The sequence below is a fragment of the Tardiphaga sp. 841_E9_N1_2 genome (genome assembly GCF_051811065.1).
Classification (GTDB): Bacteria; Pseudomonadota; Alphaproteobacteria; order Rhizobiales; family Xanthobacteraceae; genus Tardiphaga; species Tardiphaga robiniae.
Genome location: NZ_JBPWQC010000001.1, coordinates 1,135,894 through 1,590,922, shown reverse-complemented (window position 1 = coordinate 1,590,922; position 455,029 = coordinate 1,135,894). Strand labels below are relative to the sequence as shown.

General features: G+C 61.4%; 429 protein-coding genes, 7 tRNA genes, 1 other RNA gene and 1 pseudogene (2 of these 438 running past the window's edge). 229 read left to right on the top strand and 209 right to left on the bottom strand.

Annotated elements, in window-relative coordinates; genetic code table 11:
• The 4 genes in view from AB8A50_RS07530 to AB8A50_RS07515 are tightly spaced (at most 59 nt apart) and all read right to left on the bottom strand, a layout consistent with a single transcriptional unit that may run on beyond the window.
• Positions 1-1,104, bottom strand: partial view of a hypothetical protein gene (locus tag AB8A50_RS07530; RefSeq protein WP_439077291.1) — the 5' portion only. 819 nt of this gene lie to the left of the window's left edge; the window shows 1,104 of its 1,923 coding nt (coding positions 1-1,104); it begins with the start codon at positions 1,102-1,104; its stop codon lies beyond the left edge, outside the window.
• A complete protein-coding gene (locus tag AB8A50_RS07525; RefSeq protein ID WP_439077290.1) occupies positions 1,091-1,216 on the bottom strand; it encodes a hypothetical protein in 126 nt (41 codons plus the stop codon). The genes AB8A50_RS07530 and AB8A50_RS07525 overlap by 14 nt, the downstream gene beginning before the upstream one ends.
• Positions 1,217-1,242: 26 nt before the next feature.
• Positions 1,243-2,337 carry a site-specific integrase gene (locus tag AB8A50_RS07520; RefSeq protein ID WP_439077289.1) on the bottom strand — a complete coding sequence of 365 codons (1,095 nt, stop codon included), beginning with the start codon at positions 2,335-2,337 and terminating at the stop codon, positions 1,243-1,245.
• A gap of 59 nt (positions 2,338-2,396) precedes the next feature.
• Positions 2,397-3,062 carry a hypothetical protein gene (locus AB8A50_RS07515; protein ID WP_439077288.1) on the bottom strand — a complete coding sequence of 222 codons (666 nt, stop codon included), beginning with the start codon at positions 3,060-3,062 and terminating at the stop codon, positions 2,397-2,399.
• A 1,007-nt stretch (positions 3,063-4,069) separates the two neighbouring features.
• Between AB8A50_RS07515 and AB8A50_RS07510 the strand changes: the two genes are divergently transcribed.
• On the top strand, positions 4,070-4,225 hold the full coding sequence (locus AB8A50_RS07510; RefSeq protein ID WP_439077287.1) for a hypothetical protein: 156 nt from the start codon (positions 4,070-4,072) through the stop codon (positions 4,223-4,225).
• 578 nt (positions 4,226-4,803) lie between these two features.
• On the opposite strand, the gene AB8A50_RS07505 is transcribed toward AB8A50_RS07510, so the two are convergent.
• Together AB8A50_RS07505 and AB8A50_RS07500 are read right to left on the bottom strand one after the other, a co-directional pair.
• Positions 4,804-5,247 carry a DUF3551 domain-containing protein gene (locus tag AB8A50_RS07505; protein WP_439077286.1) on the bottom strand — a complete coding sequence of 148 codons (444 nt, stop codon included), beginning with the start codon at positions 5,245-5,247 and terminating at the stop codon, positions 4,804-4,806.
• A gap of 133 nt (positions 5,248-5,380) precedes the next feature.
• Complete coding sequence (locus tag AB8A50_RS07500; RefSeq protein WP_439077285.1) at positions 5,381-6,385, bottom strand: SphA family protein; 1,005 nt, start codon at positions 6,383-6,385, stop codon at positions 5,381-5,383.
• A 407-nt stretch (positions 6,386-6,792) separates the two neighbouring features.
• Between AB8A50_RS07500 and AB8A50_RS07495 the strand changes: the two genes are divergently transcribed.
• The 9 genes from AB8A50_RS07495 (at position 6,793) to AB8A50_RS07455 (ending at position 19,407) form a co-directional block, all read left to right on the top strand.
• Positions 6,793-8,640 carry an arylsulfatase gene (locus AB8A50_RS07495; protein WP_439077284.1) on the top strand — a complete coding sequence of 616 codons (1,848 nt, stop codon included), beginning with the start codon at positions 6,793-6,795 and terminating at the stop codon, positions 8,638-8,640.
• Positions 8,641-8,768: 128 nt separating this feature from the next.
• Complete coding sequence (locus tag AB8A50_RS07490) at positions 8,769-9,740, top strand: HAD family hydrolase (RefSeq protein WP_439079932.1); 972 nt, start codon at positions 8,769-8,771, stop codon at positions 9,738-9,740.
• Between the two features lie 40 nt (positions 9,741-9,780).
• Positions 9,781-11,169: a DUF1254 domain-containing protein gene (locus AB8A50_RS07485; RefSeq protein ID WP_439077283.1), complete on the top strand. Its 1,389-nt coding sequence runs from the start codon at positions 9,781-9,783 to the stop codon at positions 11,167-11,169.
• 31 nt (positions 11,170-11,200) lie between these two features.
• Entirely contained in the window at positions 11,201-12,562 is a 1,362-nt protein-coding gene (locus tag AB8A50_RS07480) for a DUF1254 domain-containing protein (RefSeq protein WP_439077282.1), read from the top strand.
• A gap of 172 nt (positions 12,563-12,734) precedes the next feature.
• Positions 12,735-12,986, top strand: a complete 252-nt coding sequence (locus tag AB8A50_RS07475) for a DUF3302 domain-containing protein (protein ID WP_439077281.1) — start codon at positions 12,735-12,737, stop codon at positions 12,984-12,986.
• On the top strand, positions 12,986-13,927 hold the full coding sequence (locus tag AB8A50_RS07470; protein ID WP_439077280.1) for an HlyD family secretion protein: 942 nt from the start codon (positions 12,986-12,988) through the stop codon (positions 13,925-13,927). Before AB8A50_RS07475 ends, AB8A50_RS07470 begins: the two co-directional genes overlap by 1 nt.
• Before the next feature lie 827 nt (positions 13,928-14,754).
• Entirely contained in the window at positions 14,755-16,875 is a 2,121-nt protein-coding gene (locus AB8A50_RS07465; RefSeq protein ID WP_439077279.1) for an adenylate/guanylate cyclase domain-containing protein, read from the top strand.
• Between the two features lie 249 nt (positions 16,876-17,124).
• Positions 17,125-18,702, top strand: a complete 1,578-nt coding sequence (locus AB8A50_RS07460) for an ATP-binding protein (RefSeq protein ID WP_439077278.1) — start codon at positions 17,125-17,127, stop codon at positions 18,700-18,702.
• A gap of 54 nt (positions 18,703-18,756) precedes the next feature.
• The gene (locus tag AB8A50_RS07455) at positions 18,757-19,407 is read left to right on the top strand and encodes a response regulator (RefSeq protein ID WP_439077277.1); all 651 of its coding nucleotides are present in this window, start codon (positions 18,757-18,759) and stop codon (positions 19,405-19,407) included.
• A gap of 316 nt (positions 19,408-19,723) precedes the next feature.
• On the opposite strand, the gene AB8A50_RS07450 is transcribed toward AB8A50_RS07455, so the two are convergent.
• On the bottom strand, positions 19,724-20,002 hold the full coding sequence (locus AB8A50_RS07450) for a hypothetical protein (RefSeq protein WP_439077276.1): 279 nt from the start codon (positions 20,000-20,002) through the stop codon (positions 19,724-19,726).
• Between the two features lie 331 nt (positions 20,003-20,333).
• Between AB8A50_RS07450 and AB8A50_RS07445 the strand changes: the two genes are divergently transcribed.
• The 3 genes from AB8A50_RS07445 to AB8A50_RS07435 all read left to right on the top strand — a co-directional run bounded on the left by AB8A50_RS07445 (position 20,334) and on the right by AB8A50_RS07435 (position 22,640).
• Complete coding sequence (locus tag AB8A50_RS07445) at positions 20,334-21,299, top strand: formylglycine-generating enzyme family protein (protein ID WP_439077275.1); 966 nt, start codon at positions 20,334-20,336, stop codon at positions 21,297-21,299.
• Positions 21,300-21,413: 114 nt separating this feature from the next.
• The gene (locus AB8A50_RS07440) at positions 21,414-21,554 is read left to right on the top strand and encodes a helix-turn-helix domain-containing protein (protein ID WP_439079931.1); all 141 of its coding nucleotides are present in this window, start codon (positions 21,414-21,416) and stop codon (positions 21,552-21,554) included.
• A gap of 255 nt (positions 21,555-21,809) precedes the next feature.
• Positions 21,810-22,640, top strand: coding sequence for an alpha/beta fold hydrolase (locus AB8A50_RS07435; protein WP_093758371.1), 831 nt, complete (start codon positions 21,810-21,812; stop codon positions 22,638-22,640).
• Positions 22,641-22,983: 343 nt separating this feature from the next.
• Here AB8A50_RS07435 and AB8A50_RS07430 read toward each other — a convergent pair whose 3' ends face one another.
• Both AB8A50_RS07430 and AB8A50_RS07425 read right to left on the bottom strand, forming a co-directional pair.
• A complete protein-coding gene (locus AB8A50_RS07430) occupies positions 22,984-23,553 on the bottom strand; it encodes a Crp/Fnr family transcriptional regulator (protein ID WP_439079930.1) in 570 nt (189 codons plus the stop codon).
• Positions 23,554-23,750: 197 nt separating this feature from the next.
• The gene (locus AB8A50_RS07425) at positions 23,751-27,494 is read right to left on the bottom strand and encodes a vitamin B12-dependent ribonucleotide reductase (protein WP_439077274.1); all 3,744 of its coding nucleotides are present in this window, start codon (positions 27,492-27,494) and stop codon (positions 23,751-23,753) included.
• Between the two features lie 753 nt (positions 27,495-28,247).
• On the opposite strand from AB8A50_RS07425, the gene AB8A50_RS07420 reads away from it, so the two are divergent.
• Positions 28,248-29,147, top strand: coding sequence for a DMT family transporter (locus AB8A50_RS07420; RefSeq protein WP_231080543.1), 900 nt, complete (start codon positions 28,248-28,250; stop codon positions 29,145-29,147).
• Here AB8A50_RS07420 and AB8A50_RS07415 read toward each other — a convergent pair.
• A complete protein-coding gene (locus tag AB8A50_RS07415; RefSeq protein ID WP_439077273.1) occupies positions 29,110-29,721 on the bottom strand; it encodes a cytochrome b in 612 nt (203 codons plus the stop codon). The genes AB8A50_RS07420 and AB8A50_RS07415 overlap by 38 nt on opposite strands.
• 177 nt (positions 29,722-29,898) lie before the next feature.
• Here AB8A50_RS07415 and AB8A50_RS07410 point away from each other — a divergent pair, with 177 nt between their 5' ends.
• Complete coding sequence (locus AB8A50_RS07410; protein WP_439077272.1) at positions 29,899-31,359, top strand: glycosyltransferase family 2 protein; 1,461 nt, start codon at positions 29,899-29,901, stop codon at positions 31,357-31,359.
• Positions 31,360-31,362: 3 nt separating this feature from the next.
• On the opposite strand, the gene AB8A50_RS07405 is transcribed toward AB8A50_RS07410, so the two are convergent.
• Both AB8A50_RS07405 and AB8A50_RS07400 read right to left on the bottom strand, forming a co-directional pair.
• Complete coding sequence (locus AB8A50_RS07405) at positions 31,363-32,559, bottom strand: GAF domain-containing sensor histidine kinase (RefSeq protein WP_439077271.1); 1,197 nt, start codon at positions 32,557-32,559, stop codon at positions 31,363-31,365.
• A 200-nt stretch (positions 32,560-32,759) separates the two neighbouring features.
• A complete protein-coding gene (locus tag AB8A50_RS07400; protein WP_093758378.1) occupies positions 32,760-33,275 on the bottom strand; it encodes a BA14K family protein in 516 nt (171 codons plus the stop codon).
• Positions 33,276-33,562: 287 nt separating this feature from the next.
• Between AB8A50_RS07400 and AB8A50_RS07395 the strand changes: the two genes are divergently transcribed.
• Together AB8A50_RS07395 and aspA are read left to right on the top strand one after the other, a co-directional pair.
• Positions 33,563-33,973, top strand: coding sequence for an NADH:ubiquinone oxidoreductase subunit NDUFA12 (locus AB8A50_RS07395; protein ID WP_089264087.1), 411 nt, complete (start codon positions 33,563-33,565; stop codon positions 33,971-33,973).
• A gap of 306 nt (positions 33,974-34,279) precedes the next feature.
• Entirely contained in the window at positions 34,280-35,695 is a 1,416-nt protein-coding gene (gene aspA / locus AB8A50_RS07390) for an aspartate ammonia-lyase (protein WP_439077270.1), read from the top strand.
• A 22-nt stretch (positions 35,696-35,717) separates the two neighbouring features.
• On the opposite strand, the gene aroQ (AB8A50_RS07385) is transcribed toward aspA, so the two are convergent.
• From aroQ (AB8A50_RS07385) to AB8A50_RS07370, 4 genes are read right to left on the bottom strand one after another with little or no spacing between them, the layout of a single operon-like run.
• Complete coding sequence (gene aroQ / locus AB8A50_RS07385; protein ID WP_439077269.1) at positions 35,718-36,155, bottom strand: type II 3-dehydroquinate dehydratase; 438 nt, start codon at positions 36,153-36,155, stop codon at positions 35,718-35,720.
• Positions 36,156-36,169: 14 nt separating this feature from the next.
• Entirely contained in the window at positions 36,170-37,450 is a 1,281-nt protein-coding gene (locus tag AB8A50_RS07380; protein ID WP_068736733.1) for a TRAP transporter large permease subunit, read from the bottom strand.
• The gene (locus AB8A50_RS07375) at positions 37,447-38,022 is read right to left on the bottom strand and encodes a TRAP transporter small permease (protein WP_439077268.1); all 576 of its coding nucleotides are present in this window, start codon (positions 38,020-38,022) and stop codon (positions 37,447-37,449) included. The genes AB8A50_RS07380 and AB8A50_RS07375 overlap by 4 nt, the downstream gene beginning before the upstream one ends.
• A 57-nt stretch (positions 38,023-38,079) precedes the next feature.
• Entirely contained in the window at positions 38,080-39,099 is a 1,020-nt protein-coding gene (locus tag AB8A50_RS07370; protein ID WP_120289336.1) for a TRAP transporter substrate-binding protein, read from the bottom strand.
• A 163-nt stretch (positions 39,100-39,262) separates the two neighbouring features.
• Here AB8A50_RS07370 and AB8A50_RS07365 point away from each other — a divergent pair, with 163 nt between their 5' ends.
• Complete coding sequence (locus tag AB8A50_RS07365) at positions 39,263-40,003, top strand: GntR family transcriptional regulator (protein WP_439077267.1); 741 nt, start codon at positions 39,263-39,265, stop codon at positions 40,001-40,003.
• On the opposite strand, the gene AB8A50_RS07360 is transcribed toward AB8A50_RS07365, so the two are convergent.
• The 3 genes from AB8A50_RS07360 to AB8A50_RS07350 are packed head-to-tail and all read right to left on the bottom strand — an operon-like array spanning position 40,000 to position 42,274.
• Positions 40,000-40,491 carry a GFA family protein gene (locus AB8A50_RS07360; RefSeq protein ID WP_439077266.1) on the bottom strand — a complete coding sequence of 164 codons (492 nt, stop codon included), beginning with the start codon at positions 40,489-40,491 and terminating at the stop codon, positions 40,000-40,002. The two genes, AB8A50_RS07365 and AB8A50_RS07360, sit on opposite strands and share 4 nt — an antisense overlap.
• A 28-nt stretch (positions 40,492-40,519) precedes the next feature.
• Positions 40,520-41,467, bottom strand: a complete 948-nt coding sequence (locus AB8A50_RS07355) for an alpha/beta hydrolase (protein WP_439077265.1) — start codon at positions 41,465-41,467, stop codon at positions 40,520-40,522.
• Positions 41,468-41,494: 27 nt separating this feature from the next.
• Positions 41,495-42,274: an SDR family NAD(P)-dependent oxidoreductase gene (locus AB8A50_RS07350; protein WP_093759076.1), complete on the bottom strand. Its 780-nt coding sequence runs from the start codon at positions 42,272-42,274 to the stop codon at positions 41,495-41,497.
• A gap of 225 nt (positions 42,275-42,499) precedes the next feature.
• Here AB8A50_RS07350 and AB8A50_RS07345 point away from each other — a divergent pair, with 225 nt between their 5' ends.
• Positions 42,500-43,420 (top strand): DUF2155 domain-containing protein, encoded by a 921-nt coding sequence (locus tag AB8A50_RS07345; RefSeq protein WP_439077264.1) that lies wholly within the window; start codon positions 42,500-42,502, stop codon positions 43,418-43,420.
• A 15-nt stretch (positions 43,421-43,435) separates the two neighbouring features.
• Here the strand turns inward: AB8A50_RS07345 and aat are convergent, their stop codons facing one another.
• Positions 43,436-44,122: a leucyl/phenylalanyl-tRNA--protein transferase gene (aat, locus tag AB8A50_RS07340; RefSeq protein ID WP_439079929.1), complete on the bottom strand. Its 687-nt coding sequence runs from the start codon at positions 44,120-44,122 to the stop codon at positions 43,436-43,438.
• 287 nt (positions 44,123-44,409) lie between these two features.
• Here aat and AB8A50_RS07335 point away from each other — a divergent pair, with 287 nt between their 5' ends.
• The gene (locus tag AB8A50_RS07335; RefSeq protein ID WP_439077263.1) at positions 44,410-45,765 is read left to right on the top strand and encodes an NAD(P)/FAD-dependent oxidoreductase; all 1,356 of its coding nucleotides are present in this window, start codon (positions 44,410-44,412) and stop codon (positions 45,763-45,765) included.
• Here AB8A50_RS07335 and AB8A50_RS07330 read toward each other — a convergent pair.
• Positions 45,749-46,003 carry a hypothetical protein gene (locus AB8A50_RS07330; RefSeq protein WP_439077262.1) on the bottom strand — a complete coding sequence of 85 codons (255 nt, stop codon included), beginning with the start codon at positions 46,001-46,003 and terminating at the stop codon, positions 45,749-45,751. The two genes, AB8A50_RS07335 and AB8A50_RS07330, sit on opposite strands and share 17 nt — an antisense overlap.
• 215 nt (positions 46,004-46,218) lie before the next feature.
• On the opposite strand from AB8A50_RS07330, the gene AB8A50_RS07325 reads away from it, so the two are divergent.
• On the top strand, positions 46,219-47,664 hold the full coding sequence (locus AB8A50_RS07325) for a DASS family sodium-coupled anion symporter (protein WP_439077261.1): 1,446 nt from the start codon (positions 46,219-46,221) through the stop codon (positions 47,662-47,664).
• Positions 47,665-47,721: 57 nt separating this feature from the next.
• On the opposite strand, the gene upp is transcribed toward AB8A50_RS07325, so the two are convergent.
• Genes upp through AB8A50_RS07310 form a run of 3 tightly spaced genes read right to left on the bottom strand, consistent with a single transcriptional unit; the run spans position 47,722 to position 50,903 of the window.
• Positions 47,722-48,351 (bottom strand): uracil phosphoribosyltransferase, encoded by a 630-nt coding sequence (upp, locus tag AB8A50_RS07320; RefSeq protein WP_068736713.1) that lies wholly within the window; start codon positions 48,349-48,351, stop codon positions 47,722-47,724.
• A 40-nt stretch (positions 48,352-48,391) separates the two neighbouring features.
• The gene (locus AB8A50_RS07315; RefSeq protein WP_439077260.1) at positions 48,392-49,636 is read right to left on the bottom strand and encodes a URC4/urg3 family protein; all 1,245 of its coding nucleotides are present in this window, start codon (positions 49,634-49,636) and stop codon (positions 48,392-48,394) included.
• 10 nt (positions 49,637-49,646) lie between these two features.
• The gene (locus AB8A50_RS07310; RefSeq protein WP_439077259.1) at positions 49,647-50,903 is read right to left on the bottom strand and encodes a GTP cyclohydrolase II; all 1,257 of its coding nucleotides are present in this window, start codon (positions 50,901-50,903) and stop codon (positions 49,647-49,649) included.
• Between the two features lie 251 nt (positions 50,904-51,154).
• On the opposite strand from AB8A50_RS07310, the gene AB8A50_RS07305 reads away from it, so the two are divergent.
• A complete protein-coding gene (locus AB8A50_RS07305) occupies positions 51,155-51,652 on the top strand; it encodes a Crp/Fnr family transcriptional regulator (RefSeq protein ID WP_439077258.1) in 498 nt (165 codons plus the stop codon).
• Here the strand turns inward: AB8A50_RS07305 and AB8A50_RS07300 are convergent.
• The 9 genes from AB8A50_RS07300 to AB8A50_RS07260 form a co-directional block, all read right to left on the bottom strand.
• Positions 51,579-52,418, bottom strand: coding sequence for a metallophosphoesterase family protein (locus tag AB8A50_RS07300; protein WP_439077257.1), 840 nt, complete (start codon positions 52,416-52,418; stop codon positions 51,579-51,581). The genes AB8A50_RS07305 and AB8A50_RS07300 overlap by 74 nt on opposite strands.
• A gap of 134 nt (positions 52,419-52,552) precedes the next feature.
• Positions 52,553-53,647 carry a response regulator gene (locus tag AB8A50_RS07295; RefSeq protein WP_439077256.1) on the bottom strand — a complete coding sequence of 365 codons (1,095 nt, stop codon included), beginning with the start codon at positions 53,645-53,647 and terminating at the stop codon, positions 52,553-52,555.
• Positions 53,644-54,084, bottom strand: a complete 441-nt coding sequence (locus AB8A50_RS07290; RefSeq protein ID WP_089264105.1) for a response regulator — start codon at positions 54,082-54,084, stop codon at positions 53,644-53,646. The genes AB8A50_RS07295 and AB8A50_RS07290 overlap by 4 nt, the downstream gene beginning before the upstream one ends.
• Positions 54,081-55,604: a sensor histidine kinase gene (locus AB8A50_RS07285; protein WP_439077255.1), complete on the bottom strand. Its 1,524-nt coding sequence runs from the start codon at positions 55,602-55,604 to the stop codon at positions 54,081-54,083. The genes AB8A50_RS07290 and AB8A50_RS07285 overlap by 4 nt, the downstream gene beginning before the upstream one ends.
• A 116-nt stretch (positions 55,605-55,720) precedes the next feature.
• Positions 55,721-57,073 carry an acetyl-CoA carboxylase biotin carboxylase subunit gene (accC, locus tag AB8A50_RS07280; RefSeq protein ID WP_175368881.1) on the bottom strand — a complete coding sequence of 451 codons (1,353 nt, stop codon included), beginning with the start codon at positions 57,071-57,073 and terminating at the stop codon, positions 55,721-55,723.
• A gap of 30 nt (positions 57,074-57,103) precedes the next feature.
• Positions 57,104-57,598 (bottom strand): acetyl-CoA carboxylase biotin carboxyl carrier protein, encoded by a 495-nt coding sequence (gene accB, locus AB8A50_RS07275; protein WP_089264108.1) that lies wholly within the window; start codon positions 57,596-57,598, stop codon positions 57,104-57,106.
• Positions 57,599-57,649: 51 nt separating this feature from the next.
• Entirely contained in the window at positions 57,650-58,117 is a 468-nt protein-coding gene (gene aroQ, locus AB8A50_RS07270; protein WP_093758393.1) for a type II 3-dehydroquinate dehydratase, read from the bottom strand.
• A gap of 289 nt (positions 58,118-58,406) precedes the next feature.
• A complete protein-coding gene (locus tag AB8A50_RS07265) occupies positions 58,407-59,144 on the bottom strand; it encodes a DUF1236 domain-containing protein (RefSeq protein ID WP_439077254.1) in 738 nt (245 codons plus the stop codon).
• Between the two features lie 113 nt (positions 59,145-59,257).
• Complete coding sequence (locus AB8A50_RS07260) at positions 59,258-59,464, bottom strand: DUF6894 family protein (protein WP_089264111.1); 207 nt, start codon at positions 59,462-59,464, stop codon at positions 59,258-59,260.
• 134 nt (positions 59,465-59,598) lie between these two features.
• On the opposite strand from AB8A50_RS07260, the gene AB8A50_RS07255 reads away from it, so the two are divergent.
• Together AB8A50_RS07255 and AB8A50_RS07250 are read left to right on the top strand one after the other, a co-directional pair.
• Positions 59,599-59,766 (top strand): hypothetical protein, encoded by a 168-nt coding sequence (locus AB8A50_RS07255; RefSeq protein WP_439077253.1) that lies wholly within the window; start codon positions 59,599-59,601, stop codon positions 59,764-59,766.
• Positions 59,767-59,907: 141 nt separating this feature from the next.
• Positions 59,908-61,932: a pyrroloquinoline quinone-dependent dehydrogenase gene (locus AB8A50_RS07250; protein WP_439077252.1), complete on the top strand. Its 2,025-nt coding sequence runs from the start codon at positions 59,908-59,910 to the stop codon at positions 61,930-61,932.
• A gap of 1 nt (position 61,933) precedes the next feature.
• Here AB8A50_RS07250 and AB8A50_RS07245 read toward each other — a convergent pair whose 3' ends face one another.
• The 3 genes from AB8A50_RS07245 to AB8A50_RS07235 all read right to left on the bottom strand — a co-directional run bounded on the left by AB8A50_RS07245 (position 61,934) and on the right by AB8A50_RS07235 (position 65,197).
• Positions 61,934-62,842 carry a cation diffusion facilitator family transporter gene (locus AB8A50_RS07245; RefSeq protein ID WP_089264113.1) on the bottom strand — a complete coding sequence of 303 codons (909 nt, stop codon included), beginning with the start codon at positions 62,840-62,842 and terminating at the stop codon, positions 61,934-61,936.
• A 197-nt stretch (positions 62,843-63,039) separates the two neighbouring features.
• Positions 63,040-63,804: a DsbA family protein gene (locus AB8A50_RS07240; RefSeq protein ID WP_439077251.1), complete on the bottom strand. Its 765-nt coding sequence runs from the start codon at positions 63,802-63,804 to the stop codon at positions 63,040-63,042.
• A 133-nt stretch (positions 63,805-63,937) separates the two neighbouring features.
• On the bottom strand, positions 63,938-65,197 hold the full coding sequence (locus AB8A50_RS07235) for a GGDEF domain-containing protein (protein WP_439077250.1): 1,260 nt from the start codon (positions 65,195-65,197) through the stop codon (positions 63,938-63,940).
• A 306-nt stretch (positions 65,198-65,503) separates the two neighbouring features.
• On the opposite strand from AB8A50_RS07235, the gene AB8A50_RS07230 reads away from it, so the two are divergent.
• Positions 65,504-66,517: an adenylate/guanylate cyclase domain-containing protein gene (locus tag AB8A50_RS07230; protein WP_439077249.1), complete on the top strand. Its 1,014-nt coding sequence runs from the start codon at positions 65,504-65,506 to the stop codon at positions 66,515-66,517.
• A gap of 111 nt (positions 66,518-66,628) precedes the next feature.
• Positions 66,629-67,756 (top strand): patatin-like phospholipase family protein, encoded by a 1,128-nt coding sequence (locus AB8A50_RS07225; protein ID WP_439077248.1) that lies wholly within the window; start codon positions 66,629-66,631, stop codon positions 67,754-67,756.
• 240 nt (positions 67,757-67,996) lie between these two features.
• Here the strand turns inward: AB8A50_RS07225 and AB8A50_RS07220 are convergent, their stop codons facing one another.
• The 4 genes from AB8A50_RS07220 to AB8A50_RS07205 all read right to left on the bottom strand — a co-directional run bounded on the left by AB8A50_RS07220 (position 67,997) and on the right by AB8A50_RS07205 (position 72,462).
• Complete coding sequence (locus AB8A50_RS07220; RefSeq protein ID WP_439077247.1) at positions 67,997-69,256, bottom strand: ATP-binding protein; 1,260 nt, start codon at positions 69,254-69,256, stop codon at positions 67,997-67,999.
• Positions 69,253-69,978, bottom strand: coding sequence for a response regulator (locus AB8A50_RS07215; RefSeq protein WP_175369127.1), 726 nt, complete (start codon positions 69,976-69,978; stop codon positions 69,253-69,255). The genes AB8A50_RS07220 and AB8A50_RS07215 overlap by 4 nt, the downstream gene beginning before the upstream one ends.
• A 105-nt stretch (positions 69,979-70,083) precedes the next feature.
• Positions 70,084-70,932, bottom strand: a complete 849-nt coding sequence (locus AB8A50_RS07210) for a DUF3313 domain-containing protein (RefSeq protein ID WP_439077246.1) — start codon at positions 70,930-70,932, stop codon at positions 70,084-70,086.
• Between the two features lie 114 nt (positions 70,933-71,046).
• Positions 71,047-72,462: a M48 family metalloprotease gene (locus AB8A50_RS07205; protein ID WP_439077245.1), complete on the bottom strand. Its 1,416-nt coding sequence runs from the start codon at positions 72,460-72,462 to the stop codon at positions 71,047-71,049.
• 111 nt (positions 72,463-72,573) lie between these two features.
• On the opposite strand from AB8A50_RS07205, the gene AB8A50_RS07200 reads away from it, so the two are divergent.
• The 3 genes from AB8A50_RS07200 to AB8A50_RS07190 all read left to right on the top strand — a co-directional run bounded on the left by AB8A50_RS07200 (position 72,574) and on the right by AB8A50_RS07190 (position 75,861).
• Positions 72,574-73,776, top strand: coding sequence for a pyridoxal phosphate-dependent aminotransferase (locus tag AB8A50_RS07200; protein ID WP_439077244.1), 1,203 nt, complete (start codon positions 72,574-72,576; stop codon positions 73,774-73,776).
• A 17-nt stretch (positions 73,777-73,793) separates the two neighbouring features.
• Positions 73,794-74,402, top strand: coding sequence for a biotin transporter BioY (locus tag AB8A50_RS07195; RefSeq protein WP_439077243.1), 609 nt, complete (start codon positions 73,794-73,796; stop codon positions 74,400-74,402).
• Positions 74,403-74,520: 118 nt separating this feature from the next.
• Positions 74,521-75,861, top strand: coding sequence for a dicarboxylate/amino acid:cation symporter (locus AB8A50_RS07190; protein ID WP_089264122.1), 1,341 nt, complete (start codon positions 74,521-74,523; stop codon positions 75,859-75,861).
• Between the two features lie 75 nt (positions 75,862-75,936).
• Here the strand turns inward: AB8A50_RS07190 and AB8A50_RS07185 are convergent, their stop codons facing one another.
• A complete protein-coding gene (locus AB8A50_RS07185; RefSeq protein ID WP_439077242.1) occupies positions 75,937-79,107 on the bottom strand; it encodes an Rne/Rng family ribonuclease in 3,171 nt (1,056 codons plus the stop codon).
• A gap of 699 nt (positions 79,108-79,806) precedes the next feature.
• On the opposite strand from AB8A50_RS07185, the gene AB8A50_RS07180 reads away from it, so the two are divergent.
• The 5 genes from AB8A50_RS07180 to AB8A50_RS07160 all read left to right on the top strand — a co-directional run bounded on the left by AB8A50_RS07180 (position 79,807) and on the right by AB8A50_RS07160 (position 86,523).
• Positions 79,807-81,105 (top strand): N-acetylmuramoyl-L-alanine amidase, encoded by a 1,299-nt coding sequence (locus tag AB8A50_RS07180; protein ID WP_439077241.1) that lies wholly within the window; start codon positions 79,807-79,809, stop codon positions 81,103-81,105.
• 246 nt (positions 81,106-81,351) lie between these two features.
• Positions 81,352-83,844 (top strand): penicillin-binding protein 1A, encoded by a 2,493-nt coding sequence (locus AB8A50_RS07175; RefSeq protein WP_439077240.1) that lies wholly within the window; start codon positions 81,352-81,354, stop codon positions 83,842-83,844.
• A gap of 108 nt (positions 83,845-83,952) precedes the next feature.
• A protein-coding gene (gene prfB / locus AB8A50_RS07170) for a peptide chain release factor 2 (RefSeq protein ID WP_139285829.1) occupies positions 83,953-85,084 on the top strand; the annotation gives its coding sequence in 2 pieces (ribosomal slippage) (positions 83,953-84,021 and positions 84,023-85,084; 1,131 coding nt in all).
• Between the two features lie 3 nt (positions 85,085-85,087).
• Positions 85,088-85,966: an NAD(P)-dependent oxidoreductase gene (locus AB8A50_RS07165; RefSeq protein ID WP_439077239.1), complete on the top strand. Its 879-nt coding sequence runs from the start codon at positions 85,088-85,090 to the stop codon at positions 85,964-85,966.
• 173 nt (positions 85,967-86,139) lie between these two features.
• Complete coding sequence (locus AB8A50_RS07160; RefSeq protein WP_439077238.1) at positions 86,140-86,523, top strand: hypothetical protein; 384 nt, start codon at positions 86,140-86,142, stop codon at positions 86,521-86,523.
• 84 nt (positions 86,524-86,607) lie between these two features.
• Here AB8A50_RS07160 and AB8A50_RS07155 read toward each other — a convergent pair whose 3' ends face one another.
• Complete coding sequence (locus tag AB8A50_RS07155) at positions 86,608-87,237, bottom strand: helix-turn-helix domain-containing protein (protein WP_089264128.1); 630 nt, start codon at positions 87,235-87,237, stop codon at positions 86,608-86,610.
• Between the two features lie 227 nt (positions 87,238-87,464).
• Here AB8A50_RS07155 and AB8A50_RS07150 point away from each other — a divergent pair, with 227 nt between their 5' ends.
• On the top strand, positions 87,465-88,334 hold the full coding sequence (locus AB8A50_RS07150) for a fumarylacetoacetate hydrolase family protein (protein WP_439077237.1): 870 nt from the start codon (positions 87,465-87,467) through the stop codon (positions 88,332-88,334).
• 196 nt (positions 88,335-88,530) lie between these two features.
• The gene (locus AB8A50_RS07145; protein WP_439077236.1) at positions 88,531-89,511 is read left to right on the top strand and encodes a tripartite tricarboxylate transporter substrate binding protein; all 981 of its coding nucleotides are present in this window, start codon (positions 88,531-88,533) and stop codon (positions 89,509-89,511) included.
• Here the strand turns inward: AB8A50_RS07145 and AB8A50_RS07140 are convergent.
• The 5 genes from AB8A50_RS07140 to AB8A50_RS07120 all read right to left on the bottom strand — a co-directional run bounded on the left by AB8A50_RS07140 (position 89,508) and on the right by AB8A50_RS07120 (position 94,895).
• Positions 89,508-91,571: a carbamoyltransferase C-terminal domain-containing protein gene (locus tag AB8A50_RS07140; protein ID WP_439077235.1), complete on the bottom strand. Its 2,064-nt coding sequence runs from the start codon at positions 91,569-91,571 to the stop codon at positions 89,508-89,510. The two genes, AB8A50_RS07145 and AB8A50_RS07140, sit on opposite strands and share 4 nt — an antisense overlap.
• 162 nt (positions 91,572-91,733) lie before the next feature.
• Positions 91,734-93,092, bottom strand: coding sequence for a M23 family metallopeptidase (locus AB8A50_RS07135; RefSeq protein ID WP_439077234.1), 1,359 nt, complete (start codon positions 93,090-93,092; stop codon positions 91,734-91,736).
• 91 nt (positions 93,093-93,183) lie between these two features.
• Positions 93,184-93,978: a peroxiredoxin gene (locus AB8A50_RS07130; protein WP_439077233.1), complete on the bottom strand. Its 795-nt coding sequence runs from the start codon at positions 93,976-93,978 to the stop codon at positions 93,184-93,186.
• 20 nt (positions 93,979-93,998) lie between these two features.
• Positions 93,999-94,139 carry a hypothetical protein gene (locus AB8A50_RS07125; RefSeq protein WP_439077232.1) on the bottom strand — a complete coding sequence of 47 codons (141 nt, stop codon included), beginning with the start codon at positions 94,137-94,139 and terminating at the stop codon, positions 93,999-94,001.
• A gap of 195 nt (positions 94,140-94,334) precedes the next feature.
• Positions 94,335-94,895: a hypothetical protein gene (locus AB8A50_RS07120; protein ID WP_320444259.1), complete on the bottom strand. Its 561-nt coding sequence runs from the start codon at positions 94,893-94,895 to the stop codon at positions 94,335-94,337.
• Here AB8A50_RS07120 and AB8A50_RS07115 point away from each other — a divergent pair.
• Positions 94,851-98,084, top strand: coding sequence for a YhdP family protein (locus AB8A50_RS07115; protein ID WP_439077231.1), 3,234 nt, complete (start codon positions 94,851-94,853; stop codon positions 98,082-98,084). The two genes, AB8A50_RS07120 and AB8A50_RS07115, sit on opposite strands and share 45 nt — an antisense overlap.
• A 45-nt stretch (positions 98,085-98,129) precedes the next feature.
• Here the strand turns inward: AB8A50_RS07115 and AB8A50_RS07110 are convergent, their stop codons facing one another.
• Positions 98,130-98,873, bottom strand: a complete 744-nt coding sequence (locus AB8A50_RS07110) for an IclR family transcriptional regulator (protein WP_175368901.1) — start codon at positions 98,871-98,873, stop codon at positions 98,130-98,132.
• Between the two features lie 237 nt (positions 98,874-99,110).
• Between AB8A50_RS07110 and AB8A50_RS07105 the strand changes: the two genes are divergently transcribed.
• Both AB8A50_RS07105 and AB8A50_RS07100 read left to right on the top strand, forming a co-directional pair.
• Positions 99,111-100,334 carry an ABC transporter substrate-binding protein gene (locus AB8A50_RS07105; RefSeq protein ID WP_439077230.1) on the top strand — a complete coding sequence of 408 codons (1,224 nt, stop codon included), beginning with the start codon at positions 99,111-99,113 and terminating at the stop codon, positions 100,332-100,334.
• Between the two features lie 105 nt (positions 100,335-100,439).
• Positions 100,440-101,210, top strand: a complete 771-nt coding sequence (locus AB8A50_RS07100; protein WP_231080589.1) for an SDR family NAD(P)-dependent oxidoreductase — start codon at positions 100,440-100,442, stop codon at positions 101,208-101,210.
• Positions 101,211-101,285: 75 nt separating this feature from the next.
• Here AB8A50_RS07100 and AB8A50_RS07095 read toward each other — a convergent pair whose 3' ends face one another.
• The 4 genes from AB8A50_RS07095 to tyrS form a co-directional block, all read right to left on the bottom strand.
• Positions 101,286-102,980, bottom strand: a complete 1,695-nt coding sequence (locus AB8A50_RS07095; RefSeq protein ID WP_231080590.1) for a methyl-accepting chemotaxis protein — start codon at positions 102,978-102,980, stop codon at positions 101,286-101,288.
• A gap of 176 nt (positions 102,981-103,156) precedes the next feature.
• Positions 103,157-104,851 carry a methyl-accepting chemotaxis protein gene (locus AB8A50_RS07090; RefSeq protein ID WP_309946071.1) on the bottom strand — a complete coding sequence of 565 codons (1,695 nt, stop codon included), beginning with the start codon at positions 104,849-104,851 and terminating at the stop codon, positions 103,157-103,159.
• Between the two features lie 110 nt (positions 104,852-104,961).
• Entirely contained in the window at positions 104,962-106,179 is a 1,218-nt protein-coding gene (locus AB8A50_RS07085; protein WP_439063963.1) for an MFS transporter, read from the bottom strand.
• A gap of 84 nt (positions 106,180-106,263) precedes the next feature.
• A complete protein-coding gene (gene tyrS / locus AB8A50_RS07080; protein ID WP_439077229.1) occupies positions 106,264-107,514 on the bottom strand; it encodes a tyrosine--tRNA ligase in 1,251 nt (416 codons plus the stop codon).
• A 155-nt stretch (positions 107,515-107,669) separates the two neighbouring features.
• Here tyrS and AB8A50_RS07075 point away from each other — a divergent pair, with 155 nt between their 5' ends.
• Together AB8A50_RS07075 and AB8A50_RS07070 are read left to right on the top strand one after the other, a co-directional pair.
• The gene (locus AB8A50_RS07075) at positions 107,670-108,779 is read left to right on the top strand and encodes an anhydro-N-acetylmuramic acid kinase (RefSeq protein WP_439079928.1); all 1,110 of its coding nucleotides are present in this window, start codon (positions 107,670-107,672) and stop codon (positions 108,777-108,779) included.
• A 317-nt stretch (positions 108,780-109,096) separates the two neighbouring features.
• The gene (locus AB8A50_RS07070) at positions 109,097-110,620 is read left to right on the top strand and encodes a porin (protein WP_120289412.1); all 1,524 of its coding nucleotides are present in this window, start codon (positions 109,097-109,099) and stop codon (positions 110,618-110,620) included.
• Between the two features lie 105 nt (positions 110,621-110,725).
• On the opposite strand, the gene AB8A50_RS07065 is transcribed toward AB8A50_RS07070, so the two are convergent.
• Positions 110,726-111,373 carry an alpha/beta hydrolase gene (locus AB8A50_RS07065; protein WP_068736626.1) on the bottom strand — a complete coding sequence of 216 codons (648 nt, stop codon included), beginning with the start codon at positions 111,371-111,373 and terminating at the stop codon, positions 110,726-110,728.
• A gap of 318 nt (positions 111,374-111,691) precedes the next feature.
• Between AB8A50_RS07065 and AB8A50_RS07060 the strand changes: the two genes are divergently transcribed.
• The 8 genes from AB8A50_RS07060 (at position 111,692) to AB8A50_RS07025 (ending at position 119,494) form a co-directional block, all read left to right on the top strand.
• Complete coding sequence (locus tag AB8A50_RS07060; protein WP_439077228.1) at positions 111,692-112,858, top strand: cysteine desulfurase family protein; 1,167 nt, start codon at positions 111,692-111,694, stop codon at positions 112,856-112,858.
• Between the two features lie 108 nt (positions 112,859-112,966).
• A complete protein-coding gene (sufB, locus tag AB8A50_RS07055; RefSeq protein ID WP_439063959.1) occupies positions 112,967-114,448 on the top strand; it encodes a Fe-S cluster assembly protein SufB in 1,482 nt (493 codons plus the stop codon).
• A 155-nt stretch (positions 114,449-114,603) separates the two neighbouring features.
• Positions 114,604-115,362, top strand: a complete 759-nt coding sequence (gene sufC / locus AB8A50_RS07050) for a Fe-S cluster assembly ATPase SufC (protein WP_439077227.1) — start codon at positions 114,604-114,606, stop codon at positions 115,360-115,362.
• Positions 115,363-115,373: 11 nt separating this feature from the next.
• The gene (gene sufD, locus AB8A50_RS07045) at positions 115,374-116,693 is read left to right on the top strand and encodes a Fe-S cluster assembly protein SufD (RefSeq protein ID WP_439077226.1); all 1,320 of its coding nucleotides are present in this window, start codon (positions 115,374-115,376) and stop codon (positions 116,691-116,693) included.
• The gene (locus AB8A50_RS07040) at positions 116,690-117,937 is read left to right on the top strand and encodes a cysteine desulfurase (RefSeq protein WP_093758422.1); all 1,248 of its coding nucleotides are present in this window, start codon (positions 116,690-116,692) and stop codon (positions 117,935-117,937) included. The genes sufD and AB8A50_RS07040 overlap by 4 nt, the downstream gene beginning before the upstream one ends.
• Positions 117,934-118,335, top strand: coding sequence for an SUF system Fe-S cluster assembly protein (locus AB8A50_RS07035; RefSeq protein WP_170849663.1), 402 nt, complete (start codon positions 117,934-117,936; stop codon positions 118,333-118,335). Before AB8A50_RS07040 ends, AB8A50_RS07035 begins: the two co-directional genes overlap by 4 nt.
• A 78-nt stretch (positions 118,336-118,413) precedes the next feature.
• On the top strand, positions 118,414-118,824 hold the full coding sequence (locus tag AB8A50_RS07030) for a HesB/IscA family protein (protein WP_175368910.1): 411 nt from the start codon (positions 118,414-118,416) through the stop codon (positions 118,822-118,824).
• Between the two features lie 202 nt (positions 118,825-119,026).
• Positions 119,027-119,494 (top strand): TfoX/Sxy family protein, encoded by a 468-nt coding sequence (locus AB8A50_RS07025; protein ID WP_175368911.1) that lies wholly within the window; start codon positions 119,027-119,029, stop codon positions 119,492-119,494.
• Positions 119,495-119,550: 56 nt separating this feature from the next.
• Here AB8A50_RS07025 and AB8A50_RS07020 read toward each other — a convergent pair whose 3' ends face one another.
• The 5 genes from AB8A50_RS07020 to AB8A50_RS07000 form a co-directional block, all read right to left on the bottom strand.
• A complete protein-coding gene (locus tag AB8A50_RS07020) occupies positions 119,551-120,618 on the bottom strand; it encodes a diguanylate cyclase (RefSeq protein ID WP_120289426.1) in 1,068 nt (355 codons plus the stop codon).
• Between the two features lie 123 nt (positions 120,619-120,741).
• Entirely contained in the window at positions 120,742-122,253 is a 1,512-nt protein-coding gene (locus AB8A50_RS07015; protein ID WP_175368912.1) for a DEAD/DEAH box helicase, read from the bottom strand.
• Between the two features lie 376 nt (positions 122,254-122,629).
• The gene (locus AB8A50_RS07010; protein ID WP_439063957.1) at positions 122,630-124,006 is read right to left on the bottom strand and encodes an MFS transporter; all 1,377 of its coding nucleotides are present in this window, start codon (positions 124,004-124,006) and stop codon (positions 122,630-122,632) included.
• Between the two features lie 119 nt (positions 124,007-124,125).
• Positions 124,126-124,740 carry a TetR/AcrR family transcriptional regulator gene (locus AB8A50_RS07005; protein WP_089264150.1) on the bottom strand — a complete coding sequence of 205 codons (615 nt, stop codon included), beginning with the start codon at positions 124,738-124,740 and terminating at the stop codon, positions 124,126-124,128.
• Between the two features lie 369 nt (positions 124,741-125,109).
• Entirely contained in the window at positions 125,110-125,418 is a 309-nt protein-coding gene (locus AB8A50_RS07000; RefSeq protein ID WP_093758428.1) for a hypothetical protein, read from the bottom strand.
• A 231-nt stretch (positions 125,419-125,649) separates the two neighbouring features.
• Here AB8A50_RS07000 and AB8A50_RS06995 point away from each other — a divergent pair, with 231 nt between their 5' ends.
• Complete coding sequence (locus tag AB8A50_RS06995; RefSeq protein WP_439077225.1) at positions 125,650-127,149, top strand: caspase family protein; 1,500 nt, start codon at positions 125,650-125,652, stop codon at positions 127,147-127,149.
• A 94-nt stretch (positions 127,150-127,243) separates the two neighbouring features.
• On the top strand, positions 127,244-128,476 hold the full coding sequence (locus tag AB8A50_RS06990; RefSeq protein ID WP_089264153.1) for an FAD-dependent oxidoreductase: 1,233 nt from the start codon (positions 127,244-127,246) through the stop codon (positions 128,474-128,476).
• Between the two features lie 6 nt (positions 128,477-128,482).
• On the opposite strand, the gene AB8A50_RS06985 is transcribed toward AB8A50_RS06990, so the two are convergent.
• From AB8A50_RS06985 to AB8A50_RS06970, 4 genes are all read right to left on the bottom strand, one after another.
• Positions 128,483-129,253, bottom strand: a complete 771-nt coding sequence (locus AB8A50_RS06985; protein WP_439077224.1) for an SDR family NAD(P)-dependent oxidoreductase — start codon at positions 129,251-129,253, stop codon at positions 128,483-128,485.
• An 18-nt stretch (positions 129,254-129,271) separates the two neighbouring features.
• Positions 129,272-130,042 carry an SDR family NAD(P)-dependent oxidoreductase gene (locus AB8A50_RS06980; protein WP_439077223.1) on the bottom strand — a complete coding sequence of 257 codons (771 nt, stop codon included), beginning with the start codon at positions 130,040-130,042 and terminating at the stop codon, positions 129,272-129,274.
• Between the two features lie 95 nt (positions 130,043-130,137).
• On the bottom strand, positions 130,138-130,404 hold the full coding sequence (locus tag AB8A50_RS06975) for a hypothetical protein (protein ID WP_439077222.1): 267 nt from the start codon (positions 130,402-130,404) through the stop codon (positions 130,138-130,140).
• Between the two features lie 26 nt (positions 130,405-130,430).
• Positions 130,431-131,399 (bottom strand): SDR family NAD(P)-dependent oxidoreductase, encoded by a 969-nt coding sequence (locus AB8A50_RS06970; RefSeq protein WP_439077221.1) that lies wholly within the window; start codon positions 131,397-131,399, stop codon positions 130,431-130,433.
• Positions 131,400-131,535: 136 nt separating this feature from the next.
• Here AB8A50_RS06970 and AB8A50_RS06965 point away from each other — a divergent pair, with 136 nt between their 5' ends.
• Entirely contained in the window at positions 131,536-132,132 is a 597-nt protein-coding gene (locus tag AB8A50_RS06965; RefSeq protein ID WP_089264157.1) for a TetR/AcrR family transcriptional regulator, read from the top strand.
• Positions 132,133-132,210: 78 nt separating this feature from the next.
• On the opposite strand, the gene parE is transcribed toward AB8A50_RS06965, so the two are convergent.
• Together parE and AB8A50_RS06955 are read right to left on the bottom strand one after the other, a co-directional pair.
• Positions 132,211-134,259: a DNA topoisomerase IV subunit B gene (parE, locus tag AB8A50_RS06960; RefSeq protein WP_309946110.1), complete on the bottom strand. Its 2,049-nt coding sequence runs from the start codon at positions 134,257-134,259 to the stop codon at positions 132,211-132,213.
• Between the two features lie 102 nt (positions 134,260-134,361).
• Positions 134,362-134,742, bottom strand: a complete 381-nt coding sequence (locus AB8A50_RS06955) for a hypothetical protein (protein ID WP_093758435.1) — start codon at positions 134,740-134,742, stop codon at positions 134,362-134,364.
• 280 nt (positions 134,743-135,022) lie between these two features.
• On the opposite strand from AB8A50_RS06955, the gene AB8A50_RS06950 reads away from it, so the two are divergent.
• The 5 genes from AB8A50_RS06950 to argC all read left to right on the top strand — a co-directional run bounded on the left by AB8A50_RS06950 (position 135,023) and on the right by argC (position 139,799).
• On the top strand, positions 135,023-135,553 hold the full coding sequence (locus tag AB8A50_RS06950) for a DedA family protein (protein WP_120289448.1): 531 nt from the start codon (positions 135,023-135,025) through the stop codon (positions 135,551-135,553).
• Between the two features lie 148 nt (positions 135,554-135,701).
• A complete protein-coding gene (locus AB8A50_RS06945; RefSeq protein ID WP_439077220.1) occupies positions 135,702-136,691 on the top strand; it encodes an MBL fold metallo-hydrolase in 990 nt (329 codons plus the stop codon).
• Positions 136,692-136,835: 144 nt separating this feature from the next.
• A complete protein-coding gene (locus AB8A50_RS06940; protein ID WP_439077219.1) occupies positions 136,836-137,825 on the top strand; it encodes an MBL fold metallo-hydrolase in 990 nt (329 codons plus the stop codon).
• A gap of 232 nt (positions 137,826-138,057) precedes the next feature.
• Positions 138,058-138,744 carry an FMN-binding negative transcriptional regulator gene (locus AB8A50_RS06935; protein ID WP_439077218.1) on the top strand — a complete coding sequence of 229 codons (687 nt, stop codon included), beginning with the start codon at positions 138,058-138,060 and terminating at the stop codon, positions 138,742-138,744.
• Entirely contained in the window at positions 138,741-139,799 is a 1,059-nt protein-coding gene (argC, locus tag AB8A50_RS06930; RefSeq protein ID WP_089264164.1) for an N-acetyl-gamma-glutamyl-phosphate reductase, read from the top strand. Before AB8A50_RS06935 ends, argC begins: the two co-directional genes overlap by 4 nt.
• Positions 139,800-139,902: 103 nt before the next feature.
• Here the strand turns inward: argC and AB8A50_RS06925 are convergent, their stop codons facing one another.
• Positions 139,903-140,367 carry a carboxymuconolactone decarboxylase family protein gene (locus AB8A50_RS06925; RefSeq protein WP_439077217.1) on the bottom strand — a complete coding sequence of 155 codons (465 nt, stop codon included), beginning with the start codon at positions 140,365-140,367 and terminating at the stop codon, positions 139,903-139,905.
• 197 nt (positions 140,368-140,564) lie between these two features.
• Complete coding sequence (locus AB8A50_RS06920; RefSeq protein ID WP_089264165.1) at positions 140,565-141,599, bottom strand: glutamine synthetase beta-grasp domain-containing protein; 1,035 nt, start codon at positions 141,597-141,599, stop codon at positions 140,565-140,567.
• A gap of 501 nt (positions 141,600-142,100) precedes the next feature.
• Between AB8A50_RS06920 and AB8A50_RS06915 the strand changes: the two genes are divergently transcribed.
• On the top strand, positions 142,101-142,301 hold the full coding sequence (locus AB8A50_RS06915; RefSeq protein ID WP_093758441.1) for a DUF2735 domain-containing protein: 201 nt from the start codon (positions 142,101-142,103) through the stop codon (positions 142,299-142,301).
• A 113-nt stretch (positions 142,302-142,414) separates the two neighbouring features.
• Here AB8A50_RS06915 and AB8A50_RS06910 read toward each other — a convergent pair whose 3' ends face one another.
• The 3 genes from AB8A50_RS06910 to AB8A50_RS06900 all read right to left on the bottom strand — a co-directional run bounded on the left by AB8A50_RS06910 (position 142,415) and on the right by AB8A50_RS06900 (position 145,672).
• The gene (locus AB8A50_RS06910) at positions 142,415-143,356 is read right to left on the bottom strand and encodes a glutaminase (RefSeq protein WP_089264167.1); all 942 of its coding nucleotides are present in this window, start codon (positions 143,354-143,356) and stop codon (positions 142,415-142,417) included.
• 27 nt (positions 143,357-143,383) lie between these two features.
• Positions 143,384-143,785, bottom strand: a complete 402-nt coding sequence (locus AB8A50_RS06905) for an MAPEG family protein (RefSeq protein WP_089264168.1) — start codon at positions 143,783-143,785, stop codon at positions 143,384-143,386.
• 147 nt (positions 143,786-143,932) lie between these two features.
• Entirely contained in the window at positions 143,933-145,672 is a 1,740-nt protein-coding gene (locus AB8A50_RS06900) for a PHA/PHB synthase family protein (RefSeq protein WP_439079927.1), read from the bottom strand.
• Positions 145,673-146,024: 352 nt separating this feature from the next.
• Here AB8A50_RS06900 and AB8A50_RS06895 point away from each other — a divergent pair, with 352 nt between their 5' ends.
• The 7 genes from AB8A50_RS06895 (at position 146,025) to recJ (ending at position 153,264) form a co-directional block, all read left to right on the top strand.
• Positions 146,025-146,345: a hypothetical protein gene (locus tag AB8A50_RS06895; protein WP_439077216.1), complete on the top strand. Its 321-nt coding sequence runs from the start codon at positions 146,025-146,027 to the stop codon at positions 146,343-146,345.
• Between the two features lie 93 nt (positions 146,346-146,438).
• Positions 146,439-147,659 (top strand): LL-diaminopimelate aminotransferase, encoded by a 1,221-nt coding sequence (locus tag AB8A50_RS06890; RefSeq protein ID WP_089264170.1) that lies wholly within the window; start codon positions 146,439-146,441, stop codon positions 147,657-147,659.
• 77 nt (positions 147,660-147,736) lie between these two features.
• A complete protein-coding gene (locus AB8A50_RS06885) occupies positions 147,737-149,059 on the top strand; it encodes a homoserine dehydrogenase (protein WP_309946126.1) in 1,323 nt (440 codons plus the stop codon).
• A gap of 57 nt (positions 149,060-149,116) precedes the next feature.
• Complete coding sequence (gene glpX, locus AB8A50_RS06880) at positions 149,117-150,115, top strand: class II fructose-bisphosphatase (RefSeq protein ID WP_068736567.1); 999 nt, start codon at positions 149,117-149,119, stop codon at positions 150,113-150,115.
• Between the two features lie 10 nt (positions 150,116-150,125).
• Positions 150,126-150,578, top strand: a complete 453-nt coding sequence (locus AB8A50_RS06875; RefSeq protein WP_120289464.1) for a GNAT family N-acetyltransferase — start codon at positions 150,126-150,128, stop codon at positions 150,576-150,578.
• A 79-nt stretch (positions 150,579-150,657) separates the two neighbouring features.
• On the top strand, positions 150,658-151,377 hold the full coding sequence (locus AB8A50_RS06870; RefSeq protein WP_439077215.1) for a haloacid dehalogenase type II: 720 nt from the start codon (positions 150,658-150,660) through the stop codon (positions 151,375-151,377).
• Between the two features lie 48 nt (positions 151,378-151,425).
• Positions 151,426-153,264: a single-stranded-DNA-specific exonuclease RecJ gene (gene recJ / locus AB8A50_RS06865; protein WP_439077214.1), complete on the top strand. Its 1,839-nt coding sequence runs from the start codon at positions 151,426-151,428 to the stop codon at positions 153,262-153,264.
• A gap of 43 nt (positions 153,265-153,307) precedes the next feature.
• Here recJ and AB8A50_RS06860 read toward each other — a convergent pair whose 3' ends face one another.
• Positions 153,308-154,057 carry a GntR family transcriptional regulator gene (locus tag AB8A50_RS06860; protein WP_439077213.1) on the bottom strand — a complete coding sequence of 250 codons (750 nt, stop codon included), beginning with the start codon at positions 154,055-154,057 and terminating at the stop codon, positions 153,308-153,310.
• Positions 154,058-154,192: 135 nt separating this feature from the next.
• Here AB8A50_RS06860 and AB8A50_RS06855 point away from each other — a divergent pair, with 135 nt between their 5' ends.
• The 3 genes from AB8A50_RS06855 to AB8A50_RS06845 are packed head-to-tail and all read left to right on the top strand — an operon-like array spanning position 154,193 to position 157,951.
• A complete protein-coding gene (locus AB8A50_RS06855) occupies positions 154,193-155,542 on the top strand; it encodes a class-II fumarase/aspartase family protein (RefSeq protein ID WP_439077212.1) in 1,350 nt (449 codons plus the stop codon).
• Between the two features lie 30 nt (positions 155,543-155,572).
• Positions 155,573-156,553 (top strand): tripartite tricarboxylate transporter substrate-binding protein, encoded by a 981-nt coding sequence (locus AB8A50_RS06850; protein ID WP_439077211.1) that lies wholly within the window; start codon positions 155,573-155,575, stop codon positions 156,551-156,553.
• A gap of 9 nt (positions 156,554-156,562) precedes the next feature.
• Positions 156,563-157,951, top strand: coding sequence for a class II fumarate hydratase (locus AB8A50_RS06845; RefSeq protein ID WP_439077210.1), 1,389 nt, complete (start codon positions 156,563-156,565; stop codon positions 157,949-157,951).
• A gap of 9 nt (positions 157,952-157,960) precedes the next feature.
• Here AB8A50_RS06845 and AB8A50_RS06840 read toward each other — a convergent pair whose 3' ends face one another.
• Complete coding sequence (locus AB8A50_RS06840; protein ID WP_439077209.1) at positions 157,961-159,190, bottom strand: lytic murein transglycosylase; 1,230 nt, start codon at positions 159,188-159,190, stop codon at positions 157,961-157,963.
• Positions 159,191-159,368: 178 nt separating this feature from the next.
• A complete protein-coding gene (gene efp, locus AB8A50_RS06835; RefSeq protein WP_068736546.1) occupies positions 159,369-159,935 on the bottom strand; it encodes an elongation factor P in 567 nt (188 codons plus the stop codon).
• 138 nt (positions 159,936-160,073) lie between these two features.
• Between efp and epmA the strand changes: the two genes are divergently transcribed.
• The 3 genes from epmA to AB8A50_RS06820 are packed head-to-tail and all read left to right on the top strand — an operon-like array spanning position 160,074 to position 162,542.
• The gene (gene epmA / locus AB8A50_RS06830) at positions 160,074-161,126 is read left to right on the top strand and encodes an EF-P lysine aminoacylase EpmA (RefSeq protein WP_439077208.1); all 1,053 of its coding nucleotides are present in this window, start codon (positions 160,074-160,076) and stop codon (positions 161,124-161,126) included.
• On the top strand, positions 161,123-162,223 hold the full coding sequence (locus tag AB8A50_RS06825; protein WP_439077207.1) for a lysine-2,3-aminomutase-like protein: 1,101 nt from the start codon (positions 161,123-161,125) through the stop codon (positions 162,221-162,223). Before epmA ends, AB8A50_RS06825 begins: the two co-directional genes overlap by 4 nt.
• A gap of 40 nt (positions 162,224-162,263) precedes the next feature.
• Entirely contained in the window at positions 162,264-162,542 is a 279-nt protein-coding gene (locus AB8A50_RS06820; protein WP_081422013.1) for a hypothetical protein, read from the top strand.
• Positions 162,543-162,565: 23 nt separating this feature from the next.
• On the opposite strand, the pseudogene AB8A50_RS06815 reads toward AB8A50_RS06820, so the two are convergent.
• Positions 162,566-163,141: pseudogene (locus AB8A50_RS06815) on the bottom strand (HdeD family acid-resistance protein).
• A gap of 123 nt (positions 163,142-163,264) precedes the next feature.
• Positions 163,265-164,290, bottom strand: a complete 1,026-nt coding sequence (locus tag AB8A50_RS06810) for a PrsW family glutamic-type intramembrane protease (protein ID WP_439077206.1) — start codon at positions 164,288-164,290, stop codon at positions 163,265-163,267.
• A 156-nt stretch (positions 164,291-164,446) separates the two neighbouring features.
• Here AB8A50_RS06810 and AB8A50_RS06805 point away from each other — a divergent pair, with 156 nt between their 5' ends.
• Positions 164,447-164,707: a hypothetical protein gene (locus AB8A50_RS06805; RefSeq protein ID WP_068736902.1), complete on the top strand. Its 261-nt coding sequence runs from the start codon at positions 164,447-164,449 to the stop codon at positions 164,705-164,707.
• A gap of 3 nt (positions 164,708-164,710) precedes the next feature.
• Here AB8A50_RS06805 and AB8A50_RS06800 read toward each other — a convergent pair whose 3' ends face one another.
• The gene (locus AB8A50_RS06800; RefSeq protein WP_199712062.1) at positions 164,711-165,001 is read right to left on the bottom strand and encodes a hypothetical protein; all 291 of its coding nucleotides are present in this window, start codon (positions 164,999-165,001) and stop codon (positions 164,711-164,713) included.
• Between the two features lie 182 nt (positions 165,002-165,183).
• On the opposite strand from AB8A50_RS06800, the gene AB8A50_RS06795 reads away from it, so the two are divergent.
• On the top strand, positions 165,184-165,777 hold the full coding sequence (locus tag AB8A50_RS06795) for a DedA family protein (RefSeq protein ID WP_439077205.1): 594 nt from the start codon (positions 165,184-165,186) through the stop codon (positions 165,775-165,777).
• A 7-nt stretch (positions 165,778-165,784) separates the two neighbouring features.
• Here the strand turns inward: AB8A50_RS06795 and AB8A50_RS06790 are convergent, their stop codons facing one another.
• The 3 genes from AB8A50_RS06790 to AB8A50_RS06780 all read right to left on the bottom strand — a co-directional run bounded on the left by AB8A50_RS06790 (position 165,785) and on the right by AB8A50_RS06780 (position 167,543).
• Positions 165,785-166,525: a hypothetical protein gene (locus AB8A50_RS06790; protein ID WP_439077204.1), complete on the bottom strand. Its 741-nt coding sequence runs from the start codon at positions 166,523-166,525 to the stop codon at positions 165,785-165,787.
• A gap of 94 nt (positions 166,526-166,619) precedes the next feature.
• Positions 166,620-166,856: a hypothetical protein gene (locus AB8A50_RS06785; RefSeq protein ID WP_068736536.1), complete on the bottom strand. Its 237-nt coding sequence runs from the start codon at positions 166,854-166,856 to the stop codon at positions 166,620-166,622.
• A 135-nt stretch (positions 166,857-166,991) separates the two neighbouring features.
• Entirely contained in the window at positions 166,992-167,543 is a 552-nt protein-coding gene (locus tag AB8A50_RS06780) for a hypothetical protein (protein ID WP_309946149.1), read from the bottom strand.
• A 212-nt stretch (positions 167,544-167,755) separates the two neighbouring features.
• Between AB8A50_RS06780 and AB8A50_RS06775 the strand changes: the two genes are divergently transcribed.
• Positions 167,756-169,153 (top strand): molecular chaperone, encoded by a 1,398-nt coding sequence (locus AB8A50_RS06775; RefSeq protein ID WP_439077203.1) that lies wholly within the window; start codon positions 167,756-167,758, stop codon positions 169,151-169,153.
• Between the two features lie 135 nt (positions 169,154-169,288).
• Here AB8A50_RS06775 and AB8A50_RS06770 read toward each other — a convergent pair whose 3' ends face one another.
• The 3 genes from AB8A50_RS06770 to AB8A50_RS06760 form a co-directional block, all read right to left on the bottom strand.
• On the bottom strand, positions 169,289-170,143 hold the full coding sequence (locus tag AB8A50_RS06770; protein ID WP_439077202.1) for a metal-dependent phosphohydrolase: 855 nt from the start codon (positions 170,141-170,143) through the stop codon (positions 169,289-169,291).
• Positions 170,144-170,376: 233 nt separating this feature from the next.
• Complete coding sequence (cax, locus tag AB8A50_RS06765; RefSeq protein ID WP_120289492.1) at positions 170,377-171,477, bottom strand: calcium/proton exchanger; 1,101 nt, start codon at positions 171,475-171,477, stop codon at positions 170,377-170,379.
• Positions 171,478-171,727: 250 nt separating this feature from the next.
• Positions 171,728-172,249, bottom strand: a complete 522-nt coding sequence (locus AB8A50_RS06760; RefSeq protein ID WP_439071793.1) for a GNAT family N-acetyltransferase — start codon at positions 172,247-172,249, stop codon at positions 171,728-171,730.
• A gap of 145 nt (positions 172,250-172,394) precedes the next feature.
• On the opposite strand from AB8A50_RS06760, the gene AB8A50_RS06755 reads away from it, so the two are divergent.
• The 5 genes from AB8A50_RS06755 (at position 172,395) to fabI (ending at position 178,769) form a co-directional block, all read left to right on the top strand.
• Positions 172,395-173,471 (top strand): AI-2E family transporter, encoded by a 1,077-nt coding sequence (locus AB8A50_RS06755; RefSeq protein ID WP_120290302.1) that lies wholly within the window; start codon positions 172,395-172,397, stop codon positions 173,469-173,471.
• A gap of 77 nt (positions 173,472-173,548) precedes the next feature.
• The gene (locus AB8A50_RS06750) at positions 173,549-175,771 is read left to right on the top strand and encodes a DUF3141 domain-containing protein (RefSeq protein WP_120289496.1); all 2,223 of its coding nucleotides are present in this window, start codon (positions 173,549-173,551) and stop codon (positions 175,769-175,771) included.
• A 27-nt stretch (positions 175,772-175,798) separates the two neighbouring features.
• On the top strand, positions 175,799-176,761 hold the full coding sequence (locus tag AB8A50_RS06745) for a phosphate acetyltransferase (protein WP_120289498.1): 963 nt from the start codon (positions 175,799-175,801) through the stop codon (positions 176,759-176,761).
• Between the two features lie 5 nt (positions 176,762-176,766).
• The gene (locus tag AB8A50_RS06740; RefSeq protein WP_120289500.1) at positions 176,767-177,981 is read left to right on the top strand and encodes an acetate kinase; all 1,215 of its coding nucleotides are present in this window, start codon (positions 176,767-176,769) and stop codon (positions 177,979-177,981) included.
• Positions 177,978-178,769 carry an enoyl-ACP reductase FabI gene (gene fabI / locus AB8A50_RS06735; RefSeq protein WP_120289502.1) on the top strand — a complete coding sequence of 264 codons (792 nt, stop codon included), beginning with the start codon at positions 177,978-177,980 and terminating at the stop codon, positions 178,767-178,769. The genes AB8A50_RS06740 and fabI overlap by 4 nt, the downstream gene beginning before the upstream one ends.
• A gap of 17 nt (positions 178,770-178,786) precedes the next feature.
• On the opposite strand, the gene AB8A50_RS06730 is transcribed toward fabI, so the two are convergent.
• The 5 genes from AB8A50_RS06730 to AB8A50_RS06710 all read right to left on the bottom strand — a co-directional run bounded on the left by AB8A50_RS06730 (position 178,787) and on the right by AB8A50_RS06710 (position 182,191).
• A complete protein-coding gene (locus AB8A50_RS06730) occupies positions 178,787-179,245 on the bottom strand; it encodes a MaoC family dehydratase (protein WP_120289504.1) in 459 nt (152 codons plus the stop codon).
• Positions 179,246-179,267: 22 nt separating this feature from the next.
• A complete protein-coding gene (locus AB8A50_RS06725) occupies positions 179,268-179,918 on the bottom strand; it encodes a 3-oxoacid CoA-transferase subunit B (protein WP_120289506.1) in 651 nt (216 codons plus the stop codon).
• Positions 179,919-179,921: 3 nt separating this feature from the next.
• Positions 179,922-180,569, bottom strand: coding sequence for a 3-oxoacid CoA-transferase subunit A (locus AB8A50_RS06720; RefSeq protein WP_120289508.1), 648 nt, complete (start codon positions 180,567-180,569; stop codon positions 179,922-179,924).
• Positions 180,570-180,653: 84 nt separating this feature from the next.
• Entirely contained in the window at positions 180,654-181,268 is a 615-nt protein-coding gene (locus tag AB8A50_RS06715) for a hypothetical protein (RefSeq protein ID WP_120289510.1), read from the bottom strand.
• A complete protein-coding gene (locus tag AB8A50_RS06710; RefSeq protein WP_439061637.1) occupies positions 181,265-182,191 on the bottom strand; it encodes an alpha/beta fold hydrolase in 927 nt (308 codons plus the stop codon). The genes AB8A50_RS06715 and AB8A50_RS06710 overlap by 4 nt, the downstream gene beginning before the upstream one ends.
• Before the next feature lie 131 nt (positions 182,192-182,322).
• On the opposite strand from AB8A50_RS06710, the gene AB8A50_RS06705 reads away from it, so the two are divergent.
• Genes AB8A50_RS06705 through AB8A50_RS06695 form a run of 3 tightly spaced genes read left to right on the top strand, consistent with a single transcriptional unit; the run spans position 182,323 to position 186,179 of the window.
• On the top strand, positions 182,323-184,830 hold the full coding sequence (locus AB8A50_RS06705) for an alpha/beta hydrolase (protein ID WP_120289514.1): 2,508 nt from the start codon (positions 182,323-182,325) through the stop codon (positions 184,828-184,830).
• An 8-nt stretch (positions 184,831-184,838) separates the two neighbouring features.
• Positions 184,839-185,702 carry an alpha/beta fold hydrolase gene (locus AB8A50_RS06700; protein WP_120289516.1) on the top strand — a complete coding sequence of 288 codons (864 nt, stop codon included), beginning with the start codon at positions 184,839-184,841 and terminating at the stop codon, positions 185,700-185,702.
• An 18-nt stretch (positions 185,703-185,720) separates the two neighbouring features.
• Positions 185,721-186,179 carry a potassium channel family protein gene (locus AB8A50_RS06695; protein WP_089264203.1) on the top strand — a complete coding sequence of 153 codons (459 nt, stop codon included), beginning with the start codon at positions 185,721-185,723 and terminating at the stop codon, positions 186,177-186,179.
• On the opposite strand, the gene AB8A50_RS06690 is transcribed toward AB8A50_RS06695, so the two are convergent.
• A complete protein-coding gene (locus AB8A50_RS06690; RefSeq protein ID WP_120289518.1) occupies positions 186,157-186,840 on the bottom strand; it encodes a helix-turn-helix domain-containing protein in 684 nt (227 codons plus the stop codon). The genes AB8A50_RS06695 and AB8A50_RS06690 overlap by 23 nt on opposite strands.
• A gap of 306 nt (positions 186,841-187,146) precedes the next feature.
• Between AB8A50_RS06690 and AB8A50_RS06685 the strand changes: the two genes are divergently transcribed.
• Complete coding sequence (locus AB8A50_RS06685; protein ID WP_120289520.1) at positions 187,147-187,764, top strand: response regulator; 618 nt, start codon at positions 187,147-187,149, stop codon at positions 187,762-187,764.
• 22 nt (positions 187,765-187,786) lie between these two features.
• On the opposite strand, the gene AB8A50_RS06680 is transcribed toward AB8A50_RS06685, so the two are convergent.
• Positions 187,787-188,404, bottom strand: a complete 618-nt coding sequence (locus tag AB8A50_RS06680; protein ID WP_439071789.1) for an invasion associated locus B family protein — start codon at positions 188,402-188,404, stop codon at positions 187,787-187,789.
• Positions 188,405-188,425: 21 nt separating this feature from the next.
• A complete protein-coding gene (locus AB8A50_RS06675) occupies positions 188,426-189,265 on the bottom strand; it encodes an alpha/beta hydrolase family protein (protein WP_439060489.1) in 840 nt (279 codons plus the stop codon).
• 152 nt (positions 189,266-189,417) lie between these two features.
• Between AB8A50_RS06675 and AB8A50_RS06670 the strand changes: the two genes are divergently transcribed.
• From AB8A50_RS06670 to AB8A50_RS06655, 4 genes are all read left to right on the top strand, one after another.
• Positions 189,418-190,134 (top strand): YoaK family protein, encoded by a 717-nt coding sequence (locus tag AB8A50_RS06670; RefSeq protein WP_120289526.1) that lies wholly within the window; start codon positions 189,418-189,420, stop codon positions 190,132-190,134.
• A gap of 68 nt (positions 190,135-190,202) precedes the next feature.
• Positions 190,203-191,795 (top strand): SulP family inorganic anion transporter, encoded by a 1,593-nt coding sequence (locus AB8A50_RS06665; protein WP_439071788.1) that lies wholly within the window; start codon positions 190,203-190,205, stop codon positions 191,793-191,795.
• A gap of 123 nt (positions 191,796-191,918) precedes the next feature.
• Entirely contained in the window at positions 191,919-192,074 is a 156-nt protein-coding gene (locus AB8A50_RS06660; protein ID WP_158596792.1) for a hypothetical protein, read from the top strand.
• Between the two features lie 54 nt (positions 192,075-192,128).
• Entirely contained in the window at positions 192,129-192,563 is a 435-nt protein-coding gene (locus tag AB8A50_RS06655; RefSeq protein WP_120289530.1) for a hypothetical protein, read from the top strand.
• A gap of 43 nt (positions 192,564-192,606) precedes the next feature.
• Here the strand turns inward: AB8A50_RS06655 and ppk2 are convergent, their stop codons facing one another.
• On the bottom strand, positions 192,607-193,407 hold the full coding sequence (ppk2, locus tag AB8A50_RS06650; protein ID WP_120289532.1) for a polyphosphate kinase 2: 801 nt from the start codon (positions 193,405-193,407) through the stop codon (positions 192,607-192,609).
• Positions 193,408-193,443: 36 nt separating this feature from the next.
• Positions 193,444-193,899, bottom strand: coding sequence for a hypothetical protein (locus tag AB8A50_RS06645; protein WP_089264212.1), 456 nt, complete (start codon positions 193,897-193,899; stop codon positions 193,444-193,446).
• A gap of 158 nt (positions 193,900-194,057) precedes the next feature.
• On the opposite strand from AB8A50_RS06645, the gene AB8A50_RS06640 reads away from it, so the two are divergent.
• The 9 genes from AB8A50_RS06640 (at position 194,058) to AB8A50_RS06600 (ending at position 202,441) form a co-directional block, all read left to right on the top strand.
• A complete protein-coding gene (locus AB8A50_RS06640; protein ID WP_120289534.1) occupies positions 194,058-194,501 on the top strand; it encodes a hypothetical protein in 444 nt (147 codons plus the stop codon).
• Positions 194,494-195,726 carry a biotin/lipoyl-binding protein gene (locus AB8A50_RS06635; RefSeq protein WP_120290304.1) on the top strand — a complete coding sequence of 411 codons (1,233 nt, stop codon included), beginning with the start codon at positions 194,494-194,496 and terminating at the stop codon, positions 195,724-195,726. The genes AB8A50_RS06640 and AB8A50_RS06635 overlap by 8 nt, the downstream gene beginning before the upstream one ends.
• A gap of 11 nt (positions 195,727-195,737) precedes the next feature.
• A complete protein-coding gene (locus AB8A50_RS06630; protein WP_439071787.1) occupies positions 195,738-196,163 on the top strand; it encodes a hypothetical protein in 426 nt (141 codons plus the stop codon).
• Positions 196,164-196,242: 79 nt separating this feature from the next.
• The gene (locus tag AB8A50_RS06625) at positions 196,243-197,046 is read left to right on the top strand and encodes a DUF2092 domain-containing protein (protein ID WP_120289536.1); all 804 of its coding nucleotides are present in this window, start codon (positions 196,243-196,245) and stop codon (positions 197,044-197,046) included.
• A gap of 38 nt (positions 197,047-197,084) precedes the next feature.
• Entirely contained in the window at positions 197,085-197,324 is a 240-nt protein-coding gene (locus AB8A50_RS06620; protein WP_439073021.1) for a hypothetical protein, read from the top strand.
• Between the two features lie 96 nt (positions 197,325-197,420).
• The gene (locus tag AB8A50_RS06615; RefSeq protein WP_120289540.1) at positions 197,421-199,322 is read left to right on the top strand and encodes a sensor histidine kinase; all 1,902 of its coding nucleotides are present in this window, start codon (positions 197,421-197,423) and stop codon (positions 199,320-199,322) included.
• Between the two features lie 116 nt (positions 199,323-199,438).
• On the top strand, positions 199,439-201,067 hold the full coding sequence (locus AB8A50_RS06610) for a DUF3300 domain-containing protein (protein WP_120289542.1): 1,629 nt from the start codon (positions 199,439-199,441) through the stop codon (positions 201,065-201,067).
• Positions 201,064-201,987: a DUF2950 domain-containing protein gene (locus AB8A50_RS06605; protein WP_120289544.1), complete on the top strand. Its 924-nt coding sequence runs from the start codon at positions 201,064-201,066 to the stop codon at positions 201,985-201,987. Before AB8A50_RS06610 ends, AB8A50_RS06605 begins: the two co-directional genes overlap by 4 nt.
• Positions 201,971-202,441 (top strand): hypothetical protein, encoded by a 471-nt coding sequence (locus tag AB8A50_RS06600; RefSeq protein ID WP_120289546.1) that lies wholly within the window; start codon positions 201,971-201,973, stop codon positions 202,439-202,441. Before AB8A50_RS06605 ends, AB8A50_RS06600 begins: the two co-directional genes overlap by 17 nt.
• Positions 202,442-202,926: 485 nt before the next feature.
• Here AB8A50_RS06600 and AB8A50_RS06595 read toward each other — a convergent pair whose 3' ends face one another.
• From AB8A50_RS06595 to AB8A50_RS06585, 3 genes are all read right to left on the bottom strand, one after another.
• Entirely contained in the window at positions 202,927-203,856 is a 930-nt protein-coding gene (locus AB8A50_RS06595) for a DUF4344 domain-containing metallopeptidase (protein ID WP_439061623.1), read from the bottom strand.
• Between the two features lie 349 nt (positions 203,857-204,205).
• On the bottom strand, positions 204,206-204,469 hold the full coding sequence (locus AB8A50_RS06590; RefSeq protein ID WP_120289550.1) for a hypothetical protein: 264 nt from the start codon (positions 204,467-204,469) through the stop codon (positions 204,206-204,208).
• 374 nt (positions 204,470-204,843) lie between these two features.
• Complete coding sequence (locus AB8A50_RS06585; RefSeq protein ID WP_147421633.1) at positions 204,844-205,044, bottom strand: hypothetical protein; 201 nt, start codon at positions 205,042-205,044, stop codon at positions 204,844-204,846.
• On the opposite strand from AB8A50_RS06585, the gene AB8A50_RS06580 reads away from it, so the two are divergent.
• Positions 205,022-205,429: a hypothetical protein gene (locus tag AB8A50_RS06580; RefSeq protein WP_120289552.1), complete on the top strand. Its 408-nt coding sequence runs from the start codon at positions 205,022-205,024 to the stop codon at positions 205,427-205,429. The genes AB8A50_RS06585 and AB8A50_RS06580 overlap by 23 nt on opposite strands.
• A gap of 514 nt (positions 205,430-205,943) precedes the next feature.
• Here AB8A50_RS06580 and AB8A50_RS06575 read toward each other — a convergent pair.
• The 4 genes from AB8A50_RS06575 to pflB are packed head-to-tail and all read right to left on the bottom strand — an operon-like array spanning position 205,944 to position 211,596.
• Positions 205,944-206,813, bottom strand: coding sequence for a formate/nitrite transporter family protein (locus AB8A50_RS06575; protein ID WP_120289556.1), 870 nt, complete (start codon positions 206,811-206,813; stop codon positions 205,944-205,946).
• Positions 206,814-206,844: 31 nt separating this feature from the next.
• On the bottom strand, positions 206,845-208,449 hold the full coding sequence (locus AB8A50_RS06570) for an aspartate:alanine exchanger family transporter (RefSeq protein WP_439077201.1): 1,605 nt from the start codon (positions 208,447-208,449) through the stop codon (positions 206,845-206,847).
• 36 nt (positions 208,450-208,485) lie between these two features.
• Positions 208,486-209,313 (bottom strand): pyruvate formate-lyase-activating protein, encoded by an 828-nt coding sequence (pflA, locus tag AB8A50_RS06565; RefSeq protein ID WP_093758490.1) that lies wholly within the window; start codon positions 209,311-209,313, stop codon positions 208,486-208,488.
• A gap of 12 nt (positions 209,314-209,325) precedes the next feature.
• Positions 209,326-211,596: a formate C-acetyltransferase gene (pflB, locus tag AB8A50_RS06560; protein ID WP_439077200.1), complete on the bottom strand. Its 2,271-nt coding sequence runs from the start codon at positions 211,594-211,596 to the stop codon at positions 209,326-209,328.
• A gap of 294 nt (positions 211,597-211,890) precedes the next feature.
• On the opposite strand from pflB, the gene AB8A50_RS06555 reads away from it, so the two are divergent.
• The 3 genes from AB8A50_RS06555 to AB8A50_RS06545 all read left to right on the top strand — a co-directional run bounded on the left by AB8A50_RS06555 (position 211,891) and on the right by AB8A50_RS06545 (position 213,135).
• A complete protein-coding gene (locus AB8A50_RS06555) occupies positions 211,891-212,064 on the top strand; it encodes a hypothetical protein (protein WP_170849664.1) in 174 nt (57 codons plus the stop codon).
• Between the two features lie 49 nt (positions 212,065-212,113).
• On the top strand, positions 212,114-212,797 hold the full coding sequence (locus tag AB8A50_RS06550) for a hypothetical protein (protein ID WP_120289560.1): 684 nt from the start codon (positions 212,114-212,116) through the stop codon (positions 212,795-212,797).
• Between the two features lie 74 nt (positions 212,798-212,871).
• Positions 212,872-213,135 (top strand): hypothetical protein, encoded by a 264-nt coding sequence (locus tag AB8A50_RS06545; protein ID WP_120290313.1) that lies wholly within the window; start codon positions 212,872-212,874, stop codon positions 213,133-213,135.
• Between the two features lie 147 nt (positions 213,136-213,282).
• Here the strand turns inward: AB8A50_RS06545 and AB8A50_RS06540 are convergent, their stop codons facing one another.
• Positions 213,283-213,597, bottom strand: coding sequence for an HdeA/HdeB family chaperone (locus AB8A50_RS06540; protein ID WP_120289562.1), 315 nt, complete (start codon positions 213,595-213,597; stop codon positions 213,283-213,285).
• 214 nt (positions 213,598-213,811) lie between these two features.
• Between AB8A50_RS06540 and AB8A50_RS06535 the strand changes: the two genes are divergently transcribed.
• A complete protein-coding gene (locus AB8A50_RS06535; protein ID WP_120289564.1) occupies positions 213,812-215,143 on the top strand; it encodes a TAXI family TRAP transporter solute-binding subunit in 1,332 nt (443 codons plus the stop codon).
• Between the two features lie 376 nt (positions 215,144-215,519).
• A complete protein-coding gene (locus AB8A50_RS06530; protein ID WP_120289566.1) occupies positions 215,520-217,442 on the top strand; it encodes an HWE histidine kinase domain-containing protein in 1,923 nt (640 codons plus the stop codon).
• 9 nt (positions 217,443-217,451) lie between these two features.
• On the opposite strand, the gene AB8A50_RS06525 is transcribed toward AB8A50_RS06530, so the two are convergent.
• The 5 genes from AB8A50_RS06525 to AB8A50_RS06505 all read right to left on the bottom strand — a co-directional run bounded on the left by AB8A50_RS06525 (position 217,452) and on the right by AB8A50_RS06505 (position 221,119).
• Positions 217,452-217,862 carry a response regulator gene (locus AB8A50_RS06525; RefSeq protein WP_120289568.1) on the bottom strand — a complete coding sequence of 137 codons (411 nt, stop codon included), beginning with the start codon at positions 217,860-217,862 and terminating at the stop codon, positions 217,452-217,454.
• A gap of 211 nt (positions 217,863-218,073) precedes the next feature.
• Positions 218,074-218,436 (bottom strand): hypothetical protein, encoded by a 363-nt coding sequence (locus AB8A50_RS06520; RefSeq protein ID WP_120289571.1) that lies wholly within the window; start codon positions 218,434-218,436, stop codon positions 218,074-218,076.
• 711 nt (positions 218,437-219,147) lie between these two features.
• On the bottom strand, positions 219,148-219,564 hold the full coding sequence (locus AB8A50_RS06515; RefSeq protein WP_158596793.1) for a DnaA N-terminal domain-containing protein: 417 nt from the start codon (positions 219,562-219,564) through the stop codon (positions 219,148-219,150).
• A gap of 32 nt (positions 219,565-219,596) precedes the next feature.
• Positions 219,597-220,298 (bottom strand): hypothetical protein, encoded by a 702-nt coding sequence (locus AB8A50_RS06510; protein WP_439077199.1) that lies wholly within the window; start codon positions 220,296-220,298, stop codon positions 219,597-219,599.
• Positions 220,299-221,044: 746 nt separating this feature from the next.
• Positions 221,045-221,119: transfer RNA gene (locus AB8A50_RS06505), tRNA-Glu, on the bottom strand.
• A 329-nt stretch (positions 221,120-221,448) separates the two neighbouring features.
• Here AB8A50_RS06505 and AB8A50_RS06500 point away from each other — a divergent pair.
• Positions 221,449-221,703, top strand: a complete 255-nt coding sequence (locus tag AB8A50_RS06500) for a PilZ domain-containing protein (protein ID WP_175368958.1) — start codon at positions 221,449-221,451, stop codon at positions 221,701-221,703.
• A gap of 12 nt (positions 221,704-221,715) precedes the next feature.
• Positions 221,716-221,868, top strand: a complete 153-nt coding sequence (locus tag AB8A50_RS06495; protein WP_089264231.1) for a hypothetical protein — start codon at positions 221,716-221,718, stop codon at positions 221,866-221,868.
• 21 nt (positions 221,869-221,889) lie between these two features.
• Here AB8A50_RS06495 and AB8A50_RS06490 read toward each other — a convergent pair whose 3' ends face one another.
• The 4 genes from AB8A50_RS06490 to AB8A50_RS06475 form a co-directional block, all read right to left on the bottom strand.
• On the bottom strand, positions 221,890-222,537 hold the full coding sequence (locus AB8A50_RS06490) for a glutathione S-transferase family protein (protein ID WP_320444220.1): 648 nt from the start codon (positions 222,535-222,537) through the stop codon (positions 221,890-221,892).
• A gap of 330 nt (positions 222,538-222,867) precedes the next feature.
• Positions 222,868-223,317: a VOC family protein gene (locus AB8A50_RS06485; RefSeq protein ID WP_439077198.1), complete on the bottom strand. Its 450-nt coding sequence runs from the start codon at positions 223,315-223,317 to the stop codon at positions 222,868-222,870.
• A 138-nt stretch (positions 223,318-223,455) separates the two neighbouring features.
• On the bottom strand, positions 223,456-223,623 hold the full coding sequence (locus AB8A50_RS06480; RefSeq protein ID WP_439077197.1) for a hypothetical protein: 168 nt from the start codon (positions 223,621-223,623) through the stop codon (positions 223,456-223,458).
• Positions 223,624-223,786: 163 nt separating this feature from the next.
• Positions 223,787-224,311 (bottom strand): PAS domain-containing protein, encoded by a 525-nt coding sequence (locus AB8A50_RS06475; RefSeq protein WP_439071778.1) that lies wholly within the window; start codon positions 224,309-224,311, stop codon positions 223,787-223,789.
• A gap of 161 nt (positions 224,312-224,472) precedes the next feature.
• Between AB8A50_RS06475 and AB8A50_RS06470 the strand changes: the two genes are divergently transcribed.
• The 3 genes from AB8A50_RS06470 (at position 224,473) to AB8A50_RS06460 (ending at position 225,508) form a co-directional block, all read left to right on the top strand.
• Complete coding sequence (locus AB8A50_RS06470; protein ID WP_283805494.1) at positions 224,473-224,598, top strand: hypothetical protein; 126 nt, start codon at positions 224,473-224,475, stop codon at positions 224,596-224,598.
• Between the two features lie 208 nt (positions 224,599-224,806).
• Complete coding sequence (locus AB8A50_RS06465) at positions 224,807-224,992, top strand: hypothetical protein (RefSeq protein WP_231080628.1); 186 nt, start codon at positions 224,807-224,809, stop codon at positions 224,990-224,992.
• Between the two features lie 297 nt (positions 224,993-225,289).
• On the top strand, positions 225,290-225,508 hold the full coding sequence (locus AB8A50_RS06460) for a hypothetical protein (RefSeq protein ID WP_439077196.1): 219 nt from the start codon (positions 225,290-225,292) through the stop codon (positions 225,506-225,508).
• Positions 225,509-225,538: 30 nt separating this feature from the next.
• Here the strand turns inward: AB8A50_RS06460 and AB8A50_RS06455 are convergent, their stop codons facing one another.
• Positions 225,539-225,706, bottom strand: coding sequence for a hypothetical protein (locus tag AB8A50_RS06455; RefSeq protein WP_439077195.1), 168 nt, complete (start codon positions 225,704-225,706; stop codon positions 225,539-225,541).
• Positions 225,707-225,961: 255 nt separating this feature from the next.
• Here AB8A50_RS06455 and AB8A50_RS06450 point away from each other — a divergent pair, with 255 nt between their 5' ends.
• Positions 225,962-226,135, top strand: coding sequence for a DUF3606 domain-containing protein (locus AB8A50_RS06450; protein ID WP_081422012.1), 174 nt, complete (start codon positions 225,962-225,964; stop codon positions 226,133-226,135).
• A gap of 79 nt (positions 226,136-226,214) precedes the next feature.
• On the opposite strand, the gene AB8A50_RS06445 is transcribed toward AB8A50_RS06450, so the two are convergent.
• From AB8A50_RS06445 to AB8A50_RS06435, 3 genes are all read right to left on the bottom strand, one after another.
• Complete coding sequence (locus tag AB8A50_RS06445) at positions 226,215-226,580, bottom strand: PRC-barrel domain-containing protein (RefSeq protein WP_089264240.1); 366 nt, start codon at positions 226,578-226,580, stop codon at positions 226,215-226,217.
• Positions 226,581-226,676: 96 nt separating this feature from the next.
• Entirely contained in the window at positions 226,677-226,922 is a 246-nt protein-coding gene (locus tag AB8A50_RS06440) for a hypothetical protein (protein WP_092143281.1), read from the bottom strand.
• Between the two features lie 144 nt (positions 226,923-227,066).
• Positions 227,067-227,285 (bottom strand): hypothetical protein, encoded by a 219-nt coding sequence (locus AB8A50_RS06435; protein ID WP_115028836.1) that lies wholly within the window; start codon positions 227,283-227,285, stop codon positions 227,067-227,069.
• Positions 227,286-227,389: 104 nt separating this feature from the next.
• Between AB8A50_RS06435 and AB8A50_RS06430 the strand changes: the two genes are divergently transcribed.
• The gene (locus AB8A50_RS06430) at positions 227,390-227,716 is read left to right on the top strand and encodes a hypothetical protein (protein ID WP_089264243.1); all 327 of its coding nucleotides are present in this window, start codon (positions 227,390-227,392) and stop codon (positions 227,714-227,716) included.
• Positions 227,717-227,845: 129 nt separating this feature from the next.
• Here the strand turns inward: AB8A50_RS06430 and AB8A50_RS06425 are convergent, their stop codons facing one another.
• Both AB8A50_RS06425 and AB8A50_RS06420 read right to left on the bottom strand, forming a co-directional pair.
• Positions 227,846-228,142, bottom strand: coding sequence for a hypothetical protein (locus tag AB8A50_RS06425; RefSeq protein WP_439077194.1), 297 nt, complete (start codon positions 228,140-228,142; stop codon positions 227,846-227,848).
• Positions 228,143-228,253: 111 nt separating this feature from the next.
• Positions 228,254-228,421 (bottom strand): hypothetical protein, encoded by a 168-nt coding sequence (locus AB8A50_RS06420; protein ID WP_158550333.1) that lies wholly within the window; start codon positions 228,419-228,421, stop codon positions 228,254-228,256.
• A 282-nt stretch (positions 228,422-228,703) separates the two neighbouring features.
• On the opposite strand from AB8A50_RS06420, the gene AB8A50_RS06415 reads away from it, so the two are divergent.
• The 3 genes from AB8A50_RS06415 (at position 228,704) to AB8A50_RS06405 (ending at position 229,634) form a co-directional block, all read left to right on the top strand.
• The gene (locus tag AB8A50_RS06415; protein ID WP_089264246.1) at positions 228,704-228,910 is read left to right on the top strand and encodes a hypothetical protein; all 207 of its coding nucleotides are present in this window, start codon (positions 228,704-228,706) and stop codon (positions 228,908-228,910) included.
• Between the two features lie 161 nt (positions 228,911-229,071).
• Positions 229,072-229,320 carry a DUF6719 family protein gene (locus AB8A50_RS06410; protein WP_139212548.1) on the top strand — a complete coding sequence of 83 codons (249 nt, stop codon included), beginning with the start codon at positions 229,072-229,074 and terminating at the stop codon, positions 229,318-229,320.
• A 116-nt stretch (positions 229,321-229,436) separates the two neighbouring features.
• Positions 229,437-229,634 carry a DUF3606 domain-containing protein gene (locus tag AB8A50_RS06405; protein ID WP_068736505.1) on the top strand — a complete coding sequence of 66 codons (198 nt, stop codon included), beginning with the start codon at positions 229,437-229,439 and terminating at the stop codon, positions 229,632-229,634.
• A 107-nt stretch (positions 229,635-229,741) separates the two neighbouring features.
• Here AB8A50_RS06405 and AB8A50_RS06400 read toward each other — a convergent pair whose 3' ends face one another.
• Positions 229,742-230,230, bottom strand: coding sequence for a hypothetical protein (locus AB8A50_RS06400; protein ID WP_439077193.1), 489 nt, complete (start codon positions 230,228-230,230; stop codon positions 229,742-229,744).
• Between the two features lie 138 nt (positions 230,231-230,368).
• On the opposite strand from AB8A50_RS06400, the gene AB8A50_RS06395 reads away from it, so the two are divergent.
• From AB8A50_RS06395 to AB8A50_RS06375, 5 genes are all read left to right on the top strand, one after another.
• Positions 230,369-230,608: a hypothetical protein gene (locus AB8A50_RS06395; protein WP_439077192.1), complete on the top strand. Its 240-nt coding sequence runs from the start codon at positions 230,369-230,371 to the stop codon at positions 230,606-230,608.
• 177 nt (positions 230,609-230,785) lie between these two features.
• Entirely contained in the window at positions 230,786-231,100 is a 315-nt protein-coding gene (locus AB8A50_RS06390) for an H-NS histone family protein (protein ID WP_068736501.1), read from the top strand.
• A gap of 104 nt (positions 231,101-231,204) precedes the next feature.
• Positions 231,205-231,966 (top strand): SIR2 family NAD-dependent protein deacylase, encoded by a 762-nt coding sequence (locus tag AB8A50_RS06385; protein ID WP_439077191.1) that lies wholly within the window; start codon positions 231,205-231,207, stop codon positions 231,964-231,966.
• 192 nt (positions 231,967-232,158) lie between these two features.
• Complete coding sequence (locus tag AB8A50_RS06380) at positions 232,159-232,818, top strand: cold-shock protein (RefSeq protein WP_170849667.1); 660 nt, start codon at positions 232,159-232,161, stop codon at positions 232,816-232,818.
• 202 nt (positions 232,819-233,020) lie between these two features.
• Positions 233,021-233,461: a DUF192 domain-containing protein gene (locus AB8A50_RS06375; protein WP_439079926.1), complete on the top strand. Its 441-nt coding sequence runs from the start codon at positions 233,021-233,023 to the stop codon at positions 233,459-233,461.
• Positions 233,462-233,483: 22 nt separating this feature from the next.
• Here AB8A50_RS06375 and AB8A50_RS06370 read toward each other — a convergent pair.
• Both AB8A50_RS06370 and AB8A50_RS06365 read right to left on the bottom strand, forming a co-directional pair.
• Positions 233,484-233,560: transfer RNA gene (locus AB8A50_RS06370), tRNA-Pro, on the bottom strand.
• Between the two features lie 91 nt (positions 233,561-233,651).
• Positions 233,652-234,836 (bottom strand): OpgC domain-containing protein, encoded by a 1,185-nt coding sequence (locus AB8A50_RS06365; protein WP_439077190.1) that lies wholly within the window; start codon positions 234,834-234,836, stop codon positions 233,652-233,654.
• A gap of 263 nt (positions 234,837-235,099) precedes the next feature.
• Between AB8A50_RS06365 and AB8A50_RS06360 the strand changes: the two genes are divergently transcribed.
• The 4 genes from AB8A50_RS06360 to AB8A50_RS06345 all read left to right on the top strand — a co-directional run bounded on the left by AB8A50_RS06360 (position 235,100) and on the right by AB8A50_RS06345 (position 240,120).
• On the top strand, positions 235,100-235,405 hold the full coding sequence (locus AB8A50_RS06360) for an ETC complex I subunit (protein ID WP_089264254.1): 306 nt from the start codon (positions 235,100-235,102) through the stop codon (positions 235,403-235,405).
• Between the two features lie 166 nt (positions 235,406-235,571).
• Positions 235,572-237,176: a carboxyl transferase domain-containing protein gene (locus AB8A50_RS06355; protein ID WP_439077189.1), complete on the top strand. Its 1,605-nt coding sequence runs from the start codon at positions 235,572-235,574 to the stop codon at positions 237,174-237,176.
• Between the two features lie 2 nt (positions 237,177-237,178).
• Positions 237,179-239,191 (top strand): acetyl/propionyl/methylcrotonyl-CoA carboxylase subunit alpha, encoded by a 2,013-nt coding sequence (locus tag AB8A50_RS06350; protein WP_439077188.1) that lies wholly within the window; start codon positions 237,179-237,181, stop codon positions 239,189-239,191.
• Between the two features lie 32 nt (positions 239,192-239,223).
• Positions 239,224-240,120, top strand: a complete 897-nt coding sequence (locus AB8A50_RS06345; protein ID WP_439077187.1) for a hydroxymethylglutaryl-CoA lyase — start codon at positions 239,224-239,226, stop codon at positions 240,118-240,120.
• 27 nt (positions 240,121-240,147) lie between these two features.
• Here AB8A50_RS06345 and dctP read toward each other — a convergent pair whose 3' ends face one another.
• Entirely contained in the window at positions 240,148-241,170 is a 1,023-nt protein-coding gene (gene dctP / locus AB8A50_RS06340; RefSeq protein ID WP_439077186.1) for a TRAP transporter substrate-binding protein DctP, read from the bottom strand.
• A gap of 250 nt (positions 241,171-241,420) precedes the next feature.
• Between dctP and AB8A50_RS06335 the strand changes: the two genes are divergently transcribed.
• Positions 241,421-241,663, top strand: coding sequence for a pentapeptide MXKDX repeat protein (locus AB8A50_RS06335; protein WP_309946173.1), 243 nt, complete (start codon positions 241,421-241,423; stop codon positions 241,661-241,663).
• 125 nt (positions 241,664-241,788) lie between these two features.
• Positions 241,789-242,277 carry a cupin domain-containing protein gene (locus AB8A50_RS06330; protein ID WP_175368972.1) on the top strand — a complete coding sequence of 163 codons (489 nt, stop codon included), beginning with the start codon at positions 241,789-241,791 and terminating at the stop codon, positions 242,275-242,277.
• Between the two features lie 57 nt (positions 242,278-242,334).
• Here AB8A50_RS06330 and AB8A50_RS06325 read toward each other — a convergent pair whose 3' ends face one another.
• The gene (locus tag AB8A50_RS06325; RefSeq protein WP_093758522.1) at positions 242,335-242,676 is read right to left on the bottom strand and encodes a DUF6481 family protein; all 342 of its coding nucleotides are present in this window, start codon (positions 242,674-242,676) and stop codon (positions 242,335-242,337) included.
• A gap of 244 nt (positions 242,677-242,920) precedes the next feature.
• Here AB8A50_RS06325 and AB8A50_RS06320 point away from each other — a divergent pair, with 244 nt between their 5' ends.
• The 3 genes from AB8A50_RS06320 (at position 242,921) to AB8A50_RS06310 (ending at position 244,102) form a co-directional block, all read left to right on the top strand.
• Positions 242,921-243,148 carry a hypothetical protein gene (locus tag AB8A50_RS06320; protein ID WP_439080062.1) on the top strand — a complete coding sequence of 76 codons (228 nt, stop codon included), beginning with the start codon at positions 242,921-242,923 and terminating at the stop codon, positions 243,146-243,148.
• A 137-nt stretch (positions 243,149-243,285) separates the two neighbouring features.
• Positions 243,286-243,465 carry a hypothetical protein gene (locus AB8A50_RS06315; protein WP_439077185.1) on the top strand — a complete coding sequence of 60 codons (180 nt, stop codon included), beginning with the start codon at positions 243,286-243,288 and terminating at the stop codon, positions 243,463-243,465.
• 136 nt (positions 243,466-243,601) lie between these two features.
• Positions 243,602-244,102, top strand: a complete 501-nt coding sequence (locus AB8A50_RS06310) for an FKBP-type peptidyl-prolyl cis-trans isomerase (protein WP_244558298.1) — start codon at positions 243,602-243,604, stop codon at positions 244,100-244,102.
• Positions 244,103-244,117: 15 nt separating this feature from the next.
• Here AB8A50_RS06310 and AB8A50_RS06305 read toward each other — a convergent pair whose 3' ends face one another.
• Together AB8A50_RS06305 and AB8A50_RS06300 are read right to left on the bottom strand one after the other, a co-directional pair.
• Positions 244,118-245,053: a TRAP transporter substrate-binding protein gene (locus AB8A50_RS06305; RefSeq protein WP_439077184.1), complete on the bottom strand. Its 936-nt coding sequence runs from the start codon at positions 245,051-245,053 to the stop codon at positions 244,118-244,120.
• Positions 245,054-245,177: 124 nt separating this feature from the next.
• Positions 245,178-246,008 carry an FkbM family methyltransferase gene (locus AB8A50_RS06300; RefSeq protein ID WP_439077183.1) on the bottom strand — a complete coding sequence of 277 codons (831 nt, stop codon included), beginning with the start codon at positions 246,006-246,008 and terminating at the stop codon, positions 245,178-245,180.
• Here AB8A50_RS06300 and AB8A50_RS06295 point away from each other — a divergent pair.
• Positions 245,989-246,330 (top strand): hypothetical protein, encoded by a 342-nt coding sequence (locus AB8A50_RS06295; RefSeq protein WP_439077182.1) that lies wholly within the window; start codon positions 245,989-245,991, stop codon positions 246,328-246,330. The two genes, AB8A50_RS06300 and AB8A50_RS06295, sit on opposite strands and share 20 nt — an antisense overlap.
• Positions 246,331-246,336: 6 nt before the next feature.
• Here the strand turns inward: AB8A50_RS06295 and AB8A50_RS06290 are convergent, their stop codons facing one another.
• A complete protein-coding gene (locus tag AB8A50_RS06290) occupies positions 246,337-246,765 on the bottom strand; it encodes a DUF1801 domain-containing protein (protein WP_309946188.1) in 429 nt (142 codons plus the stop codon).
• A gap of 384 nt (positions 246,766-247,149) precedes the next feature.
• On the opposite strand from AB8A50_RS06290, the gene AB8A50_RS06285 reads away from it, so the two are divergent.
• The 10 genes from AB8A50_RS06285 (at position 247,150) to AB8A50_RS06240 (ending at position 259,070) form a co-directional block, all read left to right on the top strand.
• The gene (locus AB8A50_RS06285) at positions 247,150-248,238 is read left to right on the top strand and encodes a hypothetical protein (protein ID WP_439077181.1); all 1,089 of its coding nucleotides are present in this window, start codon (positions 247,150-247,152) and stop codon (positions 248,236-248,238) included.
• Between the two features lie 40 nt (positions 248,239-248,278).
• The gene (locus tag AB8A50_RS06280; RefSeq protein WP_439077180.1) at positions 248,279-251,053 is read left to right on the top strand and encodes a xanthine dehydrogenase family protein molybdopterin-binding subunit; all 2,775 of its coding nucleotides are present in this window, start codon (positions 248,279-248,281) and stop codon (positions 251,051-251,053) included.
• A complete protein-coding gene (locus AB8A50_RS06275) occupies positions 251,050-251,580 on the top strand; it encodes a (2Fe-2S)-binding protein (protein WP_439077179.1) in 531 nt (176 codons plus the stop codon). The genes AB8A50_RS06280 and AB8A50_RS06275 overlap by 4 nt, the downstream gene beginning before the upstream one ends.
• On the top strand, positions 251,577-252,191 hold the full coding sequence (locus AB8A50_RS06270) for an Isoquinoline 1-oxidoreductase subunit (RefSeq protein ID WP_439077178.1): 615 nt from the start codon (positions 251,577-251,579) through the stop codon (positions 252,189-252,191). Before AB8A50_RS06275 ends, AB8A50_RS06270 begins: the two co-directional genes overlap by 4 nt.
• 223 nt (positions 252,192-252,414) lie before the next feature.
• Positions 252,415-253,143, top strand: coding sequence for a hypothetical protein (locus AB8A50_RS06265; RefSeq protein WP_439077177.1), 729 nt, complete (start codon positions 252,415-252,417; stop codon positions 253,141-253,143).
• Positions 253,143-254,051 (top strand): ChaN family lipoprotein, encoded by a 909-nt coding sequence (locus AB8A50_RS06260; protein ID WP_439077176.1) that lies wholly within the window; start codon positions 253,143-253,145, stop codon positions 254,049-254,051. The genes AB8A50_RS06265 and AB8A50_RS06260 overlap by 1 nt, the downstream gene beginning before the upstream one ends.
• A 189-nt stretch (positions 254,052-254,240) precedes the next feature.
• On the top strand, positions 254,241-256,514 hold the full coding sequence (locus AB8A50_RS06255) for a TonB-dependent hemoglobin/transferrin/lactoferrin family receptor (protein WP_439077175.1): 2,274 nt from the start codon (positions 254,241-254,243) through the stop codon (positions 256,512-256,514).
• Positions 256,515-256,603: 89 nt separating this feature from the next.
• Positions 256,604-258,352 carry an ABC transporter ATP-binding protein/permease gene (locus AB8A50_RS06250; protein WP_439077174.1) on the top strand — a complete coding sequence of 583 codons (1,749 nt, stop codon included), beginning with the start codon at positions 256,604-256,606 and terminating at the stop codon, positions 258,350-258,352.
• A 121-nt stretch (positions 258,353-258,473) separates the two neighbouring features.
• Positions 258,474-258,650, top strand: a complete 177-nt coding sequence (locus AB8A50_RS06245) for a hypothetical protein (RefSeq protein WP_170849671.1) — start codon at positions 258,474-258,476, stop codon at positions 258,648-258,650.
• A 66-nt stretch (positions 258,651-258,716) separates the two neighbouring features.
• Positions 258,717-259,070 carry a response regulator gene (locus AB8A50_RS06240; protein ID WP_439077173.1) on the top strand — a complete coding sequence of 118 codons (354 nt, stop codon included), beginning with the start codon at positions 258,717-258,719 and terminating at the stop codon, positions 259,068-259,070.
• 65 nt (positions 259,071-259,135) lie between these two features.
• On the opposite strand, the gene AB8A50_RS06235 is transcribed toward AB8A50_RS06240, so the two are convergent.
• The 4 genes from AB8A50_RS06235 to AB8A50_RS06220 form a co-directional block, all read right to left on the bottom strand.
• Entirely contained in the window at positions 259,136-259,330 is a 195-nt protein-coding gene (locus tag AB8A50_RS06235) for a hypothetical protein (RefSeq protein WP_089264272.1), read from the bottom strand.
• 1,802 nt (positions 259,331-261,132) lie between these two features.
• Positions 261,133-263,040 (bottom strand): PAS domain S-box protein, encoded by a 1,908-nt coding sequence (locus AB8A50_RS06230; protein ID WP_439077172.1) that lies wholly within the window; start codon positions 263,038-263,040, stop codon positions 261,133-261,135.
• A gap of 404 nt (positions 263,041-263,444) precedes the next feature.
• Positions 263,445-263,521 (bottom strand) — tRNA-Arg (locus AB8A50_RS06225).
• Positions 263,522-263,791: 270 nt separating this feature from the next.
• Positions 263,792-264,145, bottom strand: coding sequence for a hypothetical protein (locus AB8A50_RS06220; protein WP_439077171.1), 354 nt, complete (start codon positions 264,143-264,145; stop codon positions 263,792-263,794).
• Positions 264,146-264,654: 509 nt separating this feature from the next.
• On the opposite strand from AB8A50_RS06220, the gene AB8A50_RS06215 reads away from it, so the two are divergent.
• Genes AB8A50_RS06215 through AB8A50_RS06190 form a run of 6 tightly spaced genes read left to right on the top strand, consistent with a single transcriptional unit; the run spans position 264,655 to position 275,864 of the window.
• A complete protein-coding gene (locus AB8A50_RS06215; protein WP_439077170.1) occupies positions 264,655-269,874 on the top strand; it encodes an alpha-2-macroglobulin family protein in 5,220 nt (1,739 codons plus the stop codon).
• Positions 269,871-272,078: a penicillin-binding protein 1C gene (gene pbpC / locus AB8A50_RS06210; protein ID WP_439077169.1), complete on the top strand. Its 2,208-nt coding sequence runs from the start codon at positions 269,871-269,873 to the stop codon at positions 272,076-272,078. Before AB8A50_RS06215 ends, pbpC begins: the two co-directional genes overlap by 4 nt.
• A 50-nt stretch (positions 272,079-272,128) precedes the next feature.
• Positions 272,129-273,871, top strand: coding sequence for an ArnT family glycosyltransferase (locus tag AB8A50_RS06205; RefSeq protein WP_120289647.1), 1,743 nt, complete (start codon positions 272,129-272,131; stop codon positions 273,869-273,871).
• Entirely contained in the window at positions 273,871-274,713 is an 843-nt protein-coding gene (locus tag AB8A50_RS06200; RefSeq protein ID WP_175368988.1) for a phosphatase PAP2 family protein, read from the top strand. Before AB8A50_RS06205 ends, AB8A50_RS06200 begins: the two co-directional genes overlap by 1 nt.
• A 56-nt stretch (positions 274,714-274,769) precedes the next feature.
• Complete coding sequence (locus AB8A50_RS06195) at positions 274,770-275,525, top strand: glycosyltransferase family 2 protein (protein WP_439077168.1); 756 nt, start codon at positions 274,770-274,772, stop codon at positions 275,523-275,525.
• Entirely contained in the window at positions 275,526-275,864 is a 339-nt protein-coding gene (locus tag AB8A50_RS06190) for a lipid-A-disaccharide synthase N-terminal domain-containing protein (RefSeq protein ID WP_089264280.1), read from the top strand.
• 26 nt (positions 275,865-275,890) lie between these two features.
• On the opposite strand, the gene metC is transcribed toward AB8A50_RS06190, so the two are convergent.
• Positions 275,891-277,087, bottom strand: a complete 1,197-nt coding sequence (gene metC, locus AB8A50_RS06185; RefSeq protein WP_439077167.1) for a cystathionine beta-lyase — start codon at positions 277,085-277,087, stop codon at positions 275,891-275,893.
• Positions 277,088-277,421: 334 nt separating this feature from the next.
• Between metC and AB8A50_RS06180 the strand changes: the two genes are divergently transcribed.
• The 4 genes from AB8A50_RS06180 to AB8A50_RS06165 are packed head-to-tail and all read left to right on the top strand — an operon-like array spanning position 277,422 to position 281,934.
• A complete protein-coding gene (locus AB8A50_RS06180) occupies positions 277,422-278,438 on the top strand; it encodes an amino acid ABC transporter substrate-binding protein (protein ID WP_439077166.1) in 1,017 nt (338 codons plus the stop codon).
• Between the two features lie 14 nt (positions 278,439-278,452).
• Complete coding sequence (locus AB8A50_RS06175; RefSeq protein WP_439077165.1) at positions 278,453-279,664, top strand: amino acid ABC transporter permease; 1,212 nt, start codon at positions 278,453-278,455, stop codon at positions 279,662-279,664.
• Positions 279,661-281,181 (top strand): amino acid ABC transporter permease, encoded by a 1,521-nt coding sequence (locus tag AB8A50_RS06170; protein WP_439077164.1) that lies wholly within the window; start codon positions 279,661-279,663, stop codon positions 281,179-281,181. Before AB8A50_RS06175 ends, AB8A50_RS06170 begins: the two co-directional genes overlap by 4 nt.
• 6 nt (positions 281,182-281,187) lie before the next feature.
• Positions 281,188-281,934 carry an amino acid ABC transporter ATP-binding protein gene (locus AB8A50_RS06165; protein WP_439077163.1) on the top strand — a complete coding sequence of 249 codons (747 nt, stop codon included), beginning with the start codon at positions 281,188-281,190 and terminating at the stop codon, positions 281,932-281,934.
• Positions 281,935-281,945: 11 nt separating this feature from the next.
• Here AB8A50_RS06165 and AB8A50_RS06160 read toward each other — a convergent pair whose 3' ends face one another.
• The 3 genes from AB8A50_RS06160 to AB8A50_RS06150 all read right to left on the bottom strand — a co-directional run bounded on the left by AB8A50_RS06160 (position 281,946) and on the right by AB8A50_RS06150 (position 284,691).
• Positions 281,946-282,986, bottom strand: a complete 1,041-nt coding sequence (locus AB8A50_RS06160) for a cysteine synthase A (protein ID WP_439077162.1) — start codon at positions 282,984-282,986, stop codon at positions 281,946-281,948.
• A 125-nt stretch (positions 282,987-283,111) separates the two neighbouring features.
• The gene (locus AB8A50_RS06155) at positions 283,112-284,341 is read right to left on the bottom strand and encodes a class I SAM-dependent methyltransferase (RefSeq protein WP_439077161.1); all 1,230 of its coding nucleotides are present in this window, start codon (positions 284,339-284,341) and stop codon (positions 283,112-283,114) included.
• A 200-nt stretch (positions 284,342-284,541) separates the two neighbouring features.
• Entirely contained in the window at positions 284,542-284,691 is a 150-nt protein-coding gene (locus AB8A50_RS06150; RefSeq protein WP_439077160.1) for a hypothetical protein, read from the bottom strand.
• Positions 284,692-285,068: 377 nt separating this feature from the next.
• Between AB8A50_RS06150 and AB8A50_RS06145 the strand changes: the two genes are divergently transcribed.
• The 5 genes from AB8A50_RS06145 to AB8A50_RS06125 all read left to right on the top strand — a co-directional run bounded on the left by AB8A50_RS06145 (position 285,069) and on the right by AB8A50_RS06125 (position 294,970).
• Entirely contained in the window at positions 285,069-286,505 is a 1,437-nt protein-coding gene (locus AB8A50_RS06145) for an efflux transporter outer membrane subunit (protein WP_439079925.1), read from the top strand.
• On the top strand, positions 286,495-287,883 hold the full coding sequence (locus tag AB8A50_RS06140; RefSeq protein ID WP_439077159.1) for an efflux RND transporter periplasmic adaptor subunit: 1,389 nt from the start codon (positions 286,495-286,497) through the stop codon (positions 287,881-287,883). The genes AB8A50_RS06145 and AB8A50_RS06140 overlap by 11 nt, the downstream gene beginning before the upstream one ends.
• Positions 287,884-287,945: 62 nt before the next feature.
• Positions 287,946-291,068, top strand: a complete 3,123-nt coding sequence (locus AB8A50_RS06135; RefSeq protein ID WP_439077158.1) for an efflux RND transporter permease subunit — start codon at positions 287,946-287,948, stop codon at positions 291,066-291,068.
• Between the two features lie 32 nt (positions 291,069-291,100).
• A complete protein-coding gene (locus tag AB8A50_RS06130) occupies positions 291,101-294,178 on the top strand; it encodes an efflux RND transporter permease subunit (protein ID WP_305801706.1) in 3,078 nt (1,025 codons plus the stop codon).
• 57 nt (positions 294,179-294,235) lie between these two features.
• A complete protein-coding gene (locus AB8A50_RS06125; RefSeq protein WP_175368996.1) occupies positions 294,236-294,970 on the top strand; it encodes a tRNA-uridine aminocarboxypropyltransferase in 735 nt (244 codons plus the stop codon).
• 29 nt (positions 294,971-294,999) lie between these two features.
• Here AB8A50_RS06125 and AB8A50_RS06120 read toward each other — a convergent pair whose 3' ends face one another.
• The 4 genes from AB8A50_RS06120 to AB8A50_RS06105 all read right to left on the bottom strand — a co-directional run bounded on the left by AB8A50_RS06120 (position 295,000) and on the right by AB8A50_RS06105 (position 296,938).
• Positions 295,000-295,323 (bottom strand): hypothetical protein, encoded by a 324-nt coding sequence (locus AB8A50_RS06120; RefSeq protein WP_439077157.1) that lies wholly within the window; start codon positions 295,321-295,323, stop codon positions 295,000-295,002.
• Positions 295,324-295,455: 132 nt separating this feature from the next.
• A tRNA-Cys gene (locus tag AB8A50_RS06115) sits at positions 295,456-295,529 on the bottom strand.
• A gap of 85 nt (positions 295,530-295,614) precedes the next feature.
• The gene (locus AB8A50_RS06110; RefSeq protein ID WP_068736432.1) at positions 295,615-295,794 is read right to left on the bottom strand and encodes a hypothetical protein; all 180 of its coding nucleotides are present in this window, start codon (positions 295,792-295,794) and stop codon (positions 295,615-295,617) included.
• Between the two features lie 172 nt (positions 295,795-295,966).
• Complete coding sequence (locus AB8A50_RS06105) at positions 295,967-296,938, bottom strand: LysR family transcriptional regulator (RefSeq protein WP_439071747.1); 972 nt, start codon at positions 296,936-296,938, stop codon at positions 295,967-295,969.
• Positions 296,939-297,284: 346 nt separating this feature from the next.
• Here AB8A50_RS06105 and AB8A50_RS06100 point away from each other — a divergent pair, with 346 nt between their 5' ends.
• From AB8A50_RS06100 to AB8A50_RS06085, 4 genes are read left to right on the top strand one after another with little or no spacing between them, the layout of a single operon-like run.
• A complete protein-coding gene (locus AB8A50_RS06100) occupies positions 297,285-298,601 on the top strand; it encodes an ABC transporter substrate-binding protein (protein ID WP_309949040.1) in 1,317 nt (438 codons plus the stop codon).
• Positions 298,602-298,609: 8 nt separating this feature from the next.
• Positions 298,610-299,485: a branched-chain amino acid ABC transporter permease gene (locus AB8A50_RS06095; protein ID WP_439071746.1), complete on the top strand. Its 876-nt coding sequence runs from the start codon at positions 298,610-298,612 to the stop codon at positions 299,483-299,485.
• Entirely contained in the window at positions 299,482-301,362 is a 1,881-nt protein-coding gene (locus AB8A50_RS06090) for a branched-chain amino acid ABC transporter ATP-binding protein/permease (RefSeq protein ID WP_439071745.1), read from the top strand. Before AB8A50_RS06095 ends, AB8A50_RS06090 begins: the two co-directional genes overlap by 4 nt.
• Complete coding sequence (locus AB8A50_RS06085; protein ID WP_093758551.1) at positions 301,349-302,053, top strand: ABC transporter ATP-binding protein; 705 nt, start codon at positions 301,349-301,351, stop codon at positions 302,051-302,053. Before AB8A50_RS06090 ends, AB8A50_RS06085 begins: the two co-directional genes overlap by 14 nt.
• 48 nt (positions 302,054-302,101) lie before the next feature.
• On the opposite strand, the gene AB8A50_RS06080 is transcribed toward AB8A50_RS06085, so the two are convergent.
• Complete coding sequence (locus AB8A50_RS06080; RefSeq protein WP_170849674.1) at positions 302,102-302,275, bottom strand: hypothetical protein; 174 nt, start codon at positions 302,273-302,275, stop codon at positions 302,102-302,104.
• A 276-nt stretch (positions 302,276-302,551) separates the two neighbouring features.
• On the opposite strand from AB8A50_RS06080, the gene AB8A50_RS06075 reads away from it, so the two are divergent.
• The 5 genes from AB8A50_RS06075 to AB8A50_RS06055 all read left to right on the top strand — a co-directional run bounded on the left by AB8A50_RS06075 (position 302,552) and on the right by AB8A50_RS06055 (position 309,065).
• Positions 302,552-302,626: transfer RNA gene (locus AB8A50_RS06075), tRNA-Asn, on the top strand.
• A gap of 151 nt (positions 302,627-302,777) precedes the next feature.
• A complete protein-coding gene (locus tag AB8A50_RS06070; protein WP_439071744.1) occupies positions 302,778-303,356 on the top strand; it encodes a protein-L-isoaspartate O-methyltransferase family protein in 579 nt (192 codons plus the stop codon).
• A gap of 232 nt (positions 303,357-303,588) precedes the next feature.
• Positions 303,589-304,980 (top strand): TolC family outer membrane protein, encoded by a 1,392-nt coding sequence (locus AB8A50_RS06065; protein WP_093758553.1) that lies wholly within the window; start codon positions 303,589-303,591, stop codon positions 304,978-304,980.
• 291 nt (positions 304,981-305,271) lie between these two features.
• Positions 305,272-306,015 carry a PopZ family protein gene (locus tag AB8A50_RS06060; RefSeq protein WP_089264298.1) on the top strand — a complete coding sequence of 248 codons (744 nt, stop codon included), beginning with the start codon at positions 305,272-305,274 and terminating at the stop codon, positions 306,013-306,015.
• Between the two features lie 176 nt (positions 306,016-306,191).
• Positions 306,192-309,065, top strand: a complete 2,874-nt coding sequence (locus AB8A50_RS06055) for a valine--tRNA ligase (RefSeq protein WP_439077156.1) — start codon at positions 306,192-306,194, stop codon at positions 309,063-309,065.
• A gap of 30 nt (positions 309,066-309,095) precedes the next feature.
• On the opposite strand, the gene AB8A50_RS06050 is transcribed toward AB8A50_RS06055, so the two are convergent.
• Positions 309,096-309,698, bottom strand: coding sequence for a DNA-3-methyladenine glycosylase (locus tag AB8A50_RS06050; protein ID WP_439077155.1), 603 nt, complete (start codon positions 309,696-309,698; stop codon positions 309,096-309,098).
• Positions 309,699-309,798: 100 nt separating this feature from the next.
• Between AB8A50_RS06050 and lipA the strand changes: the two genes are divergently transcribed.
• Positions 309,799-310,758 carry a lipoyl synthase gene (gene lipA / locus AB8A50_RS06045; RefSeq protein ID WP_093758556.1) on the top strand — a complete coding sequence of 320 codons (960 nt, stop codon included), beginning with the start codon at positions 309,799-309,801 and terminating at the stop codon, positions 310,756-310,758.
• Between the two features lie 10 nt (positions 310,759-310,768).
• The gene (locus AB8A50_RS06040) at positions 310,769-311,254 is read left to right on the top strand and encodes a type II toxin-antitoxin system RatA family toxin (protein WP_439077154.1); all 486 of its coding nucleotides are present in this window, start codon (positions 310,769-310,771) and stop codon (positions 311,252-311,254) included.
• Here AB8A50_RS06040 and AB8A50_RS06035 read toward each other — a convergent pair.
• Both AB8A50_RS06035 and AB8A50_RS06030 read right to left on the bottom strand, forming a co-directional pair.
• Entirely contained in the window at positions 311,244-311,867 is a 624-nt protein-coding gene (locus AB8A50_RS06035) for a CinA family protein (protein WP_439077153.1), read from the bottom strand. The two genes, AB8A50_RS06040 and AB8A50_RS06035, sit on opposite strands and share 11 nt — an antisense overlap.
• Before the next feature lies 1 nt (position 311,868).
• The gene (locus AB8A50_RS06030; protein ID WP_439077152.1) at positions 311,869-313,065 is read right to left on the bottom strand and encodes a bifunctional 2-C-methyl-D-erythritol 4-phosphate cytidylyltransferase/2-C-methyl-D-erythritol 2,4-cyclodiphosphate synthase; all 1,197 of its coding nucleotides are present in this window, start codon (positions 313,063-313,065) and stop codon (positions 311,869-311,871) included.
• A 232-nt stretch (positions 313,066-313,297) separates the two neighbouring features.
• On the opposite strand from AB8A50_RS06030, the gene dusB reads away from it, so the two are divergent.
• The 8 genes from dusB (at position 313,298) to hflX (ending at position 323,596) form a co-directional block, all read left to right on the top strand.
• Positions 313,298-314,332 (top strand): tRNA dihydrouridine synthase DusB, encoded by a 1,035-nt coding sequence (gene dusB, locus AB8A50_RS06025; RefSeq protein ID WP_439077151.1) that lies wholly within the window; start codon positions 313,298-313,300, stop codon positions 314,330-314,332.
• Entirely contained in the window at positions 314,329-315,507 is a 1,179-nt protein-coding gene (locus AB8A50_RS06020; RefSeq protein ID WP_231080673.1) for a two-component system sensor histidine kinase NtrB, read from the top strand. Before dusB ends, AB8A50_RS06020 begins: the two co-directional genes overlap by 4 nt.
• 14 nt (positions 315,508-315,521) lie before the next feature.
• Positions 315,522-316,964, top strand: a complete 1,443-nt coding sequence (ntrC, locus tag AB8A50_RS06015; protein ID WP_068731842.1) for a nitrogen regulation protein NR(I) — start codon at positions 315,522-315,524, stop codon at positions 316,962-316,964.
• Between the two features lie 192 nt (positions 316,965-317,156).
• Positions 317,157-319,442 (top strand): ATP-binding protein, encoded by a 2,286-nt coding sequence (locus AB8A50_RS06010; protein ID WP_439077150.1) that lies wholly within the window; start codon positions 317,157-317,159, stop codon positions 319,440-319,442.
• 32 nt (positions 319,443-319,474) lie between these two features.
• Positions 319,475-320,845 (top strand): nitrogen assimilation response regulator NtrX, encoded by a 1,371-nt coding sequence (gene ntrX / locus AB8A50_RS06005; RefSeq protein WP_089264305.1) that lies wholly within the window; start codon positions 319,475-319,477, stop codon positions 320,843-320,845.
• Positions 320,846-320,890: 45 nt separating this feature from the next.
• Positions 320,891-321,748: a D-amino-acid transaminase gene (locus AB8A50_RS06000; RefSeq protein ID WP_089264306.1), complete on the top strand. Its 858-nt coding sequence runs from the start codon at positions 320,891-320,893 to the stop codon at positions 321,746-321,748.
• Between the two features lie 187 nt (positions 321,749-321,935).
• Entirely contained in the window at positions 321,936-322,181 is a 246-nt protein-coding gene (hfq, locus tag AB8A50_RS05995) for an RNA chaperone Hfq (protein WP_068731834.1), read from the top strand.
• 23 nt (positions 322,182-322,204) lie between these two features.
• A complete protein-coding gene (gene hflX, locus AB8A50_RS05990) occupies positions 322,205-323,596 on the top strand; it encodes a GTPase HflX (protein ID WP_439077149.1) in 1,392 nt (463 codons plus the stop codon).
• Positions 323,597-323,613: 17 nt separating this feature from the next.
• On the opposite strand, the gene AB8A50_RS05985 is transcribed toward hflX, so the two are convergent.
• Both AB8A50_RS05985 and mazG read right to left on the bottom strand, forming a co-directional pair.
• Entirely contained in the window at positions 323,614-324,399 is a 786-nt protein-coding gene (locus tag AB8A50_RS05985; protein ID WP_439077148.1) for a sulfite exporter TauE/SafE family protein, read from the bottom strand.
• A gap of 31 nt (positions 324,400-324,430) precedes the next feature.
• Positions 324,431-325,255 carry a nucleoside triphosphate pyrophosphohydrolase gene (mazG, locus tag AB8A50_RS05980; protein ID WP_439077147.1) on the bottom strand — a complete coding sequence of 275 codons (825 nt, stop codon included), beginning with the start codon at positions 325,253-325,255 and terminating at the stop codon, positions 324,431-324,433.
• 119 nt (positions 325,256-325,374) lie between these two features.
• Here mazG and queC point away from each other — a divergent pair, with 119 nt between their 5' ends.
• Complete coding sequence (gene queC, locus AB8A50_RS05975; RefSeq protein ID WP_439077146.1) at positions 325,375-326,091, top strand: 7-cyano-7-deazaguanine synthase QueC; 717 nt, start codon at positions 325,375-325,377, stop codon at positions 326,089-326,091.
• On the opposite strand, the gene AB8A50_RS05970 is transcribed toward queC, so the two are convergent.
• Positions 326,088-326,987 carry a dihydrodipicolinate synthase family protein gene (locus AB8A50_RS05970; protein ID WP_093758564.1) on the bottom strand — a complete coding sequence of 300 codons (900 nt, stop codon included), beginning with the start codon at positions 326,985-326,987 and terminating at the stop codon, positions 326,088-326,090. The two genes, queC and AB8A50_RS05970, sit on opposite strands and share 4 nt — an antisense overlap.
• An 86-nt stretch (positions 326,988-327,073) precedes the next feature.
• A complete protein-coding gene (locus AB8A50_RS05965) occupies positions 327,074-327,838 on the bottom strand; it encodes an SDR family NAD(P)-dependent oxidoreductase (protein WP_093759102.1) in 765 nt (254 codons plus the stop codon).
• A gap of 304 nt (positions 327,839-328,142) precedes the next feature.
• Here AB8A50_RS05965 and AB8A50_RS05960 point away from each other — a divergent pair, with 304 nt between their 5' ends.
• From AB8A50_RS05960 to AB8A50_RS05945, 4 genes are all read left to right on the top strand, one after another.
• Complete coding sequence (locus AB8A50_RS05960; RefSeq protein ID WP_439077145.1) at positions 328,143-328,886, top strand: FadR/GntR family transcriptional regulator; 744 nt, start codon at positions 328,143-328,145, stop codon at positions 328,884-328,886.
• A gap of 13 nt (positions 328,887-328,899) precedes the next feature.
• Complete coding sequence (locus tag AB8A50_RS05955) at positions 328,900-330,333, top strand: FAD-binding oxidoreductase (protein WP_439077144.1); 1,434 nt, start codon at positions 328,900-328,902, stop codon at positions 330,331-330,333.
• A gap of 53 nt (positions 330,334-330,386) precedes the next feature.
• Positions 330,387-331,364 (top strand): Bug family tripartite tricarboxylate transporter substrate binding protein, encoded by a 978-nt coding sequence (locus AB8A50_RS05950; RefSeq protein WP_439077143.1) that lies wholly within the window; start codon positions 330,387-330,389, stop codon positions 331,362-331,364.
• Between the two features lie 108 nt (positions 331,365-331,472).
• The gene (locus AB8A50_RS05945) at positions 331,473-332,450 is read left to right on the top strand and encodes a Bug family tripartite tricarboxylate transporter substrate binding protein (RefSeq protein WP_439077142.1); all 978 of its coding nucleotides are present in this window, start codon (positions 331,473-331,475) and stop codon (positions 332,448-332,450) included.
• A 37-nt stretch (positions 332,451-332,487) separates the two neighbouring features.
• Here the strand turns inward: AB8A50_RS05945 and AB8A50_RS05940 are convergent, their stop codons facing one another.
• From AB8A50_RS05940 to AB8A50_RS05920, 5 genes are read right to left on the bottom strand one after another with little or no spacing between them, the layout of a single operon-like run.
• Complete coding sequence (locus tag AB8A50_RS05940; RefSeq protein WP_089264317.1) at positions 332,488-333,183, bottom strand: NapC/NirT family cytochrome c; 696 nt, start codon at positions 333,181-333,183, stop codon at positions 332,488-332,490.
• 5 nt (positions 333,184-333,188) lie between these two features.
• Positions 333,189-333,683 (bottom strand): nitrate reductase cytochrome c-type subunit, encoded by a 495-nt coding sequence (locus tag AB8A50_RS05935; protein WP_439077141.1) that lies wholly within the window; start codon positions 333,681-333,683, stop codon positions 333,189-333,191.
• On the bottom strand, positions 333,656-336,151 hold the full coding sequence (napA, locus tag AB8A50_RS05930) for a periplasmic nitrate reductase subunit alpha (RefSeq protein WP_439077140.1): 2,496 nt from the start codon (positions 336,149-336,151) through the stop codon (positions 333,656-333,658). The genes AB8A50_RS05935 and napA overlap by 28 nt, the downstream gene beginning before the upstream one ends.
• A 12-nt stretch (positions 336,152-336,163) precedes the next feature.
• Positions 336,164-336,460, bottom strand: coding sequence for a chaperone NapD (locus tag AB8A50_RS05925; RefSeq protein ID WP_184516572.1), 297 nt, complete (start codon positions 336,458-336,460; stop codon positions 336,164-336,166).
• A gap of 9 nt (positions 336,461-336,469) precedes the next feature.
• The gene (locus AB8A50_RS05920; protein WP_184516569.1) at positions 336,470-336,667 is read right to left on the bottom strand and encodes a nitrate reductase; all 198 of its coding nucleotides are present in this window, start codon (positions 336,665-336,667) and stop codon (positions 336,470-336,472) included.
• A gap of 254 nt (positions 336,668-336,921) precedes the next feature.
• Here AB8A50_RS05920 and AB8A50_RS05915 point away from each other — a divergent pair, with 254 nt between their 5' ends.
• Positions 336,922-337,620 carry a Crp/Fnr family transcriptional regulator gene (locus tag AB8A50_RS05915; protein ID WP_089264322.1) on the top strand — a complete coding sequence of 233 codons (699 nt, stop codon included), beginning with the start codon at positions 336,922-336,924 and terminating at the stop codon, positions 337,618-337,620.
• Between the two features lie 5 nt (positions 337,621-337,625).
• On the opposite strand, the gene nthB is transcribed toward AB8A50_RS05915, so the two are convergent.
• The gene (nthB, locus tag AB8A50_RS05910) at positions 337,626-338,285 is read right to left on the bottom strand and encodes a nitrile hydratase subunit beta (protein WP_089264323.1); all 660 of its coding nucleotides are present in this window, start codon (positions 338,283-338,285) and stop codon (positions 337,626-337,628) included.
• A complete protein-coding gene (gene nthA / locus AB8A50_RS05905; RefSeq protein ID WP_439077139.1) occupies positions 338,282-338,908 on the bottom strand; it encodes a nitrile hydratase subunit alpha in 627 nt (208 codons plus the stop codon). Before nthA ends, nthB begins: the two co-directional genes overlap by 4 nt.
• A gap of 66 nt (positions 338,909-338,974) precedes the next feature.
• On the opposite strand from nthA, the gene AB8A50_RS05900 reads away from it, so the two are divergent.
• Positions 338,975-339,733 carry a hypothetical protein gene (locus tag AB8A50_RS05900; protein ID WP_439071728.1) on the top strand — a complete coding sequence of 253 codons (759 nt, stop codon included), beginning with the start codon at positions 338,975-338,977 and terminating at the stop codon, positions 339,731-339,733.
• A gap of 124 nt (positions 339,734-339,857) precedes the next feature.
• Entirely contained in the window at positions 339,858-341,144 is a 1,287-nt protein-coding gene (locus AB8A50_RS05895; RefSeq protein WP_439077138.1) for a serine hydrolase domain-containing protein, read from the top strand.
• Between the two features lie 192 nt (positions 341,145-341,336).
• On the opposite strand, the gene AB8A50_RS05890 is transcribed toward AB8A50_RS05895, so the two are convergent.
• Entirely contained in the window at positions 341,337-342,227 is an 891-nt protein-coding gene (locus AB8A50_RS05890; protein ID WP_439077137.1) for an SDR family oxidoreductase, read from the bottom strand.
• Between the two features lie 96 nt (positions 342,228-342,323).
• Here AB8A50_RS05890 and AB8A50_RS05885 point away from each other — a divergent pair, with 96 nt between their 5' ends.
• Positions 342,324-343,169, top strand: coding sequence for a helix-turn-helix transcriptional regulator (locus AB8A50_RS05885; RefSeq protein ID WP_439077136.1), 846 nt, complete (start codon positions 342,324-342,326; stop codon positions 343,167-343,169).
• A gap of 153 nt (positions 343,170-343,322) precedes the next feature.
• Here the strand turns inward: AB8A50_RS05885 and AB8A50_RS05880 are convergent, their stop codons facing one another.
• Positions 343,323-344,096: an SDR family NAD(P)-dependent oxidoreductase gene (locus AB8A50_RS05880; protein WP_439077135.1), complete on the bottom strand. Its 774-nt coding sequence runs from the start codon at positions 344,094-344,096 to the stop codon at positions 343,323-343,325.
• 230 nt (positions 344,097-344,326) lie between these two features.
• Here AB8A50_RS05880 and AB8A50_RS05875 point away from each other — a divergent pair, with 230 nt between their 5' ends.
• The 4 genes from AB8A50_RS05875 (at position 344,327) to AB8A50_RS05860 (ending at position 349,895) form a co-directional block, all read left to right on the top strand.
• Positions 344,327-345,346 (top strand): TRAP transporter substrate-binding protein, encoded by a 1,020-nt coding sequence (locus tag AB8A50_RS05875; RefSeq protein ID WP_175369049.1) that lies wholly within the window; start codon positions 344,327-344,329, stop codon positions 345,344-345,346.
• Positions 345,347-345,357: 11 nt separating this feature from the next.
• Positions 345,358-347,253, top strand: coding sequence for a TRAP transporter large permease (locus AB8A50_RS05870; RefSeq protein ID WP_439077134.1), 1,896 nt, complete (start codon positions 345,358-345,360; stop codon positions 347,251-347,253).
• A gap of 121 nt (positions 347,254-347,374) precedes the next feature.
• The gene (locus tag AB8A50_RS05865) at positions 347,375-349,024 is read left to right on the top strand and encodes an acyl-CoA synthetase (protein ID WP_439077133.1); all 1,650 of its coding nucleotides are present in this window, start codon (positions 347,375-347,377) and stop codon (positions 349,022-349,024) included.
• Positions 349,025-349,208: 184 nt separating this feature from the next.
• A complete protein-coding gene (locus AB8A50_RS05860) occupies positions 349,209-349,895 on the top strand; it encodes a hypothetical protein (RefSeq protein ID WP_439077132.1) in 687 nt (228 codons plus the stop codon).
• On the opposite strand, the gene AB8A50_RS05855 is transcribed toward AB8A50_RS05860, so the two are convergent.
• The 8 genes from AB8A50_RS05855 to AB8A50_RS05820 form a co-directional block, all read right to left on the bottom strand.
• Positions 349,876-350,673: an MBL fold metallo-hydrolase gene (locus AB8A50_RS05855; protein WP_439077131.1), complete on the bottom strand. Its 798-nt coding sequence runs from the start codon at positions 350,671-350,673 to the stop codon at positions 349,876-349,878. The genes AB8A50_RS05860 and AB8A50_RS05855 overlap by 20 nt on opposite strands.
• A complete protein-coding gene (locus AB8A50_RS05850; RefSeq protein WP_439077130.1) occupies positions 350,670-351,476 on the bottom strand; it encodes a TatD family hydrolase in 807 nt (268 codons plus the stop codon). Before AB8A50_RS05850 ends, AB8A50_RS05855 begins: the two co-directional genes overlap by 4 nt.
• 9 nt (positions 351,477-351,485) lie before the next feature.
• The gene (gene metG / locus AB8A50_RS05845; RefSeq protein WP_439077129.1) at positions 351,486-353,051 is read right to left on the bottom strand and encodes a methionine--tRNA ligase; all 1,566 of its coding nucleotides are present in this window, start codon (positions 353,049-353,051) and stop codon (positions 351,486-351,488) included.
• A gap of 72 nt (positions 353,052-353,123) precedes the next feature.
• Positions 353,124-354,170 (bottom strand): DNA polymerase III subunit delta', encoded by a 1,047-nt coding sequence (locus AB8A50_RS05840; protein ID WP_439077128.1) that lies wholly within the window; start codon positions 354,168-354,170, stop codon positions 353,124-353,126.
• Positions 354,167-354,853, bottom strand: coding sequence for a dTMP kinase (tmk, locus tag AB8A50_RS05835; RefSeq protein WP_092143015.1), 687 nt, complete (start codon positions 354,851-354,853; stop codon positions 354,167-354,169). Before tmk ends, AB8A50_RS05840 begins: the two co-directional genes overlap by 4 nt.
• A gap of 1 nt (position 354,854) precedes the next feature.
• Complete coding sequence (locus AB8A50_RS05830) at positions 354,855-356,114, bottom strand: D-alanyl-D-alanine carboxypeptidase family protein (protein ID WP_439077127.1); 1,260 nt, start codon at positions 356,112-356,114, stop codon at positions 354,855-354,857.
• Positions 356,115-356,236: 122 nt separating this feature from the next.
• Positions 356,237-357,172: a septal ring lytic transglycosylase RlpA family protein gene (locus AB8A50_RS05825; protein WP_439079924.1), complete on the bottom strand. Its 936-nt coding sequence runs from the start codon at positions 357,170-357,172 to the stop codon at positions 356,237-356,239.
• Between the two features lie 244 nt (positions 357,173-357,416).
• Complete coding sequence (locus tag AB8A50_RS05820) at positions 357,417-357,539, bottom strand: hypothetical protein (protein ID WP_276509758.1); 123 nt, start codon at positions 357,537-357,539, stop codon at positions 357,417-357,419.
• A gap of 236 nt (positions 357,540-357,775) precedes the next feature.
• Between AB8A50_RS05820 and AB8A50_RS05815 the strand changes: the two genes are divergently transcribed.
• Positions 357,776-358,033 (top strand): hypothetical protein, encoded by a 258-nt coding sequence (locus tag AB8A50_RS05815; RefSeq protein ID WP_139285837.1) that lies wholly within the window; start codon positions 357,776-357,778, stop codon positions 358,031-358,033.
• A gap of 381 nt (positions 358,034-358,414) precedes the next feature.
• Positions 358,415-358,654: a hypothetical protein gene (locus AB8A50_RS05810; RefSeq protein ID WP_439077126.1), complete on the top strand. Its 240-nt coding sequence runs from the start codon at positions 358,415-358,417 to the stop codon at positions 358,652-358,654.
• Between the two features lie 81 nt (positions 358,655-358,735).
• Here the strand turns inward: AB8A50_RS05810 and ssrA are convergent.
• Positions 358,736-359,088: a transfer-messenger RNA gene (ssrA, locus tag AB8A50_RS05805) on the bottom strand.
• A gap of 38 nt (positions 359,089-359,126) precedes the next feature.
• Positions 359,127-359,489 carry a hypothetical protein gene (locus tag AB8A50_RS05800; protein WP_439077125.1) on the bottom strand — a complete coding sequence of 121 codons (363 nt, stop codon included), beginning with the start codon at positions 359,487-359,489 and terminating at the stop codon, positions 359,127-359,129.
• A 167-nt stretch (positions 359,490-359,656) separates the two neighbouring features.
• On the opposite strand from AB8A50_RS05800, the gene AB8A50_RS05795 reads away from it, so the two are divergent.
• Positions 359,657-359,746: transfer RNA gene (locus tag AB8A50_RS05795), tRNA-Ser, on the top strand.
• Between the two features lie 284 nt (positions 359,747-360,030).
• Here the strand turns inward: AB8A50_RS05795 and AB8A50_RS05790 are convergent.
• Complete coding sequence (locus AB8A50_RS05790; RefSeq protein WP_439077124.1) at positions 360,031-360,621, bottom strand: hypothetical protein; 591 nt, start codon at positions 360,619-360,621, stop codon at positions 360,031-360,033.
• A gap of 691 nt (positions 360,622-361,312) precedes the next feature.
• On the opposite strand from AB8A50_RS05790, the gene AB8A50_RS05785 reads away from it, so the two are divergent.
• Together AB8A50_RS05785 and AB8A50_RS05780 are read left to right on the top strand one after the other, a co-directional pair.
• Positions 361,313-361,567, top strand: coding sequence for a hypothetical protein (locus AB8A50_RS05785; protein WP_068731748.1), 255 nt, complete (start codon positions 361,313-361,315; stop codon positions 361,565-361,567).
• A 167-nt stretch (positions 361,568-361,734) separates the two neighbouring features.
• Positions 361,735-362,538, top strand: a complete 804-nt coding sequence (locus AB8A50_RS05780) for an outer membrane protein (protein ID WP_439077123.1) — start codon at positions 361,735-361,737, stop codon at positions 362,536-362,538.
• A gap of 70 nt (positions 362,539-362,608) precedes the next feature.
• Here AB8A50_RS05780 and AB8A50_RS05775 read toward each other — a convergent pair whose 3' ends face one another.
• Positions 362,609-362,833: a hypothetical protein gene (locus AB8A50_RS05775; protein WP_068731744.1), complete on the bottom strand. Its 225-nt coding sequence runs from the start codon at positions 362,831-362,833 to the stop codon at positions 362,609-362,611.
• Between the two features lie 201 nt (positions 362,834-363,034).
• Between AB8A50_RS05775 and AB8A50_RS05770 the strand changes: the two genes are divergently transcribed.
• On the top strand, positions 363,035-363,223 hold the full coding sequence (locus tag AB8A50_RS05770) for a hypothetical protein (protein ID WP_089264349.1): 189 nt from the start codon (positions 363,035-363,037) through the stop codon (positions 363,221-363,223).
• Positions 363,224-363,231: 8 nt separating this feature from the next.
• Here the strand turns inward: AB8A50_RS05770 and AB8A50_RS05765 are convergent, their stop codons facing one another.
• Complete coding sequence (locus AB8A50_RS05765; protein ID WP_120289761.1) at positions 363,232-363,462, bottom strand: hypothetical protein; 231 nt, start codon at positions 363,460-363,462, stop codon at positions 363,232-363,234.
• 287 nt (positions 363,463-363,749) lie between these two features.
• Between AB8A50_RS05765 and AB8A50_RS05760 the strand changes: the two genes are divergently transcribed.
• Positions 363,750-364,625: a LysR family transcriptional regulator gene (locus AB8A50_RS05760; protein ID WP_439077122.1), complete on the top strand. Its 876-nt coding sequence runs from the start codon at positions 363,750-363,752 to the stop codon at positions 364,623-364,625.
• Positions 364,626-364,667: 42 nt separating this feature from the next.
• Here AB8A50_RS05760 and AB8A50_RS05755 read toward each other — a convergent pair whose 3' ends face one another.
• From AB8A50_RS05755 to AB8A50_RS05740, 4 genes are all read right to left on the bottom strand, one after another.
• A complete protein-coding gene (locus tag AB8A50_RS05755; RefSeq protein WP_093759105.1) occupies positions 364,668-364,976 on the bottom strand; it encodes a DUF930 domain-containing protein in 309 nt (102 codons plus the stop codon).
• 203 nt (positions 364,977-365,179) lie between these two features.
• The gene (locus AB8A50_RS05750) at positions 365,180-365,437 is read right to left on the bottom strand and encodes a hypothetical protein (protein WP_439077121.1); all 258 of its coding nucleotides are present in this window, start codon (positions 365,435-365,437) and stop codon (positions 365,180-365,182) included.
• Positions 365,438-365,520: 83 nt separating this feature from the next.
• Positions 365,521-365,742 carry a hypothetical protein gene (locus AB8A50_RS05745; protein WP_089264703.1) on the bottom strand — a complete coding sequence of 74 codons (222 nt, stop codon included), beginning with the start codon at positions 365,740-365,742 and terminating at the stop codon, positions 365,521-365,523.
• A gap of 65 nt (positions 365,743-365,807) precedes the next feature.
• Positions 365,808-366,488, bottom strand: a complete 681-nt coding sequence (locus AB8A50_RS05740; RefSeq protein ID WP_439079923.1) for a Spy/CpxP family protein refolding chaperone — start codon at positions 366,486-366,488, stop codon at positions 365,808-365,810.
• Between the two features lie 203 nt (positions 366,489-366,691).
• On the opposite strand from AB8A50_RS05740, the gene AB8A50_RS05735 reads away from it, so the two are divergent.
• From AB8A50_RS05735 to AB8A50_RS05715, 5 genes are all read left to right on the top strand, one after another.
• Positions 366,692-367,681 carry a hydroxyacid dehydrogenase gene (locus tag AB8A50_RS05735; RefSeq protein ID WP_089264355.1) on the top strand — a complete coding sequence of 330 codons (990 nt, stop codon included), beginning with the start codon at positions 366,692-366,694 and terminating at the stop codon, positions 367,679-367,681.
• Positions 367,682-367,751: 70 nt separating this feature from the next.
• Positions 367,752-369,176, top strand: a complete 1,425-nt coding sequence (locus AB8A50_RS05730) for an amidase (protein WP_439077120.1) — start codon at positions 367,752-367,754, stop codon at positions 369,174-369,176.
• A 92-nt stretch (positions 369,177-369,268) separates the two neighbouring features.
• Entirely contained in the window at positions 369,269-369,754 is a 486-nt protein-coding gene (locus AB8A50_RS05725; RefSeq protein ID WP_089264357.1) for a hypothetical protein, read from the top strand.
• A 219-nt stretch (positions 369,755-369,973) separates the two neighbouring features.
• Positions 369,974-370,732, top strand: a complete 759-nt coding sequence (locus AB8A50_RS05720) for a DUF2147 domain-containing protein (RefSeq protein ID WP_439077119.1) — start codon at positions 369,974-369,976, stop codon at positions 370,730-370,732.
• A 109-nt stretch (positions 370,733-370,841) separates the two neighbouring features.
• Positions 370,842-371,636, top strand: coding sequence for a transporter substrate-binding domain-containing protein (locus tag AB8A50_RS05715; RefSeq protein ID WP_439077118.1), 795 nt, complete (start codon positions 370,842-370,844; stop codon positions 371,634-371,636).
• A gap of 53 nt (positions 371,637-371,689) precedes the next feature.
• Here the strand turns inward: AB8A50_RS05715 and AB8A50_RS05710 are convergent, their stop codons facing one another.
• Positions 371,690-372,703 carry a 1-aminocyclopropane-1-carboxylate deaminase gene (locus tag AB8A50_RS05710; RefSeq protein ID WP_439071704.1) on the bottom strand — a complete coding sequence of 338 codons (1,014 nt, stop codon included), beginning with the start codon at positions 372,701-372,703 and terminating at the stop codon, positions 371,690-371,692.
• Between the two features lie 156 nt (positions 372,704-372,859).
• Between AB8A50_RS05710 and AB8A50_RS05705 the strand changes: the two genes are divergently transcribed.
• On the top strand, positions 372,860-373,324 hold the full coding sequence (locus AB8A50_RS05705; RefSeq protein ID WP_439071703.1) for an Lrp/AsnC family transcriptional regulator: 465 nt from the start codon (positions 372,860-372,862) through the stop codon (positions 373,322-373,324).
• Between the two features lie 39 nt (positions 373,325-373,363).
• On the opposite strand, the gene AB8A50_RS05700 is transcribed toward AB8A50_RS05705, so the two are convergent.
• Entirely contained in the window at positions 373,364-373,768 is a 405-nt protein-coding gene (locus AB8A50_RS05700) for a (R)-mandelonitrile lyase (RefSeq protein ID WP_439071702.1), read from the bottom strand.
• Between the two features lie 138 nt (positions 373,769-373,906).
• Positions 373,907-374,605, bottom strand: coding sequence for a ribonuclease activity regulator RraA (locus tag AB8A50_RS05695; protein ID WP_089264363.1), 699 nt, complete (start codon positions 374,603-374,605; stop codon positions 373,907-373,909).
• A gap of 252 nt (positions 374,606-374,857) precedes the next feature.
• On the opposite strand from AB8A50_RS05695, the gene pxpB reads away from it, so the two are divergent.
• The 3 genes from pxpB to AB8A50_RS05680 are packed head-to-tail and all read left to right on the top strand — an operon-like array spanning position 374,858 to position 377,434.
• Complete coding sequence (gene pxpB, locus AB8A50_RS05690) at positions 374,858-375,589, top strand: 5-oxoprolinase subunit PxpB (protein ID WP_068731715.1); 732 nt, start codon at positions 374,858-374,860, stop codon at positions 375,587-375,589.
• Positions 375,586-376,632: a biotin-dependent carboxyltransferase family protein gene (locus AB8A50_RS05685; protein WP_439071701.1), complete on the top strand. Its 1,047-nt coding sequence runs from the start codon at positions 375,586-375,588 to the stop codon at positions 376,630-376,632. The genes pxpB and AB8A50_RS05685 overlap by 4 nt, the downstream gene beginning before the upstream one ends.
• Positions 376,633-376,663: 31 nt before the next feature.
• The gene (locus AB8A50_RS05680) at positions 376,664-377,434 is read left to right on the top strand and encodes a LamB/YcsF family protein (protein ID WP_439077117.1); all 771 of its coding nucleotides are present in this window, start codon (positions 376,664-376,666) and stop codon (positions 377,432-377,434) included.
• A gap of 163 nt (positions 377,435-377,597) precedes the next feature.
• Here the strand turns inward: AB8A50_RS05680 and AB8A50_RS05675 are convergent, their stop codons facing one another.
• From AB8A50_RS05675 to cysD, 14 genes are all read right to left on the bottom strand, one after another.
• Complete coding sequence (locus tag AB8A50_RS05675) at positions 377,598-378,638, bottom strand: aliphatic amidase (protein ID WP_439071700.1); 1,041 nt, start codon at positions 378,636-378,638, stop codon at positions 377,598-377,600.
• Between the two features lie 238 nt (positions 378,639-378,876).
• A complete protein-coding gene (locus tag AB8A50_RS05670; protein WP_439071699.1) occupies positions 378,877-379,821 on the bottom strand; it encodes an ABC transporter substrate-binding protein in 945 nt (314 codons plus the stop codon).
• Complete coding sequence (locus tag AB8A50_RS05665; RefSeq protein WP_439071698.1) at positions 379,818-380,912, bottom strand: LLM class flavin-dependent oxidoreductase; 1,095 nt, start codon at positions 380,910-380,912, stop codon at positions 379,818-379,820. Before AB8A50_RS05665 ends, AB8A50_RS05670 begins: the two co-directional genes overlap by 4 nt.
• A gap of 25 nt (positions 380,913-380,937) precedes the next feature.
• Positions 380,938-382,080, bottom strand: coding sequence for an acyl-CoA dehydrogenase family protein (locus AB8A50_RS05660; RefSeq protein WP_439077116.1), 1,143 nt, complete (start codon positions 382,078-382,080; stop codon positions 380,938-380,940).
• Between the two features lie 168 nt (positions 382,081-382,248).
• A complete protein-coding gene (locus AB8A50_RS05655; protein WP_439077115.1) occupies positions 382,249-383,055 on the bottom strand; it encodes an ABC transporter ATP-binding protein in 807 nt (268 codons plus the stop codon).
• Positions 383,048-383,917, bottom strand: a complete 870-nt coding sequence (locus AB8A50_RS05650; RefSeq protein ID WP_439077114.1) for an ABC transporter permease — start codon at positions 383,915-383,917, stop codon at positions 383,048-383,050. Before AB8A50_RS05650 ends, AB8A50_RS05655 begins: the two co-directional genes overlap by 8 nt.
• Before the next feature lie 22 nt (positions 383,918-383,939).
• Positions 383,940-384,896, bottom strand: a complete 957-nt coding sequence (locus tag AB8A50_RS05645; RefSeq protein WP_439077113.1) for an ABC transporter substrate-binding protein — start codon at positions 384,894-384,896, stop codon at positions 383,940-383,942.
• A gap of 116 nt (positions 384,897-385,012) precedes the next feature.
• Positions 385,013-385,804, bottom strand: a complete 792-nt coding sequence (locus tag AB8A50_RS05640) for an ABC transporter ATP-binding protein (protein ID WP_439077112.1) — start codon at positions 385,802-385,804, stop codon at positions 385,013-385,015.
• Positions 385,798-386,838: an ABC transporter permease gene (locus AB8A50_RS05635; protein WP_439077111.1), complete on the bottom strand. Its 1,041-nt coding sequence runs from the start codon at positions 386,836-386,838 to the stop codon at positions 385,798-385,800. The genes AB8A50_RS05640 and AB8A50_RS05635 overlap by 7 nt, the downstream gene beginning before the upstream one ends.
• A complete protein-coding gene (locus AB8A50_RS05630; protein WP_439077110.1) occupies positions 386,816-387,913 on the bottom strand; it encodes an ABC transporter substrate-binding protein in 1,098 nt (365 codons plus the stop codon). The genes AB8A50_RS05635 and AB8A50_RS05630 overlap by 23 nt, the downstream gene beginning before the upstream one ends.
• Positions 387,914-388,351: 438 nt before the next feature.
• Positions 388,352-389,956 carry a sulfite reductase subunit alpha gene (locus AB8A50_RS05625; protein WP_439077109.1) on the bottom strand — a complete coding sequence of 535 codons (1,605 nt, stop codon included), beginning with the start codon at positions 389,954-389,956 and terminating at the stop codon, positions 388,352-388,354.
• Positions 389,953-391,740 carry a NirA family protein gene (locus AB8A50_RS05620; protein WP_439077108.1) on the bottom strand — a complete coding sequence of 596 codons (1,788 nt, stop codon included), beginning with the start codon at positions 391,738-391,740 and terminating at the stop codon, positions 389,953-389,955. The genes AB8A50_RS05625 and AB8A50_RS05620 overlap by 4 nt, the downstream gene beginning before the upstream one ends.
• Positions 391,741-392,215: 475 nt before the next feature.
• Positions 392,216-394,138 (bottom strand): adenylyl-sulfate kinase, encoded by a 1,923-nt coding sequence (gene cysC, locus AB8A50_RS05615; RefSeq protein ID WP_439077107.1) that lies wholly within the window; start codon positions 394,136-394,138, stop codon positions 392,216-392,218.
• A 10-nt stretch (positions 394,139-394,148) separates the two neighbouring features.
• On the bottom strand, positions 394,149-394,988 hold the full coding sequence (gene cysD / locus AB8A50_RS05610) for a sulfate adenylyltransferase subunit CysD (protein ID WP_068731681.1): 840 nt from the start codon (positions 394,986-394,988) through the stop codon (positions 394,149-394,151).
• A 216-nt stretch (positions 394,989-395,204) separates the two neighbouring features.
• Between cysD and AB8A50_RS05605 the strand changes: the two genes are divergently transcribed.
• On the top strand, positions 395,205-395,906 hold the full coding sequence (locus AB8A50_RS05605) for a phosphoadenylyl-sulfate reductase (protein WP_439077106.1): 702 nt from the start codon (positions 395,205-395,207) through the stop codon (positions 395,904-395,906).
• 8 nt (positions 395,907-395,914) lie between these two features.
• Here the strand turns inward: AB8A50_RS05605 and AB8A50_RS05600 are convergent, their stop codons facing one another.
• Together AB8A50_RS05600 and AB8A50_RS05595 are read right to left on the bottom strand one after the other, a co-directional pair.
• Positions 395,915-397,084 (bottom strand): CmpA/NrtA family ABC transporter substrate-binding protein, encoded by a 1,170-nt coding sequence (locus tag AB8A50_RS05600; protein WP_439073019.1) that lies wholly within the window; start codon positions 397,082-397,084, stop codon positions 395,915-395,917.
• On the bottom strand, positions 397,084-397,674 hold the full coding sequence (locus AB8A50_RS05595) for an ANTAR domain-containing response regulator (protein ID WP_089264382.1): 591 nt from the start codon (positions 397,672-397,674) through the stop codon (positions 397,084-397,086). The genes AB8A50_RS05600 and AB8A50_RS05595 overlap by 1 nt, the downstream gene beginning before the upstream one ends.
• A gap of 111 nt (positions 397,675-397,785) precedes the next feature.
• Here AB8A50_RS05595 and rimO point away from each other — a divergent pair, with 111 nt between their 5' ends.
• The gene (gene rimO, locus AB8A50_RS05590) at positions 397,786-399,117 is read left to right on the top strand and encodes a 30S ribosomal protein S12 methylthiotransferase RimO (protein ID WP_439077105.1); all 1,332 of its coding nucleotides are present in this window, start codon (positions 397,786-397,788) and stop codon (positions 399,115-399,117) included.
• A gap of 214 nt (positions 399,118-399,331) precedes the next feature.
• Here the strand turns inward: rimO and AB8A50_RS05585 are convergent, their stop codons facing one another.
• Genes AB8A50_RS05585 through pcsA form a run of 3 tightly spaced genes read right to left on the bottom strand, consistent with a single transcriptional unit; the run spans position 399,332 to position 401,831 of the window.
• Positions 399,332-400,306: a quinone oxidoreductase family protein gene (locus AB8A50_RS05585; RefSeq protein WP_068731670.1), complete on the bottom strand. Its 975-nt coding sequence runs from the start codon at positions 400,304-400,306 to the stop codon at positions 399,332-399,334.
• A 56-nt stretch (positions 400,307-400,362) separates the two neighbouring features.
• Positions 400,363-401,100 (bottom strand): TerC family protein, encoded by a 738-nt coding sequence (locus AB8A50_RS05580; RefSeq protein WP_089264384.1) that lies wholly within the window; start codon positions 401,098-401,100, stop codon positions 400,363-400,365.
• Positions 401,097-401,831 carry a phosphatidylcholine synthase gene (pcsA, locus tag AB8A50_RS05575; protein ID WP_439077104.1) on the bottom strand — a complete coding sequence of 245 codons (735 nt, stop codon included), beginning with the start codon at positions 401,829-401,831 and terminating at the stop codon, positions 401,097-401,099. Before pcsA ends, AB8A50_RS05580 begins: the two co-directional genes overlap by 4 nt.
• Before the next feature lie 136 nt (positions 401,832-401,967).
• Between pcsA and AB8A50_RS05570 the strand changes: the two genes are divergently transcribed.
• Positions 401,968-403,170, top strand: a complete 1,203-nt coding sequence (locus AB8A50_RS05570; protein ID WP_439077103.1) for a UbiH/UbiF family hydroxylase — start codon at positions 401,968-401,970, stop codon at positions 403,168-403,170.
• A 14-nt stretch (positions 403,171-403,184) separates the two neighbouring features.
• On the opposite strand, the gene AB8A50_RS05565 is transcribed toward AB8A50_RS05570, so the two are convergent.
• Positions 403,185-404,138 (bottom strand): AEC family transporter, encoded by a 954-nt coding sequence (locus AB8A50_RS05565; RefSeq protein WP_439077102.1) that lies wholly within the window; start codon positions 404,136-404,138, stop codon positions 403,185-403,187.
• Between the two features lie 121 nt (positions 404,139-404,259).
• On the opposite strand from AB8A50_RS05565, the gene hspQ reads away from it, so the two are divergent.
• Positions 404,260-404,592, top strand: a complete 333-nt coding sequence (gene hspQ / locus AB8A50_RS05560; RefSeq protein WP_092142755.1) for a heat shock protein HspQ — start codon at positions 404,260-404,262, stop codon at positions 404,590-404,592.
• A 185-nt stretch (positions 404,593-404,777) separates the two neighbouring features.
• Here hspQ and AB8A50_RS05555 read toward each other — a convergent pair whose 3' ends face one another.
• The gene (locus AB8A50_RS05555; protein ID WP_068731658.1) at positions 404,778-405,596 is read right to left on the bottom strand and encodes an invasion associated locus B family protein; all 819 of its coding nucleotides are present in this window, start codon (positions 405,594-405,596) and stop codon (positions 404,778-404,780) included.
• Positions 405,597-405,890: 294 nt separating this feature from the next.
• Here AB8A50_RS05555 and AB8A50_RS05550 point away from each other — a divergent pair, with 294 nt between their 5' ends.
• From AB8A50_RS05550 to AB8A50_RS05535, 4 genes are all read left to right on the top strand, one after another.
• A complete protein-coding gene (locus AB8A50_RS05550; protein ID WP_439079922.1) occupies positions 405,891-407,690 on the top strand; it encodes an extracellular solute-binding protein in 1,800 nt (599 codons plus the stop codon).
• 4 nt (positions 407,691-407,694) lie between these two features.
• Positions 407,695-409,203 carry an AMP-binding protein gene (locus AB8A50_RS05545; RefSeq protein ID WP_439077101.1) on the top strand — a complete coding sequence of 503 codons (1,509 nt, stop codon included), beginning with the start codon at positions 407,695-407,697 and terminating at the stop codon, positions 409,201-409,203.
• Positions 409,204-409,308: 105 nt separating this feature from the next.
• Positions 409,309-410,544 (top strand): GGDEF domain-containing protein, encoded by a 1,236-nt coding sequence (locus tag AB8A50_RS05540; RefSeq protein ID WP_439071684.1) that lies wholly within the window; start codon positions 409,309-409,311, stop codon positions 410,542-410,544.
• A gap of 72 nt (positions 410,545-410,616) precedes the next feature.
• Complete coding sequence (locus AB8A50_RS05535; RefSeq protein WP_093758623.1) at positions 410,617-411,009, top strand: PRC-barrel domain-containing protein; 393 nt, start codon at positions 410,617-410,619, stop codon at positions 411,007-411,009.
• 199 nt (positions 411,010-411,208) lie between these two features.
• Here AB8A50_RS05535 and mfd read toward each other — a convergent pair whose 3' ends face one another.
• Together mfd and AB8A50_RS05525 are read right to left on the bottom strand one after the other, a co-directional pair.
• Positions 411,209-414,727: a transcription-repair coupling factor gene (gene mfd, locus AB8A50_RS05530; protein WP_439077100.1), complete on the bottom strand. Its 3,519-nt coding sequence runs from the start codon at positions 414,725-414,727 to the stop codon at positions 411,209-411,211.
• Entirely contained in the window at positions 414,724-415,014 is a 291-nt protein-coding gene (locus tag AB8A50_RS05525) for a succinate dehydrogenase assembly factor 2 (protein WP_089264393.1), read from the bottom strand. The genes mfd and AB8A50_RS05525 overlap by 4 nt, the downstream gene beginning before the upstream one ends.
• A gap of 178 nt (positions 415,015-415,192) precedes the next feature.
• On the opposite strand from AB8A50_RS05525, the gene recG reads away from it, so the two are divergent.
• A complete protein-coding gene (gene recG, locus AB8A50_RS05520) occupies positions 415,193-417,298 on the top strand; it encodes an ATP-dependent DNA helicase RecG (protein WP_439071682.1) in 2,106 nt (701 codons plus the stop codon).
• Positions 417,299-418,277: 979 nt separating this feature from the next.
• On the opposite strand, the gene AB8A50_RS05515 is transcribed toward recG, so the two are convergent.
• A complete protein-coding gene (locus AB8A50_RS05515; protein ID WP_374725664.1) occupies positions 418,278-419,051 on the bottom strand; it encodes a DUF502 domain-containing protein in 774 nt (257 codons plus the stop codon).
• Positions 419,052-419,199: 148 nt separating this feature from the next.
• The gene (gene glmS, locus AB8A50_RS05510; protein ID WP_439058330.1) at positions 419,200-421,026 is read right to left on the bottom strand and encodes a glutamine--fructose-6-phosphate transaminase (isomerizing); all 1,827 of its coding nucleotides are present in this window, start codon (positions 421,024-421,026) and stop codon (positions 419,200-419,202) included.
• A 266-nt stretch (positions 421,027-421,292) separates the two neighbouring features.
• On the opposite strand from glmS, the gene AB8A50_RS05505 reads away from it, so the two are divergent.
• Entirely contained in the window at positions 421,293-421,442 is a 150-nt protein-coding gene (locus AB8A50_RS05505) for a hypothetical protein (protein WP_158550328.1), read from the top strand.
• A gap of 22 nt (positions 421,443-421,464) precedes the next feature.
• Here the strand turns inward: AB8A50_RS05505 and glmU are convergent, their stop codons facing one another.
• Positions 421,465-422,817 (bottom strand): bifunctional UDP-N-acetylglucosamine diphosphorylase/glucosamine-1-phosphate N-acetyltransferase GlmU, encoded by a 1,353-nt coding sequence (glmU, locus tag AB8A50_RS05500; RefSeq protein WP_439077099.1) that lies wholly within the window; start codon positions 422,815-422,817, stop codon positions 421,465-421,467.
• A 171-nt stretch (positions 422,818-422,988) separates the two neighbouring features.
• Here glmU and AB8A50_RS05495 point away from each other — a divergent pair, with 171 nt between their 5' ends.
• Both AB8A50_RS05495 and AB8A50_RS05490 read left to right on the top strand, forming a co-directional pair.
• Positions 422,989-424,230 carry a hypothetical protein gene (locus AB8A50_RS05495; RefSeq protein WP_439077098.1) on the top strand — a complete coding sequence of 414 codons (1,242 nt, stop codon included), beginning with the start codon at positions 422,989-422,991 and terminating at the stop codon, positions 424,228-424,230.
• A gap of 122 nt (positions 424,231-424,352) precedes the next feature.
• A complete protein-coding gene (locus AB8A50_RS05490) occupies positions 424,353-424,733 on the top strand; it encodes a hypothetical protein (protein WP_120289840.1) in 381 nt (126 codons plus the stop codon).
• Here AB8A50_RS05490 and AB8A50_RS05485 read toward each other — a convergent pair.
• Positions 424,693-426,360, bottom strand: coding sequence for a beta-(1-6) glucans synthase (locus tag AB8A50_RS05485; RefSeq protein ID WP_439079921.1), 1,668 nt, complete (start codon positions 426,358-426,360; stop codon positions 424,693-424,695). The genes AB8A50_RS05490 and AB8A50_RS05485 overlap by 41 nt on opposite strands.
• 202 nt (positions 426,361-426,562) lie before the next feature.
• Here AB8A50_RS05485 and AB8A50_RS05480 point away from each other — a divergent pair, with 202 nt between their 5' ends.
• From AB8A50_RS05480 to AB8A50_RS05445, 8 genes are all read left to right on the top strand, one after another.
• Entirely contained in the window at positions 426,563-427,141 is a 579-nt protein-coding gene (locus AB8A50_RS05480) for a beta-1-3, beta-1-6-glucan biosynthesis protein (protein ID WP_184516392.1), read from the top strand.
• Between the two features lie 200 nt (positions 427,142-427,341).
• The gene (locus AB8A50_RS05475; RefSeq protein ID WP_439077097.1) at positions 427,342-430,011 is read left to right on the top strand and encodes a glycosyltransferase; all 2,670 of its coding nucleotides are present in this window, start codon (positions 427,342-427,344) and stop codon (positions 430,009-430,011) included.
• Between the two features lie 191 nt (positions 430,012-430,202).
• A tRNA-Lys gene (locus AB8A50_RS05470) sits at positions 430,203-430,277 on the top strand.
• 73 nt (positions 430,278-430,350) lie between these two features.
• Positions 430,351-430,938, top strand: a complete 588-nt coding sequence (locus AB8A50_RS05465; protein WP_439071676.1) for a formyltransferase family protein — start codon at positions 430,351-430,353, stop codon at positions 430,936-430,938.
• 190 nt (positions 430,939-431,128) lie between these two features.
• Complete coding sequence (locus AB8A50_RS05460) at positions 431,129-431,488, top strand: hypothetical protein (protein ID WP_068730757.1); 360 nt, start codon at positions 431,129-431,131, stop codon at positions 431,486-431,488.
• Positions 431,489-431,510: 22 nt separating this feature from the next.
• Positions 431,511-432,008 (top strand): hypothetical protein, encoded by a 498-nt coding sequence (locus AB8A50_RS05455; protein WP_089264707.1) that lies wholly within the window; start codon positions 431,511-431,513, stop codon positions 432,006-432,008.
• A 222-nt stretch (positions 432,009-432,230) separates the two neighbouring features.
• Entirely contained in the window at positions 432,231-433,109 is an 879-nt protein-coding gene (locus AB8A50_RS05450; RefSeq protein ID WP_175367010.1) for a DMT family transporter, read from the top strand.
• Between the two features lie 166 nt (positions 433,110-433,275).
• Positions 433,276-434,676 (top strand): caspase family protein, encoded by a 1,401-nt coding sequence (locus tag AB8A50_RS05445; protein WP_439073016.1) that lies wholly within the window; start codon positions 433,276-433,278, stop codon positions 434,674-434,676.
• Positions 434,677-434,698: 22 nt separating this feature from the next.
• Here AB8A50_RS05445 and AB8A50_RS05440 read toward each other — a convergent pair whose 3' ends face one another.
• A complete protein-coding gene (locus AB8A50_RS05440) occupies positions 434,699-434,938 on the bottom strand; it encodes a BrnA antitoxin family protein (protein ID WP_068730761.1) in 240 nt (79 codons plus the stop codon).
• Between the two features lie 344 nt (positions 434,939-435,282).
• Here AB8A50_RS05440 and AB8A50_RS05435 point away from each other — a divergent pair, with 344 nt between their 5' ends.
• Entirely contained in the window at positions 435,283-435,498 is a 216-nt protein-coding gene (locus AB8A50_RS05435) for a hypothetical protein (protein WP_068730943.1), read from the top strand.
• 443 nt (positions 435,499-435,941) lie between these two features.
• Complete coding sequence (gene lpxD, locus AB8A50_RS05430; RefSeq protein WP_439071591.1) at positions 435,942-436,985, top strand: UDP-3-O-(3-hydroxymyristoyl)glucosamine N-acyltransferase; 1,044 nt, start codon at positions 435,942-435,944, stop codon at positions 436,983-436,985.
• A gap of 96 nt (positions 436,986-437,081) precedes the next feature.
• Here lpxD and tgt read toward each other — a convergent pair whose 3' ends face one another.
• The 6 genes from tgt to coaD form a co-directional block, all read right to left on the bottom strand.
• Positions 437,082-438,215 (bottom strand): tRNA guanosine(34) transglycosylase Tgt, encoded by a 1,134-nt coding sequence (gene tgt / locus AB8A50_RS05425; protein WP_120289859.1) that lies wholly within the window; start codon positions 438,213-438,215, stop codon positions 437,082-437,084.
• The gene (gene queA / locus AB8A50_RS05420) at positions 438,212-439,294 is read right to left on the bottom strand and encodes a tRNA preQ1(34) S-adenosylmethionine ribosyltransferase-isomerase QueA (protein WP_439077096.1); all 1,083 of its coding nucleotides are present in this window, start codon (positions 439,292-439,294) and stop codon (positions 438,212-438,214) included. Before queA ends, tgt begins: the two co-directional genes overlap by 4 nt.
• A 152-nt stretch (positions 439,295-439,446) precedes the next feature.
• On the bottom strand, positions 439,447-439,914 hold the full coding sequence (locus AB8A50_RS05415; RefSeq protein WP_116663619.1) for a peptidylprolyl isomerase: 468 nt from the start codon (positions 439,912-439,914) through the stop codon (positions 439,447-439,449).
• The gene (locus AB8A50_RS05410; protein WP_439079920.1) at positions 439,890-440,333 is read right to left on the bottom strand and encodes a hypothetical protein; all 444 of its coding nucleotides are present in this window, start codon (positions 440,331-440,333) and stop codon (positions 439,890-439,892) included. The genes AB8A50_RS05415 and AB8A50_RS05410 overlap by 25 nt, the downstream gene beginning before the upstream one ends.
• Before the next feature lie 5 nt (positions 440,334-440,338).
• On the bottom strand, positions 440,339-440,908 hold the full coding sequence (locus AB8A50_RS05405) for a peptidylprolyl isomerase (RefSeq protein WP_315841955.1): 570 nt from the start codon (positions 440,906-440,908) through the stop codon (positions 440,339-440,341).
• Positions 440,909-440,960: 52 nt separating this feature from the next.
• Complete coding sequence (coaD, locus tag AB8A50_RS05400; RefSeq protein ID WP_089264449.1) at positions 440,961-441,458, bottom strand: pantetheine-phosphate adenylyltransferase; 498 nt, start codon at positions 441,456-441,458, stop codon at positions 440,961-440,963.
• Between the two features lie 70 nt (positions 441,459-441,528).
• On the opposite strand from coaD, the gene AB8A50_RS05395 reads away from it, so the two are divergent.
• The 3 genes from AB8A50_RS05395 to AB8A50_RS05385 all read left to right on the top strand — a co-directional run bounded on the left by AB8A50_RS05395 (position 441,529) and on the right by AB8A50_RS05385 (position 444,159).
• Positions 441,529-441,771, top strand: coding sequence for a hypothetical protein (locus AB8A50_RS05395; protein ID WP_439077095.1), 243 nt, complete (start codon positions 441,529-441,531; stop codon positions 441,769-441,771).
• 12 nt (positions 441,772-441,783) lie between these two features.
• Complete coding sequence (locus AB8A50_RS05390; protein ID WP_089264450.1) at positions 441,784-442,041, top strand: hypothetical protein; 258 nt, start codon at positions 441,784-441,786, stop codon at positions 442,039-442,041.
• A gap of 210 nt (positions 442,042-442,251) precedes the next feature.
• On the top strand, positions 442,252-444,159 hold the full coding sequence (locus tag AB8A50_RS05385) for a potassium transporter Kup (RefSeq protein WP_439077094.1): 1,908 nt from the start codon (positions 442,252-442,254) through the stop codon (positions 444,157-444,159).
• Positions 444,160-444,216: 57 nt separating this feature from the next.
• On the opposite strand, the gene AB8A50_RS05380 is transcribed toward AB8A50_RS05385, so the two are convergent.
• A complete protein-coding gene (locus tag AB8A50_RS05380; RefSeq protein WP_439077093.1) occupies positions 444,217-445,110 on the bottom strand; it encodes a LysR family transcriptional regulator in 894 nt (297 codons plus the stop codon).
• Positions 445,111-445,259: 149 nt separating this feature from the next.
• On the opposite strand from AB8A50_RS05380, the gene AB8A50_RS05375 reads away from it, so the two are divergent.
• From AB8A50_RS05375 to AB8A50_RS05360, 4 genes are all read left to right on the top strand, one after another.
• Positions 445,260-445,907, top strand: a complete 648-nt coding sequence (locus AB8A50_RS05375) for a hydrolase (RefSeq protein ID WP_439071588.1) — start codon at positions 445,260-445,262, stop codon at positions 445,905-445,907.
• A 146-nt stretch (positions 445,908-446,053) separates the two neighbouring features.
• Positions 446,054-447,454 (top strand): alginate export family protein, encoded by a 1,401-nt coding sequence (locus tag AB8A50_RS05370; RefSeq protein ID WP_439077092.1) that lies wholly within the window; start codon positions 446,054-446,056, stop codon positions 447,452-447,454.
• Positions 447,455-447,495: 41 nt separating this feature from the next.
• On the top strand, positions 447,496-448,536 hold the full coding sequence (locus AB8A50_RS05365; RefSeq protein ID WP_439077091.1) for an LLM class flavin-dependent oxidoreductase: 1,041 nt from the start codon (positions 447,496-447,498) through the stop codon (positions 448,534-448,536).
• A gap of 191 nt (positions 448,537-448,727) precedes the next feature.
• Positions 448,728-450,518 carry a monovalent cation:proton antiporter-2 (CPA2) family protein gene (locus AB8A50_RS05360; protein WP_439077090.1) on the top strand — a complete coding sequence of 597 codons (1,791 nt, stop codon included), beginning with the start codon at positions 448,728-448,730 and terminating at the stop codon, positions 450,516-450,518.
• Between the two features lie 142 nt (positions 450,519-450,660).
• Here the strand turns inward: AB8A50_RS05360 and gyrA are convergent, their stop codons facing one another.
• From gyrA to AB8A50_RS05345, 3 genes are all read right to left on the bottom strand, one after another.
• Positions 450,661-453,432, bottom strand: coding sequence for a DNA gyrase subunit A (gyrA, locus tag AB8A50_RS05355; RefSeq protein WP_439071584.1), 2,772 nt, complete (start codon positions 453,430-453,432; stop codon positions 450,661-450,663).
• A gap of 205 nt (positions 453,433-453,637) precedes the next feature.
• Positions 453,638-454,042, bottom strand: coding sequence for a DUF2306 domain-containing protein (locus tag AB8A50_RS05350; RefSeq protein ID WP_439077089.1), 405 nt, complete (start codon positions 454,040-454,042; stop codon positions 453,638-453,640).
• Between the two features lie 459 nt (positions 454,043-454,501).
• On the bottom strand, positions 454,502-455,029 hold the 3' portion of the coding sequence (locus tag AB8A50_RS05345) for an AAA family ATPase (RefSeq protein WP_439077088.1). The gene runs 297 nt beyond the window's last position; 528 of the gene's 825 nt are visible here — the last part of the coding sequence; the start codon falls outside the window, past its right edge; its stop codon occupies positions 454,502-454,504.

The window sequence follows — 455,029 nt, the reverse complement described above, 5'->3', positions numbered from 1 at the left end:
GCCTGCGAGGGCGATGCTCGGCGTCGCAGCATGCGCCTTGCGCATCGCCGCGAGCTCGCGCAGCACCTGCCGCCTCAACGGGGCAGTCGTCTCGATCATGAATTCGATCAGGCGATATGGATGCCATTCCGGCCGGGTCATCGAGATCGCGAACTGATGGCGCTCAGCCCGATTCTTATAGGCATGGATCACCGCGAAACGATCGACCTGCGGATGCGGCTGGAACCACTCTTCGCGAGACGACACGTCGACCGCGGTCGCCGTCGCTAAATTCCAGCCGGTCGAGAGCAGAAAAAGCGCCAAGAAGATGGCCGTGTCCGAACGGGCTGGGACGAACCATCGCAACGCGCCGGTGAGACCCCGCGAGCTCCTGTCCGACATCGTCGGTGCGATGTAGGACGGCCCTGCGCCGACCAGCAGATCGCGGGCTCCGGCGGCAATCGCAGAGGCACGGTCCGGCAATCCGTCCCGCATCAGTTCACGCGCGAGCCATGCCCGGTTCTCGATGACAGAAAACGGATCCGGCCTTTCCGAGCGACGAGGATCGCAGCCCGCGTCGGCCAGTTTCTTCCCGTCGAAAAGCATGCGCTTGACGTCGCGCGCCTCATGACGAAGGGCATGGAAGAGCGCGCGCAATGCGCGATCGTCAAGGGGGTCATTCCGCACAGATATGTCCGGGCGACGAGACGGCCAGAACAACTGCTTGCCGCCAGACAGTGCCCGCATCCCGTTCACGGCCATGCGGGCCTTCTTGTAAGCGTCATAGTTGGAACCTATCGAAACCAGCCAGTTCAGGAAGGCCGGGCCCATCGCATCCGTGACGTCACCCGACCGGGAGACGTCCGGTGCTTGGAGGTCGAGGAAACGATAGAATTGGCGCATCGAAGAGCGGATCGAGTCGCATGTTGTGCGGATCGGAGCCAACGTGTCGAAGAAATCGGCAAGCTCCAGCGCCATGTCCGGACGACCGGAATAGTCGCCTCCCCAGGTGGTGACCTTCCTCACCGTGCTTTCGTTGCCGCCCAGCGCGAATTCGCTGAGATCGAGGTCGTAGGGGCCGCCGCGGCCCGGCTCGATCTCAAGATGGTAATCAGATGTCCGCATCGGAATGCTCCCTGTTGCCCTCGAGAAACAGGTGCCAGCCCGAAGCTAGTTCGGCCAGCTTGCAGGAGCTTACCAACCAGCGGAGATACATCTCCGTCGTCGATTTGCTCATGTGACCGAACTGATCCCTCAGGATCATCAGCCAGAACTGACCGCGGGATTCGATCCAGCCGGTCTGCATCGCATCGAGCCCGCCGTGGGGACGTGCCTCCAATTCCAGCGCGTTGAGGACGAAGAAGCAGGCGAACACGTGACGCCCCTTGTGAGGAGACCAGAGCTTCGGCCTCGGTACGACCTGCTTCTGTAGATCGTTGTCACGCTGATAGGCCTGCCGTGAGCGTGCGGATGGTCGCTCAGGAACAGGCGCCGCGTGCGCTTCTTCCTGCCGCTATCGACAAAATTTCGATATTCGTAAGTGCCCCGTTTGGCGTCGATCCATTCGCGGACCTGCGCAGCGAAACGCACTGGCACATCGACCGTCCGCGGGCGGCCTCCCTTGGTGACGAAAAGATCCATCGGGACTGTGGCGCGAGAATGCATCTCGGATTCACGGATCGCTTCCAGCGACGGCCACTGCTCGACCTCAAGAGCCTCGACCTCCATGCGCCGCGGTCCAACCTCAAGGATGAACCTGGCGGCTAGATACTTGGCGTAGCCCTTCTGCAGACGGACCCGCGCAAGCCAATCACGAACCTCCGCCGGGGTCGGCAGCACGAACCGCTTCGCCGCAGACGACGTCCCGCTCTCCTTGGCACGACCCGCTCGCACCATCTTCGTTTCGCCTCCAGGGCTCCTCGCGAAGAAGCGCTTGACGTCGAACGCCGCACGGAGCCCTCTAAGAGCCGCCCAGGCGAGAAACAGCGTGACGTCGTCCGCACGTTGATTGGCGGTCGACGGCTGCAGACCCGCTCCGGTCAGGGACCAACGCCCGGCCATCTGGTCGCGCTGATACTGTAGGACCTGGTCGTAGGTCGCTCTCTCGAAGGAAATTCCGCGCTTTTCGCCCCATTCGAGAAAATTCTTCAAATCCTCCGCGATCTTCAGCAGCGTCGACGGACTCGGGAAGGGACGGCCGCCTTCGGGAAACCAGTCACCCGTAGCGCGTTCGCGTAGATATCGGTTGAGCGCCCGGCAATAACATCCGAGCGAGTCGAAGATGACCGGGACGTGAGCAACCGAAGGAAAACCGAGCATAGAGATAGCTCCGCCATCCGGAATAACGATCTTAGCCATGCAAAGAGTCCCGACCTCGGCGTCACACGAGACGCCTTGCGGAATAAGTTGAGGGGGCGTTACTTTCGATAACTGCCTCTCGGCCCTCGGCGCTGTGTCCCCATCTTCTGTCTAATGTGTAGTGGAACGGCGGCATCGACATCGGCCGCACGGACAATGGCTCCGCCGAACTTGGGGAGCTCCCGTAGTTTCGCGACTACGGGGACACGACGATCTCGAATTGCTCCAACCAAGTCATAGATCGGGATGCGCTTGCGATTGGGTGCGTCCGCGAGCAATAGGCAGTCTTCAGGGATTTCGGTATGTAGAGGTACATCACCGATCAGCTCATTGACCCATGCTTCGATGTCGCGTCGCCTGAACAGATACCTATGCTTCGGTCCGTTTTTTCCGCCAGGGATCCAGACAGGCAATAGCGCGGCGTCGCGCAGCTTCATCGCTATCTTACGGCCAACGCCTAGTATCGGCGCGATGTCAGCGAATGAAACAGAATCCGCGTAGTCCTCCGTAAGTCGGGTGATATCTTGGCGTTGCACCCTGATTGGACTGCCCTTCCGCCTTTGTTCAGGTATCTTACCGTCCGCTTCGAGCAAGGTTCGCAATGTTCCAGAGCGCACCCCAATCTGTGATGCAGCTTCCGACAATGTCGACATCGGACGTTGCCTTTGGCTTTCCGTGAGCGAGGGGAAAATCTCGGATTGCCATTTCCAATTGTCAGTTGGCAAGAAACGCTCCTCTTAGGACATTCCGTTGGAAATCGAGCTCGGCCTTCGCTTCCGTGGACTACGGTCTGAGTAGGAAAGGGCCTCACTCCATTGTTCGGGCGGCGGTGCCTGCTCGGCGTGATTCATAGTTCGTCGGACCTGGATCCAACGTGAGCTTGATGCAATAGGGACCATGCCTTCGAGCTAGAGAAGATACGTTCTCAGATGATCGTGCTGGTTAGCTGTCGGGCGACGGGGGGCTCCTTCGTGTGTCGGATCAGTCACCATCCAGTAAGCCATAGGGAGCACGATGTCGAGATTTTTAATCCTTTAAGTAATTGAAAAGGCGGAAGGATTCGTTTTTTTGTCCGATGAATTGAACCAGCGGATACGTGCTTCGCTTCGTCTTCGAAAGGATCGGAATCTTGAAGAGGCGTGGCGAAGGCGATGTAGCCGCTCCGATCCCAAGGATTCGATCTGGCCAATGTGTCAAACGACCAGCCGATCGGCCGAGAGCGGGTTTATCGCCGATACGGAAATGAAGAACCGCGGATCTCGATGGTGTCGCCGTCGATCACCGAGGCTTGGCCGACGATGGGCTACTGCGCGGCGACTGCGACGGGATACGTGGCAAGCAGCAAGAGAAGGATGGCTGAAGTCTTCACGTGTCCCCGTTGCCCAGATTTCGGGTCTTCGGCGCAAGCTGTAGCAGCGTCGCCGGTGGTCGCTTACGCCCGCCAGTCTTGACGAGCATCAGCCGCAGCGGCTTCTGACACTTTGGGCAAGCCGACGCCGATTGGGTTCCGGGCATATCAGCACACGCGCGGACAGGCGGGAGCGTTACCGAACTCAGTCACCGGTCGAAGCCATTACTCGGCGATGATGACTCACTATGCGCTTCGCCGCCAATTGCGAAGCAAATTTGTGCAGAGCAAAGGGCAGTGGCGAAGTTGGCCTCACTCTTAATTTGGAGGTGTTCTAAAGAACCAATTTCTCGTTCCCGCGTAGCGATATGAGCGGAGGACGAGATGCATACAAGGCGCACAGTCAGGGAGCTTCGTGACAAGGTCGAGAAGTATCGGGCCATGGCGCGTATGACCACTGATCCTGAAACGGCCAGACGTATTCTCGAACTTACTGACGAACTGGAACAGCAGGCTCGCGATATCGAGCGCGGAAAGTAAAGTGCCTCAGTGGGCGGCCTGTTTTTGGCACAAAGTGCACAGGACTTTCCCGGACAGGATTATAGAGCATTCCCTCATCTGACGGGGCTGGCCACTACAGGGATTGCCATCGAGCTGAACGTGATACCGCGTTTAAGCGTCCCAACGACACTGGGAATTTGACGTGAGACTATCAAGCACGCTGCCGGAAGGCTCTTGAGCTACATCGATCGGGGGTTCTTTCGTCCCTGATCGCAGAACGGCTTGGGGTAGCCCTGCCGTAAACCGAATGATTTGAGACGCCATAGCCATGAGAATGAAACGCCTCCCGAGGCTCAGGGTTAAAAGGAGGGGATCGCTGATACGCTACTGAATGAGACGGTGACGTTCTTGATGGCTCACCGTCCCGCTGATTGATGTCCCCATATTTCTGAAAGCTCCGTCAGACCGGCGGGCGCGGGTGGGCTTCGTCGCTGACAGACCTATCAAAGAAACCAGATCGGGCCAGTGACTTTGGCTCGAAGCACCGGCCCGATCTTCACGGAGGACGCGAGGTCAGGGGAGGTTCCAACCACGCCTTCTGCAGCCTCCATGGTCTGTCAGGGGTTGATACCATTGCTGCGGGCGCAATCCGCGTACACTTCAGTTCGCTGCGTCAGCACCGTGACAGTGCCCAATCCGCTATCTGGATATCGTGCTTGAGCTTGAGCGATGCAGTTCTGCCGGATGGCGTCGGACCCCGCAGAAGCTTGGCTGTTGCGAGCAGCGCCACTGAACTGACCGCCTGCCGCGGAAGCATAGGTTACCACGCCTGGATTGCCGATGCAGCTCTGACCGGTGTTCTGCGCAGTGGCCTGACACTGGCGAAATGTCAGGAAATCACATTCGACATCGTTATCGCCGGACACGCAAACGGGAAGATTGGCGCCAGCGAAAATAGGTGAGGATGCGAGACCAAAACCGGCGAAGACAGCGATTGCCACCAAGGCGATCGCTGATACGCTACTGCATGAGACGGTGACGTACTTGATGGCTCTACGCATGACATTCTCCTTATCCGTTCGGGACAAGAACAATGTCTCGGAGCAGAGCGCAGGCCAATCAGGTCATATTCTGATTTCGCCAGATAGCATCCCCGAAATGCACAGCGCAATTCCCTGAGAGAGCGGCTGGGCTCTACTTCCGCACTCGAGGCGGAGGAGAGCTTTGGGGTGGCTCCGCCGCAGGCGAGAGAGCGAAAGTTAGCCAGACATTCCAGCCCTGCGGACGGTTCTGATGCTCGAATTCATAATAGCTCTTAAGGTTGATGTAGCCTTGAGTCTCTCCCATCGGAATAATGTAACCAATTTGCGGACCGACGCCCGCGATGCGGGATTTGAAGGCTCCGAGCACCGCGCCTGAGCCAGTATCTGCCGTAATTTGCTGGTAGTAGTATCCAACGGCGCCGACCAGAAGTTGCTTGGTGAGAAACTTCGAGGCACCCCAGTCGACGTGCCAGTTGACGCCGTTTTGATAGTCACTATCGGTATTTCGGAAGTTGTAGGTGAAGCCGGTGGCCACTGAGAACTCGTAGCCTGATTTAGGATCGAAGTAAGTGTAACCGCCGCCAGCGTCGATTGCTCCGTGGCCGATGCCAATATTGGCGATACTGTTGACGTCGTAGGTCCCCACGGGAATGTCGCCGGTCACGTAGGTCATGAAGTTGTTCACCCCCTGATTCCACTTGATCTGGAACATGGGGTACAGATCGGCCACGCCGAATACCGATTCGTTACGGCTGCCAGTCACCGTGTTGCCAAGGGGGCCGGTCACGGTCCCGCTGATTGATGCCCCCATATTTCCGAAAGCTCCGGTCAGACCGATCGATGCCTGGCCGCCGAGCAGTGGTGTCGCGAAGACATAGGTCGAGTTGAGGAACAGAAGATCTGGTTTGGCATTCAAGCCCGCCTCGATGCGACCGCCCCTTGGGAAAACGGCTCCGCGCCCAGCCGATACGGAGGAATGGTAGTAGATCGCGGCGGCTTGCCACCCCGGCGTGGACGGCGTCGCAACAAGGCTGCCGAACTGGCCACTGAGCCAGAAGGGGACGCCACCTTCGTCGGCGAAGGTCGCTGCTGGAGCAAAGAATGCGAAGGCTGCTACCGTCGCGGCGATGGTTGACCTCCAGACATCCCTCGTCATTGCTACGCGCCCTCCAGCTCCCGCCGACGACGAGAGAATCGCCGCCGCATGCGTATTTCATCGGAAGCATCGGGTTTTCGACGCCCTTGGCTATAAGGGAAAACCCTGAAATTGGCTGTCTCGCTATACTTCACTCGCAGGTGTTGCTTTCGTGTGACGTCTGGCCCGAGCTCTTGCGCGCGCCTGCACGCGCAAGACCGACTAGTCAGTCCGTCCGTCCTTGAATTCGGGTTATGCGCATCCTCCTTTCAGGTGTTTGACCGATACCTTCGCCGCTCGGCGCCGCTCAGAGTGAGACGAACCGCGGGTTGCTCCATTGAGATACTGAGGCCCTTCGGGAGTGTCGTGTCACAGCCCTAAATGCCCGGTCGATTGTCCGGCGCTGTCGCGTAGAGATGGAGAGTAGGATGCAGATTTCCCACCGCACCGATGCGAGTGCAGATGGTTCGAAAGCCGCGGAAGCTCAGGTCCCGAACCGCCGCAACATTCTGCTGGGAACGTCCGCGCTGATCGCGGCGGCGACGCTCACTTCCGCTGCGCTTGCGCAATCTCAGAAGGCTGGGCCTGTAACTCCTGCACCGGTCGGGCCGGGCCCGGCGGCGGCCCCATCCGGACGGAAGCCGAATATCCTCGTCATCTGGGGGGACGATATCGGCATCGCCAACATCAGTGCCTATTCGAACGGGCTGATGGGCTACGAGACCCCAAACATCGATCGCATCGGCCGCGAAGGAATCAAGTTTCAACACTACTACGGCGAACAATCCTGCACCGCCGGTCGGGCGGCATTTCTGACCGGGCAGCACGGTATCCGCACCGGCCTCACGAAGGTCGGCTTTCCCGGCGCCCCCATGGGAATGAGCCAACTCGATCCCTCCGTTGGCGGTCTCCTGAAGAATCTCGGCTATGCCACTGGCCAGTTTGGCAAGAACCATGTCGGCGACCGTAACGAGTCGCTGCCGACCGTAAATGGTTTCGACGAATTCTTCGGCAACCTGTACCACCTGAATGCCGAAGAAGAGCCGGAGCTGCCCGATTATCCTAAAGAACCAGCTTATCTCGCTAAATTCGGTCCGCGCGGGGTTCTGAAGTGCAAAGCCACCGATCGCGACGACCCAACTATTGACCCGCGCTTCGGCAAGGTGGGCAAGCAGACGATAGAGGATACGGGGGCGCTCACCAAAAAGCGCATGGAGACGGTGGACGACGAAACGTCGGCGGCTGCAATCGATTTCATGAAGAGACAACAGAGCGCCAACAAGCCGTTCTTCGTCTGGTTCAATGCGACACGCATGCACCTGCGCACGCATGTGCGCACCGGCCATCGTGGTCGCTACACCCATGGCGACAGCGAATATATCGACGGCATGCTGGAGCATGACGATATCGTCGGAAACCTGCTCAAGGCCCTCGACGACATGGGCGTCACCAACGACACCATCGTCGTTTATTCAAGCGACAACGGACCCCACATGAACTCGTGGCCCGATGGCGCCATGACCTGGTTCCGCAGCGAGAAGAACACGAACTGGGAAGGTGCTTTTCGCGTGCCTTGCTTGGTGCGCTGGCCCGGAGTCATCAAGCCCGGCACGGTGACCAATGAGATCATGAGTCACAATGACTGGATACCGACACTGTGTGCTGCGGCCGGAGAGCCGGATATCGTCAACAAGCTGAAGGCCGGCTATACGGCCAACGGCGTGAACTATAAGGTTCACCTGGATGGCTTTGATCAGACATCGTTCCTGCGCAATGTGAGCGGCACCGCCGGAAACAACAACGGGACCAAGAGCGCTCGAGACAAGTTCTTCTACTCCGACGACGATGGCCTGTTGGTTTCGCTGCGAAAGGGCGACTACAAGTACGTGTATGCCGAGCAGCGGCTACCCGGAACATTGGGCGTATGGGCCGAGCCGTTCACAAAGCTGCGCCTGCAGAAGATCTTTAATCTGCTCCAAGATCCTTTTGAGCGTGCGGACATCACGTCCAATACGTTTTGGGATTGGCAGCTTAATCACGTCGGGCAGGTCTACGGTGCCATGGACGATGTCGGCGCGTTTGTCATGACGTTCAGGGATTTTCCGCCACGCTCGTTCCCGCCGAGCTTCGTGCCGGCAACCATCCTGGAGGAACAGCTTGATGACATCAAGGACGCCAGATCGAAGGCCGGTGAGCGGGCCAAGAGTATCGATAAAATTCGCTCCGGCGTGAATCAAATGATCGATCAGCAACTCCAGCAGCGTGGCGTGAGATAGCAAGATAGCTTGCACGCCGGTTTGTCCCGAAACCGGCATGCCGCTACTTGAGCGTCCGGACTAACTGACGGGGGGCCACCTTGCGCACGCTAGTTGAATCTCTCCGCCGCTGCCTCGCCGTTACTGCAGTGCTCGTCTCTAACATTTTCCTCTGTCAGCTTTCAGAGGCATTCGCTCAATCTGATCCACTGCCATCTTGGAACGAGAGTCCCACAAAGAAATCGATCATCGACTTCGTTACTCGCGTGACGACGGAAGGGTCTCCGGATGTTGTGCCAGTGCCCGAGCGCATTGCGGCGTTCGACAATGACGGCACCTTGTGGTGCGAAAAGCCGGTCTATTTCCAAGTGGCGTTTGCGTTCGACCGCATCAAGGCGATGGCGCCGCAGCATCCTGAATGGAAGACTACCCAGCCTTTCAAGGCCATCTTGCACAAAGACATGCAGGCGTTAGCAGCATCTGGCGAGAACGGCCTGCTGCAGATCATGGCAGTCACGCACGCTGGCATGACGACCGACGAATTCAGCGATGCCGTCCGCGACTGGATCGCAAACGCCCGCCATCCGCGCTTCAACCGGCCCTATACCGATCTGATCTATAAGCCGATGCTGGAGCTGCTGACCTATCTGCGCGCCAATGGCTTCAAGACCTTCGTCGTGTCCGGCGGTGGCGTCGAATTCATGCGGCCGTGGATGGAGCGAGTCTATGGCATCCCCCCCGAGCAGGTGGTCGGCTCGTCCGGCGTCGTGAAGTTCAACGCTGGCTTAAATGGCAAGCCAAAACTGGTCAAGCAGCCCAAGATCGAATTCGTTGACGACGGCCCCGGTAAGCCGGTGGGCATCAACCGCTTCATCGGCCGTCGCCCCATCTTCGCGTTCGGCAATTCCGATGGCGATCTCCAGATGCTGCAATGGACCGCGGGAGGCACCGGCGCGCGCTTCATGGGCATCGTCCACCACACCGACGCCGAGCGGGAATACGAGTACGACCGGCTATCGAAAATAGGAAAACTGGACAAGGCCCTCGACGCGGCTGCCGCCGCCGGATGGACGGTCGTCGATATGAAGACGGACTGGAAGACGGTGTTTTCCAGCCCATAGACGCTGAGACTTGAATTGGCGGGCAATACGGGAGCGCTCGATGAAACGTTATCTCACAATCCTATCCTTCTCTCTCGGGCTGTGCATGGTCGCGGCGCGGGCCGCACAACCCGTCTCGGACGTCGATGCGAAGCAGATTGCGAAAGAGGCCTACATCTTCGGCTTGCCAATGGTCACTGTGTATTCGACGCTTTACGAATTCTCGATCGACAACGGCAATCCACAATACAAGGGGCCGTTCAACTCAATACTGAACGTCAGTCGGGTCTTCACACCGGATGACACCGCGTTCGTTACGCCGAATTCTGACACTCCCTACACATTCATCGGACCGGATCTTCGCGCCGAACCGATGGTCCTGACGGTCCCGCCGATGGAGAAGGATCGTTATTTCGTATTCCAGATGATGGATCTCTACACCTTCAACTTCGATTACGTCGGATCGCGGACGACGGGCAACGGAGGCGGAGACTTCCTGATTGCGGGACCCGACTGGAACGGACCGGTTCCAAGCGGCATCACGAAGGTCATCCGCTCCGAAACACAGCTTGTGAACGTGGTCGGGCGGACGCAGCTCTTCAATCCCGGTGATCTCGAAAACCTGAGGAAGATCCAGTCCGGATACCAGCTTCGTCCTCTATCGCGGTATCTCGGCACAACTGCGCCCGCAGCGGTAGCTGACATCAAGTGGATCAGGCCGGTGAAGCCTGCAGAGCAGAGCAAGTCGCTTGAGTTCTTCAATCAGCTTGCGTTCCTGCTGCAACTGACATCGGTGAACCCCGCCGAGGCCGCCCTTCGCAACCGATTTGAGAGCATCGGCATTGTTTCCGGAGCGGCGTTCGATACGGCATCCATCTCGGACACGAGGAGGGCGGCCTTGTTGGCAGGGATGGCGGAAGGCCAAGCGGAAATCGATGCCTATCGCGCCACCTTGGGTGGGAAAAGCGCCGATCTGTTCGGAAGCCGAGAGTTCTTGAAAAATGACTATCTCAAACGTGCAACCGGCACCCAGGTGGGAATCGGCGCCAATTCGAAAGACGAGGCTCTTTATCCGATCTATGAAAAGGACGGCGAGGGCAGGCCGCTCGACGGGAGCAGCGGTCGATACATCCTGCGCTACGCCGCTGGAGAGTTTCCGCCCGTGAACGCGTTCTGGTCGCTGACTATGTATGCCTTTCCGAGCCAGTTGCTGGTGAAGAATCCGATCGATCGCTATCTCATCAACTCGCCGATGCTTCCGGATTTGAAACGGGACCCGGATGGCGGATTGACGATCTATATCCAGAATGAATCGCCGGGGTCTGGCAAGGAATCGAATTGGCTTCCGGCCCCGAGGGGTCCGTTCATGATGGCCGCTCGCTATTATTGGCCCAAGCCCGAGTTGCTGGATGACAAATGGAAGTCGCCCGCGGTCCAGCCGTCGAAATAAACGTGTGACGTTCCCTCTGAAAGGATATCGAATGTTCGGTCGAGCTTGGAAAAGTCTCGCAGTCGTCCTGATCATCGTCGCTGCGTCCGCAGGATCGTCAGCGCAAACGAGCGGCCCCGCCGAAACGCGTGGCATTGCGAAGGACGCCTACATCTACTCCTACGCCATGATGGAGAGCTACCAGACCTGGCGCACTCAGGCAGTGGACAAGGCCGCCAACGGCTATGTCGGTGGGTTCAACGTGTTTCGGCACTATGCGGAGCCGTTCACGCCTGACAACAGAGACATTGTCACCCCGAACAACGACACCCCGTACTCGTGGGCGTGGCTCGATCTCCGCGCCGAGCCAATGGTCGTAAGCGTACCAGCAGTCCCTAAGGACCGCTACTACGTCATGCAGTGGATCGACCTATTCACTCAAAACTTCGCCTATATTGGCGTGCGGTCGACGGGATTTGGCGCAGGCAGCTATCTGATCGCCGGGCCGAAATGGCAAGGCAAAAAACCTGCCGGGATCAAGGAGGTGTTCAGGGCCGAGACCGAGATCGTCGGGACATTGACGCGGACGGCGCTGCAGGGCCCCGAAGACGTTCCGAACGTGAAGGCGATCCAGGCACAATACAAGCTGCAGCCGCTGAGCGCCTTCCTGAAACGACCAGCTCCAGAGCCAGCAAAGGCAATCGAGTTCCCGCCCTACGACAAAGCAAAGGCGCGAACCCATGACTTCATCGGCTATTTAAATTTCCTGTTGCAATTTGCCGAGCCGCCTGTAGCCACGGAAGCCGCCATTCGGAAGCGCTTCGAAAAGATCGGCGTTGGACCCGGCACACCCTGGGATGCGTCGAAAATAGATCCTGCGATGCTCGCGGCGATTGACGAGGGTGTAAAGGAGGGGCAGGCCGAGATTGATGCTCTGGCGTCTAAGACATTCAGCACCAATGGACTATTCGGTTCCCGCGCGCAGTTGAAGACTAACTATCTGCAGCGCGATGTCGGCGCAATGAAAGGGCTCTACGGCAACTCGATAGAGGAGGCCTGGTACGGCGGCTACGTTTGCGATGGCAGCAAGCCATCGATGGTTCATTTTACCAAGGCGAACCTGCCGCCCGCGAAGTTCTTCTGGTCGATGTCCATGTACACAATTCCCGACCGCTTTCTCTATGCCAACCCAATCAATCGCTATTCGATCGGAGACCGCACCAAGGGTCTCCAATATGGCAAGGATGGTTCGCTTACGATCTACGTGAGCAACAGTTCACCGGGGAAAGACAAGGAAAGCAATTGGCTTCCCGCGCCCGCAGGGACATGCAGCCTGGTCGCTCGCGTCTATGGTCCAAGCCAAGCAGCCATGAACGGGACGTGGAAGCTGCCTCCCCTCGAGAGTTCACGATGATCGTGACGAAGAAGCTAATCGCCGCTCGCGTCTGCGTGATGACCGCAGATATTCTTACTGGCTGCTCCGCAGGATGGGGGCGCTCACGGACTACGCGCGTGACGCCAAAGGCCGTTCTTAGTTAGCCAGCTATAGGTCCCGACATCGATGGTTAAATGAAAGGTCGCGTGGCATGGGTGGTTACGACATTTTCGCCTGGGTCGTCCTCGTTATTCTGATTGCCAGCGCGGTCGGCGTCTTCTGCATTGCGGGCTGGCTACCCGGCCACATCGCCAAGACCCGTGGCCACCCCTGGCCGCAGGCTGTCACGGTCGCCGGGTGGGTGACGCTGCTCTGCGGCTTTGCGCTGTGGCCGGTCGCTCTCATCTGGGCATACGTGGACGTACCTCATCGTCAGGTGCGTGAGAGGGAGGATGTCGTCTGATGGGTGCCGCAATTTTCAATACCTATCTGGTGCTGCTGTTCCTACTGGTTCACTTCAAGATCGTTCGCTTCAACCTGTTCTGGAAGACATCGCCGTTCATTGTCATCGTGATAATCATGTTCGGTCTCCTCATCCCGATGAACTGGGGCGCACCGCAGGGGGCCGCCGTCGTCGTACGCAATTCGGTCGCGATCGTGCCGAGCGTCGCCGGAGAAGTGACAGAAGTACCCGTGATGGCCAATGCCGTGCTGAAGACCGGTGATGTGTTGTTCCGGATCGATCCGACGCCCTTTGAGGCTCAGGTCAAGGGAATCGAGGCGCAACTGAAGCTTTCGGATATGCGCCTGTCGCAGATGACACAACTATTCGAACGTGACGCGGGTCGCGGCTTCGACGTTCAACAGAGACAATCCGAAGTCGACCAGTTGAAGGCGCAACTCGAAGGCGCCCAATGGAATCTCGACAAGACTACCGTTCGCGCTCCGGCCAACGGTTATGTGACCAACGTCGCGTTGCGCAAGGGCGCGAGAGTGGCCAACCTGCCGCTGGCACCGGTGATGGCCTTCATCGACACGTCGGACACCCTGATCGGTGTCGAGATCAACCAAATCGATGCGCGCTACGTTGCGCCCGGCCAGGAGGTCGAGGTCACCTTCAAGTTCGCGCCTGGACGGGTCTTCGGTGGCAAGGTCGAGAGTGTGCTGCAAGCGGTGGCGACGGGCCAGACCCAAACATCCGGAACGGCAGTTCTGCCGAAATCGATAGAGGCGGTCCCTTTCGTCGTGCGTGTCAGGCTCGACGACGAGCAATTCGTTCGTAGCCTACCCGCAGGCAGCGTCGGCACCGCCGCCATCTACACGGAGCACCTGAAAGCAACGCACATGGTCCGCCGCGTGTTGCTGCGCCAGATCGCGATTACAAACTACATAAACCCCTATTGAAAGCCGGTCCGCTCAGACCGTAGCGGAGCATTCAGGGTTTCCTCCCCGCCGAATCCGGGCCGACCCCGATGGAAGCGGCACGCCTGATGGCTGAGATTTCATCTCGCTGGAGGGCTGTCACGGGCAAGACCTGCCGCCGGAGAGACCTGGAGATGACGATGAAACTCCGAATCCTGATCTGCGCGTTTCTCTTCATTCCGTTCGCTGTTGCGCCGTCCGCCCCCACGGCTGCGTCGATTGCGAACCCGGCTGCGCGCCATCTCGAAACGCACGGCACCGGCGGCATCGCCGAGGTCGCGGTGCGCAGGGGAGGGGCCGCATTCCACCGAGGCGGTGCCGTGGTCGGTCCACGTGGCGGGGTAGCCGTCCGACGCAGCGGCGAGGTCGTGCGGCCGGGCTGGCATGGTGGTGGTGTTCGTAAACCCCCCGTTGCCCGCCCGGGGTGGCACGGCGGCGGTGTGCGGTGGGCCCGTCCATCTGGCTATTGGTGGCGCCCGGGCACGGCTGTCGCGGCGGGAGCGGCGATCGGCTTCGTGAGTGCTGCCACCGCCGTGGCGTGGGCGGGCGCTGCGCCTGCGCCGAACATGTGCTGGTACTACACGGACCCCTCCAGGACGCAGGGCTTTTGGGACGCTTGTCCCTGATGCTGCAAGCCTATCGACCATGTCGCCAGATTAAATGCATCGAGGAAAGGCAATCAAATGATCGCGAATCCAACCAGAAAACGGGCGATCCGACGGTTCTCGACGGTCGCTCTGGCCTTGCTCGCTCGGCGCTGCCCCTGAGTAGATAGCGGCGGCATCGCCGCAGATTGGAACGGTTGCGCCGTGAACGAGGACATCGCGGAGGCCGGACGTCTAGCGGGGCCATCCATCACGATCGGCTTCCGGACGTCCATCACAACGCTGTTCGTCGCCATTTTGCTCTTGGTCGGTCTGACGCTCGTGTATCTGTCCTTCCTGCGGGTGACCTCAATCACGCAGGCCGCCGCCACTAGGTTCCTGGAAAGGGTGGCTGAGCACACCGCTGATCGGATCGATGCACAGTTCAAGGACGTGCGCGACGGCCTGGACGTTCTGAAGCAGATTCCGCCGATTGAGGTCGCGGCGATCGCAGACAATCCGGGCCTGTATGCCACGATGGCCGCCGTGCTCCGCAACAACGAGCACCTCTACAATTGCTACGCCGGGTACGACGACGGCACCTTCGTCGAACTGGACATGATCGACCGCGCTGGTCCCTCATACCGGCAGAAGCTTGCCGCGCCGGAGCATGCGAAATTTCGCTTGGTTGTGATCAGGCGTCCGGATCGCACGTCTGCAAACAGATCGGCCACGGTCACCATTTTGACCGACGACATGGCGACGATTTCGCAGTCCACCTCTGACGCCGACTACGATCCGCGAGAGCGGCCCTGGTACAGGGGAGCGTTCGAAGGCCGGGCTGGTGTCTTGACCGACCCGTATGTGTTTCACGCCACCGGGCAGCCCGGTTACACGCTGCGATCCGCCATTCCTGCGGGACGTCGCGGAGTGGTGGCCGGTGACATCATGCTCGGGGAAGCGGAGGCGTTACTCCGACGCCAGCAACCCAGCCCATCCGGAACCGTCTTCCTCTTTGACGACGACGGACGGGTCGTGGCTCATCCCTCCATGTCGGAGGTGACGGCGCGCTCCGGATCTGAGGATCGCGTGGACCTCCCCACTTTGGCGGATGTGGACAAGGTCGGCGTCGCTGGCGCGATCAAGGCATGGCGCCGCGGCGGCGGGGACGGACAGATCTTCCGCGCTTTCGACGGCAGGACCTATGCGGCGGCATTCCGCACCATCGCGACCGCAGGATCGGCCAACCTCCGCTTGGTTGTGATGGCGCCTTTGGATGAATTCTTCTCGGAGATCGAGCGGGAACGCCGAACGCTTTTCCTCGCGACGTTGGGATTTGTCGCCGCCATGGTCCCGCTAGTGCTCTGCATAGGATCGCTGATGTCGCGGCGGTTGCGCGCACTCGCAGAAGAGACGGACCGAATCCAACGATTTTTGCCGAAGGCCGGACCTCCCATTCGATCCGTGATCAGAGAAATCGACGGGCTTGGTCGATCTGTGCAGACGCTTCGGTCGGTCGTCCAGACGTTCTCCAGATTTGTACCGAAACGACTGGTGCAGCAGCTTGTGGAGTCGGGAAGTGATCTCGCCCTCGGCGGAGCCCGCCGTGAGATCACGGTGATGTTCACCGATGTCGTCGACTTCACTGCGATTACGGAGCGTGCGGAGCCGGAGCAAGTGATGTCATTCACGTCACGCTATTTCGCCGCGCTTTCCGGAGCGGTCATGGATTCGGGCGGGATGGTAGACAAGTTCATCGGCGACTCCGTCATGGCTATCTGGAATGCTCCAGCCGACGATCCCAACCACGTCGTCAACGCATGTTCGGCGGCTCTTGATTGCCTCGATGCCAACCTTGCACTGAATCGCCGCTTCGAGACGGAGGGATGGCCTGCTTACCGAACCCGGATCGGTCTGCACACCGGAGCAGCTTTGGTAGGAAATGTAGGCTCCGAGGACCGGATGAATTTCACGGCATTGGGCGCGAACGTGAATCTCGCCTCGCGCCTGGAGGGGCTGAACAAGATATACGGGACTGCCATACTCGTCAGCGAAGCCGTGAAGGAAGCCGCAGGAGACGGTTTCCTGTTTCGCTGCGTCGATAGCATACGTCCGAAGGGGTTCGACCAGACGTTCGAGATATTCGAGCTCTGCTGCCGGCGCCATGGATCGACCGAGACGGAAGCATTCTTCTGCCGTAGTTGGAACTCAATCTATGCGCGAATCATGACCGCGCCCGCCGCGGAAGCACTGTGCAGCCTGCGAGGATTCGCCGATTGCTATCCGGAAGACCAGATCGCGCGCCTTCAACTACAAAAGCTGCTTCGACAGTGCGCGCAAAAATAAATCGAGCGCGATACTCGGCCATTAGCTGCGCACTTACACGATACATCAGATAACTTTAGATAAGTTTTAGATTTTGACACGGGAAGGAGCGCTCATCAAAAACATTGAAGTTTACTTCGCGCGAACAAAAGATACTCTGCAATCGTGAGGTGCGCTATTCGAAGTGCGATATGCCTTCGCTGCAATCGATTCCATGAAACCATGATGATCACGGCCTGACGAACAAGAAAAATCCGATAAGAGGGCTTGATGAGCGAGGCTATTCAGCAGCAGTTTTTGTCTAGCAGCCTGCCGCCCGCCGAAAATGCGCCGCCCGAAACCAGACTGCGATTGATCCTTGACGCCGTAGAGGATTGCTACCTCGAGATTGATCACAGTTTCCGGATCTCCGATGCGAACTCGACAGCGGCAAGATGGATCGGGTCATCAATAGGCGATCTGCTTGGGCAGCATTTCTTCGATGTTTTCAACAAAAACGCGGACGATCGCGCCGTGATATTGGCGATCATCGCGAGCCAACGGATGCACAGGGTAGAAATGGCCAGCACCATTCATCCGGAGCGGTGGGTGGAGGCCGATTTCCATCCATCCTCTACGAAAACCATGATCCTGTTTCGCGATATCAGCGATCGCAAGGCGGCCATGGCAGCCGCGGCAGTCAGCGAGAAAGCAAAGAACCTCATGCTTTCCGCACTCGACGCCACTTCGAACGAGATTGCGATTCTTGACCAGGCGGGGCGCGTCCTCGTCGGGAACGAGGCTTGGCGCCGGTTCATGTGCGACGTCGGCGGCTATTATCCTGATGATGGCATCGGGGAGGAATACCTCGAACTCAGGTGGCTGCATCCCGTAAAATCCCAATTGCTCGGCTACCGCGCAGGCATCAAGGCGATCCTCACGGGTGAACTCCGCGAATTCAAGATGAGCTTCCGGACGAAAGTCCGGAGGGATTACCGAAATTACCGCCTCAGGGTCTCGCGCATGGTGTCCGATGGCTGGCAGAGAATTGTGGTTGCGCGAGAGGACGTGACGGAGCTTGAGACTGCCCTTCATGACGTCGACAATATGGCCGTCCGGATGGTCAATCTGCAGGAAAGCGAGCGGCAGAGGTATGCAGCCGAGCTCCACGATTCGACCGTTCAACATCTCACGGCGGCAAGCCTCAATCTAATGGTCTTGCGAGGCCGATCCGATTCAAGCGACGAGGATGGCCTTTTGGGGACGATCGAGAATTCGGTAGCCGAGGCGCAGCGCGAGATCCGGTCGGTGAGTTACCTCCTATATCCACGCGCTTTGGATGAAGACGGTTTGACATCCACGCTTTCACGCTTCTCGTCGGGCTTTGCCTCTAGAACGAAAATCGCCTCATTCGTTCGCACTTTCGGCCCATTGGACAGCTTGCCGCTCCCACTGCAACGTGCGGCTCTGCGAATTGTCCAGGAGGCGATGGCGAACGTCCACCGACATGCCGGCGCGATGGCGGTGCGCATTCGTGTCGCCGTCGGGGAAGGAAGGCTTTCGATAAGTGTCGCTGATAATGGGAAAGGCATGTCGGTGGATGCGGAAGGCAACGTGCTGCACCCAGGGATCGGTATCGCGGGAATGAAAGCTCGGGCTCATCACTTCGGAGGATCCCTCAGAATAAGGTCGTCGATCGGACGGGGCACAATCATTTTGCTCCGCATTCCCGTGCAGATCCGCCCCTCTGTCATTTCCGACAAGCAGCAAAGCCGCGACGTCAGGCGCCATCGGAGACCTAGTGTAGCAGGCTTGGCAAATCTAGGGGTGTTTCCCATCATTCTCAGGGTTTTTGCGAATTTAGCATGACGCAAAAGCTCTGATAACATCCATGTTGCAGCCGCGGCCGGGGAGATTGATTTGATGACCGGGACGCCAGCGATCCGGATTTTGATTGCCGACGATCACGACGTAGTTCGTTCAGGATTGCGCGCGGTTGTAGAAAGTCATGCTGGATGGGAAGTCGTCGGGGAAGCTGAGGACGGCAAGATAGCGATCACCAAGGCTTTGGTGACAAAGCCAGACATACTGATCACCGATTACTCGCTCCCGGTAATGAACGGAGTCGAAGTTACCAGACAGGTGCGTACCAGGCTTCCGAGGACTGAAGTACTGATGTTTACGATGCACGATACCGACGAAATAATTGCTCAAGCGCTCGCGGCCGGTGCGCGCGCGTTCCTGCTGAAAAGTGATGCGAAACAATTTCTGATCTCCGCGATCGAGGCACTTGCGAGCCACAAGCCCTTCTTTACCGGCCGACTTTCCGAAAGAATGTTGGATTCCTACCTTTCCAAGGCAGGCGACAAGGCCATCCCTCTGCTCACGCCCCGTGAGCGGATAGTCGTTCAGTTGATCGCAGAGGGAAACAGCAACCGCGACATCAGTTCTGTTCTCAATGTCAGCGTCAAAACTGTGGAGTCGCAGCGCTCAGCGGCCATGAGGAAGGTCGATGTGACTTCTACGGCCGGTCTGGTGAGATACGCGATTCGTAACAGGCTTATCGAACCTTGACGCGATTTCGAATAACTCCGCGAACGCGAGCAACGGCTAGTTCTGAATAATCAGAAATTTTATCCAGCTTTTCATCCGCTTCAAAAACCTTCGAACGAGGGCGTGGTGCGTCCAGTGTAGATCGCCAGCGTCTTAACTGGACCGTCAATGGCGAAGCATCCATGGCTGACGAGCCTATCGTAGGCCTGATACCGGCGGCTCACGGCGCGATAGACGGACGGACCGCGTCGGCTGCATTGTAGCAGCCGACGCTTTGAGGAATGGCGGCTCTGTAGAGAGCGACCCCCGCCGAGAACTCGACGAAGACAGTGAAGCCTCAAGGCCGGATGCCGTTGCTGCGGGCACAATCGGCATAGATGCCCGTTCTTTGGGTCATAACCGTCGCAGTCCCGAGACCATTATCCGGATAGGCGGCTTGGGCCTTGGCGATGCACTTCTCCCTGATGCTGTACGTGCTGTCGGCGCTGGCCGCTTTGGTTTTTTTAGCCTGAGCGTGGCTGGGAGCGACCGAAAGCCCGGCGATCGCAAATGCAAGCGCGAAGGTGCATGCTGCGCGAAGAGCGTGGCAGGATTGCCGTGGGGTGGCGGTTCGCATGATGGTCCTCCTGTTGAATGCTGTCCGTTCCGGACCCTAGGATCGTGTCTGCAACGCTCCAAATCAGTCCATCAGGGAAACCCCTAAATTCGAACGCGCGCTCCACTGAAACCGCGGTTCTCCGTCCCGCATTCAAGCGCTTCCGACTTGTCGGAGGGGAGGGATCTAGAGGCCCATCGTGTTCAGGTCGGGGGGCCACCTCGCTCAAATGGGGTTTCCCCTGATGGACCGAAGTTCAACGTCAATGCAGTGTCTGGCATCCGCTCGGCGCTATCCAGAAGATCTGGTGAATGGACACCGCAGAGAAGCGAGCGGCATCGGGTGGCTATACATGACGATGGCTGATACGAGCGACATCCTCCGGGATTCTTCCGAACGAGAAGGCATGGTCCGGATTGCGGGCGGCGTCTATCGCATGGGCTCGGACAGTCACTATCTGGAAGAAGCGCCGTCTCATCGCGTGAGCGTGGATGACTTCTGGATTGACCGTGTGCCGGTGACCAACGCGCAATTCCGCCGCTTCGTCGACGCTACCGGGCACGTCACCGTTGCTGAAATCGTACCGGAGCCACGTGACTATCCGGGAGCGTTACCGGAAATGCTTTACGCAGGCTCGCTCGTATTTCATCGACCGCCTTCGACGTTCGACATCCGGGATTGGAGCGCGTGGTGGAGCTTCCTCAAGGGAGCGGATTGGAAACATCCCTACGGGCCCTCGACCGACATAGAAGAACTTGACGATCATCCAGTGGTGCACGTCGCATTCGCGGACGCTCAGGCTTACGCTGAGTGGAGCGGCAAGGCTCTACCGACTGAAGCCGAATGGGAATTCGCCGCACGCGGCGGCCTTGCGGAAGCCGAGTTCGCTTGGGGAGACGAGTTCACTCCCGGGGGCGCCCACATGGCGAATACCTGGCAGGGCGAATTTCCGAAAACAAATCTGGCGACTGACGGATATGAGAGGACATCGCCGGTGACAGCATTTCCGCCGAACGGATACGGACTGCACGACATGATCGGCAATGTCTGGGAATGGACGTCCGACTGGTACGCACCGCGGCATCCCGCGGACGCGACGAAATCCTGCTGCATTCCTCAGAACCCTCGCGGAGCGCAGCAGATGGACAGCTTCGACCCGCGCCATCCACAGATAAGAATCCCTCGCAAAGTGCTGAAGGGAGGATCGCATCTCTGCGCTCCGAACTACTGCCGTCGGTACCGTCCCGCGGCGCGCCACGCAGAACCGATCGACACGTCCACGAACCACGTCGGCTTCCGGTGCGTCGCGAGGTCTTGAGCGAAGCACCAGACGGCATTGTAGCTGTAGATCGTTGGATGTCCGCATCTGTCGCCCACGGGGTGGATTGCGGCTTTCTGAACCGGAGGTCGGCAGTTCGATCTCTCCGGCACCATCCGACCAATTACTTCGTCCTCGCGGTCTCCGGGCGCCATCGCTGCAGCGCTGGGCTATTCGTTCCAAACCGCGTTCGCCCCGGCGTTCCGGAAGCTGACGGGCGAAACTCCGACCGATTGGCGCCGACGCGTTGTCTGACGGCAATCGCTCTGCAGGTCGAGCAATCGCTCTGGCGCAGAAGGACGCCTGCTTCACTAGAAATCATCGTGCCACGTCAACGACAGGAGACGAACGATGAACTCGAAACGCGTCGTCAGTGGGCTTGCGAATGCTTCCCGACGGAGGGTGCTTGCGACCACGCTTACGTATGCGATTTCGCTAGTCGTCAACTTCACGTCGGCCGCCGGCATCCAAACAATACCCCCCATATATCCAACGCAGAGGAACGATCCCATGACCTCCATCACCACCAAGGACGGCGTACAGATTTTCTACAAGGACTGGGGCACGAAATCGGCCCAACCGATTGTCTTCCATCATGGTTGGCCGTTGAGCTCAGATGACTGGGATAACCAGATGCTGCACTTCGTCGGCAAAGGCTTCCGCGTCATCGCCCATGATCGACGCGGTCACGGTCGATCGAGCCAGGTAAGCGACGGCCACGATATGGATCACTACGCGGCCGATGTCGCTGCGTTGGTCGAACATCTCGATCTGCGCAATGCGATTCACATCGGACATTCAACCGGCGGCGGCGAAGCGACACGGTACGTCGCTCGTCACGGTAAGGGCCGCGTAGCCAAGCTCGTGATCATCGGCGCAGTGCCGCCGTTGATGCTGAAAACCGCTGCCAATCCCGGAGGTTTGCCCATCGAGGCGTTCGATAACCTGCGCAGCCAGCTTGCAGCCAACAGGTCGCAGTTCTACCTCGATTTCTCGGGCGGTCCGTTCTACGGATACAATCGTCCTGGAGCAGAACCGTCGCAGGCGATCATTCAAAACTGGTGGCGCCAAGGCATGATGGGCAGCGCAAAAGCGCACCACGACGGCATCAAGGCCTTCTCGGAGACTGATTTCAGCGAGGACCTGAAGAGCATCGCTGTGCCAACGCTCGTCCTGCACGGCGACGATGATCAGATCGTCCCTATCGCGGATTCCGCTCTTCTGTCCGCGAAACTTCTGAAAAACAGCACACTCAAAATCTACGAGAAGCTACCTCACGGCATGTGCACGACCCACGCCGACATCATCAATGCCGAGATTTTGTCCTTCATAAAGGCGTAGATTTTTCGCTTCACGCGACCGCGTCACCGAAAGCCAAGCTCAGTCGCTCTCAAAGTGCGGCAACGGTGACGCGCGTCTGTTCCACCAAACGTTTCATTAAATGGGCCTGTTTGTCTGATACGGTACTGGGCAAATGGAGGAGCTTGACGATGAACAACGAGGACCGGGAAATGAAAGGCTCCGATCTGCTGGTGGCGGCTCTCGAAAACGAGGGCGTCTCGCCACCCTAACCCGTAGCCGCCTGCGAGGCGCTCCTGCCCAGTCACCAGATCGTTGATCGAGGATGTAGATCAGACGCTCCATCGCCGCTGCTGGATCGCGCGGCCACGGCTCAATGCTAACTTCAGAACGGCTCGCGTCGCAGATGCAAGTAGCGAGGATTGAACTCGCCGCAGTCCGCCAGATTCGCCCAATTTTTGATTGTGAGAGATCCGCTCTTGAAGTCAGCAAGGCCGCTGTCTCGAAGGTTCGCCAATGCGCGGTTCACCGTAGCTAGTGATAGCCCAAGCGCCTCTCCAAGTTGATTGAGACCTACCGGCAGAACACAGGTATCCCCGCGAGCCAGGCCGGAAGCCCGCGATCGGTAGAAAAGCTCGCAGAAGAGATGAGCCATGCGGGCAGGGGCGGATCGCGCGCTATTGTTCGTGATCGCCTCACGGAAGATGGCGGCGTCGATCAAGGTTTCACGCCAGATTGCAGCGCCAACCTTTGGTCTACTATCGAATAACTTCATCAAGTCCCGATGCGGGACCGAGGCGACGACGGCCTTGCCGATCGCGCAGACGGCATGATCCATCGCCTCGATGAAAAGACACTGTGAATCTGGCATGTCGCCAGCGAGATGAAAGGACAAATACTGGCGCGCGCCATTCGGCAGGAGATGATAGCGAGCCAGCATTCCTTCGACGACGATGGCGGATAACGTTGGACTTCTTCGGCAGGGATGGGATGCGTATGGGAGCAGTCGTCGTTGGACAGGCGGTCGGTTTCTTGTTCCGGCATGGGGTGCTTCCGAATTTCGCGTTGGGCTGGTTCGTCAGTTCCACCGGTACGAATAGAGAAAAGGGCCGCTCTAATAGAGCAGCCCTTTGAATGTTCTCTCTTAGAGTATCACGAACACCCCGTCGTGCTGCCGCACGTATCGCACTTCATACAAGTGCCATTCCGCACCAGCGTGAAGTTCGAACACTCTCCGCACATGTCGCCCTCATAGCCCTTGGCTTTGGCTTCGGCGCGGCGTTCGGCCTTGCTGGGCGCGGCGGCTGCCGCGGTGCCGGCTTTGCTCCAGGCTTGCGCCTCGAGCTTTTCGGTCGGCGAGAGCGCGTGCTCCGGCTCGGCGGTCTTGAGGGCCACCGCGGCATCTCCGCTGCCGTGACGGGCGGTCGCGCCCGACGCGTTCAGCGAGGTGACGTTGCCCGAAGCGCGGGCGTCGGTGTTCTCAGCCGGGGCCGGCGCGCGCATGACGACGAGGTTGTCGGTGCGCGAGCGGGTCAGGCCCTTGGAGACATACTTGTTCTGGTCGGCCGGCGCTTTGCCTTCATCCTCGCCCTTGCCGAGCGCATCGAAGCCCGACTCGGAGACGTCGACATGGCCGAGATCGAAGCGCGACATGTAGGAGACCGCGAGTTCGCGGAACACATAGTCGAGGATCGAGGTCGCGAACTTGATGCTGTCGTTGCCCTGCACCGGGCCCGCGGGTTCGAAGCGGGTGAAGGTGAAGGCGTCGACATATTCTTCCAGCGGCACGCCATACTGGAGACCCAGCGAGACGGCGATGGCGAAGTTGTTGATGAAGGAGCGCAGCGCCGCGCCTTCCTTGTGCATGTCGATGAAGATCTCGCCGAGGCGGCCGTCATCATATTCGCCGGTGCGCAAGTACACTTTGTGACCGCCGACGACGGCCTTCTGGGTGTAGCCCTTGCGGCGATCCGGCATCTTCTCGCGGTCGCGCATCACCACGATGCGCTCGACCAGACGCTCGACCACCTTCTCGGAGATCGCGGCGGTGCGGGCCGCCATCGGCTTCTCCATCAGGTTCTCCAGCGCATCCTCGTCCTCGTCATCATCGCTGATGAGCTGCGAGTTGAGCGGCTGCGAGAGCTTGGAGCCGTCGCGATACAGCGCGTTGGCCTTCAGCGCGAGCTTCCACGACAAGAGGTAAGCGGACTTGCAGTCCTCCACCGTGGCGTCGTTCGGCATGTTGATGGTCTTGGAGATCGCACCCGAGATGAAGGGCTGCGACGCGGCCATCATGCGGATGTGGCTTTCCACCGAGAGATAACGCTTGCCGATCTTGCCGCAGGGATTGGCGCAATCGAACACGCTGTAGTGCTCGGCCTTCAGATGCGGAGCACCTTCCACCGTCATCGCGCCGCAGATGTGCACGTTGGCGGCTTCGATCTCGCGCTTGGTGAAGCCGAGCGCGGCGAGCAGGTCAAAACCGGGGGCCGCAATGGCCTCGGCTTCGATCTTCAGGGTGTCGCGCAGGAAGTCCTCGCCAAAAGTCCACTTGTTGAAGGCGAACTTGATGTCGAAGGCGGTCGGCAGGGCAGCCTCGACCTTCTTCAGCGCTTCATCGGTGAAGCCCTTGGCCTTCAGGGTCGAGGCATTGATGCCCGGCGCGTTGGACAGCGAGCCGTGACCGACGGCATAGGCCTCGATCTCGGCGATCTCGCTTTCGCGATAGCCGAGCACGCGGAGCGCTGCGGGGACGGCGCGGTTGATGATCTTCCAGTAGCCGCCACCGGCGAGCTTCTTGAATTTCACCAGCGCGAAGTCAGGCTCGATGCCGGTGGTGTCGCAATCCATGACCAGGCCGATGGTGCCGGTCGGCGCCACGACGGTGGTCTGGGCGTTGCGATAGCCATGGAGTTCGCCGAGTTCGAGGGCGAGATCCCAGGCGATCTTGGCGCGGGTGACGATGTCGGCCTGCGGGCAGGAGGCATGGTCCAGCGCCACGGGGGCGACGGCGAGGCCTTCATAGCCGCGGGTTTCGCCATGGGCTGCACGGCGATGGTTGCGGATGACACGCAGCATATGGGCTGCGTTCTTCTTGTAGCCGGGGAACGGGCCGAGCTCCTTGGCCATCTCGGCCGAGGTCGCGTAGCTGACGCCGGTCATCACAGCGGTGAGGGCGCCGCACAGCGCGCGGCCTTCCTTGCTGTCATAGGACAGACCCATGGTCATCAGCAGGCCGCCGATGTTGGCATAGCCGAGGCCGAGGGTGCGGAACTCGTAGGAGAGTTCAGCGATCGGCTTCGACGGGAACTGCGCCATCATGACAGAGATTTCGAGCACCATGGTCCACAGATGGCAGAGATGCTCGTAAGCGTGGATGTCGAAGGTGGCCGAGGCGGTGTCGTAGAAGGTCAGCAGGTTGGCGGAGGCGAGGTTGCACGCCGTGTCGTCCAGGAACATGTATTCCGAGCACGGATTGGACGCGCGGATATCGCCCGACGACTTGCAGGTGTGCCAGTCGTTCATGGTGGTGTTGAAGTGCAGGCCGGGGTCGGCCGACGCCCAGGCGGCGTAACCAATTTTCTCCCAGAGATCGCGGGCCTTGATGGTCTTCATGACCTTGCCGTCCTTGCGGGCGATCAGGTCCCAGGTGCCATCGGTCTCGACGGCGCGCAGGAAATCGTCCTTCAGCGAGACGGAGTTGTTGGAGTTCTGGCCGGCAACGGTGAGGTAGGCTTCGCTATCCCAGTCGGTGTCGTAGATCGGGAAGTCGATGTCCTTGTAGCCCTGCTTGGCATACTGGATGACGCGCTTGATGACGTTGTCATTGACCAGCGAACGGCGCGCGAGCTTGATCTCGCGGCGCAGCGCCGGGTTCTTCTCGGGATCGAAGCAGTCGTCGCCCGAACCTTCGCAATTCACGCAGGCCTTCAGGATGGCCTTGAGGTGCTTCTGGTTCATCTTCGACCCAGTGACGAGGGCCGCGACTTTCTGCTCTTCCTTCACCTTCCAGTCGATATAGGTCTCGATATCCGGATGGTCGGCATCGACCACGACCATCTTGGCCGCGCGGCGCGTGGTGCCGCCCGACTTGATGGCGCCCGCTGCACGATCGCCTATCTTCAGGAACGACATCAGGCCCGACGAGCGACCGCCGCCCGACAGCTTCTCGCCTTCGCCGCGCAGCTTCGAGAAATTGGAGCCAGTGCCCGAGCCGTATTTGAACAGACGGGCTTCACGCACCCACAGGTCCATGATGCCGCCTTCATTGACCAGATCGTCCTCGACGCCCTGGATGAAGCAGGCATGCGGCTGCGGATGTTCGTAAGCCGACTTCGACTTGGTCAGCTTGCCGGTCTTCCAGTCGACGTAATAGTGGCCCTGGCCGGGACCGTCGACGCCGTAGGCCCAGTGCAGGCCGGTGTTGAACCACTGCGGCGAATTCGGCGCGACCATCTGCTTGGCGAGCATGAAGCGCAGCTCGTCATGGAAGGCGTGGGCGTCGGCTTCACTGGTGAAGTAGCCGCCCTTCCAGCCCCAATAGGTCCAGCAGCCGGCGAGGCGATCGAATACCTGCTTGGACGAGAGTTCGCTGACGAAGCGCTCTTTCTCGGGCAGCGCGGCGAGGGCCTCGGTGTCCGGCACCGAGCGCCACAGCCACGACGGCACGGTCTCTTCCTCGACCTTCTTCAATTTCGCGGCGACGCCCGCTTTACGGAAATACTTCTGGGCCAGCACGTCGGAGGCGACCTGCGACCACGAGTCGGGCACTTCAACGCCTTCAAGCTTGAACACCACGGAGCCATCCGGATTGCGGATCTCGGACGTGGTGTGGCGGAAGTCGATCCCGGCATAGGGCGACTGTCCTTCGGTGGTGTAGCGGCGTTGAATCTGCATCGTGGTCGTGCCCCGTCTTAAGCCCGACACCCCATCTGGCGGCATCGGCGATTTCTGTTAGCGACGTCCGGGTTGCCCCAAATTCGCCGCAGCTTGGCCGGGTGAACCGGTCCTGTTTTCTCTGTGGAGCATGTGCTGGCCGTCATCTCGGCCACCCGGGACTGCCGGGGTCATGCTTCCTTGGATCGGGCTTCCTCGCTGTTGCGGGTCGACCTGATCCTAACGCCTCACCACGCTGTTTGAGCCGGTTTCCGGCCCGTTTTTAGTGCTCCAAACGCCGACTTTCCGGCCCGGATTCCAGGACGCAAATCCCCGATCCCGTAGCCTCGACTGGAGGACGGAGCGGTCAATCTGGAACCCGTTTGGGAGCGTCCGACGGGACAAAAAACGACCCGCGCCGAACAGTTCGAAAACTAGGCCAAACCGATCTCACCCGTCAAGGAGTAGTCGGGGTTCCTGAATCAAATACTAAATATGGTGGAAAGGGTGGATAACCAAGGGGGCAGAGCGCGCCTCGATTGAGGTCAAGTATCAGTGAGTCCTCATGGATTCGGAAGTCAAAAATATTTCTAAAACTGTCCGGAATCCGAGCTGCGCCCACTGTTCACAGCCCAACTTTATTTTGTCATCCAGGGATTGCGTTTGGTGGACTCAGGCCGAGCAGATGATCGCCGGGCAGGTTCCCTCCACCGGCAGTGGTCAGACCCTTCAACTGCGCGCATGGTCCCGCCGATTCCTCAGCCGGTTCCCTCCATGACAATGCCCAGTCCCCCCGTTTCGCGCGCGCGAATCGCTCCCTTCGGTCTCGTGTTGCTCGCCATCGCGTCGATCGCCTGGGGTCTGAACTGGCCGGTGTCGAAAGCGCTGTTGTCGGAATGGCCACCGCTGTCGGCGCGCGGCAGCACCGGCATCGTCGGGGCATTGCTGCTGGCCGGGATCGCCGTCTGGCGCGGCGAGAGTCTCCGCGTACCGCATCATCAATGGTTGCATCTGGTCGTGCTAGCGGGCCTGAACGTGTTCGGCTGGATGGCTTTCGTCGGCTTGTCGCTACTGTGGCTGCCGGCCGGCGAGGCCGCGGTGATTGCGTTCACCATGCCGGTCTGGGCTGCCGGACTGGCCTGGCTGATCCTCGGCGAGCGCCTGTCGATGCAGCGGATCGTGGCCATGCTGATGGCCTTTGCCGGCATCGCCGCGTTGATGGGGGGCGGTGGTCTGGCCGCGAGCGCGGAGAAGCTCCCGGGAATCGCCCTGGCGCTGCTGGGCGGGTTCGGCTTTGCGCTCGGCACGGTGCTGGCCAAGAAGTTCGGGCTCACGCTGCCACTGGTGACGTCATCCGCCTGGCAGATCGGGATCGGTTGTGTGCCGGTGCTGTTGCTGGGTCTGATCTTCGAAAGCCCGCATTTTGCAGCACTGACGCCGCTGGGCTGGGGGCTACTCGCCTATGTCGTGCTGGTGGGGTTCTGCATCGCTTACGTCTGCTGGTTCGCGGCGCTCAAGCAGTTGCCGGCCTCGGTGGCCGCAATCGGGACCATGGCGGTGCCCGTGATCGGCGTGGTCAGCTCGGCCATCGCCCTGCAGGAACCGCTCGGCGCCATGCAGATCGCGGCCCTGGTATTTACGCTGGCGGGCGTTGCGCTGGCGACAAGGGGCTAGGCGCGGGCGCGTCGCCGCCGGGCCACATCCGCTGCAGTTCGGGATGGCCGTCCCAGAACTGATGCTTCAGCGCGGCGGCGATGTGCAGGCCGACCAGCGCATAGAGCGCATAGGACAGCCACACGTGAATGCCGCCGAAGATGTCGTGCAGGCGTTCCTTGAAGGCCGGCTCGATCGACATGATCCAGCCAATGCGTGGCCACTGGAACAGGCCGAACAGGTACATTGGAATCTCGCTGGCCGCCTTCCAAGCGGAATCGTGCATCCAGCCGGACAGCGGCAATCCGATCATCAGCACATAGAGCGCGAGATGCGCACCATGTGCGGCGGCCTTCTCGGCGGGCGGATAGGTCTCGGGCAGATCAGGCGGCTTGTTGGCCGCGCGCCACAACAGGCGCATCAGCACGAGGCCGAGCACGGTGATGCCGAATGACTTGTGCGCATCGATGACGAAGCGGATGTTGTCCTCGGGAATGAGGTTCACGCTCCAGATCAGCGCGACATTGAGTGCAATCAGAACGGCAATCAGCCAATGCAGGATCATGGCGATGCGGCTGTAACGTTGAATCGGCATTTTCTGTGCGTGCATGGAATAAGTTTAAACAGGATTTGTCTTTTGAGGCATGACGACTTTGTGTGTTCGTCGTGACCGCAATCACGCGCTATTTGATCGCGGCTCCGCAACTCGATCACGATTCACGCGTAGCTCTCGCAGGATCGGTTTGCTCGAACGCGCGATTGAATTGACGGCATGACAATACCCCTTCAGGCGGCCTTCGCCGCCGCATCGCCGCGTATTACACCGCGCCGGATGCCGTTCATCAGCCTGATGATCTATCTCGCCGTGCTAGCGCTCTGGGCGCTGCTGTTCGGCCGCGCGTTCTTTTTGAACAGCATCTGGGCGTGGTCAGCGGGCATGGTCTATATCGCCTATGACACGGTGCTGATGCTTTATGTGGTGTGGCAGACGCTGCCGCTGGCAGTGTCCGCGCGCGGTCCATCTGCGGCGGTCGCCGGGCAATCGCGTCCATCGGTGGGGATCCTGATAGCCGCGCATAACGAGGCGCTGAATCTGCCGGAGGCACTGGCGGCCATCGCGCGGCAATCCGATGCGCCGGATCTGATCCTGATCGCGGATGACGGCTCGCGCGATGCAACCGACACGCTCCTCCGTGACCGCTACGGTCTCGCCATTCCGGCCGTCGGCCAGAGCAGCATCGGCCAGTTTGGCAGATCGAGACTGCAATGGCTGCGCCTGCCGCATCAGGGCAAGGCGCGGGCGCTGAACACGGCGATCCTCAAGGCCGATACCGACATCGTCATCACGCTGGATGCCGATACGTTTCTGGCTGATGATGCCATCGCTGAAATGCGCGCGGCCTTTGCTGCAGATCCCGCGCTGGTCGCGGCCGGCGGCATTCTCGTGCCGGTCTGCGACGACAGCGCCAGCGGCCGCGTGATGCAGTGGTTCCAGACCTACGAATATATCCGCAACATCATCTCGCGCTTCGCCTGGATGCGCGGCAACAGCCTGCTGCTGATCTCCGGCGCCTTTGCTGGCTTCCGCAGGGAGGCGCTGGTGGCCGTCGGTGGCTTCGATGCGGAGTGTCTTGTCGAGGACTATGAGCTGACCCACCGCATGCATCGCTATGCCGTCGATCACGGCCTCGACTGGCAGCTTCGCATGATCGGCACGTCGCTGGCGCGCACGGAAGCGCCGTCTCACGTCATGACGTTCCTACGGCAGCGCCGGCGCTGGTTCGCGGGCTTCCTGCAGACGCAGTACTGGAATCGCGACATGACCGGCAATGCGCGTTACGGCCGGCTCGGCCTGCGCATGTTGCCGATCAAGGCGCTGGACACGCTGCAGCCGATCTACGGCCTCACGGCCTTCGCATTGCTGCTGGCTTTGCTCGTCACCGGCAAGACCGCCATCGCCGTGCCAGTGTTCGGTCTGATCACCGCGAAGATCGTCGCGGATTTCCTGGTCTATCTCTGGACCGTGCATCTTTATCAACGCCTGACAAGCGGCCGCACGCGGACGAGTTTCGCCGCAGCGGTGTTCGCGGCGATCCTCGAACCGTTCAGTTTTCAGTTGCTGCGTCACGCCGGCGCGGCCTGGGGCTGGATCGCGTTCCTGCGCGGAAATAACGAATGGGGCTTTGCGCCCGTTACATTGCCGCCGCGTCAGGCGCCCAACGCGGGCGCGTAGTCGCTAGGCCGGGTTCGCCGCCAACGGCACTTTCACGGTGAAATGCGAACCGTGGGTGAGGTCAGACTTTACCTCGATCACATGGCCGAGCGCTTCGGCCGTACGCCGAACGATCGACAGGCCGAGGCCAAGGCCCTCGCTGGCCGGATTGATCTGGTGGAAGGCATCGAAGATCGCGGTGAGCTGTTCGGCGGGAATGCCGGTGCCGGAGTCCAGCACCTCGATGGTCACCGCGTTGGCGTGCTTGCGACAGCCGACCAGCACGCGACCGCGTTCGGTGTATTTGATGGCATTGCCGACGAGATTGCCAAGGATCGCGCGCAGCATGCCGGGATCGCTGACAACCTGCGCCTTGCTCGGCACAATGACGAGGTCGAGGCCTTTGGCTTCGGCATGCAGGCGCCAGTTGGCGCTGATCGACTCGAACACGTCAGAGATCGGGAACGATCGCAGGTTCGGAATCCCAAAGCCGGCATCCAGCACAGATGTCTCGGCGAGACGGTCGAGCTCTTCCGCCATCCGCATGCCGGCATCGATGGCATAGCCGAGCCGCTCACGATCCTTCTCGTCGGTCAGCTTGTTGCGGATGCGGTCGATCGCCATGATCATGACCTGCAATGGCTGCTTCAGGTCGTGGCCTGCCACCGCCATTAGCCGACTGATATTGCGCTGAAGCCGATCCGACAGATGCAGCGCCCGGCGGAATTCCATCTGCGCCATGACCTGGCGGGCGAGGGCGGCCAGCACCTCGCGCTGTTCGACCGACAGCACGCGCGGCTTGTCATCGAGCACGCAGACGGTGCCGAGCGGCAGGCCGTCCGGTGTGCGCAGCAGTGCGCCGGCATAGAAGCGCAAATGGGGCTCGCCGGTCACCAGCGGATTGCAGTCGAATCTTGGATCCTTGGTGACGTCCTCGACTTCGAGAAAACTGTGTTCGAGGATCGCGTGCGCGCAAATCGATTGATCCATCGGCGTCTGCCGCACGCCAAGACCGATCTCCGACTTGAACCACTGCCGGCCGTCATCGACGAGGCTAATGATCGAGATCGGCGTCTGGCAGACATAGCTGGCGATCTTGGTGATGTCGTCGAAGGATGGCTCAATGGCGGTGTCGAGAATGCCGTAGGAGCGCAGCGCCTTGAGGCGTTCGGCTTCATTGGGATGGAGCCTGGCGATCTTCGGCTTGTCTGACGCGTCCACTGAACCTGCTCACACCCGACGTCGACCCATCGAACCGGTAGATAGGTCCACATGTCTACCAACACTACGCGCGAGTTCCCTGAATGTCCCCCGTACGCTGCACCCACGTTCTTAGACCTTGAGACAGCAGGCGCAAACCAGAAACGACAAAAGACGATGCCGCGAGGCACCGTCTTTTGCGTAACGCTTAGATCGTCGTGTTACGGGCAGGCGTGGCGCAGGCCGTCATAACCGAGATAGGTGCCCGTGCGGACATTGTACGACTTGTAGGTGCGGATGCAGTAGTCAACGTCGCCGCCGCCGGTGTCAGGAGCGACTTCGACCACATCCGGCGCGTCGTCATAATAGCTGCTGCCGTAATACGGGCTGCCGCCGTAATAGCCGTAGGAATTCCCGTAATAGCTGCTGGCGGCCAGTCCGCTGCCGATAATGGCGCCGGCTGCGAAGCCCGGGCCGTAACCGCCGCCACGCCAGCCACCACCGCGCCAGCCGCCGCCGTGATTCCAGCCACCCCCGCCGGGGCGCTGGCCGCCATGCCAGCCGCCACCTCCGCCACCAAAGCGCTGACCGCCGCCAGAGAACGTGCCGATCGTGCGCGCACCGCCGGGGCCGACGCCCACGACCTTGGTGTTCTGTGCGTAGCTGGGGGTCACCGCGAAGGCGGGGATGGCCACAGCGACGGCTGCTGCGACACTCAAGATTTTCAAATTCGTCATCGTTTGCTCCTGTCTGGGATGCATCTTCAACCCCCTGAAGGGACTGCCGTTCCCTGCCGCCATGCGGTTATTGCGCAACGACAGAATGATCGTCCGGAACTGTATGCGGCATGAATGGATTGCGCCGTTTCTGCGACCGTCGGTACTTTGGAGGTAGGGTTCGGGGGAGGCCGATACGAGGCATGTCACAATCAGTTGCAGGCGGCGATCGGTCGCGGCGGTAACTGGACATTTGGCGGCCCGGATGGCATCAACAGCCGGACGAAAACCTTCGAACGGTTCAAAATATGAAACAGTTTCTGCTGAAATTCTTCACGTGGTGGAGCGGGACGACCTTCGGGACGAACCTGTGGACGTCGCGATTCGGCGAACTGGTCGGCACCGACGAGCAGGGCAACACATATTACCGCACCAAGGGCGGCAAGATCGACCCGACGCTGGGCTTCGAGCGCCGCTGGGTGATTTATAACGGCTATGCCGAAGCCACCAAGATCCCGCCGGACTGGCATGGCTGGATCCACCACACGGTGGACGTGCCGCCGACCGAAGAGAATTATACGCCGCGCGAATGGCAGAAGCCGCATCAGCCGAACCTGACCGGCACGCCCGCAGCCTATCGTCCGTCTGGTTCGACTCTGGCCAGCGGCCGGCGTCCCAAGGCGACCGGCGACTACCAGGCCTGGACGCCGGGCTCGTAACAACTCACCCGTTCTGGACGACCGGTTGCGCGGGCCGCTCTGCGGCGCGCGCGGCCTCGCATTGTTTCCAGCCGCCAGCTCTTGCAGCGAGACCGGCAAGCACGTCCGGCGTGCCGCCCCGGATGAGCCCGCCTCGTAGGGCGGCGCCGGATTGTACTCGATCGACTGGGCTGGGGCGGATACGATATAGCCGTAACATGTGAGTTCGAGATGTTGGGTTTCGAAAGCTCACTGGGCATGATCGGGGACGGGGACAACTGACGAGATCAATCGTCTGCTCACAGCGACAACTCAGGAAGATCCGACATGACCAACGACACGCGCAGTGAGCACGACCTGTTGGGCAACCGCGATGTTCCGGCCGACGCCTATTACGGCGTTCATACGCTGAGGGCCGTTGAAAATTTTCCGATCACCGGGATTCCGATTTCCATCTATCCCGAACTCATCAGCGCGCTCGCCGCGATCAAGCAGGCGGCGGCACTGTCGAATATGGAGCTGGGGCTGCTCGACAAGTTACGCGGCGATGCGATCATCGCTGCCTGCGAGGACATTCGCGCCGGTCGCCTGCATGACCAGTTCGTGGTGGACGTCATCCAGGGCGGCGCCGGGACCTCCACCAACATGAACGCGAACGAGGTGATCGCCAATCGTGCGCTGGAAATTCTCGGTCACGGCAAGGGCGACTACGGGTACCTGCACCCGAACGAACAGGTCAATATGAGCCAGAGCACCAACGACGTGTATCCCACGGCGTTGAAGATCGCGACCTATCACGGCGTGTTTCACCTGATCGATGCGATGGCCGTGTTGCGCCAGGGTTTCGAACGCAAGGCCGAAGAGTTCAAGGATGTCCTGAAAATGGGCCGCACCCAGTTGCAGGATGCGGTGCCCATGACGCTCGGTCAGGAGTTCAGCACTTACGGCGTCATGATCGGCGAAGACGAGGACCGGTTGCGCGAGGCAGCACTGCTGATTTGCGAGATCAACATGGGTGCGACAGCCATCGGCACCGGGATCACGTCCCATCCGGACTACGCGCGTCTGGTCTGCCATCATCTCGTCGCCATCACGGGCATGCCGCTGGTCACCGCTGTAAACCTGATCGAAGCCACGCAGGATTGCGGTGCGTTCGTGCAGTTGTCCGGCGTGCTCAAGCGTGTGGCCGTCAAGATTTCCAAGATCTGCAATGACCTCCGGCTGCTGTCGAGCGGCCCGCGCGCCGGTTTCAACGAGATCAATCTGCCGGCGGTACAGGCGGGTTCCTCGATCATGCCGGGCAAGGTGAACCCCGTTATTCCCGAGGTCGTGAACCAGGTCGCCTTTGAAGTCATCGGTAACGATCTCACGGTGACCTTCGCGGCCGAGGCTGGCCAGCTTCAGCTCAACGCGTTCGAGCCGATCATCGCGCACAGCCTGTTCAAGAGCGTCAGCCATATGCGCGAGGCTTGCCTGACGCTCGAGAAGCGTTGTGTCGCGGGTATCACCGCGAACCGCGAACGTCTCCGTGCCTATGTCGAGAATTCGATCGGCCTCGTCACTGCGCTCAATCCCTATATCGGCTACGCCAATGCCACCGCCGTCGCGGTCGAGGCCCATGCGACCGGCCGCAGCGTCTACGATCTGGTGCTGGAAAAAGGTCTGCTACCTGCAGCGACCCTTGCCGCCATTCTCCACCCCGACGTACTCACCAAGCCCCAGAGCATGTTGATCCGCGAATGAAGGCCGCATCGGCCCGGCGCGATCAACGCATCGGCATCTGCGCGACCGCCAGCATCGCTGCGACATAGCCGTACGGTCCGAGACCGCAGATCACAGCGGTGGCGGCCTGCGAGAGCACCGAATGGCGATGATACTTGTCGCGCGCGTGGATGTTCGAAATGTGCAGCTCCACGATCGGTCCCTCGAACGCTTTCATGGCGTCGAGCATGGCGATCGATGTGAACGAATAGCCCGCGGGATTGATGATGATGGCGTCGGCATCCTGACGGGCCGACTGGATGAGGTCGACCAGAATGCCCTCGTGGTTCGACTGGTGGAACGCCAGCGTCAATTTGAGTTTGACCGCCTGTTCCTCGCAGCTGGCCTTGATCTGGTCGAGCGTGGTGGTTCCGTAGATATGCGGCTCCCGCACGCCGAGCAGGTTGAGGTTGGGACCGTTGAGGATCATCACGCGTTTCATTATCGAATTTCCTTCTAGCCGCCGAGCCACTTCGCCGGCACCATCACGAGCGACGGAAACAGCGTCAGCAGCGCCAGCACCACCAATTGTGCGATCATGAACGGCCAGACGCCGCGCATGATCTCGTCCATGCTCACCTTCGCCACGCCGCACACCACATTGAGCACCACGCCGACGGGTGGCGTGATCAGTCCGATCGCGTTGTTGATGATGAACAGCACGCCAAAATAGACCGGGTCGATGCCGGCCTCGCGGACGATGGGCATCAATACGGGCGTCAGGATCAGGATGGTCGGGGTCATGTCGAGTGCGGTACCGACGATGACGACGATGATCATCAACACAATCATGAGCAGTGTCTGGTTGCCCATGAAGGGCCGGGCCAGTTCGACGATCTGGCCGGAAATTTCGGCCACCGTGATCAGCCACGATGACACGAGCGCTGCCGCAACTAGGAACATCACCACGGCGGTGATCTGGGCTGAACTGATCAGGATGTTCATCAGCTGCGCCAGCGTCAGCTCGCGATAGACGAACGTTGCCACGATGAAGGAGTAGACCGCAACAACGACGGCAGCTTCGGTGGGTGTGAAGATGCCGAAGCGGAGGCCGACGATGATGATCATCGGCAGCATCAAGGCCCAGAAGCCGTCGATCAGCGCGCGAAAGATCTGCGCCAGGCTCTGGCGCGGCGGACTCACCGAGTTCTCGTTGCGTGCAACCCACCACCAGGCAAAGCACAGGCTGCCGCCGAGCATCAGGCCCGGCACCACGCCGGCGAGAAACAGTTTTGAGATGGAAACGCCGGCGGCAACGCCGAAGATCACGAATCCGATCGAAGGCGGGATCACCGGCGCGATGATTCCGCCGGCGGCAACGAGGCCGGCCGCGGAGGCGCGGTTATGCCCGGCCGCAACCATCATCGGGACCAGCAATGCGCCGAGTGCGGCGGCGTCGGCAACGGCAGACCCGGACAGCGATGCCAGGATGCAGGAGGTCAGGATCGCGACATAGCCGAGCCCGCCGCGCAGATGGCCGACAAGGGCGATGGCGAAGTTCAGGATGCGGCGGGCGAGGCCACCGGTGTTCATGATCTCGCCTGCCAGGATGAAAAACGGCACCGCCATCAGCGGGAAGGAATCGACGCCATTGATGACGTTCTGCGCGATGATCTGGGAGTCGAAGATATCCAGATAGGTCATCAGCGCGACGCCGCAGATGATCAGGGCGAATGCGATCGGCATGCCGATGGCCATCGCGCCGAGCAGCGAGAAGGTGAAGATGCTGATGGTCATCGGCGTTCGTTCCCGTTGGCGGGGGCGGGCGCCGCAGGGACATGCTCCTCGGATTCACTGATGGCGATCAGCTCCGACGTGGCGAGTTGGCCGGTGAGCAGGCGATAGAGGTCATGCAGCAGGATCGGGATCGAGGCGACGCCGAAGACGAGACCTGCGGCGTAGAACAGGCCGACGGAGAGACCGGAGGCGGGCGCCGTCGTGTCCCAGTTCAGCACCGTCTGTTTCCACGAGCCTTCGGTGAGCAATACAGAGGCGTAGAGCATCAGCACGTGACTGAGCGCGTAGCAGATCTTGCGGCCCATCGGCGACAGCAGCTTCACGAAACTGTCGACGCCGAGATGGGCATGTTCGCGGAGGCCGACGATGGCGCCGAGAAACACCATCCAGACGAACAGCCAGCGCGAGAGCTCCTCGGAAATGGCGATGCCCGAGTTGAAGACGTAACGTAGAACCACATTGCCGAATACCAGGACGACCATGGCGGCGAGCAACACCGCCATGACGATCTTGATCGACCGGTAATAGGCTTCGACGATCCTGCTTGTCGCAGTAGTTGATGAAGCGGGCATGGATGCTTTCGCAGTGAGCGTGGGATCGTCGCGTAGTGACGGTGGGTGATGCGCGGCTCAGTCCTTGTGAACGCGCTCAAGTTCGCTGTTGAACAGCTTGACGATCTCCTGATCGTAGTCGGCGGAGAATTTTGCCGCGATCGGCTTGGTCTTGTCGCGCATCTTCGCAAGCTCGGCCGGAGCGATCTCGTTGACCTCCATGCCCTTGGCCTTCAGCTCGCCGATGGAAGCCGCTGCGGCATCGCGGCTGACCTTGCGCTGATAGTCGCGCGCCTCGTTGGCGGCATCCTGCAGGATCTTCTGCTCGTCCTTGGAGAGCTTGTCCCAGAACACCTTGCTGACCAGGATGATGTTGGTGGAGTAGGTGTGGTTGGTGACGCTGAGATATTTCTGCACCTCATAGAACTTGTTCGACAGGATCACCGAGAACGGATTTTCCTGGCCGTCCACCGTGCGTGTTTCCAGCGCGGTGTAGAGCTCGGAGAAGCTCATCGGCACCGGATTGGCGTTGAACGCCTTGAAGGTCTCAAGATAGACCGGGTTCGGGATCACGCGGATCTTGATGCCGTCGAGGTCTTCGCCCTTGGTGATCGGGCGGCGGCTGTTGGTGACGTTCCGGAAGCCGAGATCCCAATAGCCCAGACCGATCAGACCCTTCTCCGGCAGCTTGGCGAGCAGGGCCGAGCCGAGCGGGCCGTCCAGCAGCGCGTCGGCCTGCTTCGGCGTCGAGACGATGAACGGGAAATCGATCAGCCCGTAATCCTTGACGATGCCGACCAGCGACGTCGTGGCGGGCGACTGCATCTCCTGCGTGCCGGCGCGCAGTGCGGATTGCTGCTGCATCTCCGAGCCAAGCTGGTTGGCGGGATATTCGCGCACCTTCATCTTGCCACCGCTCTTGGCCGCGACGAGTTCGGTGAACTTCTGCACGCCCTTGCTGACGGGATGATCGGTGTTGTTGAGGTGACCCCAGCGGATGGTGCGCTCCTGCACCTGGGCCGAGGCCGGGCCACCGGCGATGGCGAGGGTGGCGGCGATGGCGGCAAGCCAGACGGCGGACTTCGGGTGTACGGACATGTGGAAGCTCCCTTGGATGGTATTTTTACTTCTTGGCGCCACCGTCATCTACGATAAAACAAAAATCAACCGATATTTTACATTATCTATGATGATTTGTGTATGAGGCGCGGGGTGATGTATGGTGGCGCAGCGCGACCATTCCTCGTCACCAGGACCTTTCATGCTGGATACCCCCATTGCGGACCGCGCCGGAGAGACCGTCGGCGACAGCGCCTATCGGCGTATCCGCAACGACGTGATTTTCGGCACGCTTGAGCCCGGCCAGAAGCTGAAGCTGGAGAAGATGAGCGTCGCCTATGGCACCAGCGTCTCGACGCTGCGCGAGACACTGAACCGATTGTGCTCGGAAGGCTTCGTCGTCGCCGAAGGCCAGCGCGGCTTCGAGGTTACGTCGATCTCGGCCACCGAATTCCAGCAGATCGCCGAATTGCGCGAACTGCTCGAGGGCCATGCCATCGAGCAGTCTTTCAAATCAGGCGATCTCGATTGGGAAGCGCTGGTGGTCTCGGCTCATCACAAGCTGTCCGCCATGGAAAAGGCCATGCTGGCCGGCGACAAGTCGAAGACCGAGGCCTGGAAGCAGTGCGACTGGCAATTTCACCGCGCGCTGATCGCGGCCTGCGGCTCGCAGGTACTGCTCGATGCGTTGTCCGCGGCCTACGACAAGTATCTGCGCTACCAGATGCTGGCAGTGGTGTTTCGCGGCGAGGTGGCCGCGGTCGAGCATCGCGAGCTGATGAACGCCGCGTTGGCACGGGATTCCGCGAAGGCGCGAAAACTGCTGCACACCCACATCCATGACTGCGTGAAGCATGCGCTCGGCAATTCGGACTGGTTGAGACCGGCTCATGCTCCGTCGCGGCAGCAAGCCGTCCAGCAGCGCAGGAAACTGAAAACCTAGAACGGTTCGTCGTTTGGAGTCGGTTTCTTCTTTCTTCCCGGACGCTCCCAGACGACGCCCGGAAAGCCCTTGAGCGGAACCAGCGGCTCGCCGGTGTAGGTCCACTCCTGCAACTCCTCGATGCCGATATGATAAAGCGGCCGCCGGCCGGTGCGGCTTTCGAACAATGCGCGGGAAATGTTGACCATATGCGGCGAGCGGGCGCGCTCGTAAAATAGTGGCGTGCCGCATTGTGTGCAGAAGCTTCGCGCGCTGCCTGATGCAGTGTCTTCGAAGCGCGTAATCCCGGTCGCTCCCTTCGTGATATGAAAACGTTTGCGCCAGCTTCCGACATAGGTCGCGTAGGCCGCGCCATGGGCGCGTCGCGTTGCGCGCGAATGATCGTGCCAGGCCCAGCGCGCCGGAAAATCGATTTCGAACTGAACCGTGCCGCACAGGCAACGGCCCCTGACCGGACCGCCGGGTGCGATCTTCTCCGGTTTCTTCATCGCGATTGCTCCTCGGGCGCCGCGAGCGCTAGTCCAACCCTTTCAACCATTCGCCCATCTCATGCAGCGCCGTATTCGCCTTGGGCAGGATCTTGCCCATGGTGATGAAGCCGTGAAACTGGCCGGGATAGGTCTTGTATTCCACGGCGACGCCGGCGTCGGACAGGCGTCTGGCATATTCGTCGCCTTCGTCACGCAGCGGATCGGCGCCGGCGGTCAGCACATAGGCCGGCGGGAGGTCCTTCAGGTTCTCCACGCGGGCAGGTGACGCCCGCCAGTTGTCCACGTCGGCCTTGCTGGTGAGATAGTGATCGGCGAACCAGCGGATGACGTTGTGGGTCAGCAGGCAACTCGTCTCCGGTTCGCTGTGAGAGGGATGGCTCATGCGGAAGTCGGTGGCGGGATAGATCAGCAACTGGCCGGCGAGCTTTGGCCCACCATTGTCCCGCGCATCGATGGCCACGATGGCCGCGAGATTGCCGCCAGCGCTGTCGCCGCCGACGCTGATCTGCTTCGCATCCACATTGAGTTGCACGGCATTGTCGGAAATCCAGCGCGTCGCGGCGATGGCGTCGTCGATGGCTGCCGGAAACTTGTTCTCCGGCGCGAGGCGATAGTCGACCGAGATGACGATCATCTCGCCTTCATGGGCGAGGATGCGGCAGACCACGTCGTGGGAGTCGAGATCTCCGATCACCCAGCCGCCGCCATGGAAGAACACCAGGCAGGGCGACATGCCGTCCTTTTTGCGCAGGGTCTTCGGTGTGTAGAGGCGCACTGGAATGGCACCGGTCGGGCCGGGCACCATCATGGATGTCACCGACGCCAATTCGGGTGGTTCGGGATTGGCGACCGGGCGCGCTTTCAAATACCACTCGCGCGCTTCCTGGGGCGAGATCGTCTCATAGGGCGGACGGCCGGCATCGCGAAAGACGTTGAGAACGGCAGCGGCATCGGGATCGAGAACAACAGGCATGTGATCTGCTCTTGGTTTTCTTGATGTTTAAGCGGAGGTCCGGCCGCCATCGACCGTGTAAGCGGAGCCGGTGACGTAGCTCGCATCATCGGAGGCGAGGAAGGCGACGATCGGGGCGACTTCCCGGGCAAGACCGAGCCGGCGTTGCGGCACGCGATCGACGACCTTGTCCACAGGGGCGGGCGCGCCGCGGCCGACGCGTGCGTCCACGATGGCTGACAGCATGCGGCTGTCGATCAGGCCGGGACAGACGCAGTTCACGCGTACATTGGTGCCGGTGCATTCCTGCGCCGCGCTCTTGGTGAGGCCGATCACTGCGTGTTTGCTGGCGCTGTAGACGGCGACTTCGGCCGAGCCGATCACGCCGGCGATGGACGCGGTGTTGATGATCGAGCCCTTGTTGGCCTTCAGCATCACTGGCAGCACGTGCTTCATGCCGAGAAAGACGCCGACTACATTGACGTCGAGCACCCGCCGGAAGTCGGTGAGCGACATCTTCACGATGGGCGTGATCGTGCCTTCGATCCCGGCATTGTTGTAGAAAATGTCGATGGTGCCGAAGCGCTTCACCGTGGCGGCGACATAGCCGATGACGTCGTCCTCGCTGGTGACGTCGGCGGTGAGCGCCAATGCTTCGGCGGAAGCGGGGAGTTGTTCGACCGCGCGCTGCAATGCGCCGGCATCGCGATCCACCGCGACGATTTTGGCGCCGCGCGCCGCCAGCAGCTTGATGGTCTCGGTGCCGATCACCCCGGCCGCGCCGGTAACGACCGCGATTCTGCCGTCCAGACGGATTCCGTCAGTCATCTTCAGCGTTCTCCCCATGCTCCGGTTTGTTCCGGATTGATGGCCGGTCGCGCATCGCGCGCCTGCCTGATGTGGACTATTTCACGGGGAGAATGACCTGACCAGCCGGGCGGTATGGGGAGCAGGGTGCCCTTTCGCCGCCGCATTCGGCGTGTTAACCGGAGGCGATTACGCGGCCATTCTCCTACAATGTCGCGAGCCTGATTCTCGATTGAGCCGCGCCGCATGTTGCGAACCCTGACCATTGCCGGATTTGCGGCCCTTCTGGCCGCCACCTCACTGTCGCCTGCACCTGTGCAAGCGCAGTTTGGTCCGCTGTTCGGCGACACGCCGCCACGGCCGCCGGGGGCCGTGCCGCGTGGCCAGCAACCCCCGCCGCCCATGGACGACGAGGAAGAGGTGCCGGAACTGCCGCAGGGCCGTCTGTTGCCGACCCGTCCGGGCATGGGCGCACCGCCGCCCGGCGCCGTGCAGTCGCAGCCGCTGGCGCCGCCGCCCGGCAGCAACACCACTATCGTTCCGCAGAACCCGCCGGGGCAGGGACAGGCCCAGCAGCCGGCTGCGCCAGGGCAGCAACAGCCCGGCGTCGCCAACGCGCCGCCTGCCGCCACTCCCGGTGGCCGTCAGCCGCCGAAGGTGGCGCCGCCGGCGCCAGCCACGCTGCAACCCGGCGATGAGGTCGTTACCGAGCCGCCGGCGCAGAAGATCGTCAACAAGAAGGCGAGCTTCTCGGGCCTCGACAAGATCACCGGCCGCATCATCAATTTCGACGCTGACATTGGCGAGACTGTGCAGTTCGGCGCGCTCCGCGTGAAGACCGATGCCTGCTACACGCGTCCGGCGACCGAGGCGGCGAATACCGACGCTTTCGTCGAGGTCGACGAAATCACGCTGCAGGGCGAGGTGAAGCGGATCTTCTCCGGCTGGATGTTTGCGGCCAGTCCGGGCCTGCACGGCGTCGAACATCCGATCTACGATATCTGGCTGACCGATTGTAAGCAGCCGGAAGCGACGGTTGCGACGACACAGCCCGACGCCCCGCGTGCGCCGCCGCCGGCCCAGAAGCGTGCGCCGCCGAAGCAGCAGCCGCGCGCCCAGCAGCAGCCCCTACAGCCGCCACCGGGCTTCCCGGCGTTCCGGCAGTAAGCGTTACGGCGCGTCTTAAGAGGCGCTATTCCGTCCCGCGATGATGTCCAGCACCGTCGCGCCCTTGAGCGGGAAATCCATCGGCAGTCTGTCGAATTCCGCAATGCCGTCGAGCGACGCGTCGAGCAGCTTGCGATAGCGGGCCCGCGGCACTTCCTGTGCGCCGAAGCTCAGCAGGTGATCGGTGACATATTGGGTGTCGAGCAGCTTGAAATCGCCGGCGATCAGCCGGGCGACCAGATGCACCAGTGCCACCTTCGAGGCGTCGCGCGCATGATGAAACATGCTCTCGCCGAAGAACGCGCGGCCGAGCGAGACGCCATAGAGCCCGCCGGCCAGTGTGTCGTCCTGCCAGACTTCGACGCTGTGCGCGTGGCCCATCTCGTGGAGCTCGCCATAGAGATCGCGGATACGCGTGTTGATCCAGGTGTCCTCGCGGCCCGGCTTTGGCGCGGCACATTCGGCCATCACGCGCTTGAAGGCGGTGTTGACGGTCACTGTGAAAACGTCGGAGCGCACGGTGCGAGCGAGGCGCGAGCTGATGCGAAAACCATCCAGCGGAATGACGCCGCGCATCTCGGGCTCGACCCAGAACAGGCCGGGATCGTCGGCGCTTTCCGACATCGGGAAGATGCCGCAGGCATAGGCGCGCAACAGCAGTTCGGGCGTGACCTCGGAAGAGGCGGAGTCGCGTGAGCTCATGCGGCCAGCATAGCAGGCCGAGGCGGCGCGGGCGACGGTCTCGGTGCTCAACAGGCGCTGAGCGGATTGAAGGTGCCTCGGAGGATCGGAATCACGAACCAAGCAATGCTTATGCCCGGCATTTGGCTTACTTATTGGATCGGTGCTGGTCGCGCAGGACACACTGACGCCAACGCGGGCTGATCAATCTGGAACCGCTCAACAACCGGCCTGCCGCGCCCGATTGTTGCTTGATTGTTCGGACGACGGGCATAGCTATCTGGATGCAGGCAGGGAGCCTGTTCACCATGACGAATATCGTGACAATCGACGGCAAGGCATCGATCAAATCGACAACGCCTCATCGGGTGGTCGTTGTCGGCGCCGGCTTCGGCGGGCTGGAGACCGTATATCGGCTGACCGGTGCCGATATCAGCATCACCATTGTCGATCGCCGCAATCATCATCTGTTTCAGCCGCTGCTGTATCAGGTCGCGACCGCATCGCTGGCGACATCGGAGATCGCCTGGCCGATCCGCTATCTGCTGCGTGGACGCAAGGATGTCACGACACTGCTCGGCACCGTGACCGGCGTGGATGCGGCGGCGCGCCGGGTGCTGCTCGATGACGGGCAGACGCTGCCCTATGACACACTGGTGCTCGCCACGGGTGCCGGCCACGCCTATTTCGGCCATGATGAATGGGAGCCGTTCGCGCCGGGCCTCAAGACGCTGGAAGATGCGACCACGCTGCGCCGCTGTATTCTCACGGCCTTCGAGCGTGCCGAACGCGAGAGCGATCCCGTCAAGCGCGCGGCATTGCTGACCTTCGTGATCATCGGCGCCGGACCGACGGGTGTCGAACTCGCCGGCACCATCGCGGAGCTCGCGCGGGTGACGCTGCCGGAAGATTTTCGCAATATCGATACGCGCGAGACGCGCGTGGTGCTGATCGAGGCGGGGACACGCGTGCTCGCTGGATTTCCGGAGGACCTGTCGGCCTATGCGCAACGCTCGTTAGAGAAGCTCGGCGTTGAAGTCGCGCTCGGACATGCCGTGTCCGATTGCAACATCGATGGCGTTGTCTATGGCGACAAGGCACTCGGCGCCAGGACGATCATCTGGGCGGCAGGCGTGCGCGCGTCGCCGGCTGCCGAATGGTTGGGCGTTGCCGCTGATCGCGCCGGACGTCTGCAGGTCAACCCGGATCTTACAGTGCCGGGTCATCCCGAGATATTCGCTGTCGGTGATACCGTGACCATTGCCGCCCCTGACGGCAAGCCGGTGCCCGGCATCGCGCCGGCCGCAAAGCAGGAAGGGCGCTACGTCGCGTCAGCAATCAAGCAGCGTCTGCGCGGTGAGGCGCCCGTGCCGTTTCGCTATTCGCACGATGGCAGTCTCGCACAGATCGGCAAGAAGCTCGCCGTGATCGACTTCGGCCGCGTCAGGCTGCGCGGCGCGCTAGCGTGGTGGATCTGGGGCATCGCCCATATCTATTTTCTGATCGGGCTACGCAATCGTCTTGCCGTTGCGATCAACTGGCTCTGGATCCACACACTGGATCAGCGCGGCGCGCGGCTGATCACGCAGGGGCGTGCCGTCGTCGACGTCAAATCCGTGCCGTCGCATAGCGGCGAGGAAAAGCGCGTCAGTTCGGCGCGCTGAAATCTTGGGGCGGTTGCCAGGGCGGTTTGGCAAAAATAGACGCCATGGATGCCGCCAAGCGTGGGCGGCGGCTGATCCAGCCTGAGAGCGTTGCCTGACTGTGCGCCCACAGGCCGAGGTACGCGCACGCAATGTGCTGGTGATCGGCAGTGGCAGCTTCACTCATAATCAGTCGTCGGCTTGCTCCCCATGCGGTGAAGAAAACGATCCGATAGACGAGCATTTCCTGCCGCTCCATGTCGGGTTCGGGGCTGCCAGCGCAACGCCGCGCGTAACCGGCTGCATGACAGCGCGACCTTTGCTGCGGATGCGAAAGGAAAGAGAGGCGCGCTCTAAGATGGTGATACATGCGGCGCAGATCGCGTTGGCGGTTGCTCGCCGGGCAACAACTGGTGTTACGTTGCCGGACGTATTGTCGCAGGTACGGCGGCTCGGTTCGCCGGGGGAGAAGCTGTGTCGCTGAGCTGGAAGAAGATTGCACCTCTCGCTGTCTGGCTGGTGCTGTACGTCATCCCGATTCCGGCAGGGCTTGTCGCCAATCAGTGGCATTATTTTGCCGTTTTCGCTGCGGTGATTACCGGCCTGATCCTGGAATCCATGCCCGTAGGCGCGGTCGGTCTGATCGGTCTGACCTTTGCGGGCGTGATGGGATATGTCGAACACGATCCCAACAAGTCGCTGCGCTGGATGCTGAGCGGATTCTCCGAAAGCACGGTGTGGCTGATTGTCGGCGCCTTCGTATTCTCGATCGGCTATCGCAAGAGCGGTCTTGGCAGGCGTCTGGCCTTGCTGCTGGTTCGCAGCCTCGGGCGCAACACGGTGGGACTGGGTTACGCCGTTGCGCTGTCCGATCTCGTTCTCGCGCCAGCGACGCCATCGAACACCGCGCGCAGTGGCGGCACGGTCTATCCGATTGTCAGCAACATCCCGAAGATCTACGGATCGGAGCCGGGTCCGACAGCCGGCAGGATCGGAACCTATGTGATGTGGACCGCCTTCGCGGCGACCGCTGTAACGAGCTCGATGTTCCTCACCGCGCTTGCGCCCAATGCGGCTGCTCTGAGCATCGCCAAGAAGATCGTGAGCGTGGACGTCGGCTGGTCACAGTGGTTCATCGGCTTCGCGCCGCTCGGCGTCCCGCTGATTTTGCTTCTGCCACTGCTGAGCTACGCAATTTGCCGACCGGAGGTGAAAGAAAGCCCGGAGATCGTGGCGTGGAGCGCGAGCGAACTCGCGTCGATGGGGGCGTTGTCGCGCAGTGAATGGATCATGGCCGGACTGGTCGTGCTTGCGATGTTCCTGTGGATCACCGGATCCAATCCTGACATCTCGCTGCCGGGCGTCGGTTCGAACTTCATCAATGCGACCATGGTGGTGTTCGTTGTGATCTCGCTGATGCTCGTCACCGGCGTCATCACGTTTTCCGACATCATCGCCGAGAAAGCGGCGTGGGAGGTGTTTTTCTACTTCACATCGCTGCTGACGTTGTCATCCGGCCTCAACGACATCGGCTTCATCAAATGGGCTGCCGCCGGCCTGGCGGCTCCACTCGCCACATTCAGCCCGACCATCGCGATGATCCTGCTGGTCTCGATCTTCTTCTGGATTCACTATTTTTTCTCGAGCATCACGGCGCACGCGGCGGCGATGCTGCCTGTCGTGCTGGCGGTGGGGTCGAGCATTCCCGGAATCCCGATGTCGACTCTGACACTGCTCTGTATCTATTCGCTTGGCCTGATGGGCGTGATCTCGCCCTATGCCACCGGACCGGCGCCGATGTATTTTGGCAGCGGTTATATCGGCAAGGCCGACTTCTGGAAGTTCGGCCTGATCTTCGGGTTGATCTATTTCGCCGGCTTGCTGCTGGTCGTAATGCCCTGGCTGCTGATGATCAACTGAGCCACAGTCCAAGGAAGTGTCGCGTGGTCGGAGGCGCCCGCGTGTCGGTGCATCTCGCTACCTGGTGCCGTAAGCACGGTCACCAGCGTCACCGAGACCCGGCTCGATATAGGCGTGATCGTTCAGCCGGTCGTCGATCGCGGCTGTCCAGATCGGCACATCGGGGTGATAACCACGCAGGCGCTCAATACCTTCCGGCGCTGCCAGCAAGCAGACGAAGCGGATATCCTTGGCGCCGCGTTCCTTGATGCGATCGATGGCGGCGACGGCCGTGTTCGCCGTGGCCAGCATCGGATCGATCACGATCACCAGACGCTCGTCGAGATTGGTCGGCGCCTTGAAGAAGTATTCCACGGCCACAAAAGTTTCGGGGTCGCGGTACAGGCCGATATGCGCGATACGCGCTGACGGGACGAGGCCGATCATGCCTTCGACGAAGGAGAGGCCGGCGCGGAGGATGGGCGCAAATACCAGTTTCTTGCCGGCGATTTCCTTGCCGGTCATCTTCATGATCGGCGTTTCGATCTCGACATCGGTGAGCGGCAGGTCGCGCGTCACCTCGTAGCATAGCAGCATGCCGATTTCGTTGAGCAGTTCGCGAAAGCCCTTGGTGGAGCGGTTCTTGTCGCGGATCAGCGTCAGCTTGTGCTGCACCAGCGGGTGATTAACGATCGTGACGCCGTCCATGAACCTCATCCGTTGCGAGAGTGTAAAAATCGTCTTTGAGCTAGAACACCGTGCCGTCGCTGATGACCTTCACCGGCGGCGAATGATCCTCACGGCGCTCGCGCGCCAGGATGCGACCGGCGGCCCATGTGCCTCCTTCGAGCACCTTGGCCAGCGGCAGCGATGTCGCGTCGAGCTTCAGTCTTTGTCGCAGGCCGCCGGCGACACGGTCAAGTAGCGCCACGGTCAGCGCCCGCCATTCCACCACCAGGGGCGAGGATACGTCGTGCTCACGCGCGGCGTCAGCAGGATCGCGAAATTTCAGGACACCACCATCGACAAAAAGACCACCATTGCGATATTCGGCCAGTCCGGTGAGGCCGTCGATATCGGTCACATCGATGCCTGCGGTCTGCAGCGGTTCGATCAGCGAATAAGCCAGCCATTGCGACAGCTTGTGCAGGGGCACAAGGCCGCTCGTCGCATCCGAGGTCGTCATCGCCGGATGCTTCCAGCAATCACCGAGCGCGATGCCATCCAGCGTCAGCCGCGACGGCCAGATCGGGCCAAGTTGCAGCAGCAGTTCCGAGAGGATGGTGGGAGCGGGCAGGCGGCCATTGTCAGCCAGCGACGCCAGACGGTCGAACAATCCGCCGGGCCGCGGCCTATCCCTGGTGCCGAACACATCGGGCTTCGACGCCACGTGTTCGCCAAGCCGGCGCAGCAGATCGGCGCGGCCGTCGATGCCGACCATTGGATTGGTGTCGGAGACCTGCATGCCGCGCTTGAGATCGCTGACGTCGAGCTCTGCGAGCTTGCTGGCATCAGCGCGCAGCGGCTGCGCGGGATCGGCAGAGAACGTGCCGCCGGCAAACATCGCAAGGCTCGCGAGACCGAGACCTTCGGAGCGGCCGATGGCCGCGCCGGTTTGGGGATCGGTATAGCGCCAGGTTGGACCGGCCCCGGCATCGAGGAACACGCTGGTGATGGCGAGATCGAATTCCGCGCGTCCGCGTGCCGCGCGATCAGGCCATGAAATGCCATCCGCGACATCGGCCCAGCGATTGTCGCCGGCATTGACGAAGTGACGCCAGCGCGAATGGAACGGGACATCGAGCGACGGATAGGAGGCGCGCGTCGTGTCCAGCACCAGGTTGATCACGTCGTCCATGCGCGTGAGATCGATACGGAAGTTCGGCAGTTTGTCGTCGAGGCCGAGGGTCAGCATGCGTTGCGAACGGGTGCGCACGGCGTGAGCTGACAGCAACGAGAGGGCGGCAGAGGCTTCCGGGGTCTGGGGATTCACTGCTGATATCTCAATACTTCTCAAGCCCGCGACCGACGGAGTCGATCAGATCCTGCGGTGTCACCGGGTCCGGCGTGAAGTAGCCGGCCGCCTTCTTGGCGGCGATCTCCACATGCGCGTCGGCCGGGATCATGTCGTCGGGGATCGGCACGCGCTCGACGATCTCGACGCCCTGACTGGTCAACGCATCATGCTTCATGTCGCTCATGGAAATGAAGTGATCGATGCGCTTGAGGCCGAGCCAGTGCACGACATCCGGCATCAACTGCTGGAAGCGCGCATCCTGCACGCCGGCAACGCATTCGGTGCGTTCGAAATACTGCGCAGCGGCGTCGCCGCCCTCCTGGCGCTTACGCGCATTGTAGACCAAAAACTTGGTGACCTCGCCGAGCGCACGGCCTTCCTTGCGGTTGTAGATGATGATGCCGAGACCGCCGGACTGACCGGCGCGCGCGCATTCCTCGATACCGTGAATCAGATAGGGGCGGCAGGTGCAGATATCGGAGCCGAACACGTCGGAGCCGTTGCACTCGTCGTGAACGCGGCAGGTGATCTTGGTCGTGTGATCCGGTAGCTTGCTGACGTCGCCGAACAGATAGGCGGTAGTCCCGCCGATGGGCGGCAGGAACACCTGCAGGTCAGGCCGCGTCACGAGTTCGGGAAACATGCCCGCGGTCTGTTCGAACAGCTGGCGGCGCAGATTGTTCTCGCTGGTATCAAAGCGTTTGGCGAGACCGGGCAGATACCACACGGGATCGATGGCAATCTTAACGACGGAGACGCTGCCATTGGCATGCACGACGTCGCCGTCGTGTTTGAGGCGACCGCCAGCGATCGCGGCCTGCAGCTCGGGCAGATCGAGCCGCGCCTTGGTGATCGCAATGCTCGGGCGGATATCGATGCCTTCGGCGATCTCGGGCGCAAAGTTTTCGGCAACGAGATGACCCCAGGGATCGAGCGATACGATCTTCTCGGGATCGGTCCATTGTCCGAAAGGCCCGACGACAGCAGCGGGATGGGTGTTTGTGAGATCGGGACGCTTCAGCGGATCAAGCGCGCCCGATGAAACCGCGAGAGCGCGATAGACTGAATAGGAGCCGCCATGGGTGCCGATGACGTTGCGGTCCTGCGGGCGGGAGACGGTGCCGATGACCGGCCCGCGTTCGCGTGCGGAGGCTGCGCCCCACTGGATCGGGAAGTGATGCTTGGCGCCCGGCGCAGGATGCGACGTCAGGCGAATATGATCGATCCGGTTGGAACGGCTCATCGCAAAGGCCCCCTAAAATGGCAACGGCCCGTCTGGAAGGACGGGCCTTATTGCTAAGGAAGCAACTAACTATAACTATCTCCCGAACAAATGCAACAGGGCGAAAGACGCGGTAGCCGGCACGGGATGTCCCACAAGCTCCGCCGCACCCCATATGCGCCGGTTGCCGACAATTTCAGCGTGTTCGGGCCTTGTGTCACGCGATCGTCACGGCGAGCATACGCTTTATCAACCATGTTGGAGTGCCTGATATGCGCGCCGTTCTGGATCATTGTAGCGATGGCGTGAAGCACCGCGTTGCAGCGGGCGATACGATCATCCGGGAAGGACAGACCAGCGGGCATTTGTTCGTGCTGATCGAAGGGCAGCTCGATGTCGTCAAGGGCGACACGGTGGTTGCGAGTTTGACCGAACCCGGTGCTGTGGTCGGTGAAATGTCGGTGCTCCTCGAACAGCCGCATACCGCGACCGTGCGTGCCGCGATGGAGACGCAAGTCTATGAATTCGAGAATGCGACGGATTTCTTGCGGGATCACCCGACCGTCGCGCTGATGATCGCGCGGCTGCTGGCGCAGCGGCTCAATGTGGCGACGAGCTATCTTGCCGATATCAAGCAGCAATATGCCGGCCATGGTACGCATCTGTCGATGGTCGGCGAGCTCCTGGACAACATGGTCAACCTGTCGCCGACGAAGGTGTCACCAGGTCCGGATCGGGGCTCGGATCGACAAAACGATCCACGGATGTGAGCCATGCGGGCGCGACCTTGATCGGTAACGCCGGACGCTGCAGCGGAGCGTTCAGATCGATATGGTCAGCGCCTTCCGCCGATAGCCAGAATGCTGTGCCGTCATCGAGGTCGAGCACGATGTAAGTTGGCGGCCGTCCGAACTGTCGGCCTGCATTGAACACCCAGGTCTCACCAATCCGGTCGTACCATGAGCCGTCTTTGACAAATGGAGACTCATGCACGTGGCCGGAGATCACCATCGCGGGCCGATGCGCCTCGATCCATTGCACCAGTTCGACATCGCCGAAGTAACGCTTGCCGCCCCAGCTCGTCGGCGAGTTGGTCGGCGGTGCGTGATGGACCCAGATCCAGCGTTTTGCGCTCTGTGCGGATGCTTCGCTGAGTTGTTGCACGATACGCTGCTGCACCAGCGGACCGTCCCACCATGGGCAAACCGTGAAGAGCGTATCACCGATGGTGAGACTGTCACCGTCACAAGCAATGCCGAGTTGTCTGACATCGCCAACCCATCGCGCGATCTTCTCGCCTTCATCGTTGCGTTCGTCGAGATCGTGATTGCCAGAGCACAGGATCACCTTGGTGCGTTGGGCAAGCAGGCCGAGATACTTTTTCACCACCAGGATTTGAGCGCGGAAGTCGACGACCGAGGCGATATCAAGAGCGTCGCCAGCAAAGATCACGAGGTCGAATTGCGGCGCGACGCTCAGCAACCAGTCGAACTGGGGCAGAGAATAATGCAGGTCGGCCACGACAAGGCAGCGCATATGAAATCCGAGGTCTGGAAAATGGAGGAAATATCAGCAGACTGAAAGGCGCAGTCTAGGCACGCGGGAACACCGCGCAAGGCAGCGAGGCGCGGCATATTTGTGCAGTCGAGGTGATCGTTGTGCAGGCAGGCCTAGCCCGCAGCGCTCACGGATGGTTTTGCCGCGGGCTTGGTGACGGCGCAGAACCGCAGCACGATACGGGTGCCGGTATGGTCGGGATCGCGTTCGACGGACGCTTCGAGCTTGCTGGCCATGGCATTGACGATGCGCTGGCCCATGCCGGTGGAGCGCGGGTCGACTTTCACGTTGAGGCCGACGCCATCGTCAGTGATCGACAGTTCGAGCTGGTCGCCCTGCGCGGTGAGCACGACATGGATCGGGCCGGCGCCGTCGGGATAGGCGTATTTGACGGCGTTCATCACCAGTTCGTTGACGATGATGCCGATCGCCACGGCGCGATCCGGATCGATCTCGACAGATTCGGCCTTCAGCGTCAGGCGCGACATCCGGTTGCCTTCGGCCGAGCGGCGGAGATCTTCCAGCAGGGCTTCCAGATACTGATTGAGCAGCACGCTGTTGAGGTCGTGCGAGGTGTACAGCCGGCGATGGACCTGCGCCACGGCAGCGACACGGCCCATGGCATTGGTCAGCGCCACCTTGACGTGATCTTCGCTGGTTGAATTGGCCTGCAGATGGAGCAGCGAAGCGATGATCTGCAATGAGTTGCCAACGCGGTGATTGACCTCGCGCAGCAATACCTCGCGCTCGGCCGCGAGGGCAGCGTAACGATCACGCGATGCATGAACTTCCGCTTCGGCGTCGTCGCGGGCCTTTGATATCAGGGCCTGTTTGATGGCGGTCGTGCAGGCGACATGCAGCAGCGGCAGGAAGTCGCCCTGGGTGTCCTTCACCAGATAGTCGGCGGCACCCGCCTTAAGGGCGGTCACGGCAATCTTGCTGTCCTGCGACGCCGTGACGAACACCACCGGAGGAGGCGAGGGCAGTTTCTGGATTTGCTCAAGCGTTTCCAGCCCGTCGAGGCCCGGCATGTACTGATCGAGCGCGATGACGTCGATGCCACCCTGCTTGATCCGTTCGATCCCGGCTTCGCCATTGTCGCAATGCTCAACGCCAAAGCCCTGCCGCGTCAGGCCGCGCGACACCAGCCGCGCAAGACCTGCGTCGTCATCGATATACAGCAGCGTAGGCGTCGTGGCAGATGTCATGTGGACGCTTGTGGAACCTGAATGACGGAGAAAAACAGACCGAGTTGGCGGATCGCGTTGGCGAAGCTCTCGTAGTTCACGGGCTTGGTGATGTAGACGTTACAGCCCAATTCGTAGCAGCGTTTGATTTCCTGCGCGTCGTCGGTAGTGGTGAGGACCACGACGGGCGCGCATTTGAGAAATTCGTTCTCTTTGACACGCTTCAGGATATCGATCCCGGTCATGTCGGGCAGGTTGAGGTCGAGCAGAATCAGCAGGGCTTCGCCCTTGTGATCGAGGCCAGTGCTATCTTTGCCGAACAGATAGTTGACGGCGTCTGTACCGTTGGTGAACGGGATGATCTCATTATTGACACCCGAGCGCCTGATATTGCGTTCGATCAGACGGGCGTGACCCTCGTCGTCTTCGATCATAATGATGGTAACTGGCTTACTCATGTTTGTTTATCCCGGTTATGCCCCGTCCATCTGGCCGGCAGCGTGACGGTGAAGTTGCTGCCGTTGCCGAGTTCCGATGACACCGACATGGTGCCGCCCATTCGTCGCACCAAAGCGCGCACATGGGCCAATCCGATGCCCTGGCCGGGCTTGTCCTGTGTACCCGCACGGCGGAAAAGATCAAAGATGCGCTGATGATCCCGGGGATCGATGCCGCGGCCGTTGTCGATGATCTCGAAGATCGCAAAGCCCATCTTGGTGCGGCCCTTGACGAGAATGTCGCCAGGGACGCCGGGCTTCAGATATTTCAACGCATTGTCGATCAGGTTGCCGAAGATCTGTTCCATTGCGAGACGATCGCTCTCGATGTCAGGCAACGGCTCGATGCGGATCTGGGTTTCGGTCTCGGCTGCCTGATGCGCCACCGTGGAAGCAATGCCTTCGATGAGTTCGCGGGTGTCGATCTTCACCGGCTTGAACTCCCGCCGGCCCTCGCGGGTCAGATTGAGAATAGCGCTGATCAAGCGGTCCATCTTCCCGATCGACGATTTGATGAAGCCGAGCGCCTCGGTGAAATCGGCGGAGAGTTGCTTGTCCTGTTCGGGCAGCGCTGGCTCCGGCAATTCGCCGTTCACATCGGGCACGACGGGGTCTGCATTGGCGAGCGTTGCGATGCGCCTGAAGATATCGCCGCGCAGCTCCTCGAGCTCGCTGGTGAAGCCCATGATGTTGACCAGCGGCGAGCGCAGGTCGTGGCTGACGATATAGGAGAAGCGCTGCAGCTCGTCGTTGGCCTCGCGCAAGTCGGCGGTGCGCTCCTCAACGGCGGCTTCGAGGTCGACGTTGCTGTCGCGCAACCTGGCCTCCGCCTCATCGCGGGCGTTTGACGAGCGGCGCACGAGGAAGATCGACAGCGCCGCCAAGAGCACCACCAGGCCGGAGCCGGCCACGGTGACCCACGAGGCCCATTGCTGGCTCTGGTCGGCCGTCCGGGTGCGTTCGACGAACAGGCGGCCTTCTTCGGCGCGCATCGCGCGGGTGATATCGGCGATGTCTTGAACGGCCTGATTGGCACCGCCGCGACGAAGGATGTCGATGCTCGACTGGATGTCGTTGTTCTTGATGCGGTCGATCCCCCTGGCGAATTCCGCCAGTCGCTGCTCGACGGCTGCACGCAGTTTGACCGTGTTGGCGACCTGGGCCGGATTGTCGTTGGCGAGGGCCACCAGTCTGTCGACGGCCGGCAGGATCGCGGCCGCCGAGGTTTCGTATTCGGAAAGGAATTGTGGACCGCTGGACAGCAGATAGGCGCGGGTCGCGCTTTCGGTCCGGCGGATTTCCAGCAGCAGGTTCGATATCTGGTTCTGGACTTCGACGGTGTGGACCACCCACCTGGAATCGTCACGTGCCTGATTCACCAGGATAACGGAGGCCGCGCTGATGGCGGCAAGCACCAGCAATCCCGCCAAGAGCACCAGGATTTGCCATAGCGCTCGCCTGCGGGCGGCGTCAGCGGTCACGTAGTACTCGCTTGGATTGCAGAATGGACTTCAATATGGCCCCCGCCGCCGGACGTCTCCCGGCAGCACAAAAAACGCGGATCGAGGCGATTGGTTCCAGACTGATCCCAAATGTTTCAGGTCTTGGGAGCCTTGCCGGCCAGATACTGTTCCAGCCAGTGGATGTGGTAGTCGCCCTCGATAATGTCGCTTTCCCGGGCCAGGGCCCGGAACAGCGGCAGGGTCGTCTCGACGCCGTCCACGACGATCTCGTCCAAGGCCCGGCGCAGCCGCATCAGGCATTCCGGCCGGTTCTTGCCGTGGACGATCAGCTTGCCCACCAGCGAGTCGTAATAAGGCGGGATCTTGTAACCCTGATAGACTGCGGAATCGATGCGGACGCCGAGGCCGCCGGGGGCGTGGTACTGGGTGATCGTGCCGGGCGAGGGCCGGAAGGTTTCCGGGTTCTCGGCATTGATGCGGCACTCAATGGAATGGCCGATGATGTTGACCTCTTCCTGAGTGCAGGGCAGGTCGCCGCCGGCGGCGATGCGGATCTGCTCCAGCACAAGATCGATGTCGGTAATCATCTCGGTGACGGGATGCTCGACCTGGATGCGGGTGTTCATTTCAATGAAATAGAACTCGCCGTCCTCGTAGAGGAACTCGATGGTGCCGACACCGAGATACTGCATGTCCTGCATCGCCTTGGCGCAGATGCCGCCGATCCTGGCGCGCGCTTCCGGTGACAGGATCGGCGAAGGACCTTCTTCCCAGACTTTCTGGTGACGGCGCTGCAGCGAGCAATCGCGCTCGCCGAGATGCAGCGCGCCGCCGCGGCCATCGCCCAGCACCTGGATTTCGATGTGGCGCGGCTTGGTCAGATACTTTTCGAGATAGACCGACGCGTCGCCGAACGCAGCCTTGGCCTCGTTCGAGGCAGTGGACAGCGCCATCAGCAGATCGGCTTCGGTCTGCGCGACCTTCATGCCCCGGCCGCCGCCGCCGGCGGCTGCCTTGACGAGGACCGGGAAGCCGATCTCGCGGGCGATGGCTATGGCATCGTCTTCGGGGCCGACGCCGCCGTCGGAGCCGGGCACCACGGGAATGCCAAGCCGCTTGGCGGTCTTCTTGGCTTCGATCTTGTCGCCCATCAGGCGGATGTGTTCGGCCTTGGGGCCAATGAACTTCAGATTATGGTCGGCGAGGATCTCGGCGAAGCGCGCATTCTCGGACAGGAAGCCGTAACCGGGATGCACCGCATCTGCGCCGGTGATTTCACAGGCGGCGAGCAGCGACGGGATGTTGAGGTAGCTGTCTTTCGACGCCGGCGGGCCGATGCACACGCTCTCGTCGGCGAGGCGCACATGCATGGCGTCGGCGTCCGCTGTTGAATGCACGGCCACGGTCGCGATGCCGAGCTCCTTGCAGGCCCGCAGGATGCGCAATGCGATCTCGCCGCGGTTGGCGATCAGGATTTTCTCGAACATGGCGTTCCGAAGTCAGAGGACGTTGTGGTGTTACTCGATGATGACCAGTGCTTCGCCGTATTCGACCGGCGAGCCGTCTTCGATCAGGATCTGCGTCACGGTACCGGCCCGCGGTGCCGGGATCTGGTTCATGGTCTTCATCGCCTCGATGATGACCAGCGTCTGTCCGGCAGCAACCTTGGCGCCGACTTCGATGAAGGCCGGCTTGCCGGGCTCCGGGGCACGGTAGACGGTGCCGACCATCGGCGAGGGCACGGCGCCAGGATGCTTGGTCATGTCGGCGGCGGCCGGTGCGGCAGCAGCTGCGGCGACAGGCGCGGGTGCAGCAGCCGGTGCGGGCGCATAAGCCGGCACAGCGGCAGCAACGCTGATGTTACGCGCGACGCGCACGCGCAGACCGGCGCGCTCGACCTCGATCTCGGTGAGGTTGGTTTCATCCAGCAGCAGCGCCAGTTCGCGGATCATGCCGCTATCGTTGCTGGCTTTCGGCGTTGCGGTCTGTGTGTCGTCAGGCTTGCGGGCCATGGGCAATCCAATGTCTGAAGTGAAAGACGAATAATGAGCGGAGCGGGCGCGTCACGCGATGGCGTTGGCACCGATTTTTGCGGCGAGGCCGCTGATGGCAAGGCGATAGCCCTCGATGCCGAAGCCGCAGAGGCTGGCAAAGGCTGCCTTGGCGATGAAGGAATGGTGGCGGAAGCTTTCGCGGGTGTAGACGTTGCTGACATGCACTTCCACGGTGGGAATGCGCACACCGACAATGGCGTCGTGCAGGGCGATCGATGTGTGCGAGTAAGCGCCACCATTGATCACGATGCCGGCCACGTGTTTCTCGCGGGCCTGATGGATATAGCCGATGAGCTCGCTCTCGCTATTGGACTGCCGGCAATCTGCGGTCAGGCCATATTGCGCGGCCGTGGTCACGCACAACTTCTCAACATCGGCCAGAGTTGCATGCCCATAGGTGTCCGGCTCGCGGATTCCCAGCAGGTTGAGGTTGGGGCCGTTGAGCACGTAGATGGTGTTGGTCGTGGTATTGGCCATCGGACATCCCGGGCAATAGCAATGGGCGCGGGTGGGCGCCGTTCTGCCCGGGGTTATAGGTAACCAAACCGCAGAGGGGAAGCCTTTAGACCCCCGGTTCCCCCAGCCAAATATCTCACCCAATTCATAAAAAGCCCGATGGAACCTGCGGAAAATGCTTATTAACCAAGGTTAAAGCCACTGGCGCCATTCCGGCAATCTGCCGGCTTACGACAGGGGCGGAGCGTCCCGGATAGCAAACGGGCGGACCCTTTCGAGCCCGCCCGGGTGTCACATCAGATGCGCCGCCTTAGGCGTCGATGACTGCGACGATCTCGAGTGTTCGCGGGTTCACGACGATGATCTCGTTGCGCACCAGGAAGAACTCATAGCCGCGCCAGTCCGGATAGACGGTGATGATCTCAGCCGGAAGCGGGTGGAAGCGGACCTCGCGCGGCACACGGGTGCCGACCGAGATCGAGAAGTTCACATTGGTCACCGGCTGGATATTTTGCTGCTTGATGACCGTGGTGACCTTGGTGCGCTGCTCGGTGGTCAGCTTGGCGCCCGCGCCGGCCTGACCGGTGGTCGTGGTCGACTTGGTCTCCGTCGATGTCGACTTGGTGTCGGTACCTGACTTGGAGTCGGTCGACTTGGAATCGGCCTTCATGTCCTTGCCGGCTTTTCCGCTGTCACGGGTCGAGTCGGTCGTACGCTTGTCGTCACGCTGCATCTTGTCGTCGGACTGCGTCGACTTGACCGCCGGCTTCTGCTCGGACTTGTTGGTGGTGTCGGTCGCTTCGTCCTTGTTGACTGGTGCGTTGCGTTCGGCCGGCGCAGCACGATCAGTAGCGGCGCCGCCTGCGGGCGCGCTCGTTGCGCCGCTACGTGCAGCACCGCCCGCCGGCGCCTCACGGGTCATTCCGGCACCTCCGGCGCCACCACCCGACGTTGCAGCTCCTGCGCCGCCGGGATTTTGCGCGCTAGCCAAACCCGAACCTGCAATCAGTGCAGCGGCGGCGACGCTCATCAATAAACGGTTGTTCATCTTGGTTCTCCTCGCGATGCATTGCCCGCCGTACAACGGCATTGGCGGAGGGATGTTCCTGAGAAAGTGTAGTTCCATTTCTTTTGTTATGCTTGAGTATACGTCACGCCGCGTCAGGGCTTGATTTTCGTCTTGTAGACTTCATCGCCGTTGTCATCGATGACGACGACCTTCCGGTCACAGTCGCCTGCGATATCAACTGCGATTTGATGAGCAATATTCTTGGCGACATCCCTGGCTTGCGTGTCGTCGCTACAATCCAGACCTACGGGGTCCTCAAGCCGGAAACCATCGACAATCTCGAAATGATATTTTGGCATTGCTCTTTCTCCTCCTCCGTAAAGGGCAATCCACCACCGTTGGGGATGTTCCTACGTCGGAAATGGAATGAAGACGGTCTCAGCCGGAACCAAATGGCAGCACGTGCATTGCACCATCGAATAAGGAAAATGCGATGCCAGCCTTTGTGGAGATGATCGTTCAGAAGATTGTGGAAGCGGCGCCGATCGAGAATTCGGTGTCTGATTTTGTCGCCGGCGTCCTGGAAAATACGGCAAACAAGCTATCGCGCTTTGAGCAGCGCCCGGATGACGGCGAGACGACAATCGAGGACATCGCGTAACTATCGCTGTAATATTGATCGAGTTTCAAAGAGGCCGGCTGTTACGCAGCCGGCCTCTTTACTATGCGTTCGACATGGACAGGGCGGCCTCAACGACTAACATCAGGTCATGTCAGTCGGGATCTGCGGAGCTGTGCTTCGATGAGGAATTGGATTGGAGGAATCCTGGCGCTCGTAGTCCTGTCGGTAGCACCTGCTCTTGGATGGGAGCATTGGGGTAGCGACCGTGGTGGCTCTCGCTTTGCGCCGCTTGACCAGATCACCTCCGACAATGTCGGCCGCCTGATCGAGGCTTGGCGCTTCCAGACTGGAGATCTCCTGCGTCGCACACCTGCGCAGATGGCGCGCACCAAGTTCGAAGCGACGCCGCTCCTGGTTGAAGACAGCCTAGTCTTCTGTACGCCATTCAACGAGGTGATTGCACTCGATCCTGCCAGCGGTCGGCAGAAGTGGCGTTTTGATGCGCGGGTCGCAGCGGATGTGCGTCCGGCCAATCGATGGGTGTGCCGCGGCGTCGCCTATTGGCGTGACGATCGCGCAGCATCTGGCGCGACCTGTCGCAGCCGCATCTTCATGGGTACCAACGATGCCCGTGTCATTGCGCTGGATGCCGCGACCGGACTGCCATGTGCCGACTTCGGCGCGCAGGGTGAGGTCAAGCTCGACCCGGGAATGCCGCTTGATGGCCCCGGTGAATTTCAGATCACATCGCCGCCGGTGGTGGGGCGCGACGTCGTCGTGGTCGGTTCTGCACTCGCCGACAATCGGCGTGTGAGCGCGCCCAAGGGGACCGTCCGCGCGTTCGATGTGCGAAGCGGTGCGCCGCGATGGTCGTGGGATCCGCTAGTCCATGACGGTATCGAAGCCGGCCACGCCAATGTCTGGGCGCCGATGTCGGAGGATGACGAACGCGGATTGCTGTTCCTGCCGACGTCGTCACCCAGTCCGGATTTCTGGGGCGGCAAGCGGCCCGGCAACAATGCCCATGCCAATTCGGTGGTCGCGCTGAAGATCGATACCGGTGAGCTGGTCTGGTCGTTCCAGATCGTGCATCACGATGTATGGGATTACGATGTGCCGGCGCAGCCGACGCTGGCCCGCATCGATCTGGTAAGCGGTCCGCGCGACGTCGTGATCCAGGCGACCAAGCAGGGCCTTCTGTTTGTGCTGGATCGCACCAGCGGCGCGCCGATCTGGCCGGTGGAGGAGGGGGCCGTTCCGCAAGGCGGCGTCGAGGGCGAAGCGCTGTCGCCGACGCAGCCGTTTCCGACGCATCTTCCGACACTGGTGCCGCAGCGGGTAACGCCGGATGAGGCGTTCGGTGTGACATTCTGGGATCGCGGCAAGTGCCGGGATGAACTGGCCAGTGGACGCAACGAGGGCCTCTATACGCCACCTTCGACGGGGGCCGGCACCTTGCTGTTTCCGATGACCGGCGGCGGCGTCAACTGGGGCGGCGTTGCCTTCGATCCTGTCAGGCAGGTGCTCTATGCCAATACGAGCCGCGCCGTACACCGGGTCACCCTGATCCCGCGCGCCGAGGCGCAGAACTACAAGCCGCCGGCAGGTACGGATTTTGGCGCGCAGCGCGGTGCGCCCTTTGCCATGACGCGGGCGCTTGTAACGTCGCCGCTCGGCATGCCCTGCAACAAGCCGCCATGGGGCGCGATGGTTGCGGTGGACCTCAAGGCGGGCAAGTTGCTGTGGGAGTCGAAGGTCGGCACCAGCGAGGACACCGCGCCATTGGGGCTCGCATTGGCCACCGGCATGCCGCTGGTCAATGGTCTGCTGCCGACGCGCGGCGGCGTGATCTTCACCGGCGCGATGGATGCCTACCTGCGTGCGTATGATGCGAAGACCGGCGCCGAACTCTGGCAGGGGCGACTGCCAGTGCCGGGCGTCGCCAATCCGATGACTTACGCCGCGAATGGAGAACAGTATGTGGTCATCGCCGCCGGCGGTCATTCGGAAGTCGGCACTTCGATCGGCGACAGCGTCGTGGCGTTTCGTCTTGCGCACGACGGAGAGGCGCCATCGATGCGCTCGCTTTATATCGATCGTCCCGGCGGCCGGCTTCGCGCCGGCGCGATCGTGCTGGGCGTGGTGCTCGTGCTGTCTCTTGCCTTTGTTCTAGCCTGGCGTGTTCGGCACAAAGCGCGGGCGTGACTTAAACCCAGCGCTTGTCGGCGGTGAAATCCACCGTCAGCCAATAACCCGGGCTGAGGCCGCCCATGGCCAAAGCGATCTCGGCGCGGATGGCGTCGAGTTCGGCGAAGGTCTTGCTGATCTCGCCGGACGGTGCCACCAGCCCGATCTCGATGAATTGCTGGCGGCCGGAGCGCATCACATGCGAGCTGCAGTCGCTGAAGCCATGCTTGTGCGCGATCGATTGCGCGAGCTCGCGAACCTCCTCGTCGAGATCGCTCGGTGCGACCTGCAGGATGTCACGCCCGGCATTCCAGATCGTCGAGAGCGGAAACGGCAGCAGGCAGATCGCAACCACCAGCAGGATCAGCGGATCGACCAGCGGCGCATAGGCCGCTGCAGGAGTCTTTGCCATCACCGCTCCGAGCAGGAAGCTGATGCAGACCGCCAGACTGAGTACACCGCCCATAAGCCAGGCACGGGCATCGATGTCGAGCAGTTGTGAGCCGTGTTCGCCGGCCGAGCGGCGGATATAGATGCTCATGCCGAAGCTGATGGCACCCGCCACCGCGGCGAAGATAGCGCCGGGGCCGAATTCGATGGCGCGACCGCCGGTGATCAGTCCGTTGAGACCGTCGATGAAGGCATAGGCGCAGGCGAAGCTGAGCACCGTGCCGTTGATCAGCGCGAGGATCGGTTCAAGGTGCCAGTAGCCATACTGGAAGCGGTCGTCTTCGCCTCTGCTGATTAGTCTTGCGGTCAGCAATGCAACGCCGGTCATGGCTGCGTCGATTAACGTGTAAAAACCGTCGAAGGCGATGGCGCGCGAACTGATGGCGAGCCCGAAAGCGATGCTGGCAAATGAAATGAGAAGCGTGACGTAAATCGAAATCTTCAGGAGCCGCTGCTCCTGTTTGGTATCGGTCAACATTGGGAACTTAGGCGGGGTGCCCGCTGCATCCTTTTACCGTTGGGGATAGGTTACCCTATCACAGATGGCGTTCAGCCGCTTTGACCGCTACCGCAAGATAAATAAAAAACCGGCTGCGATGCAGCCGGTTTGTCATATTTCCGAGATGTTCGTGTCGGTGCAGGCGACGGTATGAATCACCCTGCCGGTGTCTGGGTTTACGAACAGAGCGCCTTGCCACAGCGGGCCTGATTGATCTTCTCCTTCAGCGCGTCTGCGCCGACGGCACCGATGATCACCTGCTTGCCGATGACGTAGCTCGGCGTGCCGTTCATGCCCATGGATTCCGCAAGCTTGAAGTTCTCTTCGATGGTCGCGCGCACTTCCGGGCTGGCCATGTCCTTTTCCAGTCTGGCGACGTCGAGACCTGCTTCCTTGGCCGCTGCCAAGGCGCGGGCCTTGTCGGCCTGGCCGCGGCCGCTCAACAGCTTCTGGTGGAAGTCGAGATACCTCTTGCCGGTCGGGTCCTGCATGCGCACGGCAACAGCAACCTGGGCGGCTTCAACCGAGCCGGGCCCGAGCACCGGGAATTCCTTCAGCACGACCTTGAGCTTCGGATCGTTCTTCATGATGCCGACCATGTCGTCCATGGCGCGCTTGCAGTAGCCGCAATTGTAATCGAAGAACTCGACGAAGGTGACGTCGCCATCCTTATTGCCGACCACGACGCCGCGCGGCGAGTTGAAGATGGTGTTTGCGTTCGCGGCGATCGCAGCCTGGTGCTTCTCGGCTTCAGCCTGCGCCTGACGCTTGGTCAGCTCGGCCGAGACCTCTTCGAGGATTTCCGGATGGGTGATCAGGTAGTCCTTGATGATCTTCTGGATCTCGCCGCGCTGGGCGTCATTGAACGTCTGCGCCGATGCAGGCGCGCCGCACAGGGCGAGGGCCACAGCGGCAGAGGCGAGAAGGCGGAACGAAGGCATGGGCAAATTATCCTTTGGAAAAGGCCGAGTCAGAAAGCCACGTGTCATTCGGGAAGCTGCTTAGCATTTTGAGGGCGAAATACGCGTTATTTGTGAAGGCGGTCACGCGCAATTCATCGTGGTGCCGCAGGTCTCAGAAGCCGGAATGGTGGTGATCCGGCCCGGTCATTGCAGTGAGGGCATGCGGTGCCGGCAAGGGAGCGCTTCCGATCTCGTCATCGAAGATCGGTGCCAGCGGTGGTGCGGGCTCATAGAGCACGACCCGGTTCTTGCCGCTGTGTTTGGCCTGATACAGGGCGTGATCGGCAGCCGCCATCAATCGCTCTGGGGAGGCGATGAGGTCGGGGGACCACTGCGCGACGCCGATGGAGGCGGATAGAGTCCTCACTGTGTGTCCGGCATTGCCAAATTGTCGCGGGCAGGCCGCCAGCACGCGCCGCGCGATCTCGCCTGCCTGCTGCAGGTCGGTGTCGGGCAGCACGATGCAGAACTCGTCGCCGCCGCATCGGGCCAGCGTATCGCCGGGGCGCAATTGATCTTGCGCTGCTTGGGCGAATTGCCTCAGGCAGTCGTCGCCGGCGCTGTGACCGAAGCCATCATTGACCGCCTTGAAGCCGTCGAGGTCGATCGCCAGCAGTGCGTATGGGCGTGCGGTCCGCCGCGCCATCGCACATTCCTCGTCCATCCGCTGCAACAGGCGGCGGCGATTGCCGGCGCCGGTCAGATCGTCGATCAGCGCCAGTTCGGCTGCGTCGCCGCGCAGGCGGTCGATCGCCATCATCAGCAGTCCGTAATTCCACGTCATGGCGAGGAATGCCGCCACCAGCATGAAGCCGGCCTGTACCGCATCGACCGTCACCATGGTCGTCTCGCTGCCGCCCAGATGAAGCAGCGCGGAAATCGCGCGGCAGGCAAAAGCAACAAGCAAGAGAATCGAGAGGTAGCCGGCCATCCGTGCGCCGTGATTGCTGCGCCGATGATCACGCGACAGTAGCAGCGGTAGCGTCAGCGCCACGGGAACGCCCTGGCTCAGCGAGTAGACGACAACGCGCATCGCATATTCGTCGAGGACCAGTCTGAAGAACAGGAATCCGGCCAGGCTCGCGGAAATTACCAGGGCGGTGGCGATCCAGGATGTAGGCCTGTCGTAAAAGCGACGGATACCGACCTCTGACAGACAGTAAGCGAGAACTGTCATCTGCGCGGCGAACAGCAGGCCGACGGGATTGGGAAACAGCAAGCCGAGAGCAGGGCCGGCCGACGCGCTCAGTGAAGCGGCGCTCCAGTAGCGGGCCGGGACGAAGTTCGGATAGCAGCGTGCGACATAGGCCCAGACGAGACCTGACGACAGGAAGTTGGCGAGCGTGAACCAGAAGATGGTCGTCGTGCTCATTGCCGCCGGTCCCACGTGCGTGTGACGCCGCTGTGTGCGGTTTCGTGATCCGATGGCTGCATTGGTCTCCCCGCCGGACGCGATGAGCGCATCCATTTTCACTAAATGCAGCGAGTTCCGTTAACGGAACCTGACCGCTGCCGGCGAGAAGCTTGGGGTGGTTGTAAAAGGATGAAGATCATATCGGCGTGGATGGCAGGGTTCGGTGAGGCGCCGCAGGCGGGCAACCTTTGCCATCGGCCCGTGTCAGCCCTCCCTTGGACGATTTGATATACCCTCCCGTCGGCTGTGCCGGTGGGAGGGACCATGAACGCCAGGCTTGAACGGAAACTAAGGGTCCTCACGACGATTATGGCCGCTGGCGCCGCCGCCGGCGTGGCGTTCAGTGCCACCCACGATCTGCCCATTCTGCCCGGGCTCGTGATCGGATTGGTGATCAGCACGGTTCTGGGCGGCTTCGAAATCATGGTGGCCGATGGTCCGATCCGGATCTGGCTGAGCGGTCGCTCGTTCACCGCCAACCTCCTGATCAAGAGCGCGTTCTACGCCGTCGTGATTTTGGCCGTGCAATGGTTTCGGCTTGCGGATGTGCTGATCGGGCGGACGGTCGAGATCGCGGAGGATACGTTCTGGTCGAGCCTGGTCTATTCGGTCGTCGTCTCCATCGTCGTCAATCTGGCTTTGGCAATCACCAATCTCGTCGGCGGACGCGCTTTGTTGAACTTCTTCACCGGGCGCTATCACACGCCGGTCGAGGAAGAGCGTTTCGTCTTGTTCGTGGATATTGCGGGCTCGACCAGCCTGGCCGAGCAACTTGGTGGCGTCGGTATCCACCGTTTCCTCGATCGGACCTTTCGCCTGCTATCGCTCCCGGTCGTCGATTATCGTGGCGAGGTGCTCGCCTATGTCGGCGACGAGATGATCGTGACCTGGACGAAGCGGGACGGTGCGGTCGATTGCCGTCCGTTGCGCTGCTTCATCGCCATGCGCGACGAATTGGCACGCAAAGCGGGGCAGTTTGAACGTGAGTTTGGCGCAGCGCCCCGCATTCGCGGTAGCCTGCATTTCGGGCCGGTGATCATCGGCGAAATCGGCGACGTCAAACGTGCGATTGTCTTCAATGGCGACGTCATGAACACCGCCTCGCGGCTGGAAGAGCTCAGTCGTGATGTAGAGGGCGGTTTTGTCGCATCGAAGGCGGCGATGGATTGTTTTGCCTCGGCACCGCCATTCACGGTCAGTGCACTCGGTCATCTTCCCATTCGTGGACGTGTGGATGGAATTGTCGCATTCGGATTGCAGCCGCCGCGCGACACATAATGAAATAAACGCGCAAACAAATGGCAAATCAACCGTGCAAGAGTTTCCGGACATGGAAACCCGCATGGCCCAGTATTCAAGATTCACTTTGATCGTTGCAGAGCTCGCGTGATGCCTCGCGCGACGCTTACCATTATTTGCACGGCGCTGCTGCTGTCGGCCTGTGCGTCGCTGCCGCGCGCGCCGCTGATCGCAAGCGCGCGCGCGACGATCCCGCAGATTCCGTTGGCCAGGATATCGCCCGACGAAGGCTATCGCATCTTCGCGGGATCGCGGCGCGGTGCCGCACCGCTCACCATCCTTGCCTTGTCCGGCGGCGGCGCTGACGGCTCCTATGGCGCAGGATTCCTGAAAGGCTGGTCCGACTCCGGGCTGCGCCCCGAGTTCGATATCGTCACCGGCTCCAGCGTCGGCGCCCTGATTGCGCCATTCGCGTTTCTCGGCCCGGGCTATGACGGCCGTCTCGAAGCGATCTTCACCAGCGGCGCGACTGAAAATCTGATGCGTATCGCGGGGATCAACGCCGTTGTTGGATCGGGCGTCTTCAAGGCGGGACCGATGAAAGACCTCATCTCAAAATATGCCGATGATCGGATCATCGATGCGGTCGGCGCACGGTATCGCAAGGGCAAGATGCTCATCGTGGCCACCACGAACCTCGACACCCAAGGGACGACGCTCTGGAATATGGGGGAGATCGCAAGCAGCGATAGTCCTGGCCGCTATGAGTTGTTCCGGAATGTTCTCGCTGCGTCGGCCGCTATTCCCGGGATTTTCCCGCCGGCCTTGATCGCCGTCGAGTCCGGCGGAAACATGTATTCCGAGATGCATGTCGATGGCGGCGTGACATCGAATATTCTGGCTGTGCCGGAAAGCGTGTTGACGGCCCATGCGGGATCGCTGGCTACGAAGTCTCGGGTCTTCGTGATCGTTAACGGCAAGCTGTCGCCCGACGCCTCCTATACGTCGGATCTGACGCTTCCGATCGTGGCGCGCTCGTTTCAGACCTCAGTGAAGGCCAATACGCGCAATGCGATGATCGCGACATACGATTTCTGCAAACGCAACAACTGGGATTTCAAAGCAACGGCCATCGACGCGGGCAAGCTCACCACGAGCGATCCAACCAATTTCGATACTGATTATATGAAAGAGCTCTACGCCTACGGTCGTGCCAGGGGCGGTTCGGCCAGTGGATTTCAATCGAACCTGGAAGGGTTGAGGGGGCAGGGTAGCTAGATGTGTCGCATCGCTCCAACAGCGTCCCTGGAACGCTCCCGAATACGGATATCCGTTCGGCGCCTCTGGTCTCGTACAAACGACATCGCGTTCTTGAGCGTGGAGGTTGCGTATTATCCGTTGCTCGTCTTCGGGATCGCGATGATCCTGTGGTCCGGCTGAACAGGTGTTGCTTACGAAGGATCATTCTTCAGTGATGGTCTGCAGCGGCACCATGTGGTCGCATGGCGAGCGCGTCGTTCAGGCTGCGACCGACGATACGTTCGCGATATCGATCTCAATGGAAAGCGTCTGCCTTAACCCGTGAGGTTGCCGGTTCTCGATCTCGAGCGTGCCTCCCTGTCGTTCGACAATTTCCTTGGCGATGGCCAGGCCGAGCCCGGCGCCGGGGATTGACTGGCGGCGGGCCGGATCGGCGCGAAAGAACGGTTCGAAGGCACTTGCCAGGAATTGTTCGGGAATGCCGGGACCGTTGTCATCGATCAGGACGACAGCGCGGCGATCGTGAACGCGCAGGCTTACGATGGCGCCGCCGCCATGGGTCGCAGCATTGATGATGAGATTGCGTAGGGCGCGCTTGAGTGCGAGCGGTGAGATCTTGACGCTGCTGTGATCGAGTCCGGCAATTGTCACCCGCATCTTGATCAGGGTGAGTTCGGCGCAAACGTCCCCGACGAGTTCGTCTAGTCTGACGTGCTCGGTGCCTTTTCCGACGGTCTCTTCCCGAACGAGCTGGATGGCGCTGTCGGCAATGTGATCCATTTCATCGAGGTCATGCAGCCACTCCTCACGCTCTCGTTCGTTGAGAAATTCGGCGCGCAGACGCATGCGTGTCATGGGTGTCCGCAAATCGTGCCCTGCGGCAGCCACAAGTCTGATCTTGCTGTCCATCGCTTTTTTCAGACTTGCGCCCATCATGTTCAGTGCCTGAGCGGTTGCCTTGATTTCGATAGACCCTTCTTCTTTGAGCACGGGCAGCACGCCGTTCTTGCCAACGGACATCGCCATGCTCTGCAGCAATTTAAGCTGGTTCGTCGTCTGATGGGCGACCGTAAGAGCAACCCCGATGACGCCAACCGTGATCAGTACCATCCAGCCGGCGAGGCCCCACCACACTTCAGGAGGCGGCGCGTGCTCGCGTATGGGCCAGCTCAGCCAGCCGGGGCCCATCTTGATGGACGCCCATCGTTGGCCATCCGGCGTTTGCTTGACGAAAATGTCGAAATTGGCTTGCGATTTTTGAAATGCTTCCTGCAGAAGCTTGGTCGGCGCTTCCAGAAGCTTTCCCTCGATGGGCGCCGGCTGAAGATGAAAGACTGCATCGTTTCCGCGAAAGGTGATGCTGTTGGAAAATGCAGCAACGCGAGACGTCAATCCGTCACGAAAATCCTTTTCGACCAGCCCGAGTATCATTTGCGACATCACGGCGCTGGCCAGGATCACCACACAAAGGACCGAGCCCACCAGCATCAAGGAAAATCGAATGCGTATGGAGTTCATGTGTCTGCACCGATCGTTTCAACGCGTGCCGAGAAAATGTAACCGCCGTTGCGCACGGTTTTGATCAACTGGAAATCATCATTGTCGCCAAGCTTCTTGCGCAACCGGCTCATCAACACGTCGATCGAGCGATCGAACACGTCGTCGGTGCTGCGGTTCGTCAGTTCGATCAACTGATCACGCGAGAGCAGGCGACCCGGCCGTCTGACGAGCACGAGCAACAGTTCGAATTCAGCTGTCGTGAGATCGAACGGCTGCCCGTTTTCGTCCAGCAACTGCCGCGCGCCGGGATGGAGTTTAAATCTGCCGAAGTGATGCTCGAGTACCTGGGAGAGCTGGATATCCTGCGTTACCTTGCGGCGGAGAACCGCGCGGATGCGGGCGAGCAACTCGCGCGGATTGAACGGCTTGCCGAGATAGTCGTCCGCGCCGATTTCGAGGCCGATGATCCGGTCGACATCCTCCTTCAGCGCCGTCAACAGGATGACGGGTATCTCGGAGCCCTCCCGCCGAAGATCGCGGCAGATATCGAGCCCGGACCCATCGGGGAGCAGGACATCGAGAACGATCAGGCTGACCTCGTTGGTCTGCAGCGCTTCCTTCATCGTTCGCTGGTCGGAGGCGATGGATACGCGGTAGCCTTGTTCGGTCAGATAGCGTCCCAGTAGTTTTCGTATTGCAAGATCGTCATCGACGATGAGGATGTGAGACATGGTCTGCATTGGGCGGCATCCGGCTCCAGGCGGTTGTTCGTTCAACGTGACTGCTAATGTCGTAGCATAGCTGTCTTGGGCGGAGGGACGGTAATCACTGTCATGCATGTCCGGTCATTCCGCCACCGGCATCGCGTCGTCATTCCACTCGGGAGGTGCTCCCATTTTCCCGCCGATGAAGGCGGAAACGCCGGTGCGCCCGAAAGCATCACAGGCGGCGTATTTGGGCTTCCCCCCAAAGGCCGAATTCACGCGCTGCATACTGGGCGTGGACAGCTTCTTGTCGAATGGATTTTCACCGGTAATGAGGAGCTTGCTGAAATCTGCGCCGAACTCGCCCGCCAGGTCGTAGGCATCGCCGGATGCCGCAACGCGCGGCGTGCTCGTCAACATGTCGGCATCGCGGGCCCAGACGAATGCCGCTTTCTGCTGGCCTTGTACGTCGCGGGCTTCCGCTTCGACCGACAGGCCGCCCATGCCGTATGGGATCCGGGGTACGACGATAGGAAAGCCTGCACTGATGAACATCGGTGCGGCAGAGGCAACCTTGGCGGCTCCGGCGACATTCGGATCGGTGACGGTCACACGCGTCACGGTGATATGCACCGTCAGGTCGGCGGGTTGCCCGGATGGGACCACGTTGAAGCGGTCGCTCAGTCCGATACAGAGGGAACGGTCGACAGCATTCGCGATGACGCGACGTTGCTTGTCGGTGAGGGCGGCTCGAGATGCGGCATGAGAGAATGACGTGGGTATGATGCTGACACTCCTGGCCGCCAGGACACCGGCCTTGTCGACGCGCATCTTGGACTTGGTAGTGATGCCGTCGGCCGGCGCGAGGTCGTTATACGAGGCGAGAGACCCTGATGTCTCCAGCTGCGCCGTGGCGCATCCAGCGACAGATGCTGTCAGAGCGTGCAGGCATATCAATTTCAACACGTGGTTGATGGCGTTCGCGCGCATCGAGATGTCCCCCAATAGTCAGGGACACTGCGTACGGAGACAAATTGTCAGCCACATTGCGAAAGATTACGGATCAGCCGCCATTTGTTTCAGAACATTGCAGAGGGAGGCGCGCTAGTTCTTGCCCGGCATTTTCGCGGCGATGATGTCATCGGCCTTCACCCAGCCGGGCGTGCCCACGGCAAACCGCGCCTTGGCGCGCGAGGCAAGGTCGCGGGCGGTCTTGTTGTCGCCGCGAAGGAAGGCGGCCTGGGCAGAGGCCAAGTCGGCCTCTGCGAGTTCGCCCTTGCGGCCATAGGCCATGGCGAGCTGCATGTAGCCGACGGGCGCTTCACTCTCGCGCGCCACCGCAGTGCGCAGGATGCGGATCGCCTCGTCGGTATAGGTCTTGTTGTCGGAGGCGACGAGCGCCTGGCCGAGCATCATCTCGATCAGTGGCGCGTTGTTGGAGAGCTGCACCGCACGGCGCAGCGGCGCAATCGCCTCGTTGGGCTTGCCGCCTTCGAGCAGCGCCTGGCCGCGTAACTCGTAGAAATATGGATTGTTAGGCTGCGCCTTGATCAGCGCATCGATCTGCTCGACGGCCACGCGCAGATCGCCATGGCGATAGGTGGCGATGGCACGGGCATACTGCGCGGGCAGGCTGGTGTCGGATGGCGGATAGCGCCGCAGCACCGTGTCACGCTGCTCCATGAAGCCGGCGGTCTTGGCGCGCATCAACTCGTGGCGCAGCATCAGCGCCGGATCGTCCTTCTTGTCCCAATAGGGACTCGACTTCGCAAGCTCCTCGAGGGCGGCAACGCGCTCTCGGGGCATCGGATGCGACATCATATACGGGTCGCTTCCGCGTGCTGCGAACAGGCTGTCGGTGCCGAAGCGCTGGAACGTCTCGTACATGCCCTTGGACGACTGGCCGGTCTGGTTCAGGAATTTGACGCCGGCGCGATCGGCGTTTTCTTCCTGCTGCCGCTGATAGGACAGCATCGTATTCATCATCATCGCTTGCGGCGCGGCGACCGCTGCGGCGCCGATATTGCCGGCAGCACCATTGGAGTTGCCGCCGCGCGCTCCCGCCGCCATTGCGCCGACGCCGAGCAGCATCGCCACGATCATCTGGGTCTGCGCCTGTGCCATACGCTCGCGCAGCTTCGACAGATGGCCGCCGGCGAGATGGCCGGTCTCGTGGGCGAGCACGCCGATCAGCTGGTTCGGCGTCTGTGACTGCATCAGCGCTCCGTGATTGACGAAGATGCGGCGACCGTCAGCGACAAAGGCATTGAAGCTGGCGTTGTTAATGATGACGACCTGGATGTTTTGCTTTTCGAGGCCTGCGGCGCGCAGGATCGGGCGCGTATAGTCACGCAGCAGCTGTTCGATCTCGGCGTCGCGCAGCAGGCGCGGGGCATCGCCTTGCTGCGCATGGGCGGCCATTGGCGTCAGCGTCAGCGCCGCCGCGGTCAGCAGCGTGGTCAGCTTCGAGAACAATCGAGATGCAGCCCTTTTAGGCTGCAGCTGCAGGTCTTTCATCATTGGCCGAGGTTCGGATTCGATATAAGCCCTAACAAGTCAAATATTGCGGCGGGAGCGCGGCGTTGCTCCCATGCCGTAACGTGCATAACGCCGCGCAGATAGCAGATTTCCATGCCAGATACGATCCTCAAAACCCGGGCACACAGCCTTCTTGCGGCGTCCGGACGCAGCGATGTTCCCCCGTTCATGGTGATGGATGTGATGGCCGCCGCGGCGCGGATCGAGGCCGCTGGCGGGCACGTGATTCACATGGAAGTCGGGCAACCGGCAGCGCCCGCGCCCAAGGTGGCCATCGAGGCTGCGCAGGCTGCACTGGCGCACGGGCGGATCGAATATACCGCTGCGCTCGGCACGCCATCGCTGCGTGCGCGGATCTCCAGGCATTATCGCGACGTCTATGGCTGCACGGTCGATCCGGAGCAGATCGTGGTGACCACCGGCTCTTCCGGCGCGTTCATCCTGTCGTTTCTGGCCCTGTTCGAGCCCGGCGACCGCGTCGCCGTCACCGTGCCCGGCTATCCGCCGTATCGGCATATTCTGACTGCGCTCGGCTGCGAGCCGGTACTGATCGAGACCCATGCCGACAAACGGCACGCTCTGACTGCCGAGGATTTGCTCGCCGCGCATCGCGAGAAGCCGCTGAAGGGCGTGCTGGTCGCTAGTCCGGCCAATCCCACGGGCACCATGATGTCGCGCGAAGCACTGACCAGCCTGATCCACGCGGCCGATGACGCCGGCATCCGCTTCATCTCGGATGAGATCTATCATGGGCTCGATTATGCATTTCCGGCCGTGACCGCGGCCGAGCTGTCGCCGAACGCGCTGGTGATCAATTCCTTCTCGAAGTACTTTTGCATGACTGGCTGGCGCGTCGGCTGGATGGTTGTGCCCAAGCCGCTGGTGCGGTCCATGGAACGGCTGCAGCAGAACCTGTCGATCTCGGTGCCGACGCTGTCGCAGATAGCAGCGGAAGCTGCGTTCGACGGCCATGCGCAGATGGAAGACATCAAGCATGGCTATCAGGAGAACCGCCGCGTCCTGACCGCAGGATTGCCGCAAGCCGGCCTCACGGACTTCCTGCCGGCCGATGGCGCCTTCTATCTCTATGCAGACGTGTCGAAATTCACCACTGACAGCTTCGATTTCGCCAAGCAGATGCTGGAACAGGCACATGTCGCCGCAACGCCCGGCAGCGACTTCGATCCGATCCATGGCAAGTCCTATATTCGCTTCTCCTATGCGAGCTCCACCGAGGACATGCACGAGGCTGTCGCGCGGATCAGCAAATGGCTCGGGCAGGGCGGCCCGAAGTGAGGGAGCCTGTCTTGTCGATGGATTCATCCGTCTCGAATTTGCCCCACGTCTCGATCGCCAGTGTGTGGTGGCCGGCTCGCCGCAAAGGCTTCGCCGTCGTACGGCGCGCCATAGTGCTGGCGGCGTTCGGAGTCGCGTTGTTGGCGGTTTCGGCGAAGATCAATCTGCCACTGCCATATGTGCCGATGACCCTGCAGACGCTGGTCGTTTTGATGATCGGCGCCGTCTATGGCTGGCGCCTCGGCACGTTGACGATCATCGCCTATCTCGCCGTCGGTGCATTGGGATTGCCGGTGTTCGCCGGGCCCGTTGGCGGTCTCAAACCGCTCACAGGGGCGACGGCCGGCTTCCTGTCCGGCTTCGTCGTTGCTGCATTCGTCACGGGCTGGTTCAGCGAACGCGGATGGGATCGCTCGATGGTCCGCCTGTTCGTTGTCATGGCCATCGGCCACATCGTGATCATGGCCATGGGCTTTGCCTGGCTGGCTTACGGTATGAAGCTCGGCGCCGAGAAAGCCTGGTTGGTCGGCGTGATGCCGTTCCTGGCGGGGGCATTAGTGAAGAACACATTGGGCGCGATCCTAGTGCCCGTCCTGCGCGGAATGGTTGATCGCCGGTATCGCTGAACGCTCGGCGCGATATTTGTTCATTAATCGCCCAAGTAATTCCGCGTGGCGGCTTGCAAGAGGCCGCCCATGTGACTAATGACCGCGGCAGTAAAAATGCTCAGGGAGTTGAAGCGGAATGTCTGCGGTAACGGCAACGGCGGGTCCGGGAGTGGCCGCTCCGGTCAAAAAGCCCTGGTACAAGGTTCTCTATATTCAGGTGCTGATCGCCATCGTGATCGGTGTGCTGGTCGGGTGGCTGGAGCCTCAGTTCGCCACCAATGAATGGATCAAGGCGCTCGGCGACGGCTTCATCAAGCTGATCAAGATGGTGATCGCGCCGATCATCTTCTGTACCGTGGTGTCTGGCATTGCCCATATCCAGGACGCCAAGAAGGTCGGCCGCGTCGGCATCAAGGCGCTGGTCTATTTCGAGATTGTCTCGACCTTCGCGCTGATCCTCGGCCTTGTGATGGGCAACCTGTTCCAGGTCGGCCATGGTCTGGTGACCAAGACCGAAGGTAGCGCAGGCGCAGTCGCCAATTACGTCAAGCAGGCTGAAGCAACGAAGTCGGTCGATTTCGTGCTCAACATCATTCCCGACAGTGTCGTTGGCGCCTTCGCCAAGGGCGACATCCTGCAGGTGCTGTTGTTCGCGATCCTGTTCGGTTTTGCGCTGATGGCGCTGGGCGAGCGTGGTCACAGGCTACGCGACATGATTGATGAGACGTCGCATGCCGTGTTCGGCGTGATCGCCATCGTCATGAAGGCCGCCCCCCTCGGCGCATTCGGCGCGATGGCCTACACCATTGGCAAGTTCGGCCCGGCGGCGCTCACCAACCTGTTGAGCCTGATCGTGCTGTTCTACGCGACTGCAGCACTGTTCGTGGTGGTCGTGCTCGGCATCATTGCCCGCATCGTCGGCTTCAACATCTTCAAGTTCATCGTCTACATCAAGGATGAGCTTTTGATCGTGCTCGGCACTTCTTCGTCGGAAAGCGCGTTGCCGCAGCTGATGGAGAAGCTGCAGCGTCTGGGCTGTTCGAAGTCGGTCGTCGGCCTCGTGGTGCCGACCGGCTATTCGTTCAACCTCGACGGCACCAACATCTACATGACCCTGGCGACGCTGTTCATCGCCCAGGCGCTCGGGGTGGATCTGTCGTTCGGCCAGCAGGTGACTATCCTGATCGTGGCGATGCTGACCTCCAAGGGTGCTTCGGGCGTCACCGGCGCCGGCTTCATCACGCTGGCAGCCACGCTGTCGGTGGTTGATCCGCGTCTGGTGCCCGGCATGGCGATCGTGTTCTCGATCGACAAATTCATGAGCGAGGTGCGCGCGCTTACCAACATCACGGGCAACGGCATTGCTACGGTGTTCGTGTCGTGGTGGGAAGGCGAGCTTGATCACGACACGATGCACGCCAATCTCAACAAGACCATCGATCCATCGGATGTCGAAACGGCAATCACCACGGACTGATCCGCAGTAGATCGCAGCACTAAAAAAGCCGCCCGGTTTTGCCGGGCGGCTTTTCGTTGTTGCGTTGGAAGGCGCTTAGTCGCTGCCGAGGACGCGTGACCACCAGCCGGCTTTGCGCGGCTGGGCTTCGACCGCAGGGGCCGGTGCAGCGGCTGGAGCAGGTGCCGGCTCCGGGGCTGTAGCGACAGGCGCTGCCGCGGGCTGTGGCTCCGGAGACGTCGAACCGAAGTTGACCTTCTCGCGCACCGTCGAGCGACGACGTGCTGCAGCCTTGTCATCTTCCTGCGGTGCCGCGGCTTCCTGCACGGGGGGAGGTGCTGCGACAGGAGCAGGGGCAGCCGGCGCCGGCTCAGGCGCTGCCGGAGCGAACATCGGCACGGCGTTGTGACGGCTCTGTTCGGCCTCTGGCTGTGGTGCGGCATAGGACGTCACGGTGTCCGAAGCTGCGTACTGGTGCGGCTGTGCGTCGTGGCGCGTGTCCTGACCTTCGAGATCGGCCACGGCATCGCTGGCTTCCGAGGTCTGCGTCGGTCCGAGTTCATCGGAGATCGATCCGGCGAGACCTTCGTCGTTACCGCCACGCCGGCGGCGTCCGCCGCGACGGCCACGGCGACGCGGGCGACGCTCGCCATCGGCCGGCTGATCGGCGCGGGCTTCACGGGGCTGATCGTCGGCCTCGTCGTCTTCACCTTCGCTGTCGTCGCCAACGGTTTCGACGTTACCTTCGACCGTGCCTTCAGCGGCGTTCTGGAGATCGCCGCCCTCGCGACCGGGAGCGCCGCCTTCGCGGGTTTCACCGGAGCGACCGCGACGGCGCCGACGGCGCTTGCGCTTGCGGCCATCGCCGTCTGCATCGCCGGTGGCGCTTTCACCCGAGGTCTCGTCGTCGGTGAGACCTTCGGTCTCCTCGGTTTCGATTTCGGCTTCCGTCTCGAACAGGTCTTCGTCGTCGAAGGGTTCTTCTTCCAGCGGCGGCGGGAAGGCTGCAACCTGAGCCGCGAGAAGCGCCTTGGCGGCTTCCAGCGTATGGACCTGTTCGCCGCGGTCGATCACGAAGGACTGCTGACCGCTGACATTCGGATCGGCGATGACGGCGAGCGTCACCTTGAAGCTATTTTCGAGATCGCGCAGATGGCCACGTTTGTGGTTCAGCACATAGAGCGCGACATCGGTGCGGGTGCGCACGATCAGGTTGTGCGTGGCGCCCTTCATCAGGGTCTCTTCGAGGCCGCGCAGCAACTGCAGGGCCACCGACGACACCGAACGAACGTGACCGCTGCCGCCGCAATGCGGGCAGATATCCGTGGAGCTTTCCAGCACGCTGGCGCGGATGCGCTGGCGCGACATTTCGAGCAGGCCGAAATGCGAGATGCGGCCGACCTGGATGCGCGCGCGATCCTGCCGCAGGCAGTCGCTCATCTTGCGTTCGACAGCGCGGTTATTGCGCTTCTCGTCCATGTCGATGAAGTCGATCACGATCAGACCGGCGAGATCGCGCAGGCGCAGCTGACGCGCGACTTCCTCGGCGGCTTCGAGATTGGTCTTCAGCGCGGTGTCTTCGATGTGGTGTTCGCGGGTCGAACGGCCCGAGTTCACGTCGATCGAGACCAGAGCTTCGGTCTGGTTGATGACGATGTAGCCACCGGAGCGCAGTTGCACGGTCGGCGAGAACATTGCGTCCAACTGGCTCTCGACGCCCATGCGCGAGAATAGCGGCTGGCCGTCGCGATACTGTTTCACCGCGCGCACATTGCTCGGCATCAGCATGTGCATGAAATCGCGCGCTTCCTGGTAGCCGGCTTCGCCCGCAACCTGGATTTCGTCGATTTCCTTGTTGTAGAGGTCGCGCAGCGAACGCTTGATCAGCGAGCCTTCCTCATAGACGAGGGTCGGGGCCTGCGACTTTAGCGTCATGTCGCGGACGGTTTCCCACATCCGGATCAGGTATTCGAAATCGCGCTTGATTTCCGGCTTGGTGCGCGAGGCACCGGCGGTGCGCAGGATGATCCCCATGCCTTCCGGCACGTCGAGGTCCGACACCACTTCCTTGAGACGCGAACGATCCTGTGCCGAAGTGATCTTGCGCGAGATGCCGCCGCCACGGGCAGTGTTCGGCATCAGCACGGCGTAACGGCCGGCAAGCGACAGGTAGGTGGTCAGTGCAGCGCCCTTGTTGCCGCGCTCTTCCTTGACGACCTGCACCAGCATGACCTGGCGGCGCTTGATGACTTCCTGGATCTTGTACTGGCGACGCGGACGGAAGGCGCGCTCCGGGACTTCCTCGAGAACGTCGTCACCGCCGACGGATTCGACCTGATCCTCTTCGGCTTCTTCCTCGCCGTCGTCTTCGTCTTCCTCGTCGCTGTCAGCGGCAGCGGTGTGCTCGCCCTCGGCACGCTCTTCGTGGTGAACGTCCTCGGCATGCGCCGCGTTCTCTTCGGCGTGAGCGGCCTGAATCTGTTCGTCATGCGCGTGATCATCATGCGCCTCGGCGGCGACTGGCGCCGGCGTCTCCGCAACGGCTTCGACCGGAGCAGGCGAGAAGCCTGCCGAAACAGGCTGTTCGGTCACAGGCTCGGATGCAACGACCTCTGACACGAGGACCTCGGGAGCCACAGCTTCGGCAGCGACGCTCTCGGACGCGACCGGTGCGGCGGCATGATCGTGATGATCATGGTCGTGCGCATGATCGCCTTCGGCGTGCTCATGCGCGTGGGTGTGCTCGTGACCGTCATGGTCATGATGGTCGTGATCGGCAGCGTGGTGCCCGTCATCATGGGTATGGCTGTGGACCTCGAAGGCCGGATCGCGCGGCTGTTCGGCCTGCGACGGATCGATCGCCGTCGTATCGACGACATCGCTCTGCACCCGCTCGCCACGGTCGCGGCGACGGGAGTTGCGATGACGCGAGCGCTTACGGTTGGAGCGGTTTTCGGTCTCTTCCTCAGCTTCGCGATGGGCCCGTTCATCCGCCTCGATCAGCGCCTGACGGTCGGCGACCGGGATCTGATAGTAGTCCGGATGGATTTCGCTGAAAGCGAGAAAGCCGTGGCGGTTGCCACCGTATTCGATGAAGGCGGCCTGCAGCGATGGTTCGACGCGCGTGACCTTGGCGAGGTAGATATTGCCGCGGAGCTGCTTGCGCTGCGCAGTCTCGAAATCAAACTCTTCGACGCGATTGCCGCGAACCACGACGACCCGGGTCTCTTCCGGGTGAGTCGCATCGATCAACATTTTGTTTGGCATTTGGAAGCTCATGGAGGCGGACGGCGTGCGTGGCGGCAAGCGCGTATCGCGCAGCCGGGTGACGCAACGGTCCACCTGATTCGGGGGTGAGGGGAAGGCCGAAACACAGCCCTGAACGCCGTGCCGATCGCGAGGTCAGTGCGGGGCGACGCGCGAGGCTTGGGCCTCGCATCGGCATAGTTCCCACCTGGGTCTCGGTCGGCATCACAGTCTGGCGCATCAAGCGTCGGCCCGTCTGAACATCTTGGCGGCAAAGGCGCCGCCTTTTGCTGACGTCCGGCGCGCCGCAGAACGCGGTCACCGGCTGTCGCATACTCCGCCCGTAAGGCCGGAATAATCGGTCATGAAGTGTCTAAAGCCGCCCCGGGAGCGAGAAAGGACCTGGGACCGGACACCGCCTGGGCTAAGACCGCCTCTCTGGGCAACCGCGCGCTGCGCTGGTTGTAGAGAGGAGGCCGGAAAACGCTGGATCCACCGATAGATGGTCGGGGGAGCGAGCGTTGCACCGGGAGGCTGAACGCGACACAACCGGGAGTTAAACCGTCAGCTCTTCGTACATACGAGGAATGGGGGTCGCATGCAAGGGAAGCGTCACAAGGCTGCAACACTCAGGCTTATTCGATATGGCCGACTTAAGCTCCGGTTAACCCTGCAATCCTATTGGGTTAATGAGGGGCTGCTTCGGAGGCAGTGGATTCGTTGACGAGCCGCGCAAACCACATCGTCAGGCTGGCCACGGTGCTCTTCAGTGCCGGTTTCGGGCTGTTTTGGTGTCCGAACTCCGCCCAGGCCGCCGGCGAGACGCCACGCGCGGAAGTCGAGGGCGTTTTCCCGATCGCCTCCGACGTGCGGATCGCCGGTGACGAGAAACAGACCCGTTTCATTCTCGATCTCGACCGGAAGATCCCGCTGCGTGCCTTTGCGCTGGCTGACCCATATCGGGTGGTCATCGATCTTCCCCAGGTCAATTTCCATCTCGACCCCGGCGCCGGGACGGTCTCCCGCGGCCTGATCAAGGCGTTCCGCTACGGTCTGGTGATGCCTGGCGGGTCGCGCATGGTGTTTGACCTGACCGGACCGGCCAAGATCAAGAATTCCTACGCGCTCGATCCCGCCAACGGGCAGCCGGCGCGGATGGTGATCGAACTCGAATCGGTCGATCGCACTACATTCGTACAGGCGCTGGCAGTTGAGAATCGCCCGGATCTGCGACCGGCCGTCGGAACGACTGCTGCGGCGTCTCCGGTTGCCACCAAGGTGGTCGCCAGCGCCGTGCCCGATGCCGCGCCGGACGCCCGTCCAGTCATCGTGATCGATCCCGGTCATGGCGGCATCGATAACGGCACCCAGGCCGGCGGCGAGAGCGAGAAGGGGATCGTGCTGGGTTTCGGTCTGGCCCTGCGTGATCGTCTGGAGAAGCTCGGCAAATACCGGATCGTGATGACCCGCGCCGACGATACGTTCATCCCCCTGGATGAACGGGTGAAGGTGGCGCGCAACCAGTCGGCTGCTTTGTTTGTCTCCATCCATGCCGATGCATTGCCGCGAGGCGAGGGGGATGCGCAGGGCGCCACTGTTTACACGCTGTCCGATAAGGCCTCCGATGCGGAGGCGGAGCGGCTGGCAGACTCGGAAAACAAGGCGGACGCCATCGCCGGCGTCAATCTGACGGAAGAACCAACTGACGTTGCCGACATCCTGATCGACTTGGCGCAGCGCGAAACCCGGACCTTCTCGAACCGCTTTGCCCGGCTGGTGGTGGGCGAGATGAAGACCACGGCGCGGATGCACAAGCATCCCCTGAAATCGGCAGGTTTCCGCGTGCTCAAGGCCCCGGATGTCCCCTCAGTGCTGATCGAACTGGGTTACGTGTCCAACAAGGACGATCTCCAGCAGCTGATGTCCGAGAACTGGCGCTCCAAGACTGTCGGGGCGGTCGCCAAGGCGATCGACGGGTTCTTCTCCAAGCGGATGGTCTCTGCCGGCCCGGGAAACTGACGACCGGAACTGAAAATGACAAATCTTTCAGTACGAAAGCCCTGGCCTTCAGTATGAAAGCCCTAGTTTGGCCACAGCCGGAGCTCTATAAAAATTTCCGTGTGGCTGTCAGAATCGGTCAAGACTGACGGCCATTTCGGGTTGTCTCCTTGCTGATTTTTGCCGCGGGACTTGTTGCTGACTTCGAGCCCATGGGGGCCGCCGTATGCTATATTGCGGCACAGCGATTGAAACGGATCGTCGATAATGCGTCTGCTGGTGCGGTTTCTGGGTTTCTTGTTCGCTGCAGGAACCGTGGTGTTCCTGGTGGGCGTCGCCGCCGCAGCCGGGCTGATCTGGCATTATTCCAAGGACTTACCGGACTATTCGCAGCTTCAGGATTATGAGCCGCCGGTCATGACGCGCGTCCATGCGGCGGACGGTGCACTGCTTGGCGAATACTCCAAGGAGCGCCGGCTCTATCTGCCGATTCAGGCCGTGCCGAAGCTGGTGATCAACGCGTTCCTCGCGGCCGAAGACAAGAATTTCTACGAGCATGGTGGCCTCGATTATTCGGGCATGGCGCGCGCGATGGTGCTTTACGCGCAGAACCTTGGCTCCAACCGCCGGCCGCAGGGCGCGTCGACGATCACGCAGCAGGTTGCGAAGAACTTCCTTCTGACCAACGAGGTCTCCTTCACCCGCAAGATCAAGGAAGCCTTGCTGGCGATGCGCATCGAGCGCACCTATTCGAAGGACAAGATTCTCGAATTGTATCTCAATGAAATCTATCTCGGCCTCGGTGCCTATGGCATCGCCGCCGCCTCGTTGGTCTATTTCGACAAGTCGGTGAACGAACTGACCGTGTCGGAAGCGGCGTATCTCGCAGCTTTGCCGAAGGCGCCGTCGTCGCTGCATCCGATCAAGAACCGCGACCGTGCCACCGAGCGCCGCAACTATGTGGTTGATCGTCTGCTGGAGAACGGCTGGATCAAGCAGGCTGATGCCGACAAGGCGCGCAAGGAGACGCTGAGCGTCACCGGCCGCAACAGTTCTGGTCACATCTTTGCCGGCGAGTATTTTGCGGAGGAAGTGCGCCGCGACATCCTGGAACGCTACGGCGAAAAGAAGCTCTATGAAGGCGGTCTCTCGGTCCGCACCACACTCGATCCCAAGCTGCAGGTAATGGCGCGCAAGACCATGACCAACGGCCTGATCAATTTCGACGAGGTGCGTGGCTGGCGCGGAGCGACCAACAAGATCGATATTTCCGGTGACTGGGGCGTGAAGCTCGCCGAGGTCAAAGCGCTGTCCGACATCGCGCCGTGGAAGCTCGCGGTCGTGCTGGATGTCAGCGATCAGTCGGCGCGGATCGGCTTTCAGCCGGGCCGTGAACTCGGCGGTGCTGTGCTCAAGGATCGCCAGACCGGCATCCTCACGCTGGACGGCGTGCGCTGGGCCAAACCCGCCGCCGGCCCGACAAAGGGCAAAACACCGACGGCCGTGTCGCAGGTTTTGGCCGCGGGCGACGTGATCTATGTCGATCCGCTCACAAACAAGGACGGTTCCGTCGTCGAAGGCCAGTTCCGGCTGCGGCAGTATCCGGAAGTGTCCGGTGCCATGGTTGCGATGGATCCTTTGACCGGACGTGTGCTCGCCATGGTCGGCGGCTTCTCGTTCGACCAGAGCCAGTTCAACCGCGCCACGCAGGCCTATCGTCAGCCCGGCTCATCCTTCAAGCCGCTGGTCTATTCGGCAGCGATGGACAACGGCTACACGCCGTCCACCGTCGTGGTCGACGCGCCGATCGAGATCGATCAGGGGCAGGGCGCCGGGGTGTGGCGTCCGGAGAACTATTCGACCGGTAAGTATTACGGCCCGGTGACGCTGCGCAACGCGCTCATGCGCTCGCTGAACACGGTTACGGTGCGTCTGGCGCAGGACGTCGGCATGCCGCTGATCGGCGAATATGCCAAGCGGTTCGGCGTCTATGATGAATTGCCGAATTATCTGTCCTACGCGCTCGGCGCCGGTGAAACGACCGTCATGCGGATGGTGACGGCCTATTCGATGTTCGCCAATGGCGGCCGCCGCGTGAAGTCGACGCTGATCGACCGTATTCAGGACCGCTACGGGCATACGATTTTCAAGCACGACCAGCGCGAATGCCGCGGCTGCGACGCGCCGGAGGGGTGGAAGAACCAAGCTGAGCCGCAGCTCGTCGACCGCCGCGAGCAGGTGCTCGACGCCATGACCGCCTACCAGATCACCTCGATGATGGAAGGCGTCGTGCAGGGCGGCACCGCGACCGTGCTCCGCGAAGTCGGCAAGCCAATCGCCGGCAAGACCGGCACGACCAATGACGAGAAGGATGCCTGGTTCATCGGTTTCTCGCCTGACGTCGTCGTCGGTATCTATGTCGGTTACGACAAGCCCCGGAACCTCGGCAACAAGGCCACCGGCGGTGCGCTGGCTGCGCCGATCGCGAAGGACTTCATGAAGCTTGCGCTCGCCGACAAGCCGGCCGTGCCGTTCCGCGTGCCTGCCGGCATCAAGCTGATCCGCGTCGACGCCAAGTCGGGCATGCGCGCCGGACCGGGCGATGGCGGCCGCACCATCCTCGAGGCCTTCAAGCCGGGCACCGCGCCGCCGGACAACTACTCTGTGATCGGTGTCGCCGATGCGGACGGTCGTTCGCTCTCGGTGTCGCCGGAAACCGACCGCAGTTTCATGCGACCGGGAACGGGCGGGCTGTATTGAGGCTCATCTGACCCACAGCAGATCCTTGCGGATTGCGCTTTGCCGCGCACGCCGCTACATCCCGATCACCATTCGTATTGCGGCTGATGCCGCCAGATCAGAGTTTCCATGCGCGCTGAAATCGAACGCCTCGTAGAAGAGATCAAGCAGTCAGTCGGGCTGCTGAGGAGGCATCTTTGACGTCGATGCATCCACGGCACGACTTGCAGAGCTGAACGCTCTCGCCGAAGATCCCAATCTCTGGAACGACCCGCAAAAGGCCCAACGGCTGATGCAGGAGCGCACCTCGCTAGAGGATTCGCTTCAGGGCATCGGCAAGGTCATGCGCGAACTCGACGATAATATCGAAATGATCGAGCTCGGCGAGGCCGAGGGCGATCAGGGCGTGGTGACCGAAGCCGAGAATGCGCTCAAGGCGCTGAAGAAAGAGGTCGCGCGCCGCGAGCTGGAAGCGCTGCTCTCTGGCGAGGCCGATCGCTTCGACACCTATCTCGAAGTCCATGCCGGCGCTGGCGGCACCGAGAGCCAGGACTGGGCCTCGATGCTGCTGCGCATGTATACGCGCTGGGCTGAAAAGCACGGTTTCAAGATCGAGTATCTCGAAGAGACGCAGGGTGAAGAAGCCGGCATCAAATCGGCGACCATCCAGATCTCCGGCCACAATGCCTATGGCTGGCTGAAGACCGAGGGCGGCGTGCATCGTCTAGTGCGTATCTCGCCTTACGACTCAAACGCCCGTCGTCACACCTCGTTCTCGAGTGTCGCGATCTTCCCGGTCGTGGACGACAGCATCAAGATCGACATCAACGAGTCCGATGTGCGCGTCGATACGATGCGTTCAGGCGGCGCCGGCGGTCAGCACGTCAACAAGACGGAATCCGCCGTACGTCTGACGCATATTCCGAGTGGCGTGGCCGTGGTCTGTCAGGCCGGTCGTTCGCAGCACAAGAACAAGGCCCAGGCCTGGGACATGCTGCGCGCGCGACTCTACGAAATCGAGTTGAAGAAGCGCGAAGAGAAGGCCGCTGCCGATCAGGCTGCCAAGACCGATATCGGCTGGGGGCACCAGATCCGTTCTTATGTGCTGCAGCCCTATCAGATGGTGAAGGACCTGCGCACCGGCGTGCAGACGTCGGACACCTCAGGCGTGCTCGACGGCGATCTTGATGAGTTCATGGCGGCGACGCTGGCGCAGCGCGCCTTCGGCACGTCGCCAGGTGCCATCGACGACGTGGACTGAGCCATGCCCCATGTTGCGTTCATCGGTTTGGGACGCATGGGGCACGGCATGGCCGGCTGCTATCTCGAAGCCGGCTTCAGCGTTGCCGTCTGGAATCGCAGCAGGGCGAAAGCAGAAGATCTGATCGCACGTGGTGCACGCTGGGCAGCTTCACCGGCGGATGCAGCCGAAGGCGCCGATGCCATCGTCACGATGGTCGCCGATGACGAGGCTTCACAGACTGTGTGGCTCGGCATTGATGGTGCCGGGCGAACCGCGAAGGCGGGCGCGCTGGCGATCGAATGTTCGACGGTGTCGCACCAGCACGCGCTCGATCTTGCCAGGGCGCTGCAGGATCGCGGCCTGATCTATATCGATAGTCCGGTCACCGGTCTGCCGGATGCGGCTGCGAGCGGCAAGCTCACGCTGCTGGTCGGCGCGGATACTGCGGACCTCGACAAGGCCCGGCCGTTCCTGGCGCCGATCGGATCGACGATCCGGCATTTCGGCCCCGTCGGATCGGGTACGGTTTACAAGCTGATCAACAACCTGATGGGCGCAATCCATATCGCTGGGCTCGCCGAAGGTCTGGCCATTGCAGAACATGCCGGGCTGGACATGAAGCTGGTGCTGGAGTCCATCGCGAGCGGCGTTGCGGCAAGCCCACAGGTGCTGCGACATGCGCCGCGAATGGTGGCGCGCGATTATTCAGGCGCATCCTTCACCGCTGCACTGCGCCATAAGGATGCGGCCTATGCGGTGAGATTGGCGGAGCAGCTTTTGCAGGCGAGGCCCCTGGTCGGCGCAGCGGCTGTTGAAGCCTATGAAAAGGCGAAGGCTTTCGCGCCAGACGATGACGAAGCCAAAATGATCGAGCTCATCTCGCAACCGAGAGACGGCTGAGCAAGCTAACCGCCCGCCAAAGTCTGCGGCGTCTTGAAACAGTCGCGTCGCTGCGCGGCCGCTTCCGTTCTTCTTGTCACCCGATATCATCCGCATGCCGGAACTCAACATCCGGCGCTGGCTTATCCTGACGCCGCATGTCGCGGTATCACGAATTCAACGGGGTGTGGGGCATGAACAAGATCATTCCAATTCTTGCTGTTGGCGTTGCATTGATGCTGGGCGGCTGCGGCCGCGATCCCGGACCAGCAGGTCCGAAGGGCGAAACCGGCGCGCAGGGGCCGGCCGGTCCGCAGGGGGCGCAAGGCGTTCAGGGCATTCCCGGCGCGCAGGGACAGGCGGGTGCACAGGGACCTCAAGGTCCGCAGGGCACGCCCGGCGCCAAGGGTGACAAGGGCGATGCGGCATCAGTGAGCTTCCGCGCGGTGCAGGCAGATGGCGCGATCAGCTGCGAGGCGACGGAGACGCTGGTGTCCGTTGTCTGCCCGAGTGGCGGCGCACCGGATGGCACCAAGTGCACCACGACGCCAACCGTTGGTCTCTGCCTGAAGAAGTAATTGTGTGGCAGATTCAAATCGGCTGCTAGCCAACAGGTCCCTCGCTCGCAGGTGAGCGAGGGCCTTCAAACTTGCGGACGCGTGCTAGGCCTTGCCGTCGCTGCGTCGTCCGTAACTCGGAGGCACCGAAATCACGAGGTAGTATTCACACCGGCGCGCAGTCTTGTTCTCGAACCAGTGCTCGACGTCGACTTCGAAATACAGCGAGTCACCCTCATCCAGAACCGTCTCGGTATCCTTGGTTCTCACGGTGACGCGTCCGTGGGTGGCAAGGACGTGTTTGGATGTGCCCTGCGGGTAGGCGGGCAATTTGCCGGTCGAGGTTTTCGGGGGCAGGTGATGCAGGACGACTTCCACTGCCATGCCGGCCATGACGGGCGACAGCAGGAAGCGCTCGAAGCCCGTCTTTGAATCGCGAAAGATCTGGCGTTGATCCTTGCGCACCACAGCGAAGGCGCGTCGTGGCGCGTCGTCGTCGCCCATCAGCGTCGAGAACGATGTTTCCAGAGCCAGCGCGATACGTCGCGCGACCCCGATCGTCGGGCTCTTCTCGCCGCGCTCGACTTTCGACAGCATCGCCCGACTGACACCGGACTGCTTGGAGAACTGCTCCAGGGTCAGGTTGGCCTGTTCACGCAATATGCGAACCCGATCGCCGAATGCGCGACTGACGGGGTCTTCACGAACGACCTTCCGCGTCGCCGGTTTCGCCATATCGGGTGCTGCTCCAATGTCATTCGCGGATGTAATCCGCCGGTGATTCCATCTTAGGCGCCGTTGCCCGCCATGTCACATCCTGCTGCGGCAGATGACCGCGTGCGTCTTCTAAAGAATAAATAGCCGGGATGATCAGCTTGCCAAAATCTTCTATCGAAGATAGGTGTATCTTTAGAAGATGCCGGCGATCCGTTCGCCGACAAGCAGACATATCAGGAGGAAGAATGCACCTTGTTACTTTCCTGCACGAGGGCCGGGCCACGGTCGGCATTGCAGATCAGGCGCTCACTCAGGTCTCGCCGCTGCCGCGCGACGTTGCCCCCGATATGATTGCGCTAATTGCCAATTTCGATAGCCTGAAGGGTACGCTTACCGCTTCAGCGGGCGCGCCCCTTCCTGTCGCCAGCGTTGAGCTTCTTGCGCCAATCCCGCGCCCGGCACGCAACGTGTTTTGCGTTGGCAAGAACTATCATGAGCACGCGAAGGAATTCGCGGGTAGTGGTTTCGACTCCTCGGCAAAGGAAGTCGTGCCGGAAGCGCCAGTCATCTTCACGAAGCCGTCGAGCACGGTGATCGGTTCCGGCAAGTCGATTCCGAATTATCTCGATCCGACCGACAGTACCGACTACGAAGGCGAGCTGACGGTCGTCATCGGGCGTGGCGGCCGCGGCATCAAGAAGCAGGACGCGCTGGCGCATGTGTTCGGTTACACGATCATCAATGACGTCACGGCACGCACGCTGCAGCACAAGCATCGTCAGTGGTTCATCGGCAAGGGCATCGACGGTTTCTGCCCGATGGGTCCGGCGATCCTGACCGCTGACGAGATGCCCGACCCGACGAAAATGCGACTGACGACATCCGTCAATGGCGAAAAGCGCCAGGATGCGTCGGTGACCGATCTCATCTTCGACATTCCGACGCTGATCGAGACGCTCTCGGCAGGGATCACGCTGGAGCCGGGCGATCTGATCGCGACCGGAACGCCGGCTGGCGTCGGCCTCGGCTTCACGCCGCCGCGCTTCCTGAAGAAGGGCGACGTGGTTACGATCGAGGTCAGCGGCATCGGCAAACTCGAAAACCCGGTCGGCTGATTAAGCTTACATCGGTTGCGGTTTTGATGAAGAGGCGCGGGGCATCATCTGCCCCACGCTCAATTCTGCGAACTTCAACAACTTAGAGCTTTGAGAGCGCTCCAAGGCGCGCAGGCGCTGTCTCCCGAGATGGTGCGTCGTCCCCTGGATGCGACTGAAACCAATGCGTTGCTTAAAAACAAAACGGGAGACAAGTATGAAACGTCGTGACTTCATTGCAGGCCTCGGGGGCCTGTCGACGCTCGCTTTGACCGGTCAGGGCGTACGCGCGCAGGAAGCCTGGCCAAGCCGCAACATCACCATGGTCGTGCCATTTCCGGCCGGCGGGCAGGCCGACATCGCCGCGCGTCCGGTCGCGAGCTATATGCAGAAGGTCCTCGGCAAGCCGGTCATCATCGACAACCGCAGCGGCGCCGGCGGCTCGCTCGGCAACGCGACCGTTGCCCGCGCGCAGCCTGACGGGCATACGCTGCTGATGACGCTGTCGTCGCTCGCGGTGCTGCCTGAGTCGGATCGCATCTACGATCGGCCGGTCGCCTATGAAGTCGATCAACTGCAGCCTGTTGCGCGCGTGCTCGCAGATCCGACCCTGTTCGCCGTGCCGGCTAGTGCGCCCTGGAAAACGATTCAGGAATTCGTCGCCGACGCCAAGGCGCGTCCCGGAGCGATATCGTACGGATCGTCGGGTCCGTTCGGTACGCTGCACGTTTCGATGGAGATGTTTGCGATCGCCGCCGGCATCAAGCTGCTCCACGTCCCTTATCGCGGCGCAACGCCTGCGATCAGCGATCTCCTGGGTGGCCAAATCCAGGCGCTGGCCTCGGCGCCGGGCACGCTCAAGCAACATGTGGATGCCGGGACATTGCGTGTTCTCGCAAACTTCGGCGGCGAACGCCTCGCTGCCTTCCCGAGTCTGCCGACGTTCAAGGAACTGGGCTATCCCGATGTCGAATTCTACATCTGGGCCGGCCTGTTTGCGCCGAAGGGAATGCCCGCACCGGTCGTGACCAAGTTGCGCGAGACCATGAAGCAGGCGATGAGCGATCCGGAAGTCACGAAGACGTTCGAGGCTGCCGGCAATATGCCCGCCTATCAGGACTCGGAAGAGTTCGCGGCGTTCGTGGCCAAGGACAGCGCGCGTCTGGTTGCCGTCGCAAGGAAGATCGGCAAGGTCTAACTGCGGCTGCGTGTCCACTCCGACAGCCAAGCCGTGAAGCGGCCGCTGTCGCGGGTGCCGCCATGCCAGGCGGCAGTCACCTGACCGTCGCTCGCAACCATCAGCACCACGTCGAGACCCGCCGAACGGCGCAGGGTCTCGACGGCCTGCTGCGGCGTCTGTGCAATCGGGCCGGCGACGTTGAATGAGGTATTCACCGACAGCTCGACGCCGATATGGCGACCGAGCGCCTTGAGATAGGCATGAGTGAGCGGATCATCCTCGGCGCGGACGATCTGGATACGTCCGGTGCCATCGGCATGGATAACGGCCGGAATTCTCTCCCGTGCATGAGGCTTCGATTGCGCCGTCAGCACCATGTAATTGTAGGCGTTGTAGTTCGCGTCAGACGCGCCCTCCAGCAAATCGAAATACTCGTGCGCCGCGTCAAGCGTCGCCATCGGCGCCAAGGGGCGGATCGCCTCGCGATATTTCACGCGTTCATTGAGCCGTTCGCGCGTACCGGCGTCGCAGGGATTGGCGAGGATCGAGCGATGGCCGAGCGCACGTGGGCCGGTCTCCGCCGCGCCCTGATAGAGCGCGATGATGCCGCTCTGAGCGACCATGAAGGCCATCAGGTCGGCAATTGTATCGCAGCCCTCAGGCGTTGAGATATTGCCGATTGTCTGTGTCTTGATGTCGTCAGCCTGCAGTGCCGCGGTGATGTCGCTCTGTGTCGGCGCATCGCCGCAATAGAACGCGTGCGTCATCGCGGCGCCGCGTGGCGCGCCGATGAGATGCGCGAACATCCAGGCGGCGCCGATGGTCACGCCAGGGTCGCCGGGCGTCGGCGGGATCCAGAGATGCAGCCGTTTTGCACGCCCCTGAGCCTGAGTGAACCACGCCTCGTCGAAATGCTGCAGCAGCCGCATATTGCCGAGTGCGTTCAGCGCCACGCCACCGGTGAGCACCAGCCGATGCGCGCCGGTGGTGCGCAGCAGATGATCGACGACGTGCTTCATCGCGTCCTCGAACACAAGCTGCGTCGCTGCCGCTTTATCGAGACGGTCCTGCGTATCCGGCCGGTGCTGGATATCTTCGACGCGCAGCACGGCGTCCGGATTCCAGAGCTGATCTGGTTTGAGCGGCTCGCCGAGAATCTTGATCAATGCGGACTTGTAAGGCGCCTCGAACGGGTCGCAGTACCAGTTGCCCATGGCGCGGTTGAGCTGGATCTCACCATTTGCACCGAAATGCAGCACCTCGCGCAAGCGTGCGTAATACGGATTGCTGGCGCGATCCATGTCGCCCCAGGCGGCCGCGCCCATATAGCGGCCCTCGCTGGAGAGCCAAGTCCAGCCGCCCTGTGTCGACGAGATGACGCTGTAGAACGCACCGAGGGAGTCGAACACGCTGTTATTGCAATATAGCCGCTTCATCTCGCCGTTCTCGGCCGCATAGAGCGAGATCGAGCCCTGATCACCGGTTCCGTCGAGGACGGCGATAGCGACCGGCTCAGTGCTGTCATCGAATGGCGACGCTGCAAATGAGAACCAGGCATGGTTATCGTGGTGCGGCATCATCACTAGTGGGACGCGCGCGGGCAGGCCGAATTGCTTGCGGAGCAGCTTCGGGGTCCGCGTCATCTGCTCGAGGCGTCTTGCGTCGAAGCTGACGGAGTTCTTGGTGCGCAGCAGCTTCAATCCGTCGGGCAGTTCTTCGACGATGCTTCGCACCAGGGTGCCGAGCAGATCGGGATAGTCCCAGGTCGTCAGCCATGCATCGATATCGGCGACGTCACGGCCCATCGCTTGCAGCGTGACGCGCATCGCATCGAGTGCTGCGCGCGGATATTGCGTGGTGTGCTTGTCGCCCGAGAAGCGCTCTTCTTCGTTGTTGATGATGAGGCGCGGACCGTGAGCCTGCGTGACTTCGACCAGCGCCACGCCCGAATTGTGCGTGCCGGGCAGTCCGAGGCCGGCGAGTAGAACCGTCTCACCGCGCGCAAGCTTGGCGCGGATCTCTACGATGCGACGGACCGTGAAATGGGAGTCGTTGGCGTGAAAACCTGCCAGCGTCATCGCCCAAGTCGCGACCCGTCGTGTGGCGCGGAAATAGAACCGGCCGAGACGGGGGAAACGGGGACCGATGCGTCGGGGGGATTTCAACGGGCTGCCTCGGATTTGACGGAGACCCGCTTCAATCACATCAGGGGCAGGGCAACAATGCCCCGCATGCTGCAATTAGCCTGCGTTGAGGCGCACGCCGGCACGGAGAAATTTCTGCGGGTCGACGGCCTCGCCGTCAATCCGGGTTTCATAGTGCAGATGCGGACCGGTGGAGCGGCCGGTCGAGCCCACTTGGCCGATCACCTGGCCGATCTTGATGATATCGCCGACCTTGACGTTGATCACGGACATATGGCCGTAGCGGGTCGACAATCCGTTGCCATGGTCGATCTCGACCATGCGGCCGTAACCGCCGGCATAGGCCGCGGAAACGACGCGGCCGTTGGCCGTGGCGCGGATCGGGTCGCCCGTGGCGCCGCGGAAATCGAGGCCCGTATGCATTGCGGGGCGGCCGAGGAACGGATCGCTACGGACGCCGAAGCCTGAGGTGAATTCGACCTCGCCGACGACCGGCTTGCGATAGGGCACCAGCGCCATCGTCCGGTTGAGCTTGTCCATCTGCGCGCGGGTCACGTGGATACGGTAGAGCTGGCGTTCGAACGGATCCGCGCTTGAAGATAGCTTGACCGGCACAAACGGGCCGCCCATGGGCGCGCGCGGTGTGGCGGATTCGAGTTTCGCCATATTGAGCCCGAGGTCCGAAATCGCGCCACGCATGCGGCGAACCTTGGAGTCCATGGATTCTTCAGCCGCGGCGAGTGTCGCAATCTGGCGGCTCTCGACCTGATCGAGCGAGGCCTGCAGGCGACCAATCACATTGTCGACGCCGCCGAGTTTGGCGAACTGGTTGGGTTGCTGGGCGGTGAGCGCAGGCGTGCGGGACTCAAGCCGCGCTTCGCGATCCGGCGGCGCCACGAAGGTCACCGTGTCGCTGATCGGCGACGGCTTGGGGATCGATGTCGTAGGCTCGATCGCGGCGCCACGGGCCGGCGGCTTGCCGATCGAGCCTGTAACAGACAGATCGGGCATGGTGCCGAGCGCCGTGGCGCGCGATTCCAGCGTGGTCTGCCGGCGCATGACCTGATCGAGCTTCTGGTCGAACTGCTCCTGGTCCAGCATCTGGCGGCTGGTGGTACGGTCGATCTTGGCGCGGAGTTCGGCGATGCGATCTTCGTAGGCATATTGCATGTCCGCCTGGCGCGCGATGAGCTTGGTCAGCACGTCGTCGCGAAAGGCAAAGTAAGTGGCTGTGGCCGCAGACCATGCTCCCAGCACGGTCACCGTGCCGACGACGATCCAGAACACCACAGGCCCGATGCGGACCTGCTTGCCGCCATGAGCAATCGTATAGTCGCTTTGATTGGCTTTCGGGGGCGGCGCCTTGACCGGCCCGACGCGGCGCGCCTGTGGCCGTCCATGGTCATGTGCGTGGTGCTGAGGGTACTCGGCATATTGGGTAGGGCGGTTCGACATCAGCACTCCTGATGCCAGCCGGAGACTCGTCGGCTGGCTCAACGGAGGCGATTTGAGCCCTTCATGGTTAATTTTGAGCAAATGACATTGATCAAATCCGACGTGCCTCTTCGAGCACCGCGTCTGCGTGTCCGTCCACTTTGACGCTGTGCCAGATCTTCGCAACGTTGCCTTTTGCATCGATCAAAACCGTGGTGCGAAGAACGCCTTCGAAGGTCTTGCCGTACATGGATTTCTCGCCCCAGGCGCCATAGGCTTTCAGCATCGATTGTGTCGCATCCGACAGCAGCGGAACTCCCAGCGCGAACTTGTCGCGGAACGACTCCTGAGCCTTTAGCGGGTCGGCCGAGACGCCAAGCACGGCGGCGTTGGCTGCCTGAAAGTCGGCGGACAGGCGGGTGAAGTCGATGGCTTCCTTGGTGCAGCCCGGAGTGCTGGCGCGGGGGTAGAAGAAGATCACCAGCTTCTGGCCAGCATAGTCCGACAGCGAGACCGTGGCGCCGCCGTCACGGGGCAACTGGAAGGCCGGAGCCTTGGCCCCCTCGGCTGCGATACTAGGCGCCGGTGCGATTTTCTCGCGAGTTGCTTTCGGTGCCGCCACGGAGGGCGGCGCAGGCTTCGCAACTGCTTTGGGCGACGCCTTCGCGGCGATCGTCTTAGTCGCTGGAGCCTTTTTGGCGACAGGAGCCTTCGCGACTTTGGCGGCTGGCTTGGCTAGCGCCTTGGACACGGCTTTCGCCACAGGCTTGGCTTGCTTGGCGGCAGCCTTTTTGGCTGGGGACTTTGTCGCAGCCTTGGCAGGCTTCTTCGCCTTCGAGGGAGAAGCAGTCTTGGCCGTTTTCTTGGCGGCGGCCTTGGCGGGTTTCTTGCTGGCTTTCTTGGCCATGGATGTTCCTTTCTTCGCGTTCAGCGGTTCAATTGCGCGGCGCGCCGGACGAGGCGCTTGGCCGCAGTTTCCAGCGTCAATTCGGCTTTCGCGCCCGATGCGTTTTCTGCCACTGTACAGATGGCTCGTTTCGAGGGATTCTTGCGCGATTTCTTGGACATACGCCTTCCTTTCGTCGCTTTCAGCGGCTCAGTGTGATGACATTGCAAAGCACCGGCGATCGGGTGGCGGCACGTTGCGGTGCAAATGCGCTGGCCCAAATATGCTGGTCTCGGAGTATGGTTACAAAGGATTCGACGCAACACACGTTCCGTGCGCCATAGGGGCGCCGCAACGACCGCACGACGAGTTATAATTCAAACCGAGGATTGGCAGCGATGCCGGCAGAAAAGCGCTCGTCGGTTGTCGATGCGCGAAGGGCCGGTGACGATCATTCTCATAGTCAGCGCCAGCACCGAGAGGCAATGGCCAGAAATAAGCCGCCACAAGCGTATCGATCGCGCGCCGATGACGAGTCCTTGCAATGGGATGATGCCGATTGGGATCATCAGCATGACGAGGCCGGGCATCACCGTGCACGCCGCTTGCTGTCCAAGAAAGATAGTGGCTGGCACCGTTTCGGCGATCGACTCGTTGCGGTTCGCGATTGGCTGTTCGGCGGTCGATGGGTCAAGCGGATCGCGGCTGTTCTCGGCATCCTTCTGATTATTTTTGGTGTTTGCTTTGGCGCCTTGTGGGTCCGGCTGGGCGCAGGCCCGATCAATTTCGACATGGCCACACCGTGGCTGGTCGAGGCGATCCAGGACAATATCGGGCAGGGTAATACGGTCGAAGTTGGCGGCACGCAGATCGAACGCGCCGGGCGGGTCCGGATGGCTGTGCGTATCCGCGACATCGTCGTCCGCGATCGTGATCACGCCGTCGTGGCCAGTGCTCCGAAGGCCGAAGTCCGTCTCTCTGCTGCTGCCATGATGATGGGCCGCTTGCGCGCCGAAAGCCTCAACCTGGTCGATGTCGTGCTGGCTGTGCGCATTACGCCGGATGGGCAGGTGACGGTGTCGACCGGCGAGAATGCTCGCCCGATTGCGACGGGTGTCGCATCGCCGCGTACACCAGGGTCGTGGCTCGGTCCGGGCCGACAATCGGAACTCACTTTCCCGCGGCAGCCGCAGCCGCCGGTGGTCCAGATTCCGCAGCCCCCTGCTGACAAGCGCGAGGCATCCACCGGCTTGCTTGCGGGTCTCGATTGGCTCGATAGCCTGACCCTGTCGGGCCTCGACGGACAGAACCTCAACGAGATCGGTCTGAAGAACGGCAAGCTGGTGGTTGATGACCAGCAGCGCGGCAATACGTGGGACTTCAACAATATCAGCCTGACCCTGCGCCGACCGAGCGGCGGCGGCGTCATGATGACAGTGGGCGAAGGCGGCAAGGCCCCATGGACACTCGGCGTCACGGTCGGCGCGCCAGCCAATGGCGTGCGTGCGGTCAGTCTGCGGGCCGACAAGGTCTCGACCCGGAATATCCTGCTCGCGCTGCGCATGAAGGATCTGACTTACAGCGCCGATCTGCCGCTGACCGGTGAGTTGAGGGGCGAAATCGGGCGCGACGGCCTCCCGACCTATTTCCGCGGCAAGCTCACAGCAGGCGCCGGCAACATCGTCGATAACGACACGCCGGATTATCCGATGCCGATCGATCAGGCGGAGCTGAGCGTCGAGTGGGATGCCGGCCGCCGTGTGCTGCTGGCGCCGTTCAAGTTCGTGTCCGGTGAGAACCGCGTCACTTCGCTTGCCCATGTCGAGCCCCCCAATGGCGCGACCGACTCGTGGCAGGCAGGGATCAGCGGCGGAACCATCGTATTGGGCGGAGGTCCGGGTGAAGCGCCGCTGATCTTCAACAGCATCGACATTGGCTTACGTTTCGATTCCGACAACCGCCGGGTTTTGCTGACGCGGGCGAATATCAGCAACGGCGAGATCGGCGTCGCCGGCACAGGCAGCATTGACTACGCGGGCGAGCCGCGCATGACCCTCGGCTTTGCGGGAACGCCGATGTCGGCCTCGGCGCTCAAGCGCATGTGGCCGATCCTGATCGTGCCTGAAGTACGCGAATGGGTTACCGAACGCATCGAGGGCGGGCAGCTTCAGAGCATCGAGATCGGGGTCAATTCGCCAACCAAGAACCTTACACGGCGCGGGCCGCCAATCCCCGATGAGGGGCTGTCGGTGAAAATCCTCGCCAATGGCGTGGCGCTGCATCCGGTAGATGGCATGCCGGTGATCCGCGACGGCGATTTGCGCGCGCGCGTCACGGGACGGACCGCGACCGTGACAATCGGTCAGGCAAACTCCGAGACCGCGGGCGGACGCAAGCTCAATCTCAGCGATATCGTGTTCGAAGTTCCGGATATGGCGCCGAAGCCATCGCCAGCTCGCGTGCGTTTCAAACTGGAGGGACCGGTGGCGGCGGTGGCCGATGTCCTCAACTCCAACCGTCTGAGCGAAGTCACCGGCAACATGCTCGACCCGGCGACCACCAAGGGCAATGTGACCGCTCAGGTCGCCATGGGCATGCCTATCCAGCACGAACTGACCAAGGCCGATACGACCTACAACATCACCGCGGATCTGACGGCATTTTCCGCCGACAAGCTGGTGATGAACCAGAAGCTCGAAGCCAATTCGCTGAAGGTCACAGCGAACAATCAGGGCTATCAGGTCAAGGGTGACGTCAAGATCAACGGGCAGGCGGCATCGCTCGACTATCGCAAGCCGACCGATGGCGATGCCGATGTGCGTCTCAACGCGACGCTCGACGATGCAAGCCGCGCGCGGCTCGGTGTGGACCTCGGACCGGCGGTGGTCGGCAATCTCCCGATCAAGGTTGTCGGCAAGATTGGCTCCGGGGACCGTGACAGCAAGCTCGGGGTCGACGCCGATCTGACGCCGTTGAAGCTCGACAATATCCTGCCGGGCTGGATGAAGCTGCCCGGCAAGAGCGCTCGCGCTGTCTTCAACGTCGTGAAGAAGGGCGACACAACCCGTCTGGAAGATATCGTCGTCGATGGCGGTGGGGCTTCGATCAAGGGCTCCGTCGAAGTCGATCAGAACGGTGACCTCGTCGGTGTGAACTTCCCAACCTATTCGCCGTCTGAGGGCGACAAGACGTCGTTGAAGGCAGACCGTGGTCCGGATGGCGTATTGAAAGTCACGATGCGTGGCGACGTGTTCGACGGCCGCGGCTTCCTGAAATCGGCGATTTCAGGCAAGGATGGGGATCCCAAGAGCAAAACCAAATCGGTCGACTTCGATATTGACGTGAAGCTCGGCGCTGTTGCTGGTTACTACGGCGAGGCGGTTCGTAGCGTCGATGCCAAGATTTCGCGGCGCAACGGCACGATCCAGAAATTCTCCCTGAGCGGAAAGCTCGGACGCGACACACCGCTGACGGGCGACATGCGCGGGCGCTCCCAGGGGGCCGGCCGTGACGTCATCTATATCGAGACCAACGATGCCGGCGCCTTCCTGCGCGCGACCGACACCTATTCCAAGATGTCGGGAGGCCAGCTCGCACTGGCAATGGATCCGCCGTCGTCGGATACCCGCGCCAAGGAAGGGCTGATCAATATCCGCGACTTCAACGTCAAGGGTGAGGCGCAACTGGCCAGTGTTGCCGGAGGCGGGCAGAACGCGGCGCAGAGCAGCGTCGCGTTCTCGCGGTTGCGTGCCGAGTTCACGCGGCAAAACGGCCAGCTCACCATTCGGGACGGCGTTGTCAAAGGCCCGACCGTCGGTGCGACCATCGAGGGCAGCATCGATTACCCGCTCAACCAGGTTCGGATGAGCGGCACCTTTGTGCCGATGTATGGGCTGAACAACATGTTCGGCCAGATTCCGATTGTCGGACTGTTTCTCGGCGGCGGCAGTAATGAAGGCCTGATCGGCGTCACTTACGAAGTCGTCGGTACGCCCGGTGCGCCGGTGCTGCGCGTCAATCCGATCTCGGCCATGGCACCGGGCGTGTTCCGCAAGATCTTCGAATTCGGCACCGGCAAGCAGAACAATTCGGTCGAATTCCCGAACCAGAACAACAACAGCAACTAACGACGTCTGTGGCTCAAGCGCAGCGCTCGCCGCATTGTGCGGGGCTTAACTTGACGCGAGTTCGGATGCGAATCTCTGTATCAGCTTCTGAATGATGGCTGCCGTTTCGGGACGCCGTGTCAGGCAGCGCGACGTCGGACCGGCAACCACGAGCGACAACCGGCGATGTTGCACCGGCAAGGGCACGGCGACGCCCGCGAGGTCGGCGATATATTCCGATGAACTTTGCTGATAGCCGCGCTCGGCCGCCTCTCTGAGTTCGTCCTCGATCGCCTCTGCCGTTGTCGGTGTCGTGTGGGAGAAGGCTTCGAACTTGATCTTGCGATAGATCGCCTTGCGTTCCTCGGGCGAATGCTGCTCGAGAATGGCGCGGCCCACCGAACTCGCATGGACCGGAACGCGGTCGCCTATCTGCGCGAAGTAGCGCACCGAATGCGTGGACTCGACGACATCCAGGAAGATTGCTGACGTGCCGGCGAGGGCGGCGACGCCGGTCGTTTCGCCGGTCTGGTCGGCGATTTCGGTCACCAGCGCATGGGCCGCGTCCGGGAGCGGCTCGGCATCTGCGACAGCGCGGGCAAGCATTAGCCAGCGGGGGCTGGGATAGTAGCCGTTGCGCGCACGGGGCTCATAGAGCCAGCCCTTGTCGGCGATGGTGCCGACGAGATTGAACGTGCTGGAGCGCGGCCAGCCGAGGTCGTCCGAAATTTCGGCGAGCGTTGCGGGGCGTTTGCGCCGGGCGAAATACTCCATCAATTCAAGGACGTTGGCAGCTTGTCTGACCAGCATTGGAAATCTCATTCTTCCTTGTTGGCACGTCACGCGTCGCGACACGCTTGCGATTCTGCGCGTTCTGGTTGGCCCCTGTATCGCTGAAACGTCCTTGAAGCGATCCAGATCGGCGGCGGTGGTCTTGACTTACAATTCACGTATAGGTCTTATAAATTCATAAACAAGAATTATTCACGTGATTGCCGGGCTGGCGCCTTGCCAGGGGGATCACGGAATTTGTCAGGGGAGGAATAGATGACCATTCGCAATACTGTTGCCGTGTCAGCCGTGGCGCTGTCGCTCGGATTGCTGTCCGCGCCGATGGCGTCGGCACAGACGCCGGTGAAGCTTGGCGTTCTCGCCGATATGTCCGGCATCTTCTCGGATATCGGCGGCATGGGCTCGTTCGATGCCACCAAGATGGCTGTCGAGGACTTCAACAAGCTCCCGGGCGCGGACAAGTTCAAAGTCGAAGTGATCCAGGGCGATCCGCAGAACAAGCCGGACATCGCGCGTAACATTGCTCGCAAGTGGTACGAGACCGAAGGGGTCGATGTTCTCGTGGACATTCCGACCAGCGCTACGTCGCTGGCCGTCGCGCCGCTGACGGCCGAGCTCAACAAGGTCGCACTGTTCACGGCGTCGGGTACCTCGGACCTGACCGGCAAGGCTTGCACCCCGAACTCGGTGCATTGGACCTATGACACCTGGGCACTGGCGCACGGCACGGCCGACGCCATGACCAAGGCCGGCGGCAAAAGCTGGTTCTTCCTCACCGTCGACTTCGCACTCGGCGCGTCGCTGGAGCGCGATGCCACCGCGGTGATCAATGCCAATGGCGGCAAGGTGCTCGGCAGCATCAAGCATCCGACAGACTCGAACGATTTCGCGTCCTATCTGCTGCAGGCGCAGGCATCGAAGGCCGACATCATCGCGCTCGCAAATGCCGGCGGCGACACCATCAAGGCGATCAAGCAGGCGTCTGAATTCGGCATCGTGCAGGGCGGCCAGAAGCTTGCCGGCATGCTGATGTTCATTTCGGATATCCACTCTCTCGGTCTCAACACGGCGCAGGGCCTGCAGCTCACTGAGGGTTTCTACTGGGATCTGAACGAGCAGACCCGCACCTTTGGCGAGCGGTTCGCCAAGCGCAACAACGGCCGTTATCCCAGTATGAACCAGGCCGGCGCTTATTCGGCGTCGCTCACCTATCTGAAGGCGGTCGCCAAGGTTGGCTCGCCGAAGGATGGCGCGGCGGTCGTGAAGGCGATCCGCGAGATGGGTACGTTCGACGATCCGTTGTTCGGCAAGACCACGCTGCGTGAAGACGGCCGCGTGCTGCACGACATGTATCTGCTCCAGGTCAAGAAGCCCGCTGAGTCGAAGAAGCCGTACGATTATTACAATGTTTTGGCGACGATCCCGGCCGACACGGCCTTCCGTCCGATCAAGGACGGCGGTTGCCCGCTGATCAAGTAACGGCTGCAGCAACGAACGATGAGAACGCGCAGATGTCGGTGACCCCGCGCTGCGCGTTTTTCTTTTTCTGAACCGCGATATCAAAACCATCACAAGGACAACAGAATGCGTCTCGCCAACAAACTCGCCGCCGTCACCGCTGCTGCATCGGGCATGGGACGCGCCGGCGTCGAACTGTTCCTCAAGGAAGGCGCCAAGGTCGCCGCCATTGACGTCAATGCGGACGCGCTCGCGCAGCTCAAATCCGACATGAAGAAGCTGGGTTATGAGCTCACCACCATCCAGGCCGATCTGTCGAAAACCGAACAGATGAAGAGTTCAATCAACGAGGCGGCTGCCGCACTTGGCGGTATCGATATCCTCTGGGCTCATGCCGGCACGCCGGGTCCGGCCGGCGTCGAGAATCTCGACCTCACGGCCTATGAATTTGCGATGGCGCTCAACGTCACCTCGGCGACGCTGGCGGCCGGCGAAGTGATCAAGCACATGCGCAAGCGCGGCGGCGGCTCGGTGATCTTCACCTCGTCGGTGTCGGGCATTGTCGGCTCCATGATGAGCCCGATCTATTCGGCTGCTAAGTTCGCTGTGGTCGGCCTCACCAAGTCGCTGGCACAGGCATTCGCTCCCGATCAGGTCCGCGTCAACGTGATCTGCCCGGGTCTTGCGGATACGCCGATGAAGCTCGGTTTCACCGGCCGCTCGGGCGTCGCAGCGGAAGCTGCGGCCAACGAGGCCAAGCTTTTGGCGGCGGTGCCCATGGGCCGTCTCTGCAAGGCCGAGGATGTAGCGCATGCCGCGCTGTGGCTCGGTTCGGACGATGCCTCCTTTATCACGGGCGTTGCGCTGCCGGTGGACGGCGGCTTCACCGCGCGTTGATCGGCAGTTACTCCTAAAATAGCGAAGGGCGCAGTCATTGCTGACCGCGCCCTTCGTGCTTGAGGGATATCTGCGTCAGGCGGCGCGAACGCCGGCGAGGAAGGTTTTGACTTCGCCGGACAGTTGCTCGGCCTGTTTCGACAGGCCGGTTGCCGCACTCAGCACCATGCCCGCAGCGTTGCCGGTCTCGTGCGCTGCCGAGCTGACACCGCCGATATTGGTGGTGACGTTCTGGGTCGCCTGCGCTGTCTGCGTCACGTTGCGAGCAATTTCGGCAGTCGCCGCGCCTTGCTCCTCAATGGCCGAGCCGATCGTCGTGGCGATGGCGCTGACTTCCTCGATGGTGGCCGTGATGCCCTGGATGGCATCGACGGCTTCCTTGGTCGCGCTCTGGATTTGCGCGATGCGCGTGCTGATCTCCTTGGTGGCATCGGCGGTCTGCCCGGCGAGGCTCTTCACTTCGGTGGCGACCACCGCGAAGCCGCGGCCGGCATCGCCAGCGCGCGCAGCTTCGATGGTGGCGTTCAGAGCGAGGAGGTTGGTCTGGGCAGCGATGGTTTGGATCAGCTCGACGACATGTTCGATCTGCTGTGCGCCATCCGCCAGCGCCCGCACGATGGTATCGGTGCGGCGTGCACTATCCACCGCGTGCGACGTGATCTTGGCGGACTGGGCCATCTGACGTGCGATCTCGGTGATCGACGAGGATAGCTCCTCGGCGGCAGATGCGACCGTCTGCACGCGCGTGCTGGCTTCGGTCGCAGCCGAGCTGACCATCGTGGCCTGCTGGTTGGTCCGATCGGCCGTGCCCGTCATGGATTGCGCGGTGGCTTCGAGCTCGGTCGAACCCGACGCCATCAGTCCGACCAGCTGGCCGACGGATGCGTCGAAGCGATTGGCGAGAGCGATGAGCGCATCGCGCTTTTCGGCTTCGCTGAGGCTTTTCATTTTTGTCTGCTCGGCCTCGAGGGAGCGCGCCGTCAGCGATGTCTGGCGCAGCATCTCCAGCGTTTCCGCCATGCGGCCGATTTCGTCGCCGCGATCAGTCTCCTCAACCTTGGCGTCGAGCGCGCCATTGGCGATGTCATGCATGCGTGACTGCAACCGGCGCAGTGCGCCCAGAATGTCGCTGGAAATCAGCCAGGACAGCAGCGCCATAAGTGCGAGCACGCCGGCACCAATAGAGCCGAGCCGCATCAGCAGGGCGTTCATGTCGGCATCGAGGTCGTCCACATAGACGCCAATGCTGATGACGACGTTCCACGGCGCGAATTTACGGGCGAACACGACTTTCGGTCGGGGCTCATCCTGTCCAGGACGTGGATACAGATAGGTCGCGGTCGCACCTTCAGGCTTGCTGTTGGCGGCGGCGATGACGGCGGAGGCGATCAGGACGCCATTGGAATCCTTGCCGTTGGTGATGGTGCCTTCGAGCTTCGGCAGCGTGCCGTGGACCATCACGGTGGAGTCGGCGCGATAGGCGAGCACGTAGCCCTGTCCCTTGTCGAACAACATGCGCCGGCTGCGCAGGCGAAGCTGATCTTCGGCTTCGGGCAACTTCATCTTGCCTGCTTCAACTTCGTCCTGGAGCGATTGCGCGAGGCCAGTGACAAGATCGACGGCGGTGCGGAGCTGCAAAATCCGATCCTCCATCATCCGCTTCTGACTAAGCGAAGCGGCGACCGCGATGACGGCGCAGACCGCAATGGCAGAGACCGCGACCATGCTGACGAGCTTGGTGCGGATCGTGAAGTTACTGAGCAGACTCATCTGGACCTCGGCGTGAGAGTGGCCAGACAATGATACCGTCAATCTGCTTACCAATGGTAAATCACGGGTTGCAATGCATCCCTTTCAGCATGTGCCGCTTCGTCAGGTCCTGAAATGAAAAAGGCGCAGTCATTGCTGACTGCGCCTTTCATTCAATGGGGTTTAGTTCGTCATGCTTAGGCAGCCCGCACGCCGGCGAGGAACGTCGTGACTTCGCCGGACAATTGCTCGGCTTGTTTCGATAGGCCGGAAGCGGCGTTGAGCACCATGCCTGCAGCGTCGCCGGTCTCATGCGCGGCAGCGCTGACGCCGCCAATATTGGTAGTGACGTCCTGCGTCGCCTGCGCGGTCTGGGTGACATTGCGGGCGATCTCCGCGGTCGCTGCACCTTGTTCCTCAATGGCCGAGCCGATCGTGGTGGCGATGGCGCTGACCTCTTCGATCGTCGCAGTGATGCCCTGGATCGCGTCGACCGCTTCCTTGGTCGCACTCTGAATCTGCGCGATGCGGGTGCTGATCTCCTTGGTGGCGTCGGCGGTTTGGCCGGCAAGGCTCTTTACTTCGGTCGCGACGACGGCGAAGCCGCGGCCTGCATCGCCTGCACGGGCTGCTTCGATCGTTGCGTTCAGCGCCAGCAGGTTGGTCTGGCCGGCGATGGTGGAGATCAGTTCGACGACATGCTCGATCTGCTGCGCACCGTCGGCGAGGGCACGCACGATGGTGTCGGTGCGGCGGGCGCTGTCGACGGCGTGGGTGGTGATCTTGGCCGACTGCGCCATCTGACGCGCGATCTCGGCGATTGACGATGACAGTTCCTCGGCGGCGGCGGCGACCGTCTGCACGCGGGTGCTAGCTTGCAAGGCGGCAGTGTTGACGATGCCGGCCTGGTCATTGGTGCGGGCGGCGGTGCCGCTCATCGACTGCGCGGTGGCTTCGAGTTCGGTGGAACCGGACGCCATGAGGCCGACCAACTGACCGACGGAGGAGTCGAAACGATCGGCGAGGGCAATCAGCGCGTCGCGCTTCTCGGCTTCACTCATCTGTTTCAACTTGGCCTGCTCGGCTTCGAGGGAGCGGGCGGTCAGCGAGGTCTGGCGCAGCATTTCCAGCGTTTCGGCCATGCGGCCGATTTCGTCGCCGCGATCGGTTTCGCCGACATTCTCATCGAGTGCGCCATTGGCAATGGCATGCATACGTGCCTGCAGCCGGCGGAGTGCGCTCAAGATGTCGCTGGCCATCAGAAAGGACAGCAGTGCCATTACAGCGAGGACGCCGGCGCCGAGCGAGCCGAGGCGGACGAGGAGAGCATTCACGTCGGCGTCGAGGTCATCGATATAGAGGCCGGTGCTGAAGGTGATATCCCATGGGGCATAGTAACGAGCAAAGACCATTTTGGCGGTCGGCTCGGTCTGGCCGGGACGCGGATAGAGATAGTAAGTGCTGCCGCCATTGGCGGTCTGGCGTGCGGCGTCGATGATTGCTCTGGAAATCAGGATGCCATTGGAATCCTTGGCGCCCGTGTTCTTGTCTTCCAGCTTCGGGTTGCCGGCATTCACCAGGAGAACGCCATCAGGTTTGTAGGCGACGAGATAGCCTTGCTTGTTGCCGAAGGTCATGTTGCGAGCCAGTTGGCGATAGCGCATCTGGGCGTCAGCCAAGATGATCTTTCCGGCCGCAATTTCTTCCTGCATGCTGTCGGCCATGCCGACCATCAGGTCGACCGCGGTATGGAGCTGTTCCATCCGATCCTGCTGCATGCGCTTCTGGCTGAGCGAAGCGGCCACCGCGATGATGGCGCAAATAGACGCAGCAGAAACCAGCACCATGCTGGTGAGCTTGGTGCGAATGGTGAAACGGCTAAGCAAACTCATGTCGACCTCTGATCGGAGCACTACTGGCAAAGAGATACCAGCGAGTCGCTTACCAATCGTGAAGGCTGACAAACTCAATGAGTTCGCTGTGCGAACGCATGTGTAGCGATTTAGCGGCGCAAGGCAGGGACGACGAGAAACGGGATCATGCCGATCACGACGCTGATCAAGGCAAAGGCGAGCAGCGCGTTATAGCTCTGGGTCCAGTCATGCAGCAGGCCGCCGGTCCATGAGCCAAGTGCCGCTCCGAGCCCGCTGCCGAAGGTGATCGTCCCATAAATGGTGCCCATCCGTTTGCCGCGAAAGATCTTCATGGCGGTCGCTGACAGCAGCGGGCCGCGCGATCCGATCATGCTGCCGAAGCAGACGACGAAGCCGGTGAGCAGCGCGTAGTTCGGATACCATTGCAGCAGCCACAGCATCACGATGCCGAGGATCGACATTGAATAACTGAACAGGATCGACGGCCGTCGACCGATCACGCCGTCGAGCCAGCTGACGCCGATCATGCCGAACAGCAGCGCTATGCCGCTGAAACCCCAAGCCGTCGCTGCTTGCAGAGGCGGGAAGCCGACATCGACGAGATAGGCGACCACTTGCGGCGTGATTGCAAACATGCCGATGGCAGTGAAGAAGAATGTGCCGAATAGCGCCCAGAATGCGTGATGGCGCATGGCGCCGACCAGTGTCCATCCTTCGTCGATGATGTCGTCGTGCTTCTCCGATTTATCGAGATGCGGCGACCCCGCGCTGATCTTACGCCAAGGTAGCAATATGGTGGGTACCAGCAGGGCCAGCGCGATCATGCCGAAGGTGCGGTAGGCGCCACGCCACTCGATGTGATCGATCAGAAGCTGGGCAAGCGGCAGCATCACCAGGACGCCTGCGCCGGTGGCGGAATAGAAAACCGACATTGCCAGCGGCAGTCGCTTGCCGAACCAGCGTCCCAGCAGCAGCGCATTCGGGACGTTGCCGATGCAGGCGACGGCAAAGCCGAAACAGGCACCGAGGGCGAGCTGAAACTGCCACAGGTGCTGGGCATAGGCGGCGGCCAGCAACGAAAGTCCAAGGACCGAAAGGCCGACGACGAATACCGTGCGCGGCCCCGAGCGATCGAACAGCCGGCCGATCAATGGAGATGACAGGCCGACGCACAGCGCCGTCAACGAATAGATCGAAACGACTTCGCTACGGTCCCAGCCGAATGATTGTGAAATAGGCAGCAGGAAGACCGAGAAACTCTCCTGCAGTCCCCGGCCGAACAGCGCAAAGGTGAAGCTGAGGCCGAGGACCGATAGTCCGATGCGTTGCGACGACTTCAAATCCATCTGGCTCTTCTTCACGGCGTTTGCGACAGCTGCGCCATGGAGCGCGTTTCGCAGTGCATGAACAAGTGCGCTGGATGAATGCGGCTATGCAGGCTTGAGCAGAATGTGGCGCTTCTTGCCCATCGAAAGTTTGATGACACCTTCGGTCAGCAATACCGGGGTCAGCATCATCCTCTCGTCGGTCACCGCGACATCGTTGACGCGCAGTCCGCCGCCCTTGATCTGGCGGCGCGCTTCGCCATTCGATGCGACGAAACCGGCATTGACGAAGGCCGCGAGGACACCGACGCCGGCTTCAAGTTCAGCTTGCGGAATATTGACGGTCGGCAAGCTGTCGGCGAGCGCGCCTTCCTCGAAGGTCTTGCGTGCCGTCTCCGCAGCGGCATTTGCTGCATCGCGACCGTGCACCACGGCCGTCGCTTCGGTGGCGAGAATCTTCTTCGCCTCGTTGATCTCCGAACCGCCCAAGGCCGCGAGCCTAGCGATCTCGTCGAGAGGCAGACGCGTGAAGACCTTGAGGAAACGACCGACATCAGCGTCTTCGGTGTTGCGGAAGTACTGCCAGAAATCATAGGGGCTGAAGAGATCGCCATTGAGCCAGACGGCGCCGGAGGCCGACTTGCCCATCTTCTCGCCAGACGACTTCGTCAGCAGCGGCGTGGTCAGTGCGTAGAGCTGCGGGCCGCCCATGCGGTGGCTGAGATCGACGCCGTTGATGATGTTGCCCCACTGATCGGAGCCACCCATCTGCAGCAGCGTGCCGTAGCGGCGATTGAGCTCGACGAAGTCGTAGCCCTGCATGATCATGTAGTTGAATTCAAGGAAGGACAGCGACTGGTCGCGATCAAGGCGCAGCTTCACGCTGTCGAAGGACAACATACGATTGACCGAGAAGTGGCGGCCGACGTCGCGCAGGAATTCGACATAGTTCAGCTTCAGCAGCCAGTCCGCATTGTTGACCATCAGTGCGTCGGTCGGGCCGTCGCCATAGGTCAGCATCTTGCCGAAGATCTTCTTGATGCCTTCGATGTTCTCCGCGATCTTTTCGACCGTCAGCAATTGTCGCTGGTCGTCCCGGAACGACGGGTCGCCGACCATGGAGGTGCCGCCACCCATCAGCGTGATCGGGCGATGGCCGGTCTGCTGAAACCAGTACAACATGGTCACCGAGATCAGATTGCCGATATGCAGACTGGTCGCCGTGGCGTCATAACCCACATAAGCCGTGACCGGTCCCTTGCAGCAGGCGGCGTCCAGCGCCTCGGCATCCGAGACCTGATGGATCAGGCCGCGGCTCTGCAGGACGTTGAGAAAATCGGACTTGTAGGTGGTCATCGGTTTACGGCTCGGTTGGATAATTTTACGCTGTCTCAATGGATTGGCGGCAAGGTGGGGGCGTGCTGGCTGCCCCAAAGTGCCTGTGGCATTATAAGATTGGACGCTTCGACACAAGTTTTGACCGGAAATGAGGGCTTTGCCGTGTGCCTGATATGCTGACCGCGATCGGATTAATGAGCGGAACCTCGCTGGACGGGGTCGATGTCGCCCTGATCGAGACTGATGGCGAACGGGTCGGGTCGTTTGGCCCGTCGGGGTATCGGCCATATAGCGAGGCTGAGCGTGCCGTGTTGCGCCAGGCGCTGGCTGAGGCCGTGCAACTGAGCCGACGCGATATCAGACCGGGCAGTCTGGCCGAGGCGGAGCGGGTGGTTACATCGGTCCACGCTGAGGCGATCGAGGCGTTTCTGACTGATCATGGCATCGCACGAGGCAGCATCGACATCATCGGCTTTCACGGCCAGACCGTGCTGCATCGTCCCGCCGATCGACTCACCGTGCAGATTGGCGATGGGGCGAGTCTTGCCGGGATGGTCGGCCTGCCGGTGATCCACGACCTGCGGGCGGCTGATGTGGCTGCGGGCGGGCAGGGAGCGCCGCTGGTGCCGGTCTATCACCGTGCGTTGGCGCAGGGACTGCATCGTGACGGGCCCATTGCCGTGGTCAATATCGGCGGCGTGTCCAATGTGACTTACATTGACGGCGACATCGCGTTGATTGCCTGCGACACCGGTCCGGGCAATGCGCTGCTCGATGATTTCGTGTTGCGTGCAACGGGGCAGCCGTTCGATGCGGATGGCGCACTGGCGGCGCAGGGCCGTGTCGATGATGCGTGGGTCGCAAAGGGGTTGCAGAATTCGTTCTTTGCGGCAGCGCCGCCGAAGTCGCTTGATCGCAATCACTTCGCTGCATTGCAATTGAGCGATACGACTCCGGCTGATGGTGCAGCGACGCTGACGGCGTTCACCGCTGCGACCATCGCCAGCATTGCGCCGCTGTTACCGAAGCCGCCGCGCAGCTGGATCATCACCGGCGGCGGCGCGCGCAATCCGACGATGCTGCGCATGCTGCGGGAGCGATTGCCGGCCGCTAGCGTCGAGAGTGCGAATGACCTGGGCTGGTCGGCCGATGCGATGGAAGCGCAGGCCTTCGCGTTCCTGGCGGCGCGCTCGCTTGCGGGCTTGCCGTTGAGCTATCCGGCAACGACTGGTGTGCCGGAGCCGATGACGGGCGGTGTGAGAGCGGACTACCTCGCGAGCTAGTGCGAAGTTCGCCGTGGTGAGGGCGATTCGACTCACTCAACGAATCAGGTTGATCGCGAATAACGGCGTCTATGCCTGTGGTAGTCGGCAAGCTGCCGCGGACACGAATGCGTGAGGGCATAACCAAATCTCGTGATGAATTTGGTACGGAAATGCCGCGGTTTGCCTAATATGTTGCCGAAAGCACACAGCCGGAAAATGATGCTGCGACAATCGACCGCGCGCATTGTTTCGCAACATGATCTTCCACAACTCTGCCTCATGAATGGCACGCCCGGGGCAATCGCGCGTGCCGATACGATCGGTCTGGAGGCAACATGACCACGATGAAGCAAATGATACTTGGTTCCGCTGCAGCGTTGCTGGCAGCGAGCACTGCTCAGGCGGCGGACCTTCCGGTGAAGGCCAAGGCTGTCGAATATGTGAAGATCTGCTCGATCTACGGTGCCGGCTTCTACTACATCCCGGGCACAGACACCTGCATCAAGATCGGCGGCGCGATCCGCCTCGATACGACTTTTAACGGTGGCCCGTACGACGCGCCGTTCTGGCAGGGCGGCGCCGGCGGCAACAATCTCTGGACCAAGGATAACTTCCTCACACGCGAACGTATCAACATCACGACCGATACGCGCACGGCCTCCGAATACGGCGTGGTGCGTACCTATGCGAACATGCAGCTCGACTTCACGCAGAACCGCGACAGCATCGCCGGCGGCTTCACGGAAGTGGATTTCGCATTCATCCAGTTCGCCGGATTCACCTTCGGTAAGGCTGTCTCGAACTTCGATCCGCAATGGGCGCTGACCAAGCCCTGGATCTCATCGGGCTTCCTTGCGGGTTCGAGCAATACGACCGGCATTCCCCAAATCGCTTACACCGCTGAATTCGGCAACGGCTTCTCGGGCACCATCGCGCTCGAGAATGCGTCGCCCTATCGCAATGCCGGCCTCTACAACACCGCGACCTTCATCGTCGCGCCGGGCGCGGGGTCGTTCACCGGTGCCTTCTACGGCACCAATTCGAACACGTTCTTCGGCAACGCCACGGGCGGCAACCATATTCCTGATGTCGTCGGCAACCTTCGGCTCGATCAGAAGTGGGGCTCGCTGCATTTCGCTGCGGCCATGCACACGTCGACGGCCGGCTTCTACGGGGCAAATGAATCCTTCGGGCATCCTGACGATGTCTACGGCTTTGCCGTCAGCGGCGCGGTGGAATTCAAGGTCCTGCCAACCGGTGCAAACGACAGCCTGAAGATCGAAGCGTCTTATGCCAAGGGCGCCGCGCGTTATGCCTTCACCGGCGGCTCGCTCGAAACGTCCGGCGGCGGTCGTTTTGCCAAATTCGATGGCAACACGGTTGGCTTCGGCTACGTGCTCGACGGTGTGTATTCGCCGGGAAGCTCGATCCAGCAGAGCGATGCCTGGGAAGTCAGTGCCTTCTATGAGCACTACTGGAACACGGCATGGCGCACCTCGGTGTTCGGCAACTACAGCCATATCTCCTATGGCGATGCCGGCAACGCGATGCTCGCCGCGGCATTCAGCCCGGCCGGTGGTCGCCTGGGAACGAGCAGTTCGTCCAACCCGGGCTCTACGGCTGGCAGCATTACTGGCACGACCAATAATTTTGATTTCGGAATTGCCCAGGTCGGTACACGTACTGCATGGACCCCCGTCAAGAACCTGACCCTGTCGGCTGAATTCACCTATAGCCGCCTCGATCAGAATCTCGACGGCACCTATACCGGCACGGCAACTGGCAAGCCCAATCAGGCCTACCAGATCAAGGATCAGAATCTTTACAACGGCTCGGTCCAGATCCTGCGCTCGTTCTGATCCCGATCAGGACCTAAAACTGAAACTGAAAAGCCCTCGGCCGATCCGGCCGAGGGCTTTTTGTTAGGTTGACATGAAGCGGCCGGCGTGAGGCCGATCGACGCCTCAGCGCACGTTGGCGAGGCGCATGTCGAGATAGCCGGTGACCGATTCCATCAGCGGCTCGAGCTTGTTATCGAAGAAGTGGTTGGCACCCGGAATGATGTGCTGATCGATCACGATGCCCTTTTGGGTCTTCAGCTTCTCGACCAGCGTGTTGACGTCCTTCGGCGGCACGACCGCGTCCTTCTCGCCGTGCACGATCAGACCCGAGGACGGGCAGGGTGCGAGGAACGAGAAATCATAGAGATTGGCCGGCGGTGCGATCGAGATGAAGCCTTCGACTTCGGGGCGACGCATCAGGAGTTGCATGCCGATCCAGGCGCCAAAAGAGAAGCCGGCGACCCAGCAGGCGCGTGCTTCGGGATTGATGGTCTGCGCCCAGTCGAGCGCTGCCGCTGCATCCGACAACTCGCCGGTGCCGTGGTCGAACGAGCCCTGGCTGCGGCCGACGCCGCGGAAGTTGAAGCGCAGCACCGAGAAGCCGCGATGCACGAAGGCGTAATAGCACTGGTAGACGATCTGGTGGTTCATCGTGCCCGCGAATTGCGGATGCGGATGCAGCACCATGGCGATCGGCGCGTTCTTCTGCTTGGCCGGATGATAGCGGCCTTCAATACGGCCTGCGGGACCGGTAAAAATAACTTCGGGCATAGTGATCCTTAGGTCCCGTTCTTGGCGTGATCAGCCGGTTTCGCGCAGGGCTCGGCGAGAATGGCTCGGAGGGGACCCTGCGAGGAAAGGGCGATCGGGCACCGTCAGGTTGATGGCGGGCGGCACCGGGTGAAGTTGAGGCCGCGTTCTACCATGAGCGCAGGGGCGAAAAGCAAGCATATTGAACGTGTCCGCGGCCGTGACATGCGTTGCCGCGGGCGCATTTGGTGAGCAATTGGGCTAAGAGAGACGGCGCGCGGCACCGGACGACGTCCGATGCCGCCAGCAAGGCTCCAAGTCCTTCAAGGTAAACCAGAATTGGCCAAAGACCGGGTCTATCTCGACTGGAATGCGACGACACCGCTACGCCCTGAGGCGCGGGCGGCGATGGTGGCCGCGTGGGATTTGGCTGGTAACCCGTCATCGGTTCATACCGAGGGCCGTCAGGCCCGCCGGATCGTTGAGGACGCCCGTGCGGCGGTCGCAGGTGCCTTGGGCGCAGATTCGCGAAACGTCATATTCACCTCAGGCGGAACCGAAGCCAATGTGCTGGCGCTGACGCCCGGGCTGGTGCGCAATCCAGGCGTGCCCGTGCGGCGGCTGATCGTCTCCGCGGTAGAGCACGCCTCGGTGCTGGCGGGAGGCCGCTTCGCCGCGGGAGACCTCCAGGTGCTGGGCGTGGACCGCGATGGCGTCGTGAAACCGGATGAGTTGAGGGCGCTCCTGGCGGGTGGGGAGCCGGCGCTGGTTTCCGTGATGTTGGCCAATAATGAAACCGGCGCCCTTCAACCGATTCCTGAGCTTGCAGCCATCGTGCATGACGCCGGCGGCTTGCTGCATGTCGACGCTGTGCAAGCGTTTGGAAAGATACCGATAGATATCAAATTATTGCAGGCTGACCTTCTATCAATTTCTGCGCATAAGATCGGTGGCCCAAAGGGCGTTGGCGCGCTGGTCATGGCCAATAGCGTCGCCGGGCTCAATGCGCTGCTCAGCGGCGGCGGGCAGGAACTGGGGCGTCGGGCGGGAACCGAGAATGTGCCGGGAATCGCCGGCTTCGGCGCCGCCGTGACGGCCGCCATGGCGTCGCTGGATGATATGAAGCGGGTTGACGAGCTGCGTCAGCGGCTTGAGGCGGGCTTGCGGCAATCCAGCAATGGACTTGTGTTCGCCCAAGATGTGCCGCGTCTGCCCAATACGATCCTGTTCGGCGCCCCCGGATTGCGCGCCGAGACCGCCGTAATTGGATTTGATCTCGAAGGTATCGCGGTATCGTCGGGATCGGCCTGTTCTTCTGGTAAGGTACAGCCGTCTCACGTGCTCGAAGCCATGGGTTTCGGGCCGGAGCTGACCCGGGGTGCTGTGCGTCTCAGTCTGGGCTGGTCGACCACCGAAGCGGACGTCGATCGGTGCCTGGAGGCTTGGCGAAAGCTCTCGGGTACACTACTTAAACATAGCGACGAAACACAGCTTGAACGGTTCTAAGAGGGGTGATTTCCCCGCGGGAACATCGTAAAGAACCCCGACAAGCTTTGAGTTTCACGTTTCTGGATTGATCCACCGCGGTCCTTGAAACCGCGAGCGGAGGATAAAATGGCTGCCGTACAAGAGACCGTCGATCGGGTTCGCCAGATCGACGTCGATCAATATCGTTATGGATTCGAGACCATCATCGAATCCGAGAAGGCCCCGAAGGGCCTTTCCGAAGACACCGTTCGTTACATCTCCGCCAAGAAGAACGAGCCGGCATGGATGCTGGAATGGCGTCTTGAGGCGTATCGCCGCTGGCTGACCATGGAAGAGCCGAAGTGGGCGCGGGTCGAGTATCCGAAGATCGACTTCCAGGATCTCTATTACTATTCAGCGCCGAAGCCGAAGAAGACCATTGGCTCGATCGACGAGATCGATCCTGAAATTCTCGAAACCTACAAGAAGCTCGGCATTCCCCTCCGCGAGATCGAGGCGCTGGAAGGCGTCGTGCGTCCGGAAGGTGAGCGCAGGATCGCCGTCGACGCCGTGTTCGATTCGGTGTCGGTCGCGACCACGTTCCAGAAGGAACTGAAGCAGGCCGGCGTGATCTTCATGCCGATCTCGGAAGCCATCCGCGAGCATCCCGATCTGGTGAAGCAGTATCTCGGCACGGTCGTGCCGACCTCGGATAACTTCTATGCCACGCTGAACTCCGCGGTGTTTTCCGACGGCTCGTTCGTCTATGTGCCGCCGGGTGTGCGTTGCCCGATGGAGCTGTCGACCTATTTCCGCATCAATGAGCGCAACACCGGCCAGTTCGAACGAACGCTGATCATTGCCGACAAGGGCGCCTATGTCAGCTATCTCGAAGGCTGCACGGCGCCGCAGCGCGACGAGAACCAGCTCCATGCGGCTGTCGTCGAGCTCGTCACCCATGACGATGCCGAGATCAAGTATTCGACGGTCCAGAACTGGTACCCCGGCAATTCCGAAGGCAAGGGCGGCATCTATAATTTCGTCACCAAGCGTGGTGACTGCCGCGGGGACCGCTCGAAGATTTCCTGGACCCAGGTCGAGACCGGCTCTGCCATCACCTGGAAATATCCGAGCTGCATCCTGCGCGGCGACAATTCGCGCGGCGAGTTCTATTCGATCGCGATTTCGAACGGCTATCAGCAGGTCGATAGCGGCACCAAGATGATCCATCTCGGAAAGAACACCACGAGCCGGATCATCTCGAAGGGTATCGCTGCCGGCAAGTCGCAGAACACCTATCGCGGCCTCGTCACCGCGCATCGCAAGGCGACGAATGCCCGTAACTTCACGGCCTGTGACTCGCTCCTGATCGGCGACCAGTGCGGTGCACATACCGTGCCGTATATCGAGGCGAAGAATTCCTCGACGCTGTTCGAGCACGAGGCGACCACCTCGAAGATCTCCGAAGACGTGCTGTTCTATTGCGTCCAGCGGGGCCTGTCGCAGGAAGAAGCCGTCGGCCTCGTGGTCAACGGTTTCGTGAAGGACGTGTTGCAGCAGCTGCCGATGGAATTCGCGGTGGAAGCGCAGAAGCTGATTTCGATCTCGCTTGAGGGATCGGTGGGCTAAGTCCCGCCATCGCGGATGCCCGCACAGCGGCGCTTCCAGGATGTCGGCAAGATTGAAAACCATCCTTAGAGGCTCGCCGCGAATGGCGAGCACTCCAGGCTGAACCCAAGTGCGTTCAGGCGAGGATGACGATGATGATCAAAGGATAGAGACTGATGACCCCATTGCTTGAAGTGAAGGACCTGCAGGTTCGTGTCGAGGATCGCGAGATTCTCCATGGGCTGACGATGACCGTGAATGGCGGTGAAGTGCATGCCATCATGGGACCGAACGGTTCGGGTAAATCGACGCTCAGCCACGTCATCGCCGGCAAACCCGGTTATGAGGTGACCGGCGGCGAGATCCTGTTCAAGGGCGAAGACCTGCTGGAGATGGAGCCCGACGAGCGTGCCGCCAAGGGCGTGTTCCTGGCGTTCCAGTATCCCGTGGAAATTCCCGGCGTGACGACGATGAACTTCCTGCGCACCGCGGTGAACGCGCAGCGCAAGGCGCGCGGCGAATCCGAATATCTGGTGCCGGACTTTCTCAGGAAGGTCCGCGAAGTCGCTGCTTCGCTGAACATCCCGATGGATATGCTGAAGCGCGGCGTCAATGTCGGCTTCTCCGGTGGTGAGAAGAAGCGCAACGAAGTGCTGCAGATGGCGCTGTTCCAGCCGAGCCTGTGCATCCTTGACGAAATGGACTCCGGTCTCGACATCGATGCGTTGCGCGTGGCTGCCGACGGCGTCAATGCACTGCGCAGCCCGGGTCGCGCCATGGTCGTCATCACGCATTATCAGCGCCTGCTGAACTACATCGTGCCGGATCATGTGCATGTGATGTCGAAGGGCCGCGTCGTGAAGAGCGGCGGCAAGGAACTGGCGCTGGAACTCGAAGAGTCCGGTTATGCGCAGTATGAAGACGCGGCGGCCTGAGTGAGACAATCATGAATGTAGCTCTCGCAAAGACAACAACGGGCGCGGTGCTGGACGGCACATTCGCCGCCGCGCGCGGTCGGTTGCCGGGCGTCGGCACGGTGGCGGAAACGCGCCAGCAGGCGTTCGATGATTTCGCGCGTACCGGTCTGCCGACCCGGCGCATCGAAGAATGGAAATATACCGACCTGCGCAACCTGTTGCGTGACGTGGCGCCGCTGGCGCCTGCGCCGGATCAGGCCGCGCTGGCCCAGGCCGCGAAGCTCGTCGAAACGCTCGGTACGGGTGATACGCAGAAGCTGGTCATCATCGATGGCGTCTTCGCGGCAGGTCTCTCCGATCTGACGTCGGGCGGCGGCGTGACCGTGCATGCGCTCAGCGCCATGCTCGATGACGCGACCAGTGCGACGCGCGCCGACCTGCTGCGCTCGCGTATTGTCGATCCGATGATCGCATTGAATGCCGCGTTTGCGACCGATGGCATGCTGATCGATATCGCCGACGATGCCGCTCCGGCTAGGCCGCTGCACATCGTCCATGTGGCGACGCGCCCGAGCGTGGCCGCATTCACGCGGTCGCTGGTTCGCATCGGTAATCGCGCGCGTGTGACGCTGGTGGAGAGCTTCGTGGCAACAGAGGCCGCGAAGGCGTATCAGGCCCATGATGCCGTGGTGATCTGGATCGGCGACGATTCCGATCTGCAACATGTGCGCGTGATGGAAGATGCCGGCGATGCAGCGAATATCGCAACGGCCATTGTTACGGTCGGCGCGCGGACCAAGTTCAACACGTTCAGTCTCACCACCGGCGGTGGCGTCAGCCGCTATCAGAGCTTCATCACGCTGGCTGGCGTGGATTCGGAGCTGTCGACCAACAGCGTTCATCTGCTGCGCGACAAGCAGCATGGCGACTGTACCTTCGTGATCGAGCATGCGGCGCCGAATTGCCTCAGCCGAGAGCTGTTCCGCGCCGTGCTCGACGATCGCGCGCATTCGGTGTTCCAGGGTCGCATCAACGTCCATCAGATCGCGCAGAAGACCGATGGCAAGATGATGTCGCGGGCGCTGCTGCTGTCCGACGAGGCCGAAATCGACAACAAGCCCGAGCTCGAGATCTTCGCTGACGACGTACAGTGCGGCCACGGCGCGACCATTGGCGCGCTGGATGACAGCTTGCTGTTCTATCTGCGGGCTCGCGGCCTGCCGGAGAAGGCGGCGCAGGCGCTGCTGATCCAGGCATTCGTGGGTGAAGCGCTGGAGTCGATCGTGAATGACGATCTGCGCGACGTCGCGATATCGGCCGCAGAGCGTTGGCTGGAGTCGCGCGCATGACATTGCATCCCGCGGTCTCGAACGGGTCATATGACGTCGCTCGCGTCCGCGAGGATTTTCCTGCGCTCGAGATGAAGGTCTATGGCAAGCCGCTGGTCTATCTCGACAACGCGGCATCGGCGCAGAAGCCCTATGCTGTGCTCGACCGCATGACCGAGGCCTACAAGTCCGAATATGCCAATGTGCATCGCGGACTGCATTACCTCGCTAATGCCGCGACCGAGGCCTATGAGGGCGCGCGCATCAAGGTGCAGCACTTCCTCAATGCCAAGCGCCCCGAGGAAATCATCTTCACCCGCAATGCCACCGATGCGCTCAATGCCGTCGCGGCATCGTGGGGCGGCGAGAACATCAAGCCGGGCGATGAGATCGTGCTCTCGATCATGGAGCACCATTCCAACATCGTACCGTGGCACTTCCTGCGGGAACGTCAGGGCGCCGTCATCAAATGGGCGCCGGTCGATGACGAAGGCAACTTCCTGATCGACGAGTTCGAGAAGCTGCTGACCGATCGTACCAAGATCGTCGCTATCACCCAGATGTCCAATGCGCTGGGCACGCTGGTTCCGGTCAAGGACGTGGTGAAGCTCGCGCATGCGCGCGGCATTCCCGTCGTGGTGGATGGCAGCCAGGCTGCCGTGCACATGCCGATCGATGTGCAGGACATCGACGCCGACTTTTATATCTTCACCGGCCACAAGCTGTACGGACCGACCGGCATCGGCGTGCTGTATGGCAAATATGACCGCCTGGTCGCGATGCGGCCCTATGCCGGCGGCGGCGAGATGATCCGCGAAGTGGCGAAGGAGTGGGTCACCTATGGTGATCCGCCGCACAAGTTTGAGGCTGGTACGCCCGCCATCGTCGAAGCCATCGGCCTCGGCGCTGCCATCGATTACGTCAATTCGATCGGCAAGGAGCGGATTGCCGCCCATGAGCACGACCTCCTGGCCTATGCACAGGACCGGCTGCGCGAGATCAATTCGCTGCGTATTATCGGAACTGCCAAGAACAAGGGCCCGGTGATTTCGTTCGAACTGAAGGGCGCTCACGCTCATGACGTGGCGACCGTGATCGACCGGCAGGGCGTCGCGGTCCGCGCGGGAACCCACTGCGTGATGCCGCTTCTGGAGCGATTCAATGTGACGGCCACGTGCCGTGCATCATTCGGAATGTATAATACCCGCGAGGAGGTAGACCACCTCGCACAGGCGCTGATCAAGGCACGGGAGTTGTTTGCATGAGTGACATTGCAGAAGCCAAGACGCCGGACGCCACCCCCGAGGCTGAGAAGCCCGCTCACATGCAGACCACCTCGGCGCTCGATCCCGCCGAAACCGAACGCCTGGGCACCGAGATCGTCGCTGCACTGAAGACTGTGTTCGACCCGGAAATCCCCGCGGATATCTACGAACTCGGCCTGATCTACAAGGTCGACATCAAGGACGATCGCTCTGTCCAGGTGGAGATGACGCTGACGACGCCGAATTGTCCGGCGGCCGAAGAGCTTCCGACCATGGTGGAGAACGCCGTGGCCAGCGTGCCCGGAGTCGGTCTGGTCAAGGTCGAGATCGTCTGGGAGCCGACCTGGACGCCGGACCGGATGACCGACGAGGCCCGTCTCGTTCTGAATATGTGGTGAGTTGCGTCCGGTTTGCTGAATACGCCCAAGTCGCTTGAATTCCTATGGCGGCCTTGAACCGCCGAAGGGACTGAACACATGACTGAGATGACACCGAACCCAACCATACCGGCTGCCAAGCCGAAGCCGCGACCCCGTCCGCAGGTGATGCGCCTGACGGATGCTGCCGCAACGCGGATCCGGGAGCTGACGGAGCGTGCGGATTCCGAGATCATCGGCCTGCGCGTCGGCATCAAGAACGGTGGCTGCGCCGGCCAGTCCTACACCGTCGAATATGCCCACGACATCAAGCCGACCGACGAAATCGTCGAGGACAAGGGCGTCAAGATCCTGGTCGATCCTAAGGCCGTGTTGTTCCTGCTCGGCACCGAGATGGACTACAAGACTGACCGCATGCAGGCCCAGTTTGTGTTCAACAACCCGAACCAGATCTCGGCCTGTGGCTGCGGCGAGTCCGTGCAACTGACGCCGGCGAAGATCGACGGCTGAGACTGTCATTTCATAAGTAGAACGCTGTCATGCCCGGGCAAAGCGCGAAGCGCGGCTTCGCTAGATGTCCCGGGCATCCATTTTTCTGGGCTTCGGTGAAAGCGAAGGAGGCTGGATGGCCGGGTCAAGCCCGGCCATGACGTAGGGAGACGACGCGGACGGACCGCTTCCGCAATCGCGCGTCGCATCCTACACTTCCCCAATGGACCGCGATTTCCTCAGTGAACTTTTCGCCGGCTTTGGCCCGGTAACGATCCGCCGGATGTTTTCCGGCTTTGGCATTTCCGCCGATGGCATCAACTTCGCGCTGGTGCTGCGCGGCGCGGTCTATCTGCGTGCCGATGAAATCTCGATCCCGCGTTTCGAGAGTGAGGGCTCGCAGTGTTTTCAGTATGAGATGCGCGGCAAGCTGCGGATGATCGGATCCTATTGGCAGCTGCCGGAACGGCTCTATGACGATCCCGATGAAGTCACCGAATGGGCGAGGGTCGCGCATGCCGCAGCGATCCGTGCATCGCTGGCAAAAGCAAGCAAGAAGCGGGCAACGAAGAAAGCGAAGGTCGTGAAGAAGACCGCGGCGAAAAAGAAGGCCACCAAGAAGGCTGCAGTTAAGACGGTCGCCAGCAAGAAAGCCAGTAAAGCCGCAAAGAAGCGTAAATCCTCATCCTGAGGAGCCGTGCGCTTGCGCGGCGTCTCCTTGCGAATGGTGAAGCCAAGTGTGGGGCGTCATGCCACCTGAAACTGCAGCTCCGCAGAATATTCCGGATCGACTTCGCAGATCACGCGGTTGCGGCCGCTGCGCTTCGCGGCATAGAGACAGGCGTCGGCACGGCCGATGATCGATTCCATATCGTCGCCGATCTGCAGCATCGAGACGCCGACGGAAATCGTGACGCGTCCCAGGATCTCGCCAGTCGATTTTTTCTTCAGCTCCTTTGACATCACGGCGCGGCGGATGTGATCGGCAACGGTGAGCGCCTGACGCAACGGCGTGTTCGGTAGCACCACGGCGAATTCCTCGCCGCCATAGCGCGCGGTGATATCCTGGCCCTTGATGGTCTGCTTTAATGACTGGCCGACAAGACGCAGCACCTGGTCGCCGGTGAGATGGCCATAATTGTCGTTGAAGGACTTAAAGTGATCGATGTCGAGCATCAGGAGCGACAACGGTTCGCCGCGCTTCACCGCGGTATCGATTGCCGCCATCAGCGCACGGTCGAAATATTTGCGGTTACCGAGTGCGGTGAGGGGATCGGTCAGGCTCTCGGCGCGGATCGCCTCGAGGCTCTGTTGCAGCGTGTAGACCTCGCTCTTCGAGGACAGTAGCCGCTCTTCCAGCGCCTTGTTCGTGTCGTGCACTTCACGGGTAGATTTGACGAGACTCTCGATCACGGCTTTCACCGCAGCAGAATCGTGCGCCCGCGACAAATCCTTGCTGGCACCATCCAGACTGGCATTGAAGTTCGTCGTCATGCCCAGAGCGTCGGTGATGAGCGCCATCACGTCGTCGATCTCGCCGATAACGCGGGCGCCGACCTGATCGATGCGATCGGTGGTGCGAATTTGTGAGAGATAAGTGTCGTGGATCAGGTCGAGATCGGCTTCGGTCAGCCGGCCATTGCGTGCCAGCGTCTCATTGATGACTTTGTTGAGCGCCGAATTGTAGCCAGTCGCGTAGACGTACCAGATCTCATAATTGCGCGGAATCGCCGTCTGGCGGAGCGAGCGAATTTGGCCCAGCGCGACTTCGGCAAAGGCCAAAGTCCGCTCTTGTTCGTCCAGGATGCCGGTCACGTTCTGTGCCCTCGTGGACAGCGTGTATACGCGGTCCTCTGAAATGCAAATTCGTTAAAAATATCGCATTCAGATTAGGGGACGAGAGTGAACGGCAAGTAAACGTTCCTGGCGCGATACTACCTATGCGCGTGCCCGGATCGGACGCAACAGAAAGGCCGGCAGGTGCGAATGATCCGCCGGTTCGTTGTCTTCGCGGCGCGAACGTGGCGCTTCGGCGCGGCCGATGGAGGGGGGACGCTGCGCCTGCGGGGCTGCCGCTGCCACGACCGGTGCTGCCAAAGCGGCTTCCGCGGGTTGCGCCTGCGGGCTGCGCTCGCCGCCTTCCGAACGACCACCTTCACGGCGCGGGCCACGCTCACGGCGCGGTTTGCGATCCCGTCCGCCTTCGCGGGGCTGATCGTTGCGGCCGCCGCGCGGCTGTTCGGCATTGGCTTCGCGATTGCCGGTGCGGTTGCGCGACTGGCGCGACGCCTCAGCGGTTTCGCCTTCGACAGGCTCGGAGATCGCTATGGAGGTTTCGACCTTGGGGATCGACTGGCCGATCAGTTTTTCGATCGCCAGCATGGACTTCTGGTCGGATGGGCACACCAGCGAGATCGCGGAGCCGGTGCGGCCGGCGCGGCCGGTACGGCCGATGCGGTGCACGTAGTCGTCGGAATGATGCGGGACGTCGAAATTATAGACATGGCTGACGGCGGGAATATCGAGGCCACGGGCGGCGACGTCGGAAGCCACCAGGATCGGCAGCTCGCCCTTGCGGAACTGGTCCAGCGCGGCCGTGCGGGCCGACTGCTCCATGTCGCCATGCAGGGCGCCGACACTGAAGCCGTGCTTCTGAAGCGACTTGGCGAGCAACGCGACTTCACGCTTGCGGTTGCAGAAGATGATCGCGTTCTTGAGGTCGGTGGCTTCGCGGAGAAGGGCCCGGAGCACTTCGCGCTTCTCGTGAGGCTCGCGACCGACGGCCACTTGCGACTGGGTCACGGTGACGGCGGTGGAGGCGGGCTTGGAGACTTCGATCTTCACCGGATTATGCAGGAAGGTCTCGGTGACGCGGCGGATTTCGGCGGGCATGGTCGCCGTAAAAAAGAGAGTCTGACGGGTGAACGGCACCAGCTTGCAGATGCGTTCGATGTCGGGGATGAAGCCCATGTCCAGCATGCGGTCGGCTTCGTCGATGACCAGCAATTCGACGCCGGTGAGAAGCAGTCCGCCGCGCTCGGTATGGTCGAGCAGGCGCCCCGGCGTGGCGATCAAGACGTCAACGCCGCGGGTGAGTTTGCTGTCCTGATCACCGAACGAGACTCCGCCGATCAGCAGCGCCACGTTGAGCTTCTGGCCGACGCCGTATTTGTCGAACTGCTCTTTGACCTGTGCGGCGAGTTCGCGGGTCGGTTCGAGAATGAGCGTGCGGGGCATGCGGGCGCGGGCTCGGCCCTTTTCCAGCATGGTCATCATCGGGAGAACGAAGGCAGCGGTCTTGCCGGTGCCGGTCTGGGCGATGCCGAGCACGTCTTTGCGCGCCAGCACATGAGGAATCGCTTGTTCCTGAATGGGGGTTGGGGTGGTGTAACCGGTAGCCGCAACGGCGGCGAGAACCTTGTCGGACAAGCCGAGATTGGAGAAGGACATTGAGCCTCTGTATGGGGGCATGATCTGATCCGGTATCCGGATGATCACCGTTCGGAATCACGCCTCAGGTCGAAACCGCCGCTTGGATTCTCGGGAAATACTGCAGCGCTTATCCCCGGAGCGGCACGCAAACATGCACGGAGACGCTGGGCGCTGACAGGCGGCTTACTCAAGATATCGCGTTTCGATACCGGGCCGCGTCGAGCCGGAACATAGGCTGGAATCGGCCAAAGTCAATCCGCCACACCCTGGAACATCCCAAAAAGCTTAATGTTTTAGCGGAAAAGGGCCAAAACCGGGATATTGGCGGGGGCTTGGGGCCCCGCCGGACGGCCGCTACGCGACGTCGCGTGTGACGTCGATGCAGCGCTGACCGTTAGTCGACCGGCCTGCGTTCGCGGCCGGGTGGACCGGCAATGGCGATGAGCGCGCCGCTCAGTAACAGCGCGGTCGAGATCACCATGAACATCGCGATCGGACCGTGGCTGCCGAGCAGCGGCAGCAGCGCGATCGGTACCAGCGCCGATACGACGCGGCCGAGGCCCCATGCGCCAGCGGTGGCCGAGGCGCGCAGATGCGTCGGCAGCAGCTCGACAGCGTAGAGGCTAAGCACGGCGCTGTAGACGGCACTGGCGAGGTTGAACACGATGCCGGTGACGATGAGCGGCGTTAGCACCGTGCTGACAGCGAAAGTCAGCCCAGTTGCGATCATCGCCACGGCACAGGCGACCAGAGCGAGGCGCCGCGGGATACGATCGACGAAGGCCGATGCCGCCGCGATGCCGATCGATGGACCGAACATCGTAAGTCCCGCGAACAGCAGGGACTCGCTGACATGAAATCCCTTCTGCACCATCACCGCGGCGCTGAGCAGCGGGAAGCCAATGGTGGCCCAGGGTCCGAGTACATAGAGCGCGGCAAGGAGCGCTGTGCGCCGCAGGCTGATCCGATCGCGGGCGAGCGCTCGGAAGCCGCTGGATCTGGTCGCAATAGTTTCGGGAGCGGAGATCGCCGGCGGTGATGGCTGACGCGCGGATGCCTCGAAGCGGCGGCAGGCGGCATCAGCCTCGGCGTCGCGTCCGACCGATGCGAGCCAGCGCGGCGATTCCGGCACCAGGAAGAACAGCAGGGCTGCCAGGGTCGAGCACGCGCTGCCGAAGATCAAGGCCCAGCGCCAGCCCTCGATGCCCCATGGCGCGATGGGCGTCAGCCAGCGGATCATCAGGATGATTGCCGGTGCGCCGAGAAAGGCGAGCGCGCCGCACAGCATCATCAAAAGGCCGCGGCGCCGGGGCGGCAGCAGGTCTGACAGATAGGCCGATGTCAAAGGCGGATAGCCGCCGATGGCGAGGCCGGAGATGAAGCGGAAGGCCGTCATGGTTGCCACATCGCGACTGGCGGCGACGGCGAGCGAGCTCAGCGCCAGGACGGCAAGCGCGCTCTGCAGCGCGATCTGGCGGCCATAGCGATCCGCAATCCAGCCGAACACAGGTGCACCAACGGCGCCGCCGGCAAAGACCGATGCCAACAACAGCGAGAGCTCGCCGCGCGAGATGCTGTAGGGCGGCGCGAGGAAGATGCCGGAAAAGGCATTGCTGAGCGCCACTTCGGCGATGTCTGCGAACAGGCCGAAGGCACAGAGCGCGAAGATGCCGAGGTGAAGCGGCGTGACTGGCAGCCCGTCCAGGCGTGCCGCAATAGTTGGCACGGCTGCGCCCGCTAGCGCCCCGTGCGTCCGCACCTGGTCGTTCATCTGACGCCCCGCATCTCATAGCGGCAACGCAATGCGCGTCCTCCGCTGCCCGCGCGGACCATATGTCGATGGAGCTGGATGAGTCGAGAGGAGGGTATGTGGCGGCGAACCGCAGCGTCTCAAATCTGCGTCGGCGTTGCCGCGCAGCCATACAGGATCATCTCGCAGGTCTGGCGATAGCGCGCCGAGAAGTCATTCGCTGCGATCGGAGGGAGTGCCTGATTGACAGCCCGTCCGCCGTCGGCCAGCGCCTGTGCGATCTGCGCGGCCGTAAAACGGCCGGTCAGGATCAGCAGCTTGCTGTAGTGGAAATCGATAATCAGCTTTTCCAGCTCGGCCTGGAAGGCGATTGCGGACTCGATCATGAGATCGCGGCAGCGCCGAAAGGCTTCCGCATTGAGCTCGACGGTATGCGGTGAGAACGTCAGCATCCGACGGGTTTCGCCGTATCTCAGGTCGATGATCGTCGCAAAGATGTCGAGTGCGCTGCCGCCACTTTCCCGGATCTTCTGGCCGGCCTCGAGTGCCTGCGCTATCGCGACTTCATTGCGATGGCCGATCGAGGCACGAAATGCCTCTTCCTTGTTGCTGAAATAGTAATAGAGCGCGCGCTGCGTGAAGCCGCACTCTCTCGCGAGACCGACCATCGACAGGCCGGCATAGCCGTGGTCGAGAAATGCCTTGTTGACCCGAAGCAGCAACTCGTGCCCGGGCGTAATCATCTTCTTTGCCATTGGTCGTCAGGTATCCAGTCGTAGCGGGCTTCGGGCGGGTGATTAAAACTGCCTGAAATCTTACAGTCTAAAAAATCCCATCCCCAGATCGCCAGCTACGGAGGAACGCAAAGTTCCTGAGGCGCGTTTCCTGACATTGGTTGCCTGTAGCAGGAGCCGGTTTTAGCAATTGCTCCCCGGATTGGCTCCGGACCTGATGAATTGTCACATAGCACATGTCGGGGCAATCATGTCGATGATTGGCCGCGTACCCCTTATCCACAGGACTTCGCGACCTGTGGTACCTCATCACCCCTGATCGAGAGCGCACGCCGAGCCGTCCGGAAGTCTACTTATTCCGGCGCGCGCGAGAGGGATACCGCAGGCTGACTATTTGCCGTAAGTGCCCAGCTGCATCCCGAGATTCTGCATCACGAAAGCATTCATGCGCAGATGCACCTCGCTGCCGCTCTGTAGACGGGCATCGACCTCATAGGTCGCCGGATCGACCTGACGGATCCCGATGATCTGGTTGATATCCAGCACTTCCGGGGTGGTCTGTGCAGGCTTGGCGGCCACCGGGGCGCGCTTCGGTTTGGCGGCGGCAGCCGGCGGTTTCGCCGCGGTAGCGGGGGCCGCATCCTGCGCGAGTGCCATGGTGGGAAGCAGCAGGGCGGCTGCGAGGACGAGTGATTTCACGAGGATCTCCTGACTCTGATTGGGGCTCGGGCTAGCGGAGATTAAGGCGGAAAATGTGGCAGCGGGGCTGCAATCGGCGGGCAGATGATCTGCCTGAGCAGGCAGGACAAAATGGGTGGTAACGGCTAGACCTCGGTTTGAACCGGCCGCAGTTCTGCCTCGACCAAGGCAGACAATGACGCGGTCGAGCCACCACACGGATACATGTGCTGGCGGGGCGGGGATAGAACAATGCGACGGCTTTTGATTCTGCTGGCAGCGCTGGCAGCGGCGGCACTTTCGACAGCGCCGGCTTTTGCTGCAAAACGCGTGGCGCTGGTCATCGGCAATAACGACTATCGCAATGTGCCGAAACTGCAGAAGGCCGTGAATGACGCCCGCAGCATAGGGGGCGCGCTGAAGAATCTGGGCTTCAGCGTCATGGTCGCCGAGAACCAGACCCGACAAGCCTTCAGTCAGTCGTTGCTCGCGTTCGATTCGACGATTGAAAAAGGCGACACGGCCTTTTTCTTTTTTGCAGGGCACGGCTTCGAGATCGCCGGCCAGAACTTCCTGCTGCCCACGGATGTCCCTGCCGCCACGGAAGGGCAGGAAGAGCTGGTGCGCGACTCAGCGATTCTCGCCGACCGGATTGTAACGCGGCTGCAGATGCGCGGCGCGCGGACGTCGATTCTGGTGTTCGACGCCTGTCGCAACAATCCGTTCGAGCGCGCTGGCACCCGCGCTGTGGCCGGCAGCGGTGGCCTCGCTCCGATGACGACGCTCCCGGAAGGCGTGTTTTCGATCTTCTCGGCCGGGCCGCGGCAGACCGCGCTGGATCGTTTGTCGAACAACGACACCGATCCGAATTCGGTTTTCACGCGCGCCTTCATCAAGGAGCTGCAGGAGCCATCGCTGAACCTCGTGCAGGTCGCGCAGCGCACCCGGCGGACCGTCAGCGAGATGGCAGAGACCGTGAAGCACCGTCAGGTGCCGGTGTATTTCGACCAGATGGTCGATGACGTCTTTCTCAATGGTGTGGCGCTTAAGCAGGCCGATGCGCGGCCGCCCGAACCGCTGCAGCAGGTCGCTGCGCTGCCCCCTGTCAACGTTCCGCAACTGCCGCCGGCCAACGATGCGGTGAACGCACCGATCGCCAGCTTCTCGCGCCACAATGGCGGCTGGACCGTGATGTTCTCGATCGCCGATCCGACGCTGGGTATCTCCTGGCGGATGGGCGAGGGAGGTAATTTCCGCGAGACCGGCTTCATGGACACGCTCGATCCGCGCACGCGCAAGCGAATGCCGAATCCGGCGATCCAGCTCGACGCCGATGCAGCGGCGACGACGATCTATCTGCGTTACGTCGACGCGAACGGCGAGATGCAGGGCCCGTTTCCGATCCGCTTCGATCCCGAGGCGGCGCTGGTTCGCGACCAGCGCAAGATCCTCGATATGACCGCCGGAAGCTGGCTTGCCTTCGGTGGCTACAACACGCCCCTGATGTATTATACGCATCTGATGTCGTATCGCTGTGCCATTCGCGAGGCCCGCGTCGGGATCGATAGCGCCGTGCCGGACAAGCTGCTGAAATTCCCGCCCTGCGACCTGCGCGACCCCATAGCGACGCCGTCGGATGCCGAGACCTACATCAAAATCCCGGCCTCGACGAAGTTCGTGTCGGTCGAATTGACGTTCCGGGACGGCAGCATCTCCGAAACCAAGAGCTTCCGACGTTCGGGAAATCGATGAGCATGATCGACACCGCCCCGCGAACCGCGGCATTTCAACTATCGCAAGCTCGCATTCCTTGATCAAGAAATTCGACTCGCCGGAGGAATAGCGAATGGCTGCAGGCGCGAACGAGAACTCGCTGACCGCGCGCTGCTGCATCGTTGGCGGTGGCCCTGCCGGAATGATGCTCGGCTATCTGCTCGGCCGCGCCGGCGTCGATACGATCGTTATCGAGAAACACGCCGACTTCTTCCGCGATTTCCGCGGTGACACCGTGCATCCATCGACGCTGCAGGTGATGGACGAGCTTGGCCTGATCGACGACTTCCTGAAGATCAAGCACGATCGTATCCAGAAGATGGATGGCTTCTTCGGAACGCATAAGCTGCGCATCGCGGATATCAGCCGCACCAGCGCGAAGTATCCGTTTATCGCCTTCATGCCGCAGTGGGATTTCCTCAATTTCCTGCGCGACAAAGCGCAGCGCTATCCGCATCTCAAGGTGATGATGAACACCGAGGCGACCGATCTCATCTGGTCGGGCGAGCAAGTGGTCGGCGTCAAGGCCATCACGCAGCAGGGGCCGGTCGAGATCCATGCCGATCTGACAGTGGCCTGCGATGGCCGGCATTCGATCGTGCGGCCGGCGGCGAAGCTGGAGGTCGAAGACATCGGTGCGCCCATGGACATCTTGTGGTTTCGCGTTGCCAAGGGCGCGGAGACCGAGAGCGTGTTCGCGCGGCTCGAGCCCGGCAAGATGATGGTGACCATCGATCGCGGGGACTACTGGCAATGCGCTTATGTGATCGCCAAGGGGCACTATGAGGAGATCAAGGTGCGTGGCCTTGAGGCTTTCCGTGCCGAAACGTCACGTCTGGCGCCGATCCTGAGCGCGCATATCGAAGAGCTGAAGAGCTGGGACGACGTCAAACTACTGACCGTCGCGATCAATCGGCTCAAGCGCTGGACCCGGCCGGGGCTGTTGTGCATCGGCGACGCCGCGCATGCGATGTCCCCGGTTGGCGGCGTCGGTGTGAATATCGCGGTGCAGGACGCCGTCGCGACCGCTAACCTGCTGGCGGCGAAGCTGGCGAAGGGACCGGTGACCGAGGACGACCTCGGCGCGGTGCGTCGCCGCCGCGAATTCCCGATGCGCGCGACACAGGGCATGCAGGTCGTGATGCAAAACAACATCATCAGCCGTGCACTGGCCAAGGGCGGCGAGCCGCTGACGCCGCCGCTGATCATGCGCCTCGTCAGCGCGTTTCCGCCGCTGCAGGGATTAACCGCGCGTTTCCTGGCCATTGGCGTACGACCCGAGCACGTGCAGTCGCCGGAAGCCTAAGACAGATTATCCCTGCACCGAGAAGCCGCCGTCCACGGGGATTGCCGTACCGGTGACGAAGTCCGAGGCGCGCGACGACAGGAACACGGCAATGCCCGCGAAATCTCCCGACGCGCCCCAGCGGCCGGCGGGCGTTCGTGCCAGTACCTTGTCATGCAGGCCGTCGATTTCACGGCGCGCATTCTGTGTCAGTTCGGTATCGATCCAGCCCGGCAGAACGGCGTTGCACTGAATATTGTGAGGCGCCCAAGCGACGGCGCAGGAGCGGGTGAACTGGACGATGCCGCCTTTGCTGGCGGCATAGGCTGGCGCGAAAGACGCGCCGAAGATCGACAGCATCGAGCCGATATTGATGATCTTGCCGCCGCCCGCGGCCTTCATTGCGGGATGCGCCGCCTGCGAACAGACGAAGGCGCTGGTGAGATTGGTCTTGATCACGCTGTCCCATTCGTCGAGTGCGATCTCGTGCGGCGGCTTGCGGATGTTGATGCCGGCATTGTTGATGAGGATATCGACGCGGCCCAGTTCTTTCAGCACGCGTGCGATCATTCCATCGACAGCGGTCTTGTCGGTCACATCGGCCGCAATGGCGACCGCTCGGGCGCCGCTCTCGGTCAGCTCCGCGACGGCATCCTTGGATTTCGTCTGGTTGCGTCCGACCACGGCGATGGCGGCGCCGGCCTGCGCCAGACCCCGCGCCATGCCGAGCCCGATGCCGCCATTGCCGCCGGTGACGATGGCCACTTTGCCGGAGAGATCGAACAGTCCTGCAGTCATGGTGTTGTCCTCATTGCATCAGCCTTGAATTGAAAAGCCGCCATCGACCGTGAGCGCGACACCGTTGACGAAGTCGGAAGCCCCGCTGGCCAGAAACACGGCCGCGCCCGCAAGATCATCAGGCCTGCCCCAGCGCTGCGCCGGTACACGCCCGAGAATGCGATCGTGCAGTTCGGGTCGGATGTCCTTGGCGCGCTTGGTCAGGTCGGTGTCGATCCAGCCGGGGAGAATGGCGTTGGACTGGATGTTGTCCGCAGCCCAGGCAGTCGCCAGCGCGCGGGTGAATTGCAGGATGCCACCTTTGCTTGAGGCGTAGTTCGCCGCGCCGCCGGCGCCGAGCGTGGCCAACACCGAGGCGATATTGATGATCTTGCCGCGGCCTGCGGCTTTCATCGCCGGGTAGACAGCCTGCGCGCAGATGAAAGGCGCAGTCATGTTGACGTCGATGACCTTCTGCCAGTCGGCCAGCGTCATGTCTTCGATTGGCGCTGAGATGCTGATGCCGGCATTGTTGACGAGGATGTCAATGCGGCCGAACGCGTTCAACGTTGCGGACACCATCTGCGCGATCGAGTTCGGGTCGGTAACATCGGTCGTCAATGCGAGTACCGGATGTCCGGACGTCTCCAGTTCGGCTTTTGCTGAAGCGGCATTATCGCGGTTGCGATCGGCGATCACGAGGGTCGCACCGGCATTCGCTAGCCCGCGCGCTATGCCGAGGCCAATTCCGGTGTTGCCGCCGGTGACGATGGCGACCCTGCCGGTGAGATCGAAGAGATTACTGGTCAAAAGATGTCCGCCCCCGCCATGCATTGTGTCCGACGCGTTCTATGGCGCGTCTGGGACGGATCATCGCAAGACTGGCGGGAAGATGGAAGAGGGCGTCAGCGCCGCGCGAGCGCCAATCCCATCAGGCCGACGCCCAGCGCGGCGAGGGCAGCGCCATAATAGGCCCACTGCATCTGGCTGATCATGAAGCTGGACTTTGGCCAGTTCACGAGGCCGGTGCCCTGGCCGATCCAGAGGGTGCCGATCAGAAAAGCGAGAATGCCGAGGGTAAGGAATGGTGCGCGCATGGGATAGATACGATGAACGGAGCCAAAGGTTTCAAGCTCCAGCTGTGGCGGTGACGAACCAACTGTTTGGTTCATCACCGCAGTTTCATTTCGGCAGGGCGTCAGAAGCGCTCGCCAACCATTTCCTCACTCTTGGCCCATAGCGCCTTGGCGCGTTCGGCATCGAGCGCGTAAGCGTGCACGCCTTCGCTGGCCGGATTGATCAGCCCGTCGACGATCTCCGAGACGTGGCAGTTCTCGCAATAGCGGCCGCCGATCTCGTCCGCACTGGCGACCACACCGGCCCACACCGAAGTTGCAGCGCCTTGCGGAATGGTCTTCCATTGAAACAGCGGTTTACCCTCGGCGGCGAGCTCGGCATTGATGCCGTCGAGCATGGCATCGATCGTTGCTTCGCCGATATGGCGGCCGAGTTCTGTCTTGATGCCGCCGGGATGCAGCGCGGTGGCGCGCACGCCGCGCGCCCGATGCCGCCGGTCGAACTCGACGGCGAACAGGATGTTGGCGGTCTTCGAGCGGCCATAGCCGATGACCGGCTCATAGGACCCCTTGGTGAAATTGGGATCTTCGAGATCCACGTCGGCGAAGCGATGGCCGGACGAGGCGACGTTGACCAGCCGCGCGGTAGGCGACAGCAGTGACGCGATACGGTTGACCAATACGAAGTGACCGAGATGGTTCGTGCCGAATTGGGTCTCGAAGCCGTCTACGGTGAGGCCGAACGGCGGCGCCATCACGCCGGCATTGGCGATCACCAGGTCGAATGGGCGGCCCGCCGCGACCAGCGCATCGGCGCAGGCGCGGACACTGGCCAGCGAGCCGAGATCGAGTGCGATCAGTTCGAGGCCACCGCCACCAGTGGCATCGGCGCGCACTTGCGCGGTCGCCGCTTCCGCCTTGGCGAGGTCACGGGCGGCACCGACCACCTGCGCGCCCCTGGCGGCCAGGCTGCGCGCCGTCTCGACGCCGAGCCCGGCTGAGACGCCGGTGACCAGAATGCGCTTGCCGCGGAGGTCGACGCCAGCGAGCACGTCGTCGGTGGTGGAAGTGGCACTGAAAGGTCCTGCCATGATAGCTCCTTGTGTTTGGCACGACGCGCCTCCGAGCTGATCGAGCTTTGTCGAACCGCGCTTTGAGGGTATAAATGGAGGCCGTCTCCGTTTAAATACGGAGGCACCCTCCGTTTATCAAGAGGTGACCCGTAAAATGGCACAGGAGGCCAAGCCGAAGGCCGTTCGCGGACCACGGATCGATGCGCAGCGCAATCGTCAGCGGCTGTTGGAAACGGCAAAGGCGACATTTGCCGAAAAGGGCGAGGCGGCCGGTCTCGAGGAGATCGCGCGGCTCGCGGGTGTCGGAATCGGGACGCTATATCGCCACTTCCCCACCCGCGACGCATTGGTCGAGGCGGTCTATCGCAACGAGACACAGCAGCTTGCCGAGGCCGCTGCGGAACTTGCGACCACACATGCCCCGGTGGAGGCCTTGCGCGCCTGGATGCGAATCTTCGTCGATCACATTGCGACGAAGCAACTGATGGCGGGTGTGCTGGGTTCGATTGTTGGCGACTGTTCGGACCTCTATGCCGATGCTGGCACGCAGATCAAAACTGCGATGGCAATGCTGGTCGACCGCGCCGTTGCCAATGGCGACATCCGCCTCGATCTCGATCCGCTCGACATGTTGCGCGCACTGGCCGGCGTGGCCAGTGTCAGCGCAGGTCCGAATTGGGAAGCCAGCGCCAAGCGGCTCGTCGATATCCTGATCGCCGGCGTTCGCACGCCGGGCGGCGAGGGGCAATGACTAAATAGGGAATAAAAGATTGCTCCCGGCACGCGCCCGATGATTTCTGAAGCGTGAGCGCGTCCGAGAAACGAGCTTTTAAACGTCTAGCAATTCCTCGTTGGCGAATTCCGCCTTGTCCGAGATGAACGCAAACCGCGCTTCGGCCTTGGTGCCCATCAGGCGCTCAACGGAGTCAGCAGTGCCGTCGCGGTCTTCCGGCAGCAGCTGCACGCGCAGCAAGGTGCGGCGCGCCGGGTCCATGGTGGTTTCCTTCAGCTGCGCCGGCATCATTTCGCCGAGGCCTTTGAAGCGACCGACATCGACCTTGGCATTGGCGTTGAATTCGCTCTTCAGCAACGCATCCTTATGTGCGTCGTCGCGCGCATAGACGGTCTTGCTGCCATGGGTCAGGCGATAGAGCGGCGGCACTGCGAGATAGAGATGCCCTTCATCGATCATCTTTGGCATCTGCCGGTAGAAGAAGGTGATCAGCAATGACGCGATGTGGGCGCCGTCGACATCGGCGTCGGTCATGATGATGATGCGTGAATAGCGCAGGTCTTCTTCGCGGTAATGCGCGCCGGTGCCGGCGCCGATCGCCTGCATGAGGTCCGATATCTGCGCGTTGGCCGTCAGCTTTTCCTTGGTCGCCGAGGCGACGTTGAGGATTTTGCCGCGCAGCGGCAGGATGGCCTGGGTCTTGCGGTCACGCGCCTGCTTGGCGCTGCCGCCTGCCGAATCGCCCTCGACGATGAACAGTTCGGAGCCTTCGGTCGCGGTATTGGTGCAGTCGGCGAGCTTGCCGGGCAGGCGCAGCTTCTTCACCGCGGTCTTGCGCGAAGTCTCCTTTTCGGCGCGGCGGCGCAGACGCTCGTCGGCGCGCTCGAGCACGAATTCGAGCAGCTTGTTGGCCTGGACGGGATTGCCGGACAGCCAGTGGTCGAACGGATCCTTGATGGCCTGTTCGACGATCTTTTGGGCTTCGGCGGTCGCGAGACGATCCTTGGTCTGGCCCTGGAATTCCGGCTCGCGCACGAATACCGAGAGCATCACGGCGGCGCCGACCATCACGTCTTCCGAAGTGATGGTGCCGGAGCGCTTGCCCTGGCCGACGCGTTCGGCGTGGTCCTTCAACCCGCGCAGCATGGCGCTGCGCATGCCGGCTTCATGGGTGCCGCCGTCTGGCGTCGGCACGGTGTTGGTATAGGACGACATGAAGCCGTCGGCATCCGCGGTCCAGGCCACAGCCCATTCGCAGGCGCCATGGGCGCCGTTGCGGCCGGATTTGCCGGAGAAGATCTCCGGATGCACCAGCGTATCGGCATGGATCGCCGCGGCGAGATAGTCCTTGAGGCCGCCGGGGAAGTGGAATTCGTCCTCGGCCGGAGTGTCCTCGAGGCCCTTGAGCAGTTCCGGATCGCACTTCCAGCGGATCTTCACGCCGCCAAACAGATAGGCCTTGGAGCGCGCCATCTTGAACAGGCGCTGCGGCTTGAAGGCTGCCTTGGCGCCGAAGATGTCGGTATCCGGCTTGAAGCGCACGCGGGTGCCGCGGCGGTTATGAACCTTGCCGAGATCCTCAAGCTTGCCTTGGGGAATGCCGCGGGCGAACGTCATCTTGTAGAGCTGTTGGTTACGCGCGACCTCGACCTCAAGCAGCGAGGAGAGGGCGTTGACCACGGAGACACCGACGCCATGCAAACCGCCCGAGGTCTCGTAGACCTTGGAGTCGAATTTGCCGCCGGCATGCAGCGTGCACATGATGACTTCGAGGGCGGATTTCTTCGGATGTTTCGGATGCGGATCGACCGGGATGCCGCGGCCGTTGTCCGACACCGACAGAAAGCCGTCGGCGGTGAGTTCCACCTCGATGAAGGTCGCATGGCCAGCCAGCGCCTCGTCCATCGAGTTGTCGATCACTTCGGCGAACAGGTGATGCAGCGCCTTTTCATCGGTGCCACCGATATACATGCCCGGGCGACGCCGGACCGGCTCGAGGCCTTCGAGGACCTCGATATCCGCGGCCGTATAGCCGTCTTCGGCATTGGCGGAGCGGGTGGACGCCTTCGGTGCCGCAGCCGATTTTGGCGCGTTGGCGCCACCAAAAAGATCAGCTTTTGCGTTTGATTTCTGTGCCTTGGCCATATGTCTTAAAGTTTTGTCTCGGTTGGCGCCGCGGGCGGCGCGGCGAATCGTTGCTGTGACTATGCCACGTTCAGGTTGGCAATGTGGCTGCGACCTCGGGGCTCATGCGGCCGTGCCAGAGCGCTCGGTGCGTAGCACAATCACAACGAAGAGGGCCATGGCCGCGAGCATGATCAGTGAACCGATGATCGGAATGGCCATATAGGCGTGGTTGGCGAGCAGGGTGATGCCGATGCCGACAGGGAACATGATGCCGCCGACGATGTGCAGCGTGCCCTGGACCTTGGCCAGTAGCGAGCGTCCGGCCAGGGGAATCAGGCGGTAATACAACCCGAACAGGAACAGCAGCACGCCGCCGACGAGGTTGAGATGCGCATGCGCGGGGCTCAGCAGGAAGTCCTGGCGTATGCCCATCACGATGCCGGCGACCATGCCGATCAGCAATACCAGCGCACTCACGCACATCATCAGCGATCCGATCATCTTCAGTCCTTTGCGTTCTTGATTTTTGACAGCCGGGCGGGAAGTCAGCCCAACGGGGCGGTACAGAGTTGCCATTGGGTAAGCCGGTCTCTGATCTTGGACGCAGATGCCTGGAAAAGGTTCAAATTTACCGGTGGGCACCCGCACCGCGGCTGTCGGCCCTCAGATGTTGTGACTTGATGTGATCGGCGCCGCCGGATTACCTGTCGCGGGCGTTTGAAGGTTAAAGCGGTTCGCGGCCAATCCGGCCGGGCCAGAGCCGTAAAGGGACACTCTCCATATGGAAGGCTGGATGCACGGGCTGATCGAATTCGTGCGCCAAAACCAGGTCTGGGCGGCGCCGATCGTTCTGCTGCTGGCCTTCGGGGAATCGCTCGCTTTCATCTCCCTGCTGCTGCCGGCCTGGGGCGCGCTGGTGGCCATCGGCGCACTGGTCGGCGCGAGCGGGATCAGCTTCTGGCCGGTGTTGATTGCCGGCGCTCTCGGCGCGGCGCTCGGCGACTGGCTCTCCTATTGGTTCGGCTTCAGATACAAGGACCAGGTGGCGCAGATCTGGCCGCTGTCCAAATTTCCCGACCTGCTTCCGCGCGGCGAAGCCTTCGTCAAAAAATGGGGCGTGCCCAGCATTTATATCGGCCGCTTCTTCGGCCCGTTGCGGGCCTCAGTGCCGCTGGCCGCTGGCATTTTCGAAATGCCCTATTGGCGCTTTCAGGTCGCCAACTTCACCTCGGCCTTTATCTGGGCGGGCGTCCTGCTGCTGTTCGGCGACGGCCTGTCGATGACCGTGGAATGGCTCTGGAAGCTGAAGTAGTCCGGCGGGGAATAACTGCCGTGTCCGGGTGTTGAACGGGCTGACATGTCGCGGTGTCTGAATGCCGCGATATCTCGCAGAAGTCATCGAACGCTGGTAGATAGTTCCGCCAGCCCCCGCCTGTCACTGCTTCACCCCGGAGAACATCATGGACTTGTCACGCCGCCACGCCCTTGCCGGAGCCGCCGCGCTCGCCGCATCTCCATTGCTCACCACAGGCTCTGCCAAGGCGTCTGCTCCACCTGCCGACAAGCAGGCGCCAAGCTTCTACCGCTACAAGGTCGGCGATGCGCAGGTGAATGCGATCTCCGACGGCGCAAGCACTTTTCCGCTGGCCGACACCTTCGTGCTCAACGCCAAGAAGGATGAGGTCAACGCCGCGCTCGACAAGGCCTTCCTGCCGAAGGACAAGATGACTATCCACTTTGCGCCGCTGGTCATCAACACTGGCGGCAAACTAGTGGTGATCGATACGGGCAACGGCCCCGGAGCCCTCGCGGCGACCAAGGGCAATGTCGGACAGTTCGCCAACAACATGGCCGCCGCTGGTATCGACGCCAAGAACGTCGACATGGTCGTGATCTCGCATTTCCATGGCGATCACGTGAACGGGCTTCTGGCCGCCGATGGCACGCCGGCTTTTCCGAATGCCGAAGTGCTCGTCCCGGCCGCCGAGTGGAAGTACTGGAACGACGACGGCGAGATGGCCAAGGCCGCCAATGACCGCATGAAGGGTCTGTTCGCCAGCAACCGCAAGCTCTTCAACGATGGGCTGAAGAAGAAGGTCACGCCCTATGAATGGGGCAAGGACGTCGCGCCAGGCCTGCTCGCCGTGGAGTCGGTCGGCCATACGCCTGGCCACACCTCGTTCGTGCTGTCGTCCGGCAGCGACAAGCTGTTCATTCAGTCCGACGTCACCAACCATCCGTCGCTGTTCGTCACCAATCCCGGCTGGCATCTGATGTTCGACCAGGACCCGGCGCAGGCGGAAACCACGCGCCGCAAGGTCTATGATATGCTGGTGGCCGAGAAGATGCGTGTGCAGGGCTTCCACTATCCGTTCCCGGCCAATGGCTTCGTCGAGAAGGATGGCAACGGTTATCGGCTGGTGCCGGCCCCATGGAGCCCGGTGATCTAAACGAAGCCTGGCAAATTTCCCGGCCTGCGCTGCAGTGCAGGCCGGCTGGCCTCGTAACACCCATCGCCTCCGTCGGTGCGTCGTGCCAGTCTCTGCGCCGGAGTCGCGCCAACAGCGACCTGCAAAGCAAGGGGAGAAGACTTCATGGATCTGTCACGACGACACGCGCTGGCGGGCGCCGCCGCGCTCGCAGCGACGCCACTGCTTTCATCGGCCCCGGCAAAGGCATCCGCACCGCCGGCCGATAAGCAAGCGCCGAGTTTCTATCGCTACAAGGTCGGCGATATCCAGGTGAACGCCATTTCCGATGGTGCGGCGACGTTTCCGCTGGCCGATACCTATATTTCCAACGCCAAACGCGATGATATCAATGCCGCACTCGCCAGGGCATTTCTGCCGACAAACCAGATCACCAACTTCTATGCGCCACTGGTGATCAACACCGGCGGCAAGCTGGTGGTGATCGACACCGGCAACGGGCCCGGCGCCTTTGCGGCAACCAAGGGCAATGTCGGGCAGTTCACCACCAACATGATGGCAGCGGGGATCGATCCGAAGATGATCGACATGGTCGTGATCTCGCACTTCCACGGCGATCATGTGAACGGCCTGCTGACGGCGGACGGCGTGCTGGCGTTTCCCAATGCCGAAGTGCTGGTGCCGGCAGTAGAGTGGAAGTTCTGGATGGACGACGGCGAGATGAGCCGTGCCACCGGCGATCGCATGACCGGTCTGTTCAAGAACAATCGGCGGGTGTTCGAGGCCCGGTTGAAGAAGAAGGTCACGCCCTATGAATGGGGCAAGGATGTCGCGCCCGGGCTGCTGGCTGTCGCCTCGATCGGGCACACGCCGGGCCACACGTCTTATGTGCTGTCGTCCGGATCGGACAAGGTCTTCATCCAGTCGGACGTCACCAACCTTCCGGCGCTATTCGCCGCCAATCCCGGCTGGCACGTGAATTTCGACCAGGATCCGGTGCAGGCCGAAGCCACCCGCCGCAAGGTCTATGACATGCTGGTCGCCGACAGGATGCGGGTGCAAGGCTTCCACTATCCGTTCCCGGCCAACGGTTTCGTCGAGAAGGATGGCAACGGCTACCGCGTCGTGCCGGCGCCGTGGAGCCCAGTTCTCTGAGGTCTGCGCTCTGGTGATCTTGACGGATCGCGGGCGCGGCCCTATGACCGCGCCCATGATCAACCTTGCGACCAGCATCATCGCCCGCCGCCGCCGCATTCTCGCGGCAGGTGGAGATATGCGCGCTTAAGCGTTTCGATCTCTCACTGCCGCCGGATACGGTCCGCGGCAGTCTTTCTCCCAAACAGCAGCGCGACCCATCCGGCGGCCTTCACTCAGGAAGGAGCCCGTCATGTATACGCCGCCCAAATTTCAGACCGACCGGACCGACGCACTTGCGTTTGCGGACGCGCGCGGCTTCGGCACGGTCTGCGCCTTCGATGGCAGGAAGCCGATCGCCTCCGCGGTGCCTTTCTGCCTCGACTACGGCAATGACGGCACGCCGCGTCTGGCCTTTCACCTTGCGCGACAAAATCCGCTGCTCAAGTTTGCAGACGGCGTGACGCCATGGGCCATGGCCATCCTGGGCGCTGATGCCTATGTGTCGGCCGATTGGTACGTATCGCCCGATCAGGTGCCGACCTGGCTCTATCAGGCGGTCCATCTCACCGGACCGGTGCGCATCCTGTCAGGTGGTGAACTGGGCCCGCATCTTGACGCGCTGAGCGCAAGGTTCGAAACACGGCTGGCGCCGAAGAAGCCCTGGACCTCCGATAAGATGGCGGCGGGGCGGCTTGAGGCGATGAAGAAGGCGATCGTCGGTGTGGTGATGACAGTGGACGAGGTGGAGGGTAGCTCCAAGCTCAACCAGCACAAGTCAGATGCCGATCATCTGGCTGTCATGAGCGCACTGGCGCTGCGGCCGGAGCCTGCCGCGTTCGAGATTTCAAATGCGATGCGCAAATTGCGGCCGCATTTGTTTGCGGAAGAGACGACACAATTGACTGCTATGGCTGAGGCCGAAGGATTTATGGGATGAGCACGAAGAAGAAAATCGGCATTCTCGGTGCGTCCGGTTACACCGGAGCCGAACTGGTGCGGCTGCTGCTGCGTCATCCCAAGGTCGAACTCGTGCTGCTGACAGCCGACCGGCGCGCCGGGCAGGCGATGGGCGATGTGTTCCCGCAATTCGCGCCCTATGAACTGCCGACGCTCGTAAGCATCGACTCCGTCGACTGGACGACCATTGGCCTCGATCTGGTGTTCTGCGCGCTGCCGCATGCGACCACGCAGAAGGTGCTGCAGGATTTGCTGGCCAAGGCGCCGGAGACGAAGGTGGTGGATCTGTCGGCCGACTTCCGGCTCGAGGACGCGGCAGCCTATGCGAAGTGGTATGGCCACGAACATCATGCGCTGGAGCTGCAGAAGGAAGCCGTCTACGGCCTCGTCGAGCTCTATCGGCGCGACATCAAGAAGGCGCGGCTCATCGCCAATCCCGGCTGCTACACGTCGTGTGCGATCCTGCCGCTGGTGCCGCTGTTGAAGGCGCGCGCCATCGAGACCGACGAGATCGTGATCGATGCCAAGTCCGGCATGACGGGAGCAGGGCGTTCCGCCAAGGAAGAGATGCTGTTCTCGGAAGTGTCCGAAGGCTTCAACGCCTATGGCGTCGGCCATCACCGGCACATGGCGGAGCTCGATCAGGAGTTCTCCAAAGCTGCCGGCAAGGAGGTTGTCGTCAGCTTCACGCCACATCTCTTGCCGCAGAACCGCGGCATTCTCTCGACCATCTATGTGCGGGGCCGGCGCGGCAAGACGGCGCAGGATCTCCACGAGGTGCTGGTGAAGCAGTACGAGAAGGAGCCCTTTGTGCACATCCTGCCGTTCGGCAAGACGCCGCATTCGCGGCACGTGCGCGGCTCCAATATGACCTTCATTGGCGTTGCCGCTGACCGCATCCCGGGCCGCGCCATCATCGTCTCGACGCTCGACAACCTCACTAAAGGCGCATCGGGGCAGGCGGTGCAGAACATGAATCTGGTGCTTGGCTTTGCCGAGACGCTGGGCATCGATCAGCCGGCGATGTTCCCGTAGAGCGCGCGCATACACCTTGGCCCGCATTACAGGCCGGGCGACGACAGCGAGAGACAACAGAAAAGGCCCGAATTTGCGTTCGGGCCTTTTTTCTATGCTCTTGTCACTTCGCCGCTCCTGGCTTTTGTGCGCGCTCCTTGAACAGCTCACTCAGTGTCTGCGCCGCCTCAATGGCGCGCGGGAAACCGGCATGGACCGTCGTCAGATAGACGATCTCCTTCAGCTCTTCCTCTTTCACGCCAGCGTTGAGCGCGTAGCCCGCATGGATCTTCATGAACGGCCGATGTCCCAGCGCCGCGAAAGCGGCGACGGCTGCCAACTGTCGCGTGCGCGCGTCGAGAACCGGCCGTGCCCAGACGTCGCCGAGTGCGTAACCCGTGATAGCATCGGCGAGAAAGGGAAACTCGGCGCGCAGGCCTTCGAGGGTCGGCTGGCTGCTGCCGGCATTGAGCGATCGAACAACCTCGTCGCCGCGTCGCAGGCGTTCTTCCGTCGTCTCCGCGCAAAGACTTGCTGCAGATGCCAGCATGCAGAATGCCGCAACGAAAGCGGTCGTTCGATATGACATGATCGCTTCTCCCTGTTTTTCTCGCCGCGCGAATGTTGCGACAGCGGACAAGCATTGGGGCATGTGGCGCGCTCGGCGTTAGACCGATCCTGCCGATCTCTTGTCCAATCCTCTAAGGCGGCGAAAGGACGCAGGGGCGAAACAAAACGGCCCGAACTTGCGTTCGGGCCGTTCATATTTGATCTGAAGTCAGACGCTTACGCGGCAGCCGACTTGGCGGTTGGGACTTCCGAGATGGTCTTCAGGATCTGCGAAGCGATCTGGTAGGGGTCGCCCTGGGAGTTCGGACGACGATCTTCCAGATAGCCCTTGTACTCGTTCTTGACGAAGGAGTGCGGGACGCGGATCGAGGCGCCGCGGTCCGCGATGCCATAGCTGAACTTGTTCCACGGAGCGGTCTCGTGCTTGCCGGTCAGACGCTTGTCGTTGTCCGGGCCGTAGACGTTGATGTGGTCCATCAGGTTCTTGTCGAACTGGGCCATCAAAGCTTCGAAGTAAGCCTTGCCGCCGACCGTACGCATATATTCGGTCGAGAAGTTGGCGTGCATGCCCGAGCCGTTCCAGTCGGTATCGCCGAGCGGCTTGCAGTGGAATTCGATGTCGATGCCGTACTTCTCCGTCAGACGGAGCAGCAGGTAACGGGCGATCCACATTTCGTCAGCGGCCTTCTTGGAGCCCTTGCCGAAGATCTGGAATTCCCACTGGCCCTTCGCCACTTCGGCGTTGATGCCTTCGTGGTTGATGCCGGCTTCGAGGCAGAGGTCGAGATGTTCTTCGACGATCTCGCGGGCAATTGAGCCGACGTTTTTGAAGCCGACGCCGGTGTAGTAGGGGCCCTGCGGCGCGGGATAGCCATCCTCGGGGAAACCGAGCGGACGGCCGTTCTCGTAGAAGAAGTATTCCTGTTCGAAACCGAACCAGGCGCCGGCATCGTCGAGAATGGTGGCGCGCTTGTTGGTCGAGTGCGGGGTGACGCCATCCGGCATCATGACTTCGCACATCACCAGAGCGCCGTTCTCACGGGCCGCGTCCGGATAGATCGCAACCGGCTTCAGCACGCAATCGGAGCTGTGGCCTTCGGCCTGCATGGTCGACGAACCGTCGAAGCCCCACAGCGGGAGCTGTTCGAGGGTCGGGAAATCTTCGAATTCCTTGATCTGCGTCTTGCCACGCAGGTTCGGAACCGGCGTGTAACCGTCGAGCCAAATATACTCGAGCTTATACTTTGTCATGCGGGTCTCTCATGAGTTGGCGATGCGTAGGGCGTGAGCCCTGAGCTTGCCGGCGGGCGGACGCAAAATCCGCCCCCAGCGGCGCTGCATATAAAGCACGTAGTATGCCAACTTGTCGCGGCGCAACGCTTTTGTGACGAAAACCGCGGCGCGTCCCCAACGGGCTGTCATTCGCTGTCTGGAGAGGGCATCGGAGGCCGGGAATCGGTCCGGATTCGCGAATTTTTCAGAGGAATTCGACCGCGCGCGAAAATACCGGCTGCCCAATTCCCTTGCAGGCTATTTTGGACCGGAACTTTTCTGCCTTTCAGACGCTCAAATGAGAGGTCAGGCGCTGCGTAGGCGGCTTCAAAACCTGCGCGCCCAAAGCGCATGTCCATCGAGTGCGCATATTGTAGCCATTTGGATGCTTCTTACGAGGCAGTCGGCACAAAAGAAGGGCGCCTCTGTTACAATGATGATCCGAAAGGAAAAAACAGATCAGAGGAAGGAAGAGAAGCGATGCCGACGTCTCAAACGCATCACCCCCATACCGCTAAAATCTACCAATTCCCGGTTGGTGGCCGTGGATCGGTCGGCCCGCGGGGACGGCTCAGCAAGCCGTTGGACCTGCGTGCCTCGACCGTGAAAACCGTGGCCGACTATGACAGCTGGTACCACGAGGCTGCCATCCAGGAAGCCAACCGGACCTACGAACATTGACGGTGCTTGGCCGGACGCAAGGTTCACCGCCCCGGGCGCGGTTTATCGACGACGATCAAGGGCTGAAACAGCGATGTTTCAGCCCTTTTTCATGACCGGAAACCGGGTTGGCGTCAGACGCCGAAGATCGACCAGCCGAGCCGCTTCGTGAGCGCTTCGAGCGCAATGCGGCCGAGATGCGAATTGCCGTGCTTGTCGAGACCCGGCGCCCAGACTGCGATCGAGGCCTTTCCGGGGGCGACTGCGATAATGCCCCCGCCAACGCCGCTCTTGCCTGGCAGGCCGACGCGATAGGCGAACTCACCCGAACCGTCATAATGGCCGCACATCAGCATCAACGCGTTGATACGGCGCGCGCGCTCCGACGACACCACCGAGAGTCCGGTCGACGGATTGCGGCCCGAATAAGCGAGGTAGCGCGTCGCCATGGCCAACTGCCGACACGACATCGCGATCGCGCAGTGGTGGAAATAGACGCCGAGCGTGAAGTCGACGGGGTTTTCGACCACGCCAAACGACTTCATGTAATTGGCGAGCGCGGTGTTGCGAAAGCCGGTGCGTTTCTCGGACGCGGCGACGGTTTCATCGATCACGATGGAGCTGTCGCCGGACAGAAACTGCATGAAACGCAGGATTTCGCCGATCGCCTCGCGCGGCTGATGGCCGGACAGAATGACGTCGGTGACGGCGATGGCGCCGGCATTGATGAAGGGATTGCGCGGCACGCCGCGCTCGCGTTCGAGCTGGACGATGGAGTTGAACGGATTGCCCGAGGGCTCGCGGCCGACATGTTTCCACAGCCGGTCGCCGACCATGCCGAGCGCCAGCGTCAGCGTGAAGACTTTCGAGATGCTCTGGATCGAGAACGGCACATCGGCATCGCCGCCAGCCGCAACCTGGCCATCGGCATCGATGACCACAAGGCCGAACTGGTTGGGATCGACACCAGCCAGTTCCGGAATATAGCTCGCGACGTCGCCGCGGTCCGTTCGCTGCGCCATCTCGTCGGCAATTTCCTTGACGACGAGATCGAGACTTGGGGCAGCGTGGTTCATTGCAGATCAATCTGGCGAGAAAAAGCGTTAGTATGGAATCCGCAGGATCGCGATGGCGAGCACCGCCTGGGCGATGAAGCCGACCACGAAGGCCAGCGTGCGGAAAATTGGCAGGCCGAGCGTATAGACGATCAGATGCACGACGCGCGACCAGAAATAGACCGCGCAGGCCAGAACGGTGGTCGGGGTCGAGACATCGGCGGCATTCAGGATCAGCACCAGCGGCGCGAAGATGATGAGATTCTCGACGGCGTTGTCATGGGCGAACATCATCCGGTTAGCCCATTCAGCCTGCGGCCTGTCGGTTCGCGTCGGATTGGCCATGACGCCGGTGACACCACGGACCATGATGCGGTTCAGCATATAAGGCACCCAGAGCAGGCCTGTGAGAATCACGGTCAGCGTCAGCCAGAACAATTCGCGCGTCATCCGGGTATCCTTTCAGTCGAAATTCCCGCGGAAAACGCGGAGATGGTCATGCAAAACATACGCGCCGCAAGCGGATGCGACGCGTCCCGGCTGAAATCATAGACGTTTGCTGTGACGCCGCCAAGCAAGCGCGGAGGAGGCGGGCCGTTACGCCCGCACCCGCACATAACTGCCGGGGGCGTCTTCCAGCGCTGGGAATGCGTCAGTGCCGACATGGCGGGCAGGAACTTTCTCACCATCGATGCCGGAGAGCCACTCCCGCCAGTTCGGCCACCACGAGCCAGCATGTTCCTGCGCGGTCTTCATCCAGTCGGCGAGATCGGTGGCGTGGGCGTTGTCATTGGTCCAGTACTGGTACTTGCCAGATGCCGGGGGATTGACCACGCCGGCGATATGGCCGGAGCCGGACAACACATACTTCACCGGACCGCCGAAGAATTGCGAGCCGTACAGCACCGATTGCGCCGGCGCGATGTGGTCCTCGCGGGTGGCGAGATTGTAGACGGGCACCTTGACCTTGGAGAGATCGAGCCGGGTGTTGTCGAGGATCATGTTGCCGGTCGAGAGCTTGTTCTCCAGATAGCAGTTGCGCAAATAGAACGAGTGGTTCGCCGCCGGCATCCGTGTCGCATCCGAATTCCAGTGCAGCAGATCGAAGGCCGAAGGCGGCTTGCCCTTGAGGTAGTTGTTGACCACGTAGGACCAGATCAGGTCGTTCGAGCGCAGCATGTTGAAGGCCATGGCCATCTTGCTGCCTTCCAGCACGCCTGCCGCCTGCATGTCCTTTTCCAGCGCCGAGATCTGATCCTCGTCGACGAACACCATGAGGTCGCCGGCATGGGTGAAGTCGACTTGCGCGGCCAGGAATGTTGCCGATGCCACGCGGACGCGGCGCTTCTCGGCGAGCCAAGCCAGCGTCGAGGCGAGCAGGGTGCCGCCGACGCAATAGCCGATGGTGTGGGCCGTCATCTCGCCGGTGACCTGCTCGATCACGTCCATCGCGGTCAGCGGGCCTTCCTTCATGTAGTCGTCGAAGGTCTTGGCGCCGAGGCGCTTGTCGGGGTTGACCCAGGAGATCACGAACACCGAGACGCCCTGATCGACGGCCCACTTGATGAACGATTTTTCGGGCTTGAGATCGAGGATGTAGAACTTGTTGATCCAGGGCGGCACGATCAGGAGCGGCGTGCGTAGCACGTTCTCTGTTGCCGGCTGATACTGGATCAGCTGCATCACCTCGTTCTGAAAGATCACCTTGCCGGGCGTCGTTGCCATGTTGACGCCGACTTCGAGGTTTTTCGGATCGGACTGGCGAATGCGCAGCGAGCCTTTGCCGGCCTCGATATCCTCGGCAAGCATGGTCATGCCGCGCATCAGGTTGCTGCCGTTCGACATCACGGTCTCGCGCAGCACTTCCGGATTGGTCAGCACGAAGTTCGACGGCGCCATCGCATTGGTGATCTGCTGGACATAGAACTCCGCTTTCTTGCGGGTATGCGCATCCAGACCTTCGGCATTCTTGACGAGGTCGTGGGCCCATTGCGTGGTCAGCAGATAGGCCTGCATGACGAAGTCGAAGAACTGGTTCGATTTCCACTCGGGATCGCTGAAGCGCTTGTCGCGCGGCGCTGCCTCGATGGCGGGCGAGCTGGCTTCGCCGACCATCCGGCGCATCGCCGAGCCCCAGAGGTCGAGATAGGCCTTGCCGAGCTTCATCTGCAATTCGGCGGCGCGCTTGTCGTCGGACAGCCAGTAATTGGCGACGATGCTGAAGGTCTTGATCAGCTCCGTCAGCTCGTTCGGCGGCTTGTCGACGGTCTCGCCACTTTGGCGCGGTTGCAAATAGGCGGCCAAGGCCTTGCCGCCATTCTCCATCGCCTTGGCCATGTTGAGCGCAAAAGCTTCGGGATTGAACGGTTTGGCGGACGCGTCGCCCGAGATTTTGTCGTTAGCAGCTTTGGCGTCGGCGGCAACTTCGGTCATGGCGCAACAACAGCTTCATTCCAGTCGGGCAACGGTACGTCGCCACGCAAAATCGATGATGGCACAGTTCGCGGATTGCCGCAGGATTCGATGTGCTGCACCGCGTCATGTATTCGGCTTTGGGTCTTGCTTCCGTCATATTGAAGATCCAAGCCTTTAGCGCCTTCTCCCGGCATTAATCGTTTGTGACCAGATTGGTTGGATGGTGCGCTGCGATAGGGATGAAATCGATTCTAATGCGATGTAAGGTTGTGGCGTGACGCGTAGAGGCACATTCAGGGCAATCGGTGGTCGCAGCGGACGGGCGGCGACAGCGGCCGCCTTGCTGGCGCTGGGGTTTGGCTTGCCTCTGGGCGGCTGCGCCTCGACCATCGCCGACATGCCCATGGTGGGCACGCCTGCGGGGGCTCCGGCGCGGCCGGCCGAGGTGGGGACCTATCTGCCGGTTCACGACCTGCCGACCACCCGCGAAGGCACCGCCATGGCGCCGGCGGATCAAGCCAAGATGCAGGCCGAACTGACTGCCGCCCGCGATCGCCAGGCCGTCGTGCTGCCGGCCAAACCGGCGGCCAAATAGTCAAAACTGCCCGTCGTGACTGGTGTCACCGGGCTTCCGTGATAAAAAGAAGCGATTCAACCGCATGATGAAGCGGTTCTGGAGCCCGATCCCATGGAAGAATTCTACCGCATCCGCCGATTGCCGCCCTATGTGTTCGAACAGGTCAACCGGGCCAAGGCCGCCGCGCGGAACGCTGGCGCCGATATCATCGACCTCGGCATGGGTAATCCGGATCTGGCGACCCCGCCGCATGTGATCGAGAAGCTCAAGGAGACCCTGGGCAAGCCGCGCACCGACCGCTATTCGGCTTCGAAGGGCATCACTGGTCTGCGCAAGGCCCAGGCTGGCTATTACGAGCGCCGCTTTGGCGTGAAGCTCAATCCCGACACCCAGGTGGTGGCGACGCTGGGCTCCAAGGAAGGCTTCGCCAACGTCGCCCAGGCGATCACCGCGCCCGGCGATGTCGTGCTGTGCCCGAATCCGAGCTACCCCATCCATGCCTTCGGCTTCCTGATGGCCGGCGGCGTGATCCGCTCGGTTCCGTCGGAGCCGACGCCGGACTTCTTCGCTGCTGTCGAGCGCGCCATCATCCATTCGATTCCGAAGCCGATCGCGCTGATCGTCTGCTATCCGTCGAACCCAACGGCGCAAGTGGCGAGCCTCGATTTCTACAAGGACCTCGTGGCCTTCGCGAAGAAACACGAGATCTACATCCTCTCGGATCTCGCTTACGCCGAGGTCTATTTCGACGACAAGAACCCGCCGCCCTCGGTGCTGCAGGTACCGGGCGCGATGGACGTGACCGTCGAATTCACCTCGATGTCGAAGACCTTCTCCATGGCCGGCTGGCGCATGGGCTTTGCGGTCGGCAACGAGCGCATCATCGCCGCGCTGACGCGGGTGAAATCCTATCTCGACTACGGCGCGTTCACGCCCGTGCAGGTCGCGGCCACTGCTGCGCTGAACGGCCCGGACGACTGCATCCGCGAGATGCGTGACACCTATCGCAAGCGCCGCGACGCCATGGTGGAGTCTTTCGGCCGGGCCGGCTGGGACATTCCGCCGCCATCGGCGTCGATGTTCGCCTGGGCGCCGCTGCCTGAGAAATTCCGCGAGGTCGGCAGCATGCAGTTTGCAACGCTTCTCGTCGAAAAGTCCGGCGTGGTGGTATCTCCCGGCGTCGCCTTCGGCGAGCATGGCGAAGGTTACGTCCGCATCGCGATGGTCGAGAACGAACAGCGCATTCGCCAGGCTGCCCGCGGCATTCGCCGCTTCCTTGAAAGCGGTCTCGAAACGTTGCACAACGTGGTTCCTCTCGCCAACCGGCGATAGGCGTGATCCCCGAAAACCGGCAACCGGTTTTCGGACCGGTCATCGCTCAACAAGAATTCCGACAGGTCTGAAGCTTAATGGTCGCACCCCTCAAAGTGGGTATCGCGGGACTCGGCACCGTTGGTGCCGAAGTCGTCCGTCTCATCGAACAGCAGAACTCAATTTTGGCCGCGCGCTGCGGTCGTGGCGTCAAGGTGATTGCTGTCACCGCGCGGTCCAAGACCAAGAAGCGCGGCGTCGATCTGCGCGGCATCGACTGGATGAAGGATCCGCTCGCAGTTGCGCAGCATCCGGAGGTCGAGTGCTTCGTCGAATTGATGGGCGGCGTTGGCGATCCCGCGCTGTCGGCGATCGAGGCGGCGCTGCGCGCCGGCAAGTCGGTCGTCACCGCGAACAAGGCACTGATCGCCAAGCATGGTCTGAAGCTCGCCGCATCGGCTGAGAAGCATGGCGGCGCTCTGAACTACGAGGCCGCCGTCGCTGGCGCCATTCCAATCATCAAGACCATCCGAGAAGGTCTCGTCGGCACCGATATCAATCGCGTCTACGGTATTCTCAACGGCACCTGCAACTACATCCTGTCGCGGATGGAGCTGGAGGGCCTGTCCTTCGAGGAATGCCTTAAAGACGCGCAGCGGCTTGGCTACGCCGAGGCCGAGCCGTCCTTCGACGTCGATGGTCACGATACCGCGCAGAAGCTGGCTATTCTCGCCAGCCTCGCATTCGGCACCAAGGTCGCGCAGAGCGCAGTGTCAGTCGAGGGCATTTCGTCAATCGCGGCTGAAGATCTGCGTGCTGCTGCAGAGCTTGGCTATCGTGTGAAGCTGCTGGGCGTTGCCATGCGCACCGCAACTGGCATCGAACAACGCGTGCATCCGACCATGGTGCCGCTGTCGTCCTCCATTGCGCAGGTCATGGGCGTCACCAACGCCGTCACGGTTGATGGCGCAGGCATTGCGCCGATTACGCTGGTCGGTCCCGGCGCTGGCGGCGCCGCGACGGCGTCTGCGGTTCTTGCTGATATCGCCGATGTCGCACGCAATGTGCGCGCGCTGCCGTTCGGGCGGCCGGTTGAGAAACTCAAGACCACCACCAAGGCGCCGATGGAGCGCCATGAAGGTGGTTATTACATCCGCCTGATGGCGCGCGATCTCGCCGGTACGGCGGCGCGTATCGCAACGCGTCTGGCCGAGCAGAAGATTTCGCTGGAGTCGATCGTGCAGCGCCATCCGAATGGCGGCATCGAGCCGGTCGGCAAGAGCACGAAATCGTCACCAGTGCCTGTTATCCTGATCACCTATGCGACGACTGAAGACGCGATGCGCCGCGCCCTACAGGCCGTGCAGAGCGACAAGGTGATATCGGGCAAGCCGCAGGTTATCCGGATCGAGAAGAACTAAACACCAGCGTTGAGAGTTGTACGGGGACATTCGTCCCACCGTAGAAGGAGCCCGCCAATGTCGACCCATATTACCGTCCCGCCGCAGCAACTGCTCGAGCGCATTCTGACGCTGGAGATCGTTCGCGTGACCGAGCGCGCGGCAGTGTCGGCTGCGCGGTTGCGTGGTCATGGGCAGGAGAAGGCGGCCGATCAGGCAGCGGTCGATGCGATGCGCCGCGAGCTCAACAAGATGCCGATCGACGGCACCATCGTGATCGGCGAGGGCGAGCGCGACGAAGCGCCGATGCTCTATATCGGCGAAAAGGTCGGCATCAATGCCGGCCCGAAGGTCGATATTGCCGTCGATCCGCTCGAAGGCACGACACTGTGCGCCAAGGACATGCCGGGCTCGATTGCCACCATGGCGATGGCCGACGGCGGCACGCTGCTGCACGCGCCCGACGTCTATATGGACAAGATTGCGATTGGTCCGGGCTACGCCAAGAACGTGATCGACATCGACGCATCGCCGGAAGAGAACATCAAGCGCCTCGCCAAGGCCAAGGGCGTGCCGGTGTCGGCGATCACCGCCCTCGTGCTTGAGCGGCCGCGGCACGAAGCATTGATTGCAGCGATCCGCTCGACTGGGGCGGCGTTGCGTCTCATTCCGGACGGTGACGTCGCCGGCGTCATCCACACCACCGATCCCGCCAAATCTGGCATCGACATCTATCTTGGCATTGGCGGCGCACCGGAAGGCGTGCTGGCAGCTGCAGCACTACGCTGCATCGGCGGCCAGATGCAGACCCGATTGATCCTCGATACCGACGAGAAGCGCGAGCGTGCGCTGAAGATGGGTGTCACCGATCCGAAGATGATCTATGGCATCGAGGACATGGCGAAGGGCGACTGCTTGTTTGCCGCCACCGGTGTCACCGACGGCGCATTGCTGTCGGGCGTCAAGTTCCGCGGCGACGTCATCGAGACCGAGACCATCGTGATGCGTTCAGTGACTGGCACCGTGCGCATCATCAAGGGCGAGCACCGCCAGCTCGAAAAATTCCACCTGGATTGAGTTCGGTCACATGGCGAAGGCGAATGTTGACATCCACCCGGTCGGCCCCGACGAGCGGGCTGCCTGGGAGCCGCTGTGGCAGGGCTATCTGACGTTCTACAAGGCGACGCTGCCACAGGCCGCGACCGATACCGCGTGGAAGCGTTTTCACGACGCAAACGAGCAGATGTTTCTGCTCGGCGCCTATGTGGATGGCAAGCTCACCGGTATCGTGCAGTTCCTGTATCACCGCTCATCCTGGACGCCGGGCAACTACTGTTACCTGCAGGACCTGTTCGTCGACAACAACGCGCGGGGACATGGCGTCGGTCGCGCTCTGATCGAGGCGGTCTATGCGAAGGCCAAGGCCGATGGCTGCAGCCGCGTGCATTGGCTGACACAGAACGAGAATGCGCAGGCGCGCATTCTGTATGATCAGGTCGCGGATAATTCCGGATTTATGCAGTATCGGAAGATACTCTAATTAAAGGCAATCCGAGCGCGCCAATATGCGCTCGGATTAATCGAACTAAAAACCAAGAAAACAAAATGGGGATGAGACCATGAGCGAGACCGATAACGTCAAGGCTCTGGTGTTCGACGTGTTCGGCACCGTGGTTGATTGGCGTTCCAGCCTGATTGCTGACTGTACCGCGTTCGGCAAAGCGCGCGGTATCGCGGCTGACTGGACCGCGCTCGTCGATGCCTGGCGGCAGGCCTATATGCCCTCGATGGATGTGGTGCGCCATCATCCGGAGCGGGGCTTCGTGAAACTCGACACGCTGCATCGGCAGTCGCTCGACGTGCTGGTCGCCAAGTTCGGCATCAACGGGCTCTCGGACAACGATCTGCATCACATGACACTCGGCTGGCACCGGCTGCATCCGTGGACGGATTCGGTCAGCGGTCTGACGCGCTTGAAGACCAAATACGTCATCAGCCCGTTGTCGAACGGCAATGTCGCGCTGCTGACCAACATGGCGAAATTCGCCGGCCTGCCATGGGACCTGATCATGAGCGCGGAACTGTTCGAACACTATAAGCCCGATCCGCAGGCCTATTTGGGCGCGGCCGCACTGCTCAATCTGAAGCCTGCGGAAGTCATGATGGTCGCCGCCCATAACAGCGATCTCGATGCCGCGCACAAACTCGGCCTCAAGACCGCCTTCGTGCCGCGGGTCACTGAATATGGCCCGCACCAGAACCGCGATTTCAAGGCCGAGGGCCCGTGGGACGTGGTGGCCGATGATTTCAATGATCTGGCGAAGCGGATGGGCTGCTGACGGGCTTGGGATTTGCCGAAAGCGGCTGCGCGGCCTATTGCTGATGCCATGACGCCACCGACCATCATTCCCGTCGAATCCCAGCAGGCCTTTCTCGGCGTTACCGAATCCGCCACCGGGCGGATCTGGCGCGACCGGGTGGATCAGCGTGGGGCGGCGCGGGCGCTGGCCATGGTGCAACGTTTTCAATTGCCGGAAATGCTGGCGCGGGTCATCGCCGGCCGCAATATCGAACTCGACGCGGTCGAAGACTTCCTCGATCCCACCATTCGCAAGCTGATGCCGGACCCGTTCACCATCACGCAGATGGAAGCAGCGGCGAAGCGCATCGCGGATGCCGCACAGCGCCGGGAGAAAGTGGCGATCTTCGGCGACTACGACGTCGACGGTGCGACATCATCGGCGCTGCTGGCCTGGCATCTGCGCCATTGCGGGCTCGACCCGCAGATCCACATTCCCGATCGCATCTTCGAGGGCTACGGCCCCAATGTGGATGCCATCAGGACGCTGGCGGGCAAGGGCGCCACGCTGCTCGTCACCGTGGATTGCGGCACGACCAGTTTTGAGCCGCTGGCCGAGGCCAAGAAGCTCGGCATGTCTGTGGTTGTCATCGATCACCATCAGACCGGCGAGGAATTGCCTGACGTCGATGCCGTCGTGAATCCCAATCGGCTCGACGATATTTCCGGTCTCGGTCATCTCGCTGCCGTGGGCCTCGTGCTGATCACGCTGGTCGCGGTCAATCGCGAATTGCGCAAGCGCGGCTTCTGGACCGCGGAGATGCCGGAGCCGGATCTTCTGGGCATGCTGCATCATGTGGCCTTGGGCACCGTGGCCGACGTAGCGCCGCTGATCGGCCTGAACCGCGCCTTCGTCGCCAAGGGTCTCATCGCATTGCGACGCCGCGATCACATCGGGCACACCGCACTGATGGATGTGGCGCGTTTGAACGGCCCGCCGGAAGCATGGCATCTCGGCTTCATGCTGGGGCCGCGCATCAACGCCGGCGGCCGCATCGGGCGCGCCGATTTGGGCGTGCGGCTGCTGCTCGAAGGCGATATTTCCGAGGCCGCGAAGATCGCTGCCGAACTTGATCGGCTGAACATCGAACGACGCGTGATCGAGCAGGCCGCGGAAGCGCAGGCCGAAGCGGAGGCGCTGGCGTCACTCGGGCTGGAAGACAAAGGCTCGGTGATCGTGACGGCCAGCGAAGGCTGGCATCCGGGCGTGGTCGGGCTCGTCGCATCCCGGCTCAAAGAGAAATTTGCGCGGCCTGCTTTTGCCATCGCGCTGGAGCCCGGCGGAATCGGTACGGGGTCTGGCCGCTCGATCTCCGGCGTCGATCTCGGCAAAGCCGTGCGGCAAGCTGTTGCCGATGGGCTTCTGATGAAAGGTGGCGGGCATGCCATGGCCGCCGGTGTCACGCTGCGCAAGGAACGTCTCGGCGAATTCCGGGCCTATATCGAAAGCGCGCTGGCTGCCGACGTCGGCAAGTCGCGCAACGAGAAGGAGCTGTTCATAGACGGCGCCGTCACTGCGCGCGGTGTGACGACGGATCTCGTGAATACGCTCAATCGCGCCGGGCCGTTCGGGCAGGCCAATCCCGAGCCGGTGATTGCGCTGCCGGCGCATCAGCTCGTTTATGTCGATGAAGTTGGGCAGGCGCATCTGCGGCTGCGCTTCAAGGCGTCGGACGGTGCCATGGTCAACGGTATCGCGTTTCGTTCAGTGGGGCAGAAACTTGGCAACGCGTTGCAGGAGCTGCGCGGTCAGCCGGTCCATGTGGCGGGCTCGCTGACCGTCGATCGCTGGCAGGGCGCCGAGCGCGTGCAGATGCGCGTGATCGATGTGGCGGCGCCGGATCCCGGGCCGAAGATGATCAGGTAGTCTCACCGCTCTCAACCTGTCGTCTCCAGCTTGACCGGTGCACTCATCCATTTGTGTCTTGCCGGCGGAGCAGCCTGGTCGAATACCGATAGCGGTCCGCCGGATGAATGCTGAGCGAGACCTCAGCCAGCTCGTTTGAGGCGAACAGGTACTGCCGCCGGATCGACAGCGCATGCGCGCCAGCCGTTGCCTTCAGTGGCTCCGCCATCGCGTCCGACACGCCAACCGCAGAAATGTCCTGCCGGATCTCGACGAACCGTCGTCCCGAGATTTTTTCGACCAGCGTGCCGAAGATCTCGTGATGCCCGCCCATCTTCGCGCGAACCTCGTCGGCGAAGGCGCCGTCGATATACACGTCCGTCCAGCAGATCGGCGTCTGTGTGACGTCGCCGGGAATCGTGCGCAGACTTGAGATGCACAGCCAGCGGCGACCCGGTCGGCATCCGAGCTGGCTGGCCAGCTCGCTGTCCGCGACAATGTCGGCGACATGCTGCACGTGTCGTTCGGTCTCGGTGCCGAACTGCTGTACCGCCTCGATCGTATTGAGTGCCTGCGTAAAGCCATCACGGCCCTTGGCGGGAGAGGCCGCCTCGACGCGCGTGCCCGCATTACGTTTTCGGCTGACCAAGCCGGACGCCTGAAGCTCCTGCATCGCCGCGCGCACGGTTGATCGGCTCACGGCGAACTGGTCCGCCAGCTCGAACTCTGTCGGCAGCACGGACCCGACCGGATGCCGTCCGTCTGCAATGGCCTCGGTCAGTGCTCGGGCCACGAACGCGTAACGCTTTTCCACCGTCGTCCCTCGACCCCTAAGTCCCTGATCGCAGGATGGAAGCCTGATTGGCGACCATCTCGTCAAGGAAGGAGATTGACACACGGTTTATGTTCGGACAATTTAATATGTACGAACATAATAAGAGGAAGCGTTATGGGCAGCACGGTTTTCGATTCGGTCCTGTTTCGGGACATGTTCGGCACCGCGGAAATGCGGGCGGTCTTCGCCGACGAAGCCTTGGTCGGCCGCTACATCGAGGCCGAAGTCGCGCTGGCCCGCGCCCAGGCCCGTCTCGGCGTTGTGCCGAAGGAAGCCGCGCAGGCCATCGAGGCTGCCGCCAAATCGATCCGGATCGATTTCGACAAGCTCCGTGCTGAAACCGAAATCGTCGGCTACCCGATCCTGCCGCTGGTCCATCAGCTATCCGAGGCCGCCGGAGAGGCGGGCCGCTACGTCCACTGGGGCGCGACCACCCAGGACATCATGGATACCGCCAACGTCTTGCAGATCCGCGCGGCCTTGCAGATCGTTGCGCGCGATCTGCGCGAGGTCCGCGACATCCTCGCTACCATGGCGAAAAAATATCGCGACACGCCGATGGCCGGGCGCACCCATCTGCAGCAGGCGTTGCCGGTGACCTTCGGCTACAAGGCTGCCGTCTGGCTGTCCTCCATTGATCGGCACATTGAGCGCGTCGATCAGGCATTGCCGCGCATCCTGCTCGGCGAGTTCTCCGGCGCCGCGGGGACGCTCGCATCGGTGGGCGAGGGCGGCTTGGAGATGCAAAAGCTGTTCTGCGAGGAGCTCGGCCTGCATCAGCCCTCGATCACCTGGCATGTCGCCCGCGACGGCATCGCCGAAGCGGTCACGCTGCTCGGCCTGATCACCGGTACGCTCGGCAAGATCGCCACCGACGTGATGCTGTTGTCATCGTCCGAATTCGGCGAAGTGTCTGAGCCTTTCGTGCCCGGTCGCGGCGCGTCATCGACGATGCCGCAAAAGCGTAACGCGATTTCAAGCGAACTGATGCTCGCCGCTGCCAAGGCGGTGCGCCAGCATGTCGCGACCATGCTCGACGGCATGATCCATGACCTGGAACGTGCAACGGGGCCGTGGCACCTCGAATGGGTGTCGTTGCCGGAGAGCTTCCTGCTCACCGCCTCGTCGCTGGCCAATGCCAAATTCATGCTGGCCGGACTTGTGGTTCATGAGAAGCGCATGCTGGAGAATCTGGATCTGACACGTGGTCTCATCGTCGCCGAAGCGGTGATGATGGCAGCGGCGCCGAAACTCGGCCGCCAGCATGCGCATGACGTTGTCTACGACGCCTGCCGCAAGGCGATCGAAGGCGGCGGACAGCTGGCGGATATCCTCGCCGAGGTCCCGGAAATCACCGAAGCGCTTGGTGGCAAGGAGGCCATCCGTCGTCACTGCGACCCGGCCAACTATCTCGGCCTGTGCGGTCCGATGGTGGATCGCGTGCTGAGTATGAGCGGACACTGAAACAACACACACAACAGGGGAGGAATTTCGATGACGAAGAACATTTTGACGACCGCATTCGTGCTCGCCGGTGCACTGCTGTCTGGCCCAAGTCTGGCGCAGGATTATCCGACCCGTACCATCACCATGAACATGCCGTATTCGGCAGGTGGCCCCGGCGACACCATCGCGCGGCTGCTGGCGCAGGGCATGAGCGGCCCGCTGAAGCAGCAGGTCATCGTCGAGAACACGACGGGCGCCGGCGGCTCCATCGGCAGCGCCAAGGTCGCGGCCTCGCCGCCGGACGGCTACAATCTGCTGCTGATCCATATCAGCCACGCGACCAATCCGGCGCTGTATCCCAAGCTGAAATACGATCCGATCAAAGACTACGAGCCGATCGGTCTCGCTGTCGATCTGCCGTCAGTGTTCGTGGCACGCAAGGATCTCCCGGCCGCCAATCTCGCCGAGCTCATCGCCTGGATGAAGACGAACAAGGAGAAAGTGAACTACGCGCATGCCGGCATCGGATCGGCGTCGCATCTGTGCGGTCTGCTGCTCAATGCAGCGACCGGTACGCAGCCGACCCAGATCGCCTATCGCGGCGCTGGTCCGGCGATGAACGACATGATGAGCGGGCAGGTCGATGTCATGTGCGACCAGATCGTCAACGTGGTCGGCAATGTCGATGGCGGCACGATCAAGGGCTACGCCGTCACCAGCACCGAGAAGGCGCCGGCGCTGCCAAAGCTGCCCACGACAGCCGAAGCCGGTCTGCCGGGCTTCACCTACACGGTCTGGTACGGCCTGTTCGCGCCGAAGGGCACGCCCAAGCCGATCATCGACAAACTCGTTGCCGCATTGAACGTGGCGCTGAAGGACGAGACCGTGAAGAGCCGGCTTGCCGGGCTCGGCGTGCAGCCAGTGGCGCCAGAACGGGCGACGCCCGATGCGCTGGCCGCGCATCTGAAATCCGAGATCGACAAGTGGACGCCGATCATCAAGGCGGCGGGCGTTGTCGGCGCGCAGTGAGCGAGACTCGTGAGTGACGTTCGCACGGAACATGACGCCTTCGGTGCCATCGCGGTGCCGAAGGATCGCTATTGGGGCGCGCAGACCCAACGCGCGCTTGAGGTCTTCCAGGTTAGCGATGAGCGTTTCCCGGTCGCGCTGATCCGTGCATTCGCCCTGCAGAAGATCGCGGCCGTTCGCGCCAATCTGCAACTCGGGACGATCGCGCCGGAGATCGCAGCGCCGATCGAAACAGCGGCACTCGAACTTCAGAAAGGCCGTTTCGACGATCATTTCCCGTTGCCGATCTGGCAGACGGGCTCCGGCACCCAGACCAACATGAACGCCAACGAGGTGATCGCGAACCGCGCCAATGAATTGCTGGGCCAGCCGCTTGGGACCAAATCACCCGTTCATCCCAACGATCACGTCAATTGCTCACAGTCATCGAATGACAGCTTTCCGACCGTGATGCATGTGGCAACAACGCTGGAGTTGCGCGGGCGCTTGCTCCCGGCCTTAAAGACGCTACGCGATGATCTCCGCGCCAAGGCGGACGCGTTCTCCGACGTCGTGAAGATCGGACGCACGCATCTGATGGATGCCGTACCGATGACCATGGGGCAGGCATTCGATGCCTTCGCCCGCCAGATCGGCCATGCGATTGACCGCATCGAAGCAGTGTTTCCGCGTCTGCTGATGCTGCCCCAGGGCGGCACGGCCGTCGGCTCGGGGCTCAACGCGCCAAAGGGATTCGACAGCGCCTTTTGCGAGCACCTGAACGCACTGACCGGCGTTGCATTCGTCCCGAACCCGAGCAAGTTCGAAGGCATGGGTGCACATGACGCGCTTGTCGAAGTGTCAGGCACGCTCAACGGCCTGGCTGTGACGCTGCTGAAGATCGCGAACGACGTGCGCTTCCTCGGTTCGGGTCCGCGCTGCGGACTCGGTGAGCTCGTCATCCCGCATGACGGGCTGACATCGTCGATCATGCCTGGCAAACGCAACCCGACGATCGCTGAGATGCTTGTGCAGGTCTGTTTTCAGGTGACGGGCAACAACGCCGTCGTCACCGCAGCCAGCGCATCCGGCAATTTCGAGCTCAACGTTGCCAAGCCGGTCATCATCTACAACGTCTTGCAGTCGATCCGCATCCTCGCCGATGGCGTCGATGTCTTTACGTCCCGATTGATCCGCGATCTCGACGTCGATCGGCGACAGCTCGCCGCGAATGTCGCCAACGCGCCGCTGCTCGCGACAGCCCTCAATCCGGTGATCGGCTACGACAAGGTCGCACTCATCACAGCCAGAGCTTTGGATGAAGCCATCACACCGCGCGAAGCAGCGATCGCGCTAGGACTGCTCTCGGGTGAAGACTACGATCGTTACGTCGATCCGCAGCGGATGGCGGGCATTTGACGGAACGGCTCAGCCGCCTTGCCGCAACCGCGCGAGCACCTTCAGCCCGCCATAGCCATCCGCCGGCAGCAGACCCATCTTCGTTTGATAGTCCTTCACCGCTTTCATCGTGTCGTTGCCGACGCGGCCATCGGTGCCGCCGGTGTCGAAGCCGGCGCGGGTGAGGCGAGTTTGTACTTCCTGCACTTCGGCGAGTGTGAGCGCGCGTTCCGAGCCGGGGAACGGCTGGATGAAAGGCGGCGCGCCGAGAATGCGATCGCCGAGATGGCAGATCGCCAGCGCATAATTCATCGACGGGTTATAGCTGCGCACGGCGTAGAAGCCCTGGCCGAGCAGGAAGGCCGGACCGCCCTGCACAGGCACCCAGAGCTTGGCATTTGCAGTGGCCTGCGGGAACGGCTGTCCATCGGCGCGCGTAACGCCGGCTGCGGACCATGCTGCAAAACTGCGATTGCTATCCGATGAGCCGGCGCCATTGGCGCGGACTTCATAGCCCCAGTGTTCGCCGCGCGGATATTTGCCGCGATTGACGAGGAAGCGTGCGCTTGAGCCCAGCGCATCGTCAGGCTTGCCGAACGGCGAGACGCGGCCGTCGCGGTCATAGTCGATGCCGACATTGAGCCAGACTTCCGGCATCCATTGCGTGTGGCCCATTGCACCGGCCCAGGAGCCGCGCATCTCGTCGGGCGTGCCCCATCCCTTATCGACGATCTTCAGCGCGTTGATGAGTTCGGTTTCCCAATAGGCGCGGCGGCGCGGCTCGTTCCACGCCAGTGCGGCCAGCGACGGAAACACCGGGCGCATATGGTTCTGCTGCACGATGGGATCGCCATAGGCGGACTCGACGCCCCACAGCGCCAGCAGCGTGCCGCGCTCGACGCCGAAGTCACGCTCGATGCGGTCGAACACGGCTTCGTTCTTGCGCAGCGCATCCTTGCCGGCGGCGATGCGCCAGTCGGAGGCGCGGCGGTTGATGTATTGCCAGAGCTGCTCGTGAAATTCCGGCTGCTTCTGCATCTTGGTGAACACGGACATGTCCGGCTCGATGCGGCCCATCACGCGGGTATAGGTGGCCTCGGAGACACCTTTGGCAATTGCCTTTGCACGAAAGCCGTCGCGCCACGCGTCGAAGCCCGCGGGGGCCGCAGAGGCGGTCCCGGGCATGGCCAGCAGCGCGCCGGCACCGAGGGCGGAGCGGAGCAGGCTGCGTCGGTCGATCAGGGAATCGCGCGTGGTCATGCCCCCATTGTAGCCGCATGATTTGCGCCGTGGCAGGGGCAATGCGTCGCGGCGCGGGGAGGCCGTCAACATATTGAAGTCACGCATGAAAAAGACCGCCGGGAGCCTTTTTTGGCTTCCGGCGGTCTTGCGAAAAAGGTGAGGCCGACTTGCGGCAATCTTGCGACGGCGGGAGCTGTTAGTCCTTGGCGCGCTCGATGTACGAGCCGTCCTCGATCAGCACCACGATGCGTGTGCCGGTGCCGACATGCGGCGGCACGTTGGTGCGGACGCCGTTGGACAGCATGGCAGGCTTGTAGGACGACGACGCGGTCTGGCCCTTGGTCACCGGCTCGGTATCGACGACTTCGAGGGTCGCGCGCTGCGGCATCTGGATCGCCACCGGAACCAGACCATGCAGCGACAGCTTTACGGTCATGTTCTCCTGCAGATAGGGCTCGGCATCGCCGATGACGTCCTTCTGCACCTGAACCTGGTCGTAATTGTCGTTGTTCATGAAATGGAAGCCGTCGGCATCCTTGTAGAGGTAATTGAAGTTCTGGTCTTCAATCGTCGCCTTTTCCACCTGGTCAGTGGTCTTGTAGCGCTCCGAGATCTTCACACCGTCGCTGATTCGGCGCATTTCGATCTGGCTGACCGGGGTTCCCTTGCCGGGGTGGATGTTCTCCGCGGACAGAACCACGTAGAGCTTGCCTTCCTGCTCGATGACGTTGCCCTTGCGAATAGAACTGGCGATGACTTTCACAGATATGTTTCCTAGATTTCAGGCCCGGGACCGATCCGGACGTGTGTGTCCTGTGGCCAGCGAAGCGGTTTCGGGGGGCAACATACTGATTTCACGCGGCGATGCCAGCGTTTTGCAACCCAAAAGGGCCGTTTGCCGATGACTGGAACCGACCGGCCGTCGCCCTGGTGGAGCCCGGCGCGACATCAGGACCGCCGGGGCTTCCTGCTGGCGCGGGGAGCGATCACGAAGGGTATCCGGACGTGGTTTGAGGCTCAGGGCTTCCTGGAGGTCGAGACTGGCGTCCTGCAGGTCTCACCGGGCAATGAGACCCATCTGCATGCGCCAAAGACGACATTGATCGACCGCGACGGCGAGCGGTTCTCGCGGTATCTGCGGACATCGCCGGAATTCGCCTGCAAGAAGCTGCTGGCGGCAGGGGAGACGAAAATCTTCGAATTCGCCCGGGTGTTTCGCGACCGCGAGCGCGGCGACAAGCACCTGCCTGAATTCACGATGCTCGAATGGTACCGTGCTGAGGAGAGCTATGAGGCTGTGATCGTCGATTGTGTGGCGATCATTGCATGCGCGGCGCAGGCGACAGGCATCAAGCAGTTCAGGTTTCGCGGTCAGGTTGCCGATCCGTTTGCCGAGCCGGAGATATTAACCGTGGCAGCGGCGTTCACGCGTTTTGCGGATATAGATTTGCTTGCAAGCATCGATGGCGCCGAGGGGGATCGCGCTATGCTGGCGGCTGCTGCGACCGGCAAGGTGCGGATCAGCGATGACGATACGTGGTCGGATATTTTCAGCAAGATTCTCGTCGAGTATGTCGAGCCGCATCTCGGGCTGGGACGGATGACCGTGCTGTTTGAATACCCGTCGCCGGAAGCGGCATTGGCGCGCACCAAAGAAGGCGACCGACGCGTGGCCGAACGCTTTGAGATCTATGCTTGCGGCGTCGAACTCGCCAACGGCTTCGGCGAATTGACCGACGCTGATGAGCAGCGCCGCCGCTTCACGGAAGCGATGGATGAAAAGGAGCGTCGCTATGGTGAGCGCTATCCGCTCGATGAGGAGTTTCTTGAGGCCGTCGCAACGATGCCGCCTGCGTCCGGTGTTGCACTCGGATTCGACCGGCTGGTGATGCTCGCGTCGGGCGCGACGCGGATCGATCAGGTGGTGTGGACGCCGCCGGCAGGTGTGTCATGAACCGTCACGTGAAAGTTGCGACGACCCTGCGGCAAGCCAGCGACCTCATCGAAAACGGTCTCGCGCCAGCCTCGATGCTGGCCGATCTGGAGAAGGTCGCCGCGCGTTATGCGGTCGCGGTGACGCCGGCCGTAGCCGCACTGATCGACAGCAGCGATCCCGACGATCCGATCGCGCGCCAGTACATACCGAGTGTGGATGAACTGAACGCGCAGCCCGAAGAGAACGCTGATCCGATCGGTGATCACGCCCATGCGCCAATCGACGGCATCGTGCATCGCTATCCCGACCGTGTACTGTTCAAGCTGGTACATGTCTGCGCGGTGTATTGCCGGTTCTGTTTCCGCCGCGAGATGGTGGGGCCGGGCAAGGAGACCGCGCTGTCACCCGACGCCTATTCAGCCGCGCTGGATTACATCCGCAGTCATGACGAGATCTGGGAGGTAATCCTCACCGGCGGCGATCCCCTGATGCTGTCGCCGCGGCGATTGAGCGAGATCATGGCGGATCTCGCTGATATCCCGCATGTAAAGATCATTCGATTGCATACGCGGGTCCCCGTGGCTGATCCCGGCCGCGTGAGTGCGGAAATGGTGGATGCATTGAAAGTCACGGGTGCCAGCACATGGGTGGCGCTGCATGCCAATCATCCGCGCGAGCTGACGGATGCTGCACGTGCGGCCTGCGCGCTGATGGTGGATGCCGGCATTCCCATGGTGAGCCAGTCGGTATTGCTGCGCGGCGTCAATGACGATGCGGCGACGCTGACGGCACTGATGCGCGGTTTCGTCGAGTGCCGCATCAAGCCCTATTATCTGCATCACGGCGACCTCGCGCCTGGCACCGCACATTTGCGCACCAGCATCGCGGAGGGACAGGCCTTGATGCGCGCCATTCGAGGCAATGTTTCCGGATTGTGCCAGCCGGATTATGTGCTCGATATTCCCGGCGGTTATGGCAAGGCGCCGATCGGTCCCGAATATTTGTCCGAGAATTCTTCAGTCAACCTCAAGCCTGACGGTGAAGCTTCTGCGGAATCGGTCTATCGTGTTGTGGATTACTGCGGCGACGTTCATATCTATCCACCGAAGCCGTAGTGATCGGCTTACACGCGCCACCTGGTGTCGGAGACAAAAAATGAAAACATTGTTCGTGATGACGGCAGGCCTGTTCGTTCTCGGCCATTCGCTGGCTCTGGCGCAGGATTCGTCCCGCAACCTGCCACCCAAGGGCCTGCGCTCGCAGCCGACCACACAGACCAACAGCGGCGGTGCTCTGCCAGAGGCTCCCGTCGGCCATCGCCAGCCGCGCCCAGGCGATTTGCCGCCGGAGACCGGCAAGAACGATCCATCCCGCATCGACGCGCAGGATCGCGAACTTGATCGCATGATCAAGAATATCTGCAAGGGCTGCTGAGCCCCTGCAGATCATCGGCCGGATCAGGCCTTCTTGCGCGCGGCCATCGCCAAGCCGATCAGCGAAGCGCCGCCGATCACCAGATTGATGCCGACCATCAAGCCGATGGCCCAGGCTGCCGTGCCGGGCAGGCCCGAGATGATGATGAAGGCGATCACGATATCCATCAGACCGGAGAAGGCCATCCAGCTCCAGCGCTCGGACAGCTCCTTGCGATGCTGGAGCGCTTACATGATGGTCGCTACGCCCTCGGCGAGGAAATAGACGCCAACCACGAATGTCAGTGTCAGCGTGCTTTCGGCCGGGCGCGTAAGCAGAATGATGCCGGCGCCGATGCCGAGGATTGCTGAAATCAGCGACCAGATGAAGCCCGGCGTCTGACGCGCCCAGAAGGTCATCAGCAGCGCGGCGACGCCCGAGATGAAGAACATCCAGCCCAGCATGACGGTGACGGCGATGCTGGCCACCTGCGGCACGATCATCGCGGCGAAGCCGAGGATCACCAGCACGATGCCCTCGATTAGAAATGCCTTCCAATGCGCGCGCACGGCGTCGCTCATCTTCGATTGCAGCTCGGCGAGGTTGGGCGGCATGGTCATGGCGGCAATGTCCTGATCGGGCCGGCAGCATGCTGGCCGTAGCTTGCATTTATCCGCTCACACGCGGAAGCGTGCAAGTTTGTTGATCGGGAATAGCTCGAATGTCGCGTGAGGTCTTGAACGTTACGACTGCGCGGTCATGGCTGGCGCGGCCGTGCGCATGCGGTTGCGCCCGAGAATATAGGCTGTCGTCGTCAGCACCAGCAGCACGGCGCCGATGGCGATGGATGCCAGACCGAGTGGGATCAGCACCATGGTGACGTTGCGCGCCGGGTTCGTAAACCAGTGATGAATCGAGGTCAGCAAAAAGGCTGTGCCGGCAAAGCCCGCGCCGCCGCCGGCAACCAGCAGTGCCCACATGCCGCGCAACTGGCGGAGCCGCTCGCGTGACACCTCGGTATGTGGCGCATGATGCGCGCCGATCCGCCGGACCAGCCGCGCCGCCAGCGCAATGGTGCCTAAGCCGATCACCACGCCGGCGGCCTCGAGCACGCGGCGCATCACGCCGACGATCTCCGGATGTCGCTGCAGCGTCAGCAGAGGGAGATCAAAACAGGCATGCAGCGTCACTGGCGCGAGAACAATGAGCATGGGCGTGCGAATGAAGGCCCACCCATCGCGGCGATGGGCGCCGAGCGCGCGGCCGGAGCGGGTGATGGCGATATAGGCGCCGGCGATGACGCCGAGCGCGCCGTGAAACGGCACGGTCAGTACGCTGCGCAGCACCGCGAGCGTCCGCCACATCTCGGGATATTGCAGGAGATAGACGAGATTCTCGTAGGCGGCGAAGCCGAGGCCGGCGGCGGCGCCGTAAACCACCGTGTCCATCGGATCGGCCGTCCGGGCGCGCTGGGTGGACACCGCGATGATGACGAAGATCTTCACGATCTCCTCCGGCGCGGCGACACCAAACACGGCGTGGAGCACCATGGCCAGGGTCGGGTTGTCCGTAAGACCCGGAATTGCCGCGAACAGCGCGCGGGCATAGCCGAGCAGGGAGATGCTGGCGGCCCCCAGCAGGAATGACGCCCAGACCAACCCGGGCGGTCCCGGCCGTTCATCGGCAGCAATCACCAGCCACAGCAACAGCAAAGCTGGTGCCACGGCGGCGATACCGATCACGGTGGGGAGCGATTCGAGCAGGTTCATGGAACTTAATTATAGACGGCCGGGCAGACCGGAAAGAGTGACTCTTGCGGGAGCCGCCTGCGACAAAAGAGAAGCTGGCGGGCCCGGGCCAGGGCCGGAACCAATCAGTGTTCGGTCGATTGGGCTGACACAGCTCAAACTGCACGGGAAATGACCATGGCGGACGACGCAAAGACACCCCCCTACATCTACGAAGGCGTCGAGCCCGTGCCTGAGGCCAGGTCGACAATCACAGAAACGATCACGGATGTGAAAGAGGCGGTGACCGAGACCGCGCACCGCATCGGCGGTGCCATCGAGTCCGGCAAGAAGCCAGGGATGCCGTTGAGCATCCTGGCCAATGTCGCACGCGAAGCGCCGCTGGGGTCGCTGCTGGTTGCTTTTCTGCTCGGCGTCGCCGTGGCGCGCCGGCGCTAGGCGTCAGCGAATCCGGGCCGGCACCAGATTGACCGGCTTCGAGGTCCGCAGTGATGCTGGCTGGTAGGCCGAAGCGGGTGCGAACACCGACTTGCAGCCGTCGCTAAGCTGAGACTTGTTGCGGATCATGCAAGCCGTGACGCGATCGACATCCGGGATCTCCGAACTACAGAGACGCATCGCATCGCCCGTGCAAAGCTGTTCCTGCTCGGCGCTGTAGGCGTGGCAGACGGTGGTCAGCATGCCGAATGCAAGAACAGTGGCGGCGGCGAGCTTGGCGGTGGTGAATGTCATCGTGTGTCCCTCGATCTTGTGTCCATCCGTGCGCCGATCGGCGCGTCGTTGGAGCAATGGATAGAGGGCGTTCGCTTCAGGCAGTTTGCGCGGAGGCGAGGAAACGGTTTCTTCGACCGCGGTTTTGTTTCATTGCTGGTGATGGACGAAACACAGCGCGCCGGTTCGGAAGCCCCTCCCTGATGGACATCATTCAGAAAATCTCGGCGCTGATCGCGGCGCAAGCCGATTTGGCTGGACCGCTTGGCTTCGTCATCGCCTTCTTCGGATGTCTGGTCGGCTCCAGTTTTGTCGTTCCGGCTGCGGCCATCGTGACGGCGACCGGCGTGCTGATCGGGGCCGGCGTGGTATCCTGGACTTTCGTCCTCTGGGCCATCGGCGGTGCGGTGCTCGGCATGAGCGTGTCCTATGAACTCGGCAAACGGTGCGGGCCGAGGCTGCTGGAGATGCGGATGCTCCAATCGCGTCAGCAACTGGTGGCGCGGGTGCGTGGGCTATTCGAGCGCTACGGCATCGCGGCGATCATGGTCGGTTATCATATCGGGCCGGCGCGCGCGCTGGTCACCAGCGTCGCGGGCATTACCGGCATGCCGCGTCTGAAGTTCGAAATTGCCAGTATCGTGTCAGCAATGGTCTGGATCGTCGATCACGCCTTGATCGGCGTCATCCCCGGCACACTCATCGACGCCGACAGTCCATGGTTGCTCCCGGTGACATTGGGAGCGCCGGTCGTCGTGATCGTTCTGACCGTGATGTTGCTGCGCAAGGCGTTCTAGATGGCGCTTAAGTGGCGGCGGGTGCCTGCGCCACTTCGATTACATGTCGGTCTGCGCCGACTTGAATGACAATCGAATAAGCCTTTTGATTTCCGGATGGAGGTGTGGTCGGCGGAGACAGATGAAGCTGTCCGCCATACCATTCGCCCGGCAGTAACGTGTTGTCCTTGATCACCGCCTGCTCGAGCTGTGCCATATTCTGTTGGCCGCGTTCCACAGTTGCGGCGAACATCGCTTCGTTCTGAGCGGCAGCATTGTTCTGTGCGATTGCTGCGGCCGTGGGACTATAGAATGTCCCCTGACCGCCGCGAGGGGTAGTGTAGGTACCGTAACCTGCACGAGAGGCGCTATAGGCATTTGCGGCTCCAGCGACTCCGACCAAAATTGCTGCGGCCACCTGACGGTTCTTCTCTTCTTGGGCCAGCATTTCATACGTCACGACTTGCATCGGATAATCCTGCTCGCCAACCCTCTGGCTCACATCAACTTGTCCAACGCGGAATTCGACCGGAGCTTTTCCGAAGTTATTTATGCCGACGATGAACACAGGCCTGCCGTTTGCCTGCAACTGTCGTGAGGCTGGCCGAACGAGAACAATCGAACTCTTCTGGCGCGACACGAGGGCAGGTTGGCCATCACGCATCATGGCCTGCTGATTTGGATTCGAACTGCGAAACTGAACTGTTTCGGTATTGGTGACGCAGCCACCCAGCGTGGCAGCGAGTGCCACGGCTCCCCATTTACGCATTTTACTTCTCCCCAGACCCTTGCTTATCCAAGCGCAACGAGAGGGTGAGGGCAAGAGATTTACACTCGCGTGTACGCTGGTACCGACTCCGGCATCACGCCGCCTTCGAGATCTTCTTCTTGAGATGCCCGGTGTCGTGATCGCGGCGGAGCTGACTGAGCGAGGTGTCGTTGAGCTTCGGCAGCACTTCGCTGAGCGTGAGCGTGTCGGGATGCCCGGCTGCGAAAAACTTGCCGTAGATCTTGCGGAGTGTTGCCAGTGTGGTGCTGCCGTATTTCTCGGTCATCGCGCTGTCGTGCGCGTGAAGGTGATCACCGCCGTCATGCTTCATGTCTCGCTCCCTGCCGGTATCGCATGATCTCGCACCTTGAGCAGTGCAGATTGCGTTCGGCCAGACAGACTAGGCGCGGTGCTGTGGAGAGTACAAGCAGTTCACGTGTGCTCGGGAGCAATCGCGCGGGATGGCTTAGCCGCGCGCCCCGGGGCGCTTGCGCTGCACAACGATCTTCATCTTCTGACGGCCCTTGCTTGCCGCGGCTCGGGAGCGTGAGCGGCGCGGTTGCTCTCGCGCGGCAGGCTTGTCGTCAGTTGCCGAGGTGCTGGCAAAAGACTGCCGGAGAGTGTCGAGCGTGGAGGTGAGGGCGCCGACCTGCTCGTTGAGCTTGCGCGCTTCGTTCTGCTGCGCTGTCATCAGACGCTGCATGGTCTGCAACTGATCCTGCACGACCTGAAGCTGATCGATCGACTGCTGCTGCGTGGCCTCGATGCCTTTGGTCTTTTCGATCAGCTGTTCGGACGCCTGCGCCACACGGGCCTGTTGCAGGCGCGATGCGGTGAGCCGCTCCGGCTCCGGCGTTGCGCCGCTATAGCTGCGCCACGTGAAGATGCCGCCGATGCCGATCACGACCAGAAACAGGGCCGCAGCCGCAACCATGATCGGCTGCTGGCTAATGCGCCAGGTGTGACTGGGCTCGGACGCGTAACTGTGCTGGGAAGCGCTCGGCATGATTTCGACCATGAAGCTCGAAGTCCTATGGCGTGTGATCGTTCCAATCCGCGACAAAACCATCCAGAACGCGTGAATTTCGGGAGGTTCGCGGCCAAGTTCAACGAAAATAAGGCTCGGGTGGCAATAACGTGGCCTAACCCAGGGCAGTGCGCGAATGGCGCTCCCTAGCAGTGCCAACGGGGCTGTGCATAACATCTTGAAGTAGCGAGGAAAAGTGCGAATTGTTTGACATTTTCTTGGCCTTCGCCGACAAAAACGTCCAACAAAACGTCCAACATGGGGCAGGGATGGGCGAGCATCTGACTAAGCGAAATGGAACCTGGCACTTCGTGCGTCGCGTGCCGGAAGAGTTCGCGAGTTATGACAAACGCGGCATCGTGAAGCTGTCCACCAAGGTACGCATTGCTCGTGACAGGCACGGACGGCGCGCCTCCCTGATCGCCGATCGGATGAATCTGGACCTTGAAGCCTACTGGCAGAAGTGCGCCGCCGGTGAAGCCGGCAGGGCGGCCACGGACCACGCCGAAGCGGTTCGGCGGGCGCGCATCCTCGACCTTTCATATCGCCCCGCTGCCGCCGTAGCGTTAGAAGCGCCAGCCGAGCTGAAGCGACGCATCGAAACCCTCGCCGAGGGCGACCGGTTGCATGATCCCGTGACGCGCGCGGCCGTGCTCGGTGGTGTTGCTGAGCCGCTTATCAAGCTTTCAACTCTGTTTGCCGAATTCGAGGCGGCCACGGCGACCGAGCGCATGAACTATTCACCGAAGCAGCTCAAGAAATGGAAGGCCGGCAAAGAGCGCGCTATTGAGATCCTGATCGAGGTGGTGACCGATAAGGCCCTTCAAGAGATGACCCGTGACGATGCGCTCAAGTACCGCGATCACTGGCAAGCCCGCGCCGTGAAGCGTGAAGTTGCCATCGGCACCGCAAACAAGAACATTACTCATATTCAGCGCATGGTTCGAACCGTCAGCCAGCGGCATCACCTGGACAAGGAGAGCCTGTTCGCCGGTCTGCGTCTCTCCGGCGGTGAGCGCGGGCAGCGCAAGCCTTTCGAGACCGCTTTTATCGTCGACACGATCCTGCGACCGGGAGGCTTCGACGCGCTGAACGATCAGGCGGTGGCCGCAGTGCACATCCTAATCAACACCGGCGCGCGACCCTGCGAGGTGTTGAACCTGCTGCCGGCGAATATCGTGCTCGATGCCAATATCCCCTATATCCGAGTGGTTCCCGACGGACGCGTGCTGAAGACGGAATCGTCGGAGCGCGACATTCCTCTGGTCGGCATCGCTCTCGAAGCGATGCGACGCTTTCCGAAAGGCTTTGCGCGCTACTTTGACAACGAGGACAGTTTCTCGGCAGCGGTCAATAAGCACATGAAGAAGCATGGCATGAAGCCTTCGTCGCGCCATTCGGTCTATTCGTTCCGTCATAGCTTTAAGGATCGGCTGCGCAATGCCGAATGTCCGGACGAGCTTACCGACGAACTAATGGGCCACGCCAGCGGCAAGCCGAAATACGGTGACGGCCACGGCCTCAAGCTCAAACTAAAATATCTGCAAATGATCGCATTGGCCTCTCCGGAACCGGACGTAACCTTGAAGGCAGTCGGATGACTGCTCAGGAGCCCAGTTGAGATTAGGTGGCGGAACGTCACCACCGAATTCCTAGCCTGCCGACAACTATTCACAACGCGCAATATAATTTCGCTGCAATGAAGTGAGCGCGATGACTGCAGGTCTCGGGAGCGTTTATCTCTGCGGCCCCGATAGGTTCACCTCACGCTCAGCCCGAAAAACATTGCTGTGCAGGCTGGCGATCCACTGCCGGCCGCTAGAGGTAACATTGAGATACCGGATCGCAAGCTGGATCTGCGGTGCAACGTTGGTCCAGTAGAACTGAGGAAATTTATAGACGATATCAGCTGGCGTTGCATAGCCGAGTGCCTTGTTCAGTCCGACCTCCTCGAACTCATGGAACAGAGCATTTGATTTCCTGATGTAATTAGGATCGCCGAGCTGGCCAATCAGATCCGCAGCACGCAACAGCAATCCTTCTTCCTCATCGAGGTCATCTCCTCCTCCGTTTGTTGCATCGATGTAGGGAAAGCGCGTGTATTCGATGGCCCGGGCAATCCGGGCGGCGTCGACTTCCTCCACGGCATGGAGCCGCTCAATCACAAAGAGCTTTGAGCGGTCGACATGGTAGGGTGCGAGCGCGGCATCGGAGGATCCAACCGGCAATGCAATTTTGCGCCCAGTAAGGTCCGCAACATAAGCGCCGTCTTCATCGCCTTGGATAATGCCCCGCACATATCCAATGTCATGGGTTAGGCAGGCCATAATAAAGTTCGCATAGTCGGTTGCGGTGGTGGTACGTTGCAGGGCACGCCCAGCCAGGATGTCGTTCCCGACCAGCGTAACCAGCATGGTATGTTCGATATTGTGATAGAGTGCGTCACTATTTGCGATGCACTCCAATGCCAGCCTAGCTGCAAAGGGCAGCAATTTCGTCAGATCGGAATGCGAGGAGCGGAAGCGGTCTTCGGTTTCCCGCGCGAGAAAAGAGCCAAGGGCTTGCGCCGTCAGTTGAGGAATTGTGATCATCTCGGCTCCCTATCTTGCCTCGTTGTTGTTGCACCATGATCGCCGGGTCCTCAGCGGTATCCTCCACCTTCAGCATCGTCAAAGCCTGAGTGCCTGCGGATTTCAACGGATGCTGCTAGTGAGAGTCCCCTGAGAGTTGGTTTGAATCAATGCTCTGAAAGCCAGAATCCCGAAGCGTTCGATGTCAAATAGAGCTGAGCGCTAGCGGCCCGCTGTCCCACCGAGCGCGTACTTCACCCCACCCCTTGGCCCGTCGGTGGGACTACATACAGCGTCAGTGCAAAAACTGCATAAATGAAGATGAGCAGGGCGCCGACGAACCAGGCCGAGCGGCCGCTGCTCGTAATGAAGCTCGCTGTCACGGTCGCAATCAAGACCATGGTGACGGCGCCGGGCCAGAATTGCAGGCTCATCGGCATTGGTCCGACGACATAGCTGAGTAGCACCAGGGCGGGGGCAACGAAGAGCGCAATCTGGGAGGCGCTGCCAAGCGCGATGCTAACGCTCATGTCGAGGCGGTCCTTGCGTGCCGCAGAAAAGGCTACGGCAAACTCGGCGGCGGCCCCGACCATTGAGACAATAATAAAGCCAACGAAGGCCGGACTCATTCCAAATGTTGCTGCGGCCTTCTGCACTGACTCGACGAAAATCTCACTTACAAGTGCAACCAGCACAGTGACAACAAGCAGTGTGCCCACCGCAAGGGCAATCGGCCAATGTTCCTCATCTTCGCTATGCGCGGCGCCTGCGAACAATTCCTTGTGGGTCTTCAGCGAGAACAGCAAACCTAGTGCGTAGGCAATGATGAGCAGGATGGCCAGGCCAATGCTGAGCTTCTGCATGACGGTCTCACCCTGCACAAGATCCAGGTCGGCGACCGCGGATGGGGCAAGCAGGGCGACGGTCGCCATGAGTAGGAGACCGGAGTAGAGCCGCGCGCCGGAGCGATTATATTCTTGGACATGGTAGCGCAGGCCGCCGAGGAGCAGACAGGCACCGAGCATGAAGAGGGCATTGGTGACAATCGCACCAGCAATTGACGCCTTCACCAGCATGTACTGGCCGGCACGTAGCGCGGTGATCGCAATGATCAGCTCCGTTAAGTTTCCCAGCGTAGCATTGAGCAATCCGCCGACGGCATCGCCGGTCTTGGCGGCAACCGCTTCGGTCGCGTGGCTGAGCAGGGCGGCCAGCGGCACGATGGCGAGAACCGAAAGCATGAACAGCAGCGTATGGGAATGCGGCGCTATTGCTTCCGCGACTAGTACGGCAGGCACGAAGATCAACATCCAAAGCAGCGGTGTGTGCTGAATTTGCTTGAGCAGGGGTTTCATGGCGGCGCCGTCTCCATATCGAATGCGACGGCGGAAACTCCGATCCCATCGCCGGACCGGTATTGATCTAGCTCAACAAGACCTCGAAGTTGGAAGAACGCGGACGCACTTCGACCGCTCTTCACCACATCCCCTACAAAATGCCGGCGTTGCGTCAGAAGCCGTCGGGAGGGCCAGATTTCTTCTGACGGTGCGAGGGCTATGCACATCATCAGTATCTAGATGCGTTAGGATTTGCCGACCTTGGATCTTAAGTGAGTGTGAGCATCAGGCTGACGATCTGGGGATCTTTCCGCGGGGCTGCCTTGAAGCCGAACCTGGTGAAAATCTTTCGCATCGCAGTGTTCTCGGGCAGAACTTCTGCGGTCAATTCTTTTAGCCCGGCATCGCGCCCGAGATTGATGAGGTGGCGCATGAGGATCGAACCCACTCCGCGCCCTTGCCAGCCATCGACGACCATAAACGCCATTTCGGCCCGATCTGGCTCCGAGACGATATATCGGCAACCGCCGATCAGGATATTTTGGCCGGTTTCCTCGACTCGCGCGATCAGTGCGACATGGTTCTCAAAGTCGACGTCCATGAAGAAAGCGCGCTCCTTGTCTGAGAAATGGCGCTTCATGACGAAAAAGCGCCGCTGCAGCGACTGCACGCTGGCCTGCGCCAGCGCGGCGAGCATGTCGGGCTCGTCTTCGGGGCGAAGCGCCAGGATATTCACCGGGCGGCCATCGCGTAACTGCTCTTGCGCGGCGTAGGTGGCGGCATCGGACATGGGAACTCCGCTGGCTGGTCGGGTACACTAGTTCGGACCAGTGCCAAGCAAACTGCGGTCGACGGACGGGTGCTTGATCTGGATCAAGACCGCGGGCGAGTGCAACGGCAACGCTCGCACGACCTGCACAGATCAAGGCGCGTCCGTGAGAACCGTCCGTCAATTTCTATCCGGAGACGTCATCATCCAGCTTGTAGTCCGGCTGGGACTGCTGGCTTTGCTGGTGACCTGGACATTTATCGTGATCCGTCCCTTCGTGCCAATTCTGGCCTGGAGCGGTGTCCTTGCAGTCGCCTTCTACCCCGCCTTCAACTGGCTGGCCAAATTGCTGGGCGGTCGTCCAAAGACCGCCGCAGTCATCCTCACCATCGTCAATCTTGCAGTTGTCGTCGGGCCGGCGACATGGCTAGGCTTGAGCGCAGTGGAGGGGGTGAGACAGCTCGCCGGTGAACTGACCGCCGGGAATTTAGCCATTCCGTCACCGCCCGAACAGGTCAAGGAATGGCGGATTGTCGGGCCGAAGCTCTACGAATTCTGGGGGCGGGCATCCAGTAACGTCCGGGCGGTCTTGCGTGAGGTTGCACCGTATTTGAAGCCCTTGGCGGGCACGATGCTCACACTTGCGGGCAGCGCCGGTGTCGGGACGCTCAAATTTCTCCTGTCTGTTCTTATAGCCGGCTTTCTCTTTCCCTACGGTCTTCAACTGGTCTCGGGCGGGAGGCGCCTTCTGTCACTTATCGTCCATGAGCAAAGCGAACATTTGCTGGATTTGGCAGGGGCGACAATCCGCGCCGTCTCCCAAGGCGTGATCGGCGTCGCGGTCGTACAGGCCCTGCTGGCCGGCATAGGCTTCAAGATGGCCGGCATTCCCAGCGCCGGCCTTCTGGCTTTCGCGGTCATGTTGCTGACTATTGTTCAGATTGGCGCAGCAATCGTCCTCTTTCCCGTGATCATCTGGATCTGGATGGACAAGGATTTCGCCACAGCGCTGCTGCTGACATTATTTCTCACCGTCGTCGGCATTCTCGACAACATATTGAAACCGCTCGTGATGGGGCGCGGGCTCACGACACCGACGATCGTCATCTTCATCGGAGTCATCGGCGGAACGCTCGCGCACGGAATTGTCGGCCTCTTTATCGGGCCAATTGTTCTCTCGGTTGCCTGGGAGTTGATCGCCGCATGGATGCGTGAGGATCGTTCGCAACCCGCGCCGAACTGACTTAGACCCTTGACCTAGATCAACGTTACGCGCCGGGAAGCCCCTTGAATGAGCTTACGCGACGATGAGGTCGGAACATGTCGATGGAAACGCCAAACCTGCCAGGCGGCCCCATGTCTGGGCTTGTTGCCTCGGCAGTGGAGTACATGGTCGATGCGGGGCAGCGGAGCATGTTGTTCCTGGACGTCATGCGCCAACGCGGCGATCAGTATCGTGAGCACGTCGCGCAGACAGCGCCGCATGTATTGCAATATGCAGCCGAATTGATCATCGATGGTCGCGAACTGATCGAACCCGTCAACTATGCACTGGTCCGCATCGTTCCGCCAGATGACGTCGAAATCGATATCGAGCGGCGCCCCTTCATCGTGATCGATCCTCGTGCTGGTCACGGTCCGGGAATCGGCGGATTCAAGGCTGACAGTGAGATCGGCGTAGCGATGAGAGCGGGGCACTCCTGCTATTTCATCGGCTTTCTCCCCGAACCTATGCCGGGACAGACCATCGAGCGCATTGCGCGCGCCGAGGCGCAGTTCATCGAGAGAGTCATCAACCTGCATCCCAAGGCCGACGGCAAGCCCTGCGTCATCGGCAATTGCCAGGCCGGTTGGGCCGTCATGATCCTGGCGTCACTGCGACCCGAGCTATTCGGGCCTCTGATCATCGCAGGGGCTCCGTTGGCTTATTGGGAAGGCGTGCACGGCAAATACCCGATGCGTTATTCGGGTGGCCTCATGGGCGGCAGTTGGCTCACCGCAATGACCAGTGATCTCGGTGCGGGAAAATTCGATGGCGCGTGGCTGGTGCAGAACTTCGAGAGTCAGAACCCTTCGAACACACTGTGGACCAAGCAGTATAACGTCTACTCCAATATTGATACCGAGGCGGATCGCTATCTCGAGTTCGAGCGCTGGTGGGGCGGGCACGTCAATCTGAACGCCGAAGAAATCCAGTTCATCGTCGACGAGCTTTTCATCGGCAACAATCTTGCCGTGGGCAAGGTCGAGATGTCAGACGGACAAAAGGTGGACTTGCGCAACATCAGGTCGCCGATCCTGGTGTTCTGTTCCGAGGGTGACAACGTTACGCCGCCGCAACAAGCGCTGAATTGGATACTGGATTGCTATGCTGATGTGGATGAGATCAGGGCGTATGGGCAGACGATTGTCTATACCGTTCACCAAAGCATCGGCCATCTCGGCATTTTCGTTTCCGGTGGCGTCGCCAAGAAGGAACACGCCGAATTTTCTAGCAATATCGATCTCATAGATGTGCTGCCACCTGGTCTCTACGAAGCGACCTTCGAGGCGAAGGGCGAGGAGACCACGAACTCCGACCTTGTCGTAGGCCAATGGGTGATGCGCTGCGAGGCGCGGACGCTCGATGATATCAGGGCCATGGGTGGCAATTCGCCTGAGGACGAGCGGCGTTTCGCCGCGGCCAAGCGCGTCTCTGAGATGAATCTCGCAGCCTACCAAAAATTTGTTCAACCCTGGCTTAAGAACGCAGTGACGCCGCAGATGGCGGAGATGATGCGTAATTTGCACCCGTTACGACTGCAGTATGAAGCCTTCAGCAGCAAAAATCCGTGGATGAGCGCCGTAAAGTCCGCAGCCGAAGGCATTGAGGATAACCGTAAACCGGTCTCGAAGAACAATCCCTTCCTGGCATTCCAGGAGCAGATGGGAGAGCAAATCGTTCATCTGCTGGATAGCTGGCGTGACTCTCAGGAGGCGCTGAGCGAAGCCATGTTCCTCAACATCTATGGTTCACCGGCGTTGCAGGCGGCCGTCGGCATTGATCCGAAGTCCGAGCCGTCGCGTCGTCGGGAGATGTCGGATGAACACCGCTTGATGCTCGACAAGAGGATCGCTGAGTTAAAATCGAAGATTTCCCAAGGGGGCTTACGCGAAGCGACCTTGCGCTCATTGCTCTATGTGGGTTCTGCGCGGGGAATGGTCGATGAGCGAAGTATCGAGGCACTGCGTCAGGTTCGGAGCGATCACGCTGGAGCACGACTGACGCTGCCTGAGTTCAAGATGTTGGTGCGTGAGCAGTTCTTTATGTTGTTGCTCGATTCTGAAGGGGCGCTGGCCGCTATTCCGAAGTTGTTGCCCGCGGACGGTGCTCAAAAGCGATCGGCCTTCACGGCAATGCGTGAGATTTTGTCCGCCAGCGGTGACATCGCTGGTGAACGCGCGAGCCGTTGGGCGCGGATCGCCGGATTGTTCGGCGTCGACGCCGGAGAGGCGGGGGCGTCAAACGTTGCTGCGTTCGACCCTGAGGCACGAGCGTCGTAAAGAAATTTCAAACGGGGGAGCAACATCATGTCAACCGACGCAAGCCAGGCACAATCTCCCAGTAAATATGATCGATTGATCGCGTTGGCGCAGGCCGTGCCGCCGGTTTCAACCGTCGTCGTGCATCCTTGCGACGAAACATCACTACGCGGAGCTGTCGACAGTGCGAAGGCCGGCATCATTCGGCCAATCCTGGTCGGTCCCGAGCAGAAGATCAGGGACACCGCGGACAAGGGCGGATTTGACATCACGGGCTTTGAAATCGTCGATGCCGCGCATAGTGAGGACGCTGCTGCCAAAGGCGTCGAATTGATCCACGCAGCCAAAGGCGAAATGCTGATGAAGGGCAGCCTGCACACCGACGAGCTGATGCGCGCGGTGACGGCAAAGGCGGGCGGCTTACGCACCGACCGGCGCATCAGCCATGTCTTCGTGATGGATGTGCCGGCCTATACCGAGACCATTTTCGTCACAGATGCTGCGATCAACATCTTCCCGGACCTTGGTGCCAAGCGAGACATCATCCAGAACGCCATCGATCTCTACAATCAGGCCGGGTTCGGCCAGTCTCCTCGCGTGGCGATCCTGTCTGCGGTTGAAACCGTTACCGCCACGATTCCTTCGACGATCGATGCGGCAGCGCTGTGCAAAATGGCCGACCGAGGTCAGATCACCGGGGGATTGCTCGACGGACCGCTGGCATTCGACAACGCCATCGATGTTGAGGCGGCGCGGATCAAGGGTATCAAGTCCGAGGTCGCAGGCCGCGCGCAGATACTGGTTGTTCCTAACCTTGAGGCTGGCAACATGTTGGCAAAGAACCTGGCGTATTTCGCCAAGGCCGATGGTGCGGGAATTGTGCTGGGTGCCCGAGTGCCTGTTGTGTTGACGTCACGAGCCGACACGGCACGCGCGCGGATGGCGTCCTGCGCTATCGCGTCGCTCTATGCGCATGCCAGGCGTCAACGCGCGCCAACGGTCGCTGGGTGATAGCCATGGACACAATCCTTGTCGTCAATGCTGGCTCGTCGAGCGTCAAGTTTCAGGTCTTTTCGGTCGAGGGAGAGGGGAACTTAGACAGGCGGATCAAGGGCCAGATTGATGGAATCGGCAGTCGTCCGCGGTTACGTGCGAACGGGCCTAATGCTGAGCCGATGGCCGATCGTGTCTATCCGATCGAGGCCGTGGCTGACGTGCCAGCTGCGATGTCTGTCGCCGGCGCCTGGCTCCGCGAAGAACTCAATATCAACCCCGTCGCCGTCGGCCATCGCGTCGTCCATGGCGGGCCGGATTATGCAAATCCGGTATTGATTGATCACGGCGTCGTGGGGCGCCTGGAGCGATATGTTTCGCTGGCCCCGCTACACCAGCCGCATAACCTGGCGCCGATCAAAACGATCCTGAACAACTTCCCGGCTCTGCCGCAGGTCGCCTGTTTCGACACCGCCTTTCATCGCGATCACAACGCTCTCGCGGATCACTATGCGATTCCGTACGAGCTCCATGCCGAGGGCATCAGGCGCTACGGCTTCCACGGCTTATCGTACGAATATATCGCCAAGCGCCTGCCGCAGGTTGCGCCCGACGTCGCAGGCGGACGCGTGATCGTCGCCCACCTCGGCAGTGGTGCCTCGATGGGTGCGATCAAGAATGGAAAGAGTGTCGAGAGTACAATGGGCTTTACGGCGCTCGATGGGCTCGCGATGGGAACGCGTGTCGGTCAGCTCGATCCGGGAGTCGTTCTGTATTTGATTGCAGAGAAAGGCATGTCGGTATCGAAAGTGCAGGATTTTCTCTATCGGGACTGCGGCCTGAAGGGGCTATCTGGCGTCAGCAACGACATGCGTGAACTTGAAAGCAGCGGGGATCCGCGCGCGGCGTTTGCGATCGACTACTTCGTCTATCGAGTGGGGCTGCACGCCGGCATGCTCGCTGCCGCGTTGCAGGGTCTCGACGCCTTCGTGTTCACGGCTGGGATCGGTGAGAACTCGGCATCGATCCGGGCGCGCATTGTCGAGAGGCTTGCCTGGCTCGGCGTCGTGCTTGATCCGGCAGAGAATGCTGGACACGCAAGCAGGATATCGCGATTCGATAGCCGTATTCCCGTCTATGTCATTCCTACCGACGAAGAGCTGATGATTGCGCAGCATACGCTATCGTTGTTGATGAATCCGAAAACGCACGATCAGAAACATGAGAGAGTGTCATGAAGATTCCGGTATATCCAGAGACCAGTATCGCGTTGAAAGGCAAGAAGGGGCTCATCGTCGGTATAGCCAACGACCAGTCTATAGCTTGGGGCTGCGCCAAGGCCTTTCGGGCGCTTGGCGCCGACGTTGCCGTTACATATCTGAACGAAAAGGCCAAGAAGCACGTCGAGCCGCTCGCGGAGGCGCTGGAGTCTCCAATCTTCATGCCGCTTGATGTGATGGTTGAAGGCGAAACCGAGAAGGTGTTTGAGCGGATCGGCAAGGAATGGGGGCAACTCGACTTTCTTTTGCACTCCATTGCTTTCTCGCCCAAGAATGCGTTGCATGGCCGTGTGGTTGACGTTGATCGTGAGGGCTTTCAGAAGACCATGGACGTTTCGTGCTGGTCGTTTATGCGGATGGCGCACCTGGCGGAGCCGCTCATGAAGAACGGTGGCACGCTGTTCACCATGACCTATTATGGCAGTCAGATGGTGGTGAAGAACTACAATGTCATGGGTGTCGCGAAAGCGGCTCTCGAGGCCGCAGTGCGTTATATCGCGGCCGAACTCGGTCCAAAAGGCATTCGCGTGCATGCGATTTCGCCCGGGCCTCTGGCAACGCGCGCTGCGTCCGGCATTCCGGAGTTCGACGAACTGATGGACAAGGCGCAGTCGCAAGCGCCGTCGCGCAGTCTTGTCAGCATTGACGATGTGGGGAGGGCGACTGCATTCCTCGCGCTCGACGGTGCCAAGCTGATCACTGGAAGTGTGCTCTATGTCGATGGTGGCTACCACATTATCGATTAACGTGTGGCGTTCTTGCTTCAGCTGAAGTGTAGGCCGATTACCTCAGCGACGCAGGCAGGGCGCTTGCCGCCCTCGATCTCGATTGTCACGCGATAGTGGGTGCGCAAGCCGTTGGGTGGTACTTCCTCGGCTTCCGCTATGCTGACGCGGCCGCGCAATTTTGAACCGGCCGGCACAGGCGAGAGATAGCGGACGCGGTCCGCGCCATAGTTAAGGGTATTCTTCAGCCCCTTCAGACCCATCACTGAGCGGATAAACATCGGCGTCAAGCTCAGGGACAGCAGGCCGTGAGCGATAGTCTTACCACCCGGCATCTCCGTTTCCGCGCGCTCCTGGTCGACATGAATCCATTGCTCGTCGCAGGTCGCTTCCGCGAACTTGTTGATGCGGTCCTGCGTCACCTCAATCCAGTCGCTAACGCCGACCTCTGTACCGACGGCGGCCTTGAGTTCTTCAAACCCGTTGAAAATCCGCATGAATGTGATCCGATTCCACAGGTTACAGTTTCATTTCGGGAACTTTGTCTGGAACGACGAGCTCGGCCTCCGTCACCGCCAGTACCTCGGCGATGGTGACGCCGGGCGCCGTCTCCTGCAAAGTTGCGTTGCCGCCAGGAAAGGCGATGACCGCCATATCGGTAACGACGAGATCGATTGGCCGAACCGACGTGAGTGGTAGGTTGCATTTGGCAACAATCTTAGACTTTCCCTTGGCTGCATGTTGCATGGCAACGATTACACGTTTGGCACCACTAACGAGGTCCATCGCGCCGCCCATACCTGGCACCATCTTGCCGGGAATCGTCCAGTTGGCGAGCCGCCCGCCGGCATCTACCTGCAGACCACCGAGTACGGTGATGTCGACATGGCCACCGCGGATCAAACCGAACGACATCGCACTATCGAACGTGGCGGCGCCGGGCAGCGCGCTAATCGGCTTGCCGCCGGCATCGGTCAGCAGCGGATGAGCCATGCCCTGCTCGGGGATGGGACCGGTGCCAATCAATCCGTTCTCGGACTGAAAGAAAATGTTCAACCCTGGCGGCACATAGTTAGCGACCAGAGTTGGAATGCCAATGCCTAGATTGACGAGGTTGCCCGGTCGAAGCTCTTGCGCCACGCGGCGGGCGATAGTGGTTTGTGCATCCATAGATCACCCGTTCGCGACGAGGTAATCGACCAGGGGGGCGGGGGTAATAACGTGGTCGGGCGCGATGACGCCGACCGGGACGATATGCTCCGCGGTGACGATGACGGTGTCCGCCGCCATCGCCATGACCGGATTGAAGTTGCGGGCCGTGAGGGCGTAGGACAGGTTGCCGGCGTAGTCGGCAAGAAATGCGTGCACAAGCGCAAAATCGGCGCGTAGGGCGGTCTCGAGCAGATAGCTCTTCCCGCCCACATCGATCTTTTGTTTGCCTTCCTCGACCAGCGTCCCGACGCCAGTCGGCGTCAATACGCCACCCAACCCACAGCCACCGGCGCGAATGCGCTCGACGAAAGTGCCCTGCGGGATCAGATCAACGGTGATCTGTTTGCCCAGCATTTGCTGTTGAGCCTTCGGATTGAGGCCAATGTGGGTCCCGATCATGTGGGCTACCTGTGCGCCCTCGAATAGTTTCCCGACGCCTTTACCGGGGGTGGCCGCATCATTGCTGATGAGAGAAATGTTCGACTTCTTCTGCCGCACTAGTTCGTCGAGCAGGCGCTCCGGCGTTCCCACACCCATGAATCCGCCGACCATGATGCTTGCGCCGGTCGGGATCATCGCAATGGCATCTTCCAGAGAAACAGCCTTCATAATGGAGCTCCGGTCAACAGTCGATCAGGAGAGCCGATGGTGAAGAAGTGTCGGTGTACGAAGCCGGTGCTCCTTTGATCTGCGTCAAGACTTGTCATTATTTCCTTCGCGAACAGAGACTCCCACGCCTTCGAGGGCTTCCGCCCAGAGCTTGCGGATCTCTGCGTGGCGCTCTTCGAGAGTAGCGCTCACGGCTTCACGGAAGGGCGTCAGATTCGGGCTCTTTAGAAGAAGGATCTGTGCCTGCAGCAGGCGGCCGCTTTCAAATTCAATACGGCGCAGCGCCGTGACGAATGGATCATGCGTGTCGGCTTCGACCGGCAAGAGGGCGGCGGGCCGAATTCCAGCATGTATGGCATGCGCGCGGGCAGCCAAATCACCCGCCAGTGCCAGGGGGGGATCGTCAATGCCTTCGATGGGCTTTGGGAGCCATGTCGTTTCCCAAGACGCTGCCAAATAGCTCAGTGCAAGATCGGGTATCCATGATGTTGCGCGCAGCAACAGGGAAACGATTTCCGCTTCTCGATAGAATTGCGCATTCAATTCGGTCTGCCAGGCGGATTCGAGCTTGAGTGGCATGGCGAACGCGAAGTGTCGCGCCAACGCGCCGTGGGCCGAGATCAAGAATGCTGCGACGCGTGTTTGCTGATGTAAGGGCACGCGGCCTTCGGGGTCGAGTGGTCCGAAGAACGCCCTCATCGTATCGTTTCCTGTACTGGTATCGCTCGCAGATGGTCGTAGCCGGCTGGAAATGGAACGAGCTGCCCGCCGGCTTCTTCCGGAGCAATCCAGACAGCCTTGTTGCCTTGCCAGCCCCCCGCCAGCACATCCTCTGCAAAGCGTGCGAGCAGGTCGGCGGTGAGCGCGGGTTTCTCCAGCGTAAAGGCATGGTAAGCGCGTTGAACGATGACAAGCGAGCTGTCTGGAATTTGGATACGCAGGGTCTCGTGGAGTGCACGTGGCGTCAGAAAGTCGAATTCACCGTTGAGGATCATCGTTGGTACGCCGATTAGAGGGAGTTGCGGCGTCAAAGGCTGGAAGTCGAGGAAAGACTCCATCAGATTCTGCAGGGCGTAAACGTCATTGATAAGCCAGCCTTGCCGCTTGACGTTGTCGAGCGTTTCCAAAACCGGCTTCAGCCACTGGTCGCTGACGTTCATTGGCAGCAGTAGGTCCTGAAGATAGCTGGTGCCGCCAAGGACTAACCCGGTTCGCAAAGCATTGCCGAGCAGATACAGTTGAGGCGGTAGCTCGGCAAAGCAGCTCATCGGCACCAGACCGGTCAACCGTTGGCCGTGTTCGATTGCATAGCGCAGTGCAATAAGGCCGCCGAAGCTGATGCCACTCAGAAAAATGGGACCGTCGCCGAGTTCTCCAATTAGGAGATGTAATGCGGCGACGTGGTCGTCCTGACGGATGAACAGCGCGGGCTTATCGGACGCACCTTGGCCGAGCAGATCGAACGTCGCGACGCGGAAGTGACGCGCCACCAGTGCGTCGCGATAGGCCGTCCATAATTCAGCGTATTGCGTCAGTCCGTTGACCAGAACGTAGACGGGCGCGTCCGTCGGTCCGTCGAGCTCATAACGTATCCGATATGAACCGTAGCTCAGGAAGGGCATTGCGCTGACCGGTTGGCGATTTGATCGTCGCAATGATCAGCGGACGAAGACAATTTCTATTGAGCTAGATCAAGCATTTCCTGATTGAGCCCCTCAACATATGCACAAAACATCATCGGGAGGAGACCGTCATGACCGGTAGAGCTGCCATGAAACGTTGCCTCGTCAGCCTGATCCTGTTGCTGGTTGGCACTGCAATTGCGGTTGCGCAACCCTTCACACGCCGGTCGTCGCAAGTGCAACATGATGGGCTGAAAAACTACTATGAGGTGCCAAACTTCAGGTTGGGCGGTAAGTATGATCTGAACGATCCGACCAAGTGGGAGAACGGCGGAGAGGGCGGGGTCACGCTGGAGTCGCTCGGTGGCGGACAATTGCGCACCGCGTACGTCGCGATTGGGAATGCGCGCCGCAATGCGGCCGGCGAGATCACCAACGCCGTTGTCATCAATTCCTATTATTCCGGTGACTCCACTGACATGTATGAGCAATGGGTCAAGGGGGCTGCCCTGTCGGGCGGCGTGCCGACTATTGGTCCGGGTCGACCGATCGATACCGACCGGTACTATGTTATTATGGTCGATCCGCTGGGGACCTGGGGTGCTAGTAAGCCATCAGACGGTCTAGGCATCAAATTTCCGCAATACAGCTATTTTGATATGGTGCAGGCTAACTACCGCATGTTGCGTGATCACCTGAAGGTCGCGCGCGTGGCGCTTGTTGCTGGCGTCTCGATGGGCGGCACGCAGACCTACGTTTGGGGTGTGCTGCATCCAGAGTATATCGGCGCACTTATGCCGATCGGCGGAACGACCCAGTCCGACGCCGAGGACCCCGTCGGCAATTGGACTTTTCAGTTGATGACGGCCGCGATCCAATCTGATCCGGTATGGCAATCCACCAAAGGTGATTACTACAAGCTTCCCAAGGAGAGGCACCCCTTGCCGGGCATGGCCTTCGGCTGGTCGGTGCTCGGCCTGACCGGATATGATTTCGGCTTCAGGACTACTCAGAGTTTCGCATCGGTACAGCCCGAGGTCTTCTATTGGGATCCACCGAACGAGAAGGCCGGTCTCAGTGTCAACAATCGCTCCAAGATGTATGATGCGGTCGACCTTGTCTGGCGCAATCGAGTTGGTGAAACCTACAACGTCAATCCGTACCTCGGCCGAATTCAGGCGCGCACATTGGTGATGCACATCACCAATGATCTCTGGCTGAACTTCAAGCTCGCCCAGCGCGCCGTCGATCGCGTGCCGGGCGCGGACCTCATTTCCGAGGAGAGTCCGGTCGCACACTACGGCGTGTTCCCGATTATCAACAATCGCAAGAACGATCCGAAGTTCGTGGCTTTCATGGACGACGTGGCGAGCCTTGATCGGGCGCAGAAGTTCGTCGACAAGAATTATCGTGTTCCTGGTGTTGCCGAGAATGTGGATAAGACAAAATCATTCTGGAAAGATCATGTGACCTATCCTTATCCGGTCAAATACGCGACCGCGAAGGACAAGCGTGGAACGCCCTGGCAGATCGGCTACATGGACGAATATGCTGGGACCGACAAGGAACCGAAAGTTCTTGTCGTCATTCACGGGAAGGGCGCGTTTGGCGGGCACTACGGCAATATCATGCAGTATGCGCTGCGCAGCGGACTGCGCGTGATCGTTCCGGATTTACCTCATTACGGCATGTCAGGGCCCGGCAATCTAGATAAGAGCCCGGCGCGGACCATGCAGGACATGCGCGAGGTGATTTACGATCTCGTTGTCAATCAGCTCGGCGTCAAAAAGGCGCATTACCTTGGACACTCGCTTGGTGGTCAGTTTGTGATGGGTTACGCGCTCACTTGGCCGGATGCAGTGCAGGGCCTTGCGCTTGAAGCGCCGTCTGGCCTTGAGGAGTATCCGCGCGACATCACGATCGCCAAGGACAAGAAAGCGCGCTTGTTCGATGAGGCCTTCGGCCGCGATTTCGACAAGTGGAAGCAGAGCTGGGAGCAGACCGGAATTCTCAAAGCGGAAATGGGGCGATCTGAGCCGAACATCCGCGACTTCTTTTACTTCAAGAAACGTGACCCTGAGACCGGCGTGGTGTCGGCTGCCAAGAGCGGATACTTCTTTAGCGACAGCGAATATGCCCGCTTCCATACGGAGCAGCGTGTTGCGTTAACGAAGGGAAATCCCAAGGAGCTCGAGCAGTGGTGTAACGTCTTCATCTTCGACGTCTACACGATCGGGGCGGAGTTGCAGCAGGACGATCCGAAGAACCTTTACGATCGGCTGACGGAGATCAAGGCGCCGATCTTCCTCGCGTTCGGGGACAAGGAGCCATTTATCCCGACGCCTGCTTTTAACGGGCTAACCGACCTGGGACGTGACGTCATTACGCCGTTCATGTCGCGCATGACCAATGCCGGTAACCGGCCGATGCTTAAAATCTATCCGGAGACCGGACACTTCATCCATACGGACAATCCAGTTGAATACTCCGCAGACGTGGTCGATTTTGTAACGAAGGGAACCGCCGACACCAGTTCACCACTCGGCACTGACCGTATGATCAGGGGAGCTGTCGCGTCAGCCGTCCCTTTAGCACCGACGCCGCCCGGAGCTGCGCCGACTGCCGGCCTGAACAAGTAGGGTGATACATGCCAAGAGTGCGGGCAGGTGAGGTCTCTCTGGGCTGGCGGGAGTGGGGACGAGGCGACGTTAGCGTCGTCTTCGTTCACGGCAACCTCGCCAGCAAGGATTGGATCGAAATCGCCGCACCACTGTTTCCTTCTGGACTGCGCGTGATTGGAATCGACTGGCGCGGTTGTGGCGACAGCGACCAGCCGGAACCTGCAGCCGACTATAGCAACTACTCCATGCAGCAGCACGCGGAGGATATGTTAGCCGCGATCGACGCTCTGGACGTCAAATTCTGCCATCTTGCTACGCACTCAACGGGCGGCATCATTGCCGCGCGTATGTTGTTGATGCAACCGGAGCGCTTTGGGAGCGTATTCTCCCTCGATCCAGTTTCACCGCTCGGTATGGCCTTCAACGCCGATCAGATCGGCGTTTTTCGGGCGATGATGGCAAGCAAGCAAGTCACGCGGACGGTAATGGCCAGCGCGGCGTCCTCGCTATTCTTGCCAGATAGCTTGGCGCCAAATGCGATCCCACGTTTTCGCGAAGGGCTCGGGGAAATTCAGGCCCTGTTTGAACGCATCATCGAACAGACCTTCGGCGTTTCTGAAGGGATCTGGATCGGCACGCCGCTAAATCTTACCCGCGAGCGAGAAATTGGAGAACTCAAACGCCGCATGCCGGATATCCGGCATCCCCATCTGGTGTTGTGGGGGGAACAGGATGGCTGGATTCCGCCAGCCGATCTCCGGGCGATGGCTGCGGTAATGCCAGATTGCCGGCTCGTGGTTGTGCCCGGTATCGGGCATTCGATGAATCTTGAACTACCCGCGCTCTACGCAGGCTATTTCGGCGCATGGTTCGGAGGGCGTTCGAAATAGCAGGGATCTGGGCAGGCAATGGCAATTCAGCTCCTCGTCGGCACGATCGTTACCGTGATCACCATCATGGTTCATGCGCTGGTCACCGTTGGTGCAGTGGGCATCGCCCGCTCAGCAGGGCTACGGCACACCACGCGACCGAGACTTCACCTGATGGCCGTGATGGTTGGGGTTGCTGCCGTGCTGATGATTGCACATACGCTGGAAATGCTCGCTTGGGCGCTGGCCTATGCAATAGTCGGCGCTGCCCCAGACGACAGCGACCTTCTTTATTTCGCATTCGTAAATTACACCACCCTCGGCTACGGCGATATAACGCCGGTGCAAGCGTGGCGGCTGATCGGGCCGATGACCGCCATGAATGGCATTCTGATGTTTGGTTGGTCGACTGCGGTCCTCTTCGAAGTGTTGCGTAAGACGCTGGATCATCTTGCCGCGATCGGTGCGCGCGGCTTCAGCCCTGTAGATCCAGACTAGCGAGTCTGCTTCGGTCCAAGAGTACAATCTGACGCTGAGTGTTGCCGATGAAACCGAGAGTCCTCAGTTCGTGCAATCGCGACAGTACGCGGGAAACAGTTTCCAGCGTTAGGCCCAGGTAGTCGGCGATATCGCGGCGTGACATCGGCAGGGCCATAGTGCCCGCGGCAGACAACCGCTTGTCCATCTCAAGCAGGAAGGCCGCGACCCGCTCCAGCGAGGTCTTGCGGCCAAGCAGAAGCATGTGATCCTCCGCGTGTTGCAGATTGCTTGTGGTCATACTGAGCAAGTTGCGCGCGACCATGGCGTCGCTTTCAGCCACGATCTCTAAACTTTGTCGCTTAATGAGGCGAACAGTGGTGTCTACAATCGCTTCCGCAGTGAACCGATGCTCGCCACCGTTCTCAAGGCCGAAGATGTCTCCGGCGAGGTGAAATGCGCCGATCTGACGGCGGCCGTCGGAGAGCAGTTTGTAGCTTCGCACGGCACCGGATTTCACCTGATATACGTACTCTGCAGGCTCTTTCTCCCCGTAGATCTCGGTGCTCTTTTTGTAAGTAAACTCATTCAAGCTGACGATGGGATTCGAGTCGCTGGCCATGCCGAACTCACGGAGGGAATTGGGGCGAGGCGTCGGATTCGTAGTCGTGCGAGCAAACATGGGTCAACTCCCCTCACCAAATGATCGCCAGAGCAACGTTGCATTGCAGGGAAGTGTTGAGCTTTTCGCTTCCTCTAGAGCTGATCTAAGACTAGGGTGCAACCTTAGGCTATTGGTCCAAAGGTCATTGTCCCAAAGTACAATGCGCGAGGCCTTACGTCGCCAAGGGCATTACGCTTGGAATGAATCATTTGAGCGGATGGACGGCGCACTCGCATGATCGATAGGAGAGAATGCGAAGGTCGGTCGGGCAGGAAATGTCAGAGCTGTGGTTGTCATTAGAGAAACTTGATCTCAGAGGGCAAAATGCCTGGTTTGATCCATGTAGTGGATGACGACGCGTCGTTTAGAGCTGCGATCGAACGTCGGCTCAGGGTGGCCGGGTATGAGGTTGCGGTATATGCTTCGTCACAGCAGTTTCTGGATCGATTGCCAGACGTTAATCCGCGCGCGTGTATCGTGCTGGATGTTCAGATGCCGGCACTTAACGGCCCGCAATTGCAGAGCCGCTTGATCGAGCTAGGCTCGAGTATGCCGATCATCTTCCTTACGGGACATGTCGATACCGCGGTAACGGTGCGAACGATCAAGGCCGGCGCGGAAGACTTCCTGACCAAGCCCGTGACATCACAGCAGTTGATTGATGCGATTGAGCGTGCGCTAGCGCGCCAGGAGTCTACGGGAGGTCAGCAAGAAAAAACCGCCTTATGTCGCCTGCTGGTTTCATCTCTTACGCCACGTGAGCGACAGGTGTTCGATCTAGTGGTACGTGGAAATATCAACAAGCAAATCGCCATAAGTCTGGGAACGACGGAGCGCACGATAAAAGCGCACCGCCATCAGGTAATGGAGAAAATGCGTGTCCTTTCACTCGCAGAACTCGTTTCTATCGCGGAGCGGCTGGGGATGCGCGACCGAGCTTGAATCGCAGCGGCCGCAGCTCTCACTATTCATCGATACCCTGATTAAACATCTGCGTGGGCGGGCCTTCATGAGCGGTGGCGAAGCGACCAAGGGCTAGCGAGGTCGTCAGTCGTAACAGACTGGAATCCACAAACTGCAGATGCAGAATCTGCCCCTGTGCCATACGTTTTACCAAGCTTGGTTCGGCGATAGTTCCTGCGATGCAGGCATTGGTCAGACACCAGGTGTACGGAACTCTGTAAGTCACGCCTTGATCGATCGTGAGTTCAACCGGCTTTTGCAGGTACATACCTACGGGGGAGAATATTTGTATCCGCTTGGCGGCATCGCCTTCGCGTTCGATGATGTCCAGCCGAACCGCCATTTGACCGGTCGGGAAAGTACCGGTGATCGATGTGCGACAAAGTGGTTTTGCCCCGCCAGGCTTGAAGCAGACTTTGCTCCAGTCCCCGAAGGTGATGTCCTTCACTGGGCGCTGACCGCGGGAGCGAACTTCCCCATCAGGAGCGGTGGCCGCCGGGTCTTGTTGGGATACTGCGGGTTTGTTGAACGTGAGGCTCGCCAGCGCCGCAAGTAGGAGCGCTCGGAAGGGGTTCAACGGATGCTTGCGTTGTGGTTTATTGGGATCGGAATATGTCACAGCTGACCTCCGGTCTTGGTCTCATTTCTGGTCATCCAAAAACTTCGCTACAATTGGCGACCAAATCGGGATAGCTTCCGGCGATCCGATGAGAAAGTGCCCCTCATCACCAAAAGGCGGTATCAAGCGGTACTCTGCTTTACCGCCGGCGGCCGTGAAGGCCTCGTGCATACGTTTCGACAGTGCTGGTCCGAAGAACGTATCGTTTTCGATGTAGATCCACAGCATTGGCATGCGTGATGTGCGGCCGAAATCTGCCGTCGCTTCGATGAGCCTGTCCGGCGCGCAGTTGTTGTTTGGCTTGCCGTCGACGCGGCCACCGCGGCCGGCGGCGAAAGTAATGATCGCTTTAACCTGTGGTGGATTTACGCTCGATAGCGCAATGGATGCCCAACCTCCGGCGGATTGTCCAACGACGATGACATCGTTCGGCACGATGCGGTTTTCTGCGATCAAATAGTCAATAATCCAGAGGTTAACTTTTGCGACTGCAAGCCCGGCGTCGTGGAAGTTTGGATTTTCGCATTTTCCGATCTTGGAGAAGAAAGGGCCGTAGATGGCACGCTCGGGAATGTCGATGGCGGATGCCCCATATCCGGTGCCGACCGGCGCCACCACCAGATAACCGCGCCTCGCAAACCATTTGGCCGCATCGCGGAATTCAACCAGGGGAAAGAAGCCGCGGTCAGTCGGATTGAGCGAGACGCCGTGGTTCATGATAACCAGCGGGAAGGGGCCGTTGCCTATCGGGCGCACCAGATAGGCAAACATCGGCAACGGCAGCGGCAGCACCCAGAGCTCTTCCTGGATGCGCGCAGCGTCGGGCTTGTCGGCCGCTTGCATCGGCGCGGCAGGGGCCATGGATATAAGAAGCGCCGCCGTGACGAACGCGTGAATGGCATGCATGGTGGGTGCCTTTCCGGATCGCCTCATGTCGCGATCCGACAGCCAAAATTCTGAAGGCAGTTGATTCAGATCAATCCTCATTGCCGGAGCCAGCGCCTGTTGGCCCGATGAGCTCGAATATTTCTGCGATACGTGTGGTTAATGTGCCGACGCGCCGCGAAGAAACCCTGATGGTCGCGTTGCTGCTGGGCTTCGCAGGCGGCTATCTCGATGCCTATACGTGGATTACGCATGGCGTTCTGGCGAATGCGCAGACCGCCAACTTGGTATTCTTATGGGTAAAAGCGACGGCCGGGAAGTGGACGGAGGCATTTCACTTCGTGCCATCGCTCTTCGCTTTCGTCGTCGGCGTGGTGATCGCCTCATGGCTGCGGCGTGCAGTCGGTGATCGAGTCGGCCCGATCAGCATTCTCGTAGAAGCTGGCGTTCTGATCCTTGTCGGTGTGCTGCACAATCGCGTGCCTGACGTTGCGGGCACGCTGGGCGTCTCGATGGTGGCCGCAATGCAGACTTCGATTTTCACCAAGGTTGAGGGTTCAAACTACAGCTCTGTGATGATCACAGGAAACTTTCGCCAGGCGATTGAGGGAGCGGTCGCACTGGTTGCTGGAGATATCCAGGTCGGTCTGTTGCGTAAGTCCCGTATATTCATGGGGGTTTGCGCCGCATTTGGCACAGGCGCCGCTGTCGGTGCTTTCATTACAGAGCGGGCGCCAGCACTCACTCTAACCGTTCCTGTCGGTGCGTTGCTGCTGGTTCTTCTATGCTGCGGCGGATTCCGCGGCATGATGCGGGATCGCGTTGATCGAAGGGAGCAGGCATGAGGTCGCACGGGATCTTTCCGCCGACGCGCTGGCTTGCCGAATATCGCGCTGACTGGCTTCGCTGTGACATGATCGCTGGCGTCACGCTGGCCGCCTATGCGATCCCGGTGTCGTTGGCCTATGCTGCGCTCGCCGGCATGCCGCCCCAGATCGGGATCTATGGCTACATGCTGGGCGGCATTGGCTATGCCTTGTTGGGCTCTTCGCGGCAACTTGCTGTCGGCCCGACTTCGGCGATTTCGCTGATGATCGCCGCTTCGGTCGGGGGTCTAGCGGCAGGCGATGCGCTTCGCTATGCGCAGATTGCGAGTGTAGCAGCCCTTGGCGTTGCGGCTCTCTGCCTGATTGCCTGGATCTTTCGACTAAGCATGCTGGTACGCTTGATCAGCGACACCATTCTGGTTGGCTTCAAGGCTGGCGCGGGTCTCACCATTATCATGACGCAGCTGCCGAGCCTATTTGGCGTTGCTGGTGGCGGGCGAAATTTCTTCGATCGCCTTGTCGTGCTTGTTGGGCAGCTCGGTGGTGTTCACTGGATCGTGCTTGCGATCGGACTTGTTGCGATCATGCTGCTCCAGGGCGAGCGTCTATTGCCCGGCAGACCGGTAGGACTTGCAGTCGTCATCCTATCGATCGTTGTCGCGACAGCGCTCGGCTTGCCGGCGCTTGGCATTCCCGTCACCGGCGAAATTCCGAAGGGCTTGCCGAGCATTGCCATGCCGACCTTCGGGCTTCTTGAGTTCGATGAACTATTTCCTCTCGCTGCCGGCATCATGTTGCTCGCCTATGTCGAAGGCGTCGCAGGTGCGCGAAGTTTTGCGGCGAGGCACGACTATCCCATCGACGTGCGGCAGGAGTTTCTGGGGTTGGGCGCCGCCAATCTGGCGGTAGCGCTCGGCCATGGTTACCCTGTTGCGGGAGGCTTGTCACAATCCGCCGTTAATGATCAGGCCGGCGCGAAAACGCCGCTCGCTCTGATCATTTGTTCAGCCACGTTGGGGATCTGTCTACTTTTCCTCACGGGGATATTGACCAATCTGCCTAAGGCTGTACTTGCTGCGATCGTTTGCACGGCTGTCTACAAACTAGTTGACATCGCCGCGCTAATGCGGATGTGGCGTATCAGTCGGATCGACTTCTATGCTGCGGCGATCGCCCTTGTCTCCGTGCTGATGCTGGGCATCCTTCAGGGCATCCTGCTGGCTACGCTAGCGTCCATATTTCTGTTACTGGCGCGTGCCTCGCAGCCAAACGTCGCGATTCTCGGGCGCTTAGCAGGAACAGGCCGATATGCCGATAGTGCGCGATACCCTGACGTCGAGCCCCTTGCTGGTGTTCTCGCTTTCCGCCCAGAGGCCTCGTTACTTTACATCAATGCGGAAACGGCGATGGAGAATGTGATGGCAAAGGTTCGCGCATCACCGGACACCAGGGTTGTGGTCTGCGGCCTCTCTTCCTCACCCTTTATCGATCTTGCGGGCGTGAAAATGCTTCACGACCTCCATGGCGAACTTGTCTCGCGCGGCATCGCTTTTCAGATCGTCGGCGCCCGCGGGCAAGTCCGAGATGTTTTGCAGGCTGATGGCCTCGCGGAGAAGACCGACAGCGCCAACTGGACCCGAAGGATGGATAGTGTACTCGACGATCTGAGGAAAGGTTGACCGTGTTGCCGTGCCAAGCGGAGCGTCGTTCACAACATCACGTTGCATTGACTTGGATCAACAGGCGCCACTGGGAACGGCTTTAGCATTGGCTACACGCCATCAGCATCCTGGATTTGTTACATGTCCAAGGACGGCAACGCCGCAACAACCGATCTGCTGACATTGGCCGCGGGAACGATATCGGCTTCCTCGGCACGAGATCCAGAGTTCGGTACCGAAGATGGCTTCCCGGTCGGCCATGCCATGTCCGGCCTACTTTTCACCGTGTTCGGATAGTTCGCGATGATCTTGGCCCAAGAAGTCAGTTTCACAACCAGAAGGGAATGAACCATGCGAAAATTTAGCGTCTTTGTCGTTGCAGTCGCGGTGCTTGCTGGGGTCGTCGGCTTCGCCACGCCATCAAGCGCGGATATGGGCCAGGTTGCTGTGATATTTACCAAGGGTGGCTTTATTGTCGGGGTCGGCGGCGGTGAGGGCGTGTTGAGGTACCGCGGAAAAGCCTATCCCTTTACCGTCTCGGGCATGAGCGTGGGTTTCACGATTGGTGCATCTACCACCAAGCTCATCGGTCGCGCGATCAATTTGAAGGGGCCCACATCAATTGAAGGCACCTATGGAGTGGTCGGAGCGGGTGGGGCGGTGGTGGGTGGCGCTGGAGGCGTGCAATTGCAGAATGGCAATGGCGTGATCCTGCAGCTCAGCGGCCCCAAAGTTGGCGCTGAACTATCCGCCGCTGTTGGCGGCGTGACGATACGGTTGAAGTAAGCCGGCGTCGAACGGGGCTGCGCACTGCGCGGCCTCGTTTCTTTTAGTAACGATTTTCGACGAACTTCATCCGACGGAGGCTGACCTGATCGTTGTAGCGGCCCTTGTTGGAACGCTTCGACATCCTAATCTTCTTTCGCGCAATCTTCTTGTATGGGATCGTCTTGAGGATATGCGATATAATGTTGAGCCGAGCCCGCCGCTTGTCGTCGGAGCGGACCAATCGCCATGGCGCATGCCTTGTATCGGTCGCCTTGAACATCACGTCGCGCGCTCGGGAATAGTCATACCAGCGCCCAAATGACTCGGTGTCCATCGGGCTTAACTTCCATTGACGGAGAGGATCCTCGATGCGTGCCTTGAAGCGCAGCTCCTGCTCCTTCATACCGACTTCAAGCCACAGCTTGATTAGGATGATCCCAGCATCCACAGCGAATTTCTCGACCAGCGGGCACAATTCCAAGAAGCGTTTGTGTTCAGCGGGGCTGCAGAAGCCCATCACATACTCGACGCCAGCGCGGTTGTACCAGCTTCGGTCGAAGATCACGATCTCGCCACTTGCCGGGAACTGCTCGATGTAGCGTTGAAGGAATAGCTGAGACTTTTGGCGGTCAGACGGTGCTGGCAGGGCGCAGACGCGGAAGACCCGCGGACTCACCTTTTCGGTGAGGGCTTTGATGGCGCCCCCCTTGCCAGCGGCATCGCGTCCTTCGAACAGAACGATGACTTTTAAATTATTGGCTTTAACCCAGTCCTGCAAATGGCAGAGTTCGACCTGAAGCTTTCCCAGCTCCTTCTCGTAGTCCTTGCGCTTTAATCGCTCCCTTGGCACGTCAGCTGACATCTTACAGCTCCAGCATGAATCCGATGCGAACCACGTTCAATCTCCCCAAGAAATTGTGATGGCAATGTCGCCGGGTATTCCTCCCGGATAATCGATGGTCTGGTAACCGATGCGATAGCCACGTGGCTGCAAATAGTCGCTCCAAAGCTGAAATATCTCACTTGGAATTCCCGTTAGTGTTTTCTCCCATCCCTTTTCTTGCTGATTGATCGCGCGACCCTTGTCGGTGCACAGCGAATTGGGAAAGCGATAGACCTGAACTTCCGTCAAACCGTTTCGTACCGCCCGCTGGATTATGGTCGACGCAAGCTGGACCTTTTCGGCTTCGCTCTTGCCGGACGGTTGGCTGAGCCGCTCGATCAGCGCGCGCTTCTCGGCCTCAGCCGCCGCGGCAAGACGTGCGTACTTTTCCACCGCCTCGGCCTCCTTGAGGGCGGCCTCTTTACGGATCTGCGTGGCGTTGGGAATGAGATCATCGATGCTACGAGACATGATTGATGGCTCCTGGTGATTGTCGGCTTCGGCGCTGCCACAAGGTTATGTACGGCCGATCGTGTTTTATTGATCCAAATCAAGCAAACCGCACCGTGGGGAGGCACGGTACAGCGTATGGCTGCGGAGCGCCCAGGCGTCCGGAAGGGAGAGAATACTTGAGCGAACAGTTGCACGCCGCAGCTCCTCATCATCTGCCATTCTTCGTTCCCGGTGCCGACGGAGCGGATACCCTGATGGTAGTGATGGGCGTTTTTCTCGTAGCGACGCTGCTATGGGCGGGTACGCTATACTGGAAACTGCACAGCCTGCCCGAACGCATGGCGCACAAAAGCCAGAAACTGCAGATGGAGATCGTCGCTGTCCTCGGTCTGATCTCGCTGTTCACTCACATGCATATTTTTTGGATCGCGGGCTTGTTGCTCGCCATGATCGACCTGCCGGATTTCGGTACGCCGATGCGCAGCATTGCGGATTCCGTGGAGCGAATCGCAAATGCGACGCCGGGCACGCTTTCCGCTGAAGCCAAGGTTGAGTCTGTAACTGGCCCCAAGGCCGATGTTCAGCCCTCGATAAGACAAGGGGTGCATGACCATGCTTGAACTCATGATCTGTTCGCTGGTTACCATCCTTCCCGATTATCTCTATCGCCGCTATCGGCAGGGAAAACGGTTCGGCAAAGAGATTACTTTCTTCTCTGTCTGGTATGAACTGAGATGGGGGATCACCGGCTGCCTGATGCTGACGCTCGGGCTAATCACGATGATCTTCTATTTTCATCCGTCCACAACGTCGGCGGCCATCTACTTCCGGACGGTACCAATTCTCCCTGAAGGCTCGGGCCGTGTCGCGGAGGTGAATGTCGGATTCACGGCTGATGTTAAAAAGGGCGACGTTCTTTTCCGGCTGGATAGTTCGAAGCAGGACGCAGCGCTGGAGACCGCCAAGCGAAAGATCGCCGAGGTCGAGGCATCCCTCGTCTCGGCGCGAACCGACATTGCTAAGGCGGACGCCCAGATCGGAGAAGCGAGAGCATCTCACCAGCAGGCCAAGGATGAGCTGGAGGTCAAGACCGAACTGCAACGTCGGAATCCCGGGATCGTGCCGCAGCGCGATATCGAGAAGCTGCAAGTGCTGGTCGATCAGCGGCAGTCCGGTATCGATGTGGCGACCGCCACGAGGGAATCTTCGCTACTGCGTGTTTCTACGCTCTTGCCGGCCGAGAGAGCGAGCGCCGAGGCCGCGCAGGCGCAAGCGCAGGTGGATGTCGACAAGACCTATGTGCGTGCCGGCGTCGATGGCCGTGTTGAGCAATTTCTCATTCGCACCGGCGACGTCGTCAATCAACTTATGCGGCCGGCCGGAGTGTTGATACCCGACGGAGCAGGTCGGCGTAGCTTACAGGCCGGATTTGGCCAGATCGAAGCCCAGGTCATGAAGCCGGGCATGGTCGCGGAAGCAACCTGTATCTCGAAGCCGTGGGTCATCATTCCGCTGGTCGTCACAAGCGTGCAGGATTTTATCGCCGCGGGGCAATTCCGTAGCGGCGAGCTGTTGATTGATCCGCAGAACCTGCAAAGACCCGGTTCGATTCTCGTCTTCCTGGAGCCGCTTTACAAAGGCGGCTTGGAGGGAGTCACGCCGGGCAGTGCGTGTATCGTTAATGCGTACACCAGCAACCATGACGTAATTGCCGATCCAAAAACTGGTGCGTTGAAGGGGTTTGCCCTGCATGCCGTAGATGCGACCGGACTTGTGCATGCATTGCTGTTGCGGATCCAGGCGCTGCTGTTGCCAATCAAGACACTGGTATTGAGCGGTCATTGAGAGGAAAGAATATGGCTATGCTTCAAAGATTTGTCGTTATTGCCCTGATTGCGGCTTCCTCAGCAATGTTGTCACCGCGGAGCGCAAAGGCGATCGATCTTGCTGGTGCGTGGGCGACAAGTGCGGACCAATGCAACAAAGTGTTTACCCGCAAGGGGCGTGCGAAACAGATCGCGTTTACGAATTTCTCCGGCGTATACGGCGGCGGCTTCATCGCCGAAGCAGATCGTCTGAGGGGAAAACACGAGATCTGCAAGATCAAGTCGAAGAAGGAAAGTAAGGAAACGATCAACCTGATCGCGGCCTGCGCATCGAGCATTATGCTTTCACACGTCCAGTTCATCCTTAACGTGGTTGATGAAAATACGATCTCTCGAGAGTTTCCGGGAATGGTGGATATGAAAGTGTCCTACCATCGTTGCGATATAGCGGATTAGCATCCGATGATGCGATTGACCTGGATCACAGAAAGTGTGCGCGGGGTGGCTGGATAGAGTTGACCAAGGGAGTTACGCTATGAACGAGAGAAATTCAGTTAACAGTAAGCCAAAACACCTTGTAGATGTGGCGCTGGTCGCTGCCGCCATCGCATTTTCTGCACAGCCGGCCAGTGCGGACGATCCAGCGAAATTGCTTAAGGCGATGGCTGAATACACGGCCGCGCAAAAGTCGATCTCTGCGACATTCGAAAGTGATATCGAGGTCGTGACGCCTGAGCTGGAGAAGATCCAGTTTACGAGTTCCGGAAGAATGCAGCTCTCGCGACCGGACAAGCTTCGGATTAGCCGAACGGGAGGCTATACCGACGTCGACTTTATCTACGACGGAAAGACTGCGTCGATCTATGGCAACAATGCCAAGGCCTATGTGCAGGCCGACCTTGTGGGGTCCATCGATCAGCTTGTCGATCTGATCCAAGCGAAATCGGGCGCTGCGATGCCAGGCACGGACTTGCTGCTTACAAATACCTATGACGTGTTGATGTCCAATGTCGTCCAGGCTCAACACATTGGGCAAGGTATGATCGACGGCGTCGAATGCGAACATCTGGCGTTTCGTGGCGCGGATATCGATTGGCAAATCTGGATCGAGAGTGGAGCACGGCCTGTTCCTCGGAAATATGTGATCACCAGCAAGACGGTGACCGGGGCACCGCAATACACGCTCAGGATCAGGGACTGGAAGAATGACGCCGTCGTGGAGGCCGACACATTTGTATTCAAGCCACCGGCCGGTGCGACGAAGGTCGATCTGGATTCCGGCGCAATGGCAGAGTTCGACGAAATTCCCCCCGGTACGCCATCAGGAGCAAAAAAATGAAATCAGTGCGAAAAGTGATCATGGTAGCAGTCGCGCTCATGTCCTTTGTAGCGGGATGGTGCTGGAGCGGCGGAGACGTCACAATACATGGGGTATTCTCCGTCGCTGAAGCGAGGGTTGGGCGGCCGCTGACACCGATGAGCTATGCCGGGGTAGCGCGCCGGACCACCCGCCGAGCCGTTGCAGTGGGTGCTGCGGCCGGCGCCGCGGGCGTCTATTATGGCTCATCGTGCAGGCAAGTCGTGGACGCCTATGGGCGAGTCACGACGGTCTGTTGACGTCAGCGCTGCCTGGCCCGGCTGTTGCGGAAATGCGCACACGCTGACACTGTGTCATAGCGACTGTTCGCGAGTCTCAGACGGTTGGGGAGGACGATGAATCGCTGCATCCCCGTTGCTGTCACGGATCGACTACGCCTGGTCGTACGTCTGTGTGTCTGCGCGCTGCTGTGGGCGTCCATTCCGTTCGACATTGCCGGAGCTACTGAGCGTAGTGACATTAAGCGCGTGCTGGTACTTCATTCATTCGGTCGGGAATTTCGCCCCTGGAGCGAGCATGCTAGGAGCATCAAGGCGACGCTCGAGCGGCTTTCGCCGTGGCCGCTGGACATCCAGGAACATGCGCTGCTCACGGCGAGGTTCAATAACCCGGGTCCGGAAGCACCGTTCGTTGACTATTTGAACTCGCTCTACCATGGCCGTCCACCTGATATCGTGTTGAGCATCGGAGCGCCGGCGGCAACGTTCGTTCAGAAGTATCGCGAGCAGCTTTTTCCCGGAACGCCAATGGTTCTGACGGTGGTGGAGCAGCGGCTGGTGAACCGCGTGAACCTCACGGACAACGACACCGTCATTTCGGTCCGCAATGATTTTCTGGCCGCGTTCAAGAATATTCTTCAGGTCATGCCGGAAACTCAGACGATTGCCGTTGTGATCGGTGCCTCAGCATTGGAACAATTTTGGCTTGAGGAGCTAAAAAGGGAATTGAAGCCGCTAGAGAACCGTGTCGCCTTTGTCTATTACACCGATCTTCCGTTTACGGAAATTCTCAAGAGAGCGTCTGCGCTTCCGCCGCACACCGTCCTGTTCTGGGGTTTGATGTCTATCGACGCTGCCGGTGTCAGCCATGAAGGCGACCTTGCCTTGCGTAGCCTTCATGCAGTCGCCAATGCGCCGATCTTCTCCTACCAGGAAGCCTTTTTCGATCCAGAAACCGTTGGCGGCCCGATGCATTCGATCGCCGAAACCAGCAAGCAGACTGTCAACGCAGCGGTTCGAATCCTTGGCGGCGAGAAGCCGGGGAACATCAAAGTCGAGCCAATTGAATTCGCTGCGCCGAAATTCGATTGGCGGCAAATGCAACGCTGGGGCATCAACCAGAGCAATCTGCCGCCGGGCAGCGAGATCCTGTTTCGCGAGCCCGATATTTGGGCGCAGTATCGCTGGCAGATTCAGCTGATTGCTGCCGTCATTCTGATCCAAACGGGGTTGATCAGCGGCTTATTGCACGAACGTCGCCGGCGACGCCTTGCCGAGATCGAGTCACGACAGCGGCTGGCGGAACTTGCGCACGTCAACCGCTATTCGGCCGCCGGAGAGTTGACGACCTCCATTGCGCATGAGCTGAATCAGCCGCTTGGCTCCATTCTTACGAATACAGAGACAGCGGAGCTTTTGCTGAAGGGGGCCTCTCCGGATCTCGCCGAAGTTAGGGAAATCCTTGCGGACATCAGGCGTGACGATCAACGGGCCAGCGAAGTGATCCGCCGACTTCGCAGCGTACTGAAGAAAACGCCGTTCGAGGTCCGGGACATCGATTTGAACAATACGGTGCGGGAGGCGATCGGGCTTGTAGAAGCAGTGACTGATCGACGCGGCATTGCGCTAATGTTCGCTGCCGCTTCGGGCGATTTGTACGTCAAGGGCGATCCGGTTCAGCTGCAACAGGTCATTCTCAACCTGATCATTAATGCAATGGACGCAATCTCCGATGCCGACGATAAAGAGCGCGAAGTCAACATATCGACGGCCCGGCTGAACGCGCACGCCGAAATCAAGATTAGCGACACCGGTCCAGGAATCGTGGTCGCGGATATCCGGAGCATCTTCAACCCATTCTTCACGACCAAGGCGCAAGGCTTGGGTATGGGCCTCGCCATCGCCCGTACTATCGTAGAGGCGCACCAAGGGGAGATCTCTGCTGCAAATCAAGTATCAGGCGGCGCGCTGTTTGTGATCAAAATCCCACTCGCTCTCGCGCAGTCGTCCACCGCATGAAGTCAGAGATCCTCCAACGTCGCGGTCACTGGAAATTCGGCTTTCCTTGATCTTGATCAAAGGACCTTCCTCCCTTCCGTCGATGCTTGCTGCAGGGAACCCCGAAGGAGGGTGTGATGTTCTGCTGCCGCAAGATTCTATTCGCGCTTGCACTGGTGATGGCGATCCCTGTCGCTGTCTCGGCCCAGACGGTTGATAAGGCAGCCGCTCCAGACGTTCCGGCGAGCCGACCAACGCCGAGCGTCGAGCTGCTAAAGCCAGAGCAACTTGAGGCGCTGGTCGCACCCATTGCGCTTTATCCCGACGAACTGCTCGCGAATGTCCTGGCAGCATCGACCTACCCGCTGGAGGTAGTGCAGGCGGATCGTTGGGCCAAGGAACGCAAGTCGCTCAAGGGTGACGCGCTGAAGGAAGCGGTCGACAAGCAGGCGTGGGACGACAGCGTCAAGGCTCTGGTCAGCACTCCGGACGTCCTGGCGATGATGAGCGACAAGGTCGATTGGACAAAGAGCCTCGGCGATGCGGTGCTCGCTCAACAGCCGGATGTCATGGATGCGATCCAGCGGCTGCGGGCGAAAGCCTATGACAACAAAAAGCTCGTGACCACCAAGCAGCAAAAGGTCAGCGTTAAGGCCCAGGAAAGCAAGCAGGTGGTCGTAATCGAACAGGCGGATCCTGCGGCGGTTTATGTACCGTATTACGATCCGGCAACGGTGTACGGGACCTGGCCCTATGCGGAATATCCACCGTATTACTTCGGGTACCCGTCCTATATCGGCGCGGGTGTTGTCGCGGCGGGTGTCGCCTTCGGCACCGCATGGGCAATCGGGCGTTGGGGCAACTACTGGGGCGGTGGCTTCAACTGGGGTAACCGCAACGTCTATGTCAACCATCGCACGACCAATGTTGGAAACGGTTGGCAGCACAACCCGGCGCACCGCCAGGGCGTGCGCTACAACAACGCCAACGTTCAGCAGCGCTTCAGCAACAACAATCTGAAGGCGGGCGCCTCGAACCGGATGGATTTCCGTGGTCGCGACGGGCAGCAGGTGCTGCGTCCGAACCAGGGCGCAGGCGATCGCGCGGGAGATCGAGGCGGCGTTGGCGCCGGCACACGAGATCGGCCGGGAGGTGGAGATCGCGCCGGCGTTGCGGACCGGGCCAAAGGCGGCGCCGATCGCGCGAAGGCTGGCAATCGCGCCAAAGGCGGCGGTGATCGTGTGAAGACTGCCAACCGCAGTGGGGCCGGCGCGGCCGGGCGTGGCGGTGGAAATCGTGGCGGTGCAATGAATGTGTCGTCCGGCCGCGCGGCGGCGGCGGCGTCTGCACGCGGACGGGCCAGCATGGCGAGCATGCCGCGCGGCGGCGGCGCAAGCTTCGCTGGTGCGCGCGGAGGCGGCGGCTTTCATGGCGGTGGCGGCGGTGGTTTCCGTGGTGGTGGCGGCGGTGGTTTCCGAGGTGGCGGCGGCGGTGGGCGGCGGTCTGACATCGCTCTGAAGCATGACGTTGTCCTGCTGGGCCATCTCGCCAACGGTCTCGGCTACTATCGCTTCAGCTATCTCGGCGGCCAGAAGGCCTATGTCGGCGTGATCGCGCAGGAAGTCGAAAACGTGGTGCCAGATGCCGTGAGGCGGGGCAGCGACGGCTACCTGCGGGTGAAGTATGAGGCGCTCGGTCTGACGTTCCGCACCTATCGGGATTGGCTTGCAAATGGCGCAAAAATCCCTTCGGAGGTGTCGCCATGATCGTTTGGACGTCAATCCATCGCGCTGCATCGACAACTGCGGCGGCTGTCGTAGCGCTGGCTCTCATGGGCTCGGTGTCGGAAGCGCAACAATCCTTTCCAACGCCGGAGGCTGCTGCAGCGGCGCTTGCCATCGCGGTCAAGGGTGACGCTAGCGATATTCTAAAGGTCCTCGGCAAGGCAGCCGATGACATCGTGTCGTCCGGTGACGAGGTGGCCGACGCTGACACGCGTCTGCGCTTCACGTCCATGTATGACGCCAAGCATGCGATCAAGACGGAGGGCAACAAGAGAGCTACCTTGATGCTCGGTACGGACGACTTTCCGTTCCCGATTCCACTCATCAACACCAAGACAGGTTGGGAGTTCGATACTGAAGAGGGCCGCATCGAGGTCCTGTATCGCCGGATCGGCCGTAACGAACTTGATGCGATCCAGACCAGTCTCGCCTATGTCGACGCCCAGAACGAATATGCCGAGAAGGATCGCGGCGAGGGCGCTGGCGTTTATGCACAGCGGATTGTATCGACGCCGGGCAAGAAGGACGGGCTGTTTTGGCGTGATGATGGCGATCCGAGCCCGTTGGGTGCGTTGGTCGCAGAAGCTTCAACTGAAGGCTACCAGGTCGGTGAAAAGCCGCAGCCGTATCACGGCTACTACTTTCGCATACTGAAAGGGCAGGGGGCCAATGCTCCCGGCGGCGCGCTGATCTATTTGGTGAAAGGCAAGATGATCGGCGGCTATGGACTAATCGCCTGGCCTGCCGAATACGGAAATTCCGGCGTCAAGACGTTCGTGGTCAATCATGCCGGGACGGTCTACGAAAAGGATCTCGGACCGCAGACCGACCGGATCGTGAGGCGCATGTCCTTGTTCGATCCGGACCAGACCTGGAAGAAAGTCGATGCAGAAAAGCCCTGAGCGCGGGATATCTGCTTTGCGTCTGCTCGTGATGCATCTGACGGCAGTTGTACTGCTCACATCGACTGTTCCGGTGACGCCGTCCCGGGCTCAGGCATCCGGCTATGTTCGGGTAAAGCTGTTGAAGGCGGGGCTGGTCTTGGGAGCGGGCGGCGGCAGCGGCATCGTGACATATCGCGGCCGGGACTATCCATTCAGGGTATCCGGCCTGAGTCTCGGGTTTGCAGCGGGAGTGTCCGTCATTCGACTGACAGGATGGGCCTCGGGCATAAGGCAGATCAGGGACTTTGCCGGCACCTATAGCTCTGTTGGGGGTGGAGGCGCCTTCGTTGGCGGGATGGGCGGCGTTCAACTAACGAATGGGCAGGGTGTAAGGATTGCCCTGCGCGGACCCCGCGCGGGAGTGGAGCTTGCTGGAAATATCGGCCAGATCACAATTTCCCTGAAGGAGTGACGAGCGGATAGTCACGACGTAATCGGTTTGATTTCGTAAGAGGTGCGCACTCAGCATGAATTTATCGAAAGCGCCTGAAAGGCCTTATCTATTTTTGGGGCGGTCCGCAGAAATTGGCTGGGGATTAGTGCTGTCACGTAAACTATCCACTATTCGCGGTAAGGCCTTGATCTGCCGACAGTGCCCCTGGGTGTTCGCATTTCTGCTGTTCGCGCCGTCTGCTGTCACTGCTCTCCCGCTTACTTCGTTTCGCTATGAGACGCAGGCGCGGGAGCATTGCCATGAAGATACTGTTGTTTGGCTCGATTATCGCGACGAGGTCTATTACCTCAAGCGGCAGAGAAAATACGGGCGAGGCATGACGGGAAGTTTCGGTTGCGAGAAAGAAGCTCGGGGTAGTGGTTTTCGACGATCGCTTCTTGGGAGACGGTGAACGCCGATTCGCCGGGATGACCGACTACAGCGGGACGAGGATAAAATCTATCCTACTGGCGATTCAGACGCGTACGGCGGGCGCTGACGGTTCTCGTCCAAACCTCATGAAATTTCCTGGCTGAAGTCTTGTCGATATGCGGACCGATCAAGGCCGTCATAGCGAATGTGAGATCGTCGTAGTCGATCTCGCAGGTTTCGGCTCGCTGCTTAGGCAAGATGTCGTTCGCGACGATATCGGCAAACAGCTTCTTGTCCGCGCCGTAAGCGATACACAAAACATTGAAAGCTCGCTGGGCCGGCATCGAATGCTCGTCCGAGAACTTATCGCGAGAGGACAGGGGCTCCGCTTCCGGAAGCTCCTTTGCGCGAAGATAGGCTGCGCCGAGGATCATTCTGCGGGCCTCGGCTTTGCTGAGCCGGAGCATGACGTAAGCGGAGAACTGATCGGCCGCATCCTCCTCCCGGCCGAGGACAGGGATTTGCAGCATGTCGAAAACAGCATGTCCGGTCTCGTGCAGGAAAACGTCGAGCGCTGGACCGAGAATTGTGTCGGCTTTGGAGACCCCAGCAGGGAGATCGCGCGTCGTCGCATTCTTCAGAATCTCTGCCAGCAGTTCGTAGCACAACGTGACGACCTCATCTCCGTACCAGGCATCGGGAACGCCGTCGCAACTCGCGACTTTGAGTGTGAGCGGATGGGGAAGGCGGAGAGGGCTCAGCAATTGCTGCAGGAGTTCAAGGGCTCGGCCTTGCTTGATCTGATCGTAGATCGCTTGGTGCGACGGATCTGTTGGCCGAATATACTTGTATCGGATCTGGTCAGGCTTGGCTCGCGGCGCAGCATCTACGCTGCCGATGGCGGCCATGGCGCCGAGGAGTATTGCGGTCACTGCGGCAAGCGATCGGCTCAACAAGCCGCTCCGTACTACATCCGAAACGGTCGTCCGATGGGATTGCAGATGGTCGAGCTGTGGCGACATGTTCGACCTGCTTTTAAGGGGTCTCTTCGCTCTTCGAGCAGCTCTCTCGTTCGCTTGCGGGCGGAGACGTTCGCCAGCCTTGCATCGACTTACGGCTTGCGAGTACAGGACTATCCGCAGGGTTTGGGCAACAGAGATTTGATTTTCAAGAATGGCGCGTTGAATTTGAGCTATCATCTCAGTTGTTAGAAGTGCGCCCGCGAGCAAGCGGCAGCCGCAAGCGCTTTACTTGCCGGCCCGCGCCGGGTGCCAGGGCGTGCTGGCATGCAGATCGCGGTGGCCTGGAAGCTCCGCGACCGCAATTATGAGAATGGCGACAACGAGCCGGGCAGCCGCGGCATACCGACCTCTACCGTCTCACCCCGACGCGATTGACGCCACCATTCATGTTGCCACCGGCGTTATGACGAACCGCAGCGCGCGCCACCGGACGTGCCCTAAGCGCGACGCCCGCGCGGGCAACACAACCTGAAGGATAGCTGACGTACTGGCAATAAACGACCGCGTTGGCTGGCGCCGGATTGAGAGTGAGGCCTGCAGACCCCAACAGGGCGCTCGCAATAATACCGGCAATAGTCGCCGACTTGATTGATGGACTTTTCCTCGGGTGCATGGCCGCACTCCCTCTTTCACGCTTGCGTCACCGAAGGGTGACTGGTGGAGACGCCTGTGGGGCGCGTTACTATAGCGTGAATGCTTGAAGCTCGCAGACGTTGACCTAGATCAAAGGTTTTGTCTCCGACCCGACCGGCGGCACCGTTGCCAAAGATGACGCGCTGCGGCGCTACTGCTGAGAGTAGGGAACGCGATTCATCGTCATGGGTCCGCAGGTTCTGTGGAGGGGACTGAGTTGGGACTGTGCGACCGCAACTGTTGACGATATCTGGTTTGAGAAAGGCCGTGGTTTTAATGCAAGGATAATACGCTGCCATGGCGACTGATCCAGCAGCCAAGCAAAATGACATGTACAGCAGACATGGAAAGCGATCACTGATTTTTCCATGACTTCGGTGCTTCTGCGCGAAGCGCCGGCGGCACGCTCAGACCGAGTTGCTTGGCGCTATTGACGTCGATGGATAATTCATACTTCGGTGCTAATGGGTTTGCGGATGCTGGCGTCGAGCAGTAGCTGAATCTTTCGACCGCCGTAGGGAGGACCGAGACGATGAAAATCACTTTGGCGACCATCGCACTGCTCCCGATAATCGTGACGGTGCAGATGCAGACGCTGACGGACGCAGAATCGACGTTCCTAGACCAACTTGCTACCGCAGCCGCGGTGCTCGAACAACGGTGCACCGGCTACGAGGCCAATGGCGTCGGCGGCGTCCAACAAGGGGCCAAGCTTCTCGGGAGCGCTGATGCGGCGATGGCAATGATCGAGGCTTATGACGCTGCTATAAAGGCCCACGATGCCAAGGATTACGACCGAAGTAAATTCCGTCCTGAAGTATCAGAGGCGGCTGGAAAAACGACCAATCGAGTGCTCGCGGCCTTGAGGAGAGCGCCTAAAGTGGCGTGCGCCGATTACGGCGACATAAGCGTGGAACACGGCATGCTAAGGAGGTATTGAACTGCCGCGCCGACGCCATGACAAGAATTATGTCGGCTTTGGAGACCCCAGCAGCAGAGAGATCGCGCGTCGTCGCATTCTTCAAAATCTCTGCCAGCAGTTCGTAGCATAATGTGACGACCTCATCTTCGTACCAGGCGTTGGGAACGCCGTCGCAACTCGCGACTTTGAGTGTGAGCGGGTGGGGCAGGCGGAGAGGGCTCAGCAATTGCTGCAGGAGCTCGAGGGCTCGGCCTTGCTCGATCTGATCGTAGATCGCCTGGTGCGACGGGTCCGTTGGCGCAACATACTTGTATCGGATCTGGTTGGGCTTGGCTCGCGTCGCTGCATCTACGCTGCCGACGGCGGCCAAGGCCGCGAGGAGCATTGCGGTCACAATTGCGGTCGCTGGGGCAAGCGTTCGGCTCAACAGGCCGCTCCGTATCGCGTCCGAAGCGGTCGTCCGATAGGATTGCCGATGGTTGGGCTGTGGCGACATGTTGGTAAGCCGATTCGAGCGTGGAGATTGCGCCTGTTATTTCTGATCTCGGTGCGATGCGCCGAACGCCGCACGATAGATTGCCCAGTAAGCGACACCGACAAAGCCGGCGCCGCCTATGATGTTGCCGAGCGTTACCGGCAACAGATTGTGGAATATCGCGGACATTGTGATGGATGAAGTGTCGAAATTCGCTGGCGCGTGACCGGTTTGGACTAGCAGCCACGCCAGGGGGAGGAAATACATATTGGCAACGCAGTGTTCGAACCCGGCTGCTATGAAGGCAGACACCGGCAGGATGACTGCAACGATCTTGTCGGTAACTGACCGGCCAGCATAAGCAAGCCACACCGCCGCGCAAACGAGCACGTTGCAAAGGATGCCTTTGAAGAACAGTGTCATCATATCGGGGCGAAGTTTTCCGGCGGCCGTATTCAGTATCGAAAGGCCGATGCGGCCATCATTCATGTCCGGGTGATGAGAGAGAAAGACCAGCACAACCAGTCCAAGTGATCCGAGGAAATTTCCGAGATAGACGGTGGCCCAGTTGCGGAGCATCGCCGCCGTAGATACCTTTCCGCTCGCCCACGCCATCACGATCAGGTTGTTGCCCGTGAACAACTCGGCGCCTCCAACTAGAACAAGCGCAAGTCCGAGGGAGAACACTAACCCGCCGACGACGCGCACAGTGGCGAAGCTGAGATCTGCGTCGCTGGCAATGATCGTGTAGTAAAGAGCGCCGAAGCCGACGCTACCGCCCGCGATGACCGCCAGCATGAAGGAGGCCAGGAACGGTAGCGTTGCCTTCTTTATTCCGACCTTTTCTACAGCTTCCTTGATTTCTGCCGGGCTGTAAGCCTGCAGATTGAAGATAGCCGGTTGCGGCGCGGGGATCCGATCGGGCATTCCTGCTCCTCCTCGATCGTCGTCACTGGCGCTATTGCCCGCCTGTACTGCCTATCGTCAAAAGCCCGACGATCTGCGCCGCGATCACTTTCAAAAGTGTCATCGATGGGAAGATCATGGCGTAGCCGATGTCTGGGCGTTCGGTCGGCGCCATTTTCGTTGAATAGACCAGGATGGCAGGGTTTCCAGTTGCGCCGGATGCCACGCCGACCAGGTCATCGTATGGGATCTTCAGAATGTAGTGGCCGACAACGAGGACGATGAACACTGTCGTCAGAAGTATGGAAACACCGATGAACAGCATTGTGAATCCCGATTCCGCTACGGTGCGGACGAAGGGCTGTCCGGAATTCACCCCAACAGTTGCGAGAAAAATCGCGAGACCGAAGTTCCGAAGAACGATGTTCGCTGGCAGAGGCATGGTCCAAAGCATCGGTCCGGTGCGGCGGAGCTTGCCGAGAACGAGCGCAACGATTAGCGGGCCGCCGCCGATGCCGAGCGTCACAGTACCCACGCCCGGAATCGGAATAGGGATCAGACCGAGAAGGACGCCCATCACCATGCCGAGACCGAGCGAAACATAGCTGAAGTCAGCAGTCGCCTTGATGGAGTCACCAAAATGTTTGCGGATGTCTTCTTTCTTGTCCGGCGGCGTCAGCACTCCGACGCGGTCGCCAAACTCCAGCATGAGGTCGGGAGATGGAACGAGGTCAGCATCGTAGCGCCGCACGTGCAAGATGTGCGCTGGCACGCCGGGCGGCATCGGCAGCTTCGAAAGCGGTACGCCGACCGTGCTGGCCTTGCCAACGAAGACCCGGATGTAATCGAGGTCGGCGCGGTCGCTCGCGAGCCGGCCCGGTTCGAGTCGGCCAAGACGTTCAGCCGCCAGTGCGATTTCCTCTTTGCGATCGGCGACGACGAGCAGGGCGTCTCCCGCATTCAGAATGGTGCCGTCGGTCGGAACGACGTTGCGGCCGTTCTGGCGGACCATCGTGATCTGCAGCTCGGCGAGAGAGTCAGTGGCGAGGTCTCCAAGCGTGACACCGGAAAAGTTCTCGCCGATAGTGATTTCGCCCATATGAAAATGCTGGGCCTTGGCCGGGAACTTGGGCTTAACGAGCCTGGTCATGAAATAGATGCAGAGAATTGGACCGATGACGCCAAACGGATATGCGATTGAATATCCGATCGACGGGTCCTTGTTCTTCATGACGTCGAGCGCGGCCTGTAGTGATGCCGTGCTTGTCATCGATCCCGCATAAAGCCCAAGGGTATGACCAATTTTGATGTTAAATATGTGCCCGAGCCCGAGCGCTACGGCCAAGCCGGTCAGGCACGCAACGAGGGCGAGCAGATTGTATTTCTGCCCAACTCCGCTCATGCCTTCGAAAAACTGACGGCCGTAGAGGATGCCGATCCCGTAGAGGAACATGATTAGACCGGTCAGTCCGATCGGACCAATGATCTGGGCTTTTGGCGCAAAGGCCCCGATCCCGAGGCCGACAAAAAGAACGGCTCCGACGCCCATGGAAAATCCGGCGATGCTGATCTGGCCGACGAGGTAGCCTAATCCAATCGCCAGAAAAGCCGTCAAGATTGGCTGGCTGCCGATGATGTCGCGCGCAAAATCCATCATGTGTCTTACTCCCAAATCTGCCGAACAATTGTTTGATCAGCGTGCTTGACATCCCGCAGCACGGAACTGTCCGAGCACCCGGTTCACCAGATCCGGACTGGGCGGTAGCGTGTCAGCAAGTTTGTATTCGAGACCCATCGCTTTCCACTTGAACGCGCCCATCTGGTGGAAAGGTTGCACTTCCACCCATTCGACATTCTTCATCGGCGCGACAAATCGCGCGATGCCATCGACATTCGCCGGATCGTCATTCTCGCCGGGAACGAGGGTGAAGCGGACCCAGACCGGCTTCGACATCGACGCCAAGCGCTCGGCAAAACGAAGCGTTGGCGCGATGTCGCGGCCGGTAGTTCGACGATATGTTTCGGGATCCGAACTCTTGATGTCGAGAAGAACGAGGTCGATCTCGGACAGATAGGTATCGTCCGCGTGATCGCCGAGGAAGCCGGAGGTCTGCACAGCCGTGTGCAGGCCCATCTTCTTGGCGCCGGCAAATATTTGCTGGGTAAACGCGCGCTGTACCATCGGCTCGCCACCCGAGATGGTTAGCCCGCCGCCAAGTGCCCGAAGGGAGGGCGCGAAATCGGCAAGGCGGCGGAGCACGTGGGCGGCCGAGACGTAGGTGCCGTCCTTAAGGTGCCAAGTGTCCGGATTGTGACAATAGGTGCATCGCAGAAGGCAGCCCGAGACGAACAGCACGGTGCGCAAGCCGGGCCCGTCGTAGCGAGAGGACGTCTCATAGGAATGGCAGTATCCGAACGTGCCTTCCTGGTCCTTGAATTTGTCCTCATCGGGCGCGTCGGGTGAAATCCCGACCCGAAGGTCATGACGACTTCCCGGCTCCAGGGTCTGCACCGTTGACATGGTGCACCTCGCTCAGATCTGGCCGTGGAAGGTGCGGCTGATCACGTCGCGTTGCTGCTCTGGCGTCAGTCGGACGAAATTCACGGCATAACCCGAGACCCGGATCGTAAGTTGTGGATACTTGTCGGGGTTTTTCATCGCGTCCTCGAGCGTTTCCCTGTCGATGACGTTCAGGTTCATATGGAACCCGCCTCGATCGAAGTACACGTCGAATGCCTTGACTGCTTCATCCACGAGTTGGTCTTCCGACAGATGAGCCTTCTGGGGAGCGACCGAAACTGTGTAGCTGATGCCGTCCTGCGCATCCTTGTAGGGTAGCTTTGCGACCGAGAGGCAGGACGCGAGCCAACCGTGGCTATCGCGTCCATGCATTGGGTTCGCGCCAGGTCCGAACGGCTCTCCTTTCCGCCGTCCGTCCGGGGTGTTTCCGGTGGCTTTGCCGTAGACGACGTTGGACGTAATCGTGAGCACGCTCTGGGTGTGTGTCGCGTTCCGGTAGGTCGGATGCTTACGGATTTTCTCCATGAAACGCGTGACGAGGCTAGAGGCGATCTGATCGACCCGGTCGTCGTTGTTACCGAACTGCGGCGTCGACTTGTTACCCTCGTTCTGGTAGTCAACCACAAGTCCCGTCGCGTCTCGCACGACGCGTACTTTCCCGTACTTCATAGCGCTGAGACTGTCGGCAACCACCGAGAGGCCTGCTATGCCGAACGCCATCGTCCGCAGGATGTCGCGGTCGTGAAGCGCCATCTCCAGACGCTCATAGAAGTACTTGTCGTGCATATAGTGGATGCAGTTCATGGCGTGGACGTAAATCTTGGCGAGCCACTCCATCGTCGTATCGAACTTGCCCATCACATCGTCGTAGTCGAGGAAATCACCCGCAACGGGCTGCGACTGAGGCGCGACCTGCTCGCCAGATACTTCGTCTCGGCCGCCGTTGATGGCATAGAGCAGTGCTTTCGCCAGATTGACCCGCGCTCCAAAGAACTGCATCTGCTTTCCGAGGCGCATTGCCGAAACACAGCAGGCAATGCCGTAATCGTCCCCCCAGAAAGGTCGCATCAAATCGTCATTCTCGTACTGAAGTGAAGAGGTGTCCTTGCTGACTCTCACGCAGTATCGCTTGAAGGGCGCGGGCATCTTGGTCGACCAGAGCACCGTAATATTCGGCTCGGGCGCCGGACCGAGATTGTAGAGCGTGTGCAGCATCCGGTAGCTGCTTCGGGTCACCAAAGCCCGCCCGTCCAAATCCATGCCACCAACGCATTCGGTCGCCCAGTAGGGGTCGCCGCTGAACAACGCATCATAGTCAGGGGTACGGAGGAAGCGGACGATGCGGAGCTTCTGGACAAGCTGGTCCCAGAGCTCCTGGGCCCCGGTTTCGTCCAGAATGCCGCCTTTCAGGTCGCGCTCGATGAAGATATCGAGGAAGCTCGATATACGGCCGATCGACATCGCGGCGCCGTTTGCCTCCTTGATCGCGCCAAGATAGGCGAAATACGTCCACTGGAATGCTTCATGTGCATTCGCTGCTGGCTTGGATACGTCGCTCCCGTAGAGCTTCGCCATGGCAGCCAGATCGCCGAGCGCACGCATCTGCTCCGAGAGTTCTTCGCGCATCCGAATGATTTCGTCGGTTGGCCACATGTCGTCGATCTGGGCGCGTTCTGCCTGCTTGACCTCAACGAGACGGTCGATCCCGTAAAGAGCCAAACGGCGATAATCACCAATGATGCGGCCGCGCCCGTAAGAGTCGGGCAGACCGGTAACGATCCCGGATCTCCGACAGTTCATGATCTCGGGCGTATAGGCGTCGAACACGCCATCATTGTGCGACTTACGATATTTCGTGAATGCCTCGTGCACGCGCGCGTCAGGTTCGAAGCCGGCAGCTTGCAAACCGTTCTCAACCATCCTCAGGCCGCCGAACGGGAAGATCGCTCGCTTGAAGGGCTCATCCGTCTGCAGGCCGACAATGACTTCATTGTCGCGATCGATATAGCCAGCTTTGTGTGCCAGCATAGTGGAAGGAGAGGCCGCATCTACCGCAAGCACGCCCTTCTTTCTCTCATCCGAAAAGTAAGGCTGCAGTTTCGCCCATACCGCCTTTGTGCGCTGCGATGGAGCTGCCAGGAAAGTCTCGCTACCGGTATAAGGCGTAACGTTCCGGACAATAAAATCGCGCACATTGATCGAAGTCTGCCAGTCTCCTGGCCGGAACCCCTTCCAGCAATCTTTGGTGTCAGCTTCCTTCCTGAGTGCTGCACTTGCTTTCATGGTTTCCTCCGGTGCTTCCTCGGTCGCTGTGCCGATGGGGTGATTTTGCGCGAGCAAGTGTCTCGGATGTTGGTCCAGCCGAGCTACCGATGCTTGATCTAGATCAAGCCAACGCTGAGCCAAGCGCAGTTGTATCCACAGAGTTCTTGCCTCTCCGTCGTCTTACCCGCCCGAGCGGTCACTCAGTTTAGGGGGCTGGTCTTGCAGCGATGCGGCGGGACCGCCTGATATGTGCTGCGAACTTGTAGGGGAGAAACGGCTCTTGGCGGTGTGTGAATTAAAAGAGGGTTCCGAATGGCTGAAACACCCAAACTCTCCGTAGAGAAAGCGTTGAGTAAACTGCGTGAGAACGATGCAAAATCGGATAGTGCAGTACGCGACGAAAAGAGCGATGCGCTGAATGAAGAAATAAAACGAATGAGAGCGCAGCGTCTGCGGCTAGGTCAGCAGCCGCCCAAGCGCGACTAGTGCCTGCGAGACAAAGACTTTCGATCTCTTCCTTCTCGGGAGCTTCGCTGTGATTCCGAGCGAGCCGCCTTTAACGGACGCCTATCTGAGAACGCCAAAGGCCGCGGCGTTTGCCGGGATCATATTCTCGGTCCTGTTGTTTGCAGTGTTTGGGCTCATGCGGCTCTCAGTCCCCTCCGATCCTTTCGAGCGGGGAGCTTGGCTTGCGGGAGACACCGGTTATGTCACGCTGGCCATGAACCTAGTGCCATTCGCCGGGATAGCTTTTCTATGGTTCCTGGGAGTTCTTCGCGATCGACTCGGGGCACGGGAAGATCGTTTTTTTGCTACGGTCTTCTTAGGAAGCGGATTTTTGATGTTGGCCATGCTTTTCGCCGCGGCCGCGGTTGTTGGTGCGATCATCATCGCGTTCCACGCGGCGCCCGAGTTGCTCATTCACTCTGCGACGTTTCACTTTGGGCGCGGCTTAGCCTACGGGATGGTCAACATCTATTTGGCGAAGACGGCGGCCGTCTTCATGATCACGACATCGACTATTGCTATCTATACCCGTTTGACGCCGCGTTGGCTGGCGGTCGGCGGATATGTCATCGCAGCTGTTCTTCTGCTTGGAAGCAATTGCTTCGATGGAAGCTTGCTCGTTTTCCCACTGTGGGTCTTGGTCGTCAGCGCGTCGGTCTTGTACGACAGGCGGCCCGTTCCTAGTTCGAAGGCGCTGCCGCCGCAAAATTAAGGCGTATTGGGTTTATTGATGGTAGCACAGACGCTAGGTCATCATCGCTATCACATCATATATGGAGCATGTCGATGTGGATTCTGATGTACGTCTTTTCCTACTCAGTGAGCCCTGCGGTGACAAACGACAGATCGGAATGGAGACTTCTTCCAACTGTTGTGTTTCAGGAGTTCTCCAACGAGGAACGATGCAAGAAGGCCAAGCTGATGCTTGAAGGCAGCTTAAAGGAGGCGGGAGCCAAGTTGAAAAGTGGGCTTGAAGACCTTAAGAGTGTCGGTAAGGCCGACCCTGCGCAGATCATCATTGCATTTAATGTGGAATGCCTTCCGAAATAGATTGTGCCGCTGAGATATCGCTATTGTCTTACTCCACAGCCAGCACCGGCGACGAATAGATGACAGCTCCACGAAATCCCAACGTGCCTAAAGTGGTCACTCGATGCTGACTTCTTGTCCGTGCATAGCTGTTAGCAGCGATACTCTCTACCGCGGTCGTGGCATCTTGATGCCGAGCGCCCGTTCAATGCCGGACACCACCGTTGCGCGCGGGTTTGTCGAACAATAATCTTTCACCACCTTAGCGGCCTGCGCGAATTGATAGAGGTCGATAGTGGTATTTCGAACGCTCGCATTGTAGTAGCCACTCAGCCACATGGCGATGCCGGAGAAATCCTGGAAGCCGAGCTTGGTCAATTCACTGCAGCTCATCTTGCTCATGTCGACGACCATCTTGTCTTCTGCAGCGGCTGGCGCAGCCAATGATGATATGACCGTGGTCGCAACGAGTAATTTATGCATGCCGCTCTCTGCGTTGTTTCATACGCAACCAAGCGGCTGCGCTATGCCTCGGCGGGCAGATTCCGCTGGTTGCGGCTACCCGGACTTGATCTGAATCAATGGGCGGTCTGGTCAGGAGTCCATTAGTGTCGGTCATTTCCTGGCAGCAGGCTGACACTCCTCTTTTTACGGTCACAGAGCCGCAGCGGAGGAGTTTTTGTGCGAGACACGCAGCATGGACGCGATCAAGCTACCCATCTGGCTGCGGATCACGTTGGTCGCAGGCGCCGTCGTTCTGATGACGAGCGCCGGGCTATTTGCCTGGCACTGGCATGCCCGGCCTACAACCCTCTCCATCGCGGCGGGGTCACTGGATGGCGAGGCGAGCAGGTTGGTCGCTGCATTGGCTAGCAGGCTGGCGCAGCAGAAGGCGCCGGTGCGGCTCAACATCGTTGAGGCAGCAGGCGCTGCCGAAGCGGCCGATGCATTTTCTTCCGGCACGGTGGATCTTGCCGTGGTCAGGGGTGACGTTGGCGACCTCTCGCAGGCGCAAGCGGTCGCCGTTGTGACGCATACGGTGGCTCTGCTGGTCGCTCCACCGGGCTCTCCTATTACTGATATTGCAAGCCTGAAGCGCGCCAACGTCGGCGTAGTCGGCGGCGATATCAATCAGCGGCTCGTAAAAGTCTTGATCGACGAGTATGACCTCACGCGATCTGGGGTCGTCTTCAAGAATATTGGGCTGGCTGACACGCGACGCATGATCGACTCCAAGGAAGTGCGCGCGATACTGATCGTGATGCCACTTGCGGAAAAGTATCTGTCGCTTCTGCGTAGTCTGTTCCCGCAGGCCGGGAAATCCGGCCCAACACTGATCCCGATCGAATCGGCTCCGGCTATTGCCCAGAAGGAGCGGGCGTATGAGTCCTTCGAAATTCCAAAAGGTACGTTGCGAGGCTCTCCGCCCAATCCGGCCGAGGACGTCACTACGCTGCGGACCTCATTCTATCTGGTTGCCCAAAAGACGTTGAGCAGCGATCTCGTGGCGGACCTCACGGAATCCGTGATGAAAGCGCGGCGCGACTTATTGGCCGAATTGCCGATCTTGGCTCAGGTCTCGGCGGCCGATACAGACGCGTCTGCCTATCTGCCGGCGCACCCGGGGGCGGCGGTATTCTACAACGGCACGCAGGTGAGTTTTCTGGACAAATGGGGCAACATAATCTTTTTGGTACCCATGATCGTGGGCGCGCTTGCGTCCGTGTTCGCTGCATCCTGGAAGTTCCTGTGGGCGAAGCCGCCGCTGACCCAAGAGGAGGCGCTGGATGTACTCTATGCACTCGGACGGCGTATCCGTGGCAGCAGCGATGAGGCTGAACTCGACGAAATCGAGCGCGAGATCGACGGAGTGCTTCAGACGCAACAATTAAAGCGCGCGTCGAGCGATGAGGAGGCCCGCGATGTTGTTGCGCTAAACGTGGCAGCCCATCGGCTGGAAAACCTGATCCATGATCGCAAGCTGTTGGTTGGGGCGCAGCGAACTGGCGCGTCTGGAGAACAGGCCTAATGCAATTCCTCGCGCGTTGCCCGAGCGCACGCCGCTCTCGAGGTTGCCTGCCGTGTGCGGCGTACCGCTCGTAGCTTCGGTCGACCGAACGCAATCGGGCAAAATTGCGAGTAGCGCGAAAGGTAGTCGACTTCCATCGTTTCAAGAACAGGACAATGCGGGGTGTTGCTGGCATCACCTCAGCCAGACCCCGTGGGATTTCGTGGCTCCGGTTTCAGAATTCGGGAACGTCTCGGGCAGCGCCGTAACTGCCCTCGGCCCGGTCGAGAATGATCCAGAACGAATGTCGCAACGTATTTGTAACTGCCGCTCTAGCTGGGGATTGCCTCCCATGCTTTGATGTTGGGGCAGGGATCATTCCAGGGCGGAGGCACTCTTGACTGGCAATGGCGTGGGGCGGCTAGGGGCAGTTGATCCGACCCGGCAATGGGTCACCGCGATTGGCGTGACCGTGGCGGTTGGCTTCGCGTTTTTTCTAGCGGCGCGGCTCGGTCTTACTCTGCTGACAAAGCCTGATGGCGTGGCCGTGTTCTGGCCGGCTTCCGGTGTTGCCACCGGAGCCCTGATAGCGCTTGGTCCCCGTGCCAAATTGCCAGTTGCTATCGGGACGGCCGCGGCAACGATTGCAGCCAATATGTCGGGAGACAGAACCTTGGCAGGCTCTGTCATCTTTGCTCTGTGCAATGCCGGTGAGGCATTGCTTGCCGCTGGCCTTATTGAGCACAGATTTGGTCCGGGTTTCGCTCTCGACCGGTTGCGACATGTCCTCGAATTGCTCGCGGCAGCGGTTTTCGCGAGCGCTATCTCGGGGATCGGCGGGATCTTGGGGTTCAAATTATTCCAGGGTTCGACAGCACCGATCTTGACCATTTGGGAGCACTGGTTCGCGTCAGCCGCGCTTGGCATCATAACCTTTGCGCCTTTGCTGATCGGAACTGGCGCGGCCGTGCGCAACCCGCCGTCGGCAAACGAGGCTGTGGAAGGATCATTACTGCTCTTGGCAATAACTGTGCTGGGCGCCCTTGTTGTCTTTCCGCCGCACGGATCATGGACGCATGTGGTTCCCATCGCGCTGCTGTTCCCGCTATTGCTGCTGCTGACGGCCCGTTGCCAACCGATGTTCGCCGCGGCAGCAGCATTCATCTTTGCGCTGACAATCGTGTGGACTATAGCCTTTGACATTGGGTATTTCGGCACCCCTTATCTGCCGATAGACGAACGCGTCGTGGGCGCGCAAGCCGCCATCCTGACAACGTCGCTCTGCGCGCTGGTTCTTGCCTCTCTGTTCGCAGAGCGGCGTGAGCACGAGGCTGCGGTTAGCGAGGTTGCGGCCCGGTTGGAAGAGGCGTTGGAGGCCGGTGCGGTAATGGCCTTCGAATGGGACGCTCGCACCGGCTTGTCGCGACATAGTGAAAATGCTTCGAACGTACTTGGCTGCGACACACTAGTTCCGTTAACAACAATTCGCTTTTTTGCGCTGGTTCACCCTGATGACCGCGCTAGCTTCAAGTCGCAGGTGAAAAATGTCCGGCCGGACAAACCTTCGTATGCAATCACCTTTCGAGTGATGCACCCCGACGGTCGGGAAATGTGGCTTGAAGAAACGGCAACGGCCGAGTTCGACCAAGCCGGGGAATGCATATGCATCAGGGGCCTGACCCGCGATATAACGGAACGCAAGCGAGCTGAGGAGCATCAACGGTTGCTGGTGGCAGAGCTTGATCACCGCGTCAAAAATGTGCTTGCGCGGGTCGGGGCGGTCGCCATGTGCACGAGACAGGGCAGCAGTACGATGGACGAATTTGTCCAATCCCTCGATCAGCGCATTCAAAGCATGGCAATTGCCCATGAGTTGTTAAGCCAGAATAAATGGGAGCGAGTTCGCGTCGCGGATATTGTCCGCCTCCAGTTGGCGCCCTATGCGACGAAAGCAAACACGACGACTTGCGGACCCGATATCGCGCTCAACGCCGTGGCAGTTGAGGCGCTGGGGATGGTGTTGCACGAGCTTGTGACGAATGCATCCAAATATGGCGCACTGTCGATCCCGGAAGGCAGGGTGTCCGTAAGCTGGGGCTCCCGCAGCAATGGAGGCGCCGCGAAAGTTTTGAACATCGTGTGGCGCGAGACAGGGGGTCCACCGGTAGAGGCTCCGCCTCAGGAAGGATACGGAACAAGCCTCATTTGCAGTCTCATCCCGCATGAGCTCGGTGGTACGGTCAACCTTGCATTTTCGTCTGAGGGTATATCCTGTACAATCGAGATACCACTCAAAACAGGCATAGCCGATGCCACGTGAAAGGACCTCTCATCGTTCCTTCTGTCTGTTAAGGATAGGGCGCAACATCGCGAGAAGTGTTTCCGCTCTTACGGGTTTCGTCAGAATGGCCTCGGCCTTGCCGGGAGGTAGAGAGACGGACGAGTAACCTGTGACGACGAGAACGGGAATACAACGTTCGTGCAGGCGATCAATCAAGTCGTTAGACCGCTCGCCGTCTCGGAGATTGATATCGATGATGCCTACATCGGGAGCATCTTCGGCAATCAGGCGCTCGGCGTCGGCTATGGTAGCAGCTGGACCGGATACATCCGCTCCCAATAAGCGAAGCAGTCGTTTCATAGCATTGCCGAGTTGCCAAGAGTCTTCAACCAATAGGATATGTGTGCCTTTCAGTTCCGACGGTCCGCTTGCAATGGGTTGGTGACCGATCAGCGCCATGTTGGATCCCTGCGCAATGGTATCTGTTGTGACCTGTCTTCATTGCCACGCCAGCGATTATCGGAACGCTAACGCTCAAATCCGTGCTTGTTCCGGAAGCGGGAAAGCCTATGCCGACGAATGCCCTTTCTGAGGCCCACAACCTTGTCGCTGCAATCGTAAAGTGGCAAATCCCCGCCAGTTTCAACTGTTCACCAGCAGATTTCCGAGTTCAGAGCCTCGTGGAAGGAACGCTATTCAGTGTCAAGTTCCTTACAATGTATAACGGTGTTCTGAAGGTCAATTGATAAGAAGGCTTCGGCACCCAGGAGACCAGTAACGAGGCGCCGAACAATTGGTTATCACTGTCATCTAACTGGTCTAGGTCTATACGAAGTAGTGGCTGAGTGAACGATGCAATTGGATTAAAATTGAGGAGCCGTGCGCCTCCGAAAGACTGAACCCCGACGCGACCGGTGAGCTTCCAATTGTTGTCCCACTGGTAGAAGCCGCCGACGTAGCCGATCAGATTTGCATTGACGGTGGCCAAGACAGCACCGGCTGCCACCTTTGTGTATTGAAGGGCGGCCAGCATTCCACACGATTCCACACGTCTCGTCATCGTTCAGAGCGTAATCCGCTTCGATGACGTTGTTGAAAGATGTCGTCGCCAGCGAAGCGTCGGGCACGGAGCGCGTTAAAGTCTCCTGTATCGTAATCGTCGGGATCAGGCCGCCGTTCTGGCGGTATATGTCAGCCTGGAGCCCGACGTTCCAGCTATTGTTCGTGAATGCGCTCCAGGCGTCAGCGCCTGCATGGGTGGCGGCCGCGCACCGCACCAGGCGCTTCCGAGTCACGTCACGGTCACGAACAAGAGAAGCGGGCGATCGGCCCGAGCCCGGATCACGGACCGGGGGCAGTTTATCAAGGGGCGCTGCATTTATCTGTCTCGAGCCGCCGCCAGCGCAAATCGGCTGACGGCATCGCCAAGGTGACCGTCCTACGGGAGGTCACGGGGAGGCTCAGCCAGAGTCATACGTGGAAACACACGTGTGAATGCGTGCACGCGTGTACCGCTTGCGAGGTGATCTACTGACAAAATGCTAGGGGCTGCGACCCCGTGTAACACGAAAAACAGGGCATACGGTCCCTACGCCGGGGGGGGCGCGTCTGGCAGTATACTGGCTGGTCCTGTCCCGTGGCGCGATGCGGCGTTCGACATCCGAAGGGCCGTCGAGCCGTATAATTCGCTGATGCGCTAGCGCTCATGTTCCGCCCAATTGCATACTTCGGCAGCGCACGTCGGTCACTGCGGATCAGGTGGGGCAGCACGAACCTTCACCCGCATGACGGTTGGCTTCTCTGCTTGCCACGCCTCAAGGAGCGTCAGACCGAACTGAGCATTGACGTAGTCAGCGACGAAGCTGGTCGGTGCAGCCAGCGTAACGACATCCGCCGTTTCGCCAACGAAGCTCAGCTTCGCGATCCAGGCGCCGCATTTGTCATCGCCAAGCCGCCTCCGTAGACGTCCCACAACGGCGGCCAGCAGCGGATCAGTGTCCCACCGCCCTAAAGGATCGGGGCGAGCAGCGGGCGCGGCGACGTCTGACTGCCCCGTCGTGGAAGACTGCACGGCATCGTCAATGACGTGCACAAATCCCTCGATCAACCTGGCCAACAGCCTCGCATCGGCATCATCGGTCTTGCGGAGCGTCTCTGCCAAGCGAGATAGGCGATCCATTGAAAGGCCACCTGTCACGCTGCCCTCCGGCTGATCAGCTCGAGTCGAACCTTTGCCAGGCTTTCTTCAGTCAGGGTGCCAGATCGCTGCTGGGCGGTGAGCTGGTCTAACCGGCCAGGAGCAAGTTCGCCGAGCAATTCCCAGCCAAGCGCCACGTCCCCGCGACCCAGCCGGCCAGCAATTTGGGATTGCAGCGCCTCGGATCGAACAGGTGAAGGGGTCGACGCGGGTCGCGCGCGCGCAGCAGTAGAACTCTCGGTATAAGAAAAAGGTTTAGTAAAGTCAGTATTTGGTTTCTTCATTTCTTTATATGCAGCCGCCCTAGCCGGCGCCGGGTCAGCCGGAGCCGGGTATTCAGGCTGCGGTAGAAATGCCACAGCATCTGCAACAACGCCCGCGACATCATCGACGTCCGCCACGGGGGCGGGCTCGTCACGGATCACATATTCGAGGGCGACGAACGCACCATTTTCATTGCGGATCGTTTCGCGCGTGACGTAACCGGCAGCAATCAGGGTGCGAAAGATGCGCTGCATGCGATCCTTGCCAACACCCATGACCCGCCCGACCTGCGACAGATGCACAGCCCAATTCGGGGGCCGTGACAGCAAGTATCCCAGAACGCCTTTTTCATCGACGCCGATCCGGCCGTCTTCCCAGATTGAGTTTGGAAACGATGCGTAGCGGGAGTTGTGTTTTCTTCTGATAATCGTCATCGACGCTCGTTCCGATTGAGCTTTTTTGGGGCGCTTGCGGCCGCGGTAAAGTCTTCAAACGGGATTTGTTAGATTCGTGTTATGCGGAGATTGACGAGGCGCCAAGGTCAATAATCGACGGCCTTTAGGTCCGCTCACCAATCGCTGACATTGTGCTTGGCAGTCGGCCGGTAGTCCCGCCACCGCCTCGCATCCAACGGCAGCCGCGATCGGCCCAGATAGCGGCGATCGGTGACGGCTTCGATCCTCCGCCCACTTTGCGGCGCGGGATTATTGGTCCGCCACGCTAATTTCAAGGATTTCACGCGCCATAGAGTGACGCCCAAGCTGGCGCGCCCGCTGGGAACATTCATCGAGGGTATGGAGCAACATCGCTGGAAAGTGTTCCGGCGAGGAACAGTTTATCTTCATGTGAAGCCGGACATCGCCCACATGCACTCGTTCCAACTTCGCAGCACAGCTTGTCAGCTTCCGGATCAGCGATTCGCCTTTTGGCCTGCAGATCGTCCGATTGGCGGGTAAGCATCAGCGTCACCCCCGCGCCTTTGTCAGCTCCTTATTGAGAGCCTTGCAATCGCCGCCGGGTAGTGGTGTGGGGTGATATTGCGGAGACATGAGTCACGATACGCCGTGAACAAGCCAAGAACGAACGTCTTTGCAAAACGTCCAACAAAACGTCCAACACGAATGCTGGCCTTTGCGAATGGCTTTGAATTTATTCAGGAATTTTTTGGGGAAAGCGGCTTTGGCGCTCCCTAGCGGAATCGAACCGCTCTCTCCACCGTGAAAGGGTGGCGTCCTAACCGATAGACGAAGGGAGCAAAAAACCCCGGCCGATCCAGCGGCCCGAAATCAGGCCAAGGATACCGCGGTTCTGCACGGCTATTTCTAAAATCGCCGCAACATCAAAGCTTTAGGGCTGATCTATCGCGGGCGGCACCGACCGAAAGCAAATCAGTTTGGTGCCAGCGGCCGAACGTATAGTGACGTTTGTTCGGGTCGGCAAGTGGGCGGTGAGGGATCAGGTGGATGATCCCCATGCGCGGCGCACGGACCTTGTGCACAGGACATTTCGAACTCTTCTGCACCTCTCAACGGTTCTTAAAGCATGCAGGCTTAAGGCTCTCTCCCGGGGGCGTGGAGTGATGCGATGGCAGTGACGAAAAAACGCGACACACGCCGGTCCGTACACCAGGCCGCATGGATCACGCTGGACGGTGGATTCGCGGCCCGGCAATGCAATGTGCTGGATCTCTCGGCCTCCGGCGCGAAAGTCGTCGTCGACGATCCCACGTCGGTCCCCAACAAGATGAAGCTGGCCTTCTCGCGCGACGCACGCACCGGGCGTACGTGTGAAGTGGTCTGGCGCCGCGGCAAGACGCTGGGCGTTCGCTTCATCGCGTAGGGCCCCACGATCGTGCGCCCCGATATCGTCATTCCCGTATTGATGGGCTGCGCGCTGCTGTGGTGGATCGGCCGTGGCATGAACTGGTCCACGCGCCTTATCGTGGCCGCGATCACGCTGGTGGTGATCATGGGCATCCTGCTGCTCGAACGCTCGCTGAACTAACGTTCAAGCGAACGCCTGCGCTCAGGAGAGCGGCGGCGCGACATAGGTCTGGAAGCCCGGCCGTACCGAGATCGCCTGATACCAGCGTTGCAGATGCGGAAGTGCAGGGCGGATGACGCCCTCGACGCCGAACCATCGCCGCGCATAGCAACCGATGGCGATATCGGCGAGGCTGAAATCGTCGCCTTCCATCCAGGTCTGACGGGAAAGTTGCCGGTCGACCATCTCCCACAGCGCCGCATTGGCATCCGCGGCCTTCTGCAGCGCGGCCATGTCGCGGTCGGCGACGGGCGTCCGCACCAGTCCCCAGAACAACGGGCGTTCGGCCGGCTGCAATGTCGTCAGTGTCCAGTCGAGCCAGCGCTCCATTCCGGCGCGCACCTTTGGTGTGGATGGGTAGAGGCGCGATGTAGCGCCATAGGCCAGGGCGACATAGCGCATGATGGAATTGGATTCCCACAGCACGAAATCGCCTTGCACCAAGGTGGGCACGCGGCCGTTGGGATTCATCGCCAGATAGTCGGCCTCGCTGTTGCGGCCAAATTGCATGCCGGCATCAATGCGCTCATAGGCGACGTCGAGTTCATGGCAGCACCACAGAACCTTTTGCACATTGACCGAATTGGCGCGGCCCCAGATCTGCAGGGATGGAGTGGGAGTCTGTGGCACGATGAACCTCGCTGGCGAATAAGCGCCGCAGGTTTAGCCAGCAACGCGCCGCCATCGCAAGGCCGGTCTCGTGCTGACCTCTCACAAAGGAGCGAGCCCGCAAACGAAACAGGCCCCGCGTGAGCGAGGCCTGTTGATTGGTTCAGCTTGGGAGGCGTCAGCGACCGAAGAAGAGCCACAGCAGAATGATCACCGGAATCGGTACACCCAGCAGCCAGAGCAGAATTCCACGTCCCATTGTCTCAGCCTCCATGAAATCAGTATCGCATCAACAACGCGGCACTGCTCATGGCGTTCCACCGCTGCACCTGCAGCGATGCGTTTTGTGAGTTACCAATGTCCGGTGTTGGGCATTGACGACCACGGCTCCTGCGGCGGCAGTGCGTCGCCTTTCTGCAGAAGCTCGATGGAATGCAGATCCGGCGAGCGAACGAAGGCCATCTGGCCATCGCGCGGCGGACGATTGATGGTGATGCCGAGCTTCATCAACCGGTCGCAGGTCGCATAGATGTCGTCGACCTCATAAGCGAGATGACCGAAATAGCGATCCTCGCCATATTTCTCTTCGTCCCAGTTGTAAGTGAGTTCGACCAGCGGCGCGCCTCGTCCCTTGGTCTTGGCAAGGAACGCCTCGTCTTCGGCGGCGCACAAGAACACCAGAGTGAATTTCGCCTTGTCGTTGTCGACCCGGCGAACTTCCTTGAGCCCGAGCGCATCGGCATAGAATTTCAGGGCCGCATCCAGATTGCGGACGCGCAGCATGGTGTGAAGGTAGCGCATTGGGATTGTCTCCATGGGATCGACACAAGCGTGCAACCACTAGGGCAGCGGCGCTTGCCATAGCAGCTAAACAAGACAAATGGCAGATGTCGTCTTGAGAAAGAGGGCGCACCATCTGAATTGTGAAGAGCGTTGCCCTCAGGCGCTGACATCCACGATGGCGGGCGTATCGATTTCCCGCTTGTGCCAGACGGTCAAATCCTTGCGCGGCTTCTCCCACGCATATTCGTCACCGCTTTTTTGCAAATGCTTAATGGCCGCCACATGGGCGTCATCGGCGCTCTTGGCCTCCACGACGATCTCCACGGATTCCTCGACGGAGCGAACGACGACGACGCTAAAAAATTTCCTTGCCATGCGGGCATAACCGGCAGCGCAAGGCTACGTTCCCGGCGACGACGTATTAAGCCGTGACTGCAGCATTTTATCGGGAACGCTACCGTAATGGGTAATCTCGAACCGTGCGAGATTAGGTCGGGACGATGCTGAAATGATGGTCATCGATCTTCTCCCGCGTAATGTCGACAATGGCGCCGGGAAACCGAACCGCCTTGCCCGACGAATCGAGCGTGCACTTACCGCGCGCATAAACCCAATGCGTGTCGCCGTGAGAGACGACGCGATATTCACGGGAGAACACCTGACCGGTCGTCAGTGAGCGATTGATAGCGGCGGCGACATCATCGATGTCGTCCGGATGAATGGCATCCAGCCAGTCTTGTAACGGCGTGCCCCGCGAGGCCAAATCCGCATTGACGCCGAACAGGCGGGCGAATTTGCTGTCTGCATAGACGCGGTCATTGGCGATGTCCCAGTCCCAGGTGCCGACCAATCGATCCTGGATACTGGAATCGCCTTCATGATGACGCACGCCGCTCTGGGCGGCTTCGAGCGAAGCCATCCGCAGGATCTGCGCGAGAACTGTCTGATGGCTCGCCTGCGCCGAGATGGCGAGCTCCCTGCAGATCTCCGAGATGGGCCGACCGACAATCATCACCGCTCCCGGAACTTATTGGCCAACTGATCGTAATATTGCGTATATTGATGGGCATTCAATTCAACGTACAGGGAAAAGGTTCCGAAACCTTTCTGTACAACTTGGGAGTGTTACTCGTGTGGCGGTTTGGAAGGGCTTCGGACGAGGAGGCCTTAAAAATGGTTGTGACTTACCTCACCATCAACGAGCCGGAGCGCCGTCGCGAAATATTCGAACTCGCTGAGAAGTATGCGAAGGAGACCTGCGCTCCGCCGATTTCGCAGGACAACGTCGATAAGAAGTAACAGGCCGAGGAAGTAACGAACCAGGTAGGATCGCTTCACGATGCGGTTCTGTAGTTTAGTTTGATCGCGGGAGCGCCGGAAATTAACAGTCCACAACGGCTTCGTTAAAATCCGATCGGCCAAGTAACCTTCATCGGTTAGGTTAAAACCAGAGTATGATTGCGCGGAAATAAGAGTGAGCTATTCATTTCCCATCGAGGGAGTGACCATGTCCGCTTCGTTTCACAATGCCGACAAGCCGACCCATCGACGGGTGATGCTAGTAGGTTTTCTGTTCTGCGCAGCCTTTGTTGCCGTGAGCTTCTTCGCCCGGCCGCAGCCGGCAACGGACCATGTTCTGCTGAAAGCCGACAAGCTCACTCGCACAGCCGGCCAGCCTGTGACTGCCAATTAACCAAGCAAGCGTCAACGCTGGCTCGGCGTGGTGTTCGGGCTAAAGGGCATGATCACGCGCACCGGCTCTTGCGACACAGGTCGCTCATAAGCGACACGCTGGGTGTTTTTGCTTGCAACAGCGGGGGTCGGCTCGAGGAGCCACGGTACGAAGGCGATCATTCCGCAGACAAGCGCGACCGCGCTGAGCAGCAATACGCCATTATCTTCTTCTCTCGGTCCCATGCCATGGAAACACCGCACTGCGGCATTCGTTCCAATGAGCTATACGACCGCATACAAGCGGCGAGGGAAGACCATGAGAATTATCGTTGTTGGACTGCTGATCGCTGTCATCCCGCTGCAGGCCTTCGCTGCGGCGAAGAAGCCAGTGGCAATGAAGCAGAGCATGACACCGGCACCACGAAAAGCAGATCCGTGTAAGCAATACGGCGCCGGCTTCGTCCAGGTTGAGGGGACGTCGACCTGCATCAGGGTCGGCGGGAGCGTCGGCATTGGTGGGGGCGTTTCGCAATAGAGCGTGGATCGCCGCGGACTGGTGGCTACCTCAGACCTTCTTGTCGAGCTCGACCGGCGCCTCGGGCACCTCGTGATGGTCGTCATAGGCTCGTTTCGCCTGCAACTGGTCCCATGCCCCCGTGCGCAATGACAGCCGGCCGTAAGGCGGCGGATTCGGCCTCAATTCGACGGTTTGAACGACGAGGGCTGTGGACATCATCTCCCATAATGCCGCGGGTGCGATTGGGTTCTCCGAGCTCTGGAAGTGCAGTTAAAGCCGGGTTGGCGGAATCTCCGGCATTTGAACAATTGCTTGTGTGGCAGGTGAGCGGCGCCCGGAACAAGTCACAGTCGTGCATGTTTTGCACTCACCAAACGGCATATGGGACACCTTGCGTGGACGAAGATTTCAATGACGCCGGCGAGCAGCTCGCCATGTACATCAACCAGTTAATTGAAGAGTCCGACGACGATGGACGACCGGAAGAACAAGGGTCAGCCGGATCGCAGCAAGATCAACATGCACGAGGCGCATGAGGTGAAATACTGGACCCATCAGCTCGGCGTTTCCCGCGAGCAGCTGCAGGCGGCGGTGGAGAAAGTTGGCAATGCGGCCGCGGCAGTGCGCAAGGAACTGGCGCACTAGAGCCGATGCATCGGACTGGGTGAACAAACAAGAACGGCACCCGATCGGGTGCCGTTCTGCTGTATGGTATATCCCGGCGTCAGATGCCCATGGGAACGCCGTAGTAATCGTTCACCGCGCGGGCCCGCGATGTGTCAGCCCAATTCCAACTATTGTCGTTGCCGTATTTGGGAGCGTTCTCCAGCTGCTGCTGCGTTACGCCAGTGCGATAACCGCCCAATGCGGTGTCATATTTCAGCGACTGCCAGGGCAGGGGATAGTGATCGTCGCCGATGCCGAGAAAGCCGCCAAAGCTGAGCACAGCGTAGGACACCCGGCCACTCTTCTTGTCGATCATCACGCGTTCGATCGATCCGATTTTCTGGTCGTCGGCGCCGAACACTGCGGTGCCTTCGACCTTGTCGCTGCCAATCAGGTTACCTTGTTCACTTGCTTCGATGGGCATGTAGAGCCTCCCTTTTGGTTGTGTCTGGCCAACAGGTAAAAGGGAGAAACGTTCCTACGTCGTTGCCCTGCAAATGTTTTGGGACGCCCAGCGTCGTCAGCGACTGGCCACGAGACGCAGGCGCGGCTTCAGCGTATTTTGCAAGTCGTCAGCAAGCTTGAGGACCCGCGGATCGCTGGAGCGGGCTGCGCAGGTTGAGAACTGATTGACGGAGCGGACAAGAGCCTCGCGTTCCTCGCGCGTACGCGTGACTTGCGGACTCGACAAGCGCAGCACCATCTGGCCAAGGCCGACGAGCAATTCATCGAGCGCCTTGTCGATCTTTGCGATCTGTTCAATCATCGCCATTACTCCACTGCTCGCACGCGTGTCCGTGCGACACCGCGTACATTCATGGAGAGGAAAGCGTCGGCTTTGCGAGCCGTTCCGATAACCGGCCCCTCATGGTGAATGAAACGTGAAGGCGATATGGGGCGCGTTAAGGCTTCACCCGGAGCTAATCGGCGCCTTGTCGCGGGGGAGCGCAGCCAAACGACGCGTATAGGGTGACGGTTTCATTTTGCGATGCGTCACGGGAATCATCTTGTCGCGTCCGTTGTGTTCATCGAAAGCGCGAAGCCGCTCTCTGATGAATTCGGGGTGCGCCGCGTGAAAGGCCTGAAGCTGGCGGGCGAGCTGCGCACGGCGATAGCGAATGGGCATCATGACGCACCTCCGGTCTGGAACCCGAGCGGTGAAATCTTACAGGCCCTGAAACCAACAAAAAAGCTTGGCGTTATTTGGCCGGTGGTGAACAGAAAGGGTATCACATGAAAAAAGCAGCATTGATCCTGGCCACTGTCGCAGCCATCGGCACGACCGCCATGACGGCGCCTGCCGAAGCGCGCGGATGGGGTCGAGGTTGGGGACCGGGTCCCGCAATCGGCTTTGGTATTGCCGCAGGTGCGCTGGCCGCGGGGGCTTATGGTGCGTACGGACCGTACGGATACGGATATGGCCCACGCTATTATGGCTACGGTCCCGGCTACGGCTATTACCGACCGCGCTATTACCGTCCGGCTTACTATGGCGGTTACTATGGTCCCGGCCCCTATGCCTATGGCCCGCGTTACTATCGCAGCTATGGTTATTGGTAGGGGCTGAACAATATCAAGGTCCGGAGCATTCGGGCCTTGTGCGTTGCACTCGCTGTGACTCCCGACCAATAAAAAGCCCGCCAGATAATGGCGGGCTTTTTATTGGTCGCTGCTGCGAGCAGATCGTAGCTAGTGCCGCACGCGGCGCTCCTGACGGGGCGTCACGAACTCGTTCCAGTCGGTGGCCCGTACCTTTTCGATCGTGGTCTCGTAATAGTCTTCACGTTCGCGTTGGAACTTCGCCTGTTTCTCGCGAAATTCTGCCACCCGGCGTTCCATGTCGGCGCGTGCCGCTGAAATTCTTTCTTCGTTCATTCTCTTCTCTTCGTTTCGCTCTCCAAGGAGAGCATCGATGCCGAATGCGGCATCAATCCGATCTTTGCAAGGCGACCGGTGGATAAGTCGCAGCGCGCGACGCTCACGCAAGCTGATATCTCCCGCACCGAATCGCCTGCAAACAAAACCTCGCATCACCGCTGTGAAGCGAGGTTGGATGTTCCAGCGCAGACGTAACGCCGCCGACGCCAAAGGGTTCCGTTATTCAGCACTCTCCAATGCGAGCGCCTGTTCGAAATCCCGCATCCGCGCGTTGACCCAGTCTTCGTCCTGACAACTCAACAGCAGCATTTCTCGTTCTGCCTTGCGGCAGAATTCCGGATCCGGATCGATGCTTTTCCAAAGGTCGATACGTGCCTGCAAATCCATGTCAGTCTCCCTGTTTTCCAGCCGCGTATGCCCCGCCAACCCGGCGATTCCTGTGACGTCCCGATAAAACATTGGCGAATGATGTTCTTCATTTGTTCTAGTTCAGGTCAGCCATTCTGTCCATCGGGATCTCGCTGCGGCAGATTGGAATGCACGGAAATTCTGCAGGGGAATGGTGCGATCCGGGGTCCCGATTTTGATCGCGATGGAGAGTGTCATCGTCATCGGCTATAAGGCCGCTCGCTCGGGGCCTTTTGCTTCGGCGTCTGTCAGGAGAGCTGCATGAGCAAGCAGGCAATGCGCGAAGAGGCCGAGCGTCTGATCCGCGAGACTATGGAGCGCAAGGCGCTGGTGGTGAAGCAGGGCGACACACGGATTATGACGACCTGCGGCAAGTGCGGCGCGGCCAACAAGGTCTCGGCGCCAAAGGGTGTCGCGCGGGTGTCTTTCACCTGCAAGGAGTGCGGTCACGAGCAGGTCACGCTCTGACCCTATGCTGAAACCGGAAATCGGCGCGAAAATTGCTTTGTGTTTCGCGGTGGTCCGGGGCAATAATTGCGGTAACGGCTCGGGGAGAGCTGACTGCAAAAATTGAAGGGCGTGAACGATTACCCTTGGACCGGTGCGTATTTGCTGTGTTGGGGACGACCATGCGTTTTTGGGTTTTGGGAACTTTCGGAATTTCTCTGGTGGCGTTGGCCACACCTTCCGCCGCTCAGTCCATTCGGACAGCTGAACCGCTCATCCTGGCGCCTTACGAGAGCGCGCTGGTCCAGGACGGGTCATGTGCGGCCGGCAAGATCTTGAAGGTCACCGGCGCCATTCGTGGCCTGCGCCGCAAGAAGCTGTGCATCCCGCTCAATGAGATCCAGGCCTCGCTGGGCTCGGTGGTTCAGTAGCCGCTCGCGGCAAGGCTTGCTTTGGCTGGACGACTTTCCAAGATCGCATCAATCGACTGTTAACGTTGGAGCGCGCGCTCGCTTGGGCTGTACGGGCGACGTGTTACCCTGCCGGCATGATCAGTCTCGTCCCAGTCGCCGCCGTGCTGGCGTCCGAACGCGGCGTCCGGCCGGCGCCGGTGATCGATTCCAGTGATGCTTCCCAACGCGACTATTGGGCCTATCGGCTGAGCGTCTCGCCGACCGAATTGAACGCCGCGATCGAAAAGGTCGGCTCGTCGGTTGCCGCCGTGCGGCGACACCTCGGCAAATAACCCGAACCGACAGACCGTCTCCTCACGTTGAAGCCCGCAAGGCGAAAGCCCCGCCGGGGGAGGACGGGGCTTTCTGAAAACAGAGCATCGGGGAAACTGCTCCGGCTTTACAACCGGTCGCGCCCGGAATCGTTCCGCAGCGTTGTTCGGATACGCGTCTGCATGGCTTCGTAGTAGACGTCGCGCTCATGGATCATCTGGGCCTGGCGAGCCTTGAACGAAGCAACGCGCTTGAGGATCTCGGCCCGTTCAGATGGGCCCGAATAGAGCGGATCTTTCCGGACAGGAGATGGCACGTTGATAGGAACTGCAACAGGAATGTCCTGCGAACTACGCTCTGAGGTTTCAATTGCTGCGTTCGCCGCATGTACAATCAGAGCAGGAGCCATCAAACGATCTGCGTCCACGGTGGCAGGCGAGGTGACGGTTTCCGTTGAATCGGACGCATGCGACGGCGCGTGGCTCGGCGGTTGCCAGATGTTCAGTCGCTGGGCCGCGACCGGATGCGCGGCGGCGACCTCCTGTACGAATGCGAGCGTCTGCGCGACCAGTCGGTCACGCTCTTCTTTCCAAGATGCCATGACGCGTTTCCCCAATCCCGCATCCATTCTCTGCGAAGCGTGAGCTCGACGTCAATTGAATTGCATCCATCATGATGTCTTCGGTGGATGATCGCGCTGCCGCGCTTGCGGCGCATGGATGTTACCGCTAGTTCGGAACAAACGGAGATTTCCATGGCCAAGATCGATCTGGACTCACTGAGCATCGAGGAACTTGCGGCACTGCGCGATCATGCATCCGACAAGCTGGCGGAAAAAGTTGCTGCGCGTCAGGCTGAGCTCGAAGCCGAGCTCGATAAGCTCGCGCAGTACGGCAAGTCCGTGAAAAAGTCTCAGGCAACACCAGTGGCAAAGCCGAAGAAGGACGATCCGCCGAAGAGCGAGCTCTCCGCCGATGTCTCGCGGGCTGCATAAAGATTTCGCAAATCGGTATTTAACTACTTAAGGGCGGAGCTCATTTCAGCTTCGCCCCGATATTTGATTTTGATGCGGTGTTTTGACACCGCCCACATTTTATTTAATTGACGCACGCTGGCGCATATTTGCGCGCCTTGGGGAAGGAGTGCGGACGTATTTGATCGGAGCTTATTTATGCCGACCCTTGATATCAAATCTCTTTCGGTTCCCGAACTCCTCGCATTGCGGGAGGATATCGACAAGCAACTGCAAGCGCACCGCGCCGAATTGCAGGCGCAACTCGCACAGATCAGAAGCGTCGACGGCAAAACCAGCCGCGTCAAAGGCATCAAGGTTCCGGCGAAGTATCGCCATCCCAAAACGGGAGAGACCTGGACCGGACGCGGCGGTGTTGCGGGCTGGCTAGCGAAGGAGATCGCAGCCGGCCGCAAGCGGGAAGACTTTTTGATCGACAAGCCCGCAAGGAATGGACGCGCCAAAGCGAAATAGATCCTGGAAACGTGGCGACGAAGCAAAACATGCGTTGATCCCGGCATGGCACCGGATCCCGGTCTGCGGCATTGTCGTCGGATCACTTCCTCTCGGACCTTCCAATGATTGCAACTGACCTTCGCACTGGCGTGGATCGTCTTGGCGAGATGATCGCCGAAGCCAGAACCATCGTGCCGTTCACCGGCGCGGGGATCTCGACCGAAACGGGCATTCCCGATTTCCGTTCGCCTGGTGGTTTGTGGACCCGTAACCAGCCAATTCCGTTCGACGAGTTCGTCGCCAGCCAGGACGCGCGCGATGAAGCCTGGCGCCGGCGCTTTGCGATGGAAGAGACATTCGCTGCCGCCAAGCCTGGTCGCGGGCATCGCGCGCTCGCCTCACTCTACAAGGCCGGCAAGATTCCCGCTGTGATCACCCAAAACATCGACAACCTGCATCAAGCGTCCGGCTTCAAGGCTGATGCTGTGATCGAGCTGCACGGCAATACGACCTATGCGCGCTGCATCGGTTGCGCGAGGCGCTATGAGCTCGATTGGGTGAAGAGCAGATTCGATTCCGAAAGACAGGCGCCAGACTGCACGGTATGCGGCGAGCCCGTGAAGGTTGCGACGATCTCATTCGGTCAGGCGATGCCTGAAGATGAGATGCGTCGCGCAGCTGAGCTATCGCAGCACTGCGATCTGTTCATTGCGATTGGATCGTCACTCGTCGTGTGGCCCGCAGCGGGATTCCCGATGATGGCGAAACATGCCGGTGCACGTCTTGTCATCATCAACAATGAGGCGACCGAGCAGGACGATCACGCTGACCTTGTCATTCGCCATGATATCGGCGAAACGCTCGGACCATTCGTCGGAAATTGATGCGCATCTGATTCGTTTGAGCGCAAGCTGTTCATAGCTGTCACTGTGTTCGTTTTTTGTCTTTGCTGATCAGGCGACAGTGTTATCTTCGAATCGAAAGATTCGCACCGCGCCATCGTGATTAGCTTCGATGGGGCATGTGAGATGGCGCTGACAGGGCTGACAGCGCAAATGATAGTGGGATCCGGGGCCATGGGGTCGGACGCATTTGAGTCCAAGCGGTTGGGGGGACTGATTCCCGGAGCGGGTGGTCCGCGACCAGGGAATGAGCTTTCAGGCAACGCAAGCCGCGACGCACTCGACCCCTTTGCGGGTGTCGGCGAAGGCAACGCCGTCGATCTCGTCGAGATCAGCGGTGTTATCAAGTGGTTCGATGCTTCCAAGGGTTATGGCTTCATCATTCCTGACAATGGCGCAGCCGACGTGCTCCTGCATGTGACCGTGCTTCGCCGCGACGGCTACCAGACGGCCTATGAAGGTGCCCGTGTGGTCGTTGAATGCACCCAGCGGTCCAAGGGCTATCAGGCTTTCCGCGTTGTCTCGATGGACGAGTCGACTGCCATCCATCCCGCGCAGATGTTGCCGCCGCGCACTCATGTCAGCGTGACGCCTACCAGTGGCCTCGAGCGGGCGCAGGTGAAGTGGTTCAACCGGCTGCGTGGCTTCGGCTTCCTCAGCTGCGGCGAAGGCACGCCGGATATCTTCGTCCACATGGAAACCCTGCGCCGCTTCGGCATGACCGAGCTGCGTCCCGGCCAGTATGTGCTGGTGCGCTTCGGGCCCGGCTCCAAGGGCATGATGGCTGCCGAGATCCAGCCCGAAGGCGGTACGCCGGGTCTTTCGTCGCACTAAGCCGTCCACGGTTTTCCAAGTTTCTTGCGGGTTTCCTGCCAGCCTTGCCGTCGAGGGCTATCACGCGGCTGTGCATCAGGACCGTCTGGCGCTGGCACGCGTCGTCAGGCTAGGGTCGCGCCGCCCGGCATCCTGACCGGGCTCTTTGCGTGGATTGCCCTTCATGAGTCTGTTTCGCTTCGCCGCCCGCTGCCGCCTCTCGATGCTGGCGGTGATCGCCGCTCTGGCCCTTGTCGGCCCTCACAAGCCAGCCGCAGCCGCCGAATTCCAGCCGCTCGAAATCGTCACCAAGTCCGGTGTGCGGATGTTCTCCGTCGAAATCGCCAAGACCGACGAGGAGCGGGCGACCGGTCTGATGTATCGCAAGGAGCTCGCGGACGGCCGCGGTATGCTGTTCGACTTCACCCCCGAGCAGCAGATCTCCATGTGGATGAAGAACACCTTTGTTTCACTCGACATGATCTTCATCGGCGGCGACGGTCGGGTGCTCCGGATCGCGGAAAATACCGAGCCACAATCCCTCAAGATCATTTCATCGGGAGGCCCGGCACGGGCTGTTCTCGAAGTGGTCGCCGGCACCGCCAAAAAATATGGAATCGCGCCGGGAGACCAAGTGGTCCATCCGCTGTTCAAGAAGCGCTAAGTCATTGAATATAATGGGGGGATGGTCGGGGCACTAGGATTCGAACCTAGGACCTGCGGTACCCAAAACCGCCGCGCTACCAGGCTGCGCTATACCCCGACGATGCGGTGTCGATACACGCTTAGGCCGGGGGCAGCAAGGCATCTGCCGGCGATTTCTCGCCTGTCCCGCACCATGTTCGACAACGGGTCTATTCTGCGGCTTTCGACGGCGATGCCTGCTGTTCTGACGCTGCGGGAGCAGCCGGCTTCGGCAACGGCTTGTCCTGCTTCTTCGACCACGAGATGTAATAGGCCACGAAGGTCATGATGCCGATGCCGGCGGCGCTGACGAATATTTGCGCCAGCAACGAGCCCGACGACATCATCAGCTGGAAGTGGCCGACGAAGGACAGGAACACGCCGACGCAGAATACGGCGAGCGACTGCTGGCCGCATTTGATGAGCGGCTGAAACACCGGCCACTCCAGGCCTTTCCATTCCTTCGGCACGAAGCGGGTGACGAAGAAGGCGATGATCACGAAATGCAGCACGCGATAGGGCGCGAGGTTGGTCTTGTCGTTTGGATTGAACGCGTCGAACAACCAGTCCGGCATGATCATGTGGCCGGTGTCCGGGAAGCGACCGGCCATGGTCATGACAAGCGAGAACAAGAGATAGGCGATACCGAAATACAGCAGCACCTTGGAGCGGATCACCGAGCGTGACTCGAGCGCGCCGCCGAGCGCGAACCAGGCGCCGAACACGAACAGCAATTGCCAGGTGAACGGGTTGAAGTACCAGACGCCGTAGGGATAGGCGGGCAGATTCCAGCCGAACTGGCGTGCCGCGAAATACAGCGCCAGCGACGCCAGCATCGTCAGATCCGGCTTGCGCAGCATCATCCACAGCACCGGCGGGAACAGGCCCATCAGCACAATATAGAGTGGCAGCACGTCGAGATTGAGCGGCTTGAACTTGAGCAGCAGACCTTGCGTCAGCGTCTGGATCGGATTGTCGACCAGACCGGCAACGTTGAACTCGTTGATGATGTCGGGGTCGTTATAGCGCTGCGCCACATAACCGATGGCGGCGATGTAGATCACGAACAGGATAACGTGGGCGACATAGAGCTGCCAGACCCGCTTGGTGAGGCGTGTAGCGCCGACGATGAAGCCGCGCTCCAGCATCATCTTGGCGTAGACGAAGGACGCCGTGTAGCCGGAGATGAACACGAAAAGGTCGGCCGCGTCGGAGAAGCCATAGTTCCGGGTGGTGACCCAGTTCACCACATTGTCGGGGATGTGATCGAGGTAGATCGCCCAGTTGGCGATACCGCGGAACAGGTCCAACCGCAGGTCGCGGCCTTTGGGGGGAAGGATGGCGTGAATATCCATGGGTGCCGCTTCAGGAGCCCTTCGTGATGCCGAATTGCGAGATCAGATAGACCGCTTCGTGCCCCGATTGTCACGACGCCGTGGAACGAATATACACAATAACGAAGCCGCCAAACGACGGAATCACGGATCAAATTCGTGACAATTGGATATACCAGCCCAGCCGTTTTCACCAATTTGTCGCAGTGTCGCAGCTGACCAAGGCCGATCCCGAGACGCTAATCCCGAGACGAAGGCCCATCCTTAAAAGGCTATCGCATTCCATGACCGCACGTATCTTCAAAGCCCCCAAGAATGCCATGCAGGCAGGCCTCGCCAAGACCAAGGACTGGCAGCTCGATTATGAGCCGGAGCAGGCGCGGGTGATCGAGCCCCTGATGGGCTGGACGTCGTCCGGTGACATGAAGCAGCAGCTGTCCATCCACTTCGACAGCAAGGAAGAGGCGGTCGCCTACTGCGAGCGCGAAGGTATTGCCTATCAGGTGATTGAGCCCAAGGTGCGTGCGCCCCGGACCATCGCCTATGCCGACAATTTTGCATTCCGCCGCTCGGAGCCGTGGTCGCACTGACGACCGGTTTGCGGGCAAATCAGCCCCCGTAACGCTCCAAATCTCACCCTGACCAGCACCGAAAGTTAGGGTTGCGTCCCGCCACGACGGGGTGACACCATCATGGCAGGCCCGTTGCCGGGCCGCCGTGCAAACAAGAAACAGACCCTGCAGGAAACGGAAGCCGATGTCGCTTCGCTCCACGATCGATCCCACCTCGGCCGAGTTCAAACGCAATGTCGATGTGATGAAGGCGCAGGTTGCCGAGCTCAAGGACAAGCTCGGTGCGGTCGCCGGGGGCGGCGGCAAGGCGTCCCGCGCCAAGCACACCGCGCGGGGCAAGATGCTGGCCCGCGAGCGTGTCGATCTGATGATCGATCCCGGCACGGCCTTCCTCGAACTCTCGCCATTGGCCGCCAACGGCCTCTATGGCGGCGATGTCCATTCCGCCAGCGTCATCACTGGCGTCGGCCGAGTGTCGGGCAGGGAGTGCATGATCGTCGCCAATGATGCGACCATCAAGGGCGGCACTTACTATCCGATGACGGTGAAGAAGCATCTGCGCGCGCAGGACATCGCGCGGCAGAACAATCTGCCGTGTATCTATATGGTGGACTCCGGCGGTGCGTTCCTGCCCCAGCAGGACGACATCTTTCCGGATGAGCGCCATTTCGGCCGCATCTTCTACAATCAGGCGCAGATGTCGGCGCAGGGCATTCCGCAGATTGCTGTCGTGATGGGCTCGTGCACTGCCGGCGGCGCCTATATGCCGGCGATGTCCGACGAGAGCATCATCGTGCGCAATCAGGGCACGATCTTCCTCGGCGGTCCGCCGCTGGTGAAGGCCGCAACCGGTGAGGTTGTCACCGCCGAAGAACTTGGCGGCGCGGATGTGCATTCGCGGCAGTCTGGCGTCACCGATCACTACGCACAGAACGATGGTCACGCCATCGGCATCGCGCGAAAAATCGTCGCGACGCTGAAGCCACCACAGCGGGCCACACTGAACATGCAGCCGCCGCGGGATCCCTTATACGCGGCTGAAGAACTCTACGGTGTCATTCCTGCCGACGCGCGCAAACCGTTCGACATGCACGACATCATCGCGCGCATTGTCGACGGCTCCGAATTCGACGAGTTCAAGAAGCTCTACGGCACGACACTGATCTGCGGCTTTGCGTATATCTGGGGTTTCCCGGTCGGCATCATCGCCAACAACGGAATCCTGTTCAGCGAGAGCTCGCTGAAGGGCGCGCATTTCATCGAGCTCTGCTGCCAGCGCAACATCCCGCTGGTGTTCCTGCAGAACATCACCGGCTTCATGGTCGGCAAGAAATACGAAGCCGGCGGCATTGCGCGCGATGGCGCCAAGCTGGTGACAGCCGTCGCCACGGCCAACGTCCCGAAATTCACTGTGGTGGTCGGCGGCTCTTACGGCGCCGGCAATTACGGCATGTGCGGCCGCGCCTACAGCCCGCGCTTTCTGTGGATGTGGCCCAATGCCCGTATCTCGGTGATGGGCGGCGAGCAGGCAGCGATGGTGCTGAGTCAGCTGCGCCGCGACAATATCGAAGCCAAGGGCGGCACCTGGTCGACCGAAGAGGAGGAAGCGTTTCGTAGGCCGACACGCGAACAGTTCGAGACCCAGGGCAGCCCATATTACGCAACGGCGCGCCTCTGGGATGATGGCGTGATCGATCCCGCAGATACGCGCCTGGTGCTCGGACTTGGTTTGTCAGCGTCGGCCAATGCGCCGATCGAGCCGACGCGCTTCGGCCTGTTCAGGATGTGATGATGGCCAAAGCCGAAATCTCAAAAGCTTTATATCGCCGCTTTCGCACGCTCCTGATCGCCAATCGCGGCGAGATAGCCTGCCGCGTCATCCGTACCGCGCGGGCCATGGGCTTGCGCACCGTCGCGGTCTATTCCGAGGCAGATGCCAATGCGCTGCATGTCGCGGAAGCCGACGAGGCCGTGTTGATCGGCCCGGCGCGTGCGCGCGACAGCTATCTCAATATCGAGCGCATTCTCGAAGCTGCAAAGAAGACCGGCGCCGAGGCGATCCATCCCGGCTACGGCTTTCTCTCCGAGAGCGCCGAGTTCGCGCAGGCTTGTGCCGATGCCGGCCTGATCTTCGTTGGACCTACTGCGGAGATGATCACTGCGATGGGCTCGAAGTCGGGCTCCAAGGCGCTGATGGAGAAGGCTGGCGTGCCGCTGGTGCCGGGCTTTCATGGCGAAGCGCAGGACGACGCGACATTGGCCAAGGCAGCCGACAAGATCGGCTTCCCGGTTCTGGTGAAGGCCTCAGCGGGCGGCGGCGGGCGTGGCATGCGCGTGGTGCGCTCGGCTGTTGAACTGGCTCCGGCCATCGTCAGCGCCAAACGCGAAGCCAAAGCAGCATTCGGCGACGACCGCATGCTGATCGAGAAGTATGTCGACAATCCCCGCCACATCGAGGTGCAGATCGTCGGCGACAGCCACGGCAATCTGGTCTCGCTGTTCGAGCGCGAATGTACGTTGCAGCGACGGCATCAGAAGGTGATCGAAGAGGCGCCGTCGCCGACGTTGAACGGCGCGCAGCGTGAGGCGGTTTGCGCGGCTGCACGCAAGGCCGCAGGCGCGGTGAACTATGTCGGCGCCGGCACTATCGAATTCGTCTCTGACGGTAAGGACGTGTTCTTCATTGAGATGAACACGCGCCTGCAGGTCGAGCATCCCGTCACTGAACTGATCACCGGCGTTGATCTGGTCGAATGGCAGCTCCGCGTGGCGTTCGGCGAAAAGCTGCCGCTGTCGCAGGACCAGATCAAACTCAACGGCCACGCCATCGAGGCGCGGGTGTACGCCGAGAACCCGCACAAGAATTTCATGCCGTCGGTGGGCAGGATCCGCACCTGGCGCACGCCCGCTGAGACGAACGGCTTGCGCATTGATGCTGGCTATCGCGAGGGCGATGCGGTGTCGCCGAACTACGACGCCATGCTCGCCAAGGTGATCGCCTGGGCGCCGACGCGCGATGCGGCGATCAACCGGCTCAATCGTGGGCTGGAAGAAACCGATATTCGCGGCATCGTCACCAACACGCCGTTCCTGTCGGCGCTTGTGACGCATCCGGATGTGCGCGCCAACACCATCGACACCGGCTTTATCGAGCGTGAATTGAAAGTGCTGACGCCGGACTCGGCGGCGCCTGGCGATCTCGAACTATGCGCGGCCGTCGCCGCCATCGTCTCGAACGAAGCGCAGGCAGCACGGGCTGCCGGTACCTCGCCCTGGCTGACGGCTGGCTGGATGCCGGTCGGGCGTCGCCAGCGGGTGTTCAAATTCAAGCATGGTTCGGACGAGCAGCGCGTGACGTTGAATTACGGCAGCGGTCCTGCAACGATTTCGATCGGCACTCGCGAACTGGGGTTTGAGACGGCTGCGGCCGATGATGGGCATTTCGATCTGACACTGGACGGAGCACGCTCGCACATCGTTTCGGTGATCGAGGGCCACGAACTCTACCTGCGTACGCGTCACGGCCGCTTCGACATGCATTGGGTCGATCCGTTCGGCGGCGACGATGAAGAGCAAGTCGGCGAGGACAAGATCGTTGCGCCGTTGCCCGGCACCGTGGTGGCGCTGCTGGCCGAGGAGGGCACGACCCTTGAGAAGGGCGCTGCTATCCTGACCTTGGAAGTCATGAAGATGGAGCAGACCCTGCGCGCGCCGTTCGCCGGCGTGCTCAAGCGCATCAAGTGCAAGGTTGGCGATATCGTTGGAGAAGGCGTCGAGCTTGCGGAAGTCGAGCCGAGCGCCTGATCCTCTGAAAGACACGTGAGATTGAAATTGGCATGAGTGATCTGGTTCGTATCGTCGAGGTCGGTCCGCGCGACGGTTTGCAGAATGAAAAGACGCCGGTGTCGGTCGAAGACCGCATTGCCTTCGTGAAGGCGTTGGTCGGGGCTGGCCTGCATACGGTTGAGGTCGGCTCGTTCGTGTCACCCAAGGCGATCCCCAAAATGATGGGTTCGGATCAGGTATTTCTCGGCCTGCGCGATTTGCCCGGTGAATTCCATGTGCTGGTGCCGAACGAGAAGGGCTATGAGGGCGCGAAGGCGGTCGGCGCGAAAGTCATCGCGGTGTTCGCCTCGGCCTCGGAAGGCTTTTCGCGTGCCAACATCAATTGCTCGGTCGCCGAATCCATCGAGCGCTTCAAGCCGGTGATCGAGCGCGCCAAGGCCGACGGCATCCGCGTGCGGGGTTACGTGTCCTGCGTTCTCGGTTGTCCCTATGATGGCGACGTCGCGCCGCAGGCGGTCGTCGATGTCTCGAAGACGCTGTTTGATCTCGGCTGCTACGAAGTCTCACTCGGCGACACGATCGGTGTCGGGACGCCGTCGAAGGCGCGGCAGATGCTGCGCGCCGTTGCTGGCTCGGTTCCCATGCCAAAGCTCGCTATGCACTTCCACGACACTTATGGTCAGGCGCTGGCCAATCTCTATGCCGGGATGGAAGAAGGCTGTCGCGTTGTCGACAGCGCTGCCGGCGGTCTCGGCGGCTGCCCCTATGCGCCTGGTGCGACCGGCAATGTCGGCACCGAAGATGTGGTCTACATGCTGGAAGGCATGGGGATTGCGACGGGCGTCGATATGAACAAGCTGCTCGCTGCAACCAACACCATCAGTGCTCTGATCGGCCGCCCGCCGGTCAGCCGTGTCGCTTCGGCACTCAACGCGAAGACGCGCTGAGAGCCAGCTGGCGGACGACAGAATAGGTCAGGCCGGGACATCCAGCGCGAGCTTGAGGAGGTTCGCGGTGAGCGGCGTCTTGGCGACGTAGTCCTTCCACGCCGTGTCGCGCGCGATATCGCGCCACTTGCCGACGGTCGCAGCGTCGAGCGCGCTGACCTTGGCACCGACCTTCTCATAGACCCTGGACACTTCGACATCGTCCTGCTGCGCGCCCGCCTTGCCGAAGGCTTCCATCTCGGCGCCGACCGAGACCAGAATATCCTGGTGTGCTTTCGGCAACTTGTCGAACACAGCCTTGGACATCATCAGCGGCTCAAGCATGAACCAGTAGGACGCACCCGCGCCGGAGGTCAGATGCTTGGCGACTTCGCTCAGCTTGAATGAGATGAGGCTGGTCGATGAGGTGATGCCGGCATCGCAGGCGCCGCTCTTCATTGCTGCGTAAATTTCGTTGGACGGCATTGAGAGCACGCGCGCGCCGGCAGTCTGCAGCATCATGTTCATCTCGCGCGAACCGCCGCGTACCGTGAGCCCCTTGGCGTCCTCGGGGACAATCAGCGGGCGCGAGCGGCTAGCCACGCCGCCGGCCTGCCAGACCCAGGTCAGCAGCATGATGCCCTTGTCGGCGAGAATGTCGCTCAGTGCCTTGCCGATCGGCAAGTTCTTCCAGCGCAGGCCCTGATCGTAGGTCGAGACCAGACCGGGCATCAGGCCGATATTCGCCTCCGGCAATTCATTGCCGGCATAGGGCAAGGGATAAAGGCTGAGATCGAGAGTCCCTTTGCGCATGGCGGAAAATTGCGCATCCGCCTTGATCAGCGACGAATCCGGATAAACCTCGGCAACAAGGTCGCCGCCACTCTGCTTGGCAATGGCGGCTGCGAAAGTGCGGACCAGACGGTCGCGGAAGTCGCCGTTGTCGATGCTGCCGCCGGGAAACTGGTGCGAAATCTTCAGTGTAGTCGCTGCCTGCGCCGTACCGACACCGCAACGGAGGATCGCAGGCACGGCGAGGGCCGATCCAAGGATGTGGCGGCGAGTCAGCATGCGTAACTCCTGAAAGTGTTCGTCTGGTGCCGGGCGGGACAAAATGCGCCCGCGTCCTGTTGCTCCGTCACCGCGCGTCCCTTCGTTTATACAATCCGAACCGGCGGGCAAGTGATGTTGCGTCGCACGCAATGGCTATCGGATGCATCATCAAGACTTTTTTGATGCGACGTAACAAACCGCGACCTCCGTACGTCTGGTTCATAGCGACAGACGTCGCGCTTCAGAAATGGATCCGAGGAAAAACATCATGACCATCTCCACCAGGTTTGCGCTCGGCGTGTCCGCCGCGCTCGTCTCGCTCAGCCTCGCGCTGGCACCTGCTGCGTTCGCTCAGGACAAGATGAGCAAGGATGACGGCATGAAAAAGGACACTATGTCGAAGGGCGACGGTATGAAGAAGGATGCCATGTCTCACGACGGTATGAAGAAGGACGATGGCATGAAGAAAGACGGCATGATGAAGAAGGAAGACGGAATGATGAAGAAGTAACGTCTTCACACGCATCGCTGTGACGGGCCCGTCCGCGCGACGGGCTTGTCATGTTGCGCTGCTCGTTGCTGGACCTGAAAACTCGGCATAGCCTCCGCGCACAAGAAAATGCCTGGGAGGCCATGATGAAAAAAGAACGACGCGTCGTCGTTGCGGCGACTTGTCTGATCGCAGCAACACTGTTTCCAAGCGTGACGACATGGAGCGCTACCGATGAGATGGGCTTCGTGCGCATCAATCAGGGCGAGGAAGTCTGGAAGAACCCGTTCGGTGTTGGCGTCGAAGTCGCGACACTTTACGGAGATCCCTCAAAGCAAGGCATCTATGTTCTGCGGATCAAGTGGCCGCCCGGCATCATGAGCAAGCCGCACAAGCATCCGGAAGATCGTCACGTCGTGGTGCTGTCGGGCACCTGGTACACCGGCACGGGCGAAGCCTTCGTGCCCGAGAAATCGATCCCGATGAAGACCGGCGGCTACATGGTGCATCCCGCTGGCGCGGTGCATTGGGACGGCACACGGGAAGAGGGCGCCGTGATTCAGATCACCGGCTACGGCCCGAGCGGCAACAATTTCGTCAAACCCGACGAGCCGCAATTCGGCAAAACGAACTGACCTCGGACAATCAATTCAGGCAGCGTGCCATCAGATGATGGCACGCTGATCTCGTGCTTATTTACGCTTCTTGCGGGCGGCGTAGCGGGCGTCGCGGGCAGCTTTCTGCTGGGCTTCCAGCGCGGCCTGGGCAAGCGCGGCTTCTTCCTTCTCGCGCGCAGCCTGGACTAGAGCAGCGGCGGCTTCCTCGGCTTCGCGGGCTTTCTGGACGGCCTTCTCAGCGTCGCGGATGGCCTTGGCTTCCGCGCGTGCGACGGCAGCGGCTTCGCGCTCGGCGGCGCGCGCCTTCACGGCAGGATCATCGGGCCCCGGTGCTGCCTTGAATTTGTTCAGAATGTTCTTCTTGGCTTCGATCGCAGCCTTCTGGCGATCCGCGAAGCTGGGTTCCTTAAATGACATGAACGAGGCCTTGTCGCTTTCTTTGGTTTGGGGTGGGTCATCGTCGGGTGCGGCAGCCGGGCAAACACCCAGGCAATGGCCGAAACTCCGCTGCGGTTTACAGCCGACAGCGCGGCAACGCATCAACTATCTGCGATTTACGGCAATCTTACGCATGATTTGCCGGCAAGGAGGCCTGCGCGAGGCTGGGGCGGAGCTTGCGCCGGGGTGATCCGCGTATATCCGCAAATCCCGGGAATCGGGCATGTTTTGGTCATCCGGCGATTTGGAGCGCGCGGAGCAGGCCGCCCTGCGCGGCGCGAGGACTGACATGGATGCCCAGAAGACAGCCGTCGATGCCGTGGTCATTCTGACCGGCTGTGATCGCGACATGGTGACCCACTTCATTCGCGGCCTGTATCTGGCGGGCGTTCGCGACCCCAAGCGACTGACTTTCAAAGGGCTGCAATTCGCAGCAGAAGCAGGCGCTTAGCAACATTTGTAGCCAAAATGGCCATGTTGCGGCTTTGCAGCGGCCGTGGTGCTGCCTTGAACCTGCGGTGCCCTCCGGCTGACTGATCAGGAACTTTCCGCGAAACGCGGAGTTCCTGTCGCCATCGGGAGTTATCCATGCAAGCAGCCATCGATCGCGTCATCCGCTCGTTCAGCTTCAAACATCCGCCCTCCCTCGCAGAGCCGATGTCGGACAGTCGCTCGATCCAGGCAAGCGATGAGGCGACAGAGTTGGCGACCCGGTTGCTTGAAAATTACAAGGGTCAGCTGGCCCGACGCAGCTCCAAGCCTGACTGAGGACCGATTCAAGCATCCTCATTGACCGATCTTCATGGATCGCGGCTTCGGGATTCGGCATTGCCAGGACTTGCGTTGCGGTGCGATGACGGGGCATGACTGCGCCGCTCGCAGACCCAACCATCCAGGAGACATGATGCGAAACTCCCAGCGTGCCGTTAGAGCCACGGCCGTCGCGCTCAGCGCGGCCATGATCGTGGCCGTGTCCGACGTCTCCCTTTCTTCCGCCATGGCGCAAGCGCCTCAAAAACAAGCGCCTCAGAAAATGGCGCCAGCCGCAGGAAAAACCATGACCACAGCTTCAGGCCTCCAGATCGAAGACACCACCGTTGGCACCGGCGCAACGCCGGCCAAGGGACAGACCTGCGTGATGCATTACACCGGCTGGCTCTATGAGAACGGCGTCAAGGGCAAGAAATTCGACTCGTCAGTCGATCGCAACGAGCCGTTCGAATTCCCGATCGGCATGTCGCGTGTCATCAAGGGCTGGGACGAAGGCGTCGCGACCATGAAGGTCGGCGGCAAGCGCACGCTGATCATTCCGCCGGATCTCGGCTATGGCGCGCGTGGTGCTGGCGGCGTGATCCCGCCAAATGCGACGTTGATCTTCGACGTCGAACTGCTCGGCGTCAAATAAGCCCGATTAAACGACCTATGCTTGCGCGATCCTGCGCAGCAACGTCCGTGACGCTTCCTCGCCGGCATAGATGTCGGCGAGGGGCGCTGCCTTCGCGATGAAGGGGGCCTTGTCCGGCGTGACAAATGTCACGCCCATCGCTTCGACCTGCAGGCGCGTTTGCGCCTCGAATGCGGTCCACAGCTTGTTCATGTGATGATAGGACAGGGCGGCGGCTTCGCGGATGATCTCCCGCTGCTTCGGCGTCATGCTGTTGAGCCGGCCGGCGCCTACCAGCAGTACATCCGGGATCATGGTGTGTTCGTCGAACGAGTAGTGCGACGCGACTTCGGCATGTTTGCCGACGATCAGCGCCACCACGCTGTTCTCCGCGCCATCAACGAGTCCCGACTTCAGCGCGACATAGACATTGCTCCATGACAGTTCGATGCCTTCGGCACCGAACAGCTGCATCAGCTTGACCATCGTCTCAGACGGCTGGATGCGGATCTTCATGCCCTTGAGATCGTCGGGATGCAGAATCGGTTTTCGGCCATAGAAGCTGCGCGCGCCGGCATCGTAGAAGGTCAGGCCGGTGAGACCCGCCGATGTGGTTGAGGCCAGAACGTCGCTGCCGATCTCGTTACTCGTCACTTTCAGCCAATGGGAGCGATCGCGGAACGTGAAAGGCAGGTTGAGAACCTTGTAGGCAGGATGGAAGCGCTCGAGCACGCTGGCGCTGACTTTCAGGAAATCCAGTTTGCCGGCCTGCACCTGCGACAGCAGGTCGACTTCCTGACCGAGCTGCCCGTCCGCAAACAGCGCGATGTCGAGTTCGCCCTGCGAACGCTCGCGCGCCAGGTCGGCAAAGTGCTGCATGGCCGGATGGACGGGATGGCTGGTCGGAAGACTATGGGCGAGGCGCATCTTCAGCGGTTCGGCGCGCAGGACTGCAGGGCAGGCGATCGCCATTCCCGCAGTCAGCAAAAGTCGGCGCCGAGAAAGCATTGTCTGCCCCGTGTCCTGGCTGGAATCTGATGCAAGCGTCGGCGCGTCCCCTGCGCCGGACGCCATGTTACGTCGGAACCGGAGAAGTTTAAAGTCTGCCGCCAGCTACTTTGGGGCGATTGGCCTGGAGCAGGGCGACATAGCGGTTCTTGGCATCGGGCGCGACGGCACCGCGGCTGGTGAGATGATGCACACAGTTTAGCGCCAGATCGAACGAGCCGTAGCAATGATGCGCGATCATTGCGAGGTGCTTGAGCTGCTCGCTCTCCATCGCCTCAGCCTGGATGAAATCCCGGACATAGACGACATCGGCCTCGACGAGTTGATTGATGGCAGCAGCAGGGTTGGGGCCCATCATCGGCGCGATCATCTTCTTGTTGATGGCCGCGAACATGTGCGGAATGAAGCCGAGGCTGCGCAGTTCGAGATCGATGTCGCCGAATACCGGCTGCTTCTCATAGAGCGGCACGAAGGAGACTTCGGTCTGAATGGCGACGGCCTTTGCCAGTTTGCTGCGACCGTTCCTGAACACCGACAGTTCGCCACCCTGAATGTCGATCTTCAAGAGATCGATGTGCTCGATCTCGGCGATATCGTCGAGCCGCCGTGTATCGAGCGGGAGCCTGTCGAGGATACGTCCGAGTTCGGTAAAATTCGGAAAGTGCGTGAGTGTTTTCGGCTCAGGCTGCAGCAGGCTGGCAAAGCCGATGCCGCGGCAGATGTTCAGCGTATGGCTGCCGCCATCGCCGACGGCATAAGGAAGATAGGTCTCAAACGCGCCCTTGCGCGCCTGCAGTTGCGCCAATGCCTGCGGATGCGGATCGAAACCGGTAACGCGGCAAAGTCCGCTTTGCAGCATCGGCTTATAGGGCGGATCGCCATCGATGGGATTGGCGCCAATGTCGACGACATCGGTCATCCGTGCTGGCTGGAGCAGCGCGGATAAACCATCATCGTTGCGTCGAATCGCGCCGTGCATGCGTACCTTTCCTGTGAATGGTGCGACAATGCGTGCTTCGGCGGGCGCGATCTGTGTGTCAGAACGTCGCGCGACAATTCGGACGGTCAGGGCGCTTGCGCCGAAAATGGGGGACGGAATGAAGCACGAACAGAGAGACGACGCCGCGCGCCGCCGCCCCATTCATCATTCGCCACTGTTCTGGATTGGCGTGGTTCTGTGCCTGGCTGCGATCGTCATCTACGTGATGTCCTACGACCTGTCGTGGCCGGTCGCCAGATAACGACGCTCACGCTTTCTTTGGCTTCTTCTTTGTCGAGGTGTTCAGCGCCACCGCAGCGCGAATGAGCGCCTTCAGCGCCTTTTCGTCCAGCTTATCGCCTTCGTGAATATCGATGGCGCGGCGGGTGTTGCCGTCGAGGCTGGAGTTGAACAGGCCTGACGGATCATCGAGCGATGCGCCCTTCGCGAAGGTCATCTTCACGACCGCCTTATAGGTCTCGCCGGTGCAGATGATGCCTGCGTGTTCCCAGACCGGAACGCCGCGCCACTTCCATTCCTCGACCACGTCCGGGACAGCCTGCTTGATGACCTTTCGGACGCGAGCGAGCATCTCGCCGCGCCAGTCACCGAGCTCCCCGATCTTCGCGTCGATCAGTTCGGAGGGAGAGGTTGCTTCGCTGACCTTCGTCGATTTGACAGACGTCTTTTTTGACATGCGCTCCCTCTCGGTGGCCCGGAGCTATACAGCCCTGTTGATGGTGCTTATCTACGCGTCGTGAAAATAACCCCGGCCTGTTTCCGACGTCCAGCCTTCCACCACAGGCGGACGAGAAATCGCTGCGTATTGCGTATTCCGGATCGCGAACCAATTCCGGTGTCACGAAATTGCGTATAGCCTTGAGCCACCGGCGCTTTGCGTGATTCGTAGCGTTTTCTCATCCAGTTCAGTCGCGTTCGAGAGCATTCCGCCCGTCACGGCGTGTTTGCTTTCGTCAACTATGTCGCGACCATTTCTGCTGAATGGAAAGGCAGATTTTTAAGATGTGCTGCGTTAGTCGTGACAGTAACAGTCGCCAAGATGACTCGGAGGAGTCCGGATATGACGTATCGCCACGCTGTCGCTCTTGCAGCTGTCCTGTTGGGGGGCGTCGGCGCCGCCCATGCCCAGACCCTGCCATCCTACATGGCGCCGATTTCGGGGCTGACCGCGACAACGCCTGCCGAGACCGCCACCAAGGACATGCTCGCGCTCAACACCGGCATGTTTGAGCTCTACGGCGACGCAGCCAAAGTCTTCCGCGCCAATATCCTCGCCAAACATCCCGTGATCCTCGGTCTGTTCTCCGGCGCCGGCGGCAAATTCACGCTGTACCAGCCCGGCAAACCGCCGCTCGACGCGCCCTCGGTGCCAATGGTCTATCAGCTGCTCAAGTCGGTCGGCCACAGCACCATGGCACTGGCCGAGGTGGTCGGCCCCTACGTCAACAATCCCGATAACAAATCCTGGCTCGGCTCGATGAAAGCCTATCGCAGCCGCATGCAGTCGGCGCTGGATGGCCTCGATCTCACGCTGATGCAGGCCGACTGGCGCGACAACAACCGTACCATCCTGCAGAACAACCTGGCTTTCATGGACGAGTGCATCGCCAAGGGCGTCATCCCCTTCGATGTGCTGGAGACATTTGGCAAGAAGCAGGCGCCGTTCCTTGCGAAGAACGTGACTTGGGCCGCGCAGACCCAGGTCAATCACTGGATGACCGTGCTGGGCGACTGGAAGAAGATGCTGGGTCCCGATTGGGACAAGGCCTATGCCGCGAGCAACACGATTTACGTGGCACGGCAGAACAACGTGCTGTTTAGCGTGCTGGCGCAGTTCTTCCCGCCGGAGGCCATCAACGATCGCCTGCTGCTGATCGAGACGGTGTCGTTCACCACCACGCAGGCCGATATGCTGGAGTCGCTGACGCGCATCATCGCGGATCGCTCCGTGGGGTCGCTGTTCTTCGGCAACTATCACCTGATGGATTATGAATTGATGGGGGGCGACGCCCGCGCTGCCATCATTGCCGAGAGCGCCAAGCGCGGCATGACGCCGTTCCTGCCGCCCGTGGTGCCGTTCGGCTCCAACCAGTGGCCGACGCTGATCACCACTGGACCGGGGCCAGCCACCATCGCCGATCTCAAGTAATCGGCGCAGCGGCGGACGGCTGTCGATCAGGGGTGGAAGCATGCGGACTTCGCGTCGTGAGTTCATGAAATGGGTATCGGCGGGCGGTATTTCGCTCAGCCTGTCGCATCTAGCTGCGGCGGAGCCCGTGGCGTTCCCGGCACGCGAGACACTGCCGGGGCGGGGCAAGTTGAATCCCGCTATCGGCGGTGCCGGTCGTGTCGATGGCGTCGCCAAGGTCACCGGCTCGAAACTCTATGCGTCGGATTTCCGGGCTAATGACCTGCCGGGCTGGCCCGAGAAAACCTCGCACGCCATTCTGGTGCGCGCGCCGGACGCCACGCATGTCTATCTTGGCATGGACCTCGCGCGGCTGAGCGGGGCGCTGAAGCCTACGGTGATCGTCACCGCGGCGGATCTCGCCAGGATCAACATCCGCGTTCCCGCCTACTATGAAGGCGATCTGTTCTGTCCCGTCGGCAAGACGCCGCTCTATATGGGCCAGCCTGTTGCGCTGCTGATCTTTGAGCAGTTTGACACCTATGACCGCGCGCGGATCGCCTTGCGCGATGGCACCTTCGTGCAGTTTGGCGAGGAGACCGGCCCGATCGTAATGCCGAATTATGCGGCGTATCGTTTCACCCGCGTTGCCGGCGCCACGCCCGATGCGCCCGATGTCTACTCGCCGGTCCTTGCCGGCTGGGTCACGCCCGGCCGTACCCAGGCGTCCGCGCTGCCGGTATGGTCCTCGACCGCGCACAAGAACGAGGCCGGTTACGAGAAGGCTGCGGTCTATGGCGACCAGATCCGTGCCGAGATCGCCGCCAGCGAGTCTTCGGCTCTGGTACTGGACCGCACCTTCGATACGCAGTCTGTTGATCCGATGTTTATGGAGCCGGAATGCGGGCTGGGCTGGTACAGCGCAAAAGACAAGGCGCTCGAACTGGTGCTGGGCGTGCAGTCGCCGTATGAAGCGGCGGAATCAATCGCGTTTCTGCTTGGCGAAACCAAGACGCCGTTCAAGCCGAGTGCGATCAACGCGCAATTCGCCTATGTCGGGGGCGGTTTCGGCGGCCGCGACCATACGCCATTCATTTTCTATGTGACGCTGGCGGCGATATTCTTCCCGGACCGTCCGGTGCGGCTGGCGCACGATCGGTATCAGCAATTTCAGGCTGGCATCAAACGCCACGCCATCAAGATGCGCTCGCGCATGTCGGTCGATCTTGCCTCCGGCAAGATCACGGCGTTCGCCGCCGATCACGTGCTCGATGGCGGTGGTCTCGCCAATTTCTCGGCCAATGTCGCCACCTGCGCCGCAACGGCTGCGATTGGTATCTATGACGTGCCGAAGGTCGATGTGACGACTGTGGCAGAGCATACCCGCGGCGTGACCGCGGGCTCGATGCGCGGCTACGGTTCGCTGCAGACCATGACCGCGCTGGAAGTTCTGATCGACGAGGCGGCGCTTGCGCTGAAGCTCGATCCCATCGACTTCCGGCGACGCAATGCCCTGAAGCAGGATGGCCGCACCATGACCGGCAATCCCTATATCGTCTCGGTGCGGAGCTTAGAGGTTCTCGACAAGCTCGAGCAGCACGCGATCTGGAAGCAACGAGCTGCAGAGAAGGCGCGCGCGACCAGTGGCATACTGGTCGGCACCGGCGTCGCCTGTGTGACCAAGGACTACGGCACCGGCGGCGATAGTTCTAACGGTCGCGTTGAACTCAGCCCCGACGGCAGGATCGCGATTTTCTGCGACCATGTCGAGATGGGCAACGGCATCGGCACGGCGCTGGCCAATCGCGTCGCATTGCATCTCGGCAGCATCGCTGACGAGGTGGCTGTGTCGCAGGTCGGCGTGTTCGATGCGCTGGAGCTGGTGACCTCCGGCGATTGCTACACCATGGACCAGAAGACCCAGGACAAGGCCGAGAAGGATCCGCGCTGGGTGCCGTCGATCAGTTCGGCCACGTCAGCCTCCATCGGCGCCCATGTCGGTACCCATGCCGCGGCGGAAGCTGCGCGGGTGATCTTCCGCTTCGGTCTGTGGCCGGCGGCGCTGGCGCTATGGAATATCGGCCCGCGCGATCCACGCGCCAAGGATTTCGCAAAGGCGCAGTGGAAGGACGGGCAGCTCACAATGGTGGGCTTGCCGTCGCTGCCGCTGGCGAAACTCGCCGCGACCGCCCATGCACGCAATCTGGTCACCGGCGCCGTGGCGCACGGGTTCTCGCGCTGGTCATGGGCACGCGCACGTTTCCCCATTAACGGCGAGCAGTATCGCGCCGAGATCGACGGGCTCGCGCTGCGTCGTGGCGCCGGCAAATTCACGCGCATCAACCGTGCCAGCGTGTTGTTCCCGCCAACCGATAACAACCGGATGGGCACGGCCTATACAGCGGCATGCGGTGCAACAGTCCGGGTCGAGATCGAGAAAGCGACCGGCATGCTGCGCATCGCCAAAGCCTATACCGCATTCGAATGCGGGCAGGCGCTGGTGCCGGAGGTCGTGATTGGCCAGGCACAAGGCGGCTTCGCCATGGGCGTCGGTTACGCACTTTTGGAAACGCTGCCGCCGTTTGAGGGCGGACCCGGCAACGGGCAATGGAATCTCGGTCAATATCTGGTGGCGCGGGGATCAGACCTGTCGCTGCGCGACGTCGAGATTGAGCTGATGCCGCCGCTGACACCGGACGAATTGCCGAAGGGCATGGCCGAGGTAGTGATGATCCCCATCGTGCCGGCATTGCTCAACGCCATCCATGACGCCATCGGACACCGCTTCGCGGCGCTGCCGGTGACACAGGCCATGCTCAAGGGAGCGCTCGCGTGACGACACTGGGCATCACCATCAACGGACAGGTCCATGCGCCCACCGAGGTCCGCGACGATCTCTCCATGAACGACTTCCTGCGCGAATATCTGGGCATGACCGGCACCAAGTTCGGCTGCGGTGCCGCCCAGTGCCTGAGCTGTGTCGTGATCGTCGACGAGCCCGACGGCACCTGCCACACCAATCCGACCTGCGTGACCTCGGCGGCAAGCTTCCACGGCAAGACCATCCGCACGGTCGAGGGCCACGCCAAGAACGGCGAGCTGTCGCCGTTGCAGAAGGCCTTCATCAGGCATTTCGCGTTCCAGTGCGGTTACTGTACCGCCGGTTTTCTCAATGAAGGGCAGGTGCTGCTCGAGCAACTGGCCAAGACGCCCGTGCCGCGCGCGGGCCTTGAAGAGCGGATCGCCGCGGCGCTCGACGGGCATCTGTGTCGCTGCACCGGCTACTTCAAATATCATGAGGCCGTGCTCGACGTGATCCTCAGCGACGCGAAGCGCTATCTCATTCAGGAGCCGCGCGGATGAGAGCCGAGACACGCGTCAAGACTCTGGTTGTCGTCGCGACGCTCGGGATGAGCATGCTCACGGCCTATGCGGCCGGGCAGGGCGCGTCAAAAGGGCTGGCGAGCCCGGAGAGTTTCAATGGCATCGCCGATACCAGTGCGCGCTCCGCGGCGATCTTTACCGAACTCGGCAAGGTGTTGACGCATCCGCGCTGCGTGAACTGCCATCCCGCCGGCGACGTGCCGCGGCAGGGCGACATGCAGCGCTTGCATCAGCCGCCCGTCACGCGTGGGTCCGATGGCCACGGCACCGCGGCGATGCGCTGCAACTCCTGTCACAAGGATGCCAATTTCGAACCCGGCCGCATCCCCGGTCATCACGAATGGCATCTCGCGCCGCGCGAGATGGCATGGGAAGGCAAGACTGTCGCCGAAATCTGCGCGCAGATCAAAGACCCCGCACGCAATGGCGGCCGCAAGGTCGAGGATCTGATCGATCATATCGGCAAGGACACGCTGGTCGGCTGGGCCTGGGCGCCGGGTTATGGACGTGCGCCAGCGCCGGGCACGCAGGCTGAAGCGGGCGCTCTCGTGGAAGCCTGGGCGAAGACCGGCGCGGCGTGTCCGGGCTGAGACAATCGGGAGCTGCGTGTTCGCAAATGACGTCGCAATGATGATCATGCGCACTGCCATTTTGTCGCAGGCGTAAAATAGTTTTGATAGTTAGCATTATTCCAAATCTAAGTCGGTTTGTGGAATTTCTCCAATGCGAGAGCTGAAGCGTCTCGGCGTGTAGACGCGCGTTGTTCCGTGCTGCAGAGACGACGTGATCGCGATTACGCGTCTTGGAAAGATCATGGACCAGCAAGCAGACCTTCGCCGCCAGCTCTTGGCGCCACCCCTCAACGTGTTCAGCCGCCTGCCATTGCTTGGCCGCATCATGATCGCGGTACGCGACGATGACGTGGTGCTCGAACGCATCGGTGTCGTGCAGAAACTCGAACGTGACGGCACCATGATGTTCTGCGTCGGTCCTGCACATGACAGCGAAATCAACCTGAACAACTTGTCGCAGGTCGTCGTCGACTATTCGAGCAAGATGAAGGACAAAGTCCTGCCGCGGATAGAATTTCAGGAACCGACCGGCAAGATCGTGTTCAGCGTAGTGGGCCTCGAAGGCGTCGAGCCGTTCGATACCGCACTCAAGGCTTTCGAAGGCGTTGCCATCGAACGGCTGGTGAAGCCGGCGCTGGAGTCTGCGCCTGCGACACTGGATGCGGATGATGTTGGCCTGCAACCGCTCAAGGCCGCGCGCGCGGCCGAAGCCGAGATCACGATCGAGATGCGTCGGCCGGGCGTGACGCAGCGCTGGCACGGGCTCGTTCCCGAGATCAATCCGGCCATGGGCTACGTCAACATCATCACATCGGACTTCCATCTCCATTTACGCGGCGGCGGCGTCACGGCGTGGAAGCGAAGTGATGTCGCCGCTGACGGTACTGTCGAACTCGTGGCGATCGGCCCCGGCGACAAATCGCTCGGCCTGTTCCTGCGGGGTCCCGCCACGGCATTCGGAGCTGCGTGATGCGCGATCACCCGCGCGCGACCTGGCTCGATCCGACCAGTGGCGAGCATCTCGACGAGCGCGCGCTGCTCGCCGAGATGGCAACGCGGCAGGTGGTGCTTCTCGGCGAGACTCACACGGTTGCAGAAATCCATCGCTGGCAACTGCACGTCGCCACGGTGCTGCGTTTTCTCCGCCCGAATATCGCCGTCGGCTTCGAGATGTTTCCGCGCCGCGTACAGGCCGTGCTCGACGAATGGGTCGATGGAGAGCTCGGCACGGACGCGTTTCTCGACAAGGTCGAGTGGGGCACCGTTTGGGGCTTTGACGCGCAGCTCTATCTGCCGCTGTTTCACTTCTGCCGGCAGCATCGCGTGAAGATGCTGGCGCTAAACTGTCATCGCCCGCTGGTGACGCGCGTCGGTAAGGAAGGGTGGGAAGCTATCCCCGAAAACGAGCGCGATGGCCTGACGCCATCGGCGGAAGCAACGCCTGCCTATCGGCAGTATCTCGCCAATCTCGGTCTCGGTCGTGGCCCCGTCGCCGACGGCGCTGCCGCGCCGCCATCGTCAGCAACGGATCGTTTCGTTCGCGCGCAGCAGACTTGGGACCGTGCCTTCGCCTGCAGCATTGCGCGGGCATTGCAGCAGCCGGAGCCGCCACTGGTGATCGGCATCATCGGGCGCGGCCATCTCGAATATGGCCACGGTACGCCATATCAGCTCGCTGATCTCGGTGTGACGTCGACGGGTGTGCTGTTGCCGACGACGTCCGCACAAATCGACGTCTCACATGCATCAGGAATTTCCGACGCAGTCTTCCGGCTCGATGAACCGGATCCCGAAGCGCCGATGCCGGCGAAAATGCTGAAGGCCATTGAAGAGCACAAGGCCAGAGTAGCAGCAGAGGCGAAAGTAGAATTACAATAATTAAAAGTAATATCGATGTTCTTAAATGTATTCTTTCTTCAAGGAGGCAATTTTAGGACTTTATTGAGGCGATATAATTGACTCGAATACATTAAGAAACGAAACGGTCCTCAGCGATTACATGAAAATGCTAGGGACACTATGACCGGGACTATCCGCCGAAGGGCGACCGCCGCGCGCAGCACGACCATGCTCGCACTTGCACTTCCCATCGTGCTCATGGGCGCAGCTCATGGCCAGACCGCCGACGAGAAAAAGCGTCTGGAAGCCGCGGATCGGATTGCTGCCAGCTACGGTGTGTCGCTCGATCCGATCAGCGTCTATGCCGATCGTAACGCACGGAACGTCTTGAACCTGGCTCAGAGCGTCACGGTGATCGGACGCAAGGAGCTCGACGATCGCATGGTCCGCGACGTGCAGGACCTGGTTCGTTACGAACCAGGCATTTCGGTCGCCAAAGTGACCTCATCAACCGATCCATTCGGCAATCTCGCCGGCTTCACGATACGTGGCGTCTCGAACAACCGCGTTCAAATGCTCGTTGACGGCACACGTGTCATCGAGAGCATCGTCGACGGTAACCGCGACTTCATCGATATGTCGAACTTGAAGGCCGTAGAAATCATGCGCGGTCCGGCCGGCGTGATGTGGGGCGCGGACGCGCTGGGCGGCGTGGTGGCCTTCGTCACCAAGGACCCCGAGGACTACCTGAAGGGCCGCAATTTTGGTGGTCAGCTCGATACGAATTACGATTCATACGACAAGAGCTGGGTGAAGACAGGCACGACCGCGTTTCGTTTCGGCGACTTCGCTGCCATGATCAGCGCCTCGCAGCGCAGCTATAGCGAGGGCACGCTCTCCAAGGCACGCGCCGATGGCGGCATCTATGGCTGCCCGCGTCCGGCGCAGGCTATTCGCTGTAATCAGCTGAACCCGCTGGATGGCGACGATGTGAGCGTGCTCAACAAACTGGTCTGGACACCCGACAATCAGAACGAAGTGAAGTTTACGGCAGATTTCCTCAGGAAGAGTGCCACCGTCGATCAACGGCTGGATCTCGGGCTGCAGTCGACCGGCATCACCAATCTGAGTTACATCCGAAACCAGATCCAGAGCCGCGAGCGCTATACGCTCGCGCACAAGTACACCCCGAACGCAGGTTGGATCGACCAGATTAAATGGCAGGTCTCGCATTCGGATCAGGAGCGCGACTTCACTGGCGTTCGCCGGCGCCGTCTCGCCAACGGCCAGCTAGATCGGCTGGACTTCCTGTTGGACTACAAGGAGCAGTTCACCGAGGGCGATATCCAGTTCAATTCGTCCTTCAACACGCCATGGGCGCGTCACGCTTTCACTTATGGCGTCTATGCCAGCGTTGCCGAGACCGATTACCAACGACGTGACACGACAACGAACCTGACCACCAACATAACTACCGTTGCGAACGCCGGAGGCTTCAATTTCGCCGATGCGACCACGACCCGCGTCGATGGCTTCATCCAGGACGAAATATCGCTGCTCAACAATCGCTGGATCCTGACACCCGGCGTCCGTTACGCCACTTACGAGCTCGATCCGCGGCCAAATCCGTTCTATCGCGCGGTGGCGGGTAAGGAACCACGCGACGTCCAGAGTGAAAAGCTGGTGAAGCAGTTCGGCTCGGTGTTCAAGCTGGATGAGAACTTCTCGCTGGTCGGTCGCTATGCCGAGGGTTTCAAGATGCCGACGTCGCAGCAGTTGTATACGTCGCTGCCTGGTGGTGCCGGCACCAATATGGATCTGGTTCCGAATCCCGGTTTGCGTCCCGAGGAGGTCAAGAGTTACGAAATTGGTCTGCGCGGCCAGTTCACGCAGGGCTATTTCACGGCCACGGTGTTCAAGTCAGACTACACGGATTTCATCCAGAATTTCGTCAATACGCCGAGTACTAACTTCCCCGGCCTGTTCGATCTGACCTATGCCAACCTTTCGAAGGTGAATCTGCTGGGCTTCGAATTCGCGACCGAATATCACTTCACCGACTACTGGAGTGCGAACCTCTCGGTCGCCTATACCCAAGGCACACAGAAGGCGACTGCCACCAGCGCAGAAACTGCGTTCGATGGTACCACGCCGTTCTCCGGCGTGATGGGTTTGCGCTATAATGATCGGCCGAACGGCTTCGATGCACAGCTGATCTCGACCTGGTCCGCCGGTGCGTTGTCACGCAGCGATCCGACCTACTACCGGCCCGACAGCTACATCGTGTTCGATGCGATCATTGGTTACAAGCCGCAGATCGCACCAGGCCTGACGCTGCGCGCATCGGTGCTGAATATCGGCGACGCCCGTTATTTCCCTTCGCTTGCGGGAACGACCACTTATACCAACACGGCAACCGCTGCCGTGGCGATGGCCAATCCGATCGAACTGCGGACCGCACCGGGGCGGACTTTTAAAGTCGGCGCCAGCTACGCGTTCTGATCGCGTCGGGCACATGAAATCAGCCGGAGCCCGGCGCGAGTTCGGCTCCGGCTTCTGCTGTTGAACAGAGATAACGACAGGCCATCATCATGCGCGCAATCATCCATCAGATCTGGCGGTTCGTCTGGATCGCGGCGACCGGGCCGGGGAGTGGCTTCAGCCTGATGTTGCTGGTAGTCATCGTCGCCTGCCAGCTTGCGATCATTCAAGTCACGTTGCGGCAGGTGCAGTGGAGCGCCGACTTCTTCAATGCGCTGCAGAAGATAGATGCGCAGGCTGCGATCACCCAGATCGGTGTCTTCGCCGTTCTCGTCGGAATTTCTGCCAGCCTCTATCTCATCGCCAAATACTGCAAGCGGCGGCTGCAGTTTCGCTGGCGGCAAAGGCTGTCCGACACGCTGCTGGAGCGTTGGACGACCAACAAGGCGCATTGGTTTCTGCATCCGAGCCTCGGCGGTCATGCCAAGGTCGACAATCCGGATCAGCGCATTGCCGAAGATTGCAATATGTTCGCCGAGGCGATCCTCGGCAGCAAGGACGATATCCGTGCCGGTGTCCTGGATTTCATCATGAGCCTGATCGGGCTCGTGTCCTACGTCATGCTGCTCTGGCAGTTGTCGACCTTTGCGCTGCAGTTTTCGCTATGGGGCGTCGGAATCGAAATCCCGCGCTACATGGTCTGGGCCGCGCCGATCTACGTGGCACTGGCGACCACGTTGACCCATGTTCTCGGGCGGCAACTGCCTGGTTTGCTGATGAATGAGCAGCGGCGAGAGGCCGATTTTCGTTTTGCGCTCGTCCATATGCGCGAGAACGCATCGGCCATTGCACTCTCAGACGGCGAGACGGCGGAGCGACGCATGCTCGCCGACAGGTTCAACGACGTGGTGAGTGTCTGGCATCAGGTGATCCGTCGCGAGTTCATCTACGGCCTGTTTACGCGGCCTTATTTCCAGAGTGTGCTGCGGATTCCGACGTTTCTAGCGTTGCCGGCCTTTCTGGCTGGCAAGATCACGTTGGGAGGGCTGACCCAACTCGCTGCCGCCTTCACCAACGTCGTCACGACGCTGTCCTGGTTCATCTTCAGTTATAAGTTTATCTCCGACCTGGTGGCAACGACGCGGCGTCTACAGGGCTTCATGGATGCCATGGACGGCGTAGCGCCGGAGGCCCATGCGCTGCGCCGCGAGCAACCCGGCGATAGCAACTTGCAGATCCGCGGTCTCGGTATCCGCGCCCCGGACGGCCGTATGCTGGTTGAGCTGCCGAGCCTCTCGGTCGCGCGCGGGGAGACAGTCTGGCTCAGCGGTGCCTCAGGTCTTGGCAAGAGTACGCTGATCAAGGCGCTGGCCGGGCTGTGGCCGCATGCGGAAGGACAGGTGACGTTGCCGTCGGGCCAACTCGCCTTCATGCCGCAGCAGGTCTACATGCCGCTGTGTTCCCTGATGGATGCCGCGGTCTATCCCGCCGATCCTGGCAGCGTGCCGCGTGAGACCGTGGAGCGGCTGCTGCGCGGGGTAGGCCTCGGTCCGCGTCTCGACGCCGGGGACGACAGTGCCAGCGGCCTGTCGGTCGGGGAGCAACAGCGTCTGGCGCTGGTGCGCGTGATGGTCAGCAAGCCCGACTGGATCTTTGCCGACGAGGCGACGAGTGCGCTGGATGCGGAATCCGAACGCATCGTCATGGCGCTGCTGCGCAGTGAATTGCCGGACGCCACACTCGTGGTGGTGGCCCATCGTGAGCCGCACGGCTTTGCAAGCATCCGGCGCGTCGTGCTCGACACTCGTTCTGACGAGGGCGCTATGGGGCCGAATAGCGGTGCTTTGCGACTGGCTTGACCGTCACCCAGTCCCGTTTGTCTCTGTAGACTGGTCCGGCGCCAACAGATTGTATGTTCGTTACGCGGGAACTCTCTGAACAGAAATCCATTATCCGGTCTGAAAAAACCGGAGGTGTGTCATGAAGCAAGTGCCCGACGCTGAAGAAAACCGCCGGCTGGGGAAAATCCAGTCTGACAAGGCCGGCAAGCTCCCCGAGGGCGATGCCAAGCAGGCTCACTTGAAGAAAGCTCGAGACTACGAAGCGGATGCTCGTTCGAGGGCTTGGCGGGACTCCAATCTCAAGTCTCCGAAGTAATGATCGGGAACGATTGTACGCTGATTAACTTAGGAGGAGTGCCATGTTGGCTCTCGAGGTTTCGGAATGCCGACAGTGCTGGTTGTTGAGGATGAACCCCTCATTCGGGATTTGATCAGCGAAGAATTGGTCGAATCAGGCTTCGATGTTTTGCAGGTCGGCGACGCCAATCAGGCAATTGCCGTCCTAGAGGCCCGCCAGGATATCCACCTCGTATTCACGGATATCGATATGCCCGGCTCCATGGATGGCCTCAAGCTAGCTGCTGCTGTTCGTGACAGGTGGCCACCGATCCACATCATTATCACAACCGGGAAAGCGAGGCCCATGACGATTCCGGCCAACGCGCTTTTCATTCCGAAGCCCTACCTGACCACGGCGGTGATATCTGCGATGCGGACGTTCGAGAACATGCGCTAGGTGGTTGGCCTCGGCAATTTCGATTCCGGTACCGCAGCGTCTGCTGCGCTGGTGGAAGCCTCTGCCTAGATCATACGGATAACCTTCTCGGCATCCGTATAAGCCTCTTCTTCTGATGGGAAATCCTCAGACGTGACAACGCTTTTCAATGCAACGCCATTCATGGTCAGGACGGCTCCATCTTTGCGGGAAATAGCTGCACGCCAGAATCCTGGCCGTCGCTGGTAAGCGAGAATGGAGAACTGAGCTTTATTTGCCATTGCAATGTTCGGCGCCTCAAAGGCGGCCGTGTCAAGGCCGGCAAATTTGGCGAAGTAGCGCGCGCCGCAGCTGGGCTTGATGTGAGCTAAGTGAACTCTCTTAAGGGATACGATCGTGCGGAAAAGCGACGCATCTGGCGCGTCGCCTCAGGCTCTTTATCAAGAAGGTACGCGCGGCCTCAGTTTCCGAGCGAGTTCGGAACTTGGCGTCATCGGGCCGGTTAAGGCAAAGGCCGGCATCCTCGCGAGGGCGTGGCTATGCCGGCTTACCCAAGGGAGAGGCAGATGAAAGTAACACGCCAAGTTGTACTAGTTTGTGCAGCCACGCTGGGTCTCGGTAGCGCGTCGGTCCAAGCGGGTCCATGCAACACCAGCAAAACGACTGAAATGCGCGACGCTGGTTCGGGCCCGACTCCAGGCAACACCGGCTCGACTGTCGGTGCAAATTCCAAAACTGATCAGCACCCGCCGACGAGCGCCATGAACCAGCAGTCCGGGAATATTCCTGCTTCATCTGAGGACGCCCAGAAGCAAATGCAAGGGAAGCCAACTGCGGCGCAGCAGGCCGACGGGGCGAAGGCTCAAGGTAGCGACTGCTGATGTTCATGACGAACCGGCCTTCAGCACGCGGGGCATTCATCGCTTAGGCTGTCGAGCACGTTCTACTCTTGCCTAAGAACGTGCAGTGTTCCGCGAGCGACAGAGCGTAATCTACTTGGTGCTGTGTCGCGGCCGCGTGTAACCGGCTCGTCGCATGACGCGATCGCTTGGGCTTCCATCAGTAAATCGGCGGCCGGCATTCCAGGCCATGGTCAGACCTTCTCGCCTGAAACTTATCCGCTCGAGGGCTCGTCGGGATCCCCTCCGTTCAAGTGCAGTCCAGCGCGTTCCTCAACCTGCCAAGCTTCTTCCTGGTATTTCGCCGCCAAAACATTCAGCCGATCTGATACTGACCGAAATCCGACGAATTTGGCGAACTCTTTGCACCTTCGAGACATGGCCCTCAGTTGAACTGCTGTTGCGATCGCTTTTCGTTGGAGCTTTGTGGGAGCCATCGACGTCCTAGGTTTCACCGCGCGACAAACACTCCACCATTTCGCAAAACAGCGGGCGCGTTGAACCAACGACAAGAAGATGAGTGTAGTTCCATGAGACAAAGTATCGCAAGGCCGGCGAAGAGCGGGCCTATCGATATCGGGTCATCAGCTTTCGCGTGCTAGTTCGAAAGATGCGGCGCAGCTCGCATTGATACGCGAATAAAAGTTCCAGCGTTGCCGAAATGAAAGACCTAGCGTGACGCGTGAATGTGAGAAGGTTCAGCAGCATCTGGCAGAGTTGGCTGGTTACAGTCAACGTGATGGTCGCTGATCAAATCAAGCGCCCGATGCTTCCACCTTTCGGCTTCGGCTAGAAATTTCCAACTTTCCTCGGGAAAAAACGAGGCGCGCTGTCGACACATGCTCTCCATTGCTCGTGCATGTAGAAGCTCTTTCATCGCTTCCTCCCCACTTCAGAACGGACCTCATTCTGCGCTCAACAAATCAGACGTAAAGAGGCTCGGAGAAATAAATCACCCGAAATACCGTAGGGGATCTGCATCGGGAGCGCTGCTTTCGTGCCTGTATGCGATCAATCTCAGTAATCGAATATCGTTCCGAGCCGAGTCCGGCGCCATAGGTCGCTCTGCGGCGCAACAAATTAGCGGTTGTGAAGGAGGTCACCTCCGAAACCGGTTTGGCACAGAAAGCGGTGCCAGAGCCGGCCCGACCGGCGCGCTTCACGTGGATGGTCAGAGGATGCTGTCAAGCGACATTGCTGCGAGCTGTCTCTAATGCATTGCTGAGCTCGTGAAGCTCGTAGGGTTTGCGCAATAGCAGAAACTCTGAACCTGATTTCCGGGAGGCGTCACTATAGCCCGTCGCAAGCACCACCGGCATGTGCGGGTGACTCCGTCTGAGATTGCGAGCGAGGCCGAGACCATCCAACTTTCCCGGCATCACAATATCACTAAATACAATGTCGATGCCGTCGCGCTCAATCTCGCGCATTGCGGACTCTGCGTCCGTTACCCATTTCACGCGATATCCCAGCTCTTCCAAAAGAACGGTGCTGGAGGTTGCGACATCTGGATTGTCTTCAACGAGAAGAACGGTGCCGGCACCTTCGGCCAGAACCTCTGCTTCATGCACGCCAGCATGGCCCTCTCCGCGCGGGAGCCGAATGACGATTTCCGTGCCTGCGCCGAGCTTGCTTTTGATTTCTACACTGCCGCCAGCCTGGTTGACAAAGCCATGGACTTGCGAGAGCCCCAATCCCGTTCCCTTGCCGACAGGCTTGGTCGTGAAAAAGGGATCGAACACCTTCGCAATGACATCCTCAGGAATACCTGCGCCGGTATCGATCACTTTGATATTCACATGCTCGCCTATATCTTCTCCGTCCGCGACACGATGATTTTCTGCTGTGATCGTCAACGTGCCCCCGTCGGGCATGGCATCACGAGAGTTGATGCCGAGATTGATGATTGCGGTCTCGAGTTCGGTCGGATCCGCGAAGACCGGCCAGACTCCGGCGGGCACGGAGATTTCGAGCTTTATCGCGCTGCCTAGGACTGTGGCCAAGACTTCGCGTACAGCTTGCACAGTCTCTCCAACGTCAAGCAGCACCGGGTCGACTTGTTGGCGCCGCGCAAAAGTCAGCAGTTGGCGTGTCAGTGCCGCCCCGCGGCGAACGCTTGCCTCAATCGCTTCTGCTGCCTTGACCACGCGAGGGTCAATGGCGTGGCGCTTGATAAGCCGAGCGTTACCGGTAACCGCCATAAGCAGATTATTAAAGTCATGTGCCACTCCACCGGTCAGCTGACCGAGCGCATCCATCTTCTGTGATTCAGCCAGCTGCCTTTGCATATTTTCAAGTTGCTGCGCCGCCAGGCGTCGTTCTGTGATGTCGCGCGTAATCTTGGCAAAGCCGATCAACTCGCCTGCATCATTGCGGACGGGATCGATGACCACACTCGCCCAGAAAAACGTGCCGTCTTTGCGAACGCGTAAGCCTTCCTCCTCGTAACGGCCGTTCTTACGGGCAGTCTCCAGAGCACGCGCCGGCTTTCCCGCTTCGCGATCACCAGGGGTGTAAAATCGCGAGAAGTGCTGTCCGATAATTTCTTCGGGAAGATAGCCCTTGATTCGCTGGCCGCCCAAGTTCCAGCTGGTGATCCGACCTTCCGGATCAAGCATATACAAAGCGTAGTCGGTGACATTTCCCACCAGCAGGCGAAAATGGTTCTCGCTCTCGTTTAATGCGACGCGCGCTTGCATCCGCTCGGTGATGTCCCGCGTGATTTTCGCGAAACCGACAAGCACACCGTCTTCATAAATGGCATCAATGACGACGGAAGCGAAAAATCGCGAACCGTCCTTACGCATCCGCCAGCCTTCCGCTTCGAAGCGCTTGTCCCGCCGCGCGGCCTCTAGCGCAGCAGCGGGAAGTCCGGCTTCGCGATCCTCCGGGGGGTAGAAAACCGAAAAATGCTGACCCACGATTTCATCTGCGGAATATCCTTTGATCTTCTCGGCGCCTGTATTCCAATTTGATACAATGCCGTTCAGGTCCAGCAGATAGATCGCATAATCTGTGACGCCTTGAACGAGGAGCCGAAAGGCGCGCTCGCTTTCGAAAAGACCGCGTCCAGCGTTATTTGTCTCTGCCATCGTTCACTTCCCGCGAAACTACTAACGCGTGTCCGGTTTGGCGGTGCCCACAAGGCTGCACCGCTGTCGGCACGGCGACGGAGAGATCCGCAAGGTCTTCAGCGTAAGCCGTCATGCGCGGGACACAAGAAGACAGTTTTTGGCGGAGGCGGAACTAACGAAGTGCCAGGGAGTTAAGCGCTGTTTAGGCGAAGTCGACGCGGCGCCGAAGAAGACCGCCGCAGCGTTGAAAAATTCGTCGCGATCTGTCCAATCCACGATCCGTATATGATCAGTGCGATCACAACCGCCAATCCTGCAAAGACCCACGACTGCGTCTCTGATTGGGGCGCGTTGACCGTGAAAAAAGTTACCGCGTTATAATGTACTGCAAGTCATTGAAGTATTGGAATCGGAAAATGACGTGGCGATCCCAGCAGGATTCGAACCTGCAACCCACGGAGTAGAAATCCGTTACTCTATCCAGTTGAGCTATGGGACCGGCGCGTCGTCATATCACCGTCGGTATGGCTTGGACAGACCGGGTAAATTGGCCGGATTCGGACACGGTTTTCAAGCGTTTGGGCGGTTGGTGAGCTGGCCTTTGTCTTGCTGATTGAGCGGTGAACCCGCGATTTCAGCCAGAAAGTGTGCCGACTTGATCCGCTTTTCGTTCCAAAACCGAACAGCCGTCTGTGCCTTCGACGTCGCTTCGATACCTGTCCCGTTCGGGGATGCCTTCGCAGCTTCGGGGCTGGCAGATTGGCGGGCCCTAAGACTCCGACGGCGGGGGCCGCGATGGTGGCTTGTCGTCCTTGTTATTGTCACTGGAGATGCCGCGCTGGCCGGTCTCGCCTGGCTCGCCGTCGATCTGGTCCTCAAATAGCTGCTCCGGGAAGCCGTATTGCCTGGTCACGAAACGGCCGGCCATATAGGAGATCTGGCACGCGATCAGACATCCGGTCGTGACCGCAACGCCGCCCAGCGCCGAAAATCCCTGGCCCCATGTCACGACGGCGGACAGGACAGCGACCAGCACGGTCGTCACGACAATGACCCAGACGGGGCCGACGAGTCCGACGGCGAGGCCCGCCAGTGAACTTGTCGCCAAAAGAAGTTCGATCATGATGCGATGCGCCCAGAACGACCGAGCGGGCGGGCGATCGCCGTGATCATCCGGTGCCGCAAGGCACACCCATCTGACCGCAGCTGGAAGACTTGGGTACCCGTGATCTCGGGTCGTCCCCAACAGGCTGCTTTTAGTCTTAACGTGTCGCGTTTGATTAAAACGCGTAGGGGGCGATCACGGGCCGGGCCGGCCGTTCATGCGCCTATGACCCGTTGTAAAACTGTCACCAAAATCGTCGGCGCGTGCTCGAACCGTTTCCCACACAGGGGCGACCAATCGGCGGTGACGTGGCTTTGCTTTCGGCAGGGCCCGCCGCCATGATGCCCGCGGCTTGCGCGTGGGGCTGCGATTTGAGTTACCCAGGTTCGTCACATGATGTTGCCAGCAATCGTCGTGTCTCGCGTTGCGCCGGTCGAGAGACTCGCGAACAAGCTGGCCATGAGTCCGTCGCCGTTTTTACGCACATTTGAATCCAGGCGGCATTCGTCCGTGCAGGGGAGTTGTCCATGATTGGTCTGGTTCGCGCCGTCACTGTCTGCGCCACGCTGGCGTTCGGCCTCGTCTCGGCTCACGCGGCCGACAAGGCTTTCCGACGGGATGAGCTGGCGGATTCCGCGATCAAGCTCGAGGCGCAGATCAAGAGCGAGGCGGGGCCTGTCGCCAAGAGCGCGGCAACTTTGCGCACCGACGCGGACGCCGCGTTCAAACGCTCGGATTTCCGGGCCGGTCTGCAGACGCTGGGCCAGATCGTGGCGATTGCGCCCGATGACAGCGCCAACTGGCTGCGGCTCGCCAAGACGATCTTCCAGATCCGCCCGGCAACCTCGTCCGAAACCACCTTCCTGCGCGAGCGGGCTGCGACAGCGGCCTATATCGCCTATCAGCGCGCCGGCAATGCCGGCGAGGAGGCCGAGGCGCTGGCCGTGCTCGGCCGGGCCATGGAAGAACGCAAACTGTGGCGCCCGGCACTGGACGCGCTGCGCCTGTCGCTCGAGATGCGCGAGGTCGCCGATGTCCGCGGCCAATACGAGAAGCTGCGCGACGATCACGGCTTCCGGCTGCTCGATTACACAGTGGACTCGGATTCCGCCTCGCCGCGGGCCTGTTTCCAGTTCTCGGAAGAACTCGCCAAGCGGGTCGATTTCGCGCCGTTCCTGGCGCTCGCCGGCAGCGACAAGCCGGCATTGACCTCCGAGGAGAAGCAGCTCTGCGTCGAGGGCCTCAAGCATGGCGAGCGCTACAATATCAACCTGCGCGCCGGTCTGCCGTCGACGGTGAAGGAGAGCCTGCCGAAATCGGCCGAGTTCAATATCTATGTGCGTGATCGCAAGCCGTTCGTGCGTTTCACCGGCCGCGCCTATGTGCTGCCGCGCACGGGCCAGCAGGGTATCCCCGTGGTCTCGGTCAATACCCAGGCGGTCACCGTCAATGTGTTCCGGATCGGCGACCGCAATCTGATCAACACCGTCATCGGCAGCGACTTCCAGACGGCACTGAGCAAGTACCAGCTTGAGAGCCTCGGCGACGAGCGCGGCATGAAGGTCTGGACCGGCGAGCTGGCCACGGCGTCGACGCTCAATGCCGACGTCACCACGGCATTCCCCGTCGATCAGGCCATCGGCGAGCTGCAGCCCGGCGTTTATGTCATGACCGCGGCGGCCAAGGGTCCGGGGTCTGGCAGTGGCGATGACGACGGCTCGCTGGCGACCCAGTGGTTCATCGTGTCGGATCTTGGTCTCACGGCTTTCTCGGGCAATGACGGCATCCACGTTTTCGTCAATTCGCTCGCTTCGACCGATCCGATGACCAAAGCCTACGTCCGGCTGGTCGCGCGCAACAACGAGATTCTTGCGACCAGGAAGACCGACGACTCCGGCCATGTGCTGTTCGAGGCGGGGCTCGCCAAGGGCGAGGGCGGTCTGTCGCCAGCATTGCTGACGGTGACATCAGACAAGAACGACTATGCGTTCCTGAGTCTCAAATCGAACGCCTTCGATCTCAGCGATCGTGGCGTCTCCGGCCGTGCGGTTCCTGCCGGTGCCGATGCCTTCGTCTATGCCGAGCGCGGCGTCTATCGTTCCGGCGAGACGGTCTATCTCACCGCGCTGTTACGTGACGGACAGGGCAATGCCGTCACCTCGGGCCCAATGACCCTTGTCGTCGAGCGTCCGGATGGCGTCGAGTTTCGCCGCGCTGTCCTGCAGGACCAAGGCGCAGGCGGTCGCAGCCTGACGCTGCCACTGAATTCGGCGGTTCCAACGGGCACCTGGCGCGTTCGTGCCTTCACCGATCCAAAGGCGCCGTCGGTTGGCGAGACCACTTTCATGGTCGAGGATTACGTCCCGGATCGGATTGAATTCGATATATCTTCCAAGGACAAGCTAATCAAAGCTGATGCTCCTGTAGAACTTAAAGTCGATGGTCGCTTCCTCTACGGCGCCCCCGCGTCGGGCCTGCAGCTCGAAGGCGATCTGCTTGTCAGCCCTGCCGCGAACCGCCCAGGATTCGCCGGCTACCAGTTCGGCGTTGCCGACGAGGAAAGCGCCAGCAATGAGCGGACGCCGATCGAAGGCCTGCCGGAGGCCGATGCCAATGGTGTCGCGACGTTCCCGGTTAGCCTCGCCAAGCCGCCGTCCTCGACGCGGCCGCAGGAGGCGCAGATCTTCATCCGCATGACCGAATCCGGCGGCCGCGCCGTCGAGCGCAAGTTCGTGCTGCCTGTTGCGCCGAGTGCGCCGATGATTGGCGTGAAGCCACTGTTCAAGGACAAGAATGTCGCCGAGGGGGACAACGCCGCTTTCGACGTGGTGGTCGTGTCGCCGGAGGGAACCTCGCTGGCCCGCAGCGGACTGCGCTACGAATTGCTGAAGATGGAATCCCGCTACCAGTGGTATCGGCAGAATTCGTCCTGGGATTATGAACCAGTCAAATCGACGAAGCGCGTCGCCGATGGCGATCTCACCATCGCCGCCAATGCGCCGGCCCGCATCTCGCTGCAGCCGCAGCCCGGCCGCTATCGGCTCGACGTGAAATCGAATGAAGCTGACGGTCCGATCACCTCGGTGCAGTTCGATATCGGCTGGTATTCCGACGGCAGCGCCGACACGCCGGACCTGCTGGAGACATCGATCGACAAGCCGGAATATCTGTCGGGCGACACCATGATCGTTTCGGTCAATGCCCGCACAGCCGGTCTTCTGACAATCAATGTGCTTGGCGACCGCCTGCTGACGACCCAGAGCATTCAGGTCAAGGAAGGCCAGTCGCAGATCAAGATCCCGGTCGGCAAGGACTGGGGCACGGGTGCCTATGTGGTGGCCACGCTGCGCCGACCTCTCGATGCCGCCGCCAAGCGGATGCCCGGCCGCGCCATCGGGTTGAAGTGGTTCGGTATCGACAAAAGAGCACGCACGCTCGACGTCGCACTGTCGCCGCCCGCGCTGATCCGCCCGAGCTCGACGCTGAAGCTGCCGGTGAAACTCGGCGGGCTCAATCCCGGTGAGGACGCCAAGATCGTCGTTGCCGCCGTCGATGTCGGTATTCTCAACCTGACCAATTACAAGCCGCCGGCGCCGGATGACTATTATCTCGGCCAGCGCCGCATGACGTCGGAAATTCGCGACATCTATGGGCAGTTGATCGACGGCATGCAGGGTACCCGCGGCCAGTTGCGCACTGGCGGTGATAGTGCCGGCGCGCAGATCGAGGGCTCGCCGCCGACCCAGAAGCCGATGGCGTTGTATTCCGGCATCGTCACCGTGGCCGCCGACGGCACTGCGCAGATCGAGTTCGAGATTCCGGAGTTCGCCGGCACCGCGCGCGTGATGGCCGTGGCCTGGACCGCGACCAAACTCGGCCGCGCCACCGTGGACGTCACGGTGCGCGATCCCGTAGTCCTGACGGCGACGCTGCCGCGGTTCCTGCTGTCCGGCGACAAGGGCACCATGAGCTTCGATCTCGACAATGTCGAAGGCGCACCGGGCGATTACACCATCGCTGTAAAGACCTCCGGCCCCGTCAAGGTGACCGGCAATCCGGCCACGACGATCAAGCTCGCCGCCAAGCAGCGGACCTCGATGGCGCTGGCGATCGATGCATCCGGTGCAGGCACGGCGCAGTTCGACGTCGATATCAAGGGACCGAACGGGCTGACACTGGCTCGGCACTATGTGCTCGACGTCAAGGCGGCGACGCAGGTCTTGGCGCGGCGCTCGATCCGCACGCTGGCGAAGGGCGAGAGCCTGACGCTGACATCGGACATGTTCTCCGATCTCGTATCGGGCACCGGCGGCGTCTCGCTGTCGGTCAGCCTGTCCACGGCGCTGGATGCGGCAACCATCCTGAAGGCACTGGATCGCTACCCCTATGGCTGCTCCGAACAGATCACCAGCCGTGCGATGCCGCTGCTCTATGTCAACGACCTCGCCGCCGGCGCGCATCTGGCGATGGACACCGGCGTCGACCAGCGTATCAAGGACTCGATCGACAGACTGCTGGCACGTCAGGGCTCGAACGGCTCGTTCGGCCTGTGGTCGGCGGGCGGCGACGATGCCTGGCTGGACGCTTACGTGACGGACTTCCTGACGCGCGCTCGCGAGAAGGGGTTTGTGGTGCCGGATGTGCTGTTCCGTGCCGCTTTGGACCGCGTGCGCAATTCGGTCGTCAATGCTGACGAACCGGAGAAGGACGGCGGTCGCGATCTCGCTTACGGCCTTTATGTGCTGGCCAAGAACGGTACCGCGCCGATCGGCGATTTGCGCTATCTCGCCGACACCAAGCTGAAGAACCTGGCGACGCCCATCGCCAAGTCGCAGTTGGCAGCGGCGCTGGCGCTGGTCGGTGACCGCGCCCGGGCCGAACGCGTCTATGCGGCGGCCGTCGAAAGCCTCGCACCGAAGCCGGCCATCGAATTCGGCCGCGTCGATTACGGTTCGGCGCTCCGTGATGCCGCAGCACTGGTCTCGCTGGCCAGCGAAGGCAATGCGCCGCGTGCAACGCTGACGCAGGCGGTCCAGCGTGTCGAGGCCGCGCGCGGCCTGACGCCCTTCACCTCGACGCAGGAGAATGCGTGGCTGGTGCTGGCGTCGCGTGCGCTGGCCAAGGAAGCCAACACGCTGGCGCTGGACGTCAACGGTTCGCCGGTGAAGACCGCACTCTATCGCAGTTACAAGGCCGCGGAGATGGCGGGCCAGCCGATCAAGATCACCAACACTGGCGATACGCCGGTGCAGGCCGTCGTCTCGGTGTCGGGTTCGCCGATCACGCCGGAACCGGCTGCGTCCAACGGCTTCAAGATCGAGCGCAATTATTTCACGCTCGACGGCAAGCCCGCAGATGTCACCAAGGCGAAACAGAATGATCGCTTCGCCGTGGTGCTGAAGATTACCGAAGCCAAGCCGGAGTATGGGCACATCATGGTGGCCGACTATCTGCCGGCCGGTTTCGAGATCGACAATCCGCATCTGGTGTCGTCGGGCGACAGCGGCACGCTGGACTGGATCGAGGATGGCGAAGAACCTGAGAACACCGAATTTCGCGACGACCGCTTCACAGCGGCGATCGACCGGAAGAGCGACGACAAGGCGGTGTTCACCGTCGCCTACATCGTCCGCGCGGTGTCGCCCGGGAAGTATGTCCTGCCGCAGGCCTATGTAGAGGACATGTATAATCCGTCACGCTACGGGCGGACGGGGACGGGCAGTGTCGAGGTCGCGAAGGCGAAATGAGCGAGGGCACGTCCACACCACACACTCCGTCATCCCCGGGCTTGTCCCGGGGATCCATGTATTCTTGTGTGGATCGTGGGCAAGACGTGGATGGCCGGGACAAGCCCGGCCACGACGTGAGGAGAGGCTGGTGGCTTATCCGAAAGGCTGTCGCCGCTGCCACCGTAGTTGTGGTCCTGACTGGTGCAGCGACCGCCGCGTGGGTGGCCTCCCTCGGCCCTTTGCCGCTCGACCAGGCCCGCAAAATCTCCACCACCGTTATCGATCGCAACGGCAAGCTCCTGCGCGCCTATGCCATGACCGACGGACGCTGGCGGCTGCCGGTCGACGCGAGGACGTCCGTTGACCCCGGCTATCTCAACATACTGCTCGGCTATGAGGACAAGCGCTTCTACAGCCATCATGGCGTCGATCCACTGGCGCTCGGCCGCGCCGCGCTGCAGCTCGTCACCCGCGGCGAGATCGTGTCGGGCGGTTCGACCATCACGATGCAGCTTGCGCGGCTGATCGAACCACGGCAGCAACGCTCGATATCGGCGAAGATCAGACAAGCCGTCCGTGCGCTGCAGATCGAGCGGCAGATGAGCAAGGACCAGATCCTCGATCTCTATCTGGCGCTGGCGCCGTTCGGCGGCAATCTCGAAGGTATCCGCGCTGCGTCGATTGCCTATTTTGGCAAGGAGCCGAAGCGGCTGTCGTTGGCAGAGAGCGCGCTGCTCGTAGCGTTGCCGCAATCGCCGGAACACCGCCGGCTTGATCGCCATCCCGGCAATGCCCGCGTGGCGCGCGACCGCGTGCTCGAACGTATGGTCGGCGAGGGCAGGGTGTCGGCTGCCGATGCCATGCAGGCGAAATCCGTCAGCGTGCCAAAGCTGCGCAAGCCGATGCCGATCCTGGCGCCGCATTCGGCGGATCAGGCGACATCACTGCACAAGGATCGCCCGATTATCAGGCTTGCGCTCGATGCGGGTATCCAGCGTGCGCTTGAAGGCCTCGCGCGTGATCGCGCGGCGGCACTGGGCAACAATATCTCCATCGGCCTGATCGCAGTCGACAACGAGAGCGGCGACGTGCTCGCCCATGTCGGTTCGCCCGACTATTTCGACGATCGCCGCGCCGGGCAGGTCGATATGACCCGCGCGGTGCGTTCTCCGGGCTCGACGCTGAAGCCATTCATCTATGGCCTCGCCTTTGAAGATGGCTTCGTGCATCCGGAAAGCCTGATCGAGGATCGGCCGGTGCGCTTCGGCAGTTACGCGCCCGAAAATTTCGACATGAGCTTTCAGGGCACCGTGCCGGTGCGCAAGGCGCTGCAGCTCTCACTGAATGTGCCGGCTATTGCGCTGCTGGATCGTGTTGGCGCGTCGCGGTTGTCGTCACGGCTCAAACAGGCGGGCGGCAATCTGTTGCTGCCGCCGGGTGAGGCGCCCGGTCTGGCCATGGGCCTCGGCGGCGTCGGTATTACGCTGCAAGACCTCGTCCAGCTCTATACGGGCGTGGCGCGGCTCGGCAGTTCGAAGCCGCTCCGGGAGATCATGCAGGCCAATGGCGGCGACGATCGCGAGCCCTTGCGGCTGATGGACCCGGTTGCAGCCTGGCAGGTTGGCAATGTTCTGATCGGCACACCGCCGCCGGAGAATGCCGCGCATAACCGGATCGCCTTCAAGACCGGTACCAGCTACGGCTATCGCGACGCCTGGTCGGTCGGTTTCGACGGACGCATGACTATCGGCGTCTGGGTCGGCCGGCCCGATGGCGCGCCGGTGCCCGGCCTGGTCGGTCGTACGGCGGCGGCTCCGATCCTGTTCGATGCCTTTGCCCGGACCGGCAAGCTGCCGGCTTCGTTGCCGAAGGCGCCCAAGGGCGTGCTGATGGCCAGTAATGCAAAATTGCCGCTGCCGCTGCGCCGGTTCCGCCCGGTCGGCGAGTTGATCCGTACCGGCAGCGATCAGGCCCTGCACATCCAGTTCCCGCTGAACGGTTCCCGGATCGATGCCAGTGGCGGCGAGGGGCAGCTTTCGGCCGTACCGGTCAAGGTGGCCGGCGGGGTGCTGCCCATGACCGTTCTGGTCAACGGCATGGCCGCCGGGGAACTCGACAGCCGGCGCCAGCGGCTGGTCGATCCGCCTGGTCCGGGTTTCGTCCGGCTGACGGTCATGGACGCCATGGGCACCGCAGACACAGTTGTGGTCAGAATCCAATAAGCACGGGCTAACTGGTTGTCCGGTCGGCGGTTTCAGCGTATGCGACAGGCATGGCCGAGACCTATCCAAGACCCCGATTTGGCGCCCCGCGCGAGCCGAAAACCCGTGTCGATCCAGGCAGCAGACTGGTGCGCGTGCTGGATTTCGTCAGCTCCGGCCATGCCCGCGCAGTCGCGTTCCTGACCATTTGCGGGTTCCTGTTCTTCCTGCCGGGCTTCTTCACCATCCCGCCGATTGACCGCGACGAAGCGCGTTTTGCGCAGGCGACCAAGCAGATGGTCGAGACCGGCGATTTCGTCGACATCCGGTTCCAGGACGAGGTCCGCTACAAGAAGCCGGTCGGCATCTACTGGATGCAGGCGGCCGTGGTCGAGACCGCCGAGGCGCTGGGCTTGCAGAACGCCGAAGTCCGCATCTGGCTCTATCGGGTGCCATCGCTGATCGGCGCCATTGGTGCAGTGCTGCTGACCTATTGGACCGCGCTGGCCTTCCTGGCGCGGCGCGGCGCCGTGCTGGCTGCGTTGATCATGTGCAGTTCGGTCTTGCTCAACGTCGAGGCCCGGCTCGCCAAGACCGACGCCATGCTGCTGCTGACGGTCATTGCCGTGATGGGCGCGATGGCGCGAATTTACCTGGCGTGGCAGCGTGGCGAGGAGGCCGACAAGTCGCGCTGGCAGGAGCCGGCGGTGTTCTGGACGGCCATGGCGATCAGCATTCTGGTCAAGGGCCCGCTGATCCTGATGTTCGTCGGGCTGACGATCATTGCGCTGGCGATCATGGATCGCTCGGTCGCATGGCTGTGGCGATTACGGCCGCTGGTCGGCGTCATCTGGATGCTGTTCCTGGTGCTGCCGTGGTTCGTCGCGATCTTCCTGAAGTCGGGGCAAGCGTTCTTCTCCAATTCGCTCGGTGGCGACATGCTGAGCAAACTGGCTGCACAAGAATCCCACGGCGCGCCTCCGGGCATGTATTTCCTGCTGTTCTGGATTACCTTCTGGCCCGGGGCACCGCTGGCCGGTATGGCCACGCCGGCGATCTGGCGCGCGCGCCGCGAGCCCGGCGCACAATATCTGCTGGCCTGGCTGATCCCATCCTGGATCGTGTTCGAAGTCGTGATGACCAAGCTGCCGCATTACGTGCTGCCGCTCTATCCGGCGATAGCCATCCTCGTCATCGGCGCGCTTGAACGCCAGGTGCTGGCGCGCAATTGGCTGGCGCGCGGCGCGGCTTGGTGGTTCGCGATCCCGGCGCTAACCGCTGTGGTCGCCGAGATCGGTGCCGTCGCGATCGTCCGCCACCCGGTGTTTCTGGCGTGGCCATTTGCCGCCGCAGCACTGGTGTTCGGCCTGTTTGCCTGGTGGCTGTATGATAACGCCCGCGCAGAACGCTCGTTGCTGAATGCGGTTGTGGCCTCATTGTTCATGAGCGCCGCCTTTTATGGCGTGCTGCTGCCGTCGCTCCGACCGCTGTTTCCGAGTGTGCAGATCGCACGTGCGCTGCGTAATGTGGTCTGCGTCGGTCCCAAGGCTGCAGCAGCGGGATATCACGAGCCGAGCCTGGTGTTCATGACCGGCACATCCACACAACTCACTGATGGTGCCGGCGCGGCGGATTTCCTCGGGCAGGGCAGCTGTCGCTTCGCGCTTGTCGAATTGCGTTCAGAACGCCAGTTCGCGATGCGCGCCGAGGCCATCGGCCTGCGCTACAACATGGCAACCCGCATCGACGGCTATAACTTCTCGCAGGGCAAAGCGATTTCGGTGGCGATCTATCGCTCCGAAGGGACCGAGTAATGGTAGCCCCGGACAAATCGCAGCCACAGACCTATCTGTCGCAACTCGTTGCGCTGGTCTGGCAGTCGTTCGCACAGCTCGTTCGCGCACCGTCGCATTCGCGGCGAGCCGAAGCTGCTCGTTATTGGGCGCGCCGTTCGCTGGCGCTTGGCGCCGTGACAGCCGTGATCATCATCGCACTGATGTTTATCGTCGATGCCACCGAGATCGGACTGATGCCGGCGCGGGGCACGGCTGGCCTGTGGCCGCTGCGTATCTTCACTGACTTCGGCAAGGACGAATATGTCCTGCTGGCGTTGTTCGCGTTTATGATCGTTCTGGCCCTGCTGGCGCCGCTGCGGCACGGCACGTCGCGCGCCGTACTTGTCAGCTTCGGCACGCGCATTCAGTACATCTTCCTGTCGGTCGCGCTCTCCGTCTTCGTGGCTGAAATCATCAAAGGCATGCTCGGCCGCGGCCGGCCATTCGTCAGCGGCGCCGCGGACCCGTTCCACTTTTCGCATTTTGCCTGGACGCCGGCCTATGCCAGTTTCCCGTCGGGTCATGCGACCACCAGTTTCGCATTAGCTTTCGCGGTCGCCGCGCTCTGGCCGCGGCTGCGCACAGTGATGATCGTCTATGCGGTCGCCATCTGCGCCAGCCGTCTCGTCCTGCTGGCGCATCACGCCAGTGACGTGGTCGGCGGCGGGCTGGTCGGCTGGATCGGAGCCATGACGGTGCGGTACTGGTTTGCGGCCCGGCATCTGGCTTTCACCATCCACCAGGACGGCACGATCGACCCGCTGCCAGGGCCGTCCGCAGGCCATCTCAAAAGGGTTGCCCGCGGGACCGCGGCCCCATAATAAGCGGTCTTCGCCGGGCTGGCTGCGACAAGTTCCCGCAGGACCGCCCTCCAACCATGAGCTCCGATTTGTCCGCTTCCGAAGCTGCCCCCGTCGACGTCTCCATTGTCGTGCCCGTGCGCAACGAGCAGGACAATGTCGCGCCTTTGATCGCCGAGATCACCGCCGCGCTCGACGGCCGCTGGCCCTATGAGATCATCTACGTCAATGACGGCTCCACCGACGCGACGCCAGCACGGCTCGCCGAGTTGATGCAAACGCGCGCCAACCTGCGTCGCATCGACCACGCTGCGTCATCGGGCCAGTCGGCCGCCGTGCGAACCGGCGTGCGCAACGCCCGCGGCGCCATCGTGGCCACGCTGGACGGCGATGGCCAGAACAATCCGGCATTCCTGCCCAACCTGATTTTAGCCATTCAGGACGGCGGCGGCCGTGTTGGTCTCGCCGCCGGGCAGCGCGTTGGCCGCAAGGATACCGGCTTCAAGAAAGCCCAATCGAAGATCGCCAATGCTGTACGCAATGCGATCCTCAAGGACGGTACCCGTGATACCGGCTGCGGTCTGAAGGCGTTCCGCCGTGATGTGTTCTTGTCGATGCCTTATTTCGATGGTCTGCATCGCTTCCTCCCGGCGCTGGTGCGTCGTGAGGGCTTCGACATCGCTTATGTCGATGTCACCGATCGGCCGCGCCATTCCGGTGTGTCCAATTATGGTTTTTTCGATCGGCTCTGGATCGGCATCATGGATCTCGCTGGCGTCTGGTGGCTGATCCGCCGCAAGCGTACGACGCCGGTCGCAACCGAGTTCAAATAAATGCTGATTCAATACGGTCAGGCGCTTGGCGATTATATCTACGACGTCTTCGTCGCGAAGTTCGATTTCTGGCTCGCCTTTGGCCTGATAGCGCAGCTGCTGTTTACCGCGCGTTTTCTCGTGCAATGGATTTCCAGCGAACGCGCCGGACAGAGCGTGGTGCCGATGGCCTTCTGGTTCTTCTCCATGGCCGGCGGGTTCATGACGTTGATCTACGGCATAGCCAAGCGCGAGCCGGTGATCATCCTCGGCCAGGCTTTTGCCACCGTAATCTATGTCCGCAACATCATGCTGATCATCAAGAACCGCGGCAGCGGATCGAAGACGCTCGAGAGCTGAGCGTCTTCGTCTGGCGTCCTCGCCGATCAAAGCGCCGCGTTGAACGCCGCCAAGCCGCGCTCCAGATCGGTTTTCAGATCATCCACGCTTTCCAGGCCGATATGAAACCGCAGCGCCGGACCGCCGGGCGCCCATGTCGTAGCGCTCCGATAATCCGAGCAGTCGAACGGGATGACGAGGCTCTCGAAGCCGCCCCAGGAATAGCCCATGCCGAACAGCTTGACGGTGTCGAGCAGGGCATCGACGGCCTTTTGCGGCGACGGCTTCAGGATGATGCTGAACAGGCCGGATGCGCCGGTGAAATCGCGCTTCCAGATGGCGTGGCCTGGATGGCTAGGTAAAGCGGGATGCAGCACCTTCAGCACTTCGGGGCGGGTCTCCAGCCACCGGGCCATCTCCAGCGCCGAGTGCTGATGATGAGCGAGCCGCACCGACATCGTGCGTAGTCCGCGCAGCGCGAGGAAGACGTCGTCCGGGCCGGCACATGTCCCGAGCAGCCTGATGCCTTCGCTGATCAGCGGCCACGCTGCGTCGTTGGCGGAGATGGTGCCGAACATGATGTCCGAGTGGCCGCCGATATATTTGGTCGCCGCCTGCATACTGATATCGACGCCCTGTTCGAGCGAGCGATGATAGAGCGGCGTGGCCCAGGTGTTGTCGTCGAGCACCAGCGCGCCGCGCGCATGCGCAATGCCGGCAATGAGAGGCACATCCGGCATCTCGAAGGATTGTGAGCCCGGCGCTTCGACCAGGACGGCGCGGGTATTCGATTTGAACAGCGCTTCAATGCCGGCGCCGATCAGCGGATCGAAATAGGTGGTCTCGATGCCGTAGCGTGCCAGCATGCCGTTGCAGAAATTGCGTGTCGGCCGATAGGCGCTGTCGCTGACGAGGAGATGATCGCCGGCCTTGAGCACCGAGAGCAGGGCGGTCGAGATCGCGGCGAGGCCCGATGGCACGAGCCCCACGCCGGCACATTTCGGGCCTTCCAGCGCCATCAACGCTTCCTGCAATGCCTTGGTGGTCGGCGTGCCGTGGCGGCCATACTGAAACTCGCCGCGATGCGCGTGGAGGTCGTCGGCGGTCGGATACAACACCGTAGAGCCACGCACGACCGGCGGATTGACGAAGCCCCGCTGCGATTTGGTGTCGCGGCCAGCGGTGACGATCACGGTGTCCGTGTTGAGCGAGGTGGTGCCGTGATTATCGTTCGAAGCTGTCATAATGGGGCCGCCGGTCTGCAGGTGTTGCAAGGCCATTGGCATCTGGGTTGCCGAATGGCTGGTTCCGTCACTAAGAGGACACAGCGGATGGCCGTCAACCCCTTGACCCGGCTGGCTGATCGTTCTCTGTTGCGGACCTCGCGATCCCCCGCGGCACGTTGGGGCCTGCCGCGAAATCTGCGATTTCCTGCTGATTCGTGCGGTCTTTTTAGATCGTCTCTGCTGTCGTTCGCCTTTCCGGTCGGGCCATTCACGGCTATGGAACTGATCCGTAGGCTCGTCATTCAATTCTTTGCGTCGACCGAGCGTCCTGACGTCCCCAAAGAGGCCTTACATGAAACGCGCAACCTTGATGTTCTCTCTCGCTCTTGCCGCCAGTCTGACCGCGGAAGGCGCATCTGCGCAGACGCTCAAGACCGTGAAGGACCGCGGCATGCTGTCCTGCGGCGTCACCCAGGGCTTGCCGGGTTTCTCGGCGCCGGATGACAAGGGCAACTGGGTGGGTTTCGATGTCGACCTGTGCCGCGGCATTGCGGCGGCGATCTTCAATGATGCCACCAAGGTCAAATATGTGCCGCTCTCGGCGAAGGATCGCTTTACTGCCTTGCAGTCCGGCGAGATCGACGTGCTGTCGCGCAATACGACCTGGACGCTATCGCGCGATACGTCGCTCGGCGTAAACTTCGCCGGCATCAATTACTATGATGGCCAGGGCTTTCTGGTCCGCAAGGCGCTCAAGGTGAATTCGGCGCTCGAACTCAACAGCGCTTCGATCTGCCTGCAGACCGGCACCACCAACGAGCAGAATGTTGCCGACTATTTCAAGGGCAACAACATGAAGTATGAAGTCATCGCGTTCTCGACCGCCGACGAAACCATCAAAGCCTATGAGTCGGGCCGCTGTGACGTCTTCACCGCTGATCTCTCGCAACTTTATGCGGAACGCCTGAAGCTCACCGTGCCCGCCGATCACGCGGTGTTGCCTGAAGTGATCTCCAAGGAGCCGCTCGGCCCGCTGGTACGCCATGGTGATGATCAGTGGCTGGATGTGGTGCGCTGGACGCTGTTCGCCATGATCAATGCGGAGGAGCTCGGCATCACGCAGAAGAACGTCGATGACCAGGCAAAATCCGACAAGCCGGAGCTGAAGCGTATCTTTGGCACCGACGGCAATCTCGGTGAAACGCTGGGCCTCACCAAGGACTGGTTTGCGCGCATCATCAAGGCGACCGGCAATTACGGCGAGGTGTTCGACCGCAATGTAGGCGCAGGCTCCAAGCTCGGGATCTCGCGCGGACTGAACCAGCTCTGGAACAAGGGCGGTATCCAATACGCACCGCCGATCCGCTGAGCGCATCATCGCCCGTGGCGACATCGACCGAAGCCAGAAAACCGCCGCTGCAACTCGCTGCAAAACTGCGACGTGTGCTGGGCGGGCAGGCGGGCTGGAGCGGCTTTGTGCTCCAGATCGTGTTTGTCACGGCGCTGGTCTGGATCGGCTATGAGATCGTCGAGAATGCACGCTCCAATCTGGCCGCGCAGAAGATCGCATCCGGCTTCGGATTCCTGTCAAACACCGCGGGCTTTGCGGTCAGTCAGGCGCTGATCCCGTATTCGGAATCCGACACCTATCTGCAGGTGTTCTTTGTCGGCCTCGTGAACACGCTGGTCGTGTCGCTGATCGGCGTCGTCTTTGCTACGATTATCGGCTTCATCGTCGGCCTCGGCCGGATGTCGCCGAATTGGCTGCTGGCGCGGATCGCAGGCGGTTATGTCGAACTGATCCGTAACCTGCCGCTGCTGTTCCAGATCCTCTTCTGGTATCTCGCCGTGCTCGCGACACTGCCGCAGCCGCGGCAGAGCATCTCGTTGCTGGACAGTTTCTTTCTCAGCAATCGCGGCTTTGGATTGCCAAAGCCGATCGGGACGGAGGCTTTCATGGAGTTCGCGGTCGCTGTGATCGTTGCGATCATCGCCGCGGTGGTCTTGCGCATTTATGCGCGACACCAGCTCTTCGCCAATGGGCGTGTAATAGCTGTCTGGCCGATGACCTTGGGCTTGCTGGTCGGCTTGCCATTGCTGACGGCGCTCGTGCTCGGCAAGCCCGTGACATTCGAGTATCCGGTGCTGAGAGGCTTCAATTTCTCAGGCGGCCTGCGCGTACTTCCCGAATTCGTCGCGCTGACACTGGCGCTCTCGACCTACACCGCCGCCTTCATCGCCGAGATCGTGCGCGCGGGAGTCCAGTCGGTGCATAAAGGACAGACCGAGGCGGGCGCATCGCTTGGACTTAGCCGGGGTGCAACGCTGCGGCTGATCGTGGTGCCGCAGGCGATGCGCGTGATCCTGCCGCCGCTGACCAACCAGTATCTCAACCTCACCAAGAATTCGTCGCTGGCTGTTGCCATCGGCTATCCCGATCTGGTCTCGGTCTTTGCCGGGACGACCATGAGCCAGACCGGGCAGGCCATCGAGATCATCGCCATCACAATGGCGGTCTATCTCGTGATTTCACTGGTCACTAGCGCCATCATGAGCGCCTATGGCTGGCGGATCTCGCGGAGCATGGGCGCATGAGCGACACCAGCTTCGTTGCAAAAGAACTGGTTACAGAGCGCGCCGCTCCCCTGCGCAGCACGGGTTTCGTCGGCTTCGTGCAGACACGGTTGCTGAATTCACCGACCAATATTCTGCTGACTGTCGTCAGCCTGTTGCTGCTGTGGTTCACCATTGCCCCCACGGTCAAATTCCTGCTGATCGACGCCGTCTGGCAGGGGCAAGACCGCACAGCGTGCCTACCGGAAAACGTTGGCCACGCCGTCGGCGCCTGCTGGCCGTTCGTGCAGGCCAAGTTCACGCAGTTTATCTACGGCTTTTATCCTGAGTCGGAACGCTGGCGCGTCAATCTCACTTTCCTGCTGGGCGCGCTATTGCTGTTGCCGCTGCTGATCCCGCGTCTGCCCGCGAAGAGCGTGAATGCCGGACTGTTCTTCCTTGCCTTCCCTGTCGTGACGTTCTTCCTGCTGTATGGCGGTGGCATCAATGGCTTCGGAATCAGTTGGGCCACGGATTTTCTGTCGACCGTCGCGGTCCACATCACGGTTGTCGGTCGCCGGCTCAGGGGCATCGGCCTTCTGTCCGATATTGCTGTCATCGGTTATCCGCTTACGCTGATAGGCGACGGCGTCGTAGCATTCGGCGACGGCCTGCAACTCGTCGCGCTGCCGTTTGAGTGGTTACGCAACGAAGGCGTCAATCATGGCAAACCTGTCTGGTTCGAACTGACGACAACCGCCATCATTGTCTCGCTGCTTATGTTCTTGTTGAACGGCCACTTCCGCAGCGGCTGGCGTGCGCTGGCCAACAGTATCTCCGTCTTCGCTGGCATCGCCGTCGTCATCGCCCTGCTGCGGCTTGATCGTGGCGGATTGCCGATCGTCGATACGCGGCTCTGGGGCGGATTGCTGGTGACGCTGGTGGTTTCGATCACCGGCATCGTGACGTCGATGCCCGTTGGTATCGCGCTGGCGCTCGGCCGACGCTCGACCATCCCGCTGATCCGGCTGTTCTCGATTGCCTTCATCGAATTCTGGCGCGGCGTGCCGCTGATCACCGTATTGTTCTTTGCCACTTACATGCTGCCGCTGTTCCTGCCTGGCAATTTCACTGTCGATGGCCTGGTGCGTGCGCTGATCGGCATCGCGCTGTTTGCCGGCGCCTACAATGCCGAGGTGATCCGCGGCGGGTTGCAGGCGATCCCGCGCGGTCAGGCGGAGGCGGCGAGTGCGCTCGGCCTATCTTGGTGGAAGACGACACGGCTGGTGGTGATGCCGCAGGCGCTGCGCCATGTTATTCCCGGCCTCGTCAATAGCTTCATCGCGCTTTTGAAGGATACGTCACTGGTGTCGATCGTGGCGCTGTTCGATTTGCTCGGCCAGCTCCGCGCGGCGTTCGCAGATCCGAATTGGTCGACGCCGACGACCCTGTTCACCGGTTTTGCCTTTACCGGCATCATGTATTTCGTGATGTGCTTTGGCATCTCGCGCTATTCGTTGTTCGTCGAGCGTCGGCTCAATGTGCATCGACGGAGTTGAGGTGACATGTCCGTATCCGTGAATCCCATCGTCTCGGTTGCCGGCCTCAACAAATGGTTCGGCGATTTCCACGTGCTGCGCGACATCGATCTTGCGGTCGGCCCCAGCGAGCGCATCGTGATCTGCGGGCCGTCGGGCTCGGGCAAATCGACGCTGATCCGCTGCATCAATGCGCTGGAGGAGTTTCAGGAAGGCCGGATCACGGTCGACGGCATCGAACTCGGTCCCAACCTGCGCCGCGTTGACGATATCAGGCGTGATGTCGGGATGGTGTTCCAGAGCTTCAACCTGTTTCCGCATCTGACGGTGCTTGAGAACTGCACGTTGGCGCCGATCTGGGTACGGCATATGCCGAAGAAGGACGCCGATGCTGCGGCGATGAAGTATCTGGAGCGGGTGCGCATTCCAGACAAGGCCAATGCCTATCCCGGTCAGCTCTCCGGCGGCCAGCAGCAGCGTGTGGCGATCGCCCGGGCGCTGACGATGACGCCGAAGGTGATGCTGTTCGACGAGCCGACATCGGCGCTGGACCCGGAAATGGTCAAGGAAGTGCTCGACACCATGGTCGATCTTGCCGGCGAGGGCATGACCATGCTTGTGGTCACACACGAGATGGGCTTTGCCAGGGAAGTCGCCAGCCGCGTGGTATTTATGGATGCCGGGCAGATCATCGAGGCGAATACACCGGACAAGTTTTTCGCCAATCCGCAGCATGCGCGGACGAAGCTGTTCCTGAGCCAGATTCTCCGCTGAGGCCTTGCGCCTCAGACTTTCTCGAACGGCACCGAGATATCGCTCTTCGTCTCCAGCCATGCCGGCACCGGCAGGTTCTTGCTGCGCATGAAGTCGGGATTGAACAGCTTCGACTGATAGCGGCCACCGGAGTCGCAGAGAATGGTGACGATGGTCTTGCCCGGGCCCAACTCCTTTGCGAGGCGGATCGCGCCGGCGATGTTGATGCCGGTCGAGCCGCCGAGGCAGAGGCCTTCGTGCTGGAGCAAGTCATAAATGACGGCGACGGCTTCCTCGTCAGAGATCAGGAATGCAGTATCGACCTTCGCGGTCTCGATGACCGGCGTCACGCGGCCAATCCCGATGCCTTCCGTGATGGAATCGCCGGGCGTGGACTTGGCTTCGCCATGCTTGAACCAGTTATACATCGCAAAGCCATTTGGATCGGCGCAGGCCGTAACAATGTTGTTGTTCTTTTCCTTCAGGTAGCGGGTCGTGCCGGCTAGCGTGCCGCCGGTACCGACTGCCGAAATGAAGCCGTCCACCTTGCCGCCAGTCTGCTCCCAGATCTCGGGGCCCGTCGATTCATAATGGGCTTTGGCATTGTCGAGATTGTTCCACTGGTCGGCAAACAGAACGCCGTTCGGCTCGGTCTTGCGCAGCTGATCTGCGAGCCGTCGTCCGACATGCTGATAGTTGTTCGGATTGGCGAACGGCAGTGCGGGCACTTCGATCAGCTCGGCGCCGTTGAGCCGCAGCATATCTTTCTTTTCCTGGCTCTGCGTCTCCGGGATCACGATTAGCGTGCGATAGCCGCGCGCGCTCGCCACCACGGCGAGACCGATACCGGTATTGCCCGCAGTCGACTCGACAATGAGACCGCCGGGCTTCAGATCGCCGCGCTTCTCGGCTTCAAGGATCATCCATTTGCCGGCGCGGTCCTTCACCGACTGGCCGGGATTCATGAATTCGGCCTTGCCGAGAATGGTGCAGCCGGTCAGTTCGGATGCGCGCTTCAGCTTGATCAGAGGCGTGTTGCCGATCGCCTCGACGACGTCTTTGTTGAAGGTCATGGTGCTGAAATTCTTCGCTCGGGTTGTCGATCTCGCGGCGACCCTAGTGGAGGCCGCCGGGCCAGACAAGGGAAGGGTCTGGCCTCACGATCTGGTGCCGCAGTGCGGAAAGTCCAGAGCGCGGACTATGGGGCTTTTGCGAATACGACCTGGCGAACGTCGATATTCCCCGACAGGAAACCGGCCTCGCAATAGGCCAGGTAGTATTCCCACAGCCGCCGGAACCGGTCGTCGAAACCGAGCGGCGTCAGGCTTGGCCAGGCCGCGCGGAAACTATCTCTCCAGGTCGCCAGCGTCTTGGCATAATCCAGTCCGAATATGCGTTCCTTGATGACAGGAACGCCGTATCTGGCCCCGAGGGATTTCAGGATTTCCGGCGACGGCAGCATGCCGCCGGGAAAGACGTAGCGCTGAATGAAGTCGACCTCGCGCCGATAGGTCTGGAAGAACTTGTCTTGGATCGTGATGGCCTGGATACCGATCAATCCGCCGGGTAGCAGCCGGTCGCGCAATTGTGAGAAATACTGCGGCCAGAACTGTTCGCCGACGGCCTCGATCATCTCGATCGAAGCGATGCGGTCATACTGTCCACGTTCGTCGCGATAGTCCTGAAACTTGATCTCGACCTTGTCGCCAAGGCCCGCGTCCTGCATCCGCTTACGTGCGAAATCGCGCTGCTCGGTCGAGATGGTGAGACCGGTGACATGTGCGCCGTAGTTCTTCGCGGCATATTCGGCAAAGCCACCCCAGCCGCAGCCGATCTCCAACACCTTCTGGCCGTGCTTCAGATCGATCGCTTCTGCAAGCCGGCGATATTTGTTGTTCTGCGCGGCCGTGAGATCCTGCGCGCCGTCTTCGAAAATCGCGGACGAATAGGTCATGCTCGGATCGAGCCACGCAGAATAGAACGCGTTGCCGATGTCGTAGTGCGCGTAGATGTTCTTGCGAGCTTGCCGCTTGGTGTTGCGATTGAACCAGTGACGAACGATCTGGACGAAGCGCATCAGCGGATTGTTGCCGAGCATCACCTGAATGAGATCGTGATTGACGCAGAACAGATACAGGAATTGCGTGAGATCCGGCGTGTCCCATTCGCGGTGTAGATAGGCTTCCGCGATGCCGATATCGCCGCCATTCACAAGACGCGACGCGAAAGCGTAACTGCTGATCGTCATCTCTGCGGCGGGACCGGGCTCCATGCCGCCCAGCCGGACACGCCGGCCATCGGGGAGTGTCACGTCGAGCGTACCGCGCCGCAGACGCGAGCCGAAACCAAGCGCCAGACGGACGATGCGCGGCAGATCCGGCAGCGTCTTGTCGACATTTTCCGGAGTAAGAACGATCAGGTCAGACATGCGCAGATCCAGGGGAGTTCGTGGTTCTGTGTTCGCATTCAAGTCGCATGGATGGATGTGCCTGCCGCTCTTCTGTCGGTCGGGACCGCCCTTGTGCGTTGCGAAATCCGATCAACGCGCGGACGATTTTACAGGAGTATAAGCGCGGCTTTGTTTACTCGCCAAGCCGGTATTTCTCGCATGGCTTGCTTCACGCGACACTAGGCGTATGCACCCTTGATCCAATAACCAGTCCATGCGTCGCAGAACCTGGTGCGGTGCTCGCCCTGAATCTGGTCGAGGCGCTTTCGCGCCGCGAGCGCCTTGGCGTCATCGTCGGCAATGCCTTGCAAACGGTTCATCCAGGTCACGGTTGGCATCCCCAGCGGTTTTCAAAATGGCGCCGACGGCACAGGGGAACGCAATCCGGATGTCAGCAACAAATGAACACATGAAATCTTCGTAAGCCTGACCTGCCGGCGCTTCTGTCAGGGACCAAAAAACCCCACAAAATCGGGAGAATCTGTGCAAATCCACTCATTTGCGGGCATCCAGCATTCGGGTCGCTTGCACGTTGCGACACGTAAGAACACTGTCCGCAGGATGATTGGGCCGCTAGAATGCGGGCTCGCTTCATTGACCAGCATCACCCGGTGAACGTGTCTCAGGCTGCATACTCCAACGCCCCGAATCTCGGCGCAAAGCGCGCGCGGCGGAGCCTTGTCCGGATGTTCGTGCGGTGAATCTCGTGTTCGCGAAAAAGATTGGGCGTTCGGTCGTCGCCTTTGCCGTTGTTGCCAGTTCGGCAGGCTGCATTTTGACCAAGGATCTGCCTGATCCGGCCCTCGATATTCCCGAGGGCTATAAGGCGGCACGGCTGGCCAATCCGAACGGCGCCATGCCGACACTGGACTGGTGGCGCGGCTTTCGCTCCAAGGAACTGACGCAGCTGATGGAGGAGGCCCAGACGGTCAACCTCGATATCGCTGCGGCAACATCGCGAATCATGCAGGCCGATGCGCAGGCACGAATCACCGGCGCAGCGCTGCTGCCCAGCGTGAGCGGCGGCGGGCAGGAGACCTATTCGCGGACCTCGGGCTCCAGTTCCAGCGGTCTGACCAACGGCGGCCGCGAGGTGGTGACCTATTCGGCCTCGCTCTCGGCCAGCTACGAGATCGATTTCTGGGGCAAGAACCGCGACGCGGCGCTGGCTGCGGAAGAAACCTCGACGGCCAATCGTTTCGACCGCGACGTGGTGGCGCTGACCACTATGGCGGCGGTCGCCAATGCCTATTTCCAGGTGCTGACATCGCAGGACCGCATTCGCACGGCGGAGCGCAACATCGCCAGCGCGCAGCGTATCCTTGATGCGATCAAACAGCGCTTCAGTGCCGGCACCGGCACCGATCTCGATGTCGCGCAGCAGGAAAGCGTGCTGGCCAATCAGCGCGCTGCGGTGCCGCCGCTGCGGACCACGCTGGCGCAGAACGTCAATGCGCTCGCGACGCTAGTGTCCCGCCCCCCTGAAAGCGTGCGCGTGGCCGGCGGGTCGCTGAACAATATCGCAGCCCCGCGCGTCACGCCCGGCCTGCCGTCAGAGCTGTTAACCCAGCGGCCGGATATCCGCCGGCAGGAGGCGCAATTGGCCTCGGCCACGGCCAATGTCGGCAGCGCCCGGGCGCAGTTCTTTCCGAGTATCCAGTTGACCGGCTCGGGCGGTTATCAGAGCGCAGCGCTGGCCTCGCTGTTTCAACCCAATGCCGCCTTCTTCAGCCTCGTCGGCGGCCTGACACAGCCGATCTTCGATGGCGGGCGGATCCAGGGCAATTTCGAGCTGACCCAGGCACGGCAGGACGAGCTCCTGCAGACCTATCGCAAGACGGTCGTGCAGTCCTTTGCCGACGTGGACAACGCGCTGGTCGCGATCCGCCAGACCACCGAGCGGCTGCGGCTGCAGCGCGAGGTGGTCCGGGCGTCCCGGCGGGCCTTCGAACTGTCCGAGCAGCAATTGCGGGCTGGAACCGCTGACATCGTAACTGTGCTAAACACCCAGCTGACGCTGTTCCAGGCGGAAGATGTCCTGTCGCAGGCGCAACTGGCGCGGCTGCAGGCGATCATCAGCCTCTATCAGGCGCTGGGGGGCGGCTGGGAGCCGAAAATGGAAAGACCGGTCAATGCTCTTTAAGCCGGAGTTGAAAGAGGCCGCGAAAGCGACGGGCGATGGTGTCGCCAAGGTCGCCGGCAAGGCGCGCCGCCGTACTGTGTCGATCGCCGTGACGCTGCTGATCCTCGGCGGGCTCGGCTATATCGGCTGGAACGCCTTCCAGCAGCGTCAGACCGCCAATCGCGGCGGTTTCCGGCCGGACATGATGACGGTGCCGGTGCTCGCGGCGACGCCGAAGATCCAGGACGTGCCGGTCTATCTCGATGGCGTCGGCTCGGTGAAGGCCTTGAACAACGTCACCGTGCGCGCGCAGGTCGACGGCAAACTGATCAAGGTCAATTTCAAGGAAGGCCAGGACGTCAAGGCCGGCGATGTTCTCGGTGAGATTGACCCGGTGCTCTACAAGGCGCTGTACGATCAGGCTGTCGCCAAGAAGGCGCAGGACGAGGCGACGCTGGCCAATGCGCGGCTCGACCTGATCCGCTACCAGCAGCTTGCAACGTCAAACGCCGGTTCCAAGCAGCAGGCCGACACCCAGAAGTCTCTCGTTGCCCAGCAGGAGGCGCTGGTGAATGCCGATCAGGCGGCCATCGACAATGCTGCCGCGACGCTGAGCTACACCAAGATCATCGCACCGCTCTCTGGCCGTGCCGGCCTGCGTCAGGTCGACCAGGGCAACATCATCCACGCCTCCGACACCACGGGCCTCGTGGTGATCACGCAGCTGCAGCCCATCGCTGTGCTGTTCAGCCTGCCGCAGCAGCAGATCGTCCGCGCCAATGCCGCTGCTGCCAAGGGCACGCTGATGGTCGACGTGTTCGGCAATGATGGCGTCACCGTCATCGACACCGGTACGCTCACCGGCATCGACAATCAGGTCGATACCACCACGGGCACCGTGAAGCTGAAGGCCGAATTCCCGAACCCGAATTATCAGCTCTGGCCCGGTCAGTTCGTCAATGTGCGGCTGAAAGTCGAGACCCTGAAGGATGCGATGGTGGTGCCGACCTCGGCCGTACAACGCGGTCCCGCCGGTACGTTCAGTTACGTGATCGAGGAGGGCGACATCGTCAAGGCGGTGCCGGTCACCGTGACGCAGCAGAACGAGACCACGGCCGTCATCGCCAAGGGCCTGTCGGCGACCGAGCGTGTTGTCAGCACGGGTTTTGCCAATCTCGCAGAAGGATCGAAGGTGTCTGTCGGCACCAACGATCAGGAGCCGACCGCCGACTTGGCACCCCGCAAGCGTGGCGGGGGCAAGGGCAATGATGCTGGCGAGCGTCGTGGCAAGCGCGGCCAGAATTCAGGTGGTGCGGGTGGCCAGGGCAATCCGCAGGCACCGATTGGCCAGACGCCGCCCCCAGCCAGCCCGAGCGCTGCGCCATCGGGAGCGAAGTAGCCATGATGTTCGCACGATCGATCGCTTGAGTTGATGATTTCGATACAAGAGAGCGCACAGTCATGAGCGTCTCGGAACCGTTCATCCGCCGGCCCATCGCGACGTCGCTGCTCGGCATCGCGTTGTTGATCGGTGGCGCGCTTGGCTACTTCGGGCTTCCGGTATCGGCGCTGCCGCAGGTCGATTTCCCGACCGTGCAGGTCTCGACGCAATTGCCGGGCGCGAGCCCCGAAGTGACAGCGTCGCTGATCACCGCGCCTCTGGAACGTCAGCTCGGACAGATTCCGTCACTGTCATCGATGACCTCGACGAGCTCGTTCGGCGTCAGCCAGATCTCGCTGCAATTCGATCTCAACCGCGATATCGATGGCGCGACCCAGGACGTGCAGGCGGCTATCAATGCTGCCGCCGGCGTGCTGCCGAAGAACCTGCCATACCCGCCGGTCTATGCGAAGGTCAATCCGGCCGACGCGCCGGTGATGACATTGGCGTTGACCTCGGACACCATCTCGCTGCGATCGATGAGCGACCTGTCCGACACATTGCTGGCGCAGCGGCTCAGCCAGATTTCGGGTGTCGGCAAGGTTGCCGTGCTTGGCGGCTTGAAGCCGGCGGTGCGTGTGCAGGCGGATCTGGCGCGGCTCGCTGCCTATGGCATCGCGATGGAAGACCTCCGTACGGCGATTGCCGGTGCCAATGTATCGGGGCCCAAGGGCTCGCTCGATGGCGCGCAGCAAGCTTACACCATTGCCGCGAACGACCAGATTGCGGCAGCGGATCAGTATCGGCCGATCATTATCGCTTATCGCAACGGATCCCCTGTCACCATCGGCGACATCGCCCAGATTGTCGACGGCCTGGAAAACGACCGCACGGGCGGTTGGTATCAAGGCACGCCCGCCGTCATTATCGAGATCCAGCGTCAGCCCGGTGCAAATGTCATCGAGGTCGTCCGTCAGATACGCGAGGAAATTCCGAAGGTGCAGCGCTCGATGCCGGCCGGTGTAAAGCTGACCATCGTGAGCGACCGCACCGTGACCATTCGCGCCTCGGTCCATGACGTGCAATTCACGCTGGTGCTGTCCGTCATCCTCGTGACGCTGGTGGTGCTGCTGTTCCTGCGGTCGCTGCGTGCAACGCTGATTGCCGGTGTGGCGCTGCCGCTGTCGCTGATCACGTCCTTCGGCGTGATGTATTTTGCCGGCTTCAGCCTCGACAATCTCAGCCTGATGGCGCTGACCATCGGCACCGGTTTCGTGGTCGACGACGCCATCGTGATGATCGAGAACATCGTCCGTCACATGGAAGATGGCGAGAGCCCGATGGAAGCGGCGCTGGCGGGAGCGAAGGAAATCGGCTTCACGGTGATCTCGCTGACGGTGTCACTGATCGCGGTGTTTATCCCGCTGCTATTCATGTCCGGCCTCGTAGGCCGCATGTTCCGCGAATTCGCGATGACGCTGACCATCGCCGTAGTCATGTCCGCCGTGGTCTCGCTGACGTTGACGCCGATGATGTGCTCGCGGATGCTGAAACACACCAAGGATGAATGGCAGGTGCCCGGCTTGGGCGCCGTCAGCCGCTTCATCGACCGTATGGTGGCATTCTATCACCGCACGCTGTTGTGGGTGTTGCAGCATCAGCCGGCGACGCTGGTCGTCACGTTCCTGACCATCGTTGCAACGCTGGGTCTCTATGTCATTGCCCCCAAGGGCTTCTTGCCGCTGCAAGACACCGCCTCGATCACGGCCGTGACGGAGGCTGGCGCCGATGTGTCCTTCACGGAGATGCAGAGCCGGCAGAACGCGGCGGCGGCAGCGATCCAGGCCGATCCGGATGTGACAGGAATCATCTCGGTGATCGGCGGCGGCTCGGTCAATCCAACCACCAATGTCGGCCGGCTGGTGATGACCCTGAAGCCGCGCGGCGAGCGCAAGGATGACATGAACGCCGTGATCGCGCGGCTCAAGGATCGCGTCGCGGCGATCCCGGGCATGACCGTGTATTTCCAGCCGGTGCAGGATATCCAGATCAGCACGCAGGCGAGCCGTTCGCAGTATCAATATACGCTGACCGGGACTGATGCGGCGCAGGTGACCGAGTGGTCGCAGAAACTGGTTGCTGAATTGCGCCGCGATCCGATGTTCCGGGACGTCTCCTCGGAAGCCCAGACAGGCGGATTGCGGGCCTCGCTCGATATCAACCGGCAGCGCGCCGGTCAGCTCGGCGTCAATCTGCAGGGCGTCACCGACACGCTGAATGACGCCTTCGCGCAGCGCCAGATTTCGACCATCTACGGACAGGCCAATCAGTACCGCGTTGTGCTGGAGGCATTGCCGTCACAGCAGCGCGATCCCGACGTGCTGTCGAAACTGTATCTGCCCGGTGTGGCCGGCGCGCAGGTGCCGCTGTCTGCCGTAGCCACACTGACGCGTACCACGGCGCCACTGGCGATCTCGCATCAGGCGCAATTCCCCGCGATCTCGCTCAGCTTCAACCTCGGGCCTAACGAGGCGCTCGGCGATGCGGTCGACGAAGTAAAGAAGATCGAGACCCGGATCGGCATGCCGACCAGCATTGTTGGGATGTTCTCCGGCGATGCTGCGGAATTCTCCAAGTCGCTGTCAGGGCAGCCCTGGCTGATCCTCGCGGCGCTGGTGACGATCTATATTGTGCTCGGTGTGCTCTATGAGAGCTACATTCATCCGATCACGATTCTCTCGACGCTGCCATCGGCTGGCGTCGGTGCGATCCTGGCCCTGATGCTGACCGGACAGGACCTGTCCGTCATTGGCCTGATCGGCATCATCCTCTTGATGGGCATCGTCAAGAAGAACGCGATCATGATGATCGACTTCGCGCTGGATGCGGAGCGCAATCGCGGCATGGCACCGGAAGCGGCGATCGTCGAAGCCTGTCTACTGCGGTTCCGGCCCATCATGATGACGACGCTGGCGGCGCTGTTCGGCGCATTGCCGCTGGCGATCGAAAGCGGCACCGGCGCAGAGTTGCGCTTCCCGCTCGGTGTGTCGATCATTGGCGGTCTGCTGCTCAGCCAGATCCTGACGCTCTACACCACGCCGGTGATCTATCTGGCGCTGGATCGCATCAATCGCCGGTTCGAGAAGAGTGCACCGCCCGTTGCGGGTGCAGCCGGAACGGCGGGAGCAGGGGGGCCGCCCTAGTGGCTTCCATCTCCATCTCAGCGCCATTCATCATGCGGCCGGTCGGCACCACGCTGCTGGCGATCGGACTGTTTCTTCTCGGCGTCGTCGCCTATCACTTCCTGCCGGTCGCCGCGACACCCAATGTCGACTTCCCGATGATCCGCGTACAGGCGTCGCGTCCGGGCGCCGATCCGTCGATCATGGCGGCGACCGTTGCTGCACCCCTGGAACGACGTCTGGGCATCATCGCCGGCCTCGATCAGATCACCTCGACGAGCTCGCTGGGCTCGACCAGCATCCAGCTGCAATTCGCCATCGGCCGCGATGTCGATCGCGCCGCGCGTGACGTGCAGGCCGCGATCAATGCGTCGATGGCGGATCTGCCGACCGATCTTCCGACACTGCCTACGTTCCGCAAGGCCAACCCGTCAGCCGCACCTGTCTTCATTCTCGCTTTGACGTCGCCAACCATGTCGGCCTCCGCGATCTACGACGTCGCCGACACCGTGATCGTACAGCGGCTGTCGCAGGTGCCGGGGGTCGGCGAAGTCACTGCCAGCGGCGCCGACCAGCCCGCGGTGCGCATCCAGCTCAATCCGGTCGCGCTGTCGAATGCCGGGATTGCCACCGACGACGTGCGCACCGCCATCGTCAATGCCAATCCACTTGGCCCAGTCGGCATCTTCCAGGGATCGCGGCAGAGCGAGACGATCTCGATGAATCCGCAGATGCGCACGGCGGAAGAGTTTCGCGAGATCATCGTCAAGAGTTCGAACGGCAATTATCTGCGGCTGTCTGATGTCGCCGATGTTCAGGATGCGACGCGCAACAGCCGCTCGGTTGCCTGGTTCAACAAGCAGCCGGCGGTACTGATCCAGATCACCAAACAGGGCGACGCCAACGTCATCGACACCGTCGATCGCGTAAAGGCGCTGATCCCCGATCTGAAACAATGGATTCCTGCCGGGATCGAGATTTCGGTTCTGACCGACCGCACGGGTACCATTCGCGCCTCGGTCGAGGACATGGAGTGGACGCTGTTTGCCACGGCCGTACTGGTGATGGCCGTGGTGTTCCTGTTCCTGCGTCGTGGCACCCCCACCATCGCGGCCGGCGTCTCGGTGCCGCTGGCGCTGGCGGGTACCTGCGTCGGCATGTGGCTGGCCGGCTTCTCGATCAACAACCTGTCACTAATGGCGCTGGCGATCTCTGTCGGCTTTGTGGTCGATGACGCCATCGTCATGATCGAGAACATGTACCGCAATCTCGAAGAGGGCATGGCGCCGATGCAGGCGGCGCTCGCAGGCGCCAGGCAGATCGGCTTCACGGTGCTGTCGATCAGCCTGTCGCTGATCGCCGCCTTCATCCCGCTGATCTTCATGGATGGTCTGGTCGGCCGATTGCTGCGCGAATTCTCGTTGACGCTGACATTCTCGATTGTCGTCTCGACGCTGGTTTCACTGACGGTGACACCGATGATCTGCGCGCAATATATCAAGAGCGGTCTGTCAAGCACCGAGACCCGTTTCGACCGTATCGTCGAAGGCACGCTGTCACGCGTCGTGGCGTTCTATGAACGCACGCTGCATGTGGTGCTGGGTTTTCCACTCCTGACGCTGTTGGTGTTCTTCGCCACCATCGCGCTGACGGTCACACTCTACATCAAGACGCCGAAAGGTTTTTTCCCGAACGACGACAGCGGCTTCGTGATCGGTGCAACGCGCGCATCGGCCGATGTCTCGTTTCAGGCGATGCTCGGATTGCAGCAGCATATGGCTGATCTCGTGCTGAGCGATCCCGGCGTGGCCAGTATCGGTTCGTCGCTTGGCGGCACTGGCGGCCCGGGCGGCGGCGGCGCCAACCGGGGCACCATGTTTATCGCCTTGAAACCACCAGAGGAGCGCAACGGAGCGTCGACCGAAGACGTCATCAACCGGTTGCGTCCGAAGCTCAGCGCGGTCCCGGGTATTCGTCTCTTCATGTTTGCTGCGCAGGATCTGCGTGCAGGGGGGCGCCAGAGCGACTCCAACTACCAATACACGCTGACCTCGACCAATCTCGACCTCCTGCAGAAGTGGGCGCCGCTGGTCGGCAAGCGGCTGGAGAGCGTCGAGGGCATCACCGATGTGTCGAGCGACCGCGATCCCGGCGGATTACAATTGACGCTGACCATCGACCGCAAGATGGCATCGAGCCTCGGCGTCAAAGTGCAGGATATCGACAACGCTTTGAACAACGCGTTCTCGCAGCGACAGATCTCGACGATCTACACCCAGCGCAACCAGTATAAGGTGGTGCTGGAAATCGATCCAAAATTCCAGAACGATCCGTCCGACCTCGATCGCATCTATGTCGCGGGCCTGAATGGGGCGCAGGTGCCGCTGTCGGCGGTTGTGCGCATGTCGCGCACGTTGTCCGCGCTGGCGGTGTTCCACTCGCAGGGATTCCCGTCGACGACGGTGTCGTTCAACACGCTGCCCGGCGTGCAGCTCGACGCCGTAACCGGCAACATCCAGCGCGCGGTCGACGAACTGCATATGCCCGAAGGAATCCGGGGAGGATTCGACGGCAATGCCGGTGACTTCAGCAAAACGACGGGGCGGCAGCCACTACTGATCCTGGGCGCGCTCATCGCGATGTATATCGTGCTGGGCGTGCTCTATGAGAGCCTGGTGCATCCTCTGACCATCATCTCGACGCTGCCCTCGGCAGGACTCGGCGCGTTGCTGGCGTTGCAGATCACCAACACGCCGCTGACCGTGATCGCCTTCGTCGGCATCATTCTCCTCATCGGTATCGTCAAGAAGAACGGAATCATGATGGTCGACTTCGCCATCGAGGCGGAGCGGCATCGTGGATTGTCGCCCGCCGAGGCGATCTTCGAGGCCTGCACCGTGCGCTTCCGCCCGATCCTGATGACCTCGCTGGCGGCGGTATTCGCGGCGATCCCGCTGGTCATCGCGACCGGGCCGGGCACCGAGCTGCGCCGCCCGCTGGGGATCACCATCATTGGCGGGCTATTCGTCTCGCAAGTGTTGACGCTCTACACCACGCCGGTGATCTATCTCCTGATCGACCGGCTGCGTAACCGCTTCCGCCCGGCGCCGCTGCCTGCGCCTGCCGAATAGCAAAAATCCGGGCGTCACGGCGGTTGAAGCCTCGGGCGGCGCGGCGTATAGCGGGCAATGTCCAAGAAATCAGATCTGCAAGCCGCTGAGGTCGCTGAAGCGATCCCGGAATGTCCGCATTGCCACAAGCCGATGCCGCTGTGCATCTGCGACAGCATTACGCCCATCGACAACAAGATCGAGCTCCTGATCCTGCAGCATCCGCAGGAGCAGGACAGGGCGCTGGGCACCGCTCGCGTCGCGGCGCTTCATTTCAAGAAGGCCACGGTCAAGATCGGCCTGTCCTGGCCGAGCCTCGCCAAGGCGCTGGGCAAGCCGGTCGCCGATCCCGCCCGCTGGGCGATCCTCTACCTTGGCTCCGCCAAGGTCACCGATTACGAGACCGATCGCGACATCCTGGCCATCGATCGCAAGGGTCAGGCTGAGGAAAACCAGCGCGCACTGCTCAAGGACATCCAGGGCATCGTGCTGCTCGACGGCACCTGGAGCCAGGCCAAGGCGCTGTGGTGGCGCAATGCCTGGATGCTGAAATGCCAACGCGTGATCCTCGGACCGGCCAAACCGTCGCTTTACGGCAAGCTGCGCCGCGAACCGCGCAAGGACGGCCTGTCGACCATCGAAGCCGCGGGGATGTTGCTGGCCAGCCTCGAACGGAAGCCGGAGATCGAGACCACGCTGAACGAGGCTTTCGAGCGGATGCTGGCGAAATATCGCGAAGCCCAGACCGTCATGCCGGAATTGGCGCCCAAGCCAAAACCCAAGCGCGACTGGCGGCGCAAGAAGCACGCCTGATCGCGTTCGGTTTTGATTGATTTCGGGGCCTATCGGCTGCCGGGCGGAGGACCGACCCCAGCTTCACGCTCGTCAATCGATGACGACGGCCTGACGAGCGACGGAAACGGATTGCGGAACAGTCCGCCGCGAGCTTCTTCCACGACGGGTGCGGGAGGCGGTGCCGGGGCTGCAGCCTGCGGCGGCACCACTGGAACCGGCAGCTTCTCGCACTTCAGGGAGTAGACCAACTGGCCGTCGGCGGTCCGGCCGATCGGCGCGCAGGGATCGGTGCGGGCCGGAACGGGCGGTTTGGCCTGGGCCCAGCCTGGCGAGGTCATCAGCAACGTTGTGATCAAGACCCGGATGTTCATCGTGCCCCCCTAGGGTTGGCAGGATGCTACGATCAATACTCCAATCTTGCCAAGCGAAGTGTTGCAGCGCACCACTCATAGCAGTCGCGCCCCGATCGCGGGTCCGGCAGGCTAAGTTATTGATTGGATTGATGGAGGCCACGTCGGGAATCGAACCCGAATAAACGGTTTTGCAGACCGGCGCGTAACCATTCCGCCACATGGCCCCATAGCGGGTTAGTTACAGACCGTTCGCCATTTAGGCAATGCCCGGCTGAAATCTTTCATGGGGTCCGACATACCGACAAAAGATCAGCAGGAGGCCTGCCAGCCATCCGGAAACGGAATCAGCGGCCAGGGGCCGTCATTGTCGTTCGCAGCGGTCGGAATCGGGGCGAAGAACATTTCCTGGCTGCGCAGATCGTCCCGCACATCGGCCTCGATTTCGGCCCGGACTGTCTCCAGCAGATAGTCAAATTCGGCTTCGCTCATCTTTTAGCTCCCTGTCTTGAGAGCAATCTGACGCAAAGCCTTTGTTGGGCTGTTGAATGGATCGTTCAAATTGTACCGATCCACACGTGAGGCCCATCATGGTTACCGGGACGTTTACCTCATTGAATCAGGTGCGGGGTTCCATGCACCAATCCGATGGTTCACGGTAACATCAAACTGTTTGCTCCGTGACAGGTGTGTCCGTCTCCAGCAGCGTATCAAGCATCTTGCGGCCCTTCGTGCTGGCCTGCATCAGAGGATCCGCCTTGAAGGTCGACTTCAGGAAGCTCGACACCGCGCGGATGCGCGGCACGAATTGCAGATCGTTATGGACGTTGATCCACAGCTCTCGCGTGGTGGACAGCTTGTCGTGCAGCACCGGGATCAGGTCAGGACGGCGCGCCGTCGCAAAACTCGGCAGCAGCACGAGCCCGATGCCGCCGGCCGCAGCGTTCATCTGCGCGCACATGCTGTTGGAATGGAACGAGACTGGCGGGCTCTTGATGATGTCATCGAGCCAGCGCACCGAGTCGAGCTGGATCTGGTCGTCGATATAGGTGACGAAGCAGTGCTCCGTGAGCTCGGATGCGTTCTTGGGCATGCCATGTGCGTCCAGGTAACTCTGCGACGCATAGAGCCCAAGTTGGAAGCAGCCGATACGCTCCGAGACCATGCCCTGACCGGTCGGGCGGAAGAAGCTCAGAAACAGATCGGCCTCGCGCCGGTTCACCGAGACGCTCTGCGGTGATGTCAGCAATTCGACGGTCAGGTCCGGATGCTGTTTTCGCAATTCGACGAAGCGGTAGGCGAGGTAGAGCGAGGCGATGCCTTCCATCGTGGCGAGACGGACCCGGCCGGCCATACGGCTGCCGCCGCATTGCACGTCTTCCCGCATGGCAATCACCGCGCTCTCGATGCGTTCGGCGTGGCAGAGCAGGCGGTCGCCGGTCTCGTTGACCTTCAATCCCGACGGCAGTCGCTCGAACAGCGCCACGCCCAGCGTGCTCTCCAGATGCGCGATGCGGCGGCTGATGGTGGATTGATCGACCCGGAGGCGCTTGGCCGCACTGCCAAGGCTGCCGCCGCGCGCCGCGTGAATGAAGACCTTGAGGTCATCCCAATCGAGCGATTTGAAATTGTCCATCCGAGAGTAACAGCAAGAGCTGTGCCAGTGCGCGTCGCTGGGACGCCATGTCGCGGTGGAAAAGCCAGTCTGCAAGGCCCTTTGCAGGATTGTCTATACCCCGTGCGATCCGAAGCAACCTAGCCTGACGGGAACAAAGAACGATCCGTCTCTCTCGCTTTGCGGACGCAGCGCTGCCGGTATTTCAGGTTCAGCGAGTGACCACGAATGAGGCTCCTGCGATGATCTCGCAGGCACCACGAGAGTCGCGACGGCATCCCGTTCCAGAAACTCAACTTCGCCGGGGCTAATCCCCATTGCGGCTCACCAGCCAATGGCGGCGGTGATCGAACCAAAAGGGTGTGTCATGCAGTTTGACCGTCGACAGCTTTTGCTTGGGGGAGTCGGCACTGCCGCCGGCCTCATGCTTCCAGGCAGCGCGTTCGCACAATCGCCAGCGACGATCGGCACATTCCCGGAAGGCGTCACGGCGGACTCGGTGTTCGTCGGTCTGACCATCCCGCTCACCGGCGTGTTCTCGGGTGACGGCGGCGATCTCAAGCTCGGCTATGAACTGGCCATCGCGCAGATCAATGCCGGCGGCGATATCGCGCAGAAGTGGGGCCTCAAAGGCAAGGGCGTGCTCGGGCGTCAGATCCGCTACAAGGTCTCCGACACCGAGGGGAAACCCAACCTCGACGTGCAGAGCGCCACCCAGTTCATCCAGCGCGACAAGGCGATCATGGTGTCGGGCTCGGTATCGAGCGCCAGCGCGATTGCACTCGAAGAACTCGGGTCGCGCGAGAAGGTGCTGTACATGGTCGGCATCGCCGGCTCCAACGACATCACCGGCAAGAACTGCCAGCGCTACGGTTTCCGCTCGCAGCAGAACGCCTACATGGCCGCCAAGGCGATGGCGCCGGTCGTCGCCAAGGCGCTCGGCAAGAACGTGAAGTCCGCCTTCCTCGTGCCCGACTACACCTATGGCCACACCGTCTATGACAGCTTCGCCAAATTCTCGGCCGAGCAGGGCTGGAAGCAGGTCGCCAAGGAGGTCGTGCCGCTCGGCACCACCGACTATTCGTCGGCGCTCCTGAACATCGCCAACAGCGGCGCAGATGTGTTCGTCAACATCGCCTTCGGCGGCGACGCCGTTGCGTCGACCAAGCAGGCCGAGCAGTTCGGCGTGCTGAAGCGCATGAAGCTTGTGGTGCCGAACCTGTCCTCGTTCCAGGACAAGGAGCTCGGTGCCGAGCTGATGCAGGGCGTCTATGGCAGCTGCGATTTCTGGTGGGGCCTGCAGGACACCTATCCGCTCGCCAAGACCTTCGTCGAAAGCTTCGTGGCGCAGAACAAGTACTATCCGCGCTGGGGCGCGCATATCGGCTACATGCAGACCTATCTGTGGGCGATGTCGGTGGAGCGCGCCGGCACGTTCAATCCGGTCGATGTGATCAAGGCGATGGAGAGCTCCAAGGCGCAGCCTTACGAGACGACCATCGGCAAGGTCTATTTCCGTGCCGAAGATCATCAGATGGTGCGGCCGATCCCGATCCTGCGCGGCAAGAAGCCGTCCGAGATGAAGAACAAGGAAGACTTCTACGAGATCGTCGATATTGCGGATGGCGAGAGCGTGATGAACGCGCCGGACTTCTTCGGCTGCAAGCTCGGCCCCTACACCTAAGGATCACCATGCCAAGCTGGCCCGTCCTCATCTCCCAGGCCTTCAATGGCCTGGCCCTCGGCACGCTGCTGGCGCTGGTCAGTAGTGGTTTGACGATCATCCTGGGCACGCTTGGCGTCCTCAATTTCGCTCACGGCGCGCTGTTCGCCGTGGGTGCCTATGCCGCTTTCGTCCTGCTGCAATACACCTCGTCTTTCGTGCTCGCGATCGTCGTTGGCTGCGGCTTCATGCTGGTGCTCGGCTTCTTGCTGGAACGCATCATCATCCGTTATTTCTACGACCGGCCGCATGAGGATCAGATCCTCGTCACCTACGGTGTCGGGATCGTGCTCGTCGAATGCGTGCGTGCAGCCTTCGGCGGCAATGCGCAGCGTGTGCCGGTGCCGTCCTGGGGGCAGGGCGCGACCCAGATGGGCTTCCTGATCTATCCGACTTATCGCCTGCAACTGATCGCCATCATCGCCGGGCTGCTGCTCAGTCTCTATCTCGTGCTCTATCGCACCTCGATGGGCCTTGTGGTTCGCGCCGGCATCGAAAATCCCGGCATGGTCGGCATCCTCGGCATCAATGTGCGCCGCGCCTTCCTGCTGGTCTTCGCCATCGGCGTTGTCGCCGTCGGTCTCGCCGGCATGCTCTATGCGCCGGTCGTGGCCGTGACGCCGGACATGGGCGCCAATTTCATGGCGCAGTCTTTCGTGGTCATCGTGCTCGGCGGCCTCGGCTCGTTCCCGGGCGCCGTCATCGGCGGCCTGATCGCGGGCGAGATCATCAGCCTGACCAGTGCTTTCAACTCGTCCTATTCGGAAGTGATGCTCTACGCGCTGATGGCGGTGCTGCTGATCATGCGCCCGCAAGGCCTGTTCGGTTCGGAAGACCGCGCATGATGCGTCCTCGTTCCGGCGGCTTGCGGGGCTGGCTTCCCGAACTCGCGGTGCTGTGCACGCTGATCGTGGCACCCATCGTGTTTCCGCATCTCGGTTTCTCGACCGATCTGCTGACACGTGTGTTGAACTGGGGCCTGATCGGCCTCGGCTTCGATATCCTGTTCGGCCTGACGGGCCTGCTGTCGTTCGGGCAGGCCGCGTTCTTCGGCGTCGGCGGTTTCGTCAGCGCCTATCTGCTGGTGTCCCACACCATTGATAGCGTCTGGCTGGCGCTGGCGATCGGCACCGTCGCAGCCGGCCTGTTTGGCCTCCTGGTCGGCTGGTTTGCCGTGCGCCGGGTCGGCATCTATTTCACGATGATCACGCTGGCCTTCGGCCAGATGGCCTATTTCATCGAGAACTCGCCGCTGTCGGACTACACTGGCGGTGAGAACGGTATTCCCGGCGTGCCGGTGCCCGTGCTTGGTTTCGGCGCCAATGCGATCCGCATCAGTGCGGGTATGCCGATGTATATCCTGTTCGCCGTGATCTTCTTTCTCGGTTATGTGCTGGCTCGCCGCATCGTCGGCTCGCCGGTCGGCGCGATCCTGCTGGCGATCAAGGAGAATACCGGCCGCGTCGCGATGCTTGGCCATAACGTGCCGGCCTACAAGCTGACGGCCTTCGTCATCGCCGCGCTCTATGCCGGATTGGCCGGCGGTCTGCTCGGCTCGTTCCAGAGCTATATGCCGCCGGATGCGTTCTCGCTGGAGACGTCGGGACAACTCGTAGTTCAGACCATCGTCGGCGGCGCCGGCACGCTGATCGGTCCGCTGGTCGGCGCGGCCGTCTGGCTGTGGCTGCGCGACAATCTGCAGCTCATTCCGGGCTTTGCGATCCTGTGGAAGCTGGTGCTCGGCATCGCCTTCATCATTCTGGTCATCGGGCTACGCCGTGGCATCTGCGGCGAGATCGCCCATTGGTGGCACGAACGCCGTAATCTGGCTGCCGCACGGGCGGCCGAGGCTAAAACCGAAGCCATCGAGGCGCATAATATCGACGTCGCCACCAAACCCGTCGTGCCGCTCAAGGAGGTCAGGCTGACCCTTGCCGAGCCCATGACAGGTGATAGCGACATTGCACTCGAAGCCCGATCTCTGGCGCGGCACTATGGTGGCCTCAAAGCCGTCGATGGCGTCTCCTTCAAGGTCCGCCGCGGCTCGATCCATGCGGTGATCGGCCCGAATGGAGCCGGCAAGAGCACGCTGTTCAAGATGCTGCTCGACGAAGTCAGCCCGTCCTCCGGCGAAGTCCTGCTGTTCGGCGAGAAGGTCACGGGCGTCGGCGTCAGCCGCGCGGCGCAGCTGGGCATCGCCAAGAGCAACCAGCTCAATCAGCTGTTTCCCAACCTGTCGGTGCGCAAGAATCTGCGGATCGCGGCGCTGGCACGCCGTCGCGGCCCGATGCGCTTCGATCTGTTGCGCAGCGCCGGCAGCATTCCCGACGTCGAGGAGCAGATCGCCTCGATCCTCGGCCTGCTCAATCTCGTCGAACGCGCCGACACGCCGGCGCATATTCTGGCCTACGGCGAAAAGCGCCGGCTCGAAATCGGGATGGCGCTGGCGACCAGCCCGAATGTGCTGCTGCTGGACGAGCCGCTGGCCGGCATGAGCCCGGCAGAACGCATCGCGACTTGCGCCTTCATTCGCGATATCGGGCGCTCGCGAACCGTGGTCATCGTCGAGCACGATCTCGACGCCATCTTCGAACTCGCCGAGCGCATCACCGTGCTCTATGAGGGCCGGCTGCTGGCGGATGGCACCGCCGACGAGATCCGGCGCAATCCGGCCGTGCAGGACGCCTATCTGGGAGGGCTGCACGCGCATGAGCCTGCTTGAAGTCGACAAGATCAATACGCTGTATGGCGATTCCCACGTGCTGTTCGACCTGTCGATCCGGGTCGAGCAGGGCGAGGTGGTCGCGCTGCTCGGCCGCAACGGCGCCGGCAAGACCACGACGCTGCGCTCGATCATGGGTGTGCTGTCGCCGCGCAGCGGCCATATCCGTCTCGATGGCAAATCAATCGAGGGCCTGCCGCCCTCGGCGATCGCCGGCATGGGCGTTCAACTGGTGCCGGAAGAGCGCGCCATTTTCGGCGGCCTGACGGTCGAGGAAAACCTGCGCATTGCCGCGCTGACGGCACCGAATGCGTGGTCCTACGATCGCATCTACGACGTGTTTCCGCGCCTCAAGGAGCGCCGCAAATCGGCCGGACGCACGCTGTCGGGCGGCGAGCAGCAGATGCTGGCGATTGCCCGCGCGTTGATCCGTGATGCACGCATCATCCTGCTGGACGAGCCGTTCGAGGGCCTGGCGCCGCTGATCGTGCGTGATCTCGTCGAGGTCTCACGCAATCTCGCCGCTGAGGGCCGCACCATGATTGTGGTTGAGCAGAACGTTGCGGCGGCATTGAGTTTCGCCAACCGCGTTTATGGGCTCAATAACGGCCACGTGGTGTTCGAAGGCACGCCTGCGGACCTCAACGCCAGCCCAGACCTAATGCGGGACTTCCTCGGCGTCGGAATGTGATTCCCGGGACGTAATCCCGGAGACAATGGCCCCGGGCAACGTGATTCCCTAGATTTCGATCGGCACCGCGAGGCGCCCGATCAGGAGCGCCACCTCATCGAGGTGATCACTGTCATGCGCCTCGACGGCTTCGGCGAGCCGGGTGACGCATTCGTCATCACTGATAAAGGGCAGGGAGTTGAGGTCGGTCGGAAGCGCGCGGTCGGTGTGCGTGGCTGGCATCGGTCACCTCGTTCGATTCGGAACTTGTTCAACGTCGCAACGGGCAGTCTTGCGGTGCAATAAGACTAAATAGCGACACGGTTGGAAAGATTATTCTTCGCCCGCATGCGACATGGGCCCGGCGAGAACGGGTCAAGCATCAAGAAAATCCCGTAACATGAGACTTTTTCGGAGTTTTCCCCGATTGGCGGCCTCTATGGGAAGAGGTGCATTTCCTGCTTTCCAAGCGCGGATCGCTTTGTTATACGCTGCGGCCTGCGAACAAGCTTCGCACGTTCCCTGGTAGCTCAGCGGTAGAGCATTCGACTGTTAATCGAATGGTCGCTGGTTCGAATCCAGCCCGGGGAGCCAAACATCCTTCCGCAAAAATGGCTGCCAGAAACCGCGCTCGGGACCGCCTCGATAGCGCGTTGGCTGCTGTGTTTTTACGAACCTTGCATCCCGCTGTGCGCTGCCGTAATTCCTGCAAAAGGAACTTCCAGCCGTTTGCAAGGGATTGCTCATGTCCGACTTTTCGACCGCACGCCAGAAGATGGTTGATGGTCAGGTGCGTCCCAGCGACGTCACCGATTTGCGCATCATTGATGCCATGCTCGCCGTGCCGCGCGAGGAGTTCGTTCCTGCCAGCCAGCGCGCCATGGCCTATCTGGACCTCGACCTGGAAGTCGCCCCGAATCGCTTTCTGATCAAGCCGGTGGTGCTGGCGCGGATGCTGCAGGCCTCCGACGTAAAGGCGACCGACAAGGTTCTGGTGGTTGGTTGCCCCACGGGCTATGCGGCCGCCGTGATCGCCCAATTTGCCGGGCAGGTCACCAGCGCGGCCGGCATGGCGGCTGATGGCGATGCCGCGAACGGCCCCTATGATCTGATCGTTCTGGCCGGCGCGACGGAAGTCGTCCCGACCGGGCTTTACAAGCAGCTGGCCCCCGATGGTCAGCTAGTGGGCGTATTCGCCCTGACCAAGCCCGCCCGCGCCGTGATCGTGACCCATTCCCACGAGGATTTTGGCTCCCGCCCGCTGTTCGATGCTACCGCACCGGTCCTGCCGGGCATGGAAAAGCTCCCGGCATTCGTTTTCTAGGGCTGACTGTCCGCCTTATCGGGCATCGGGGCACCGCTAATATCGCCAGCGGTAATTACAAGTGTGGCTTGGATGTCCCATTCGCCAAGTTTTCACTGTCAAGTTTCCACGAGAGGTTCCGTCTCGCCAATGCGCGGAATATGGTGAGTGGAGACTCGCTAACGGACATCATCTGTTCGGTCGCCATAAGTGTGCGCCCGAATCAGTGAACGGCATGAATGGATTACCAAGAATGGGCGGCGTAAAAGCTCTCACCGGTGCTGCAGCTGCGGCCCTTTTGCTGGCATTTGCCGGAGCGTCACCCGTTCTGGCTGACACGATCGAAGCGGCGTTGGTTCGCGCTTATCAGAACAATCCTCAATTGAATGCCCAGCGCGCTTCGGTGCGCGTCACTGACGAGAACGTGCCGCAGGCTTTGTCGGGTTATCGGCCGAGGGTCGCGATCACCGCGAGCGGCGGCTATCAGTACACGGACGCGGTCAACAGCATTGCAGGTACTGCGACCGCAATTCACGGCGTGCAGGTTCCCCGCGCCGTCGGCGCAACCATCACGCAGAATGTGTACAACGGCCAGCAGACGGCGAATCGCACACGCGCCGCCGAGGGACAGGTTTCCGCTGCGCGCGAAGGTCTGCGCGTACTCGAACAGTCAGTGATTCTCTCCGCCGCGACGATCTACATGGACTATCTGCGCGACTCGGCCGTGGTCGAGGTGCAGAAGAGCAACGTGCGCGTGCTCGAGCAGACGCTGAAGCAGACCCGCGATCGCTTCAATGTCGGCGAAGTCACCCGTACCGACGTGGCGCAGTCCGAAGCCCAGCTCGCTGCCGGCCGTACTCAGTTGCTGACCGCCGAGTCGAATCTCACCACCACGCGCTCGAACTTCCGCCGCATCATCGGCAACGAACCGAGCAACCTGCAGGCGGGTTCGCCCGTTGATCGCTTCCTTCCGAATACGCTGCCCGGCGCCGTCGATCTAGGCCTCGTCGAAAACCCCAACGTCACCGCGGCGATGTTCGGTATCGACGTCAGCTTCCTCAATGTGAAGGTCAACGAAGGCGCTCTGTTCCCGAGCGTGACTTTGCAGGCCAACATCCAGCAGGGTTGGGAACAGTCGATTTCGCAGCCGCGCGGTTTGACGGCATCAGGCATCGCGCAGGTGTCGATCCCGGTTTACCAGGGCGGCGCGGAATATTCGCTGATCCGGCAGTCCAAGGAAACGCTAGCCCAGCAGCGTCTAGCACTGGAACAGGTGCGCGATCAGACCCGCGCGAGCGTCGTGCAGGCCTGGGGGCAGTTGCTGGCGGGCAGGGCGCAGGTCTCGTCCGCACAGGCGCAGGTGCAGGCTTCGGAAATTGCACTGAACGGCGTTCGCGAAGAAGCCAAGGCCGGCCAGCGCACCACGCTCGACGTGTTGAACGCCCAGCAGGCGCTGGTGAACGCGCGCGTCGCGCTTGTCACCGCGCAGCATGACCGTGTGGTGGCATCATACTCGGTGCTTAACGCAGTCGGTCGTCTGTCACCGACGGTGATGAAGCTGAACACCAATGTGTATGACCCCAGCGTGCACTATCATCAGGTGCGCGATAGCTGGGTCGGCGTGCGTACGCCTGACGGGCGCTAACGCGCTCAGATATCACCTGATATCGTATCGAAAGGGCCGCTTGTGCGGCCCTTTGCTTGCAATCAATTTGTCCGATGACGTACCGTTTGCATTGCTGGCTTAGCGATTCGGAATGCCTTTCCTAATTCCTTGGGCATTTCCCGCGCGACAGTTGGTGGTCAGGCGTCGCTTGATCTTGGGGACAAGTCAGGCTTGCGCGCTGAATCGAACGGTCGTCAAAACGACAACCCGCAAATTCAGCCTCGTCTGGTGTAAAATATTGACGAGAGCGTTGATGATGCGGAGTCGGACATGACGCAACCTGCAAAGGTCCAGGAGCCCTCGATGGAGGAGATTCTGGCGTCGATCCGACGTATCATCGCCGACGACGAAGCGAAGCCGGCCGTCGCCGAAGTTGCTCCTCCCCCGCCGCCCAAGCCGGCTCCTGCAGCCAAGCCTGCTGCGATGACAGACATCCCGCCGTCGGCGATTCCTGCCGCGCAGGCTGCTGCCGCCAAAGCACCGCCGCCAGCCCCGAAGCCCGCGCCACCGCCGCCGGAGCCTGCTGCCTCCAACAGCCAGGACGACATCGACGCGATGTTGGCCAGTCTGGAAGCCGCGACCACCGAGGAAGAGGTGCGCCCGGCGCAGCCCGACGGTGATGTGTTCGAACTGACCGACGAGATGGTGGTCGCCGACCCCGAGCCGGAACCCGCATTCCAGCATGTCGAGCCGGATGACGACCTCGAATTCGCCGAAGCTGTCGCCGCCAGTAGCCAACGACCCGCACCGCGCTTCGACCCGCCGTCCTATGATCCGCCCCCGGTCGCACCGCAGCAGCAGATTCTGTCACACAGCACCGTGTCGTCCGTGGAGTCGGCCTTCAATGCGTTGGCAAATACGGTCCTGAGCAACAACGCGCGGACCCTTGAGGATCTCGTCAAGGAGATGCTGCGTCCGATGCTGAAGTCCTGGCTGGACGACAACCTGCCGGGCCTCGTCGAGCGCATCGTCAAGGCTGAGATCGAGCGCGTCTCACGCGGCGGCGGCCGCTAGGCCCGCGAGACAGGCAACGACGGCCTTTCGGGGCCTTCGTTTGGCCCTCCGGGATGGCTAAACAGCCCTATATGTTGACTTGAGCCGCGCTGGCGGGTTTCTAGCGCCATCGGCTTCCTGCGTTCGCCCCAGGCCTCAAAACCGTGGCCAAAAACCCCTGATTTGATTGAATTGTCATGATCGAAAAGACCTATCAGCCCGCCGATATCGAGACCCGCATCGCCGCTGCCTGGGAAGCCGAAGGCGCGTTCAAGGCGGGCCGCGCGGACCGGGTGGATGCCGAGCCCTATACGATCGTGATCCCGCCGCCGAACGTCACCGGCTCGCTGCATATGGGCCACGCCCTCAACAACACGCTGCAGGACGTGCTCTGTCGTTTCGAGCGCATGCGCGGCCGCGATGTGCTGTGGCAGCCCGGCACCGACCATGCTGGCATCGCGACCCAGATGGTGGTCGAGCGCCAGTTGATGGAGCGCCAGGAGCCCGGTCGTCGCGACATGGGCCGCGAGGCATTTCTCGAACGCGTCTGGAAGTGGAAGGCCGAGAGCGGCGGCGTCATCGTCAATCAGTTGAAGCGCCTCGGCGCCTCCTGCGACTGGTCGCGCGAGCGCTTCACCATGGACGAGGGCCTGTCCGAGGCCGTCATCAAGGTGTTCGTGCAGCTGCACCGCGAGGGCCTGATCTACAAGGACAAGCGCCTTGTGAACTGGGATCCGAAGCTGCTGACCGCGATTTCCGATCTCGAAGTCCAGCAGGTCGAGGTCAAGGGTAACCTCTGGCATCTGCGCTATCCGCTCGAAGGCAAGAGCTTCGATCCGGAAGATCCGACCTCGTTCATCACCGTTGCGACCACGCGTCCCGAGACGATGCTCGGCGACAGCGGCGTCGCCGTGAATCCGGATGACGAACGCTACACCCATCTGATCGGCAAGAACGTGGTTCTGCCGCTGGTCGGCCGTCTGATCCCGATCGTCGCCGACGAATATTCCGACCCGGAGAAGGGTTCTGGCGCGGTGAAGATCACGCCGGCGCATGACTTCAACGACTTCGAAGTCGGCAACCGCCACGGCCTTGCACGCATCAGCATCCTCGATATCGAAGGCAAGCTCGCACTCGCCGACAACGAGGACTATCTCCGCGGCCTGCCGGAAGCGGCGTCGGAGCTCGTCGAAGAACTTCACGGCATCGAGCGCTTCAAGGCGCGCAAGACCATCGTGCAGCGGCTGGAAGATTTCGGCTTCCTCGAGAAGATCGAGCCCAACACGCATATGGTGCCGCATGGTGACCGCTCCGGCGTCGTCATCGAGCCCTATCTGACCGACCAGTGGTATGTCGACGCCAAGACCATGGCGCAGCCGGCGATCGCCGCTGTGCGCACCGGCGCGACAGAGTTCGTGCCGAAGAACTGGGAAAAGACCTATTACGAATGGATGGAGAACATCCAACCATGGTGCATCTCGCGCCAGCTCTGGTGGGGTCATCAGATCCCGGCCTGGTACGGCCCGGATGGCAAGGTATTCGTCGCCGAAACCGAGGAAGAAGCGGTCGGCAACGCGCTCGGCTATTATGTCGAGCAGGAGGTGATCACGGAAGAGCAGGGCCACGATATGGCGCTCGATACGGCGAAGCGCGAGGGCTTCATCACGCGCGATGAAGACGTGCTCGACACCTGGTTCTCGTCGGCGCTGTGGCCGTTCTCGACGCTGGGCTGGCCGCAGAGCTCGGTCGATGTGGATCGCTACTATCCCACCAATGTGCTGGTCACCGGCTTCGACATCATCTTCTTCTGGGTCGCCCGGATGATGATGATGGGCATGCACTTCAAGAAGGACGTGCCGTTCCCGACCGTCTACATCCACGCCCTCGTCCGCGACGAGAAGGGCGCCAAGATGTCGAAGTCGAAGGGCAACGTCATCGATCCCCTGAACCTGATCGACCAGTACGGCGCCGACGCGCTACGGTTTACGCTGGCTGCGATGGCCGCACAGGGCCGCGACATCAAGCTCGCGACCCAGCGCGTCGAAGGCTATCGCAACTTCGCGACCAAGCTCTGGAATGCCTGCCGTTTCGCCGAGATGAACGAGTGCGTGTTGCCGGCGGGCTTCGATCCGACCAAGGCCAAGGAAGTGCTCAACCGCTGGATCGCGCATGAGACCGTAAAGGCAACGCGCGAAGTCACCGAAGCCATCGAAGCCTATCGCTTCAACGATGCGGCGGGCGCGGCCTATCGCTTCGTCTGGAACGTGTATTGCGACTGGTATCTCGAACTCGCCAAGCCATTCATGATGGGCGAGGACGGTCCGGCCAAGACCGAAACCCGCGCGATGGTCGCTTGGGCCCGCGATGAGATCCTGAAGCTGCTGCATCCGTTCATGCCGTTTATCACGGAAGAACTCTGGGCCGTGACGGCGCCGCGCGACGGTCTGCTGGCGCTGGCGCCGTGGTCGCGCAAGGCGAGCGGCCTGACGCGCGAGCAGGAAGCGCTGATCATCGCGACCGCCGCGAGCGATCCGATCGTCGCGCCGATCCTGATGGGAGATCCCGAACCGGTCGCCGATTTCAAGGATGACGCCGCCGAAGCCGAAATCGGCTGGGTCATCGACCTGGTGACGGAGGTTCGTTCGGTGCGTGCCGAGATGAACATCGTGCCGGCAACATTGACGCCACTGGTGCTGGCCGGCGCTTCTGCGGAAACTCAAGCCCGTGCCCAGCGCTGGAGCGATGTCGTCAAGCGCCTCGCTCGTCTCGGCGACATATCCTTCGCCGATGTCGCGCCGCAGGGCGCCGTGCAGCTCCTGATCCGCGGCGAGGTCGCAGCGCTACCGTTGAAGGGCGTGATCGATCTCGGCGCCGAGAAGACCCGCCTCGACAAGGAGCTCGCGAAAGCCGAGGCCGACATCAAGCGCGCCGATGCCAAACTCTCCAACGAGAAATTCGTCGCCAACGCGGCCGAAGAGATCGTCGAGGAAGAGCGCGAGAAGCGCGAGGCGGCCGAGGCCCGCAAGGCCAAGACGCTGGAAGCGCTGGAGCGGCTCAAGAACGCGGTGTGAGCGGCGCTTCTTCGAAGCGCCGCGTTATAGCTACCTCGCAAACGGCTTGCTGAGATAACGCGAGCCTCTCACCCCGTAGCGCCACGGCAATTCCACGGCCTTGGTGATGCCGATGCGGATGCCAGCGACGATGTCCGGTACTTCGGTGCGGGCATGAAGCGCGATCGGCGGCTTATCCAAAGCCAGCCCGTTATGCGCGATACTGATCCCCAGCGCCTGGCAGACCTTGCCAGGCCCGGAGCACAGCATGCGCTCATCCTGCAGCCGTCGCCGCAGCTGCATCTCGCCAATCCCGAAGGTCGGCTGCAGGGCCCGGATCAGCACCGCGCTGGCCGCCCCCTCGGCCTCGCAGACGAAATTCACGCACCAGTGGATGCCGTAGGAGCGGTAGACATAGGCAAAGCCGGGCGGCCCGAACATGATCTGGTTGCGCGGCGTCTGCCCGTTGAAGGAATGGGCCGCGGGCTCGGTGTGATGATAGGCCTCGACCTCGACGATCTCGCCACCGATGCCGTCCACCAAGAGCGTCGCACCGATCAGTTCGGGGGCCACATCGTGCACGCTCCGCGCGAAAAAGCTGCGTTTGAGTGCCTTGCCGAGCTTTTGGGGGATTTGGTGAGGTTTTGGAGCCATTCTGCCTGCTATGTTACGATGCAGGGCCTGGCAAGGCGAGGGCGGGTTGCAGGACAGGGCCCGGCGGATTACCTAAGGTTTCACTCAGAACGGACAGTTCATGGTCGTCGTCCTCGATACCGTATCCACCACGCCGCTCCGCCCACGTCACCCTGAAAAAGTGAATCGGCCGGATTCGTTCTCGCCGCCGAAGCCGGACTGGATCCGGGTCCGTGCGCCGACCAGCCGTGGCTATGGCGACACCCGCAAGATCGTCAAGGAAAACGGCCTTGTTACCGTGTGCGAGGAAGCCGGCTGCCCGAATATCGGCGAGTGCTGGCAGAAGAAGCACGCCACCTTCATGATCATGGGTGACACCTGCACCCGCGCCTGTGCGTTCTGCAACGTGAAAACGGGGATGCCCAACGCTCTCGACGGCATGGAGCCCGAGCATGTCGCCGAAGCCGTCCGCAAGCTCGGCCTGCATCACGTGGTCATCACCTCGGTGGACCGCGACGATCTCGCCGATGGCGGCGCCGAGCATTTTGCGCAAACGATTCGTGCCATTCGCGCGGCATGTCCTACGACCACGATTGAAATCCTGACGCCGGACTTCCTGCGCAAGCCCGGCGCCCTCGAAGTCGTCGTCGCGGCGAAACCGGACGTGTTCAACCACAATCTGGAAACCGTGCCGTCGCGCTATCTGACGGTGCGCCCCGGCGCGCGCTACTTCCATTCGCTGCGCCTGCTGCAGAAGGTCAAGGAACTCGACCCGACCATCTTCACCAAGTCCGGCATCATGGTCGGCCTCGGCGAGGAGCGCCACGAGGTGTTGCAGGTGATGGACGACATGCGCTCGGCCGATATCGACTTCCTGACCATCGGCCAGTATCTGCAGCCGACGCGCAAGCATCACGTGGTGTCGCGCTACGTCACGCCGGATGAATTCGCGGGCTATGAGAAAGTCGCCTACACCAAGGGCTTCCTGATGGTGTCGGCGAGCCCGCTGACGCGCTCGTCGCATCATGCCGGCGAGGATTTCGCCAAGCTGCAGGCTGCGCGCGCCGCTCTCGCGCGCTGAGAACGCGACAATGCCGAGATTTGCCAACAAGCGCCGCGTGCGCCACAGCGCCTCCCAGATGTTCGATCTGGTTGCCGATGTCGAGCGCTATCCGGAATTCGTGCCGTTGTGCAAGTCGCTGAAGATTCGCCAGCGCACGCCGCATGAGAGTGGCACCGAGGTCATCGTTGCCGACATGACCGTGTCGTTCAAGCTGGTGCAGGAATCCTTCACCAGCCGCGTGACGCTGGATCGGCCGAACCTGAAGATCATGGTCGAATATCTGCGCGGTCCGTTCAGCAATCTCGAAAACCGCTGGACCTTTGAGCCGAAGGCTGAAGGTCAGGAATGCGACGTCGGCTTCTTCATTGCCTATGAGTTCAAGAGCCGCATGCTGGCGATGCTGATGGGAACGATGTTCGACGCGGCATTCCAGCGCTTTGCCGTAGCCTTCGAGAAGCGCGCGGATGAAGTCTATCGTGTGCCGCGCGTCACGGGCGTTCCGTCTACTTCTTAGTCGTCGGCTTTTTTAGCGGCGCGGTCGGCCTGCGTCGTTTGACGGCGGTCCGTCGCGGCGACCTTGCCACCCTTGGCCGAGCGAGACTGGCGGCTTCGCGCTTCTTGGCTGGCGGCTGCGGGCCACGTGCCAATTCCATCAGCATCCGCAGAGCTTCAAGCACGGAACGCTGACGCACCGCGCCGCGGCCAATGGCGCCGAAACGGCATTCCTTGTTGACGATGCGACCGTCACGCGACGCAACGGCAAAATGCACGAGGCCGACCGGCTTGCCCGGCGTTGCGCCTCCGGGGCCAGCGATTCCCGTGATCGAGACCGCGAGATCGACATCCGCTTCTTCGAGCGCACCGACCGCCATCTGGATCGCGGTCTCCTTGCTGACCGCACCAAAGCTGTCGAGCGTCGCAGTCTTGACGCCGAGCATCGCGTGTTTGGCCGCATTGGAATAGGTGACGAAGCCGCGATCGATCACGTCGGACGAGCCGGGAATTTCGGTCAGTGCGCCAGCGACGAGGCCGCCGGTGCAGGACTCAGCGGTCGCGATCGTCAGCTTGCGGCTGCGGCAGAGATCGAGCAGCGCGCGGGAGAGGGCTCGTGCGTCGCTCGCTGCCATGTCAGTCCATCCAGGGAAGGCGAATGGTAGCAGCCGCAGTCGCGGCGATACCTTCTTCACGGCCGGTGAAGCCGAGACGTTCGCTGGTGGTCGCCTTCACCGCGACGCGTGACAATGCCACACCGGAGATCTCGCTGATCTTCGCGCGCATCGCATCGCGCAGCGGACCGATTTTGGGTCGCTCGCAGATCAACGTCACTTCAAGATTGGCTATACGGCCGCCACGTGCGGTCACGCGCCCCACGGCGTATTTCAGGAACTTGTCGGACGCCGCGCCCTTCCACTGGGGATCACTCGGCGGGAAGTGCGAACCGATATCGCCGTCAGCCAGCGCGCCCAGGATCGCATCGACCAGCGCATGCAAGCCGACGTCGCCATCTGAGTGAGCAAGGAAGCCGCGCGTATGCGGCACACGGACGCCGCAGATCATCAGGTGATCGCCGTCGCCGAAGGCGTGCACGTCATAGCCCGTGCCCATGCGGATATCACCGAGCGAGGCGGCGAGACGCGCTTCTTCGCGAATGAAATCTTCGGGAGTCGTGAGCTTCATATTTGCAAGATCGCCTTCAAAGGTTGCCACGGTCAATCCCGCCCATTCGGCGAGCGCGGCATCGTCGGTGAAATCATCGCGGCCTTCCTTTGCAGCACGACGATGCGCTTCAAGGATGACATCAAAACGAAATGCCTGTGGCGTTTGCGCGCTGCGCAAGCGTGCACGGTCCGGCGTCGCTTCCACGTGTCCGGCCTCGTTGACCTGTTTGATCGTATCGGTAACGGCGACACCGGGCACCGCAGCGCCAGTGATCTGTGCCGCGGCAATCGCGCGCTCGATCAAAGCAGGGGTTACGAACGGGCGGGCTGCATCGTGAATCAGCACGATGTCCGGCGCGTGATCTGCCAGCGCTTCGAGTCCAGCATGCACCGACGCCTGACGCGTCGCACCGCCACTGGCAGGAACATGATACCTCAAATCGATGACCGCCTCGTTGAACACAGCGATATCGTCAGGATTGGTGATCGGCTGGACCGCAAAGACCTGGGGATGGTTGCAAAACGGCTCCATAGCGCGCGAAATAACGCTGCGGCCTCCGATCATGCGATATTGCTTCGGTCCACCGGCGCCGGCACGGAGGCCGCGGCCGGCGGCAACGATAATGGCGGCTGTCTTCAAACCGGCAGGATTAGGTGATTTTGTCATCAGGGTCAGGTGATTAAGGGGTAAGCGGTGATCGCACAGCCCTTAGCACGGCCGCACGCAAAAACAGTATGATTACATTCTCGTGGCTGCATAAGAGTGCATTGCTGCACTGCACTTGCAAAATGAGCGCTTCTGTCTAATGTGTAGGCATGACGGTTGACTGCACAACAAATGTGCGCATTATGCGCCCTATGCCCGCAATGCAGCGGACGAGACAACGACGAGCACGTCTGTGACCACCCCGGACTCAGTATACAGCAAGCCGTTACAAATCGGTGGCATCGAGATCGCCAACCGGGTCGTTCTGGCGCCAATGTCGGGTATCACCGATGCGCCGTTCCGCAGGCTGACCGCCGAACTCGGGGCCGGCCTCGTCGTGTCAGAAATGACCGCCAGCAACGATCTCGTCAATGGTCGTCCCATGTCGGTATTGCGCTGCGAAGCCACCGGGATCGGCCCACACGTGGTCCAGCTGGCAGGCTGTGAGACCCACTGGATGGCCGAGGGGGCCCGTGTGGCCGAAGCGGCCGGCGCCGACATCATCGATATCAATATGGGCTGCCCGGCGCGGCATGTGACTGGTGGTCAGTCCGGCTCCGCGCTGATGCGCGACCTCGATCATGCGTTGAAGCTGATCGAGGCGACCATCGCTGCCGTGAAAGTGCCTGTGACTCTCAAGATGCGCCTGGGCTGGGACGATCGCATGCTGAACGCGCCTGAGCTTGCGCAGCGCGCAGAGCAGGCGGGTGTGCAGCTCATCACCGTGCACGGTCGCACGCGATGCCAGTTCTACAAGGGCGAGGCAGACTGGAGCGCCGTGCGCCCGGTGAAGGACGCCGTCAGCATTCCCGTCATCGTCAATGGTGACATCACCTCCTACGACAAGGCGGTGAGTGCTCTGAAGATGTCCGGCGCCGATGCCGTGATGATGGGTCGGGGCGCGCAGGGTATGCCGTGGCTGCCCGGCCAGATCGGCCGACGTCTTGAAACCGGCATCGCGGAAGCCGTGCCGTCGCTGCAGCAGCAACTCGCTTATATCTGCGCCCTATACGACGATGTGGTCCGTCACTACGGCCTGCGCATCGGCCTGCGTCACGCACGCAAGCATCTCGGCTGGGCGCTTGATGCGGCAGCGGCTACGAGCTGCGCGCCGACCGAGACCCTGAAGACCTGGCGACAGAAGATCCTTACATCCGAAGATCCCTCCGGTGTGCAGCGGTCTCTGAATGACGCTTTTGATGATTTCGCATGGAGTGCTGCCGCATGAACGCCGCAGAGCACCGTCGCCCTGTCCCGACCGACAGTGAGGCCATTCTCAACGCGCTACCTAATCCGGTGATCCTGATCGCGCCCGATGGCAAGATTGTCGACGCCAATATGGCTGCGGAATCCTTTTTCGAGATTTCTACGCAGTTCTTGCGCAGGCAGTCTCTGAAAGAACTGGTGCCATTCGGCAGTCCGCTGCTGGCGCTGATCGATCAGGTTCGCGCCGCCGGTTCGCCGGTGAACGAATACAAGGTGGATCTGGGCACACCGCGCATCGGCGGCGATCGTCAGGTCGATCTGCATGTCGCGCCGCTCACCGAGCGTCCCGGCCATATTGTGGTGATGCTGCAGGAACGCACCATTGCCGACAAGATGGACCGTCAGCTCACCCATCGCAGCGCTGCGCGTTCGGTGATCGCGCTGGCGGCCATGCTGGCGCATGAGATCAAGAATCCGCTGTCGGGCATTCGCGGAGCCGCTCAGCTACTTGAGCAGTCGGCATCGTCGGAAGACCGCATGCTGACACGCCTGATCATGGACGAAGCCGATCGCATCGTGACGCTGGTCGATCGCATGGAAGTGTTCGGCGACGACCGCCCGGTGGCGCGTGGCCCGGTCAACATTCACTCCGTCCTCGATCACGTGAAGCGCCTCGCGCAGTCCGGCTTCGCCCGCAACATCCGCTTCATCGAGGATTACGACCCGTCGCTGCCGCCGGTGCTGGCCAATCAGGACCAGCTCATTCAGGTGTTCCTGAATCTGGTGAAGAACGCCGCGGAAGCCATCGTCGATCTCGGCTCCGATGGCGAGATCCAGCTCACCACCGCGTTCCGGCCGGGCGTCCGCCTGTCTGTGCCGGGCAAGAAATCGCGCGTCTCGCTGCCGCTGGAATTCTGTGTCAAGGACAACGGCCCCGGCGTTCCCGAAGATCTGCTGCCCAACCTGTTCGATCCCTTCGTCACCACCAAACCGACCGGAAGCGGCCTGGGTCTTGCATTGGTAGCGAAGATTGTCGGCGATCACGGTGGGATCATCGAATGTGAATCTCAGCCACGAAAGACGACTTTTCGCGTGCTGCTGCCGATGTTCAACCCCGCCAAGAAATTGGACGACAAGACCCTTGATCCGAGCAGCGCCGATGCCCCCGCGGCACCGACGCACACCTCACAGACGTAAGACGAGGACTAACGATGGCTGCAGGTAGCATTCTGGTTGCGGACGATGATACGGCGATCCGCACCGTCCTCAATCAGGCGCTATCGCGCGCCGGATATGAGGTTCGCCTGACCGGGAACGCAGCCACGTTGTGGCGCTGGGTCAGCCAGGGCGAGGGCGACCTTGTGATCACCGACGTGGTGATGCCTGACGAAAACGCGTTCGATCTGCTGCCGCGTATCAAGAAGATGCGGCCCAATCTGCCGGTTATCGTGATGAGCGCGCAGAACACCTTCATGACCGCGATCCGCGCCTCCGAGCGCGGTGCCTATGAATATCTGCCGAAGCCGTTCGATCTGAAGGAATTGATCGCCATCGTCGGTCGCGCGCTGTCCGAGCCGAAGGAGCGTGTCGCAAGCCACGCCGATGACGGCGAGTTCGACTCGATCCCGCTGGTCGGCCGTTCGCCGGCGATGCAGGAAATCTACCGCGTCCTCGCCCGCCTGATGCAGACCGATCTGACGGTGATGATCTCCGGCGAGTCCGGCACCGGCAAGGAACTGGTGGCCCGCGCGCTGCACGACTACGGCAAGCGCCGCAATGGCCCGTTCGTTGCGGTCAACATGGCGGCGATCCCGCGCGACCTCATCGAGTCCGAACTGTTCGGCCACGAGCGCGGCGCCTTCACCGGCGCCAATGCCCGCGCCACCGGTCGCTTCGAGCAGGCTGAAGGCGGCACACTGTTCCTAGACGAAATCGGCGATATGCCGATGGAAGCCCAGACCCGTTTGCTGCGCGTGTTGCAGCAGGGCGAATACACGACGGTTGGCGGCCGCACGCCGATCAAGACCGACGTGCGTATCGTCGCCGCCTCCAACAAGGATCTACGCATCCTGATCCAGCAGGGCCTGTTCCGCGAGGATCTGTTTTTCCGCCTCAACGTCGTGCCATTGCGCCTGCCGCCGCTGCGCGAGCGCATCGAGGATCTGCCCGATCTGATCCGCCACTTCTTTGCACTCGCGGAGAAGGACGGCCTGCCGCCGAAGAAGCTCGACGCTTTGGCGCTCGAGCGCATGAAGCAGCATCGCTGGCCGGGCAATGTTCGCGAACTGGAAAACCTCGCGCGCCGTCTGGCAGCACTCTATCCGCAGGACGTCATTACCGGCTCGGTGATCGACGGCGAACTGGCGCCGCCCGCTGTGGCCTCGGGTGGTAGCGCGCCGACCGGCGTGGATAATCTCGGTGGTGCCGTCGAGGTCTATCTGTCCTCGCACTTCTCCGGCTTCCCGAACGGCGTGCCGCCGCCGGGCCTCTATCACCGCATTCTCCGCGAGATCGAGGTACCGCTGCTGACCGCAGCACTGGCCGCGACCCGTGGCAACCAGATTCGCGCTGCGGATCTGCTCGGCCTCAACCGCAACACGCTGCGGAAGAAGATTCGCGATCTCGATATCCAAGTCTATCGAACCGGCGGCTGATCCCGGCAGCGGGATCGAGCAATTCCAGGGTTTGAGACGCAAAAACAAACGAAAACGCAGGGTATGCGTTTTCGTTAGCTAGTCTGCGCCGTGGATTTGTCGTAATTGGGCAACATTGTTGTATGATTGCATCAGTGCGGTCCGGGCTGTCTCCGGCAGCCGCACGGCGTCCACGCTCACCACATTGTCGGAATGACCAGCGCAGACACGTCGGCTACAGCCTATGAACCGTCGATGGCGGAGCCGCGCAGGTGGACCCTGCGGCGGCTGTTCGTGCCATTGGCCGTTGGCTTGGCACTCCTGTCGTCATGCCTGACCTTCCTCGTTCTGAATGGCCTTACGCCGATCGCACCGACCCATCAGGTCGTCGTCACCTTTCTGCTGATCAATGCCGCCAGCGTCCTCCTGCTGGTCCTGATCATCGCGCGGGAGATCTGGAAGGTCGTCCAGGCGCGTCGCAGGGGCAGGGCGGCGGCCCGGCTGCATGTCCAGATCGTCAGCCTGTTCTCGGTGATCGCTGTGCTGCCGGCGGTGCTCGTCTCGATCGTCGCCAATGTGACCCTCGACCGCGGCCTCGACCGGCTGTTCTCCGGCCCGACCAAGGCGGTCATCAACAATTCGCTCGTGATTGCCAGCGCTTATCTGCACGAGCACGGCCAGTTGATTGGCGGTGATATCCTCGGTATGGCCGACGATCTCGCGCGCATCCAACCGCTTTTCTATCAGGACCGCGGTACGTTCCGTTCGTTGATGATGGCAAATGCAACCGCGCGCAATCTGCCGGGCGCCATGTTGATCGACAAGGATCGCAACGTCATCGAACCCGACCAGCCCGGCATCAAACAGGAATTCTCACCGCCGCCGGCAGACTTCCTCGTCAATGTCAGCGCGTCCGAGCCGGCCATCGCTGTGATCCCCGAGGGAAATTACGTCGCCGCCGTGATCCGATTGCGCGCGTTCGACAACATGTTCCTCTATGTCGCCCGCAAGCTCGATCCGCGCGTGGTCGCGCAGATGAACCAGAGCCAGGCCGGCGCGGCCGAATATGCCGAACTGGAATCGCGCAGGCTCGGCATTCAGGTCGCCTTCGCGCTGATGTTCACCGTGATCGCACTGACGGTGCTGATGTCCGCCGTGCTGATCGGACTGAATTTCGCCAACTGGCTGGTGGCGCCGATCCGCCGCCTGATGGGCGCTGCGAACATGGTCTCGACCGGTGATCTTCATGTCCAGGTACCGGTGATCCAGTCCGAGGGCGATCTCGCTCATCTCGGCGAGACCTTCAACAAGATGACGCAGGAGCTGCGCACCCAGCGTGACGAACTGGTCAGCGCCAGCGACGTCATCGACAGTCGCCGCCGTTTCATCGAGGCCGTGTTGTCATCGGCCAGCGCCGGCATCATCGGCGTCGATGGCTCGAACATGATCGGCATTCTCAACCGCTCGGCCGAGAAGCTGGTCGGACATTCGGAGTCCGAGACGCTGGGCCACCCGCTGCACGAGATCATTCCCGAGCTCGATGAATTGATGCAGACCGCACGCGAGGGATCGCAGCGGCTGGTGCAGGGGCAGGTGACGATCACCCGCGACGGGCAAGAGCGCAATCTGTCGGTGCGCGTCAGCGCCGAACAGACCAGCCAGTCGCGCGACAGCTACATCATCACCCTCGACGACATCACCGAACTCGTCTCTGCACAGCGCACCTCGGCCTGGGCCGACGTGGCGCGCCGCATCGCGCATGAGATCAAGAATCCTCTCACGCCGATCCAGCTCTCCGCCGAACGCATCAAGCGCAAATTCGGCAAGGTCATCGTCGATGACAAGGCGATCTTCGAACAATGCACCGACACCATCGTCCGGCAGGTCGACGATATCCGGCGCATGGTCGACGAATTTTCGCGCTTTGCGCGCATGCCCAAGCCCGTGATCGAGGGTGAGGATGTCGCCGACACTGTGCGTCAGGCCGTATTCCTGATGCGGGTCGGTCACCCCGACCTCGACATCTCCGCCGAGATCAAGGAAGAGCCGATGCGCGCGCGGTTCGACCGCCGGCTGATCTCGCAGGCGCTCACCAATATCATCAAGAATGCGACAGAGGCGATAGAGGCCGTGCCGCCAGAAGAACTCGGTAAAGGTCGTATTGATGTCACAGCGTCGCGCGAGAACGACATGATCTTGATCGACGTGATTGACAACGGCATCGGTCTGCCGACCGTCAACAGGTCGCGTTTGCTCGAACCCTATGTCACGACTCGCGAGAAGGGCACTGGCCTCGGCCTCGCGATCGTCGGCAAGGTGCTCGAGGATCATGGTGGAGGCATCGAACTTGGCGACGCATCGAGTGTTCGTCCAGGACAGCGCGGTGCCTGGATGCGACTGCGGTTTTCTATCTCCGGTCAGAAGGCTGACGCAGACAAGAGTGAACCGGAATCCCCGCCTGATGACGAACCGAAGATCAAAGCCGCTACCGGCAACTGACAAGAATAAACGTGACCAGGATATTTTGACCCATGGCAAATGACATTCTGATCGTCGACGACGAAGCCGATATTCGCGATCTTGTTGCGGGCATTCTGGACGATGAGGGCTTCACCACCCGCACCGCACGAGACAGCGATTCCGCGCTCGCGGAAATCGCCAATCGCCGCCCCAACATGGTGTTTCTCGACATCTGGCTGCAGGGCAGCAAGCTCGACGGCCTGCAACTGCTTGAGCAGGTCAAACGCGACAATCCCGAATTGCCTGTGGTGATGATCTCAGGCCACGGCAATATCGAAACCGCCGTCGCAGCGATCAAGCGCGGCGCCTACGACTTCATCGAAAAGCCGTTCAAGGCTGACCGGCTTATCCTTGTGGCGACGCGCGCGCTGGAAACCTCGCGCCTGAAACGCGAAGTCAAGGAACTGAAGCAACTCGCGCCGGTCGCCAATTCGCTGACGGGGCGCTCGGCCGCCATGAATCAGCTGCGCCAGACCATCGATCGCGCCGCCAAGGCCAATAGCCGCATTCTCATCGTCGGCCCGTCGGGCGCCGGCAAGGAGCTCGCCGCGCGCACGCTGCACACGGCCTCTGCCCGCTCCACGGGGCCGTTCGTCGTCATCAACGCAGCAGCGATTACGCCGGAGCGCATGGAAGTCGAACTGTTCGGCATCGAACAGTCCAATGGCGAACAGGCGCGCAAGGCTGGCGCTCTGGAAGAAGCCCATGGCGGCACGCTGTTCATCGACGAGATCGGCGATCTGCCGCGCGAGACCCAGAACAAGATCCTGCGCGTGCTGGTCGACCAGACCTTCATGCGGGCAGGGGGCACCACCAAGGTCAATGTCGACGTCCGCATCATCTCGTCGACCGCGCGTAATCTCGAAGAGGAAATCGCCGAAGGTCGTTTCCGTGAGGATCTTTATCATCGCCTCTCGGTGGTGCCGATCCGCGTGCCGCCGCTGTCCGAGCATCGGGAGGATATTCCGGAGCTCATCGAATATTTCATGGAGCAGATCTCCATCGCGACGGGCCTGCCGAAGCGACAGATCGGCGAGGACGCCATGGCGGTCCTGCAGTCCCATGTCTGGCCGGGTAATATCCGCCAGCTTCGCAACAACGTCGAACGCGTCATGATCCTGGCCGGCGGCGGGCCGGAAGTGATCATCACCGCCGACATGCTGCCGCAGGACGTGGGCTCGATGGTGCCGTCGATGCCGACCAGCAACAATGGCGAACACATCATGGGCCTGCCGCTGCGCGAAGCCCGCGAAGTGTTCGAACGCGATTATCTGATTGCGCAGATCAGCCGTTTTTCGGGTAATATCTCGCGCACCGCTGAATTCGTCGGCATGGAGCGCTCCGCTTTGCACCGCAAGCTCAAGGCGCTCGGCGTCGGCTAAATCACTCACCTCACCTCAAGCTTCAACTCAAGCCTCGGAACGAACATGTCGCGCATCGCCTATGTGAATGGTCAATACGTCAACCTGCGCGATGCCGCCGTGAACGTCGAGGACCGCGGCTATCAGTTCGCCGATGGCATTTACGAGGTCTGCGAGATCATCGGCGGCAAGATGGTCGACTTTCCTCGCCATATTGCGCGCATGCAGCGCTCCTTGCGGGAGCTGCGCATCGCCGAGGCAATGCCGCTGACATCGCTCAAGGTGGTGATGCAGGAAGTGATCCGCCGCAACCGCATCAATTACGGCATCGTCTATCTGCAGATCAGCCGCGGCGTCGCCCATCGCGATCACGGATTTCCGTCGCCGGACGTGAAACCCAGCGTGGTCGTGACGGCGAAATCGCTCAACTTCGCCAAGAACCAGGCGACTGCTGCCAAGGGCGTGAAGGTCATCACCACGGCGGAGAATCGCTGGCCGCGCGTCGACATCAAGACCGTTGGCCTGCTGCCCAATGTGCTGGCGCGACAGGAAGCCCGCGACAAGGGCGCCTATGAAGCCTGGTATGTCGACGCCGACGGTTTCGTCACGGAGGGCGCGTCGTGCAACGCCTGGATCGTCACCAAGGACGGCAAGGTGGTGACGCGCACGGCCGCGTCAGGCATTCTCGCAGGCATCACCCGCGCCGTGCTGATCGAGGTCCTGGCCTCGATGCAGCTCAAGCTGGAAGAGCGGAACTTCACACCGGCAGAGGCTTATGACGCCGCGGAAGCCTTCGTCTCGTCGGCGAGTCAGATCGTGATGCCGGTCATCAATATCGATGGCAAACCGATCGGCGACGGCAAGCCTGGTGGTATCGCGACGCGCCTGAGGCAGGAATTCCATAAATTCGCAGCGATTTCATAAAATTTGCCGGGCTTTTAGGCACCAATTCCGCGATCCGGCTTGCCTAAAAAGCGCGCCTGCCGTCTAATCACGTCGTCGCGCTCCCGGAGGGGGATCTCAGGGGAAAGTGCGGCAGCTTGGTAAGGCCCCGGAGAGGGCTGCGCCGGGTTCAAAAAAAGCAACAAAACAGACTGCGGGATTAAAAAAAATGGCGGCAGACCGCGCACAAAATCTACAGGACACCTTCCTCAACCACGTACGCAAGACCAAGACTCCGCTCACGATCTTTCTGGTGAACGGCGTCAAATTGCAGGGCATTGTCACCTGGTTCGATAATTTCTGTCTTCTGCTCCGGCGCGACGGACACTCGCAGCTGGTGTATAAGCATGCGATCTCGACCATCATGCCGGGCGCACCGATTCAGCTTTTTGAGGGTGGCGAGGATCCGGCTTGAGCGAACTCCTGAGAGACGCTTGATTGGAATTTCGTAGCTTCGAAGGCAATGCTGCTGACCGGCCCTCGGCCAGCAGCGAATCGACCGGCCGCGTTCTCGTGGTCGGTCCTTACCTGCGCGAACGGCGGGGCGACGCCGACGCGCAAGCCTATTCTCATGTCCGCGATACGGAAGCCCGGCTCGAAGAGGCGGTCGGTCTCGCACGCGCCATTGACCTCACCGTGGTCGAGGCCGTTGCCGCGCCGCTGAGTCAGATCCGCCCGGCCACCTATCTCGGCAAGGGCAAGGTCGAGGAGATCGCCGGCCTGATCGCGGCGAACGAGATCGGCATCGTGGTGATGGACTGCGCGCTGTCGCCGATCCAGCAGCGCAATCTCGAAAAGGAACTGAAGGCCAAGGTGCTCGACCGTACCGGTCTCATCCTTGAAATCTTCGGCCGCCGTGCCAAAACCAAGGAAGGCACGCTGCAGGTCGAGCTCGCGCATCTCAATTATCAGCGCAGCCGTCTCGTCCGCTCATGGACCCATCTGGAACGCCAGCGCGGCGGCTTCGGCTTCATGGGTGGCCCCGGCGAAACCCAGATCGAGGCGGACCGCCGCATGATCGGCGACCGCATCGCGCGGCTCGAAGCCGATCTGAAGAAGGTCCAGGCGACGCGGCGCCTGCATCGCGCCGGCCGCCAGCGCGTGCCGTATCGCGTTGTTGCACTGGTCGGTTACACCAATGCCGGCAAGTCCACGCTGTTCAACCGGCTGACGCGCGCCGACGTGCAGGCCGAGGACATGTTGTTCGCGACCCTCGATCCGACGCTGCGCGCGCTGACGCTGCCGCATGGCGGCAAGGCCATGCTGTCGGACACGGTGGGCTTCATCTCCAACCTGCCGACCCAGCTCGTAGCCGCGTTTCGCGCGACGCTGGAAGAGGTACTAGAAGCCGACATCATTCTCCATGTCCGCGACATCTCGCATGAGGATGCGGAAGCGCAGCAAAGCGACGTCGACAACGTGCTGCGCAAGCTCGGCATCGATACGGATGCAACAGCGCGCATTCTCGAAGTCTGGAACAAGATCGATCGTTTCCCTCCGGAGGAGCGCGAGAACCTCGCCAATATCGCGGCGCGGCGGCCGCTGGACAAGCCGTGCTTCATGGTCTCAGCCGAAACCGGCGAGGGCATCGACGATCTGCTCGCTGCCATCGAAACACGGCTCGCCGCCAGCCGCATCACGCTGGATCTTTCGATCGACGCTGCGGACGGCGCTGGCGTGAGCTGGCTGCATCGCAATGCGGAAGTACTGGTGAAAAAACTGCACGACGGCCATTTCGACATGGTGGTGCGTGTCGATGAGACCAAACGCGATATCGTCATGAGTCGGTTCAGTGCAGTGCTGCATCCGGTCGTGGATCTGAGTGCCTGACGAAACTCCGTTGTTGTTCAGGTGGCAGCTTTAAACGCCATGAACACTGCCATGCCGGCGATGACAGCGATGAGTGTCATCCGCAAAGCTCTCTGACTCATGCGATTCGCCAGCCGTGATCCAAGACCGGTACCGATCCACAGCCCAATGATCAGACTTGCAATCGTGAGCCACGGCAGCTCTGTGCCCTGCTGCACATAGAGCAGGGCGGCCGGTAAAGTGACGGGCAGTGCTGTGACGGCAAGGCTAAGGGCCTGGGATTGATGCTGGGACACCTTCAGCAGGCCCGCCATCAAGGCGGTGATCGCAAGCCCGCCGCCGATCCCCAGAAATCCCGACGACCAGCCCGCGACCGCGCCGATGGCAACGAGCGCTGACCCGCGTAACGGCACCTCTTTCGCTTCGTCTGCAATGCCTTCGAGCTTGGGATGTGACGGCCGACGGATGACGATCACTTCGAGAACCAGCAGATAGCCGACAAAAGTCCATTGCAGCGCGCGAGCAGAAACGGTTGTTGCGATCAAGGCGCCAACGCACCCACCCACTGCAAATCCGATGGCCAGCCAGGCAAGCCAGCGCGGCGGCACGTGATGGCCGCTGCGTTGATAGTTGCGGACGCCGGAAAGACTGGTGGGCACGACCTGCACGACGAGAGAAACGCCCTGGGCGACGTGCTGATCTTTGCCAAGCAGGAGCACCAGCAGCGGGACGAGGATTCCGCCACTGGTAATACCGAGCAAGCCGGACGCCATGCCGCCGACACCGCCCGCCAGAAGACCGCCGAGGACGTCAGTCAGTGTCATCGTCGGTTGTTCCCTAGCGGTTGCGAGTCATTCAATCCGCGATTTCGTTACCCTTCGCCTCATTCCACAGCGCATCCATCTCCTCGAGCGACGCCTCCTGCAGGGTCCGTCCCTTCGCCGCCAGCGCCTGTTCGATATAGCCAAAACGTCGCTCGAACTTCACGTTGGTGCCGCGTAATGCGAGTTCGGGATCGGCGTCCACATGGCGCGCCAGATTGACCAGCGCGAACATCAGGTCGCCGGTCTCGGCCGCCACCTCGGCGCGGTCGCCGCGATCGAGTGCCGCTTCGATCTCGTCGGCTTCCTCGCGGATTTTCGCGAGCACCGCGCGCGGATCATTCCAGTCGAAGCCGACGCTGGAGGCTTTTGTCTGCAGCTCCATGGCCTGGCTCAATGCGGGTTGCCCGGCCTTGACGCTGGCGAGGAATGAGGAGGGCGGCGTGGCCTCAACGCCGCGCCGGGCGGCGCGTTCAGCCTTTTCCTCGGCCTTGATACGCCCCCACGTCCCCTTCACGTCCGTCGGTGCGATCTTGCCGTCCTTGTCGGCGAACACATGCGGATGCCGGCGGATCATCTTGCGGGTGATCGCCTCCACGACGTCGCCGAACGCGAATGCATTCTGCTCTTCGGCCATCCGGGCGTGGAACACCACCTGCAGCAGGAGATCGCCGAGTTCGTCGCAGAGGTCGTGGAGATCGTGCCTGACGATGGCATCGGCGACCTCATAGGCTTCCTCGATCGTATAGGGCGCGATACTCGCGAAATCCTGCTCCAGATCCCATGGGCACCCCGTCACGGGCGTGCGCAACTGGGCCATGATCTCAATCAGGCCGACGATATCGCGGGAAGGGGTCATGAGGCACCACGGTTCACAGCAGGAGCCTTTGCTATGCCGCAGGACGGCGGCGTGGCCCAGCGGAAATGCCCGGTTTTGCCTGTCTTTCACACAGGGCTGCAGAGTGCTATCTGCAGCCGATGAGCGACACTTTCCCAGATCAAACCGCGCTGGTGCTGTTCTCCGGCGGCCAGGATTCCGCAACCTGTCTGGCCTGGGCGCTGGCGCGCTTCAAGCGCGTCGAGATGCTCGGCTTCGCTTACGGCCAGCGCCACGCCATCGAACTCGACAGCCGCGACAAGCTGCTGGCGGGCGTGAAGGCCTTGAATGCTGATTGGGCCACGAAACTCGGTGACAGCCACACGCTGGACATCCCGACGCTATCAGCCATCTCCGACACCGCGCTGACGCGTGACGTCGCCATCGAGATGGGGGCCGACGGCCTGCCCAATACGTTTGTGCCCGGCCGCAATCTGGTGTTCCTGACATTCGCGGCGGCGCTGGCCTATCGACGCGGCATCACCCACATCATCGGCGGCATGTGCGAGACGGATTACTCCGGCTATCCCGATTGTCGCGACGACACCATCAAGGCGCTGCAGCAGGCGCTCAATCTCGGCATGGCCAAGAATTTCACGCTGCACACGCCGCTGATGTGGCGCGACAAGGCGGCGACCTGGGCGCTGGCGCATGAGCTCGGCGGGCAGGGCCTCGTCGACCTGATCCGCGAACACTCGCACACCTGCTATCTCGGTGAGCGCGGCGCGTTACACGACTGGGGCTATGGCTGCGGTAAGTGCCCGGCCTGCGAACTACGCGCCAAAGGCTGGCGCGCATTCGCAGCAACTGCTGCCTAGACGGACAGCGACTCGCGGACCTTGGCCGCTTCGGCAGCGCTGAGGCCTGTCAGCGGCGGACGCACGCGCAGCCAGTTGTCATTATTGTCGCGCTTCGCCAGCAGCACCTTCAGCGAGGGAAGCTGCGCATAGCTGGACACCGCATTGCGCGCCGCGACGATACGCTCCTGCGCAGTCGCAACCTCGGCCGCCTTGGCCGGATCCTTGTAACCATTGAACACCGTGGCGAGCTCGCGGCTCACGAGGTTGGAGGTCGCCGTGATGCAGCCGGCGCCGCCCATCGGCAGCAGCTTCAACATCAGGGGATCGGCGCCGACCAGTACCGAGAAACCCGGGAAGCGGTCGACGATGGCGCTCATATTGGCGAACTCGCCCGCGGAATCCTTGATACCGACCACGATCTCCGGGAAGCGCTTGCGCAACCGATCGATGACGTCGAGCGAGATCGGCACCGCCGACATCTGCGGGATGTGATAGAGCACGACGCGCAGGCGCGGATCGGCGACGCGCTCGATCACAGCCGTATAGGCATCGACGATGCCATCATCGGACACACCCTTGTAGTAGAACGGCGGCAGCATCACGACGGCCCCGACACCACTGGCGACAGCGTGCTTTGTGAGTTCAACCGTTTCCATGATCGACGCAACACCGGTGCCCGGCAGCAGCTTCGACGGCGCGATCCCGGATTTCACCACGGCTTCCAGCAGTGCCATGCGCTCGCGTGATGACAGCGAATTGGCTTCGCCTGTCGTGCCGAGCATGGCGATACCGGTGCAGCCGTCATCGAGTAGACGCTGGCAGTGGGAGGTGAACAGGCCCTGATCCACCGACAGGTCGGCGTTGAAGGGGGTGGTCGCGGCGCAGTAGACGCCGGTCGGGAAGGGAGCTGTCATCGTTGTGCTCTTTCGGGTGCGTGTTGCAGGAGTTCTTCTAACGAAGCGCTTGTTTTTTTTTCCGCAAGCAGGGAGAGGTAAATACGTTACGGCATGATCTGGCCGCCATTCACCTCGATGACCTGACCGGTGATGTAGCTGCTCATGGTCTCGTCGGCGAGGAACTGATAGGCGCCGACGCAATCCTCGGGCGTGCCGATCCGGCCCAGCGGAATGCCCTGGCGGGCGCCTTCGAGCTGCTCCGCGGTCGAATAGCGCTGATGGAACGGCGTCATGATCACGCCCGGTGCCACCGCATTCGCGCGCACGTTGAACGGAGCCAGTTCCTTCGCCAGCACACGCGTGATGGTCGAGACAAAACCCTTGGCCGAACCATAGAGGCCGGCGCCGCCGCTGCCGCCATTACGGGCTGCGACCGAGGTCGTGTTGATGATCGAGCCTGAACGCTGCGCCTCCATGATCTTCGCGGCCTTGCGGCAGGCGAAGAACACCGAGCCGATGTTGAGATCGACCACGTCGTCATACTGTTCGTCGGTGGCATTGGCGATGGAGGTGCGGCCGAACATGGCGCCGGCATTGTTGATCAGCACGTCGATGCGACCGAGTTTGGCATGGGCCTCGTCGATCACGCGCGCAGCTTCAGCGCGCTCCGACACGTCGCCGCGCACGAGGTCGGCTGTGCCACCACTCGCTCGGATATTCGCGACCACTTCCTCGGCGCCTTCCGGATTGCCGTTGTAGTGCACGATCAGCCTGGCACCGAGGGCGCCGAATTTCTTCGCCACGGCAGCGCCGATGCCGGAGCTTGCGCCGATGATCACGATAGCCTTGCCGTTCAGTCCGTTGGTCACGCCTGGTCCTTTCCGATTGAGCGAGCGTTCGACCACGATTTCAGCAGCCTGACAAGTTATCAGCATTTGTGCGATGCAGCACGACATCTGATCGGATCAAGCAATTTCACTGTTATATATCAATGCTATACGACCCTGAGAGCTTATCCGCACGACATTGACATGTTGACAAGTTTGCCGTCGCCTCTCATGGTCGCCGAAATTTTTGGGCGAGGAAGTGTTTCCATGCGACGGCGCTCCCGGGCGATCGGACTGTCACACGAAACCTCCGCCGCCATCCCTGTGAGCCGCGGTTTGACCGATCATGAAGCCGATTGATCCCTCTGAATTGCCTGAAGCGCCGCGTCCGCGCGGTGGTTCGCTCGTCGACAAGGTCTATGGCGAACTCGCGCAGCGCATCACCAATGGCGACTACGCACCGGACCAGAAGCTGCCTGGCGAGCACGAACTTTCCGACATGTTCGACGTCTCCCGCCCGGTGCTGCGCGAAGCGCTCGGCCGGTTGCGCGAAGACGGACTGATCACGTCTCGACAGGGCGCGGGCAGTTTCGTCCAGATGCGTGCGCAACAACAGCCACTCGGCTTCGCGCGGGTGGAGACCATCGCGGACATCCAGCGCTGCTTCGAATTCCGCATCACCATGGAAGCCGATGCCGCGCATTTTGCAGCGCTCCGACGCAGCGACGACAATCTCGGCAAGATGGAAGCAGCGCTCGGCCTGCTGCGCGAGGCGACGAAGAAGCGCAAGCATCGCGAAGACGCCGACTACGCTTTCCATCTCGCCGTGTCCGAGGCGACCAATAATCATTATTTCGCGACCTCGCTGAACGCCCTCAAGGACCACGTCGCTGTAGGCATGAAGCTGCACGGCCTGTCGCTGATGGGGCCGCGGCCCGGCCTTGAGCAGGTGTTCGAGGAACACAGCAGTATTTTTGAAGCGATCCGTGACCGCGATGCCGAGGCAGCGCGCACGGCCATGCGTCTCCATCTCGAAACGTCGCGCGACCGCCTGTTCGAAGGCCGGTTGCTCGACCTCTCGTTCCGGTGACGGGGAGAGTGAATTGACCGACCATACCGCATTTCTCGCAACCCTCGCCGGCATTGTCGGCGACCCCCGTCACGTCATCGGCCCCGGCGGCGATTTCGAACCCTATGTAGTGGACTGGCGCGGCCGCTATCACGGCAAGGCGTTGGCCGTCGTGAAACCCGGCTCGACGCAGGAAGTCTCCTCCATCGTCAAGGCCTGCGCGGCCGCCGGCATTGCCATCGTACCCCAGGGCGGCAACACCGGCATGTGCGGCGCGGCCACGCCGCTCGCCGACCGCACCACGATCGTGTTGCGTCTTGATCGCCTCAACAAGATCCGTAGCGTCAGCCGTCTCGGTGACTCCATCACCGTCGATGCCGGCTGCATCCTTGCCGACATCCAGAAAGCGGCCGACGATATCGACCGCCTGTTTCCGCTCAGCCTGGGAGCCGAAGGCTCCTGCCAGATCGGCGGCAATCTCTCCACCAATGCCGGTGGCACCGCGGTTCTGCGCTACGGCACCACACGCGAACTCACGCTTGGCCTCGAAGTCGTGCTGCCCGATGGCGAGATCCTCGACGGGATGACGGCCCTGCGCAAGGACTCCACAGGCTTTGACACCAAGCAGCTCTTCATCGGCGCCGAAGGCACGCTCGGCATCATCACCGGCGCGGTGCTGAAGCTGTTTCCGAAGCCACGGGCGAGGGCAGTGTCCTTCGCCAAGCTGAACAGCATCGACGCGGTGCTCGACCTGCTCGCGCAGGCACGTACCGAACTCGGTGACCGCATCGGCGCCTTCGAGGTGATGTCGCGCGGCCAGATCGAGGTGATCGCCGAGAACCTGCCGCTGGTGAACATCCCGTTCGAGCTGGATACGCCCTGGTATGTGCTGATCGAGCTTGTCGACACGCTGGTGTCAGTCGATCTGAATGCAGCGCTCGAAGCGTTGCTCAGTAATGCCTATGAGCGCGAGCTGGTCACCGATGCGCTGGTGGCCTCCAGCGAGACCCAGGCTGCGGCGTTCTGGAAGATCCGACACAGCGTGTCGGAAGGCAGCAAGAACGCCGGTTACGTCATCTCGCATGACAGCGCCGTGCCCTTGTCGCAGCAGGCGACGTTCGTCACGCAGGTGGAGAAGCGCATCGCTGCCTATCGGCCCGACGCTCGCATCGTGATGCATGGCCATATCGGCGACGGCAACATCCACATCCTCGCGATCATTCCAGGCCTCGAACAGAACCAGAAGGATCAGATTCAGGACACGATCCGCGGCATCAACACCATCGTCGATGAAGAGACCGTTGCGCTCGGCGGCAGCATCAGTGCCGAACACGGCATCGGCATTGCCAATCGCGAGCGGCTTGCACGCGTTACCAAGCCGACCGAGTTGCGGCTGCTGCGTAGCGTCAAGCAGATGCTCGATCCGAACGACATCATGAATCCCGGAAAAGTGCTGCCTGCGCAATAAGCGAGGCGGCCGCAAGCATTCATCAGAACACTCATTCGAGAAGAGGAACACGCATGAAGATCAAATCCATCCTGATGGCCGCCTGCGTCGCCTTGGGCGCCGTCGGGCAGGCGAGCGCGCAAGATGCGAAATACCCCACCAAGCCGATCACCATCGTCGTGCCCTTCGCGGCCGGTGGCACCGTGGACATCATCGCGCGCATGGTCTCGGAGAATTTGCAGAAGAAACTCGGCGCTACCGTGCTGGTCGAAAATATGGGCGGCGCCGGCGGCAATATCGGCGTCAACCGTGTCGCCAAGGCGCAGCCTGATGGCTACACGATCGGCCTCGCCAGCACATCGCCGCTGGCGATCGCGCCCTCGCTCTATGGCAGCAAGCTTCAGTTCCAGCCGGAGAAGGACCTGGTGGCCTTCGCGCAAGTGAGCATCGTGCCTAACGTGCTCGTGGTGAATCCCGATCGCATCAAGGCCCGCACGGTGCCGGAGTTGATCGAATACATGAAGGCCAATCCAGACAAAGTGACATTCGGCTCGGCCGGACCTGGCACGTCGCAGCATCTTGCCGGCGAGCTGTTCCAGCAGATGACTGGCACCAAGATGGTCCATGTACCCTATAAGGGCTCAAGCCAGATGGTCACCGACCTGATATCAGGCCAGATAGACATCGCCTTCGACAATGTCCCGTTGCTGCTGCCGCATGTGGCCGGCGGTAAGCTGGCGATGCTCGCCACGGCAACGCCGAAGCGCGCCGAGTTCGATGCGAATGTCCCGGCCGTCGCCGAATTCCTACCGGGCTTCGAGGCTGTCGCATGGCACGGCTTCATCGCGCCGGCGGCAACGCCGAAGCCGATCGTCGACAAACTCTCGGCGGAAATCCGCGAATTCATGAGCCTGCCGGAAACCAAGAAGAAGATGGCCGAACTCGGCGCGGTGGCTGTCGCCATTCCGCAGGATGAGTTCACCAAATACATCGCCAGCGAGACCTTGCGCTGGAAGGGTGTGATGGAGAAGGCCAACGTCACGATGAACTAGGCGACCGCGCAGGTGGTGACGACGTCATGTTCGTCACCACCTGCGATATCGAGCGTCCACCAAAGGACGCCGACGATCAAAATAGAAAAACACATGGAGGAATGTTCAATGAGACTTCGGTCAATCCTGATGGCTGCCTGCCTGACGCTCGGCACGCTCACGCAAGCGACGGCCCAGGACGCGAATTACCCGAGCCGCCCGATCACCAGCATCGTTCCGTTTGCCGCCGGCGGTACCGCCGATATCTTTGCGCGCATGGTGTCGGAACATCTGCAAAAGAAGATGGGCGCGACGGTCATCATCGAGAATGTCGGCGGTGCCGGCAGTATCATCGGCGTCACCCGCGTCGCGCGCGCTACGCCTGATGGCTACACGATCGGCCTTGCCAGCACCTCGGCGCTGTCGATCAATCCGACGCTGTATGGCGCAAAACTGTCCTACAATCCCGAAAAAGATCTCGTGCCGATCGCGCAGATCAGCATGGTGCCGAATGTGCTGGTGGTGAACCCGGCCAGGATCGCGGCGCGCACGGTGCCTGACCTGATCGCCTATATCAAAGCCAATCCCGACAAGGTGACATTCGGCTCGGCCGGCGTCGGCACTACGCAGCATCTTGCCGGCGAACTGTTCCAGCAGATGACCGGCACCAAGATGGTGCATGTGCCTTACAAGGGCTCGAGTCAGATGGTGACCGATCTTCTCAGCGGCCAGATCGATATCGCCTTCGACAACGTGCCGCTGCTGCTGCCGCATGCGGCGGCCGGCAAGCTCGCGATGCTGGCAACGGCCTCGCCGAAACGCGCCGAGTTCGATCCGAACCTGCCGGCGGTGTCCGAATTCCTGCCGGGTTTTGAGGCCGTCGCCTGGCACGGCTTCATGGCACCGGCCGGCACGCCGAAGGCCATCACTGACAGACTGTCGGTCTCGATCCGCGAATTCATGCAGTTGCCCGAGACGAAGAAAAAGATGTCCGAACTCGGCGCCGTCGCCGTGGCGGTCCCGCCGGATGACTTCGCCAAATACATCGCCAGCGAAACGCAGCGCTGGAAGGGCGTGATCGAGAAGGCCAACATCACGATGAACTGAGCTGTGCCGTAGGGTGGGTCAGCTTCGCTCATTCACCCTACGGCTGCGTCTCCTTCACCGATGCCAGATAGCGCGACAACCGATCCGCATCGGGCGTGTGGTGGCTATGGCGGTCGCGAAGTTCGGCCGGGGCGCTCCAGCCGGGCTCGATCCCGGACATGTCAGGCAATTCATGCGCGATGCCCTTGTGGCAATCGATACAGGTGCGCTCGCCGGTGACGAGGAACTTGGCATGGATCGCCGCCGCGCGGGGCGCCTGTTTGGTGAAATCCATTGCGATCGCCGAGTGGCAGTTGCGGCACTCCAGCGAGTCATTGGCCTTCAGGCGCGCCCATTCATGTTTGGCAAGCTCCAGACGCATGTCGAGGAACTTCTCGCGCGTCGAGATCGTGCCGAAAATCTTGCCCCACACTTCCTTCGACGCCTGCATCTTGCGCGCGATCTTGTCGGTCCAGTTATGCGGCACATGGCAATCCGGACAGGTGGCACGCACGCCGGATCGATTGGCGAAATGCGGCGTTCGCTGCAGCTCCTGATACACGTTGTCACGCATCTCATGACAGCCGGTGCAGAATTTCTCGGTATTGGTGACTTCCAGCGCCGTATTGAAACCGCCCCAGAAGATCACGCCACCGAGGAAGCCGCCCAGCGCCAGCACGCCGAGACTGATATGCGTGGCCGGTCGGCTGGCGATGCGCCAGAACCACAGAAACTTGGATATCAACCACTTCATGGCGCTCACCTGCCGGATGCCTTCATGTCGGTGAAGGTGTTCGGCACCAGCGGACGCGCATCGGTTTGCGGCACGTGGCAGGCCGTGCAGAAATAGCGTCGCGGTGTCACATCGGCGAGCATCTGGCCATCGCGATCCATGAAATGCGTAATGCTGATCATCGGCGCACCGGAGCCTTCGGTATATTCGCGGCGATGGCATTCAAGACAGCGATTGGCCCGCAGCGTGAGCTGATAGTTTTCGATCGAATGCGGAATGACCGGCGGCTGCTCCGGATAGTTCCGCATCACGCGCTTGTCGTCGGTGACGGGCCGCGGGAAGGGCGGCGCAGGAACGTCGCCCATCGGCTGCGCTGCGCCGGTGACGCGCGGCACGATCCGTGGCGTTGTCTGGACAGACTGCGCATAGATCGCACCGGACACCAGCACCATGGTGCCGGCGATGATTGCCGCGACGACCGTCTTCATCGCACTTAAACGGAAACGATCTTGACCGCGCATTTCTTGAAGTCCGCCTGTTTGGAGATCGGGTCGGTTGCATCCAGCGTGACCTTGTTGATCAGCTGGCTGGCATCGAACCACGGCACGAACACCACGCCGCGGGGCATGCGGTTACGTCCGGTCGTATCGACGCGCGTGCGGATCTCACCGCGCCGCGACATCAGCCGGATTTCGGCGCCCTGGTTCAAGCCGCGTGCTCGCGCGTCTTCGGCATGCATGAAGCAGCGCGCGCCGGGAAACGCCTTGTAGAGTTCAGGGACGCGCATGGTCATCGAACCGGAGTGCCAGTGCTCCAGCACACGGCCGGTCACCAGCCAGAGATCGAACTCAGCATCGGGCGACTCGGCCGGCGGCTCATAGGGCACCGCGATGATGCGCGCGCGTCCATCCGGGTTGCCGTAGAATTCGATCTTCTTGCCCGGCTTCACGTAGGGATCGAGACCTTCGCGGTAGCGCCACTTGGTCTCCTTGCCATTGACCACCGGCCAGCGAAGGCCGCGCACCTCGTGATAGGCGTCCCAGGGCGCAAGGTCGTGGCCATGGCCGCGGCCGAACGTGGCATATTCCTCGAACAGCCCCTTCTGCACATAGAAACCGAAGTCCTTGGACTCGTGGTTTCCATAGTCAGCGGGGATTTCGCCGACGGGAAATTTGTCGACCTCGCCGTTGCGATACAGCACATCGAACAGCGTCTTGCCCTTGTAGTTCGGATTGGCGTCGAGGAGGTCGGCGGGCCACACCTCGTCCGTCGTGAACCGCTTGGAGAACTCCATCAGCTGCCAGAGATCCGAGCGCGCCTGGCCGGGCGCATCGACCAGCTGGCGCCAGACATGGGTGCGTCGTTCGGCATTGCCGTAGGCGCCTTCCTTCTCGACCCACATCGCCGCCGGCAACACGCAATCGGCGGACATCGCCGTCACCGTCGGATAGGCATCCGATACGACGATGAAGTTGGCGGGGTTGCGATAGCCCGGATATGTCTCACCCGAACTGTTGGGCGCCGCCTGCACATTGTTGTTCACCTGAACCCAGTAGAAGTTCAGCTTGCCGTCATGCAGCATGCGGTCCTGCTCGACGGCGTGATAACCGATCTTGTCGGGCAGGAGGCCATGCGGCACGCGCCAGATTTCTTCAGCGTGCTTGCGGTGCTCCGGGTTGGTTACCACCATGTCGGCGGGGAGGCGGTGCGCGAAGGTGCCGACCTCGCGCGCCGTGCCGCAGGCCGATGGCTGGCCCGTCAGCGAGAACGGCGAGTTGCCGGGCTCGGAGATTTTGCCAGTCAGCAGATGGATGTTGTAGACGAGCTGGTTGGCCCAGACGCCGCGGACGTGCTGGTTGAAACCCATGGTCCAGAGCGACATCACCTTGCGCTTCGGATCGGCATAGAGCTCGGCGAGCTCCAGCAGAAAGCCGGGCTCGACACCGGTCAGCTTCGACACCTTCTCGAGCGAATAGTCCTTCACGAATTCGGCGTAGGCCGCGAAATCGATTGGCGTCGTCGCTGCGGCCGTGGCTGCGCCCTTGGCTTTCTTCTCCAGCGGATGTTCGGGACGCAACCCGTAGCCGATGTCCGTCGTGCCCTTCACGAACGTCGTATGGTTGTTGACGAATTCGGTGTTCACGCGACCAGTCGAGATAATGTGGTTGGCGATGAAGTTGAGAATGGCCAGATCAGTGCCCGGCTTGAACACGATCGGGATGTCGGCAAGGTCAGAGCTGCGATGCGTGAAGGTCGAGAGCACCGCGACTTTCACATGCGGATGACCAAGGCGGCGATCGGTGAGGCGCGTCCACAGGATCGGATGCATCTCGGCCATGTTCGAGCCCCACAGCACGAAGGCATCGGCGGCCTCGAAGTCATCATAGCATCCCATCGGCTCGTCCATGCCGAAGGTGCGCATGAAAGCCACGGCCGCGGACGCCATGCAATGCCGTGCATTGGGATCGAGATTGTTGGAGCGGAAACCCGCGCGCATCAGCTTGGTCGCGGCATAACCTTCGAGGATCGTCCACTGACCCGATCCGAACATGCCGATTGCAGTCGGTCCTTTTTCTTTCAGCGTCGCTTTGGCGCGCTGCGCCATGGTGTCGAATGCTTCGTCCCAGCTCACCGGCGTGAGTTCGCCGTTCTTGTCGAACACGCCGTTCTTCTTGCGGAGGAGGGGCGTGGTCAGGCGGTCGGCGCCGTACATGATCTTGGAGAGGAAGTAGCCCTTGATGCAGTTCAGGCCGCGGTTTACTTCCGCCAGCGTGTCGCCATGGGTGGCGACGACCTTGTTGTCCTTGACGCCGACCATGACGCCACAACCGGTGCCGCAGAACCGGCACGGCGCCTTCGACCATTTGATGGACAGCGACCCGACGCCGCCGGCAATCGACTGAGCGGCTGTCGGAACGTTGATGCCAGCCGCCGCTGCAGCGATGGCTGCTGCCTGAGCCTTGAGTAGATCACGCCGCGAAAGGGGCATTTCGTCGTTCTCCTAGTCGAGACGCTGTTCGAAGACCATGTTGGCCGAGAGCACGCCCGGCCATGATGAGATGTCTGCGAGCATCGCACCTAGTGAGCCGCTGCCTGGCCCTTCGAGGACCGCCACGAGTTTGGAGGCCGTGCGGTGATGTATCTCGACACCGGGAAGGTTCGACAACCGCGCAGATACCGCGTCGATATGGGCCGGAAGCACCGACACGACGGCGCTGGAGATGTGCTCATTGTCGTGCGCGGACGCGCCGGCGGTCGCGCCGGTCAACAGAGCGCGTCTGGTAAGTTTGTCTGTCATGTGAAAGTCCTAGTGAAGCAGAGGCGGGCCGGGCGGGCCGAAAATCATCTGGATCATCCAGACCAGAAAGCCGTAACCGCCGACCACGCCCACCGCGACGACGGGCCAGATGAGAACGACGATCGTGAGAAAGACGAGCAACTCCGACATGCGGCTGTTGCGTCTTTGAGCCTCTGCAGGCTGAGCAATATTCTGGTCCGTCACCATACGCTCCCCCTTCGGTTTGCGGCCATATGCCTGGAGAAGAGGCGAGATTCGCCTAGAGCGAGGGCAATATGCCTGCTGCAGCGCCCACCTTCTTTGCGCTGGATCAAACAACAAACTCTGCGGAGGATTTATTTGATATCGTTGTTCTGATCGCGATGTCGTCGTGCAGAGCCGCTCGCATCAGTATCTTTGATGACAGTTTTATTTGATTGCGACAGCTGCTCGGCGAAATCGTTCGTTCCGGAAGGCGAGCAATGGATCGTGAGATGTGCAATTCGTTTGGTCAAACGCCGCTTTTTGCGGGCCTGGACGAGGGCGCACGCGGCATCGTCATCGAAGCTGGCAGAAAGCACGTTCTGGATTGCGGTTGTTCGCTCTGGCAACAGGGCGACGTACCGGCGATAATCGCTGTGGTCATCGATGGTCAGCTCAAGAAGACAATGATCGATGCGCATGGCGCGCAGAAAACGCTGCAATTCATGCGACGCGGCGATCTCGCCGGAGCCGCATCGATGTTCGGCAATTTTTCTCGCCCGACAACCCTGCGCGCCACAGTCGCGACCGAACTGCTGTGCTGGTCCGCCGATCGCTTCAGCGGACTGATGCATGTTGTCCCGCAGCTCGCGATCAATGTCCTCGGTATCGTCGGACGGCAAACCGATCATCTGCTGCGCCGTCTTCACGAGGCGACGAGTGAGAATGCCGATCGACGTATCGCACGGATCGTTCTACGCTTGGTGCGGGAAGGAGATCCGGATGGTGAGTGCGTTCCGATCGAACTGAGGATCTCGCGCCAGGAACTGGCCGAACTCAGCGACACCACGCTGTTCACGGTCAGCCGCACCGTTTCGGCCTGGAACCGGATGCTAATCCTGAAAGCCGGTCGCGGCCGCTTGACGGTCATCGATCCCGCAAGACTCGCGGGCCTGGCGGGCGACGTGCGGGCGCACTGAGGCAATTACGCCGGGTCGAGATATGGCTCGAACGCCTCGACCGACACTTTCAGGGTCGGATCGCCATCGGGTCCCCACAGTTCGGCGCCGTCGAACACGACGGTGTAAAGCCATTGCGGATTTTCGCCTTGGTCATGCGCCGCCGTGTCGGGATAGACATGCGCGCCGTGTATCCGCTCGATCACGCCGACATGACCGCGGACATAGCGCGGCAGCCGCGTATGCGTTGTCGGATGGATGTTCTTCATCCGCACGCGATCGCCGATCGCGAATGCGGCAGGCGCCGAAGCAGGGCGCGTGAATGAACCGCGGGTCAGCACGCGCTCGACACTATCAACGGTGAAGTTGCCGCGCTTCAGCGGCTTCGGCGGCACGGATGCGTGGCCGGCCTTGATCTCGTCTGCAGCGAGGAAGCCGCGTTCGACCAGCATATCCTCAAGGCCGAGAAACCATTTCTTGTAGTAGCTGCTGGAGAGATAGACCTCCGGCGGCAGCGTCTCGCGATAGAAGCGCGAGGCATCGATGTTGAAGGCGCCTGCCGCGCCCATGGCACGCACCATGGCCAGCACGCGGGATTCCCACTCGGCATGAAACATCGGCTCGTTCGGTTCCGGCTCGACCTTGCCGAAGCCGTCCATGCCGCCCATGTCGTGGACGCCGTTCACGACGGGGCTCCCGGCGTCAGGACGAGACCGGTGCCGATCATGGAGTCGCGCGTGACCAGTTCGGCCAGTTGTTCTTCGCTCCAGCCCTCGGTGCCTGCAGGACGCATCGGCAACACCAGGAAACGCGTTTCAGCCGTCGAGTCCCAGACGCGGATTTCCGTGTCATTCGGGATTGTGAAGCCGAAGTCTGCCAGCACGCCGCGCGGATCCTTGACGGCGCGGGAGCGGTAGGGCGCGGCCTTGTACCAGACCGGGGGCAAGCCGAGCATTTCCCAAGGGTAACAGGAGCACAGCGTGCACACGACCATGTTATGGCGCTCGGGCGTGTTCTCGACCACCACGAGATGATCGCCGGTGCGGCTGACATGGCCGAGGGTGCCGACCGCCGCCGAGCCATCGGCCAGCAGCGCTTCCTTGAAGGCCGGATCGGTCCAGGCTTTCGCGACCACCAGGGCGCCGTTGTGCGGCCCGATCTTGGTCTCATAGGCCTGGATCATCGCATCCAGCGCCGCCGGATCGATATAGCCTTTCTCGATCAGGATGGTCTCGAGTGCACGGACGCGCAGCTCGGTGTCCGACAATTCGGAATGATCGTGGTCGTGGTCATGATGGTGTTCGCTCATGCCAAGCAGGATAAGCGAGGCGCGATTGTTCTGTCGAGTATTTCGGGACTCAGCTAGGTCTACAGCATGGCTGCTCCTCGTTATCGCGCGCTGACGCTGTTCGGCTTCGTTCTGGTCGCGCTGCTGGTGGCTTCGGGCCATGCGGAGGCGGCCAATGGCGCCTATGCGGTCGATGCGGCGGATATCTCGGACCTCGGCTCCTGCAAGGTCGAGAGCTGGTATTCGATGGCCACCAATAGCGACTTCGCAGCGGTGGCCAATCCGTCCTGTGTCGTTGAGATTACGCGTCCGGTCGAACTCAGCGTGCTCACCAATCACAGCCGCTCCGATGGCGAGTTCAGCACCACACTGGCGCCGAAAGCGAAGATCAATCTCGAGCCGACCGGCATCGGAAAATTCGGCGTATCGGCGCTGGCCAGCGGCACATTCGACGCCGTGACCGGCCAGAACACAGCGGTGTTCGCCGAAATTCCGGCGACCTATCGTTTTTCCGAAACCACACGCATCAATCTCAATGCCGGCTGGCTGTGGGATCGCGTGCTCGATCGCCACTACTTCACCTATGGCGTCGGCTTCGACTGGAAATTCACCGACGTGCTGCAATACACAGTGGAACTGTACGGGCAGGCGGGCCGCGCCGAATTCGCCAGCGTGATCCAGCCGCGCGTCCAGACCGGCGTGCGCTATCGGCCCAACGACATTTTCTCGGTCGATGTGATCTATGGCCGCAACATCACCGGGGAGAATTCCAACTGGATCACTTTGGGCACCACGATCCGGTTTCCGCCGCCCGGAAGCGTGAGCAAACCCGACGCGCATTTGTGATTCACATGAGGCCATCGATCGCTGTAAAACCGCGATATCGGCAAATTGCGTGATTTTCCGACAAGCATCTGAAATATCTCGATGTTAACGTCCGGCCGTGTTCAAGCCGGCTTGCGGAAATCCAGTGTCAATCTTGCGACGATCTTGCGACTTCCTATCCGTCCTCACCATCGCCGCAGCGCTGGTCACGCCCGCATTGGCAGGCACCAGCCTGCTGACCGACAAGCCTGATCTCAGCAGCTTTTCCCAGGACGGCCTGAACCGCGTCTCCGACATGCTCGACCGCGAAGTCGGCCAAGGCCATCTCGCCGGCGCGATCATGTTGATCCAGCACCGCGGCAAGCCGGTCTATTATGAGGGCTTTGGCGTCCGCGATCCCGCGACCATGGCGCCGATGACGACCGATACGATCTTCCGGCTCTATTCGATGTCCAAGCCGGTGACATCGGTCGCGGCGATGATCTTGGTCGAGCAGGGCAAGCTCAGGCTCGACGATCCCATCGCCACGTTCATTCCGTCTTTCGCCCATCCGCAGGTCGCGACCGAACGCGCGGATGCCAGCGGCAAACCCTATCTGGACTTTGCGCCGGCCAAGAAACCGATCACCGTGCTCGACCTGATGCGGCAGTCGTCCGGCATCAGTTCGGCTTTCACCAATCTTGGCCTGATCACGCAGCTCTATCTCGATGCCGGCCTGTTCGACGGCGATTTCGACAATGCCGACTTTGCCGCGCGGCTTGCGAAACTGCCGCTGGCCTATCAGCCGGCCACGGTGTGGGACTACGGCCATTCGACCGATCTTCTCGGCCGCGTCATCGAGATCGCCTCGGGCCAGTCGCTGTACGATTTCCAGAAGCAGTATCTGTTCGATCCACTGGGCATGACCGACACCGGCTACTACGTGCTCGATCCCGCTAAAGCGCCGCGCATTGCGCAGCCGATGCCAACTGACCGCATCATCGGCAACGAGACCATCAGCGATCCCACGCTGAAGCGAAAATGGGAATCCGGAGGAGGCGGGCTCAACGCCACCACGGGCGATTACGCGCGCTTCCTGCAGATGCTGATCAATGGCGGCACGCTCGACGGCGTCCAAATCCTGAAGCCCGAGTCGGTTCAGCTGATGCGCCAGAACCAGGTAGCGCCGGCGAGCGATGTGAAGCCCTGGGCCTATTATTATCCCGGCGCCGGTTTCGGTTACGGCCTCGGCTTCGGTGTTCGCACCGGACCCGGCGATGACGGCGTTCCCGGTTTTGTCGGCGAGATGGCCTGGGGCGGCGCCGCCGGGACTTACTTCTGGACCTATCCGGATCAGGACATGGTGATGATCCTGATGGTGCAGACGCCGACCCAGCGCGGCCGCATCCAGCCGATCCTGAAGACGCTGGTCTACGACGCGATCAGGAAATAGCGGGAGCGTGGCCGGGGTGCGATTTAAGAGAATTGAAACTGGGACCACACGCCAATATCTCGGATTCGCATAAGGTATATTATGGAATATTTTATCTCATAGCGATCCCAGAGACTTAGCTCAAATTGTTGCGATATCCGGTTGACCGAACAGCCATCCGAACCAATTTGTGGCCCCACGGCCGATATGGCCTCAGCCGCCGAAGTATCTGACGTGATCGAGGTCCGGGATCAACCCTGACTGCGTCGGTCGCCAGCCAAGCCGCTGTTGTGTCCAGGCGCTGGACGCCGGTGCGTCCATGGCCGCGAAACCTGCGAACCAGCCGAAGTGATCGGCGGCTTCATCGCGCGACTTTGACACGACCGGCAGGTTCAGGTGCTTGCCGATGATCTCGGCGATCTCCCGGAACGTGACGCCTTGTTCGGCGCTGGCGTGATACCGAATGTCGGCGGAACCGTGCTCGAGGACGAGCCTGTAGAGCCGGGCGACGTCCAGCCGATGTGCGGCGGGCCAGCGGTTGAGACCGTCGCCGAAGTAGGCCGAGGCGCCCTTCTCCCGCGCGATATTGATCAGCATCGGCACGAAGCCATGGTCGCCATCGCCATGGACCGATGGCGGCAGCCGGACCGACGAAGTACGCACGCCGCGTGCCGACAGACGTTCGGCGACCTGCTCTGATATGCGCGGGCTTGGCGACGCGCTGGACGGGCCCATGTCTTCGGTCGCCAGACGTCCGGGCGCGATAAAGGCCATGCCGGAAGTTAAGATCAAGGGCCGCTCGGAGCCTGCCAGCACGTCGCCAAGCGTCTCGATGGCACGCGCGTCGATCGCGCAGTTTTCCTTGAATTTCGAGAAGTCGTGGATGAAGGCCGTATGGATCACGCCGTCTGAATTGGCAGCCCCGGACCGCAGGCTGTCCAGATCTTCCAGATCGCCGCGATGGATCTGGGCACCAGCGTCGGCCAGCGCCTTGGCAGATGCATCCGAGCGCGCAAGACCGAGCACCTGATGACCGGCGCCGATCAATTCCTGAACCACCGCAGATCCAACAAAGCCCGAAGCACCGGTAACGAAGACACGCATGTGATATTCCTCTCGTGAATGCGCGGATGTATCGGTCCTGCGGTACACTGCGTGAAGCCGTGACGTTATACGGGTATGGCGACTAACAGGCTGAGCATGACGGTCACCGAAACAACTTCCGGCTCTGGCTCCAATCCGCTGGGCGCTTATCTCAGGGATCGCCGCGCCAGGCTGGATCCCGTGGCATTCGGCTTCTCGTCCGAGCGCCGCCGCACGCCGGGCCTGCGGCGCGAGGAAGTCGCGCAGCGCGCCAATGTCAGCGCCACCTGGTACACATGGCTGGAACAAGGACGCGGCGGCGCGCCATCGGCCGATGTGCTCGACCGGATTTCACGCGCACTGGAATTATCGACAGTCGAGCGCGAGCATCTGTTTCTGCTGGCGCAGCACAGGCTGCCGGAAGTCCACTACGAGCCGTCCGATATCGTCACGCCGACGCTGCAGCGCGTGCTGGATTCGATGGAGTTCAGCGCCGCCGTCGTCCGCAACGCAACCTGGGACATCGTAGCCTGGAATCGTGCGGCACTGGCCGTGCTTGGCGACTATCCGAACATCGCGCCCGAGGACCGCAACGTCCTGCGCATCCTGTTCTGTCGTCCGAATGTCCGCGCCAAGATGCCGGACTGGGAGAATGATGCACGTTTCGCCGTGGCGGCATTTCGCGCCGACATCACGCGCAGCGGCGCATCAGAACGCGCCCAGACGTTGATCGCTGAACTGTGCCGGATCAGCCCCGACTTCGCAGCCATGTGGCATGACAACGACGTCAGCAGCTATGGCGAAGGCAAGAAGCATGTGAACCATCCCGAGGTCGGGCCATTCACGATGAGCTATTCGACATTTTCGGTCGATGGCCTGCCGAATTTGGGCATGGTGGTCTATACGCCGGAGACGGCTGCAGATGCCGAGCGGATGAAGGCGCTGATCGCGGCGAAGGGCTAGGTGCGTAGCGACAATCTCGTCATTCCGGGATTCGTCATGACCGGCTTGCCGGTCTAGACGAAGGCCCGGAATCTCGATGTGTTTTCACTAGGTCGGGATTCCGGGTTCGCGTGCGCGAAAGTACGCCCGCGCCCCGGAATGACGAGTTTCTTGCTACGGATATTTCGGCAGCAGTCCATGCGCAGCGAAGCCGCCATCGACATTGAGAATGTGGCCGGTGACGAAGCTCGACTTGCTGTCATCCAGCAGGAACATCGCGGCACCAGCGACCTCCTCCGGTTCGGCATAACGCCGCTGCGGCACGACCTGCATCCAGCCTTCCCGGGTTGCCACCGTGTGCATCTCCTGCACCATGGGCGTCTCGAACGGGCCCGGCGCAATGGCGTTGACGCGGATCTTCAGCGGTGCCAGTTCGCAGGCCATCACCTGGGTCAGCGTGACGACGCCGCCCTTGGATGCGCCATAGGCCGAGCGCTCGATATTGCCGCGCAGCCCCGACACCGACGCCACATTGACGATGGCGCCGCCGCCATGAGCCTTCATCAGCCGCGCAGCTTCCTTGGCAACGGCAAAGGTGCCAACCAGATTGATGTCGAGGATCTCGCGAAACAGTTTCACCGAGGTCTCAAAGAACGGCACCTGACGGCCGATACCCGCAGAATTCACCAGGCCACGCACCGGGCCGAAACCGGCTTCGCAGTCCTGCAGGCCGGCAATCACGGCGTCTTCATTGGCCACATCCATGACGACGGTTTTGGTCACACCGGCTTTGATGGCGTCGACCTGGGCCTTGGCGACATCCAGAGCAGGCTGGGTGAGGTCGGCGAGCAGCACTTTCCAGCCCTCGCCCACGGCCGCCTTGGCGATCGCCAAACCGATTCCCGATGCGCCGCCGGTGATGATCGCTACGCCGTGATCCCTATTCATATGCTGTCCTTGCGTTTCCTCCACCGGTCCTGGCTGCCGGCGGCTTCAGTCGCGCGATGCTTCCCACAAATTCGCGCGGCGCAAAAGCCGTGCGCGGGCGCCCTCTATTGGGCCTTGGCCTTTGGTCGCACGGCGAAAAGGCTTGACCGGGCAGCCCGGGCATGATGACCAGACGGCAAGGGCCCTTGGGCCTCACAAAGGCAAACAAAGAAGTGGTTGGGAGAAACAAAATGACGATTTCACGCCGGACTCTGCTGAAGGCATCGGCCGCCGCGACTGCATTTGGCGGCGTCAGCATGCCGTTCATCGCGCGCGCGCAGCAGGCCGAATACGTCTACAAATACGCGAATAACCTGCCCGATACGCATCCGATGAACATCCGCGCCCGTGAGATGTCGGCGGCGATCAAGACCGAGACCAACGGCAAGGTCGACCTGCAGGTATTCCCCAACAACCAGCTCGGCTCCGACACCGACATGTTGAGCCAGATCCGCTCCGGCGGCGTCGAGTTCTTCACGCTGTCCGGCCTGATCCTGGCCACTTTGGTGCCGGCCGCCTCGATCAACGGCATCGGCTTCGCCTTCCCGAATTACGACACGGTCTGGAAGGCCATGGACGGCGATCTCGGCGCCTATATCCGCAAGGAGATCACCAAGGCCAATCTCGTGGTCATGGACAAGATCTGGGACAACGGTTTTCGCGAAATCACCTCGTCCACGAAGCCGATCAAGAGCCCGGACGATCTGAAAGGCTTCAAGATCCGCGTGCCGGTGTCGCCGCTGTGGACCTCGATGTTCAAGGCGTTCGACAGTGCGCCCGCCTCGATCAATATCAGCGAAGTCTATTCGGCGATGCAGACCAAGGTCGTCGAAGGCCAGGAAAACCCGCTGGCGATCATCTCGACGGCGAAGTTCTACGAAGTGCAGAAGTTCTGCTCGCTGACCAACCACATGTGGGACGGCTACTGGTTCCTGGCCAACCGCCGCGCCTGGGAGAAGCTGCCGGCCGATCTGCGCGACATCGTCGCCAAGAACATCAATGCCGCCGGCATGAAGGAGCGCGAGGACGTCGCCAAACTCAACGCTAATCTGCGCGGCGAACTGGAATCAAAGGGGCTGGCTTTCAATGAGCTCGAGCCCGGCCCGTTCCGCGACAAGTTGAAGTCGGCCGGCTTCTACAAGGAATGGCAGGGCAAATATGGAGACGAAGCCTGGGCCATTCTTGAGAAGGCCGTCGGCAAGCTCGGCTGATCGGAACCAATATGGCCGTGCATGACATCTCCGCCCTCGAAAGCGGGGCGTCCAGCGTGGAGAGGGCGCCCCTCTCCCGCCGCGACGCCATCCTGACCTCCATCGACCGCGCGCTCGGCCATCTGGTCGAGATTCCCGCGGCGCTGTTGGTGGTGGCGGAGGTGATCATCCTGTTCATCGGCGTGGTCGCCCGTTACGGCTTCCACCGTCCGCTGATCTGGTCCGATGAACTGTCCTCGATCCTGTTCCTGTGGCTGGCGATGCTGGGCTCCGCCGTGGCGTTCCGGCGCGGCGAGCATATGCGGATGACCGCGCTGGTGGCGTCGGTCGGTCCCCGAATGTGGGCCTTTCTCGACGTCGTCGGGACCTGCGCCGCACTCGCCTTCCTCTTGATGATCGTCGCGCCGTCCTTCGAATACGCCTATGAGGAAAGCTACATCACCACGCCGGCACTGCAGATCGCCAACAGCTTTCGCGCGGCCGCGCTGCCGGTCGGCATCTCGCTGATGATCGTCTTCGCGCTGCTGCGGCTGGTGCGCTACGGTCAGGTGCGCACCGTGCTGACGGCGCTCGGCACCGTGGTAGCGATCATCGGCCTGTTCTGGCTTGCCGAGCCGCTGCTGCGGACCCTCGGCAATCTCAACCTGATCATCTTCTTCGTCGGCGTCGTGGCGCTGTGTGTGTTCGCCGGCGTGCCCATTGCCTTCGGTTTTGGCCTCGCGATCTTCGGCTATATGGCGCTGACCACACACACCCCGATGATGGTGCTGGTCGGCCGCATGGACGAGGGCATGAGCCATCTCATCCTGCTGTCTGTCCCGCTATTCGTGTTCCTGGGCTTGCTGATCGAGATGACCGGCATGGCCCGCGCCATGGTGGCGTTCCTTGCCAGCCTGCTCGGCCATGTCCGCGGCGGCCTGCACTATGTCCTGATCGGCGCCATGTATCTCGTCTCCGGCATTTCCGGCTCCAAGGCTGCCGACATGGCCGCCGTGGCGCCGGTGCTGTTCCCGGAAATGAAGGCGCGCGGCGCCAAGCCGGGCGATCTCGTCGCCCTGCTCTCGGCGACCGGCGCACAGACCGAAACCATTCCGCCAAGCCTCGTCCTGATCACCATCGGCTCGGTCACCGGCGTCTCGATCTCGGCGCTGTTCACCGGCGGCTTGCTGCCGGGCGTCGTGCTGGCGATCACACTCGGCGCATTGGTGTGGTGGCGCTATCGCGGCGAGGACCTCAGTCACGTCAAACGGGCTTCCGGGCGCGACATCTTCAAGGCTTTCATCATCTCGGTGCCGGCCATCGCGCTGCCCTTCGTGATCCGCGCTGCCGTGGTCGAGGGTGTGGCGACCGCCACGGAGGTCTCCACCATCGGCATCGTCTATGCCGTGCTCGCGGGCCTGTTGATCTATCGTCAGTTCGACTGGAACCGGCTGAAGCCGATGCTGGTCGATACGGCCTGCCTCTCCGGCGCAATCCTGCTGATCATCGGAACTGCGACCGGCATGGCCTGGGGCCTCACCCAGTCCGGCTTCTCGCGCTCGCTGGCCGCCGCCATGACGGGCCTGCCGGGCGGCGGCGCGACCTTCATCGCGGTCTCCATCGTCGCCTTTGTGATCCTCGGCAGCGTGCTGGAAGGCATCCCCGCCATCGTGCTGTTCGGGCCGCTGCTGTTCCCGATCGCGCGGCTGGTCGGCGTCCACGAGGTCCACTATGCGATGGTCGTCATCCTCGCCATGGGCATCGGATTGTTCGCGCCGCCCTTCGGCGTGGGCTACTATGCCGCCTGCGCCATCGGCCGTGTTGATCCCGCGGAAGGCATCCGGCCGATCCTCGGCTATCTGCTGGCGTTGCTGATCGGCCTGATCATCGTGGCGATCTTCCCATGGATATCGATCGGGTTCCTTTAAGATACAATCTTTCAGAAGGTTATGGTCATTACCTCGCGTAATTTTCGAAGATCGTTTCTGTGATAACCTGATACATGAGATATCTTACGTAAGATACTGAACTAAATATAGGAGTCTTAAAATGATCCCAGATCAGGGCGCCTATAGCGTCGGCCTCGACCAGACTCCGGCCAACTTCGTGCCACTGTCGCCGCTGAGTTTTCTCAAGCGCAGCGCGGCGGTCTATCCGGACCTCACCAGCACGGTCTATGAGGGACGTCGTTTCACCTGGGCGCAAACCTATGAACGCTGCCGGCGCTTTGCCTCGTTCCTGACCGGGCGGGGCATCGGGCGCGGCGACACCGTCGCGGCGATGCTGCCGAACCTGCCCGCGATGAACGAAGCGCACTTCGCGGTGCCGATGACCGGTGCCGTCCTCAACGCCCTGAACATCCGGCTCGACGCCGCGGCCATCGCGTTCCAGCTCGACCATGGCGGCGCCAGGCTGCTGCTGGTCGATCCGGAATTCTCCAGCGTGATCACCGAGGCCCTCGGTCTCATGACCGGACCGAAGCCGACCGTGATCGATGTCGACGACGTCTCCTTCGCCGGCGGCCAGCGGATCGGGGAACTTGAATATGAAGCCGCCCTCGCCGAAGGCAGCCCCGATTTCACCAGCGCCTTCCCGCTCGACGAATGGGACGCCATCGCGCTTGGCTACACATCGGGGACCACAGGCAATCCGAAGGGCGTCGTCACCCATCACCGCGGCGCCTACCTCAACGCGGTCTCCAACATTCTCGCAGCCGGCCTCGGCCAGCATCCGGTCTATCTCTGGACCCTGCCGATGTTCCACTGCAACGGCTGGTGCTTCCCCTGGACCGTGGCGGCGAGTGCCGGCATCAATGTCTGCCTGCGCAAGGTCGATCCGACCAAGATCTTCGCGCTGATGCGCGAGCACGGCGTCACTCATATGTCAGGCGCGCCTATCGTTTACAACACGCTGATCAATGCGCCCGATGCGCCGGTTTATTCGGGCGGGCCTCTCGTGCAGGGCTCGATCGCCGGCGCGCCGCCGCCGATGGCCGTGCTGTCGGGCGCCGAGAAAATCGGCATCAAGCTGACTCACGTTTACGGCCTGACCGAGGTCTATGGCCCCGCCTCGGTCTGCGCCGAGCAGCCCGGTTGGGATGCCCTGCCCGCGGATGAGCGCGCCAACCTGAAGCGCCGCCAGGGCGTGCCCTATCACCTGCAGGAAGCCGTGACGGTGATCGATCCCGAAACGATGCAGGAGGTGCCCCGCGACGGCGAGACCATCGGCGAGGTCATGTTCCGCGGAAATATCGTGATGAAGGGCTACCTGAAGAACGAGAAGGCCACCAAGGAGGCCTTCGAAGGCGGCTGGTTCCACACCGGCGATCTCGGCGTGCTCGATGCTGCCGGCTACGTGACCATCAAGGACCGCTCCAAGGACATCATCATCTCCGGCGGCGAGAACATCTCGTCAGTGGAAGTCGAGGACGTGCTCTACAAACACCCGGCCGTGCTGTTCGCCGCCGTGGTCGCCAAGCCCGATGCGAAATGGGGCGAAGTGCCGTGCGCTTTCGTCGAGCTGAAGACCAATGCCGAGGCGACGGAAGCCGACATCATCGCGTTCTGCCGCGCGCAGATGCCCGGCTTCAAGACGCCGAAGGCCGTGGTGTTCGGCGTGATCCCGAAGACGTCGACGGGGAAGATCCAGAAGTTCCTGCTGCGGGATCAGGTGAAGTCGACGGGGTCGTTCAGTAGCTGATTGCAGCAAACTCGTCATTCCGGGGCGGGGTCTCGGCGAAGCCGAGAGCACGAGCCCGGAATCCCGTTATGTTCAAAACACTTCTGGATTCCGGGTTCGCCCGCGCAAGATGCGCGAGCGCCCCGGAATGACGAGATTGGTGTAAGGGTCTCGTCGTCCCCTTGCCGACGCAGAGGTCCCACATATGACGCAGAACTTCGCCGCAATCATTCTCGGCGGGACCGGCCAAGTCGGTGGTGCAGCCGTCGCGGAGCTGCTGGCAATTCCCCAATGCCGGGAAGTGGTGATGATCACCAGGAAGCCCATTGCCGCGCGACCGCGGGTACGCAACGTCGTTCTCGATACCGGCGCTGCTGACTTTGCCGAACGCACTGCCGCCCTAGCCCGTGAAGTTTTAAGCCAAGGGCCCGCCAGCGCCGTGAGCTGCGTGGGTGTCGGTTCCGGATCGATGCGGTGGAGCGAAGAGGAGCTGAAGCGCCTTGAACTCGGCGTTGTCGGCGCCTTCGCGCGTGGCTGCCGTGACGCCGGCATCGCCCAGTTCTGCCTGCTGTCTGCAGTAGGAAGCACAGCCCAGAGCCGGTTTCGCTATGTCCGCGTCATGGGCATGAAGGAAGACAATTTGCGCAGCATCGGCCTCAGCCGCCTCGCGATCTTCCAGCCCGGCATTATTGTCGGCAACGCGCATACCCCGGCCTGGGTCGGTTGGCTGGGACGTCTCGTGCCTGGTCGGTTTGGCAATATTGATCAGCGAATTATCGGTCGCTCAATCGCCGCAGAGATAGCTTTGCATAGTCGAGAGGCCGGCGAAGTGACCTTTGAAAATGCAGCAATGAAAAAACTCGCTGCTCAAATTACTCCACCGTCAGCCTGATCCCGTCATAGGCGGGGATCACCCCCTCCGGCAGTATCGCTTTTACCGCCTCGTAATCCACATCCGCCGTCATATTGGTGATCACCGTCCGCTTCGGCTTGAAGCGATCGCGCCAGCGCAGCGCATCACTGATGCTGAAATGGCTGGGATGCTGCGTATAGCGCAGCCCGTCGACGATCCAGAGATCGAGACCTTCGAGCGCCGGCCAGCTCTCTTCCGGGATGTCGTTGAGATCAGGCGTATAGGCGGTATTGCCGATCCGGTAGCCCAGCGCCGGGATATTGCCATGCTGGACCAGGAACGGTGTCAGCGTCAGGTCGCCGCCCTTCCCCGTGATGGTTCGGCTCTCGCCGGCCTCGATGCTGAGGCGATCGAGGATCGGCGGATAGTCGCTGCCGGGAGGCGACTGAAAGCAGTAGCCGAAGCGCAGCATGATATCAGTCGCCGTCGAGGCATTCATATAGACCGGGATACGCTTGCGCCGCTTCAACACCACCGAGCGGAGGTCGTCCATGCCGTGGGTCTGGTCCGCATGCTCATGCGTCAGGAAGACCGCATCGATGTCATCGACATCGGCGTCGATCAATTGCTCGCGCAGGTCCGGCGAGGTGTCGATGACAACGCGCGTGACGCCCTCGGGCCCGATCCGCTCCGCCATCATCGAACACCGACGGCGACGGTTTTTTGGATTGGCGGGATCGCAGGCGCCCCAGCCCAGCGCCGGGCGCGGTACGCCCGCCGAGGATCCGCAGCCGAGAATGGTGAGGACCAGCGTCATGCAGGCACGCCAGTGCCAGACGCGTTCACGGCAGGCACCTTGCTGAACAGGCGGAAGAAGTTTTCGGTGGTCTGCCGCGACAGTTCTTCGAGCGACACGCCGCGGGTTTCCGCGAGCACCTTCGCCGTCTCGACCACATAGGATGGCTCGTTGCGCTTGCCGCGCCATTTGCCGGGCGCCAGATACGGCGCGTCGGTTTCGACCATGATGCGGTCGGCGGGAAGCTCAGCGGCGAGATCGCGCAGCTCCTGTGACTTCTTGAAGGTGATGATGCCGGTGAAGGAGATCGACAGGCCCATGTCGATGGCCTTCATCGCCAGCTCCCGTCCGCCGGTGTAGCAATGCAGCACTGCCTTGAACGCGCCCTTCGCCATCTCGTCTGCGAGAATGGTACCGCACTGCTCGTCCGCTTCGCGCGTGTGGATCACCAGAGGCAATCCGGTCGCGCGGGCTGCAGCGATATGGGCGCGAAAACCGCGCTCCTGAGCGCCGGACGATTCATGCTCGTAGAAATTATCGAGCCCGGCTTCGCCGAGCGCGATGACCTTCGGATGCTTCGTCAGTTCGATCAGTTCTTCGGCGGGAATGCCGTCTTCCTCGTCCGCATTGTGCGGATGGGTGCCGACCGAGCAATAGACATTCGGAAAGCGCTCCGCGATCGCGAGCAGCGCCGGCAGGCGGCGCACCCGCGTCGAGATGGTCACGAGCTTGCCGACGCCCGCGGCTTCGGCACGCGCGACGATGCCGTCGAGATCGTCGGCGAAGTCGGGGAAATCCAGATGGCAGTGGCTATCGACAAGCATCTCGCAAACTCAGCTCGCAGCCGGCGGCTCGACATAGCGCGGGAATACGCCGGTCGGCGTCGGCAGTTGCGTGCCAGCCTTGATGCGGGTCGCAATTGCCGTGAAGTCGCGTTCGCCATCGGGGATGCCAAGCACATCGAGTAGCTTCGCACATGACGCCGGCATTACCGGCTGCGCCAGGATCGCGACCTGCCGCACGACTTCGGCGGTGACATAGAGCACCGTGGCCTGCTTCTTCGGATCGGTCTTGGCGAGCGCCCACGGCGCCTCGCCCGCGAAATAGCGGTTGGCTTCGGCGACCACGGCCCAGACCGCATTTAGCGCCTGATGGATCTGCTGCGTCGCCATCGCGGTGCGCGCGAGCTCCAGCATGCCGTCGGCCTGCGCCAGGATGGCCTTGTCGTTGTCGCTGAAGTCGCCGGGCTCGGGCAGCACGCCGCCATACTGCTTGGCGATCATCGACAGCGAGCGCTGCGCGAGATTGCCGAGATCGTTGGCGAGGTCAGCATTGGTGCGATTGACGATGGCTTCGTGATTGTAGCTGCCGTCCTGCCCGAACGAGACTTCACGCATGAAGAAATAGCGCATCTGATCGACGCCATATTGCTGCGCCATGCCGATCGGATCGACCACGTTGCCGACCGACTTCGACATCTTCTCACCGCGGTTGAGCAGGAAGCCGTGACTGAAAACGCGATGCGGGACGTCGACGCCTGCCGCCATCAGGAATGCAGGCCAGTACACCGCGTGAAAGCGAACGATATCCTTGCCGATCACATGCAGATTCGCAGGCCAGTAGCGCTTGAAGCTTTCGCCATCGACATCCGGATAGCCGGCTGCCGTGATGTAGTTGGTCAGCGCATCGATCCAGACATACATCACATGGCCGGGCGCACCCGGCACCTTGATGCCCCAGTCGAACGTGGTCCGCGAAATCGACAGATCCTGCAGGCCGCCCTTGACGAAACTCGTCACTTCGTTGAGACGCTCGCGCGGCAACACGAAGTCCGGAACGCGCGCGTATAGATCGAGCAGCTTGTCCTGGTAGGCGGACAGACGGAAGAAATAAGTTTCCTCCTCGGTCCACTCGACCGGCGAGCCGAGCGGCTCACGCCGCACGCCATCGTCGCCGAGCGTCGTTTCCGCTTCGTCGAAATAGGCTTCCTGGCGAACCGAGTACCAGCCGGCATATTTGTCGAGATAGATGGCGCCAGCCTTCTCGAGCGCGACCCACAGCGCCTGAACGGAGCGCTCATGGCGCTTCTCGGTGGTGCGAATGTAGTCGTCATAGGAAATGTTGAGCGCGACATCCATCTCGCGAAAACGCGCCGAATTCCGGTCGGCCAGTTCGAGCGGGGTCAGGCCTTCCTTGACGGCGGTCTGCTGCATCTTCAGACCATGCTCATCCGTTCCGGTCAGGAAACGGACGTCGTAACCGTCGAGCCTCTGGAAGCGGGCAATCGTGTCGGTCGCCATGACCGTATAGGCATGACCGATATGCGGCACGCCATTGGGATAGAAGATCGGCGTTGTCAAAAAATACGCCGGTCGGGTTGCATCGGTTGCAGATGTCATGGCTGACTTTACGGACCTTGAATAAGACGATCTTGGTGAAGCGCGGATCGGCTGAAACCAGTCTCGCAGCGATCAGCGCGTTGCTTCCGCGAGCAGTCCAAACACCGAGAAAACCAGCGGTTTTCGCTCGAGATTGTAGGATTCGGTCTCGCGCGCGGCTCGGTTGATCTTTTCCCATACCTCCGCCAGCCGCGCAAGGCGGGGCAGATTGGCGTTGGCATTGGCGTCATCGGCCCGCATCCGCTCACCGATCCAGCGGTCGACACTGTCGACAAAGGCGCCGAGCGCGACACGGTCACTGGTCCCCAGCGCATCCCCCAGCGCATGCAGCTCGCGCGGATCGACATGGGGCAGCGTGTTCAGGAGCGAGGCGGTGCGCTGGTGCAGTTTCAGCGCACCGCCTCCGAGCAGATTCAGAGCGCGCGACACGCTGCCTTCGGAGGCTTCAGCAACCTCTTTGAGCAAGGGATCGCTGGTTTCGATCTCGGCGGCCTGCGACGTGGCGCGGGTCACGTCGGCAACGGAAAGCGGACGCAGCGCCAGCTTGCGACAACGCGACTGGATGGTCGGCAACACGCGAGCCTGCGCATGTGTCACCAGCAGGAACAGCGAACGCAACGGCGGCTCTTCAAGCACCTTCAGCAGCGCGTTCGCGGCATTGGCGTTCAGCTCATCGACGGTGTCGACGATGCAGACGCGCCAGCCGTCGATAGCAGCGGTCGAGCCAAAGAACGACACGGTCTGCCGGGTCTCATCGACGGTGATGACCGTGCGTATCACGCCCTTGTCGTTGAGCGAACGTTCCAGCGTCAGCAGCCCGCCATGGGATTCGGCGGCGACCTGGCGCACGACCGGATGCATCGGATCGAGACCCAGCGATGTTGCGGATTGCACTTGCGGTGATGCGGGATCGCGATGCGCCAGCACGAAACGCGCCATGCGATAGGCCAAAGTCGCCTTGCCGATGCCCTGCGGGCCGCCGATCAGCCAGGCATGCGGAATGCGGCCGCCGCGATAGGCGTTGAGCAGCGTGGCCTCGGCATCCTGATGACCGAACAGCGCGGTCGTCTCGCGCGGATGCGGAACCGAGATCGTTTGCTCGGACGACTTTGCGCTCATGCCGAAGTGACCTCGTGGTTCGACGGCGTTAGAAGGCGTCGGCGCAACACGCCCCAGATATTGTTCGATACGATCTTTGAATCTGCATTGGCGTCGATCAGTACGCAGCGTTGCGGTTCATCGGCTGCGATTTGCCGGAACGCGTCACGCAGCCCCTGATGAAAGGCGATGCCCTCGGCCTCGAACCTGTCGGGCACATCATTGCCACGCCGCGCTGCTGCGCGCCGCATGCCGATCGACACCGGGATATCGAGAATGACGGTAAGATCCGGTTTGAGCCGTCCGATGGTGACGCGCTCCATCGCATTGAGCAGTTCCGGCGAGACATGCCCGAGCCGGCCCTGATAGGCCCGCGTCGAATCCGAGAAGCGATCACACAGCACCCAGATGCCCTGCTCCAGCGCCGGCGCAATCACCGCATGAACATGGTCGTCGCGCGCCGCGGCAAACAGCAGCGTCTCGGCTTCGGGGCCGAGCAGTTTGCCCATGCCCGACAGCACCACATGACGGATGATCTCGGCGCCGGGCGAGCCGCCGGGCTCGCGGGTGACGATGACGCGCTTGCCTTCGGCCTCCAGCCGGTCAGCCAGAATCTTGATCTGGGTCGATTTGCCGGCGCCCTCGCCGCCCTCGAAACTGACGAAGCGACCGCGCGGCGGCGGTGTCGTGGGCGTGTCCGTCATGTCAGAGCTTCTCGGCGCCGGCGCGGAACAGTCCGATCACCAGCTCACCGGCGCCGTCGACGGCGCGCCGCATGGTCGATCCCGTGCCGACGGCGGCCGCCGTATAGAGCGGCGTTTCGACGGCGATATTGGCGCCGCGCCAGACCTTGATCACGCCGACCGGCTGACCGGGCTCGATGGGTGCACGCACGGGGCCCTTGTAGACGACGCGAGCGATCAGCTTGTCGGTGCCGTTCTTCTGCACCATCACCTTCACCGGCTCCTTGGCCGAGAGCGCGACCGAGCGGCTCTCGCCGCCAAACACCTTGGCGAAGCCGACAGTCTGCTCGGCTGCGAACAGCGTGCGGGCCTCGAAATTCTTGAAACCCCACTCCAGCAGCTTCTTTGCCTCGGTCGCACGATCGTCCGGATCGTCCAGACCGTTGATCACCACGATCAGCCGCATGCCGTCGCGGATGGCCGAGCCGACCATGCCGTAGCCACCATCCTTGGTGTAGCCGGTCTTGAAACCGTCAGCGCCGTCCAGCGTCGCCAGCAACGGATTGCGGTTCTGCTGACGGATTTTGTTCCAGGTGAATTCGCGCTCGCCGAACAGTTTGTAGAATTCGGGATAGGTGCGAACGATATGTCGGGCGAGCAGACCAAGCTCGCGCACCGTCATCTTGTTGCCGGGGTCCGGCAGACCGTTGGAATTGGCGAAGGTGGATTTCGGCATGCCCAGCGCACGCGCCCGTGCCGTCATCTTCTCGGCAAAGGCCGCCTCGCCGCCTGCGATGCCCTCCGCCAGGATCATGCAAGAGTCGTTGCCGCTCTGGATGATGGCCCCGCGCAAGAGATCGGCGACCGGCACGCGGCTGTTGATGGCGGCAAACATGGTCGACGCGCCGGCCGGCGCGCCGCCCTTGCGCCAGGAATTCTCGCTGACGCGATATTCATCTGTGAGCTTGATGTCGCCGCGGGTCAGCGCGTCAAACACCAGTTCGACGGTCATCAGCTTCATCATGCTGGAGGGCGCGCGGAGCTCGTCCGCATTCTTCTCGAACAGCACGCTGCCGGAGCCGGCCTCGATCAGGATCGCGGTCGGCGCATCGGTGTCGTAGCCACCGTCCTCGACGACCTTCTTGGCGCCCTGCACGCTCTGGTTCGCAGCCTGCGCTGTTGGGCCGAGGGCGACGCCAAACGTAACCAGCGCAGCCAGCAGCGTTCGCCAGCTCCGCGCGGCGAATTGCGGTCGTTTCAAGGGGATGGAGCCAGATGCCATGTGCTGTCCTGAGTGCTCAGGTCTTAACAGGATCAACGGAGGCAAACAACGCGGCAAGGCGCAACGCAGATCAGGGCGCCATGCTGCGCCCGTCTGGTGTCGGTCGTGAACGACGAACCGGCTTAGTAGAGACCGCGGCCGGACAGGATCGCCTGAGCGCCGCGCGCATCGACCGTGCCGTCATCCGGCTCGGCAGGCGCAGCATATGCGGCGTTGCTCTCATAGGACACCGCGCGGTGGTTCTCGGTCATGCGCGGCGCCGATGCCGTGCGCACGCGGCTGGACGCCGACATTTCCGACGTTGAGCGGATTGAGGCCACATCGGCCGAGGTATTGCCGAGCGAATACGGGCGGCCCTCCGGCAGAGGGACATCGCGCGAGACAACACGACCACCCTGCATGTCGGGCACGAAAGAGCGCGCCGAGGCGACACGCACCAGCGATGGCGACGGTGCCGGCTCACCGGTGCGCAGCGTGGCAACGAGCTGGCGATCGTCCGACCCTTCCAGCGGCGCGCGGCCGACATATTCGACGCGAACCTTGGCGGTGCCGTTGCCTTTGAATTCGAGCAGTTCGGCCGCCTTGTTCGAGACGTCGATCAGGCGGTTGCCGTGATACGGGCCGCGATCGTTGACGCGAACGATCAGCGACTTGCCGTTATAGACGTTGGTCACGCGGGCATAGCTCGGGATCGGCAGCGTCGGATGAGCCGCGGTGAGCGAGGCCATGTCGAACACTTCGCCATTGGCCGTCAGACGGCCATGGAACGCGTCGCCATACCAGGAGGCGATGCCTTCAGCGCGGTAATTGATGTTTTCTTCCGGCACATAGAGCTTGCCGGCGACGGTGTAGGGCTTGCCGATACGGTAGGTGCCGCCGCCCTTGGGAACCGGCTCGCCCATCCCGACGACCCGAGGACTGCTCGAGACGCCATATTTCGGATCGAGGCGGCTGAAGCTGGTGGTGGAGGAGGAACAATTGGCCAACGCCAGACAGGCGCTGATGGCCGCTGCTGTCTGAACAGCCTGGCCGAGTCGGTTTGACCCACGAATCCCCATACGCCCCAATACCATTCCAGCGGCCGCCTGCCCATCTCCGGGCATCCCCACGGCCAAAATCCCGATGCGGCCCACTTCCGCATCAAGTGGTGAATATATCGCAGCCGGATCGCGGCGGAAATGGGGAGAGCCCCCGTATGGTAAACAGAGGATGTCGTATTTTGGCCCGTACAACGGGTGATCATCTCGCGCTGCACACACCGCGCGGCGCGCGGTGTTCTCCCTCAAGTTGCGCCGTGCACGATCAATCGTACCACTCGCGGCGGATATAGGGGCCGTACAACACGTCCTGACGCCAGCGATAGACCTGCACCAGCAGGCCGCCGACACCGGCAACGACACTCAGCAACAACAAGGTCTCGATCACCACAAAGCCCCCGGCATTCTCGTTGGGCACAGCAATACATGATGATTTTTAAGATCCCCGCTGCGGTTTGTTTTGAATTTGCGGCCCGCCGCTAACGGAGATTAATTTCCGCAACTGGCTCCCCGTCCGTTTCAACTATTTGTTAGTTGAACGATCGCGCATGATTTGGATTTGATAGCGGAACGCGCTGACGCGATTCCTGGCGGGACTCTTGCGGCGGGATGTTGGGGATGGTGATGGACGTTTCAAGGACGGACTGCGGCGGGATCACCGGTGCGGGAGAGTACAGGTTTCGCGATGGCCACCTGATCGTGACGCTCTACCAGATCGCGATCTGGGCCGAACATCCCGAAGCCATCTTCACCGTCGTTACATCGCGCTTCCACAACAGCATGAAGCTCTATGTGCTCGGGTCGTGGCGCCTGCCGAATGCTGCAGCTTCGAGTGAGCAGCCACCTGTTCCCGCTAGTGCGGAAGGAATGTCGCTGCATTGATCACGGTGACGACCGCGAAAGCCATCACCCATAGCGGCCAGACGGGCGCCTGCGCCCGCGGGCGGAACTGTCGGGGAACGCCGAAATTGCGTGCCATTGCCTGCTCCATTGCATCGACCGAACGACACTGAATGTGAGCATGCATTCTGTTAAAATTGCGTCGTGGCTTCGGCTATAATTTGTGCGTCCACGGCAAGCATAGCCTCGGCGCGCGGCGCTTCGTAATGACGCGGAGTGAGCTGGCAGCAAAGCGGGGCACCATCGCATCGTGACGATGGATGCCTACCGACGATCAGACGCACATGCTGCCGGTAAGGTTGATTGGTTAGGTTAAACCGGTAATTGCATTGACCGCACCTGCAGCCTTGCTCAATTGCCGGCATGATCGACGATGACGACAGCTATGAGTTGAATGACCAGGGCATCCGGGTGCTGATCGGGCTGACCGTGGACGAGACTGCGGAATTCACCCGCCTTGACGGCACCATCGGTCACGGCCGCCCGCCTGGGATCTCGCTCGAACAATGGGCCCATGCCGAAGACCGGCGCTGGCTCGAACTCTATCAGAAGCACGAAAATGCGCGGCAGCCGTTCCTGCAGGCCGGCAAGACCAGGCACTGAGCGCACGGAAGCGCATTCTCCGACACCGCAAACTGGAAGCACTCGGCAAATTAAAAGCCGCGCCAACCCGAAGGTTGACGCGGCCATGGCCGTTCTGTTGCAAGGTGGACCTACCCCGAACGGTTACGCCGCGAGGCGCACTTCGTTCATGCGAACGTTATCGTTTGCATTTAGGTTTTGACCCGATAACGGCGGTATCATGCCGAGCACAATTCACAACTTCTTCGCGGCCATCGATCCTGTTTCGCCCCCGCCTGAGCAGCCCGTGCATTTCACCGTCCGGCGAAATCGACCTCACCTGGATGAGATCGCGAGCTGCTGAGGTGGAGGCGCCGGGTACTGCCCCCGGGTCTGCCCGCAGTCCATTGAGAGGTTCAGCGCCATCGTCTTGCGACGAACCAGATATAGGCGCGATCTCAGGCGAAATCTAGGCTCGGTCCCCCCTGCTTTCCGGGCGGAATGCCGCTGGCCGCTAGTCCTTCTTGGCGGAACTCTTTTTGGTGGCGGTCTTTTTGGCGGCGCCCTTGGCCGCCTCTGCCTTGATCGGCTTTTCTTTAGGTGCCTTGATCTTTGCAGATTTGGCTTCGGCAACCGGCGCTTCGACCGGCGGCGCTTCCACAGCCTGAGGCCCTGAACCCTGCGTCTCGACCGCCAGAACCTCGACAGCCGGCTCCCCGGCAGGCTTCGCGGCAGCCACCTTCTTCGCCGCAGGCGCAGGCTTGCTCTCCGCAGGCGCGGCGGCCTTGCCGGCCTCCTTGATCAGCCGCTGCGCTGCTTCGAATTTGGCCTCGCGCATCGCACGCAAGGCGTCGGCGCGCGGTGTCGGGTTTGCCATGATGGTCTCCGTCCTCAGAATCGTCAGGCTTTGCTTAGCACGCCCGGCGCCCGGCACCGACCGGCCCAAGGGAATCCCCGTGCCCATGATTTCAGCCCCGGACAGCCGCCCCGGCGCAATCCTCTCTTTCCCTCGGCAGGCCGCTTTGCTAAGCGCTGTCCCACGACGGAAAGGTGGCCGAGTGGTTTAAGGCAGCGGTCTTGAAAACCGCCGTGCCTGCAAGGGTACCGTGGGTTCGAATCCCACCCTTTCCGCCATTTGCCGCATCATCCTCTGTCGGACGACATGATCGATCAATCCGAGCCAACGACGCCCGCTGAAACACTCGGCGCTCTCAAGCCGCCGCGCTGCGCGATGTGCCGGGCGCGGATGGCGTTGCTGCGAAGCGAGCCGAATCCCGGCGGCGGCGACAAGTGCACCTTCACCTGCCCGAAATGCGAATTCGTGAAGACCAAGGTCATCGGCGGGCCGCCCGATCTCAGCCGCCACAGGCCGCCCAAAAAAACACGACAGCCCCAGACGCGTTAGGCCGCCTGAGGGATTACCGCGGCGGCTGTGTTGCTGCCGGGAGCGGAGCGCCGCCGACCGAGATGGCACCGGCGGGACGATCAGCGGGTCGCTTGCGCGGCGCCGTGAGTGCCGGGCGCGCGGCCACTGGCGCTGCCGGAGCTGCGGCCATGGGCGCCGGCGCCGCAGCGGCTGGAGCCGGCGGGGCGAGAACGCCCCTGCCCTGCAGCGTATCGATCTTGGCGGTTAGTCCGACGACCTGGGTCGTGAGGCCCTGGATCTGATCGGACAGGCGCTTCAACTCTGTCTGCTGCGCCGTCAGCAGTTCGGTAGCAGCCTGGATCGAGCTTCCGGTCTGCTGCTGGAACGCCGCGAAATCAGTCGCGCTGACGCTGCCCTCCGCCGCGCTCGCCAATACCGGGGCGCTATCTCTGGGACCAGTGCTTCCTGTCACTGCCTGTGCCATGTCGGTCAGTGCGTCGTGGTAGTTCAGCCAGAGATATCCACCGCCGCCAGCGAGGATCAACAGCACGACGACAACTCCGAACGGGCCGAACGACCTGCGCTTGCGCAGCGGCACAGGGGGCGGTCCGACATTGATCTCGTTATTGAACGTATCGGCCACTGGAGATCCTCACTTGCGACGTCCGATCCTGCGGCTCGGGGAGCGAGACAACCGGCGCGATTCCTTGAAGCGTATGTAAGCAAAAAATCCACTGAGGTGAACTGCTGCGACTCGGTCATCCCCCATGTCGCCTCATCATGCCCGCGCTGATACGCCTTCAGCGCCCGTTAACCCTGCGCCGGGCTGGCGTCGCCTCGCCGGCGCCGCATTGTCATCGCCGTTGCGCCGCGATCGCTCCTCGCAACCGCGTAAAATGTTGCAACGACGCATCACTACAGCTCCGAATGAAAAGCGGACAGCGAATCTCTTTGACTGTGCGGCCCCCCGTGCCGTCTGTAGTTCGCGGGGGAATAAGGACCACCACGATGATTGAGACCGTCACTGCACTCTTCGGATTTCTCAGCGCCGGCATTCTGGCTGCTCACGCCTATGACGGTTACCGCGCCCGCTTCTAAGCGCGCGACGATTTCGCGACACGGCCGCTCAGCCATCTCGCAACTCAGCTAGTCGGTGCGCCTGCAGCCACTGCGCTGCCCTGATCGAGAGACACGGCTTCGATGACAGCTGTCTCCGACGAAACAAGACTGAAACACGATTCTCCAGAACCGCTTTGAACGCGCCCGACGAGGGCAGCGACTGATGGGCAGGGACACAGCAAAGCGCTCGCGCGCCCACCCAATGGAGAAGATCTATGTTTCGCAAAGTAACCCTCGGACTGATCGCTGCAGCCTCGCTCGGTGCAGCCGCCCTCGCCCCCAGCGCTGCATCGGCCCATAGCTGGCATGTCGGTGGCTGGCACGGTGGATGGGGTGGCTACGGTCACCACGCCTTCTATGGCGGGCCCACCTTCTATGTCGGCGGCCTGACCGACGGCTGCCTGCAGCGCCGCGTGGTGGAAACCCGCCGCGGGCCGCGCGTCCGGACCGTCAACGTCTGCGCCTACTGATCGCATCACGTTACGGAAAGCCCGGCCGCCCAACGGCCGGGCTTTTTGCTGCCGTACTCAGGTATTGTTCTGCTTCTGTTGCCCCCCGGTGACAGCCAAGGTCAGCGTTTCCAGCTAAAGCTTGTGTCGAATTCGCTCAATATCTTCAGAGCGATGGAAGGTCCTGGATGCGAACCCTTTGGCTGGCCGCGATCATCGCAGCGTCGGGCGCGGTGAATGCCGCTGCTGCCGACCTGCAGCCGCGCGTCTGGACCAAGACGCCCGCGACGACCGAAGCAGGCTATAGCTGGGGCGGCTGGTATGTCGGCGGCAACGCCGGCGGTTCCTGGGGCCAGAGCAACGTCTCCAACGCGTTCGTCAATGGCACCGCGCCGATCGCAAACCAGCAGGCAATTGCGGCTGCCTCGCCGCGGCTCAATCCCGATGGCTTCACCGGTGGCGGTCAGGTCGGCTATAATCATCAGGTGGACCGCTGGTTGTTTGGCGTCGAGGCCGACGCGAACTATTTCGGCCTGAAGCAGTCGCGCGGTTTCACTGCGCCTTTCCCGGCCGGCGGTTCGTTCACCACCACAAATTCCGTAACGAGTGATTGGCTGGTCACGCTGCGCCCGCGCGTTGGTTACACGGTCGATCGTACGCTTTTCTACGCAACCGGCGGCCTCGCGCTCACCGAGTTGAATTTTGCGTCGTCGCTCACCGACACGACCGGCCAGAACGAAACCGCGTCACTGTCAAAGACCGTGGCAGGTTGGACCATCGGCGCCGGTATCGAACACGCGTTCACCAAAAACTGGTCGGCGAAGGTCGAATATCTCCATACCGATTTCGGCAAGCAATCGGTCTCGGCTCCGACCTTCACCGGACCAGGCGCTGCAACCGGTATCATTGCCCACGATATCGACCTGAAGACCAATACGGTACGCGGCGGACTGAACTATCATTTCGGCGGCCCGTCGGTCGCGCGCTACTGATCGCTGCAAAGATCTCCAAACAAAAGGCCCTCGCTAGCGAGGGCCTTTTGTTTGGAGATGCATGCACCGGTCAGCCGGTCATCGCTAAGACGCGGCTTTCGACCGGATACGGCTCCACAGTGATCGTCCAGCGCAGTGGCCAGCAGGTCAGATCCGGACGAACGGCGTGAACATAGCCGTTGACGAAAACGCTGTCGGCATCGTCGCTGAATCGCTCGTCGATCAACTCGCCATGGAGATGCGCCATCCGGCAACGGCGCATCTGCGCGTATTTCGTCGTTTCGTATTTGGCCAAATCGGGCCTCCCCAACGTCGCAATGTCCCCATCGGGAACTCTGGGCGACTCGCGGTTAACAAAGCCTCAAGCGGATCCGCGACGGTATCGGGCTGGAGTGCACGTATCAAAAATGCGCAAAGCCCCCGACTTTCGTCGATTCGATTCACGGCTGCTTCAAGAATGCAGAACAGTGTGGCGCCAATATTATTGGAGCGTCCCATGTTCATGATCGCGAGCATTCTGACGGTCGCTGCCGGTGTCTTTTACGCAGCGAGTATCAACAACAGCGGATGGGCGATGCAGGTGTGCCGCTATGGCGACATATTCTGCATGAACCCGTCATGGCTTGTCATCGCCGCCGTCCTGTCCATCATCTGGGCATTCTTTTTGCGCGTCGATCGACTGTAGTCGTTCGATCAGCAGACGACCTGGTCCGCAACGAGTTCAGCGGGCTTGAGGTGTTGCCGGCGCGGCGCCAAACGCAGCGATTTCGACGTGGCACAATGTGGACAGCCAAAGGTGCGAATTTCACCGCCCTCTTCGTCCGTCTCGATCTTGATCAGATAAACTTGGGTCCTGCAGCCCGAACATTTCAGATGTTCGGTGCGAATGTTATCGTTCAGATGAACTCTGCGGGTGCCGGACATCTGCAGTCTCCGAAAACCGATGACAGCCTGCCCAGACTATAGCGTTTTCACGCATGCCGAGCACCGAAACAGACAACCTGTAATTGCTTAAAAGAAGCTCTGCGCCCTTAAGGAATCACCGCCGTATTGAGCTACCTTGTTCCGGCAGGATTATCCAGATTGCGAGTTCCACGTGATACGTCTTTTCACGCAGTTTAGAGTATATCTAAATTCTTTGATTGCGGTTCATCATCACACAACTATAGATGTTGATGGATCGATCTGCTCGACGACCCTGGAATGTCGCAATGCACAAGCGATATCAGCCGCTCAATATCCCCATCGAGATCGTTCGCACTGTGGTGGCGATCGCGGAAACCGGAAGCCTGACCAAGGCCGCCGAACGACTGGGCCTGAGCCAGCCCGCTGTCAGTTCCCAGATCAAGCGCATTCAGACCATGGTGGGAGGCAACCTCTTCACCAAAACGGTCAACGGCACGACGGCTACCCAGCTCGGCAAGCTGGTGCTGCATCAGGCCAGACGGATTCTGGAAGCCAACGACCAGATGTTACGGATTGGCGGCGTGGCCAATCTTCCGCAGCCTATCCGGTTTGGATTGAGCACACTGTTCGTGCAGGATTTCTTCAGCCATCAGACCTCCCAAAGCCTGGCCGATCTGGTCATTCACACTGACAACTCGGTGGGCATCACCAAAGGCCTGATCGACGGCTATATCGACATTGCCTACATCCTCGAAAATCCGGAGATGAGCAGCGAAATCTCGCACCTGATCGTCAACGAGGCAGACGAGGAATTCGTCTGGGTGCGCGCGAAGGACTTCGTCCTCAGTCCGGGCGCACCGATCCCGATTCTGACCTGGCCGGGCGACGATCTGATGATCCGGACGCTGACGCGCCACGGCCTGTCCTACAAGATCGTATTCAACAGTCCCGATTATCACGCCAAGCTGGCAGCTGTTGAAAGCGGCATCGGCTTCACCGCGATTCCGAAGCGGATGATCCCGCCTGCACTTGTCTGGGCGCAGGAATATTATCTGCCACACCTGCCGCCCGTCAAAGCGTTGCTGTGCGCGCGTTCGAACCTGGAAACAATGCAGAGCACGGAATTGCTCAACGCGATCTCGTCACGCTTTTTCAAATCGCCGGCCATGTTGAACCTGTAGCTCAGCCATGATCGTGAGCCCGGCCGTAATCCCTATCGGCAGTCAGCGTGGCACGAGATAGTGTTCGTCCCATTCGCTACGCGGCACCTCGGTGCCAAGCTGATAGGCAAAGGATTTGACGTCGAGCCCGTCAGGAGTGGTCTCGCAGACGTAGGACAGCTTGTACCACTTGCCCCCGCTGCGGATGGCACCGCCCGGCGCTTTGATCTGGTTGCCTCGAATGACCGGATCGGCAAACGCGTAGGCCACGAACTCGTCCGGCTTGTATCCCTTGTGCTCGCGGCCCACGGAGCCCATCGCACGCGCATCGCAACGCTGCTCCAGACGGGTTTCCGGCGACAGTTTGAGCATCTGATCGGTCCGGGACGACGCTGCATGTAGGGGAGACTGCGCAGCGATGCAGGCAAGAGCCAAGATCGCGAATGCCATTTTTCTCATCGACTTAGGCCAATTACCTTATGTGAATTAGGAGGATTCTTCGGCGCGAACCTATCATGTTCGCACGTGCAAAAAACCCCGCTCGTGTTACCGGCGGGGTTTCAAATTCGGGATCGTCAGCCGATCCGTTTGAATGTCAGCAACTGGTGAAATTCCGAGGGCGAGAACCGGCGGCCACCGAGACCGGAGATACTGACCCGCCACCCCGCATCGTTGAGCGTCCGGGCCTGAGCGACGGCGACGTCCCGAATGATCCGGTGCGTCACCATGCTCTGATCATTGCGCGTCGCGTGGATGGTGAAGATATCGCCCCGCCGTGAAGCCGCAGGGATATCGGCTGCTTCAAGATCACTGTCAGAGAACACGGTCGCCAACGCCAGCCTCCATCATCAGTCAAAGCCCGATGTGATTGTGCAGCGCACGTGGTTAACTAATTATTACAACAGCGCACACTCCGTCAGGATTTGAAGACGCCCGTGATCTTGTTCCAGAGCGATGAGCCGTCGTCGTTATCGTGTTTCGACCGGTCAGGCTGCGTCACACTCACAGGATCCGAAGCCGGGAAACTGTCCTTCAGGCCGGTCTTGAGTTCCTCAGACGTTTTGCGATCAGCACGCGCTGCCTCCTTCACGCCAACAGCGTATTTGTCGTGGGGTGCGGGATCGAATTTCTCGGCCATGATCGTCTCCTTCATCTGAAGAAGGAAAAACGTCCCCGTGGCCAAGAGGTTCCTCTCTGCGGCGATTAGTCGAGACCGCGCTCGCGGCTGAGGCCAACCATCTCCTGAATGAACAGCGCCTTCTGCTTGTCATCCAGCGTAGCGAATAGCGGCTCCGCGGCATCGGCAACGGCGCGCTGATCGACGGCCCGGTCGTTGAGGAACTGAGCCTCGTTGCGCATCTGCTCGATGATGTCATCCGGCGGATCGCGCTTGGCGCGGGCAATACGCAGTTTCAGACGCTCCGCGCCGTTATTACCGAGCGTATGCATGGCGTTGCTAAAACCGGCCCAGTTCTTTTCCTGCTCCGGCGTCAGGTTGAGCGACATCTTGATACGGCTAGTGTTGGCGTCACTATTCGCGACGATCTGCTCGGCGGTGAGTTCCGGCTCCGCCGTGGGTTGAGCGCCCTTCTTGCCCTTCTTGGCGGCCTTGGTTTGTTTGGCGCTCGACTGCCCGCCCACGGGACCGCGAACATTGTTCGAGGGCACGCCCAGCACGCCGCCGACAACGCCCACGACGCCGCCGATCGCACCACCCAAAACACCGCCAATCGGCCCGGCCGCACGATTGCCGTCTCTTGCACCCTGCTGCACGCCCTGCACCAGCCCCTGCGCATGGACCGCTGCGGAATTTCCGAGCAGCAGAACGGCGGCGACGCACAGCACATGGCGCAGTGGTCGATGCGTGCGCTTGGGCAAATTCATTCTGGTCATCATCGTCTCCTCACCGCAATTTCGCGGCGCAGCAAATCACTTGTGATCACCAGCAACCATAGTGGCTTCAACACGGCCAAGTCCACACGCCACGTCTCCGCCAATGGTAGACCTCATCGAGCCAAGCCTGTTAGATAACGCCCGCGCGGCCATTGGCACGTGCGCAACAACGTAGAATGCTTCAAGGGGTGGAAATGGCGACCAACAAGAAGAAACTTCTGATCACCGAGTCGATGTCGACCCAGGGAATGGACCTGTTCAATGCACGCGATGACATCGAAGTGGTCAAGTTCAGCAATCTGATTTCCGCTGCCGACTACATCAAGCTGATTGAGCAACACGCACCGGTGCACGGCACCGCGCTCGGCGCCACGCGGTTCGGCGAGTCCGAACTCGAAGCCTGCAAGGACATGAAGGTGGTGGCGCGCATCGGCGTCGGCTACGACGCCGTCGATGTGCCGGCGCTGTCCAAGCGCAAGGTGCCGCTGATGATCGCTGGCACCGCCAACTCGCCCTCGGTTGCGGAACAGGCGCTGTTCATGATGCTGACGCTCGCCAAGCGCGCAGTCGAACTGCACGCCATGGTCAAGGAAGGCAAATGGGCGTCGCGTTTCGGAGCGCTGCCATTCGACCTGTTCGGCAAGACCGTGCTGGTGGTCGGCTTCGGCCGCATCGGCACCCGCACCGCCAAGCGCTGCCAGGCGATGGAAATGAACGTGCTGGTCTATGACCCCTATGTCTCGGCCGATACAATCAAGGCTGCCGGCTGCGAGCCTGTCAGCGATCTCGACGCGGCTTTGCCCCGCGCCGACTTTGTCAGCCTGCATTGCCCGAAGACTCCGGAGACGACCGGCCTGTTCAACGCTGCGCGGATCGCCCGCATGAAGCCGTCGGCCTATCTCATCAACACCGCGCGTGGCGGCATCATCGTCGAAGCCGCGCTGCATGACGCGCTGGTCTCGGGCAAGCTCGCCGGCGCTGGCCTCGACGTGTTCGAGGCGGAACCGCCGCCGCTCGGTCACGCGCTGTTCGAACTGCCGAATGTGATCATCGCGCCGCATGTCGCCGGCGTGACCCGCGAGGCACTCGACCGCATGGGCGCGCAGACCGCGCGCAACATGCTGAGCGTGCTCGACGGCGAGCCGATCAAGCAAAATGCCGTCAACGCGGACGTGTTCGGCTGAACCGGCGATAGCTAGCGCGGATGATTGATCCGCGCTAGCACTGCCGCAGTCCTCACCAGAGTACCCCGCGATGGCATTCAAGGAATATGGCGATCACGATGCGCTCGGCCTTGCCGGGCTGGTGCGCAGCAAGCAGGTCAGCCCGCGCGAACTGCTCGATGAGGCGGTGGCGCGCACCGAGCGCGTCAATCCCCGGATCAACGCTGTCGTTGTGCGCCATGAAGACTATGCACAGCGCCAGATCGACGAGGGGTTGCCCGACGGGCCGTTCATCGGCGTGCCATTCCTGCTGAAAGATCTCGAACTCCTCGACGGCACGCGCACGACCTTCGGGGCGAGTGTCTACAAGGACTTCGTCGCCGATCACACCGGCACCCTCGCCCAGCGCTTCCTCAAGGCTGGCCTGACGATATTCGGCAAGAGTGCGAGCCCCGAATTCGGGCTGATGCCGACGACGGAATGCCGGCTGCATGGACCGACGCGCAATCCCTGGAATACCAATCATGCATCGGGCGGCTCATCCGGGGGCGCAGCCGCTGCCGTGGCTGCACGGATCCTGCCGGTCGCCCATGCCAGCGATGGCGGCGGTTCGATCCGTATTCCAGCCTCGGCCTGCGGCGTGTTCGGTCTGAAGCCGACCCGCGCTCGCAATCCGACGGGTCCTGACAAGGCCGAAGGCTGGGGCGGCTTTTCCTGCGGCCACGTCGTCAGCATCAGCGTACGCGACAGCGCCGCGATGCTCGATGCTGTTCACGGGCCTGAACCGACCAGCCCCTATATGGCGCCCGCACCGGAACGTCCCTTCCTCGATGAAATCAGTCGTGGTCCCGGCAGGCTGCGCATCTTCTTCACCGACAAGTCGCCCTATGGCGATGCGATCGATCCCGAAGTCGCCGCTGCCGTCCGCGATGTCGCCAGGTTGCTCGAAGCACAGGGGCATCATGTCGAAGAACGCGCGCCGGTGTTGCCGCTGGATCCTGCGCAAGTGATTGCGGCGATCGTGTCGGCCAATACAGCGGTGACCGTGCAGTTCGCGGAGAAGAAGTTCGGCCGCCCGATGACCTCGGATGATTTCGAGAAACTCACACTCGGCAGTGCGCACAATGCCCGCAAGGCAAGCGCAGTCGATTACGTGACAGCACTGCAGAGCGCATTCCAGATCTCCCGCAGCGTCACCGAATTCTTTGTGGGCTGCGATATCTTCCTGTCCCCGACGCTGTGCACGCCGCCGATCAGGATCGGTGAGATCGATACGATGTCGGACGATCTCAGCCATGTCGCGCCTTTGCTGCGCCGCTACATGCCAGGCACCAGCATGGCCAATATGACCGGCCAGCCGTCCATGTCGGTGCCCCTGGCCTGGAGCAGCAAAGGCCTGCCGATCGGTATGATGTTCACGGCGCATTTCGGCGACGAGGCCATGTTGTTCCGTCTGGCCGGGCAACTCGAGCAGATCCGGCCCTGGAAAGACAGGCGTCCGCCGATCTCTGCCTAAAAACAGCCACAGCGATTACCAAAATGAAACCACAGCCGATTAGATTATCGGCGGTATGTGGACGTTGCGTAATTGCGGGGAGGCGCATTTCAATGACCCAGAACGATCCGACCGATCACGCCCTCGCGGCCATTGCGAGCATTCTCGACCGCAAGGAAGCGGAATCGCAGGTGGCCGAACACAGCGACACCGAGCCCGCTTCGATTACCGTCGTCACTGAAACCGTGGTCACCGAGACTGTATCCGTCATGGTCGCCGCCGAGCCCGAAGCGCCGCTCGTCGAACACGAGTCACCCTCCACGGCTCCCGAGGCCCTCGAGGTCGATGGCTACTCCCGTCTCGGTCCGGGTCCGCTCGATGCCATCCGCTTTCGCTGGACCGCACGCCGCGACGACGACGGCCAGTATTTCGTCGATGAAACTATCGGCAGTTCGCGGCCGATTTCGTCAGGCCCGATGCCGCGTGACGAAATCATCGATTTCATCGACGGGCGCGAGCGCGCCGCCCGCGATCGTTTCGAGACGCTGAAGAGCCAGATGACCGTGGGCAGCAGCGCCTCGCGTTACAGCGACTACTGACGAAAGCCAGGCTTCAAGACGCCGCCGCCGTCCAGCGGCGGCGTTTGGGCCTGTCAGGCTGCCTGAAACGGCATATATCCGGCGCATGATTGAACCACTTCTTCAGTCGGCGCCACACACCAAAGCAATTGCAATTCCCCCTGAGTGACGCGGATCACAGTGTTCCGGCGCATCCGCGGCTCGGTTCAGGGGCGGGATTTCAACCGCTTTGGAGGACACATGAAGCCGCTCTTCGCCCTCGCCGCTATCCTGCTGGCCAGCACCGCCGCTCAGGCCGGCGACAGCTACTCGTTCGACATCGGCGGTCGCACCATTACCATCGAAGCGCCAAGCGACTGCAATTCGACGGACTGCATCTCGGTTTCCATTCCCGGCGTCTACGAATATGGCACCAAGCGCAGCAAGCGCGAGCGTGACCGCGAGACGCGCGAGCAGGCCCCCAACAATCCGCGATCCGAACAGACGGCCAAGCCTGTGGAGACGCAGAAGCCCGTCGTCGCCCCAAAGGAGGCGGCAACTCCGGCGACACCTGTCACGCCATCCGTCGCGGTGGCCCCGCAGCCTGCCCCGGCTCCCGCGCCTGCCGAGAAATCTGCACCCTCTACGGTCATCGCCAACGCAACGCCCACCGATCCAGTCGACAAGCAGGGTGCGCCCGCACCGGTTACGCCTGCCGCCGCGGCAACGCCGCTCGGCATCTGGATGACCGAGAAGAAGGAGGGCAAGGTTCGCATCGAACAATGCGGCGCCAATCTGTGCGGCTATTCGATGAATGCCAAGACCGAGGCCAATGGGGAGAAGGTGCTGATCAACATGAAGCCCGGCAACAACAAATGGGCGGGAAAGATCTTCGATCCGAACAGCGGCAGCACCTACGAATCGACCATCGCTCTGAAGGGCAGTGACACGCTGCGCGTCCAGGGCTGTGCCTTCGGTGGCATGTTCTGCGGCGGCCAGACCTGGACGCGGGTGAATTGATCCCAGCAGACGCGCTCATCGATTGAAAGGTCCAACATCCCCTGTAAGCTGATCGTAACGCGGTGCGCCCCTGAACGGTGCGCTTCGCGATACAAACGGGGGAGACGTCATGATCCGGATCACCGCCGCCTGGCTTGCGGCCTGCCTGCTGCTTGCCGCGCCCTTGCATGCACAGACGCCAGTTGCTGCGCCCTCACCGTCCCGCCTCGACGATATCATCGCCCGGGGGACGCTGCGTGTTGGATTGACCGGCGATTACATGCCGTTCAGCGCGTTCGATCCTGTCACGACATCGTTCAAGGGATTCGACGTGGAGATGGCGGAGGCGCTCGGAAAGGCACTCGGCGTCAAGGTCGACTATGTGAAGACCAGCTGGCCAAAACTGTCAGCAGACTTTGCGGCAGACCAGTTCGATGTGGTGATGGGCGGCGTGTCGATCACCCTCGACCGGCAGAAGAAGGCCGTGTTCTCGATACCCATCATGCGCGAGGGCAAGACGCCGATAGCGCGCTGCGCCGATGCAGGGAAATTCGGCACGCTCGCGGAGATCGATCGGCCAGGTATCAAGGTGATCGTGAATCCGGGCGGCACCAATGAGCGCTTTGCACGGGCGCATATCAAATCGGCCGAGATCACCGTCTTCAACGACAATACCCGCATCTTCGACGAGATCGCACAGGGCCGTGCCGACCTGATGATGACCGATGCGTCAGAGACCCGCTATCAGCAGAAGCTGCATCGCGGCGTGCTCTGCGCTGTGCACCCGGACACGCCGTTCGATTTTGCCGAGAAGGCCTATTGGCTCCAGCGCGATGTGGCGTTGAAGGCCTTCGTCGATCAGTGGCTGCACATCATGCAGGAAGACGGCAGCTTCCGTGCGACCGTCAACCGCTGGTTCGAGTGACCGGTGGCAATCGGTGCGCCGGACACTAAGCCGGCGCACGCGATGTGACGGCACTATCCATTACGGAACGCGTAGCCATATCCATTCAGCGCCGGCGCGCCGCCGAGATGTGCATAGAGCACCTTGGATCCTTCAGGGAAGTAACCCTTCTGCACGAGATCGATCATCCCCTGCATCGATTTCCCTTCATAGACAGGGTCCGTGATCATGCCCTCGAGGCGCGCGCAGAGACGGATGGCGTCCTTGGTCTCTTCCGATGGCACGCCATAGACAGGATAGGCGTAGTCCTCGATCAGCACCACATCATCCGCGACGAGGTCTTTGCCTAATTTGACCAGCTTGGCGGTGTTCTGCGCGATCTCAAGTACCTGCGCCTTGGTCTGGGCCGGCGTGAAAGAGGCGTCGATGCCGATCACCCTGCGCTGGCGGTCGTCCTTCGCGAAGCCCACCAGCATGCCGGCATGGGTCGAGCCGGTCACAGTGCAGACGACAATGTAGTCGAACGCGAAGCCGAGTTCCTTCTCCTGCGCCCGGACTTCTTCGGCAAAGCCGACATAGCCGAGCCCACCGAATTTGTGCACGGAGGCACCGGCCGGAATGGCGTAGGGTTTGCCGCCCTTTGCCTTCACATCCTCGATCGCCTCTTCCCAGCTATGGCGGATGCCAATGTCAAAGCCTTCGTCGACGAGCTGCACATCCGCGCCCATGATCCGGCTGAGCATGATATTGCCGACACGGTCGTAGACGGCGTCCTCATGCGGCACCCAGCTCTCCTGCACCAGCCGGCACTTCATGCCGATCTTGGCCGCAACGGCCGCGACCATGCGTGTATGATTGGACTGTACGCCGCCGATCGATACCAGCGTATCGGCGTTCGACGCGATGGCATCGGGGATGATGTATTCGAGCTTGCGCAGCTTGTTGCCGCCATAGGCCAGCCCGGAATTGCAGTCCTCGCGCTTGGCGTAGAGTTCGACCTTACCGCCGAGATGGGCCGAGAGCTTCTCCAGCTTCTCGATATAGGTGGGTCCAAAGGTGAGCGGATAGCGTTCGAAGCCTTCGAGCATGTGACACCTGTTGTCGTGAAAACTGGCGGTACAGCTAGCATTTTCGGCGCGGAAGGTGCTTTCAAAGATATGGCTGTGCTCTGCAATATATCGTACCATATCCATCTAAACTGGAAGTAAGATGCATTAAATTCCAAAAATTCGGAAGATTCTTTCATGGCAGAAAATCTGGATAAAATCGGACTTCGCATGCTGCATTTGCTGCAGAAAGACGGGCGTTTGAGCAATGCTGATCTGGCGGCCAAGGTGAATGTCAGTCCCGCCACCTGTCATCGCCGCACGCAGCAGCTGTTTGACGAGGGCTATATCCGGAATACGCGCGCCATCATTGCGCCCGAGAAGGTCAACCGCGGCGCGCTGGTCATGGTCGGTGTCGTGCTCGATCGCTCGACGCCGGAAAGCTTTGCAGTATTTGAAAAGGCGGTGGCCAAACTGAGATTCGTTCTCGATTGCCACCTGGTCGCCGGCGACTTCGACTATTTCCTAAAAATCCGCGTCGGCGACATGGCCGATTTCAATCGTATCCACGGCACGCAGCTCATCGCGCTGCCCGGCGTCCGTCAGACCCGAACCTTTTTCGTTATGAAAGAGGTGGTGGACAATGCGCCGCTAGACTTTTGAACCCAGCGTCGTCCTCGTACCCGGCAATGCCTGGCCGTCCTAGCCGACCGGCTTCGCATATTGTTCGTCGCTGACCTTTTCCATCCAATCCGCGGTCTTGCCGTCGAGCGCTTCCTGCATGGCGATATGGGTCATGCCAGTGGTCGGCGCCGCGCCGTGCCAGTGTTTCTCGCCCGGTGGAATCCAGACGGTGTCGCCCGGCTTGATCTCGACGACTGGCTGGCCTTCGGTCTGAAAGCGCCCGACGCCGTCGATGACATAGAGCGTCTGCCCGAACGGATGCGTGTGCCAGGCGGTGCGTGCGCCGGGCTCAAAGCTGACGCGGAAGGTCACCAGCCGCGCCGGCGCTTCGGCGACAATGACCGGATCCTGCCAGACCGTGCCTGTGAAGTATTCCTCTGGCGCCCTTTTGGTCGGGCGCGAACCTGCGGGGAAAAGCTTCATGGCACGGTCTCCAATCTCTGGCCCTCATGGTGAGGAGGCGCGCGGCGCCGTCTCGAACCATGAGGGATGAACACTCCCTCGCCCTTCGAGACGCGGCCAAGCGGCCGTTCCTCAGGATGAGGGTATCGAGTTGGTTGATTACTTCTTCGACGCGGCGTAGCGCGCCTTGGTCTCGGCATTCATCGGATACAGGCCGGGTAGCGTGGCGCCGTTATTCACCTCGTTGACGATCCAGGCTTCCATGCGCTCCTGCTCGGCGCCTTCGGCGAGGATGAGATCGAGGAAGGCCTTCGGGATCACGACAGCGCCGTCCTGGTCGGCGACGATGACGTCGTCCGGGAAGATGGCAACGCCGCCGCAGCCGATCGGTTCACCCCAGCCGACAAAGGTCAGGCCGGCAACTGACGGCGGAGCGGCATAGCCGTCGCACCAGACCGGCAGATTGGTGCCGAGCACGCCTTCGATGTCACGCACCACGCCGTCGGTGATCAGCGCAGCGACGCCGCGCTTCTGCATGCGGGCGCAGAGGATGTCGCCGAAGATGCCGGCGTCGGTGATGCCCATGGCGTCGACCACGGCGATGCAGCCTTCCGGCATGGCTTCGATGGCGGTGCGGGTCGAGATCGGCGACGACCACGATTCCGGGGTCGCAAGATCCTCGCGCGCCGGCACAAAACGCAGCGTAAAGGCCGGACCGACGAGACGGGGCTGACCGGGGCGCAGCGGCTTGGCGCCGCGCAGCCAGACATTGCGCAGGCCCTTCTTCAGGAGAACGGTGGTGATGGTCGCGGTGGTGACCTTCGACAGGGTGGCAATGGCTTCGGGTGTCAGGGACATACGCAGGGCTCTTCAGGTCAGAGGGTGCAGGACGTTGGACTTACGGCGGCGCATCTTGCGGTGGAATGCCAGCGCGTCAAGGGCTGCCGTCTCAAAGCGCCATGCAATGTGATGAAACCTCTGCGATCAGTACGGCTTATCGCCAACATGCGTATTAATTTATTGAAGATACACGGCTATTTTTAGATTGCGAATTCCACTCGCTGGTAAAACGCGCTATGCATGGTCGTCCAATACTGACGTTGTGAGGCCATGGTCGCAGCTCTCTCCCCGCCCCGCATCCTCCCCAGTGGCGATGCTGCCATCACCGTCGAATTCAGCCGCACCATCGACGAGGAAGCCAACCGCCGGGTGCTGGCGCTCGACAAACTCGTCGCGTCGGCCGGCCTTGCTGCCGTCACCGAAACCGTGCCGACCTATCGCTCCCTGCTGGTGCATTACGATCCCTTGCAGATTGGCTTCGATGCGCTGGGCGAGAAACTGACCGAATTGGCGCTGCAGCCGCTGCCCGAAGCCAAGGCGGCACGACGTTGGCGCATCCCGGTCGCCTATGGCGGCGAAAACGGCATCGATCTCGAAGACGTCGCGAAGGCGCTCAACATCACGCCGGACGAGGTGGTCGCACGCCATGTGGGCGGCGACTACAAGGTGGCGATGATCGGCTTCACGCCGGGCTGGTCCTATCTCAGCGGGCTGCCGAGTTCGATGCAGATGTCGCGCCGGCAGAATCCCCGACTGCTGACGCCGCCAGGCACGATTTCCATCGGCGGCATCCAGACCGGCGTGCAATGTCTTGCCGGCCCCAGCGGCTGGCATCTGCTCGGACGGACCGCCGTGCGCACCTATCAGCTCGGCCGCGATCCCATCTTCCTGCTTGAACCCGGCGACGCCATCACCTTCGCCGCCGTCGACGAGAAGACATTTGCCGAGCAGGACCGCGCGGCCGAGGCCGGCGCATTCGTCGCGGAGCTGATCGCGTCATGAGCAAGCTCATCGTTACTTCCGTGAGCCCCGGCTCCTCAGTGCAGGATGTCGGCCGGTTCGGCGCACAGCGCTATGGCCTGGTGCCATCGGGCGCCGTCGATCGACTGGCGATGGCCGCCGCCAATGCCCTGCTCGGCAACACGCTGTTCGCCGCCACCATTGAACTCGGCCCGCTCAATTCAGTCTTCACCGCCAAAGGCGGCGCCGTGCGTGTGTCGCTGACCGGCGCGACACGGCCGGCCGATATCGCGGGCACCCCCTTCAACGTCAATGCATCCGTCACGCTGGCTGATGGCGAGAGCCTCAATCTCGGCGTCGCCCGCGCCGGCACCTTCGGCTATCTCGCCATCGAAGGCGGCGTACGCGGCGAGCCGATGTTCGGCAGTCTCGCCGTGAATGCCCGCGCCGGTCTCGGCAGTCCCTATCCGCGCCCGCTGCAAGCCGGTGACGAATTGCTGGTGGCGGCTGCGAGCAGCGCCAACGAGAAGCGCATCGATTTGCCTGCGCCGGCCGAAGGTCCGATCCGCGTGGTGCTTGGACCGCAAGATGACGAATTCGGTGACGCCAAGGACCTGTTCCTCAGCAGCGAGTGGAAGATCTCCGCGACCAGCGATCGCATGGGCTATCGCCTTGAAGGCCCCGTCATCAAACATCTGCACGGGCACAACATCGTTTCCGACGGCACAGTCAATGGCAGCATCCAGGTCCCCGGCAACGGCCAGCCCATCGTGCTGATGCCCGACCGAGGCACGTCAGGCGGCTATCCGAAAATCGCGACCGTGATCTCGACGGATCTCGGCCGGTTCGGCCAGACCCAGCCGGGCCGCGCTTTCCGCTTTAAAGCCATCACCATGGCCGAGGCGCAGGCGGAATACCGCGCCTTCGCCGAACTGCTGCAGAGCCTGCCCGGCCGTGTCCATGATTCCAACATCCTGATGTTGGACATCAAGGCGCTGCTGTCGTCCAATGTCGCTGGTGTCGCCGTCAGTGCAACCGATGACAACACGTGGCAGGCACCGCAGACGGCAGACGCGCAAGACTGATTCCGAATCCTACTCACGAAAGAGCACGACCATGGCGACCATCGATCTGAACTGCGACCTCGGCGAAAGCTTCGGCATGTGGGAGATGGGCAACGACGCCGCGATGATCGACCTCGCGTCCTCCGTGAACATCGCCTGCGGCTATCATGCCGGCGATGCCGATGTGATGCGCAAGACGGTGCAGCTCGCCAAGGCGCGCAACGTCAAGATCGGCGCGCATCCCGGCTATCGCGACCTACACGGTTTCGGCCGCCGGCCTATCGTCGGTCTCACCGCACTCGAGATCGAGAACCTGATCGCGTACCAGATTGGCGCCTTGCAGGCGATCGCCGCTATGGAAGGCTACAAGGTCACCCATGTGAAAGCTCACGGCGCGATCTCCAACGTCGCCTGCGAGGACGACATGACCGCCCGCGCCATCGCCGCCGGCATCAAGGCGGTCGACCGTAACCTGACCTTTGTGGTGCAGGCGAATTCCAAGCTCGTGACCGCGGGCGAAGCCGCCGGACTCCCTCTGGCACATGAAGTGTTCGCCGACCGCGCCTATGAGGACAACGGCAATCTCGTCTCGCGCAAGAAGCCCGGTGCGGTGCTGCATGATCCGGTGATGGTTGCTGATCGTGTGGTGAAGATGGCACAGACCGGCGAGGTCATCTCGATCACTGGCAAGGTGATCAAGATGAAGATGGACACGGTGTGCATTCACGGCGACACGCCTGGTGCGGTGGAGCTGGGACGGCACGTGCGAGATGGGCTGAAGGCGGCGGGGATCGATGTGGCGCCGTTCAAGACGGCGCTTTAGAACTCCATCGTCATTCCGGGGCGCGTGCGACTTCGCACGCGAACCCGGAATCTCGAGATGAGACCGCCTCTCGGCCGCACGCTACGTCGAGCCGATGAACATATCGGGATTCCGGGTTCGCCCGCGCAAGGTGCGCGGCCGCCCCGGAATGACGAGATTGGGGCTACCGATCGTTCAACATCCCCTCATGTGGCAGTCCCTCGATCGGGCATTCCTCGACACCGACCGTCGGCCGCGTGAAGGCCTCGACATTCTCCCGCGCCTTGTCGGGATTGTTGACCCAGTTCGCGTAGAAATCGAACGGACACGCCGCGACGCCCTTGTTGCTTTCGCCGGAATTGATCGTGCCGGTGTAGCCGCGATGCAAGAGCTTGAAGAGATGGTTCTCCGATTGCCCGGTACGGCGCGCGTCGCGGATCAGTGACTTCGACAGCGCCGCATATTGAATGCCGTAATCTTCCTCGCCGCATTCGCCGAGCGTGCGGCCATCGAAACCGATGATCGCCGAATGGCCGAAATACGAATAGACGCCGTCGAAGCCTGAGGCATTGGCAACGGCAACATAGGTATTGTTGGCCCAGGCCATCGCCTTAGCCATCAGCACCTGCTGGTCCTTGGCGGGATACATGTAGCCCTGGCAACGCACGATCAGTTCGGCGCCCTTCATGGCGCAGTCGCGCCAGATCTCGGGATAGTTGCCGTCGTCGCAGATGATCAGCGAAATCTTCAAGCCCTTCGGCCCCTCGGAGACATAAGTGCAATTGCCGGGATACCAGCCTTCGATGGGCACCCATGGCATGATCTTGCGATATTTCTGAACGATCTCGCCCTGATCGTTCATCAGGATCAGCGTGTTGTACGGCGCCTTGTGCGGATGCTGCTCATGGCGTTCGCCGGTCAGCGAGAACACGCCCCAGACCTTGGCCTTGCGGCAGGCCTCCGCGAAAATCTCGGTTTCCTCGCCGGGTACGATCGAGGCGGTCTCGTACATTTCCTTGGAGTCGTACATGATGCCCTGGGTCGAATATTCCGGGAACACCACCAGATCCATGCCGGGCAGACCGGTCTTCATGCCGACGATCATGTCGGCGATCTTCTGCGCATTGGCCAGCACCTCGGCCTTCGTGTGAAGCCGCGGCATCTTGTAATTCACGACGGCGACGCCGACCGCGTCCTTGCTGGATGAAATATCGCCGTGATGCATCTGCGCTGGTCTCCGTTGCCGGGCGATGGTGGGCCGACGGAGGGAGACCGGGAATACGTGGATTTACGGATGTGCGGGTTGTGGCTCTGGCGACAGCGAGACGTCCTCGATGCAAACACCGTCATGGCCGGGCTTGTCCCGGCCATCCACGCCTTTACTGCTTGCGGCACAGACGTGGATGCCCGGGACAAGCCCGGGCATGACAAAGTTTAAGTAGCAATTGCCGGGTCTGGAGAGTCTACAGGCCCGCACCCTTCCCGATCGCATCGTTGAACGATCGATCCACGATCGCATTGGCATCGAGCTTCTGTTTGATCAGTCCGCTGCGCAAATAGAGATCGATGGTCTTCTGCTCATCCGCGGCGACGCCATCGTCGATCGGTGCGATGCGGATTTTTGCGCGTGTCAGCCAGTTCAGCGGCACCGACGGCGCCACGTTCATCAGCTTGCCCCAGGTCTGCGCATAGGCGTCCGCGTTCTTCAGCGCCCAGGCGCGGGCCGCGGTGAGGCGGCGGAGATAGTCCTCGAGCTCGGCATGCTTGTCGCGGATAGCATTCGGCGTCGCCACGACAAAGCTCAGCCCCGATGTCAGGCCCTCGGCATTGAGCAGGACGCGCGACTGGAACAGCACCTCTTCCTGACTCACATAAGGCTCCCAGGTCGACCACGCATCGACTGAGCCTCGGGTATAAGCGACCTTGGCGTCCGATGGAGCGAGGAACACGATCTGCACATCGCTCGCCGTCCAGCCCTTTTGTTCCAGCGCGGCGAGAATGAGCTGATGCCCGATCGAGCCGCGGCCGGTGGCGATCTTCTTGCCCTTCAAATCGTCGAAGCTCTTGATCGTCGAGTCCTTCGGCACCAGCACGGCGAGGCCGTCGCCGGTCTGCCGGATCGCACCGATTGCCTTGACCGGCACATTGGCCGCTGCGCCAAAGGTGAAGGGCGCATCGCCGACCAGCCCGCTATCGAGTGCGCCGGCACCGAGCGCTTCCAGCAGCGGCGCTGCCGCGGCGAACTCCTTCCACTCGATCTTGTAAGGCACGTCCTTCAGCACGCCGGATGCTTCCATCACGGCGCGCGCATTGCCCTTCTGGTCGCCAACGATCAGCGTGGTCTCGGCGTGGGCGGAAGTGGCAAACGCCGCGAGGATCAGACCGGCGGCGAGAACAAGCCGTTTCATGCTGCGACAACTCCCTTGGCGGCGTCACGCGCCGCAATCAGCTCACGGGTGCGCGGGATCAGTTCGCGGCCGTAATCGATGGCGTCGATCAGGGGATCGAAGCCGCGGATCAGGAAATGGCTGACGCCGAGATCGTAATAGTCGGCGAACACTTCGGCGACCTGCTCGGGCGTGCCGACCAGCGCGGTGGTGTTGCTGTTGGCGCCGGTGAGCGCCGCCATCTCGGTCCACAGCCGCTTGTCAATGCGGGTGCCCTGCTCGGCCAGAGCCAGCAGGCGCTTGGCGCCGGCAGTGGCATGGCCATCGGCCGGCTTGCGATAGCCGGTCTTGTCCTGCAGCGCGGTGGCGCGGGCGAGAATGTCGTCGGCCTTGGCCCAGGCTTTCTCCTCGGTGTCGGCGATGATCGGACGCACCGACAGGCTGAAACGCGGCGCCGGACGACCATACTTGGCAGCAGCGGCCCGCACGCGGCCGGTGACGTCGCGCACCTGCGCATAGGATTCACCCCACAGCGCGAACGTATCGGCATGTTTGCCCGACACGTCGATGGCCGCATCTGACGCGCCGCCGACGAAGACATGGATCGGCACGGTCGGCTTCACCTGTGAAAAGCCGCCCTCGACCTGATAATACTTGCCGGCATAGTCGAATGGTTTCTCGCTCGTCCATTCCTGCTTGATGATGTCGAGCCACTCGCCGGTGCGTGCATAACGCTCGTCTTTGTCGTCAAGCGTATTGCCGTCCTGCCGCAGCTCCTTGGCATTGCCGCCGGTGATGACATGCAGCGAGACGCGGCCATGGTGGAAATTCTCGATGGTGGCGAGCTGGCGCGCCAGCACCGTCGGCGCGGTGAAACCCGGACGCTGCGCGATCATCATCTTCAGCTTCTCGGTGACGCCGAGCGCATGCTGGGCGACCTGCAGGCCGTCCGGCGTGGTCGAATGGAAGGCGAGTAGCGCGCGGTCGAAGCCGGCGAGCTCATGCGCCTTCGCGACGGTCTCGATATAGGCGGGATCGAGGATCGGACCGGAGCGGACGCGGGTTTCGGATGCGTCATTATTGGTGATGAAGCCGATAAATTCGACGGACATGGGTCTCTCCACTTCCTGCTGTTGTTCAGATGCCGAGCGCGATGCGTCCGGCGGAAATCTTGGTGCTGTCGTCCTGCGGCGTGTGCACGCGGCCACACAGCACGTCGCGATAATGCCGCTCCAGCGGATTGGCACGGGTCAGTCCGTGATTGCTGGTCAGCGACAGCGCGTCCTCGACGACAGCCACGGCATTATTGGTAACCGTGAGTTTGAGGATATTCGCCTCGACCGACGTCAGTGCGACACCCTCATCGATGTCGCGTGCAAACGTATCGAGCAGCCGCGCATTAACCGCGAGCTTCGCCTCGATGCCGCCCACGATCTCCTGCGCCCGCGGCAGCGTCGCGAGCGGTGCGCCGAGGCTCGACGGCGTGCGGGTCTTGAGAAAGTCGATCAGCCAGTCACGCGCCGCCCGCGCAACGCCGTCATAGACGGCCCCGACGAGCACGGCCTGGATGGTCGCCTGCGACACATCCGGCGCGCCCCACTCGCTGGGACGGCGCAGATCCACCTCGTTGTCGAGCGGAATGAGCACGTCGTCGAACACGACGTCGTGGCTGCCGCTGGCGCGCAGACCGAGATGATCCCAGGTCTCGACGATCTCGGTGCCCGGCAGACCCGCCGGCACCAGAAAGACGCCGACCCGTACGTCGGGCTCGTCCGTCTTGGCCCATACAGTGTACCATTTGAGGATCGGCGCACCGGTCGAATAGATCTTGCGGCCGGTCATGCGCCAGCCTTCGGCCGTGCGCTTCGCTGTGGTTTGAGGCAGACCGCCCCGCGATGGCGATCCCTGATCGGGCTCGACGCGCAATGCGTTGATCAGCGCCAGACCATTCACGGCGTCGCGCGACACGCGCTGCGCCAGATGCGCGGGCCAGTTGCCATTCCGCGTGATGACCAAATGGTGGATATAGTGCATCGCCAATACAAGCGCAGTCGCGGCATCGGCCTTGCCAACCGTGTTCACGACGCGCGCAGCCTCGCGCACCCCGACGCCCGCGCCGCCCAGGACCTTTGGTACCGGCAGCGCCAGAAGGGCCGCCTCGGACAGTTCCTGAAAATTCTCGAATGGAAAACTTGCCGCGCGATCATGGGATGGCGCACGTTCCGCAAAGCCCGGAACGAGCAAATTAACTCTGTCGATAATGCTGGGAACTGCGTCCATATCGTGCTGCTTTCGGCTTCTCTAACCCTAGAGAATGCCGTTCGGCAGGCGTTACAAGCGGTACCCGGAAATAACGACAGCGGGACTGATGGGCCTCAGACCCGCAGGTGAAAATTCTCCCCGATGACCGCAGCCGAGAATTTTATTCGCGCGATTTTGAAGCCCGATTCAGGAATCTGCCGCCTTGCCCCGACTGCCGGCGATATGGCTCGTGAGCTTCTGCGTCACCTCGCGCCGCAACGCGTTGAACTCCGGCGATGCGACATCGCGCGGGCGCGGCAGATCGACCTCGATTTCGCAATCGATGCGGCCAGGCCCTGCCGACATCACGATCACGCGATCTGCCAGCATCACGGCCTCCTCGACCGAATGCGTCACGAAAATCACCGTGAGGCCGGTGGAGCGCCAGATCTCGACGAGTTCCTCCTGCAGCTTGCTGCGGGTCAACGCATCGAGCGCGCCGAACGGCTCGTCCATCAGCAGCACGTCGGTGTCGTTGCTCAGCACGCGCGCGATGGCGACGCGTTGCTTCATGCCGCCGGAGAGTTGGTGCGGGTAGCGATCGGCAAAGGCCGTCAATCCCACCATGGCCATGAACTTGTCGGTGAGTTCGTCCACGACCTTGCTCGCGACACGGCGATGTTTGGGGCCGAAGCCGATATTGTCGCGCACCGTCAGCCACGGAAACAGCGCGTAGTCCTGGAACACCATGCCACGATCCGGGCCAGGCTTGTCGACCGGAAAGCCGTACATGGTCACGGAGCCCTGCGTCGCCGTCTCGAAACCGGCGACGATGCGCAGCAGCGTGGACTTGCCGCAGCCGGACGCGCCGAGCAAGCAAACGAACTCGCCCTTGCGGATGGTGAGATTGACGCCACGAAGCGCTTCGACCGGACCGTTGGAGGCCTGATAGATTTTCCTGACGTCGCTGACCTCGAGGATATCAGGCGTAATTGTGGTTGGTCGATCAAGCATGATGCTGCGGGCTCCAGCGGAGGAAGTAGTTGCTGAGCATCAGCAAGATGCGATCCGACACGAAGCCGGTGATGCCGATGATGATCATGCCGGTGATCACGAGATCGGTGCGCGACAGTGTGCGGCCATCCATGATGACAGCGCCGAGGCCTTCGGGCACGCCAGTCATCTCGCCGACCACGATCAGGATCCACGCAAAGCCCGCACCGAGACGAAGGCCGTTGAAGATGCTCGGCAACGCTGCCGGTAAGACGACGGAGCGGAACTGCTGCGCGCCGCTGCAGCCGAGCATCTCCGCCGCTTCAAACAGCCTGATATCGACGGAGCGCACGCCGAACACCGTATTGAGCAGGATCGGGAAGAATGCGCCGAGGAACACCAGGAAGATCGCAGCGCGCGGACCTAGCCCGAAGAAGATCATCGACAGCGGCAGCCATGCCGTGACCGGGATCGGCCGCAGCAGCGACAGCGTGGGATCGAGCAGCTTGCGCAGCAGCGGCATCCGCCCGATCATCAGGCCGAGCGGAATGCCCACCACCGCCGCACAGAGAAAGCCGCCATAGACCCGCTGCACGCTCTTCCAGAAATGGATCGGCAGGCTGGCGCTGTAGGCGTCGTCATAGATTCCGCCGAAAGCGAAATCCCACATCATCACGGCGACGCCATAGGGCGACGGCACCAGCCGCGTGCCGGTCCAGCGCACCATGACATCCCAGACCACCATCAGGCAGACCGGCACGATCAGCGCGAGCGCGACTGTGCGCGCACGCTGCACGCCCTGCCCGCGCTTCCCGACCGCAGCCACCGGCGGGATTTCCGCTGCCGGCACAAGCTGGACCCTGTTGGACGTATCGTCCAACATGCTTTGCAGGCTCACAACGCGCTCACGTGGCCGCCAGCGCCTTCACGAAGCTCGCATCGATGAAGGTCTTGTAGTCCGGCAACTGCCGGATCTGCTTCTTGGACAGCATCTGGCCGCCGTAATATTCCGCCTGCTTCATGAACTGGTCGTCGATATTCCAGGTCAGCTCCACATTCGGTGCGGCCTTCTCGATCGACGACTTCTGCTGGCCGAGCTTCTGCATGGCGATGGCGATAAAGGCTTCGCGGTCCTTCATGGCATATTCGCTGGCCAGGCGGTGGGTCTTGAGCAGCGCCTTGATGAGCTCGGGATCTTTCTCGATCAGTTCGCGGCGCGTGGCCAGCACCATGTTCAGCGAACCGGTCGGCGTGGTGTAGGGATATTCGACGATCTGGCCGACGCCATTGGCGAGGCTGATGCCCGGGCCGGGCTCGGCGCCCACATAGGCGTCGATGTCGCCGCGGGCTAGCGCCGGCGCCATGTCGCTGAACGACAGACGCACGGACTCGACGTCCTTCACCGTCATGCCTTCGGCGGAGAGGCGATCGAGGATCACGACTTCCTGGGTCGAGCCCGGCAGGATCGCGACCTTCTTGCCCTTCAGGTCCTTGATCGTGTTGATCCCGGAATCTTTCTTGGCGACGACCGCCATGCCCCGATTGCAGGCAGATGCGATGACGACAACCGGCTCGCCATTGGCGCCGCCGAGCGTCGCCGCGGCAAAACCGAAGATGCCGAAATCGACGGTGCCGGTCACGACGGCATTCTTGCCGTCGGTCGGGGTTTCGAACGGGATCACCTCGAACTTGACGCCATCAGGCGCGAATTTCTCGTAGAAATACGGCGTGACGCCGTGGATGAGCTTCAGCGTTCCGATCTTGACCACGCGGTCAGCGGCGAAGGCCTTGATGCTGGTCGTGGACAGCGCCGCGGCAATGGCCGTCAGGCGGATGAAATCACGTCGGTTGGTGCTGTACATGTCATTCCCTTGGGCTGAACCGTGTGTCAGCCCAAAAGGAATGCAATAACCATGCCTCGTATACAGCTATCGGTGGAGCGTGCCCTCGCCCGCAACGGACCATATTCGGGACGAGATCACCACGTCGCGTCCAGCCCGAGCAGTCCCAGGATCTGCCGTCGCAGCTCGGCCAGATGCGGATCGCCGCGATGGCGCGGATAGGGCCGGTCGACCGTGATATCCGCCGTTACCCGCGCGGGACGATCGCTGAACACGATGACGCGGTTGGCGAGAAACAGCGCCTCCTCCACGTCATGGGTTACCAGCAGTGCCGTGAAACCGTTGCGCTGCCACAGCGACACCAGTTCGGCCTGCATGGTGATGCGTGTCAGCGAGTCGAGTTTGCCGAGCGGCTCGTCCAGCACGAGGATGCGCGGATCGTTCACCAGCGCGCGCGCCAGCGCCACGCGCTGCGCCATGCCGCCCGAGAGCTGATGCGGATAGGCCTTTTTGAATGCGCCGAGGCCGACGAGGTCGATCGCGGCATCGACACGGTGGCGCTGCGTCTTCAGGACCCCCTGCGCTTCCAGTCCGAGCGCGACATTGTCCCAGACCGTTCGCCACGGAAACAACGTCGGGTCCTGGAACACGACAACGCGGGATGGATAAGGTCCGGTGATGGCGACGCCGTCTTCTTCCAGCGTGCCCGCTCGCGGCGGCTCGAGGCCCGCGACCAATCGCAGGAGGGTAGACTTGCCGCAGCCGGACGGGCCGAGCAACGCGACGAACTCACCGGGTGCGACGGATATGCTGACGTCGTCGAGCACCGGCAACACGTTGCCATCGATATCGAAGGCATGGCTGACGCCTTTGACATCCAGCGACGCGCCGGTCGCTGCGGGCCGGAACGGTTGTGCCAGCGCTACCATTTGACGACACCCTTCTGCCAGACCAGCAGGCGGTCACGCACCTTGAACAGCAGCGTGATGGCGCCCGAGCACAGCAGCGACATCACGATCAGTGCCGCATACATGTTGTTGTAGGACGCCCAGCCCTGCGCCCATTGCAGATAGAAGCCGAGGCCCGCCTTCACGCCGATCATCTCGGCAACGACGAGGACAGCAAAGGACGCACCGAGCCCCATGAACAGGCCGACGAACACATGCGGCAAGGCTGCCGGGATTGCGACCTTGGTCACCAGGAAAGACGGTCTTGCGCCGAGCGTTCGCGCGACATCGTAATAGGCGGTGCTGACGCTGGCCACGCCCGACCAGGTCAGCACTGTCACCGGAAAGCCGGTGGCCAGCGCGATCAGGAACGTGCTGGCGCTCCAGGCTGACGGGAACGTGAAGAACGCAATCGGCAACCAGGCCGTCGCCGGCAACGGTCCGATAAAGCGCAGGATCGGATGCACCCAGTAACCCGCGAGCCGCGACCAGCCGATGGAGACGCCGGTGAGGAAGCCTACGACCGCGCCGATGAAGTAGCCGCCGAGCTGCAGCTTCACCGAGGCGAAGGCGCTATCGAGCAGCTTCGGCAGGTCGTCGGTATAGACCTCGACGATCGACTGCGGCGGCGGAAAGAACGGCAGCGGCAGCCAGCCGAATTTCGCCGTCGCAAGCTCCCACAGCGTCAGGAACGCTCCCAAGGCAAACAGCCAGGGCGCGCGCCGCTGCACGCCGTCGCCGAATTTGCCGAGCGCTGCCTGCGCCGTGGTCGCAATCGCGATGCCGCCAGCAATCGCGAATGCCGTATAGGCCACTGCTCCGGTGCGTGGCCAGTCGCCGATATCCGGCCATCGCAGGCACGACAGGCCGAAAGCCAGCCAGGCGAGCCCTGCCCCGATCCCCGTGATGCTGAAACGAAGCTTGTTGACGAATTGAAGCCCACCATCGCCAGCAATAAGCGCGGTCTCGCGGTCACCGCCAAGCGATGAGATCTCAGACGCGGAATACGTCGGCATAGATGCGCTCCGCGAATTTGGTGGTGTCGGTTGACGGCTTGAACACGGAAACCGTCTTGAGATCGTCGGCGTAGGATTTCAGCTCACGCTTCAGTGCATCGCCCGCGGGGTGATGATGATGGGTGTGATACTTCACCATACCCAGCAGATCTTCGACGGTGGCATTCTTCGGCGCATAGGGCTGGAACGACTTTGCAGCTTTCTCCGGATTTTGCGATGCGAACATCGCAGCATCGAGCAGTGCCTGCGTCAGACCGCGTGCGACCAGTGGATCGTCACGCAGCAGGCTGCCGCGCACGCCGACGATGCAGCAGCTGATATCCTTGTAGGGGCCATCGAGGTTGGAGCCGACTTCCTTCAGCTCCCCATCCTTGAGCCAAAGATAGGCCAGCGGATCGGATGCCAGTCCGATCTGTGCCTCGCCCTTTTCCACGGCGAGCCGCACGAGGTTGCCGGGATATTGCCGCCACTCGACGTCCTTGTCCGGGTTGAGGCCGGCCTTGGCGAGTTGGATCGAGAAGAAGTTCTTGTCGGGGCCGGCCATATCGCCGACGGCGATGGTCTTGCCCTTGAAATCCGCGACGCTCTTCACTTCAGATTTCGCCGGCGCCAGCGCGCGCAGGCAGCCGCCATGGGTGCCGGCGACGATCTTGACGTCGAAGCCTTGCTCGAGCGGCTTCAGCCAGCGCAGCGCCATACCCAGGCCCGCATCGGATTTCCCCGTGGCGATGGCTTCGAGAAGCTGGTCCGTCGAACCGCTATAGTTCACCAGCTCGACGTCAAGGTTCTGCTTCTGGAAGAAGCCATGATCGATGGCGACCGGCAGCGGCGCAAGGCAGACCGCGCCGGCATTCCAGGAGAGCTTCAATTTACGCGGTGCACCGGTGAGCGCGGGCGCCTCCGATGCGGTCCTGCAGATCGGAAATTCGGAAAAGTCGATGGGTGACGCCTGCCGGAACGGAAACGCCTGCGCGCCCCATACGCCGAGTGGCGCCGCCAATGCGGCTGCAGCGCCGCCGCGCAACAGCGACCGGCGATCCATCAGCGGCTTGCGGTTGTGATCATCGTTCGACATCTGGTCTCCTTGCGATCGGCACAGCGCTGCCCATGGCCGCAACGCATGGTGTTGCGGCTCGCGCTGATGCGATGGTCAATGTGTTGAGTGGAAGCTCAGCCGTGAGAGTCCGACGACTCCCGCCCCTGTGATTTCAATGGTACGAGGATGCGCAGCGCGGCGGCTTCGGTCAATAAAATGGAATTTTGAATGTCGCGCAGGATGGAGAGATTATCTCCAACGAGAGCAGCGCCGGGAGAGAACGCAATTTATCGCTGAGGAAGCGTTCTACTGATGACGCAGTTGAAGCAAAACAGTTCTCTCGCAAACGCGCGCTCCCCTCATGGTGAGGAGGCGCGAAGCGCCGTCTCGAACCATGAGACGCCGGCGCTCCGAGTCTGCGGCCATCCTTCGAGACGCCCGCTAACGGCGGGCTCCTCAGGATGAGGGGTAGAGATATCAATATACGTCGAGCTGAAACCGCCCCTTCTTCTTCAGCTCACTGACGAACATCACCGCTTCATCAGTCGAGCGCGCGCCATGCTGGGCGGCGATATCGACCAGAGCCCGCTCCACATCCTTGGCCATGCGCTTGGCATCGCCGCAGACATAGACATGGGCGCCTTCGGCGAGCCAGGTCCAGACGTCGCGGCCGACCTCGCGCATGCGATCCTGCACGTAGAATTTCTCACCGGCGTCACGCGACCAGGCGAGCGACAGGCGCGTGAGAAAGCCTTCGGTCTTCATGCCGTTGAGTTCGTCGGCATAGAAGAAATCCGAGGCGCTGCGCTGATGGCCGAAAAACAGCCAGTTCTTGCCCGGCGCCTTGGTGGCCTTGCGATCGTGCAGGAACGCCCTGAACGGCGCGATGCCGGTGCCCGGCCCCACCATGATGATCGGGGTCTCCGGATTTTCCGGCAGCGCAAAGCCATGCGCCTTCTGGACATAGACCTTGAGCTCGTCGCCGGGCTGGATGCGATCGGCGAGGAAACTCGACGCAAGACCGTGGCGCTTACGCTTGCCGACCATGTAACGAACGATATCGACGGTGAGAGACAGTTTGCCCGGCGTGGCGTTGTGCGATGACGAGATCGAGTAGAGCCGCGGCTGTAGTGGCTCCAGCGCCTCGATGAAAGCTTCCGGATGCGGACGCACGCCGGAGAATTTCTGCAGCGCAGCCATCACGTCGAGCGTTGCCGCATCGCCATCGGGGTCTTCCCCCTGCGCCAATGCGCGTGCCTTGGCGCGCTGCGCCCCGCCGGTGAGATAGGACATCAGCTCGAACAGGCTGTCCGGTGCCGGGGCCAGCGAGACGTCGTATTGCAGCACCTCGCGCAGCGTCTTGCCGCGCACTTCCGTCATATGCGACGCGCCGAGCAGAGCGATGATCTGGTCGACGTGACCGAGATCGTTCGATGCAAAGATGCCGAAACTGTCGCCGACGACATAATCGAGCCCGCAGCCCGACAGATCGAAATCGATATGCCAGGTCTCCTTTTCGGAGCCTTTGCCGTTGAGCAGGCGGCGACAGAGAAACACGGCGGGTGCGGGATTGTCGCGCGAGCGGCCGAGCGTCGACGGATCCGGCGCCGCGACTTCGACCGGTTCTGCAGCAGTCGTAGCTGCTGCCGTGGGCGCAGCACCAGCCGGCACCTTGTCGAGCTCTTCATAGAGCGACTTCAGCATCCGCGCGGTCTCCTTGCCGCCGGGCACGCAGAGATTCAGCCGCGCTTCGGCCTTGGAGGCGATCGCGTCGGAATAGTCGTTGCAGTTATAGCCGCACTGGCCGCAGTCCTGCTGCGCCATCGCCGCCATCATCTTGCGACGAACCGGCTTGCCTTCGGCGAGCTTCATGCGATCGGCGATCGGCATGGTTTGGTCATGCCACGGCGCACCGTCGTCCTCTTCCATGATCGCGGCGCCCTGCTCTGCAGAGAGCGGCGTCGCCGACGCATCGGACAGCAGGCCGGCGAAGAAGCCGTTCAGCCAGGAGCGTTGCGCTTCCGAGAACGGCGCAGACGCAGGAATGATCTCGAGTTTGGGCGGCGGCGTCATCTGGTTCATGCGGACACCTGTTCATCAGCGAGCTTACGCAACGAAGCCGCGTCGTGACGGCGCGAGAATGTGAGGAAGGTCTCGTCCGGCGACGCGCGGTGGGCGAGATAGGCTTTCAGCAGCCGCTCGACGACAACAGGTGCGTCCTCGGACTTCACGTTCTGATAGACCTCCTGCCCGACATCGGCCTGCGGGCCGAAGCCGCCGCCGGTGAAGATATGGAAGCCGTCCACGGTGTCGTCGCTATCGTCCAGCGCCACGCGCGCGCCGATCATGCCGATGTCGCTGATGTAATGCTGCGCGCAGGAATGATGGCAGCCGGTGAGATGGATGTTGATCGGCGTATCGACCTCGACGCGGGTATCACACCATTCGGCGATGTTTGTTGCCGTGCGTTTGGTATCCGCATTGCCGAACTTGCAACCGGCGCGACCGGTACAGGCGATCAGGCCGGCGCGGATCTCGGTGGTCTTGATGGCAAGGCCAAGGGCTTCGATGGCCGCAGTCGCCAGCGCAACATTCGCGTCTTTCACACCGGGGATGAGCAGGTTCTGCCACACCGTGAGGCGGATATCGCCGTCGCCGAGATCGGCCGCAATCTTCGAAAGCCCCCGCATCTGATCGGTCGTCACCTTGCCCAGCGGCAACACGACGCCGATCCAGTTCAACCCGTCCTGCTTCTGTCTGTGCACTCCGATATGCGCCGTGCGGTCGAATTCCGGCCGCGGCATCAGCGCCTCTGCAGAAATGCGCGTGAATGGCTGGCCGAGCTTCTCTTCAACGAGGGTCAGGAACTTCTCCATGCCCATGCCGTCGATCACATACTTCAACCGCGCTTTAAGCCGGTTGGTGCGGTCGCCGAGATCGATGAAGACGCGCACGATGGCGTCGGAGACCTTGGTGGCGTCCTCCGGTCTCACGATGATGCCAGTATCGGTGGCGAAATCCTTGTGGCCGGTGATGCCGCCGATCCCGAGCTTGAACCAGACGCCGGGCGCGACGCCGAAGCCATCCTTCACTTCGACTGCCTGGAAGGCGATGTCGTTGGTGTCTTCCAGCACGGCGATCTTGCCGGCGCCGTCGAAGGCGACATTGAATTTGCGCGGCAAGCCATAGAGCGTGCGGTCATTGAGGATGTGATAGTGCCACTCGCGCGCATAGGGCCGCGTGTCCAGCAGTTCCTGCGGGTCGATGCCCGCGGTCGGCGTGCCCGTAACGTTGCGGATGTTGTCAGCCCCGGAGCCGCGTGAGCACAGACCGAGATCCTGGATGCCCTCGATCAGCTTCACGGCATGTTTCGGCGGAATCTCGCGCACCTGCAGATTGGCGCGCGTGGTCACATGGGAGAACGGACCGCAGAGCTCGTCACTGAGATCGGCAAGACCCGCAAGCTGCCAGTGCTTCATGATGCCGTTCGGGATCCGAAGCCGGCACATATAGGAGTCCTGCGTTGGCCCGACATAGAAGATACCGTAATAGCGCCAGCGGAAATTGTCGGCCGGCGATGGCCGTGCATCGATCGCGGCCTGATCGCGCAGCCGCGGATAGGCGTCGAACGGATGTTCCTCGCGCTTCCATTTCTCCTGCTCGACCAGCTTCTTGCCCGAGGCGATGGTGCGATCCTGCGCCTTGATATGCGGCGCATCCGGTCCGGTCGGCTCCGCATTGGCCTTGGCTGACGCGCCGCCGCCGAGACCCTTACCGACGCGGCTGATCTGCAGCCCGGTCGAAAAGCCTTCGAGATAGCGCTTCTGTTCGTCAGTAAAGTCGATGGAGAGCGTTTCAATTTTCATGCGGGACGAAGCTCCTGCGGGCCACAGCGTGGCTTCAACGGGGATAAGGATCGCGGACCGCACAGGCTCAGGTCAGCGCGTCGCGCCGGCTTGAAGTCTGGAAGCGATCCGATCAGCCTCGTTGCTGCGGAAATCCATCTGAACTGGCCGGCGGGCATCAGCGAACGCCGGTCGACTAAAGACATTCAAGTCTCGTGCCAGATCGTCATCGGAGGAAAAACGTCAAGAAATCAGGGGATTGAGGTCGAGATCGGGCCGAACCCGGCCGTTCGGTGCCAGCGTTTGTGCACCGCACGCTCAATAATTAGACGGTGGGAACGTCAATGGCAGCTATCGTTGCGAAGGCCCCGCGCGACGAAGCCATCCAGCCTGGGCTCGTGGCCATTCGGATTGCCGCCTCGGTAAGAGGAAAGCTGGCGAACCAGCTTTCCTTGACCTCATCATGAGGTGCAAAAGTGAGCGCGGGCCTAAGCCGTTAGACCACCTCGAACGCCGCCAGATCAGCGGTTCCGTCGTCCAGCACTTGCGTCTGCCGCAGCATGTCCTCGATGCCATCTATCGCGCGACCCACATCGACCGTTGACGTGTCGATCCGCAGCTCGACCGTCTCCGGCGCCTGATAGTCGTTGGCGATACCGGTGAAGCCCGGCAGGTCGCCGGCGCGGGCCTTGGCGTAATGCCCCTTGGGATCGCGCTGCTCGCAGATCTCTGCCGGAGTCGCGACATAGATCTCGCGAAATGCAGTATCGACCGCGCTGCGGGCCTCGGCGCGGTCGCCGCGCGAGGGTGAGACAGCCGCGACGATGGCGATATGACCGTTGCGGGCGAGATGGCCGGCCATCTCTGCCAGCCGCCGGACATTCTCGCTGCGATCGGCGGCGGAGAAGCCGAGGTCGCGATTGAGTCCGGCGCGCAGCGTGTCGCCGTCGAGCAGGATCGGCGAACCGCCTTTGGCGAACAGACGGTGCTCCAGCGCGCGCGCCAGCGTCGACTTGCCCGATCCCGGCAATCCCGTAAACCACACCACCGCGCCTTGATGGCGATAGCGCGCCGAACGTTCCTCAGGCTGCAGTGCCGACTGCACCGGCACGATGTCCGACGACGCCGCGCGTTGGGCAGCATCGATGGACAGGACGAGACCGCCACCGGCGATCCGGCCGCCGACCTCGATCACGAGACGTCCGGTGCGCGGATTGTCGACATAGCGATCGGCGGCGACCGGTTGCGACAGTGCGATCTCGATTTCGCCGACGTGATTGCGGGCGATCTGTTTGGTCTCGACACTGGCCAGTTCGCCGGGATCGATCGCCTTCTCGATCGCGACCACACGGCCGCGCACTTCGCGCACGCCGAGCCGCACCAGGATCGACGATCCCGCTGTCAGCGGCTGATCGTGCAGCCAGAAGATCCGCGCCCGCAGTCGTCGCGTATCCGATGGCACCGCGCCCACATGCGCGATCACGTCGCCGCGCTCGACGAACAGTTCGCGGTCGAGCGTGATACCGACGGATCGCCCTGCCCCGTGCTCGCCTTCCAGCGGGGTCGCCGACCAGCGCTCCACGCTCTTGATCTTTGCCCGCTTGCCGGCGGGCATGATCACCACGTCGTCGCCGACAGCCAGATGACCGGCCTCGATACGCCCGGCTACGATGCGCCGGTCGTCGAACTTGTAGATCGCCTGTACCGGCAGCCGCAGCGGCAACTCATCAAGCGCGAGTGCCGGCTTCAGCGCATCGAGCGCCCCCACGACGGTCGGCCCGCGATACCAGCCGATACGGTCGGTATGGGTGGCGACGCCATCGCCATCCCGCGCCGAAATCGGAATCACCGCGGCGGGCGTGACGCCGAGTTCAATGAGATGCGCCGAAATTTCGTCGCTGATCGCCTGAAAGCGCTCGGCGCTGAAATCGACGCGGTCCATCTTGTTGACGACGACAGCGACCTGCTTCACGCCCAGGAGATGCAGCAGATAGGCATGGCGCCGGGTCTGGTCGCGAACGCCTTCCAGCGCATCGACGATCAGCACGGCACCATCGGCCTGCGATGCACCGGTGATCATGTTACGCAAAAACTCGGCGTGGCCGGGCGCGTCGATCAGAATGACGTCGCGCAATTTGGTGCGGAAGCGGATCTGCGTGGTATCGATGGTGATGCCCTGGTCACGCTCGGTCTGCAGCGCATCGAGCAGGAACGACCATTCGAACGGCATGCCGCGCCGGGCGCTAACCGCTTTCAGCATCTCCAGCTTGCCATCCGGCAAGCCGCCGGTCTCGTGCAGCAGGCGACCGACCAGCGTCGACTTGCCGTGATCCACATGGCCGACGATGACAATGCGCAGTTGCGGGCGCGTGGTGCCGTTGGGCATTCCGAGCGAGGTCGGATTGACGGGTTTGGTCATGGCATCACCTCTACAGATAGCCCGCGACGCGCAGTCGCTCGAAGGCGTCTTCGGTCTCGTGATCGAGTGCGCGGCCGGCGCGCTCGGGAATCGTAGTGCCGTCGAGCTCGACTAGGATTTCGGCAATCGTGCTGGCGGTGGATGCGACGGGATTGGTGATGTCGGCATCACCCAGCGAGCGGTAGCGCTTGCCGTCTTTGGCCAGATACAACGGGATGATCGGGATGTTTTCGCGCGCCGTGTAGGCCCAGATGTCCGCTTCGGTCCAATGCAGGATCGGATGAATGCGCAGATGCGCACCGGGCGGCGGCGATGCGTTGAACTGATCCCAGAATTCCGGCGGCTGGTCGCGCACGTCCCATCCGCCCTCGACGCCGCGCGGCGAGAACACGCGCTCCTTGGCGCGAGTCGCCTCTTCGTCCCGCCGAATGCCGGCGATCAATCCGTCGAAGCCGTGCTTCGCCAACGCAAGCTTGAGACCTTCGGTCTTGCGCGCCGCCGAGCGCGCCGCCGGCGGCAGTGTCGGATCGACACTATCGATCGACGGGCAATATTCGACGGTGAGGTCGAGTCCCCACTCCTTCGAATAGTGATCGCGGAATGCGTACATCTCCGGAAACTTCTTGCCGGTATCAACATGCAGCGCGGGGAACGGTACGTGACCGAAGAACGCCTTGCGCGCCAGCCAGATCATGACATTGGAGTCCTTGCCGAGCGACCACAGCAAGGCCAGCTTCTTCAGCCGGGCGAAGCCCTCGCGCAGGATGTAGATGCTCTGCGCTTCCAGTTGATCGAGGTGGTCCATCGATACCACGTCCGATCGGACGCGTTCGAGATTGGTCGACGTCATACGCCTTCTCCAGGTCCTCAAAACCGCCGTGAGATTCGCCGTTGCTCACGAAGCGGATACGCTCGGAGAAAGTGCATCTCTGGAACTCGATTTATGGGGTCAAAAAATCTAAACTGCGCTTCTCAAATAGAAAGAATATTTTTCTATTAAGAGGCGACAAACAACTGATATATAGAATCTTATTCCAGTCAAGCTGGATATGTTGAGGAGTTCGAGATGCTGTCGCCCGGAGCCGTCGCAAGTGCTGTCCAATACGATCAAGCGCTGCAATCCGCCTCGCCCGCCGAGGTGATTGCTGCGGCACTTGATGTCGTCGGCCGCGATAGACTCGCGCTGGTATCGTCGTTTGGCACGGAGTCTGCGGCGTTGCTGAAGGTGATGGCCGATGTCGATCCCGCCATCCCCGTGCTGTTTCTCGACACCGGCTGGATGTTCGAGGAGACACTCGCCTATCGCGACCAACTGATCCTGACACTGGGCCTGCGCGACGTGCGAACGATCCGCCCCGCAGTAGATGCGCTTGCCGCTCACGACAGCGATGGGGATTTGTGGTCGTCCGATCCCGACACCTGCTGCCGGATCCGGAAGGTCGAGCCGCTGGCGCAGGCACTGACCCCGTTCAGCGCGTGGATCAACGGCCGCAAACGATTTCAGGGCGCATCGCGCGCCGTCATTCCCGTCGTCGAGGACGATGGTTCAAAATTGAAATTCAATCCATTCGCCAATGTCACGCCGGACGAGATCGGGCTGATCTATGCGTCGGCGAAGCTGCCGCCACATCCGCTCATAGCCTCAGGCTTTGCGTCGGTCGGCTGCATGCCCTGCACGTCCCGCACCGCGCCTGGCGAGGACCCCCGCGCCGGCCGCTGGCGCGGCCGCGCCAAAACGGAATGCGGTATCCACACATCGGCGAACTGACGCCGCCGCTACGACTTCATATGCGCGATCTCGAACGCAGCGAGATGGGCAGCGATGTTGCTCGGATCGAATGGCGGTCCAGCGAAGGCGCCAACCGCGTCGGGCACATCAGTCAGAGCGCTCCCGGTGATACCGAGCGCGGCATCGTAGAGGTCGGGGCGGAACACACCCTGTGCGATCTTCAGCGCCTCGGGGCTGATCGCGGCCTGTCCCCAGCGCACCATCTGGGCATAGAGCCAGGCGGCCTGAACGGGATCTGGACGCCCGGCTCCTTCGCGGCCGACCAGCAGATAGCGCCCGCTCTCGCGCATAGTACCATCCGGCGAAATCTTCAGCCGGCCATCGAGCGTCCGCAGCAGGACCTCCGGCGAGACGCCGATATATTGGGGCTTGGCGAGAATTGCCGCAGTCTCGTTGCGGTTCTCCGGCGCCTCGATGAAGGCAGCCGCGCTCACATGCGCCCGGGTGAGTGCCGCCACGGTGTCCGGGTTCTTCTCCGCCCAGTTCTGCCTCATCGCCAGCACCTTTTCGGCAGCGCGCAGCAGGATGTCGGAGACGAAATGCAGGATATGGCCGACGCCGAGATCGACCGCGACAGAATTCCAGGGCGCGCCGACACAGAACGCATCGACGTGACCGTTGGCGAGGCTGTCGACCATGTAAGGCGGCGGCAGCACCACGAGGCGGACGTCCTCATCGGGATCGACACCGCCGGCGGCCATCCAGAAACGGAGCTGGTAATTGTGCGTCGAGAACGGAAACGTCATGCCGAAGGTCAGGGGATCGGCGCCGGCACGGGCACGGGCGACGACCACGCGGCGCAGCGCCTGCGCGGTGGCCATGGGATCGGTCGGGTCACCGTCGAGTTCCGACATCAGCGCTGCATGCAGCGCCGGCGAGACGGTAATGGCATTGCCGTTGATGCCGAGATTGAACGACGCCACGATCGGCACTTTCACATGCCCGAGCCCGAGGCTGGACGCGATGGCAACGGGCGCCAGCAGATGCGCCGCTTCGAACAAGCCGATATTCAGCTTGTCGCGGACATTCGACCACGACACTTCCCGGACCAATTCGACGTTCAGCCCCTCGGCCTTCGTGAACCCCTTGTCGACCGCGACAATCAGGGCGGCAGCGTCGGCCAGCGGAATGAAACCGATGCGAAGCGGGTGGTCGATCATTTCAGCAACTCCGCTGCGGTGATGATCGACTGCGCGATCTCGCCGATTTTCTTCTTTTCACGCATCGCCGTGGATCGCAGCAATACGTAGGCCTCTTCTTCATTGAGGCCCTTGAGCTTCATCACGATGCCCTTGGCGCGGTCGATGATCTTGCGCTCCTCCAGCGCCGACTTGGTGCGCTCGAGCTCGTCTTGCAGTTTGGAGAAGGCGTTGAAACGGGAGATGCAGAGATCGAGGATCGGCTTGATCCGCTCTTTCTTCAGCCCGTCCACGATGTAAGAGGATACCCCCGCCTCGACCGACGCCCGCGCCGACTCGGCGTCGCTCTGGTCGACGAACATGGCGACTGGCCGGCGCACGGCGCGGGACACCTGGAACATTTGTTCCAGCACGTCGCGGCTGGGATTTTCGAGATCGATGACGATAACGTCCGGATCCAACGCATAAATCCGGGCCAGCAGGTTATGCATCTCCCGGATATGCTGTACGTCCACGTAGCCAGCCTCCCGCAGCCCTTCCTCAAGGATCGCGGCCCGGATCGGGCTTTCGTCGACGATAACGATTTTGGGCGACTGGTCGGCAGGCATCGGGCACTCACATGGATGCAGCATACCCATAGCACGCCCGCGCACGGCTTAAAGCCTTGTAATTATGGGCAAATGGGACTACCTGCTGCCTCTCAATCAGGCAGATCGAACATGCAACAGGCCGCCGCGCCGAAAATCTCCTTTGTGTCACTGGGATGCCCCAAGGCCCTGGTGGATTCCGAGCGCATCATCACGCGCCTGCGGGCCGAAGGTTACGAACTCGCCCGCAAGCACGACGGCGCCGACATCGTCATCGTCAATACCTGTGGTTTCCTCGACAGCGCCAAGGCGGAGTCGCTGGGCGCCATCGGCGAAGCCATGGCGCAGAACGGCAAGGTCATTGTCACCGGCTGCATGGGCGCCGAGCCCGAGCAGATCGAAGCCGCCTATCCCAACCTGCTGTCGATCACCGGGCCGCAGCAATACGAAAGCGTGCTCGACGCCGTGCATCGTGCGCTGCCGCCGGTGCACAATCCGCACATCGATCTGGTACCCCCGCAGGGCATCAAGCTGACGCCGCGGCACTACGCCTATCTGAAAATTTCCGAAGGCTGCAACAACCGCTGCACCTTCTGCATCATTCCGAAGCTGCGCGGCGATCTCGTCTCACGTCCGGTCAACGAAGTCCTGCTCGAAGCCGAGAAGCTGGTGAAGGCGGGCGTCAAGGAATTGCTGGTCGTGTCGCAGGACACCTCGGCCTACGGCGTCGATATCAAATATGCGACGAGCCCGTGGAAGGACCGTGAGGTCCGCGCCAAGTTCTATGATCTCGCCAAGGAGCTGGGCGAGCTCGGCGCCTGGGTGCGGCTGCAATACGTTTACCCGTATCCGCATGTCGACGAAGTCATCGGCTTGATGAATGCCAACAAGAATGTGCTGCCCTATCTCGACATCCCGTTCCAGCATGCCGCTCCGGACGTGCTCAAGGCGATGAAGCGCCCGGCGGCGCAGGACAAGACGCTCGCCCGCATCAAGAAGTGGCGCGAGGAATGCCCCGATCTCACACTGCGCTCGACCTTCATCGTCGGCTTCCCCGGCGAGACCGAAAGCGATTTCCAGTATCTGCTCGACTGGCTCGAGGAAGCGCAGATCGATCGCGTCGGCGCGTTCAAATACGAGTCCGTAGCGGGTGCGACCTCCAACGCCATCGCCAATGCGGTGCCGGAAGAGATCAAGCAGCAGCGCTGGAATGCGCTGATGGAGCGTCAGCAGAAGATTTCCGCGCGCCGTCTGAAGCGCAAGGTCGGAACGCGCCAGCAGATCATCATCGACGAGGTCGGCCCGACCGTGTCGAAGGGCCGCTCGAAGGCGGACGCTCCCGATATCGACGGTTCGGTCTACATCACGGCACGCCGGCCGCTGAAGGTCGGCGAGATCGTCACGGCCAAGATCGAACGCGCGGATGCGTATGATCTGCACGGGACGGTGGCAGGGTTTAGCTAGAACGTCGGCGTCTGTGGAATCCCTCCCCCTTGTGGGGTCTGGCGGACGAATTCGTCCGCCATGGGTCGGCCGATAGGCCGGGGTGGGGGTGCCCCACGTGACGTCACACTATGCGGCACCACCCCACCTGTCACGATGCTCGCTGAACGCTCGCTTCGTGCCACCCTCCCCGCTGCGCGGCTTCGCCGCTTGAGGGAGGGAGAAGAAAGCAACCTCACACCTTCAAAATCACCGCGCCTGTGGTCTTGCGTGCTTCCAGGTCCACATGCGCCTTGGCCGCATCCTTCAGCGCATAGGCGTGATTGATCGGCACATGCAGCTTGCCGTCGATCACAGCCGAGAACAGCGTGTCGGCGCCCTCCAGCAATTCAGATCGCTTGGCGACATAGTCGTTCAGCTTCGGGCGCGTCGCGAACAGCGAGCCGTGATTGTTGAGTTCGGCGATTGCGAATGGCGGCACCGGGCCTGAAGCATTGCCGAACGACACCCACATGCCACGCGGCTTCAGGCATGACAGCGACCCCGGATAGGTGGTCTTGCCAACGCCGTCATAGACGACATCGCAGAGTTCGTTACGGCTGATCTGCTTCACGCGATCGACGAAGTTCTCTTCGTTATAATAGATGACGTGATCGCAGCCATTGGCCAGCGCCAACTCGCCCTTCTCTTTCGAACCGACGGTGCCGATCACATGCGCACCCATGGCCTTGGCCCACTGGCAGGCGAGCAGACCAATGCCGCCCGCTGCGGCATGGATCAGCACGCGGTGATGCGGCTCGACCTTGAAAGTCTTGTGCAGCAGATACCAGACCGTGAGGCCCTTCAGCATCAGCACGGCGCCCTGCTCGTGGGTAATGCGATCGGGCAGCTTCACCAGCCGGTCAGCGGCAAACACGCGCTCGGTGGCATAGCTGCCGAGTGCCGAATAATAGGCGACGCGGTCGCCGGGATGAAAGCCGGTGACGCCCGGACCGACCTCGATCACTTCGCCGGAGGCTTCATTGCCGGCGATGAACGGCAGCTGCGGCGCCTTGTAGAGGCCGCTGCGGAAGTATGTATCGATAAAATTGACACCGATGGCATGCTGGCGGATGCGCACCTCGCCCGCAGCCGGTGCCGGGACCTGCACGTCTTCATAAGTGAGGACTTCGGGTCCACCGATCTCATGGACGCGGACGGCTTTGGTCATCGTTCAATCTCCCTGAGTGACTTTGGTCTCAAGCGATAACCGACAGCCGCGTGATGTCAACCTGTGCCCGGCTGGGCCCGCTTGCGGCGATTGCGCTTCGCCAGCACATTGAACAACTCGACCGCCGCCGAGAACAGGATGGCGAAATAGATGTAACCGCGGGGAATATGGAATTTGAATCCATCTGCCATCAGCGAGACGCCGATCAACACCAGGAAGGCCAGCGCCAGCATCTTGGTGGTCGGGTATTGCGCTACGAAGCGCGCCACGGGTCCGGACGATACATACATCACCGCGCAGGCAATGATGACGGCGGCCACCATGATCTCGATGTCCTGTGCCATGCCGATCGCAGTGATGATGGAGTCGAGCGAGAACACGAGATCAACGACGATAACCTGCAGGATCACCCACGCAAAGGCGTTCGGTGCCGGCTTCTCGTTGCCGGGTCCCTCGCGCGCCTCGACCTCGGCATGAATCTCGTGCGTTGCCTTGGCGATCAGGAACAGACCGCCACCGATCAGGATCAGATCGCGCCAGGAGAATGCGAGGCCTCTCACCGTGATGACGGGTTCGGTCAGGCCGATCAGCCAGACGAGGACACTCAGCAGGATGATGCGGAACACCAGCGCCAGCGCGAGACCGATCTGGCGTGCGCGGGTGGCCTGCGGCTCCGGCAGCCGCGACACCAGCACCGACAGGAAAATCACATTGTCGATACCAAGTACGATTTCAAGCGCGGTCAGCGTCAAGAGCGCGGCCCAGGCTTCGGGGCTGGAAAACAGTTCGATCATGATTTGGAGGGCCTCATGAGGCGGATGACGGCGTCACCGCAGACAATGTAAAAAGCGATCGCGCAGAGCGCGACCGTAATAGGCAAAGCAACAGCGAAGTTCTGTATCAGCGTGATGACGGCCAGCACAGCCCAGATCGCCATCAGTGACAGGTTCAACCGGCGCAGACGCGTCACGCGAACGGGATGCAGCACATGCACCGGCACAAAGGTCAGGACGATCAGCGCCAGCATCGCAAGGCTCGCCATGACGGGCGATGGTTGCAGCAGGAACAGATAGAACGCCGCCCCGTTCCACAGCGCCGGAAAACCGCGAAAGTGGTTGTCGTCGGTCTTCATGCGTTTGTCGGCAAAATATAGTGCGCTGGTGATGACGATCCCGGCACCGAGCAGCACCGCTGTCCACGGCACCAACAGACCGGAGGCAGCGATCGCATAGGCCGGCACGAACACGTAAGTGAGGAAGTCGACCACGAAATCGAGCGCATCGCCCGACCAATCCGGCAACACGCGGCCGACGTCGAAGTGTCGGGCGATCGGGCCATCGAGCCCGTCAATGATCAGCGCCAAACCGAGCCAGCCGAACATCACAGCCCATTCGCCGCGCACGGCGCTCATCATGGCAATGAGTGCCACGCCGGCACCGAGCGCAGTGAAGATGTGAACCGAGAACGCCGCCGCGCGCGCGGATCGTGACGACGACGGGAATTGGTCCGGACTCGAAGCGGTCATATGCCGGGAATTGCTAGCAGGAATCCGGCCGATTTGCACAGGCGCCGATGCGGCACTCGGCCGCCCGATCATGCGGGAACGATTCCGCGGCGCGTAACGGCTTGAAAATACCGGGCCAAAGGCCGATGGTCCGGCCATGACCGAGACCCCTGTTTCCACCTCCATCTATGATGTCGCCGTTGTCGGCGGCGGTCCTGCCGGCCTTGCTGCAGCCCTCGCGCTGGCCGAGACCGGCGCCCGTACCGCCCTCGTCGCCCGCCGCGTCCCCTATGGCGACAACCGCACCACCGCGCTGCTGGGCGGCTCCGTCGCGTTTCTGGAAAGCCTCGATGTCTGGCGCCGCTGCGCCGACAAGGCGGCTGCGCTGACGACCATGCGGCTGGTGGACGACACGAGCCGGCTGATCCGTGCGCCCGAAGTCAAATTCGTCTGCAGCGAGATCGGCCTCGAGACCTTCGGCTACAATATCGAGAACCGCGAATTGATGATCGCGCTCGAAGCGCGCGCTGCGGAATTGACCAATCTCATTCGCATCGATGATGAAGCCGATACGGTCTCGCCGGACGAGATGCAGGTTCAGGTCCGCACGCGGCAAGGCCAGGTCCTGGTGGCACGGCTGATCGTCGGCGCCGATGGCCGCCAGTCCCTGTGCCGCGAGGCAGCGGGCATTTCAGTCAAGCGACGCGCGCTTGACCAGACCGCGCTGACCTTCAACATCGCGCATAGCCGGCCGCACAAGAACATGTCGACGGAGTTTCACACCCCCGCCGGTCCCTGCGTGTTCGTGCCCCTGCCCGGCAATCGCTCCAGCGTCGTCTGGGTCAACAAGCCCCGGGATGCCGAGCGCCTGATGGCATTGAGCGACGAGGCATTGTCGGACGCCGCCGAGAAGCAATCGCATTCGATCCTCGGCCGGGTTCAGGTCGAGCCGGGTCGACACACGTTCCCGCTGGCAATCGAGCAGCCCACACAGCTGGCGAAGAACCGCATCGTGCTGGTCGGCGAAGCCGCCCATGTGGTGCCGCCGATCGGTGCGCAGGGTCTGAATCTTGGCCTGCGCGACGCCGGCGATATCGCTGACGTCGTTCGCGATGCCGGCATGAATGGCGCGGATATCGGGGCAGCGCCGGTGCTGGGGCGTTTCGAGCAGACGCGCCGCAGCGACATCTCCTCGCGCACCTTCGCCATCGACATGGCGAACCGTTCGCTGCTCAGCGATCTTCTGCCGATGCAGGTGATCCGCGCGGCCGGCATGCATGCGATGGGGTCTATAGGCCCGTTGCGCCGCCTTGCGATGCGCGAGGGCCTGTCGCCGTCGTGGCGCAAGAGTGCTTCCTAGAGATCTCGCGCGTCCTAAGGAAACGCAATCTCGCCGGTCTTCAGGAAATACATCACCGAGGTCAGTGTCAGCACGGACACGAAGGTGCCGAGCAGCACCGCGACCGAGGCTGGTTCGATCCAGCTGTCGTATTGCCGCGCGATCACGAACACGTTCAGCGCCGGCGGCAATGACGCGAGCAGCACGGCCGTCGCGGCCCATACCGGCGGAAACGGCCCGAGCAATAGCATCAGGCCGAACACGATTAGCGGATGGATGAGCAGCTTGATGAAGATCAGGCCAGGCACCTCCCACGGCACGCGCCCCAGCGGCCGCAAGGCAACCGTCACGCCGAGCGCGAACAACGCAACGGGTGCAGCAGAATTCTGCAGGAACAGCAGCATGCCGTCGACCGCGACCGGCATCTGGATGTGAAACGCCGCAACGAAGGCGCCGAGATAGGCTGCCACGATCAAGGGATGCAGCACGATATGCTTGATGACGATACCGATGGTCGGCAGCAGCGGGCGCTTGTCGCCTGAGGTCAGCGCCATCATCAGCGGCGCGATCGAGAACAGGAAGATGCTGTCGAAACAGAACACCAGTGCGGTTGGCACGGCCGCTTTCGGCCCGAGCACCGCCAGCGCGAGCCCCGGTCCCATATAGCCGATATTGCCGTAGCCGCCGGCGAGCCCCGCCATTCCGGCCTCGCGCATGGTCAGCCGGCCGAGGAATTTACCGGTGCCGACCGACAGGAAGAACGCCGTCGCGGTCGCCGACGTGGTTCCGATCACGAAGGGCAGATTGTTGAGTTCCTCGAACGGCGTCTTGGCCATGATGCGGAAGAACAATGCCGGCAGCGATACATACAGAAGGAAAAAATTCATCCAGGCGAGGCCTGTCTCGGGCAGGTTCTTCACCTTGCCGCAGGCGAAGCCGATGAAGATCAGCCCGAAATACGGCAGTGCAAGATTGAGGACGTCCATCATGTCAGGCGTGTTTTTCTTGGTTCTTGGCCCGGCGGGCGGGATAGCGGGGAGCGGCCTGCGGCTGTCTTAATTCCGTCGTTTGCCTCTAGCATCGGCCACAATCCTGGTCTATTCGACCAGAATGATTAAAGCGCGGACCGCCAAATTCCAGATTGGACAGATCGTCCGCCACCGGATCTTTTCGTTCCGGGGGGTGGTGTTCGACATCGATCCGGAATTCAACAACACCGAAGAATGGTGGCTGTCGATCCCCGAAGACGTCCGTCCGAGCAAGGACCAGCCATTTTACCATCTGCTGGCCGAGAATTCTGAGTCGGAATACGTCGCTTATGTCTCCGAGCAGAACCTGCTCCCCGATGAATCCGGCGAGCCGATCCGGCACTCCCAGGTCGCCGAGATCTTCATCAAGGACAAGTCCGGCAGCTACCGGCCACGCAATCCGTCGCTGAATTAGCCCGCTTAACGTTTCACGCCTCTCCCTCGTCCGTTATTGCGAGGAGCACTTGCGACGAAGCAATCCAGCTTTTGGCTTGCTGGATTGCTTCGCTGCGCTCGCAATGACGTGGATGGGTCAACACCTCAACCCAACAAAAAAGGCGCTCATTTCTGAGCGCCTTTTCGTTTGTCTGTTGAACCAGCTTACTTCGCGGCCGGATTGGCCGGGGCCGCCGGTGCTGCACCAGCTGCCGGCTGCTGGGCTTCGAGCTTGGCGCGGGCTTCCGCAGCGCGCTTCTGCAGCTCTTCCTGCAGCTTCTTCTGGGTTTCTTCGAACACCTTCGGATCGGTCGGCGGGCCGTCATAGGCCTTGGCGAATTCGGCCAGCGGCAGCGGCAGCGTCAGCGGTGCGCCGTTGGAGTTGATCGCCTGGACGATCAGGTTCTGGCCCTTCTTCAGATTAGCCAGCAGCTCCGGGGTGACTTCGTAATCGGACATACAGCCGTTGGCGAAGCAGATCACATAGGGGCTCTGTGCCGGGGCATTGCTGTCCACGATCACGCGGGTGCCGTGCACGAGCTGCATGCCAAGCGGCAGCGTCACGCGCAGGATCTTCTTCGGTTCGCCTTCCGGCTCGATGATGACGGCGGCGATGACGGGCTGGCCCGACTCGATGCGGCCGTCCTTGCCGGTGAAGCAGACCTGCTTGGCATTGGCGTCCTGGCCCTTGAGGCAGAACTTGGTCCAGGGCGCGTAGATCAGCTGAACCTGCTGATCCGCCGGCGGCGCGCCTGCGGCCGGCGCCTGGGCGGCGGGAGCGGCCGGGGCAGCAGCCTTCGGAGCGGCCTTCGGGGCAGCCTTGGGCGCAGCAGCCTTCGGCGCCGCGGCTGGCGGCGCAGCAGGCGCAGGAGCCTGCGCATGCGCAACCGGAGCGATCAACGTGGCGGTCAAGGCCGTCGCCGCCAGAAGCGCGAAGCCCCGCCCGCGCGGCAGAACCGACGCAGCCAAGAGACGGAAATTCATTTCGGAAAACCCTTTCTGAACGGAGGCGCTCATATCCCGGAGGCGGCGCTGACAGTCACCCGTTGGCGGGTGTCTCGGTGCCAATTAAGGCCGTTACGTGACAGGCCGCGCCGTCCTCGTCAATTGTCCGCTTTCAATACAGCGGCCGACGAAAAGATCAATGGCGCCAGCCCTGTTTGATGCATGGCACAGGTTCGGGGCGGGCAGCCATGGTAAAGTTCCTCTGTGAAATCAACCGAATCAAATCGCACACATGCACAGGGTCTCTCGACCCTGTCCAAGGTGATCGCGGCGCTGGCCTGCTGGACAGCTCTAGCCGCCCCAGTGGCCGATTCCGCACAGGCCGATCCCAGCCACGCGATCGCCATGCACGGCGCCCCGGCCCTGCCACCCGATTTCAGGCAGATGCCCTATGCCAATCCCGACGCGCCGAAAGGCGGCCGCATGGTCCAGGGCGTTCTCGGCACCTTCGACAGCCTCAATCCCTTCATCGTCCGGGGCATCGCGGTGCCGCAGATGCGCGGCTATGTCATCGAAAGCCTGATGACCCGCGGCCAGGACGAAGCCTTTACGCTCTACGGCCTGCTCGCCGAGAGCGTCGAAACCGACGATACCAGAAGCTTCGTCACCTTCCGGATCAATCCCCAGGCCCAATTCTCCGACGGCAAGCCCGTCCTCGCTGCGGATGTGCTGTTCTCCTGGCAGTTGCTGCGCGACAAGGGCCGGCCCAATCACCGGCAGTATTATTCGAAAGTGGCCAAGGCCGAGGCGCTGGATGAGCGCACGGTGCGCTTCGACTTCGGCGGCCAGGCGGATCGCGAATTGCCGCTGATCCTCGGCCTGATGCCGGTGCTGCCGAAACACGCCGTCAATCCCGACACGTTCGAGGAAACCTCGATGGCGCCGCCGCTGGGCTCCGGGCCATATACGGTGACGGCCGTGAAACCCGGCGCGGCGGTGACCCTCACCCGCAATCCCGCTTATTGGGGCCGCAATCTGCCGATCAATCGCGGGCTGTGGAATTTCGACGAGATCCGCCTCGACTACTATCGCGAGGCCAATACCCATTTCGAAGCCTTCAAGCGCGGCCTCTACGACTTCCGCGTCGAGAACGAACCGCTGCGCTGGCACGACGGCTACACATTCCCCGCCGCCACGTCCGGCGAAGTGATCCGCGACAGCATCAAGACCGGCCTGCCGAAGCCGTCGGAATTTCTGGTGTTCAACACGCGGCGACCGATGTTCGCAGATATTCGCGTACGTCAGGCGCTGACGCTGCTGTTCGATTTCGAGTGGATCAACCGCACCTACTTCTTCGGCCTCTATGCCCGTTCGGCAGGCTTCTTCGCGGGCTCTGACCTCTCGGCCTACATGCGCTCAGCGGATGATCGCGAACGAACGCTGCTGCAGCCCTATGGCGCAAGCATCGCGGCCAACATTCTGGATGGCAGCTACCGCCTGCCGGTCAGCGATGGTTCGGGCCGTGACCGTCCCGCGCTGCGAACTGCGCTGGCACTGCTGAAGGATGCCGGCTACGTGCTCGATAACAACGTGCTGCGGCGGCAGTCGGACAAAACGCCCCTCGCCTTCGAGATCCTCGTCACCACCCGCGATCAGGAACGCATCGCGCTGGCCTATGCACGCGATCTCAAGCGCGCCGGCATCATTGCCAATATCCGCTCCATCGATGCCGTGCAGTTCGACCAGCGCCGCATCAATTTCGAATTCGACATGATCCAGAATCGCTGGGACCAGTCGCTGTCGCCGGGCAACGAGCAGTCATTCTACTGGGGCTCGGAAGCCGCCGACAATCCCGGCACCCGCAACTATATGGGCGCGAAGAATCCTGCGGTCGACGCCATGATCTCCGCCATGCTGGAGGCCCGCGACCACGGTCCGTTCGTCGATGCCGTCCGCGCCATGGACCGCGCGCTGATCGCCGGTTTCTACGCTATCCCGCTCTACTATGTCGGCGAGCAATGGATTGCGCGATGGAATCGGATAGAACGACCTTCGACCATCGCTCTCTCAGGCTATTTGCCGGAGACCTGGTGGTCCAGAACACTGCCAGCTTCGCCGCCGAACCGGAAGTGACACCGTGACATCACCCACGCCGAATGCCTCGCCCACCCTCGACGGTCTGTTTCGTCGCATCCTCAGCCGGCAGCCGCAGGCGCTGGCGCTGGTCGACCCCGCCGACAAGCTCCGCGTCACCGCAACGGAACCGCAGCGGCTGACCTTTGCGGATGCCGACCGCGCGATCTCGGCGCTGACGGCGCATTTCATGGAGGCCGGCCTCCCCGCCAATTCGGTCATCGCCGTCCAATTGCCGAACACCGTCGAATTCGTGCTGACCGTGCTGGCTGCGCATCGCGCCGGCCTCGTCGTCGCGCTGCTGCCACAGCTCTGGCGCCAGGCCGACCTGACCATGGCACTGAATCGCTGCAGCGCGCGCGCCCTGGTGACGTCGAGCAAGATCGACGGCGTCAGCCATGCCGATCTGATCATGAACGCTGCGGCTGAAGCCTTCTCGATCCGCTATGTCGGCGGCTTCGGCAGCGACCTGCCGGAAGGCATGACCCCGCTCGACGCCGTATTGACCGGCGAATTCACCGAACCCACCCCGGTGGTGCAGGACGCCCGCCGCGCGGCCATCGTCTCCTTCGATGTCACCTCCGACGGCTTCCGCGCGGTACCGCGCACCCATCTCAACCTGATCTCCGGTGGCCTCGCCGTCTTCCTCGAAAGCGGGATGCCACAGGGCGCCACGATCATGTCGGCGATGGTGCCATCGTCTTTCGCCAGCATCGCCTCGTCGCTGGTGACCTGGCTGCTGTCCGGTGGCGTGCTCGCTTTGCATCATCCGTTCGACAATGCGGTGCTGGAACGTAGCATCGCTGCCAACGCCTGCGACGTGCTGGTGGCGCCTGCGCCGCTGGCGCAGCGCCTCGCCGAGGGCGGACTGCTCGATCGGTCTCCCGTGCTGCGCTACGTGCTCGGCCTCTGGCGCGCGCCTGAACAGGTCGCGGCTTCGCCGGCGTGGCCCGGCTCGCAGGCCTCGTTCACCGACGTCTATCTGTTCGGCGAAGCTGGCCTGTTCGGCGCCGTCCGCGGCGACGACGGCTTGCCCGTTGCCATCATGCCGGGCCCGCATGGCGCGCCGCGTGCCCAGCAAGGCTCCTCCATTGCCGGCGATATCATGCTGACGCCCAGGGGCACGCTGGGCCTCCGCGGCCCGATGGTGCCGGTGCTGGCCTATACGGCACAGGCCGACGCTAGCAACGCGCTGATCCCCGCCCAGCCGCTCGATTATGTCGATACAGGCTATATGGCCCGGCTCGACCGCGCGACGGGCGCGATCAATATCACCGCGCCGCCCTCGGGCATCATGGCCGTCGGCGGCTATCGCTTCCTGGCGCAGGACCTCAACGAATGGGCCAAGCGGCTCGGCGAGAACGCCATGCTGACGGCGCTCCCCGATCGGCTCAGCGGCTACCGCCTCGCCGGCCGCGCCAGCAACAACGGCCGCGCCCGCGACGCCCTGACAGAACTCGGCCTCAATCCGCTGATGGTCGAAGCCTTCCGCGACCGTGCCGCAGCCGACTGAGCGAGCAAAAGCGATCCTGAAAATGCGAGCGATCTCATTGACTCTGCATTAAGGACGTCGGGCTAGCCTGCCGCGATCAGTTTCGCGTAGAGGTTCAGCTCAAGCATGTCCGACCAGGCCACGATCGTCGCCGTCTCCAACCAGCAGCCGGCCGCGTTTGCGACAGCCCTGGCGGAGAGCAACATCTTCCCGGTGGTCGATGCAACATGGGCCGAGGCGCTGGACGCAGTGGCGCGGGTGCAGCCGGCCGCCGTGGTCGTGTCGGCTTCGGCTGACGACATGCCAACCTTCCAGGCGCTGGCCAAGCGCCTCGGCGCCAAGCAGCCTTATGTGCCGCTGATCGCGATCGATCCCGCTACAGACTTGCCGGGCCATGCGATCCCGCTCACGCAGACCGACGGCAATTTCGATCGACTCAGCGCGCGGCTGCGCAATGCGCTGCGTGTGCGCACGCTGCATGCCACCGTTATGCGACGCCTGACCGCCGAAAACCTGCATCGTATGTCCCTGCAGTCGGACCCGCTGGACGATGCGACGGTGATGCTGATCGGCCGCGGCGGTGGTTATGCCGCGCTGTCGGTTGCGCTCGGCGAACGCGTCGGCGTGGTCGGCGCGCTCAGCATCGAGGCTGCCGCCAAGCATCTCAATGCGCGCGACCTCGACGGCATCGTCATCGGCGAGGGCTTCAGCACGCGCGTCGTTGACGCGTTTCTCACTGTCCTCACCGAGGACGCACGCTTCCGCAATCTGCCCGTTGTCGTCACCGTGCCCGGCCTGACGCCGAGCTACGATCTTGCCAATCTCGAAATGGTCGTCGGAGACGCCGACACCGTCGCGGCCGCGGCGCTGCCGCTGCTGCGCCAGCACGCCTTCGAGGCACGTCTCGGCCGCACCTTGAAGTCGATCGAATCCGACGGGCTGCTCGATCCCGCCACTGGCCTGCTGACGGCTGCCGCCTTCGAACGCGACATCGCGACCGCCGTCTACCACACGCAAACCCGCGGCGGCGGATTGTCGATGGCCAGGTTCTCGTTCGACAACATCCCGCTGCGCGCACAGCGCGACGCTGCGCGGATCATCAGCCGGCTGATGCGGCGGATGGACTTCGGCACGCTGCAGAACGACGGCTCCATCGTGGTCGCTTTCGCCGAAACCGACCAACGCAACGCCCATATGATCGCCAGGCGGCTCTCCAGCGTGATGAAGCATACCATGCACGGACCCAAGCGCGATGCGCGCAACGATCCCCACGTCACGGTGATCACGATGGAGCCAACGGATACCGCGAAGTCGCTGCTGGCACGCCTGCATGGCGAGGACGCGCAACGCGCAGCGTCTTAGTTCCAGAAATAAAATCAGGAACGAAGTATCGAACATCGCATTGTAGGTGCATCTGCAATGGAGACAACGATAATGAAAAAGCTTGCACTGATCACCGCTTCCCTCGCCCTTCTCGCCACGCCGGTTCTCGCGCAGTCGACAGTCACGACGGGTGCTGCGCCCGCCGAGGCAAAGTTCTCGACCGTTTCCAAGGAGGAAATGTTCTCGTCCAAGCTCAAGGGCCTGAACATCACCAACCAGAAGGATGAAACGATCGGCGAGATCAGCGATCTCGCAATCAAGAACAATCAGGTCGACGCGCTGATCCTGTCGGTCGGCGGCTTCCTCGGCATGGGCGAGCACTATGTCGCGGTCTCGCCGGCTTCGGTGAAGGTGAGCCTGAACAAGGACAACAAGTGGGTGGCGTCGATGAACACCACCAAGGAGGCCCTGAAGGCCGCTCCGGAATTCAAGTATCCGAAGTAAGCGTCGCGTAGTTCAACGAACGGCCGTCGGCAGCTATGCCGGCGGCTGTCTTGTTTTGCGGCATGCTCTGTCCTCATCCTGAGGAGCCGCACTTTGGCGGCGTCTCGAAGGATGCGTGTTCGGCGCTGACTTCGCAGCCATCCTTCGAGACGCAGCGCCATCGGCGCTGCTCCTCAGGATGAGGACGGAGCGAAAGCGCCTAAGCCGCCTTCTTGCTCTCCGCGAGCCCCGCCAGCGCGCGCAGGATCTCCGTCGCACCTTCGAGGCGTTCTTCCGGTGTTCCCCAATCCTGCAGGAACACCACCTTCATATCCGGGCGCACCTTCGCGGCTTGGCCATACTGCTTGATGAAGAATACCAGCTTGTCCGGCTGCGCGAACGAGTTGTCGCGGAACGAGATGACAACGCCCTTCGGACCGGCATCGACCTTCTCGACATTGGCGCGGCGGCAATAGGCCTTGATGGCCGCGATCTTGAACAGATAACGGACCTCGTCGGGCAGCACACCGAAACGGTCACGCAGCTCTGCGGCGAAGGCAGCGATCTCGTCATCGGTCTCGAGATCGGCGAGTCGACGATACAGCGACAGACGGACCGCAAGATCGGCGACAAAGTCGTCGGGGATCATCACCGGCATGCCGAGCGTGATGGTCGGCGACCACCTGTCGGCGACCGGCTGGGAGATACCTGACTTAAGCGCCAGGATCGCCTCTTCCAGCATCGACTGATAGAGCTCGAAGCCGACTTCCTTGATGTGGCCGGACTGTTCCTCGCCGAGCAGATTGCCGGCACCGCGAATATCCAGATCGTGCGAGGCGAGCTGGAAGCCTGCGCCGAGGTTCTCCAGCGACTGCAGTACTTTCAGCCGGCGTTCCGCCTGCCCGGTGATCTTGTGCGTCGACGGCAGCGTGAACAAGGCATATGCGCGCAGCTTGGAGCGGCCGACACGGCCACGGAGCTGATAGAGCTGCGCGAGGCCGAACATGTCGGCGCGGTGAATGATCAGCGTGTTGGCGTTGGGAATATCGAGACCCGACTCCACGATCGTGGTCGACAGCAGGATGTCGTATTTGCCGTCATAGAACGCCGACATGATGTCTTCGATGACCGTTGGCGCCATCTGGCCATGGGCCACGGCGACCTTCATCTCCGGCACATGCTTGTCGAGGAAGTCCTTCACCTCGGCGAGATCGTCGATGCGCGGCACCACATAGAACGCCTGCCCGCCACGATAGCGCTCACGCAGCAGCGCTTCGCGGATCATCAAGGGATCATGCGGAGCCACGAAAGTGCGCACCGCCAGACGATCGACCGGCGCCGAGGCGATGATCGACAGGTCACGTACGCCGGTCAGCGCGAGCTGCAGCGTGCGCGGGATCGGCGTGGCCGACAGCGTCAGCACATGGACATTGGCGCGGAGCTGCTTCAGCCGTTCCTTATGCGTCACGCCGAAGTGCTGCTCCTCGTCAACCACGACGAGGCCGAGGTCCTTGAACTTGATCGACTTGCCGAGCAGCGCATGCGTGCCCACGACGATGTCGATGGAACCATCTGCAAGGCCCTTCTTGGTCGCCGTCAGCTCTTTCGGCGCGACCAGCCTTGAGGCCTGCGCGACATTCACCGGAAAACCCTTGAAGCGCTCGGTGAAGTTCTTCGCGTGCTGACGCGCCAGCAGCGTGGTCGGCACCACAACGGCGACCTGCTTGCCTTCCATGGCGACGGCGAAGGTGGCGCGCATGGCCACTTCCGTTTTGCCGAAGCCGACATCGCCGCAGATCAAGCGATCCATCGGCTTGCCATGTTCGAGATCGTGCAGCGCGGCGTTGATCGCGGTCTGCTGGTCCTCGGTTTCCTCATAGGGGAAGCGCGCGCAGAATTCGTCATACTGCTCGCGCGGTACGACGATCCGCTCGGTCTCGCGCAGATGCCGCTCGGCGGCGATCTTGATGAGTTCGCCGGCAATTTCCTGGATGCGGTTCTTGAGCTTGGCCTTGCGCGCCTGCCAGCCGGAGCCGCCGAGCTTGTCGAGTTCGACATTGGCCGCATCGGAGCCATAGCGCGACAGCAATTCGATATTCTCGACCGGGAGAAACAGCTTGGTCTCGTTGGCGTAGCGCAATTCGAGGCAGTCATGCGGCGCGCCGCCGACCTGCAGCGTCTGCAACCCGACGAACCGGCCGATGCCGTGCTCCACATGAACCACGATGTCGCCCGCCGCGAGACTCGTCACTTCCGAGATGAAGTTGTCGAGCTTGCGGCTCGCCTTGCGCGACCGCACCAGGCGGTCGCCGAGGATGTCCTGTTCGCTGATGACGGCGATCTGGTCGGTCTCGAAACCGCTCTCCATGCCGACCACGGCCAGCATGGTCTCGTTGCGCGGCGTTGCCTGCACCGCGCGCCATGAATTCACCATCTGCTGGTTGAGCAGTTTGTGATCCTTCAACATGCTCGCCATGCGGTCGCGCGAGCCTTCGCTCCACAGCGCGACAACGACCTTCTTGCGCTCCGCCTGCAGCGCCTGGATATGGGCGACCACACGCTCGAACACGTTCACATTGGCGTCGGCCCGCTCCGGCGCGAAATTGCGGCCTGCCCGTGCGCCCGCGTCGACCACGCCCGGCGTGCCGTCCGGCACGGCAAACGGCGACAACCGCGCCATTGCGAGATCTTCCAGCCGCTTGTGCCATTCGCTGTCGGTCAGATAGAGCCGGTCCGGCGGCAGCGGCTTGTAGATCGCGCCGCCGCCGGGGATGCCCATGGCTTCGCGGCGCGCCTCGTAATAATCGCCGATCTGCTTGAAGCGTTCGGTGGCGGCATCTTCGCCCTGCGGCTCGATGGCAACCGGCGTGCCCGGCAGATAATCGAACAGCGTCTCCATCCGGTCCTGGAACAGCGGCAGCCAGTGTTCCATGCCGGGATGACGGCGGCCTTCGCTGACCGCTTCATAAAGCTGGTCGTCGCGCTCCGGCGCGCCGAACTGCGCGACATAGCCCATGCGGAAGCGGCGGATAGTTTCGGTGATGAGCTGGAATTCAGACACCGGCACCAGATCCAGCGCGCGCATATCCATCAGCGTGCGTTGCGTCTCGGCATCGAAGGCCCGGATCGATTCCAGACTGTCGCCGAAGAAGTCGAACCGCACGGGCTGGTCGAGGCCCGCCGGAAACAGATCGAGGATGCCGCCGCGCACGGCATATTCGCCGGGCTCGCGCACGGTGCCGGAGCGGGTGTAGCCGTTGTGTTCGAGCCAGGCGACGATGGAGTCCATCGGCACCACATGGCCGGGCGCAACCGACAGCGCCTGCGCCGCGACGATCTCGCGGGCCGGCACGCGCTGCACGACGGCGTTGACCGTGGTCAGCACGATCATCGGCTTGTCGCTGCCGGTGAGGCGCGACAGCCGCGCCAGCGTGGTCATGCGATGCGCGAGAATGCCGCCATGGGGCGAGACGCGGTCGTAGGGCTGGCAGTCCCAGGCCGGGAATTGCAGCACCGGCAAATCCGGCGCGAAGAATTCCAGCGCGCGCGCGAGCTGCTGCATCCGCGGCCCGTCACGGCAGATCACGGTGAGGCTCACTGCCGGCGGCTTCGGCTTGGCCGCAACTGCGCGTGCCAGATCGGCAACGATCAGGCCTTCGGCGCCCTCGGCGACATTGGCAAAGGTCAGCGCACGGCCGGGCGCAAGCTGCGCGGCCGGCGAGGCAACGGGGGATTTCATAGAGGCTTGTCCAGATTCCGGAACAGCTTGATGCGCTCGAACAGCGGCGTGCGGTACTGCTCGTCCAGTTGGGTATCGCCGACGAAGGCCGGATAAAGCTCGGGGTCTTCGAGGCCGATCAGGTCTTCGAGCTGCTTGAGTTCGAGGTCCGCCAGAATGCCGATCTCGGCATCCGCAAAGCGGCCCAGAATGAGATCCATCTCGCGCGTGCCGCGGTGCCAGCAGCGGAACAGCAGCCGCTTGCGGCGGTCATCCAGGCCGTTGCTCGATCGTGTCGTTCCCGTCATCTGTCCATCCCGCCCAAAGCCCGCAAACGCAGAAAGCCCGGACGTGCCGGGCAGGCTCATATAGCCTCCGCTTCCGCCCCTGTCAGCACCTCATAACGCATTGCTTTCGCCTTGAAATGCATCCAAGTCTCGCAAATACCGTAGCTCTCTCGCCGTGCTGGCCACCTGAGTCGTCCTGATGCGCCCTGAAGTGCTCAATCCCCTGTTCGTCCCGGTCACCAGCATGTCGGGCATCGGGCCGAAGCAGGACAAGCTGCTGCGCTTCCTGCTGGACCGCGCCGAGACGCCGCGCATCGTCGATCTCTTGCTGCATCTGCCCGTCAGCGTGATCGACCGCCGCGACAGGCCGAAGATCAACGAGGCCGAGATCGGCGCCATGGTGACCCTCGAAGTCATTGTCGATCGCCATCGCGAACCGCCGCCCGGCCGCTCCCGCGCCCCGCATCTGGTCTATGCCCACGACGACACCGGCACGGTGATCCTGACCTATTTCCGCACCTATCCCGGGCAGATCGAAAAGCTGCTGCCGGTCGGCGAGAAGCGCTACGTCTCCGGCACAACGCAGCTGTTCGATGGCATGCTGCAAATCACCCATCCCGACCGCGTGGTCGACGAGGAAGGCTTCGCCAAGCTCACGGGCATCGACGCGGTCTATCCGCTGACGCAGGGCCTTGCGATCACCTCGCTGCGCAAGGCCATCGCGCAGGCGCTGACCAAACTGCCGGCACTGCCTGAATGGATCAGCCCCGAAGTGATCCGGCGCTGCAAGTTCCCATCGCTGGCGGAGGCGTTGCAGCGCGTCCATGTGCCGGTCGAGATCACCGACGTCCTTCCGGAAGGGCCGTTCTGGTCGCGCCTCGCTTTCGATGAACTGCTCGCCGGCCAACTGGCGCTGGCGCTGGTGCGTGCGCAACTCCGTCGTCCCGCCGGCGATCGCAATGCCGGCGATGGTCACATCCGCCGCAAGATCATCGACGCCCTGCCCTATGCGCTGACGCAATCGCAGCAGCAGGCGACCGCGGCCGTTGCCGATGATCTCACCAAGCCGCTGCGCATGCTCCGGTTGCTGCAGGGTGACGTCGGCTCGGGCAAAACCGTCGTGGCGCTGCTGGCCGCTGCGGCCGCCGCCGAGGTCGGCAAGCAGACAGCCTTGATGGCGCCGACGGAAATTCTCGCGCGCCAGCACATCAAGACCATCACGCCGCTGGCCGAGCGCGCGGGCCTGCGCGTCGCCATCCTCACCGGCCGCGAGAAAGGCCGGGAGCGCAAGGATATCCTGGCGCGGCTCGCCAGCGGCGAGATCGACTTCATCGTCGGCACCCACGCACTGATCCAGGACGACGTGGAGTTCAAGGCGCTCGCGCTGGCTGTGGTCGACGAGCAGCACCGCTTCGGCGTCCGCGAGCGTCTCACGCTGACCAACAAGGGCAACGCCGTCGATGTGCTGGTGCTGTCAGCAACGCCGATCCCGCGCACGCTGGTGCTGACTTACTTTGGCGACATGGACATTTCGGAGCTGCGCGAAAAGCCTGCCGGACGCCAGCCGATCGAGACCCGCACCATGTCGGCGAGCCGGCTGCAGGAAGTCATCGACGGCATCGGCCGCGCGGTGGACAACGGCAAGCTGATCTACTGGATCGTGCCGCTGGTGGAAGAGTCCGAAATGGACGGCCCGAAACTCACCAATGCCGAAGAGCGCTTTGAAAGCCTGAGCGAGCGCTTCGGCGACAAGGTTGGCATCGTGCATGGCCGGATGAAGGGGGCGGAGAAGGACGCGGCGATGGCGCGCTTCGCTGCCGGCGAGACGCAGATCCTTGTCGCTACGACGGTGGTTGAAGTCGGCGTCGATGTCCCCGCCGCGACCATCATGGTGATCGAAAATGCCGAGCGCTTCGGTCTCGCCCAGTTGCATCAGCTCCGCGGCCGCATCGGGCGCGGCTCGGAGGCGTCGACATGCCTCCTGCTCTATCGCGAGCCGCTCGGCGAGATCGCCACCAAGCGCCTCAAGGTCATCAAAGACTCCACTGACGGTTTTCGCATTGCCGAGGAAGACCTCAAGCTGCGCGGCGAAGGCGACGTATTGGGAACGCGTCAGAGCGGCATGCCCGGCTTCCGCATCGCGCGGTCCGAAGTCCATGCACAGCTCATCACACAGGCGCGCGACGAAGCGCTGCGGATCCTGCAGGACAATCCGAAACTGACAGGCGAGCGCGGCGAAGCGCTGCGCTGCCTGCTGTATCTCTACGAACGCGATGAGGCGATCCCGCTGATCGGTGCGGGATAGCCGCGCTTTCTTGTCATTCCGGGGTAGGACGGACCGCAAAGCGGGCCGGACTGAGCCCGGAATCTCGAAGTGTTTTGCGCTGTCGGAGACTCTCATGCTGGGATTCCGGGTTCGCGTGCGCGAAGGCGCGCCCGCGCCCCGGAATGACGAGCTTGGGGCGGCAAGCCTGCACCAAACATTTTTTCCTACTCGCCGTTGACAACATCCCTATAAGGTTTATATTCCCCTCCGTCCTGCCCCACCGAGAGGGGCGATCGCGATCGTCACGTTCGCGGGGTGGGATGCGGTGGACGCCGGAGATGCGGCGTTACGCGGTTTGGGGGTGACGTCTGTCTTCGGGCAGGACGGATCTGCGCCAGCACTGCCACTGGCAAGGAGACGGCCGACCTTGAGATGGACAGATCCCTGGACAGTGTGACGGACGACCAAATCGAAACGCGTTCGGCCAAGTGCTTTGCGGCTACCCTGTCCCTCCGCCCTGGGACATTAATTTTGGTGATGGGACCGTTCGCCATGGCAGATGTGCAGGCAACCGAAAAAACACCGTATGCGGAACGTCGGGCACTTGCTCGGCGCCTCCGAAAGTCCTGATGCACTCTAGATTGCGGAAGACCGCATCGCATCAGGCCCAAGGGTGCAACGGGCACCCGGCGTTCCGCACGCCCTCTCACAAGGGGGCGGGAATGCAAGAGACGACGGCGCCCCCGCGCCGCAAATAATGGGGGCGATGACGCATGTCTGAAGAGCCGTGGCTGTTTGACTTTCGAAGAAGCTGAGACGCGCAGGCGGTCGCGATATCCCTCCCCCAAGCAGCGAAGCTGCGCAGTGGGGAGAGTCGGCCGATAGGCCGGGGTGGGGTCTCCCCATGCGAGGACAGCGTTCGTGGCACCACCCCACCCGTCTCGACCGCTCCGCGGTCGATCCACCCTCCCCACTGCGCGGCTTCGCCGCTTGAGGGAGGGAAAGAAAGCTCTACGACCTAATCCACCTGTGCTGGCTGCTTCGCTGGCGGAGCATTCGCGATACCCGCTGCCGTTGCCATCTGCGCCAATGCTGCGATCTTCTTCTGCGAATCGGACCCCGGCTGTACGACGCCCGCTGACATGATCAGCGTCGCGGCATCCTCGGCGGACATGTCGATGTCGATGATCTTGCTCTTCGGCACATAGAAGAAGAATCCCGTCGTCGGATTCGGCGCGCACGGCAGGAACACCGAGATGTGTTCCTCCTGCCCCGGCAGGCTCTTCGCGACTTCGGTGCTTGGTGGCTGCGAGATCAGCACGATCGACCACATGCCGGGCGACGGAAACTCGACGAGGCCTACTTTACGGAAACTCGATCCTGAACCCGAGAACAATGTCTCGAACACCTGCTTCAGCCCGCGATAGATCGCGCGCACCACCGGCATGCGGCCGAGCAGGTTCTCGCCGAGATCGACCAGCGAGCGGCCGATCAGGTTGGCGGTGAGGAAACCCAGCAGGGTCAGCGCCACGAAAGCGACGATCAGGCCGGAGCCCGGAATACCGTAAGGCAGGTACTGTTCGGGCCGATAGGCCTCCGGTACCAGCGGCCGCACGATCGCATCGACCCAGGTGACGAACCACCAGGTCAGGTAAAAGGTAATCGCGACCGGACCGGCAACGATCAGACCGGTGAGGAAATAGTTGCGGATCCGGGCCATGAAGCCGCGCGGCGCCTCGGGCGGCGGGTCGCCAACGGGCGGGGTCAACGGCAAATCGGGGCGTTCCATCAGCGTTTCAAATCCATCTGGCGCGGCGCGCGAAACCGCGCCGTCAGTCCTTATGGGTATCCTAGCAGGATTTCGCCAGTGCGGGGGAAGCCACTTGGCGGCGCCAAGCGGCCAAACCGGCCGCCTGCGACAATCTTGCCGCTTCGCCGGCCTATTCCACCGTGACCGATTTGGCCAGATTGCGCGGCTGGTCGACGTCAGTGCCCATCACGACGGCTGTGTGATAAGCGAGCAACTGCACCGGCACGGCGTAAACCAGCGGCGTGAATGCTGCGTCCATGTCCGGCATCACAATGGTCACCATGGAGTCCACGGTGGCCTCCTCCGCGCCCTTGGCGTCGGTCATCAGAATGATGTTGCCACCGCGCGCCGCGACCTCCTGCATGTTCGACACGGTCTTGTCGAACACCCGGTCATAAGGCGCGATCACGACCACCGGCATGGTCTCGTCGATCAGCGCGATCGGGCCGTGTTTGAGTTCGCCGGCCGCATAGCCCTCTGCGTGGATGTAGGAGATTTCCTTTAGCTTCAGCGCGCCTTCCAGCGCCAGCGGATAGCTGGTGCCGCGGCCGAGATAGAGCACGTCCTTCGACTTGGCGATGTCGCGCGCCAGCTTCTCGATCGCAGCTTCGTGCGTCAGCGCGTCGGTCATCAGACGGGGGACCTTGACGAGACCGTGAACCAGTTTGGCTTCGTCGGCGTCGGACAGCTCGCCGCGCGCCTTGCCGGCTGCGATCGCAAGCGTCGCCAGCGCCATCAGCTGGCAGGTGAAAGCCTTGGTAGAAGCCACGCCGATTTCCGGACCAGCCAGCGTCGGCATCACGGTCTCGCTCTCGCGTGCAATGGTCGAGGTCGTGACGTTGACAACAGCGAGCGTGTGCATGCCCTGCTCTTTGGCGTAACGCAGCGCTGCCAGCGTATCGGCCGTCTCGCCGGACTGTGAGATGAAGATCGCCAGATCGCCCTTGCGCACCGGGGCTTCGCGATAGCGGAATTCGGAGGCGACGTCGACTTCGACCGGCACGCGCGCAAAACGTTCGAACCAGTATTTAGCGATAAAACCCGCGTAGCTCGCAGTGCCGCAGGCGGTGATCGAAATGCGCTGGATGTCCTTGAAGTCGAACGGCAGCGTCATCGGCAGCGCAACGCGCTCGTTCGCCAGATCGACATAACGCGCCAGCGTGTGACCGACGACTTCCGGTTGCTCGTGAATTTCCTTGGCCATGAAGTGGCGATAGTTGGCCTTGTCGACCATGAAGGCCGACGCGCCGGATTTCAGCACGTCGCGCTTCACGACCTTGCCGGCTTCATCGTGGATCTCGCAGCCCTTGCGGGTCAGCACCACCCAGTCGCCGTCTTCGAGATAGCTGATGTCGTCGGTGAACGGCGCCAGCGCAATCGCGTCGGAGCCGAGATACATCTCGCCGTCACCATAGCCGACTGCAAGCGGCGAGCCCTTGCGGGCGCCGATCATCAGGTTGTCGTGATCCTTGAACACGAAAGCCAATGCGAACGCGCCCTTGAGCCGTGGCAGCGCCTGCTTCACGGCATCGACCGGTGTTGAGCCCTTCTGAAGGTAGGAACTGACGAGGTGCGCGACGACTTCGGTGTCGGTCTCGCTGGCGAACTTGGCGCCGCTCTTTTCGAGCTCGAGACGCAATTCGCGGAAATTCTCGATGATGCCGTTGTGCACGACCGCGACGCCTTCGGCGGCGTGCGGATGCGCGTTGGCTTCGGTCGGCTTGCCATGCGTCGCCCAGCGGGTGTGACCGATGCCGATATGACCTGCCAGCGGCGACTTGCCGAGCTTGGCTTCGAGATTCTTCAGCTTGCCTTCGGCACGGCGGCGATCGATATGCGCGCCTTCCAGCGTGGCGACGCCAGCGGAATCGTAGCCGCGATATTCGAGGCGCTTCAGCGAGTCCACGATCTGGTCAGCAACCGGACCGCGTCCCAAAATTCCGACGATGCCGCACATGCGGGGTTATCTCTCCAAGTGGTATCAAATTGCCCAGAAATACTGGAACTCTCTTAGCGAGAATCGCAAATCGACTGTTACTCAATAATTATTGCCGATTGAGACAAGTTACCGCGGTTGTAGGGGCATTTTGCGCGACGCGTTTAACAAACCATCAACGTGTTTGCGGAAGCATCCACGCCTGACCGGAGTAGACGTCCATGTGGGAGGAGCGAGACCCCAGAGCCCCCCGATCGATCGCCGGATCACGGCTGCGACATGTCGAGATGTCGCAGAGCAAACTGGCGCATTGGCCGCCGCCGCAGCGTGATATTGCGGTGAAACCGCATGTCGCCGAGCCCCATACGCCGCAGGAAGAAATTGTCGCCAAGCGCCCGATCCGCCGCGGCTGGCACCTGAAGACCCCGGTGACCTGACGTCATCGCGAACACCGCGCGCTCACTTCGGCTTCTTGTTCGCCGCGTTCTTGTCGCGGAAGCGCTTGCCCCAGCCTTCCTTCATCGACACCTCGTTGCGCTCTACCGCAAGCGCATCGTCCGGCACATCGCGGGTGATCACCGAACCCGAACCGATATAAGCGCCGGCCCCGATCTTCACCGGTGCGACCAGCGACGAATTCGAACCGACAAAGGCGCCGGCACCAATGATCGTCTTGCTCTTGTTGAAGCCATCGTAATTGCAGGTGATGGTGCCCGCGCCGATATTGGCGCCGGCGCCGATATGCGTGTCGCCGACATAGGTCAGGTGGTTGACCTTCACGCCCGCTTCCAGAATGGCCGCCTTGGCTTCAACGAAGTTGCCGATCCGCGCACCCTCGCCGACCGACGTTCCCGGCCGGATGCGTGCGTAAGGACCGATCGAGGCCTTCTTGCCGATGGCCGCCTGCACGATATGCGAGAAGGCGTGAATGACAGCGCCGTCAGCGATACTGACGCCGGGCCCGATCACCACATACTGCTCGATGGTGACGTCGTTGCCGAACGTCGTATCGGCCGCGAGATGCACGGTCTCCGGTGCGACGATGGTCACACCGGCATCCAGCGCAGCCTTGCGCAACCGGGCCTGCATGATCGCTTCGGCTTCCGCGAGCTGCGCCTTGGTGTTGATGCCGCGGACTTCGTCCTCACTGGTCTCGATCACACTCGCCCGCAATCCCATGCTGCGCACGATCTCCACGGCGTCGGTGAGATAGTATTCGCCCTTGCTGTTGGACGTGCCGATCTTCTCGATGATTGTGAGCGCGGTCTTGCCGGCGAAAGCCATCACCCCGGCATTGCAGAGATCGACCGCACGCTCGGCCGCTGTAGCATCCGCATGTTCACGGATCGCAACGAGCTGATCGCCTTCGACCAGAAGTCGGCCATAACCAGTCGGGTCGGCCGCACGAAAGCCGAGTACGGTCAGCGCGGCACCTGCCTTCAAGGGCGCACGCAAACGCTCGAACGTCTCGGCCGAAATCAGCGGCGTGTCGCCGAAGGCGATCAGCAGATCGTCCGCGCCTTTTGCAATAGCGTCCTTTGCCGCCAGCACGGCATGGGCGGTGCCGAGACGCTCGCGCTGAACGAATGTTGCGGCATCGGGCCGCACTCGCCTGACTTCATCCGCCACGTCCTGACGATCGGGACCGACAACGACGGCCAGCGCAGAGCCTGCGCCATGAGGCGCTGCCGCGAGCACATGGCCCAGCAGCGACTGGCTGGCGACCTGATGCAGCACTTTCGGCGTCGAGGACCGCATCCGCGTTCCCTCGCCGGCCGCGAGCACGATGGTGAGGCTGGTTCTGCCCGTCATCCGAATCCCCGTTGTGGCGACGCTCATGCGCCGCGGCCGTCTTAAATGGTTTTGGGCCAATCTGGAAACCGGTTTGGTTCGCCGCGTGGCCCGACAACCTCAGGTTCCTGTCGGTTTCCTGATAATGTTGAACTGTGATTCGCAGGGGCGATGGGGCGACGCAGACGTCGAATGGCGGATAAGCACGACAAGTGGGCCGATACTCTCTCAGCCGAGCATAGTGGCTGGCTGACCGGATTTCTGGCTGAGGAAGACAAGGTCGACCGCCGCATGATGTGGCGGCTGGGCTCCTGGGGCGTTGCCGCCGTGGGTGCGGTGGTGGTTGCCATTCTGGCCAGCCAATCGCAGGTCCAGTTGCGCCGCGATCAGGTCGCCACATCCGATACCTTCGCGCGGCAGGCCCAGCAGATCCAGCTCGTCGCCAAAGAGACCCAGGCCGAGGCCCGGCGCCTGACGCTGGCCATCGAGACGCTGAACAGCGATCGCGACCGGCTCTATGCCCGCGTCACCTCGGTCGAACAGGGACTGGATTCAGTCACCGGTTCGATCAAGCGCCAGACCATTCCAACGCCGACAGCCGCCACAACCACGCCAGCACCGCAGCCATCTGCCACCGCATCCGTCGTTGCCCCGCCGGCAGCCGCCGAGCCAAAGCCGGTGGCAGAGCTTCCGAGCATTCCGTCGACGCCGGTCATCGGTCCCGTGGCTGCCATCGCGCCGCCTGCCGAAACGACACCCGCCAAACCGGCGCAAACAGCGGCTTCATCGATAATCAATCCACCAGCCTCTGCGCCGCTCGTTACATGGAAATCGATGACGGCACCGCCCGACGCTGCGGCCGCCAAATTGAGCGAACCGGCGCCGACCATCGAAGCTCCTCCGGCGGCTCCGGAGACAACGGCATCGGTCCAACCGGCCGCGACCGAGCCCACCCCTACAGCTATCGAGACCGTGGCGACGCCGGTCGCCCGCACGGAGTTCGGCGTCGATATCGGCGGCGCCAATTCGGTGGACGGCCTGCGCGCGATCTGGCGCGGCATGTCCAAGTCACGCGCGCTGAACGGACTGCGCCCAATCATGATGGTGAAGGAACGCCCGACCGGACTCGGAATGCAACTGCGCCTTGTCGCCGGTCCGCTCAGCGATGCTGCAGCCGCCGCGAAGATCTGCGCCGCGCTGACCGAAAGCAGCCGGCCCTGCGAGACGTCGATCTTCGATGGTCAGCGCCTTGCTATGAAGGCCGAGACGGCGCCCGCGGAAGCTGCGCCTGCACCAGCCAGACCGGCGCCACGCAGGCGCGCCGCGCCGAAGCCACAGGAGCGCACCGAACAAGCGCCGCCGCCCAAGCCCGTTGAAGAAGTTGCGCCGCCGAAGCCGCAATCGTCGCTGACCTCGTTCCTGGGTCTGCGTTAAGGACCAAAAGATCAGATTTTCAATCTCTTGGCGTGCGCGGCTAAAGTGTTATCTAGGTCCGACCTCTCACCGCGACCGCATGCCGGGTTGTTCCGCACCGCGTTTTGAACCATGGTTTCCGCATGAAAAAAGATCCGTTCAAGCTCACCGCCCGTCAGGTGCAATGGCTTCTCATCGTCGGCTTCCTGTCGGTCGGCTACGCCATCTATCTGCGTTATCTGGCCATCGAATTGTCGACGACGGCGCTCGCCTGCGACGCCGGCCTGCAGAGCACCCTGTGCAAGAGCCGGCTGGTGATGACCTATCTGTTCAAGAATTCGGTGTTCGGCATCGCCGCGGTCGTCATTGCGACGCTGAATCTGCTGCGGCCGTCGATCGTGCTGATCACCGTCGCACTGATCGCAGCCGGTTTCGGGATCGTGCTCTACAACGTTGCCCTGTCGGGCATCGCGATCGGCCTGCTTATTCTGGGCTTTGCACGGCCCGCGCCTGCCACAGCGTGATGCCGAACAGCAGATAGATCGCGCAGGTCCACAGCGACTGCCAGTTATCCGGCCCTTCGTTGAAGCCGATATACAGGGCCGACAGCACGAGCACTCCGGCAAACACCGACTCGGCGATCGGCCGCACACCTTCCTGCGGACGGTTGACAGCCATCAGTCCGGCGAACGGCACCACCGCCATGGTCAGCGCCGCGAACGGAAAGTCGCGGTAACGCGGATCAAACACGAAACCGAGCGCGGTCTCAGCGCCGATCAGCGCCGCCACAGCCAGGGTCAGCCCGAGCAGAACGGTCGACCACGAACGGGCCAGGAACCGGCTCGGTCCGACCAGTTGGAGGAAGGTCGGTAGCGAGCGGCCGGACATCGTCGCATAGGCGCACAGCAGCGGCGACGCGACACCGGCGGCCAGCAGCGCGCTCCACTGGATCCAGCGGCCGACGCCATAGCTTTCATAGATCAGCTTGTCTGCGGCAACGCCCAGCAGGACGCCGGCCACCGTGGCCGATACGGCAACGGTCAGCCAGGCCGACAGACGCGGCGACCAAGGCCGTCGACGGAGCGTCAACATGCCCGTCACGAAAACCAAGAAGCTCAGGCCCATGCCGAGCCCCATCTGCAGCTTCCACGACGGATAATTGGTAATCGGAACGCCCGGCAGATACTTCAATTCGCGCGGCTCATCGTAAATCAGGCCCCAATAGCCGCCGACTGTACCTTCAAGGTCGCGCTTCCACGGCTGGTCATAGGCTTCGATCAGATTGACACGGAATCCCTCGCGCTTGGCCAGATCGAGGATTTCGGACACGACCCGTGCCTGGTTGGTGCGCGACGGCAACGCGCCATCGCGCATCCGCCCGGCGCTCGGCCAACCTGTTTCGCCGATCAGGATTTCCTTGGATGGAAACGCCACGGCGAGACGCTTGCGGATCGAGTCCACATGGGCGGCGGCGCTCTTCGCGCGGATTGGGAAGTCCTCCCAATAGGGCAGGATGTGGATCGTGACGAAATCCACCGCGTCATAGATCTCGCGATTCTTCAGCCAGAACTCCCAGACATCGGCATAGGTCACGGGGATCTTGCCGACCTGCGCCTTCACCGAGCGGATATTGCCGACGAGATCGGCCGCCGTCATCTCGCCGCGCAACAGCACCTCGTTGCCGACGACCACGCTGCTGATCACATTCGGAAAGCGCTTGGTGAGGTCCACGACGCCGGCGATCTGCGCCAGGTTCTTGAGCCGGTTGCTCCCGAGCCATACGCCCTGAATGACCTTCAGTCCGACCTTGCCGGCCAGTTCCGGCACCTGATCAAGGCCGTTATCGATCGAATAGGTCCGCACGCATTTGGTGATCTGCGCCAGCTGCGCCATGTCGGCGGCAATCTGGCTCGCCGGAATGATGGCGGTCGAGTTCAGCGGCGTTTGCTCGCCGCGGAACGGCGCATAGGAGACGCATTCCAATTTGGCGGCGGGATCGATCGGCGCGCGCACCAGCGTGACCGGCGTGGCGAGCCACCACCAAACCGCTGCGATCGTACCAAGGGAAAGGATGAGAAGCGCCAGCGGCGTGCGGGTGGAAATTGGTTCCGTCCTCCAAAGTCGTCCGTCGATTAGCCGGTCATCGCCAATCTGCCAAGTGCGTCATGCCGGCAATCACGGACTTGTCGGCCCGACACGCCACGAAAATCAGACAAACTTCCGGCGTTGCTGGACAAAATCAAAAATGTCCGTCATGGGATTCAGCCGTGGTCGCCGCCGTATTGGGGGCCCATTTGAACGGCATCTGGCGAGGGCGTCAGAACTGCCTGGCAGCCAACTTATCGGGGACTTTATGCGTCGACTGGTGTTCGGGTTCCAATCTGCGGTTCTGCGTTGTCTCGCCGTTCCAGGCCTTGCTCTGCTGCTGGGTGTTGGCTGCGCGTTGGCCCAGAGCGGCCCAGTTCGCGCACAGGATCAGAAGCCTGCGGCAAATGCGCCCGTGACGCCTGCCGACGTTGCCCGCGAAAGCCAGAAGAAGTCCGACGAATTTGTCGAGGCGACCCAGGCGATCAATGGTCCTGCCGGCAATCCCGAATGCGTCTGGCTTGGCCGCCGCGTCGTGGTGCTGATGTGGCGCGACGATCTCGACACCGCGTTCCGTCACCTCGATCTCTACGACCGATTCGGCTGCCCCGGCGGTCATGTGCAGGCGACATTCCGCTGTCTGGTCAAATTCGGACCGCTGATCGATCCGAAAATTGCTGACAGTCTCAACAGCCGCGTCCATGGCTGCTGGATCAATCCGAATGCGCAGCCGCAGCCTGCCGCGCTGAGCCAGCCCGCAGCGCCTGCGCCTGCCGGTGGCGGCGCAGCAGCGCCGGCGGCCACTCCGCAGCCGGACGCCAAACCGCCTGCTGAAGCGCCGAAGTAATGTGGCGCGCCCTGTTCAGGCGGCATTCAGCTGGCGGCGCCTAATCGCATTTGAATAATGGTGCCGCCCTCAAAAGGCCACGGCAGCGTATGAGTTGTTAATTCGTGTGGCGGATATAGTCTCCGTTACCGTTGTACTGGTCGGACCTCGGGGACGGGTCCGCTTCCCGGCCACGCTCGCCCCGTTATGGTTCAGTTGCGATGCGCGCTGTCGTCGCCGTTTTATTGTTCGTGACCGCCGTTCATGCCGCCCTATGGGGCGTATTGCGCGAGAAGCAGGAAGCTCCCGATTTCAAGGGCATGATTCCGAGCCTCTCCTATGCGCCGTTCGAGGGCACGGCGCATCCCGACGTCGACAACATTCCGACCGTCGAGAAGATTCGCGCCGACCTCAAGAAGCTGTCGACCATCACCCGTGCCATCCGTCTGTATTCGTCGACCGGCGGTGTGGAAATGGTGCCCGCCATCGCCAACGAGTTCGGCCTCAAGGTCACCGTCGGCGCCTGGATCGACAAGAACGCGGATCGCAACGAGCGCGAAATTGCCTCCGCCGTTGAGCTGGCGAAGAAGAACCCGAACGTCATCGGCATCGTGGTCGGCAACGAAACGCTGTATCGCGATGAACTCAAGCTCGAGGACCTCGTCGAATATATCCGCCGGGTAAAGCGCCAGGTCACGGTTCCCGTCACGACCGGTGAAATCTGGAACATCTGGCGCGACAATCCGCAGCTCGCCTCGTCGGTGGACTTCATCGCGGCGCACATCCTGCCCTATTGGGAAAACTTCACCGACACCCAGGCCGTCGACCAGGCTGTCCATCTCTACGGCGTGCTGCGCGAGACCTTTCCCGGCAAACGCATCGTGATCGCCGAATTCGGCTGGCCGAGCGAGGGCTATAATCTGCGCAGGGCCGTGCCCGGCCCGTTCAAGCAGGCCGTCGTGCTGCGCAACTTCGTGACCCGCGCCGAAGCGATCGGCATGGACTACAACATCGTCGAAGCCATCGATCAGCCCTGGAAATTCTTCGAAGGCGGCGTCGGCCCCTATTGGGGCGTTCTCAACGCCTCGCGTGAGCCGAAATTCCCATGGACCGGTCCGGTCGTGGATCCGGACCACTGGAAGAACGCCAGTATTGCGCTTCTGGTTGGCATCCTGCTGTCGCTGCCGATCCTGCAGATCGTTGGCGCGACAGCGATGCAGGCTCTCGTGCTCTCGGCCGCAGCCAATGCCGTTGGCGCCTGGGCCGCAACCATCTTCGCCTATCAGCAGACCCACTATTTCGTCTGGGGATCGGCCTTTGCCCTCACACTCGGCTGCATCCTGCTGATCCCGCTGCTCCTGATCGCTTTGGCGCGCATCGAGGAGATTGCGGCCATCGCCTTCGGCCGGAAGCCATTGCGGCTGCTGACAGCCGAACGCAGCGAAAAGCTGCGTGCCGCTGCAGACGCCGAGCAGAAATACCCGAAGGTCTCGATCCACATTCCGGCCTATCGCGAACAGCCCGACATGCTGAAGCTGACGTTGGATGCGGTTGCCCGGCTCGACTATCCGAATTTCGAATGCGTGGTGATCATCAACAACACGCCGGATCCGGCCTATTGGCAGCCGATCCAGGATCATTGCCGCATGCTCGGCGAGCGGTTCATCTTCATCAATGCGGAGAAGGTCGAGGGCTTCAAGGCCGGCGCCCTGCGCATCGCCATGGACCGCACCGCGGCGGATGCCGAGGTGATCGGCATCATCGACGCCGACTATGTGGTGGAGCCGAACTGGCTGAAGGATCTCGTCCCAGCCTTCAACGATCCGCGTGTCGGCCTCGTGCAGGCGCCGCAGGACCACCGCGACGGCGACCGTTCACTGATGCACTACATCATGAACGGCGAATATGCCGGGTTCTTCGACATCGGCATGGTCCAGCGCAACGAGGCCAATGCGATCATCGTCCATGGCACTATGTGCCTCATTCGTCGCTCCGCGATGGACATGGCGGGCGGCTGGGCCGGCGACACCATCTGTGAGGACTCGGATCTCGGCCTCGCCATCATGCAGCATGGCTGGCTGACGCATTACACGAAGGAACGTTACGGCTACGGCGTGCTGCCGGACACCTATGAGGCGTTCAAGAAACAGCGTCATCGCTGGGCCTATGGCGGCTTCCAGATCATCAAGAAGCACTGGCGCCGTTTCATGCCGGGCGCGAGCCGCATGACCCAGGACCAGAAGCGCGAATTCGGCATGGGCTGGCTGAACTGGCTCGGCGCCGAAAGCCTCGGCGTCGTGGTGGCAATCCTCAACATCATCTGGGTGCCGATCATCGCCTTCGCCGATATCGCCATCCCCGACAAGATCCTGACGCTGCCGATCATCGCGTCATTCGTGGTGTCGCTGGCGCACTTCATCGTCTTGTATCGGCTGCGCGTGAAGATCGGCCTGTGGCAGATGCTGGGCGCGATGATCGCCGCCATGTCGGTGCAGTGGACCGTGTCGCGCGCCGTCGCCGATGGCCTGATCAAGGATCACCTGCCCTTCACCGTGACGTCCAAGGGCGGCAAGTCGACCATGTCGATCGAATTCCAGGCCTTCTGGGAAGCCGTGATCGGAGTGCTTCTGCTGATCAGCTGCGGCGTGCTGGTGTTCTCCAACAACTCCAAGCAGGTCACCGAGATCTACATCTTCGCCGGCGTGCTGGTGCTGCAGAGCCTGCCGTTCCTGTCGGCGGTGATGATTGCCATCCTGGAGAATTCACGCGCCAACGACTTCCAGTGGTGGCGCAACACGACGGTCCGCACGGCCGAGCTGATCGGCCTTCGCCCGGTGGCGATGCCGCCGATCGATGTGTCCCGTCCCGAGGCCCAGCGCGAAGCAAGCTGAACCGCGCCAATAGGGCGCGGTTCATGTCCATAACATCAAGCCCTGCCCTTGACCCCGGCGGACCCGCCTTTTACACAGCCGGTCACGCGATACGCTGCATTGCGGGCGCCATCGCGGCCGTGGCTGACCGGCCTCACCGCGCCCCGCAAGGGTCGGTTTCCTCCGTTTAGCTTCGTCAATACGGCACTTTAGGGCGGGTAGCTCAGTGGTAGAGCATTCGACTTTTAATCGACTGGTCGAGGGTTCGATCCCCTCCCCGCCCACCATCACCGCGATGAGCCACGCCGGAACTTCCGGTTTTCACACCATCCTCAGCCTCTGAACACCGGACAATCGAACATGCGGATTACCCTCGTCGGCTCCAAACACTTCGGCGTCACGACCCTCGATATGCTGAAGACCCACAACGTCGAGATCGCGTCCGTGGTGGTTGCAGATGCCGAGGACCGTCTCGCCGCAGCCGCCAAGGCTGTCGGCATCCCGGTAACAGTCCAGGCCAATCCGAAGCTCGTCGTGGCCTCCGAGATCGCCGAGGGCACCGAGCTGATTATCACGGCGCACAGCCACGCCCGCATCGGCAAGGATGCGCTCGCCGCAGCCAGCCTTGGCGGCATTGGCTACCATCCGTCACTGTTGCCCCGTCACCGTGGCATCGCTGCCGTGGAATGGACCATCAAGGAAGGCGATCCGATCGCCGGCGGCACCATCTATCACCTTGCCGATGTCATGGACGGTGGCGCCATCGCCGCGCAGGAATGGTGCTTCGTGAAAAAAGGCGAAACTGCTCGCGAACTTTGGGAGCGCGCGTTGGCGCCGCTGGGCCTCAAGCTGCTCGGCGAGGTCGTGGACTTCGCGACTGTCCACAAGCGTTTGCCCGCAACCTACCAGGACGAGCAATTCGCGACCAATGCGCCAAAACTGGCCTAGAAGCCTCCAAACTGGTTAAAAAGGCGCCGGAACCCGCCCGAATCAACCAAATCTGTCACCTAAAGGGAACCAATTTGCCCGTCGCGACTTGCATCCCGTGAGTTGTTTTGGGTCTATGCGGCAACGCAGCAAATTTTGGACACATTACCCCCCAATAAGGTGGCCATCACAACATCGAGGATTTGATTCAATGCGTTTTGACCGCATCCGTTCCGCCTTGTCCGTTTCGCTGATTGCCAGCGCAGCGTTGATTTCGGCTCCTTCGTTCGCAGCCGACAATGCCTATGACGGGCTCTGGAATGTGACCATCGTTACCAAGACCGGCAGCTGCGAGCCGACGGCTCGCTATCCGTTGACCGTCACCGAAGGCCGCATCACTGCGCCCGGCGCCGACGTCAACGGCAAGGTTGGCCGCGAAGGCACCGTACGCGTATCGATCGGACCTGCTTTCGCCAACGGCCAGTTGTCCGGAAACACCGGATCGGGCAAGTGGAACGGCGCCTCGGGCGGCGTCCCCTGCAGCGGCCGGTGGGAAGCTTCGCGTCAGTAATCCCCAACCAGGAATGCTCCCCATGATGCCTACCTCGACCTCTCCGCGTTCGCTCGTTCGGACCGCGGTGCTCTGCGCGGCGCTCGGTCTGACGTCCGCGTCGGCATATGCCCAGTCAGCGCCGTTCGCCGGTATGGCCGGGGTGTGGTCGGGTAACGGGACGATCTCGCTCGAGGACGGCTCCAAGGAGCGCATTCGCTGCAAGGCGACCTATGCCGTGAGCGGCGACGGCGCGGGACTGAACCAGTCCCTGCTCTGCGCCAGCGACAGCTACAAGTTCGAGCTGAAGAGCGACGTGAAGGCCAGAGGCGGCGAGCTGTCTGGCAGCTGGGCTGAGACGACCCGCGGCGTGACAGGGTCGCTTGAGGGCCGGGCAACCGCCGGCAAGTTCAATGTTGACGTTTCATCGCCAGCCTTCAGCGCGAAGCTGATCCTGACGACGACCGGCAACAAGCAGCAGGTCTCGATCACCTCCGAAGGCCAGTTCAGGGGCGCCAGCATTTCGCTCAGCCGCAGCTGATCGTTCCGCATGTTTGGAATTCGAACCCCGGTTGTTTCAAACAACCGGGGTTTTGTTTTGCTTCCATGCCTCTGCCGAAGAGCGTCCGGGACCACCCGCCCGCAACGCAGCCCCACCGGATTCGTCCGTTGCAAAGCCCGGCGATGTCGCCGATAGAGCCAGTTCTAAGGCTGAAACCGCTGCGTGAATCATTGCAGCGCAAGAAACTGGTTCTCAGGGATTATGGATCGCCCCCCGTCGAAGGCCCGCGCCGCGCTGTGGATGTCCGGCTGGCTGCTTCTGATGCTGTTCGTCGCCATCGGCGGTCGCGAGACGCTGCGCGAACTCAATGTCTTCCAGGTGATGGAGATCCGATCCGTCTTCGGCTTCGTCATGCTGTTGCCGATCCTGTATTTCAACGGCGGCTTTCGCGCCATGAAGACCACGCGGCCGCTGGCGCATGTGTCGCGCAACCTCGTGCATTACGGCGCGCAGCTCGGCTGGTTCTACGCACTCACGCTCATTCCGCTGAGCCAGCTGGTCTCGATCGAGTTCACCATGCCGATCTGGATTGCCATCATGGCGGCGTTCTTTCTCGGCGAACGCATGACGCTCTGGAAGATCGTCGCCATCGTGCTCGGCCTGATCGGCGTGATCGTCATCGTTCGCCCGACCACGGGCGTCGTCAATCCCGGTCAGCTGATTGCGCTAGCCGCCGCGTTTGGCTTCGGCATCTCGATCACATTGATCAAGTCACTGACGCGCACGGACAGCGCGCTGAAGATCATCTTCTGGATGATCGTGGTGCAGTCGGTGGCCGGCGTTTTCCCCGCGCTATACTCCTGGCAGTGGCCATCGGCCTATGTCTGGGGCTGGCTTGTCGTGGTCGCCTTCTGCGGGACGTTTTCTCACTTCTGCATGGCGCGCGCGATGCTCTATGCCGATGCGACGGTGGTCGTGCCGATGGACTTTCTGCGCGTACCACTCAGTGCCACCATCGGATGGTTACTATACTCTGAACGGCTCGACATGTTCACACTGCTCGGCGCAGCTCTCATTCTCGCCGGCAACACGCTGAACCTGCTCAGTACCGATCGACCGCCGGTGCGTGCGGCGGCCTGACGCATCGGGTTCCCCTTTTTCGATTTTATTCTCCGAGTGCGTGTCTCGACATTTTGGCGCACGCCCGCAATTGGTACTTTTCCCAATGTGTCTAGGGTCGAATGACCGGATTCGTGGGGGAGATCGTATCGTGCGCCATTTCGCTTTTGCCCTGTCTGCGCTGTCCATGTCCATCCTGTTCAGCGCGGATGCAGCGCTTGCCGACAAGCGCGTCGCTTTCGTCGTTGGCAATGGCAGCTACAAGAATGTCGATCCGTTGCCGAACCCGCCGATCGACGCGAAGGCCATGGCCAGCGCGCTACGCAATGTCGGCTTCGACGTCATCGAAGGATCGAACCTGACGCGCGACGGCATGACCGAAAAGCTGCTCGACTTCGGCCGCAAGGCGCAGGGCGCCGATGTCGCGGTGTTCTTCTATGCCGGCCACGGTATCTCGGTGAACAACATCAACTACCTTTTGCCGATCGATGCCAATCTGAAGTCGGAGATGGACGTCAAGCTCGGCGCAGCGATCAATGTCGAGACCACCCTCGACCAGACCATGGGCGATGCCAAGGTGAAGCTGGTATTCCTCGATGCCTGCCGCGACAATCCGTTTGCTGCCAAGATCCGCTCCAGCGGATCTGCCACGCGCAGCGTCGCGGTGTCGTCCGGTCTTGCGGAGATGAAATCCGGCGAAGGCACGCTGATCGCATTCGCCACCAGCCCCGGCCAGACCGCCCTCGACGGCAAGAGCGGAAGCAACAGCCCGTTCACCCGCGCACTGCTCAACAACATCACCACGCCCGGCGCCGAGATCCAGCAGGCGATGACGAAAGTGCGCGCACAGGTGCAGGACGAAACCAACAAAGGCCAGCTGCCTTGGGGCCACACCAATCTGATCGGCGCAGTCTATCTCAATCCAGACGTTCAGGCGCAGGTCGCCGTTGCCGCGGCCAGCCCCACCGCCACCATGCCCGCGGCTGCCACCGCCGGCTCCGATGTCGAGCTCGAGTTCTGGCGCTCGATCAAGGACTCGAACCGGCCGGAGGAACTGAACGCCTACATCTCGATGTACCCGAACGGCCAGTTCAAGCCGCTCGCCCTCGCCCGTATCGCCGCGCTACAGGAAGCCGCCACCGCGCCGCGTACCGCTGCGCCGGGCGTCGACAAGGCCGTGTTTACCGAGGAAGCCAACCAGCTCACCGAGGACAAGATCGGTCTCGACAAGATGAAGCGGCGCGACGTGCAACGCCGCCTCAATGGCCTTGGCTTCGACACCCAGACGACCGGCAGCTTCGATGCCGGGACCCGTGGCGTGATCACGCGGTGGCAGGCGGCACGCGGTTACCCGACGTCGGGCTATCTCAACAAGGTCCAGCATGCCGCACTGCTCACCGAGGTCGTTGCGCTAAAGGAAGAACCGGCACCCGCACCGAAGCCGGTGCGCCGCCAGGTGCAACAACAGACCTATGAGGAAGCGCCCGTGGTCCGGCGCCAGGCCGCGCCGGCGCCCGCCCCGGCCATCGACCCCGCAGGTCCCGGCCGGTTCATCGGCGGCGTGGTTGGCGGCTTCCTGAACCGCTAAGCCCGCTACCTGGAGCGGCAGCCTACTTGCCTGCCGCCTTGCGCAGCGCGTCGTTCATGCGGTCCTGCCAGCCCGGGCCGTCCTGCTGAAAATATTCCAGCACATCCTGATCGATCCGCAGCGACACCAGTTCGCGCACACCGGGAACGGCTGCCTTGGCGACCGGTGCCTCGACCGGCTTCGTGGTGGTCTTCTTGAACGCCGCCTCCGCCTCGGTGCGGGCATCCTGGAGCGTGCGCGGGCGTCGCGGGGGCTGTGCCATCTCGGTCAGATTCCTTCCAACATTGCCGTCGAGAGATAGCGCCCGCTGAGCGCCTGCACAATCGCTTCCACGGTGTTGCCGAAGATGCGTCCGCACAAGGGCGCGACGTGGCGGCTACTCGCCTCTGCTGCAGGACCGGCAATGTCAGCAAATTTTACAAATGTCATTCATCGTAACAGGCGCATTCTTCGTGACGCACGTGGCATCGCACAAAGGTGACCGCGCTGCGGCACAAACATGCGCTGACTTAAAAAACTTCAAAGCAACGCATTTGTGTTGCGACACGGTCAAACAAATCGGATTAGGATCGCATCATGTCCGATGAGACGACGAAGGAGGTCACGATGTCAGCATCAGCTGAAGTCCGTACGACCAAAACGTCCCATCCCGCGCCGCGTGGCAGCGATCTTCCGACCTGCCCCGTTTGTGCCGACTCGATGATTGCTGCCGAGGCGTCGGCCTTTCTCACCGATGACGTCGTCAGCTATCTCTGGACCTGCGATACATGCGGCTATGGTTTTGTGACCAAGCACGCCTTTCGCCGGACGGTCTGCAACTAGCGCTGTTCGCGCGGACCAGCGTGAACCGATCTTGGATTGCTCCGCGATCCGAGGAAGCCACCGATTGTGACTATCGCATTCACCGTGCCTCTGCTTGCCCGTCGAGGGCTGCCTTCCACGCAAATGGCACAATCAAAACGCCCAGTAAGGCGAACGCTGCCAGTATCGCCCATGCGTCATTGACGCTCCAAACAAAAGCAGCCGCTCGCGCCGAGGCTCAGCATATCGTCTCGACCGGCGTCCGCGTCGGCGCAGCATCGGCACGCGTCAAGGTCAGCAATCTGCGCAAACGATTTGCACCGTCACGCGTGCACTAGGTAATGACCACGCCGCAGTCACACCTTCGCCATTTCTGATGTTCCCAAGCCGTGCTAACCAGCTGTCGGGTCTACAGCGGAGAAGCCGTCTCTCAGGTCGAGGGGATACCCGCACTGGAGTCGGTCATGACCGGTCAAATTCCCTTCTTCGTGCCTAAGCGCACGATCACTGCAAGTGAGGTCGCGGGCATCGCGGGCTTACTTTTTGTTACAAAAGATTTCCTCATTTCGGCTGGAGCAGCGCTAGAGACAGCGCGCCGCGGCGAGCTGAGCTATATGGACAATCACAAGTATCTTGAGGCCTTGAGGCAGACGAATGCAGGCGCTTGTCTCGTCTCCCCGCGCTTCAGCGCATCCGTTCCAAAGGAGACTTACTCTTTTGTGACACCTCAGCCGTACTTGATTTACTCAAGGATCCTCGCGTTGCTCTATCCAGGAGCGGCTATCCCGGGGTCACTTTTCGAGACCGACGGCATTTCTCCAAACGCCACGATTCATGCTTCGGCCATTATCGATTGCGGGGTTACCATCGATCCCGGCGCAGTGATCGGTCCCCGGGCCAAGATCGGTGAACGCACTTATATCGGGTCAAACGTCGTGATCGGTCCAGACGTAACCATCGGGAGCCATAGCTCAGTCGGCGCCAGCGCTATCATTGCGCACGCAACTGTCGGCAATCACGTCATTGTCCATCCAGGCGTATCGATCGGGCAGGACGGCTTCGGATTCGTGCCTGACAAAGGCGGACATATAAAAATTCTCCAGGTCGGAGGCGTCATTATTGAGGACTGCGTCGAAATAGGCGCAAACACGACCATCGATCGCGGGTCGACCCGCAACACGTCTATCGGCGAAGGTACGAAGCTCGATAACCTCGTACAAGTCGCCCACAACGTGACGATTGGCAGACACTGCCTCATCGCCGCGCAAGTCGGAATTGCCGGATCCGCAACTCTCGGGAGCTTTGTTGCAATAGGCGGCCAGACTGGAATTGCTCCTCATCTGACGATCGGCGACGGCGCACAGATAGCCGGTGCAAGCGGCGTCACGCGCGACGTGCCCGCAGGAGAGCGATGGGCAGGATTCCCAGCTCGCCCGAGCCGCAGGTTTTTCCGGCAATACAAGGCCATGGAAATGCTTGCGGCCGGTGACCGCGAGACAAACGATTGATGAACCTGCAAACCGGACCTGGCTGCCGGCCGAGGCACGGATGATCGACTGGCCGGTGAAGTCGGAACCGGTGAAGGCGACCTAGTTGACCTCCGGTTACCGCGGCGGAATGTCGCCGCGTGCCCAGCCCTCGCGCGTATGCGCCCGAAACTCTTCGAACGTTCCGGCCTCGATGGCTGCGCGGATGCCCTGCATCAGGCTCTGGTAATAGGCGATGTTGATTTCCGACAGCAGCATCGCGCCGAGGGTCTCACCTGATCGCACCAGATGATGCAGATAGGCGCGCGAGTAATCGCGTGCCGCCGGCCAAGTGCTCTCTTCGTCCAGCGGCCGCGGATCATCCTGATGCCGCGCATTGCGCATGTTGATCTGGCCGTGGCGCGTGAAGGCCATGCCGTGGCGACCGTTGCGCGTCGGCATCACGCAGTCGAACATGTCGACGCCGCGCGCCACCGCTTCCAGCATATCATCCGGCGTGCCGACACCCATCAGATAACGCGGCCGGTCCGAGGGGAGGATCGGAACCACCTCCTCGATCATCGCCAGCATCACGGCCTGCGGCTCGCCGACGGCGAGCCCACCGATCGCATAGCCATGAAAGCCGATATCGATCAGCCCCTGTGCGCTGGCGCGGCGCAGTTCCGGCACATCGCCCCCCTGCGCGATGCCGAACAGCATGTAGCCGTCCGGCGCCGTCTCGAAGGCGCGCTTGCAGCGCTCGGCCCAGCGCAGCGACAGCTGCATCGCACGATCGATGTCGGCGTGCTCCGCCGGCAGCCGCACGCATTCGTCGAGCTGCATGGCGATGTCGGAATTCAGCAGCCGCTGGATCTCGATGGCGCGCTCCGGCGTCAATTCGAACTTCGCGCCATCGATATGCGAACGGAACGTGACGCCCTGCTCGGTCACCTTGCGGAGCTGCGCCAGCGACATCACCTGGAAGCCGCCGGAATCGGTCAGCATCGGTCCGTTCCAGGTCGTGAATTTTTGCAGACCGCCGAACGACGCGACGCGTTCGGCGCCGGGACGCAGCATCAGGTGGTAGGTATTGCCGAGCACGATATCGGCACCGGCATCGCGCACGTCGCGCCAGTGCAGGCTCTTCATCGCACCGAGGGTGCCGACCGGCATGAAGGCAGGTGTGCGCACCACGCCATGCGGCGTCGTCAGCTGGCCCCTGCGTGCCGTGCCGTCAGTGCGCAGCAGTTCGAAATGATTGGCGACGGTCATTGATTGCGTGTGTCCCGAAACAGCAGACTGGCGTCGCCGTATGAATAGAAACGATAGCCGGTCGCGATGGCATGGGCATAGGCCTGCTTCATCGTATCCATGCCGGCAAAGGCAGAGACCAGCATGAACAGCGTCGAACGCGGCAGATGGAAATTCGTGAGCATGATATCGACGGCGCGGAAACGATAGCCGGGCGTGATGAAGATCGCAGTCTCGTCGGCGAATGGATCAATAACGCCGTCCTCGGACGTCGCGCTTTCCAGCAGACGCATTGAGGTCGTGCCAACGGCAACCACGCGTCCGCCGGCCGCATGCGCTGCGTTCAACGCATCCGCCGTTGCGCGCGAGATCGTACCCCACTCGGAATGCATCTTGTGCTCGGCGGTGTCGTCGACCTTCACCGGCAGGAACGTCCCTGCTCCGACATGCAGCGTGATGCGATGCAGGCCGACGCCGCGCGCTTTCAGAGCGGCTTCCAGTGCCGGCGTGAAATGCAGTCCCGCCGTCGGTGCGGCGACGGCGCCGTCATTGGCGGCGAACATGGTTTGATAATCGGCCGTGTCACGCTCGTCCGGAGCGCGTTTTCCGGCGATGTAAGGCGGCAGCGGCGGCGCGCCGAGTTCAGCGATCGCCTGATCCAGCGCCGGGCCGTGAAACGAGAAAGAGAAGATGATTTCGCCGGCATCACCCTTGTGCTCGACTTGAGCGTCGAGATGTCCGAGCAGGCAGACGCGGCCTTCATTGCCGAAGCGCACCGTATCGCCTTCGACGAGCTTCTTTGCAGGCCGTACCAGCGCCTGCCAGCGCGAATTGTCGAGGCGCTTGATCAGCGTCGCATCGATCTTCGGTTCGGTCTCGCGGCCAATACGACGGCCGGTGAGTTGCGCCGAGATCACCCTGGTGTCGTTGACGACCAGCTGATCGCCGGGCTTCAGCCAGGTCGGCAGATCCGATACGACATGATCCTGCACGCCGATACCCGGCTGAACGACAAGTAGCCGCGCGGCGTCGCGCGGGCTGGCAGGCCGCAGCGCGATGTTCTCGGCGGGAAGTTCGAAATCGAAGATATCGGTACGCATGGGTTTGTAGTTATTCCCACTCCGTCATGGCCGGGCTCGTCCCGTCCATCCACGTCTTGGTGTTGATGCCTATAAAACGTCGATGCCCGGGACAACTAGCGAAGTTCGCTTCGCGCTGCCCGGGCATGACGAACGTGAGGGAGGAGCTTAACTTAGGCAGCCGCGTCAGCAGCCATGGTGGCCTTGACGATCTTGTCCGGGTTCTGCACCGGCTCGCCGCGCTTGATCTTGTCGACGTTCTCCATGCCTTCGGTGACCTTGCCCCAGACAGTGTACTGCTTGTTGAGGAACGACGCGTCGTCGAAGCAGATGAAGAACTGGCTGTCGCCGGAATCCGGGCTGGCCGCGCGGGCCATCGACAGCGTGCCGCGCACATGCGGCTCGTTATTGAATTCGGCCTTCAGCTTCTTGCCCGAACCGCCGGTGCCGGTGCCCTGCGGACAGCCGGTCTGCGCCATGAAGCCGTCGATGACACGGTGGAAGACGATACCGTCGTAGAAGCCTTCGCGCACGAGCTCCTTGATACGGGCGACATGGCCCGGGGCCAGATCCGGGCGCATCTCGATGGTGACGGGACCCTGGGTGGTTTCAAGGATCAAAGTATTCTCGGTAACAGCCATGCTCGTCTCTCTACTGGTTTGGGTTGGTTTCGGCGGTCGTCAAACCGCACTCGGAAGGGGCGTCCAGCGACCGCGTCGCCCAGGCCCCCGGTAAATGGCATCGGCGTGCAATGTTGCAATGTCTCCATCACAGCCGTTCGGTAAGCAACGCTGTCGGCCTCGGAGGCATCCGGCGTCTCGAAGGTAATTCGCGGCCTTCCGAGAAGTTCACCGGATCGCTTGAAGCTGAACAGCACCGTGATCTCCATGCCCGGATTGCCGCGCGGCAAGGCGGGCGGATGCCAGCACGCTTTCAGCCTTCCGAACATGCCCTCCAACGTGCTCACGGCTTCAGACTGAGCCGATGCCGGATGCGCCTGAAGGACGCCAGACAGCAATAATGCCGCGAGCAGAGCAATCACCCTGCATCGCGGCATCATGATGCTCACTTGATGTCAGAAGCGACCTGAACCTTGACCATCTTGTCAGGGTCGGTCACGGCACCACTGGCCGAGCCGGGAGGCGCCTTCTTGAGCTTGTCCACCACATCCATGCCGGCAACGACATCACCAACCACGGTGTACTTGCCGTTCAGCGACGAGCCGTCCGCGAACATGATGAAGAACTGCGAATTGGCCGAATCCGGATCGCCGGCTCGCGCCATGCCGACGACGCCGCGCTTGTACGGTACCTGCGAGAATTCGGCCTTCAGGTTCGGATACTTCGATCCGCCGGTGCCGTTGAAGTTCTTGCCGTCACCGGTCTGCGCCATGAAGCCGTCCATCACGCGGTGGAACGGTACGTTGTTGTAGTAGCCTTCGCGGGCGAGCAGCTTGATGCGCTCGGCGTGCTGCGGGGCGATATCGGTGCGCAGCTTGATGATGATCCGGCCCTTGGTCGTGTCGATCACGACCGAATTGGCCTTGTCGAGGCCAGCCGGAAGGGCTGCCGGAGCCTGCGCGAAAGCGGGAGCCGCGAACATCAGCGCGGCAGCAAGTGCGACTATACGGATCATGGAAACTCCGGATCAGAGAAAGCCGGTCAGCCGGCCAGGATATTTATTTGAGTTATGCGGCGAATTTGGACTTGAGGCTCTTGGCAACCGCGTCCGGGACGAAAGCCGAAACGTCGCCGCCCATGGCGGCGATTTGCCGGACCAGTGTGGCGGTGATCGGGCGGACGCTCACCGAGGCCGGAAGAAATACCGTCTGCACATCCGGCGCCATGGTCTCGTTCATGCCGACGATCTGCATCTCGTAATCCAGATCGGTGCCGTCGCGCAGCCCGCGGATCATGATGGTCGCACCGATCTGCTGCGCCAGTGTGGTGGTGAGATTGTCATAGGTCGTGCAGTCGAATTCGCAGCCGGCGGCCGAGGCCAGCGGTCCGAACACCTGCTTCACCATCTCCAGCCGCTCGTCCGTCGAGAACAGCGGCTTCTTGCCAGGGTGGACGCCGATCGCGACCACGAGCTTGTCGCACAGGCCAACGGCATGGCGGACCACATCGAGATGGCCATTGGTGACGGGATCGAATGAACCGGGATAAAGCGCGATACGGGGCATTCCCCCTCCTACCCCGCCCCCGTTCGAGCCGCAAGCCGACTTGGTTCCGCCCGCTGGGGCCGAATGGCCGATGTTTATTTTCGGACAGGGCTCGAACCGGATGCCGAGTCAGCGCGTCTACTGGGTACGCAGCAACGATATTGAAAACATTGGGCTTTCGAGCCTCATGTGTCGTCATGCGCGTACGGACGAAACACAAACCGGGCCGGATGAAACCACTTTGCCCGGACACGACAACTTCCTGAAACCGGGCCTGATTAATCAGGCAAGCACAGGAAGCGACAAACAAACCGGGCCAAAACGGCCCGAATGACAGGGGACCGTCATGATCAAGACTCTCTCAGCAGTTGCCGTCGCAGCTTTCATTGCAGCCGCCCTCACCGTTCTGCCGGGCTTTGCCCCGAAGGTCGAGGCGTCGGTGCCGGTGGCCCTCGCCAAGGCCGACCGCCTGGACATCCACACCGTAGGTCGCAACTGCTCCGAGCAGGCCTGGCCGAACTTCGAGGCCTCCTGCCTGCGTAACGCAGCCAGCAAGACGATCACTGTCCGCGAAGTCCGCCTCGTGACCACCGAGCGTCGCTAAGCGGCAAAAGATACCGCATCCCGGTCAGAGCCGGGGTGTACTGATATTCAATCTGGACAATCACGATCCACTCACCGAACCCGCACGACGCATAGTTCAGTGAAACTCTCGCGACAGCTACTTCAACTAATTTCATAGCAATTCGCGACGCAACGTCGCAGACTGCCGGTCAAGCGCAATTGTCAAGCGCGAGTCCCGTGAGGGCTGCCAGTGACCGCCATCCCAGCTGCATCGCCAGGGCACACTGGCGGACTTCCTCTCACGGCAACGATCGGCGCGCTCGGCGTCGTCTATGGCGATATCGGCACCAGCCCCCTTTACGCATTGAAGGAAGCCGTGAAGGCAGCCGCCCATGGCGGGCCTCTCACGTCCGAAGCAACGCTCGGTGTGGTGTCGCTGATCCTCTGGGCGTTGATCCTGATTATCTCCCTGAAATACGCGCTTCTAATTCTGCGCGCCGACAATCGCGGCGAAGGCGGTATCGTCGCGCTGTTGGCACTGCTCCACGCGCGTAACGCAGAGCCGGGCACTTGGCGCATACATCTGCTGGTCGTCGGCCTCGTTGGTGCCGCCCTGCTCTATGGCGATGGCGCCATCACGCCGGCGATCTCGGTGCTATCAGCCATTGAAGGCCTCAAGGTCGATGCACCGTCGCTGGCGCCAGCCGTGGTGCCGCTCACCGTCATCATTCTGATCGGGCTGTTTCTAATGCAGAGCAAGGGCACCGGTTTCATCGGCGGCATCTTCGGGCCAGTGATGCTGGGCTGGTTTGCCGTGCTCGCGCTGCTCGGCATCCATGGCATCGTGCAATCGCCCGGCGTGCTCGCTGCCGTCAGTCCGCTCTATGCCTTCGAATTCCTGATCCACCAGGACTTCCACATCAGCTTTGCCATTCTCGGTGCAGCCTTCCTTGCCGTGACCGGCGGCGAAGCGATGTATGCCGATATGGGCCATTTCGGCCGGATGCCGATCCGGCTCGCCTGGTTTGCCATCGCCCTGCCGGCGCTGGTGCTGAACTATTTCGGCCAGGCGGGACTGCTGATCGCAGACCCTACCGCCATCAACAACCCGTTCTATCAACTGGCGCCTGACTGGCTGCACTACCCGCTGGTGGCCTTTGCCACTGTCGCGACGGTGATCGCCTCGCAGGCTATCATTTCCGGTGTGTTCTCGCTGACGCAGCAATCGATCCAGCTCGGCTTCCTGCCGCGAATGCAGATCCGGCACACCACCAGCCACGCCATGGGCCAGATCTATGTGCCGCTGGTGAACTGGCTGCTGGCGGCGGCGACGCTTGCCGCCGTGCTCAGCTTCGGCACGTCGGACGCGCTGGCAGGCGCCTATGGCATCGCCGTATCGCTGCTGATGGCGATCACCACGCTGCTCGCGGCATTGGTCGCGCTGCAATGGGGCTATCCGCCGCTTCTCGTCGTGTCGGTGAATGGCTTCTTCTTCATCATCGATTGCATCTTCTTCGCCGCCAATTCCACGAAGCTGTTCGAAGGCGGCTGGTTTCCGCTGTTCTTGGCGGCTGCTGTGGCGTTCCTGATGCTGACATGGCGCAGCGGCGTCAAACTCGTCGAAAGCGCCCGCGCCAAACTGCGTCAACCCGAAGAGGACCTGATCGAGACGGCCGTCAGTCGCTGCCATGCGCGCCTCAATGGCACCGCGGTGTTCCTGGCATCCATGCCGAATGGCGTGCCGCTGGCACTGACGCAATTCGTCAAGCACAACCACGTCCTACATGAGCGCGTCATTCTGGTGACTGTGCTGATCTCCGAAGTGCCGCGCGTCCCGGATGCCGATCGCGCCGAGATTATCGAAGTCATTGAAGGGATCACGCGCGTCATCCTGCATTACGGCTTTATGCAGTATCCAACGATTTCGGACGGGCTCGGCCTGGCTTCCGAACAGGGCAAGCTGCCCGGCATCGACCTCGCCGAGATCACCTATTACATCGGCCGGGAGACCATCATTCCCAGCGACAAGGTCGCGGGCATGGCGGTGTGGCGCGAAACCGTATTCGCGTTCCTGCAACGTAACGCCGAACGCTCCGCAGCGTTCTTCGGCGTGCCGACCAAGCAGGTCGTCGAGTTCGGCACCGAAATCGAGATTTAAGCCTCGCGCGACTTAAGCCTCGCCCGGTCCCTGCGCACCATCCGTTTGGTTCCTGCGTTAGTGACCGACACCCGCAGGGCGCGGGGCCTTTTCAAAACACGCGATCAGCATTTCGGTAAGAACCCGCACTTTCCGTGCGGGATGCTGACTTGGCGGGCGGACCACATAAACGCCTGCCTGTGGCGGCGGATAACGTGTCATGACCGGAACTAGCGCGCCAGAGGCGACATCGTCATGGGTGATGCCATCGGGGAGCCAGGCGATGCCGAGTCCTGCCAATGCGGCGGCGCGGAGCGCCGTGCCGTTGTCAGCTTTAAAGCGCCCTTGCGGATGCACCCTGATTGTCTTGTCGCCATCCATGAATTGCCAGGCTTCGGTGCCCTGCATGAGAGCCTGATGCGCAACGAGTTCGTCCGGCGTCTCGGGGGAACCATGCACTTCGATGTAGTCCGGGCTCGCGACCAATTTTGCATAAATAGGCCCGACGTGTCGCGCGATCAGGTTGGAGTCCGGAAGATAGCCAACCCGGATCGCGCAATCGAAACCTTCGGCGATGAGATCGACGAAGCGATCACTGTAGACGGTATGGATGTGGAGCTGCGGGTGCCGTCGCGCCATGTCCGCAAGCACGGGAGCTAGGTGCGTTGGACCGAAAGTAAGCGGCACGGCAATGCGCAGTCGCCCGCAAAGCTCACCGTCAGGCTGGATCAATTCCCGGGCTGCGTCGATCTCGCCGCAGGCGCGCGCCGCATGATCGCGAAACGTGATGCCGGCTTCCGTGAGCGCGGCGCCGCGCGTGGTGCGCGCCAGAAGCTGAACGCCGAGTTCCGCTTCGAGGCGGGCGAGCTGCCGACTGACAATGGACTTGGAGACGCCGAGCCGGCGCGCGGCGGATGACACGCCCCCGGCGTCGGCCACTTCCACGAACGTCCTGAGATCTTCGATATCCAATTCGGCGTTCCCCGTTCTGCGACACAGCTTGGCACGAGCGGTCACTATCGCATTACCGACAAGAACGGCAATACGCCCTCAGACAACGTCGCCGTTGGCGCATGTCTCCCGATCCGTCTCACTTAACAACGGCAGCAGAGGATATATTCATGACCTTTCGTAATGGCCTTGCGTCGCTTCTTCGCCCCGAAGATTCGGTTCTCGTTCTGATCGACCACCAGCCGTTCCAGATGGCCGCCCTGAACAGCCACGACCAGCAGATGGTGATCAACAACACGGTGGGCCTGGCCAAGGCCGCCAAGGTTTTCGGCGTCCCCACGATCCTGACGAGCGTGCTCATTGAACGTGGCGGTGTCCTGTTTCCACAGATCACCGATGTCTTCCCCGGACAGGAGGTGATCGACCGGACCTGGGTCAACACCTGGCAAGATCCGAAGGTGGTGAACGCGGTGAAGGCGACGGGTCGCAAGCAACTCATCATCGCTGGCCTGTGGACCGAAGTCTGCGTGGCAATGCCCACGATCCAGGCGCTCGGCGAGGGCTGGGACGTTACTGTCGTCACCGACGCGTCCGGCGGCATGTCGCTGGAAGCCCATGAGGTCGCGATCCAGCGCATGATCCGAGCTGGCGCCAACATGATGACCTGGTTCGCAGTGATCGGCGAATGGCAGCGCGACTGGGCCCGGCTGGAGACGGTGCCCGGAGTGACGGACATCATGATACGGCACGGCGGCGGCACCGGTATCGCCTATGTGTGGGAGCAGCAACTGCTCAACACGCCGGTGCCGAAAAGCTAACTGAGACAAGGGACGGCGCGACTGTACGAGCATCGACCGCTCATCGCGGTTTCGCCGCCCACCCTCAGCGCAAAACAACGGCCAAGCGCAGCGGGAACGAGCTGTCCCGCCCAAGATCTGACTGCCCTCGTCGATGAAAACGCCTGATGATCAAGTTGAGCTTCGTTCTTGCGGCGACGATCGCCGCGACGACTACATTCGTACAGGCACAGGTCGGCACTGACGTCGAGCGCGCGCCAACGCTGACGAACGAACGATATCGTGAGGATTGGTCCTATCTCGCGGATCCATCTAAGCGAACCGGCCATTGGACGGAGCCCTTCAAATACATCCCGTTGCAGGAGCAAGCATTGATTTATCTCGCGACCGGCATGGAAGTCCGGTCGCGCTACGAAGGCTATACCAACGTCAATTGGGGATCCGCGCCGAATGACAGTTATATCTGGCACCGTTTCATGCCCTATGCCGACCTTCACGCAGGCAAGGTGCGGTTTTTCACCCAACCCATCTTTTCGGCGATCACCGGCACCAGCCGTCCCGAGCGTCCGGTCGATACGACCGGCGCCGATATGCTTCAGGCATTCGGCGAGATCGAAATGGATGTCGGAGACCGCAGCACACTGCGCATGTCGGCGGGGCGCAAGCTGATGTCGCTGGGCGCTGGCCGCTTCATCGACACCCGCTACGGTCCCAATGTTCCGCAGGCCTTTGACGGTCTCGACGCGATCGTCACCGGACCTGATCGCCAGATGACGCTGTTTTACGCCCGTCCCGTTGACAATTTTCCGGGCGATTTTGATGATCGCATGTCGCGCCAAAAAACCGTCTGGGGCGCCTATGCAACCCAATGGCTGCGGGAGAACAAGTCGGTCGGTGTCGATATCTACTATCTCGGTTTGCTGGATCGCGATGCGGTTTTCGATCAAGGCCGCGGCAGGGAACTCGCGCATACATTCGGAACGCGAATCTTCGGCGACACGGGCGCCTGGTTCTGGAACGTCGAAGGCGCCCTACAGCGTGGGACTTTCGGAACGCGACGCGTGGAAGCATGGGGTATTGGTGGTGAATTCGGCTATCGCTTCCTTCAGACGCCTTTTCAACCCGAACTCCGGTTCATGTCCGATGTTATTTCGGGAGACGGCAACCCGGACGATGCAAAGCTCGGGACGTTCAATCCTCTATTTCCGAGGGGCAAATATTTCGGTGCTCTGTCTCCGGTCGGCCCGCGCAACCTCATTCAGGTCCGGCCGTCGATCACCGTCTATCCGCGCAAAGATGTCGCAGTCTCGCTCACCGGAGCGGCCTATTGGCGACAGAGCACGGTCGATGGGATCTACGGGGTCCCCGGAAATCTCGTGAGAAGCGGCAAAGGCAGCGATGCGCGCTACATCGGACATCAGATCGAGCTGTCCGTAGCATGGCAGGCTACGGCCGAGCTCAATCTGTCTGCATCGTTGAGTGCCTTCGAAGCCGGGCGTTTCCTATCGGACACCGGACCCGCACAGACCATAACCCTGATCAGCGTGATGGCGAACTTCCGGTTCTAGCTGTGACACGACCTGATCGACGAGTTGAACAAGGAGTTCTCATGGAAATCGGCATCGACAGTTTTGCAGCCATCCTTCCCGATCCAGCGACGGGCAAGCTGCCTTCAGCGACCGATCGCATGGCGGACCTCCTTGATGAGGTCGAGGTCGCCGACCGGGTTGGGCTCGATGTCTTCGGCATCGGTGAGCATCACCGCGCCGAATTCCTCGATTCCGCGCCCGCGATCATCCTGGCCGCGGCAGCAGCGCGCACCAGCCAGATTCGTTTGACCAGCGCCGTAACAGTGCTGAGCGCCGCTGATCCCGTGCGCGTGTTTCAGGAATTCGCGACTCTCGATCTCATCTCGAAAGGCCGTGCGGAACTCGTCGTTGGTCGAGGCTCGTTTGGCGAAGCCTATCCGCTGTTTGGCATGGACCCGCAGGACTATGACGAACTCTTTGCCGAGAAGCTCGCGCTGTTCTTGAAGCTTGGCGAGACCAAACATCCGATCTGGAAAGGTCGCTTTCGTTCGGCGCTCGAGGGCCAGGGTGTCTATCCGCGTCCGCATCAAGCCCGGCTGCCGATCTGGATCGGCGTCGGCGGCACGCCGGAATCCTTCGCGCGCGCCGGCACGCTGGGCCTGCCCCTGATGGTCGCGATCATCGGCGGCACATTCGAACGTTTTCGTCCGCTCGTCGATCTCTATCGCGACGCCGGCAGCCGCGCCGGGCACAGTCCCGACAAACTCAAAGTGGGTGTGCACGCGATGGGTTTTGTCGGCGAGACCACCGCAGCCGCCAAAGACGCCTTCTTCCCCGGCTGGGCGCATCTGACGGCGAGAATCGGCCGCGAACGTGGCTGGTCACCACCGTCGCGCCAGCAATTTGACGCCATGGCCGGCCCGGAAGGCGCGTTCCTCGTCGGCGATCCCGCAACGGTCGCAGCGAAGATGCGCCATGCCGATGAGGCTCTCGGCGGCGTCTCGCGCATCACCTTCCAGATGAGCACGGCTTCCCTCGAAACCGCCGCGATGAAGCGTTCGATCGAGCTTCTCGGCACTGACGTCGCGCCGATCATCCGGGCGGCGCACGCACGGACATGAGAAGCACTGCATGTCTCTCATGCAGCGTATGACGGTTCTCTTCACGACGTGAACCTGACGCGCTGAATTGCCGCACGCGTGGCGGCATCGGACAAAGCCGCCAAAGTCATCTACTCTGCTCGCGACGCACTGTGCGAAAATATAAGGCACGCCGGATTGGAGACATCCGGCAGATCAACGAAAGAGGTGAAATGGCGGACGCTTCCGGTTTTAGTTTGGGACACGCAATTGTCCTGCTGGGTGCGGCCACCGTTGCAGTGCCACTGTTCAAGCGATTGGGCCTCGGCTCCGTCCTCGGTTATCTCATCGCCGGCTTGGCCGTCGGGCCGTTCGGCCTTGGCCTGTTCAATGATCCCGAGACGCTGCTGCATACGGCCGAGCTCGGCGTCGTCATGTTTCTGTTCATCATCGGGCTGGAAATGCGCCCGTCAAAGCTGTGGAAGCTGCGCCGGCAGATCTTTGGCCTTGGCGCAGCGCAGGTCATCACCTGCGGCTTCCTGCTCACGCTGGTCGGGATGGCCGCGGGCCTCAGCTTTCCCGTCGCCATGATCGGTGCCATGGGCTTTGTGCTGTCCTCCACCGCCGTCATCATGCAGCTGCTGGAGGAACAAGACGAGACCACATCGCCAGAAGGCCAGCGCGCCATCGCGATCCTGTTGCTGGAGGATCTTGCCATCGTTCCGCTGCTGGCGCTGGTCGCTATCTGGGGCGCCGCCGATGCGCCGGCCGCCGCGAACGCAAAACCGATGTGGCAGAGCGCCGCCATCGCCCTCGCCGGCCTCGCCGCGCTGCTGGCGGCGGGCCGCTGGCTGCTCGACCCGTTCTTCCGCATCATTGCTCGGGCCGGCGCGCGCGAAGTGTTGACCGCCGCAGCGCTGCTCGTCGTGCTCGGCTCCGCCGTGTTCATGCAGAGCGTCGGCCTGTCGATGGCGATGGGCGCCTTCCTCGCCGGCGTGCTGCTCTCGGAATCGAACTTCCGGCATCAGCTCGAGGCCGACATCGAACCGTTCCGCGGCATCCTGCTCGGCCTGTTCTTCCTCAGCGTCGGCATGTCGCTGAATCTGCGCATCGTCGCCAGTGAATGGATCATGGTGCTGGGCGGCGTCGTGGCCTTCATGATCGTCAAGGCGATCGGCATCTATGTGATCGCGCGCCTCGCAAAGTCTGATCACGCCGCCGCCACCCACCGCGCCGCGCTGTTCGCGCAAGGCGGCGAATTCGCCTTCGTCCTCTATGCGGCTGCCGGCACCGCTGGCATCTTCGACACCCGCGTCTCCGCGGTCATGAGCGCGATCGTCATCCTGTCGATGGCACTGACGCCCATCGTGTTGCTGATCCACGCGCAGATGCGGCAGAGCACGCCGGTCTCCATGGACGGCATCGACAAAGCCGACGGCCTGCGCGGGAAAGTGCTGTTCATCGGCTTCCGCCGCTTCGCGCAGGTGGCGAGCCAGGCCCTGCTGGCGCGCAACATCGAACTTTCGCTGATCGAAACCGATGTGGACATGATCCGCGCCGCCGGCAATTTCGGCTTCAAGATCCACTATGGCGACGGCACCCGCCTCGACGTGCTGCACGCTTCCGGCGCTGGCACCGCTGAAGCGATCCTGATCTGTGTCGACAAACCGGAGGCAGCAGATCACATCGTCGAACTGTGCCGCTCGGAATTCCCGCTGGCCAAACTCTATGTCCGCTCCTACGACCGCGGCCATTCGCTGCGCCTCATTCATGCCGGCGTCGATTTCCAGATCCGCGAAACCTTCGAATCCGCACTGCTGTTCAGCGAAGCCGTCCTGACCGGCCTCGGCCTCGACGAAGACGAGGCCCGCGAAGCCATCGCCGATGTCCGCGACCGCGACGCGCAACGCGTCGAGCTGGAAGTCATCGGCGGCCTGGAAGCCGGCCGCAAGCTGCTCCGCGGCAATGCCGAAACGCCGGAGCCGAGCCCGTTCTTCAAGACACGGCCGGCGAGTGCGGAGTAGCGGTTCCACGAACGATGTCGAAAATTGGGATGTGAGGTCCGAGACCGGCCGACGACGCCGACGATTGTCTCTGCAAGCAAAAAGCCCGCGGCATAACCGCGGGCTTTTTTGATCGACTTGTCGAAGGCGGATGCGGAGAGCCTCAGCCCTCCGCCACCGGCGCACCGTTGCCATTCTCGCCCTCTTCGCCCTCGCCCGCCTCGCCGATATGCTCGACCGACACGACGTGTTCGTCGTCAGCCGTGTTGAACACGATGACGCCCTGGGTCGAACGGCCGGCAATGCGGATACCTTCCACCGGGCAGCGGATGAGCTGGCCCTTGTCGGTGACAAGCATGATCTGGTCGCTGTCCTCGACCGGGAACGAAGCGATCAGCTTGCCATTACGGTTGTTGACCGACATCGCGACGATGCCCTTACCGCCGCGGCCGGTGGTGCGGTACTCGAACGACGAGGTCCGCTTACCGTAGCCGTTCTCGCTGATGGTCAGTACGAACTGCTCACTGGCCGACATCTCGACATAGCGCTGCTCGCCGAGTTCGATGGCTCCCGTCGCCTCTTCGGTCTCCACGGCAGCCGCCGCTTCGTCCGCAACATCGGCACGCTCCTCGGCGCCGCCGCGACGTACCGCATTGGCACGGCGCAGATAGGCCGCGCGTTCGTCGGAATTGGCCTCGAGGTGGCGCAGGATGGTGAGCGAGATCAGCTTGTCGCCGTCCGCCAGCGAGATGCCGCGCACGCCCATGGAGCTGCGGCCCTGGAATACGCGGACGTCAGTCACCGGGAAACGGATGCACTGGCCGCCGGCAGCGGTCAGCAGCACGTCATCATGTTCGGTGGCGATCTGCACATCGACGATCGCTTCGCCCTCATCGAGCTTCATCGCGATGATGCCGGAGCGCCTGACATCGACGAAGTCAGAGAGCTTGTTGCGGCGGACGTTGCCGCCTGTCGTCGCGAACATCACGTCGAGATCGTTCCACGTCGCCTCGTCCTCAGGCAGCGGCATGATCGTGGTGATGCGTTCGCCCTGCTCCAGCGGCAGGATGTTGATCATCGCCTTGCCGCGGCCGTTTGGCGGCGCGATCGGCAGACGCCAGACCTTTTCCTTGTAGACCTGGCCACGCGACGAGAAGAACAGCACCGGCGTATGGGTCGAGGCCACGAACAGACGCGAGACGAAATCCTCGTCGCGCGTCGCCATGCCGGAGCGGCCCTTGCCGCCGCGGCGCTGCGCCCGATAGGTCGAAAGCGGCACGCGCTTGACGTAGCCATGATGCGACACCGTCACCACCATGTCTTCGCGCTGGATCAGGTCCTCGTCTTCGACCTCGCCTTCCTGTTCCATGATGACGGTCTTGCGCGGCGTCGCGAATTCCGCCTTCACCGCGCCGAGCTCGTCCTTGATGATGCCCTGAACGCGCGCGCGCGAACGCAGGATCTCCAGATAGTCCGCAATCTCGACGGCGAGCTTGTCCAGTTCGTCGGAAATTTCCTCGCGGCCCAGAGCTGTTAAACGTGCGAGGCGCAAGTCGAGAATGGCCTTGGCCTGTTCGAAGGACAGCCGCGCGGTGCCGTCTTCCTCGAGGCGATGACGCGGATCGTCGATCAGCATCATCATCGTCGCCACATCCTGCGCCGGCCAGCGGCGCTCCATCAGGATATCGCGCGCAGTGGTCGGATCCGGCGAGGTCCGGATCACACGAATGACCTCGTCGATATTCGCCACCGCAATGGCCAGGCCGACGAGGATATGCGCGCGATCGCGCGCCTTGTTGAGCAGGAACTTGGTACGGCGCGTGACGACCTGTTCGCGGAACGCGACGAAGATCGTCAGTAGGTCCTTCAGGTTCATCAGCAACGGCCGGCCGGTGTCGAGCGCCACCATGTTGGCGCCGAAATTGGTCTGCAGCGGCGTGAACTTGTAAAGCTGGTTGAGCACCACCTCCGGCACCGCGTCCCGCTTCAGTTCGACGACGACGCGAAAACCGTCGCGGTCAGATTCGTCTCTGAGATCGGAGATGCCTTCGATCTTCTTATCGCGCACCAGTTCGGCGATGCGCTCCACCATGGTGGCCTTGTTCACCTGGTAGGGAATTTCAGAGACGATGATCGCTTCGCGGTCCTTGCGCGTCGGCTCGATAGAGACCTTGCCGCGCATCACGATGGAGCCGCGGCCGGTGTGATAGGCCGTACGAATCCCGGCGCGGCCGAGGATGATGCCGCCGGTCGGGAAATCCGGACCCGGAATGATCTTGTTCAGATCGTCAATGGTGAGCGACGGATCATCGATCAGCGCGACGCAGGCGTCGATGACTTCGCCGAGATTGTGCGGCGGGATGTTGGTGGCCATGCCCACGGCGATACCGCCGCCGCCATTGACCAGCAGATTGGGAAACTTGGCGGGCAACACGCGTGGCTCGCGGAACGAGCCGTCGTAGTTGTCCTGATAGTCGACCGTGTCCTTGTCGAGATCGTCGAGCAGCGACTGCGCGATCTTGGTCAGGCGCGATTCCGTGTATCGCATCGCGGCGGCCTGATCGCCATCCACCGAACCGAAATTGCCCTGACCGTCGATCAGCGGCACGCGCATCGAGAAGTCCTGCGCCATGCGGACCATGGCGTCATAGACCGACTGGTCGCCATGCGGATGATATTTACCGATCACGTCGCCGACGGTTCGCGCCGACTTGCGATACGGCTTGTTCCACTCGAAGCCGTTCTCGTACATCGCGTAGAGAATGCGGCGATGCACCGGCTTCAAGCCGTCGCGCGCATCCGGCAGCGCACGCGCCACGATCACGCTCATGGCGTAATCGAGATACGAACGCTTCATCTCATCGAGGATGGATACGGGACGAATATCCGAGGGGGCCGGTGGCTCCCCAGGCTTCTGGTCTTCAGTGTCGGACAAGGATGATTTCCGGTCAGGTTTTGCTGGGAATCATATAGCGCATCGCGCGGCTTCAAGCCACCCCGCAGACAACGCCCGCGGCTCTATTTTCCTGCTGATTTTTCAAATGCTTACGGGAGCTGTACAGGGCTTGTGAAGTGCCCCCGAATAAGCCAGCCCAAAGCAGCCGAATCTTGCGAAAATCATGCGCCCGTCTTGCGGCAATCTAGCGACCGAACACCACGGTGTGCATGACCCGGCCGGGCACAAGGGTGAACACGCCGGCGATCACCAGGGCGCCGGCGAAGATCGAAATCATGGTGATGGCATGCGCCCTGACGCGGTGCCGGCGTGCGGCGACCACTCCGACCACCAGCATCACCGGCGCGATGATCGACAGCAGGTGGATCGGGCTCCAGTCTCGCCAGAGCCGGTAGCTATGGCCATGGATCCCAAACGAGCTGATCGCAACGGTGGCGAGCAACGCCACCCAGATCCAGCCGAGCGTTCTGTGTGGCAGCGTGCCCTTGGGCGCGATCAATTGAACGACACCGAGCACAAATGCGGCCATGGCCGCAAAAGCATGCAGCGGGATCGGGGCAACGGCATCAAGCAACGGCTGCAGCGACATGGTGGCCCTCGCATTCAGCAGGCAGTGTCAGCTCACTGTCGCAGAAATCTTTCCATTGTAAAGATAATGTGGTCCACCACGTTGCCGCAGCTAAGCGCCCTCCCCGAAAAGCAAAACGCGCTGCAAGCAATCAGCTCACAGCGCGCGATGCAGAGGTTCAGGACGTCCTGACAGCAGATCAGAAGGGTTATATGTGGTTATGGACGTGATGCGTGAGGCGGTCGAGGAGCGCTCCGGTGACCGAGGCTGGATTCCGGGATATCTCCAGGTCGCGCCTGGCGGACGGCTGCACTTTGTTTCGTGCGCGCCTCACGGGCTGATCGTGGCTGAATGGTTGGTTTCGGACGCAAGGCTCTCCGAGACAGGGGACCGCGCTAGTCGAGGCGACCCAAAGTATCCATGCCTCGCTCCGGGCGGACCGGGGCTCGACCACGCAATGATTCAAATCGTGAGCGAGCGTCAGATGCTGCCACCAGGCCCCCGTGCGAAATGTTGAGATCCATCAAGTTCATAGTTGCCAGCTAATCCAGTGGTTTGGCTTTTATCGCCTTGGTCACCCAGGGCGGTCTCATTGATATGCTCTCCCAGGACTCGCGTGATGACCTTATCGAAATTGAGGGGGTCGGCACCGTTGACTTGTATCAAGGACCATCCGTCCCGGCGCAAGCACTCGCCGATCTCCCTTGAGATATTGGCCTGCTTCAAGCCCCTGTCCACGCCGAGTTCGAACAGGAGGACTTCGATGAGCGGCTGGCGCGCATGCCGATCCGTAAGACGGCGGCGCAACGTTTCCTGCGGCGCATCGAGCTGGACAAGCAGGTCCGGTCGCGGCAGGAACGCTAGGCAGTCACGAACCACGTCAATGCTTGGAGTTCGCGCCAGCAAAACCAGCGCACACAATGCCTGGATCAGGCCTTCTTCAAAAATGAAGTAACCTTCCGATTCCTGCGCTTTACGCCAAGATTCGCACAGTAGAGCGATGTCGAC

Bases quoted from the DNA above. Each gene is read 5' to 3' on its own strand.
- AB8A50_RS07525 (WP_439077290.1), bottom strand. From the start codon at position 1,216: ATGAGCAAATCGACGACGGAGATGTATCTCCGCTGGTTGGTAAGCTCC.
- AB8A50_RS07520 (WP_439077289.1), bottom strand. From the start codon at position 2,337: ATGGCTAAGATCGTTATTCCGGATGGCGGAGCTATCTCTATGCTCGGT.
- AB8A50_RS07510 (WP_439077287.1), top strand. From the start codon at position 4,070: ATGCATACAAGGCGCACAGTCAGGGAGCTTCGTGACAAGGTCGAGAAG.
- AB8A50_RS07505 (WP_439077286.1), bottom strand. From the start codon at position 5,247: ATGCGTAGAGCCATCAAGTACGTCACCGTCTCATGCAGTAGCGTATCA.
- AB8A50_RS07500 (WP_439077285.1), bottom strand. From the start codon at position 6,385: ATGACGAGGGATGTCTGGAGGTCAACCATCGCCGCGACGGTAGCAGCC.
- AB8A50_RS07495 (WP_439077284.1), top strand. From the start codon at position 6,793: ATGCAGATTTCCCACCGCACCGATGCGAGTGCAGATGGTTCGAAAGCC.
- AB8A50_RS07485 (WP_439077283.1), top strand. From the start codon at position 9,781: ATGAAACGTTATCTCACAATCCTATCCTTCTCTCTCGGGCTGTGCATG.
- AB8A50_RS07480 (WP_439077282.1), top strand. From the start codon at position 11,201: ATGTTCGGTCGAGCTTGGAAAAGTCTCGCAGTCGTCCTGATCATCGTC.
- AB8A50_RS07475 (WP_439077281.1), top strand. From the start codon at position 12,735: ATGGGTGGTTACGACATTTTCGCCTGGGTCGTCCTCGTTATTCTGATT.
- AB8A50_RS07470 (WP_439077280.1), top strand. From the start codon at position 12,986: ATGGGTGCCGCAATTTTCAATACCTATCTGGTGCTGCTGTTCCTACTG.
- AB8A50_RS07460 (WP_439077278.1), top strand. From the start codon at position 17,125: ATGAGCGAGGCTATTCAGCAGCAGTTTTTGTCTAGCAGCCTGCCGCCC.
- AB8A50_RS07455 (WP_439077277.1), top strand. From the start codon at position 18,757: ATGACCGGGACGCCAGCGATCCGGATTTTGATTGCCGACGATCACGAC.
- AB8A50_RS07450 (WP_439077276.1), bottom strand. From the start codon at position 20,002: ATGCGAACCGCCACCCCACGGCAATCCTGCCACGCTCTTCGCGCAGCA.
- AB8A50_RS07445 (WP_439077275.1), top strand. From the start codon at position 20,334: ATGACGATGGCTGATACGAGCGACATCCTCCGGGATTCTTCCGAACGA.
- AB8A50_RS07435 (WP_093758371.1), top strand. From the start codon at position 21,810: ATGACCTCCATCACCACCAAGGACGGCGTACAGATTTTCTACAAGGAC.
- AB8A50_RS07425 (WP_439077274.1), bottom strand. From the start codon at position 27,494: ATGCAGATTCAACGCCGCTACACCACCGAAGGACAGTCGCCCTATGCC.
- AB8A50_RS07420 (WP_231080543.1), top strand. From the start codon at position 28,248: ATGACAATGCCCAGTCCCCCCGTTTCGCGCGCGCGAATCGCTCCCTTC.
- AB8A50_RS07415 (WP_439077273.1), bottom strand. From the start codon at position 29,721: ATGCCGATTCAACGTTACAGCCGCATCGCCATGATCCTGCATTGGCTG.
- AB8A50_RS07410 (WP_439077272.1), top strand. From the start codon at position 29,899: ATGACAATACCCCTTCAGGCGGCCTTCGCCGCCGCATCGCCGCGTATT.
- AB8A50_RS07400 (WP_093758378.1), bottom strand. From the start codon at position 33,275: ATGACGAATTTGAAAATCTTGAGTGTCGCAGCAGCCGTCGCTGTGGCC.
- AB8A50_RS07395 (WP_089264087.1), top strand. From the start codon at position 33,563: ATGAAACAGTTTCTGCTGAAATTCTTCACGTGGTGGAGCGGGACGACC.
- aspA (WP_439077270.1), top strand. From the start codon at position 34,280: ATGACCAACGACACGCGCAGTGAGCACGACCTGTTGGGCAACCGCGAT.
- aroQ (WP_439077269.1), bottom strand. From the start codon at position 36,155: ATGAAACGCGTGATGATCCTCAACGGTCCCAACCTCAACCTGCTCGGC.
- AB8A50_RS07380 (WP_068736733.1), bottom strand. From the start codon at position 37,450: ATGACCATCAGCATCTTCACCTTCTCGCTGCTCGGCGCGATGGCCATC.
- AB8A50_RS07375 (WP_439077268.1), bottom strand. From the start codon at position 38,022: ATGCCCGCTTCATCAACTACTGCGACAAGCAGGATCGTCGAAGCCTAT.
- AB8A50_RS07370 (WP_120289336.1), bottom strand. From the start codon at position 39,099: ATGTCCGTACACCCGAAGTCCGCCGTCTGGCTTGCCGCCATCGCCGCC.
- AB8A50_RS07365 (WP_439077267.1), top strand. From the start codon at position 39,263: ATGCTGGATACCCCCATTGCGGACCGCGCCGGAGAGACCGTCGGCGAC.
- AB8A50_RS07360 (WP_439077266.1), bottom strand. From the start codon at position 40,491: ATGAAGAAACCGGAGAAGATCGCACCCGGCGGTCCGGTCAGGGGCCGT.
- AB8A50_RS07355 (WP_439077265.1), bottom strand. From the start codon at position 41,467: ATGCCTGTTGTTCTCGATCCCGATGCCGCTGCCGTTCTCAACGTCTTT.
- AB8A50_RS07350 (WP_093759076.1), bottom strand. From the start codon at position 42,274: ATGACTGACGGAATCCGTCTGGACGGCAGAATCGCGGTCGTTACCGGC.
- AB8A50_RS07345 (WP_439077264.1), top strand. From the start codon at position 42,500: ATGTTGCGAACCCTGACCATTGCCGGATTTGCGGCCCTTCTGGCCGCC.
- aat (WP_439079929.1), bottom strand. From the start codon at position 44,122: ATGAGCTCACGCGACTCCGCCTCTTCCGAGGTCACGCCCGAACTGCTG.
- AB8A50_RS07335 (WP_439077263.1), top strand. From the start codon at position 44,410: ATGACGAATATCGTGACAATCGACGGCAAGGCATCGATCAAATCGACA.
- AB8A50_RS07330 (WP_439077262.1), bottom strand. From the start codon at position 46,003: ATGGAGCGGCAGGAAATGCTCGTCTATCGGATCGTTTTCTTCACCGCA.
- upp (WP_068736713.1), bottom strand. From the start codon at position 48,351: ATGGACGGCGTCACGATCGTTAATCACCCGCTGGTGCAGCACAAGCTG.
- AB8A50_RS07310 (WP_439077259.1), bottom strand. From the start codon at position 50,903: ATGAGCCGTTCCAACCGGATCGATCATATTCGCCTGACGTCGCATCCT.
- AB8A50_RS07305 (WP_439077258.1), top strand. From the start codon at position 51,155: ATGCGCGCCGTTCTGGATCATTGTAGCGATGGCGTGAAGCACCGCGTT.
- AB8A50_RS07300 (WP_439077257.1), bottom strand. From the start codon at position 52,418: ATGCGCTGCCTTGTCGTGGCCGACCTGCATTATTCTCTGCCCCAGTTC.
- AB8A50_RS07295 (WP_439077256.1), bottom strand. From the start codon at position 53,647: ATGACATCTGCCACGACGCCTACGCTGCTGTATATCGATGACGACGCA.
- AB8A50_RS07290 (WP_089264105.1), bottom strand. From the start codon at position 54,084: ATGAGTAAGCCAGTTACCATCATTATGATCGAAGACGACGAGGGTCAC.
- accC (WP_175368881.1), bottom strand. From the start codon at position 57,073: ATGTTCGAGAAAATCCTGATCGCCAACCGCGGCGAGATCGCATTGCGC.
- accB (WP_089264108.1), bottom strand. From the start codon at position 57,598: ATGGCCCGCAAGCCTGACGACACACAGACCGCAACGCCGAAAGCCAGC.
- aroQ (WP_093758393.1), bottom strand. From the start codon at position 58,117: ATGGCCAATACCACGACCAACACCATCTACGTGCTCAACGGCCCCAAC.
- AB8A50_RS07265 (WP_439077254.1), bottom strand. From the start codon at position 59,144: ATGAACAACCGTTTATTGATGAGCGTCGCCGCCGCTGCACTGATTGCA.
- AB8A50_RS07260 (WP_089264111.1), bottom strand. From the start codon at position 59,464: ATGCCAAAATATCATTTCGAGATTGTCGATGGTTTCCGGCTTGAGGAC.
- AB8A50_RS07255 (WP_439077253.1), top strand. From the start codon at position 59,599: ATGCCAGCCTTTGTGGAGATGATCGTTCAGAAGATTGTGGAAGCGGCG.
- AB8A50_RS07250 (WP_439077252.1), top strand. From the start codon at position 59,908: ATGAGGAATTGGATTGGAGGAATCCTGGCGCTCGTAGTCCTGTCGGTA.
- AB8A50_RS07245 (WP_089264113.1), bottom strand. From the start codon at position 62,842: ATGTTGACCGATACCAAACAGGAGCAGCGGCTCCTGAAGATTTCGATT.
- AB8A50_RS07240 (WP_439077251.1), bottom strand. From the start codon at position 63,804: ATGCCTTCGTTCCGCCTTCTCGCCTCTGCCGCTGTGGCCCTCGCCCTG.
- AB8A50_RS07235 (WP_439077250.1), bottom strand. From the start codon at position 65,197: ATGAGCACGACGACCATCTTCTGGTTCACGCTCGCCAACTTCCTGTCG.
- AB8A50_RS07230 (WP_439077249.1), top strand. From the start codon at position 65,504: ATGAACGCCAGGCTTGAACGGAAACTAAGGGTCCTCACGACGATTATG.
- AB8A50_RS07225 (WP_439077248.1), top strand. From the start codon at position 66,629: ATGCCTCGCGCGACGCTTACCATTATTTGCACGGCGCTGCTGCTGTCG.
- AB8A50_RS07220 (WP_439077247.1), bottom strand. From the start codon at position 69,256: ATGAACTCCATACGCATTCGATTTTCCTTGATGCTGGTGGGCTCGGTC.
- AB8A50_RS07215 (WP_175369127.1), bottom strand. From the start codon at position 69,978: ATGCAGACCATGTCTCACATCCTCATCGTCGATGACGATCTTGCAATA.
- AB8A50_RS07210 (WP_439077246.1), bottom strand. From the start codon at position 70,932: ATGCGCGCGAACGCCATCAACCACGTGTTGAAATTGATATGCCTGCAC.
- AB8A50_RS07205 (WP_439077245.1), bottom strand. From the start codon at position 72,462: ATGATGAAAGACCTGCAGCTGCAGCCTAAAAGGGCTGCATCTCGATTG.
- AB8A50_RS07200 (WP_439077244.1), top strand. From the start codon at position 72,574: ATGCCAGATACGATCCTCAAAACCCGGGCACACAGCCTTCTTGCGGCG.
- AB8A50_RS07195 (WP_439077243.1), top strand. From the start codon at position 73,794: ATGGATTCATCCGTCTCGAATTTGCCCCACGTCTCGATCGCCAGTGTG.
- AB8A50_RS07190 (WP_089264122.1), top strand. From the start codon at position 74,521: ATGTCTGCGGTAACGGCAACGGCGGGTCCGGGAGTGGCCGCTCCGGTC.
- AB8A50_RS07185 (WP_439077242.1), bottom strand. From the start codon at position 79,107: ATGCCAAACAAAATGTTGATCGATGCGACTCACCCGGAAGAGACCCGG.
- AB8A50_RS07175 (WP_439077240.1), top strand. From the start codon at position 81,352: ATGCGTCTGCTGGTGCGGTTTCTGGGTTTCTTGTTCGCTGCAGGAACC.
- AB8A50_RS07165 (WP_439077239.1), top strand. From the start codon at position 85,088: ATGCCCCATGTTGCGTTCATCGGTTTGGGACGCATGGGGCACGGCATG.
- AB8A50_RS07160 (WP_439077238.1), top strand. From the start codon at position 86,140: ATGAACAAGATCATTCCAATTCTTGCTGTTGGCGTTGCATTGATGCTG.
- AB8A50_RS07155 (WP_089264128.1), bottom strand. From the start codon at position 87,237: ATGGCGAAACCGGCGACGCGGAAGGTCGTTCGTGAAGACCCCGTCAGT.
- AB8A50_RS07150 (WP_439077237.1), top strand. From the start codon at position 87,465: ATGCACCTTGTTACTTTCCTGCACGAGGGCCGGGCCACGGTCGGCATT.
- AB8A50_RS07145 (WP_439077236.1), top strand. From the start codon at position 88,531: ATGAAACGTCGTGACTTCATTGCAGGCCTCGGGGGCCTGTCGACGCTC.
- AB8A50_RS07140 (WP_439077235.1), bottom strand. From the start codon at position 91,571: ATGACGCTGGCAGGTTTTCACGCCAACGACTCCCATTTCACGGTCCGT.
- AB8A50_RS07135 (WP_439077234.1), bottom strand. From the start codon at position 93,092: ATGTCGAACCGCCCTACCCAATATGCCGAGTACCCTCAGCACCACGCA.
- AB8A50_RS07130 (WP_439077233.1), bottom strand. From the start codon at position 93,978: ATGGCCAAGAAAGCCAGCAAGAAACCCGCCAAGGCCGCCGCCAAGAAA.
- AB8A50_RS07125 (WP_439077232.1), bottom strand. From the start codon at position 94,139: ATGTCCAAGAAATCGCGCAAGAATCCCTCGAAACGAGCCATCTGTACA.
- AB8A50_RS07115 (WP_439077231.1), top strand. From the start codon at position 94,851: ATGGCTGTGCGTATCCGCGACATCGTCGTCCGCGATCGTGATCACGCC.
- AB8A50_RS07110 (WP_175368901.1), bottom strand. From the start codon at position 98,873: ATGCTGGTCAGACAAGCTGCCAACGTCCTTGAATTGATGGAGTATTTC.
- AB8A50_RS07105 (WP_439077230.1), top strand. From the start codon at position 99,111: ATGACCATTCGCAATACTGTTGCCGTGTCAGCCGTGGCGCTGTCGCTC.
- AB8A50_RS07100 (WP_231080589.1), top strand. From the start codon at position 100,440: ATGCGTCTCGCCAACAAACTCGCCGCCGTCACCGCTGCTGCATCGGGC.
- AB8A50_RS07095 (WP_231080590.1), bottom strand. From the start codon at position 102,980: ATGAGTCTGCTCAGTAACTTCACGATCCGCACCAAGCTCGTCAGCATG.
- AB8A50_RS07090 (WP_309946071.1), bottom strand. From the start codon at position 104,851: ATGAGTTTGCTTAGCCGTTTCACCATTCGCACCAAGCTCACCAGCATG.
- AB8A50_RS07085 (WP_439063963.1), bottom strand. From the start codon at position 106,179: ATGGATTTGAAGTCGTCGCAACGCATCGGACTATCGGTCCTCGGCCTC.
- tyrS (WP_439077229.1), bottom strand. From the start codon at position 107,514: ATGACCACCTACAAGTCCGATTTTCTCAACGTCCTGCAGAGCCGCGGC.
- AB8A50_RS07075 (WP_439079928.1), top strand. From the start codon at position 107,670: ATGCTGACCGCGATCGGATTAATGAGCGGAACCTCGCTGGACGGGGTC.
- AB8A50_RS07070 (WP_120289412.1), top strand. From the start codon at position 109,097: ATGACCACGATGAAGCAAATGATACTTGGTTCCGCTGCAGCGTTGCTG.
- AB8A50_RS07065 (WP_068736626.1), bottom strand. From the start codon at position 111,373: ATGCCCGAAGTTATTTTTACCGGTCCCGCAGGCCGTATTGAAGGCCGC.
- sufB (WP_439063959.1), top strand. From the start codon at position 112,967: ATGGCTGCCGTACAAGAGACCGTCGATCGGGTTCGCCAGATCGACGTC.
- sufC (WP_439077227.1), top strand. From the start codon at position 114,604: ATGACCCCATTGCTTGAAGTGAAGGACCTGCAGGTTCGTGTCGAGGAT.
- sufD (WP_439077226.1), top strand. From the start codon at position 115,374: ATGAATGTAGCTCTCGCAAAGACAACAACGGGCGCGGTGCTGGACGGC.
- AB8A50_RS07040 (WP_093758422.1), top strand. From the start codon at position 116,690: ATGACATTGCATCCCGCGGTCTCGAACGGGTCATATGACGTCGCTCGC.
- AB8A50_RS07035 (WP_170849663.1), top strand. From the start codon at position 117,934: ATGAGTGACATTGCAGAAGCCAAGACGCCGGACGCCACCCCCGAGGCT.
- AB8A50_RS07030 (WP_175368910.1), top strand. From the start codon at position 118,414: ATGACTGAGATGACACCGAACCCAACCATACCGGCTGCCAAGCCGAAG.
- AB8A50_RS07025 (WP_175368911.1), top strand. From the start codon at position 119,027: ATGGACCGCGATTTCCTCAGTGAACTTTTCGCCGGCTTTGGCCCGGTA.
- AB8A50_RS07015 (WP_175368912.1), bottom strand. From the start codon at position 122,253: ATGTCCTTCTCCAATCTCGGCTTGTCCGACAAGGTTCTCGCCGCCGTT.
- AB8A50_RS07010 (WP_439063957.1), bottom strand. From the start codon at position 124,006: ATGAACGACCAGGTGCGGACGCACGGGGCGCTAGCGGGCGCAGCCGTG.
- AB8A50_RS07005 (WP_089264150.1), bottom strand. From the start codon at position 124,740: ATGGCAAAGAAGATGATTACGCCCGGGCACGAGTTGCTGCTTCGGGTC.
- AB8A50_RS06995 (WP_439077225.1), top strand. From the start codon at position 125,650: ATGCGACGGCTTTTGATTCTGCTGGCAGCGCTGGCAGCGGCGGCACTT.
- AB8A50_RS06990 (WP_089264153.1), top strand. From the start codon at position 127,244: ATGGCTGCAGGCGCGAACGAGAACTCGCTGACCGCGCGCTGCTGCATC.
- AB8A50_RS06985 (WP_439077224.1), bottom strand. From the start codon at position 129,253: ATGACTGCAGGACTGTTCGATCTCTCCGGCAAAGTGGCCATCGTCACC.
- AB8A50_RS06975 (WP_439077222.1), bottom strand. From the start codon at position 130,404: ATGAACCAAACAGTTGGTTCGTCACCGCCACAGCTGGAGCTTGAAACC.
- AB8A50_RS06970 (WP_439077221.1), bottom strand. From the start codon at position 131,399: ATGGCAGGACCTTTCAGTGCCACTTCCACCACCGACGACGTGCTCGCT.
- AB8A50_RS06965 (WP_089264157.1), top strand. From the start codon at position 131,536: ATGGCACAGGAGGCCAAGCCGAAGGCCGTTCGCGGACCACGGATCGAT.
- parE (WP_309946110.1), bottom strand. From the start codon at position 134,259: ATGGCCAAGGCACAGAAATCAAACGCAAAAGCTGATCTTTTTGGTGGC.
- AB8A50_RS06955 (WP_093758435.1), bottom strand. From the start codon at position 134,742: ATGATCGGATCGCTGATGATGTGCGTGAGTGCGCTGGTATTGCTGATC.
- AB8A50_RS06950 (WP_120289448.1), top strand. From the start codon at position 135,023: ATGGAAGGCTGGATGCACGGGCTGATCGAATTCGTGCGCCAAAACCAG.
- AB8A50_RS06945 (WP_439077220.1), top strand. From the start codon at position 135,702: ATGGACTTGTCACGCCGCCACGCCCTTGCCGGAGCCGCCGCGCTCGCC.
- AB8A50_RS06940 (WP_439077219.1), top strand. From the start codon at position 136,836: ATGGATCTGTCACGACGACACGCGCTGGCGGGCGCCGCCGCGCTCGCA.
- AB8A50_RS06935 (WP_439077218.1), top strand. From the start codon at position 138,058: ATGTATACGCCGCCCAAATTTCAGACCGACCGGACCGACGCACTTGCG.
- argC (WP_089264164.1), top strand. From the start codon at position 138,741: ATGAGCACGAAGAAGAAAATCGGCATTCTCGGTGCGTCCGGTTACACC.
- AB8A50_RS06925 (WP_439077217.1), bottom strand. From the start codon at position 140,367: ATGTCATATCGAACGACCGCTTTCGTTGCGGCATTCTGCATGCTGGCA.
- AB8A50_RS06920 (WP_089264165.1), bottom strand. From the start codon at position 141,599: ATGACAAAGTATAAGCTCGAGTATATTTGGCTCGACGGTTACACGCCG.
- AB8A50_RS06915 (WP_093758441.1), top strand. From the start codon at position 142,101: ATGCCGACGTCTCAAACGCATCACCCCCATACCGCTAAAATCTACCAA.
- AB8A50_RS06910 (WP_089264167.1), bottom strand. From the start codon at position 143,356: ATGAACCACGCTGCCCCAAGTCTCGATCTCGTCGTCAAGGAAATTGCC.
- AB8A50_RS06905 (WP_089264168.1), bottom strand. From the start codon at position 143,785: ATGACGCGCGAATTGTTCTGGCTGACGCTGACCGTGATTCTCACAGGC.
- AB8A50_RS06900 (WP_439079927.1), bottom strand. From the start codon at position 145,672: ATGGCCAAGGCGATGGAGAATGGCGGCAAGGCCTTGGCCGCCTATTTG.
- AB8A50_RS06890 (WP_089264170.1), top strand. From the start codon at position 146,439: ATGGAAGAATTCTACCGCATCCGCCGATTGCCGCCCTATGTGTTCGAA.
- AB8A50_RS06885 (WP_309946126.1), top strand. From the start codon at position 147,737: ATGGTCGCACCCCTCAAAGTGGGTATCGCGGGACTCGGCACCGTTGGT.
- glpX (WP_068736567.1), top strand. From the start codon at position 149,117: ATGTCGACCCATATTACCGTCCCGCCGCAGCAACTGCTCGAGCGCATT.
- AB8A50_RS06875 (WP_120289464.1), top strand. From the start codon at position 150,126: ATGGCGAAGGCGAATGTTGACATCCACCCGGTCGGCCCCGACGAGCGG.
- AB8A50_RS06870 (WP_439077215.1), top strand. From the start codon at position 150,658: ATGAGCGAGACCGATAACGTCAAGGCTCTGGTGTTCGACGTGTTCGGC.
- recJ (WP_439077214.1), top strand. From the start codon at position 151,426: ATGACGCCACCGACCATCATTCCCGTCGAATCCCAGCAGGCCTTTCTC.
- AB8A50_RS06855 (WP_439077212.1), top strand. From the start codon at position 154,193: ATGGGCAGCACGGTTTTCGATTCGGTCCTGTTTCGGGACATGTTCGGC.
- AB8A50_RS06850 (WP_439077211.1), top strand. From the start codon at position 155,573: ATGACGAAGAACATTTTGACGACCGCATTCGTGCTCGCCGGTGCACTG.
- AB8A50_RS06840 (WP_439077209.1), bottom strand. From the start codon at position 159,190: ATGACCACGCGCGATTCCCTGATCGACCGACGCAGCCTGCTCCGCTCC.
- epmA (WP_439077208.1), top strand. From the start codon at position 160,074: ATGACTGGAACCGACCGGCCGTCGCCCTGGTGGAGCCCGGCGCGACAT.
- AB8A50_RS06825 (WP_439077207.1), top strand. From the start codon at position 161,123: ATGAACCGTCACGTGAAAGTTGCGACGACCCTGCGGCAAGCCAGCGAC.
- AB8A50_RS06820 (WP_081422013.1), top strand. From the start codon at position 162,264: ATGAAAACATTGTTCGTGATGACGGCAGGCCTGTTCGTTCTCGGCCAT.
- AB8A50_RS06810 (WP_439077206.1), bottom strand. From the start codon at position 164,290: ATGAACCTGCTCGAATCGCTCCCCACCGTGATCGGTATCGCCGCCGTG.
- AB8A50_RS06805 (WP_068736902.1), top strand. From the start codon at position 164,447: ATGGCGGACGACGCAAAGACACCCCCCTACATCTACGAAGGCGTCGAG.
- AB8A50_RS06800 (WP_199712062.1), bottom strand. From the start codon at position 165,001: ATGACATTCACCACCGCCAAGCTCGCCGCCGCCACTGTTCTTGCATTC.
- AB8A50_RS06795 (WP_439077205.1), top strand. From the start codon at position 165,184: ATGGACATCATTCAGAAAATCTCGGCGCTGATCGCGGCGCAAGCCGAT.
- AB8A50_RS06790 (WP_439077204.1), bottom strand. From the start codon at position 166,525: ATGCGTAAATGGGGAGCCGTGGCACTCGCTGCCACGCTGGGTGGCTGC.
- AB8A50_RS06785 (WP_068736536.1), bottom strand. From the start codon at position 166,856: ATGAAGCATGACGGCGGTGATCACCTTCACGCGCACGACAGCGCGATG.
- AB8A50_RS06780 (WP_309946149.1), bottom strand. From the start codon at position 167,543: ATGGTCGAAATCATGCCGAGCGCTTCCCAGCACAGTTACGCGTCCGAG.
- AB8A50_RS06770 (WP_439077202.1), bottom strand. From the start codon at position 170,143: ATGATCACAATTCCTCAACTGACGGCGCAAGCCCTTGGCTCTTTTCTC.
- cax (WP_120289492.1), bottom strand. From the start codon at position 171,477: ATGAAACCCCTGCTCAAGCAAATTCAGCACACACCGCTGCTTTGGATG.
- AB8A50_RS06760 (WP_439071793.1), bottom strand. From the start codon at position 172,249: ATGTCCGATGCCGCCACCTACGCCGCGCAAGAGCAGTTACGCGATGGC.
- AB8A50_RS06750 (WP_120289496.1), top strand. From the start codon at position 173,549: ATGTCGATGGAAACGCCAAACCTGCCAGGCGGCCCCATGTCTGGGCTT.
- AB8A50_RS06745 (WP_120289498.1), top strand. From the start codon at position 175,799: ATGTCAACCGACGCAAGCCAGGCACAATCTCCCAGTAAATATGATCGA.
- AB8A50_RS06740 (WP_120289500.1), top strand. From the start codon at position 176,767: ATGGACACAATCCTTGTCGTCAATGCTGGCTCGTCGAGCGTCAAGTTT.
- fabI (WP_120289502.1), top strand. From the start codon at position 177,978: ATGAAGATTCCGGTATATCCAGAGACCAGTATCGCGTTGAAAGGCAAG.
- AB8A50_RS06730 (WP_120289504.1), bottom strand. From the start codon at position 179,245: ATGCGGATTTTCAACGGGTTTGAAGAACTCAAGGCCGCCGTCGGTACA.
- AB8A50_RS06725 (WP_120289506.1), bottom strand. From the start codon at position 179,918: ATGGATGCACAAACCACTATCGCCCGCCGCGTGGCGCAAGAGCTTCGA.
- AB8A50_RS06720 (WP_120289508.1), bottom strand. From the start codon at position 180,569: ATGAAGGCTGTTTCTCTGGAAGATGCCATTGCGATGATCCCGACCGGC.
- AB8A50_RS06715 (WP_120289510.1), bottom strand. From the start codon at position 181,268: ATGAGGGCGTTCTTCGGACCACTCGACCCCGAAGGCCGCGTGCCCTTA.
- AB8A50_RS06710 (WP_439061637.1), bottom strand. From the start codon at position 182,191: ATGCCCTTCCTGAGCTACGGTTCATATCGGATACGTTATGAGCTCGAC.
- AB8A50_RS06705 (WP_120289514.1), top strand. From the start codon at position 182,323: ATGACCGGTAGAGCTGCCATGAAACGTTGCCTCGTCAGCCTGATCCTG.
- AB8A50_RS06700 (WP_120289516.1), top strand. From the start codon at position 184,839: ATGCCAAGAGTGCGGGCAGGTGAGGTCTCTCTGGGCTGGCGGGAGTGG.
- AB8A50_RS06695 (WP_089264203.1), top strand. From the start codon at position 185,721: ATGGCAATTCAGCTCCTCGTCGGCACGATCGTTACCGTGATCACCATC.
- AB8A50_RS06690 (WP_120289518.1), bottom strand. From the start codon at position 186,840: ATGTTTGCTCGCACGACTACGAATCCGACGCCTCGCCCCAATTCCCTC.
- AB8A50_RS06685 (WP_120289520.1), top strand. From the start codon at position 187,147: ATGCCTGGTTTGATCCATGTAGTGGATGACGACGCGTCGTTTAGAGCT.
- AB8A50_RS06675 (WP_439060489.1), bottom strand. From the start codon at position 189,265: ATGGCCCCTGCCGCGCCGATGCAAGCGGCCGACAAGCCCGACGCTGCG.
- AB8A50_RS06670 (WP_120289526.1), top strand. From the start codon at position 189,418: ATGAGCTCGAATATTTCTGCGATACGTGTGGTTAATGTGCCGACGCGC.
- AB8A50_RS06665 (WP_439071788.1), top strand. From the start codon at position 190,203: ATGATCGCTGGCGTCACGCTGGCCGCCTATGCGATCCCGGTGTCGTTG.
- AB8A50_RS06660 (WP_158596792.1), top strand. From the start codon at position 191,919: ATGTCCAAGGACGGCAACGCCGCAACAACCGATCTGCTGACATTGGCC.
- AB8A50_RS06655 (WP_120289530.1), top strand. From the start codon at position 192,129: ATGCGAAAATTTAGCGTCTTTGTCGTTGCAGTCGCGGTGCTTGCTGGG.
- ppk2 (WP_120289532.1), bottom strand. From the start codon at position 193,407: ATGTCAGCTGACGTGCCAAGGGAGCGATTAAAGCGCAAGGACTACGAG.
- AB8A50_RS06645 (WP_089264212.1), bottom strand. From the start codon at position 193,899: ATGTCTCGTAGCATCGATGATCTCATTCCCAACGCCACGCAGATCCGT.
- AB8A50_RS06635 (WP_120290304.1), top strand. From the start codon at position 194,494: ATGCTTGAACTCATGATCTGTTCGCTGGTTACCATCCTTCCCGATTAT.
- AB8A50_RS06630 (WP_439071787.1), top strand. From the start codon at position 195,738: ATGGCTATGCTTCAAAGATTTGTCGTTATTGCCCTGATTGCGGCTTCC.
- AB8A50_RS06625 (WP_120289536.1), top strand. From the start codon at position 196,243: ATGAACGAGAGAAATTCAGTTAACAGTAAGCCAAAACACCTTGTAGAT.
- AB8A50_RS06620 (WP_439073021.1), top strand. From the start codon at position 197,085: ATGTCCTTTGTAGCGGGATGGTGCTGGAGCGGCGGAGACGTCACAATA.
- AB8A50_RS06615 (WP_120289540.1), top strand. From the start codon at position 197,421: ATGAATCGCTGCATCCCCGTTGCTGTCACGGATCGACTACGCCTGGTC.
- AB8A50_RS06610 (WP_120289542.1), top strand. From the start codon at position 199,439: ATGTTCTGCTGCCGCAAGATTCTATTCGCGCTTGCACTGGTGATGGCG.
- AB8A50_RS06605 (WP_120289544.1), top strand. From the start codon at position 201,064: ATGATCGTTTGGACGTCAATCCATCGCGCTGCATCGACAACTGCGGCG.
- AB8A50_RS06600 (WP_120289546.1), top strand. From the start codon at position 201,971: ATGCAGAAAAGCCCTGAGCGCGGGATATCTGCTTTGCGTCTGCTCGTG.
- AB8A50_RS06595 (WP_439061623.1), bottom strand. From the start codon at position 203,856: ATGTCGCCACAGCTCGACCATCTGCAATCCCATCGGACGACCGTTTCG.
- AB8A50_RS06590 (WP_120289550.1), bottom strand. From the start codon at position 204,469: ATGCACCCGAGGAAAAGTCCATCAATCAAGTCGGCGACTATTGCCGGT.
- AB8A50_RS06580 (WP_120289552.1), top strand. From the start codon at position 205,022: ATGAAAATCACTTTGGCGACCATCGCACTGCTCCCGATAATCGTGACG.
- AB8A50_RS06585 (WP_147421633.1), bottom strand. From the start codon at position 205,044: ATGGTCGCCAAAGTGATTTTCATCGTCTCGGTCCTCCCTACGGCGGTC.
- AB8A50_RS06575 (WP_120289556.1), bottom strand. From the start codon at position 206,813: ATGCCCGATCGGATCCCCGCGCCGCAACCGGCTATCTTCAATCTGCAG.
- AB8A50_RS06570 (WP_439077201.1), bottom strand. From the start codon at position 208,449: ATGATGGATTTTGCGCGCGACATCATCGGCAGCCAGCCAATCTTGACG.
- pflA (WP_093758490.1), bottom strand. From the start codon at position 209,313: ATGTCAACGGTGCAGACCCTGGAGCCGGGAAGTCGTCATGACCTTCGG.
- pflB (WP_439077200.1), bottom strand. From the start codon at position 211,596: ATGAAAGCAAGTGCAGCACTCAGGAAGGAAGCTGACACCAAAGATTGC.
- AB8A50_RS06555 (WP_170849664.1), top strand. From the start codon at position 211,891: ATGGCTGAAACACCCAAACTCTCCGTAGAGAAAGCGTTGAGTAAACTG.
- AB8A50_RS06545 (WP_120290313.1), top strand. From the start codon at position 212,872: ATGTGGATTCTGATGTACGTCTTTTCCTACTCAGTGAGCCCTGCGGTG.
- AB8A50_RS06540 (WP_120289562.1), bottom strand. From the start codon at position 213,597: ATGCATAAATTACTCGTTGCGACCACGGTCATATCATCATTGGCTGCG.
- AB8A50_RS06535 (WP_120289564.1), top strand. From the start codon at position 213,812: ATGGACGCGATCAAGCTACCCATCTGGCTGCGGATCACGTTGGTCGCA.
- AB8A50_RS06525 (WP_120289568.1), bottom strand. From the start codon at position 217,862: ATGGCGCTGATCGGTCACCAACCCATTGCAAGCGGACCGTCGGAACTG.
- AB8A50_RS06520 (WP_120289571.1), bottom strand. From the start codon at position 218,436: ATGCTGGCCGCCCTTCAATACACAAAGGTGGCAGCCGGTGCTGTCTTG.
- AB8A50_RS06510 (WP_439077199.1), bottom strand. From the start codon at position 220,298: ATGACGATTATCAGAAGAAAACACAACTCCCGCTACGCATCGTTTCCA.
- AB8A50_RS06500 (WP_175368958.1), top strand. From the start codon at position 221,449: ATGGCAGTGACGAAAAAACGCGACACACGCCGGTCCGTACACCAGGCC.
- AB8A50_RS06485 (WP_439077198.1), bottom strand. From the start codon at position 223,317: ATGCGCTACCTTCACACCATGCTGCGCGTCCGCAATCTGGATGCGGCC.
- AB8A50_RS06475 (WP_439071778.1), bottom strand. From the start codon at position 224,311: ATGATTGTCGGTCGGCCCATCTCGGAGATCTGCAGGGAGCTCGCCATC.
- AB8A50_RS06470 (WP_283805494.1), top strand. From the start codon at position 224,473: ATGGTTGTGACTTACCTCACCATCAACGAGCCGGAGCGCCGTCGCGAA.
- AB8A50_RS06465 (WP_231080628.1), top strand. From the start codon at position 224,807: ATGTCCGCTTCGTTTCACAATGCCGACAAGCCGACCCATCGACGGGTG.
- AB8A50_RS06460 (WP_439077196.1), top strand. From the start codon at position 225,290: ATGAGAATTATCGTTGTTGGACTGCTGATCGCTGTCATCCCGCTGCAG.
- AB8A50_RS06455 (WP_439077195.1), bottom strand. From the start codon at position 225,706: ATGTCCACAGCCCTCGTCGTTCAAACCGTCGAATTGAGGCCGAATCCG.
- AB8A50_RS06450 (WP_081422012.1), top strand. From the start codon at position 225,962: ATGGACGACCGGAAGAACAAGGGTCAGCCGGATCGCAGCAAGATCAAC.
- AB8A50_RS06445 (WP_089264240.1), bottom strand. From the start codon at position 226,580: ATGCCCATCGAAGCAAGTGAACAAGGTAACCTGATTGGCAGCGACAAG.
- AB8A50_RS06440 (WP_092143281.1), bottom strand. From the start codon at position 226,922: ATGATTGAACAGATCGCAAAGATCGACAAGGCGCTCGATGAATTGCTC.
- AB8A50_RS06435 (WP_115028836.1), bottom strand. From the start codon at position 227,285: ATGATGCCCATTCGCTATCGCCGTGCGCAGCTCGCCCGCCAGCTTCAG.
- AB8A50_RS06430 (WP_089264243.1), top strand. From the start codon at position 227,390: ATGAAAAAAGCAGCATTGATCCTGGCCACTGTCGCAGCCATCGGCACG.
- AB8A50_RS06420 (WP_158550333.1), bottom strand. From the start codon at position 228,421: ATGGATTTGCAGGCACGTATCGACCTTTGGAAAAGCATCGATCCGGAT.
- AB8A50_RS06415 (WP_089264246.1), top strand. From the start codon at position 228,704: ATGAGCAAGCAGGCAATGCGCGAAGAGGCCGAGCGTCTGATCCGCGAG.
- AB8A50_RS06410 (WP_139212548.1), top strand. From the start codon at position 229,072: ATGCGTTTTTGGGTTTTGGGAACTTTCGGAATTTCTCTGGTGGCGTTG.
- AB8A50_RS06405 (WP_068736505.1), top strand. From the start codon at position 229,437: ATGATCAGTCTCGTCCCAGTCGCCGCCGTGCTGGCGTCCGAACGCGGC.
- AB8A50_RS06395 (WP_439077192.1), top strand. From the start codon at position 230,369: ATGGCCAAGATCGATCTGGACTCACTGAGCATCGAGGAACTTGCGGCA.
- AB8A50_RS06390 (WP_068736501.1), top strand. From the start codon at position 230,786: ATGCCGACCCTTGATATCAAATCTCTTTCGGTTCCCGAACTCCTCGCA.
- AB8A50_RS06385 (WP_439077191.1), top strand. From the start codon at position 231,205: ATGATTGCAACTGACCTTCGCACTGGCGTGGATCGTCTTGGCGAGATG.
- AB8A50_RS06380 (WP_170849667.1), top strand. From the start codon at position 232,159: ATGGGGTCGGACGCATTTGAGTCCAAGCGGTTGGGGGGACTGATTCCC.
- AB8A50_RS06375 (WP_439079926.1), top strand. From the start codon at position 233,021: ATGCTGGCGGTGATCGCCGCTCTGGCCCTTGTCGGCCCTCACAAGCCA.
- AB8A50_RS06365 (WP_439077190.1), bottom strand. From the start codon at position 234,836: ATGGATATTCACGCCATCCTTCCCCCCAAAGGCCGCGACCTGCGGTTG.
- AB8A50_RS06360 (WP_089264254.1), top strand. From the start codon at position 235,100: ATGACCGCACGTATCTTCAAAGCCCCCAAGAATGCCATGCAGGCAGGC.
- AB8A50_RS06355 (WP_439077189.1), top strand. From the start codon at position 235,572: ATGTCGCTTCGCTCCACGATCGATCCCACCTCGGCCGAGTTCAAACGC.
- AB8A50_RS06350 (WP_439077188.1), top strand. From the start codon at position 237,179: ATGGCCAAAGCCGAAATCTCAAAAGCTTTATATCGCCGCTTTCGCACG.
- AB8A50_RS06345 (WP_439077187.1), top strand. From the start codon at position 239,224: ATGAGTGATCTGGTTCGTATCGTCGAGGTCGGTCCGCGCGACGGTTTG.
- dctP (WP_439077186.1), bottom strand. From the start codon at position 241,170: ATGCTGACTCGCCGCCACATCCTTGGATCGGCCCTCGCCGTGCCTGCG.
- AB8A50_RS06335 (WP_309946173.1), top strand. From the start codon at position 241,421: ATGACCATCTCCACCAGGTTTGCGCTCGGCGTGTCCGCCGCGCTCGTC.
- AB8A50_RS06330 (WP_175368972.1), top strand. From the start codon at position 241,789: ATGAAAAAAGAACGACGCGTCGTCGTTGCGGCGACTTGTCTGATCGCA.
- AB8A50_RS06325 (WP_093758522.1), bottom strand. From the start codon at position 242,676: ATGTCATTTAAGGAACCCAGCTTCGCGGATCGCCAGAAGGCTGCGATC.
- AB8A50_RS06320 (WP_439080062.1), top strand. From the start codon at position 242,921: ATGTTTTGGTCATCCGGCGATTTGGAGCGCGCGGAGCAGGCCGCCCTG.
- AB8A50_RS06315 (WP_439077185.1), top strand. From the start codon at position 243,286: ATGCAAGCAGCCATCGATCGCGTCATCCGCTCGTTCAGCTTCAAACAT.
- AB8A50_RS06310 (WP_244558298.1), top strand. From the start codon at position 243,602: ATGCGAAACTCCCAGCGTGCCGTTAGAGCCACGGCCGTCGCGCTCAGC.
- AB8A50_RS06305 (WP_439077184.1), bottom strand. From the start codon at position 245,053: ATGGCGATCGCCTGCCCTGCAGTCCTGCGCGCCGAACCGCTGAAGATG.
- AB8A50_RS06295 (WP_439077182.1), top strand. From the start codon at position 245,989: ATGTCGACGACATCGGTCATCCGTGCTGGCTGGAGCAGCGCGGATAAA.
- AB8A50_RS06300 (WP_439077183.1), bottom strand. From the start codon at position 246,008: ATGACCGATGTCGTCGACATTGGCGCCAATCCCATCGATGGCGATCCG.
- AB8A50_RS06290 (WP_309946188.1), bottom strand. From the start codon at position 246,765: ATGTCAAAAAAGACGTCTGTCAAATCGACGAAGGTCAGCGAAGCAACC.
- AB8A50_RS06285 (WP_439077181.1), top strand. From the start codon at position 247,150: ATGACGTATCGCCACGCTGTCGCTCTTGCAGCTGTCCTGTTGGGGGGC.
- AB8A50_RS06280 (WP_439077180.1), top strand. From the start codon at position 248,279: ATGCGGACTTCGCGTCGTGAGTTCATGAAATGGGTATCGGCGGGCGGT.
- AB8A50_RS06270 (WP_439077178.1), top strand. From the start codon at position 251,577: ATGAGAGCCGAGACACGCGTCAAGACTCTGGTTGTCGTCGCGACGCTC.
- AB8A50_RS06265 (WP_439077177.1), top strand. From the start codon at position 252,415: ATGGACCAGCAAGCAGACCTTCGCCGCCAGCTCTTGGCGCCACCCCTC.
- AB8A50_RS06260 (WP_439077176.1), top strand. From the start codon at position 253,143: ATGCGCGATCACCCGCGCGCGACCTGGCTCGATCCGACCAGTGGCGAG.
- AB8A50_RS06255 (WP_439077175.1), top strand. From the start codon at position 254,241: ATGCTCGCACTTGCACTTCCCATCGTGCTCATGGGCGCAGCTCATGGC.
- AB8A50_RS06250 (WP_439077174.1), top strand. From the start codon at position 256,604: ATGCGCGCAATCATCCATCAGATCTGGCGGTTCGTCTGGATCGCGGCG.
- AB8A50_RS06245 (WP_170849671.1), top strand. From the start codon at position 258,474: ATGAAGCAAGTGCCCGACGCTGAAGAAAACCGCCGGCTGGGGAAAATC.
- AB8A50_RS06240 (WP_439077173.1), top strand. From the start codon at position 258,717: ATGCCGACAGTGCTGGTTGTTGAGGATGAACCCCTCATTCGGGATTTG.
- AB8A50_RS06235 (WP_089264272.1), bottom strand. From the start codon at position 259,330: ATGGCAAATAAAGCTCAGTTCTCCATTCTCGCTTACCAGCGACGGCCA.
- AB8A50_RS06230 (WP_439077172.1), bottom strand. From the start codon at position 263,040: ATGGCAGAGACAAATAACGCTGGACGCGGTCTTTTCGAAAGCGAGCGC.
- AB8A50_RS06220 (WP_439077171.1), bottom strand. From the start codon at position 264,145: ATGATCGAACTTCTTTTGGCGACAAGTTCACTGGCGGGCCTCGCCGTC.
- AB8A50_RS06215 (WP_439077170.1), top strand. From the start codon at position 264,655: ATGATTGGTCTGGTTCGCGCCGTCACTGTCTGCGCCACGCTGGCGTTC.
- pbpC (WP_439077169.1), top strand. From the start codon at position 269,871: ATGAGCGAGGGCACGTCCACACCACACACTCCGTCATCCCCGGGCTTG.
- AB8A50_RS06205 (WP_120289647.1), top strand. From the start codon at position 272,129: ATGGCCGAGACCTATCCAAGACCCCGATTTGGCGCCCCGCGCGAGCCG.
- AB8A50_RS06200 (WP_175368988.1), top strand. From the start codon at position 273,871: ATGGTAGCCCCGGACAAATCGCAGCCACAGACCTATCTGTCGCAACTC.
- AB8A50_RS06195 (WP_439077168.1), top strand. From the start codon at position 274,770: ATGAGCTCCGATTTGTCCGCTTCCGAAGCTGCCCCCGTCGACGTCTCC.
- AB8A50_RS06190 (WP_089264280.1), top strand. From the start codon at position 275,526: ATGCTGATTCAATACGGTCAGGCGCTTGGCGATTATATCTACGACGTC.
- metC (WP_439077167.1), bottom strand. From the start codon at position 277,087: ATGACAGCTTCGAACGATAATCACGGCACCACCTCGCTCAACACGGAC.
- AB8A50_RS06180 (WP_439077166.1), top strand. From the start codon at position 277,422: ATGAAACGCGCAACCTTGATGTTCTCTCTCGCTCTTGCCGCCAGTCTG.
- AB8A50_RS06170 (WP_439077164.1), top strand. From the start codon at position 279,661: ATGAGCGACACCAGCTTCGTTGCAAAAGAACTGGTTACAGAGCGCGCC.
- AB8A50_RS06165 (WP_439077163.1), top strand. From the start codon at position 281,188: ATGTCCGTATCCGTGAATCCCATCGTCTCGGTTGCCGGCCTCAACAAA.
- AB8A50_RS06160 (WP_439077162.1), bottom strand. From the start codon at position 282,986: ATGACCTTCAACAAAGACGTCGTCGAGGCGATCGGCAACACGCCTCTG.
- AB8A50_RS06155 (WP_439077161.1), bottom strand. From the start codon at position 284,341: ATGTCTGACCTGATCGTTCTTACTCCGGAAAATGTCGACAAGACGCTG.
- AB8A50_RS06140 (WP_439077159.1), top strand. From the start codon at position 286,495: ATGCTCTTTAAGCCGGAGTTGAAAGAGGCCGCGAAAGCGACGGGCGAT.
- AB8A50_RS06135 (WP_439077158.1), top strand. From the start codon at position 287,946: ATGAGCGTCTCGGAACCGTTCATCCGCCGGCCCATCGCGACGTCGCTG.
- AB8A50_RS06130 (WP_305801706.1), top strand. From the start codon at position 291,101: ATGCGGCCGGTCGGCACCACGCTGCTGGCGATCGGACTGTTTCTTCTC.
- AB8A50_RS06125 (WP_175368996.1), top strand. From the start codon at position 294,236: ATGTCCAAGAAATCAGATCTGCAAGCCGCTGAGGTCGCTGAAGCGATC.
- AB8A50_RS06120 (WP_439077157.1), bottom strand. From the start codon at position 295,323: ATGAACATCCGGGTCTTGATCACAACGTTGCTGATGACCTCGCCAGGC.
- AB8A50_RS06110 (WP_068736432.1), bottom strand. From the start codon at position 295,794: ATGAGCGAAGCCGAATTTGACTATCTGCTGGAGACAGTCCGGGCCGAA.
- AB8A50_RS06105 (WP_439071747.1), bottom strand. From the start codon at position 296,938: ATGGACAATTTCAAATCGCTCGATTGGGATGACCTCAAGGTCTTCATT.
- AB8A50_RS06100 (WP_309949040.1), top strand. From the start codon at position 297,285: ATGCAGTTTGACCGTCGACAGCTTTTGCTTGGGGGAGTCGGCACTGCC.
- AB8A50_RS06095 (WP_439071746.1), top strand. From the start codon at position 298,610: ATGCCAAGCTGGCCCGTCCTCATCTCCCAGGCCTTCAATGGCCTGGCC.
- AB8A50_RS06090 (WP_439071745.1), top strand. From the start codon at position 299,482: ATGATGCGTCCTCGTTCCGGCGGCTTGCGGGGCTGGCTTCCCGAACTC.
- AB8A50_RS06085 (WP_093758551.1), top strand. From the start codon at position 301,349: ATGAGCCTGCTTGAAGTCGACAAGATCAATACGCTGTATGGCGATTCC.
- AB8A50_RS06080 (WP_170849674.1), bottom strand. From the start codon at position 302,275: ATGCCAGCCACGCACACCGACCGCGCGCTTCCGACCGACCTCAACTCC.
- AB8A50_RS06070 (WP_439071744.1), top strand. From the start codon at position 302,778: ATGTCCGACTTTTCGACCGCACGCCAGAAGATGGTTGATGGTCAGGTG.
- AB8A50_RS06065 (WP_093758553.1), top strand. From the start codon at position 303,589: ATGGGCGGCGTAAAAGCTCTCACCGGTGCTGCAGCTGCGGCCCTTTTG.
- AB8A50_RS06060 (WP_089264298.1), top strand. From the start codon at position 305,272: ATGACGCAACCTGCAAAGGTCCAGGAGCCCTCGATGGAGGAGATTCTG.
- AB8A50_RS06055 (WP_439077156.1), top strand. From the start codon at position 306,192: ATGATCGAAAAGACCTATCAGCCCGCCGATATCGAGACCCGCATCGCC.
- AB8A50_RS06050 (WP_439077155.1), bottom strand. From the start codon at position 309,698: ATGGCTCCAAAACCTCACCAAATCCCCCAAAAGCTCGGCAAGGCACTC.
- lipA (WP_093758556.1), top strand. From the start codon at position 309,799: ATGGTCGTCGTCCTCGATACCGTATCCACCACGCCGCTCCGCCCACGT.
- AB8A50_RS06040 (WP_439077154.1), top strand. From the start codon at position 310,769: ATGCCGAGATTTGCCAACAAGCGCCGCGTGCGCCACAGCGCCTCCCAG.
- AB8A50_RS06035 (WP_439077153.1), bottom strand. From the start codon at position 311,867: ATGGCAGCGAGCGACGCACGAGCCCTCTCCCGCGCGCTGCTCGATCTC.
- AB8A50_RS06030 (WP_439077152.1), bottom strand. From the start codon at position 313,065: ATGACAAAATCACCTAATCCTGCCGGTTTGAAGACAGCCGCCATTATC.
- AB8A50_RS06020 (WP_231080673.1), top strand. From the start codon at position 314,329: ATGAACGCCGCAGAGCACCGTCGCCCTGTCCCGACCGACAGTGAGGCC.
- ntrC (WP_068731842.1), top strand. From the start codon at position 315,522: ATGGCTGCAGGTAGCATTCTGGTTGCGGACGATGATACGGCGATCCGC.
- AB8A50_RS06010 (WP_439077150.1), top strand. From the start codon at position 317,157: ATGACCAGCGCAGACACGTCGGCTACAGCCTATGAACCGTCGATGGCG.
- ntrX (WP_089264305.1), top strand. From the start codon at position 319,475: ATGGCAAATGACATTCTGATCGTCGACGACGAAGCCGATATTCGCGAT.
- AB8A50_RS06000 (WP_089264306.1), top strand. From the start codon at position 320,891: ATGTCGCGCATCGCCTATGTGAATGGTCAATACGTCAACCTGCGCGAT.
- hfq (WP_068731834.1), top strand. From the start codon at position 321,936: ATGGCGGCAGACCGCGCACAAAATCTACAGGACACCTTCCTCAACCAC.
- AB8A50_RS05985 (WP_439077148.1), bottom strand. From the start codon at position 324,399: ATGACACTGACTGACGTCCTCGGCGGTCTTCTGGCGGGCGGTGTCGGC.
- mazG (WP_439077147.1), bottom strand. From the start codon at position 325,255: ATGACCCCTTCCCGCGATATCGTCGGCCTGATTGAGATCATGGCCCAG.
- queC (WP_439077146.1), top strand. From the start codon at position 325,375: ATGAGCGACACTTTCCCAGATCAAACCGCGCTGGTGCTGTTCTCCGGC.
- AB8A50_RS05970 (WP_093758564.1), bottom strand. From the start codon at position 326,987: ATGACAGCTCCCTTCCCGACCGGCGTCTACTGCGCCGCGACCACCCCC.
- AB8A50_RS05960 (WP_439077145.1), top strand. From the start codon at position 328,143: ATGAAGCCGATTGATCCCTCTGAATTGCCTGAAGCGCCGCGTCCGCGC.
- AB8A50_RS05950 (WP_439077143.1), top strand. From the start codon at position 330,387: ATGAAGATCAAATCCATCCTGATGGCCGCCTGCGTCGCCTTGGGCGCC.
- AB8A50_RS05945 (WP_439077142.1), top strand. From the start codon at position 331,473: ATGAGACTTCGGTCAATCCTGATGGCTGCCTGCCTGACGCTCGGCACG.
- AB8A50_RS05940 (WP_089264317.1), bottom strand. From the start codon at position 333,183: ATGAAGTGGTTGATATCCAAGTTTCTGTGGTTCTGGCGCATCGCCAGC.
- AB8A50_RS05935 (WP_439077141.1), bottom strand. From the start codon at position 333,683: ATGCGCGGTCAAGATCGTTTCCGTTTAAGTGCGATGAAGACGGTCGTC.
- napA (WP_439077140.1), bottom strand. From the start codon at position 336,151: ATGCCCCTTTCGCGGCGTGATCTACTCAAGGCTCAGGCAGCAGCCATC.
- AB8A50_RS05925 (WP_184516572.1), bottom strand. From the start codon at position 336,460: ATGACAGACAAACTTACCAGACGCGCTCTGTTGACCGGCGCGACCGCC.
- AB8A50_RS05920 (WP_184516569.1), bottom strand. From the start codon at position 336,667: ATGGTGACGGACCAGAATATTGCTCAGCCTGCAGAGGCTCAAAGACGC.
- AB8A50_RS05915 (WP_089264322.1), top strand. From the start codon at position 336,922: ATGGATCGTGAGATGTGCAATTCGTTTGGTCAAACGCCGCTTTTTGCG.
- nthA (WP_439077139.1), bottom strand. From the start codon at position 338,908: ATGAGCGAACACCATCATGACCACGACCACGATCATTCCGAATTGTCG.
- AB8A50_RS05900 (WP_439071728.1), top strand. From the start codon at position 338,975: ATGGCTGCTCCTCGTTATCGCGCGCTGACGCTGTTCGGCTTCGTTCTG.
- AB8A50_RS05890 (WP_439077137.1), bottom strand. From the start codon at position 342,227: ATGCGTGTCTTCGTTACCGGTGCTTCGGGCTTTGTTGGATCTGCGGTG.
- AB8A50_RS05885 (WP_439077136.1), top strand. From the start codon at position 342,324: ATGACGGTCACCGAAACAACTTCCGGCTCTGGCTCCAATCCGCTGGGC.
- AB8A50_RS05880 (WP_439077135.1), bottom strand. From the start codon at position 344,096: ATGAATAGGGATCACGGCGTAGCGATCATCACCGGCGGCGCATCGGGA.
- AB8A50_RS05875 (WP_175369049.1), top strand. From the start codon at position 344,327: ATGACGATTTCACGCCGGACTCTGCTGAAGGCATCGGCCGCCGCGACT.
- AB8A50_RS05870 (WP_439077134.1), top strand. From the start codon at position 345,358: ATGGCCGTGCATGACATCTCCGCCCTCGAAAGCGGGGCGTCCAGCGTG.
- AB8A50_RS05865 (WP_439077133.1), top strand. From the start codon at position 347,375: ATGATCCCAGATCAGGGCGCCTATAGCGTCGGCCTCGACCAGACTCCG.
- AB8A50_RS05860 (WP_439077132.1), top strand. From the start codon at position 349,209: ATGACGCAGAACTTCGCCGCAATCATTCTCGGCGGGACCGGCCAAGTC.
- AB8A50_RS05855 (WP_439077131.1), bottom strand. From the start codon at position 350,673: ATGACGCTGGTCCTCACCATTCTCGGCTGCGGATCCTCGGCGGGCGTA.
- AB8A50_RS05850 (WP_439077130.1), bottom strand. From the start codon at position 351,476: ATGCTTGTCGATAGCCACTGCCATCTGGATTTCCCCGACTTCGCCGAC.
- metG (WP_439077129.1), bottom strand. From the start codon at position 353,051: ATGACATCTGCAACCGATGCAACCCGACCGGCGTATTTTTTGACAACG.
- AB8A50_RS05840 (WP_439077128.1), bottom strand. From the start codon at position 354,170: ATGAGCGCAAAGTCGTCCGAGCAAACGATCTCGGTTCCGCATCCGCGC.
- tmk (WP_092143015.1), bottom strand. From the start codon at position 354,853: ATGACGGACACGCCCACGACACCGCCGCCGCGCGGTCGCTTCGTCAGT.
- AB8A50_RS05830 (WP_439077127.1), bottom strand. From the start codon at position 356,114: ATGGCATCTGGCTCCATCCCCTTGAAACGACCGCAATTCGCCGCGCGG.
- AB8A50_RS05825 (WP_439079924.1), bottom strand. From the start codon at position 357,172: ATGGGGATTCGTGGGTCAAACCGACTCGGCCAGGCTGTTCAGACAGCA.
- AB8A50_RS05815 (WP_139285837.1), top strand. From the start codon at position 357,776: ATGGACGTTTCAAGGACGGACTGCGGCGGGATCACCGGTGCGGGAGAG.
- AB8A50_RS05810 (WP_439077126.1), top strand. From the start codon at position 358,415: ATGATCGACGATGACGACAGCTATGAGTTGAATGACCAGGGCATCCGG.
- AB8A50_RS05800 (WP_439077125.1), bottom strand. From the start codon at position 359,489: ATGGCAAACCCGACACCGCGCGCCGACGCCTTGCGTGCGATGCGCGAG.
- AB8A50_RS05785 (WP_068731748.1), top strand. From the start codon at position 361,313: ATGTTTCGCAAAGTAACCCTCGGACTGATCGCTGCAGCCTCGCTCGGT.
- AB8A50_RS05780 (WP_439077123.1), top strand. From the start codon at position 361,735: ATGCGAACCCTTTGGCTGGCCGCGATCATCGCAGCGTCGGGCGCGGTG.
- AB8A50_RS05770 (WP_089264349.1), top strand. From the start codon at position 363,035: ATGTTCATGATCGCGAGCATTCTGACGGTCGCTGCCGGTGTCTTTTAC.
- AB8A50_RS05765 (WP_120289761.1), bottom strand. From the start codon at position 363,462: ATGTCCGGCACCCGCAGAGTTCATCTGAACGATAACATTCGCACCGAA.
- AB8A50_RS05760 (WP_439077122.1), top strand. From the start codon at position 363,750: ATGCACAAGCGATATCAGCCGCTCAATATCCCCATCGAGATCGTTCGC.
- AB8A50_RS05755 (WP_093759105.1), bottom strand. From the start codon at position 364,976: ATGCTCAAACTGTCGCCGGAAACCCGTCTGGAGCAGCGTTGCGATGCG.
- AB8A50_RS05745 (WP_089264703.1), bottom strand. From the start codon at position 365,742: ATGGCCGAGAAATTCGATCCCGCACCCCACGACAAATACGCTGTTGGC.
- AB8A50_RS05740 (WP_439079923.1), bottom strand. From the start codon at position 366,488: ATGAATTTGCCCAAGCGCACGCATCGACCACTGCGCCATGTGCTGTGC.
- AB8A50_RS05735 (WP_089264355.1), top strand. From the start codon at position 366,692: ATGGCGACCAACAAGAAGAAACTTCTGATCACCGAGTCGATGTCGACC.
- AB8A50_RS05730 (WP_439077120.1), top strand. From the start codon at position 367,752: ATGGCATTCAAGGAATATGGCGATCACGATGCGCTCGGCCTTGCCGGG.
- AB8A50_RS05725 (WP_089264357.1), top strand. From the start codon at position 369,269: ATGACCCAGAACGATCCGACCGATCACGCCCTCGCGGCCATTGCGAGC.
- AB8A50_RS05720 (WP_439077119.1), top strand. From the start codon at position 369,974: ATGAAGCCGCTCTTCGCCCTCGCCGCTATCCTGCTGGCCAGCACCGCC.
- AB8A50_RS05715 (WP_439077118.1), top strand. From the start codon at position 370,842: ATGATCCGGATCACCGCCGCCTGGCTTGCGGCCTGCCTGCTGCTTGCC.
- AB8A50_RS05710 (WP_439071704.1), bottom strand. From the start codon at position 372,703: ATGCTCGAAGGCTTCGAACGCTATCCGCTCACCTTTGGACCCACCTAT.
- AB8A50_RS05705 (WP_439071703.1), top strand. From the start codon at position 372,860: ATGGCAGAAAATCTGGATAAAATCGGACTTCGCATGCTGCATTTGCTG.
- AB8A50_RS05700 (WP_439071702.1), bottom strand. From the start codon at position 373,768: ATGAAGCTTTTCCCCGCAGGTTCGCGCCCGACCAAAAGGGCGCCAGAG.
- AB8A50_RS05695 (WP_089264363.1), bottom strand. From the start codon at position 374,605: ATGTCCCTGACACCCGAAGCCATTGCCACCCTGTCGAAGGTCACCACC.
- pxpB (WP_068731715.1), top strand. From the start codon at position 374,858: ATGGTCGCAGCTCTCTCCCCGCCCCGCATCCTCCCCAGTGGCGATGCT.
- AB8A50_RS05685 (WP_439071701.1), top strand. From the start codon at position 375,586: ATGAGCAAGCTCATCGTTACTTCCGTGAGCCCCGGCTCCTCAGTGCAG.
- AB8A50_RS05680 (WP_439077117.1), top strand. From the start codon at position 376,664: ATGGCGACCATCGATCTGAACTGCGACCTCGGCGAAAGCTTCGGCATG.
- AB8A50_RS05675 (WP_439071700.1), bottom strand. From the start codon at position 378,638: ATGCATCACGGCGATATTTCATCCAGCAAGGACGCGGTCGGCGTCGCC.
- AB8A50_RS05670 (WP_439071699.1), bottom strand. From the start codon at position 379,821: ATGAAACGGCTTGTTCTCGCCGCCGGTCTGATCCTCGCGGCGTTTGCC.
- AB8A50_RS05665 (WP_439071698.1), bottom strand. From the start codon at position 380,912: ATGTCCGTCGAATTTATCGGCTTCATCACCAATAATGACGCATCCGAA.
- AB8A50_RS05660 (WP_439077116.1), bottom strand. From the start codon at position 382,080: ATGGACGCAGTTCCCAGCATTATCGACAGAGTTAATTTGCTCGTTCCG.
- AB8A50_RS05655 (WP_439077115.1), bottom strand. From the start codon at position 383,055: ATGCTTGATCGACCAACCACAATTACGCCTGATATCCTCGAGGTCAGC.
- AB8A50_RS05650 (WP_439077114.1), bottom strand. From the start codon at position 383,917: ATGTTGGACGATACGTCCAACAGGGTCCAGCTTGTGCCGGCAGCGGAA.
- AB8A50_RS05645 (WP_439077113.1), bottom strand. From the start codon at position 384,896: ATGTACAGCACCAACCGACGTGATTTCATCCGCCTGACGGCCATTGCC.
- AB8A50_RS05640 (WP_439077112.1), bottom strand. From the start codon at position 385,804: ATGGTAGCGCTGGCACAACCGTTCCGGCCCGCAGCGACCGGCGCGTCG.
- AB8A50_RS05635 (WP_439077111.1), bottom strand. From the start codon at position 386,838: ATGCCGACGTATTCCGCGTCTGAGATCTCATCGCTTGGCGGTGACCGC.
- AB8A50_RS05630 (WP_439077110.1), bottom strand. From the start codon at position 387,913: ATGTCGAACGATGATCACAACCGCAAGCCGCTGATGGATCGCCGGTCG.
- AB8A50_RS05625 (WP_439077109.1), bottom strand. From the start codon at position 389,956: ATGAACCAGATGACGCCGCCGCCCAAACTCGAGATCATTCCTGCGTCT.
- AB8A50_RS05620 (WP_439077108.1), bottom strand. From the start codon at position 391,740: ATGAAAATTGAAACGCTCTCCATCGACTTTACTGACGAACAGAAGCGC.
- cysC (WP_439077107.1), bottom strand. From the start codon at position 394,138: ATGACCAAACCCGTCAATCCGACCTCGCTCGGAATGCCCAACGGCACC.
- cysD (WP_068731681.1), bottom strand. From the start codon at position 394,988: ATGACGTCGACCAATCTCGAACGCGTCCGATCGGACGTGGTATCGATG.
- AB8A50_RS05605 (WP_439077106.1), top strand. From the start codon at position 395,205: ATGCTGTCGCCCGGAGCCGTCGCAAGTGCTGTCCAATACGATCAAGCG.
- AB8A50_RS05595 (WP_089264382.1), bottom strand. From the start codon at position 397,674: ATGCCTGCCGACCAGTCGCCCAAAATCGTTATCGTCGACGAAAGCCCG.
- rimO (WP_439077105.1), top strand. From the start codon at position 397,786: ATGCAACAGGCCGCCGCGCCGAAAATCTCCTTTGTGTCACTGGGATGC.
- AB8A50_RS05585 (WP_068731670.1), bottom strand. From the start codon at position 400,306: ATGACCAAAGCCGTCCGCGTCCATGAGATCGGTGGACCCGAAGTCCTC.
- AB8A50_RS05580 (WP_089264384.1), bottom strand. From the start codon at position 401,100: ATGATCGAACTGTTTTCCAGCCCCGAAGCCTGGGCCGCGCTCTTGACG.
- pcsA (WP_439077104.1), bottom strand. From the start codon at position 401,831: ATGACCGCTTCGAGTCCGGACCAATTCCCGTCGTCGTCACGATCCGCG.
- AB8A50_RS05570 (WP_439077103.1), top strand. From the start codon at position 401,968: ATGACCGAGACCCCTGTTTCCACCTCCATCTATGATGTCGCCGTTGTC.
- AB8A50_RS05565 (WP_439077102.1), bottom strand. From the start codon at position 404,138: ATGATGGACGTCCTCAATCTTGCACTGCCGTATTTCGGGCTGATCTTC.
- hspQ (WP_092142755.1), top strand. From the start codon at position 404,260: ATGATTAAAGCGCGGACCGCCAAATTCCAGATTGGACAGATCGTCCGC.
- AB8A50_RS05555 (WP_068731658.1), bottom strand. From the start codon at position 405,596: ATGAATTTCCGTCTCTTGGCTGCGTCGGTTCTGCCGCGCGGGCGGGGC.
- AB8A50_RS05540 (WP_439071684.1), top strand. From the start codon at position 409,309: ATGTCCGACCAGGCCACGATCGTCGCCGTCTCCAACCAGCAGCCGGCC.
- AB8A50_RS05535 (WP_093758623.1), top strand. From the start codon at position 410,617: ATGAAAAAGCTTGCACTGATCACCGCTTCCCTCGCCCTTCTCGCCACG.
- mfd (WP_439077100.1), bottom strand. From the start codon at position 414,727: ATGAAATCCCCCGTTGCCTCGCCGGCCGCGCAGCTTGCGCCCGGCCGT.
- AB8A50_RS05525 (WP_089264393.1), bottom strand. From the start codon at position 415,014: ATGACGGGAACGACACGATCGAGCAACGGCCTGGATGACCGCCGCAAG.
- recG (WP_439071682.1), top strand. From the start codon at position 415,193: ATGCGCCCTGAAGTGCTCAATCCCCTGTTCGTCCCGGTCACCAGCATG.
- glmS (WP_439058330.1), bottom strand. From the start codon at position 421,026: ATGTGCGGCATCGTCGGAATTTTGGGACGCGGTCCGGTTGCTGACCAG.
- AB8A50_RS05505 (WP_158550328.1), top strand. From the start codon at position 421,293: ATGTCGCAGAGCAAACTGGCGCATTGGCCGCCGCCGCAGCGTGATATT.
- glmU (WP_439077099.1), bottom strand. From the start codon at position 422,817: ATGACGGGCAGAACCAGCCTCACCATCGTGCTCGCGGCCGGCGAGGGA.
- AB8A50_RS05495 (WP_439077098.1), top strand. From the start codon at position 422,989: ATGGCGGATAAGCACGACAAGTGGGCCGATACTCTCTCAGCCGAGCAT.
- AB8A50_RS05490 (WP_120289840.1), top strand. From the start codon at position 424,353: ATGAAAAAAGATCCGTTCAAGCTCACCGCCCGTCAGGTGCAATGGCTT.
- AB8A50_RS05480 (WP_184516392.1), top strand. From the start codon at position 426,563: ATGCGTCGACTGGTGTTCGGGTTCCAATCTGCGGTTCTGCGTTGTCTC.
- AB8A50_RS05475 (WP_439077097.1), top strand. From the start codon at position 427,342: ATGCGCGCTGTCGTCGCCGTTTTATTGTTCGTGACCGCCGTTCATGCC.
- AB8A50_RS05465 (WP_439071676.1), top strand. From the start codon at position 430,351: ATGCGGATTACCCTCGTCGGCTCCAAACACTTCGGCGTCACGACCCTC.
- AB8A50_RS05460 (WP_068730757.1), top strand. From the start codon at position 431,129: ATGCGTTTTGACCGCATCCGTTCCGCCTTGTCCGTTTCGCTGATTGCC.
- AB8A50_RS05455 (WP_089264707.1), top strand. From the start codon at position 431,511: ATGATGCCTACCTCGACCTCTCCGCGTTCGCTCGTTCGGACCGCGGTG.
- AB8A50_RS05450 (WP_175367010.1), top strand. From the start codon at position 432,231: ATGGATCGCCCCCCGTCGAAGGCCCGCGCCGCGCTGTGGATGTCCGGC.
- AB8A50_RS05445 (WP_439073016.1), top strand. From the start codon at position 433,276: ATGTCCATCCTGTTCAGCGCGGATGCAGCGCTTGCCGACAAGCGCGTC.
- AB8A50_RS05440 (WP_068730761.1), bottom strand. From the start codon at position 434,938: ATGGCACAGCCCCCGCGACGCCCGCGCACGCTCCAGGATGCCCGCACC.
- AB8A50_RS05435 (WP_068730943.1), top strand. From the start codon at position 435,283: ATGTCAGCATCAGCTGAAGTCCGTACGACCAAAACGTCCCATCCCGCG.
- lpxD (WP_439071591.1), top strand. From the start codon at position 435,942: ATGACCGGTCAAATTCCCTTCTTCGTGCCTAAGCGCACGATCACTGCA.
- tgt (WP_120289859.1), bottom strand. From the start codon at position 438,215: ATGACCGTCGCCAATCATTTCGAACTGCTGCGCACTGACGGCACGGCA.
- queA (WP_439077096.1), bottom strand. From the start codon at position 439,294: ATGCGTACCGATATCTTCGATTTCGAACTTCCCGCCGAGAACATCGCG.
- AB8A50_RS05415 (WP_116663619.1), bottom strand. From the start codon at position 439,914: ATGGCTGTTACCGAGAATACTTTGATCCTTGAAACCACCCAGGGTCCC.
- AB8A50_RS05410 (WP_439079920.1), bottom strand. From the start codon at position 440,333: ATGATGCCGCGATGCAGGGTGATTGCTCTGCTCGCGGCATTATTGCTG.
- AB8A50_RS05405 (WP_315841955.1), bottom strand. From the start codon at position 440,908: ATGATCCGTATAGTCGCACTTGCTGCCGCGCTGATGTTCGCGGCTCCC.
- coaD (WP_089264449.1), bottom strand. From the start codon at position 441,458: ATGCCCCGTATCGCGCTTTATCCCGGTTCATTCGATCCCGTCACCAAT.
- AB8A50_RS05395 (WP_439077095.1), top strand. From the start codon at position 441,529: ATGTTTATTTTCGGACAGGGCTCGAACCGGATGCCGAGTCAGCGCGTC.
- AB8A50_RS05390 (WP_089264450.1), top strand. From the start codon at position 441,784: ATGATCAAGACTCTCTCAGCAGTTGCCGTCGCAGCTTTCATTGCAGCC.
- AB8A50_RS05375 (WP_439071588.1), top strand. From the start codon at position 445,260: ATGACCTTTCGTAATGGCCTTGCGTCGCTTCTTCGCCCCGAAGATTCG.
- AB8A50_RS05370 (WP_439077092.1), top strand. From the start codon at position 446,054: ATGATCAAGTTGAGCTTCGTTCTTGCGGCGACGATCGCCGCGACGACT.
- AB8A50_RS05365 (WP_439077091.1), top strand. From the start codon at position 447,496: ATGGAAATCGGCATCGACAGTTTTGCAGCCATCCTTCCCGATCCAGCG.
- AB8A50_RS05360 (WP_439077090.1), top strand. From the start codon at position 448,728: ATGGCGGACGCTTCCGGTTTTAGTTTGGGACACGCAATTGTCCTGCTG.
- AB8A50_RS05350 (WP_439077089.1), bottom strand. From the start codon at position 454,042: ATGTCGCTGCAGCCGTTGCTTGATGCCGTTGCCCCGATCCCGCTGCAT.